The organism is Yersinia sp. 2466 StPb PI, assembly GCF_041538325.1.
In the GTDB taxonomy this organism is placed as follows: Bacteria; Pseudomonadota; Gammaproteobacteria; order Enterobacterales; family Enterobacteriaceae; genus Yersinia; species Yersinia enterocolitica_E.
Genome location: NZ_JAULSL010000001.1, coordinates 288,358 through 749,730 on the forward strand (window position 1 = coordinate 288,358; position 461,373 = coordinate 749,730).

The following is a 461,373-nucleotide window of genomic DNA, read 5'->3' on the forward strand; positions in this document are numbered from 1 at the left end:
ATAACCCATGGGCATAAGGGCTGTAAAAATTACCTTCCAAACCGTGGAAGAGTACGACTCTGGGTTTATCTCTCGCCAGCTCGGGATTTTCACTCCAGGCCAGATCGACAAAATCGCCATCAGGCAGTTCCAGCCGTTGCCAGAATGGTTGCAATGTCACATGGCGTCTGACCAGCCGTGGCAGCAGTGTTTGCAGATGTGGATTACTGGCTCCGGCCAGTGGGCGAAATAATTCATGCATATAGTGAATGGAAATCATGTTGTTGCTCTTGTGTGATCAATAACACACTGTTAGCTTCATGGGTATATCGCGCATCATTTTGGGTGAGAGGCACCCGTCTCATGGAACTGAGTTTATTTCTTTCAATGGTAGGCTTTCTTTGGGTTGCAGCTATTACCCCCGGTCCAAACAATATGTTATTGACCTCTGCGGGGGCTAACTTCGGCTTTATGCGTTCTATCTGGCTGATGTTAGGTATTATGTTAGGCATGCAGAGCATGTTGCTGTTGGTGGCTTTTGGTGTCGGCGGCCTGATTCTTATCTACCCCTCCCTCCATCTGGTTCTGAAAATTTTGGGTAGCCTATATCTGCTATGGCTGGCATGGAAAATTGCCACTTCTGCCTATGAGAAATTGGAAACCAATGTCGTACCGCCAAAACCGTTGCGTCTGTATCAAGGCTGGTTATTGCAGTTCCTTAATCCCAAAGCCTGGTTGATGGGACTCGGGTCAGTCGCCAGCTTCAGTATGACCGGGGCCGCCTATAATCATTCTATCGTAATGATAAGCCTTGGTATGTTTATGGTGAACCTGGTGGCCGGTATCATTTGGCTGGGTTTTGGTACTTTGATTGGGCGCTTGTTACGCAGCCGCCGTGCCTGGTTTAGCTTTAATATCTCGATGGGCTTGCTGACGGCAGCTTGTGTGTTATTGATTTGGCATTAATCAGTGGAGCTAATAGATGGCCTATAACTATTTTCATGTTGATGCTTTTGTTGGCGCAGGGTTATCTGGCAACCCGGCAGGGGTGTATCTGCTGAAGAAACCGTTGTCGGCCGCAGAGATGCAAAGTATCGCGGCCGAGATTAATTTACCGGAAACCAGTTTTGTCTGGGATGAAGGGGATAAATCGGCGATCCGCTGGTTTACGCCGGAACGTGAAGTCGACTTATGTGGACACGGCACATTGGCGGCGGCGCATGTGATGTTCAGCATCATTAATCCTGGCTTGCATGATATCTGTTTTCGCAGTGCCAGCGGTGACTTGTACGTCAAGCGCGATGGCGATAACTTCGGCCGACTGTCGCTGGATTTCCCCTCATTACCGCCCGACCAAATTGCTGTCGCGGCAGAGTTGAGTGCATTGCTTGGCAGCAACATTCAGCAGGTATGGCAGGCAAAATCTCTGTTGGTGGTGCTGGAAAACGAGCAGCAGGTACAGCAGTTACAACCCGATATTGTTGCGCTGATTGCCTATACCGGTCGTGGGGTGATTGTGACCGCGCCGGGTGATGAAGTGGATTTTGTTTCGCGTTACTTTACCCTTGGCAGCAATGAAGATCCGGTTACCGGCTCAGCCCATTGTACCTTAATGCCCTATTGGGTCGCGCGACTGGGAAGGTCATCACTGCACGCCCGGCAGATATCAGCACGCGGTGGCGAATTATTCTGCACCTTAGCCGGTGATCGTACTTTAATTGCCGGTGATGCCCGCATTTTTATGAAAGGCCAAATAGATCTTTAAGTTAACTGCATAGACAATTCCTTCAGATTTTTATTATCACTAAAAGGAATAAAGAATATTCTTTTATTCCTTTTGTCGTATTACTCCTTCGGGTAACACTGTCATCTCAGAGCGCCCGGTGCGCTCAGGGTCGCAGCAATAGCGAATGACACAGTTAACCCAGCGGAGTGAACCATGGCGATAACCTTATCTTCTGCAAGTCTTACCGCCGCAATACGCGGCTTTTTACGGCCAGGTGGTGCACTGTTAGCTCTGTCGCTAGTTGCTGCCAGTGCACATGCTGTCGATGTGACGGTGGCTTATCAAACTTCCGCAGAACCGGCAAAAGTCGCGCAAGCGGATAACAGCTTTGCCAAGTTGTCCGGTGCCAATGTGGATTGGCGCAAGTTTGACAGCGGCTCTAGCGTTGTGCGGGCATTGGCCTCGGGTGATGTGCAAATTGGTAATATCGGCTCCAGCCCATTAGCCGTTGCTGCCAGCCAAAAGGTGCCAATTGAGGTCTTCCTACTGGCGTCACAACTGGGGAGTTCAGAGGCGCTGGTGGTGAAGAAAGACATTAAAACCCCACAAGATTTAATTGGTAAACGTATTGCCGTGCCGTTTATCTCCACGACACATTACAGTCTGCTGGCAGCCCTGAAACATTGGGGAATTAAGCCGGATCAGGTCACAATCCTCAACTTGCAGCCACCTGCTATCGCCGCCGCTTGGCAGCGGGGTGACATTGATGGCGCTTATGTTTGGGCTCCTGCCGTTAACGAATTAGCCAAAACCGGTACCGTCCTGACTGATTCTGCCCAAGTAGGTCAATGGGGCGCGCCAACCCTGGATGTCTGGGTGGTGCGCAAAGACTTCGCCAAAGCCCATCCTGAGGTGGTTACCGCCTTCGCCCGCAGTGCATTGGCCGCCCAAGGTGCTTATCTGGCCCAACCAGAACAATGGCTGAAAAATCAGCAGTATCTGGGGCAGCTTTCGCGCTTAAGTGGTGTCCCTACCGATCAAGTGCCGGAGCTGGTGAAGGGCAATACTTATTTGCCTGTCGCTGAGCAGATAACGCAACTGGGTCAACCAGTGGATCAGGCCATCCGCGATACTGCCGCGTTCCTGAAAGAGCAAGGCAAAATCCCGCAAATTGCCAGTGATTATAGTGATTTCGTCACTGACCGCTTTGTGAAAGCAGTGCAGGCCACACCGCAGTCCTAGGAGTCATCATGCTAAACGTGCGCGGCCTGTGGGCCGAATATCAGGGCAAACCTGCCTTACAGGATGTGTCACTACAAATCGCATCTGGAGAGTTGCTCGTGGTATTGGGGCCATCAGGTTGCGGTAAAACCACGTTATTGAATCTAATTGCCGGATTTATGGAGCCTTCAGCTGGCAGCATCACTCTGGATGATATACCGGTTCACGGCCCGAGTGCCGAACGGGGAGTGGTGTTCCAGCATGAGGGCTTACTGCCGTGGCGGGATGTGGTCAGCAATGTGGAGTTTGGCCTGCAACTGGCAGGATTAAGCAAACAACAGCGGCGCGAAACTGCCCTGAAAATGCTTCATCGGGTAGGGTTAGCTGGTTTTGAACATCACCTTATCTGGCAACTCTCTGGTGGGATGCGCCAACGAGTAGGGATTGCCCGTGCACTGGCGGTTGACCCGCGCTTGTTGCTGTTGGATGAGCCGTTTGGCGCGCTGGATGCTTTTACCCGCGAGCAGATGCAAGAGCTGTTGCTGACTATTTGGCGTGATACCGGTAAACAAATTTTGCTGATCACCCACGATATCGAAGAGGCGGTGTTTCTGGCCAGCGAGCTGTTATTGCTGTCTCCAGGGCCGGGGCAGGTGGTCGAACGACTGTCGCTGAATTTTGGTCGGCGTTATGCCGCTGGTGAGCCATGCCGATCCATTAAGTCTGATCCTGAATTTATCGCCCGCCGCGAATATGTGTTGGGTAAAGTCTTCCAGCAACGGGAGGTATTGATATGAGCCTGCACAGCACGTTACGTAATCAAGCCGTCACGCTGCCGGTTCACCGCCTACCGGCTAACGATGAACCCCCGCTGATTGCCAAGAAAGCGGTTCGCCGTTTACCTGCGGGTAATGGCCTGTGGCTTAGCATCACTACTCTGATTGTGGTGGTCGCGTTGTGGTGGGCGGTGACGGCGTTACAGCTTATCAGCCCACTCTTTTTACCCGCGCCGCAGCAGGTATTACATCAGTTATTGGTGATTGCCAGCCCGCAGGGATTTATGGATGCCACGCTATGGCAACATCTGGCCGCCAGTTTGGGGCGAATTCTCATCGCATTACTCGCTGCGGTCGCACTTGGTGTTCCAACGGGCATTGCGATGGGGCTAAGCAGCACCGTACGGGGTGTGTTGGACCCACTGATTGAGATTTATCGCCCCGTTCCCCCCTTAGCCTATTTACCCCTTATGGTTATCTGGTTCGGCATTGGTGAAACCTCAAAGATCCTGCTGATTTATCTGGCGATATTTGCGCCGGTGACGTTAGCCGCTGTGGCTGGCGTGCGTAGCGTGGCACAGGTGCGGGTTAGAGCTGCTCGTGCATTGGGTGCCAGTCGCTGGCAGGTTTTATGGTTTGTGGTGCTCCCCAGCGCCTTGCCAGAAATCTTAACCGGTATCCGCATAGGGTTGGGTGTGGGGTGGTCAACGTTGGTGGCTGCGGAGCTTATTGCCGCTACGCGCGGATTGGGGTTTATGGTGCAATCAGCCGGTGAATTTCTCGCAACCGATGTCGTCATCGCCGGCATCAGTGTGATTGCTATTATCGCTTTTGGTATGGAGCTAAGTTTGCGGGCGATCCAACGTCGGCTAACACCTTGGTATGGAGCACAGCAATGAATGAACGCTTGGTAGTCACGCCGTTAGGGCCGCATATTGGTGCTTTGGTTGAGAATATTAATATTGCCCGCCCGTTGGGTGATAGTCAGTTTGAACAGCTTTATCACGCGTTACTCAAACATCAGGTACTGTTTTTCCGCAATCAGCCCATCACGCCATTACAGCAACGTGAACTGGCCGGGCGTTTTGGTGATTTACATATTCATCCGGTTTATCCGCACACCAAAGAGTGTGAGGAGATTATCGTGCTGGATACCCATGATAATAATCCGCCGGACAACGATAACTGGCACACCGACGTGACGTTTATTGCCAATCCGCCATTAGGTGCGATTCTGGCGGCAAAGCAGCTACCGCCAACCGGTGGTGATACCTTGTGGAGCAGTGGGATTGCGGCTTATGACGCACTTTCTGCTCCGTTTAAACAGCTTTTGGCCGGTTTACAGGCCGAGCATGACTTCGCGCACTCCTTCCCCGAGCACAAACATCGTGCAACCCCGGAAGAGCATCAACGATGGCTACTGGCTAAAGAGAATAATCCGCCGATATTGCATCCGGTGGTACGTACCCATCCGGTGAGTGGGCGTCAGGCATTGTTCGTCAATGAAGGATTCACCACCCGAATCGTTGAGTTGAGTGATAAAGAGAGCGATGCTTTACTGCGTTTCCTGTTTGCGCACACCACCAAACCCGAGTTTCAAGTACGCTGGCGCTGGCAGCAGGATGATGTGGCGATGTGGGATAACCGTGTCACCCAGCACTATGCCAATGCTGATTATCTGCCACAGCGGCGGGTGATGCATCGGGCGACTATTCTGGGGGATAGGCCGGTGTACCGGCCTGGTTAACGGGCGATTTGATTTAGTCTGTGATTAACAACGAGCGGGCCGCTGCGTCAACAGCATCAACGGTGATGTCATCAACCTGTGGCCCGGCATGTAACAACACATGGCGGGTTAACGGGTACCAGCGCCGGTATTTTTCTGGCCGCGACTCAAACAGTGCGACGACCGGGATCTGTAATGCTGAACTGATATGGACCGGTGCGCTATCAGCCGAAATAACTACATCCAATTGACTGGCTGCGGCCACGAACTCATCAACTGACGGTGTGAATAGACTTCGGCCGTGGATGCTCGCCAGTTGCTGTTCACTTGGCGGTGCGATGGGATCATACAAAATCACTATCTCGGCCTGATCACTGAGCTTCAGTGCTAACTGTTGCCACTTTTCCCACGACCAACGCCGTTGCGGTGCTTTATTCGAGACAAACAGCCCGATGCGTGGCTGATTGCGTTCACCTAATTCTGCCTGCCATTTTGCCTGCAATTGTGGGTCAGGATAGAGATGTAACTTGAGCGTATCGATGTCGACCCGCCCCAGTTCGGGTAGCAGTGCAAAACCTGACAGTGCCTCATGGCGTATTGGCCGATTGGTCACATGGTCAGGATTGCGGTCATCAAATTCACTGCCCGGGTTATGCCAGCGGCTATCGACCACATTAAGTTGTTTAGCGAACTGGATACTGTTTTTGTTCATGCCACCGTTAGGGATAACCAGTAAATCAAAACGTAAACATCGCAGTCGCCAAATCAGGGCCAGACGATTAAACAGCGCCTTGATCCTGCCCGGTTGTTGGTTTCTTTCACATTGCTTACTGTAAACGTAGGTGTGAACGGTGCTGATATCGGGGTTACGTGCCAGTGCATCTCGATTGTATTTATTTGCCAGCACATGAATTTCGGCTGCTGGCCAGCGCTGCTTTAATGCATGTAATAAAGCAGTGGTACAAACCAGATCGCCAAGGAAATCAATTCGGATAACCAAAATGCGCTGCATCTATACATATTCCCAGAAGTAATTTTATGCCTTATTAAACATGAAAATTTCCTGAGTAATAACAAAAATAAACGTAAATTTGAGATCTATTTTGATAATGAATGCTTCTGCTGCGCATAACGCCATAGAGTGACTGATAAACGTACCGCTCGCCAGAACTCACTGATATTCCCCGCGCCCTGAAACAGCGCTTTGGGTAAGCCTAATGCCTTAAACTCAGCCGCGAGTGCCGAACGTTCTGGTGACGGGGATAATCTCTTACGCATCAACCCAAAAAAATGGCCGCTCTCCTGATTAGCGTGACGTAACAGCGCACGGCATAACGGCGGTTGTTGCGTGGCAGAAAGGTTAATTAGCGCGTTAATAATTCTAAGATAGCTATTGGCGCGAGCCAACAAGGCTTGGGGTGACGGAGAGAGGGTGATGGAGTGTGGGTTGGTGCGATAACCATAAAATGGCGTATCACAGAAACCGACACGTTGTACGGCGAGTGCCAGATGGGTGGTCCACAGAATATCTTCATGTAGCATTCCAGGGATGAATGCAAGTTGATGGGTCGCGACCAATTCGCGCCGAATCAATTGTAGCCATACATAATGTGGCCACTCATTATGTTCAATACTGCGAATAACCCATTGCTGGCCGCTAAGTATCTCGCTCCACGGCTGTTTATATAACAAGGGGCTGCTGGGCGCTAGGTGGGGATCAGTGGTAAAGGTAAAACCATTACCTATCAGTAAATCTAATTGCTGCCGATTGGCCTGTTGCAACCAAGTTGATAAAGCATCAGAGGCCAGCCAGTCATCGCCATCAACAAAAGCAATCCAGGGGGCGGTTGCCCGAGCGATTCCGGCATTACGGGCCGCAGAAAGCCCCTGATTGGCCTGATTAACAATGACCAGCCGCGAATCACGGCGCGCGGCGGCTACTAATATCGTCAGGCTGTCATCGGTCGAACCATCATTGACGGCAATGATTTCCAATGACACACCCGACTGCTGGTACAATGAATCCAGTAGTTGTGTGAGGTAAGCGGCGCAATTAAATACCGGAACCACCACACTAATATCCTTATTAGTCATGATCTTATTATCCTTAATACTGGCGTTTTCTGAAAAGCGGGTTATCCCGCTTCAAATATCTTAGTGAGGTTCTCCAACTGCTCCTGAGCATCTAGCCAGTGCATTTCAGTCTCTTCAAGTTTGGTTTTCACTTGCGTCTGCTGCTGTAAACATTGGGTCAAATCAGCCTTACGTGCAATATCGTATAAGGCAGAATCAGCCAATTGTTCTTCGATGACTGCCAGCTCGGTACTGAGCTTATCCATCTGTTTTTCCAGCGTCATAATCTGCTTACGCAATGGCTGAGTCTGGGTTCGGAACTCTGCCTCACGGCGTTTTTGATCTTTACGCTGTTGGGCACTATTACCTGACAACTCTTTTGTCGGATTATCCTGCTGGCTTTGCTGGCGCTGCACATCGACCAAAAATTGCTGATAATCTTCTAAATCGCCGTCGAATTGCTCTACTTTGCCATCATGCACCAGATAGAGGTCATCGGTGGTGGAACGCAGTAAATGGCGGTCATGGGAAACCACCACCAATGCGCCTTCAAAATCAATTAAGGCTTCGGTTAGCGCCTGACGCATATCAAGATCAAGGTGGTTGGTTGGCTCATCGAGTAGCAATAGGTTAGGGCGCTGCCAGATAATCAGTGCCAGTACTAAACGTGCTTTTTCACCGCCGGAGAAGCGGGCCGTTGGGTCAGTAACCTGATCGCCCTGAAAACCGTAGCCACCTAAATAGTCGCGCAGTTGTTGTTCCGACTCTTTGGGTGCCAGGCGGCTCATATGCTGTAGCGGTGATTCATCCGCACGCAAAAACTCCAACTGATGCTGGGCGAAGTAACCCAGTTTAATCCCTTTGGATAAACCAATCTCACCGCTTTGTGGCTCTAAAGTGCCGGCTAGTAACTTAATTAGCGTAGATTTACCCGCACCATTGCGCCCCAACAGACCGATGCGTGAGCCGGGGACCAGATTGAGCTTAATGGACTGCAAAATCGTACGATCACCATAGCCTGCGCTCACTTTCTCCATGCGGAGTAGGGGGTCAGGCAAACTTTCCGGTGTACGGAAGCTGAAGTGGAATGGGTTATCCACATGGGCAGGTGCAATCAGTTCCATCCGCTCAAGCATCTTGATGCGGCTCTGAGCTTGTTTGGCTTTAGTCGCCTGTGCACGGAAACGGTCGATATAGCTTTGTAAATGCGCCACTTTTTCTTGCTGATGCTGATACATCGACTGCTGCTGCGAGAGCTTGGTCGCTCGCTGGCGTTCGAAAGATGAATAGTTACCGGTATATTCATTCAGCGTCTGCTGTTCAATATGCAGAATCTTATCAATAATAGGATCAAGGAAATCGCGGTCATGAGAAATTAATACCAGCGTGCCAGAATAGCTTTTCAGCCACTTTTCCAGCCAGATAACCGCATCTAAATCCAAGTGGTTGGTTGGTTCATCCAGTAGCAGCAAATCAGAGCGGCAAACCAGCGCTTGGGCCAGGTTAAGGCGCATGCGCCAGCCGCCGGAAAATGAACGTACCGGTTGCTGTAATTGCTCTTGAGAAAACCCCAGCCCGTGTAGCAAACTGGCGGCACGGGATTGAATTGTCCAGGCATGGATGGCATCAAGTTTGCCGTGCACGGTGGCGATGGCATGACCATCGTTTTTTTCATTAGCGGCCTGAAGTTCGGCCTCCAATTGGCGATATTCGCGATCCCCGTCGATAACATACTCTATCGCCGGAATATCCAGTGCCGGAGTTTCCTGATTAACCCAGGCCAGTGCCCAGTTACTGGGGAAAGTGGCATTGCCCCCATCGGCGCTCAGTTCGCCTTTGAGCAACGCCAGCAGGGTGGATTTACCACATCCGTTCTTGCCGACCAGCCCGACCTTTTGGCCAGGATTAATCGTTGCTGTAGCGTTGTCCAGCAAGACGCGGGTACCACGTCGTATTTGAAGCGAAGAAAAAACAATCATAGAGTGCCGTATGTTTAGAGTTTACCCGTCATACTTCAAGCTGCATGTGTGTTGGCTGCGCTCGCTCACCCGAATCACTTACTCTAGTAAGCTCATCGGGATTCTCTCGCTTGCCGCCTTCCTGCAACTCGAATTATTTTGGGTATATGTTAAATTATTATCCCCGTGGTTCTTGTCGCTACCGACGGGTAACGCCAATGACTTTGGGTATAAATCTTAGTCTTTTTTAGTCTTTGCGAAGTATGGTAACGGAAAAACCGGACCCTGACGACGCTTTGGAGGGGAATGATGTCGCAGCCACCGAAGGTTTTGCTGCTGTATGCCCATCCGGAATCACAAGACTCGGTGGCAAACCGGGTTTTACTGCAACCGGTGCAGCAGTTAGAACATGTTACTGTGCACGATCTCTATGCACATTATCCTGATTTCTTTATTGATATTCACCATGAGCAGCAATTGCTACGTGAGCATCAAGTTATTGTATTTCAACATCCTCTCTATACCTACAGTTGCCCGGCGTTGCTGAAGGAGTGGCTGGACCGGGTATTAGCTCGTGGGTTTGCCAATGGTGTGGGTGGTCATGCTCTGACGGGTAAGTATTGGCGCTCGGTAATTACCACCGGCGAACCGGAAGGGGCCTATCGGGTAGGGGGCTATAACCGCTATCCGATGGAAGATATTCTGCGCCCTTTCGAATTGACAGCGGCTATGTGCCATATGCATTGGATGAACCCGATGATTATATACTGGGCGCGACGTCAGAAACCGGAAGTCTTAGCCAGCCATGCGCAAGCTTATACACAGTGGTTGCTGTCGCCGTTGCCTGCGGGAGGGCACTGATATATGGAAGGCTCAGCGCTACTTACTGCCATTTTATTATTTTTATTTGCCGCTGTGGTTGCGGTTCCTATTGCTCAACGCCTGGGTATTGGTGCGGTGTTGGGTTATCTGATAGCCGGTATTGCTATTGGTCCATGGGGGTTAGGTTTTATACGTGATGTTGACGAAATACTGCACTTCTCCGAGCTTGGTGTGGTGTTTCTGATGTTTATCATTGGGTTGGAGTTGAATCCAGCCAAGCTATGGCAGTTGCGGCGCTCTATTTTTGGTGTCGGTGCGGGTCAGGTTGTTATTACAGCGGCAGTATTGGGGGCATTACTCTATTTCACTCAGTTCGCCTGGCAGGCGGCGGTTATCGGTGGCATTGGTTTAGCAATGTCCTCGACCGCGATGGCATTGCAGCTAATGCGGGAAAAAGGCATGAACCGCAACGAAGGCGGGCAGCTCGGATTCTCGGTGTTACTGTTCCAGGATATGGCGGTTATACCTGCTTTGGCGTTGATCCCTATTCTGGCGGGGGGCGGTGGTGCTGCCAATGATTGGGTCAAAATTGGTATTAAAGTTGCGGCGTTTGCGGGGATGTTGATTGGTGGTCGCTATCTGCTGCGCCCCTTGTTTCGCTATATTGTCGCCTCTGGTGTGCGGGAGGTTTTTACTGCCGCCGCATTACTGGTGGTATTAGGTTCTGCACTGTTTATGGATGCATTGGGCCTATCGATGGCGTTAGGGACATTTATCGCCGGGATATTACTGGCCGAAAGTGAATTTCAGCACGAACTGGAAATTGCCATCGAACCTTTTAAAGGGTTATTGCTCGGGTTGTTCTTTATTTCGGTTGGGATGGCGCTGAATCTTGGTGTGCTATTCACTCACCTGCTGGATGTGTTGTTAGGTGTGCTGGCGCTGGTATTTATCAAAGGCACCGTATTGTATGGTTTGGCACGTACATTTGGCTTGCGCCGTTCGGTGCGCTTGCAATTTGCCGGAGTGCTCAGTCAGGGCGGTGAATTTGCTTTCGTCTTGTTCTCCGCTGCATTCTCTCAACATGTTCTAAATGCTGAACAACTGGCATTGCTGCTGGTGGTGGTTACGTTGTCGATGATGACGACACCATTATTGATGCAGGCTATCGATCGCATTCTGATCCGCCGTTATAACGCGCAGGAAGAGAGCGATGAGAAGCCGTTCGTGGAAGATAATGATCCGCAGGTGATTATTGTTGGTTTTGGGCGATTTGGTCAGGTGATTGGCCGCCTACTGATGGCGAACAAAATGCGTATTACCGTGTTAGAACGTGATGTCAGTGCGGTGAGTGTGATGCGCAAATACGGTTACAAAGTCTATTACGGCGATGCCACCGAATTGGAACTGTTGCGGGCCGCCGGCGCGGAAAAAGCTAAAGCTATTGTTATCACCTGTAATGAGCCGGAAGATACCATGACATTGGTGCATCTGTGCCAGCAACATTTCCCTGATTTGCACATTCTGGCGCGTGCCAGAGGGCGTGTTGAAGCACATGAACTGTTGCAAAATGGCGTCAAAGACTTCACCCGCGAAACCTTTTCCAGTGCGCTGGAGTTGGGGCGTAAAACGCTATTGGGATTGGGAATGCATCCACATCAAGCTTATCGGGCGCAACAACATTTCCGTCGTCTTGATATGCGGATGCTGCGTGAATTGGTGCCGCAGCATCATGGTGATGTGGCGCAAATCTCCAGAGTTAAAGAGGCCCGCCGTGAACTGGAAGATATTTTCCAGCGAGAAATGCTACATGAAAGTCGGCAGTTAGATGGGTGGGATGAATACGAATAATGTCGGAGAAAACGATGACAAGTGCTCTTAATAAGACAAAAACGCGCAAAAGATTTATCGCTGGAGCGGTTTGTCCAAAATGTAAGGCATTGGATACATTGGCTTTATGGCGTGAAGATCAGGTAGAGGTGGTCGAGTGTGTCAAGTGTGGTCACCATCAACGCCAGACGGATGAACAGGTCAATCAACACGTCCGCCCGCATGAACAAGTGATCGGTATTTTCCATCCCGAGTAGCGTTATCCTTCGCGATTTTTTATGCTGGTGGGTACAGCGGTGCAGATTTCAGCTACAATCTGTGCCAATTTTTGTTCCAAGGGTAGGAGATATCATGAAAGTAGCAAAAGACTTGGTGGTCAGCCTGGCTTACCAGGTACGTACAGAAGACGGTGTTTTAGTTGATGAGTCTCCGGTGAGTGCGCCGTTGGACTACTTGCATGGACACGGTTCCCTGATCGCTGGTTTGGAAAAAGCGCTCGAAGGTCATGAAGCTGGCGACAGCTTTGATGTGCGCGTGAATGCAGACGAAGGCTACGGCAGCTATGATGAAAATCTGGTGCAGCGCGTACCGAAAGACGTCTTTATGGGCGTTGACGAGCTGGAAGTTGGCATGCGTTTCCTGGCTGATACCGATCAAGGTCCAGTACCGGTAGAGATCACTGCTGTTGAAGATGAGCACGTGGTGGTTGATGGTAACCACATGCTGGCGGGTCAGGATCTGAACTTCCACGTTGACGTGGTTGCTATCCGTGAAGCAACAGAAGAAGAGCTGCAACATGGCCACGTACATGGCGAGCATGATCATCATCATGAACACGGTGATGGTTGCTGTGGCGGTCATGGCCATGATGAGAGTGACCACGATCATGAACATGGTAAAGGTGGTTGTGGTAAGGGCGGCTGTGGCTGTCACTAAGATCTGACTCTGTCAGTCAAAAGCCAGCCTTGCGGCTGGCTTTTTGCTATCCGCATTAATAATGCGGAGGCGGTGTCTCTTCTGCTGGCGAGGCCATCATGGAAGACTGAGATTCGCGCAGTTTATCGGTCAACAAGCGCAGATGCTCCCGCAATTTGGTCATTTCCATTTGGTGCTCCGTCACGATCAAATTGAGTTCCTCAATCGTCACTTCCTGAAATGCCAGACGGCTTTCCAGCATTTCCAGCCGTTGTTCAAACAGGGATTGTTCCATATTAATTTCCTCTCATGACTGCAAACCATACCCTCTTATTACTTCCTATTTGATACTCATAGAGAAAAAACAGGGGAAGGGCGATTCTACCTGTAAAACGCCGTGATTGCCTTGCGAGGGTCAAGATATCGATAAAACGAAACTTCTTGTAGTAAAAAAAGTCTTAATATCACTTAATAGCATCAGCATAGAGATTGTTTTGTGTTCGCACAGACAGTTATAGTACAAGTTACACTTATAATCGTTGCTTGGGGTAAGTGTCCTTAAGCCAATGGAGAAATGGATGAAATCACTGTTTAAAGTAACGCTACTGGCTACCACCATGGCGCTGACCCTGAATACCTCTGCTACTTTCGCTGCTGAAGCAGCCAAAACCGCAGCCGCGCCAGCAACGACCAATAGCGCATTTAAAAATGATGACCAGCAATCTGCTTATGCATTAGGCGCATCATTAGGGCGTTACATGGATAATTCCCTAAAAGAACAAGAAAAGCTGGGTATTAAACTGGATAAAGACCAGTTGATCGCCGGTGTTCAGGACGCGTTTGCTAACAAAAGCAAACTGACTGATGCAGAAATTGAAAGCACTCTGCAAAGTTTTGAAGCTCGCGTAAAAGCTTCTGCTCAGGCAAAAATGGAGCAGGACGCTAAAGAAAATGCCGATAAGGGCGCTAAGTATCGCGATACTTTCGCTAAAGAAAAAGATGTGAAGAAAACCGCATCTGGCCTGCTGTACAAAGTAGAGAAAGCCGGTACTGGTGAAGCACCAAAAGACAGTGATACCGTGGTTGTTAATTACAAAGGGACACTGACTGATGGCACTGAGTTTGATAACTCCTACAAGCGTGGTGAGCCATTATCCTTCCGCTTGGACGGTGTTATCCCAGGTTGGACTGAAGGCCTGAAGCAAATCAAAAAAGGTGGCAAGATCACCCTGGTTATCCCACCAGAACTGGCTTACGGCAAAACTGGCGTCCCAGGTATCCCAGCTAACTCTACTCTGGTATTCGATGTAGAACTGTTAGATGTGAAAGCGGCACCAAAAGCTGATGCTCCAGAAGAGCAACCAGCAGCAGCTGCAGGCGAAAAAGCGAAGAAGTAATTCAGCTTAGTTCACCGATTCTGCTTATAACCGCTGCGATAATTGTCGTGGCGGTTTTTTTTGCGGCACATCTATCAATTTTCACTTCTGTTCGTTGATAACTTGACGGTTTATGGCTTGTGGGCTTAACGTCAATATCACGCGCAAACGCAAGGATTTTATCTCAGCATATTTGCTAGACTTAAAATCTAAGATATTGAGTTATGAGTCTGCCAACGATATTGAGACAGGCTTTACCTAGAGGATGGTGTCTTCGATGTCTAATTCGCTTCTCAGTAGCGAAACCAGTGAACTGGATTTACTGGATGAACGTCCGTTCAGTCAGACGGACCATGAAATACTAAAATCATACGAAGCTGTCGTTGATGGCTTAGCTATGCTTATTGGCGGCCACTGTGAAATCGTTCTGCACTCACTGGAAGATCTGAAAAGCTCTGCGGTAAGAATTGCGAATGGAGAACACACTGGAAGGCAAATTGGTTCACCGATAACCGACTTGGCTCTACGGATGTTGCACGATATGGCCGGTGCTGATAGCAGTGTTTCAAGAGCTTATTTCACCCGAGCCAAAAGTGGTGTACTGATGAAATCAGTCACTATCGCTATCCGTAACCGTGACCAGCGTGTTATTGGCTTGCTGTGCATCAACATGAATCTGGATGTGCCTTTCTCACAAATCATCCAAACGTTTATGCCGCCGGAAACGCAGGAAGTTGCTTCCTCGGTCAACTTTGCCTCATCTGTTGATGATTTGGTGGCGCAAACACTTGAATTTACCATCGAAGAAGTCAATGCGGACCGTAATGTTTCTAACAATGCGAAGAACCGCCAAGTGGTACTTAATCTTTATGAAAAGGGTATTTTTGATATCAAAGATGCCATCAATCAGGTTGCAGAACGGCTTAATATCTCTAAACACACCGTCTATCTCTACATTCGCCAATTCAAAAGTGGCGACCTTGTAGGGCACGACCGTTAATGTCTGGCGTGAAAAGATATTGTCTTATGGTCACTGGGCCTGCTTATGGTACGCAGCAGGCCAGTAGTGCTTATCAATTTGCACAAGCGCTGATAAATTCAGGTCACAGTTTGGTGAGTGTTTTCTTCTATCGCGAAGGCGTTTTGAACGCTAACCAATTAACTGCCCCTGCCAGTGATGAATTTGACTTGGTAAGGGCGTGGCAACAATTGGCGGCTGAACATGCTGTTATGTTGCATGTGTGTGTGGCGGCGGCATTACGCCGTGGTGTAACCGACCAACAGGAAGCCGAACAACTCAATCTTGCGGCAGCGAATCTGCAACCGGGTTTTACCTTAACCGGCTTGGGTGCGTTAGCCGAAGCCGCATTGACCTGTGATCGCATGGTGCAATTTTAATGGCAATGAAACGTGTCGCTTTTGTTTTCACCCAAGGTCCGCATGGCAATTCGGCAGGGCGGGAAGGGTTGGATGCCTTACTGGCTACATCGGCATTAAGCGAAGATTTAGGTGTATTCTTTCTGTCAGATGGTGTTTTGCAGCTATTACCTCAGCAACAACCGGAAATAATTCTCGCCAGAAACTATATTGCCACTTTCGGTGTCTTACCCCTGTACGATGTTGAGAATTGTTATATCTGCGAAGCCTCATTAGAGCAACGCGGGTTGAGTGGTGTGACGAACTGGATCCTTGATGTCGAGGTATTATCTCCGGTAAATTTACGTCGCCAATTGGCAACTTATGATGTTGTGCTGACTTTTTAATGGGATTTGGGTCGCTATAATGCTGTATACCGTCAGTCATTCTCCTTATCGTTGCGATTTATCTGCTTTGCTGAGATTAGTCACATCCGAAGATGAGATTCTCTTTCTACAAGATGGCGTTATGACTGTTTTGAAAAACAGTGAAAGTCTTAAGCTATTGTTAAATAACCCAGCTTCTCTATTTGTGTTAGAAGATGACGTTATTGCACGTGGTTTGTCTGGTCAAATTTCAGACAGCGCTACGCTAATCGGCTATACTCACTTCGTGGATTTGACCCTAAAACATCAGCAACAACTGGCATGGTAATGCAGTCAATGCTGTATATTTCTTGACACCTTAGATAGTCAGCCATAAAATTCTGCGTCCTCGTTCTCTGCCAGTCGTGCAAACGAGGGGGATTTATCACGTGTTTACGAAGCAAAAAACCAGGAGCTTTTTTAATAATGGCAACGATTAACCAGCTGGTTCGCAAGCCACGCAGCATGAAGGTTGCTAAAAGCAACGTTCCTGCGCTGGAAGCATGCCCGCAGAAACGTGGTGTATGTACCCGCGTATATACCACCACCCCGAAAAAACCTAACTCCGCACTGCGTAAAGTTTGCCGTGTGCGTTTAACTAACGGTTTTGAAGTCACCTCCTACATTGGCGGTGAAGGTCATAACCTACAGGAACACTCCGTGATCCTGATCCGTGGCGGTCGTGTAAAAGACTTGCCAGGTGTGCGTTACCACACCGTCCGCGGCGCGCTTGACTGCTCAGGTGTTAAAGACCGTAAGCAATCACGTTCTAAGTACGGCGTGAAGAAGCCAAAGGCTTAATGGTTCTCCGTTAAGTAAGGCCAAACATTTTCACATTAATGTCAAAATAAACTCTTAGAGTTTTGGACAACCCTGAATTAACAACGGAGTATTTCCATGCCACGTCGTCGTGTAATTGGTCAGCGTAAAATTTTGCCAGATCCTAAGTTCGGATCTGAATTGCTGGCTAAATTTGTAAATATCCTGATGGTAGATGGTAAAAAATCTACTGCAGAAGCAATCGTCTATACCGCGCTGGAAACCCTGGCTCAGCGTTCTGGTAAAGATTTTCTGGAAGCTTTCGAAGTAGCTCTGGATAACGTGCGCCCGACTGTCGAAGTTAAGTCTCGCCGCGTTGGTGGTTCTACTTATCAGGTACCAGTTGAAGTTCGTCCGGTTCGTCGTAATGCCTTGGCAATGCGTTGGATCGTTGATGCTGCTCGTAAACGCGGTGATAAATCCATGGCTTTGCGCTTGGCGAATGAACTGTCTGACGCAGCAGAGAACAAAGGTTCTGCTGTTAAGAAACGTGAAGACGTTCACCGTATGGCCGAAGCTAATAAGGCGTTCGCGCACTACCGCTGGTAATCACCACGCAGTAGCTATGCTAACCATGCGGGCACTTTAATAGTTAACCCGCATGGTTAACCGAATGAACGCCTAAGGCAATAGAGGAATCAAATGGCTCGTAAAACACCCATTGAGCGCTATCGTAATATCGGTATCAGCGCTCACATCGACGCCGGTAAGACAACCACTACCGAACGTATCCTGTTTTACACCGGTGTAAACCATAAGATCGGTGAAGTTCATAACGGCGCAGCCACTATGGACTGGATGGAACAAGAGCAGGAACGTGGTATTACCATTACTTCTGCGGCTACTACCTGCTTCTGGTCTGGTATGGCTAAACAGTATGAACCACATCACATCAATATCATTGACACCCCAGGGCACGTTGACTTCACCATTGAAGTTGAACGTTCTATGCGTGTTCTTGACGGTGCGGTAATGGTTTACTGTGCAGTTGGTGGTGTTCAGCCACAGTCTGAGACCGTATGGCGTCAGGCGAACAAATATAAAGTCCCACGCATTGCGTTCGTTAACAAAATGGACCGCATGGGTGCTAACTTCCTGAAAGTTGTTGGCCAGCTTAAAGCTCGTCTGGGCGCGAATCCAGTTCCATTGCAACTGGCAATCGGCGCGGAAGAGAAATTCACTGGTGTTATCGATCTAGTGAAAATGAAAGCGATCAACTGGAATGAAGCCGATCTGGGTGTGACCTTCGAATACGAAGAGATCCCTGCTGATATGGCTGAGCTGGCTGCTGAATGGCACCAGAATCTGGTTGAATCGGCTGCAGAAGCGTCTGAAGAGTTGATGGACAAGTATTTGGGCGGCGAAGAGCTGACCGAAGAAGAAATCAAGAAAGCTCTGCGTCAACGTGTTCTGCGCAACGAAATTATCTTGGTTACCTGTGGTTCTGCGTTTAAAAACAAAGGCGTACAGGCAATGCTGGATGCAGTTATCGATTATCTGCCAGCGCCAACTGACGTTGAAGCAATCAACGGTATTTTGGACGATGGTAAAGATACTCCGGCTGTTCGTCATTCAGACGACAAAGAGCCGTTCTCTGCATTGGCATTCAAAATTGCTACCGACCCGTTTGTGGGTAACCTGACATTCTTCCGTGTGTACTCTGGCATTGTTAACTCCGGTGACACTGTGCTGAACTCAGTACGTTCGCGTGAAGAGCGTTTGGGTCGTATCGTACAGATGCACGCCAACAAACGTGAAGAGATCAAAGAAGTTCGCGCAGGCGACATCGCAGCAGCGATCGGCCTGAAAGACGTGACGACGGGTGACACCTTATGTGATCCAAAGCATGTGATCATTCTGGAACGTATGGAGTTCCCTGAGCCAGTGATCTCTGTTGCCGTTGAACCAAAAACCAAAGCCGACCAGGAAAAAATGGGTATGGCTCTGGGGCGTCTGGCAAAAGAAGATCCATCATTCCGTGTGTGGACTGACGAAGAATCAGGTCAGACTATCATCGCTGGTATGGGTGAGCTGCACTTGGATATCCTGGTTGACCGTATGCGCCGCGAATTTAGCGTGGAAGCAAACATCGGTAAACCTCAGGTTGCTTACCGTGAAACTATCCGCGATACCGTCAAGGACGTGGAAGGTAAGCACGCTAAGCAGTCAGGCGGTCGTGGTCAGTACGGTCATGTTGTTATCGATATGTCTCCGTTACCACCGGGTGGCGCTGGGTATGAATTCGTCAACGAAATCGTTGGTGGTTCTATTCCTAAAGAGTTCATCCCTGCTGTTGATAAAGGTATCCAGGAACAACTGAAGTCCGGTCCTCTGGCTGGTTATCCGGTTGTGGACGTTAAAGTGCGTCTGCACTACGGTTCTTACCATGATGTTGACTCCTCAGAATTGGCGTTTAAATTAGCCGGTTCTATCGCCTTTAAAGAAGGTTTCAAACGAGCTAAACCAGTTCTGCTTGAGCCAATAATGAAGGTTGAAATCGAAACCCCTGAAGATTATGCGGGTGACGTAATGGGTGACCTGAGTCGTCGTCGTGGCATGATCGAAGGTATGGAAGATACGTTAACTGGTAAGACTATTCGTGCCCAGGTTCCGTTGTCTGAAATGTTCGGTTATGCTACTGACCTGCGCTCTCAGACCCAGGGCCGTGCTTCATACTCTATGGAGTTCCTGAAGTATGCTGAAGCGCCGAGTAACGTCGCTCAAGCCGTTATCGAAGCCCGTGGCAAATAAGCTTTCGGGTTTAAAACAATGATCCAGTGCTCTCTCATAAGTGGTAGAGCACCAGAGTAAGGAATATAGTCGTGTCTAAAGAAAAATTTGAACGTAACAAACCCCATGTAAACGTCGGTACTATCGGCCACGTTGACCATGGTAAAACTACCCTGACTGCAGCAATCACTACCGTACTGGCTAAAACCTACGGCGGTAGCGCTCGTGCTTTCGATCAGATCGATAACGCACCAGAAGAAAAAGCTCGTGGTATCACCATCAACACTTCTCACGTTGAATATGACACCCCGACTCGTCACTATGCGCACGTTGACTGCCCAGGACACGCCGACTACGTTAAAAACATGATCACCGGTGCTGCTCAGATGGACGGCGCGATCTTGGTTGTTGCTGCAACTGATGGTCCTATGCCACAGACTCGTGAACACATCCTGTTGGGTCGCCAGGTTGGCGTTCCATACATGATCGTATTCATGAACAAATGTGACATGGTTGACGACGAAGAGCTGCTGGAACTGGTAGAAATGGAAGTTCGTGAACTTCTTTCTGCTTACGATTTCCCAGGCGACGACATTCCAGTAATCAAGGGCTCAGCTCTGAAAGCACTGGAAGGCGTTCCTGAGTGGGAAGCAAAAATTATCGAACTGGCTGAAGCATTGGATACTTATATTCCACTGCCAGAACGTGCTATCGATAAGCCATTCTTGCTGCCAATCGAAGACGTATTCTCTATCTCAGGCCGTGGTACTGTTGTAACTGGTCGTGTAGAGCGCGGTATCGTTAAAGTTGGTGAAGAAGTAGAGATCGTTGGTATCAAAGATACTGTTAAATCTACTTGTACTGGCGTTGAAATGTTCCGCAAACTGCTGGACGAAGGCCGTGCTGGTGAGAACGTTGGTGTTCTTCTGCGTGGTATCAAACGTGAAGATATCGAACGTGGTCAGGTTCTGGCTAAACCAGGTTCTATCAAACCACACACTACCTTTGATTCAGAAGTTTATATTCTGAGCAAAGACGAAGGCGGCCGTCATACTCCGTTCTTCAAAGGCTACCGTCCTCAGTTCTACTTCCGTACAACTGACGTAACCGGTACCATCGAACTGCCAGAAGGCGTTGAAATGGTAATGCCTGGTGATAACGTGAACATGGTTGTTACCTTGATTCACCCAATCGCAATGGACGACGGTCTGCGTTTCGCAATCCGTGAAGGTGGCCGCACTGTAGGCGCTGGTGTTGTTGCTAAAGTTATCGCTTAATTGCTTTACTGATTAATTATTTTATTGATCAAGTAACCAAGGGTGCTTCGGCACCCTTTTTTATTGATAAAGTGAATAATCTTAATTGAAATAACACGCATTCTTATTTACACTTGAGGGATTGGTTAAGAAGTGAGTCTCTCTATGTATGTTTGTCTGTGTAATGCGGTATCTGACAAAGTTATCCGTAAAGCTGTACGTCAGCACCATCCACATACCATTAAACAACTGCGTCAATTGGTACCCATTGGTACAGACTGCGGTAAGTGCATCCGACAGGCCAGAGAGATACTGATCGAGGAACGCGCGAACATTCCAGAAATGAATGATGTTGCCTAATAGTTAGCAGGGAGAAGTATTCCCCACACTTTGCCATCTGGTACTACACTTTGTGTACTGGAAGCGGAGGGTATAGTTATGAAAGGCGATAAAAAGATAATTGCACATCTCAATACACTACTCGGCAACGAGCTAGTTGCCATCAATCAATATTTTCTCCATGCCCGAATGTTTAAAAACTGGGGGCTGATGCGCCTTAATGATAAGGAGTATCACGAATCTATAGACGAAATGAAGCATGCCGATAAATACATCGAACGTATTTTATTCCTCGAAGGTATTCCTAACTTACAGGACTTGGGTAAGCTGAATATTGGCGAGGATGTTGAGGAAATACTGAAATCAGATTTAGCTCTCGAGCTCGCCGGGGCGAAGGATCTGCGTGAAGGTATTGCTTATGCTGATTCTATCCATGATTATGTTAGTCGCGATTTATTGAAAGAAATTCTTGCTGATGAAGAGGGCCATATTGACTGGCTCGAAACAGAACTGAGTCTGATTGAGCGTTTAGGTATACAAAACTACTCTCAGGCACAGTTGGCGAAAGACTAAACACTTGCAAGATAGCTTGTTTATTAACCATAAGATTACGCAGTCAAAAAGAGTGAGAATCCTTCTTGGACTCACTCTTTTTTTCATTCCTACCGCACAAATTAACCTTATATCCCCTTAATTAAATTATCTGGCAAGTTTTTGCATAGATTCCCAACACTGACTTGCTTCCTGCTGGTATTTACGTATAATGCGCGGGCCTACCTAATCTTGGTTGGCCAGATTGAAACTAATCTGTCAGTCATAGCCTAGTGCTGTTACTGAACAATACTCCCGATATGGGGGTTATATGTTGAACGATTACACTCCCCCATCAATCGAAATGGGTGCGAGGAGTAATCATTTACGTTTATAAATAATTGGAGCTCTGGTCTCATGCAGAACCAAAGAATCCGTATCCGCCTGAAAGCGTTTGATCATCGCTTGATCGATCAATCAACTGCGGAAATCGTCGAGACTGCCAAGCGCACTGGTGCGCAGGTTCGCGGTCCGATCCCGCTGCCAACTCGCAAAGAGCGCTTTACCGTTCTGATCTCTCCGCACGTCAATAAAGATGCGCGCGATCAGTACGAGATTCGCACTCACAAGCGTCTGGTTGACATCGTTGAGCCAACCGAGAAAACCGTTGATGCTCTGATGCGTCTGGATCTGGCTGCTGGTGTAGACGTGCAGATCAGCCTGGGTTAATCAGGTCATTGAGCGATTGAGAGGTTGAAACAATGATTGGTTTAGTCGGTAAGAAAGTGGGTATGACGCGTATCTTCACTGAAGATGGCGTTTCAATCCCAGTAACTGTTATCGAAATTGAAGCGAACCGCGTAACTCAGGTCAAAAGCCTGGAGAACGACGGATACCGTGCTGTGCAAGTAACTACCGGTGCTAAAAAAGCTAACCGCGTTACTAAACCAGAAGCGGGTCATTTCGCTAAAGCTGGCGTAGAAGCTGGCCGTGGTCTGTGGGAATTCCGCCTTCCAGAAGGTCAAGAATTCACTGCTGGCCAAGAAATTAGCGTCGAAATCTTTGCAGACGTTAAGAAAGTCGACGTTACAGGTACGTCTAAAGGTAAAGGTTTTGCCGGTACTGTTAAGCGCTGGAACTTCCGTACCCAAGATGCTACCCATGGTAACTCCTTGTCTCACCGCGTTCCGGGTTCTATCGGTCAGAACCAGACTCCGGGCAAAGTGTTTAAAGGCAAGAAAATGGCAGGCCATATGGGTGATGAACGTGTAACTGTTCAAAGCCTGGATGTAGTACGTGTTGACGCTGAGCGCAACCTACTGCTGGTCAAGGGCGCTGTACCGGGAGCAACCGGTGGCAACCTGATCGTAAAACCGGCTGTCAAGGCGTAACGTCGAGGAGATAGGAATGGAATTGGTAATGAAAGACGCGCAAGGCGCGCTGACTGTTTCCGAAACTACCTTCGGGCGTGATTTCAATGAAGCGCTTGTACATCAGGTTGTTGTTGCTTACGCAGCAGGTGCCCGTCAAGGTACTCGTGCTCAGAAGACCCGTGCTGAAGTAACAGGTTCCGGTAAGAAACCGTGGCGCCAGAAAGGCACCGGCCGTGCGCGTGCAGGTTCTGTAAAGAGCCCAATCTGGCGTTCAGGTGGTGTGACCTTTGCTGCGAAGCCTCAGGATCACAGTCAGAAAGTAAATAAAAAGATGTACCGCGGCGCGCTGAAAAGCATTCTGTCCGAATTGGTACGTCAAGATCGTCTGATCATTGTCGAAAAATTCTCTGTTGAAGCACCTAAAACTAAGTTGCTGGCGCAGAAACTGAAAGATATGGCTCTGGAAGATGTGCTGATCGTAACGGGTGAACTGGACGAGAACTTGTTCTTGGCAGCTCGCAACCTGTACAAGGTTGACGTTCGCGATGTAGCCGGTATCGACCCAGTTAGCCTGATCGCCTTCGATAAAGTGGTTATGACTGCTGATGCTGTGAAGCAAGTTGAGGAGATGCTGGCATGATTCGTGAAGAACGTCTGCTGAAAGTACTGCGCGCGCCGCATGTATCTGAAAAAGCGTCCGCTGCGATGGAAAAGAATAACACCATCGTTCTCAAAGTTGCCAAAGACGCGACCAAAGCAGAAATTAAAGCTGCAGTGCAGAAACTGTTTGAAGTCGAAGTCGAAGACGTTAACACCTTGCTGGTTAAAGGCAAGAGTAAGCGTCACGGTCAGCGTGTTGGTCGTCGTAGCGACTGGAAAAAAGCTTACGTCACCCTGAAAGAAGGCCAGAATCTGGACTTCATCGGCGGCGCAGAGTAAGTCGGAGGAGTAAAACAATGGCAATTGTTAAATGTAAACCTACATCTCCGGGTCGTCGCCACGTTGTTAAGGTGGTTAACCAGGAGTTGCATAAGGGTAAGCCTTATGCCCCGTTGCTTGAGAAATTAAGCAAAAGCGGTGGCCGTAACAACAATGGCCGTATCACTACCCGTCATATCGGTGGTGGCCACAAGCAACATTATCGTCTGGTTGACTTCAAACGCAACAAAGATGGTATCCCTGCAGTGGTTGAGCGTCTGGAGTACGATCCGAACCGTTCCGCGAATATCGCGCTGGTTCTGTACAAAGACGGCGAACGCCGTTATATCCTGGCGCCAAAAGGCCTGAAAGCTGGTGACCAGATTCAATCTGGCGTTGATGCGGCAATTAAAGCAGGTAACACCCTGCCTATGCGTAACATCCCAGTTGGTTCAACGGTTCATAACGTAGAAATGAAACCAGGTAAAGGCGGCCAATTGGCTCGTTCTGCTGGTGCATACGTTCAGATCGTTGCTCGTGACGGTTCCTACGTTACTCTGCGTCTGCGCTCCGGCGAAATGCGCAAGGTTCAAGCTGATTGCCGCGCCACCTTAGGTGAAGTCGGTAACGCTGAACACATGCTGCGTGTGCTGGGTAAAGCAGGTGCTAGTCGTTGGCGTGGTATTCGTCCTACCGTTCGCGGTACGGCGATGAACCCGGTAGATCACCCACACGGTGGTGGTGAAGGTCGTAACTTTGGTAAGCACCCGGTAACTCCGTGGGGCGTTCAAACCAAAGGTAAGAAGACCCGTAGCAACAAGCGTACTGATAAGTTCATCGTACGTCGCCGTAGTAAAAAATAATTAGAGGATAAGCCATGCCACGTTCTCTCAAGAAAGGTCCCTTCATTGACCTGCACTTGCTGAAGAAGGTAGAGAAAGCGGTGGAAAGCGGAGACAAGAAGCCAATTCGGACTTGGTCCCGTCGTTCAACGGTCTTTCCAAATATGATCGGTTTGACCATCGCTGTCCATAATGGTCGTCAGCACGTTCCCGTTTTTGTAGCCGATGAAATGGTCGGTCACAAACTGGGTGAATTCGCGCCGACCCGTACTTATCGCGGCCATGCGGCCGATAAAAAGGCTAAAAAGCGCTAAGGTAGGAGGAAGAGATGGAAACTATCGCTAAACATCGCCACGCTCGTTCTTCTGCTCAGAAGGTTCGCTTGGTAGCGGACCTGATTCGCGGTAAGAAAGTGTCGCAAGCTCTGGAAACTCTGGCCTATACCAACAAGAAAGCTGCTGGTTTGGTTAAGAAGGTACTAGAGTCTGCCATTGCTAACGCAGAACACAACGATGGCGCTGACATCGATGATCTGAAAGTCACGAAGATCTTCGTAGACGAAGGCCCTAGCATGAAGCGCATTATGCCGCGTGCAAAAGGTCGTGCAGATCGCATCCTGAAGCGCACCAGCCACATTACTGTGGTTGTGTCCGATCGCTGAGACTCTGGAGACTAGCAATGGGTCAGAAAGTACATCCTAATGGTATTCGACTAGGTATTGTCAAAGCTTGGAACTCTACCTGGTACGCAAATACCAAAGAATTCGCTGACAACCTGGACGGCGACTTTAAAGTTCGCCAATTCCTGACTAAGGAATTAGCGAAAGCTTCCGTTTCTCGCATCGTTATCGAGCGTCCAGCGAAGAGCATCCGTGTGACTATTCACACCGCTCGTCCTGGCATCGTTATCGGCAAGAAAGGTGAAGATGTCGAAAAACTGCGTAAGGTCGTAGCGGATATCGCTGGCGTTCCTGCACAGATTAACATCGCCGAAGTCCGTAAACCGGAACTGGACGCAAAATTGGTTGCTGACAGCATCACTTCACAGCTGGAACGTCGTGTTATGTTCCGTCGTGCTATGAAGCGTGCTGTACAGAACGCAATGCGTCTTGGCGCTAAAGGTATCAAAGTTGAAGTAAGCGGCCGCCTTGGCGGTGCTGAAATCGCGCGTACCGAATGGTACCGTGAAGGTCGTGTTCCGTTGCATACACTGCGTGCGGATATCGATTACAACACATCTGAAGCGCACACCACTTATGGTGTAATCGGCGTTAAGGTATGGATCTTCAAAGGTGAGATCTTGGGTGGTATGGCTGCTGTTGAACAACCGGAACCGGCTGCTCAACCTAAAAAGCAGCAGCGTAAAGGCCGCAAGTAAGGAGAATCGCTGATGTTACAACCAAAGCGTACAAAATTCCGTAAGATGCACAAAGGCCGTAACCGTGGCCTTGCGCAAGGTACGGATGTTAGCTTCGGTGAGTTCGGCCTGAAAGCTTGTGGCCGTTGCCGCCTGACGGCTCGTCAAATCGAAGCAGCCCGTCGTGCGATGACACGTGCAATTAAGCGTCAAGGTAAGGTCTGGATCCGTGTATTCCCGGACAAGCCGATCACCGAGAAGCCGCTCGAAGTGCGTATGGGTAAAGGTAAGGGTAACGTAGAGTATTGGGTTGCCCTGATCCAGCCAGGAAAAATGTTGTTTGAAATGGCTGGTGTACCTGAAGAAACTGCTCGCGAAGCATTTAAGCTCGCAGCAGCGAAACTGCCTGTAGGAACCACCTTTGTAACTAAGACGGTGATGTGATGAAAGCACAAGAGCTGCGTGAAAAAAGCGTTGAAGAGCTGAACACTGAGCTGCTCAACCTGCTGCGTGAGCAATTCAATTTGCGCATGCAGGCGGCTAGTGGCCAGCTGCAACAAACTCACCTGTCGAAACAAGTGCGCCGTAATATCGCACGTGTTAAGACTTTACTGACTGAGAAGGCGGGTGCGTAATGACTGAGCAAATCCGTACTCTGCAAGGTCGCGTAGTTAGTGACAAAATGGAGAAATCCATGGTTGTTGCTATCGAACGTGTGGTGAAACACCCTATTTACGGGAAATTCATCCGTCGTACGACGAAATTGCATGTACATGACGAGAACAATGAATGTGGAATCGGTGACGTGGTAGAAATCCGCGAATGCCGTCCACTGTCAAAGACTAAGTCTTGGACGCTTGTTCGCGTTGTAGAGAAAGCGATTCTGTAATAGAGTAGCCAACTCGAACATAATAAACGGCTCAGAAAGTGGGCCGTTTATTTTTTCTACCCATAATTTGGAAGCGGTGTTATAATGCTGCGCCCTCATTAATGGGGCTTTTAAACGACCTATTCTGGGTCCTAAAGTAGTAGTTGACATTAGCGGAGCACTAACATGATCCAAGAACAGACTATGCTGAACGTGGCCGACAACTCCGGTGCACGTCGCGTAATGTGTATCAAGGTTCTAGGTGGCTCGCACCGTCGCTACGCAGGCATCGGCGACATCATCAAGATCACCATCAAGGAAGCAATTCCTCGTGGCAAGGTGAAGAAAGGCGATGTTCTGAAGGCGGTAGTGGTGCGCACCAAGAAGGGTGTACGTCGCCCGGACGGTTCTGTCATTCGCTTCGATGGTAACGCTTGTGTTATTTTAAATAATAACAGCGAGCAGCCAATCGGCACGCGTATTTTTGGGCCGGTAACTCGTGAACTGCGTAATGAGAAGTTCATGAAAATTATCTCTCTGGCACCAGAAGTACTCTAAGGAGCGAACCATGGCAGCGAAAATCCGTCGTGATGACGAAGTTATCGTGCTAACCGGGAAAGACAAAGGTAAGCGCGGTAAAGTAAAGAATGTCCTGTCTGCTGGTAAGGTCATTGTTGAAGGTATCAACCTGGTTAAAAAACATCAGAAGCCGGTTCCGGCCCTGAACCAACCAGGTGGCATTGTTGAAAAAGAAGCTGCAATTCAAGTTTCCAACCTTGCGCTGTTCAACACGACAACCGGTAAGGCTGACCGTGTAGGCTTTAGATTCGAAGACGGCAAAAAAGTCCGTTTCTTTAAATCTAATAGCGAAACTATCAAGTAATTTGGAGTAATACGATGGCGAAACTGCATGATTACTACAAAGACGAGGTGGTCAAACAACTGATGTCTCAGTTTGGCTACAACTCTGTCATGCAAGTCCCTCGGGTCGAGAAGATCACCCTGAACATGGGTGTTGGTGAAGCGATCGCTGACAAGAAACTGCTGGACAATGCAGCAGCTGACTTGGCAGCAATCTCCGGTCAAAAACCGTTTATCACCAAAGCACGCAAATCTGTTGCAGGCTTCAAAATCCGTCAGGGCTATCCGATCGGCTGTAAAGTAACCCTGCGTGGCGAACGCATGTGGGAATTCTTTGAGCGTCTGATTACCATTGCTGTACCTCGTATCCGTGACTTCCGTGGCTTGTCCGCTAAGTCATTCGATGGTCGTGGTAACTACAGCATGGGTGTGCGCGAGCAGATCATCTTCCCGGAAATCGACTACGATAAAGTCGATCGTGTACGTGGTTTGGATATTACCATTACCACTACTGCGAAATCCGATGATGAAGGCCGTGCATTGTTGGCTGCTTTTAAATTCCCATTCCGCAAGTAAGGTAGGGTTACTGATGGCTAAGCAATCAATGAAAGCACGCGAAGTTGTTCGCGTGAAACTAGCTAACAAATACCGCGCTCAACGCGAGGAATTAAAAGCTATTATCTCTGGTGTGAACTCATCCGACGAAGACCGTTGGAATGCTGTTCTGAAGCTGCAGTCTCTGCCGCGTGATTCCAGCCCGTCCCGTCAGCGTAACCGCTGCAACCAAACTGGTCGTCCGCATGGTTTCCTGCGGAAGTTCGGGTTGAGCCGTATTAAAGTCCGTGAAACCGCAATGCGCGGTGAAATCCCGGGCCTTAAGAAGGCTAGCTGGTAATTGTCACCAATTGAATCACGGGAGTAAAGACAGATGAGCATGCAAGATCCGATCGCGGATATGCTGACCCGTATCCGTAACGGTCAATCCGCAAACAAAGTCGCGGTCACCATGCCTTCCTCCAAGCTGAAAGTGGCAATTGCCAACGTTCTGAAGGAAGAAGGTTTTATTGAAGATTTTAAAATCGAAGGCGACACCAAGCCTGTTCTGGAATTAGCTCTTAAGTATTTCCAGGGTAAGGCAGTGGTAGAAAGCATTCAACGTATCAGCCGTCCAGGTCTGCGCATCTATAAGAAAAAAGATGAGCTGCCAAAAGTTATGGCCGGTTTGGGTATCGCTGTTATTTCTACCTCTAAAGGTGTTATGACCGATCGTGCAGCTCGCCAAGCTGGTCTTGGTGGCGAGATTATCTGCTACGTAGCTTAATTCGGGAGGAAAGAATGTCTCGTGTTGCAAAAGCACCCGTCGTCATTCCTGCCGGCGTAGAGGTAAAACTCAACGGTCAGGTTATTTCGATAAAGGGTAAGAACGGCGAGCTGACTCGTACCGTCCATAGCGCTGTTGAAGTTAAGCAAGAAGAAAATACACTGACTTTCGCTCCACGCGAAGGCGCTGTAGACGGTTGGGCCCAAGCGGGTACCACTCGTGCACTGCTTAACGCAATGGTCGTTGGTGTTACCGAAGGCTTCACTAAGAAGCTTCAATTGGTAGGTGTAGGTTACCGTGCCGCAGTTAAAGGCAACGTGGTGAATTTAGCTTTAGGCTTCTCTCATCCAGTTGACCATGAATTGCCGGCTGGCATCACTGCAGAATGCCCGACCCAAACTGAAATCGTGCTGAAAGGCGCTGATAAGCAGGTGATTGGTCAGGTTGCAGCAGATTTACGTGCCTACCGTCGTCCTGAGCCTTATAAAGGCAAGGGTGTCCGTTACGCCGACGAAGTCGTGCGTACCAAAGAGGCTAAGAAGAAGTAAGGTAACACTATGGATAAGAAAGCAGCTCGTATCCGTCGTGCGACCCGCGCACGCCGCAAGCTCAAAGAACTGGGTGCGACTCGCCTGGTGGTACATCGTACCCCACGCCATATTTACGCGCAGGTTATTGCACCAAACGGTTCAGAAATTTTGGTAGCAGCTTCTACTGTAGAAAAAGCTATCAATGAGCAATTGAAGTACGCCGGCAACAAAGATGCCGCCGCAGCTGTAGGTAAAGCTGTTGCAGAGCGCGCATTGGAAAAAGGGATCACGAAAGTATCCTTTGACCGTTCCGGTTTCCAATATCATGGTCGAGTCCAGGCACTGGCAGATGCTGCCCGTGAAGCTGGCCTTCAGTTCTAAGGTAGAGGTGTAAGATGTCACACATCGAAAAACAAGCTGGCGAACTGCAGGAAAAGCTGATCGCGGTAAACCGCGTATCTAAAACCGTAAAAGGTGGCCGTATTTTCAGCTTTACCGCACTGACAGTAGTTGGTGATGGTAACGGTCGCGTTGGTTTTGGCTACGGCAAAGCACGCGAAGTTCCGGCAGCGATCCAGAAAGCGATGGAAAAAGCCCGTCGCGCTATGATTAATGTTGCTTTGGATAACGGTACTCTGCAGCACCCAGTTAAAGGTGCTCACACAGGTTCTCGTGTATTCATGCAACCAGCTTCTGAAGGTACCGGTATCATCGCCGGTGGTGCAATGCGCGCCGTCTTGGAAGTTGCAGGGGTTCATAACGTATTGGCCAAGGCCTATGGTTCTACTAACCCGATCAACGTGGTTCGTGCAACTATTGCAGCTCTGGAAGATATGAAATCCCCAGAAATGGTCGCTGCCAAGCGTGGTAAGTCCGTCGAAGAAATTCTAGGGAAATAACCATGGCAAAGACTATTAAAGTAACTCAAACAAAAAGCAGTATCGGTCGTTTGCCGAAACATAAGGCAACTCTGATCGGTTTAGGTCTGCGTCGTATTGGTCATACTGTAGAGCGTGAGGATACTCCCGCTGTGCGTGGTATGGTCAACTTGGTTTCCTACATGGTTAAAGTTGAGGAGTAACAGATGCGTTTAAATACTCTGTCTCCGGCTGAAGGTGCCAAGCATGCGCCGAAGCGTGTAGGTCGTGGTATCGGTTCTGGCCTGGGTAAAACTGCTGGTCGTGGTCACAAAGGTCAGAACTCACGTTCTGGTGGTGGCGTACGTCGTGGTTTTGAAGGTGGTCAGATGCCTTTATATCGTCGTTTGCCGAAATTCGGCTTCACCTCTCGCAAAGCTATGATCACGGCAGAAGTTCGTCTGTCTGAACTGGCTTTAGTGGAAGGCGACGTAATCGACCTGAACACGTTGAAAGCCGCTAACGTTGTTGGTACCCAGATTGAGTTCGCTAAAGTTATGCTTTCAGGCGAAATCACTCGTGCGGTAACTCTTCGTGGTCTGCGTGTCACCAAAGGCGCTCGTGCTGCTATCGAAGCTGCTGGCGGTAAAATTGAGGAATAAGTAGCAGATGGCTAAGCAACCAGGATTAGATTTTCAAAGTGCTAAAGGCGGATTAGGCGAACTGAAGCGCAGACTTTTGTTTGTTATCGGTGCGCTTATTGTTTTCCGTATCGGCTCTTTTATTCCGATTCCTGGTATCGATGCCACTGTGCTTGCTAAATTGCTCGAGCAGCAGAGAGGGACCATCATTGAAATGTTTAACATGTTCTCTGGTGGTGCTCTCAGTCGTGCTTCTATCTTTGCCTTGGGTATCATGCCGTATATTTCGGCATCGATTATTATCCAACTGTTAACGGTGGTTCATCCAGCGTTAGCAGAGATAAAGAAAGAAGGGGAGGCTGGCCGTCGTAAGATTAGCCAGTACACCCGTTATGGCACGTTGGTATTGGCTATATTCCAATCGATCGGTATTGCTACCGGTCTGCCGAATATGCCTGGGATGCAAGGTCTGGTAATCAATCCAGGCTTTGCTTTCTACTTTACCGCTGTTGTTAGCTTGGTCACCGGGACTATGTTCCTGATGTGGCTGGGCGAACAGATTACTGAGCGTGGTATCGGTAACGGTATTTCAATCATAATCTTTGCTGGTATTGTTGCTGGTCTTCCACCTGCAATAGCCCATACCATCGAGCAAGCTCGGCAAGGCGACCTGCACTTCCTCCTGTTGCTGTTGGTTGCAGTATTAGTGTTTGCAGTAACCTTCTTCGTTGTTTTCATTGAACGTGGTCAGCGTCGTATCGTCGTTAACTATGCTAAACGTCAACAAGGTCGTCGTGTTTATGCAGCACAGAGCACACACTTACCGTTGAAAGTGAATATGGCTGGGGTTATTCCAGCAATCTTCGCTTCCAGCATAATTCTGTTCCCTGCCACGATTGCATCATGGTTTGGGGGCGGGACAGGTTGGAACTGGCTGACGACTATTTCGATGTATTTGCAGCCGGGACAGCCGCTTTATGTGTTACTCTATGCGTCTGCAATCATCTTCTTCTGTTTCTTCTACACGGCGTTAGTGTTTAACCCGCGTGAAACAGCAGATAACCTGAAGAAGTCCGGTGCATTCGTGCCAGGAATTCGTCCGGGAGAGCAAACGGCGAAGTACATCGATAAAGTAATGACGCGTCTAACCTTAATTGGTGCGATGTATATTACTTTCATCTGCCTGATCCCGGAGTTCATGCGTGACGCGATGAAAGTACCATTTTACTTTGGTGGTACCTCCCTACTTATCGTAGTGGTGGTCATCATGGACTTTATGGCTCAAGTGCAAACTCTGATGATGTCTAGTCAATACGAGTCTGCATTGAAGAAAGCAAACCTGAAAGGCTATAACCGCTAATTCAGGGATGTTTGAGAAGTTACGGAGAGTAAAAATGAAAGTTCGTGCTTCCGTCAAGAAATTATGTCGTAACTGCAAAATTGTTAAGCGTAACGGTGTCGTTCGCGTAATCTGCAGTGCCGAACCAAAGCATAAACAGCGTCAAGGCTGATTTATCTTGCATATTTTTCTTGCAAAGTTGGGTTGAGCTGGCTAGATTAGCCAGCCAATCTTTTGTATGTGACTGCAATACTATTTGAGTATCCTGAAAACGGGCTTTTCAGAATGGTATTGCTGTATAAAATAGTAGGAGTGCATAGTGGCCCGTATAGCAGGCATTAACATTCCTGATCAGAAACATACCGTAATCGCGTTAACTGCGATCTACGGCATCGGTAAAACCCGTTCACAGGCTATCTGTGTTGCTGCGGGTATTGCTGAAAATGTTAAGATCAGTGAGCTGTCTGAAGAGCAAATCGAGAAGCTGCGTGACGAAGTTGCCAAGTACGTTGTAGAAGGTGATCTGCGTCGTGAGGTGACCCTGAGCATCAAGCGTCTGATGGACCTTGGGACTTATCGTGGTTTGCGTCATCGTCGTGGTCTACCAGTTCGCGGTCAGCGTACTAAGACCAACGCACGTACCCGTAAGGGTCCGCGTAAACCGATCAAGAAATAATCGGGGTGATTGAATAATGGCAAAGGCACCTATTCGTGCACGCAAGCGTGTAAGAAAGACAGTCTCTGACGGTGTGGCTCATATCCATGCTTCTTTCAACAACACCATCGTTACTATTACAGATCGTCAAGGTAACGCATTGGGTTGGGCAACAGCAGGTGGTTCCGGTTTCCGTGGATCTCGTAAGTCTACTCCGTTTGCAGCGCAAGTTGCAGCAGAGCGCTGCGCTGACGCAGTGAAAGAATACGGTATCAAGAATCTGGAAGTTATGGTTAAAGGACCTGGTCCGGGCCGTGAGTCTACTATCCGTGCGTTAAACGCGGCTGGTTTCCGCATCACTAATATTACTGATGTGACTCCGATCCCTCATAACGGTTGTCGTCCGCCGAAAAAGCGCCGCGTATAACGCTGCTTTTAGGTTTGTTGGAGAGAGAAAATGGCAAGATATTTGGGTCCTAAGCTCAAGCTGAGCCGTCGTGAGGGCACAGACCTGTTCCTTAAGTCTGGCGTTCGCGCGATTGACACCAAGTGTAAGATTGAACAACCACCTGGCCAGCACGGTGCGCGTAAACCGCGTCTGTCTGACTACGGTGTGCAGTTACGTGAGAAACAAAAAGTTCGCCGTATCTATGGTGTTCTAGAACGTCAATTCCGTAACTACTATAAAGAAGCAGCACGTCTGAAAGGCAACACAGGTGCAAACCTGTTGCAACTGCTGGAAGGTCGTCTGGATAACGTAGTTTACCGTATGGGCTTTGGCGCAACTCGTGCTGAATCACGTCAGCTGGTTAGTCATAAAGCTATCATGGTAAATGGTCGCGTTGTTAACATCGCTTCTTATCAGGTATCTCCGAATGACGTAGTCAGCATCCGTGAGAAAGCTAAAAAGCAGTCTCGTGTTAAGGCAGCTTTGGAGCTGGCTGAGCAGCGTGAAAAGCCGACTTGGCTGGAAGTTGATGCTGTCAAGATGGAAGGTGTGTTCAAACGTATTCCTGAACGTACTGATCTGTCTGCGGACATTAACGAACACCTGATCGTCGAGCTTTACTCCAAGTAAAGCTTAGTACCAAAGAGAGGACACAATGCAGGGTTCTGTGACAGAGTTTCTAAAACCGCGCCTGGTAGATATCGAGCAAGTCAGTTCGACGCACGCCAAGGTGACCCTTGAGCCGTTAGAGCGTGGCTTTGGCCATACTCTCGGCAACGCACTGCGCCGTATTCTGCTTTCATCTATGCCGGGTTGCGCGGTGACCGAGGTTGAGATTGATGGTGTACTGCATGAGTACAGCACCAAAGAAGGCGTACAGGAAGATATCCTGGAGATCCTGCTCAACCTGAAAGGGCTGGCGGTGAGAGTTCAGGGTAAAGATGAAGTTATTCTTACCCTGAATAAGTCTGGCATTGGCCCTGTGACTGCAGCCGATATCACCCATGACGGGGATGTCGAAATCGTCAAGCCGCAGCACGTTATCTGCCACCTGACCGATGAGAACGCATCTATTAGTATGCGTATCAAAGTTCAACGTGGTCGTGGTTATGTGCCGGCTTCTGCCCGAATTCATTCGGAAGAAGATGAGCGCCCGATTGGTCGTCTGTTAGTAGACGCATGCTATAGCCCTGTAGAGCGTATTGCCTACAATGTTGAAGCAGCGCGTGTAGAACAGCGTACCGACCTGGACAAGTTGGTTATCGAGATGGAAACCAATGGTACGATCGATCCTGAAGAGGCGATCCGCCGTGCGGCAACTATCTTGGCTGAACAGCTTGAAGCTTTCGTTGATTTACGAGATGTACGTCAGCCGGAAGTTAAAGAAGAGAAGCCAGAGTTCGATCCGATCCTGCTGCGCCCTGTTGACGATCTGGAATTGACTGTCCGCTCTGCTAACTGCCTCAAGGCAGAAGCTATCCACTACATCGGTGATCTGGTACAGCGTACCGAGGTTGAGTTGCTGAAAACGCCGAACCTGGGTAAAAAATCTCTTACTGAGATTAAAGACGTGCTTGCTTCACGTGGTCTTTCTTTAGGCATGCGCCTAGAAAATTGGCCACCAGCTAGCATTGCTGACGAGTAACCGGATCACAGGTTAAGGTTTTACTGAGAAGGATAAGGTCATGCGCCATCGTAAGAGTGGTCGTCAACTGAACCGTAACAGCAGCCATCGCCAGGCTATGTTCCGTAACATGGCCGGCTCTTTGGTTCGTCATGAGATAATCAAGACGACCCTGCCGAAAGCGAAAGAGCTGCGTCGCGTTGTTGAGCCGCTGATTACTCTTGCCAAGACCGACAGCGTAGCTAATCGTCGTCTGGCATTCGCCCGTACTCGTGATAACGAGATCGTGGCAAAACTGTTTAACGAGCTAGGCCCGCGTTTCGCGAGCCGCGCCGGTGGTTACACTCGCATTCTGAAGTGTGGCTTCCGTGCAGGCGACAACGCACCGATGGCTTACATCGAGTTAGTTGATCGTGCTGCATCGCAAGCAGAAGTAGTTGCTGCAGAGTAATCTGTAAACGCGTAAAAAAACCGGGCTTGCCCGGTTTTTTTACGTCTACAATTCAGTGATATGCGTTTATCCTTCCCATATATTGCCAATCCTCTCTTATTATTTTGCTACCGATCCTTTAACCTTAACTATTCTTCGATTTTATAAAGTCTGATCTCTTGGTCGTGATATGGAATTAATTGATGAATGGGCGGAACGACGCATTATTGATGCTCAGCAAAAGGGCGAACTCGATAATCTGTCAGGCAGCGGTAAACCACTACAGCTAGATGATGACTCCCTAGTTCCTCTTGATTTGAGAGCAGGTTACAGATTACTGAGAAATGCAGGGTACCTCCCCGTTGAATTGCAGGATCGTCAAGAAGCGCTTACTGTCGCCGAATTGTTGTCACAGATAGATAAGCAGCACGATAACTACCAGAATTTACATAAGCGCTTGGCATTATTGGAACTGAGATTGAGACAAGCAGGGTTTAGCACTGACTTTCTCCATCAGGAGTACCAACATAAAATGGTCGATAAACTGTCAAAAGAGGAGTAACTAAATGTTAAAAATTGGGCAACTCGCTAAACTGGCTGATGTTACACCAGATACTATTCGCTACTATGAGAAACAAGGAATGATGGATCATGGCAAACGGACAGACGGTGGTTACCGACTGTATAGTGAACAAGATTTACAGCGTTTACGTTTTATCCGCTATGCGAAGCAGCTCGGGTTTACATTAGAAACTATCGCCGAATTACTGTCGATTCGTGTCGATCCTGAACATCATACCTGCCAGGAATCAAAAGCAATTGTGGATTCTCGATTACATGATGTGGAAAGTAAGATAACTGAGTTTAAAAGAATGCGTGAATCACTAAAACGCCTTAGTAATGCCTGCTGCGGAAGTACTCATGCAACGACTTATTGTTCTATTCTGGAAGCACTGGAACAAGGGGCGACTGAAGAACCCGCTAAAGACTAAATTTTAGGTGGGTAGTTTAAATCAGCTTACATTAGCAGTATTATGCGTAGGATTTTTAATCAATAAATTTATCAGTGAGGTTTTATTATGGCGGTATATCGACATACCAAGGGGAAAATTAAGGATAATGCGCTAGAAGCATTACTCCATGACCCACTTTTCAGGCAACGTATCGAGCAGAACAGTAAAGGAAAAGGAAGTTATCGGCGTAAAGAAAAATACGCAAAAGGTGGTAACTGGGAGGCCAGTGGTAAGCAATCAATAGATTCATTACCACTGGTCTTCTGATTTGAAAGCAGTAAAAAGCCATCATATGATGGCTTTTACGTTTATCAAAACTGAACTTACTTTGATTGCTGCGCTTTCAGTAAATCACGAATCTCGGCTAACAGCTTTTCTTCTGTTGTTGGTGCTGGCGGTGCTGCAGGCTCTTCCGCTTTTTCACGGCGCATTTTATTCATTAGTTTCACTGCAGAAAATATAGCGAGTGCCACAATAACAAAATCGAAAATGCTCTGAATGAATGTACCGTAGTTCATTACTACAGCAGGTATAGTCCCTTCAGCAGCACGTAATATGAAATGGAATTGCTTGAAGTCGACCCCCCCAAGCAATAAGCCAAGTGGCGGCATGATGATGTCGGCAACAAGTGAAGAAACAATTCTGCCAAATGCGGCACCAATAATTACCCCGACTGCCAAATCGACCACATTGCCACGCATGGCAAATTCACGAAATTCCTTCATAAAACTCATAAATGACACCCCCTTTAAAAATGAATGACTTAATCTTAGCTAAATAAAACTCGGTAGAACCATAATTATAGAAAATTTTCCCACTATCTACGGAAATAGTTTTAATTTATAAATGGGTTCGAACTAGTTAATTATTAATAATTACAGGAAGAATGGGCTTGGTTGGAACAAACGCTCCACATCGGGCACGAATTTCTTGTGAGTAATAAACATCACTACGTGGTCACCCTGTTTAATTATGGAGTTGCTGTTGGCAATGATAACCTCATCCCCACGTACAATTGCCCCAATGGTAGTACCTGGTGGTAACTTTATATCCTCAACCATTCGGCCAACAACTTTTGATGTGGTTTCATCACCGTGGGCAATTGCTTCGATTGCCTCAGCAACACCTCGCCTTAATGAAGAAACACTGACAATATCCGCTTTACGGACATGACCTAAAAGGGCTGAAATAGTGGCCTGCTGCGGTGAGATGACAATATCAATAACGCTTCCTTGAACCAGATCGACATAGGCGCTACGTTGGATTAATACCATTGCCTTTTTTGCGCCCATCCGTTTTGCCAGCATCGCGGACATAATATTGGCTTCATCGTCATTGGTAATGGCAATAAAGACATCGACCTGTTCAATATGCTCTTCTGCCAGCAGTTCCTGGTCTGACGCATCGCCATAAAATACGATAGTATCGTGTAACATCTCGGCTAATTCGGCGGCTCGCTGCGGGTTACGCTCAATTAATTTTACACTGTAATCTTTTTCTAATCGTAGGGCTAAACCGGCTCCGACATTACCACCGCCAACAATCATAATGCGCTTATAGGGTTTTTCAAGACGTTGTAACTCACTCATTACAGCGCGGATATGCTGTGAGGCAGCAACAAAGAAGACTTCATCACCTGCTTCAATGATAGTTGAGCCCTGTGGACGAATTGGTCGGTCTTGACGAAAGATTGCTGCCACTCTGGTATCAATATGAGGCATATGTTCACGCAGAGAGGATAATGCATTCCCCACCAATGGGCCGCCATAATAGGCTTTTACCGCCGCAATACTGACCTTACCTTCAGCAAAATTAACTACCTGTAATGCACCAGGATATTCGATTAGTTTATAGATATTATCGATAACTAGCTGTTCCGGTGATATCAAATGGTCAATGGGTACCGCTTCTGGTAGAAAAAGCTTATCAGCTTCACGAATATATTCAGCCGAACGGATACGTGCGATGCGATTTGGTGTATTAAATAGTGAATACGCAATTTGGCAGGCAACCATATTGGTTTCATCAGAATTGGTCACTGCAACCAACATATCGGCATCTTCAGCCCCCGCTTCCCGCAAGACTCTCGGATGCGATCCATGCCCTTGTACTACACGCAGATCAAATTTATCTTGCAACTGGCGTAGGCGGCCAGAGTCAACATCCACAACGGTGATATCGTTGTTCTCGCCTACCAGATTTTCTGCCAGGGTTCCGCCAACTTGCCCCGCCCCAAGAATAATTATTTTCATAGCGTTCTCTGTTCCACACTGAAATTAGGTTTTGAGGCATAGCCAAAGCCACGATTATCTTTTGATTAACTTCGCATAAAAGAAACCATCGCCATCCTCAGGGTGTGGCAAGTTTTGTTTACCGGGAGTCGCGTTAGTACCAGTTTCAACCAATTCTGCTTCACAATGTCGTTGCAGGAAAGCGGCTATCTGTTGCTGATTCTCTTGCGGCAATATCGAACAAGTAGCATAAACCATTACGCCACCTTTCTTCAGTCTAGGCCAGATAGCTTCAATGATCTCAGATTGTAATTCTGCCAGATCGGCAATATCACTGTCTCGGCGCAACCATTTGATATCAGGGTGGCGACGAATCACACCGGTGGCAGAGCAAGGTGCATCTAGCAGAATACGATCAAATTGCTGATCGTCACACCATGTATCCGGGGTTCGACCATCGCCGACTCGCACCACTGCATGTAATTTCAGACGTTGTAAATTTTCCTTAACCCGGCTGAGCCGTTGTTCATCAATATCCACAGCTAATACATGTGCTTTTGGCGCAGCTTCGAGGATGTGTGTTGTTTTACCGCCCGGAGCGGCACATAAATCAAGGATCTGTTCACCATTTTGCGGATCAAGTAGATCAACACAACCTTGGGCTGAAGCATCTTGCACTGTTACCCAGCCTTGTTCGAAACCAGGCAGATCATTGACGGCGCACGGGGCAATAAGCCGTACTGCGTCGGGATAAAAGGCATGAGGTTCTGCATCTATCTCCGCTTGCTTTAACAGCTCGAGATATTCACCGCGGGTATGATGGAGACGATTTACCCGCAGCCACATTGGTGGCTTTTGGTTATTCGCGTCCACAATCTGCTGCCATTGTTCTGGATAGGCTTGCTTAATACGCGCTAATAACCAGCTAGGATGCAGGTAACGGCTATCACTATTTGCAGCGCGCTCCAGTAATTCCACTTGCTGACGCTGGAATTGACGTAGTACACCGTTGATCAACCCTTTTAGTTGCGGACGTTTCAGCGCAGTGGCACCTTCAACCGTTTCGGCTAGAGCAGCATGTGGCGGAATCCGGGTATAAACCAACTGGTATAGCCCGATCATAATCAGGTAGTGAAAAACACGCTGTTTACCAGTCATTGGGCGCGCCATCAACTGCTGGATACACCACTCTAGCTGTGGTAGAACACGCAAAGTGCCAAAACACAACTCCTGTAGCAATGCGCGATCTTTATCGGAAATATTTTTCTGTAGCCCAGGCAAAACGGTACTGAGCGATTGCCCCTGATCCAATACCTGGCTAATTGCTTTAGCAGCGATGCTGCGGAGATTATATGTGTTTTTCATAACCAAAAAAGCCGACAAACGTCAGCAAATAAAGGGAAAGTGGCCCGATGATGAAGTATCGGGCGATGAAACCTACATCCGTCATCTTTCAAGTTGCAGGGGTGTTGGCTGATCTCGTTACTTGACCATCTCTGGACCGGCCTTCCTGCATCTTGACATCTATTAGGTATATAGCTGTAGCTGCTGAGTTATTATGCTAGTTGACTACCGGGCGCAAACCATTCGCGACGTGAATTTAATAAGTCAGCTGCGGACATGGCTTTCTTGCCGGCTGGTTGCAGTTGCGTGATATTTAAAACGCCATCTGCGGTAGCCACTTGGATCCCATGTTTATCTGCATGAATGATGGTTCCGGGCTTGGTATTATCTACTTTAGGGAGTACCTGTGCCTGCCAGACCTTGATGAGCTGTTCATCAACGACAAAATAGCTAACTGGCCAAGGATTAAAAGCACGAATACAGCGTTCTAACTGAGCCGCAGAAAGTGACCAATCTAATTTGGCCTCCTCTTTACTTAGCTTTTCTGCATAAGTGGCTTGTGCTTCATTTTGTACTTCCGGCTGTGCACTGCCTTGCGCTAATTGCTGCAATGTTATCAATAAGCCCTGAGGGCCTAATTGCGCCAGCTTATCGTACATTGTCGCACTGGTATCATCCGGCTGAATGTCACATTCAATTTTATGCAGCATATCTCCGGTGTCTAGCCCAACATCCATTTGCATGATTGTTACCCCAGTTTTTGCATCACCGGCCCATACTGAACGTTGGATAGGCGCAGCACCACGCCAGCGTGGTAATAGGGAACCATGGACGTTAATACAGCCTAATCGCGGCATTGCCAAAACAGATGCAGGCAAAATCAGACCATAGGCAACTACGACCATAATATCAGCATTCAGATCAGCCACGAGATGTTGGTTCTCCTCGGGTCGTAGCGATTTCGGCTGAAAAACGGGAATACTTTGTTGTTCTGCCAATACCTTCACTGGGCTCGGGGTCAGTTTATTACCTCGGCCAGCGGGACGGTCCGGTTGAGTGAAAACACCAACAATCTGATGTTGGGAAGACAACAGCGCGCCAAGATGGCGCGCTGCAAAATCAGGCGTTCCTGCAAAAATAATCCGCAAAGAGTCAGACACGTTGGTTTCCTGCATTAGATGGGGTTAGTCGGCTCGGGCATTTAACTTGGCCATTTTCTCCAACTTTTGGCGGATACGCTGACGTTTCAGCGGCGATAAATAGTCCACAAACAGTTTGCCAACCAAATGGTCCATTTCGTGCTGAATACAGATTGCTAATAAATCATCCGCTTCCAGTTCGAACGGTTTACCATCACGGTCCAGCGCTCTGATTTTTACTTTTTCAGCGCGAGGGACTAATGCCCGTTGCTCAGGAATTGATAAGCAACCTTCTTCAATGCCGGTTTCACCGCTTTTCTCCAACAGCTCTGGGTTAATCAACACCAGGCGTTGGTCACGATTTTCCGAAACATCAATCACGATAATTTGTTTATGAACATCCACTTGGGTTGCGGCAAGGCCAATGCCTTCCTCTGCGTACATGGTCTCGAACATGTCGTCCACAATACGCTGGATTTCGCCATTGACTTCTTTTACCGGCGCCGCAATTTTGCGCAGCCGCTCATCTGGGTAATGTAATACTTGTAATACTGACATAAATATCTAGATCTGCGTCCGAGTAGTGAATGATATTCAATCTCTATTCTAGACATTTCCGGCTCTGATTGACAGCATCGTCTACCAATTGAACAAATCGGTGTCAGCATAGAAAGCAAGCCAGGGAGGCAATATGTTAGCGGCTGAATTATGGCTCAGGATGAGCAAGGTTAAGGGATTTGGGGTAGTGAAAAGCAGTGCATTGGTCAGACGGTTACTTGTCCGTGGTGATGTCCACCCCGGCAGATTGGCTGCTTACGGATTGGATGCTCAGCAATGCCAGCAGTTTTATCAAGTAGATCCCCGCTATATTGAGGCCAGTTTAACTTGGCTGAGTCAGCCTTCTCACCACTTATTAGCCTACGGTGAGCCAAGCTATCCACCCCGTTTGGCTCATATCTCTGCCGCTCCTCTGGTGCTGTTTGTTTCTGGCGAGCTCGATGTGTTGTATCGCTCTCAGATTGCCATGGTGGGTAGCCGTCATTTCAGCCACTATGGTGAGCAGTGGGGCTGTTACTTTGCTTCAGAACTGGCTCGAACGGGGTTGGTTATCACCAGTGGTCTGGCAATTGGGATTGATGGGATTTGTCATCAAGCGGCTTTGAATGCTAAAGGAAAGACCATCGCGGTATTAGGTAGCGGGTTGGAGAACATATATCCACGTCGACATCGTCATCTGGCCAAAGACATTGAGTGCCAAGGTGGAGCTCTGGTCTCTGAGTTTTTGACAACAGCATTGCCGGTCGCTGCCCATTTCCCCAGAAGGAATCGTATTATCAGTGGGCTAAGTTCTGCTGTATTAGTGGTTGAAGCTACGCTGAAAAGTGGCTCTTTGATTACTGCCCGCTATGCTATAGAGCAAGGGAGAGATGTTTTTGCTTTACCGGGGCCATTAGGGAGTGCAACCAGCGAAGGTGTGCACTGGCTGATTCAACAAGGCGCATATCTGGCGAGGTCAGCACAAGAGATAGCTACACAAGTGGGAGGTTCACTTCAATGGATATCATTGCCCGGGAAAGTAACTATTTCTGCATCAGAGGAGCAAGTTGAATTGCCATTTGCTGATGTGTTGGCTAACGTAGAAGATGAGGTGACACCCGTTGATGTCAGTGATATGTATATATCCTATTGAATATTAAATATAAATGAAAATTAATGACCACGTATTGACCACGCTTGATAAATCAGCCCCGCTTGCGGGGCTTTTTCATGAGCGCAAAATCATCACGGAATCGACATGCGGCTGTTTTCCCTGGAGTGCTGGCCGGCTGCTTTCTCATCACATCACAACGATCCACGCGAGATCTTTCGCGCATGTTATTGCAAAAACATTTTCACGCTCAATCCCTCCGCAATCCTTGCGGCGCGTGGCTTCACTATACTTTCAACTCTTGTGAAAATATGCCCGCCGATATTATTTGATCGTCACGTAATCCAAAAGAGATCCTTTTAAAACATGAAGTTAACCAATTGGTTAGCAAAGGGATAGCCGCGACTTTTTGCAAATCTCTGCAAAAGTTGGCGGCGAGTGCAAAACCATTCAGACAGCAATAGCCCAGCGGCGGCGCGGCTTGGCGGGTTTGTTTGCCCCTCAAAACTATTGCAAAATTTTTAAGATCCAAATCGTGCAGGCGGGTGCGGTGTAGCGCCGATTTCGTCCCGCGAGTGCTTCCGTATGTGGGCTAGGGATTCGCCCACGCGCGCAGGTGGTGAGATCGGATTGTTGGGTATGCGGTTACGTGTTTTGGGGCTTGAATTGATTGAGGGGCGTTACAGTGCGTTAGTTAATCACTGAAGCACAGACGGTTAGCTCTGTGCTCGATGGTGGCTAGGCAATGAAGGGGCCGTACTTGGTAGTAAGGGCTTGAGTGCGGTTGGCTGTGGCGGTGAAATCGCCGGCATTCAGTGGCCCGCCGGTGTTGATGTGGGTATGGCTAGCGGTCTGCGTGGCCAGGGTTTGGATCACGTCCAGCGTATCAGTGAGCAACGTCAGCACATTGATTTCATCCGTACCCAGGCGCACGGAAGGAGCGATAAGTTCCTGGGAAGCGGCAACACTGCGCCGAATGCCGGCTATTTTCTCCGTGAGCGCGCCGGCGATATCAGTCGTTTGGTTCTGGCCAACTTTGATATTTTGATTCTGGCCAACATCGTCAGTTTTGTCTTTGCCGACTTTGGTCACCATGTTTGCCGATGTGCCTATCGAATAATCACCCTCGGCAAGTTGCACCATCTGGCCGGCCATCAGGGTTTTAGTTCCCAGTACCGTGGTGCTATCGTTGGCTTTTACCGTGGTGTTGCGGGTCGTAGTGGTGCGGCTTTCCTCGTCACTGGTCACGCTGCGCCGGCTGCTGGTTTCTTCTATCGCCTGGTCGGTATCACGCTGCCAACTGCCGTCAACCGTCACGCGCTGACTGACGCCGGCGCGCTGCTGTTGCAACTGCTCCCCCGGTTTCACTGCGGGCAGTGATAACCCCTCAGACAGTATTTGCCGGATCATCGGCTTATCTGGCCGGCCATCAGCAAAACCAATTTCGACCAGCGTTCCCTCTGGCGGGAACTGGAACATACCGCCCTCACTGCCAGCCATCGGAATAGGAAGCGGTACCGCGTTATATTCCTGCGCGCCGGCTGCGGCGTTGCCGTTCTCGTCCAGCAATTGAACATTAACCGCATAGCGAGGCCGGAAGGGGTCGGACGGGTCGCCCAGCTCGGCGGCATCGGTCGGACTCATTACCCGCGCGCGGCGAGGCAAATGTAAACCCGCACCCAATTCTGGATAAAGCTTTTCAATCTGGCGCTGTTCCGGGGATTTCTGCGCCGGCTGGCCCTGGCTGTTTAACGGCGTCCAGTTCAATGTCATTGTGTCATCGCTCACATCAACCTTGGTGATGCGCTGGCCGTTCACAATAACGCCCGGACGAATGGCCGGGATAAGTGGTAAGGTAAGGCTATTCCCGCCGCCGCCGCCCTGGGCGAATTCCTGCGGAATATCAACTGGCGTTAGTGCAAAACGAGAGTCGGCATAGCTGCCAACGTAAACCGTGCCATCGGGCAACTGATACCAGACAAAATCCGGGATACTGAACGCCCGGCCAAGGTTAAGTAATAGCTGGTTGCCGCTGCCATTATGCTGAAAATGGGGGATCGGGGTATCGGTGTAAGCGACATTTTCCGGTAATACAAAACGCATGGCAGTTGATTTGCCGACCGCGTCGGTAACATCGCGTAAGGTGGGGTGTTGCAGTGAGCACGGCCACGAACGCTCAAACACGCCGACCAGCTCCCGCACCATTAACCGCTGCGCGCCATTTTCAGCCGGCGCGCTACGCTCCACAAACCCGGTTAGCCAGCGGAATATCGAGGCGTTATTGCCCAAATCCAGCCGCACCAATTTACCGTTACAATCCTGGTCAGTTAGCGCAGTAACAAACCCCAGGCCGCACCCATTCAATGAGAGCGAAAGATTTAAGTTATTGGCGGGGATAACATCATCGCCAATACGCAATATCACAACGGATTTCATGCGCTACCCCCTGCCGGGCCTATGGTGTTATCAATTTTTTGCAGCACACTTTCAAACCATGAGCGGCTTTCCGCTGTCTCGCCCTCTGACGCGGTCGCGGTACCGCCTGCGGTCTGAATAGTGGCATTTTTCCCGCCTTTGCTGGCTTGTTGGGCCTTACGTTCGGCCACACTGGAAAATTCAGTCAGGGTAAAATTAACCAGCCACGCCATAGCATTTGTTTGTTCGGCGGCATCCACGCCACTGGTAAAGGTGGCTTCCCGGAACTTCACCGCCTGGGCCAGGGAGTGCGCGACACGATAGCGCTTCTTACTGCCATCTGCGTTCTTGGCTTCGGCCAGGCTATAAATACGCGTCAACATAGCGGCATCCGTATATCGAATTAACCCGGATACCCGCAACTCCTTGCCTTTGGTGCCTTGCTCTGATTTGTTGGTACTGCTGGCCTGGCCGCTCTGGTCTTTGTCCTGTATAGGCATCGTCAACGTAACCAGAATGTTTTTTAATAAAATCGCCTCGCCATCGAGCGCCAGCATCACAATATCAGCCATGATTTACCACCATTGCACGCAGTGGGGCCAAATCCGCGCCCACAAACAGTAACGCCAGGCTAAAAATGGCCTGGCTGTCGGGAATGTCTTTTTTCATCTCAGCGATAGCCGTTTGCGTGTTGCCCTCCACTGAAAACGCCCAAATTGGCACACTCGCCCCTTGTAATTGTTCCAGGCTATTTTTTGCATCGGTAAGCAATGCGGCGCGCTGTTGTTTGAATGCTGCCAGGGCTGTACCGATAGCCTCGCTACTGCTGCCGGCGGCGGTATTGCTGATCGCTTTTTGCAAGGCTTGCGCACCGGATGCCATGCGCGTGGTGGCAACGGATAGCGGCGCACTGGCTGGCAAACCACCCGGACGCGCGGGGATTTGCATTTTGCTGGCATCCAAACTTAACGCCGCTTTTGCTCGGCGCTGAACTTGGGTCAATGCCGGTATCGGGAACACCTCGCCGGCGACGGTCAGTAGGGAAATAAACTGGCCCAGGGATGTGGCGGTAATAAGAAATACCACTACATCCTGTTCGCTGTCTGCGCCGGCCAACCGGCTGGCGAGTGTATCAATCGCATTGGCCGGACTCAGAAACGAGCCTGATGTTTCTGTTTGACCAACGCCAAACGCCCAGGGATGAACGGCCACGGTTGAGCAATTGACCGGGGCCAGATTGGCCGGGATGCGTAATAATGATTTATGCCACATAAGCCGCATCCGGCCAAACAGGTACCCGATAGCCATTATTAACGGCTTCAATCAATAACCATTGCGGTAATTCTGGCAATTCGACTAGCGGCCAGCCGGCGACGGTCGGCCAGGCTTTAAAGGCCAGTCGCACTGCCATTAATTCACCGCGTTGCTCGTCTGTCAGTGGGCTGTCATCAATGGAATAATCAATGATAGTCAGAGCATCAGTGGCGGCAATAAAAGCATCACGATAGCGCCGGGCGGTTGCTGCGATATCATTATCGGTGACGACTGGCGCAGGAATATCAACCCATTTAGGCATTCCCTTTTTATTCGCGCCACGCTTTTTCCCGATTGGCTGCATATCAGAGAATTGAGCATAAACATCATCATTAATCTCTACTAAATCACCCGGTAATGTCCCGGCGTCTGCGTAAATCCCTAACAACTCTTTCGGGTAAAAACTCAGTGTTGTGGCTGAGAAACAGTACATGATGGCTCCCTATTTAAGCGCCAATAGCTAAAATTTGCGGATAAACTGACGTGCCAGCCGTGGCGCCGTTTGGTCGTTGCAACATGCATACGGCAGATGAATTTGACCAGTTAGCAACTTGATAAAAAACATCATTATTCCAATTTTGGTCCGGGCTTTTTGTTGATGCATACACCATTAAACATACGTTCGGGAACGCAATTGGAAAGTGAGTAACCACATTTTGGGTTTCGTGTATCACGCCGGGGCCAGTACACCACTGGATGAGTAACCCGGTTGCTGAATCTCTAAACCATCCATTCCAATCTTTTGAGGCGGTATTTCGCATGTTGCCAATATAGGTGGACAGATAGCCACCCCATACAGAACCGTAAACATTGCCGTCAGCCGCCAGCCATGAGTTACCATTTCCCGACGCAACGTTACCAACGGCTGTGACCGTTGAACCTTTTAAAGCACTGGCGGCGGTCAGGCTTCCGGGCAGGCTAATAGCGGTATTAGCGGAGTTGAATTCCTCCCTGACCGTAAACACCCGCGAACCGGGCGCGCCAACGCACAGCACTTTGAATACATGAAAGTTAGTTTGCGCCCCTGTATCGGGGATTATCGTTAACCCTATCCGTGTGCTGTTTGTCGCTATGTAGTCAACCGTTATACTTAGCCGAGTACCGGCGTTAAAAGTCAGTTCTGGCGGCGCATTTAGCCAGGTGTTGTAGCTCGCGAGGTAGTTAGCACCCGATGTGAATATGAAGTTCTGCCAATCAAAATTGGCGATATCAGCAATGCTTGCTGAGCCGATACCCATCCCTGTAAGACCGAGATTTGTTAGCGCACCAAGCGCAGTCGGTGCACCTGTTCCCCCGCCAGCTATTGGCACTGGCATTGCGGCGTTCCATGCTTGCCTCACCGAAAATGTGCGTACCCCCTTATTCCCGGCAATCCGGACGTGATAAACGTTAAAAGCAGACGCTACAATCGTGCTGGGAATTAACGTTAAACCCACAATCGTGCCGGACATGTAATCAACAGTGATGCTAATTGCTAACCCCGTCTCAGGGTATGAAATCCCGTCAGGGGCGTTTATCCATGAATTGGAATAAGCCAGGTAGTTTGCACCCGACAAAAACGTGAAATTCTGCCAATCAAAATTATTTATAACTGGCTGAGTCGGCAATCCAATGCCGTTTGCAGAAAGGTCACTGACAATTTTTGCAGCTACATCACTCACGGTTTTAACCGCTTTCGGTGTCGCTGCCAGTACTTCGCTGTCGCTGTTCGTTGCACTACTTAGCTGAGTAAACCCCTTTGCGGTCAGTGTCGCGTCAGGGTGATTACGGGATTGCTCATGCTTCGCCAGTGCGTCGTCAGTCAATGAACCTTGCGGGCGCAAGTCTGTAATGTTGCCGGCTGTGTCAATACTGGCGACCGCAAACACATAATGCATAAAGCCTGATTGGCTATAATTTTCCAGAGTCGGCGCGACGGTGATTTTAATGACCGCTTCCCATTGGCTGGTAATGTTGCCCTGCAAACTGACGTCAGCCCAAACCTTGGTCGCGGCGGCGGGTACCGTAATATTACGATTTGCGGTTAGGTCGGCTCGAATGCCGCCGATATAACCCGTACCTTTGGTCACAAAGAATTGTGCGCCTGTCTTGGCAACCAGATAACCCGTGTTAAAAAATGCGCCAGCCCCATAGTTATCAACGTTAATTAACCGCTGCATTTCATCAATGCCGGTCAATCGGGCGGTGAAATCAATTTGCCAGGTTTCCGCCGGTGTAGTGATGCCGGTTGCGGTCGCTGCGCCGTTGTATTCCATCAAAAATGAACGGGTCAAGACGTTACCTTGCTGGCCGGCTACGTTAGCAACTTTGCGCTGGGTCGGTGCATGAACAATCATCGCCACTGTACCGCTGGCTTTATTGACCAGCCCGATCCAGTTGAAATCAAAGTCACCCAATTCAGTACCCATCGTGACGGAATAAACCACCGCATTATCATTGACCAGGCCAATTTTATTCACCGCCTGGCGGTGAACGATTTGCGCCACTGGCGGCAATGTTTCGGCGCGGTTAATGGGGACGGTATGATCCAGACCTGGCACATAGGCCAGGACAAATTCATCCAGCACCACGGCTTTACCCGCTGCGGCTTCCTGGGCTTTCCATTGTTCGAAAGCAAAAGTAATAGCAGTTTGTGACATTAGTTTTTCTCCATCAGCGACGCGCCAAATACGGCGGTTGTTGTCACTTCATTTGATACGGTGCTGGCGCTGTAACAGATATATTCACAACCCACATGGCCGGCGCGGATATACATATCAACAGGGGTGATTATTTCGTACTGATAACGGCGGCAGGTGCGGCCATACTGGCGAATGATATTCATCAGTAATTCACTGTTTTCAGCCACTTGGCTATCAGTGACACGCACCGTTATGACATCCCAATCAATATCGGGCTGGCGCTCTAACAGTTCGACATAGCCCACGCCCAGGCGGGCGAATATCGCAATAAACCCGGACACCGATCCCGCGTCTTTGGCATTGATAAAGGCAAAATGTACCCGCTTACGAAAGAGGGGGAGCGGTTCGCCAGGGAATCGGGTCACATCCCGCTGATACGCCAGCAGATTGAGTAACGGCACGACGCAGGTTAACGGGTCTGCCTGGTTAAGCGGCCACTTGATCCAGGTGTAAACCTTTTGCCAAAAGGCCAGGCAGGCGCGCATTAATTTGACCGGCTCGCCTTTGTTCAGCCATACCGGCAAGGTAAATGCGGGTAGCTTATCCATTGGCTTTCTCCAGCGTCAGAACGCCCAGGCGTGGCACAAATAACCCACTGATAATGTCACCCCGCGAAAAAGTCAGCGATTCGATTTCAGCAAAGTGATCATGCAATTCTTCCCCCAGGCGGGACATAGAAAAGCGGCTGTGCGGCCAGGTCTTTTGCACGGTGTAATCGGTGTTTTCCCGGAATGCACAGCCAATCAGATTGCGGATATTTGCCAGCAAGGCGTCGCTTTGCTCATCGTCTAAATTGCTGCTATCGAAAAAGTGAAGCGTCACGGTCAAGTTATGAATTTCTTCCGGTAGCGGTAAACACAGCACATCGTCACCGTGGCCGTGGTTGCCCTGGCTCATCACATAATCATTCACCGTATCGATAAACGGCTGGCTGGCGATGCCAGAATCCAGCAACAAATAGACGTTAGCCGTTCCCGGCCCGCGTGGCGCATCGTGTAGGAAAAAAATTCGGTCAGTGGTCAGGCCGGCAATACCCGCAATCAACCCACGGTAAACCGCATCGATATGATATTGGCCTGGCAAATTAAACTGATTGCGCACCCGGTCACGCAAGTCGTCGTCCAGCTCCTTATCAGCCCCCGGCGCGATTAACCAATTATCCTCGTTTACCGCACTGGCGATGCCATTGACCGCCACCGGTAGAATACGGAAATAGCCGGGTGCCAGGTTGTGGCCGCTGCCGGCTGATTCAGCATTGACCGCAATCAACGCCCCGGTTACCCCAGCAGGTATAACGGTATCGGCCAATGTCATTAATTTATAAACGGTGCCGTTAATGCGTTCGGTCTGGATCACAGTGCCGGCGGGTACGGTAATTTCAGCGCTAACGCTATCTTTGGTAAAGCGGATCACGCCCTGAGCAAGACTGGCATCTTTGCGGGATAAATTGACCGCCCAGGCAAACAGATCAACAAAAGTCCCGCTAGCGGTAGCCAGAAACAGGTTAGCCATAACGGTATTTACTAACGCGTCAATCAGCCACATGACTGGCGCGGTCACAATGGCTTTGATTAGCCGCCAAAACGGTGCCATGTCTGAGGTGTTGGTAACTAGATTTTCATCAGCCGCGACCTTTGCGAATTCCGCTTGCACCTGGCTTTCAGTCGTCGGCATGCCCTGATCGGCAAGAATGGCTTTATAGTCAGGATTGGGGCGATTATTCATAATAAGTCTCGCAGTGACAGTGGGCCGAAATCGTAGGTATCAGCCGTAATAAAATAATGCCCCTGGTCATCATCGGTAATCAGTACGGTACCCGGCACAATGCGCGTGTCTGTTTCGGTCAACAGCTCCATTTGCAACAAGATATCGGTGCGCAATACCGGGCTCCGCTCGGCAATCAGCAACTTAACCAGGCCGGACTCAATAATCCGATGTACGCAGTCCTGCGCAATGCTGATGCGGTTATCGCACAACAGCGGTTCATTGCCGGATGAAAGTGTAAAATCACCGTCAGTGATTAGCAGGTCGATGTACAGTTGTTCACTCATCCGGCGGCAAGCTCCCTTGATTCCATGATGCTATCCAGCGTGGCCCCGTTCGGCGGGTAAATATTCACTTCGCCGATGGTGTTACCAGTGCGCACGGTACTGCTCTGGTTGCTGTTATTGGTGGTCAGGGTTTTGGCTATCCCGCCCTTGTTCATTGCCGGGCTGACCAACCCCGCCGGCGCGGGGAGGGTGGTTGCTGGCGCGGCTGCGCCTCCCTCACTCTGGCCGATAGGTTTAAGGTCGATATTCACGCCGGGGATTTTATTGAGCTTGCTGACAATCCAGTTGTAGGTCGCGCCGAAAGACTCCGTCAGGTAATCCCACAGGCCACTGAACACATTGGCGATGGCGTCAACAAAGCCGTTAAAGGCTTCGACGGGCGACAAACCGCCAAAGAATGCCACTACCGTTTCCCAGCCCAGGGTAATGGACGCCCACACGCCGGCGAACATCTCCCCGACCTGGCCGGCAATCTGCATAACCCACTGGAATGCGGCGCTGTCCAGCAATGCGGCTTTAAGCTGATCCCAATGGGAAATGACGTACCAAACCCCCGCCGCCAGCGCGACAAGGCCAGCAATAATCAAGGTGATAGGGCTGGTCAATAACTGCATCCCAACGCCGGCTAACATAGTGGCGATACCGTAGGCGCGCATGGCAACCGTGCTGCTTATCAACATCATGCGAGTCGCAATGAGCGCGACGCGCAAGAATTTTAGTGCGCCGTTATAAATGACCGTGACAAAGGTCGCTAACTGAATGGCGCGGGCCTTGAGGTTAATCGCCCACATCAGGCCACGAACGGTGAATGTTGCAACCGCCCAAATACCGGTCAACCCCATCCAAATAAATTTCGATACCCCCATCACGACATTAGCGATTGCGCCGGCTGCGGCCATGCCAAGCGTTGCCATGGCAATGTAGCCAATCCAGCGGGCAATGTTGGGGAACATATCCAGCCATTTGGCGAACTGTGTCCCGGCATTAATCGCATAATCAGCCAGGGGGGAAATAGCCGGGATAAGCTGCATACCGATGGAAATCCTAATACGCTTCCAGACCTGATCAACACGTTCCCACATGTCGGCCATTTTCTTAGCCATTTCTACCGCCCGATCTAATCCCTGGGTGTTACCCATATCGCGCATATGTTTACGCAACTTATCCGCCTGGCCCCAGGTGGCAGTCAATGCCTGCGCACCCTCGCCAAAGGCTTTATTTAATGCGGCTTGCGCCTTAACGTTGCCCTCAATGGTGTTACCGAATTTCGCCTGAAGTTTTTGCAGAATGTCGGGGAACTCCAACATCTGGCCTTGTGCGTCAGTAAAGCTCAGGCCCAACTGTTTACCGCCCTCAATGGCACTTTTCAGGAATGCGTCATAAATACCGCCGGCCTCAGTGCCTTTGGTCTGCTTGAGCATCCCCAGGACGGCGAGTTGTTCATCCATACCCGCCCCCATTTGGGTACCGGTTCCCTTGCTGGACTTGACCATTTCGCGGATTTCGTCAAGGTTTGCGCCAAAATTCTGCACCATGTACGCACCTTTTGACGCCATCATTTCGGCAAATGGGATATTGCCCATTTCGCTGGCCGTAGTGCGGAAGTTATTTGCCATGTCAGCCATGTAATTAGCGGCCCCCTCGGCGCTGCCTTTGGTCGCTATGGCAAGGGTGTTTATGGCGGTGGTGTAGCGTGGTAACTCATTATCGGTAATGCCGGCAATGGTACTTTTGATGATGGTTGCTGAGCTGATAAAGTCGGCGGCATTCTTGCCGTAAGCGGTGCTAAACGTTTGCGCCGCCTTAAACATTTTGTCTAATGCTTGCGTACTGACATTACGTGTAGACAACTCATCTAATGTTTTCTGAACCTCATGAGCGGGGGCAAGCAAGCCTTTGAGACCTTGAGCAACGCCCCACAACCCCATAGCTCCGACCGCAATTTGTTTAAAGGCCCGCTGTGACTGTTTGGCGAACTGTTCGACAGACTGTTGCGCCTTGCCGAGCGGTGCGCTCAGATTATTTTTAAGACTCAACAGAAAAGACAGTTCTTTCATGATTATCCCTATTCACCGTTAAAGGCTTTGCATATACCTGCGGTGGTGCCGTTAATGGCGCTTTCGTGGAAGTATTCCGCCAGCCAGGCCGCGCGCGCCAGGCTCATAACGTCATCACCTTCGCTGGGAAGGTAATGACGTCGGAGCGTCATATATTGTTCAAGCGGGTTATTCTTAATCGCTTGAATGAGCGCGGTTATTCCTTTACTTCGATTTCTGCATCTGGCGCGTAAATCTCATTTACTTTTTTGGCAATGGCTGCGGCCATACCGGGGCGTTGCAGCAGTTCGGCCAGGCCGTCGCGGGACTCCGGCACTACAATGCGTTTCAGGTAGGTACTGATCGCGCCGATAATATTCTCATCACGCGCCGACTCATTCAGGCACTTGTTATACGCGACCAGGGTCGGGGCAAATTGCACCGTAATACCTTTCACTTCCAGGGTGATTACTTCTTTGGTTTCTTTGCTCATTTCTCTAATTCCTTTCGTAAGTAAATTTCGGCGATTAACTGGTTGTGCCGCGCGGCGCAATCCGGGTACATCTGCGCATATTGCTGCAATGTATTGCTAAAATCGGTGCCAGTATTACCGGCCAGGCGTGGCAGCGTTACCGGGCAAGGGGTCAACAAGTTTTCCTGATAAGGTACGTTCGGCACGTTCCGCGCTGGCGTTGAACAACCGGACATACTCATCAGTAGCGCAAACAGTGCTAAATACCGGTTTAATAATCTCAGTCCTGATAAGTCGCTCGGTGTGCACTTCATTAGCCCTTAGCTCCGTTAATTTGTTCTCAAGCTGGCGCGCTGAGGTGCCGGCGATATCCTCCACTTGTAAGCGATTGGCGGCGGCTACCTGGCTAATTGCCAGTTCGATTTTTGCCTGGCGGTCGCCGTGCATCGTCCAGCCCAGCCACCAGGCTGCAATTAATAGCAGTACCGCCGGCAGCAGTTCGCGCATCACTTCACCCCGTTATGTTCCAGGCTAAAATGGTTGCCGTCTTTGAAGCGCCCGCCCCAAGCCCCGCCGATGGATTCCCAATATTCCCCCAGGGGCTTATAGGCTTCGCTTTTGTCCTGGTATTGGCCGTTAATAAACAGATTGAAATCCACAGCCAGGCGTTGCGTGTGCAGGCTATTGGTAATGCCTTTGCCGTTCTTGGCGTTTAGCGCGGCCTGTTCTGGAGTGCGGTAGGCTTCGCCAAAGGTCAGGCGGTAGCCGTGTTCGTCAGCCCAATGGATGAGCTGGGCGATCATGACGGTAAATACCGCCTGTTTTTCGCTTAATGTCATGATTCTCCATCCTTTTTCTGTACGCCTAAATAGCGCTTCATTAGCATTTTTAGTGCCAACTCAATGGCGCTTGAACCCGCAATGCCCAGGGCGGCAGCAATAGCGACCAACTCCAGTTCGCCCAGGCCCGGCGTGTGAATGATTGCCAGGCCCGCCAGCCAGGATGCAGCCGATCCCAATATCGCCCGGCCCAAAATCAGCCGTAGCGTTATCTCTTCGGTACTGGCTAATAACTTGCCAATCCCGATAACCGCCCCAACAAAGCCAAGTAATAACAGGCGACTAATGAGTGATGTTTCTCCGTTTGGCATATGCATCACTCACCCGATCAAGTCGCGGACGTCGTCGCTAGATAAAATCGGCGTACCGTCAATGTGGATAAAGTCCGGGCTGGTCACGATATACTTAAATTTATGCGTGGCCGTCTCACCGCCTTTCGGGTCAAAACCTAACGGGCTGGTGATAATCAACTTGCAACCGAATACCTCTACCGTTAACTCTTCATCGCCAGTGTTGGCATAAAACAAAATGTCGGTAGTTGGCATTTTGCGGTAGCTGCCAGCGGATTTAGCGGCAGCACTGAGTTTTTTAAAGTTCTTGGTGTCAACTTCCATCTCCCCCTCAGCAGACACATCACCCGATACATAGCCATCAGGAATACCGCGTGATTGTGTGGCGGCGGTGTTATCGGTGATATCCACTGAAACGGTTTTGACATGGATAATTTGCGTACCCAGGGTAATGTCGATTGAGTTACCGCCAATGCGTGCAGTCGTCATGATTAATTCTCCGAAACGGCGGTAATGGATTGGTCTAGCATGATCCCAATCTGAATGGTTTTAGCGCTGCCATATGGCCGCACAACCAAGTAAATGCTCACGGTTTCGTTATCCGACCAGGTAATCACCACATCGCCGGATTGCGGGGATTTCACTTCGCCAGGGAACATCACGCCGTTAATTTGCGAGCTGTGAGACATATCGCGCATGGTGCGGGCGAAAAAGGTCTGGTGCGCCGCAATACTGGCCGGTGTGCTGTTCATCGAACGGTCGGCAATTTTGCTGATTGCCTGAATCCGTACCCGGCGCGCGACTTTGTCAACAATGCGCAGATTTTCAATAATTTGGTAATCACCGCCGACCACGTCGAGTGTGCGGCCGTCAGACCAGTACATGCCCTCGTAATCGGGGTACCACATCGGCACGGAATAACGCAGGTCATGCATGGCGCGCAAGTGCGCCAGGGTGACTTCTACCCCGTTGCTATCAACGGGCATTTCGGCGGTATCAATCCCCAGCCCAATTAATGCACCGGTTTTCACGCGGGCCGGACTGTCGGCCACGGTCACGCTGCGGTGACATAATCGGCCCGCCAACACGCCGGCTTCATTGCCCCACAGTGCCGGGACAAGTTGCACGGACTCAGCAGCAATGCCGGTCTCCAGTTCGGCAAGAAATGCCTGGTACGCTGACCATGACACAGGTACAGGCAGCGCCGCCGGCCCGGAAACAGTCAGCATTGACCACACCCAGCGACCATATTTATTGGTCAGTTCGGCGCGCAAAGCGGCGTACAAGTTAATTTTGGTGCGGCCATCGGCCACGGTAGTGATCGGGATGGTGCAGATAACCCCCTCAACAGAAATCATCTGTTGAGCGCTGAGAATTGCCAGCATATCGTCGCCAGCCTCTGCATCAGCCGCCAATAACAGCGCATAGGCTTGCCAGTTCTGACCGCCATTGCGCTGTGCGGCGCGGACATTCTCACGTAATGCCGTATCAGCATCAGCCAGCACAACGGTGATATCAGATTGTGAATCCAGCGCGATCAAGTCGCCGGGGATTTCAGAATCATCAGCAGCGCTACCGATGAATAAAACGGTACGCTCTACCTCGTTAATCTTGCCCTGGCGCTGGTTAAGCTGGTCTATCGTAACTGTGGGCCATGTCATTTATTGTTTTCCTTTTATGTCCTGCGCTTTCACGTTCCAGCCAAAACCGATAGCCTGGAGTTGGCGCGCCATAATGTTGTTAAACTCGGTATCGCTCACTCCCAAGAACACACGGGAAGGGATATCAACGGGCCATGATTTTTTCGTCGGCTTCCCGCGAAGTTTTTTTATCATTAACCCAGCCTGTGCCATGCTCATGGTATTCAAAATATGTGCGCTGGTTGCCTTAACGTATTTACCGTTTTTGAGCATCTTAAAACCCAGCGTACGCAACTTTTTAGCCTGGCGCGGTAGCGCGGGTTTATTGCGTTGGTCAGGGCGCGGGGCGCGGTCGGCACTCATTGAAAATGACGCGCCATCTTGATGTACCCCAGCAATCAAACCGGCTGAAACGGGGTTATTACCGTTGCGATACTTGCCACCCTTGAAATAAATCCGCACGGCTTCCCGTTCTGGCATTTCCCGCACATGTAGCAATTTCGGTAGCTGGCGTAACATCTTGCCTTTACCGCGCTTGCGCGCCGGCCATGGATTGCCGTCCGGGTCTGTCTGATTACGCTGGTGACGTTTCGCCGCTGTAATGATCCCTAGCTTGGCAATGCGCCATAACAACCGTTGCCGCTTTTTCGGGGGCAGTTCCGCCGCCTTTAGCGCATCCCGCAACTGTTGAAGCTGACGTTTATCCAGCTCTCCCCGGACAATCACTGTGTATCACTCAGTGGCGCGCCCTCTGGCCCCCCGGCAAACAGCCGGCCACCGGTGGCAATCATGATTTCAGGGTTAACCAGTGACCAACGCCGGCCCTGCAATGGAATATTGCCGTTTACATCCAGGCGAATATTGATGCTGTCGGCCAGTTCCACCACGATTTCAAGTGGTGCCGAGGTTTCTTCATCAAATTCAATATCAACAGTCGGTTCGGCTAGCTCTAACTCGTCATAAATCTCATTACGGTAAGAATCCAGCCAGGCCAGTACCAGCGCGTAGACTTCTGCCGGCGCGCAAATACGGTAAGGGAATGCCCCCCAATTCAATACCGCGTGATAACGAAATATTCCTAGCCGGCGCTGGTCTAATCCCAGGGCTTTTGGTGCTCTGATAATTGACGCGCTATCAATGGCACTTTCAAATTGTTGCATTGCCCGTTCTGGCAGGCATTCCGTTAAAAATGCGGTCAGGCTTTCAATTTGGCTCATATCAAATGCACCCCAACACGCGGAAATTTCTTCATATTTCGGAGCACAAACGCCGCCTCAGCCAACAGAATGGCGCGGGTTTCGCTGCTTTCCTGTCCTGGGTGCGTTTCGCGCCGGCCAATGCTGGCAAACTCGCCTAACAAATCCGCTTTTGCCCTGGCGTAGACCGCCTTTTTGTATTGGGCGGTAAGCTGGTTTTCATCGGCCATCTTTGCGCCAGGCGTATCCAGTGCGGTGGCGTGGCCTTTGCCTTGCCAGTAGGTCACAACGTCGGCGGCATCGTCATTGATTTCAGCAATCGCGGCTAAAAGCGCCTGGGCGGCTGTTGATGCCGGCAGCTCTGGCGGGATAGTGCGCGACTTTTGAAAGTCGGCTAGATTGAGGTCGGGCCAGAAAGCCACCCCGTTAATAATTGGCTCATCCTGGTATTCAATCTGCCGGCCGCTAAATCCTAATGATGGTGCTGCCACGTAAACCCCTTATGTGCAAAATGGGAAGCGGGCTGACCGAGATCCACGACCTTGAAAACCTTACGGGTTTTCTGTCTCCCTCGCGCCCGCCCCGGCTTGCGGTAGTCGTTAAACTTTTTGTAAGGCCCGAATACGGGCGGCGATTTTTTCACGATGGGTCTTTACGCCCACTTTCACATCAAAAGCGCCCGCCTGTGCCAGCAATGCGTCAGCCTGTAACAGGGTTTCCACATCATCAATCGCCGTGGCAACCGGTTTACCGGATTTATCACTCAGCAACAGCAGCCCGGCGAACTTGTACCACTTGGCGTTAACCTCTTCATGAAGCCGCCATTTATCGCGGATGTTGATAAACGTCCGGCTAAAATACGGCTCAATGCTGTGACCAAGTGACGCCTGGGTTTCGGCCCAGGCCATCACGGTGTCAGCCACAAAGGTGGCAAAGGTGCTTTTGATGTTCTCAGGGGTGCTTTGCCCCTGTTCGATCGCGATATCGGCCCAATCCAGCGCCTGGTCAAAATTCCCCACGTCAAACAACCAGACCACACACCAAGCGAAAGCAGGGTTAGCGTGAACTATGCCGCTTTCCAGATAGCGCTCGACGGTCGGTAGCCATTTCGGCAACAGCTCGTCACGCTTCATATCTACGCGGTCGGCAATCGTTCCCAGGCTGCGCACCCGCGCTACATCACTGTCTAGCTCACGTAGCTGTAAGTGCAGGCTGGCCGGGCTGGCGCTCAGGGCTTCATGGTTTTTTAACGCCAATTCAGCATGAATGCGGCGGCGGTAACGCTGACATGGGGAAAGGGCCATAATTATTCGCCTCCGTTAACTGCATCCAAGACGCCATCGCCAACGGTGATCACATCGTAAGCCGCATACAGCTCGTCATACTCCACCGCGTAACCTTCCATGCGCAGGTAGTTGTTTTCGAAGCGTTTGCGGTCGTCTACCCATTCGGCTTTACGCTTACGGGTGCCGCGTTGGGTGTACAGGTGCAGGTTTGACAGCGTGGTAACGATCAAGCGCCCTTCTGGCATAAATGGCGGGGTGTAGGCGGTACGGCCTGCAATCTCGCGGTTAATCAACTGTGCGGCGACTTTCTCGGTCGGGCGGTCAATGCGGTTCATCATGCTGGTTGCATCCGCCGCGATAAGGTCAGCCGATACCAATACCACCAGGCGCGGGTCGTTACGGAATGGCTCATAAATGCAACTGTGGATCAGGTCAGTGACTGCCGCATCCAGAGAAACGAAATCTGCGCCCGTACCGTTGCGGTCTAAAATCACGCTATCGGTGATGATTTGACCGGGTGAGCGTTCCTTAACGATGGTATGCCAGCCACGGTTCACATCTTCGCCCAGCGGGTTAGCCACTGGATCAGTATTTTCGGCGATGCTGGTACCGTTAAAGCCGATGCGCAACATATCAAGGGCAAAGGATTCATTACTGAATGCCTGGATGCGTTGGAAAAATTCATCTTCGGTACCGGAGTTCGCCCACACGACTAAAAGCGCGTAAGTCAAATAAGAACCGGAATCGGTTTCGACCAACTTATATTCATTACCCGATACGCCCATTTCACGATTGAAACGACCGTCTTTTTTACGCCCGGTAAACATTCCCGGATTCCCGGTATTGACGACCTGGCCCTGGATCTGTTCAACGTCCATCAGATTGATTAGGCGTAAAAACTCAGATTCTTGCAGCAGCGCATTACGTAGCGAGGTTTCTTTCGGGTCAGTCAGCGAAAAAAATTGCTTCGTATCCGGCTGGTTATTGGCTTTTGCTAAGCCAGCCGCATATTTGCGGATTAGTGCTTCCGCTTTGGGTGTTAATTGCATGTTCTTTTTCCCGTTTAAAGGTGGTCAATGGCGAGTGCGGTTAGTTGAACTCGAAAGGCTTATTGCCGCCGCTCGGTGCGCCGTTGGGTACCTTGGTTTGGCGCGCATCCAATACGCTGAATTTTTCCAGTAGGGTGTTTAGCTGGTCTTTTAAGCCGGTCAATTCGTTACCGCTGGTTTCAGGCTTAGGTGTGCGGGCAGTAAAGTCCTGGCGGCGACCGGCGCGGCGCGTGTGGTTACGAGTGCGGGAGCGGCGCGCCGGCGCACCCTTAGCGGAAAATGACGTCATCAGTCGCGCCAGGTTCTTTTTAGCGACGCTAAATTCAGCCGCAACCACTTCATCCTCTGGATTGTCAGCCACTTCGGCGGCGATTTCGGCCACCTGGTCGGCGACGTCGGCAATCTCATCAGCCAAGTCGGCCACATCGGTGGCGGCTTCTTCCGGTGTATCTGCCGTGGTGCCGTTGGCTTTTTCTTCCATTTGCTGAATACGCAGGGTCAGCGCTTCAATAAGGGCTTTTAATTCATCCATCTTGGTTTCATCCTCGCCCTGGTCGGGCTGGTTATTGTCGGGGTCGGGTGTGAATTCTTTTTTGACGGAAAATAGGCGGTCAAAGAAACCCGGCTTTTTATTTTCCGGTTTACTCTCACGGCTTTTTAATTGTCCCAAGCTAAAGGCTTCGACATTACCGCGTGTTCCTTCTTTGGTTTCACCATCAATAGTAAATGACAGTTTTTCAGTGCCTAGACTGTTAGGTATATCGGTCACGGCAAGACCAAATAAATAATTTTGACCACTCCCGGCGAAGTCAGGAAATACCTCAACTGAGGTAAATAACTTTTGTCCCAGGCGGTTAGCTTCAATTAAAAATTGATTGGGGATTATTTTGGCGTAAAGTTTAACTTTCCCGTTTACTTCTTCGTATTTTAACGCATCAACCTCACCGAGATTATAAGTATATTGCCGCATAGCAATATCTTCTTCATGGTGCGGCCATAACAGTGCGGTGTAAGTTTCACGGCTGTAAGTATTGGCGCAGTCTATCAACCACTGGGGTTCTAGTATCCGGCCATCTACCGACGCGCCAGAAGTACCAATACAACGCCAGTCGGAAATAAGTTGCGGCATGAAATACCCTTTTACTGTTTTTATAATTAATTATTACTGTGTGATTTGCAGTATTGCGGATATTTAAATGCTGTGCATCCATCTTCATTATTATAAGTTCGGTTATAAGCCATTAACCGAATATAGCCGATATATAGTTATCAACGTTGTTTAAATCCCTCGTCATAATAGCCTTATGGCAAAATATTCTGATGAAATTAAAGAGGCGGCGCGAACGCTTTTTATTAAAAGCTGGACGCCCAAAGATATCGCGCAGGAATTAAATATTCCGGTGCGCACAATTTACCATTGGTCTGATATAGGCCTGTGGGCGGCATTATTACCGGTTGAATCTTTTGAAGCGGCCATTACGCGTCGGCATGACCAGTTATCACGGCGCGAAAACAAAACTGCGCTGGAGCTTGAAGAGATCCGCGACCTGGTCGCGCACCACGTCAAATTAATGGCGCAGAGTAATAAACACGCCGAAAAAATGGCAGAAATAAAAGCGCGCATGGCGATGCAGTCAGGAGGCGGCGAGGATGAAACCGGATTCGGCAGCGAGAAAAAACGCTCATACCGTAAAAATGATATTTCCAGCATCACCAAGGAAATGTTGGATAGTTGGGCCAGTGAGCACCTGTTTGATTACCAGCTACATTGCCGCGCCAATAAAGAGCAGAACTTCCGGCACATTCTGAAATCGCGTCAAGTCGGCATGACTTACTATTTTGCTTTTGAAGCCTTTGAAGATGCGGTGTTGAGCGGTGATCGGCAGGTGTTTTTCTCTGCGTCTCGCGCGCAGTCTGAAATATTCAAATTTTATATTGTCGAAATCGCTCAACAGGCGTTTGGTATTACGCTGACCGGTAACCCGATCAAGTTGAGTAACGGGGCGGTGCTGCGGTTCTTGTCGACCAATGCCGGTACGGCTCAGGGTTTTAACGGCCATCTGTACGGTGACGAAATATTCTGGATACCCAAATTTGGGAAATTCCACGAAACCGCGTCAGCGATGGCAACGCATAACAAATTTCGTACTACTTATTTTTCAACGCCCAGCGCCAAAACTCACCCAGCGTACCCCATCTGGACGGGGGATACCTGGCGGGAAGATGACGCCAAACGGAAAAAGGCCATATTCCCCAAAGAAAGCGAACTGCGTAAAGGGGGGATTCTTTGCCCAGATGATCAATGGCGCTACATCATCACGATGGAGGATGCGATCAAGGGCGGGCTGGGTGCCTTGGTCGATATTGAGCGGCTGCGTAATAAGTACAATGCAACCGCGTTCGCCATGTTGTACATGTGCCAGTTTGTTGACAGCAAAGACGCAGTATTCAAGTTTTCAGAACTGGAAAAATGCGCGGTAGATGCCGGCATGTGGCAAGACCACGACATCAAAGCCGCCCGACCGTTTGGTAACCGTGAAGTGTGGTGTGGTTTTGACCCGTCCCGCTCCGGTGATAACTCAACCTTTGTGATTGTCGCGCCGCCCATGTATGACGGCGAACGCTTCCGCGTCCTGGCGGTGTTCTACTGGCAAGGGCTAAATTTCACATGGCAGGCTGAACAGATAAAGCAACTGATGCGCCGCTATAACGTCACCTATATCGGGATTGATGTGACCGGCATCGGGCGGGGCGTTTATGACCTGGTGACCAAATTCGCGCCCAGGGAGGCCACCCCGATTTTATACAGCGTGGAAAGTAAAACGCGCCTGGTGCTGAAAATGGTTGATACGGTTGAACGCCACCGCATCGAATGGAGCAAGGACGCCACCGATGAGAACAGCCAGGAACGGGCCGAAATTGCTGCCAGCTTTATGGCAATTCGCCGCACGACAACCAGCAGCGGTAACGCGCTGACTTTTGTCGCCGAACGGTCAGATGCCACCGGCCACGCCGACGTATTTTTCGCCATTTCTCACGCCGTGATTAATGAACCCCTCGACTATGAATATGATCGCCCGTCTACCTGGGCCTTTGGAAAAGCAGCATGACAACTAAAAAGAAACGCGGACGCCAGAACAGCACCCAGCCCAAAAAAGCCAAGGCAACCGAGGATTTCACCCCCGGACGCGGTAGCGTTATTTCATTCGGTGAACCGGAACCGATTTTAACGACCGGCACCGATTACAGTGAAATATGGTACGACAATGATTTCGACCACTGGCGATTACCCATTGATCGCCTCGCCTTGGCGCAGTTGCCTAACCTCAACGGCCAACATGGTGGCGTTCTTTATGCCAGGCGCAATATGTTAGTCAGTGATTACCTGGGCGGTGGCCTAACAACGGATAGTATTGAGGGCGCGGGGTTTGATTATTACCTGTTTGGTGATGTGGCTATCTTGAAAGCGCGTAATTTTTGGGGGGAGGTGACCGACCTGGTGCCGTTACCCTCACTTTATACGCGCCGGCGCAAATCGGGCGAGTTCGTTGTTTTGCAAAAGGATGAACCTCTCGTTTATCCCCCGGAGGATATTATATTTTTGGCGCAGTACGATCCCCAGCAACAGATTTACGGCTTGCCGGATTATATCGGGGGCATTCATTCGGTACTGCTTAATTCAGAGGCGACGATATTTCGCCGCCGCTATTACCATAATGGTGCACATATGGGCTTTATTCTGTATGCCAATGACCCCAACATCAGTACGGAAGTGGAACAGGAAATAAAGGAAAAGATAGAACAGAGTAAGGGCGTGGGTAACTTCCGCAATATGTTTATCAGTATTCCGAAAGGTGACCCGGAAGGTATTAAATTAATGTCGATTGGTGAAGTAAGCGCCAAAGATGAGTTTTCCAACGTTAAAAGCATTACCGCCCAGGATATTCTTACCGCGCACCGCTTCCCGGCTGGCCTGGCGGGGATTATTCCGCCTAATGGTGCTGTGATGGGTGACCCGGACAAGGCCCGATCAACATATCGAAAGGATGAAGTGTTACCGGTACAAAATAAGTTTATGCGTGCCGTGAATACTGATCCCGAAATACCGGCCCATTTACACCTGCGATTTAGAGTAGATAAAGACACGGATAACACCGAAAGGGGCGAAAAGTGAGCAGAATTAAGCTAAAATCACGAAAGTTAACAGAAATAGCTTTCGGAGTGGTTAATATGCGAATGTTCAAGATTAAATGCACGGAATGCCGCGCACCCGCAATTATCCGCAAAACAGAATGGAAAGACGTCAAAATAGCCGACCTGTATTGTGCCTGTTCCAATGTCGAGTGCGGCCATACCTTTGTATTTAACGCGGTGTTCTCGCACTCACTCAGCCCCAGCGGGTTAACGGGGAGTAAATTGGTTATGGCATTACTTGAAATGTTAAAGCCGGATGAAAGACAAATTGCCCTGGACTTGCTGCAAGGTCAGCCAGGGTAAGAGAAACCCGCCGAACGGCGGGTTTTTTGTGGCTGCAAATCTATTTGGCTGTTTTATACCCTAGTCCTATATCTGCCAGCCCACGAATAGCCGGACGGGCTAAAATAATCCTCTGGCAGGCATGAATTAACAGAAAGAACTCGTCATGCTCAGTCGGATGCTCGACCGGAAGCTGTAAATATTGATTCCATACATCACCGAGCATTTGAGCAAGTTGGTGCTCTGCGGCTAAGAGTGTGCATTTGGTATTGGTATAACTGATGTCGGTCATTTCACTTATTCCTCATCGGTTGTTCTGATGTGCATTAACCTGCTATTGGGCCAAACCAAACAGGCTTATCCTTATCATTTTCCATTTCTGCGGCTTGTTCTCTTCTGTAGTGCTCCCCGACCAAGCGAATTATTTTCGGTACTTGCTGCTGACGTAATCGCTCAAACCTGGCTTTGATATCTTCTACTGGTGTTGCAATCCGATGGACTTGATACAACGCGCCATCCGTTCCCGCCCGATATGTGATATCGCCGACCAATACCGACGCGCCTTTTGCCATTGATTTCAGAATGTTGTCATTCAAATCAATACCTATCGACGTGGCAAATTCTTTGATTTTTTGCTCTTTTTCGCCCGGTTTAGCGGCCAGCATGATTTCGCCCTGGGTTGGTGGGCGTGGCTTTTTAGTTTCCTGGCGCGGTTTAACCGGTTCGCTGCGTATCCGCCTAAGCATTTGCCGCCGTTCTTTCGCGGTTAATGCCTCAAAACAGATATTTTCCGGCGGTGGCGGTGGCTCAATGACCACCGGCGGGCTGACTGTTTTTTGAACCCCCGTACAGTTATTGACAGAACTCCGAGGGCGCGCAGGCGCGCCTTTAAGGTCAACGGCCAAATCAACGGACAGGTCAAGGGCGCGGGCTTTGACAATCTTCCACTCAGTGGTGCGGGTGATAATGGGCGTGTCTATGCCCACCGGCGGCGAAAACACGCCACGAATGCGGATCACATCTTCAAAATATTCATTGGTTGTTTCTGATGTTTCGTAATAGGTGCGGGCGATCAAATTCTCACGCTTAACAAATGGCCCGCCCTGGGCGTTAACGTACTCAGCCCAGCGGCCATAGTCGGCAGCATCATGAACGGCGGCAAACTCCACACTCAAACCCATAGCGGTTTCGTGGTCTGACATTTTGCGGAGTTCACGATAAACGGTGACAGGTGCACCGCCGATAAACTGAAACTGACGAATACGCCAGCGACTGGCCCACGCAGATACAGCGGGGGCCACCTCTTTCAGTAGTTTGTCGGTTTCATCGTCGGTTTCACCGTCCAGCGCGAAACCGTCGATATTTTTCGAAATGTATTTAGCGATGTAACCCGTTGCGCTGCCTTTTTCTGGATCAATGGCTTCAGCATGGAAGCGGGCCTTTCTGGCCCTTGCGCTGTAAAGCTCCTCTTCATCCTCTTCACTGGCGTAATCGCACAAGATTTTACGCGCCTGATCGACGGACTCAGGCAGCATAAACAGCAACATATGCCAGTGTGGGGTGCCGTCATGGTGCGGCTCGGCAACACGAATGCCGAATACGCGAATATCTTCTCGATGCAATTTAGCCCTGACCCGGCTCCACACCCCACGCAAATAACGCTGCGTTCTCGCCGGATCAGCTCCGCACCATTTGCGGTTACGGTGTCCGTGCTTATTGGTGGCGTGGTATTTAGACGGGGCGGTCAGAGTATAAAACTCACCAACGTAGCCCATCTCCGTGCATATATTTTCAAACCCACGTATGCGGGCCATCAGTTCACAGCGACGAATTGCCGGATTAGCGACGCTGTGATCGTACTTATCAATCAGAGAAATGCGGTTGCCTTTTTCATCCTCTAATTCCATTGATTTGAGAAACTCGCGCGTGCGGCGCTTTTGCTCCCGCCAGTCGCTAACCGTTCCTAAGCTAGAATAAGGTGAGGCTTTTTTGCTGACATTACCCAGAGCAATATGTAAATGCTCTTTCCACTTATCACAGTGGCGGCGCAGGCAGCGAGTCCACCAACTTTCTGACTGCATTTTGGCAATATAGGAGGCTAGTTTGTCCTCGGTTAGTTTCTCGCGCTCATTCTGATAAGTATCCCAACCCGGCACGGATTGGCGGAAAGCGCGGGTGAGCGCTGACGCGCGGACGTAAAGAGCTAAAGCAATTTTAAAATCTGATTTGTCGTTAACTTCATCATCAACAATTCCGAGTTCGCGCTTGACCAGCAAGGCGATATTTTTCGCCAGCATTTCAATATCAGCACGGCCATAATCAGGCAACTGATTAAAACGGTATGCGAAAGGCGCGGTATCGTTAGCGTCGGCGGATATTAAATACTGCTCATTAACCATATTCAGGCGTGGTAATACGCGCTCAACAAAATTTTTTGTTAAGTGCGTATTGGCTCGCTGAATCCCTTGTGTTTGTTCCAGTTTATTAAGGTGGAACCTGATCCCTCGCTGCACTATTTTTGGCTGTTTTGATAACAGGTTTTGAGCGTCAACCAGCGCGGCTATTTGCGCTTCGGCTTCTCGCTGCTTTTCTCTGACCAGATAATCCGGCGCACCAATGGCGGGTATGTGTCTGGTATTCCACCAATAAGTGGCAGCAACGGGTAAATCGCCGCTACCCTGAGAAGGTAACGGCGGTGCTGGTGTTATGCGGCCCTGGGTTAATTTGGTCATTCACAAACGCCGGCATAAACACTATTACAGACGGCGTGGTCATTTGCGGAAGCCAGCAAATCGAATTGACTACCGCCGCGAGTGGTTAAGGCCCAATCTCGGTAGGTTTCAATGCCGTGTGATTCAATAGAAATGCATTCAATCCGGCGTTCAGATTTGCGCGGATCCTGAGTTGATGGGAAAAAGGTTGAGTTTCCACGACGCGAACATGATGCAACCAATCTTTCCCAACGTGCTACACGCGCTATTTCTTCCGGCCAGCGGCTGAATATTTCCGCTAATTCGGATTTTCTGGCATGGATGCACGGCATGCAGCCGACCCGACTACAACCCTGTTGATATAAAGGGTTGGGTTTAATTCCGTGATGTTTAGCCAGTGCAAAAACTTCCTCATGCGTCCAGTTAAGGATAGGACGGTAGACATTTAATCCGGGTGTATCATCTGCGTCCGTTTCCCATTCAGGCAGCAAGGCGCGGTCAGGTGATTCCTGAGCGCGTACACCTTGCCAAGAAATTACCTCGTCATATTCTTCCAGCATGGGAATGACAATTTGGTCACGGATTGGCGCATGTTTCAGTTCGAACGTACAAAAACGGGCTTTGGTTGATGGAAAGCGGCCTTTCCACATACACAGGTCGAGAAAGGGGATGCCAGTAGGGTGTAGAATCTCAAGAGCTTCTGCGACCCGTTCCGCAGCTTGATCAGGTGACATACCGCACTCAGTGACTAACGTGGACGGCCACACGCGGGCAATAAAATCACGCTTACCGTTAATTTGTCGGGTAAAGTCCGCTTTGACACGGATAATTGGCCCCAGTTGGTTTTCCAGATAATCCAAATATTCCATTGTTTGCGGGTGCTCATGTCCCGTATCAGCAATCACCCGGATGTGGCTCACACCGGCCTCACGGGCTGAAAGCGATTGTGCCAATGAATCTTTTCCGCCAGAGATGCTGACGACATTGATTGCATCAGATGCGAAACAGCGAGAATCAATCATGATGCGTTCCTTGTGAGCTGGCTGCGCTGTGTCGGAGTAGGTGCTCGGCGCGTCCGGTAATGTGTGATTTTGTAGACGCTAGTGACGGGTATCTCCATTTTTTCTGCTATGTATCTGGGTTTTATACCTTCGTCGTAAAGTGCGCGGCATAGTTCCACATCATGATCGCTGAATTTGGCGTTGCGGTTACACTCGCCGACAATTGAAGGGTTTACCCCCTCCACAAATGCCTTTTGCTGCACTGCCTTGGGTGACCGGCCTAGGCGATCGGCGATGTCCCGATATCGGGTTGTTTTGACGGCCTCACGCAGATAGGCCACCTCACCCGGTGACCAAAGTTCACAGCGGCATGAAGTCAGGCCATTAAGAAATGCTTTTCGTCTGACCGCTGGCACTGACCGACCCAAGTTATTGGCGATGTCCCGATAAGGGGTTGTTGTGACGTTTTCTCGAAGATAAGCCAGTTCAGCGGGTGACCAGCGTTCGCGGTAGCGTTGTGGAATAGTCATGGCTTCATCCTTAAAATGGAATTTCATCGCATGGATCAAAAAATGAAAGCATGACTAATTTCGGAGCGGCAAAATCACATTGAGTAATATCTGATATTTCTACAACAATCTTGCGGCCCGAATATTCATCAGTTCCACCGTCCCACTCGGCTAAAAGCAGATAATCCCCAACTTTAAAATTACGGTCATTAGTTCGTAATTCAGCTTTTTTTCTTCCCTCAATAACAGCTTGGAAATATTCAGGCAGAATTTTTAATTGATGGGTTTTAACTGATTGCGAATATCCGGCGGACTCCTGAAATGCCTGCGCTATCCGGTTGGCCTCTTTGCGGTCAGACTCCGTTTTATGTATTGCCTTGATTGCCAAGTCTGTTGTTTCATCATGGCCGTTTTTGCATATATTCTTACCGGCATCCGTACCCATGATCGCAAAAATTAAAGAATCCCATTTAGGTTCGAATGATGAATTGAATCCCTCCAAATGTTGAACACGCGCTCGTAACTTGATTGCCTCACTATTAAGGCGTTCGATTTCAAGACCGGCAGCAACTAAATGCTTTCTGACGTGCGCTCTCAATGCGATTGCATGAATGCCATCCAGCGCAGCAAGGGGAATGAGACTACTAGCCGCACAAGTCAGCCCCTTAATTGCATTGGTAGTATTAATATGAGTAGCCATTATTTAGCCTCTTTTTTTTTCAGTGGGTGAATTAGCAACGGATTTAACTTCTGATATCCAACGGGATAATTCTTTAAATACTTCTTCTTTAGAAAAAACGGATTGATTTAATTTAGCTAGTTTGTTTTCTAACCGCTCAAGCAACATTAAACGCTCAGAAAGGCGGGCATTATTAAAATGCTCAACCAGTTCTATATCGTTTAACTCTTGTGTTAATTTTATCGGTGCAACACTCATTCTTATTACCCCGCCTTTAGATAATTGGAATCCCGGCGAAAGTTAATGCGCCAAGTTAAAAGGTGTTAAATTTAAATACTAATTACTCTCTCACCTAGCGAGAAATAATCAGGTAATGGCTTTGTCAAACGGATAATAAAATTAAGCGCTTCAATAATCATTTCACGCTCATCCTCTGTAAACGTTTCAAAGCGTCTATTTGAGTCAGCGGCTTTAAACGGACGCTGAATACTTTTCATTTCAGCGATACGATTCGCACAAAACAAAATCACTTCCCTATTGGCGTTCCCTGTTTGTTCGTCGTGCGGGTTGGCATTGAAATGCCGACATGCATTATTTCGGTTGATGTTGGCCTTTACGCGCCATTCAACAGTGAATTCCCGGAAAGGTAATTTTCTGTTACTTTGGTCAGTTCCAATAGAAGCCATATATCCCCCGAATTTATGCAAATATTCCCATCAGACGCGCCCACCAACGGGGTTTAGCCCTGGGCTTTGCCATGAATGGAGTACGGCAACCTCTGATAAAAATGACTTTGTTTGCATTTGGCTGAAAGTGACGGCCGTCAGGGGTTTCTAACCAACCACGATAATGAAAGCGGTAAGTAATTTGGCCCCGGTTGATTTCTTGGCCGTTAACTAGCATTGCGGCCAGTGACGGACATTGATTTACTGTCATGCTGTCAGTTCCTTAATTGGCCGCGAGATTAGCGAGGCAGTTTTTCAAAGACCGCTGCTACTTCTTCTTTGGTCGCACAACCGGTTACACCAAAAAATAAATAGCCGGCAACTTCGCCATGATTAAAATATCGGCGGCGATGAATTGTGATTTCTTCACCGAGTGAAGCGGGGTTTATTGTTTCGCACTCGCTATATTCTTCGACTGTAGGGCAAGTTTGTTTGGCTGGAATAAGGGCGGCAGCAATATCGTCAAAAGTTGCATCTGTATAAATTGTTAAGCCACCATTGCAGTTTATTTTTCGTTGCTCACCACCTTTAAATACTGAATCTACGATTGCAGTATTGAGGATTAGATAATCATTACCGCTCTTTATTTTTACAAAATTGGACATGCAGAAATCCTCGCTAATAAATAAAGATAAAACCCTTTCGCAAATTGCTTTATTTGAGGGAGGGCTTTATCCCCTCATTTTATGCAATTCATCTATGTATTTTGTTGCTTCTGCCTGGGCGTCGAACTTGCCGTAAGACTCATCACCCTGGCGAACGTGGTAACGGGTGATTGGGTTTCTTTTATTGCGCTTCAACTTGGTAATTGAAAAACCACGGTAAGCACTGGTGTGATCACTGATAACAGTCAGTGCGTGGATTGATTCACGCATGAGCGTTTGCAGGCTAATGATGGGGTCATAGTAGAACGGCATCATTTATACCTTTAGCCTTAATGCTTCCTGTGCTTCTTCGTAAGCCTCAAGAAATTCATAAACCATATTTACCTGGCGTTCCCGGCCAGGCTTGTTTTTGGTCAATGTCAGTTTCCCTTCATTGGCTTGCTGTTGGATGGTGCGGACGGTCTGGCCCGTAACTTCTGCATACGCGGACAGGGTTAATTTTGGATAAGGGAGGCAGAAAACTACCGGACAATCCGGCATTTTTACTATGACTGGCTTGGAACTTCGTGTGCTCATGACTTATCCTCTTCGATCACATTTGGATTTATACAGACTCAAGTGGATTCAACATCTTCACATGGGTATCTTTCACATGAGGATAATCTTCACATGAGTATCTTGTCAAGCAGCCATGCTGAAAAACTTAAACTGATCCGAAAAGCAGAGGGATTAACTCAAGCTGCTTTTGCAAAGGAATTGGGGCTAGGACTGAGCACTGTACGGAATTATGAATCTGGACAACGGGAGGTAGGTTTATCAATTGTTGATAAGGTTATTAATCACCCAACGTTTGAGAAGTACATGATGTGGCTGATGAGCAATAAAACGTCAGAAGCAGCCGGACAAATATCACCGGCTCTCTCCCCTGATGGGCGAGACGACACATCCGACCACCGAAAAGACCAGAAGGTTGGCTAACCATCTATAAAATTTATGTTTCCTGGGGTAAAGGCGGGATTTGTTCAGAACGCCTTACATGGTATGAAAGTTAAGGAGTGCTAATTAAATGGAAGAGATTCATTTTGTTTATGTGACGACAAAAAACAAAGTTGCAGCTTATACGTTGAGCAGTCCCGGCCTACATGGGAATTACTTACAGGGCTATTGTAATACTCGTGGCGGTTATAGAACGTTCGTCGCGGAGCGGGTTATTGATTTTTTTGAAACACCAGCCGAAGCAAGCAGCTATGCCGCGGAACTAGTTAATACGGATTTCAGTGACTCTTCTTTTGAGGGCGGGCTGATATATATCCCTAACAAGAAAAATTACACACGATACGAATCCCCAGGCATGTATCAGCCGCTTGATTTCAGTGGGGCATTAGAAGTTTGTTTTACTGGTTTCAAAAAAGCGGATAAGGAAAGACTTTCAAAGTTAGCGGCTGCGGCTGGCATGATTGTGCGTAATGACATCACTGTAAATTTACATTTGCTATGTGGTGGATATAACGCTGGCCCTAAAAAGCTGGAAGTCGCCAGAAAAAAAGGCACGATGATAGTTAGGGAATCTGAATTACTCACTCTACTAGAAACGGGTGAACTTCCAGACGATTATGACGATAAGTAAACTTGAATCTGGTCAGTATCTTGTTGATGTGCGGCCGCAAGGTCGCAACGGCAAACGGATGCGTAAACGTTTTGATACTAAATCAGAAGCGCAGCAGTATGAGCGGTGGCTTATTGCCACGCAGAATAATAAAGATTGGATAGAAAAGCCGGCAGACCGCCGCCTACTGATTGAGTTGATAGAGTTATGGTGGAAGTATCACGGCCAAACTCTAAAGGCTGGGAAAGATGATTATCAGCGGCTTAAAAAGTTAGCCGATGATATGAAGAACCCACGCGCTGACCAGGTTACAAAAAGTTCTTTTGCGGACTATAAAGCGGCCCGCCTATCTAGCGGGATTAGTCCTAGTACAATAAATAGAACTCAAATGATATTGAGTGGTGTATTTAGCACTCTTATAGAGAGCGGTCACTATCATAGCCAGAATCCTCTTAAGGGGATCGGCAAGATTAAAAAGACAGAAAGTGAGATGTATTTCCTTTCACGGGCTGAGATTGATTTGTTGCTTAAGAGTTTTGATGGTGACAATTTGAAAGTAATTAAGTTGTGTTTGGCTACTGGTGCGCGCTGGGAAGAGGCTGCGGAGTTAACAAGTGCATCAGTGATCAAATATAAGGTGACCTTTAATAACACGAAGAATGGTAAAAATAGAACTGTCCCTATATCGGCGAAGCTGTATAAAGACGTTTATAAATCGGAGGGAGGGCGCTTATTCCGGCGGGTTGATTACGATTTTGTGAGAGAAACGCTACGGGCCGTTATTCCCTCCTTACCAGTAGGGCAATCGGTGCGGGTGTTTCGGCATACGTTCGCAAGCCATTTTATGATGAATGGTGGCAATATTTTGACGCTGCAAAAAATACTCGGTCATAGCAATATTCAGCAAACTATGACCTATGCACACTTTGCCCCAGATCATTTACAAGATGCGGTAAAATTTAACCCACTGGAGCGGTAATATATGGATGAAGATAAGATACTTGAGCAACTTAATGATGATTTTCAAAAAAAAGTAGAGACGGAGCGAAACGCTGCCATTGAGGTTACTCAAAATAGGCTACGACAAATTGCCCCTGCAACTTTAGCTGATTTCTTTGAGATTAAAGGGGTCAGCAAAACTTGCTTATCTTGTGGTGACTCAAAACTAAGTACCGGGAAGAGTGGAACAGTTGTTAAGTCTAGAGATGATAATAATGCGCTTTCCTATCAAGAAACATGGTGGGCCACGTATTACTTTAGGTCTGGGAGTATTGGTCGCCATATCAATGACTATTATTATGAGGTTATTTGTCTCAACTGTGGCCTTATAAGCAGACATCGAGCGTCGACTATTGTTCATTGGTTTGAAGAAAGAAAGCGTGAGGCGGCAGAATGGGGGGATATTGAGTGGGAGTAACTGAGAAGCATAACCTTGTACCGCTCTTTACTGATGCTAGAATGAGTAATAAAGGTGGTTCAGGCAATGGAGGTGACGAGATGCTAGAAGCAAGAGTGGCAAAACTTGAGTCAGATGTATCTGACATCAAAGTGAGTCTGGCGACGCTTGCTGTGCGTTCGGAGAACTTTGCTACTAAAAGCGATCTAATAGGTATGCATACTTCATTGAAAAGCGGGCTAGCAGATACGCGATCTTCACTCACTAGTGATATATCTAATTTGCAACGTTCTGTCGCTGTGATTGAGTCAAATTATGCATCTAAGAGTGACCTGCTAGATGTTCAAAAAACTATCTTAGACAAATTAGAGGACAAACGGCGCTGGAGTTGGTCTGGTGTTGTTATACCGCTTGCTGCGATCGTTGTTGCAGCGATAATGGCTGCATTAGCAGTTATTTTTAAGTGATCCACATTTTGCCCAAATTGGTTGGATTAGTACGGATTTGTGCAGATTAGTGTTGCATTAAATATCATGGTGTTAGGTGGTTTTTGTTGATATATAAGGTTGTGTGATGACACCCGTTGATGTCGTCGCCGAACGTGCCGGCCAACCTGTGCCAGATATCGTCAGCAAATTGCTTGAGCTGGAGTTAGCAGGGTGGATCGCAGCTGTACCCGGCGGCTATGTCCGATTAAGGAGGGCAGGCCATGTTCGACGTTTTAATTTACTTATTTGAAACTTATATGCATAACGAGTCGGAAATGCTTGTTGATCAAGACAAAATTACTGACGATCTTGCTGACGCAGGTTTCTATCGTGAGGATATCAACAACGCCCTGAACTGGTTAGAGGCTCTCGCAGACCTACAAGAAGGGCAGAAAGCACCTTATCTTTATGCTGCGGATCCGCAAGCATTGCGGATTTATACGGCGGAAGAAGCCCAACGTCTGGATACCACTTGTCGCGGCTTCATCCTATTTCTTGAGCAAATTCAGGTGTTACATCTTGATACCCGTGAGATGGTCATCGACCGTATTATGGCGTTGGACTCTAATGAGATTGACTTGGAGGATCTCAAATGGGTTGTGCTGATGGTGCTGTTTAACATTCCGGGTTATGAACGTGCCTATCAGCAGATGGAAGAGCTACTTTTTGAAGTCAATGAAGGTTATTTGCACTAAGTGGTAGTATCGCTGGCTAATAACCTTATATAGAAGGCGTTATGACGAAAACAGTTATTGCCAAGGATAATGGGTCGTGTCCTGAATGTGGATCGGCTTTAGTCATTCGTAGTGGGGGTCATGGCCCATTCCTTGGTTGTTCACATTATCCCGGCTGCCAGTACATGCGCCCGTTGAAAGCGCAATCTGATGGGCATATCGTGAAAGTTCTTGAAGGACAATATTGCCCTGAATGCGGTTCAGAAATGGTGTTACGGCAAGGGCGTTTTGGTATGTTTATTGGTTGTAGCCAATATCCACAATGTGATCATACTGAAGTTATTGATAAGCCTGATGAAACAGCGATTGATTGCCCACAATGTGGCCAAGGCAAGTTACTACAGCGCAAGTCCCGGTTTGGAAAGATTTTCCACGCCTGCAATCGCTATCCCGATTGCCAGTTTACAATTAATCAGCAACCCATTGCCGGAGAGTGTGCGTATTGCCACTATTCCTTGTTAATGGAAAAGAGAACCGCGCAAGGCGTAAAACGTTTTTGCGCTAGCAAGTTATGTGGGAAGGCAGTGGTAAGTGAGTAATAACAGCGTGAATAAACAAGAAAATAGTGGTGCTCTGTCAGATGTATTGCGGGCTTTGCAACAAGAAGAGGTCATCGCTTATCCAACAGAAGCCGTTTTTGGTTTAGGTTGTGACCCTGATAGTGAAAAAGCAGTAAATGCTTTATTAGCTTTAAAACAGCGGCCATGGCAAAAAGGTTTGATCTTAATCGCCGCTAACTATGAGCAGTTGAAGCCATATATTGATGACTCAATGCTGAATACAGCGCAACAGGAAATGCTCTTCTCCTGTTGGCCTGGGCCGGTAACATGGGTTATTCCAGCGCGCGCTAAGACACCGCGTTGGTTAACAGGCAGTTTTAGCTCATTGGCTGTAAGGGTGAGTGACCACCCACTGGTACAGCAGCTTTGCTCGCAATATGGCAAGCCACTGGTTTCAACCAGTGCCAACTTAAGCGGTCACGAGCCATGCCGTACAGAAGCTGAAGTGAGAATGCAATTTGGCCCTTTTCTCCCAGTGCTCTCTGGCGAGGTGGGTGGTCGTTTGAATCCATCTGAAATAAGAGATGCGTTAACCGGTAAGCAATTTCGCCAAGGATAGAAAGTAGCATGGATCAGAATTTCGCAGTGTTTGGTAACCCCATTGGGCACAGTAAGTCGCCAAGGATTCATGCGCTTTTTGCCGAGCAGACAGGTATAGAGCATCAATACGGTATGGTATTGGCCGCTCATGGCGCTTTTGAGGAAACGTTAACGTCGTTTTTTGCAGATGGTGCATTAGGCGCGAACATTACCACGCCGTTTAAAGAGCGCGCTTATGCCAAATGTGATGAACTAACCGATCGTGCGTCACTGGCAGGTGCTGTCAATACTATCAAGCAATTAGAAGACGGACGCTTGTTAGGTGATAATACGGACGGTATTGGTTTGCTCAGTGATCTTGAGCGCCAGGGTTTGATCCGAGTCTCTGATCGGATCTTATTGGTGGGCGCGGGGGGGGCTGCGCGCGGTGTGATCTTGCCGTTACTCTCTTATGGATGCACTGTGGTCATCACTAACCGGACTTATAGCCGCGCACAGCAGCTTGCCGAAGTCTTTCATCATTTGGGTGATATCGAGGCTGCCGAAATGCAGGCGCTGAGTGGACAGCAGTTTGACTTAATCATAAATGCTACCGCTGCTGGAATTCATGGCGAAGTACCAAACTTATCTAAAGATATTATGAGTCCTGCAACACGTTGCTATGACATGTTTTATCAAGTGGGGGATACACCATTTTTAGCTTGGGCTAAGCAGTTGGGTGTGGCGAGTTACGCTGATGGCTTAGGGATGCTGGTGGGGCAGGCAGCCCATGCTTTCAAACTTTGGCATGGTGTGATGCCACAGATAACACCGGTGCTAAATAAGTTGCGTGATGAACTGAGTCGATAGAAAGATATTCAATAATGCAGGGAAGGTAATGATTTACTCCCTGCATCTTATGTTACTGCTTATTTAGTTTCTGCCAGATAGTCATCTTTCCAGCGTACGTAGTTGCTCGCAGAATAAAGTAGGCCTTCTAATTCTGCCGGCGTTAAAGGGCGAACTTGTCTGGTTGGGCTCCCCATATAGAGGTAACCACTGACTAATCGTTTACCTGGGGAAACCAGACTCCCCGCGCCAATCATCACATCATCTTCGATAACTGCACCATCTAACAAAATAGACCCCATCCCCACCAGTACCCGATTGCCAATAGTACAACCGTGGAGCATCGCTTTATGGCCAACAGTAACGTCTTCACCAATAACTAGGGGGTTCCCTTCAGGATTATGCTCTGAATGATGGGTTACGTGTAACACACTACCATCTTGAATATTTGAACGAGCGCCAATGACGACCTGATTAACATCACCACGAATAGCAACCAACGGCCAGACACTGACATCATCACCCAAAATGACATTACCAATGATCACGCTCGATCCATCGATCATCACGCGTTTACCAAGAGTAGGTGAATAATGAAGATAAGGGCGGATAGGGTCGGACATAGCAATAGCCTCTCAATAAGATCACACTTTACCGGCAATACTAGCCTTTGCTGATGGAATTACAACCAATCGACCGTAGGGATCATAGGGAAAATGCAGCGGATCGACCAAGATCTGCACGTAAGGAGTGAAAAGTATTCAAACAGTAGAAAAAGGCGAAAAAAGAGTTGTGCAAAAAATTCGACTCCCTATAATGCGCATCCATCGAGACGGCACACAACGAATCAAGTAGTTAAGTGACCGGCAAAGAGAACAGAGAAACTCAACGAAATTAGTAGTTGACTCTGAATGAGGAAAGCGTAATATGCGCACCTCGCGTTACCAACCACCGGTTGCTAACGCACTGCTCTTTAACAATTTATCAGACAATCTGTGTGGGCACTCGCAAGACGATATCGAAGCCTGTTTCGACAGGCAGAAGAAATATCAAAGTCTTGAAGAGTGACCAAAGCAGTACACATTTGAACTTCGGTTCGAATGCTTATTTGCAGAAAGTAATCTTTGAGCATCGCTGCTTTTATTAGCAGCAAATCAAACAAATCTTAAATTGAAGAGTTTGATCATGGCTCAGATTGAACGCTGGCGGCAGGCCTAACACATGCAAGTCGAGCGGCAGCGGGAAGTAGTTTACTACTTTGCCGGCGAGCGGCGGACGGGTGAGTAATGTCTGGGAAACTGCCTGATGGAGGGGGATAACTACTGGAAACGGTAGCTAATACCGCATGACCTCGCAAGAGCAAAGTGGGGGACCTTCGGGCCTCACGCCATCGGATGTGCCCAGATGGGATTAGCTAGTAGGTGGGGTAATGGCTCACCTAGGCGACGATCCCTAGCTGGTCTGAGAGGATGACCAGCCACACTGGAACTGAGACACGGTCCAGACTCCTACGGGAGGCAGCAGTGGGGAATATTGCACAATGGGCGCAAGCCTGATGCAGCCATGCCGCGTGTGTGAAGAAGGCCTTCGGGTTGTAAAGCACTTTCAGCGAGGAGGAAGGCAATCGTGTTAATAGCACGGTTGATTGACGTTACTCGCAGAAGAAGCACCGGCTAACTCCGTGCCAGCAGCCGCGGTAATACGGAGGGTGCAAGCGTTAATCGGAATTACTGGGCGTAAAGCGCACGCAGGCGGTTTGTTAAGTCAGATGTGAAATCCCCGCGCTTAACGTGGGAACTGCATTTGAAACTGGCAAGCTAGAGTCTTGTAGAGGGGGGTAGAATTCCAGGTGTAGCGGTGAAATGCGTAGAGATCTGGAGGAATACCGGTGGCGAAGGCGGCCCCCTGGACAAAGACTGACGCTCAGGTGCGAAAGCGTGGGGAGCAAACAGGATTAGATACCCTGGTAGTCCACGCTGTAAACGATGTCGACTTGGAGGTTGTGCCCTTGAGGCGTGGCTTCCGGAGCTAACGCGTTAAGTCGACCGCCTGGGGAGTACGGCCGCAAGGTTAAAACTCAAATGAATTGACGGGGGCCCGCACAAGCGGTGGAGCATGTGGTTTAATTCGATGCAACGCGAAGAACCTTACCTACTCTTGACATCCACAGAACTTAGCAGAGATGCTTCGGTGCCTTCGGGAACTGTGAGACAGGTGCTGCATGGCTGTCGTCAGCTCGTGTTGTGAAATGTTGGGTTAAGTCCCGCAACGAGCGCAACCCTTATCCTTTGTTGCCAGCACGTAATGGTGGGAACTCAAGGGAGACTGCCGGTGATAAACCGGAGGAAGGTGGGGATGACGTCAAGTCATCATGGCCCTTACGAGTAGGGCTACACACGTGCTACAATGGCAGATACAAAGTGAAGCGAACTCGCGAGAGCAAGCGGACCACATAAAGTCTGTCGTAGTCCGGATTGGAGTCTGCAACTCGACTCCATGAAGTCGGAATCGCTAGTAATCGTAGATCAGAATGCTACGGTGAATACGTTCCCGGGCCTTGTACACACCGCCCGTCACACCATGGGAGTGGGTTGCAAAAGAAGTAGGTAGCTTAACCTTCGGGAGGGCGCTTACCACTTTGTGATTCATGACTGGGGTGAAGTCGTAACAAGGTAACCGTAGGGGAACCTGCGGTTGGATCACCTCCTTACCTAACGATACGCATTGCGCAGTGTCCACACAGATTGTCTGATGAATGTAAATGAGCAAGAGCACCTGTTGATGAGGGTGATGATTGTGCAATAAGACCTCGGTATCGAGTTTTTACTGCATCAGTCGTTCGAATGTGTCACCACATTCTCACCTTTACACAAAAATACTGAATCAGTGATTCAGTAGAAATTTTTGTGTCCCCATCGTCTAGAGGCCTAGGACACTGCCCTTTCACGGCTGTAACAGGGGTTCGAATCCCCTTGGGGACGCCACTCCGATAATGTGTGAAAGACATTATCAACTGAATATCTTAAAGATGACTTTAACGAGTCGTGTTTAAGATATTGCTCTTTAACAATCTGGAACAAGCTGAAAATTGAAACATTACAGCCGAAATTTATCTCTCCGTAGATGTACTGAGATAAAGAGTAACCTGTAATAGAGTCTCTCAAATAATCGCAATGCCAATGGGTAATCATTGTTGCAGTGTGAGCGAGAAGACACTCAGCAAGGCGTACAGCGCACAGCAACCGGAGTGAACTTAACGTTCATGAGGATTGCGCGCACTGCACAACATAGCCGAGTGTGTTCACAGCCACACCAATAACGAAAAACACCTTTGGGTTGTGAGGTTAAGCGACTAAGCGTACACGGTGGATGCCTAGGCAGTCAGAGGCGATGAAGGGCGTGCTAATCTGCGAAAAGCGTCGGTAAGCTGATATGAAGCGTTATAACCGACGATACCCGAATGGGGAAACCCAGTGCAATTCGTTGCACTATTGCATGGTGAATACATAGCCATGCAAGGCGAACCGGGGGAACTGAAACATCTAAGTACCCCGAGGAAAAGAAATCAACCGAGATTCCCCCAGTAGCGGCGAGCGAACGGGGAAGAGCCCAGAGTCTGAATCAGTTTGTGTGTTAGTGGAAGCGTCTGGAAAGTCGCACGGTACAGGGTGATAGTCCCGTACACCAAAACACACTTGCTGTGAACTCGATGAGTAGGGCGGGACACGTGACATCCTGTCTGAATATGGGGGGACCATCCTCCAAGGCTAAATACTCCTGACTGACCGATAGTGAACCAGTACCGTGAGGGAAAGGCGAAAAGAACCCCGGCGAGGGGAGTGAAATAGAACCTGAAACCGTGTACGTACAAGCAGTGGGAGCCTACTTTGTTGGGTGACTGCGTACCTTTTGTATAATGGGTCAGCGACTTATATTTTGTAGCAAGGTTAACCGAATAGGGGAGCCGTAGGGAAACCGAGTCTTAACTGGGCGTCTAGTTGCAAGGTATAGACCCGAAACCCGGTGATCTAGCCATGGGCAGGTTGAAGGTTGGGTAACACTAACTGGAGGACCGAACCGACTAATGTTGAAAAATTAGCGGATGACTTGTGGCTGGGGGTGAAAGGCCAATCAAACCGGGAGATAGCTGGTTCTCCCCGAAAGCTATTTAGGTAGCGCCTCGTGAACTCATCTTCGGGGGTAGAGCACTGTTTCGGCTAGGGGGTCATCCCGACTTACCAAACCGATGCAAACTCCGAATACCGAAGAATGTTATCACGGGAGACACACGGCGGGTGCTAACGTCCGTCGTGAAGAGGGAAACAACCCAGACCGCCAGCTAAGGTCCCAAAGTCATGGTTAAGTGGGAAACGATGTGGGAAGGCATAGACAGCCAGGATGTTGGCTTAGAAGCAGCCATCATTTAAAGAAAGCGTAATAGCTCACTGGTCGAGTCGGCCTGCGCGGAAGATGTAACGGGGCTAAACCATGCACCGAAGCTGCGGCAGCGACACTTAGGTGTTGTTGGGTAGGGGAGCGTTCTGTAAGCCGTTGAAGGTGACCTGTGAGGGTTGCTGGAGGTATCAGAAGTGCGAATGCTGACATAAGTAACGATAATGCGGGTGAAAAACCCGCACGCCGGAAGACCAAGGGTTCCTGTCCAACGTTAATCGGGGCAGGGTGAGTCGACCCCTAAGGCGAGGCTGAAAAGCGTAGTCGATGGGAAACAGGTTAATATTCCTGTACTTGGTGTTACTGCGAAGGGGGGACGGAGAAGGCTAGGCTAGCCGGGCGACGGTTGTCCCGGTTTAAGCATGTAGGCGGAGTGACTTGGTAAATCCGGTTGCTTATCAACGCTGAGGTGTGATGACGAGCCACTACGGTGGTGAAGTAGTTGATGCCAAGCTTCCAGGAAAAGCCTCTAAGCATCAGGTAACATTAAATCGTACCCCAAACCGACACAGGTGGTCAGGTAGAGAATACTCAGGCGCTTGAGAGAACTCGGGTGAAGGAACTAGGCAAAATGGTGCCGTAACTTCGGGAGAAGGCACGCTGGCATTAGGTAATGGGACTTGCTCCCGGCGCCGAAGCCAGTCGCAGATACCAGCTGGCTGCAACTGTTTAATAAAAACACAGCACTGTGCAAACACGAAAGTGGACGTATACGGTGTGACGCCTGCCCGGTGCTGGAAGGTTAATTGATGGGGTCAGCCGCAAGGCGAAGCTCTTGATCGAAGCCCCAGTAAACGGCGGCCGTAACTATAACGGTCCTAAGGTAGCGAAATTCCTTGTCGGGTAAGTTCCGACCTGCACGAATGGCGTAATGATGGCCAGGCTGTCTCCACCCGAGACTCAGTGAAATTGAACTCGCTGTGAAGATGCAGTGTACCCGCGGCAAGACGGAAAGACCCCGTGAACCTTTACTATAGCTTGACACTGAACATTGAGCCTTGATGTGTAGGATAGGTGGGAGGCATCGAAGTGTGGACGCCAGTCTGCATGGAGCCAACCTTGAAATACCACCCTTTAATGTTTGATGTTCTAACTCGGCCCCGTGATCCGGGGTGAGGACAGTGTCTGGTGGGTAGTTTGACTGGGGCGGTCTCCTCCCAAAGAGTAACGGAGGAGCACGAAGGTTAGCTAATCACGGTCGGACATCGTGAGGTTAGTGCAAAGGCATAAGCTAGCTTGACTGCGAGAGTGACGGCTCGAGCAGGTACGAAAGTAGGTCTTAGTGATCCGGTGGTTCTGAATGGAAGGGCCATCGCTCAACGGATAAAAGGTACTCCGGGGATAACAGGCTGATACCGCCCAAGAGTTCATATCGACGGCGGTGTTTGGCACCTCGATGTCGGCTCATCACATCCTGGGGCTGAAGTAGGTCCCAAGGGTATGGCTGTTCGCCATTTAAAGTGGTACGCGAGCTGGGTTTAGAACGTCGTGAGACAGTTCGGTCCCTATCTGCCGTGGGCGTTGGAAGATTGAGAGGGGCTGCTCCTAGTACGAGAGGACCGGAGTGGACGAATCACTGGTGTTCGGGTTGTCATGCCAATGGCATTGCCCGGTAGCTAAATTCGGAAGAGATAACCGCTGAAAGCATCTAAGCGGGAAACTTGCCTCGAGATGAGTCTTCCCTGGGGCTTTAAGCCCCCTGAAGGAACGTTAAAGACTATGACGTTGATAGGCTGGGTGTGTAAGTGCAGCGATGCATTGAGCTAACCAGTACTAATGATCCGTGAGGCTTAACCTTACAACACCAAAGGTGTTTTAGATTGAGAGATAGAAATTTTCAGCGAAGTTCCGAGATTGGGCTGGCTGGCTGTGTGGAGACATATAGCGGGTTTAGTTTAGACAGAATTTGCCTGGCGGCCATAGTGCGGTGGTCCCACCTGATCCCATGCCGAACTCAGAAGTGAAACGCCGTAGCGCCGATGGTAGTGTGGGGTCTCCCCATGCGAGAGTAGGACACTGCCAGGCATCAAATAAGCAAAAGAGGCTACCCTAACGGGTGGCCTTTTTTGTTTGTCTGTTGTGCAGGTTCGATTCGAGCATGATATGCAGTTTGAACATTGAATAACCTTTTCTTTTTGCTTTCTGTCATTTTTATAACCCCCGCCACAGAAAATAACCTTTTTTACCTTAAAATCATTCAATCAAAAATTGAAACGATGTTTTGATTGTGAGGTTTGAATGAATGCCGGTCTATTTGTCTGCTCGCTCGCCCTGTCAGCGATGCTTACTGCCGCAACAGCACAGGCCAGTCCTGTGACGTATCAAAAAGAAGCTATTACTGAAAATAATCTGCCAGTATTTTATCCTCAGCTAAAAAAACAGATGACTTATCAAAGTTCATGGCTGGCAGGGAGATACACTGACTTTGCACAGTGGAAGAGTGACACCAGAAAGATCTTCCGACAAGCATTGCTCACCCCTGACTCAACAATTGCATTTTCAGCAGAGAAAATAGATCAGCAGGACCGTGGCCGCTATATTGCTGAAAAAATAGCATTAAACATCACAGATGAAAGCCGTGTCCAGGGCTTGCTATTAACACCGAAAAGCAAAGGCCCTCATCCGGCGATTGTTCTTTTGCATGACCATGGGTCTAAATTTGATATTGGCAAAGAGAAAATGATCCGGCCTTGGGGCGATAGCGCGCAGCTTGCCTCAGCGCAGGCTTGGTCGGATAAATTCTTTAGCGGTAAATTCATCGGCGATGAGTTGGCAAAACGCGGTTATGTCGTGCTTTCTATTGATGCTATTGGCTGGGGTGATAGAGGCCCTATCAGCTATGAGCAACAGCAGGCTTTAGCCAGTAACTTCTTTAATCTTGGCCGTTCATTAGCGGGCACGATGGCTTATGAAGATATACGAACGGTTGATTTTCTGGCGACACTTCCATCAGTTGACCGCCAACGTATTGGTGCTCTTGGATTTTCTATGGGAGCGTATCGTGCCTGGCAGTTAGCTGCATTATCGGATAAGGTCGCGGCCACTGCGGCTATCTCTTGGTTTGGTAACTATCAAGGTTTGATGACCCCAGGTAATAATGTACTTCGTGGGCAATCCGCTTTTTACATGCTCCACCCTGGTATTGCCAATAAGTTGGATTTCCCTGATATTGCCAGCTTAGCAGCACCAAAACCGATGCTTCTTTTTAACGGCGGGAAAGATAAATTGTTCCCATCGGATGCGGTCGAGCAGGCTTACAGTAAAGTGCATGCAATCTGGCGGTCACAAAATGCGGAATCACGCTTGGTCACTCGTAGCTGGCCTGCGTTGGGGCACGTATTTTACCAAGAGCAACAAGATGTGGTTTTCCCTTGGTTAGACCGCTGGTTGAAGCCATAAAAAAAGGCCCCGAGGGGCCTTTTATCCGCCGAATACGATCAGTGAGAGCTACTTTGAGAGGCACCCAACCCCGTTTGTGAACGGACAAACTGTGCTTTGAAGCGCAGACGTTCTTGCTTACCTTCTTCTGAATTATCGGTGACGGAGAAGAACCATATCCCGACAAATGCCACTATCATTGAGAATAATGCTGGGTATTCATATGGATAAATTGGTTTTGCGTGCCCTAGAATGGTTACCCAGATAGTTGGGCCTAAAATCATCAGGAGCACCGCAGTCAGTAACCCCAACCAGCCACCAATCATTGCACCACGCGTGGTCAGTTTATCCCAATACATTGAAATGAAGATGATTGGGAAGTTACAACTGGCGGCAATGGAGAATGCCAAACCTACCATGAAAGCAATGTTTTGCTTCTCAAACAAAATCCCCAAGCCGATTGCCACAAACCCTAAAATAACGACTGTGATTTTAGAAACTCTCAGTTCATCGCGTTCATTTGCTTTACCCTTCTTGATGACACTGGCGTAAAGGTCATGAGAAACAGCAGATGCCCCCGCTAATGTCAGACCGGCAACCACCGCCAAAATAGTTGCGAAAGCAACTGCCGAGATAAAGCCTAAGAAGAAGCTACCCCCCACGGCATCAGCCAGATGCACTGCTGCCATATTATTACCGCCAAGCAGTGCCCCCGCCGCATCCTTAAAGGCTGGATTCGGGCCGACCAACAGGATTGCGCCAAAACCAATAATAAAGGTCAATATGTAGAAGTAACCGATAAAGCCAGTGGCATAGAACACGCTCTTGCGGGCTTCTTTGGCATCACTTACCGTAAAGAAACGCATTAGAATGTGTGGTAAGCCTGCGGTACCAAACATTAATGCCAAGCCGAGCGACAATGCTGATATTGGGTCAGAGACTAGCCCTCCAGGGCTCATGATCGCCAAGCCTTTAGGGTGAACTTTAATGGCCTCACTGAATAAGGTATTGAAGTTAAAGTTAACCGACTTCATAACCATAATGGCCATAAACGAAGCACCCGCCAGCAGTAACACCGCTTTGATAATCTGTACCCACGTTGTGGCTAACATGCCGCCAAACAAGACGTACAGTACCATCAGGATGCCCACCAACACGACAGCTACATGGTAGTTCAAGCCAAACAACAACTCTATCAGCTTACCGGCACCGACCATTTGAGCTATCAGATATAAAGCGACCACCACTAACGAACCACAGGCAGATAATGTTCTTATCGGCCTTTGTTTCAAGCGATAAGAAGCCACATCAGCAAAAGTATAGCGACCCAGATTACGCAGCCGCTCGGCAATTAAAAACAGAATGATTGGCCAGCCGATTAGAAAGCCGATGGAGTAAATCAAGCCATCATAGCCAGAGGTATAAACCAGCGCGGAAATACCCAGAAATGATGCCGCAGACATAAAGTCCCCAGCAATGGCCAAACCATTTTGGAAACCGGTTATGCGCCCGCCAGCGGTATAATAATCACCCCGGGAACGGGTGCGCTTTGATGCCCAGTAGGTAATATATAATGTCGCGCCAACAAACAGTACGAACATAATGATCGCTTGGATATTGAGCGGCTGGCGATGAACTTCGCCGGTAATTGCTTCTGCCTGTGACAGCGCAGGCAGAGTCAGTAAGGAAAGTACGGACCAATGGCGAGTCTTCATTGCTTCACCTCACGAAGAATTTCTGCCGTCAGACGGTCAAACTCGCCATTAGCACGAATAACGTAAATACCTGTAAGAACAAAAGAAATAACGATCAACCCCACACCAACGGGTATGCCGCGAGTAATGCTGGAGCCTGCATATAGCGGGGTACCGAGCCATTGTGGTTCGAAAGCAATAAGGAAAATGAAACCGACATACAGCGCTAGGGTAATGAGCGACAGTATCCAGGCAAAGCGGCCACGCTTTTGCACCAACTCTTTGAAACGCGGGTTATTTTCAATCTCTTGATAAATGCTGTCATTCATCAGAGTCTCTCCTTTGAGGCATTAATTAAGTTTGCCGCCGGTAGGCGGCACAATTTACGACGGTGTTTGCATTGATTGTTTTTCTTCCAGTAATTTGTCCACTACGCCCGGATCGGCCAGTGTTGAGGTATCCCCTAAGTTGCTGGTATCGCCAGCCGCAATTTTGCGCAGAATACGGCGCATGATCTTGCCTGAACGGGTTTTTGGCAGTGAATCAGTCCAGTGCAAAATATCTGGGGTCGCAATTGGGCCAATCTCTTTACGCACCCAATTACGCACCTCGGTATACAGCTCTGGTGTTGGTTCCTCACCGTGATTCAGCGTGATGTAGGCATAGATAGCTTGCCCTTTAATACTGTGTGGGACACCGACGACGGCAGCTTCGGCAATTTTCGGGTGTGAAACCAATGCGGATTCAATTTCAGCGGTCCCTAGGCGGTGACCTGAAACGTTAAGTACGTCATCGACGCGGCCGGTTATCCAGTAGTAGCCATCTTCGTCACGGCGAGCGCCATCACCACTGAAATACATGCCTTTAAAGGTTGAGAAGTAGGTCTGCTCAAAACGGTCATGATCGCCGAATAAGGTTCTGGCCTGACCCGGCCAAGAGTCGGTTATCACCAGATTGCCTTCGGCTGCACCTTCTTGCAGGTTACCTAAGTTGTCGACCAACGCTGGCTGTACCCCAAAGAAGGGGCGAGTAGCTGAACCGGCTTTTAACTCTGTGGCTCCTGGCAGTGGCGTTATCATGAAACCGCCCGTTTCAGTTTGCCACCAGGTATCAACAATCGGGCATTTACTGTTACCAATCTTGTTGTAATACCATTCCCATGCTTCCGGGTTAATAGGTTCACCAACTGAACCCATAATGCGTAGGGAGTCGCGTTTTGTCCCTTCGATGGCTTTGTCACCTTCGGCCATTAAGGCACGAATGGCGGTAGGAGCGGTATACAGAATATTAACCTGATGTTTATCGATAACCTGACCCAAGCGATTGACGCCTGGATAGTTAGGAACACCTTCAAACATCAGAGTAATAGCACCGCAAGCCAGTGGGCCATACAGCAAATAGCTGTGGCCGGTGACCCAACCAACGTCCGCGGTACACCAGTAGATATCGCCGGGGTGATAATCAAAAACGTATTTAAAGGTCAACGCGGCATAAACCAGATAACCGCCGGTGGTATGTAAAACCCCTTTTGGTTTGCCAGTAGAACCCGAGGTATAAAGGATGAACAGTGGGTCTTCGGCATTCATCTCTTCTGGCGGGCAGTCGGCGGAGGCTTCTTTTATCAGGTCATGCCACCACAAGTCTCTCCCGTCTTTCCAATAGCTGGCATTGCCAGTACGTTGGAAGACGACCACATTTTTGATACTGGTGATAGCTGGATTTTTTAGGGCTTCATCGACATTTTTTTTCAGTGGAATTGCGCGACCAGCACGAATGCCTTCATCGGCAGTAATCACCAGTTTTGAGTTAGAGTCGATAATTCGGCCAGCAACGGCATCAGGTGAGAATCCACCAAAAATAACAGAGTGCACGGCGCCAATACGCGCGCAGGCCAGCATAGCAACAGCGGCTTCTGGCACCATCGGCATATAGATTGCAACCACATCACCTTTCTTGATGCCCAGTTTTTTCAGCACATTAGCAAACTGGCATACATCGTGGTGAAGCTGTTTATAGGTGACGGTTTTTGATTGGTTAGGATCATCACCTTCCCAAATAATTGCGGTTTGATCGCCACGCTCTGCCAGGTGACGGTCAAGGCAGTTAGCTGCAAGATTCAGTGTGCCATCTTCGAACCAGCGGATGCTGATATGACCGGGGTCAAAGGAGGTGTTTTTAACCGTTTTATACGGTTTAATCCAATCAATAATCTTGCCATGTTCGCCCCAAAATTCATCTGGGTTCTGCACAGATTGTTGATAATATTGCCGATATTGTTCAGGGTTTATCAGGGCATGCTCTGCAATTGCAGTTGGAATAGGGTGTTTATGTATCTGGCTCATAATAGTTCTCCTTGAGATTGTTAATAATATGTCAATCAAAAGTTAATTATAGTGTGGAGGGCCGTTTTGTTTCTTTTTTGGGCGGCAGATCACGCATAAAAGATGTTGATTTAGAGACTTACTTAATGTGCTGCGTGGTGAATCGATATCTTAATGATAGGAGACGCGCCTTGTGATCATGCAATAAAGGAAAGGAAATGTGCAGATCAGCTCATTTCTAGCGTGAAATAAGAATATTGAAGGGGGAATGTCACTAAAAGTACTAACGTAGCGTGACTAATGCAATTTAATAGTAGTTGTTAACCAAAAAATTAAAAATTAATTTACAATCATCGGAAAGTTTATATTTTTATATTTTACTGTAATTAGAATTACATATATATATCAACTGAGAATATGAATATATAAATACAAAGCCCAATGGAATAAATATGCAATTTACTATTTTCTCTATTTGAATAAATTTCTCTTATTTCGCTGAAAAAAAATCGACTTTGGTTGCGAAACCTCCAGAATAAGCGGAGAATTAAAATGGCTGAATTTAACAAAATAAAAACAAAATAAGTGAAAAAATAAAACACAATGAGAGTTTATCATGTAATTTAATTTAGCTTGTTTTTTATACAGACAGTTGCGATGTTATTTGTCTCTGATGGATTTTATTATTTTAATAACAAATATTTACTGTGGTCTAAAGATTTTTGGGGCTGAAGTTATGCCTCAGCATCATGTGGGCTTAGTGTAAACAAGGCTTGCAGAAGAGTGTCCAGAAATGATACTGATTTATAACGTGGTCGGCTGGCGGGAGGCTGAACCATACGTTTTATCAACTATAGCCCCGTATTTAATGATTAAGTATTCTATTTGAAATGCTTGGTAACTTGCATTTTATAGGATGCTTTGAGGAATTTTTAGGGTATGAAAAGTGTAAAAATAGGTCTGGCCTGGCAAATACTCATTGCGCTGGTATTAGGTATTTTGGTTGGTGCGGTTCTGCATAATCAAATTGAATCCAGAGAGTGGTTAGTTAGTAATATTTTAAGTCCAGCAGGTGATATCTTCATCCGCTTAATTAAAATGATTGTTGTACCGATAGTTATTTCGACCTTGATCGTGGGTATTGCTGGTGTTGGTGATGCGAAGAAGCTTGGGCGAATTGGCCTGAAAACCATTATCTATTTCGAAGTTATCACTACCATCGCCATTATTGTTGGGATCACCTTGGCGAATGTGTTTCAACCGGGGCACGGCATTGATATGTCGGCATTGACGGTGGTCGATATCTCCCAGTATGAAAAGACCACTGAGCAAGTACAAAGTGGTAGCCACAGCCTGGTGAGCACTATCTTGTCGCTCATTCCTGCCAACGTCTTCGCTTCCATGGCGAAAGGCGATATGTTGCCAATTATCTTCTTCTCAGTGTTGTTTGGTTTAGGGCTGTCTTCATTGCCAAAAGAAACCAAAGAGCCACTGTTGAATGTGTTTAAAGCAATTTCTGAAAGCATGTTCAAAGTCACTCATATGATTATGCGCTATGCGCCTATCGGGGTGTTTGGTTTGATCTCGGTGACGGTTGCCAATTTTGGTTTTGCCTCGCTTATTCCATTGGCCAAGCTGGTTATTTTGGTTTACGCCGCGATTCTATTTTTTGCACTGGTCGTGCTGGGCACCGTTGCCAGATTATGTAAATTACGTATCTGGACATTGATTCGAATTTTGAAAGATGAGCTGATTTTAGCTTACTCTACCGCCAGTTCAGAAACTGTATTGCCACGAATCATCGAGAAAATGGAAGCCTATGGCGCGCCAAAATCGATTACCAGCTTTGTGGTTCCGACGGGCTATTCCTTCAACTTAGATGGTTCTACCCTTTATCAGAGTATTGCCGCCATATTTATTGCCCAGTTATATGGTATCGAGCTGTCCATTGGGCAAGAGATCATTCTAGTCCTAACCTTAATGGTGACTTCTAAAGGGATTGCTGGTGTTCCGGGAGTTTCGTTTGTTGTCTTGTTAGCAACGCTAGGCAGTGTAGGTATTCCACTGGAAGGTTTGGCCTTTATCGCTGGTGTGGACCGTATTCTGGATATGGCACGTACCGCACTGAACGTGGTGGGGAATGCGTTAGCGGTGCTGGTTATTGCCAAGTGGGAACATCAGTTTGACCATAAAAAAGCCAAGGCATACGAGAAGGCGTTATTTGCACCAAAACAGACGCCGGTTAACCAAAGCTAATACTCTTTACCCTTGATGTTCCGGTGATGTTAGTCGCTCGTATTGGCCCGAATCATTTACTCATATAAGATCATTCGGGCTGATTTATTCGCTGCTTGGAGTTGGGCATTGATATTTGTAGGCCCCCTATCGATGAGCGACAGATAGGGGGTTTTTATTTGTGTCTATCATCAATAAAACACCAGTGACATTATTCATTTAGTCCTAAGCGGTATGACCAATGGATAAGCTCAGCGACTTTGTGCACATCCAGTTTTTTCATCATATTAAGGCGGTGGGTTTCTACGGTTTTTTGGCTGATAGAAAGGTGAACCGCGATAATACGATTACAAGCACCCTCGGTAATCAGTTTTAGGATCTGTCGTTCTCGTGGTGTTAGTACTGGTTGGCTGGCATCGCTACCTTGTGCCAGTTTATTAACCAGAGAACTATTGAGTGCGGGATCAATATAGCGTTTACCCACCGCCACCGTTTGAATGGCGGCCAGCAGAATTTGCTGTGGGCTTTTTTTCAGAACATAACCTAGCGCGCCACTGCTTAACGTTTTGCTGGCGTGATGTTCCTCATGACGGGCTGTTAATGCCAGAATCCTCATCGTCGGCCAGCGGCGAAGCAGTTGAATAATGACATCAAGGCCATCCATGCCAGGCAATCCGAGATCTATAATCGCAATGTCTGGTTCTGTCTGGCGGCATAAATTGTATACATCCAGCCCATTATCAGCTTGGCCAACAATTTGATAACGTGGATAAGCTGCCAACATATTTTTAATACCATTAATGATTAGTTCATGATCGTCGACAATCAGTAATTTCGTATTCATAAAGTTATTCCCTTTACCTGATGATTGAAATGGTGTCGCGGGGCTCCCGCGGTTGAAACAGAAAATGGATTATCTCGTCGAGGTGATCGATATCTTGCTGTGTAATGAGTTCATGATTTTCGACTGCTATTTCCAGCTGAATCACAGCGTCTTGTAACTCAATAAGGCCCGCTTGCCCGGCACAGCCTTTTAAGGTGTGAAGCTGGTGCGATAACGTGGGGGTATGGGTGAGAGACTCTCTCACTTGCTGCACTAATAGTTGCAATGATTGTAATAGTTTAAGGCGCAATGAGCTGTCAGCCAGATTCAATAGTGGCCTCGGTGTTGATAACTGGGGAGAGAGAGTGACCCCGCGTTCGAGCTGGAATTGTGCGGTCAGATCCAGTACTTCTGCCAGTTGGCTGAAAGTTACTGGTTTAGAGAGATAATGATTCATCCCCGCCTGACTGGCCCTTATCTTTTCCTCAGGATTGGTATTGGCACTTAATGCCGTAATCATGCAGCGATTATCCTGGTTGGTCGCATCATCACGCCAATAGCGGGTTGTTGCCAGCCCATCCATACCTGGCATACGAATATCCATCAGCACCAGATCAAAACGCTGCGTTTGGCCGAGGCGTAGTGCGATTTCGCCACTCTCTGCCAGAGTCACTTGATGCCCCAATTGGCGCAGCATCATGCCGGTGATATCTCGATTGGTTTCAGCATCATCGACTAACAATATGGTCATATGCCAAGGTTGTAGTGGGAGAGCATGTGGTATCTCTTGCTGAGATGAGGCGGGCTGCTTCTCTCCGTTAAGATGCTTTTTAACGTTGCTATATAAGCGACCGGGTAGGTAGCACAGCTCTTTATCGTTAAAGGGGGTCTGCGGCAGGTGTACTGATTGATTACCTTCTGGCGGGCAGGTTATCCCCCACGAAGATAATTGAGCATGTAATGGCTGTGGTGCACATATTTCACCTTTAAACGGTTTGAGCACTATTATCCCACAAAATGGCAGACTTAATGAGAAGCGACTACCGTGGTCTGGTAGGCTAAAAAGTGTAATATTCCCCCCCATCATTCTTGCCAGATTATCTGCAATAGTTAGTCCCAACCCCGTTCCCTGCCCGTGCTCATGGGTCTGGACAAAAGGGTGGAATATCTCTTGTTGAAGCTGCAAATCAATACCACAGCCGGTATCTTCAACAGTGAAGCAGAGCTGCTGGCCCTTACGGACTACATTGAGCCTAATATGGCCACATTGCGTGAATTTAACGGCATTGCCCAATAAGTTAACCAGAATCTGCTTTAAGCGTTGTTTGTCCAACTCCAGTTCCAGCGGCACATCCGAACTGACGTAAGTAGAGAGGGTGATGGCTTTACTCAAGGCCTGGCTATGAATAGTTAACATGGCCTGATCCAATAAGGGCAATAAGGCGGTTTTCTCTTGAGACAAGGCCATTTGCCCCGACTCAATACGTGAAAAATCCAACAGGTTGTTAACTATCATCAGTAAAGAATGTGAGCACTGGCGAGCGGTCTCGGCCAACCGATATTGCTCGCAGGTCAGTGGGGTATTTTGTAATAACTCAACCGCACCTAGCGTGCCATTTAAAGGGGTACGAATTTCATGACTGATAGTGGTTAGATGGACACTCTTACGGCGATTAGCCTGTTCGGCCAGCTGTTTTGATTTTGCCAGTGCCAGCGTGCGTTCCTTTACTTTCATTTCAAGGGTGTCGTACTGCTCATTCAAGGTGTCTAGCAAGTTGTTATAAGCACGAGCAATCTGCCCTAACTCATCCATGCGTTTCACTGGTAAACGCGGCTCCATCGCTTGTGGGCCGGTGGCACCAATAATATTGATGAAGTTCCATAGGGGAATAGCGAGGTAATATCGCAGTAATAAAGAGAGCACTAACGTGAGCAGCAGCAAAATAGCCAGTGCAAAGGGGAGTTGATGTAATGCGGGTTTGGCCGCTTCCCAGGCAAAACCGACGCGGGGATAAATAACTAACTGTTGCCAACCGGGGCCTTTTAACTGGGTTCTTAATACCAAATAATCAGGTGTTTGTTGCCAACCATCATGTAAATTTCGGTCTTTTAGCTGGCGAAGAATCTCATGTAACTGATGCGAAGGTATATTTTGCTGAGATATCGGTAACAACTCGCCACTCTTATCCAACCATAAATTAATATCTCTCTGTTCAACTGGCTGATTATCCGTCACCAACTCATTCAGTTTTAATGAGAATCCAGCTAATGAACCGGCGTGGTCACATGCGGCAACAGAAACATGCCAGCCTCGTTGTGGGCTATAAGTCGGCATCCCCCAAAAAATATTGTCATGGGTAGGAAATATTGGCAGTAAAAGTAATTCTTTACGTCGCTGGTTCAAATAGTTATTTGATACCGCCTGTGGTCTGAATATGGTAATACCTTCTTTGTTTTTAATCGTGAAACTGTCGAGATAATAAGTTTGACCAGAAGTTCCATATGCCTGAGCGATGCGAAGGTCATGTCTGGATTGGATGGCATTACACATTCCTGAACTAAAAGGAATATTGTCGCTCGGATCATCATCTGTATGTCTAATAGGCAATCGCCAGGTGGCTTGGTAACTTGTCTGGCGACTTATCAATGCGGTTGCGTCCCGTTCTGCGCCTTCAAATTGGTAATTACTTAAATCTGCGCGTAATGATGCCATGTGGGTTAATTCATTCACCAAACGTTGGCGTGTATCCTCATATGAGAAGAATGCCATGGCCGCAATTGAAATAAGCCATATGGCCATTAAGGTCATGCCCAGTAATAGTGTCAATCGAGTGACGAGTGATGATGAATTTTCCATAAAGTCACCTGACTGTTTTTTTTAGTACGCCACAGCCAAAATTTGATATCAAGAAATACACTGATTTCATTACTGCTCGTTATAGATTCATTTAGTTCTGTAAAAAGAGTAAATCAGGGTTTTACCTTATAACGAATATTTAATTACGGAGGATAATTAAATCGTACTGATGCAGGAGTTACCGCCGATGCTTGAAATGTTGAAGAGACAACCCTTAGTTAACGACATTGATTTATCAGATATTAATATTGTTCAATTCACGTTGAAGGGAATTCCTGCCAAAGCGATGGATTACCATCATTCTATTTGTATTGGTGTTTTTTTTATTGAGAGAAAAATGATATCCAATACTGTTATTCGATATATTGCACTTATGCTGGTGGCGCTGGAGAATACGCAGGATTTTGCTTTACAGTTTAACGATGGCAATTGGTGGTTATGGGGGCGATATACACTTGATAATAGCGAGAGGATCGCCGGTGAGAATCAAGATCTCTCGATGAAATTAGAACAAATTCATGCCGTTATTCAGCATTTAAGTGGCTTGGTAGCCACATTGAGTACTTCCCAAACAAACGTCTTAACCAAACCGAAGAAGCATGTCAGCAAGGCTATCTCATGAAAGAACTTTCCAGTTTAATATTACTGTTTTCAGTGTCACTGGCCCATGGACAAGCTATTCCCTGGCAAGGAGAGCCTTTCTTTATTTATAGCCGGGGTATGAGTGTATCTAACCTATTAAAAGATTTAGGGATGAATTATGGCATCCCGGTAGTCATTAGCCCGGAAATAAACGAACACTTTAGTGGGAAAATTCGCGACAAAACACCAGAAGCAATCCTGTCTAAATTAGCCGGTCTATACAATCTTACCTGGTACTATGATGGTGAAATACTCTATTTTTACAAAGCTCAAGCCATCCGAAGGGAATTTATATCGCCAGATGGATTATCAACGACAACTTTAATCAAATATCTACAACATAGCGGAGTAGCCGCAGGAAAAAACTGTGCGATAAAGGCTATTTCTCGTCTGGATGCTATTGAGGTTACAGGTGTTCCTATCTGTATTGAACGGGTGACGACATTGAGCAAAATGCTTTCGTCTCAAGCCCGTAAGCAAAACCAAAATAAAGAAACAGTGAAAGTCTTCCTGCTAAAATATGCCTCTGCGGCTGACTCTAATTATCAGTATCGTGATCAGCAAGTTAAATTACCGGGCTTAGTCAGCGTATTGCGCGAGATGAGTCAGGGCAATAGTCTGCCTTTAGTTGCAGGAAAAGAACAAGATGAGGCGCATACCAGCATGCCTCTTTTCTCGGCTGATCCTCGGCAAAACGCAGTTATTATCCGTGATCGTCAGGTCAATATGCCGGTCTATCGTAGTTTGATCGCCCAGTTGGATCAGCGGCCAGTTCAAATAGAAATATCAGTGACCATTATTGATGTTGATGCCGGAGATATTAGCCAGCTTGGTATCGATTGGTCCGCATCTACTTCCATTGGTGGCGCGGGTATCTCGTTTAATAGTAATTCGGGGAAAAATAGTGCTGATGGTTTCTCCACTGTAATTGGTGATACTGGGAACTTTATGGTTCGCTTGAATGCGTTACAAAAGAATTCACGTGCCAGAGTCTTATCACGCCCTTCGGTGGTCACCCTAAATAATATTCAGGCGGTACTGGATAAAAACGTAACGTTTTATACTAAGTTGCAAGGCGATAAAGTGGCAAAACTTGAATCGATCACCTCTGGGTCATTATTGCGAGTGACACCGAGAATGATTGATGCCGATGGTGTAAAAGAAGTTTTGCTTAATCTTAACATTCAGGATGGGCAACAGCAGGCGCCAATAAGCAGTAGTGAACCGTTGCCGGAAATACAAAATTCAGATATCTCAACGCAAGCCACGTTGCGTGTTGGGCAAAGTCTGTTATTGGGTGGCTTCATCCAGGATAAACAAATTGAGTCGCAAAACAAAATACCGCTACTGGGCGATATTCCATTATTAGGTGGGTTATTTCGCAGCACTGATAAGCAATCTCACAGTGTTGTCAGGTTATTTCTGATCAAAGCTGTACCGGTTAATACAGGGGAATAGCATGGCAGTACGGTTTAAACTCCGCCTGTTAAATGGTGAACTTAATGGGCGTGAGCTGATGTTACCTGAGGGGGAGTTTACGCTAGGGGGTCAGCAGTGCGACGTATTATTACCCTTACTTCAGGGGCAAATATTGACCTTGAGAATAAGTGATGAGCACATAACTTTGCAGACATCTGGGGATGTCTGGGTTAAGGGGGAGCGGTATGATTTACAACAGAAACTCCCACTCGGACAGGCGATTGAAACCGGGGGATTAATCTTGGTTGTTGGTGAGGCGGGCGATAATTTAAGTGATATTCATTATATCCCTCGCGCTCGGCCACGCTTATTACTCTGCTTATCTGTACTGGCATTTATCCTATTGTTACTGCTATCGGTAGTTATATTCTGGTTTATACAGCAGCCAAAAGCGCTACTGGCTTATCTTCCTCCTGATATTCCAACACAACTCTCAGAGCAGTTAAAGCAACCCGCTTTACAGGGGATAAAAGAAAACTGGTTATTAGATGGCAGTGTTGTTTTGAGTGGTCACTGTAGCTCATCACCCGCAGTGATTAAGTTGCAGAATTTCCTGGTTCTTAACCGTATTGTTTTTCGTAATCAATTAGTCTGTGATGACCATCTGCTCAGTAGCGTCAAGGATGTATTACACCAGTATGGCTATCAGGATATAGAGGTCGACACGGGGAAACATCCAGGGCATATCACAATCCATGGTGCTATTGAAATGGGGGGGCAATGGTTAAAAGTTCAGGAAACACTGGCGACAGTGGCTGGGTTAAAGGGCTGGGCGGTTATTAATAGCCATGATGGGCAAATTGCGCAATTAGTTGAGCGCTTGAGGGAACTGGGGTTATTAGGCTATCTCATATGGCGCAAAGTAATAAGGAAATCATTATCAGCGGTATATTGTCGCTCAGCCAACAACAACAACTGATGGAAATGTTGACAGCATTGGCCCGGCAACAACCGGACTTTCTGGCGGTGAGGTATCAGAATATCCCCACGTCAGATCAAACTGCTCAGCTTCTTCCCGCTGCAATTGTCAGCTATGGCGGAAATAAATTTTCAGGATTCGTGCAATTAGCTAATGGATTACGCTTACAGCAAGGGACGGTACTGGCGAATGGCTATAAAGTTATTTTTATTGGAGAGCAAGGCATATCATTACTAAAATCTAACAATTTAATCCATATACCCATGAATTTTTAAGGATTAGGAGATCAACGAGTGTCGCATATTACTGAACTGGAAGATGCTATTAAATATGACGAGAAAAAAACACAACAGAAGAATGCGTTGTTGGAAAATGGGAGGTTATTAATTTCACAACAATTGTCTCTACAGCAAACACCTGATAATTATAAAACTCTTAACAATATGATGCTGGCCCTAAGTAGTGCAGGGAAAATAATAGCAACACTGTCAACTCGCTATGGAAATTAAAAAACAATCATCATGCCATTTTATGGAAAAAATGGAATAAATATAAAAGACAGATGCTTTTTAGTGAGACAAAATAATATTATATATTTATCAGTGCATCAGGAAATTCAATATGAATGATAATGATTCTATTCAGAGCATGTTAGGGGACCTACACAGTCGGTATAGTAAATTACTGTCTGATCTAGGGAAGTTGAAAGGATTCCAGCAACAAATCTTTTTACTGAAAGAAAAAGCCAAAAATGACAGTAAAGCAAGAGAGAGGTTAATTCGCTTGAATGAAGCCTTTCCGAATGGTTTAAATCAAGAAAAAGCACAAATGGTGGTATCTATTGCAAACATGAAAGTACAGTTTAAACAACTGGAGACGCAGCTCAGAAATATAAGTTCAGGTGAGGCAATGTAGTTAATCTCTTCCTGAAATATCATTATTATCTTGAGTTAAGGAGTATTTCTATGGTCGCGAACACTGGTGTAAATAAATCAGACAACACTTCCTCGTATATTAACCAATCTTCCAATAATGAATTTAATTTTTCCGTTTTGGAAAATAAATTTAATAGTCTTCACAACAATATTAATAATGTTGGCAGTAATCTGAGTAATAATCTAAGTGAGCATGCTGATATTTTCAGTATGGGATTGAGTGCCTTTTATGAGTACCTGGACGTACTTGAATCACTTGCCAGAAGTGCCTATGACGCTATGCACACCCGATCAAAATATGCCAATGATATACAGGATAACGCTAATCAGGTTGATTCCGTAATTGCCGAAGCGGCTAAAGGTGACGATAAAACAACCAAGCCGCTACCGGATTCAGTTATCGAGTTTATGCGGGAGCATGGCATCAAAGTTGATAAGATGAGTATTGATGAGTATTTAAAGAAGAATGGGCCAGAACTGGATAAAGGACAATTACAGGCAGTAAAAGCGGCATTAGATAATGAAAAGACCCGCGCGTCAGATACCATGACTCAAGAACAATTACAGTTACAGAAGTTTATGCAAAGTTATAACGTTAATGTTAATAACATCAGTACATTGCAGACAGGTTTAAAAGATATATTAACGACGATTGCCCGCAATCTTTGTTAACCAAGTTATGGCCGTAAGGATGATTCGATATGAATATTGAACCTACTGATCAACTTATTAATTTTATGCGACGTGGCGGTTCTCTGCGTATGTTGGCAAATATGTCAGAGCAAGACTTGACGTTAATATATGAATATAGCGTACAACTTTGTCACGGCGGAGAATATGACAGCGCAAAAAAACTGTTAAATATATTGATTCGTTTCGACCATTGGAATTTTGCTTATTGGTTAACATTAGGTTCGTGTTATCAACAAACCGGGGATTGCCATCAGGCGATTTATTGCTTCAGCCGCGCGGGGCAAATTCAGGTCGATGACCCTCGTCCATCTTGTTTCGCTGGGGAATGTTATTCTGCTTGCGGCAATACTATTTATGCTGAAAAAGCATTCCGTGCCGCATTGAACTGGTGCCATGCTCACCCTGAGCAGGCTCAAGTCCGCCAGCAAGCTGAACGGGGACTGGCGGCATTATTACTGGAGGTGAGACATGCCTAATAGTATTGCATTTAAAGCCGACACACAGACTGATTGGGCACTGGCTGCCGCAGGTAAAAGCACACCTTTGGCACCGGCGAAAATGCCAGATTGGTGGGCAATTTCCGGGTTGTCACCCTCGGCGGATATGAATATGACGTCACCCAAGGTGACGCAGCAAAAAGCCCAGGCCGCCTTGGATCGCCTGCTGGTCGCCTTACCCCGTTCCGGCGCCAAAGCAGGGGACAGTGGCCGGCTTTCCCTTGATCAGTTGGGCAGTACAGATATGCAGCTTATCCTCTCGATGGCTGGCAACCTGAGCCTGGTTTTTTTTTCTGATTCCTGTAAGTCAATCCGCCAGCAGATGGAGCGGGCGACGGATGTGCAGACTTTTTTACGCGATAAACGGGTTAATGAGTATCAGCAACAGATTGATAAAGCAGTTCAGCAAGCGGATAAAGCTCACAAGGCTGGTATTTTCAACATGGTGCTTGATTGGGCCATCGGCTTAGCCGAGATAGTTTACGGTGCGATTAAGGTCTCTGCCGGGGTATTAACCGGGGATCCGGTGGCAATGGCTTCCGGGGTCGCATATTTGGCGGCGGGGACCGCCGGTTTGGTTAAAGCCGCCGCCGAAACGGCGATGCTGGCTGGAGCCTCAAAAGAGAAATGTCAGGAAGTTATTGATGTTGCAGGTAAAGTTCAACTCGGTTGTGAATGCTTTGCTATGGCAATCGACCTGTTTCAAGCCGCCCGCGCGATTAATGCCGCTCGAGCGGTGACCAAAGGGGCGGGTGATGTGCTAAAAGCGGGCGGAGCTGATGCGTTGACCGAAGCGATGAAGAATCTAAGTCAACAAAAAGTGCAACAGTTAACTGAACAGTTCGCCAAGAATGCCTGTAAGCAGATAACTGAAACGGAAATGGCCTTGATGCACAATATCAGCAACTCTTTTACCCACGCTGGCGTTGAAAAACTGGTGGGCGATGTGACGAAAGATCTGGTTAAAACCGCGATTAAGAAAGGCACTACGCTCACTGCGGAACAATTTACTCGCCAATGTACCAAGGAAATTATGAAGGAGATGGTTAAGAAAATAATAAAAGATATCAGCCTCTCACCATTAAATATAATGCAAAAAGTTACTCAAGGGTTAGTGCAGGTTAATAGTGGCCAGTTGGCGATCCAAAATGGAGGGCTGCAAAAAGAAATTGAAAAATTGATGCTTGATCAAGACTTCACGCAGTTTATGGATCAATGGGTTGAGCGGAATAAACAGCAGCAAAGTAAACAACTCAAAGATATCTCTCAGAGCGCACAAGACACATTGGAGAAATTAAGCGATAACATCCATCAAAGCGGCATGCTACAAACGAGAGTGGCAGGTTCATTAATATAATGAGGTTATAATGAATACACCTATCAGCCAGGACATAAAAATAAACGACAAAGCCCTACAGGCTGTCGATGATGATGGGAAATTAGATAATAATATTGGCAATATCATTAGTGATATCTCAGATATTATTTCCCAAATGTATGCATTATTTAAAAAAATGCGTGATTTACTGAGTGCCTATGGTGGGAAACAATTCGAACTTCTATTTAATATCAAAGCTACTGCTATGAAAAATCAACGCGAAGCTATCGATAAAACAGCATCAGCGGCCATCGCCAGCGGAGTTTGCTCCATGCTATCCGGTATATTTAGCGGCGTCGGTGCTGGAGCAGGCGACCGGTGGGGCGGTATTGGTGGGCATATTAGTAATGCTACTGGGCAATCTATTATCGGTATTGGGAAACTGGCCGAGGGTGATAAAGCCCGTGCTGCGGAAACCTTGCGCATGGCGAGTATTCTGCAAAGCTCTAGCTCTGATAGTTATTCAAAAAATTCCAATGAAATACAGGATAAAATAGTAGAGCTAAGGCAAGCATTCAAGGAATTTGGCAATACCTTGACTAACCTAATAAACCATATTTCCATGGCGGTGAAATTATGATATATGAAATTTAACTCTCAGTGCATTGAGCAATACTTACTCAGTAAAGGCTGTGTGACTCAAGCAGCCTTTTTCGAAAATAGCCCTATAAAATTAGGGCGTGAGTTTTTATTTGATGCATATCGGGTAATCTACCGTATTGAACAGCATGAATTAATTATTTGTTCTTTGGAGATTTCCACTGAAAAAAATACGCCGGGGAATTTTTTGGCATTATTTAATTTCCTGCTCCATTTAGGTGAGGAAATTACTGATATATCGATAGTCAGGATGCTGATTATTAATAATGTCGCTAATCAGCCGTTGCGGTTGATCCGCAGTAGACTTATTCGAATATTAATAGTTAAAGGAGCATTCAGTAAAAATATCGATGGTAATGATTGGCTACTATTTGATGTCAGTACGGGGAAATAGAATTAAGGAGGCCCAATGGACGATTTTTCTGCCGATGATTTCCAGTCCCTGTGTGTAAAGATAAATAGTGTATTGAAAGAACAGAATATTATTCAGTACCCAATGAGTGATTTTAAGCAGCAACCTGATCCGCAGGAAGTAGAAACGCGCTATACACGGGGTTATCAGGCCTGGCTGGCAGATGACTATACTGCTGCGATTAGCGATTTTTCTTGGCTTACACTCTGTTGCCCCTTAGTGTCACGGTTTCATCTGGCTTTGGCCGCAGCTCTGCAAATGCAGCAAGAATATGCTCTGGCGCTGAGTGCTTATGCCGCCGCGCTATTACTGGATGCAAATGATCCTGAACCGGTATATCAAATGGCGGTTTGTTTACGCGCGCTGGATAAAGGGGCTGATGCCAGAGAAGCATTACAAACCGCCATTGAAATGAGTTATCTGAACCCTGAGTATGCGTCTACAGCAACGAAAGCCAATCGATTATTGAATGAAATATAAATGAAATAATACGAATGTTATGGCCAATATTTAAAAGGGGATAGCGATGGATGGCATAGACAATATTAATTGTGTTAATGATTTATCTGAGCCTAATGCGGTAGTTAAACCGAATATCGAGGGGAGACCCTCTATTAGCCCCCCTGAAGCATTAGCAAATGACTTTCTGAACAACACTGTTCCGAATGCTAAGGACAAAATAATTGAAATTTTTGTGACTCAAAAAGATATTGTTATTAAAGAGCATGAAATCAGCGTTAAGTTAGCCAAAAAACAGTTTTTCATCAATGTGATTGAGTTGACGGTTTCTCTGGCTTCATTTGTTGTCAGTGTTGGCATGAGTATTTGCAGTGGCGGGGCGGCGACCCCGGTTGCCATAATTACTGGGGTGAACTTAATGTTATCACTGTCTAACCTGGCATGCGCCTACCATAACTGGAATTGTGCCAGTAAAAATAAAGAGGGGCTAACCATGGGCAGTGATGCAATTCAGCAAGCTGCCTTTATGCTCGCTAAATCCTGTGGTGTTTCATCTGATAATTGCAAAAAAATCGCGCGCTACACATCGTTCTTTATTCGTGTTGGTATCGTGGCCTCTTTAGCAGGTATAGGGCTACTAACGCACCCGGTCGTTACCAACAGTTTATGTTTACTTGCTAAAAACTATAATCCAATAGTGGCCTCTATAACCAGTATTATTACTGCCGGTGCGCTAGGTGTGTGGATAAGTAATGATCATGATCAGAAAAAAGAAATAGAGGGTATTTTAAGGAGTAATGAGCTGGAAGCAAATGAAATACTAATAACAACTCATGCTGAGGGGGCTGCATATCGAAAAATCGGTATCATCAAGGATAATGTACAAACAAATTTCGCTTAGGGTGAATGCCGGATAGTCTCTTTAGTGTTATTTGTTAACCTTGTATAAGGTTAATTACTCTCTAAGGGATATGATGAAATCAATACAGTTTGTTTTATTTCGGCAAGAGGGAACATTACGTAGCAACGGAGAATGTTATACCGTACCTGCGGGGAATTTGGTTGTTACCCACGAGTTGGCTACGGTATCTTCTTTCTCACAGAGCACTTTTATTTCAATATTGTGTCATTCGATAGATCTTTTACCTATATATCAAAACTTAGCCAGTAAAATGGTGCAGTCGAATAAATTTCGCTTACCCCATAAAATATCTGATCACTACAAAATATTGCCAGCAAATAAAGATGTTATTCACGCAACTGAACAGTTAATTGATATTGAGCGCTCAGCATCATTACGCTTTCTTTACCTGTATTGTTTAGGTCTGGATTCAGTTTATTTCTCCAGATTGTTGGAATCAATTGTGGGTACCAATAATGAGTTACTGGAGTTTTTTGAACAAAATCGCCTCAATCCCTGGACGGTATCGCGCTATGCCGATGAATTAGGTATTTCCACCCGTAAATTGAATTTTCTGTTTTACGAAAAATTCGGTATGTCTGCAAAGCAGTGGTTACTGGATCAGCGTTTGAAAAAAGGCTGTGAATTGCTGTTATCTACACAGCTACGCGTGGCAGATATCGCCATGGAATGCGGTTTTAGCAATCACGCACATTTTTCTGATAGCTTCCGTCGCCGTTTTCAGCAGTGCCCATCGCATATGCGGTCACTTATGGAATAGGGAGGTTTGATGGATATAAACGCATTAATGAACGAAATGACGAATAGCATTAATAAGATAAGTCAGGACTTTCAAAACCAGATGGCGGCCGGTAATCCCTCTGATCCTGAACATATGCTCAAGATGCAATTTGCCATGCAGCAGTATTCGTCTTACATCAACTTTAGCAGTGCGCTGATGAAGAATATTAAAGATATGACCAGTGGGATTATTGCCAAAATATGATCTTACTTTCAGCACAATGTCGCCAGTTGGTGGTTGAAGCCGCCTTGGCCGGGGTGAATCACAGCCTACAGGCTGAAGCCCAAAATATCCTTAATGTGTTACCCCAACTGATACCGGACCCTCAGGTACGTTTGGTCTGCGAGGCAATGCTGCTATTCGGACTTAATGACAGAGTGGCAGCGCTGGCGTTACTGGCAACATCCGCATCTGAAGATGCGCAGGCCATGTTGGCGTTGCTACAACAAGGGATCTCTGCTGCTGACTCAACGTCATTGGCGTTGCCGATAACAACGCGGCAGCCTCTGGTACTAAAGGCATAACACCGCAACGGTATAAAATTGCTTATCAACAAGGAGATCATCAGATGGAAATTGATGCCATTCAGGCTGCTTCAATGTTGAATACCCCCCTTCAGCCAGCGGCCGGTGAGCCGCAACAAATCGCCAAATTTACGCAGTTAATGCAACAGGCGGAACCTGGCACGGCAATGATGTCGCCATCCCAATTATTGGGCGTTCAGTCGCAATGGATGTACGCCACATTAGCAGTAGATTTAACGGCTAAAGTGGCCGGTGTTCTCGGGCAGAACATCAATAAACTGGTCAATATGCAATGAAGCACCTGCGGCGTGCGATAGCGCTCTTGCTGGTGGTTATCTCCCTTTCAGGCTGTGGTATGGAGCTATATAGCGGGCTTTCTGAGGGGGAGGCCAACCAGATGCTGGCGTTGCTGATGTTGCACCAGATTAAAGCCGAAAAGCAGTCCGAGAAAGGCGGGACGGTAGGGCTGAGTGTCGATAAAAGTCAGTTTATTAATGCAGTGGAACTGCTACGACAAAATGGTTTTCCGCGCCAGAAATTTACGACCGTGGATACGTTGTTTCCGTCGAACCAGCTCGTGACATCACCTGGCCAAGAGCAGGCCAAGATGGTCTATTTGAAAGAACAGCAGTTGGAAAGCATGTTGAGCCATATGGATGGGGTGATTCATGCCGATGTGACCATTGCCATGCCAGCGCCGACCGACGGGAAAAGCAGTGTTCCCCACGCCGCCTCAGTGTTTATCAAGTATTCCCCCGAGGTCAATTTACAAAGCTATCAGCCACAAATTAAAAATCTGATCCGCGATGGTATCCCCGGTATCGATTACTCACAGATTAGTGTGGTGATGCAGCCTGCCAATTATCGGTTTATCGCCGCTGAGCCACACCAGCACGCTGAGGCACAACTGAGCTTGCAATGGCTATTACGCCACGCCGGTGCGATACAGATAGCGTTAGGGCTGGTGTTAGTGCTGCTGGCTGGGTTGTCAACGGTGTGTTTATTACGCTATTTGCGCCGATAAATCGCTAATGGAAGGGGAAAAGGGATGATATTACCGTTAACCGCTGATATCCGGCATTTGCATCAGTTAGCCTGGCGACCCGCACAGTTTGCCCATCCTCTATGGTTGGCAGCGATGGGAATTAAAACAGAGAACTACTGTTATGGCCGCAGTAACGTGCTGGACAGAGTGTTGAATAATGCGCTAATTCAGCAACGAAAATTCCCACAGCAAGCCCTGCCTGCGGTGCTGAGCAAGCCGCAGCAAGAGCGAATGGCAAGCTATCCGCGCTTATCTGCCCACTGTCTGGCGCTGGGGTTGGTTCATTTACAATGTGGTGATTATTTGCGCCTACGGCGTTATCGCGAGAGGCTTTCGCCGCTGTTGGATGAAGCTGATATTCAACAACTCATTGGTATGGGATATCAGGGTCACCTGCCTGCCAGCTTAAGCCCACAGCATCTGCCCACGGTTGCCTTACGTCTGGGGCATAGCCTGGCACATCAGGTACGCCACGATGATGTGGTTTGGCGTGCAATCTCTATCTCATTACCTCCTCAGCCCCGTGCGTTATTTTTGTCCCAGGCCTTCTCTTTTGCGGTTGACGGTTGGTTAACCCGACTGGAGCGTTTGCTGTGAACCCTTTTCATCTCAGGATAGAGAAGTTTGATTATTCGCTGCCAGCGGGGCGAGTCATTGCGGCGGTTCAGTTACAGGAAATGGCGCAGAGTCGCGATATTTTGTCTGCTGCTCGGGTGCAGGCAGCCGAGATTGTGCAAGCAGCGCAGGATGAGTGCCGCGTGTTGTTGGCGCAAGCACGGCAACAAGCAGACATGCTGATGGTTAAAGCGCGGAGTCAAATAGAAGCTGAGGTGGTGGCGCAACATGTTGGCTGGCTAGTGGCGGCGGAGCAATTGGAGGCATCCTTGATTACACAAGCCCGTCAGCAGATTCTGGCAGCGATTGCGTCGGTGGTAACTGCCTGGGCCGGTCAGCAATCTGTGGAACAGATTTTGATTCATCGGCTGGGGGCGCAAGTGGAGAAAATGGCGCACGATGAAAAGTTGCTCTTACAGGTTCACCCGCAGCATCTGCCTGCCGTGGTCTCTGCTCTGGGTGAACGGGTGCAGTGTGTGGGGGATGAGAGCATGCCTGAAGATACCGCCCGCTTAGGTTCGCCAATGCTGCAAGTCAGCCTTTCTCTGCGTAGCCATTTGGCGCAACTTATCCTTTGGCTACAGGAGCCAGCTCATGATTAGTGCCAATAATGTGTCAGAGACCTTGGCAGTTCACGGCTCTGACCAACATGTGGGGAAGGCTCATGGCGAAGTAACCCCCGCACACTCAGTCATGGAATTGGCCAGCATTGAATTATCTGAAGTGAGACAAACCGCGCTGGAAGAGACGATGGAAGAGATCGGGCTGAGTCTCGGCTCCCGTTTGAAAGATCAAAAATCCATTGAGGCTGAGGAGCGTAATCTGCGCCGCCAACAGCTATTGGTGAAGTTGATAACCCAGCTCTCCGGTAGCAACGATATGCTGTTTTCACAGAACATTCCGCTTGATGTGGATATTGTTTCGCTTGCCAATAAGCTTCGACAGGGTGAGCTATCGGCAGGGCAGCAAGTGTTACTGTTGGCCGCCATGCTGGCACACAGCAAAAATAATCCATTACGCCGCCGCAGCTTATCGCAACTACTTGGCCCACTACTTGAGCGTGAAGGCTGGGAGGTTGAGCTATTTGGTCTGTTGGAGCTAGGCGCAGAGGGTAGCCGCTCGCTGGGAGCCGTCAAACAGTTGTTTCAGCAAAGTATTCATCAAAGTGAATTGTCGCTGGCGGAGTGGTTTACCCGGGTGAGTCGTTGGCCACAGCGCCAGCAACGTGTTCGGGTACTCATGCGTGCCGTCGCGTTTGATTTGTCCTGTCGGCCGTTCGCTCAATACGGTGAGCGTTTGTCCGCGACACTCCACCAGTTGCGCCGTTTGCTGATGTTTCTCGGGTTGGAAGACCATTGCAGCCAGGTGGGGAATGTCTGTGGCGTGGCAGGAGATATGATTCTGAACGAGGTACTGGCAGTGGTGGGGCAACCCTGGTTATTCAGTAGCTGGTTGCAGCCACGAATTGAAGCGATTACCGGTTCGGATGCCAAAGCACAGCGAGGATTCATTCGTCGGTTTTATGAGTTGTTTAAATTGATGCCAGTGGATTGTTTCAATGATCAGGAACAACAAGCACAAATTTTAGCCACCTTGCTGGAGATATGACTTTTCGTTTCAGGCGAACCCCCGATGGTTGATAAGGCATTAGCTGCTTATTCTTTTCATTGTTTATTCTCGTCATTTTTCAACTTGCAGGTGTGCTGGCTGCGCTCACGACCCGACCCGGCCACAACCGATTTGTCTCTTGCTTGCCGCCGGCCTGAATTTTGAAATCTATTATGTATAGCGAAAAGTTGCATCAAAAGGACATTGGTTATGGAGATGGATTTAGTTGTTACCCGTAACCTTCAATTGTTTATCCGCATGGCGGAATTGCCCTGCTCGGCTATCACCTCTCGCATGCAGTGGCAGATAGAAAAACGGATTATTTTCCTTGAGTGGCGAGCATCAAGGTTACTGCTCACTTGCGGTTTACAACAACGGCACTACAACCATGATGATCTGCTGCGGCTCCAGCAATGCTGGCGGCTTGAGCGATTTAATGGCGTGCCACAGCGTATCTACTTACTGAAAATGGGTATTATGGTCAGTTGCTCCCCGCCAGCATTGTCCGATGCTGAGTTTTGGTATCAGCTCTACCGGCAGCAGTGTGCCTTGCTGTGCCGACTGCCGGGAGCATGTCCATGAGGCAATCGGCGTTGATACGTGGCTTGCTGATGATAACTGCGCGGCAGGATATTTTTCTGGCGATCATGCTGTTGGTAGCGATCTTTATGATGATCCTGCCTCTGCCAACCGTGTTGGTAGATCTGCTGATTGCGATCAATCTGGCTTTCTCAGTCATCCTGCTAATGATCTCGATTTACCTGCGCGATCCCCTCGAATTCTCGGTTTTCCCGTCGTTATTGCTGATTACCACGCTCTATCGCTTGGCGCTGACTATCAGTACTACGCGCTTAGTGCTGCTCCAGCATGATGCCGGTGAAATTGTCGAGGCATTCGGTCAGTTTGTGGTTGGCGGTAATCTGGCTGTGGGGTTGATCATTTTTACTATTATCACCGTGGTCCAGTTTATCGTGATTACCAAAGGCTCAGAGCGAGTGGCAGAGGTCAGCGCCCGTTTCTCGCTTGATGGCATGCCCGGTAAGCAAATGAGTATTGATGGTGATATGCGGGCGGGCGTGATTGATGCGGCCGAGGCTGGGCGGCTAAGGGAGAGGGTGCAAAGAGAGAGCCGGTTGTTTGGGGCGATGGACGGCGCGATGAAGTTCGTTAAAGGCGATGCTATTGCCGGGATTATTGTCATTCTGGTGAATATTATTGGCGGCATCACCATCGGTGTGCTGCAACATAATATGTCGGCAGAACAGGCGATGATCACCTATGCGGTGCTCTCGGTTGGCGATGGGCTATGTGCCCAAATCCCATCGTTACTTATCTCCATTACTGCTGGGATTATCGTGACCCGCGTTCCTGGCGGCGATAAGCAGAGTTTGGCTAAAGATCTGGCGGTACAAGTGGGGCGTCAGCCAGATGCTTTATGGTTAGCCGCCGCCATCCTGACTGTTTTTGCTTTGTTACCCGGTTTTCCATTCCTGATCTTTATCATACTGGCGGCGCTGGTGGCCGCGCCTGCCTTTTTACTCTATCGCAAGAATCAGTCAATACGGCACAGAGGTACGGTAACGGGGGCTGGTGACAGTGGCTTATCTGCGGACCATGCAATGACACCAGGTGCGATACCTTTGATGTTGCATTGTGCGACCAACCTGGATTATCCCGAGTTGGCCCGAGATATTGATAGCTTGCGTTGGCGCTGGTTTGAGCATCTTGGCGTGCCATTGCCGGAGGTGGAGATCCGCAGTGATCCTACCTTGATTGAGAACAGCCTATCGATCCGGGTCTATCAGGAGCAAGTGCTGGAACTGACATTACCATCAGATGATTTGCTACTGACTCAGCCCAGTGCCCAGCTAGAGACGCGCAGCCAAAGGTTAGGCAGCAGAATGGGCACTTTTGAGTGGTTAGCTGCAGATCAGGGCAGCCATGCCAGCATCTTGGGCATCCCATATGTACAAGGGCATAAACGTATTATCTCTTGCCTGACACGGGTATTTGAGCGACATACGGCTGAATTTATTGGTGTGCAGGAAACCCGTTATCTGATGGATGCGATGGAAGGGCGTTACGGGGAATTAGTGAAAGAACTACAGCGCCAGATGCCGCTGGGCAAAGTCGCGGAGATACTGCAACGGCTAGTGGAGGAGGATGTGTCGATCCGGGATTTGCGCGCCATTTTCGGCGCGCTGGTGGTCTGGGCACCGAAAGAGAAAGACAGTGTCATGTTAACCGAGTACGTGCGCATCGCCTTACGCCGCCATGTGTGTCGCCGGTTCAGTAAAAACAGCGTCTGGTTACCGGTATTGCGGCTGGGAGAGGGGGCTGAGAACTTGATTCGTGAATCTATTCGCCAAACCTCTGCGGGTGCTTACTCGGCGTTAGCCGATAAACACTCACGCTTGATCCTCGACAAGATAAAAGCCGCTGTTGCACAAAACAGTGATGTTGTCCTGCTGACCGCCATCGATGTACGGCGTTTTCTGCGCAAAATAGTTGAGCGGGATATTTTCACGCTGCCGGTACTTTCCTGGCAGGAATTGGGTGATGAGATGAATATCAAGGTGGCAGGCACTATTGAGTTGATTGGTGATGAACTTGATGAAGCTGCCTGATAGTCCAACACTAAGTGCTCAGTTGCATCAGCAATTGCGCTTATCGTCTCTGCCGCCGGATGGTATCGCCTATCGCGGGCCAATACTGGATGTTGGCCCAACCCTATTACGCGCCAATCTGCCCGGTGTGGCGCTGGGGGAGTTATGCCGTATTGCGTCACCGGACATGCTGGCCGAAGTGGTCGCTATTGAACAACAGACCGCGTTGCTATCGCCATTCGCCTCTTCAGCCGGTTTGCGCAGCGGTCAGTGGGTGTCACCACTTGGGCATACCCACCGTGTCAAGGTGGGGCCATCACTGGTTGGGCGGGTTTTGGATGGTTTGGGGGTCGCCATGGATGGCGGCCCTCCGGTTATCGGGCATTGGCGTGAGTTGGATTGCCAACCCCCGGAGCCACTAACCCGCCAGCCGATTCGGCAAATACTGACCACCGGGATCCGGGCCATTGATGGCGTATTGAGCTGCGGTGAGGGGCAGCGAGTCGGTATTTTTGCGGCGGCAGGGGGCGGGAAAAGTAGCTTGCTGAGTATGCTCTGTGCGGGCAGCAATGCGGATGTCATGGTGTTGGCGTTAATTGGTGAACGTGGCCGTGAAGTGCGGGAGTTTCTTGACCAGGTGCTCACCCCTGAAACCCGTGCTCGCACCGTAGTGGTAGTCGCAACCTCTGATCGTCCGGCTCTGGAGCGGTTGAAGGGTATTTATACTGCTACTACCGTGGCCGAATACTTCCGTGAGCGCGGGTTGAAAGTGTTGTTAATGGTGGATTCGCTAACCCGCTATGCCAGAGCGGCTCGAGAAATAGGGCTGGCGGCCGGTGAACTGCCTGCGGCGGGCAGCTTCCCTCCCAGCGTCTTTGCGGCATTACCCCGCTTATTGGAACGGGCCGGTAACAGTGAATGCGGCAGTATCACCGCTTTTTACACCGTACTGGTGGAAGGGGACGATATGAATGAGCCGGTGGCTGATGAGGTGCGTTCGCTGTTGGATGGGCACATTGTGCTATCCCGCCGACTGGCCGGTGCCGGGCACTATCCGGCTATCGATATCGCCGCCAGTGTTAGCCGTATCATGCCGCAAATCGTCACGGTAGAACATCTGGCGCTGGCACAGAAATTGCGCCAAATACAAGCCTGCTATCAAGAGATCGAACTGTTGGTTCGCGTGGGTGAATATCAGGCGGGGCAAGACCCGCAGGCTGATGACGCACTGCAACGTTACCCGAAGGTCTGCGCCTTTTTGCAACAGGAGAACGCCTTATCGTGCCATTCCGACGCCGTCAGCCTCAACCACACCTTGGAACAACTCGGCCAAATAATCAATTGAACCACCCCGCGCTGGATATTTTGCAGCGCTTGCTCTGTTTACGGCAACGCAAGGAGCGCCGGTTACGCCAACAACTGTTCCGTTGGCAGCAAGAACAACAGCAGCAGGAACTGCAATTGATACAGTGCCGTCGCGAACGCTACCAGTTATGTCAGCAGTTACAACAACTTGTGCAATGGCGCGGTAGGTTGCTCCCCGCGCAAGCGGATCAGCAGAGAGTTTTACAACATCAGGTGTATCAGGCGGAGCGGCAGCAGCAAAAGCAAATTAGCGCGTTGCATGCTCTGGGGCTGCAACAACGGAGCGCTATAGCAGCACAACAGGCGCTGATACGGAGTAATCAGCGTGAACAGGAAAAATTAAGGATGTTAATAAAAGATGAGTCGAATCGATATTGAAGGTGCATTACCTCTGCTCAGTGAGCATTATTTGGGCGGAAATTCGCAGCAGCGGGTAGCTAATGAGAGACAAAAACAGCAATTTGCCCGTCATCTCTCTCCGCGCGTTTTTCCCATGGCGGAGATGGCCGATGCAATTACCACGGTGAGAGACCGTGGCTTGATATCCACTGATTACTGCATTGCCAGTGGGCCGTTGCGTGGGACGAGGGTCAGTGTCAGCCTGGCCGTTCAGGGGTTAAATATTGTGCTCAGTCACACCAATGGTGAATTGGTTGAACGTTTGCAACGTATACAGTCGCGCTGGCAACGGCAACTGTACTTGTTAGGCTTCCCCTGCTGGTTGGAGGTCATCCATGTTCGAGAGTCTGACGGCTGAATTACGCCAACTCAGCGCCGTTATTGGTCATGGACGGCATTCGGCTGGGGTGTCTGCAACCTTCATCAAAGCTGGGGGAGAGGGGGTTTATCTGCCACTGCAATTTAACGGGCAGGAATGTGGTTTGTGGTTATCGCAGTCATGTTGGCAGCACTGGCTGGCCTATGCGCTGGCAACGGATGATGCCCCTCTTTTGGCGGCAGAATTGGTGAATGCAATGGCGCATTGGGCCGTCAGTCCACTGCTTGCGTCGCTACCCGAGTTGGTCCTTCATGACATTACTCCTCCGGCGATGACACTGCTAACGCAGTGGGCGGTGGGGCTGACTTTCGAACTGGAAGGGCAGCAACTCAGTGTCGTGCTGTGTAACTGGCCGCCGGTGGCATTAATAGCAAGGTTATCTCACTGGCAGAGTGAGGCGCTACCCGCTCAACAAGATGCTGTCTGGCAAGCTGGCTTAGTGGTTGGTTGGAGTCATTTATCCTTACACCAGTTGCAACAAATCAGGCCTGGAGATGGGGTTCGGATACTGGCGGCCGCTGAACTGGAACAGCGGAATTGTTGGTTATGGCAGAGGTCATCCGCGCAGATTTATATCAAATTAGAGGATGGAAACAAAGTGACAATTCAACAGGTTAATGACGATATTGACCGGTTGCTGGCGTTGGATATTGCCACGGTGACCCAAGAGCCACCGGCGGTGGCGCTAGAGCAATTACCGCAGACACTCGTCATGGAAATAGGGCGGTTGACACTGCCGCTGAGTGATATCAAGCAGTTAGCCGTCGGGCAAACACTGGACTGTAAAACCGCCTTCTACGGTGAAGTGAATATTCGTTTGCATGGGCAATCGGTGGGCAGTGGCAGCCTGTTGTGTTGTGATGAGCAGTTGATTGTGCGGATTGAGCAATGGTTTCTCACCTCTAGCCCTTGATAATGCAGCGCTGTTGGGCTGAGGTACTGAGGTTATTCAGGTCATGACCTGATTCCGGCTAAGGCGGGCTGGGCAAATACTGTGGGTATTGTTTTTACTCAACAGGCCAGCCTTTTGCGGAACCGATTATGGAGCTACTGAATTCGTCCTCTCAATTGATGGTCCTACTTTTTTTGCTGTCGGTGCTGCCACTGCTGATGGTGATGGGCACCTCATTCCTCAAACTATCGATAGTTTTTTCTTTGTTACGTAATGCGCTGGGTGTTCAGCAGGTGCCCCCTAATATCGCTATTTATGGACTGGCCTTGGTGTTAACCATTTTCATCATGGCACCGGTTGGCTTAGATGTGCATGCCCGACTGCAAGATGAGCCGCTCCCCAACGACATTGGCGCTTTGCTACAGCAAATTGATGAGCATGCTCTGGCGCCATACCGCGATTTTTTACAACGTAATACCGATACAGAACAAGTCACTTTTTTTAACGATATCGTCCAAACCAAATGGCCCGAACGCTATCGTAATAGTGTAAAACCCAATTCACTGCTGATATTAATGCCCGCATTTACGCTAACCCAACTGACTGAAGCATTCAAAATTGGGTTGTTGCTCTATTTGCCGTTTGTGGCGATCGACTTAATTGTGTCCAATATTCTGTTGGCCATGGGCATGATGATGGTGTCACCCATTACCATTTCACTACCATTCAAGCTATTGATTTTTATTCTTATTGATGGCTGGGGATTGCTACTGGGTCAGTTGGTGGGGTCGTATTTATGACTCTCGACCGAGGGATTTATCAATGAGTAATGCCATTGTTGTTCATCTGGCGACCCAACTGTTATGGATAGTTTTACTGCTCTCGATGCCGGTGGTGGTGGTGGCCTCCGTGGTCGGGTTAATTGTCAGTTTGTTGCAGGCACTCACCCAAATCCAGGATCAGACATTACAGTTTTTGATTAAATTACTGGCGGTGTCAGCCACGTTATTGATTACCTACCATTGGATGGGGTCGACACTGCTGAATTATACCCAGCAGACCTTTTTGCAAATCACCAGTATGCGGTCCTGAGATGCCAGACTCTCTGTACTGGCTCGAGGCGCTGGGGTTGGCGATGATGCGCCCTTACGGCATGTTGCTGATATTACCCCTGTTTACTGCGCGCAGTCTGGGCAGTAGCTTATTGCGTAACGGCCTGGTTTTTGCCATCGCTTTGCCGGTCACACCACTGTTTTTCTCCCTGCCACTGATAACCCACGATAGCCTCATCGGTTGGTTTGGGGTGCTGTGTGTTGAGCTATTGATTGGGGTGATGATTGGCTTTGTCGCGGCGCTGCCTTTCTGGGCCATCGATATGGCGGGGTTCCTGATTGATACTCTGCGTGGTGCCACCATGTCCACTTTGTTTAACCCCAGTATGGGCATGGAATCGTCTATTTTTGGTGTGTTGTTTACGCAAATATTAACCGTACTGTTTTTATTATCTGGCGGTTTCAATCTGGTATTGGCAGCACTCTATGGCTCCTATGAGATTCTGCCTGCTGGCAGTGGTATTCGCCCCTCATCAGCGATGCTGCACTTTCTACAAAGTGAGTGGCTACTGATGCAGGAACTCTGTCTGAGCTTTGCGTTACCCGCGATGCTGGTGATGGTATTAGCTGATTTATCTTTAGGATTAATCAATCGCTCGGCACAACAACTGAATGTTTTCTTTCTGGCGATGCCGATTAAAAGCGCATTGGCTCTGCTTTTGTTACTGATTAGCCTGCCTTATGCCCTACATCACTATCTGGTGGGTATTAACCAGACCGAACAGAAGATAAACACACTTATCCCGTTGATAAATGGGGCTGCTGATGGGGGGTGAGAGCAGTGAAAAGAATGAAAAACCTACCGCGAAACGCCTGAAGGAAGCTCGGGAGAAAGGGCAGGTGATTAAAAGTGTTGAGATAACCTCCGGCGCCCAGTTAGTGGTGCTGGTGGTTTACTTTCTCCTGACAGGCTACACGTTGGTCGATCAGGCCATCGTACTTATCCGTAGCTCCATCAGCCAATTACAACAACCGTTGGCCATGGCACTGGCCCGCATTGGTGCGGAGTGCATGGCAGTACTTATTCATATTATGGGGATATTAGGCGGTGCGCTGATTTTAGTCACCATTCTGGCCGGTATCGCGCAAATCGGGCCGTTATTGGCAACCAAAGCGGTAGAGTTTAAAGGCGAACATATCAATCCAATCAATAATGCCAAACAACTATTCTCACTGCGCAGTGTGTTTGAACTGACCAAGTCATTATTGAAAGTAGGGGTGCTCACACTGATTTTCGGCTATTTATTGCTGCACTATGCGGTTTCTTTTGGTTATCTGGCTTACTGCGGAAGTCGCTGTGCGATCCCCGTCTTTGCCACATTAATGAGCTGGCTACTGGGTGCTCTGGTTGCCTGTTATGTGGTTTTCTCTTTGATGGATTATGCCTTTCAACGCTATAACACCATGAAACAACTAAAAATGTCTCTGGAAGAAATCAAGCGGGAACATAAAGACAGCAACGGAGACCCACACATCAAGCAGAAACGCCGACAGTTACAGCATGAAGTGCAAAGTGGCAGTTTCGCAAAAAACGTCAGACGCTCTACAGCAGTGGTCCGTAATCCCACCCATTTTGCGGTTTGCCTGTTTTATCACGCTGATGATGCACCCTTGCCCGTAGTGATTGAAAAGGGTCATGGCGAACAGGCCGGGCTGATCATTGCATTAGCAGAGGAGCAGGGTATCCCGGTGGTGGAAAATATTGCGCTGGCACGGGCATTACACCGCGATGTGGCCTGTGGCGATACCATACCAGAGCAATTCTTCGAGCCGGTGGCGGCTATCCTGCGCTTGGCATTGGCATTGGATTACCAGTTGCCAGCGGGTGAAGATAGCTGATCGTGGATGTTTCCTGCCTCTCCGGCACTGTTACTGACGTAACCTTTGATTAACATCTAACTTACGTCACAACATACTTCATTGAATGGATAATTGGCTTATTATATCTAGGTCTATTTTATCGTCGCCGCGAATAGTCTTGATATCGCAAGTGACTGTATCTATTTGGAGGTATCAGTGTGAGCTGGCAAGTATTTAAATCTCAATATCTGGTGCGCTTTTGGGCGCCACTACCGGCGGTCATTGCTGCTGGTATCTTATCGACTTATTACTTCGGCTTAACTGGTACCTTCTGGGCGGTGACTGGCGAGTTTACCCGCTGGGGAGGCCACCTCATGCAGTTGTTTGGCGCGCATCCGCAAGAGTGGGGTTACTTTAAAGTTATCGGATTGGAGGGGACGCCGTTAGATCGTATTGATGGCATGATGATTATCGGCATGTTTGCCGGATGTATCGCGGCGGCTCTGTGGGCTAACAACGTTAAGTTGCGCAAGCCTCAACACGGTATTCGCATCGCACAAGCGCTGGTTGGCGGCATTATTGCGGGTTTTGGTGCGCGTCTGGCGATGGGCTGCAATTTGGCGGCTTTCTTTACCGGGATTCCACAGTTTTCACTACATGCCTGGTTCTTTGCCCTTGCGACGGCGGCCGGCTCCTACTTTGGTGCCAAATTTACGCTGTTACCTCTGTTTCGCATTCCGGTAAAGTTACAAAAAGTGACGGCTGCATCGCCCTTGACGCAGCATCCGGCCCGCGCCGCACGCCGTTTTCGTCTTGGTATGGTGGTGTTTGTTCTGGCACTAAGCTGGTCGTTGATTGAGCTGTTCCGTCACCCAAAACTGGGCATCGCCATGTTGTGCGGTATTGGTTTTGGCTTGCTGATTGAACGTGCGCAAATTTGTTTTACCTCTGCGTTCCGTGACTTGTGGATAACCGGGCGTACTCACATGGCAAAGGCCATTATTCTTGGGATGGCGGTCAGTGCGATTGGTATTTTCAGTTATGTCCAACTGGGGGTAGCACCTAAGATTTTGTGGGCCGGGCCGAACGCGGTGATTGGCGGTTTGCTGTTTGGCTTCGGTATCGTGCTGGCCGGAGGCTGTGAAACCGGCTGGATGTATCGCGCGGTCGAAGGGCAGATTCATTATTGGTGGGTGGGGCTGGGTAACATTATCGGCGCGACCATTTTGGCCTATTATTGGGATGATTTCGCCCCTGCTTTGGCGACCAATTATGACAAGGTGAACTTGTTGCAGACCTTCGGGCCAATAGGCGGATTGTTGGTGACTTACCTGATGTTAGCCATTGCCTTTGCTGCCATGCTGTGGTGGGAAAAACGTTTCTTCCGTAAACAGAAAGCGGCCACATCCGTTCTGGCTAAGGAGCTACTATGAGTCATTCCTCATCGACAACGACCGTCATCGTACCTGATTACCGCTTAGATATGGTGGGTGAACCGTGCCCATATCCCGCGGTGGCGACGCTAGAAGCCATGCCGCAACTGAAGCCGGGCGAAATTCTGGAAGTGATCAGCGACTGTCCGCAATCGATTAATAATATCCCATTGGATGCGCGAAACTACGGCTATACCGTGCTGGATATTCAGCAGGACGGCCCTACGATTCGTTATTTGATTCAGCGCTGAGATAAGTAAGTCTATGGCTCTGATTTTTCCTTTGGGGTTAATGCCTTATCTGCTCAGTGGCCGGGGTGTAATCTGAAAATGTTTAGTTTGAGTGAGGCGAAATAAGTGATCAGGTGGCCATGAGCATTATTGTTATTAATAATACTCATGGTCTACCCGATTAGTTCAACTCAGTTGCGGTTTTGCTGGGTGTTGCCACCGCAAGAGACACGCCTGCGGCCCTAAGCCGTTTTAATATGCTGAATAACAAAGAGCTTTTGGTATTACTGACCATTCGTGGACTGGGGACTAGACCGGTCACACTGAGGACAATACCGTCCGGGCTTAACTGACTGAATTTCACTGATGGAGCCGGGGTATCAAGTATCGACTCGTGTTCTTCATAAGCTTCTATCAACAGTGCCTGTGCCAGTTCAACATCCAAATCCAGCGGGAAGGTCAGGGCAATGGTCACCACCCCTTGAGCATTAGCCATGGTGGCGTTACGCACATTCTGCGAAATCAATTGGGAGTTCGGGACAATAACTGTTGAGCGGTCACTGAGTTGGATCTCAGTAGCGCGAACATTGATGCGGCGAATGTCCCCTTCAACCCCACTGATACTGATCAAATCCCCCACTTTGACTGGCCGTTCGGTCAGCAAAATAATGCCGGAAATAAAGTTTTTCACAATCTCCTGCAAGCCAAAGCCGATACCCACCGACAGTGCACTGACAATCCAGGCTAATTTATTCCATTGGATACCCAGTACCGATAAGGTCAGTAGAATCACCAGCACGTAACCGATGTTACTGAAAAGCGTTACCGCCGAGGTCTTTATACCGGAATCCATCTGGGTTTGTGGCAAGAACTCATTATTCAGCCAACGCCGTGCGGCTTTGAGCACGTATAAACCGACCAGTAAGCAAACCAGCGCATTAAATAAGTTAGTGGGAACAATATTTAATTTTTCCAGACCTTCGCCACTTAATAACTCTACCGCTTTTTGCAGTAGTGAAATCGGGGTAGTGGAACCAAAGGTGCCATTAAGTAATGCGATAATAGCCAACAATATCAGCAGTACTTTGCTGGAGGCGGAGAGTAACGTTGCGGCCTGGGCTAAATGGCGGTCATCAATATTCAGTGATTGCTTAATGGCTTTACCGGCGCTGCTGGTGGGCGAGAAAATGCTTTCCGCCAAATCAACACACAGATGAACTAATAAATATAAACAGGCGATGACCAGACAGCTCCACACCAACTTGTAACTTAAGAATTTCGCCAGTGCGATATAACCGACTAACAATGACAGTAATATGGCTATTGCCGTAATGCCGATGGCGAAATGAATCAATCCCGCTAGCGTGGAATAGGCTTCAGGTTTTTCGCCATTTACCACCAGATTACGCCGTACCCGATTAGCACGTAACGGAATAATCGCCGCAGTAAGCGCCACCAGCAGCGCCGAAATACCATTACTAAAAATTGCCCCAGACACACTGATATTGATCATATTGTTCATCTGATCAAGGGCACCAAAAATCATGATGCAACTGGCTAGCAGAGGGGGGAATAGTCTCAGTGATGTGGCCACTTCATCAGCGATGGCAGGTAACCGCCATGAGGGGCGTTGGTTGGATAAAAATGCCCGCCCAAGGCCCGCGATTAAAGCGGAGAAGAACATGAGCTGAACAAATGCCAGCGCAAAATCCATCACTACCTGTGAGACATCCGGCGTGCGAGTAAAGGTTTGAGTGATACATTGCGCCACTGTGACGGTGATCAACACCGTACAAAGCGTGGTGGCTGAGGCCATAAAGCTGCGGCGTAGCGGGCCTGGTGGTAAGCATTTGGTACAAAACCAGGCGGTCAGCACATCGAGAAATTTAAAACCAAATATGCTGATTAAGAGTGCTAGCAGCAGATACATCGTGGTGCCGAAACGCCATTCGGGTTCCCAGGCGGCGCTCCAGGCATCGGCCAGCTCTTGGGTAAAATCTTTCAGTCGGCGGTCATCGTCAACATTGGGATTGACGATCGGTGCCCAGAAGTTCGCACCCAAAATGCTGCCAGAATTTAAGGCAATTTGTGATTTCAACGCGGTGCGCCGTAACGCGATGATCTGTGTTGCCAGGTTTTCCGCGTTGGTTTTGATAGCTTGGGCCTGATCATTCTGGCCATCTAACTGGATTTTACGGGTATTCAATATCCGCCGCTGCTGGGCGACTACTGGGGTCTCTGCCAATGCTCCGGCGGCAGGTAACGGGCCTAAAACCTCCAACTGTGTTTGCAGTTGTTCCCGCTTGGGCTTCAGGTCGGCTATCAAGATATCAGCATCACGCGCCAGTGCCAGTGCGGTCTCGTTTAGCACACTCAACTGGTTATCGGAGGTACTGGCAGAGACACTCTGTTTCAGCTTATCCAACTGTTTTTGTAGGCTAATCAGTTGTACTGATACTGCCGGTTTTACTGGCACCTCACTGTTTTCAGCCGTAGCATCTGATGCTATGGCGGCAACGCTGGTACCTGATATTGACGCAAAAATAAGCGTTAGCAGCAGCCACAGCAGCGGATAGTTTCTACGTGCAACAACGTACCCAATCTTTTTCATAAAACCGATCAGCCTGAAAGTGAGTGCCACAATTAACCCAAAAATCCGATAGGTGTGCTGTTAAAGCCAGCCTGACCGCCATTGTGGCACATTCTGCACCTTACGGAATAATCTTACTCCGATAATTACTCCCCTCACTCAAATGATAAAGATAATAATTATCATTGAAATTAACACTCTCATTTAATAGATTGTGCGCTGAACTTATGGACCCACGATATGTGGCACGCAGGCAATATTATTGCGCTGTGAAATAGCAATGGATGCTGATTATAACCATCTATTTTATATGCCTAATTATCTGGGGAAGATAACTATGTTTTCGGTTTTTGTCATAAAGCGTTCTGCTATTTTATGTTCATTGGCGATGTGTATTCCTTTCGCTTCGCTGGCTGAAGATACGATAGAAGTCACGGCCAAAGCAGGTAATGCTGCTGATCTCCCGACCTCGGGCTACACCGCGATAACCACCAAAGGGGCGACTAAAACTGATCAACCCTTAATTCTTACCGCCCAGGCGGTATCGGTGGTGACGCGTCAGCAGATGGATGACCAAAATGTCGCTACGATTAATCAGGCGCTGAATTACACTCCTGGCGTGTTCACCGGTTTTTCCGGCGGAGCCAACCGCTATGACACCATCGCACTGCGAGGTTTCCATGGCGGTGATGTGAACAATACCTTCCTCGATGGTCTGCGCTTACTCAGTGACGGCGGCAGCTTTAACGTGTTGCAAGTAGACCCGTGGTTCCTGGAGCGCATTGATGTCATCAAAGGCCCCTCTTCGGCACTGTATGGTCAGAGTATCCCCGGTGGTGTGGTGATGATGACATCTAAACGCCCACAGTTTACTTCTGAAGGCCATTTCCGCCTGACGGCCGGTAATAACAATACACAAGCGGTTGCCTTTGATTATACCGATGCTATATCCGAGCATTGGGCGTTTCGTCTCACCGGGATTACCCGTAACAGTGACACCATGTACGACCATCAGCGTGAAGAACGCTATGCCATCGCACCCTCATTGTTGTGGCAACCGGATGAGAATACCTCTTTGTTATTGCGGGCTAATTTGCAAAAAGACCCCTCTGGTGGTTACCACAGTTCGGTGCCGGCTGATGGTAGCATCTATGGGCAGAAATTAAGCCGTGGCTTCTTTGATGGCGAAAGTAACCACAATGTATTTAAACGTTGGCAGCAAATCTATAGCTATGAATTTTCACATAAATTTGATGATGCTTGGTCATTCCGCCAGAATGCCAGTTACACCCATTCCAATACTCAGTTAGAACAGGTTTATCAGGGAGGATGGAATAGCGATCGCACTCTGATGAATCGTTATTATTCCGGTGAGGACTCCTCGCTCAACGCGTTTGCTATTGATAACCAACTGGGTGCTGATTTTGCTACCGCCGCAGTTGAACATAAAGTGATGCTGGGCTTTGATTTCCAGAAGTTCAGCAATAATCTGCGCAGCGACAGCGCTTTTGCGACCACACTGAACCCTTACACCGGTATTTCGGCGGGGAGCACGCTTTATAGCGATTATCTGCTGACCACTCCGGGCATCAACACCTCCTATTTAAACCGCCGCTATGAACAGAGTGGCATCTATTTGCAAGATGAAATGACGCTGGATAATTGGCACCTGAATCTATCAGGTCGTTATGACCGGATGAAAACTGAAAACATTAATAAGACTGCCAATAGTACCGATGAACGCACCGATAAACATGCCAGTGGGCGCGCGGCGTTACTGTATAGCTTCGACAGCGGCATTTCACCCTATGTCAGCTACAGTCAGGCCATCACGCCAAGTCTGTTCCCGGATGCACAACAAAACTTATTGAAACCGATGACCAGCGAGCAGTATGAAGTCGGTATCAAATATCAGCCGCCGGGCAGCACTTCACTCTATTCCGCCGCTTTATATGACCTGACACAAAATGATGTGGCAAACCGTGCCGTGCCGGCGACCTATTTTGTACCAGCCGGTAAAGTTAATTCACAGGGGTTGGAATTGGAGGCCAGAAGCCAGGTTAATGACCGGTTAAGTGTGATTGCGGGCTATACCTATAATCGGGTGAAATTCAAAGATGCTATTGATGGTAATGATGGCAATACACCGGTGTTAGCACCGTCAAATATGGCATCACTGTGGGCGCAATATGAGGCAGGTTACGGCATCAATATTGGTGCGGGTATCCGCTATATTGGCAAGCAGTGGGCTGATGATGCTAATACTTTGCGCGTACCCTCTTATACACTGGGCGATGCCTCTGTCCGTGCTGATTTAGGCACTTGGGCTGCGTCGTTGAAAGGGGCATTTGTTCAATTGAATGTGAATAATATCGCCGACAAAAAATACGTCGCAGCCTGTTACAACACCTCTTATTGCTACTGGGGTGCTGAGCGCTCAGTGCTGGCAACCGTCGGTTATGATTTCTAACTAATAATACTGGCTTCGGTACGGTATTACACCGAAGCCAGTCTATTCAGCTTTAAGCTTATTTACTGCCATGAGAACCCTAACTCAGCGCCAGAACGGGCGGCTGTAATCCCGTTTGATATCATCCCGGCTTAGGCCAATATCCTTTAATTGATCTGAATTCAATCTTGACAGTGTATTCGCGGTTTTACGTCGTTCATTGCACTGGTATAGGTATCTGTATGCTTTCAGCCACACTTGAATAAAAATATTGTGGCGGCTTTTCGTTGCTCGAGCAGCCGACGAACAACATTCATCTATTTGATCTTCAATTATATTATTCATCATCGACTCCCCGTCATTAGGTGAGCCACTAGCATGAAACTTTGGCGAAAAACATTACAGATGCAAATGGGGACTATTATTTCCATACAGATATGCGATATATAAACTGAATGGTACAAATAAGCGCCATCTGTACTGGTCCCACTCAATTTATCAGGTGATATCAATGACTCGTTACCAACAACTGGCTGATATTCTTAGTCAACGGATTAAAGAGGGGCTGTATATTGCAGGGGAGCGGCTGCCTTCTGTCAGAGTATTGAGTGACGAGCATGGTGTCAGTATCAGTACCGTCCAGCAGGCTTATCGGCAGTTGGAAGAGTGCCTGCTAATTGAAGCGCGCGCGAAATCGGGCTATTTCGTGCGTTGCAGTTCAAACCTGCCTTCCTTACCGGCGACATGCACCCATGCCCAGCGGCCGGTAGAGGTATCACAGTGGGAAAATACGCTGGCATTTTTGACCAGGGGCGATCAAGCGAATGTTATCCATTTGGGCGTCGGTTCGCCCGACCTGTCTGGGCCGGGACTAAAAATACTCAGTCGATTGCTTAGCCGGATTAGCCTACACCAAAGCGAGGAAGTGCTGGAGTACGACAATATTTATGGTACCCCGGCTTTGCGTGAGCAAATTGCCCGGCTGATGCTGGATAGCGGTAATCATCAGTCGGCTGAAAATATCATTATTACTTCTGGCTGCCATGGCGCATTGGCTATCGCATTGGGGGCGGTTTGTCAGGCCGGTGATATTGTTGCTATCGATTCCCCCAGTTTTCACGGTGCGATGCAAACCCTGAAAGGGATGGGAATGAAGGTGATTGAGATCCCGACCGATCCGGTGGTGGGGATCAGTCTGGAGGCATTGGAAATGGCACTGGATCAATGGCCGATCAAAGTGATTCAGCTTACTCCAACCTGCAATAACCCTCTGGGCTACAATATGCCGGACGAACGCAAGAAGGCTTTACTGACCTTAGCTCAGCGCTATGATGTGGCGATTATTGAAGATGATGTATATGGCGGGTTGGCTTATCAATACCCGCGCCCACCGACCATTGCCTCATTTGATGATGATGGTCGGGTACTGCTGTGCAGTTCTTTTTCTAAAACGGTGGCACCTGGTTTACGCATTGGTTGGATTGCACCGGGGCGCTATTTAGAGAAAGCGCTGCACATGAAATATATTTCTGCTGGGCGGGTGGCGTCGTTGCCACAACTGGCGATGGCTGAGTTTATCAAGCAAGGGCATTACATGCAGCACTTGCGCCGGATGCGCCGCCAATATCAACGTAACCGCGATATTATGACCAGTTGGGTAATGAAATACTTTCCACCGAGTACCTGTCTGAGCAGGCCGCAGGGCAGCTTTATGCTCTGGGTCGAGTTGCCTCATGGATTTGATAGCTTGCGGCTTAATCGCTGCTTATTACCACAGGGGGTACAGGTTGCCGCTGGGTTTATTAGTTCAGCTTCAGGGAAATACCGCAATTGCCTGCGGCTCAGCTACAGCAAACCAATGACCGCAGAAATCGAACGAGCAGTGCAAATTGTGGGTAAGGCAATTTATGAATTGTTGGCTGATGCAGAACCGAAGGTGGCGTTAGAAAAGCAAAGCTAGCCTTAGACGGGTGAGGTTAATGGCAAAGTGCCGGCGGCGCAGAGAATAGGCAGATGGTAACATCGCCCTTGGTGGTTCGAGCTGCGCCATCCCAGGCGCGACGTTTTACTCTTTTGCCTATTCTCACGGCTTCAGATCGCATCATCGTGATTTGTCGTCAGTCTGACTGGCCGCTCGCTTTGAGCCTCGCAATGTGTATCATTTACTGGCGCAGATAGATCTGTGGTAGTGCGGTTTCAGGGTGGCGTGAAATCCCCAAATCTGCCTGATACCAGCGAGTCAGCGTCTCGGCATTGAGCACTTCCGCTGGTGTGCCACAGGCCACCAGTTCGCCCTGTGCTAGCAGCAAAATACGATCGGCATAGAGTGCGGCCAGATTCAAATCATGCAACACACAGCACACCGCCAAGGGTTCTTGGTGGGTGAGCTGGCGCAATAGGCGCAGGGTATGCTGTTGATGATACAAATCTAATGCGGAGGTCGGTTCGTCAAGGAACAACCAGCGTGGTGTCGGTTGTGGTTGCCACAATTGTGCTAATACGCGGGCTAATTGTACCCGTTGTTGCTCACCACCAGACAGTGCGCGATAGTCACGCTGTGCCAGTGACAAACAGTCCGTTTGAGCCATCACCTCTTCTAAAGCTTGCCTATTTTGTGCCGCGCCATAAGGGGCTCGGCCCATCTGAATCACTTCGCTAACACTAAATGGAAAAGCCAGACTGCTGTATTGCCGCATGACTGCACGGGTACGGGCCAATTCCTGCGGCTGCCAGCTCTTCAGATCTTTGCCGAGCAATTGGCATTCGCCATCAGAAGGGGTGAGGTAGCCGGTTAACAAGCGCAGCAGGGTTGATTTCCCCGCGCCATTCGGCCCGATAATGGCTACCATTTCGCCGCTGGCAATTTGTAGCGAAACATTCTTGATTAGCCTCTGGCCCTGCACATGATAGGCGAGCTGATTAGCCTCTAATAACGCCGGCGGTGTTACTGCCTGATTAACTCCAGCTATATTAATCCCTGCTATATCAACCATTGAGTTGCTCCCGCTGACGTAAAATCAGCCATAGAAAATAAGGGCCACCCAGTAGGCTGGTTATCAACCCGACCGGCATTTCAGCCGGGGCGACTAAGGTACGGGCCAGAGTATCGGCGGTCAGTAATAGACAAGCCCCACCCAGTGCGGCACCGGGCAGCAACCAGCGGTGGTCAGCACCGATACGCATGCGGATAAGATGTGGCACGACCAGCCCGATAAAACCGATAACTCCACTGACAGCCACCGCGGCACCGATCAAGATGGCGCTCAGTAATAGCAAACGCAGCTTGGCTTGGCGTACATTAACACCGAGGTAGTGTGCCTCTTCATCTCCTAGCTGCAACAGATTCAACTGACGCGCCTGTAATAATCCAAGAACACAGGCGGGTAGGATCAGAGAAGCCGCCACCATCAGTGTTGACCATTGAGCCTGGCCTAAGCTCCCCATACTCCAGAGTGAGAACTGGCGTAATTGCTGGTCATCACTGATATAAGTCAGCACCCCGACCGCCGCACCGCACAGCGCATTAATGGCGATACCAGCCAGTAGCAGGCGGGATAAGTTGCCATGGCCCCAGCGGCTGAGGGTAAAAATAATGGCTGAGATGGCCAGGCTGCCAATAAACGCGCCGACCATATGGCTATAAAGGGCTAATAGTGGCGGCAGGCTGAATGGCATGACAATAATTAGCCCGACACACAAAGCGGCACCACTACTGATACCCAATAGGCCGGGATCAGCCAGCGGATTACGGAATAACCCTTGCATGATGGCACCGGAAACCGCCAGCGCGCAGCCGACAACCACCGCCAACAACACGCGCGGCAGGCGGATATTCAACCAGATATGCCACATAGCATCATCTAATGATGCATGCCACAAGGTACGGAACGAGAGCGTCAAAGCCCCCATATTGGCCGAGCCGAGTGCTAATAAGATTAGAACCATCAGTAAGATGCTCAGCATCAGGCGTGGATGGATACGGCAATTCATTGCGCTTGTTCCATGCCTTTGCGCAGCAGCGCCAGCACTTGCGGCGTTTCCAAGCCAAAGCCAAGTAATGCCATGTCATCCACCACTAACAGGCGCTTATGTTGACCCGCGGGTGTCAGGGCTATACCGGGTAATTTCCAGACCCCCTCATTGCCACCCAGTGCTTTCACACCGGCACTGGTAATCAGCAATAAGTCCGGTGCACTAGCGATAACCCCCTCTTGTGACAGTGGGCGGTAGCGGCTAAAGCCTTGCATGGCATTGCTACCACCGGCGGCACGGATCATGGCATCTGCGGCAGTATTCTGACCGGCAGCCATCGGTGTCAGGCCACCGTGACTCATAACAAACAGCACTTTTACCGGCAGTGGCGTACTACTCACCGCAGCTAAACGTTGTTGGTAGTCTTTAATCAGTTTTTGGCCTTGTTCTGGCTGATGAAGCGCTGTGGCGACCGCACTAATCTTCGCCGTTACACTTTCCGGCGTGATTTGTCCCGGTACGGTAACCACGTTAACCCCGCTGTCGGCAACCTGTTTGAGTACCAATGAGGGTTGAGCCAGTTCGCTGACCAACAGCATGGTCGGCTTCATCGCCAAAATCCCTTCGGCATTGAGCATTCGCATGTACCCCACGTCAGGCAGCTTCTGCACTGCCTGCGGTTGTAGACTGGTACTGTCACGAGCCACAATCTCGCCACCAGCACCGAGTGCATAGGCGATTTCTGTTACATCACCACCAATGGTGACAATACGTTCTGCGGCGAATGTATTTAGCGGCAGAATACCGGCGCTCAGTGACAGAATGAAAGGGAGTGACAGCAGCCTTAGCCTCATGCAGCGATATCCTTATTGATCAGGCGGGCAATCTGCTCACGCCATTGATTTTGTTCTGGTTGCCCTTCGGTGCGTTGACCATAAAGTTGAGCAAGTTGGGTACCATCGGCGGCAAACAGTTCCAAACTGGTGACAAACCCATCTTTGGTTGGTTTACGGGTGATCCAGCTTTCAGCAATAGCAGTTTCAATCAGATGCAGCGTAAAGCGTTTATTGAAAACGTTAATCCAGTCTTGATGCGGGGCCACTTTCTCAATTAAACCGGTGAAAATTTGCACGCAGCCGCGGTTACCCACAAAAATCATGATTTCGTTCTGATCCTGCTGGGCGATATTCAGTAGTTGTGTCAGTGAACTGTTATCAACACGATAGGCGAGATCATCCCCGACGGCGCGGAATGCTTGCTGGCGGGTCAAATTATTGCGCTTAAGCAACTGGAAGAATTGGTGTACATCGGTCATGGCACGCCATTCGGTATCCACGGTGGCATCATCAACTGTTGGCTCGGCCACTTCAGGTGTGCTCAGTGCTTCTAATGGCAATGCTGGATTTTCTGTACTGATAAACTTCGCCAGCACGGCTTGCCAAGCCACCATATCCGTCTGTTCAGTAGCATAGACTTTATGTAACGCATCACCCTGCTGGTCAAAGAACTGGATACTATGGCGCACACCGTGGCGTGTCTCTTCTGACAGTGTGAATGCACTGGCCCACTGATTGAGGAACAACCGCAAATCCAATTCACGCGGGTTAAGGATTAAACCCGCATGACCGTTCAGATGTTGATTCTGGTAACGGCCCATCTGCTCATGCACGGCATAGGTGTTGCGGGTGATAGCTTTGGCTTCCCCCACCGCCTCCAATGCGGCCAGTAGGGTGCGGGCATCGCCTTGTAAGCGTTTTGCATCATGACCCACACGGCTATGAGTCAATTCCGCTTCTGAAATACCCATTAGTGTCGCTAAATCACGCGCGTATTTGCCTGGGTTATCCGCTTTGGCTTGTATGTACTGCTCATATATAGATTTGCTCATTAATGACATCCTCGTTCTATTGATTTTTTATATGCAGGTGACAGCGTTAAATGATAATCCGGTAACCCATAAATTGGATTACCGGATGAGTAGTTTCAGACTATCTTTTTTTAATGAATTACCACTGGTAACTCACAAATAGCTTCGCGTTGCGGCCATCTTGTGGCACGCCTTGCGGCGCGTAGTACTCTTTGTCGAATGCGTTGCCCAGAACCACGGTAGTTGTGACACCTTTCAGTTGTTCCTGGCCTTTATAGCTGACATAGAAATCATTGAGACCATAACCGGCCTGACGTTTACCGGTGCTTAACGGTTTGGAGCGGTCAGCAAATGTGGCAATCCAACCCACCGCGAAACCACTGCTGGCAACCGGGATATCCACTACGCTGGTGACGGTATCCGGGTTAATGGACTCGAGCCATTTATTGGTGCTCTGATTTTTACCCCGGGTACGGTTATAGGCCAGATCCCAGTTAAACAGGGCTGTTTTATAGCTCATGGTGGCATCCCAACCCCAGATTTTTACCCGGTCGATATTCACTGATGTGGTGGTCATCGCCGTCATATTAACGCTGGTGTCGATATAGTCTTTCGCATTGGTATCGAAGTAGCTGGCCTTGAATTGCAGGTCATCTTCAGCCATTAGCAAATCATTGAAACGTAAACCAAACCCGTACTCTTGGGTTTCATTAGTTTCCGGTTTTAGATTCGGATTGGGCACCCAGTAGTTGGTGAGTGTCATTCCCGGGCGGATAGGGATTGAGAAGTGTTTTGAGTCGTTGTACATCTCGCCCATGGTTGGTGCGCGGAAAGCTTGGGCATAGGAGCCAAACAGCATCAACCAGTCAGTGGGGGTAACACTCACTGCGCCGCGTGATGACCATTTGTCGGCATCGACGTCAGCATAGCCTTCGCTGCTGCCGCTATAGTTGTCATAACGGGTACCGGCTAAAATGGACACTGGCAGGTCGCGCAGGGTGATTTCATCTTGTAGCCAGCCGGAGCCAAACCGAATATCTGCTTGTGGGAAGCTGGTCGTCGCGCGCCCCGGCGTCTGCTCTTGTTTATAGGCTTCTGTGCCGTAAGTCAGCAGGTGTGATGCAAAGCTGTCGGTAAACAAACGCGTCCGGTTTTCCAGCTTTCCGCCTTCCGTGGTTTGTTTACGTCCCTCTTCGGTTGCACCTTGTGGCCGTGCATTGATTTCCACTTCAGAGTAGTAAACCCGTGCGGTGGCATTCAACCACTCCTGATCCAGTGGCTTAAGGTGGTAACTGAGTTGGGCATCACGTTGGATCGTTGAACGATTGGTTATGACATTGCCACTGGAAGCTGCACTGGTTTGTGGATTTTTGGGTTCTATTGCGTTGTTGTTGTAATAGCGCAGATTGGCACTCAGTGATTGAATCTGGTCAATATGCCAGGTTCCTTTTGCCAGCACATTACTGATGGTTTCGTCATTTGGTGCATCAAAACCATTACTCTGACGGATATTGCCGATATCACGGGTACCGAAGGAGAGAATGCCATCAACATCATCGGTGCGGCCATAGGCACTGGCACCGAGGCCGAAACTGTGATCACCGGTAGCCGCAGAGCTGTAAACGCGGTAACCGGTATTTTGGCCCGCTAACAGCAAGTCAGCGGCATCGACAGTTTCAAAAGAGATAACACCACCTAATGCGCCACTGCCGTACAGCAGGGCAGATGGGCCACGTACTACTTCAACACGTTTCACCAGTGCCGGATCAAGGAAAGTGGCGTTCAGATGGCCGGTATCGGTACCTTGGCGAATACCATCAACCAGAGTCAATACACCTTGCTTACCGTAGCCACGTAGTGTCACATCCTGGCCGTTGACCCGCCCGCTGCCGGTGACGGTCAGCCCCGGTATTTTGCGCAGCATATCTGCCGCAGAGGTGGCGGTCTCGCTGGTCGGCGAGGTACCTTCAATCACGGTTACCATCATCGGTGCTTCAAAACTACTGCGCTCATTACCTGTTGCCGTAACCACCATGGTATCGGTAGTGTGCTTTTTACTGCTTGTCGGCGTGGTAGTGGTATCAGCCGCTTGAACGGCCAAAGGCAGCGTGCAAGCGATTGCCAAACTGAGTGGGGACCAGCGGAAACGGTCAGAAATGAAACGAGGCATGTCGGCAATTCTCCATATTTTCTATGCGAATAAAACAGATATATAGGTTGCTGGCTGCCTTGATTCGAGAATCTGGGTGGCTTGCTATCCCCTTCGTCTTTTGATGCTACAGCAGTATTAGCGGCCCGTTACTCGGCTCTGTACGGCTGCTGTTTTGCTGTAATACCCATGACGTGGGTTCTGTGTATGTTATTTGGTCAGTATTAGTTTGCCGGCCTTGGTCTGGCGCAGTTGATAGTGTTCGCCTTGATGGACGATAAAGGCGACACCGTGCTCTCCCAGCAGTTGTTCGCTGGTGACAGACAAGGGCTTACTTGCTGTCGGATACTCGACAGCAGGTTCGTCGTTCAACCTCGGTGTTTTATTCAACTGTGTGTCCATATATTTAGCACGGAAATGATAACGAGTATCAATATAATAAGCATTATCATGTATGATCGAATGTTACATCAAGACATATTTATTGTTAATTGATTTTTTAGCTGGCGAACTAAATCTGGCTCGACAAGTGCGTAAGTTTGATGCCAGTACCATCCGTGGCTCAAGGCCGTTAATGGTTGAATCAGGCAATCGCATGCGGGTCAGTAGTTGGTTTGGCTGGATGGACGAGATAATCGCGTAGCTGTACTTAGCCAAAAAACACCCACAGCCACGACGGTCTATGGCCTTCTGACGGCACTGGCAGAAAGTGAAGAAACTAAATATAATGAGGTCATACATTAACCAGAATTATATTAAGGAGGATTACTATGTTGACCCGTGAATTGTTTCTTTATTCACTCGTCTTTAGTGATCGTGATTGCTCAAGCGTTACCGGTATCGTGCTGCGATAACCTGCTTGAGCGAAGCTAACTAACACTCTGACAACTTCCCTCCGGCTTACCGGTTATCGTCGGCTTTATTGACGATAGGCATCTCTATGCCTGTAAAACTTGAGTAAGCAATGACCACATTACTTTCTGCAAAATCTGTCGGTTACGACAACACTTTCGGCCCACTGCTGGCTGAGATTTCCTTCGGCCTGAAAAAAGGTGACCGCATTGGTTTGATAGGCCATAACGGTTGTGGAAAAAGCACTCTGCTGAAAATCCTCAGCGGTGATCTTCCCGCCACGGCCGGTACTATCACTACCGCCAACCAGTGCCTGATGGCTCGGGTTGAACAACATCTCCCCGCCGCTTTAGATGATTGCACCTTACTGGATGCGGTGCTCAATCACCTCCCCAATAGCCTGCATCAACCAGAACGTTGGCAAGCAGAGGTTTTGCTCGTCAGCTTGGGGTTTGATGAACCCACTTGGACACTGACTGCCGGTACGTTAAGTGGTGGTCAGCATACGCGTCTGTTGCTGGCACGAGCACTGATCCGCCAGCCAGATTTGTTGCTATTGGATGAACCCAGTAACCATCTGGATTTACCTACCCTGCTGTGGCTGGAGCAGTTTCTCCTGAATTGGGGGGGCAGTTTTGTACTGGTTTCACATGATCGCAGTTTGCTGGATCGTGTGACCAACTGTACCTGGATTTTGCGTGACAAAAATCTGCAATTTATCCGCCTGCCTTGCACTCAGGCACGGCAGGCATTGGCGGAGAAAGATATCTCGGACAGTCATCGCCGTTTAGCCGAACAAAAGGAAATTGATCGGGTAGCAAAAAGCGCCAAGCGACTGGCCATCTGGGGCAGCGTGTATGACAACGAAAAGCTGGCGCGTAAGGCTAAACAAATGGAGAAGCAGGTCGATCGCCTCAAGGATGATCAAACTCAGGTTACCGCCGGTAATCAGTGGCAATTGCGCCTAAATGGCGAAGCTCTGGCGGCAGACCGAGTGCTGGCACTCTCAGATTTACGGGTTCGACCAGCGGCTCAGGCACCGGTGCTATTTGAATTGGCACAATTTCGGGTCAAAAGCGGTGATCGCGTCGCACTGGTAGGCCGCAATGGTTGCGGTAAATCTTCTCTGTTGCACTGCCTATGGCGGGCTTTTAGCCAACCAGAGACCGCCGACGTGGGAGTGACGTTCCATCCTAGGGTACGTGTGGGCTATTACGACCAAAGTCTGCAACAACTGCGTGACGAAGACACTCTATCCGAGGCTTTAGCCCCCTTTGCACCCTTGACCGAAGATCAGCGAAAAATGGCGTTGATCGGTGCCGGATTCCCCTATCTTCGGCATCAGCAGCAGGTTAGCACCTTGAGTGGTGGCGAGCGTTCACGCTTGTTATTTATCGGCCTGACACTGGCTAACTATTCATTGCTACTGCTTGATGAACCGACTAACCATCTTGATATGGAAGGTAAAGAAGAGCTGGCAAATACGCTGAAAACCTTCAGTGGTGCGGTGTTGCTGGTTTCCCATGACCGTACATTGATTGAACAAAGCTGCAATCGTTTTTGGTTAATCGATAAGCAGTGGTTGGAAGAGTGGCACCATCTAGAACCGGTCTATGCCATTTTGGCCGATAAACCCGCATCAGTTTCTGTGCCCGCCTCCACATTCGAACCTGAGTCGATAATGTTAGTGGAAAGTGAAGAAGAACAGTTGTTGGCTGAGTTGTTGGAATTAGAAAGTAAGCTGAAACAGGATCTGGCACGTAAGTTCAAGCATCAGAAGCCAGAGCTGCAATGCCAGTGGCGACAACAGATAGCGCAATTAAACACCTTACTTGATTTGACGTAATGCTCAAGCCGCAAGGATGCGGCTTGTTTTTGTGGCACGGCTAATCGAACTCAGCAAGCCCATTTTAGATTATAAAAACTAATCCAAATTCCAGAATGTCGACCGCGTTACATTTATTGAAATAAACAACTGGTTGAAAGATCAAGTTCACTTCTTTTTGCTGTAATCATCACATTAATGCAGTTTTTTGTGTCGTAGCATCCTGCCGAACGAAATGCATAATTCTTAGGAATTTTAATCTGCAAGGCTATGAAAGATGAAAATTTACAGTAACTTACCGATAACTCTCAATGATGTAATTGATGCACAAAAACGATTGAGAGGTCATATCTACAAAACAGGATTAGCGAGGTCGAATTATCTGAGTGAGCGCTGTCATGGCGAGATTTATCTGAAGTTTGAGAACATGCAACGTACCGGGTCATTCAAAATTCGCGGCGCATTCAATAAGCTCAGCTCACTCAGCGAAGAGGAGAGAAGGCAAGGGGTTGTGGCTTGTTCTGCGGGTAATCATGCGCAAGGGGTTTCTTTATCCTGTGCCATGTTGGGGATTAACAGCAAGGTGGTGATGCCAAATTGCGCCCCTAAATCAAAAATTGCGGCGACCAGTGAATATTCTGCGCAGGTGGTGCTACATGGTGAGAATTTCAACGATACCATAGCAAAAGCCAGTGAAATTATTGAAATGGAACACCGTATTTTTATTCACCCTTTCGATGATGAGAAAGTGATTGCTGGTCAGGGCACTATCGGGCTGGAAATACTCGAAGATCTCTATGATGTCGATAATGTGATTGTCCCTATTGGTGGCGGTGGATTAATTGCCGGTATCGCGCTGGCAATTAAATCTATTAATCCAACCATTAATATTATTGGCGTCCAGTCAGAGAATGTTCACGGCATGGCGGCATCTTATTATAGCGGTAGTATTACTAATCATCGTAAAACCGGTACGCTTGCCGATGGTTGTGATGTGACTCGCCCAGGTACGTTACCTTTTGAAATCGTCAAAACATTGGTTACCGACATTGTACTGGTCAGTGAAGATGAAATAAGAAAAAGTATGATTGACCTTATTCAGCGTAACAAGATTATTACCGAAGGTGCAGGTGCATTAGCATCCGCAGCATTATTAAGCGGCAAACTAAAAGATTATATCACCGGCAAAAAGACCGTCAGCATTATATCAGGCGGCAATATTGATTTATCGCGCGTATCACAAATAACGGGATTAGGCAGTATTTCGTAAAATATATTAATAAGGAATTTATTAATGGATATCGATAATGCTATTACAACCACTACCGCAATCGAAACAAAAACGTGGCGCAAATCAGATACAACCTGGACTTTGGGATTATTTGGCACAGCAATAGGGGCAGGCGTTTTATTCTTTCCAATCCGCGCAGGTTTCGGCGGTTTAATTCCTATTTTAATTATGTTGGTGTTGGCTTATCCGATTGCCTTTCTCTGTCATCGGGCATTGGCGCGTTTATGTTTATCTGGCAGTAACTGTTCAGGCAATATTACGGAGACCGTGGAAGAACACTTCGGTAAAACCGGTGGTGTGGTGATTACCTTCCTCTATTTTTTCGCCATTTGTCCGTTGTTGTGGATTTACGGCGTAACCATCACCAATACCTTTATGACCTTCTGGGAACATCAACTCCAACTGGCTCCGCTAAACCGTGGTGTGGTGGCACTGGCGTTGCTGTTGCTGATGGCTGCAGTGATTTACTTCGGTAAAGATCTGATGGTTAAAGTGATGAGTTTTCTGGTATTTCCGTTTATTACTTGCCTGGTATTGATTTCACTCTCACTGATCCCTTACTGGAATGCCTCGGTTATTGAGCAGGTAGATTTGAGCCAGATTTCTCTGCTAGGGCACGATGGCATACTGGTGACCGTGTGGTTGGGTATTTCCATCATGGTGTTCTCTTTCAATTTCTCGCCGATTGTCTCTTCTTTCGTGGTCTCAAAGCGCGAAGAATATGAACCGGAGTTTGGCCGGGATTTTACTGAGAAAAAATGCTCTCAGATTATTAGTAAGGCCAGCATGTTGATGGTGGCTGTGGTGATGTTCTTTGCCTTTAGCTGCCTGTTTACGCTGTCGCCGCAAAATATGGCAGAAGCTAAGGCACAAAATATTCCAGTGCTGTCTTATCTGGCAAACCATTTTTCTGCCATGTCCGGTAGCAAATCGACCTTCTCCATTACGCTGGAATATGCCGCTTCACTGATTGCGCTGGTCGCTATTTTTAAATCTTTCTTCGGACATTATCTCGGTACGTTGGAAGGTCTCAATGGTCTGATTATTAAGTTCGGCTACCAAGGCGATAAAACTAAAATATCCGGTGGCAAGCTTAATCTGGTCAGTATGTTTTTCATCATGGGATCAACCTGGGTGGTGGCTTATCTCAACCCGAATATCCTTGATTTGATTGAAGCCATGGGGGCACCAATTATCGCCTCACTACTGTGTCTGCTGCCTATGTACGCCGTTCATAAACTGCCTTCTCTGGCCCGTTTCAGAGGCCGGCCAGAAAACTATTTTGTTACCCTCGTCGGTCTGCTGACCATCTTCAATATCGTCTACAAATTAATATAAGACGGCGCTTAAAAGCCCGTATTTTGCCCAAAAAACACGGGCGGAGTAATCACATGACATTAAATCCTACAGTTTTGGTTATTAACTGTGGTTCATCATCCATTAAATTTTCAGTACTGACCGCCGACAATTGTGACGCGGTAATCTCCGGGATTGCCGACGGTATTGGCACTGAAAAACCTTTTTTGCGGATTGATAGAGTCACTCAATTTCAATTGGCTCAATGGAATTATGTTGATGCATTAGCAGCGATTGCCGATGAGCTGGAAAAGCGTGGCCTTAATAAATCAATTTCGCTGATTGGCCACCGTATTGCCCATGGTGGTGAAATATTCAGTGAATCAGTGCTGATTGATGATTGGGTGGTGGAGGAAATCAAAAAGGTTTCGCCATTGGCTCCGCTACATAACTACGCCAATTTGCACGGCGTTGAGGCGGCACGCCAGCTATTTCCCGGCATTAAACAAGTCGCCGTATTTGATACCGGTTTTCATCAAACATTAAAACCGGAGGCTTATCTTTATGCGCTACCTTACCGCTATTTCCGCGAACAGGGGGTACGACGTTATGGTTTTCATGGCACGTCGTATCGCTATGTGGCAGGGCTTGCCGCGAGTTTCTTCGGATTTGATGGGAGCGATTGCGGCCTGATTATCGCTCATTTGGGGAATGGTGCATCTGTCTGCGCGGTTCAGGACGGCAAAAGCGTTGATACATCGATGGGCATGACCCCATTGGACGGTTTGGTCATGGGAACACGCAGTGGTGATGTGGACTTTGGCGCACTGGCATATCTGGCGCGCCAAACCGGGAAAAGTCTGGAAGATTTGGAGCATATGCTTAATAAGGAGTCCGGTTTATTGGGGATCTCCGGTCTGTCTGCTGATATGCGGACGCTGGAGAAAGCCTATCACGAGGGGCATGAAGCGGCGCGTCTGGCGATACATACCTTTGTGCATCGCCTTGCACGCCATATTGGCGGGCATATCAGTTCGCTGCGCCGGTTCGACGGCCTGATTCTGACCGGGGGAATTGGCGAAAACTCATCGCTTATCCGTCAGTTAACGCTGGAGCATCTGGCCGTTTTTGGTGTCGACATCGATCACGGTAAAAACAACCGGCTACAGCATGGAACCTCTCATGTCATCTCTACCGCCCGCTCACGGGTCGTTGCCGCAGTTATCCCCACCAATGAAGAAAAAATGATTGCGCTTGATGCGGTCCGCCTTGGCTATGCGCAACAGGACGCAGCGGTTTCCGAGGCTGTTTTTTGACCCTCAACCCCATGAAATCACCAGCTATATTCTGTTTATTGGAGTTTGTTCATGAAGATTGATGTTGATGTAAATAATAAAAAATATGCCGATGCATGGCTCGGATTTAGCGGGAACAATTGGCATAGCGAAATTAATGTCAGAGATTTTATCCAGCAGAACTATCAACCTTATGAAGGTGATGAGTCGTTTCTCTCCGGCGCCACCCCTGCGACCCAAAAATTGTGGGAGCAGGTTATGGAGGGGATTCGTTTGGAGAATGCGAATCATGCGCCGGTAGACTTTGATGATGATATTGCCACCACCATCACTGCCCATAAAGCGGGTTACATTGAACAACAGCTGGAAAAAATCGTCGGGCTACAGACCGATAAACCCCTGAAGCGTGCGTTACATCCTTTTGGCGGTATCAACATGGTGCAAAGCGCATTTGACGCCTATGGCCGTGAGATGGATGCCAACTTCAAATATATCTTCACTGATTTACGTAAAACCCATAATCAAGGCGTGTTCGATGTTTATTCGCCTGAGATGCTGAAATGTCGTAAATCCGGCATTTTGACCGGCCTGCCGGATGGCTATGGACGAGGGCGAATTATTGGCGACTATCGGCGTATCGCACTGTATGGCATTGCCTATCTGGTGCGGGAACGTGAGCTACAGTTTGCCGATTTACAGCCACAACTTGAGCAAGGTATTAAGTTGGAAAGTGTGATTCGTTTGCGCGAAGAGCTGGCTGAGCATCGCCACGCGCTGTTGCAGATTCAAACCATGGCCGCACGCTACGGTTGCGATATTTCAGGACCGGCCAAAAATGCTCAAGAAGCTATTCAGTGGCTCTATTTTGGTTATCTGGCCGCGGTGAAATCGCAAAATGGTGGTGCGATGTCACTGGGCCGCACCGCGACATTCCTCGATATTTATATCGAGCGCGATTTAGCCAACGGGGTGTTGAGCGAGCAGCAGGCGCAGGAGCTTATTGATCACTTCATCATGAAGATTCGCATGGTGCGTTTCCTGCGGACACCTGAGTTTGATTCACTGTTCTCCGGTGATCCGATTTGGGCCACGGAAGTGCTGGGCGGAATGGGCTTGGATGGCCGAACCTTAGTGACCAAGAATACCTTCCGTTATCTCAACACGTTGGAAACCATGGGGCCAGCGCCGGAGCCTAATTTAACCATTTTATGGTCGGAGGCGTTGCCACAGGCATTTAAGCGTTATGCGGCCAATGTCTCGATTCAGACATCTTCGTTGCAATATGAAAATGACGATCTGATGCGGCCAGATTTTAATAGCGACGATTATGCGATTGCCTGCTGTGTTAGCCCGATGGTGATCGGTAAGCAAATGCAATTCTTTGGTGCGCGCGCCAATCTGGCTAAAACGCTGCTGTATTGCATCAATGGTGGCATGGATGAAAAACTCAAAATTCAGGTCGGCCCGAAATGTGCCCCGATGACCGATGACGTGCTGGACTATGAACGGGTGATGGCTAGCCTCAACGTGTTTATGGATTGGTTAGCGGTGCAATATATCAGCGCCCTGAATCTCATCCATTATATGCATGACAAATACAGCTACGAAGCGTCACTGATGGCACTACATGATCGCGATGTTTATCGCACCATGGCCTGCGGTATCGCCGGGCTTTCGGTAGCGGCGGATTCGCTTTCAGCCATTAAATACGCCAAGGTTAAACCAATCCGTGATGCCGATGGGCTGGCTGTCGATTTTGCCATTGAGGGCGAATATCCTCAGTACGGTAACAACGACGAGCGTGTCGACACTATTGCTTGTGATTTAGTTGAGCGTTTTATGAAGAAAATCAGCAAGCTGCCAACCTATCGCCATGCAGTGCCGACGCAGTCAATTCTGACTATTACCTCTAATGTGGTGTATGGACAGAAAACGGGTAATACCCCCGACGGCCGACGCGACGGTATGCCATTTGCACCAGGTGCCAACCCTATGCATGGCCGTGATCGCAAAGGGGCCGTGGCATCACTCTCCTCTGTCAGCAAGCTGCCGTTCAAATATGCCAAAGATGGGATTTCTTACACGTTTTCGATTGTCCCTGCGGCCTTGGGCAAGGACTCGGCGGTGCGTAATAATAATCTGGTCGGCCTGCTGGATGGTTATTTCCACCATGATGAGTCGATGGAGGGTGGGCAGCATCTTAATGTCAATGTCATGAATCGCGATATGCTGCTGGATGCCATCGAACATCCAGAAAACTATCCAAATCTCACCATCCGTGTTTCTGGTTATGCCGTACGTTTTAACGCCCTGACGCCCGAGCAGCAGCAGGATGTGGTCTCCCGAACTTTCACCAATACGTTATAATTGTTAGCCCCTCCCTAACAAGAGGGGCCAATAGCTTATCTCTGCGTATTTCGCACTTTAATCCGGCTTTACGTTGTAGTGATGTTGAGCATAGCCGATTCGCCCTAGTCACTGTCACTTTCTGCCTGAGGCCATTCCCGCAGTTCGTATGCAATGACTGCCGGGTTGATATCAATCATATGCCAGCTACGGGCGCCTTGAACGGGTAGATCATCATGAATTTCAGCGGGGTTGACCATGATGATATCTCCGGCTGAAGACTCAACTCTGCCGATGTTACTCCATGAATGTTGTGATCCCTGAACAAAGATACCGATGCCAAACTCGTCATGGGAATGACGGGGAAAGGTGTGCTCGGTCAATAATGACATCGCTTCGGCCCCCGGAATCACCTGATGATGCAGTTTGATTTGGTGAATTGCGCGTTTTAACGTCATCTCTCAGCAAATTCGAGAATTAAAATCAGAGAGTTAGAATCAAGCTGACGATAAAACCATTACTTCATTCGTACGTGTCTTACGCTAATATTGAAATCCGAGAATGGATTATCTTTAAAGCTTATCACTCTCTGGTTCTCAGTGAAAATACGTGCAGTATAGTGTGACAAATATAATAACCTGTTGAAAAGGCAATTTCATAATCCTCCTGATTTTAGGATGTAAAATTAAGCTGCTGATAATCCATCTTTATTTCTGTCAGAGAGTATACTATCACTTGATCGAAGTACCTTTTTTCTGCCCGATAAACAAAATGGATTTTTTGTCAAAAGTGTCAAAATAATTTTTTGATCGACTAAAAAATGATTATATCTAAACTTTATATTTATTTTGCCGATAACTCATTATCAACTGGATGATGGCTTGATATTGTCGTTGTGTTAGGCGAGATAGGGTGGTTCATCATATGACATTATGAAGATAATATTATTATCTTAAGGGATACTTATGTTGCCAACATCTCATGATAATATAAAGATTGAATTTTTATTTGGTGGGTTTATATTTTTAATCGCATATTTTTTTGTGTTCATATTTAATTTAAGTGAGGTGCTGCTTCCCTATTTGTCAAAATATAAGAAATATAATCTAGATGCGGTTTTTATTGCACTAAATGTCACCGGATTGCTGGGGTTTATCTATAGCTCATTGCGAATAAACAGAATGTCAAAGGAGATAGCGAAACGTATTGAGGCAGAAAAGAGCATCAACTGGATGTCTGGCCATGATATTTTAACGGACCTACCTAACCAAAAATTTCTCGACTCTTATATTTCACGTTCTGCTAAGAATAAAGATGCACTAAATTATGTGGTTCTAAGTATAGAGATTAATAAGTTTAAAGATGTCAACGATCTGCTCGACTACGGCCACCGAAATGAAATATTTAAGCTGGTTGGACAACGTCTCTCTTATATGTTCCCAGATAATGTCTATAAATTACGTGGTGATGAGTTTTTGGTATTAAAGTCAAATAAAGATAAAGCAGACCTATCATTGCTGGGCGAGCGCATAGTGAAGACTATTTGCAGCCTTATTCAAATTGGCGATTTTACCTTTAATATAGCCGCCAATGTTGGTATCTCCCGCTATCCTGAAGATTCTGGCGATCTTCGACAAGCTATTCAGCAATCGGCCTGTGCTTTGTACATTGCTAAGAAGGCCGGTCGTGAGGAAGTCCGAGTCTTTACTCCCTTGATGCAGAATACACTTTTATCCCGAGCCCAACTTAAGAGTGATTTTAAGAAAGCGTTGGCGAGTAATGCATTCTCTGTCTATTACCAGCCGTTAGTGGACCTGAGAACCGAAAAAACAGTCGGTTTTGAAGCCCTTGCGCGCTGGGAGATTTCCCCAGGCAAATTCATTTCCCCTACTCTATTCATCCCTCTGGCAGAAGAGATGGGTAAAATCTCTGAGCTGACGGAGCAGTTGTTTCGGCTGGCCTGTCTCGAAACATTAAGCTGGCCTGCTCATCTGGTACTGTCATTTAATATTTCCCCGATACTGCTGTGTAATAAGCAACTGAGCACGCGCATCATGAGTGTCATGAATGAGTTGGGGCTGCCCGCAGATCGTCTGGAGGTAGAAATCACGGAAAGTGCACTTTTTCAGAATGCCAATGTAGCCCGATTTACGCTTAAAAAACTCAGGGATGAGGGAATAAAAATTGCGTTAGACGATTTTGGTACCGGTTACTCCAGTCTTTCTCAGCTTTGCAACTTCTCATTTGATAAGTTAAAGATTGATAAGAGCTTCATCGATACTTTCCAACACAATGAAAAAAAAGAAAAAATCGTACGTGCCATTATCTCATTGGCCAGTTCTCTGGGGGTGAAAGTCACCGCCGAAGGTATCGAACACACCAGTCAACTTGTGCGTCTACAGGATATTGGGTGTGATATTGGCCAGGGATATCTGCTTGGTATGCCCGCAGCGAAAGCGGTCCTATATCCGGTGGAATCCTTATTGATTTATAAATTTTCTCCAGAAGTCGCTGAGAAAGAGAGCGCATAAAAACAGGAGGATATACCGCTGAGGTATTGGCAGTGGGCAATATTTCTCTCTGGGAGTATGAGGGGGGAATCATTGAGGGTACGCTGTGCCCTTCGCTGACAGGCAGCGAAGGGCGGTAACATTAAAACTTAGTCCAGCCGCCCTGTTCTGCGACTAATGCGACACTCTTAACTCGTGTCTTTGGCCTGAGCAGAGGGCCTGTTGAAACGCCAGGTGCCTTTCCTTTGATTTTAAATACCGAGACAATTTCTGTTAGTTGACGAGCCTGCTCTTCCAGCGAGGCAGCAGCAGCAGCAGATTGTTGCACTAAGGCGGCATTTTGCTGCGTGACGCTGTCCATTTGAACCACCGCAGAACCAATTTGGCTGATCCCTTTACTCTGTTCGGTCGAGGCTGCGGCTATTTCGCTCATAATGTCATTTACGTTGCTGACTGAGCTCACGATTTTGTCCATCGCATCACCTGCTCGCGTCACCTGTTCAGACCCGGATTTAATATTTTTAACTGACTCATTGATCAGCACATCAATCTCTTTTGCTGCCTGTGCGCTGCGTTGCGCCAAATTTCTCACTTCACTGGCGACAACGGCAAATCCCCGGCCTTGTTCCCCTGCTCGTGCTGCTTCGACCGCGGCATTTAACGCAAGAATATTGGTTTGAAACGCAATACTGTTGATGACGCCAATGATATCGACGATTTTATGTGAGCTGCTGGTAATTTTCGTCATGGTGGCAATGACGCCACTGACAATTACGCCGCCCTGTTGTGCTTCCCGAGTGGCCTGGTTCGCCAGTGTACTTGCCTGACCGGCATTATCTGCATTCTGCTGAACGGTTGAACCGAGTTGTTCCATGCTGGAGGCGGTCTCTTCCAGCGCCGAGGCTTGTTCTTCAGTTCGGGAAGACAAATCGGTATTTCCGACTGATATCTCACTAGAACCCCTGTAAATCGAATCCGCACTGTTGCGGATTTCAAACACCGTTTTGGCCCAGTTATCCTGCATCTTGTTAATATAAGGAATTAACTGGCCAATACAGTTTCTACCCTGATCTACGATGTTGTGGTCAAGTTTGCCTTGTGCCAGAGATTCAAGATGAGCTTTTACTCTGTTCAAAGGCTTAACGAGAAAGTTAACCAGATAGCGGTCGGTTGTTACCATGATCAGCACACTGATTAATAACGCACTGACTAGGATATATTGACACCACACTAGCCATTGGGAAATCCGCTGATTTGCTTCTTCATTTAGGGATATAATTTTTGCGTTGTATTTGTCTATCGCTGCACTGAAGTTCCGTCTTAACGGAAGATATTTACCTGTTTTTATTACTTCAAAATTGTTTATATTTTTCTCTCTTGCTGATTCAAACATCGGCAAAACTGCACTGTTATAGAGATTAAAAGAACTGTTATAAATATCATCTATTGTGGTTGAGTCAATTTTCCCATGATCAATAGTTTTAAATTGACTGAGCCCATTTTTAAGGCCGTCTAATTCGGTAAGAGTTGCCTTCATCTCAAGATCGAAAACTCCAGTGTCATTTTTCGCCATTGCTCCCATAGCACGTTCCATCGCTGTTGTCGCGCGGTAGTATTGTGCATTGGCACTATTAATAATATCGCCATTTTGCTGCTGAGTATGGGTTACACCTAGCTCTTGGTTTAATTGCTTAAGAGAGTATAAAGCAAAGCCTGATGCCCCGGCCCACAACAGTGAAAACACGATGAGAATGAGTATAAGTGCCGTTCTTATTTTAATATTTTGTATGAATCTCATGTTATTAAACCTCAAATGTCGGACACGGGAAAGATACCTTGGAAAGGCAGTTAATAACTAATTTCGGTGTCTATAAAACAGTTGAGTAAATTGTTTTATATTTCATCTTTATTATTATCGGCGGTTGAGATTTTATCTTGAGTTGTTTTTTTGTTATAGAGTAAATAATGTGTTTTTAATGAAGTGATAAAATTATATTTATACATTAGGCCATCAAGATTAGACCTATTAGCTCACTTGATTAAATGAGTTGGTTATAATTAGTACAATAAATAAAAGGTGAAATACTCATGTTTATCATGATCTAATGTGGTTTATTAAATTTAAAATTGAATTGCTCAATAGATATCACATAACAAATTATCAAGAAGTGTCATTCTTTATAAGACTTAATTATTCAAAAATAGGATGTGTTTTCTGAATAATTTGAATTTATGGGCACGGCCAATATCACTTTCTTCTTGGAGAAATCAGCACGATTGGAAAAGTTAAAGATCAAAGTGACATTATTTTAGGGTGGATTCATTGAGTTTTTTGAAAAACTTGCCGAAAACTTATAAATTTCATAACACAGGTATGATTTATAATGACAGAATTAAATATCTATGGGCAAGCACTGGGCAAATCATTACCCGACTGGTTGCCTCGAACAACTCCCCAACGGATTATCCTCAAAGGAGACTATTGCCTCCTTGAACCTATTGATATCAAGCATAGCAAGGATCTATTTGAAGCCTGGCACAGCATTGATGACGAGCGTGACTGGACTTACTTTCACATTAATCGCCCCATCACAATTAGGCAATGTGACCATTATATTGCCTCTCTTAGTGCAAGTAAGGACCCTCTCTTTTATTCAGTCATCAATTACTCCACCGGAAAAGCAGTAGGTTTTATCGCGTTACAACGCATTGACCCCGAGAATGGGGCGGTAGAAATCGGTTGGATTAACTGGTCACCGTTGATGAAACGTACTTTATGCAGCACTGAGGCAATATTTCTTTTGCTATCCTATGCGCTGGATACTTTGCAATACCGGCGATGTGCGTGGAAGTGTGACAGTTTGCACCAGCCAGCGATTCAAGCGGCAGAACGCTTGGGATTTCAATACGAAGGTACTTTCAGACAAATACAAGTATCCAAAGGGCATAGTCGTGACACCCGTTGGTATTCTATTATCGAGAGTGAATGGCCAGGGATTCGGCGAGCTATACAGCTTTGGCTAAGCTCAGCTAACCTGGATGACCGGGGTAAACAGAAGCAGAAATTGGCCGAGTTTATGCCAGTGACAGAAGAGTAGTTATTTTCAATTAGCGTAATTCTGGCTTCACATCACCGAAGCCAGTGTATGGCATCTTATTGTTTATTATAGTATAAATCGTAATTCTGGTTAGTTATGCTGCTCATTTAGAGGTTAGTGGCAAATCATGGGGTGATTTTACTCAATGTGAGACGTAATAGTCATTTTGGTCTTCAATCAGCGCAAGGATTGGAAGACGATGTAGAAAATAGTTTGGCTATATAATAAATTGATATTGAAAGTTATTTTTTGTGTGACTTTTCGATGATGTAGTGAGCACAAAATCTCTATATGAGTGAGTGACAGTGCGGAGTGTCCTACCATTTACTGCCGAATGGTATTTGTCAGCCTGGGTGCACAAAACGGAAATCGATAACGCCTAATGCTAGAGCTAAAATGTGGAAGCAATACCGCCATCGTAGTACTACATGAGATTTATGGTATTAATCCGCATATCAGGCGGGTGTGTCATGAATATCATGCGATGGAGAGGGACGTTTATTGCCTCAATCTTATTGGGCGTGATGAGCCATTTAGCTATGCACAGCAGAATGAGGCATATCGCTATTTTATTGAAAATGTAGGTTTTGACACATCCCATATCGTTACTCTGCTCCAGACTCTGCGGCCACAGTATGACAATCTTATCCTCGTAGGATTTAGTGTTGGAGCCACGCTTGCCTGGCTTGCGGCCAGAAGCGGGTTATGTGCAAGGGTTGTCTGCCACTACGGTTCACGTATCCGCGAGCACAGCGATATTGCGCCACCTTGTCCAGCCCTTGTCATCCTTGCCCGACATGAGGCTTCTTTCGACACGACAATCCTGCAAAGTGAACTAAAAAAATATCCTAATGTTGATAGCCGCATATTCAGCAGCCATCATGGGTTTTGTGATGGGGATAATGCCAACTTTGATGCAGAAAATGCCGATCTTGCAACTAGATTGGTACACCAGTTTATAGGGTAGCTTTGAAAAAATGGGAAAGTTTTCCATTAATACTCTAGCCCGCACGATTAGCGACTACTTTTGCGGTAGTGTATGTCCTATTACGTTAATGAGGCGCGCGGCTACTGACTTTCTTCTCTATATTTTAAATAATAAACATTTAAATTGTTAATGCCATATTTTCTACAGATACTACGACGATAGCCACTGACGGTTTTATAACTGAGTGATAACCTTTTTGAAATCTGAACAGAATTTAAACCTGATATAATACATTGTAATGTTTCATTTTCTCGTTTAGTTAATTTATTTTTAACAAGATTATCGTCATCAAGAGGTATGAAATGACCGCCATAGCGGTTGTGACATATTGTCCCTATTGTTTTTTTGATGTAAGGCATATTACTTTTTCTGTATATGACTGCATGATATATATTAGGGAGGTTAGACAGGTCAGAGTAGTTGTCACAAAATAAAATAATCCCTACATTGTGGGCTGACTTTATTTTAATTAATAGATCATGAACTTCACTATGTTTGAATCCAGTAATGTCAAGTAGTATCAGCTTGAGTTTCCCATCTATATTTTTTATCAGTGAGGGAATAGAACGGTAAACCCTTATTACTGAGTCTTCTGAATGTTGGTATAGCACATCATTCAATAGTATTTTGAAAGAGAAAGACATAAGCCCGCACTGACTGAGGATAAAATAGTTCATATAATAATTCCTTTTATTTTTAACTAATGAATGAAAATAAGAAAATCCACTGCGAAATAGTGATGTATTTACTGATGATACTCTCGGAAAGATAAATATAGTCGTAGTGAACATCATTGCTAAAGGCCAAAAATCGCCATGCCTTCCCCCAATAATGCTTCGCTGGAAACAGCAGCTATCTAAAGGGAAAGTCAATTAGCCTGCCAGAAAAAGTGATAGCTAAGTTTATTAGAACTTAAGATTTCAGCTATTTGTAGCAGGCCATAATCATCTGATTTTTATTTACTTATATCTAATATAGAAATCTAGATTAGAAATTATATTTCACACCTAGCATTACAGCGGTATCACTGTAACCTTTGTTGCCGATTTGCTGGGCAACATTACCCCACAGGTTAACTTTTTTATTGATTTGGCCTTCAACACCCACTTTTAATTCACCGATATTGGCGGCCCCATCTTGCTTCACTGTCACGTTATCCATAGTGACACCAAAGTCTTTGGTATTATGGATCCAGTTTGCTTCTACAAATGGCTGAAATACTCGGTCTTTACCTTTATCCTGGCTGCTATAGCCATTCATAAAGGCTTTCACACCCAGACGGGTCTGAATATTGCCATCACCTTCACCAGAGACATTCGTGCCGTTAGCTTCTTTATGGTCGTCAGCTTTCACACCCATCCAGGTCACCTGCGCTTTAGGCTGGATAAAGTAGGTGGCATTTTTAGCGGCATTTTCACCGATTTTGAAGGTATAACCACTCTCAACCGAGGCAGTTATCCCCTTAGACTTATATTCTTCAGTATTCAAATCTTGACCGTCAACGGTGTTGTTGAACCAGCTGTATTGCGCCCAACTGTCAACATATAAGCCGGACTTATCGGCCTCGTTGGCATACCAGGTCCCGTAGACACCGGCGCTGTAACCGTCAGTTGACCCTTTAGCGTTGTAACCGGACACTTGCGAGATGGTGGTGCTTTTGCTGTTACCATACCCAGCCATAACGCCCAGATGGAAACGGTCCATGTCGTTATTGCTCCACTGAGCAATATCTCCGCCTAATTGCAGCACATAACGGTTAGCCTGTGTGCTCAGTTGATCTTGAGAATCACGGAAACGGTTATGCCCACCCTCGTTACGCAACCACATACTGGTTACTTTCTGTTCGCCAGTCAGTGCGTCGATATACTGAGTTTCGCCCAAACGATCATGCAAACGAGTGACAAACATATTATTAGCCGAGGCTAAGTTGGCAGTATAGCCGCCAGCTTCTGGACGCTCAGTCATAGCAGATGGAACTGTTGGGTCTGAAGGTGGCGTAGGAATAACAGCATTAGTCAGATACCAGTTATTGGCATTAGCATCAGAACCGCGCATCAATGAATAATCATAAGCACCGGCAACGATACGATCCTTTTGAATAAACTCACCGTCAGATAAGCCATTAACCTGAATCAATTCAATACCGTTTAACGTTGTCGCGCCAGTGCCACCCGCGTTAGTCACGCTGACGAAGGTGTTCCCTGAAGTGTTACCTTCGACGATCATTTTATCCGTTATGGAGTTGTCGTCATTTAATTCAGTATTAAACAATAAGTTACCGTTATTACCAATATAGTCACCATGGACAGTTAATACGTCGCCTGCAATAGGATTGGAGAAATTAATTGTCCCGGCGTTAGTCAGCTCAGCGACGTCAGAACTTGCCATCATATTCCACATGGCGCGACTATCAATATTCACCTGGCCGCCATTACGTGCAAGACCATTCCATTGTGTATTGTTAATGCTGAGATTAGCTTGGCTACCTAAACCTGACTGGATATCACCATTTAAAACCATATCGTTTGCATTAACATTAACGATACCAAAGTTCGCCAGGCTAGCATCGGTATCTGCATTTATTAATATGCCATTGTTAATAACACTACTGTTATCAAGGACTGCATTGATGGTGCCACCAAGAGCATTAAATGTTTTGCCGTTTTGACTATGTATATTGGCATTCTGTTGATTCATAGTCACAATTGCTTGTGTGTTACTATTCACTGCATCAGCGTTATTACCACTAGTAACTATATTGGTATTAGTCACATTAACAGTGGTCCCACTGTCATTAGCCTGAACAGCATACGCATTATTACCCACCGTACTGATGTTATTGCCCTGACTAATAATAGAACTCGCGGAACTGGCCATCATGGCTACTGCACCATTACTGGCTGTACTGATAGTGCTACCCGTAATATCAGCCTGGCCGCCTAAAACTGCCTGGATAGCGGTATTATTAGCGCCGAGGGTTTTAACCGATGCTCCTGGGTTAATAACAATTTTACCACCTGGCCCTCTCGCACTTACTGCGGTTGCCTGATGAGTGATAATTTGCGTATTTCCACTGACAGTCGCTAAAGATGATCCATTACCATTCAGTTCAGAAGAGACTAGCGCAGTACCCGCCCCGAATGTTTCCAGGGTACTGTCGATGATATCAAATTGAGTATTTGCACTATTTGTTGTTTCAACGAAGACCGCAGCGGCAGAGGCTCCACCGGTACTGGCGTATGAGCCGGTCATGCTCCCTCGTGAACCATTTGCTATTTGTAAAGCACTGGCACTTGAGCCAAGATAAGCACCTGTTGTTGTCAATCTAGAGTTATTGATAATTACTGAACTATTATTAGCAGCTATACCCTTGCCACCGGCACCTGTTGCTGAAATGGTACTGTTATTTAATGAAATTTGGCTATTAGAGACCAGTGACAGGCCGGAGGCATTTGCCCCTGAAACTGAAATATTTGCGTCATTCAAGTTAACACTGGCACCAGTTTGCGCATACACGCCGTGTGAGCCAGTCCCTGTAGTGGTTAATGTACTTCCGTGTAAAAAATCGACACGTGAGCCTGCCCCAGAAGCATATAAAGTATCAGCGGCATTACCCCCAGTCGTTAATGTGATATCACCGTCAGCAATTAATACGCCACCATTTGATACCGTTGCTGCATGCCCAGAAAAATCGTTAATCAAGCCAGTATCTACTACTGTCCCATCAGGGGCATTTACAGTTGTGCCATTTACTATAATTTGGGAAAAAGCAGGCGTTGTTATTGATGTAAAGGCAATAGCGATTAGAGTTTTTTTAAAGGCAGGCATATTATATCTCTCATTTTTTTAAGTAAAAATCTGTTTATTAACAAGTGGTTATGTTATTGGTGTTTTTAATGTAATTGAACCGTTCTCGATAACCATTTTTACTTTAGTAAATATGGAGTGTAGGCTACGCCACAGTGTATTTAATATTATATGGCATACTAATGATTGAGTTTTTATATCATGCTGTGATTATAGCTATAATTTATTTTGTTAAATATAGGATATGATACATATCGCTGTAGGAATTTTCTTGATTTGTTTTTTTGTAAAATGACATGGAAAATTTCTTTAGTATTATTTAACTAAATGATTAACATTTCATATCTACGAGGGGAAACCTATTTTTGTATCTAATGGGGGGATACTCTGGCGTTGACGTATTTTAACACTTATCCATTTGAGTTTTGTAGGAGAGTGAGCCAAGAACAATGTCTTCTAACTGAAAATAGACATTGTTGAGCATCAATGCTTAACGTCCTCTCAACTTGTCATTTTAAACGTAAATTATCTTATTAAAAATACAAAAACAAATGAGGAAACTATAGATGCGATAAATATAGAGATGCCGATTAGTATATCAGTCATGAGATCATTCATAATGAATCCCTGTTAAAATCACTCTAGCCTATTTTAATTTACGAATATATTGTCAACTTAGCGGCATTAGCATCCACACTATGCACCAGCGAGTAATCATAAACACCCTCCACGATCATGCTATTTTGAAAGCTCACTGTTAGAGCCAAAGCCATTAAACTTAATCAGCTCGAAACCATTTAGTGTCTTTTCACCACGATAACTAAGGTTATTTAACCTATCCGCTGTTATCTAATGGTGCTAACGTGCGATCACATAGGCTGCACATTAAACAGTATCAATTAAACAGACAGTTTGATTAAACTTTATTTAAAACTAAAATAGCCTACAGTTTTATACGTGATAGTTATGATTAACATCAGCTGTGTGGAGGATTTGAATAGTAAGAAATACTAAAATGTTAACACAGTTATAGGATTGGAAAAATAACGAGTCGTCACTCACCGATCTCATTATCTCCAGTTCCTATTATTTGATAAAAAATCACAGGGATCCCAATGTGTTTATATTGCTACTTTAGATGGAATAGTTAAATTTATTTTGCTGGAATAGTTAATTATAATTTTTTAAGTTATACCAGCGTTTATTTAAGTTCCCCTGTATTGATTGACAGATGGATTAGCCACATCAATCAATAGGGCAACGCGTCGTGTTTATACGTCCCTTATTGTAATCAGAGAGTGAATAATTAAAAACTCATCACTATATTAACCATTGTTGCTGCATGTAGATCTCCTGCTTTGGCTCAAAATGGAGACTTTTATGAACCTAATGCTTCTGCATCACAAACCAGTGTAAATGATGGTTTTATTGCATATGGCTTTCAATGTAACATCTGATAAACTGGAGCATCTCTTTATCTGGCAGGTTAATCGATACGCTAATTTCATGGTCGATATTTTCTGGGTATTATTATCCTCTGGAACCTACGCTGGTATTGCAAATAGGGTATCAACTGCCATAAACGCCAGATAATGTTCGCAGTACGTGCTACTGCGAGGGGGGAGATATTCTACGCTTAATCAATATGCCAATGAAATTGGTAGGAAATGTTAATGTCCACTTGAGGAGTTCAATGTGTCTTTGAGCAAAAATTACTTATATCAGGCTGGAGCTACCCAGGTAAGATGGGCTAGCGAGTTATTTTCGGCCTCTATTTTATTATTTTGTGGACTAATACTCTATTCAGTTAATTTGTGCGCGGCACAATCTCTTCCCCATAACGACTTACTCACTAAACCCGGCGATGTTATTCAAATTAAGCTCAGTGAGTTGCATCCGACCCAAATAACCGTAGGTAAGCTCCAGATTGCAGGTGATTTGGCTGATTATGCTAGCGATTCAAAGCACTTATTCAACGATTTGTGTAAAGTTCAAGGGGCAGGGAAACTGGCTAAATATAGCCTGTCATCAACACCGAAAGATCCCACTTCATATACCTGTAAACAGGCTATAGGAACCAATAAAGCTGATATGAACACGGTTGATATCGGACCAATGGGGAAACTTTACCTGACTGATGGTCATCATGCATTTAACAGCTTTTGGGATGCACCCGGTGGTGGCGGTGATGTGACCTTAAGCGTACTGGTCGGGCAGAATATAAGCCGTGACAACGACGGAACGTTATTTACTCAAGCTCAGTTCGAACAACAGATGACTGAACTTAAACATTTTCTCCCTATTGATGCCGAGGGGAAACCAATTACGTTCTCTCAATTGCCTGCAACCCTGGGCACGAGTGCTTTTCAGGACGATCCATATCGCTCAATACTCTATTATCTACGCGGTATATCTTACGATAAGTCTGATAAAAATCTTAACCCTGAAACGGGTAAGCCTTATAAAGAAATACCTTTCCTCGAGTTTTATTGGGGACAGCTATTACGCAGTAAGATGGATTTAAAACGTTATAATTTGCATAAGCAAGATGACTATATCAAGGCTCTGGAAGACGCAGCAACCCTGATGGTGAATGTACCCAAGCAGCAACTGATAGGGCATTCAGGTCAAACGGCAAGAGCTTTAGGCCAGTTGAACAGCATTGATGAAAAGCGTTTAGATAAACTGGCGAAATCAGATTCTAAATTAGCGAAGGCACTTAATTATCAGTCAACTAACTGAGTTATAAAAATAAGATCTTTGTTGAATAAATCGAACTTTTAGCCCTAATCAGGTTTGGATCACCACATTTCTGATGATATTGCAGTATCTCGTGGCAAAACAAAGGTTCGATATCATCCATTGGACAGCTTACAACAAGGCGCTCATCAGTCGCGGCTTGCTAACATTCTGGCTGGATGAGTCGGTCATCTAGACTTGGTGTCGATAGGAACAGGTGAGTTCGGTTGATATGGGGATGAGAATAATAAAAATAACGGAAAGATTTCAGCTGGCCCTGCCGGGCAGGGCCAAACCGTTTAGCACGAGATCAACTTAAATCGACATCCTTATGCCCGAAAAGCCACGTCAGGATAAACCCGGAAATATACGAAATAACCAGACCAGCCACATACACCAGCATCCCGGCGAAAATACCTTGGGCTGATGTCATCAGAGGAATAGATACCAAGCCAGATGGGCCAAACACGGTATTCAGGCCCACCGGTAATCCCAACCAGGCAACAAGGCCAATAAAGAAGCCGCCGACAGCACCGCCTAAACATGCGGTAATAAAAGGCTTCAGGCGTGGTAACGTTACGCCATAAATAAGCGGCTCACCGATCCCCAGTAGCCCAGGGAAAATAGCCCCTTTAATCTGTGTCCGCAGGACTGAACCTTTTGGCGAACGAGCATAAAGTGCCAGTGCCGCACCCACCTGACCGGCACCCGCCATGGCCAGAATAGGGAATAATGAGTTAAATCCTTGTGCATCCATTAAGGCGAAATAGACCGGAACAAACCCTTGGTGGATACCAAACACTACTGCAATCAGGAATAACCCTGCCAGAATGGCAGTACCAAACGGGTTACCATTCAAATGCATAAACAGCCATGACATCCCCTTAAACAGCTCGCCACCCACTGGCATGATAACAACGAAAGTGATTGCTCCTGTAGCGAGTAACGTTATCGCCGATGTCAGGATCATATCCAGATTATCAGGGATAAAACGGCGCACCTGTCGCTCAATCCATGCGCCCAAGATACAGGCCAACAGAACCCCAATGATATTGCCGCGCGGGTCAATTGCCAGACCAAAGAAGTTTTCCATGCCACCGTAGTAGCCGACGGTACCTTCCGGCACATAGCGTAAAATAAATAGCGAAGCGATAATTGCGCCGTTGACCCCCGTCCCACCAAAGGCTTGCTGCGTATTAAAGCCAATCAGAATGCTAAGGAAAGTGAACAAGCCGATGCTAAATACTTTCATGTATGCAATCAGTGCCGCCAGCCATGGAGACTGAATAACGCCGTCCAATGCCAGTGTCTGCTGGAGTAATGTTGCTATCCCCAATAGTAATCCTGCGGCAATGAACCCTGGAATGAGTGGGGTAAAAATGGTGGCGAATTTGGCCAGAAAACTATGAACAGCGCTTTTTTGTTTCGCTTTCATTTGCTGTTTTGTCTGGCTGGCTAGCACCTGCAAATCAACATCCTGAGCACTTTCATGTCCCTGCTGCGGTTCAGAACCCAGGAGCTTGTTCATCATCTCGCTGGCGGTCTGGGCTTTGCCCGGCCCGAGAATGATTTGCAGTTGATCATCGCTGTTCACCACCCCCATCACTCCAGGGATTTTTTTCAGGTCGTCATGTTGTATCAGTTGACGGTCTTTTAAGGTGAGACGGAGCCTTGTCATGCAGTTTCCGCAGACAATGATATTTTTACTCCCGCCCGTGAAGAGTAAAATTTGGTCTATCGTAGTGCCGGTTATTTTCGCCATAGTTATACTTTAATCTCCTGTAGCGCTTTACCGATAAATCCCTTATTTTTGTTAAGGATAGCGCTAGCTTCCTCAGCAGACATACCACTTAGGATCATCATAATGGCTGTTTTACAGTGTCGGTTGTACTCATTTCACTATTTTGATTACAGGAAATAGCCACTACGCTAGTGCCAACATGGCGTGCATAGGCCATAGCCCCCAATACATAAGGTGTGCGGCTACTTGCTGCAATGCCCACTAACACATCACGTGCATTAAAATTGAGGTTATGCAGGTATTGTTCACCCATTTTGCGGCTATCTTCTGCATTTTCAACTGCCTGTAAAATAGCAGTATTACCGCCAGCGATCAGCCCTACGACCATTTCTCGCAGCGTACCATAAGTTGGCGGGCATTCGCTCGCATCCAACATCACCAAGCGACCAGAAGTGGCTGCCCCACAGTAAATTAATCTGCCACCTTGCGCGAAAGCAGTACCTCTTTTTTGTTTTTATTATTTTGGATGGGTTGGCTAACCCCCGAGCTGCTCTTCAAAAAACGAATACACGGCTATTCTGGTAATAACTCATCCACAATATAAGGACATTGCTCATGAAGAGAGGTGTCTCCGCCGCACAAATCATCAATATGTCGAAAGATCTCTAAAATTGAATAGTTTGTTTGCGCGGGATGCTTACAGGGGGAAATCTATTGAAATCGTGTCAGTAATGGATAGGGAGTCGGAGCGGAAATAGAGCAGAATCCAGATACGAAAAAGCCCCGCTTTGCAGCGAGGCCTTATAAATAGTGGTGCCCGGACTCGGAATCGAACCAAGGACACGGGGATTTTCAATCCCCTGCTCTACCGACTGAGCTATCCGGGCAACGGGGCGCATTAAACCGTATTGGCCGCTGATCGTCAACGAATTTATGGTTTAAAACCACTAAAACTGTACTGACTGCTCTCTTTTCAGACAAAAGAACCAGAAATTATCTCAGGGCAGCGATAAAACTTAGTGGTAAATTACTTAACCCAGTGCGCCATTTTTACGGCATTGCGCGACTTCCAATACATCTTCAGCCAGGCGCTTGGCAATTTCAACATCGACGAGTTGACGTTTAACCAGCAGTTTGCTCAAACAACCTTCCAGAATCAGTTCCATCTGTTGTGCAACCATAGCTGCATCATCAGCGTCCATCTCTTGCAACAGCTCTTGGGTATAGAGTAGTGAGGCCTGTTTCTGCTGTTCAGCCAACTGGTGGATCGGGTGTTCATTATCGGGATAGAAACTGCATGCAGCAATAAATAAGCAACCGGGGTAACGCTGATTCTGCACTTGCTCACCTAGCGTCTGGTAACGCGCCAGTAACTTTTGTTTGGGTGATAAGGTCTCGTCCAGTTGCAATTGTCGCCGCCAGGTATCTATCTGCTGGCCATGAAAGCGCAGACAGTCATACAACAAAGCTTCACGATCCGGCCAGAAACGGGCCAGATCACTGACTTCAACTGACACCTCTTTTGCCAGCATCTCCAGCGTGGTGTTTGCCAGTCCTTGCTGCTCCAATAGATTGAGCGCACTGCTTAAAACTTGTTCACGTTGCACGTTGCTCTCCTCCAACCTCTTATCTGGCAAGTGTGGTTTACCACCGCCTATGGTGCAAATAGTCTATACCCTGCGTACTGATTAATAGACATCGGCAGGTATGGACATTTTCTGCCAGCAGACTCTGTACCTTATCATTACTACGGCGACATTTTTCTAACTCTTTACCCTTTAGTTGTTTGTTAATTTATAACGACAAAATCACCGCACGATTTTTGCTATTTAGCAGTCTGTGAAGCAGGGCGCATTTTATTGTGCATCTGCCTATAACGATTGGTGAATAACTCATGATTCCTGTTCTTTTGCCTGATGGTTTATTGGAACGGGGTTTCTATAATGATCATCGTGAACCGTAAATAGAAAAAATCTTACAAAACAGGCGCAAAATTAACGACTAACACCCACTGCCGTGTGCGCTGGCAACCTGAATTGCATCACGTCCTGCATCGAGCCGTCGTTCCATCCGGGCGTTCAATTATAAGGATCGAAAATGAGTCTGCAAAATTATCCTAATCAGTTCCGCCGCAACCTACAACAAGGGCAAACCCTTATTGGTTGCTGGAGTGCACTGGCAAATCATATTTCAGCCGAAGTGCTGGGCCTGGCGGGTTTTGACTGGTTGGTTCTGGACGGTGAACATGCGCCGAACGATGTTACGACGTTTATTCCACAACTCATGGCGCTGAAAGGCAGTAATAGCGCACCGGTTGTACGTGCGCCCTGTAATGAACCCATCATTATAAAACGCTTATTGGATATCGGTTTTTATAACTTCCTGATCCCGTTTGTTGAAAGCGAAGCAGAAGCCATACGTGCGGTTGCCTCAACCCGTTATCCACCGGCGGGGATCCGCGGGGTTTCTGTGTCTCATCGCGGTAACAATTACGGCACCGTACCCGACTACTTTGCCACCATCAACGACAACATCACCGTACTGGTGCAAATCGAAAGCCAGCAAGGGGTGGATAATATTGATGCTATCGCCGCCGTTGATGGGGTGGACGGTATTTTTGTTGGACCGGGCGATCTGTCGGCGGCACTGGGTTATCTGGGGCAGCCCAATCATCCCGAAGTACAAAAAGTGATTCGTCATATTTTTGATCGCGCTAAAGCACAGGGTAAGCCGAGCGGCATTTTGGCGCCAGTTGAAGCTGATGCCCGCCGTTATCTCGAATGGGGGGCAACCTTTGTCGCTGTTGGCAGTGATTTGGGCGTATTTCGTAGCGCGACTCAGGCGTTATGCGACAAATTTAAAAAATAACCATCAGTCTGTTTTGACAGCTTAGTACTGCCGCGTTGACGGCCTTCCGACTTAATTGAGGAGTAATAAATGAAAATCGGCTTTATTGGTTTAGGGATTATGGGAAAACCAATGAGTAAAAATCTGCTGAAAGCGGGCTACTCATTAACAGTCCTCGATCGTAATGCTGCGGTGCTGGATGAATTGATCACGGCTGGCGCGCGTACGGCAACGACACCAAAAGCGCTGGCAGCAGAATGCGATATCATCATTACCATGCTACCTAATTCGCCTCATGTAAAAGAAGTGGTACTGGGTGAAAACGGTGTTATTGAAGGTGCTAAACCGGGTTCTGTGCTGATTGATATGAGTTCGATTGCACCGCTGGTTAGCCGTGAAATCAGTGAAGCGCTGGCACTAAAGCAGGTTGCAATGTTGGACGCGCCAGTCAGTGGTGGTGAGCCAAAAGCTATCGATGGCACCTTGTCAGTGATGGTGGGTGGTGATAAAGCGGTATTCGAGAGCTGTTTCGAGGTGATGAAAGCCATGGGGGGATCGGTGGTGCATACTGGTGATATTGGTGCTGGTAATGTGACTAAACTGGCCAATCAGGTGATTGTCGCACTGAATATTGCCGCGATGTCTGAAGCCTTGGTGCTGGCAACTAAGGCGGGAGTGAACCCTGATCTGGTATTCCAAGCGATCCGTGGTGGTCTGGCAGGCAGTACCGTGTTGGAAGCCAAGGCACCGATGGTGATGGATCGTAACTTCAAACCAGGCTTCCGTATCGATCTACATATCAAAGACTTAGCTAATGCCCTCGACACCTCACATGGCGTCGGTGCTCAGTTGCCCCTGACCGCAGCCGTGATGGAGATGATGCAGGCGCTGAAAGCTGATGGTTTGGGCACCGCTGACCACAGTGCATTGGCGTGTTATTACGAGAAATTGGCTAAAGTTGAAGTCACTCGTTAATCGGTGGCACCGGTGCCTGCGGGTGCCGGGCTACTGGGTAACAGGGCTATACTGGTAAGCATTCCGTTATCCTGAGCGGCCGGTTTATAACGTCGGAGCCTGTGCGGTATTGGATAGCTCATGAGATTGAATCATTTATGAAAATAGTCATCGCCCCAGACTCTTATAAAGAAAGCTTATCTGCGCTGGATGTTGCGGTGCAGATTGAAGCGGGTTTTCGCACTCAATTTCCCGATGCACAATATATCAAATTGCCGGTCGCGGATGGTGGTGAAGGTACCGTTGAGGCCATGGTCTCGGCCACCACTGGCCGGATTATTCAGGTCAATGTGACCGGCCCGTTAGGTGACGAAGTTGCGGCTTTTTACGGAATATCCGGTGATGAAAAATCGGCTTTTATTGAAATGGCGGCCGCCAGCGGGCTAGAGCTGGTTCCACCAGAACTGCGCAACCCACTGAAAACCACCTCCTACGGTACCGGCGAATTGATTTGTAATGCGCTGGATCAGGGGGTCAAACATATAATTATCGGCATCGGTGGCAGTGCCACCAATGATGGCGGTGCGGGCATGGTGCAAGCGCTGGGTGTCAAACTGCTGGATAAGCAGGGTAAGCAGATTGGTTTTGGCGGCGGGAAGCTGGCTGAACTGGATGTTATTGATATCTCAGGACTGGATCCGCGGATTAAGCAGTGCCAAATCGATGTTGCTTGTGATGTCACCAATCCACTGACTGGCAGTGAAGGGGCATCGGCTATTTTTGGGCGGCAGAAAGGGGCGACACCTGAGATGGTTAGCCAACTGGATGACGGTTTGCAGCATTATGCAGGTATCATTAAACGTTATCTTGATATTGATGTTGACCAGGTTGAAGGCGCTGGCGCGGCGGGTGGTTTAGGCGCGGCATTACTGGCGTTTTGCGGTGCAACCTTAAGTCCCGGTATTGATATTGTTACCGATGCTCTTGGTCTGGACGCTTTGGTTAGGGACGCGACATTTGTTATTACCGGCGAAGGGCGCATTGATAGCCAAACCATTCACGGCAAAGTGCCGATTGGTGTCGCGAGAGTTGCCAAACGTTATAATAAGCCAGTGATTGGTATTGCCGGTAGCCTGACAGATGATGTTGATGTGGTGTATGAGCATGGTCTGGATGCGGTATTCAGCGTGATCTACAGTATCTGTACTCTGGAGCAGGCACTGGATAATGCGGCAGCTAATGTGTTTATGACCGCACGCAATATTGCCGCCACGCTGGCGATGGGGATGGCTGTCGGTAAATCAGCGCAAGAAAGTAAATAACACGCTTTTGGTCATAACCATCCACCGGTAAATCTCTATCAGGGCTAACGATTGATTGGCCCTGATTTCCTCGTTGGCGCTCAACTTTGCCAGCAACATGCCCCCGGTCTTGCCATTTATGTGACCCGTCCCTCAACTCTCTTTCTTTGTGGTGTGAATTGGGCGTTTGTCCAATGTATTCCCCTTCCAGACCTCATATGCTGGTGCATCAGCCCAGACTGAGGCCCATTCATGAGTGTATATAATCTTGACCCCCGGCTAGCCCAGGATATTGTTACCCGTACCATGAAGATCATTGATACCAATATTAATGTGATGGATGGTAAAGGGCGGATCATTGGTAGTGGTGATGAAGAGCGCCTTGGCGAACTGCATGAAGGGGCGCTCTTGTCGCTGTCTCATGGCCGGATTGTCGATATCGATGAAGCTGTTGCTCGCCAGTTGCACGGGGTGAGGCCAGGGATCAACCTGCCATTGCGCCTTGAGGGCGAAATCGTGGGGGTGATTGGCCTAACCGGCAACCCGGGGCAACTACGTCAATATGGCGAACTGGTGTGCATGGCAGCAGAGATGATGATGGAGCAGGCGCGGTTGGTGCATCTGCTGGCGCAGGATAGCCGTCTGCGTGAAGAGTTGGTATTGAACTTGATCCGCACCGAAGAGATATCACCGGCACTGATTGAATGGGCGCAGCGCCTTGGGGTGGATATCAATGAACCACGGGTCGTAGCCGTGGTGGATGTGGACAGCGGCCAGTTGAGTGTCGACAGTGCTATGTCGGAATTACAAGAGCTGCAAACCCTGTTGACGACGCCAGAGCGCAATAATCTGATTGCGATTGTTTCACTGACTGAGATGGTGGTGCTTAAACCGGCGCTAAATAGCCATGGCCGCTGGGATGCTATTGATCACCGGCGGCGTATGGAGTCTTTGCTGTCGCGCATGACTGAGCGGGGCCGCTTGCGAGTGCGCCTGTCGCTTGGCAATTTCTTTACCGGGCCGGGCAGTATTGCGCGCTCATACCGTACCGCTCGTACTACCATGGCGGTCGGTAAGCAACGGATGCCGGAGCAACGCAGCTATTACTATCAGGATTTGGTGTTACCGGTATTGCTTGATAGTTTGCGTGGTGGCTGGCAGGCCAATGAATTAGCCTTACCACTGGCTAAATTACGGGCGATGGACAGTAACGGTCTGTTGCGGCGCACTCTGGCCTGCTGGTTCCGTAATAACGTGCAGCCAACGGCTACTGCCAAAGCGTTATTTATTCATCGCAATACCCTGGAGTATCGGTTGAATCGTATTTCCGAACTGACCGGTTTAGATTTAGCGAACTTTGATGATCGCTTGCTGCTGTATGTGGCGCTTCAATTGGGCGAGCAGGAGTAGAGATAGATGTGATAGCAAGAAGAGCAGGCCGAGTGAGTGTCACCCGGCCTGATGATTCACTGATACTTAGGTCACTGGTGCCGGATTAAACACCGCCAAGGCATTGCGCAGCCCCCATTGATCGGACCACGTCCGTTTGCGGTCACTGGCAATATCCAGAATAAATTCAAATAATTGCTGACCAACCTCTTCAATAGTGGCATCACCTGTCGCAATGGTTCCGGCATCGATATCCATCAGGTCATGCCAGCGGTTAGCCAGATCAGTGCGGGTTGCCATTTTGATTACCGGCACTGCCGCCAGACCATAAGGGGTGCCGCGCCCGGTGGTAAATACCTGAACGGTAATACCAGATGCTAACTGTTGCGTGCCGCAGACAAAATCACTGGCTGGGGTGGCTGCAAAAATCAGCCCACGCTTGGTGGGGCGCTGCCCCGGTGAAAGCACTTCCACAATGGCGCTGCGGCCGGATTTGGCAATGGAACCGAGTGCTTTTTCCACGACGTTTGCCAATCCGCCCTTTTTATTCCCAGGTGAAGGGTTGGCGCTACGATCGGTTTTGCCGGTTTCGAGATAGTCGTCGTACCATTTCATCTCTTCCAGTAACCTTCTGCCAACCTCCTCGTTAATCGCCCGCGGGGTTAACAGATGGATAGCATCACGCACTTCCGTGACTTCAGAGAACATGACGGTTGCGCCGCAACGCACCAGTAAGTCCGAAGCATAGCCCACTGCAGGGTTGGCGGTTACGCCAGAAAAAGCGTCACTGCCACCGCATTGCATACCGACCACCAATTCAGAGGCCGGGCAGGTTTCACGTTGGCGCATATTCAGGCGTTGCAGGTGCTTTTCCGCCACTTGCAGAATGTCATCGACCATGGAACGGAAGCCGACGTGTTTCTCATCCTGCAAGCGCACGATATTGCTTTCATCCAGTGAGATAACCTGCACGTCAGGTGTCCCTTCCAGCAGCCGCTCGGGTTGGAGCTTTTCACAACCGAGACCGACGACCATCACTTCGCCACCAAAATTGGGGTTAAGGGCCAAGTTATGAATAGTGCGAATGGGCACTACCGCTGCTGGGGCATTGATTGCCACTCCACAGCCATATAAGTGATTCAGTGCAACTACGCCATCGACATTGGGATATTTGGGTAGTAGGGTGCGCTCAATGATATTGACCACATAATCCACCACGCCAGCGACGCAATGTACGCTGGTGGTAATCGCGAGTAGGTTTTTGGTCCCGACACTGCCGTCAGCGTTGCGATAGCCCTCAAAGGTATAACCTTCCAGTGGTGGCAGAGCCTCGGGGACTGCGGTGGCAAGGGGTAAGGTCTCCAGTGCAGGTGCGGCAGGTAATTCAACCAACGATTCATCTATCCAGCCGCCGCGAGCGATATCCCGCACTGCCAGACCAATCACCTCAGCATAACGAATGATTGGGCCGCCTTTAGGAATATCGACCAAAGCCACTTTATGGCCTTGTGGCACATGCTCAATAAGTTCAAGGCCACATTTAAACCGGGTGCCAGCACATAGGCCATTGTTATTAACCACAATGGCAACATTATCCGCGTCCTGTACTTTAATATAAAGCGGGTTGTCTACAGGACTATTACAAGTGCTCATAATATTTCCCTTATATACCCTTTAATTTTTTTTGGGTACGATAATTATGTTGATAACATAACTGTTATTTTTATCAATACAGCCATTATTTGTCTTAAACATAATGCTCACTAGCTTGTAAATAAGTATACGCCGCTAAAAAGAGCAAGGCATTGTGCGGATGACCTAGATGCTAATGGGTTTAGTGTCTATTTTTGTTCGCAAGCCCAAAAGCAGGTGAGCATTATCACGAAAAGGTCATTTATCGCCGACATACTTTGACATTAAAAACGCATATAAAAAAAGCCCTTCGACAAAGGGCTATGTTAAAAAGGGGTACGCGGGCTTTTATTATGCTGATGCTTTGATATCAAATGAGGCTATGCCAATATTAATAACAGAGGCGATATTGCGAGAAGCAGTTCTGATATTTTCAGTTGCCTGAGAGAGTGCATCGTCAAGTGTACAAATATGGTAAATAATACTGAAAATAGCATCAACACCATGTTGATGAACAATGTTGGCATCGGTAGCCAGGCTGCCGGCAATACCAATCACTGGTTTATTGTATTTTTTGGCTAATCGAGCGACACCGACCGGGACTTTGCCATTGATACTTTGGCTGTCTATCCGGCCTTCACCGGTCAGAACGAAATGACAGTCTTTGATATAGGTTTCCAGGTCTAATGCTTCCGCGACTATCTCCACGCCCTGGCGCAACTCTGCACCGCAAAATGCTAACAATGCGGCCCCCATACCGCCAGCGGCCCCCGCGCCGGGTATCCTATCTACGTCTATTCCCAGATATTGTTTAACCATCTGCGCGTAATGGACCAGGTTATTATCCAGTATCACAATTATTGCGGCCGTAGCCCCCTTCTGTGGGCCAAAAATAGCGGAAGCACCTTGCTCACCGGTCAGCGGATTGGTCACATCACAAGCGACTTCAATGCGGCAATCTTTAAGGCGTGGGTCCAGCTGCGACACATCTATCGAGGCAATGTTATGTAAACTGCCGCCACCAAAATCAATCTCTGCGCCGTAGGCGTTACGCAATTTGGCTCCTAGCGCCTGTACCATACCTGCACCGCCATCGTTGGTGGCACTGCCACCGATACCGATAATAATATGACGCACGCCTGTTTGCAGCGCCGCACGGATTAATTCACCGGTACCGTAGGAGGTAGTGTTTAACGGGTTCCTCAATTCGGGAGGGACCAATTCCAGTCCGCTGGCCGCTGCCATCTCAATAAAAGCCGACTTCCTATCACCTGATAATCCCCAGAAAGCCTGGATTTTATTACCCAGCGGCCCGGTAACATCAGTCATGATTTTTTGGCCGCCGGTTGCGCTGATCATGGCGTCGACAGTGCCTTCACCACCATCAGCCACGGGGATCTTGATGTATTCAGCATAAGGGAATATTTCTCTAAAACCTTGTTCAATAGCCTGAGCTACTGCTATTGCCGATAAACTTTCTTTATAAGAGTCTGGTGCGATGACTATTTTCATTAGGTGTCCTGTCGCTATATTTCAAACAACAAGTGCCCCATAAGAGGCACCTATTGTTATTCCCTTAAGATGTTTTCAATTCCAGACGTTTGATATCGCCTACAACAAATAAGTAGCAGAACATAGCCATAATGGCAGAGCATCCAACAAAGATTAATGCGGCATTAAAGGAGTGTAATTCTTTCACCAGATAACCGATAACCAGCGGTGTGACAATAGAGGCGACGTTACCAAATACGTTAAATAATCCGCCACATAAACCAACAATTTCTTTTGGTGCGGTATCAGCAATAACTGGCCAGCCCAATGCACCGAAACCTTTACCAAAGAAGGCCAATGCCATCAGTGCGACCACCACTACGTCACTATCGACGTAGTTACACAGAATAATGCTTGATGCCAATAACATACCTAACACGATAGGGACTTTACGGGCAAAAGTCAGAGAGTGACCACGTTTAATGAGTGAGTCAGAGAATACGCCACCTAATACACCACCGGCAAATCCGCACAATGCCGGGATAGAGGCCACCATCCCCACTTTTAAAATAGACATCCCTTTATCTTGTACTAAATAAATGGGGAACCAGGTTAGGAAGAACCAGGTAATGGTATTAATAAAGTATTGACCAAAGAAGACACCTAACATCATTCGGCTAGCCAATAATTGCTTCAGATAATCTAATTTAGGACCGCTTTTATGACCGTCAGGTTTCTTGTGGTCCATATCGACAACAGCACCACCTTGTTTTATGTATTCAAGTTCAGATGCAGACATACCCGGGTGATCGGTCGGGTTATGGATAAATTTAACCCAGGCAATGGTTAATACGAAACCTAGCCCGCCCATCACAGTAAATACATGCTGCCAGCCCCAGGCAAAGGTTAAATAACCTAATAACGGAGAGAAAAGGGCCAGAGAGAAGTATTGTGCAGAGTTAAAAATGGCTGAAGCGGTGCCTCTTTCTTTGGTTGGAAACCAGGCCGCGACAATTCTGGCGTTAGCCGGGAAAGAGGGGGCTTCAGAGAAACCTAACATAAAGCGCATGATAAACATGGAGATAGCGGCATACGCTATCGGGAACATGTCGACAAACCCTTGCGTAAAGGTAAATAACGACCAGAAGAACAGGCTATAGGTGTAGACCCGCTTGGAGCCGTAGCGGTCTAATAACCAACCACCCGGTATTTGCATTAGCAGGTAAGCCCAACCAAAGGCTGAGAAGATATAACCCATTGCAACAGCATCTAATTGCAATTCTTTTGCCACTTCGGTGCCTGCAATTGACAATGTTGCCCGGTCAGCATAGTTAATTGCAGTCACAATAAAGATAATCAATAATATTATATATCGGACGTGGGTCCGTTTTTCAGTCACAGCGGCTTCCAGACTCATTTTTATACCCTCTATAATCATTATTTAGGTTGCCGCATTTAAATTCGTTATGAATGAGATGCAATAACCTATTTTTTATTTGGTGTTATATAAATAAAAAAATCAATTTTCATAAATGTCTTCGTTAGCGCCAGATACATTATATGGAGCGGAGAAATAATTCGCATTGTGCATAGGCCCAAAAAAATGCGGCTAAATTATTTAATTGTTGTGTGGCTGTACAGCGAAGTGGGGTTATCATCACAAATACCCGTCGGACTTGAGGTTGCGACGGTGCGAGCGGTCTTACCGCAACAGCAACTAGTTTGGTTATATCCCAATGAGATTATTTTTAATCCTGATAATAAACTGATCTAGATCAAAATTATCTTTAGTATTCAGATGGGGTAAATAAACATCTAATTAACATTGTCCGAGTTAAATCTCTTTATTATTGTAAATAACTGGGTAAAATAACTGTGCTTAATCGATTCTTCCCGCTATTTATTACTCTTTATCTTCGTGCATTTGCCTATTTAATTATCCCGAAATATCAGCAATGGCACGATTCTTTTGCATTAAAAATTAATTGTAATAATACAATATTATAGACACTATGTTTGTAAGGTTAATGATTTGATAGAGTTGTGAATAGTTGTTGCAAATAATAATTATTTATCCGGCAATGGCGTGACTTCTGGGAAGAAATAAGATGAATCCATTTATTGTGGCTGACGCCGAAAGTTGTATTGGCTGTCGGAGCTGTGAAGTAGCTTGTGTGGTCGCTCATCATGAGGGGACATTCCCTGATAAACCTGACTATTTCACACCTCGGGTGAAAGTATTTAAAGGTAACCAAAGTGCCACTGCGGTCTTTTGTCACCATTGTGAAGATGCCCCTTGTGCCAGCACTTGCCCGAATGGTGCCATCGTTGAGTTAAATAACAGTGTTCAGGTTATTCAGGAAAAATGTATCGGCTGCAAAACCTGCATGATCGCCTGCCCGTTTGGCATGATGACGGTGGTGACCGAGACGGTACAACCTGCGAGTCATCGTCTGGCCGATGCCTATCAACGTACTGAAGCACAGAAATGCGACCTTTGTATTGATCAGCCTGATGGCCCTGCTTGTATCAAAACCTGTCCGACGCAGGCCCTGACACTGGTTGATCAACATTATCTACTCCGGCAACAGCAGCAAAAGCGCCAGCGCACCGCATTGAATGAGCACAATGGCCGTTTGTTCAGTAGTGCTACTTCTGCTGGCGCGGCGCACTCATTCAGCCCACTGAGCAAAAATATTCGTGATGTGGCACCGGTTAATCTATTGCAGCGGCCACGAACACCGCGCCTTGAGCCTAAAAAAATCCCACTGGCGGAGCGTAAGGCAAGTTTTGCCGAGATCTATCTGCCGTTCACCGAAGGCCAAATCCATGAGCAGGCTGAACGTTGTTTAAATTGCGGTGATAAAACCATCTGTCAGTGGACCTGCCCGCTACATAACGCTATCCCGAAATGGATTTCATTGGCTCATCAGGGCCGTATTCATGAAGCAGCTGAGTTATCCCACCAAACCAGTAGTTTGCCAGAGATATGTGGCCGAGTTTGCCCGCAGGACCGTTTGTGTGAACAAGCTTGTACTTTAAACGACCACGATGGCGCAGTGACGATTGGTCAGATTGAACGGCATATTACGGAAACGGCATTAGCCACCGGCTGGCGGCCGGATATGTCGCAAGTCAAACCCACGGGTAAACGTGTTGCTATCATCGGTGCAGGGCCTGCGGGGTTAGGGTGTGCGGATATTCTGGTCCGTAACGGCATTACACCGGTGGTGTTTGATCGTTATCCCGAAATCGGTGGTTTGTTAACCTTTGGTATTCCGGCATTCAAATTAGAGAAAGGTGTGATGACCCGTCGGCGTGAGATTTTTAGCGAGATGGGTGTCGAGTTCTGCCTAAATACCGAGATTGGGCGGGATATCACCATGGAGAGCCTGCTTAGTGATTTCGATGCCCTATTCCTCGGCGTGGGAACATACCGTTCAATGCGCTCCGGGTTGGAAAATGAGGATGCTCAAGGGGTTTACGATGCTTTGCCATTCCTGATCGGCAATACCCAACACCTGATGGGGTACGCGGGCAGTGGTGCTCACCCTTATGTCAGCATGGAAAACCAACGGGTAGTGGTTTTGGGCGGCGGCGATACTGCGATGGATTGTGTGCGTACGTCGTTGCGCCATGGTGCTAGCAGCGTGATTTGTGCTTACCGCCGTGATGAAAAGAACATGCCTGGCTCCAAGCGAGAGGTGAAAAATGCGCGCGAGGAGGGGGCCGAATTTATGTTCAATCTTCAGCCACAAAAGATTGAGGTGGATGAACAGGGGCAGGTTACTGGTATCAAAATGGTTCGCACTGAAATGGGGCAGGCAGATGCTAAAGGGCGGCGGCAGGCCCGCCCAATCACCGGCTCCGAGCACATTATTCCGGCCGACGCGGTGATTATGGCCTTTGGTTTTAGCCCGCACCGTATGTCGTGGCTGGCAGAACACAATGTGGTGCTGGATAAGCAGGGGCGAGTGGTCGCACCGACGATTTCCGGTTACCCGTATCAAACCAGTAACCCAAAAATCTTTGCGGGTGGTGACATCGTGCGTGGCGCAGATCTGATTGTCACGGCCATTGCCGAGGGGCGCAAAGCGGCCGAAAGCATTGCTTATTATCTCAATGTTTTATAACCCCGGCGGCCAGGAGAGAAGATGAACCGATTTGTAATCGCCGATATGATGCAGTGCATTGGTTGCCGCACCTGTGAAATTGCCTGTGTGGTGGCGCACAGCCCCGATAATAACGCCAGCACCATTACGCCAGAGCAGTTCCATCCGCGCTTGAGCGTAATGAAAAGCTTTGCCGTCAGCACCCCAATTTTGTGTCATCAATGTGAGGATGCGCCCTGCGAGAACTCCTGCCCGAACGGTGCCATTGTCACAGGCATTCATGGGGTTCAGGTAATGGCATCTCGCTGTATTGGCTGCAAAACCTGCATGTTGGTCTGCCCATTCGGGGCGATGAATATGGTTGAGCAGCCAATCCATGACTCAATGGTACGGGCGCAAGCGCATAAATGTGATTTATGCCATTCCCGTGAGGCAGGCCCAGCCTGTATAGAAGTCTGCCCAACCAACGCATTGAAATTGGTGACGCCGATGGCGTTGGAAGCGCTACAGCGGGACAGGCAATTGCGCGCTGCTCGTGGTGCTGCGCCGGGTAACGTCCGGTAACCTTTGTGGTCATAAGGATAATAAAATGGAAAAGATCCTCACGGTCTGCCCTTATTGCGGTTCTGGATGCAAATTAAACTTATTGGTTGAGGATGGCGAAATTGTTGGCGCCCAGCCGGCCAATGGTGTCACAAATCAGGGGGAGTTATGCCTGAAAGGTTACTATGGCTGGGATTTCCTCAACGATACCCGGTTGCTAACCCCACGACTGACCGCGCCATTATTACGGCATAAGCGGGGTGAGGCATTTCAGCGTGTGAGCTGGCAGGAAGCCATTGCCTTTATTACCACCAAACTCAAAGCAATAAAAAAACGCCATGGTGCGGATGCCATCATGATGACTGGCTCCTCAAGGGGGCCGGGCAATGAGGCCAACTATGTGATGCAGAAGTTTGCACGTGCCGCCATCGGCACCAACAATATCGATTGTTGCGCTCGACTGTGTCATGGCCCCTCGGTAGCAGGATTGCAGCAAACACTGGGCAATGGGGCAATGAGTAACTCGATTGGTGAGATTGAAAATACCGATTGTGTTGGTGTTTGGTTATAACGCGGCTGACTCTCACCCGATTGTTGCCAGACGGATCCTCAAGGCCAAAAACAAGGGAGCCAAACTGATCGTTTGCGATCCGCGACATATTGAAACTGCCCGTATTGCTGATCAATGGTTGGCACTGAAAAATGGCGCGAATATGGCACTGGTGAATGCCTTTATCTATGTGCTGATTGAAGAAAAACTGTACGACGCTAATTATGTTCGTGCACATACGCGCGGCTTTGAAGAACTGCAAGCTGGAGTGGCAGATTACCGCCCAGAGGATGTTGAACACATTACTGGCTTGCCGGCACAAGCGGTACGACAGGCCATGCGCACTTATGCTGCCGCTCCGGCGGCCACTATCTTGTGGGGCATGGGCGTCACCCAATGGGGGCAGGCGGTCGATGTGGTTAAGGGCTTGTCTTCGCTGGCGTTATTAACCGGTAATCTGGGGCGGCCAAATGTTGGCGTCGGGCCGGTACGCGGCCAAAATAATGTGCAGGGCGCGTGTGATATGGGCGTGCTGCCCAATACCTTCCCCGGTTATGAGAAAGTGACTGATGATGAAGCCAGAAGCCGCTTCGCTGCTGCCTGGGGAGTACCTGAGTTACCCGCGCATATCGGTTACTCGATTACCGATGTGCCGCATAAAGTTGCAGAAGGCAAGTTGAAAGCCTATTACGTGTTTGGTGAAGATCCAATCCAGACCGAACCTGATTTGGCTGCAATGCGCGCCGCGTTCGAGGCATTAGAGCTGGTGGTGGTGCAGGATATCTTTATGACTAAAACCGCCGAATTGGCGGATGTGGTACTCCCGGCGACCTCGTGGGGTGAACATGAAGGGGTTTATACCAGCGCCGATCATGGCTTCCAGCATTTTAACAAAGCCATCGAGCCGAAAGGCGATGTGAAGCCTGACTGGGAAATAATTAGCCTGATATCCACGGCAATGGGTTACCCAATGGCGTATCAAAATACTCGCCAAATTTGGGATGAAATGCGCAACCTGTGCCCACCGTTCTATGGTGCAACCTACGAGAAAATGGCCGGTTTGGGTTATGTCCAATGGCCTTGCCCGACAGAAGATCACCCCGGCACGCCGTATCTCTATACTGATAGCCAGTTTGCTACTGAGGACGGTAAAGGCTTACTCAGTTGTGCACCATGGCAACCGCCCCATGAGCAGACTAACCCTGATTACCCACTGGCACTTTGCACCGTGCGGGAGGTGGGCCACTACAGTTGCCGCTCGATGACCGGTAACTGCGCCACATTGAAGATTCTGGCAGATGAGCCTGGCTATGTACAAATACACCCAGAGGATGCCAGCCAGCTCGGTGTGATTGATCAGGCACTGATCTGGATCTCTTCGCGGCGTGGCAAAGTGATCGCCCGTGCCAGTGTTACCGATCGAGCCAACCTAGGGGCGGTGTATATGACCTATCAGTGGTGGATTGGTGCTTGTAATGAGTTGACGGTGGATCATGTTGATCCGGTGTCAAAAACACCGGAATTCAAGCATTGTGCCGTTAAGGTTGAGGCGATTAGTGATCAAAACGCGGCGGAGCACTATGTTGAGCAACAATATAGCCAGATGAAAAAGCGCTTATCCGATGCGGCTACCGTGCAGTAATTGATAACCTACCGCGCCAGACCATTCGCATGGTTTAGCGCGGCATGGTTTGCTGCAAATGTGCTAAGAACTCAGCGGCGTTCATAAAACCGGTCACTCTGGCGGCGGGAACTTCTTTACCCTGCGCATCAAAAAATAGAATAGTCGGTAAGCCCAATACCTTGAGTTCTTTCAACATCGCCGCATGTTCGGCGCTGTTGCTAGTGACATCAGCCTGAATGAGCACAGTATCCGCGAGCTGGCGCTGAACATAGCTATCACTGAAGGTATATTTCTCAAACTCTTTACAGGCCACGCACCAGTCGGCATACAAATCCAGCATCACCGGCTTGCCCTGCGCTTGCGCTAATGCAGCCTGTAATTGCGGCAAATTAGCCACTGGCTGGAAGGTTAAGTGTTTGATTTCAATCTGCTGTGTGTTGCCATTAAAAGCCCAATCCTGTAACGGGCGGGCAGCGATTAACAGTGCTGCCAATAGCAACAACTGTAAGGCCCGCGCCCAGCCAGAATGAGCTTTAAGGCTGAGTACAAATGCCCAGCCGAAGAAGGCGATGGCCAGCAGGCTCCATAAACGCAAGCCCCAGACATCACCCAGTACTCTTTCCAGCAGAAATACCGGCAGCGCCAGAATCACAAAGCCGAAAGCTTCTTTGACATATTGCATCCATGGGCCGCTACGTGGGATCAGCTTGTTGCCAAACAGCGTTACAACTACCAGTGGAATACCCATACCTAACGCATACAAATACAACGTACCGCCACCGGCCAGCATATTTCCGCTTTGCGCGATATACAGCAAAATGGCGCTGAGGGGCGCGGTGGTGCACGGCGAGCAAATCAGGCCCGCCAGTGCGCCCATGGCAAAGACACCGGCCAGCGAGCCGCCACGTTGGCTGCTACTCCACTGCATCAACCGGGTTTGCAGTGACGAGGGCAGTTGCAGCGAATAGAGGCCAAACATCGATAGCGCCAATAATACGAACAGCACCGATAGCCCAATCAACACATACGGGTGTTGCAGCGCGGCCTGAAATTGTAAGCCAGCCGCCGCCACCACCAAACCGAGCAAGGTATAGGTCAACGCCATGCCCTGCACGTACACCACCGCCAGTATCAATATTCGCCGCTGGCTGTGGGGCTTTTCACGGCCAAGAATAATGGCGGAAATCAGCGGATACATTGGCAATACGCAGGGGGTAAAGGCGATGCCGATACCAATTAACAGCGCCCATAGTGGTGAGAAGGGTAATTCAGCCGGTATGGGCGCGCTTTCTTGGAGGGGCTGTGCCGTGCCCTGTGGGTTAACGGCGGGGGTTGCAGAGCTTGCGATAACGGCATTAAGCGGCACCACCCGCACTTCTGGCGGGTAACAGAAACCAGCTTCGGCGCAGCCCTGATAGGTGACACTGATACTCGCGCCTTCCGCAGCCTGCGAAATCGGGATTTTCAGCACGAGCTGCTGTTTGAAAATCGCCACTTCACCGTAGAACTCATCATGATGCGCAATACCCTCTGGCAGAGTAAATTCCCCGAGAGTGGCGTGCTGTGGCACAATTTTTATTTGCTGGCGATACAGATAATAATCGGGATGAATCTGCCAACTCAGTGTGAGCTGGTCACCTTGTTGGCGAAAATCAAAGGCAAACGCCCTATCGACCGGAAGAAACCGGCTCTGGCTGCTTTTTTGGCCAAGAGGGGAGCTCTCACCAAATAGTGAAGCCTGTGCGCTGTGCGGTGCGAGTAAAGCACTGCACAGCAGCAGAATCAGAGTAATGAAGCGTTGAGCCATGACAGGTAATCTTTATCTCCGCCCTGTACCGGTAACACCAGTAATTCTGGCGTCTGGTAGGGGTGATGTTGTTTGATGTAACTGAGAAGGGCTTGCTGATGATCTGTATCGCTCTTAAACAAGAGTTGTACTTCATACTCTTGCTGGAGCTTACCTTCCCAGTAGTAAATCGAGGTTGCACCGGGCAACAGCGTGGCACAGGCGGCCAATTTCTCACCCAGAACCTGCGCGGCTAAATCTTGCGCGCTGGCTTCATCAGGGGCGGTGCACAATACCACAATTGCATCACAATCAGACATCTTAACCTCATCGGTCGCGTGGCTTATATGACGAAGCGGAGCGTAACGTGCTGAATATACGCGTTACCTGAATACTTGACTGGATACTATAGCGCGAAGCGTGGGCAGGTCAGAAGATGATTTATGTAACAGTGAGATGGATTCGATGAAAGTTGCCAATGAGCGTTGTAGAGCAAAATTGTTGATGTGAGTGGGGCGCAAATGAATTGCGCCCCAAAACGCTTACAGAACCAGACTGCCCATCACAAAACCGAAGCAAACGGCCAGCGCCACCCCGATGGTGCCAGGGATGAAGAATGGATGGTTAAACACGAAACGACCAATACGCGTGGTACCAGTGTCATCCATTTGTACCGCGGCTACCAATGTTGGGTAGGTTGGCAGAATAAACAGACCAGACACCGCCGCGAAAGAAGCAATGGCTGCCAGTGGTGACACGTTCAGGGCCATTGCCATTGGCATCAACGCCTTGGCAGTTGCAGCCTGAGAGTACAACAGTGCAGAACAGAAGAAGAAGATAACGGCCAGTAACCATGAGTGGGCCTGAATCAGGCTACCCGCAGTTTCTTTAATCCACTCCAGGTTGTGCTGTACAAAGGTATCACCTAACCAGGCTACACCCAGGATACAGATACAGGCACTCATACCGGCTTTGAAGGTGCTGGAGTTCAGGATTGAATCGGTATCAACCGAGCATACCAGCGTAGTGATAGTTGCCACACTCAGCATGATGATCAGGATGGCGTTAGTGGTATTCATCAGCGGAGTTGCAACCAGACCGACACTTGGGCTGTTGATAATCGCGTAGGCAACCACACAAAGAACGCCGGCCAGGAACAGCAGCACTGACGTTTTAGCCCGTGGCTTGATCACTTTTACAGTGTCGCCGCGCAGTGTTACTAAGCCTTCTTCCAAGCGTTTAATATAGATAGGGTCATCAGACAGTTTAGAGTTAAAGCACAAGGATACGATCAGCGACATCACCAGCACCGCACACAGGGTAGAGGGGATGACTATCATCAGCAGATGCAGATAGCTAACGCCATGACCTTCCATAACGGAAGACATGTAAACCACTGCCGCGGAAATCGGTGAGGCAGTAATGGCTATCTGTGCGGAGACCACTGCTGTGGACAGAGGGCGGCAAGGTTTAATGCCTTGCTCTTTCGCCACTTCTGCAATGACGGGCAGTGCTGAAAGAGAAATGTTACCTGTCCCGGCAAAGATGGTCAGAAAATAAGTGACCAGCGGAGCAAGAATGGTGATGTGTTTTGGATTCTTACGCAGTAACTTTTCAGTTTGCTGTACCAGATAATCCATACCGCCCGCTACCTGCATCGCAGAGATTGCAGCAATAACGGCCATAATAATTGAGATAACATCGAACGGAATGCTACCGGGTTTAACGCCAATCATGGCTAAAACCAAAACACCGATGCCGCCTGCAAAACCGATACCGATACCACCTAATCTGGCCCCTAAAAAAATGGCCAGTAGGACGATGACTAACTCTACGGCTATCATAGTGTTTACTCCTTGATCAAAATGAAAAATTAAAGTTAAAAAATTGTGTTTGCCAGAAAGTAAAAAGGCACGCCGTCCAGAGGAGCATGCGTGCCTTTCAGGGCTACCGGATGATTATTTTATTGTTCATTTTCATCGGTATAACGTTTCGCTTTATAAGCCGGATGCATCAGGTTTTCAACAGAGAAAATGTCGTCCAGCTCAGCTTCAGTCAACAAGCCGCGTTCCAGAACAACTTCCCGCACATTTTTACCGGTTTCTGCACAGATTTTACCCACGATGTCACCATTATGGTGGCCAATGAATGGGTTGAGATAGGTGACGATACCGATGGAGTTAAAGACGTAACGTTCGCAGACCTCTTTGTTGGCAGTAATACCGTTAATGCATTTTTCCAACAGGTTATAACAGGCGTTTGTCAGGATATGGATAGACTCAAACATAGCCTGACCAATCACTGGCTCCATAACGTTCAACTGGAGTTGGCCTGCTTCGGCGGCCATAGTAATGCAAGTGTCGTTACCGATCACCTTAAAACAAACCTGGTTAACGACTTCAGGGATAACCGGGTTAACTTTGGCCGGCATGATTGAAGAACCTGCCTGTAATTCTGGCAGATTGATTTCATTCAGACCAGTACGTGGGCCAGATGACAGCAAACGTAAGTCGTTGCAGATTTTTGACATCTTAACGGCCAGGCGTTTTAGCGCACTGTGCACCATCACGTAAGCGCCACAGTCAGAAGTAGCTTCGATCAGGTCTTCCGCCGGAACACAAGCCAAACCACTGATTTCAGATAATTTCTGTATTGCTAACTGTGAGTAGCCTTCTGGTGTGTTCAGCGCAGTACCGATAGCGGTGGCACCCAGGTTAACTTCCAGCAGCAATTCTGCGGTACGTTGCAGGTTCTTGGTTTCTTCTTTTAATAAGATAGCAAAGGCTTTGAATTCCTGACCCAGCGTCATTGGCACCGCATCCTGTAACTGAGTACGGCCCATTTTCAGGATTTTTTCGAATTCTTTGGATTTTCTTTCGAAACCTTCTTTTAACTGATCAATCGCCTCGATCAACTTCATGATGGAAGTATAAACCGCAATGCGGAAACCGGTTGGGTAGGCATCGTTGGTGGATTGGCATTTGTTCAGATGGTCGTTAGGGTTAAGGTATTGATACTCTCCCTTCTGGTGGCCCATCAGCTCCAGACCGATATTGGCCAGAACTTCGTTGGTGTTCATGTTTAAAGAGGTACCGGCGCCGCCTTGGAACACGTCAACCGGGAACTGATCCATACACTTCCCTTTATCCAGAACTTCATCACATGCCTGAATAATGATATCCGCGATTTTGCGTGGAATAGTGTGTAGCTCTTTGTTCGCCATTGCCGCTGCTTTTTTTACCATGACCATGCCGCGTACAAACTCTGGAACATCACTGATTTTGCTGTTACTGATATAGAAGTTTTCAATCGCACGCAGGGTATGAACACCGTAGTAAGCCTCTGCGGGGACTTCTCGTGTACCTAACAGGTCTTCTTCAATACGAATGTTATTTGACATGAGAACCTTCTCTATTGTGCTGTCTTGTTTTGTATTTGTTAATTTAATAATGCCGCCGTGAGCAATATGATGCCGCTATGAACCTTTAGTGCGGAAAGATTAACCACTCATCTTCTTGCTGACAGGATCATATGCTGCTTAGCGACAAAAAGCCTTGAACTGAGATCACTATATGGTCGGAATTAATCGAGATGATCTGATATCTGTGATTCTTCTCACAGTTAGATTAATTAGTAATAAAAGTATGGCTGCAACTTGAAAATAGAGCCAACCATCACCATTTTACTGTAGTCGACCCACGTTGAAGGGGGAGCTGACGCTGCAATCCGCTAATCGAGGGGAAATGGCGTGTTAGCATCAGCCGGGTCAAGGTTTTCATGGTATCTGTCAGGCAGGTTTACCTGATGAGGGATACTGAATGATTGGAATAAGGAGAATGCGGTGCGTTGGTTACCGTTAGCGCTGATATTTTTATTGGCATATATAGAAATATCGATATTTATCAAGGTTTCAGCTGTATTGGGTGTGTTGGTTACCCTGCTGTTGGTGATCCTTAGCTCCTGTGTGGGGATCTCTCTGGTGCGTAACCAGGGGATAAAAACCTTTATGCAGATGCAGCAAAAACTGGCTGCCGGGGAAAGCCCGGCGGCGGAGATGGTTAAAAGTGTGTCGCTGATCTTGGCTGGCTTCTTGCTGTTGATCCCCGGCTTCTTCACCGACTTCCTCGGTTTGTTGCTGCTATTACCACCGATTCAAAAATCGTTAACGCTAAAACTGATGCCACATCTGAATATTTATCGTGGTGGCGGTTTTACTCACAATGGTACTGGCCCAATGGGCGGTGGCAATACCTTTGATGGTGAGTTTCAGCGCAAAGCTGATGACCACTTCACCGTAGAGCATCATCCCGATGAGGATGATAAACCTACAGATAATCGTTTCAAAGATGAGAAGTAAGTTGTGGGCTTATTCTAATAGCCTGTTTATTAATCATAAATTTATAAAGTAAATCACAGGGCTTTCTGTGGTGGGTAGGCCACCTGGGGATGAGAATCTTCCTGCTCAGGGTGAAAAAAAGTGAAATTTTTTTTGTCGTCTCCCTTGAAGGGATGAGAGGCTGCCCCCACTTAGAATGTCACGGTATCGGTTATGAAGGCATACCGATATTAATCCTAAATCTGATACGGACCTTCTCATAGGAGAGCTATCAATGAAAATTCGTCCATTGCATGACCGCGTTATCGTCAAGCGCAAAGAAGTTGAATCCAAATCTGCTGGCGGCATCGTTCTGACTGGCACTGCAGCGGGTAAATCTACTCGTGGTGAAGTACTGGCAGTCGGCAATGGTCGCATCCTGGATAACGGCGAAATCAAGCCGCTGGATGTGAAAGTAGGCGACGTCGTTATTTTCAACGATGGTTACGGCGTGAAGTCAGAGAAGATCGACCATGAAGAAGTGTTGATCATGTCCGAAAGCGACATTCTGGCAATTGTTGAAGCGTAATTCACGCTCTCTAATCTTCTGAACTGAACGAGTTAAGGGAAATACCAATGGCAGCTAAAGACGTAAAATTCGGTAACGACGCACGCATCAAAATGCTACGCGGCGTAAACATCCTTGCTGATGCAGTGAAAGTGACCCTAGGCCCGAAAGGCCGTAACGTAGTTCTGGACAAGTCTTTTGGCTCTCCAACTATCACCAAAGATGGTGTTTCAGTTGCGCGTGAGATCGAACTGGAAGACAAGTTTGAGAACATGGGTGCACAGATGGTTAAAGAAGTTGCCTCTAAAGCGAATGACGCTGCGGGTGACGGTACCACTACTGCAACTGTATTGGCTCAATCCATTATCACTGAAGGCCTGAAAGCAGTTGCGGCCGGCATGAACCCAATGGACCTGAAGCGCGGTATCGACAAAGCAGTTATCGCTGCTGTTGAAGAGCTGAAAAAACTGTCTGTACCTTGCTCTGATTCTAAAGCTATCGCTCAGGTAGGGACTATCTCTGCCAACTCTGACTCCACCGTAGGTGAGCTTATCGCTCAAGCGATGGAAAAGGTCGGTAAAGAAGGCGTTATCACCGTTGAAGAAGGTTCAGGCCTGCAAGACGAGCTGGACGTAGTTGAAGGTATGCAGTTTGACCGTGGTTACCTGTCTCCTTACTTCATCAATAAACCAGAAACCGGTTCTATTGAACTTGAAAGCCCATTCATCCTGCTGGCTGACAAGAAAATCTCTAACATCCGTGAAATGCTGCCAGTGCTGGAAGCGGTAGCGAAAGCCGGTAAACCACTGCTGATTGTCGCAGAAGACGTTGAAGGCGAAGCCCTGGCGACCCTGGTGGTTAACACCATGCGCGGTATTGTTAAAGTTGCAGCGGTTAAAGCACCTGGCTTCGGCGACCGTCGTAAAGCTATGCTGCAAGACATCGCGACACTGACTGGCGGTACTGTTATCTCTGAAGAGATCGGTCTGGAACTGGAAAAAACCACTCTGGAAGATCTGGGTCAGGCAAAACGCGTTGTTATCAATAAAGATACCACTATCATTATCGATGGCGTAGGCGACGAAGCGTCAATCCAGGGTCGTGTTACTCAGATCCGTCAGCAAATTGAAGATGCGACTTCTGACTACGACAAAGAAAAACTGCAAGAGCGTGTCGCTAAACTGGCTGGCGGCGTTGCCGTTATCAAAGTTGGTGCCGCAACTGAAGTTGAAATGAAAGAGAAGAAAGCACGCGTTGAAGATGCTCTGCACGCAACCCGTGCGGCAGTAGAAGAAGGCGTAGTGGCTGGTGGTGGTGTTGCACTGATTCGTGCTGCATCTGCTATCACTAAATCGGGTCTGAAAGGTGATAACGAAGACCAGAACGTCGGTATCAAAGTTGCTCTGCGTGCGATGGAATCTCCACTGCGTCAGATCGTGGTTAACGCCGGTGAAGAAGCCTCTGTTATCGCGAACAACGTTAAAGCGGGTTCAGGCAGCTACGGCTACAACGCTTATACCGAAGAATACGGTGACATGATCGCGATGGGTATCTTGGATCCAACTAAAGTGACTCGTTCTGCTCTGCAGTACGCAGCCTCTATTGCTGGTCTGATGATCACTACCGAGTGCATGATCACTGACCTGCCACGTGATGACAAAGGCGGTGATATGGGCGCTGGCGGCATGGGTGGTATGGGCGGCATGGGCGGCATGATGTAATGCTGCCAACCTTTGAGCTGCCATTAGATTGGTAGCAAAAGGGACAAGCTGTTGATGAAAGCGAGTGGGGTGACCTGCTCGCTTTTGTTTTATCTATTGCCACCAAAATCTGCCATAACGCTACTCCGTGTTATCCTATACTCAGTCTTTTCTGGTTCAAATTTCGTAACCAACCATCATAAAAGCGGTTTTATTTCATTCAGTGTGATGATTGCAGGACTTTTTTTAGTCGTGGCAGTAATTTAATGTGTAAACTGTTAATCATTAACCATCAGGCTCGACATCGAGTATTTGGATAATTTCGGCAACGGATGCCTAAGCGGCAGCGGTGCTTTCTGGTAATCTTTAGCGTGATTCTCAACTTCGAATGGGGAAAAAAATGCGGATTAAAGTGTTACTTGGCCTTTCAGCAGCGCTGTTGCTGGCGGGTTGTAGCTCCACTAACCAATTAAGTTCGGCGGGTGAGCAAGTGAAATTCTCTGATACGAAGCCTGGTGCTGAATGTCAGTTGGTCGGCCAGGTGGCTGGTACTCAGAGTAACTGGTTCTCAGGTGGTGGCGGTGAAAGCAGTTCTATGCGTGGGGCAGCAAATGACCTACGTAATAAAGCAGCAGCAATGGGCGGCAACGTAATTTACGGTGCTACCAGCCCGAGCGAAACCTTCTTATCAAGCTTTGCACCACTGGATAGCAAAATGGTTGGTGAAGTTTATAAGTGCCCTTGATAGCTCAAGCAAGAATTTAAATAAAGCAGGGGATGCCATGGCATCCCCTGCTTGTTACAGCCGTCATCTTTCTGGCTGCACTCGTTACTCGGCCCATTCATGGACCTCGCCTCTACAAAGCCGCTGCAAGCCGCGTTCAAATCTGCTCCCGGCAGATTTGTCACCCGAATTATTCATCCTGCATCAATCGGAGATCCAGCGGGGTCTTGCTCGGTTCACCGCCGATTTCCCGTGCTAAACGGGGAACCAAATAACCGGATACGCGGCTTAGCAGACCTTTCATTAATAGCCGTGCTTCGTCATCATCGACCATAAAGTGAGCCGCACCTTGCACTTTATCCAGTACATGAATGTAGTAAGGCAGAATACCAGCATCAAACAAGGCATTGCTTAATGTTGCCAATACCTCGGCATCATCATTGACCCCTCGCAACAGCACACTCTGATTTAAGAGGGTTACACCCGCCCGTTTGAGCTGTGCCATACTGTCCCGCAAAGGCTGATCGATTTCATTGGCGTGGTTTATATGTGTAACCATTAGCACTTGTAATCGAGTATCACCCAGCCGCTGGCATAGCGCCGCAGTGATACGGTCAGGGATAACCACCGGTAACCGGGTATGGATGCGTAAGCGCTTGATGTGAGCTATGTTTTCCAGCTCATCCAGCAACCAACTGAGCTCGTGGTCTTTCGCCATGAGCGGGTCACCGCCGGAAAAGATGATCTCGTCTAGCTCTGGGTGCTGGCGGATATAATCCAGTGCCTGATGCCAATTGGCTTTGTTGCCTTGGTTATCCTGATAAGGGAAATGGCGGCGGAAACAATAGCGGCAATTGACGGCACAGCCGCCTTTTACCAGCAGCAGTGCGCGGTTGCGATACTTGTGCAACAAGCCGGGTACGACGCTGCGTTGTTCATCAAGCGGGTCATTGGTAAAACCGGGTACTGCGATAAACTCTTCGCGTGCGGTCAGCACCTGAAGCAATAATGGGTCAGACGGATCTCCCAGCCGCATACGCGCAACAAAAGCGCGAGGTACTCTGAGAGGGAATAAACGACGAGCCTCAATACCTTGTTGCAGGTTGGGGTGTTCATTTAAGGAAAGAATTCTTAGCAATTCGGCCGGATCAGTAATTACATCGGCGAGTTGTTGCAACCAATCTTCTCTAATTGGCATGTTTCGGGTTACAATACTTGCCATTTTTTAGGCTTAACTACCAGTTTCTTGAGGACCATTATGGCCACTTATTATAGCAACGATTTTCGTCCCGGTCTTAAAATCATGTTCGAGGGCGAGCCTTATGCAGTTGAAGCCAGCGAGTTCGTAAAACCAGGCAAAGGCCAAGCTTTTGCTCGTGTTAAGATGCGCCGCCTGCTGACCGGTTCACGCGTTGAAAAAACCTTTAAATCTACCGACTCAGCCGAAGGCGCAGACGTTAACGATTTGAACCTGACTTACCTGTACAACGACGGTGAGTTCTGGCACTTCATGAATAACGAGACTTACGAGCAGTTGCAAGCTGATGCCAAAGCCATTGGCGATAACGACAAATGGCTGATTGATCAGGCTGAATGTATCGTGACTCTGTGGAATGGTCAGCCTATCGCTGTCAGCCCACCAAACTTTGTTGAACTCGAAATCACTGACACTGACCCAGGTCTAAAAGGTGACACTGCCGGTACCGGTGGTAAGCCTGCAACTCTGAGTACCGGTGCCGTGGTCAAAGTGCCATTATTCGTACAGGTTGGCGAAGTTATCAAAGTTGATACCCGCTCTGGCGAATATGTTTCTCGCGTTAAGTAAGTCTTAATAAATAAGATGCGCTGGGAATGAAAGAAAACCGCTTAAACGCGGTTTTCTGCTATCTGGGCCTGTCGGATGTGGGTTTTATCGATAGCGCACTGTAGTGCTGTTAATTGAGTCGGAAAAAGTGCAATGCTGTTTTTTTGACTATCCTTATAAGGTGAGTAAGCCAAATGCCCTATAAGGAACCTTTATAATGTTAAAGAAAAGCATCGCCATTATTTTTTCATTGTTGGTTATCTCTTCATTGAGCGCCTGCAACACCACGAAAGGTGTTGGCAAAGATGTTCAAAGTGCAGGTAGTGCGATTGAACGTAGCGCTGAATAAACGTCTGTTTATATTCTTATCGGCGGCGATTGCCGCCGGATTTGTTTTTGATCGGCCATAATATTGCTGCTTATTATTTAGCGTGATAACGTATCCCTCTTACCTTTATGCTGTTCGGGACGACCTGGGCACGCATCTGTTTTTCGGGGACGACCCCGCCTGAGCGAGGTGGTTACCATGGCTTGGATTATTCTGGTTATTGCTGGTTTATTAGAAGTTATTTGGGCTATTGGCCTGAAGTATTCTCATGGTTTTACGCGGCTGACCCCCAGTGTTATCACTCTGGTAGCGATGGCGGTCAGTGTCTTTTTGTTGGCCTATGCCATGAAAACGTTACCAGCAGGCACGGCCTATGCGGTTTGGACCGGTATTGGTGCGGTAGGTACTGCTATTTTAGGTATTGCCCTGCTTGGGGAGTCTGCCAGTTTGGCGCGGGTGTTTAGCTTGGGGCTAATTTTAGCTGGAATTATCGGCTTGAAGTTGGCGTCATAACAAGGGATTTCCTTTAGCGCTCGCGGAATGAACAGCAGATCGGGTTATAGTTCGATCTGCTGTTACAGATTGAAGGCTAAAACACAGCATTATTACTTTTTAATCTCTGCGCTCGGCCCTTCCTGCTTAACCCATATCAACTTATCAACCGGGAAACCATAATTCCTCGCTACGGCAACCAAACGATCGCGGGTCTGAGTATCGATCGTTGGCGTACGGGATAAAATCCACAAATAATCCCGATTAGGGCCGGCAATTAAGGCATGCTGATATTTATCATCTAAATCAATGACATTATAGCCACCATAGAAAGGCCCAAAGAATGACACTTTAAGCGAGGCTTGTTGGGGGGAACCAATAAAATAGGCTTTGCCGATACTCTCCTGCCATTGCTGCTTCTGCGGGTTATAACCCCGGTTAATGACTTTTACACCACCATCATCTCGTGGCGTGTAATTAGCGCTGACCCTCTCCAATCCACGTTCAAAAGAGTGGTCCAACCGGGCTATTTCATACCAGGTGCCGAGGTAGCGAGGGAGTTGGAAGTTATCAACCACTTTCACGTCTTTAGGCGGGGTCACGCTACAGGCGACCGAGAGCAGAGTTGCAGTTAATACGGATAGTTTTGACCACAGGCGCATTGGCGTTCCTTAGTTTTCTGATAATTACTCTATGGTTGAGAATAGCTATCAGTTATCAGGGGCGCAAATAGATGAATCTGAGTTATTAGCTGAGTGCGGAAAAAAAACGGCCCGCTAAAGAGCAGGCCGCAGATTAGGCATGAATAATTACAGCGTCAGGACACCGATGATAGTGACCACACTCAGAATGGCTGCCAGACCATAGAATACCCATTTCCCGGCAGGGACATGGATTTTCAAATCATGCATGGCGTGATGGATACGGTGTAAACCGCACCACAGTGGCAGAATAATCATCAGCAGCAGGAAGACCCGGCCAATGAAACTCTGACAGAATGCCAGAATACGCTCATAACTCAACGCATCACCAGGGAAGGCACCCAGCGGCAGCAAAATGGCAACCAGCAGAATTACCGCCGGCGCAATAATTGCACTCCACATACCACCCGCGCCAAACAGACCCCAGAAGATAGGTTCATCGGAGCGTTTAGGGACTTGATTCATCTTGTTCTCCTCCGAGTTAGAGTAAGGCAACGGCCAGAATAATCGCGGTAGCCACGACAGTCACAACCCACAGTGCCTTGATAATTGGCTCTGGACCCATTTTTTCGCTATTAACGATAATATTGGCGGCTTTCGGTGCCAGTTCAAACCAGGTTTTGGTATGCAGCACAGCGGCCAATAACGTAATGATATTGATCAGTAACACCAGTGGGTTTTGCAGGAAACCAACGAAGCCTTCCCACCCAGCCGGGCCACTTTTCAACGCGAACACGCCGTAAATCAACAGAACACTGAACCATACTGTCGGAATCGATGTACCTTCGCGCACCATATAAAAGCGGTAGAAACCGAGCTTCTGCCACCAGTTTGGGGCCATGGTACGGACATAAGCTTTACGTTTAGTAGTCATTACTGTCTCCCCTCCCTTATTGTGGTTTAAGCATGGCGATCATGAAGTCTTTAGCACTCTCGACCTTGCCTTGTTGGATAGCAGCAGCCGGATCAACGTGTTTCGGACAAACTTCAGAACAGTAGCCAACGAAGGTACAGCTCCAAACACCATTTTTACCGTTAAGCTGTGGCATACGCTCTTTTTTACCGTGGTCACGGTTATCTAAATTGTAACGGTGCGCCAGGGTAATAGCTGCCGGGCCGATAAACTCAGGATTCAAGCCAAACTGCGGGCAAGCGGCATAGCACAAGCCACAGTTAATACAGCCGGAGAACTGATGGTATTTCGCCATCTGAGCCGGAGTCTGCTTATTCGGGCCGTCTTGCGGTTTCCGCTCGTTACCAATAATGTAAGGCTTGATAGCTTCCAGGCTCTCAATAAAGTGAGTCATATCAACGACTAAATCACGTTCAATCGGGAAGTTACCCAGTGCTTCGACTTTCATTCCGCCAGTGTATTCGCGTAGGAAAGTCTTACAGGCAAGTTTTGGAACCTTATTGACCATCATGCCGCATGAGCCGCAAATCGCCATTCGGCAAGACCAGCGATAAGAGAGGTCCGGTGCCAGGTTATCTTTGATGTAGCCTAATGCATCAAGCAGAGAGGTCTGCTCATCGTAAGGTACTTCAAAGGTTTCGAAGTGAGGTTCGCTATCACTTTCTGGGTTATAGCGCATGACCTCCATTTTCAGGAGTTTCATATCAGTCATTCGCCTGCTCCTTATCCTTCAAATCTTTTGCATCTTGTGCGGTGGCTTCGCCACCATAAACACGTTTTGCCGGTGCCAGCTTGGTAATCTTAACGTCGCTGTATTCAAGGCGTGGGGCGCCACCCGGAGTATGGAAGGCCAGCGTGTGTTTGAGGAAATTAACATCATCACGCTCGGTGCAGCCTTCATCCAGACGCTGATGCGCGCCACGGGATTCTTTACGGTTAAGTGCAGAGTGGGCCATACATTCAGCCACATCCAAGCCGTAACCCAGCTCAATGGTGTACAGCAAGTCAGTATTGAAAACACTGGAGGTATCGGTGATTTTCACGCGTTTGAAGCGCTCTTTCAACTCGGCCAGTTTATCCACCGTTTTCTGCATCAGTTCTGGTGTGCGGTAAATACCACAACCTTCTTCCATTGACAGACCCATCTCATCGCGGATTTTAGACCAATTCTCGGTCCCTTCCTGTTTCATGAGATTACTTAGGCGGGTTTCCACATCACGGGTTTGTGCATCTAGCGCACTGCCATTTGCCGGGCCGGTTTCCATGGCACGCGCTGCTGCTTGTTCACCGGCAACACGACCAAATACCACTAACTCAGCCAGTGAGTTAGAACCTAAGCGGTTAGCGCCATGTAAGCCAACAGAAGAACATTCACCTACCGCGAACAGCCCTTTGATACGGGTTTCGCACTGTTGGTTGGTTTCGATACCACCCATGGTGTAATGCGCAGTTGGACGCACTGGGATGGGTTCTTTGACTGGGTCGACACCGACATAAGCTTTTGCCAGTTCACAGATGAACGGCAAGCGCTCAAGCAGTTTTTTCTCGCCCAAATGGCGCAGATCCAGATAGACCACATCACCACGTGGCGTGGCGATGGTGCGGCCAGCACGCCATTCATGCCAGAAGGCTTGCGAAACTTTATCGCGTGGGCCTAATTCCATGTATTTGTTTTTGGGTTCACCGAGTGGGGTTTCTGGTCCCATCCCATAATCCTGCAAATAACGGTAGCCGTCTTTATTGACCAGAATACCGCCTTCACCACGACAACCTTCGGTCATCAGGATGCCAGAACCTGGCAGGCCAGTTGGGTGATATTGCACAAATTCCATATCTCGCAGCGGAACGCCGTGGTGGAATGCCATCCCCATACCATCACCGGTAACAATACCGCCGTTGGTGTTATAACGATAAACTCGGCCTGCGCCACCGGTCGCCATGATCACCGCGTTCGCACGAATTTGTACACGGGTGCCTTCCATCATATTCATGGCAACTACGCCACGTGCCTGACCGTCATCGACCAGAATATCTAACACGAAATGCTCATCAAATCGTTGAATTTGTGGGTATTTCAAAGATGTCTGGAACAGTGTGTGCAGCATATGGAAGCCGGTTTTATCGGCAGCAAACCAGGTGCGCTCAATTTTCATCCCACCAAAGCGGCGAACGTTAACCGAGCCATCAGGTTTGCGGCTCCATGGGCAGCCCCAAATTTCCAGCTGTGCCATTTCTTGCGGGCAACTGTGGACAAAATGGTCAACAACATCTTGTTCGCATAGCCAGTCACCACCGGCTACCGTGTCGTTGAAATGATAGTCAAAGCTATCGTGGTCTTGTGTGACGGCGGCTGATCCCCCTTCGGCGGCCACAGTATGGCTACGCATCGGGTATACTTTCGAGATCAGAGCAATCTTCAGTTGGGGGTTGGCTTCCGCTGCGGCTATTGCTGCACGTAAACCAGCGCCTCCGGCCCCGATAATAGCAAGATCGGCGTTAAAGGTTTGCACTGCGCTTCTCCATTGTTCAAGTGAAATACCCTTCATACTTCAAGCTACATGTGCGTTGGCTGCTTTCATTCACCCGAATTATTGACTGGCGTCAACTCATCGGGACTCACTCAATTGCCGCCTTCCTGCAACTCGAATTATTTTGGATATCTAATTAAAATATATAATTTTAAATTATTATTAGGCTAACTTATTCGCCGTTAACCAGAATGATGGTATTAAGAATAGCTATTTCTTACTTTTTGTATGGGAATAATTATACCTAATGCTAAGTGCTATAAATTTGATGTGATCGATTGTTTTGTTTTATTTGAACCTACTCAGGCGCATTACTAGCAAAAACGTGATCCCAAACAGGATCTACTGGGCTAAAGTCTTTTTTGCAGCGTGAAATGCTGAATTCAAGCCAAAAATCGGGCTGATGAGTGACAGATTTGTCTGAGTGAGTAGATGCGAGTAGACTGCATCCCCTGTTTGATTTCGGAGTTAACCACCATGAGCGAAACGGCAAGCTGGCAGCCGAGTGCACCTATCGCCAATTTGTTGAAACGCGCAGCAATAATGGCAGAGATCCGGCGCTTTTTTGCCGATCGTGGCGTATTAGAAGTTGAAACGCCAACCATGAGCCAAGCGACAGTGACGGACGTTCATTTAGTCCCATTCCAAACCCGGTTTGTTGGCCCGGGCGCTGCCGATGGTATGACGCTGTACATGATGACCAGCCCGGAATACCACATGAAGCGCTTGTTGGCGGCAGGCAGTGGATCTATCTATCAATTGGGGCGCAGTTTCCGCAATGAAGAAGCTGGCCGTCATCACAATCCTGAATTCACCATGCTGGAATGGTATCGCCCACATTATGATATGTATCGCTTAATGAATGAGGTTGATGACCTGTTGCAGCAAATACTGGATTGTAATAGCGCTGAAACCTTGTCTTATCAGCAAGCATTCCTGCGCCACTTAGACATTGATCCATTGTCGGCAGATAAAGCACAATTGCGTGAAGCCGCGGCAAAACTGGATTTAAGTAATATTGCCGATACAGAAGAAGATCGCGATACGCTATTGCAGCTGCTGTTTACCGTCGGAGTCGAGCCACACATTGGCCGCGATAAACCCGCCTTTGTTTATCATTTCCCCGCGTCTCAAGCTTCACTGGCGGTGATCAGCACTGAAGATCACCGAGTAGCAGAACGTTTTGAGGTTTACTTCAAAGGTATTGAGTTAGCGAATGGTTTCCATGAGCTGACTGATGGTGATGAACAACTGCAACGTTTTGAGCAAGATAATCGCATTCGAGCCAAACGGGGTTTACCGCAGAACCCAATTGATATGAACCTAATTGCCGCCTTGAAACAGGGCTTGCCGGATTGCTCAGGAGTGGCGTTAGGTGTTGATCGTCTGGTGATGCTGGCGCTGGGGGCGGAAAGATTAGATGAGGTTATCGCATTCCCAGTAGGGCGTGCTTAATAACCCCTCGCCCTTGGCGCCGCAGCGGTGTTCGCTACGTTCACGAACCCGAATCACTTACTGATGTAAGCTCATCGGGATTAATGAACTTGCTGCCTTGCTGCAACACCAATGACTTTGGGTAATATTCCTGATTATTGGGCCTGACTCTTCACAGAGTCAGGCCATTTTTCTATCGATACGTCAACTTAACTTACAAGCTACCCGGTGTGCGGCCGCGCCCTGAAGTAATAGTGCGGCCAGCGCCACGCCCCAGTGTTTCCAGCCGAGCCTGGAAGGGTGGGAATGGCAGAGTAATGCCGTGCTCACGGTAACCGGCCAGAATCAACTGGTGGATTTCATGGCGCAGTGGCATACGATGTCCCATTTCGGCGGCGTAAATACGCAGTTCGAAAATCTGAATCCCTTGTTGAAGATCAACCAGATAGACCTCGGGTGCCGGGTTATCCAATACCAAGGTACAGCGGCGTGCAGCAGTAAGTAACACCTCAGTCACTTCCTCACTGCTGGTTTCAGCCGGAGCCGGCACTGTGAGTACCACACGGGTAATTGAATCCGACAGTGACCAGTTAATAAATTGCTCAGTAATAAATGCCTTATTCGGCACGATAATTTCTTTGCGATCCCAGTCAGAGATAGTTGTGGCACGGGTATTGATTTTGGTCACGCTACCGGTGAGATCACGTATGGTCACGGTATCGCCGATACGGATTGGTTTCTCGAACAAGATGATCAGACCAGAAACAAAGTTGGCAAAAATTTCCTGCAAACCGAACCCCAAACCTAAACCAAGTGCGGCAACCAACCATTGGAATTTCGCCCACTCGATCCCTAACATAGAGAAACCGAGCAAGCTGCCGAACAGGATCAACAGATATTTGGTGATGGTGGAGATGGCATAGCCCGTCCCCGGCGTCAGATCCAGATGCTGCAATAGCGCCAGTTCCAGTAGGGCAGGCAGGTTGCGCACTAGCTGGGTAGTCACAACCATCACTAAAATAGCGATCAGCAGTGATCCCATGGTGATCGCCTGCACCGACTCAATACCGTTAATGGTGGATGACACATCCCACAGGCGAATATTTTCCAGAAAACCAAAAGCTGAATGAATCTCAGACCACAATGCTATCACTGAAACCAAGGCGATCATCGTCAGGATCGATCGCACCAGACGTAGAGATTGGGCGCTGATCACATCCAGATCAATGACCGGTTCCTCAACATCAATGGACCCTTCGGTACTGTTATTGTGCGGCGTATCTTCTTCACCGCGGGCGCGCTGCGCCAGAATATCGGCTCGCCGCTGCTTAGCTCGGTCAAAAGCAATACGGCGGCGCTGAATCAGCATCCAACGGCGGATAATATGGTAAACCACCAACAAGAAGAACCAGATGGCAACCGAGGTTTCCAAACGCGCCAGTAGCGCCTGTGAGGTGGTGAGATAACCGAGCGCCGAGGCCAATGCCGCAATCAGTGGGGCAGATAGCAGTAGCCCCCATAACGCCACGTTAATGATGTTCTCGCCCGAGCCTTTTTTATCCAGATAGAGTGGAATACCGGCTCGTTTCAGGCTATTGGTCACCAGACTTAAGGCAACACACAGCAAAATAAAGCACAGGCGGCCCAGGGTACCAGCGAATTCACGGTCATTATAATTCTCGAATGTAATCAGTGCCATCATCAATGGGATAATCAACCACACTGACATGCGATAAAAACGCATTGCCCGCCCGACCTGCGCCGGTGACCAGCGGAAGTGGGTGATAAACAGGCCATGAGGATGTGCAAACGAGGCACTTATCATAAACAGCCACAGTACTGGCACGGTGGCAGTGACGGCATTACCAATGGCGATCGCCATCGGATATGACCAAGCGTTTTGCAGGCCATAGCCGAGCGCGGCCCACAATACTGGTAGCGGCAGCGCCATCAGAATTGACCAGAAAACGGTACGTAATGTCAGGGAGAAATGGTCTTGCGTAACCTTACCCACCCGGCTGCTAGCACGCTCCAGGAAGGCATGATAGTGGCGACGCAAGCTGATACTGAAACCGACAAACAGCAAGGCTGCGCTGATCGGTAGCAGTGTCTCTTGGCTGGTCATCATCATGACGAACGCGCCACTTAACTGCGAAAGTGTATCCAGCGACAGTAAGCGGGTCAGGTCATGGGCAACGTTAATCGGGTAAGACAGTGATATTGGGCTGACATCTGCGACCCAAAACAGATAACGGTGAGTGGCCTCGCGAACTTCACTTAGCGCATCCACCAACTGACTGTTGGCCACTTTCAACTTGGTTAATTCTAGAATCTGGGTGTCATAGCCAGACAGCAGAGAATTCAGCAATTCGCGCTGTGTGCGCCATTGAGCATCAAGGATCCGCTGCTGTTCGGTGGTGAGCGGTGTACCATCATTTTGCTTTAATTTGACATTTTGCTGCTGTAACTTCTCCAACATGTCTTCATATTGCAGACGTTGAACCCGCAACTGCGCCATATCACGATCCAGTTGCTGAGATTTCGGTACGTCAGGCAATCTTGCAACTTGTGCCCGCAGTGTTTCCCCCAGTGCGGTTGAAACGCCCAGCCACTGGGCCTGTTCACGAATAGTACTGAGAGCCTGCCGGACTTGTTGGGTTTGGGCTACCGCTTGCCGTTGTTGCGAAGAGATCAGATCAATGCGTTGCGCCTGTTGATTTAGCGCTTGGGATAGCTCGCGGTTGATTTGCAGTTGCTGGATGATTGACTCAGGTAAATCGCCCCCTTGTTCCGCCAGTAACTCGGTGCGCTCAAGTGCCTGTTCAGCCGCCTGCTGACGCTGGTTATTGAGATTATTACGTAAGGTTTGGAGCTGAGCATCAACCCGTTCTTGACGCTTTTTGTATAACTCGGCGCGCAGCCGTGACAGCTCTTGCCGGTTGTTGGCTGAGAGCTGAGAAAGCTCCAGTTCATTGGCTTTAGCCTTACGGGCCACGGCTTCTGCTTGTAGTAATGCAAACTGTGCCTGTGCGACCGGATTGGCGGGGTTACTTTGTGCCTGAAGGCGGGTGCTGATTTCAGTCAGAATTCGCCGAGCTTCTGATTGCTGCTGAGGCAACTGGCTGAGGGATTCACTGATTTCCCGCGCCCGATCCTGTTCTTGTTGCGACAGACGGCTTAATTCCAACAACTGGCTGCTGATTTGCAGCACTTGTTGTTCCAGTTCGGAGGTAGACATGTTACTGGGTACGGGCAGGGGTTTATCCCCTTCTTGCGCCAGTTCCTGGCGTAACTCGCGGGTCAGTTTGGGGAAGTCATCAATGGCTTTTTGATACTGCTGGGCGCGGATATCAGACTCTTTTGCATCCGCCAGCCAACTAAGAGCCGATTGCAGCGCCTGAACAATTTCGGTCTGATTTGGCATCCCTTTATTGGTTTCAGCCTGTTTCAGCTCTTGTCTGAGCTGATCTTCATTAGGCTGAGTTGCCGCATGCAACGGCAAAGACAGCAGCATGACAAATGACAGTAACAGGCCAAAAGAGAGTGATTTACCAAAAAATCGAGAAATTATTAGGCGCACGTAAGGGTTCCTTAACATCGATTACGTTTATACCCGTCATACTTCAAGCTGCATATGCATTGGCTGCTCTCGCTCACCCGAATCATTGACTAGCGTCAACTCATCGGGTTTATTCGCTTGCCGCCTTACTGCAACTCGAATTACTTAGGGTATAGCAGTAGGGACGGCTTCGGCTAATACTTCACCCATGCGGGTAACAGAACCACTGTTTAACTGTGGTGCTAAATAGACTTTACCTTCAGCAAACAGGTTAATCACTGTCGAGCCTAACTTAAAGCGGCCCATTTCTTGCCCTTTTTCCAGCACTACCGCGCCTTCAGTTCCTGCTTGCGGATAGGTCCATCGGCGAATCACACCTTCTCGTGGCGGGGTAATGGTGCCAGCCCAGACGGTTTCTATGCTGCCAACAATAGTGGCACCTACCAGAATTTGTGCCATCGGGCCAAAAGCGGTATCAAAGATGCAAATAACACGTTCATTACGTGCGAAGAGATTAGGCACATTAGCCGCAGTCAATGGATTGACCGAGAACAAATCACCTGGCACATAAATCATTTCGCGCAAGATACCGTCACACGGCATATGGACGCGATGGTAGTCACGTGGAGCCAGATAGGTGGTGACAAAATGGCCATTTTGGAACTCAGCAGCCAACATATAGTTACCGGCGAGTAGGGCTTCCAGCGTGTAGTTGTGGCCCTTTGCCTGCAAAATTTGCCCGTCATGAATTGCGCCTAACTGGCTAATAGCGCCGTCGGCAGGTTGGGCCAAGAGGTTTTCTTCCGCTACAACAGGGCGCACACCCGCGCGCAGTGGGCGCACAAAGAACTCATTAAACGAACGATAAGCAGAGAACTCAGGGTCCTGGGCTTCCTTCATATCAACATGGTAGTAGCGGGCAAATGCCTTGATCACCAGTTGGGTCAGCCAGCCACCTTGCTTATCTGCCCCCCAGCCTGCCAAACGAGTCAGGCCAAGTTTTGGGAGTAAATATTGTAATCTGATTTTGATACTGTCCAGCACGTAGACCTCTGGGTAAACATTAAAATTAATGAGGGGGCGCATAATACCCGTCGCCCTTCAAGATACAGGGTGTTGGCTGCCTCACACCAGTCACTTACTTGAGTAAGCTCCTGAGGCTTCGCTCAATTGCCGCCTACCTGCATCTTGAAGTCACTGGGTATATATCTTTCTGCGCCCACAGTTTTTAGCTAAAGCATGTTCAACAGGACTATCGAGACATCATTTCTCGTCGCTATCAGATGTCTTACGCGGCTTCGCCTGTTCCATACTTTCCAGGATTCGATGGTAATTATCGAAACGCTCTTCAGCGATTTTGCCTTGTTCTACCGCTTCGCGCAGTGCACAACCGGGATCGGTGGTATGGCTGCAATCACGGAATTTGCAATGGCCGAGATAATCACGGAATTCGACAAATCCTTGAGTGATTTGTTCCGGTGCCAGATGCCAGAGGCCAAATTCACGCACCCCCGGTGAGTCAATCACATCACCGCCTTGCTGGAAGTGATATAAGCGGGCTGCGGTGGTGGTGTGCTGACCCAGACCTGAATTACCCGATACCGTATTGACCAGAATTTCGTTATCCGTTGGTGGTAACAGGGCATTCAGCAGGCTGGATTTACCCACGCCGGACTGACCGGCAAAGATACTGATGCGCCCAGCCAGTGCCTTTTCAAAGGCTTCCATCCCTTCACGGGTTTGACTTGAGACTTCCAGCACGTTGTAGCCAATGCGACGGTAAATCTCCATCATGCCATCAACGAATTTACGGCCATCGGCATCCAGTAAATCGATTTTGTTCAACACAATTAACGGTTCGACTTCCAGTGTTTCACAGGCCACCAGATAGCGATCGATAATATTAAGAGAAAGTTCAGGTAAGATCGCCGAAACGATCACGATCTGATCGATATTTGCGGCGATCGGTTTCACGCCGTCGTACAGATCAGGGCGTGTCAGCACGGATGTACGCTCATGTACGGCTTCGACAATGCCTTTAACCCGCACACCTTCCTGAGCTTGCAAGCCTGGGCGCCAGACCACACGGTCACCGGTAACCAGTGATTTAATGGTACGGCGGATGTTACAACGGTGTTGAACACCATCGGTGGCTTCGACATCGGCGTGCTGGCCGAAACGACTGATTACGATACCTTCTTGCGCATCGCCAAGCTGAGAGTCATCTAACTCAGGTTTTCTATCAGTGCGTAGCCGACGCTGATGGTTTGCCTGCACACGGCGTTGTTGACCTTTCGACAGTTTATTCTTACTCACTGCGCCTCACTTGAATCTGCATTAATACCCTTCATACTTGAAGCCGCTGGGGCTACTCGCTTCACTCCCCCGCATCGGTGTAATCTTATCGGGATTCGTTTACTTGCTACCTACCTGCAACGCCAATTTCTTTGGGTATATCGCTGGTTGCGACCAAAAGGGCTATGATACACATTATTTTATCAATTAACCGTTTGTTCGGTAGTCTCACCCGCTAACAGGCAGGAAATATTATGGCAGAGAATCAAAATAATCTGATCTGGATCGATCTGGAAATGACCGGTCTTGATCCTGAGCGCGATCGGATCATTGAGATAGCCACTCTGGTCACCGATGCTAATCTCAATATTCTAGCCGAAGGCCCAGTATTGGCGGTTCATCAGTCGGATGAACAGCTTGGGCTTATGGATGAATGGAATGTGCGTACCCATACCGGCAGTGGTTTGGTGGAACGGGTTAAAGCCAGCCCATTTAGCGATAGTGATGCTGAATTACAAACCATTGAATTCTTGAAACAGTGGGTTCCAGCAGGCGCTTCACCTATCTGTGGTAACAGTGTGGGCCAAGACCGCCGCTTCCTGTTCCGTTATATGCCAGAGCTTGAAGCTTATTTCCACTACCGCTATCTGGATGTCAGCACGCTAAAAGAGCTGGCACGCCGCTGGAAACCAGAGATTCTGCCGGGTTTCAAAAAACAAAATACCCATCAAGCACTAGACGATATCCGTGAATCTGTGGCTGAGCTTGCCTATTACCGCGAGCATTTTATTCAATCTTGATCCCCTGCGGCCTTGAAGCAGCAGGGATAGCCGCGCTTACACTCCTGCTGTTTCAATAACTTTGGGTATATACTTTGCCCGGCGCTGGTAAAAACGCCACATTGCTGTTTTAATCGTCACTTGAACCAAAAAATGATTTTTTTGCTTTTAGGGGCTTGCGGCAAAACGGATTTCTCGTATAATGCGCACCCCGTACCGATGAAGAATTCGCAAACATGCGCAGACCGATTTAGTACGAGTTAAGTGTAGAAAACGTTGTAAAAAGTAAGACGGCACCAAGCGGGAATAGCTCAGTTGGTAGAGCACGACCTTGCCAAGGTCGGGGTCGCGAGTTCGAGTCTCGTTTCCCGCTCCAATCTTTAACCATAAAGATAGTGACCGGCAGTACAGCAGCTTTAGTTCAGAAGTCAGAAATATAAGTGATACGTTGTTATGACGTATGGCAGCGACGCGGGAATAGCTCAGTTGGTAGAGCACGACCTTGCCAAGGTCGGGGTCGCGAGTTCGAGTCTCGTTTCCCGCTCCAAAATTTATTTCTGAATAAGCAGTAAATATCAAATGCTGTCACATACAGCAGGGTGCAAAAGCATCTCAATGCGGGAATAGCTCAGTTGGTAGAGCACGACCTTGCCAAGGTCGGGGTCGCGAGTTCGAGTCTCGTTTCCCGCTCCAAAATTTTTATTCAATTCTATTATTTTTATCCACAGCTACATAACGCGCCATGCCGCGTTGTACATACAATGTATTAACTTCGTCAACAGACTTATCCACAGATTCTGCTTTTTTTATATCCAGCTCATATTTTATCCACTGCGCAACCCTCTTTCATATCTCTTTGATTTAGCGATATATATTTTTCTGTGAAAACGTTATACCGATCACTTGCGCTTTTTTTCGCACTTGATTGCCAAGGTGTTTTTATTTTTATGCACAGGAAAACTCCGAGTTCATTCATTATAAAAATACATAAAAAAAAGCCATACCAAACAGCATATAGTTTCAGGTAAAGGGGGATATCAGGCATCCCGTGGTAGGCCTTTCTCAATAGCCCGCACCAGCCTTTTTTTCTGTGGCGATTGAACATCCACAATCAGTGTAGACCGTCTTTTCAATTGTTGTGAGATTGACCACTCAATATGTTCATCTAACATTGGATCAATCCCGCGGCGCGCTTCCAGTGCCAATACAATACTGTCGAGATAGGGGGCATTGCCCAGTGCGACCGAGATATTACGTAGCCAGCGTAGGTGACCAATGCGGCGGATGGCGGAACCTTCCGTAACCCGCAAAAATTTCTCTTCATTCCAGGCAAATAAATCCAATAACTGTGGCGTGTGTAGCACGGCGCGTGGGCTGAAATCTTCCTCATCAGTTAATTGTGAGAAGCGGTTCCAGGGGCAGATAAGCTGACAATCATCACAGCCATAAATACGATTTCCCATTAGTGGACGAAATTCTTCTGGTATCGCCCCTTCAAGTTCAATGGTCAGGTAGGAGATACAGCGGCGAGCATCAACGGTATAGGGTGCAACGATAGCGCCGGTCGGGCAGGTGGTGATACAGGCAACGCAACGGCCACATTGCTCCTCTTGCGGCTTATCAATCGGCAGCGGCAGATCAATTAGTAATTCGCCAAGAAAGAACCAGGAGCCTGCATCACGATTTAAAATCAGTGAGTGCTTACCAACCCAGCCAATCCCTGCTTTTGCAGCTAATGACCGCTCCATAATGGGGGCAGAATCGACAAATGGGCGGAAATTGATGTCACCGTGAGCCTGCTCCAGACAGTAACTCTGAATCATATCGCCCAATCTTTTCAGCCGCTGGCGCAGCAATTTATGATAATCACGGCCCAGCGCATAGCGACTGACATAACCTAACTTAGCATTGTTCAATGTGCTGGCAAATGCAGCCTTGGCAGGGAGATAATTCATCCGCACGCTAATCACCCGTAAGGTTCCGGGTAATAATTCATGGGGCCGCGCGCGCAGCATACCGTGGCGAGCCATCCAGGCCATCTCGCCATGATATTGTTTATCAAGCCAAGTTTGTAACCGCGGTTCTTCCGCAGACAAATCCGTATCGCAGATACTGACTTGCTGGAAACCTAGCGATTGCCCCCATTGCTTGATATGTTGGGCTAATTGATTCAGATCGAGGGGGTGTGCCATGACGGACCATAGTAAGAAACAAATCGGTGTCAGCTTACCACACTCTGTTTTTTCTGCGGACTGGGTACGCCAGAACGAGGTCGTGGCCGCGGCACACTTTTCTCTAACGTTGTTTGATCTGATGGTCAGAGCGGGCGATGCGGCCTTTGAACTGGCGCGTAAACAGTACCCAGCGGCGCGTCACTGGTTGATATTGTGTGGCCACGGTAATAATGGTGGCGATGGTTATATCGTTGCGAATCGGGCATTAGCCGCGGGGCTGAATGTTACGCTTATTGCCTGCCCCGGCAATCGGCCATTACCCGCACAAGCGCATCAGGCGCAATCCCAATGGTTGGCGGCAGGTGGCATAATTCACCAGCCTGAGACACCGTGGCCACAACATGTTGATTTGATTATTGATGCATTGTTGGGTATTGGCCTGCGAGCGGCACCGCAAGGCGTTTATGCTACGCTGATTGACACCGCGAATCGCCATCGGGCCGCAAAGATTGCCTTGGATATTCCTTCTGGACTCAGTGCCGACAGTGGTGCTGCTCTCGGATCGGTTATTCGCGCAGACCACACCCTGACTTTTGTCGCGCTGAAACCGGGTTTGCTCACCGGTCAGGCCCGTGATTGGGTGGGGCATTTACACTGCAATGACTTGGGGCTGACAGCATGGCTGCTCACTCAACCGCTACAAATTGAGCGAATGACCGCAGATCACCTACCGCAATGGCTACAGCCACGCCGCCCTTGTGCTCATAAAGGGGAACATGGCCGATTGTTGCTGGTGGGCGGAGATAAAGGGCTGGGAGGTGCGATTCGCATGGCCGGTGAAGCCGCTCTGCGCAGTGGGGCTGGCTTAGTGCGAGTGCTCACTCACATTGAGCATGTGGCACCGATTCTGGCGGCAAGGCCAGAGTTGATGGTACAAGAGTTAACGCCGGAAACTCTTGAACAAGGTATTGGCTGGGCTGATGTCCTGGTTGTCGGTCCAGGGTTAGGGCAGTCCGATTGGGGCCGGAATGCTCTGAATTTATTGCAACAAAGTGATAAACCAGCATTATGGGACGCAGATGCGCTCAACTTGCTGGCATTAAATCCACATAGGCGTCAGAATCGGGTATTGACCCCACATCCAGGGGAAGCTGCTCGTCTGCTTGGTTGCCGCGTCGCTGATATTGAGAGTGACCGCTTACTTTCGGCCCGAAACATCGTTAAACAATATGGTGGTGTGGTGGTATTGAAAGGTGCTGGTACCCTGATTGCCAGTGAGCAGGGCGAGATGGCGATCGCTGATGTTGGTAATGCAGGGATGGCCTCCGGCGGCATGGGGGATATTCTGTCCGGTATTATTGGTAGTTTGATAGCACAAAAGCTGGTGCTGTATGATGCTGCCTGTGCAGGTTGTGTCGTGCATGGCGTTGCCGCAGACAAACTGGCTGAAGTTCAAGGCACCCGGGGTTTACTGGCAACAGATTTACTGTCAGTTATTCCGAAGTACGTTAATCCTGAGTTAGCAAGATAGATATCACAGAATGAAAGAACTCGTTTTACCTCTGCCTGATGAGGCAGCGACCGTTGCATTAGGGGCTAGTTTGGCCCATGCCTTCAATGGTGCTAGCGTTATTTATCTGTTCGGTGACTTAGGTGCCGGAAAAACAACTTTCAGCCGCGGCTTCCTTCAGGCCCTTGGCCACATTGGTCATGTTAAAAGCCCTACTTATACCTTGGTTGAACCTTATGCGTTAACTCCAAGACCGGTTTACCATTTTGACCTATATCGTCTGGCGGACCCTGAGGAGCTGGAGTTTATGGGTATTCGTGATTATTTCGATGAGCGGGCAATTTGCCTGGTGGAATGGCCACAGCAAGGTGAGGGGTTCTTACCTCGGGCCGATATAGAGTTACATTTGGCGTATCAGGCTGAAGGGCGTGAAGCCCGTCTGGTTGCCCTTTCTGATGCGGGTGCGGATGTATTGCGCCGTTTAGCTGCTGTGCAAGGATAATTTGATAATGATGCATAGCTTGATGCTAATAAATCGCTACCAACGATCGTTTACCGCAGTCATGTTGGTTATGGTGAGTTTATTAAGCCTACCTTCCGCCTTGGCTATGAAACTCACCGATATTAAGGTGAACAATGGCCCGACGGAAAGCCGGGTGACGCTCAGTTTTGATGGTAAACCGATTTATGCCTTTTTCTCGTTGAGTTCGCCTGAGCGAGTGGTGTTGGATGTCCGCCAAAGCGGTAATCTCTCTGGTTTACCCTTGGAGTTCAGTGGGCAGAATCTGCTGAAAAGAATTCGTTCCAGTACCCCGAAAGATGAGCAAAGCACCCGTCTGGTGCTGGAATTGACGCAAAAAGTTAAAACCCGCGCGGTGACACAGCAGTCGGGCAGTAACTACACGGTGGTCATTACCATGACCGCAGACGCCCCTGCTCGTCAGGTACAAACCACGTTAAGCTCAAACAGTACGTTAAGCTCAAACAACACGTTAAGCCCAAACAGTAGGCCACTCAGCCAAACCAATACCCCTAGCCCGAATGCTGGGCGTTTGACGCCGCCGGTCAATAACGTGAATACGACACCGCGCGTGACCAGTTCAAACACCACATCGGAGGCTAAAAACCCGTTTAACAATAAGCCGACCGTGGTTGTCAGCAGTGATACCGTCACCACCAATACCGCCCGCCCGATTAAAGCCAGCCGTGTTGCTAATAGTGATCGTGTAGTGGTGGCAATCGATGCCGGTCACGGTGGGCAAGACCCAGGTGCAATCGGGCAAAATGGCCTGAAAGAGAAGAATGTCACGATTGCCATCGCCCGCCGACTTGAAGCATTGCTTAATAGCGACCCGATGTTTAAACCGGTTTTAACCCGCAATGGCGATTACTTCATTTCGGTGATGGGCCGTTCGGACGTGGCCCGTAAGCAGGGGGCTAACGTGCTGGTTTCTATTCATGCGGATGCGGCACCTAACCGCAGTGCTACTGGGGCTTCGGTCTGGGTTCTGTCAAATCGCCGTGCTAACAGTGAAATGGGCAACTGGCTGGAACAGCATGAGAAACAATCTGAATTGCTCGGTGGTGCCGGTGACGTGTTGGCGAATACCGCGTCAGACCCCTATTTGAGTCAGGCAGTATTGGATCTGCAATTCGGCCACTCCCAGCGGGTGGGCTATGACGTAGCGACCAAGGTGCTGCGTGAGCTACAAACAGTAGGTGACATTCATAAACGTCGGCCTGAACACGCCAGTCTTGGGGTGTTACGTTCACCGGATATTCCATCGTTATTAGTGGAAACCGGCTTTATCAGTAATAGTACGGAGGAGCGGCTGCTTGGCAGTAGCGCGTATCAGGAGAAGATTGCTCAGGCCATTTATAAAGGCTTGCGCAGTTATTTCCTCGCGCATCCGCTACAAGCCGACCCAAAGGTCGAAAACCGTCCGCTAATAGAAACAGCGGCGGTTGATTCTTCAGTGCAGCGTTCAAATGTTAATCAGCCAGAACCGATTGTCAGCAATGCGCAAAGCGGCAGAGTTTCTGCCGTCAAGCCTGTGGCGACAGGGAAAAGCCAAATCCATAAAGTACAACGTGGTGAAACCTTATCCGGCATTGCGAGCCAATACGGCGTCAGCATGGCGCTATTGCGGCAAAATAATACGCTGAAAAATGATGTGGTGTGGGTGGGGCAGCGTTTGAAAGTGCCGGCATTGGGCAGCACGGTAACGGCAGCGGCACCAAAAAACCAAACAATTGCTAAAAACAAAACAGTAAAACATCTGGTAAAACGCGGTGATACGCTATCAGCCATTGCGGCCAGATATGGCGTGTCGATGAGTGAGATTGAGCGGGCGAACAAGATAAAGTCAGGTAATGTCCAGCTAGGGCAAACCCTCACGATCCCACAATCGTAAGCGAAAGGAACTGCTATGCCGATTCATATTCTGCCACCACAGCTTGCTAACCAAATTGCCGCCGGTGAAGTGGTAGAGCGGCCTGCGTCGGTGGTTAAAGAGTTGGTAGAAAACAGTCTGGATGCAGGAGCTACCCGGATTGATATCGATATTGAACGGGGTGGCGCCAAACTGATTCGTATCCGCGATAATGGCTGCGGCATCGGCAAAGAAGATTTATCACTGGCGCTGGCGCGCCATGCCACCAGTAAGATAAGTTCGCTAGAAGATCTGGAAGCTATCCTCAGCATGGGCTTTCGTGGCGAAGCACTGGCCAGTATCAGTTCAGTCTCACGTCTGATTCTGACTTCCCGCACTGCTGAACAAAATGAAGCCTGGCAGGCTTATGCGGAAGGGCGTGATATGGCCGTCACTATCAAGCCAGCGGCGCATCCGGTGGGGAGTACTCTTGAAGTGCTGGATCTGTTTTATAACACGCCAGCGCGCCGCAAATTTATGCGCACTGAAAAAACCGAGTTCGGTCATATTGATGAAGTGGTGCGGCGCATTGCGCTGGCGCGCTTTGATGTGGCAATAAACCTGAGTCATAACGGTAAGTTAATGCGTCAGTACCGCGCAGCCCCTGACCCTTCACAGCACGAGCGTCGGCTGGCGAGCATCTGTGGCCCGGCTTTTTTGCAGCATGCACTGGCCATTTCCTGGCAACATGGTGATTTGACTATTCGTGGTTGGGTGGCTGATCCTGCCGCCAGTCGTACACTCAGTGAAATGCAGTATTGTTACGTCAATAATCGCATGATGCGTGATCGGTTGATTAATCACGCTATCCGTCAGGCCTATCAAGATTTACTCAAAGATGATCAACAACCCGCTTATGTTTTGTATCTGGATATTGATCCGCATCAGGTGGATGTAAATGTGCATCCGGCGAAACATGAGGTGCGTTTCCATCAGGCGCGGTTGGTACATGACTTTATTTATCAGGCTGTTACCACTGTTTTACAGCAGACTGCCTCGCCAGTGCTAAATATCAATGAAGATGGTGAAGAGATAGAAGCACCCCGCTGGCAGCCGGAAAACCGTGTGGCGGCGGGGGGGAATAAATATGCGCAACCAGAGCCTGCAAAAGCGCCAGCGGCAGAACGGACACGGGTTTCAGATAAAGTATCGTCTTCAGAACCCACGCTAGCGGCAGCGCGGTCTCCTGCCCGTGAACAGGCAGCACCTGGCTATAGCGCTGGGCAACCCTACCAAAAGCAGCAAGGCGAATTGTATCGTCAATTGGTGCAACCCGCCGCTGTGAGCCAAGCCGTAGAACAGCCTGCATCGGTGCCAGCCCCGCGCTTTGCATCAGCAGATGAACCACTTCATGGTGATTATTACAGCTTTGGCCGAGTATTAACGGTATTCCCACCTTGCTATGCTTTGATTGAATATAAGCAAGGTGTGGCATTATTGGCACTGACTGTTGCCGAGCGCTGGCTGAAACAAGCTCAACTGAATCCGCCAGCCGAGGGTTTACGCCCTCAGCCATTACTTATTCCATTAAAACTGACATTAGATAAGAATGAGGCCGCAGCCTGTCTGCGCCATCAGAACTTATTGGTTACTATGGGGATAGAATTGACCGTTGAGCAGACAAGAGCCACTTTACGTGCGGTATCTTTACCATTACGCCAACAAAATTTACAAAAACTGATACCGGAACTGTTAGGCTATCTGTCGCAGCATGAAGAGATATCGCCAGATGTTCTGGCCACATGGATTGCCCGCCACCTTGGCAGCGAACATGAGGTTTGGAATATGTCTCAAGCGATACAGTTATTGACGGATGTGGAACGTCTTTGTCCGCAGTTGGTGCAATCACCGCCTGCTGGATTATTACAACCTATTGATATAAAGGCTGCATTGGCAACCCTAACACATGAATGATATTGAAAATCTAGACCGGCCACCGGCAATTTTTATTATGGGGCCTACCGCTTGTGGTAAAACAGCGCTCTCCATTGCGCTTCGCCAGCGGTTACCTGTGGAGTTAATCAGCGTCGATTCTGCCTTGATCTATCGTGGCATGGATATCGGCACGGCGAAACCCAGTGCTGAAGAACTGGCGTTAGCACCACACCGGCTGATTGATATCCGTGACCCGGCTGAATCCTACTCAGCCGCTGATTTCCGTAAAGATGCATTGAAAGTGATGGCCGATATTACCGCTGCCGGGCGAATTCCGCTGCTGGTGGGGGGGACCATGCTGTATTTTAAAGCGCTGTTGGAAGGATTATCTCCGTTGCCACCCGCAGACCCACAAGTGCGCGAGCATATTGAACAGCAGGCCGCTGAGCTGGGTTGGGAGGCATTGCATCAGCAATTGGCCAAGATAGACCCAGTTGCTGCGGCGCGAATTCATCCTAATGATCCCCAACGGCTCTCTAGAGCACTGGAAGTTTTTTTTATTTCAGGTAAAACTTTAACGGAACTGACTAAAATTTCGGGTGAAACCTTACCCTATCGGGTTCACCAATTTGCGATTGCGCCTGTTAGCCGGGAACTGTTGCACCAGCGGATTGAATTACGTTTTCATCAGATGCTGGATGCAGGGTTTGAAACAGAGGCTAGGGCGCTTTTTGACCGCGGTGATTTGCATACGGATTTGCCTGCCATTCGTTGTGTGGGATACCGGCAGATGTGGTCTTATCTGTCCGGTGAGATTGATTACGACGAAATGGTTTACCGTGGAGTTTGTGCGACACGTCAACTGGCAAAGCGCCAAATGACTTGGTTACGGGGCTGGAGTTCAGTTCAGTGGCTCGACAGTGATAAGCCGGGAGAGGCTTTAGACTCTGTAATACAGGTTGTTAGTGCATAGGTTGAATGATTGTGTACAATTGATTAGTACTCAACGCGCGGATTTTTTTTACGCAGTTTATTTTCGAGCCGATAGGTTCTTAGTTAAAAACAACAAGCAAATAAGGAAAATATAGAATGGCTAAGGGGCAATCTTTGCAAGATCCGTTCCTGAACGCATTGCGTCGTGAACGGGTTCCGGTTTCTATTTATTTAGTGAATGGCATTAAACTGCAGGGCCAAGTTGAGTCTTTTGATCAGTTTGTCATTCTGTTAAAAAACACAGTCAGCCAGATGGTTTATAAACACGCCATCTCTACTGTAGTGCCTTCTCGCCCGGTTTCGCATCACAGCAATACGCCGAGTGGAAGCACCAATAATTATCATGGTAGTAATCCGTCTGCGCCGCAACAACCGCAGCAGGATAGCGATGACGCTGAATAAAGCGCATTGCTGGTCGACCATGACGGGGAACATAAACAACGGATTCGGGTTTATGTTCTCCGCACTAGCGGTTTTAATCCGTTTGAGAGGTTGCACGTTTGTTTGACCGCTATGAAGCCGGTGAGCAGGCCGTACTGGTTCATATCTATTTCTCGCAAGACAAAAACTCAGAAGATCTGCGTGAATTTGAAGCGCTGGTATCTTCTGCGGGTGTAGAAGCTTTGCAAATTGTGACGGGTAGTCGCAAAGCACCGCACCCTAAGTATTTTGTCGGTGAAGGAAAGGCCGAAGAAATTGCTGACGCGGTGAAAGCCAGTGGCGCGTCTGTTGTCTTGTTTGATCATGCCCTTTCTGCAGCGCAAGAGCGAAACCTTGAGCGTTTGTGTGAGTGTCGGGTCATTGATCGTACTGGGCTAATCTTAGATATTTTTGCCCAACGGGCCCGTACCCATGAAGGTAAATTACAGGTCGAATTAGCGCAATTACGCCATATTGCGACCCGTTTGGTACGTGGCTGGACGCATCTTGAGCGTCAAAAGGGGGGGATTGGCCTAAGAGGGCCAGGTGAAACCCAGTTGGAGACCGACCGCCGTTTGTTACGTGACCGTATCAGCTTGATTTTGAGCCGTTTGGAGCGGGTGGCAAAGCAGCGTGAGCAGGGGCGACGTGCGCGTACCCGTGCTGAAATTCCGACAGTATCTTTGGTGGGATATACCAACGCCGGTAAATCCAGCCTGTTTAACAAAATTACGGCAGCTAATGTTTATGCGGCTGACCAATTATTTGCCACGCTGGATCCTACTTTACGCCGTATTAATGTGGCGGATGTGGGTGATACAGTGTTGGCGGATACGGTAGGTTTTATCCGGCATTTGCCGCATGATTTGGTCGCTGCTTTTAAAGCGACATTACAAGAAACACGGCAAGCCTCATTACTGTTACACATTATTGATGCAGCAGACCCTCGGGTAACCGAGAATATGGCCGCAGTTGATTCTGTTTTGGCAGAAATCGAAGCGGATGAAATACCTACATTATTAGTAATGAATAAAATTGATTTGTTGGATGATTTTGTCCCGCGAATTGATCGCAACGAAGACAATCTGCCAGTCAGAGTTTGGCTTTCGGCCCAAACCGGCGCAGGGATCTCGTTGCTATTTCAAGCGTTGACGGAGCGTCTTTCAGGTGAGATCGCACACTTTGAATTACGTTTGCCACCTCAGGCAGGTCGTCTACGTAGCCGTTTTTACCAGCTTCAGGCAATTGAAAAAGAGTGGATAGACGAGGACGGAAACGTCGGTATGGTGGTCAGAATGCCTATCGTTGATTGGCGTCGTCTCTGTAAACAAGAGCAAGATTTGGTCAGTTATATTATTAATTAGTCGGTGTGGCTAATTAGTTGATTATTTGACCTTTTTTGTGAGATTAAGAGCCAGCTTCTTTGGCATGTGCTCTTGGCCTGAAGAAAACCAATCATAGAAGAATGGAGCTAAAACATGGCGTGGAATCAGCCCGGTAATAACGGACAGGACCGCGATCCGTGGGGGAGCAGCAATAATAATGGCGGCAACTCTGGCGGAAATAACAATAATAAAGGTGGTCGTGACCAAGGGCCGCCTGATCTGGATGATATCTTTCGAAAACTGAGCAAAAAACTGAGTAGCCTCGGTGGTAAAGGTGGCGGCAGCGGCAATGATAACAGTGGTACGACAAGAGGCCCTGGTTTCAGTGGCCGGATTGTGGGCATTGCTGTGGTTGCTGTGGTAGTTATCTGGGCGGCAAGTGGTTTCTATACAATTAAAGAAGCCGAGCGCGGTGTCGTTACTCGCTTGGGTAAATTAAGCCACATTGTGCAGCCTGGTTTGAACTGGAAACCGACCTTTATCGATGAAGTAACGCCAGTTAACGTTGAATCGGTACGTGAATTGGCAGCGTCCGGCGTGATGCTGACTTCTGATGAGAACGTAGTTCGCATCGAAATGAACGTGCAGTACCGTGTGACTGATCCGGCCGCTTATCTGTTTAGCGTGACTAACCCGGACGACAGCTTGCGTCAGGCAACTGACAGCGCAGTACGTGGTGTTATTGGTAAATACACCATGGACAAAATCCTCACCGAAGGCCGTACCATCGTTCGTAGCGATACTCAACGTGTACTGGAAGAAACTATTCGTCCATACAATATGGGTATAACGCTGCTGGACGTTAACTTCCAGGCGGCGCGTCCACCAGAAGAAGTTAAAGCGGCATTTGATGATGCGATTGCAGCCCGTGAAAACGAACAGCAGTATATTCGTGAAGCGGAAGCTTATACCAACGAAGTCCAACCACGGGCGAATGGTCAGGCGCAGCGTCTGTTAGAAGATGCGCGTGCTTATGCCGCACGTAAAGTGTTGGAAGCGCAGGGTGAAGTCGCAGGTTTTGCTAAGTTGTTGCCTGAGTATAAGGCAGCACCAGAAATTACCCGTGAGCGTCTATACATCGAAACGATGGAGAAGGTCCTCGGTCATACCCGCAAAGTACTAGCGAGTGATAAGGGTAATAGTCTGATGGTGTTACCACTGGACCAAATGCTGCGCGGCCAAGGTGCAGATAAGGCAGCGGATGGCAATAAAGACACAAGCCTGATTCGTCTGAATCCGCCTTCTTCTGCTAATAGCAGTCAAGAGTCTGGTGCAAGCAACGCCAATACCAGCTCAACCAGTGGCTCTATCATGGATCAGCGCCGGGCGAATGCTCAGCGTGATACTTCCACTCGCGTAGGGAGAGAATAACCAATGCGTAAGTCTTTTTTACTTATCGTCGTTGTGGTGTTAATCGCACTCTACGCTTCTCTGTTTGTGGTACAGGAAGGCCAGCGCGGCATCGTGCTACGCTTTGGCAAGGTATTACGTGATAGTGATAACAAGCCGCTGGTGTATGCACCGGGCTTGCACTTCAAAATACCGTTTATCGAAACAGTGAAAAGGCTGGATGCCCGTATTCAAACCATGGACAACCAGGCTGACCGTTTCGTTACCAACGAGAAGAAAGACCTGATTGTTGACTCCTATTTGAAATGGCGTATCAGCGATTTCAGTCGTTACTATCTGGCCACCGGTGGTGGTGATGTTTCTCAGGCCGAAGTGCTGCTGAAACGTAAGTTTAGTGACCGTTTGCGTTCTGAAATTGGTCGTTTGAACGTGCGTGACATCGTTACTGACTCACGTGGGCGTTTGACTTCAGATGTCCGTGATGCGCTGAACACCGGTAGTGTGGGTGATGAAGCTGTGACCACCGAAGCTGATGATGCAATTGCCTCTGCGGCAGCCCGTGTTGAGCAGGAAACCCGTGGCAAACAGCCTGCGGTTAACCCTAACAGTATGGCAGCGCTAGGGATTGAGGTCGTTGACGTGCGAATCAAGCAGATCAACTTACCGGCTGAAGTGTCTGATGCTATCTTCCAACGTATGCGTGCTGAGCGTGAAGCGGTAGCCCGTCGTCATCGTTCACAAGGTCAGGAAGAAGCAGAGAAGTTGCGTGCAACAGCTGACTATGAAGTAACACGTACACTGGCAGAAGCAGAACGTCAGGCGCGTATTACTCGTGGTGGCGGTGATGCAGAAGCAGCTCGTCTGTTTGCTGACGCATTCAGTAAAGACCCAGACTTTTATGCCTTCATTCGTAGCTTGCGTGCGTATGAAAACAGCTTTAACAGCGGCAATGATGTGATGGTTCTGAGCCCGGATAGCGATTTCTTCCGTTATATGAGGTCGCCGGATAACTCCAGCAAACGTCCATAACGGCTGTCGTTACAGCTCGTCTTGACCGTAACAATAAGGCCCGTTAACGCGGGCCTTTTCCATTTGAGACAAATAATGAATTCAACCATCTTGTTAGCATTGGGTCTGGTTTTGGTGCTCGAAGGGCTTGGCCCGATGCTGTACCCCAAAGCTTGGCGCAAAATGATTCAGGCGATGACCCAATTACCGGATGCCACTTTGCGCCGTTTTGGTGGCGGATTAGTGGTTGCTGGTGTGGTTATCTACTACATGTTGCGTAGCCGCATGGGTGGCTGAATGTAAGCACAAAAATTGTTCAGTTATGTGTTAAAAAGTACTGAAAGCAGCCGAATGAGATGTTAGAATCCTTTTTTAAGCAACCTGGTGATTTTTGAGATGGGTAAGAACGTCGTCGTACTGGGCACCCAATGGGGTGACGAAGGTAAGGGCAAGGTCGTTGACCTGCTGACTGAACGGGCTAATTATGTTGTGCGCTATCAAGGTGGTCACAACGCTGGCCATACTTTGGTTATCAACGGTGAGAAAACCGTTCTTCATTTAATTCCCTCAGGTATTCTGCGTGAAAACGTAACCAGCATCATCGGCAACGGTGTTGTATTGGCACCTGACGCTTTAATGAAAGAGATGACAGAGCTTGAAGCGCGCGGTGTGCCTGTACGTGAGCGACTGTTACTCTCCGAAGCATGCCCATTAATCCTGCCTTATCATGTGGCTTTGGATAATGCGCGTGAAAAAGCACGTGGTGAAAAAGCGATTGGTACTACCGGCCGTGGTATTGGTCCTGCTTATGAAGACAAAGTTGCCCGCCGTGGTCTGCGCGTCGGTGATTTGTTCAACAAAGAAACCTTCGCTATCAAACTGAAAGAAATTGTGGATTACCACAACTTCCAGTTAGTGCATTACTACAAAGCTGATGCAGTTGACTACCAAACAGTGCTGGATGAAGTATTAGCTATTGCTGATATTTTGACTGCCATGGTGGTTGATGTTTCTGACTTGCTGGACAGCGCCCGCAAGCGCGGTGATCTGATCATGTTCGAAGGCGCACAAGGCACCTTACTGGACATCGATCACGGTACTTATCCGTATGTAACTTCATCTAACACCACTGCTGGTGGCGTAGCCACCGGCTCTGGCTTGGGTCCACGTTATGTTGATTACGTCTTAGGTATCGTTAAAGCTTATTCCACCCGTGTAGGTGCAGGTCCATTCCCTACCGAGTTGAATGATGAAACTGGCGAATTCCTGCGTAAGCAAGGTAACGAATATGGCGCAACAACAGGCCGTAGCCGTCGTACCGGTTGGTTGGATATCGTTGCAGTGCGTCGCGCCGTGCAGATCAACTCCCTGTCTGGTTTCTGTATGACCAAACTGGACGTGTTAGATGGTCTGAAAGAAGTGAAGCTGTGTGTTGGCTACCGCATGCCAGATGGTCGCGAAGTTGATACTACCCCACTGGCTGCTGAAGGTTGGGAAGGTATCGAGCCAATTTACGAAACCATGCCAGGCTGGTCAGAAACCACCTTTGGTGTGAAAGAACATAGCAAGTTGCCACAGGCAGCCCTGAACTACATCAAACGAGTAGAAGAGCTGACCGGTGTTCCGGTTGATATTATCTCTACCGGTCCTGATCGTGAAGAAACCATGATCTTGCGCGACCCATTTGATGCATGATTCGTTTGATTTATGATTAAGTGGCTAACCGCCAAATAGTCAGAATTCAGACTTTAATAAACCGGGCTTAGGTCCGGTTTATTGTTTATACCCGTCATACTTCAAGCTGCATGTGCGTTGGCTACGTTCAATCACCCGAATCACTTACTCATGTAAGCTCATCGGGGTTAATGAGCCTCATCCTTGAGGTTCACCCTACGGGCTAGCATAAATGCTGTTCAAATCGGTTCCCGACCGATTTGTCTGTCTCTTGCCGCCTTCCTGCAACTCGAATTATTTAGGGTATATACCCTAAATACATTGTTAACTGCAAAGTCAGCTATTTTGGGTATAATGAGATGCAGAAGTGACCTCGGATATGCCGTTTTATACCAAAAGCGCCACCCTTCACCTAAATGATTAGCCGCAAGCTTTATGGCTGGTTTATCATTCAAAGAATATATCCGTCATACTTCAAGTTGCATGTGCGTTTGGCTGCCTTCATTCACCCTAATCACTTACTGATGTAAGCTCTTGGGGATTCGCTTAGTTGCCGCCTTCCTGTAACTCGAGTTATGTAGGATATGAGTTTTCTGAATCACACTTGGAATCGCACTTATAACCTATCCAAAAAGTGTTATTTCCGATGGGGTTAAGCCGGGTAAATTGATACTCAGGGGTATACGTGCAGTTAACAAGTTTTACTGATTATGGTTTGCGGGCGCTTACTTATATGGCCTCGCTACCGGAAGGCCAAATGACCAGCATTTCTCAGGTAACTGAGGTATATGGTGTGTCTCGCAATCATATGGTTAAAATAATCAATCAGTTGAGCCGTGTCGGTCTGGTGACCGCTGTGCGGGGCAAAAATGGTGGTATACGGTTGGGTAAACCGGCTAACCAAATTCTAATTGGTGATGTTGTGCGCCAACTGGAGCCACTGTCTCTGGTGAATTGCAGTAGTGATTTTTGCCACATAACACCCGCTTGTCGCCTGAAACAAGTGCTTAATCAGGCGGTACAGAGTTTCCTTAACGAGCTGGATAACTATACTTTGGCTGACATGGTTAAAGATAATTCCCCGCTCTACAAACTGTTACTTGTTGAGTAGATTTTTGCTTAATCAAAGATATATATACCCAAAGAACTTGGAGTTGCAGGTAGGCAGCCAGTAAACGAATCCCGATGAGCTTACACTGGTAAGTGATTCGGGTGAGAGCGCGCAGCTAACACCCCTGCGGCTTCAAGTACGCAGGGTATAAGACCTGCTGCTGACAACGGAGGAACCGCAATGTCACAAGATCCATTCTTGGAACGAGAAGCAGAAAAATATGAGTCACCGATCCCTAGTCGGGAATTCATTTTGGCTCATCTCGCGAAGCGCGAAACACCTGCCAGCCGTGAAGAGCTGGCCAATGAACTTAATTTAACCGGCGAAGAGCCTTTAGAGGCACTGCGTCGCCGCCTGCGCGCTATGGAGCGCGATGGGCAATTGGTCTTCACCCGTCGTCAGTGCTACGCCTTGCCTGAGCGTCTCGACTTACTGCGTGGGACTGTTATTGGTCACCGTGATGGTTTCGGCTTTTTACGCGTTGAAGGCAGTAAAGACGACCTGTATCTCTCCGCAGAACAGATGAAAACCGCCATTCATGGTGATGTGGTATTGGCCCAAGCAGTTGGCGCAGACCGCAAAGGCCGCCGTGAAGCACGTATCGTGCGTGTATTAGTACCGAAAACCAGCCAGATTGTTGGTCGTTACTTTACTGATGCCGGCACCGGTTTTGTGGTGCCAGATGATGGTCGATTGAGTTTTGACATTCTGATCCCGCCAGAGGCAATCAACGGTGCGCGGATGGGTTATATGGTGGTGGTCGAGTTGACTCAGCGCCCGACCCGCCGGACTAAAGCGGTAGGTAAGATTGTTGAAGTGCTCGGCGAAAATATGGGTACCAGCATGGCGGTGGATATCGCACTGCGTACCCATGAGATCCCCCATACCTGGCCGCCACAAGTTGAAAAACAAGTTGTGGATCTGAAAGAACAAGTACCGGAAGAGGCGAAGAAAGGGCGGGTGGATTTACGCAACCTGCCATTGGTCACTATTGATGGTGAAGATGCCCGCGACTTCGATGATGCTGTTTACTGCGAGAAGAAACGCGGTGGTGGCTGGCGCTTGTGGGTGGCAATTGCTGATGTCAGCTATTATGTGCGCCCACGCACCGCGCTGGATGATGAAGCTCGCAGCCGTGGTAACTCGGTTTACTTCCCGTCGCAAGTGGTTCCGATGCTGCCGGAAGTGCTCTCAAACGGCCTTTGCTCCCTGAATCCGCAGGTAGACCGCCTGTGCATGGTGTGTGAGATGACCATCTCCTCACAGGGTAAGCTGTCGTCGTATAAGTTCTACGAAGCAGTGATGAGCTCCCACGCACGTCTGACCTACACCAAAGTGTGGCGGATTATTGATGGTGAAGAGACACTGCGTGAGCAATATAAGCCGCTAGTGCCGCATCTGTTAGAACTGCATACCATGTATAAAGCGCTGGATCAGGCCCGTGCTGAGCGTGGTGGTATCGCGTTCGAAACCGAAGAAGCCAAGTTTATCTTCAACGCTGAACGGCGCATTGAACGTATTGAATCGACGGTGCGCAATGACGCGCATAAGTTGATTGAAGAGTGCATGATTTTGGCGAATATTGCAGCCGCTCGTTTTGTCGAAAAACACAACGAACCTGCATTGTTCCGTGTACATGACCGCCCAAGTGATGACCATATCTCCGCACTGCGTAGCGTGCTGAATGAGCTAGGCCTGACCTTAGGTGGCGGCTTGAAGCCCGAGCCGAAAGATTACGCTGTACTGATGGATGAAGTTGCCGATCGCCCGGACCATGAAATGCTGCAAACCATGTTGCTGCGCTCAATGAAACAGGCAATTTACGATCCAGAAAACCGGGGTCACTTTGGCCTGGCATTGGCCTCTTATGGCCATTTCACCTCACCAATCCGCCGTTATCCTGACTTGGCGATGCACCGCGCTATCAAGTACCAGCTCGCCAAAGAGCAAGGCAATCAGAAAGAGCGCTGGACACCAACCGGTGGCTGGCACAGTGAATACGAAGATATGCTGCAATTGGGCGAACACTGCTCAATGACTGAACGCCGCGCTGATGAAGCTACCCGTAACGTAGCGGACTGGCTGAAGTGTGATTTTATGCAGGATCAGGTTGGTAAAGTCTTCACCGGGATCATTGCCAGTGTTACCGGCTTTGGTTTCTTCGTGCGTTTGGATGATCTGTTTATTGATGGTTTGGTGCATGTTTCCAGCCTGGATAATGATTATTACCGTTACGACAACATCGGCCAACGTCTGATCGGCGAATCCTCAGGTCAGGTTTACCGCTTGGGTGATACCGTAGAAATTCGGGTTGAGGCGGTACATATGGATGAGCGCAAAATTGACTTTGCTCTGGTCTCCAGTACCCGTAAGCCGCGCGGTGAGGGTAAAACAGCCCGTGATAAGGCGAAGAAAGCTGATGGGCAGCGCACGATGCGTGATACCTCAACCGGTCGTGGTGGGCGTGGTAGTTCATCTGGTGCTCCGCGCCGTGATGGCGCGCCAGCCGGTGGTGGGCAGCAACGGCCTCGTCGGGCAAAAAAACCAGTGAACTTCGAGCCGGATAGTGCATTCCGCCCAGCAGATGCCGCCGCTAAACTAGACGATAAAGCACTGGCTGAGAAAAAAGCCAAAGCGAAAGCAAAACGAGCGTCCGCTAAAACCAAAAAAATTGCCGCCGCCACCAAGGCCAAGCGTGCGAAGAAGAAAACCAGCAGCGACCAGTAATGGCCTGCTGATTGTCGGGCGGCCCCGGTCGCCCGCATTCGTTTACTTATTAATACTTAATCATTTATAAAAGAGCATCATGAGCGAAATTATTTACGGTATTCACGCCGTCAAAGCCCTGCTAGACAATGATCCGCAACGTTTCCTGGAAGTTTTTATTCTGAAGGGTCGTGACGATCGCCGTCTGCAACCTTTGGTCGCGGAACTGGAAGCTGCCGGTTTAGTGATTCAGGTGGCTAGCCGCCAATGGCTGGACTCTCAGGTTGAAGGGGGTGTCCATCAGGGGATCGTAGCGCGAGTGCGTGAAGGGCGTCAGTATCAGGAAAATGACTTACCTGCCCTGCTGGAAAGTGTGGATATGCCGTTCTTGCTGGTGCTGGATGGCGTAACTGACCCGCATAATCTCGGGGCATGTTTGCGTAGCGCCGATGCCGCCGGTGTCCATGCGGTTATTGTGCCACGCGATCGCTCGGCGCAGCTTAATGCTATTGCCAAGAAAGTGGCCAGTGGTGCCGCTGAGAATGTGCCATTGATTAAAGTGACTAATCTGGCGCGTACCCTGCGGTTACTGCAAGAACACAATGTCTGGATTGTTGGCACTGCCGGTGAAGCAGACCACACCTTGTATCAGAGCAAAATGACTGGCCCGATGGCGCTGGTGATGGGGGCTGAAGGTGAAGGCATGCGCCGTTTGACCCGTGAGCATTGCGATGAACTGATCAGTATTCCAATGGCGGGTACGGTTTCTTCGCTAAACGTCTCGGTTGCCACTGGGGTTTGCTTATTTGAAGTTGTGCGCCAGCGAGCATTGAAAGCGTAATATCTCTTTTGCTATTGAGTTCAGAAAGCCAGCATTTACGGATGCTGGCTTTTTTATAGGAATTTTAATTAAATCATCAGTGATATATAGGGCTTTCATCCCCGTTTGTGATGAGCCTGCCAGCAAAAATTCGCGCCTGCACCATACTTAACCCTGATTTATGAATGCCGATGGTACAGTTATATCCAAAGTAACTGAAGTTGCAGGTAGGCGGCAAGTGAACGAGTCCCGATGAGCGCACGACGGTGAGTGATTCGGGTGAGTAAGCGTAGCTAACACCCCTGCGGCTTCAGGTACGAAGGATAGAATACCGAAATGGAGGAAGGTATGGAGTGGCAGACTCACTTGGTTTTCAATCAGCCGGAGCCATTGTCGAACAGTAATTTATTTTTGTCTGACATGGCGTTGCGGGAAGCCGTGATGCGTGAACACGCTGGTTGGGATGGAGAGACTCTCTCTTTGATCGGGCTACAATTGGGATCACAGGAGTCTCTTGAACTTGGGCGGCTGGCAAACACCAATCCTCCTGAGTTATTGCGCTACGATGCTGCCGGGCAGCGGTTGAACCAAGTGCGATTTCATCCCGCGTGGTATATGTTAATGCAAGAGCTGGTCAATCATCGCCTGCATAATCTACCGTGGCAGGAAGATGCTCGAATCGGTTCTTTTGCCGCCCGTGCGGCGCGTTTTATCCTGCATGCGCAGGTGGAAGCGGGCACGCTCTGCCCAATAACCATGACCTTTGGTGCTATCCCACTACTACAGCAAACACTCCCACCACTATTTCAAAACTGGCTATCGCCACTACTTTCTGATCGCTTTGATCCCCATCAGTCCATTGGTAGCCAGAAACGGGGCTTGTTGATAGGAATGGGCATGACAGAAAAACAGGGTGGTTCCGATGTACTCAGTAATACTACCCGGGCTGAGCCGCTGGAGGGGCGGGGCAATGGTGAGGCTTATCGTCTGGTGGGGCACAAGTGGTTTTTCTCGGTACCACAAAGTGATGCACACCTAGTGTTGGCGCAGACCGATGGCGGGCTATCCTGCTTCTTTCTGCCTAAAATATTGCCGGATGGCAGCTATAACGCCATTCGATTAGAACGGCTGAAAGATAAACTTGGCAACCGCTCCAATGCCAGCAGTGAAGTTGAGTTTGATAATGCGACTGCTTGGTTATTGGGGGATGAGGGCGACGGTGTGCGCCAAATTTTAAAAATGGGGGGCTATACCCGTTTTGATTGTGCGCTGGGTAGCCATGGTCTGATGCGGCGTGCCTTTTCCGTCGCGCTGTATCATGCGTGGCAGCGGCAGGCCTTTGGTAAGCCACTGGTAGACCAACCGTTGATGCGACAAGTGCTGAGCCGCATGGCATTGCGTCTGGAGGGGCATACAGCACTGCTGATGCGCTTAGCTAGCGCCTGGGAAAAGTCAGATGAGGCTCATGAGAAGATATTTAGCCGTCTACTCACTCCTGCGGCTAAATATCGGGTATGTGGGCAAGGCAGTGGGTTTGTTGCCGAGGCGATGGAGGTGCTGGGTGGGATTGGCTATTGTGAGCAGAGTGAACTGCCACGGCTCTATCGTGAAATGCCGGTAAACAGTATTTGGGAAGGTTCCGGCAATATTATGTGCCTTGATGTGTTGCGCACATTTCGCAAACTACCGGCAGCCCTTGAGATGCTACAGCAGGAGTTCTATCCGGTTCGCGGGCAGAATCGATTGTTTGATCGTGCGTGGCGGCAATTACAGCAGCGGCTGAAAAACCCCAAAGAGGAACAAGGGCGGGCATTAACTCAGCAACTGTTCGATCTGTGTTGTGCTTCTCAGCTACTGCGTTTTGCCTCACCACCACTGGCCGATGCCTGGTGCCGCATGACCTTGGATCACCGTGATCAATATATGCTGCCGGAAGCGGTTTGCGCGCGACTGCTCAGTCGCGGCAGCGGCTTTCAATAGGGGAATCAGCAGTCAGCAGCAATGAGTTACTTATACAGCAGTGCGTTGGCATACCAGGTGCCGGGATAAATGCTGTCGGACAACATAATAATCAAATAGTAGGGCGCGCCACTGGCATTAGCCCTACGTTGAATTTCGGCTTCTATATCCATCGGGCTACCAAATACCTGTGCTGAGACGGTGCCTACTTTTTGCAAATTAAGGCTCTGGGCGCGGGTAATTTCTTGTGCATAAGGCTGGATTGCAGGAGGGGGGGCTGGTGTCGTATGCAAAACACTACAACCCGAAAGCCCGAGCGCCAGCAGCAAAACCCCCATCACACGTTTTATCTTCATTTATTGCCTCTTTATCAACGGCGCGGTTACCGTAAAACCCCAAGGTGAAGCGTAATATCTTGGAAGAAATTGATTTAAGACTTTATATCCTCATTTTGGCACACTGCCTTGTTCCTTGGGTATATTACGCTGGTTTTTCCTGTTTACGCGCCGCTGCATCAATAAAGGATTTTTGCCATGATTGAGATATCGCTGGAAAATATTAATGGTATTGAGGTGATTCATGCTACCCCTGCGGGTAAACGCCAGCAGCCGCTACCGACCATTTTTTTCTATCATGGCTACACCTCATCGAAAGAGGTCTATTCCTACTTCGCCTATGCCTTCGCACAAGCCGGTTTTCGCACCATCTTGCCAGATGCGGATATGCACGGTGCGCGGTTTAACGGTGATGAATCACAGCGCTTATCCTATTTCTGGGAGATCCTGAAATCAAACATTGATGAGTTGCCTGCGATTAAACAACATTATCAACAAGCAGGATTGATTGACGGTGATCGCATTGGCGTGGCGGGTGCATCAATGGGCGGTATGACCACATTGGGGGCGTTTGCTCGCTATCCATGGGTGAAAGTGGCCGCAGACTTTATGGGGTCAGGTGATTTTACCTCACTGGCCCGCTCGTTGTTTCCGCCATTGAAAGCGGGGCAGTCGGTCAACGCTGCTGAATTTGAGCGCCGTTTAGCGCCGTTGGCGGATTATGAACTGAACCATCAGTTAGAAAAGATTGCAGAGCGGCCCTTATTGGTCTGGCATGGCGAGGCTGATGAAGTGGTGCCAGCAGCAGAAAGTACGCGATTGGTACAGGCGTTAAGGGCAAGCGGGCGCGCTAATCAGCTAACCTATATTACCGAGGCCGGTATTGGCCACAAAATTACCCCAAGTGCATTAAAGGCTGGAGTCACATTCTTCAGCAGCCACTTATAAAAAAGCCCCCAAAGGTCTGGGGGCAAGGGCATATCAAAGGGCTTTTTTGGTTGTTGGTCGTCGTATTCACCGGTGTTGTATCTATACTGCTGCGTCTAACGGTAAATCTCAGCATTGACCCGAATTGAGCTGTTGCTACCCGGCTCATGCATCTGAGTAATGTGGTATGCCGTAGCGCCGCGCTCATCAGCCATTTTGCTAATTTGTGCCACGGCGTCATCCGGTGACACCACATTATGGTTAAGAGAGATCTCGCCGATACTGACACGCTGCTGCTGCATCGCTTCCTGGCGGCTGATTTCTGTGGCGGCAAACGTGTTGGCGGATAAGAGCAAACTGACTGTGGCTGCGATGATGAGTGTATGTCTCATAGGTGACTCCAATATTTTATACCCGTCATACTTCAAGTAGCAGGCGCGTTGGCTGCCTTCGTTCACCCCAGTCACTTACTGGTGTAAGCTCCTGAGGATTTGCTCAGTTGCCGCCTTCCTGCAACTCGAATTATTTAGAGTATGTTTATATACTTTGAATAACTTTCCATTAACGCTACCGCTTAATATGCGGTGGATGTAAATAATTCTAGTCGCTTTTGTTAATTTAAAAATACGTAGTAATTGATTCACTTGGTCAAAAAAAATGAATGATATTTTCACTGAGCCAATGATTTTATTGAAAGATTTAATAGACTAATGGATCTACATCCATTGGTTATTTAATGAACAAAAAATGCCTTTTTAGCGAAGTAAGGGCCAGAACAAGAATAAATCCCCGTCAGTCCTTGAGTTTCAAACCGCCCGCAAGTATAGTTACGCGTCATTTTTCAGCCGCACACAAACACGTTCCTTGCCTCCATGGGCCGCGGTTGACCCTATCAGGAGGCTGAATAATCCGTAAGGAGCAATAATCGATGCGTCATTACGAAATCGTTTTTATGGTCCATCCTGACCAAAGCGAACAGGTTCCGGGCATGATCGAGCGCTATAGTGCAACTATCACTAATGCTGCTGGTACCATTCACCGTCTGGAAGACTGGGGCCGCCGTCAACTGGCTTACCCGATCAATAAACTGCATAAAGCTCACTACGTTCTGCTGAACGTTGAAGCCCCGCAGGAAGCGATCGATGAGCTGGAAACAAACTTCCGCTTCAACGACGCCGTTATCCGTAGCATGGTTATGCGCGTTAAACACGCGGTAACTGAAGCATCACCAATGGTTAAAGCGAAAGACGAACGCCGTGAGCGTCACGACTTCGCATCAGAAGCCAATGATGATTCTGAAGCTGGGGATTCTGAAGAGTAATTGCCGTGGTGACCACTAATCGTCTGGTACTTTCTGGCACAGTGTGCAAGACGCCGGTTCGAAAAGTAAGTCCTTCTGGTATTCCGCATTGTCAATTTGTGCTTGAGCACCGATCAACACAGCAGGAAGCCGGATTTAGCCGACAAACATGGTGCAGAATGCCGGTTATTGTCAGCGGACAAAAGTCACAAGCATTAACTCACAGTATAACGGTCGGCAGTCAGTTAACCGTTGAAGGCTTCATTAGCTGCCATCAAGGTCGCAATGGGCTGAACAAATTGGTTCTGCATGCCGAGCAGATTGAATTTATAGATTCTGGAGACTAGCCAAATGGCACGTTATTTCCGTCGTCGCAAGTTCTGCCGTTTTACCGCGGAAGGCGTTGTAGAGATTGATTATAAAGATATCGCTACGCTGAAAAACTATATCACTGAAAGTGGTAAAATTGTCCCGAGCCGTATTACCGGTACTCGCGCAAAATACCAGCGTCAGCTCGCCCGTTGTATCAAGCGCGCACGCTACCTGTCTTTGTTGCCGTACACTGATCGTCATCAGTAATCGGCCACTGTCCATTAACGACTTTGAGAGGATAAGGTAATGCAAGTTATTCTGCTTGATAAAGTAGCAAACCTGGGCAGCCTGGGTGACCAAGTGAACGTTAAAGCGGGCTATGCTCGTAACTTCCTGGTTCCACAAGGTAAAGCTGTTCCGGCAACGAAGAAAAACGTAGAGTTCTTTGAAGCACGCCGTGCAGAATTGGAAGCCAAATTGGCTGGCGTTCTGGCTGCTGCTGAAGCTCGCGCAACCAAAATTAACGAACTGGGCAGTGTCACCATCGCGTCTAAATCTGGCGATGAAGGCAAACTGTTCGGCTCTATCGGTACTCGTGATATCGCTGACGCAGTAACTGCGGCTGGCGTTGAAGTTACCAAGAGCGAAGTTCGTTTGCCGAATGGCGTTCTGCGTACCACAGGTGATCATGAAGTTCACTTCCAGGTACACAGCGACGTGTTCGCTAAACTGAACGTGATCGTGGTTGCAGAAGCGTAAGTTACGCTGCTGTTAACCTGCTAAAACGCCAGCCTCGTGCTGGCGTTTTGCTATCTGGTGGTTGATGAAAATAGTCATCTGCATGTTTGGCTCAACACTAAAAGCTTAACCCGCCGCTAAAATTTCAAACTTGCACTCTTCGGCGGCAACACCTGAACACTGGTAAATTTCTAGAAAAGGATTTTGTTGGTACACCCAGAGTGGTTGCCCATTGACCGATACTGGCCAAGTTTTATTACCGTAGAACATATCTATCTGCCTACCTTGCGCCTGCAAGTTATAGGTACACTTTTGAAACTCACCCTGTCCAACGATATTGTTTTTATCACTATCAATGATGATCAGCGCTTCACTAAAATTTTTAACTGAACTGTTTGGTGGAAGGGTACCTTGTAATATGCCAACCCATTCTTCATTACCTGCCGCAGGTGCACTGTAAACTCCACCAATCTGTTTAATTGTATCCACTGGCGGGCAATGCAACTGAGCTAAGGTACCAAACGAGGTGAATAGCATTAAAAAAGGTAATTTGTATTTCATATCATAGTCACTCCCTTTATTTCTCCCCGCTATCTTTCAGGCTGCTGGTGTGTTGGCGATAGTCATGACTCTTGGGGACGCTCATCGGGTTCTATGCGCTTGTCGCCTGGCTGCATCTTGAAATCTATTGGGTATATGAATGTGGTTATCAATGGTGGATGGCGTTAACCATCCAGAAAACAACCTAATTCGGAAGAGACGACGTGACAATATCAAAGAAGGTAACGGGCAGGACAAAAGTGGCTATGGATAACGGCGATTAACGGTCGCGACGATAACTGCCATCGCTCTGCCGGGTAAACAGCACTTCTGTATTATTGGTGGTTTCAATGGCCAGTGCGGCAACTACACCTTGAGCGTCCAACATAATTTTGATTTCTTGCCCAGCTTTCAGATTACTCAATGGCTTATCGCTACCCTCAACCTGTGCCATCGCAAAAACTTCATTGACCGGCAGGTTATTATCACGGAATAACTGTGCCAGTGTTTTCCCTGATTGAATTTGATAACTTTGCCAATTTCCCTGCGTCAAAGTCGGTGGTTCGGGTTCGGGAGACGCCACCGTTGGAGGTGGCGGAGCATCAAGATTGCCCTGTAATTGGGCTTGTAGTGGCGCGCTGCTGGACGGCGCGCTCACTGGGAAGGAAAGGTTGGTGTTATCCCGCGATGCGGGCCACAGCAGTGCCAGCAGCAATACAGCGGTGGCGACAATAACCCAGCGGCGATGGAACAGAGGCAAAGGTTCCATCCATTCGAAACTGTCCGGCAAATGCCAGATTTTCAGCAGCAGACCTTTGATCCCTTTTTCTGCTGTGGCGGTTGCCACGGATTCAGGGGGCACATTAACGTTTGCAGAAACGCTATCTTCGGTAGTAACAACGTTCTCCGCAGAGGCTGTGTGCTCAGGCGCACTGATTTCAGACATCAGGTTTTGCTCATCGGCAGCTTTAGAATCCGGCATGATCTTCTGCCTAATCGTCAGCCAGGTGTGCAGCAGTGGTTGATAAACCCGATTATTCTTCCTTCTCCTGGGCGCGATTCTGCCCATGGTAACCTCTCTTCAACAACGTAAAACAACATAAAATTAAATATGGGCGGTAACCCCATAGGCTTCTAAGTATATACCTTTATCCCCGTTACCTTCCAAACTACGGTTTGTTGGGTGCTTTTAATTACCCGAATCACTGGCTTGAGCCATTCAACGGGGTCCACGCGCGGGGTGTCATTGTTTCTTTTTCTTCGACAAAAGTCATCATTCACGACGCAAGATTTTACCGCGCTCCCCTGCTGCTGTTATGCTGGCAGCTTCAATATGATGAGTGACTAAAGGAAAATCCATGACGACCCCTTCTTTTGATAGCGTTGAAGCGCAAGCGAGCTACGGAATTGGTTTACAAATCGGGCAGCAATTGCAAGAGTCCGGGCTGGAAGGTTTATTGCCAGAAGCACTGTTGGCAGGTTTGCGTGACGCGATGGAAGGGAATGCACCGACCGTCCCGGTTGATGTAATACATCGCGCACTACAAGAAGTGCACGAAAAGGCTGATAAAGTGCGTGTTGATCGCCAGAGTGCGTTGGTAGAAGAAGGCAAAACCTTCTTAGAAGAAAATGCCAAGCGTGATGATGTGACCACCACTGAGTCTGGCTTACAGTTCTCCGTGTTACAGGCTGGCGAAGGCCCGATCCCATCCCGCCAGGACCGTGTTCGTGTGCACTATACGGGCCGTCTGGTTGACGGTACGGTATTTGATAGCTCAGTTGAACGTGGCCAGCCAGCAGAATTCCCGGTCAGTGGTGTTATTCCTGGTTGGATTGAAGCCTTATCCATGATGCCAGTAGGTTCTAAGTGGAAGTTGTACATCCCGCACGGCCTGGCTTATGGCGAGCGTGGCGCGGGTGCGACTATTCCACCTTTCAGCGCATTGATGTTTGAAGTGGAACTGCTGGAAATTCTGTAATTTCTGCATGCGGTGAAACCAGAAAGGGCGGCGTGATGTCGCCCTTTTGCATTTATTGATGCCGGCCATGACCAATAGCGAGATTATTCGCCTTTTAGCGCGCGCGGGAACAGCAAATTGTTTTCCAGATGAATATGTTCCATTAGATCAGTTATGAATTCATTGATACCGGTGTAGAGTGCCCGCCAGGTATTGCAGGCTCCTTCTGGTGGGGTGACATTTTGTGTTAACTGTTTTACCACTTCTAGCTGCTGCCCAACTGCATCGTGTTCCGCTTCCATCACAAATATTGGCCCACCAGCCTGAGACCCCATACCACGGGTTATCATTGGGAACAGAATTTGTTCCTCTTTGTACATATGCTGGGTTAGCTCTTCTAAAATTGCAGTAAGTTCAACCGCCAGTCCACGCGGACAGGCTGGTTTCTCGCCGTGTACCCGTTCAACTTTTTCCGCCATCAGAATTAATTCCGGTAACTGCTCACGATGGCGGTTATGGTAGCGGCTGATAATAAAATCGATGATATTAGCCAGCGACTGCTGTTGCCAATCTTCAGATGACTGAGGCTCGGATTGCAAGGCACTCAGTTGTGCTTCCAGCTCATCGATATCCAGGTTCAGCTTATTGGCTGCGCGTAGCAGTGTCTGTTTACCACCACAGCAGAAATCGAGCTGGTGGTGACGGAATAATTTTGTGGCTCGTGGAATAGCGATAGCCAGGGCACCGAGAGACTGATTGCGGTAATCCATAATGACACCTCATTGAATAGTTAAACGTCTATAACATGCATAATAAATACATGTTATAGATTGCGATATAACCACAAAGAGGTACTTGTGAAAAGTAACAGCGCGTTGAAGCGCTGTTATCCGAGATTATTTGTTCTGTAAGTCGATTTGATAAACGGCAAAGCCAATTTCATCAGTACCTTGTGCTTTCATCGGGTACTGCGCTTTTTGTTTGATAAATTCAGCGGCTTTAGCACTTGGTGACGTTTCAAAGCGGATATCCAGTGGCTGCTTACTGTCGATCGTTGCCAGACGCCAGTTATTATCAGCCTGTGGGGTAACTTGCCCGTGTTTCTTGGTTTCAGCACTGATATAAGCCGACAGTACCGCCCGGTTTTCATCAGGAGAAGCAAATGCAATATGGCTGTCACCCGTACCGGCAAATTTACCGCTATAAGCCCGATAGTTGTTGGTCGCAATCAGGAATGTGGCTTTCGGATCGATAGGTTTGCCATTAAATGTCAGGTTTTTAATCCGTTCGGCTTTATCGTTGATCAGTGCGCATTCACCGTCATAGCGCGCAGGTTGGCTGACATCGATTTCATATTTCACGCCATCGATAACATCAAAATTATAAGTACGGAAACCATCCCAGTTAATCAACGATTGTGGCTTGCTGCTGGTCACATCAATTTGATTGAATTGCGCGGCAGAGCACTCTAACCATTGCTTAACTTCCGCCCCACTGGCTTTCACTACCACCAGAGTGTTCGGATACAGATAGAGATCGGCGGCATTACGGAAGGTCAGTTCACCTTTTTCCACTTCAACAAAACTGGCGGGATCATTTTTACGCCCGCCGGCTTTGAAGGGGGCGGCGGCAGAGAGTACCGGCAGATTGGCTAAATCGGGGTCGCCTTGAATAAAGTGTTCGGTATAGGCGCGTTGAGCATTGTTCACAATCTGCACTGTCGGGTCATCTTGGATGAGTGCCAGATAGCTGTACATATTATCTGATGCTTTGCCGATCGGTTGACTGACGAAGTCACGAGTACCCTGATGGTCTGCTGCGAGCACTTTCACCAGACTGGCATCTTCGATTGCCAGCGATTTTTGTGCTGTTTTATCGTAGATCGGGCGCGCTTCAGCTTTGGCTCCAGTAACTTGCCATGGGCCTTTATCATTATTCAGGACGAAATCAACCACCCCCAGGTGATCACCCCACTGGCCCGGCATCACAGCCGGAATACCATTTAAGGTGCCTTGAGCGATATCAGCACCTTTGATGGCGGCAAAATCTTTACTAGGGAAAACGGCATGGGCGTGGCCGAACATGATGGCATCAATCCCCGGCACCTGGCTGAGGTAGTAAACTGAGTTTTCCGCCATGGTTTTATAAGGGTCACTGGAAAGCCCAGAGTGCGGGATAGCCACCACCAAATCAGCACCTTGCTTGCGCATTTCCGGTACCCATTTTTTGGCTGTTTCGGTGATGTCGTTAACGGTCACTTTTCCGCTCAGGTTCGCTTTATCCCATATCATCACTTGTGGCGGGACAAAACCAATATAACCAATGCGCAAGTTATGGGTTTTACCTTCACGATCTTGCACTGGTGTGTCGACAATCAGGTAAGGCTGGAACAGCGGCTTACCGGTTTTCACATCAATCACGTTGGCATTCACATAGGGGAATTTTGCGCCAGCCAGCGATTTTTTCAGATAATCCAGACCGTAGTTAAACTCATGGTTACCGATATTCCCCACCGCATAATCCAGCGTATTCATTGCTTTGTAGACTGGGTGAATTTCTCCGGCTTTCAATCCCTTGGCTGCCATATAGTCACCAAGCGGGCTACCTTGGATCAGGTCACCGTTATCCACCAGTACGCTGTTGGTCGCTTGTTGGCGGGCAGCACTGATCAGGCTTGCAGTGCGCACCAGACCAAACTTTTCGGTAGGTTTATCTTTGTAGTAATCAAAATCCATCATATTGCTGTGCAGGTCGGTGGTTTCCAATACCCGCAAATCAACGGTAGCAGCAGTTGCTACAGACATTGAAGTCGCGACAGCAATCAGGCTGGCAAGAAGAGATAACGTCAGCGGACGCGTGATCATGGCTTTCTCCATTAAAATCTATTCGACATGTATCGCAAAAGAATATGTAACTTTATTTAATTGCTACAACAAAGTGTGAAGTTTGGCAGAAAACGCCCTAGGATAACGCGCAGAAGTTCACAGTTGTGGCAGGTTAATCCCACTGATTTTATTGGAAGTTACCGACATTGATGGCTATTTGGTAGGAATCTTATTAGTCTGCAACTCTGATGATTGAGGGCATATCCCCGTTATCTTGTAACTTGCAGGTCTGCTGGTGGCACTTGTTGCCTTCATCTGGAAATCTATTGGGCTTAGATAATTAATTTTTACGTTTGCGTTCTAAACTGTATATATGGCGAACGAGTAGCGCGAGCCACTATTGGTCTAAACAATCACTATTGGCCTAAACAATCACTATCGATTTAAACAGCCATTATCAGTATCCGGCATGACTCATAATACCAAGGGGTGGATGATGTTAGAGCAAATTTGCCAGTTGGCCCGCGAGGCAGGCGTGGCGATTATGGCGGTCTATCAGGGGGATAAACCCCTTGATGTGGCCCATAAGAAAGATGATTCGCCAGTGACAGCGGCTGATCTTGCCGCTCACCAGATTATCAAAGCCGGATTGGCGGCACTGACTCCCGATATCCCACTGTTATCTGAAGAAGATCCGCCGGTTTGGGCGGTACGTCAACACTGGCAGCGCTACTGGCTGGTTGATCCGCTGGACGGTACTAAAGAGTTTCTACATCGGAATGGCGAGTTTACCGTTAATATCGCGTTGATTGACCAAGGAGTACCGGTGCTTGGCGTGGTATATACCCCAGTGACTGAAGTGATGTACAGCGCTGAAAACGGCCAGGCGTGGAAAGAGGAGTGTGGCAGGCGCATGCAGATTCAGGTGCGTGCTGCACTACCGCCGTTAGTGGTAGTCAGTCGCTCTCACAGTGATGCTGAATTGGAAGATTATTTGTCGCAATTAGGTGAACACCAGACTATATCAGTCGGTTCGTCACTCAAGTTTTGTCTGGTGGCGGAAGGGACGGCGCAACTGTACCCGCGCTTTGGGCCTACTAATGTATGGGATACTGCCGCCGGGCATGCAGTAGCCATTGCTGCCGGAGCACTGGTTCACGATTGGCAGGGTAAACCACTCTCTTATACCCCACGTGAATCTTTCCTGAACCCCGGCTTTAGAGTGTCTTTATTCTAACCACATAGCCAAAGAGTGTGGCGTTGCAGGGAGGTGGCACGCAAACGAATCATATGATTCGGGTGAGTGCCCGCAGCGAATTCCCTGCAGCTTCAAACCTTAAGGGGAGATTACTGTTTCACCAGTTGGTGCAATTGATCGATCACCTGCTGTACTTCCTCCGGTGTCAATGCGCCATCTTTGGCAAATCTCACATTCCCTTGTGGGTCCAATACCACAATCGCCGAGCCCTTTTCCGCTAAACCCCAGGCCTTTTTGACATTCCCGTCGCTATCGACCACAAATTGTGACCAGGGAAAGTCGCGTTTATTACTTTCAATGCTGTTACGCACAAACACTGCCGTGCCGATGATGGCGTCATCAGTATTGACGATTGTCGTCGTTTGGTAATGTTCGTGTGGCAGATTAGCGTGCTTAATGGCTTCCACTAACGGGGCATTCAGCTCTTTTGCCGAGGTGCGGCCAGCAATATGTTGGATCACCCGCACTTTGCCGGGCAGTTGCGAGCTATTCCAGTTTTTGTAGCTAAACTGATCAGTAGCTTTATCATAATTTAATTCGCCTTTATCGCTGACACCCACCGGCGGTACCCGCTGGTTGATTTGTAGGGAGTGAGCGCAGGCCATTAGTGGTGTGAGTAGTAGTGACAGTATCAGCAGGCTATTTTTTATCATGGCATGTCCTTGTGGGATCTTATGGGTAATGTCGGGTACTAAGTCCTGCATGCAGGTCTACCCGTAGTCTTTCAAATTGCAGCTGTGTTGGCAGATTGTGTTTGCCGCTTGCCAGCATCTTGAAACCTATTGGGCATCAGTTTTCCAATAATAGGTGCAGATCAGAGGTCTGTCCTGTTTCTCTACAGTATTTATTTCTGACACTGACTAGATGGTTATTCTGTAATTAAGTCTCATTTTATCTATATGACCCTGTAATTTTGTGTAAATCCAGCAGCAATGACTGGTTTTGGCGGAACTAAAGCCCATACTCTAGGTCTATTACTCTGCAATTATATTACGTTACCTGTGATCTTGGTCGCTAAGGCACCAGAGGGAGCGTATTGATGTCATGGGAGGAAAGTAAAAAAATGAGGATCTTCCAACGTTACAATCCGGCTAAAGTGGCGATGTATGTCAAAACGCTTTTCCGAGGGAGGTTATATATCAAAGATATGGGGGCTTTTGAGTTTGACAAAGGTAAGATTTTAATCCCGAAAGTTAGGGATAAACGCCACTTTGAGGTGATGTCAGAGGTTAATCGTCAGGTGATGCGTTTGCAGGCTGATACCCTTCTTACATAATTGCTTTGGGTATGACATTAGTCTGAACAGAATTAATTGCGGCCCCTATTGTGGGGCCGCTAATGTTTTAAATAATGACTGATTTAAACTTTCATTAGGCATCACTGCTTTCGTGTGGGGCTTTTGGCAGTATTGGGGCTGGTAGGTCACTGAGTTTAGTCACCAGTAGCTGATCGATTTTGTAGCTATCGATATCGACTACTTCAAACTTGTAGCCGGCATATTTGACGAAATCCGTGCGTTTGGGAATTTTGCGCAGCATATACATCATAAAGCCGCCGATGGTTTCATAATTGCCAGACTGCGGGAACTCATCGATATGCAGCACTCGCATTACATCTTCAATCGGGGTACCGCCCTCAATCAGCCATGAACTTTCATCACGAGCAACAATTTGCTCTTCCTGCCCCTGACCGACCAAATCCCCCATCAGCGTGGTCATCACGTCATTCAGGGTAATGATACCAACCACCAGGGCGTATTCGTTGAGGATAACGGCAAAGTCTTCACCGGCGGTTTTAAAGCTCTCCAGCGCCTCGGAGAGTGTCAATGTGTCTGGCACAATCAGGGCTGAGCGAATTTGCACGCCACTGCTCAGTACCAGACTCTGGTTACCTAATACCCGGTTCAGCAAGTCTTTAGAGTCGACATAACCCACAACTTGATCGATATGACCATCACATACCAAGAATTTAGAGTGTGGGTGGGTCGAAATCTTCTCTTTTATGCTGTCTTCGCTTTCCCGCAGATCAAAATAAATCACACTTTCACGTGACGTCATCGACGAAGGAACAGTACGTGACTCCAGTTCAAAGACGTTTTCGATCAATTCATGCTCTTGTTTACGTAACACCCCGGCTAATGCACCTGCTTCCACGACGGCATAGATATCATCTGATGTGATGTCATCATTGCGTACCATTGGCAGCTTGAATAGTCGGAAGATTAGATTCGCCATCCCATTGAAGAACCAAACTAGTGGGCGACAAATCATCAGACAGAAGCGCATCGGGTTGACGATCCGAACGGCAACCGCTTCAGGTGAAATCATACCGATGCGTTTCGGGGTTAAGTCGGCAAAAAGAATAAATAAACTGGTGACCAGAACAAACGAGCAAATGAAACTCACCTGGTCGGCAAGCTCTGGTGACATGAAGCGTTCAAACACCAATTTAAAGGAGGGGGAAAACGCAGCATCACCGACGATACCCCCCAGAATGGCGACGGCATTCAAGCCAATCTGGACCACAGTGAAGAAAATCCCCGGAGTCTCTTGTAATTTAAGTACCCGCAAGGCGTTGATATCGCCTTCATCTGCCAGAAGTTTTAGTTTAATTTTGCGCGAAGCTGCCAGTGAAATCTCTGATAATGAGAAGAAGGCACTCACCGCAATTAAAAAAAGAATCAGTAAAATACTGTTTAACATAATCTGTCCGTGTCGTACCGACAATCGCGCCGGCGATCGTAAGGAAGGCCATACATTTGTTTGAATTAAAAAATACTGTTTAAATTTAAGATAACGGCAGAAAGCCGCCATCGGGCCGAGTGAACAGCCCGAATAGTATAACCCGTCTTACTTTAAGTTGCAGCGGAGTTAGCTAGGTTCATTACTCCGGCCATGCTTGAAATCCCCCTGTGGGCTAGCATAAATGCTGTTCAAACCGCATTCCAAGCGATTTGTCATTCCCTTGCTGCCAACCTGCAACTCTACGCAATTTGGGGATAATCGCAGCGATAAGAGCGTGGGCAACCTTACAAATCAGGCGGCATACACACGCCAATACCGCCAAGGTTACAATATCCATGTGGATTTTTGTGCAAATATTGCTGGTGGTCATCCTCTGCATAGTAAAACGGTAGTGCAACCGCCACTTCACTGGTAATCAACCGGCGATCAGCCGCTTGCTCCATGGCTTGCTGGAACAAGGCTTTGCTCTCGTTAGCTTGCACTTGCTGCTCAGGTGTCAAAACGTAAATGGCTGAACGATATTGTGTTCCGACATCTCCGCCTTGACGCATTCCTTGGGCGGGATCGTGATTTTCCCAGAAAATCTGCAATAGTTGCTTATAGCTGATGATGGCCGGATCAAAGACAACACGAACCACTTCTGCATGGGCTGTGCGGCCACTACAAACTTCATGATAGGTTGGGTTTGGTGTGTAGCCACCGCAATAACCTGCGGCAGTACTGTAGACGCCAGGCAGTTGCCAGAACAGGCGCTCAACCCCCCAGAAGCAACCCATGGCGAAGATAGCGATCTCCATTCCGTCAGGGATATGTGTCATGGAATGCCCATTCACCACATGGAGAGTTGCGACTGGCATTGGTGTGATTCGCCCGGGTAAGGCATTCGCCGCATCAATGACGGCAGTTTTGTCAAAATTTTGCACCAAAATAGGCTCCAATGTTTACAGTGAATTTGAAGTTTACAGTAAATTAATAACAAGATGTTTACAGTGAATAGGTATAGACAGTTGTATCTGATTGCGAGTTTGCACACAATAAGAGCCATTCTGCGTTAATGTATCGGCTTAAGGTGGAGTTTTAGGGATAACAGGTTTAAATCGGTCTTTAAGTGCGGAATGATTGCGTAAGTGATAAAAAGTCCGTCAGATCGTTTTTACAGGAAAATATACCCAATAGGTTTCAAGATGCGGTAAAGCGGCAAGGGAGAGAACCCTGATGAGCTTATAGGGTAAGTGATTCGGATGACAAATCTGCTGGGAGCAGATTTAAATGCTGCTTGCAGAGGTCAGGTCGAGTAATGAGAGTTGCCAATACACCTGCAATTTGGAAGATGGCAGGTATAAAATTAATTAGGAGTACGCGTGCCACGATACCCTATTTTGTGTTTTTTGTGCGTATTGCTCGCCACACCTCTTGCCTACGCTGCCAATGTGCGGTTGCAGGTCGAAGGTCTTAGCGGGGATTTAGAGAGAAACGTCAGGGCGCGTTTATCAACAATTGGTACGGATGAAGTGACGTCCGATGGCCGTTTCCGCTCAAGGGTGGATGACGCCATTCGTCAGGGGCTACGCGCGTTAGGTTATTACGACCCCACCATCACCTTTGATTTGCAGCCGCGCCCGGCACCTGCACGTTCCGTTTTAATTGCCAAAGTGATTCCTGGTGAACCGGTTTTGATTGCTGGTGTTGATATTGTGCTGCAAGGTGGGGCGAAAACTGATCCTGATTATCTATCATTGGTACGCCGCGATACCCCTAAAATTGGCTCAGTCCTCAATCATGGTGATTTTGATAATTTCAAAAGTTCACTGACGGGCTTAGCGTTACGCCGTGGTTATTTTGACGCCAATATGATCAAAAGCCAGTTGGGTGTTGCCGCTGAGTTGCGCAAAGCTTTTTGGGATATTGATTTTGACAGTGGCGAGCGCTACCGGTTTGGTAAAGTAGCCTTCCAAGGCTCGCAAATCCGTGAGGATTTTCTGCAAAATTTGGTGCCCTTTCATGAAGGTGAGTTTTATACTTCTGATGAACTGGCCGAATTGAACCGCCGTCTGGCTGCGACTAACTGGTTTAACTCGGTGGTGGTTTCACCGGATTTTCGCGACGCGAGAAAAACCAAAGTCCTGCCACTGGATGCGGTCGTCACTCCACGTACCGAAAATACGGTTGAATTGGGGGGCGGTTATGCGACCGATGTCGGTCCACGTCTGACGGCCAGTTGGCGTAAGCCGTGGATGAACTCCTACGGGCATAGTCTAACCACCAGTACTACACTTTCCGCGCCCGAACAGACGCTGGATTTCAGCTATCGAATCCCACTGTTAAAAAACCCGCTGGAACAGTATTACCTGTTACAGGGTGGGTTCAAACGCACCGATCTGAATGATACAAAATCTGACACCACCACCCTGAACGTTGCCCGTTTCTGGGATTTGTCCAGTGGTTGGAAGCGCTCAGTTAACCTGCGTTGGAGTTTGGATCACTTTACTCAAGGTAGTGTCACTGATACCACCATGTTGCTGTATCCGGGGGTGAACATCAGCCGTACCCGTCAGCGCGGCGGTGCTATGCCGGTGTGGGGGGATAGTCAGAATTATTCTATTGATGTGTCTGATACCACATGGGGGTCAGATGTCGATTTCGCCATATTCCAAGCGCAAAACGTGTGGATTCGTACTTTGGGTGAGAAGAACCGTTTTGTCGTTCGGGGTAACTTAGGCTGGATTGAAACCAATGATTTCGACCGGGTACCGCCGTCACTGCGTTTCTTCGCCGGTGGGGATCGCAGTATTCGTGGCTATAAATTCCGTGATATTTCCCCACGCGATAGCGAAGGTAAATTAACCGGTGCCTCTAAACTGGCAACCGGTACGCTTGAGTATCAATATAACGTTACCGGAAGATGGTGGGGGGCTGTATTTGTCGACTCGGGTGAAGCGGTTAACGATATTCGCAAGAGCGATTTCAAAACTGGCGCCGGGGTTGGGGTCCGTTGGGCTTCTCCGGTCGGTCCGATCAAGCTAGACATCGCCAAACCTATTGGTGACAACGAAGCACGTGGCGTGCAATTTTATATCGGTTTGGGGCCTGAACTATGATGTTGGTAAAGGGAGGGAGGTGGATAAAGAGACTCAGTATCGCATTTCTGCTCATTATCCTGCTGCTGGTCGGGGCTTTGGCGGGTTTGTTGGGCACCACCAGTGGTCTACATTTTGTGATAAACAGTGCCGCACGTTGGGTTCCCGGGCTGGATATCGCCAGTGTCAGTGGGGGGTGGCGTGACCTCACCTTAAAAGGCATTCAATATCAAATGCCGGGTGTCACTGTTAAAGCAGGGCAGTTCCATCTTTCATTACAGCTCTCTTGTCTAAAACGCAGTGAGTTGTGCATTAATGCCCTGACGGCACAAGATATTGATGTGGTGGTGGATACCAACGCCATGCCGCCTGCGGCCCCTGCTCCTGCCAGTAGTGAACCGATGGGGGAACTTAGTACTCCGTACCCCATTACATTGCGTATGCTGTCGCTGAATAATGTCAAAGTCACTATTGATGACACCGCGATTTCACTGGATGAATTCCGCACTGGAGCACATTGGCAACAGCGCGCACTGGCACTAATGCCGACCAAAATCAGTGGGTTATTGATAGCTTTACCAAAAACGGTGCCAGCGATGGTGCCGGATGCGGCTAAACCTGCGGTTGAAACGGCTATCGCGGTAAAAGAAGCGGTTGAGCAACAGGCAGCCGCGCCATCAGAGCAGGAAGCTCCGCTAGGTGAAACGTTAAAAGCGCTGTTTGCTAAACCGTTACTGCCAGAATTGCCGGACTTCCGTTTACCGCTGGATTTACAGATTAAAGAGATCTCAGGGCAACAACTCCGGCTTACAGGTGATACCGACGTACTTATCAGTAGTCTTTTGCTGCAAGCCAGCACGCAACAAAACCAAATAACACTGGATAAGCTGGAGATTAAATCGCCACAGGGTGGGCTGTCAGCACAGGGTGACGCCACGCTGGCCGATAAGTGGCCAGTGAGTATGGTCATCAATAGTGCGCTGAACATTGAGCCGTTGAAAGGCGAAAAAGTAAAATTAACTGTCGGTGGTGCGCTGCGTGAAAAACTCAACGTGGCACTCAATCTGTCAGGCCCGGTGAGCGCGCAACTGGATGCAGAAACTGCGCTGGCACAGGCTGGTTTGCCACTGGCGTTAACTCTACAAAGCAAGCAACTGCGTTGGCCGTTGAGTGGCGAACCTCAATATCAAATTGATAATCTTCGAATGCGCCTCAATGGGCAGGCGACAGATTACGCACTCTCGATCCGTTCTGATTTTAAAGGCACTGACCTGCCACCGGCAGTGTTCACTCTTGACGGTAAAGGGAGTGTTGAGCAATTCAATCTGACCCGTTTACGTCTGGCGGCATTGCAAGGTAACACTGACCTGACTGGCGTAGTGGATTGGAGTAAAGCAATCAGTTGGAACTCGGTATTAACCTTATCGGGTATTAACACCGCGAAGCAGTGGCCGGAGTGGCCAGCAAAACTGGATGGTAGAATTGTCACCCGTGGCAGTATCCACGGTGGTAGTTGGCAATTACAAGTACCGGAGCTGGCACTGGACGGGAATGTGAAACAAAACCGTGTGACGGCCCGTGGCTCCCTGACAGGGAATGCGGCAGGCCAGTGGCATATTCCGGGCATTAATCTGGCATTGGGCCGTAATAGGTTAGATGTGAGAGGCAACCTTAGTGACACCTGGCAGCTCGATGCCACTGTGGATGCGCCACAACTTGATGGTGCGTTACCGGGATTGGGAGGCGTGATGAAAGGGGCGCTGAAATTGCGCGGCAACCTTACAGCACCACAACTGCTAGTGGACCTCACCGCCAGCCGCCTGCAATGGCAGGAACTGACCATTAACCGGATTAAGATTGATGGCGACGTTCGCTCCACGGATCAGATTCAGGGTCAGTTGGCCGTTAGGGTTGAGCAACTCAAGCAAGCGGAGTTGGTTGTAAGTTTATTGACGCTAGATGCCCGAGGTAGCGAAAAACAGCATCAGGTGCGCCTGAATATACAAGGGGAACCAGTTTCCGGTCAGTTGGCGCTGGATGGGAGCTTCGATCGCCAACAAGAACGTTGGCGCGGTTCGCTTAATAACACGCGTTTCGATACGCCGGTAGGTGAATGGCGTTTAAGCCGTGCGATGGCATTGGATTACCAAAATAGCTTACAGCGGGTCACCATCGGACCCCACTGTTGGCTTAACCCAAATGCAGAACTTTGTGTTCCTCGGGCCATTGAAGCTGGCCCTAGTGGGCAGGCGAGTGTGGTTCTCAATCGCTTTGATTTAGCGATGATAAAACCATTCCTTGGGCCGGATACCACCATGAGTGGCGTGTTCACTGGCCGGGCCGATGTCAGTTGGACGGCCGGTGGTAACCTGCCAGATGTACGGGTATCGCTCAGTGGCAATGGGGTTAAAGTGCAGCAAGTAGTGCAAGGTAACCCGTTACCGATTGCTTTTGAAACGCTGAATCTCAATGGTGGCCTAACCAATGGGCAAGTGCGGGCTGATTGGTTGATTAAACTGGTGAATAACGGCCAGTTCTCCGGGCAGGTACAGGTTGCTGATCCACAAGGGCGGCGCAATTTGTCCGGTAACATTGCTATCAGTAATATTTCTTTGGCAATGATTAACCCGATACTGAGTGATGGTGAAAAAGCCGCTGGCACATTAAACGCCAATCTGCGTTTAGGGGGGAATGCGAAGAGCCCGCTAGTCTTTGGTCGTTTGGCGCTGGATAATGTCGATGTTGATGGTAGCTGGATGCCATTTGATATTACCGAAGGGCGTCTGGTGATGAACTTCGACGGTATGACCTCAACATTGGAGGGGTTAATTCGGACTTCTCAAGGGCAGCTCAATCTCTCCGGTGATGCCGATTGGCGTGATATCAATGCCTGGCGTGCCCGAATCGCCGCAAAAGGCAATAAGTTGCGGGTTACGATCCCACCAATGGTACGGATTGATGTTTCACCGGACATTGTTTTTGAAGCGACACCGCAGTTGTTCACCCTCAATGGTTCGGTTGATATTCCATGGGCGCGGATAACGGTGCAGGAAGTGCCGGAAAATGCGGTGGGTGTCTCATCAGATGAGGTGATGCTCAATAACGATCTGAAACCTATCTCCCCACGGACGGCCAGTATTCCAATCAACAGTAATCTGGTGATTCGGGTAGGTAATGATGTGCGTCTGAATGCATTTGGTTTGAAAGCCCGTTTGCAAGGTAATTTGAAAATGATCCAGGATCAGCGCGGGCTGGGCTTGAACGGGCAAATTAATATTCCGTCGGGTAGCTTCCGTGCTTATGGTCAGGATTTAATTGTCAATAAAGGGATATTGCTGTTCTCCGGCCCGCCGGATCAACCGCTACTCAATATTGAAGCGATACGTAATCCAGATGCTACGGCAGACGGTGTTACTGCTGGTGTGCGGGTTACCGGGATGGCTGATGCTCCACGGCTAGAAGTGTTCTCGGATCCGGCTATGTCACAGCAGGAGGCGTTATCATACCTGTTGCGTGGTCAGGGGTTGAGTAATTCGGGGGCTGACAGTGGCATGATGACCTCAATGCTTATTGGCATGGGGGTTGCGCAGAGCGGTAAACTTGTGGGTAAAATCGGCGAGGCATTTGGTGTCAGTAATCTGGCACTAGATACGCAGGGAGTCGGTGATAGCTCACAAGTCGTGGTAAGTGGTTATGTCACTAAAGACCTGCAAGTAAAATACGGTGTGGGTATATTTGACTCGCTGGCGACGTTAACATTACGTTATCGATTGATGCCAAGGTTGTATCTGGAAGCGGTGTCTGGTATTGATCAGGCATTAGATGTGCTTTATCAGTTTGAGTTCTAACCATGCGAATTATTGTCTACGGTAGTTTACGGCGCAAGCAAGGTAATAGTCATTGGATGACGGACGCCCAGTGGTTGGGTGAACATGACCTTGAAGGCTTTGATATGTACAACTTAGGTCATTATCCGGCGGTTATCCCCGGAGACGGCACTGTGCATTGTGAGGTTTATCGGATTAACTCATCTATTATGAATGAGTTAGATGAACTTAAAAGTAATACTAAGGATTACCGACGCGAGCTGATTCAGACGCCTTATGGTAGCGCGTGGATATACCTTTATCGCTTACCGCTCGAAGGTGTGCCACGTATCTACAGTGGCGACTGGCTAAAACGCCATGAAGAGAGCGACAAGCCATAAAATTAAGCTGTTATTAGCAAAAAAAAACACCGCTCACAGGGCGGTGTTTTTACGTTTCGCGCTTAAAGCATCCTCAAGAGGCGCTTTTTGGCATGCGAAACGGGAAATTACTTCTTCGCACGTTCGAAAGAGGCCAGGATCTCGGCTTTAGCTGCGGCGGCATCTTCCCAACCATCCACTTTCACCCACTTGCCTGTTTCCAAGTCTTTGTAATGTTCAAAGAAATGTTTAATCTGCGCTTTCAGCAGTTCTGGCAGATCATTTACATCTTTAACGTGGTCGTATTCTTTGGTCAGTTTGCTGTGTGGAACCGCAACCAGCTTGGCATCTTCGCCCGCTTCGTCAGTCATTTTTAACACGCCAACCGGACGGCAACGAATCACGGAACCTGGTTGCAACGGATACGGTGTTGGCACTAGTACATCAACCGGGTCGCCATCTAATGACAGGGTGTTGTTGATATAACCGTAGTTACATGGATAGAACATGGCAGTAGACATGAAGCGGTCTACAAACAGCGAGCCAGTCTCTTTATCGATTTCATATTTGATCGGATCCGCATTCGCAGGGATTTCGATCACTACATAGATATCTTCTGGCAGGTCTTTACCTGCGGGTACTTGGTTCAAGCTCATGTCGGTTTCCTTTTATCAAACCAGAAATGGAGTGCTGGCTATTATAGCCAACTCTTTTGTGAATTCCCGCCCTTTTCACTGTCAGATAGCGGTGAGATTGCCTGAGTGAGGGCCATTTCAGTGAGATAAAATCCCGTCATTCGCTAAATGTATCTATTTTGAGCTGTTTTTCCGGTGAGAGTTCAAGCTGACATCTGTATAGCCGATAACTTAATCAAACAATAAGACCGTCCGCTGTAATGCTAACGCTTTGTAATCTTAACCATTTGCACATAACCGGAAAAAAACCGATGTTAAAAAAGATTACCATTAAGAATGGGCTTATTGCCCAGCTAAGCTTTATGTCGTTGATTTTATTAGTTGTCAGTGTTATCGGGATTAATTCAATTCAGGAAAGTTCGCGCTCGTTGCAAATAATAAATCAAATCCAGGGGGAGGAGCTGGGTCTCTATCTAATAGCTTTAATGCCACGTTAAGCGCCAGAACTGAAGCAGCTCTGGCGATCCATCAGTTAGAAATTGGTCTGATTGAGGAATCATTACAAACGGCAAAACAGGCTGAAGGTTCACTAGCATTATCGCAAAAAGAGATGGCACGTTTTGTCAGTGCGGTATCTGACCGGGGAGACGGGCAGGGATTGGCGATAAATATCCAGAAAAGTTATAAAAATTATATTGATAAGGGCGTAATACCCATGCTGACCGCGATCAAGGCGGGGTATGCTGACGAGTATTACGCTGTATTGGAAAAGAGTATTACCGACATTAGTAAAGCCTTTAACAATGATGTCACTGCTTTTCGCAGCTATGCACTGGATGCTGGTCAATTGCAAATCGCCAACGCAAACAATGCCGCCAAAATTAAACTGACGATCATTATAGCTGCAGGGGTGATCACGTTGATCTCTGCGGTACTGGCATGGTTTGCGCTCAAATACATTATTTTGCAGCCGTTGGTGCAATCAATTCATCAGTTGGAATATATAGCTGCTGGTGATTTAACTCACAGTATCAATAGTGAGGGCAACACTGAATTGGCCCGATTGGCAAAGGCGTTACAGACGATGCAGCAATCGCTGGTGGCGTCAGTGAGTAATGTACGGGATGTGGGTGGGCAGATTGGTATTGGCTCGCGGGAATTAGCTGTCGGTAACAGTCATTTGGCTGAACGTACAGAGGAGTCGGCGTCTTCTTTGGAACAGACTGCGGCCAGCATGGAGCAGTTGACCTCAACCGTAAAAATGAATGCTGAAAACTCGGATCAGGCTAATCGTTTGGCGATGAGTGTATCGGATATTGCCAATAAGGGCAGTGAGGCCGTGAGTCATGTGGTTGATAAGATGCAGGCAATTACCACTAGTTCGCGCCGTATCTCCGATATTATTGCCGTAATTGATGGCATTGCGTTTCAGACTAATATTCTGGCACTTAACGCTGCGGTTGAGGCCGCCAGAGCCGGTGAACAGGGGCGTGGTTTTGCTGTGGTTGCGGGTGAGGTACGTAATCTGGCACAACGCAGTGCGCAGTCGGCGAAAGAGATCAAAGATCTGATTGTTGAGTCGCAAAGTCGGGTGAAGGAGGGCGCAGACATGGCCGAATCGGCAGGGAAAACCATGCATGAGATCGCAGATGAAGTTAGCCGAGTAACGGCATTGATGCGTGAGATCTCAGCCGCAAGTTATGAACAAAGTAGCGGTATTGAGCAAGTGAATGTAGCTATTGCGCAAATGGATCAGGTTGCCCAGCAGAACGCCGCATTGGTTGAACAGGCCGCCGCAGCGACGCGATCATTAGAAGAGCAAGCCAATGCATTGTCAGCCAGCATGGCAGTGTTTAAATTGCACAATCATGAGTTGGCGGTTGGAGCATAAAAAAGCAGCGGCTTAGGGGCCGCTGCTCTCTTTTTTAACTGTATTTACCCAAATTACTTGGCTTCTTCATCCGGGAATTTGGCAATAAAACCTTCCGCATCTTCCACCATGGATTTGGTACCGACAAAGAAAGGTGCGCGCTGATGCAGTTTCTCTGGCACGATATCCAAAATGCGGTTCACCCCATCCGTCGCCTTACCACCGGCTTGTTCTGCCAAGAAGGCCATAGGGTTGCATTCGTACAGTAAACGCAGTTTCCCTTGTGGGTGGCTAGCGGTGCTTGGGTAAATATAAATACCGCCTTTCAACAAGTTACGATGGAAGTCGGCAACCAGTGAACCAATGTAGCGTGAGGTATACGGGCGCTTGGTGGCTTCGTCTTGCTCCTGGCAGTACTTGATGTATTTCTTCACACCCAATGGGAATTTAATGTAGTTCCCTTCGTTGATGGAATACATGCAACCGGTTGCGGGATAACGCACTTTTTCGCCGGATAAACAGAAAACGCCCAGCGACGGATCATAAGTGAAAGTATGGACACCGTAACCTGTGGTATAGACCAGCATCGTTGAAGAACCGTAGACGACATAACCTGCGGCAACTTGTTTAGTGCCAGGTTGCAGGAAGTCAGCTTCGGTAATCGGAGTACCAAATGGGGTAATGCGGCGATAGATGGAGAAAATAGTACCGACGGATACATTCACATCGATATTTGAAGAACCATCCAGCGGATCCATCAGAACGACATATTTGGCATTTTCTGCCCGGCCACCATCAAAGATAACAATATCATCTTCTTCTTCGGAGGCGATACCGGCAACTTCGCCACGCGCTTTTAGGGCCGCTTTTAATTTTTCATTGGCAAACAAGTCCAGTTTCATCTGGTCTTCGCCCTGAATATTGGAAACACCGCTGGCACCTAAAATATCAACCAGACCTGCTTTGTTGATATCGCGATGAATAATCTTCGCGCCGAGTTTGATTGCTGAAAGTAATGCAGTTAATTCGCCGGTGGCGTGAGAGAAGTCTAGCTGTTTCTCAACGATGAATTCGCCTAACGTTTTCATGACTCAATCCCTGGATCTACGGTTAAATATCGATTTATTAACAAACAACACACCTGATGGCAGCAGTGTAGCCCAAAGGTGAGAATGATTCATAGGCAATTCCATTTCTTCTCTTTGATTCTGAGCGGTAGAATGGTTACAAACTCGAAGCTTATTAATACGGAAAATTTATGCGCATTCACATATTAGGTATCTGCGGCACTTTTATGGGCGGCCTGGCAATGCTGGCCCGCTCATTAGGTCATGAAGTGACAGGAGCGGATGCTAACGTGTATCCACCAATGAGCACGTTGCTGGAGAATCAAGGGATCGATTTAATTCAGGGATATGATCCAGCTCAACTGAGTCCCACCCCGGATTTAGTGATCATTGGTAATGCCATGAGCCGTGGTAACCCTTGTGTTGAAGCAGTATTAGAGCAAGGCATCCCTTATGTTTCCGGCCCACAATGGTTACATGACCATGTATTGCCAGAGCGTTGGGTATTAGCGGTGGCGGGTACACACGGAAAAACCACCACTGCGGGTATGGTGACCTGGATTCTGGAAGCCTGTGGTTATGAACCGGGATTCGTCATTGGCGGAGTGCCGGGTAATTTTGATGTATCAGCACGTTTAGGTAATAGCCCATTCTTTGTCATTGAAGCTGATGAATATGATTGCGCCTTCTTTGATAAGCGCTCTAAGTTTGTTCACTACAGCCCAAGAACGCTGGTTATGAATAACCTTGAGTTCGATCATGCGGATATTTTTGACGATCTGAAAGCTATCCAGAAGCAATTCCATCATCTGGTACGTTTAGTGCCAGGGAAAGGGAAAATCATCGTGCCGGATAATGATAATCACCTGAAGCAAGTGATGGCGATGGGCTGCTGGAGTGAGCAAGAGTTGGTCGGCGAAACTGGCAGTTGGTCGGCGCGCAAAGTATCGACCGATGCCAGTGTTTATGAAGTGTTTCTTGATAATAAATTAGTGGGCGAGGTCAGTTGGTCACTGGTGGGTGAACACAATATGCATAACGGTTTGATGGCGATTGCCGCTGCCCGTCATGTCGGGGTTTTACCCGCCGATGCTTGCAAGGCACTGGGTGATTTTATTAATGCTCGTCGCCGGCTGGAATTGCGGGGTGAAGCTCATGGTGTCACGGTTTATGATGATTTTGCTCATCATCCTACCGCTATTCTTGCCACTCTGGCGGCACTGCGCAGTAAAGTGGGTGGGACTGCACGTATTCTGGCCGTTTTGGAGCCACGTTCTAACACCATGAAATTAGGGCTATGTAAAAATGAGTTGGCACCTTCATTAGGTCGTGCGGATGAAGTGTTTCTGTTCCAGCCGCAGCATATCCCTTGGCAGGTAGTGGAGGTGGCTGAAGCATGTATTCAGCCTGCGCATTGGAGTGCTGATATTGATGCGTTAGTCGATATGATCGTGAAAACAGCACAACTGGGCGATCACATTCTAGTGATGAGTAACGGTGGTTTTGGTGGGATTCATAACAAATTGCTGAGCGCTTTGGATAAAAAAGCGGAGCAATAAGCTCTATCGCAGGATTAAGTCGGATAAAAAAAGCCCCCGCGATAGCGGGGGTAAAGGGTTCGTCGGATAGACGAGGGATTATTCGGATGTGAGCTGACTTCAGCCAATACTTTGTTGCAATCAATACTCTATTCAATAAGCTAAAAATTAGTATTTATCTTTATTTTCAGTCTATTGAATAAATTATCAAGGTACGAAAGTATGCCCCTCTGAGCGGGGCATTTACTTTCACTGCTGGCGCTTAATCTTATTTGTAAATCTTAGCTGTGGCGTGCCAACCATTGTCTTGATGCATACCAATGATTTTGTATGCCGTAGCGCCTTCACTATCAGCTTTTTTCGCGATGGCCTGCTCAATATCAGAAGGAGCACCGGTAATCGCGCTCACACTGACTGCGCCTAAATCAGTCATTTTGCTTGCTTGGGCGGCATTGATTGATTCCGCAGCAGATGCGCCGAAAGCAACAACAGAAAGTAAACTCAGGGCTGCCAGAGTAGTTTTGATTTTCATGATTTTTCCTTAATCAGATTCAACAATCCAAAAGTACTTTTAATGATTCTGGTACTTTTAGTTTATTGTTTTTACTGTTTATTTAATTTTTTTCGATTTGGGCTTCACGCCATTTTTGATCTATCTATTGCGAATTACTGGTAAATCTTGGCAGTGGCATGCCAGTTATTTTCTTCTCGCACTTCGATCACTTTGTAAGCTTTAGCGCCCATAGCATCAGCTTTATCAGACAGCGCCTGACGAATATCGGATGGTGCGCCGTTAAGGCCACTGACGGTAATGGTGCCCATTGGTTGTAATTTTTCAGCCTGACTCTCATTGATAGAATCCGCTGCAAAAACACCAAATGACAGTGCAGAGAGAATGCTGGCAGTTGCGATGGTAGTTTTAATATTCATGTTATTGCCTCTATTTATTCTTTATCACTTCGCATGAAGTGTGATTTACGTCACGAAAATGAGTATACATCTAGTAACTGAGAATATTAATAGCAAGCTAATAATATTTAAGGTCACTTTATCGCTAGTGACTACTTTTTAAGAACTAAAAGGAATAAAAAGTGATTAAAAAACAGCACGTTCAAGTAAAAACTTAATGTTTTCAATTGAGTAAGCGTTTTTGACTAAAAGTGCGTTAGTCAGTGGTAGGTTTGACTGTAAGGGAGAGATAAGCAGAATTATTTTGTGGTTTAGACCGAAATCAGTAGTTATATGCCCTGGTTAAAGGCTATGAAGGTATGATTAATCGGATAACGGTGACAGGGATACAGTGCGGCGCAGAAGGCCGCATCTATATACATCAGACATAAAGATGTGGAATTAAAGCTCTTGTTCGAATAGCCCAAGAATGGCTTCATGCAGTTGTTTAACCGTAAAACCTCTGGCAGGCGTTGTGAAAATGGTATCGTCACCAGCAATACTGCCTAAGATCCCTTCAGCCTTACCTAATGAATCCAGCAGGCGGGCGATCAGCTGTGCCGCACCAGGGCTGGTATTAATCACAACGACTGAATCATTATAATCGACATCCAAGACCAGATTTTTTAGTGGGCTACTGGTTGTTGGCACCCCCAATTCTGCGGGTAAGCAGTAAACCATCTCCATTTTGGCATTACGCGTTCTAACCGCACCGAATTTGGTTAGCATACGTGAAACTTTGGATTGGTTGATATTTTCGAAGCCTTCTTCCTGCAAGGCCAAAACGATCTCACCTTGAGAACTGAATTTCTCTTCTTTCAATAACGCTTTAAACGCTTTGATAAGATCTTCTTGTTTTGCGGGATTACGCATTTTCTATGCCTTGATCAGTCAATAGTGAATAGGATTATTATGCATATAAATGAATTTTTATTCAACATGACTATGGAGTATTGGCGATAAAAGCACTGATATCAAGGTGTGGTGAAATTTTCACATCATCTTACTGTTACGATTATGCTAAATCAGTTTTTATCAACATTCGGCGCGAGTAACTAAAATGTTATTAAAATGATGTTGTTCTGATGTAACAGAAGGGTGTAATGTAACCGCCGATTAACCTGTCATGAATACTTCAGTAAATTTTAGAATAATGTGCGCTATATCATTAATGAATAAGCGATTTACTCTAAAATGCATACGTCTTATGCGCCTTTTTGATGCGTGATATCTCAATCTGACTGTTAATAGATTGTGTTTAAAATCACAATAAATTAAGGTGCCTAAATAGATGAATTCACGGCAAATTTAAATTAAATATAAAAAGGAGTATAGGATGAAAGTTGCAGTTCTCGGTGCCGCTGGTGGTATCGGCCAGGCCCTCGCTCTTCTACTCAAGACCCAGCTTCCTTCAGGTTCAGACCTCTCATTATATGATATCGCGCCAGTGACTCCCGGTGTTGCGGTTGACCTGAGCCATATCCCGACCGCTGTTAATATTAAAGGCTTCAGCGGCGAAGATGCTACCCCAGCCCTTAAAGGGGCCGATATTGTTCTGATTTCTGCGGGTGTTGCACGTAAACCGGGCATGGATCGTTCAGATCTGTTCAATGTTAATGCTGGCATCGTCCGTAATCTGGTTGAGCAAATCGCGCGTACTTGCCCGAAAGCATTAATCGGTATCATTACCAACCCAGTTAACACGACAGTAGCGATCGCCGCAGAAGTACTGAAAAAAGCCGGTGTTTACGACAAGAATAAATTATTTGGCATTACGACACTGGATACCATTCGCTCTAATACCTTTGTTGCTGAACTGAAAGGTAAGCAACCTCAAGATATCGAAGTGCCGGTTATCGGTGGCCACTCTGGTGTTACCATTTTGCCATTGTTGTCACAAATTCCAGGCATTAGCTTTACCGAGCAAGAAGTGGCTGACCTGACTAAACGTATCCAGAATGCGGGTACTGAAGTTGTTGAAGCAAAAGCCGGTGGCGGGTCAGCGACTCTATCTATGGGGCAGGCTGCGGCACGTTTTGGTCTTTCTCTGGTTCGTGCTCTACAAGGCGAAAGCAATGTTGTTGAATGTTCTTACGTTGAAGGCGACGGTAAATATGCCCGTTTCTTTGCTCAGCCAATCCTGTTAGGTAAAGAGGGTGTTGCTGAACGTAAAGACATTGGCAAATTGAGTGCGTTTGAACAGCAAGCGCTAGAAAGCATGCTTGATGTATTGCACAAAGATATTGAGTTGGGCGAGCAGTTCGTCAATAACAAGTAGTAGCAGGGGCTTAAAGCTGCCCCTGAGATAATATTATCAACCGCCGAAGCTATGCATCGGCGGTTTTTTTATGCCCGAAGAATAGCCGGCCGTATCCTCACTTTTCGGTCAAGAAGAACCCCTGTTTTCGGATCAAAATAGCGTGTTGGCCAAATTTCGGAAGGATGAATCTCTAAACATTCGGCAATCAACCATTCCCCCTTTGGCCAAGGACGAGTTAACGCATTGGCAAGAGTCGAGGAACTTAACCCTGCCTCACGAGAGAGGGCGGCTAAAGTTGTGCCTTTTTTACGTAGTGCGGCAATAATGTCTGCTGGGTGCCAATCAGATTTCCTTAAAATCATCTTTAATCCTTTTTTTTTCTAAGCAGCTGACGTGTTAGTGATATAAATAACAGTACATTGTTAATCGTACTGTGAACAGAAAGTGACCATTTAGAAAGATCATACCATTTATTTTCTAAAAGATTTTAAATGTTTTCTAAATATTCCTTTTTTGTGTCACAACGCATATTAGGAAGCAACACCATGAAAAAAGAGTGGTTTGCCGCTAAGGAACTGGCAGGTCTTGAGGGATTACCCTCATCACCACAAGGCATTAACCTCATGGCGAAACGTGAGGGATGGGAACAGCGCCGTCGTCGTGGCGTTCAAGGGAAGGCGGTGGAGTATCATGTTGAAAGTTTACCTTCCACCATACTGAATTCATTACATTTAAGAGAAGAGCCGGCACAGTATACGCCAGCACGGCAAGACCCATTAGCCCTATGGATAGAGGCTTACTATCGTTTTACGGAGGCTGAACGGGAGCAGATTATTACCTTTATTTTTCGTGAAGGAGCTAAAAGCCTGATCGAGCAATTGAGAATCGATTAAGCCCGCCAGATGTGCACTTTGTGCCAGGAAATTGCTACAGCAGCTCATTGATAGAGAATGGATATGAAAAAACAATGGATTACCGCTGCTGAGCTTATTGGTATTGGCGGATTGCCTAACACGCCTGCAGGGGTTAATGGTCGAGCCAGAAAGGAAGGTTGGGAACGCAGACGTAAACTTGGGGTGCAGGGAAAGGCGGTAGAATACGCTATCGAGGGGCTACCATCTGATGTACTGTGTGTTTTACGCTTGAAAGAAACCCCCCCGGAATATGTTGTGCAGCGCAATGACCCATTGGCTATATGGATTGAAGCTTACAATCAACTCACTGATGCTGAGCGCTCGCGAGCTATTGCATTTTTGCTGCGGGAAGGGGTAGGAACACTGATGAAACGTTTGGATTAATAGCAGAAAAGATAAACCCGGGCGGTAAAGCACGGGTTTCTTAATGCTTTCTCAAAAGGCGCGTTGTACTGCAATGTGCGCTAAACCCTCAAGAGCCAGGCGGTATTCACTTTCAGGGAGAATCTGTAACGCAGCAATGGCTTTGTCGGCCTCTTCCTCTGCACGCCGACGGGTATAGTCAAGTGAGCCACACTGCTGCATTGCAGCCAATACGGGTTCGAGTAAATGGCGGCCATTGCCTTGTTCAATTGCTTGTCGAATCATGGCTGCTTGTTCCACGGTGCCATTACGCATGGCATGCAGTAGGGGCAATGTAGGTTTACCTTCATTGAGGTCGTCACCGGTATTCTTACCCAAAGTGGTGCCATCAGAGCTGTAATCGAGCAGGTCATCAATTAGCTGGAATGCAGTACCCAGATAACGGCCATAATTCTGTAACGCTAACTCCTGCGTTTCAGTAGCATCCGCCAGCACGGCCGCAGATTGTGAAGCTGCCTCAAACAAACGAGCCGTTTTGCTGTAAATAACCTGCATATAGTTTTCTTCAGTGATGTCTGGGTTATTACAGTTCATTAACTGTAAAACTTCACCTTCAGCAATAACGTTTGTGGCTTCTGACATCAAAGTAAGAACGCGCAGTGATTCGAGGCCGGTCATCATCTGGAATGAGCGCGTATAGATATAGTCGCCCACCAATACACTGGCGGCATTACCAAATGCCGCATTAGCCGTCGCTTTACCACGGCGCATATCAGATTCATCGACCACATCATCATGCAGCAAGGTCGCTGTGTGGATAAATTCAATCAATGCCGCGACGGTGATATGCTTACTGCCCTGGTAGTGCAACGCACGGGCCACCAAAACGGCGATCATAGGGCGAATTCGTTTCCCGCCACCACTGATAATGTAATGGCCCAATTGATTGATGAGAACAACATCAGAGTTCAACTGGTCGAGAATTGTTGTGTTTACTGCCGCCATATCCGGCGCGGTTAACTCGATAATCTTTTCTAGGTTCATTGTTATATTCAGCTGTTTTTCTCTTTAACTGCGATGAGATTACCGCCCACATTATTACATGACGTTCCCTGAGACTATGATTGTACTTGAAAAATCCATCAAATAAACATGATGTAAGAAACTGTGCTTTTTTTCTTCGCTTGGGCTGATTATATACTTGTCATTCACTACATTTTTGCGTAGAATTCGCGCCCTATTGTGAATATTTATAGTGCGCTCTGGACTACAAAAGTGGAGTGCACGGAAAGCGGAGTTTTATATGTACGCGGTTTTCCAAAGTGGTGGTAAACAACACCGAGTAAGCGAAGGTCAAACCATTCGCCTGGAAAAGCTGGACATCGCAACTGGTGAAACTGTTGAGTTTGACCAAGTTCTGATGATTGCTAACGGTGAAGAAATCAATATCGGCGCTCCTTTAGTCGATGGTGGCAAGATCAAGGCTGAAGTAATTGCTCACGGTCGTGGCGAGAAGATTAAGATTGTTAAATTCCGTCGTCGTAAGCATTACCGTAAGCAGCAAGGTCATCGTCAGTGGTTCACTGATGTTAAAATCACCGGTATCAGCGCTTAAGATTTAGGAGAGCGGATAAATGGCACATAAAAAGGCTGGTGGCTCGACTCGTAACGGTCGTGACTCCGAAAGTAAACGTCTTGGCGTAAAACGTTTTGGCGGCGAAGCAGTTCTGGCAGGCAGCATCATCGTTCGTCAACGTGGAACTAAGTTCCATGCAGGCACCAACGTAGGTTGCGGTAAAGACCATACTCTGTTTGCTTTGGCTGACGGTAAAGTCAAGTTCGAAGTTAAAGGCCCGAAAAACCGTAAATTTATCAGCATCGAAGCTGTATAAGTTTTTCGCGTCCTGTAAATAGATGTAAGCCCTGCAATTTCGTTGCGGGGCTTTTTACATTTCAGGGTTAACCCCTTCGGTAAAAAATGGATACGAAGCAGCAGGCTGGTTTAGGTATTTTTTTGGCACTAACCACTGCCGTATTCTGGGGTGCCTTGCCGATCGCAATGAAGCAAGTGCTTGAGGTGATGGAGCCTTTTACCATTGTTTGGTATCGCTTCACGATGGCGGCTATCGGCTTGGGGATTATTCTGGCTTCGCGTCGTCAGCTACCCTCGCTTAAACTTTTTCGCCAACGTCGCTGGCTGGTATTACTGATAGTTGCGACGTGTGGCCTACTGGGGAATTTCATCTTCTTCAGTTCATCATTACAATATCTAAGTCCGACGGCATCCCAGGTTATCGGGCAATTATCACCAGTCGGTATGATGGTTGCCAGTGTGCTGATTTTAAAAGAGCGGATGCGCATTACCCAGGTTATTGGTGCGGGTATGCTGATTTGTGGCTTGTTGTTATTTTTTAATACCAGTCTGCATGAAATCTTTACCCGTTTGACTGATTATACGCTTGGCGTGGCATTGGGAGTCTGTGCAGCGGTTGTTTGGGTCAGCTATGGTGTCGCCCAGAAGGTGCTATTAAGGCGTATGGCATCGCAACAAATTCTATTATTGTTGTACACTTTATGTGCAATTGCATTATTCCCAATGGCGAAACCAGCCGTTATTTTTCAGCTAAATGGGTGGCAGTTTGCCTGTTTACTATTTTGTGGGGTTAATACCCTAGTGGGTTACGGTGCTTTGGCTGAGGCCATGGCGCGCTGGCAGGCAGCTCAGGTAAGCGCACTTGTCACATTGACACCGTTGTTTACCTTGTTTTTTTCAATTCTATTGGCGCTGGCCTGGCCAGAAATGTTTGCCGCACCGTCCCTCAATCTTGTGGGATACGCAGGCGCATTCGTGGTAGTGGCCGGCGCAATGTTTTCCGCAATTGGACATCGTTGGTGGCCACGTCGGACAGAAATAAACCTGGTTGCTCCGCAAAAGCAGCGGCCCGGTGAATGATTTACGGAGAAAGTAAATGAAGTTTGTTGATGAAGCTACGATTTTGGTTGTAGCCGGTGACGGTGGTAACGGTTGTGTCAGCTTCCGCCGCGAAAAATATATCCCTAATGGTGGCCCTGATGGTGGTGATGGTGGTGATGGCGGCGATATTTACCTGCTGGCCGATGAAAACCTTAACACGCTGATTGATTACCGTTTTGTGAAGTCTTTCCGTGCTGAACGTGGGCAGAATGGCCAGAGCCGTGACTGTACCGGCAAACGTGGTAAAGATATCACCATTAAAGTCCCGGTTGGTACCCGCGTACTGGATCAGGGAACGGGTGAGATTGTGGGTGATATGACCCGCCATGGTCAGGTTCTGATGGTCGCGAAAGGGGGGTTCCATGGGTTAGGGAACACTCGATTCAAATCATCGGTAAACCGTGCGCCACGCCAGAAAACCATGGGTACTGAAGGCGAAACACGTGAATTGATGCTTGAGTTGTTGCTGCTGGCTGATGTGGGGATGTTAGGTTTGCCAAACGCGGGTAAATCCACCTTTATTCGTGCGGTCTCTGCGGCTAAACCAAAAGTAGCCGATTATCCATTTACGACATTGATCCCAAGTCTGGGTGTTGTACGAATGGATCATGAGCAGAGCTTTGTGGTTGCCGATATTCCCGGTTTGATCGAAGGCGCATCAGACGGTGCTGGTCTGGGTATTCGCTTCCTGAAGCATCTGGAACGTTGTCGTGTACTGTTGCACTTGGTTGATCTGGCTCCGATCGATGAATCAGATCCGATTGAGAATGCCAAAGTCATCGTTAATGAGTTACAGCAATACAGCGAAAATCTTGCAGAGAAGCCACGCTGGCTTGTTTTCAATAAGATTGACCTGATAGGTACAGAAGAAGCTGAGGTTCGCGCTAAAGCCATTGTAGAAGCGCTGGGATGGGAAGATAAGTACTACATGATTTCCGCAGCAAATCGCGACAATGTAAACGCGCTGTGCTGGGATGTCATGAAATTCCTCAACACCCAACCTAAAGCTATGGCCATTGCAGAAAGTGCACCAGAAAAAGTTGAATTCATGTGGGATGATTATCACCGTGAACAACTGGCTGAAGTGGAAGCGGCAGCGGTAGAAGAAGATGACGACGATTGGGATGAGGAAGATGATGACGGCGTAGAGTTTATCTACGAACGTTAAATTTCCGGTTGTTGTGAGTCATAACGTTGTTATGAGTATAAATGAGGGCTGCCACTTCACCTGTGGCGGCCCTTTTATTTGAACACCTAATGGGCGACACTAGCTAAATGGAGGTAACGCCGTGCCATGGGTGACGGCAGGTATCCAGCATTGCGCCTGCAGTCCTGAACGGTCTGGGCGGTTCTCCAGTGTTAACCTGCCTTGGTGCAGTTGCACAATACGGATCACGATATTTAGCCCTAACCCACTGCCGCCATAGCGTTGATCCATACGACGAAACGCTTGAGTCAATTCACCCGCCTGTTCTGGTTTTATTCCCGGCCCTTCATCCATCACTTGCAGAATGGCACCCAAGTTTTCAGTAACGAGTTTGACTGAAATCTGGCTACCAACCGGGCTATAACGATGGGCATTTTCAACCAGATTTCGCAACATCAGGCGCAGCAGCGTGGCGTCACCTTCTGTCTTGGCATAAGGCGGGAATTCCCATTGGATAGTTTGTTGCCGAAGATCACACATTTCCTGTAATTCATCTTGCAGTGGCTGCACCACATTTTCAGTCCAATCAAGAGATTGATATAGGCCACTAGCAAAATTTTGGCCTGCTCTGGATAGTGTCAGTAACTGTTCAATAGTATGCATCAATAAGTCGATGCGACTAATCAATGATTTACTTTCAGTGATCCCTTGTTGTTCCATCAACTCAAGGTGCAGACGAATCCCGGCCAGAGGTGTGCGTAACTCATGTGCGGCATCGGCAGTGAACAGGCGTTCTTGCGCAATAGTATTAGAGAGCCGGAATAACAACTGGTTAAGTGTCGATGTTACAGAGACGATTTCTTGCATATCGCTCTTAACAATCACTGGGGTGAGATTATCGGCTGAACGTTCAGCCAGCTTTTTTTGCAATTGATCAAGTGGACGAATAATCCAACTGATCGCCCAGAAAGAGAGCAAAAGGGTGATGGCCATCATGATGAGCGACGGCGCAAGCAGTGATGCAATGGCTTCCGCTATTTCCGTATCAACCCGCTCATTACGCGCTTGTGCGCTAAGGGTTTCATCAACCAGGAAGCTGATTTGTTCCTGACTTTCATGCCATAACCAAAAGGCACTTATCAACTGGGTAACCAATAATATTAACGCCAGCATTAAAATCAGACGGCGTCGCATACTGATCATGATTGTGCCTCCAGACGATAGCCAATACCCCTTACGGTACGAATACGATCTTTGCCTAATTTGCGGCGAAGATTATGGATATGCACTTCTAGCGTGTTGGAGCCGAGATCATCATTCCAGGTATACAGATCCTGCTGTAATAACTCACGGTTAACGGTTTGGCCGGCCCGCATAATTAAGCGCGAGAGGATCGCAAACTCTTTGGGTGTGATTTCCAGCGGCTGATCCTGCAAACAGACTTGCTGTGTTGATAAGTTAAGGCTCAGGTCATCTTGTTGCACCAAATTGTCACTTTGCCCCTGATAACGACGAATCAATGCGCGAACGCGTGCCAGTAACTCGGCTAACGCGAAAGGTTTGATAAGGTAATCGTCAGCACCGGCATCCAGCCCGTCAACCCGATCTTCCAGTGCATCACGGGCGGTGAGGATAAGTACCGGTAAGGTGACATGCTGGCGCCGCCATTGACGCAACAACACGGCACCATCTTGATCCGGCAGGCCGAGATCGAGGATTACCATGCTGTACTGACTGGTGTGTAATAAACTGTGCGCTTCGGCTGCGGTACCGGCACAGTCACAGGCATAGCCCTGATTGGTCAGGGCCATAGCTATCCCGCGTTGCAGCAGTTCATCATCTTCAACAATCAGTAGTTTCATAATTTTTAATTATTCTGATAGATGTCTTTATACAGGCGGCTTTCGAAGCGAACCAAAGGTGCCCGACGATTTTTTTGATCTTCAGGTGGTACGGCGTAACCCGACAAGAATTGGACAAATGCCATGCGCTGCCCACTGGCGGTAGTAATAAATCCGGCCAGATTGTATACGCCTTGTAGTGCCCCGGTTTTGGCCGAAACTTTGCCATCAACACCCGCTTCATGCAGGCCACCACGATAACGTAATGTACCGTCATAGCCCGATAATGGCAGCATTGAGATAAAATTAAGTTCTTGATCATGTTGAGCTATATATTGCAAAGCTTGCATCATGGTTGCCGGCGAAATGAGATTATGACGTGACAAACCCGACCCATCCACGACAATACTGTTCCCCAGATCCACACCGGCCTTCTGGCGCAGAACCTGACGTACCGCATCGGCACCAGCGCGCCATGTGCCCGGTACACCAAATCGCTGATGACCAATGGTCCTGAACACGGTATCGGCAATCATGTTGTCAGACTTTTTCAACATGATTTTCAGTAAGTCATGTAACGGTGCTGACTGTGCTTGGGCTAGCACGGTGCCAGCGGCATTGGGGGTCGTCTGCCGGCGTAGGCTGCCGTCAATCTGAATATCCGCTTTTTTTAGTTCATCTTTCAAGATGGCACCGGCATAGCTGGCACCATTTTGTACTGCAAAGGCCAGAGGCAGCGGTTCACTGCGTTGTGTCAGGCATCCGGTAAGCGTGAATCGGTTTAATTCGCCTGGAACGACATCTAACTCGCAATATTGCGCATCTGGTGAACCTTTAGCTAAAGTACGTACTTCACTGAACATTTGCACCGGATAATAGGATGCAACTCGGATAAATGCCATGTCGCCCGGATTAGGCGCGCTGTATAGTGAGACTGAAAAACAGTTACGATCGACAATGGCCGCCGCAGGTGGGGCACTAAAACATTGTGTCATATCGTTCCACGGCCAACCGGGTGCTTTGTCGTGGCTGGCAAAAACCGACGTATCAATGATCAAATCACCTGCAACTTGTTTTACACCGGCTTTTCTTAGCGTAGCCACCATATTACGCAACTGCTGGCGTGTTAAAGTGGGGTCACCGTCAAAACGTGCAATTAAATTGCCGCGCAACACACCGTCGGTGATCGGGCCGTGACTTTCTAGTGTGGTATTGAAGCGAAAATCAGGTCCAAGCTGTAGCAAAGCGGCCAATGCGGTCAGGACTTTTTGCGTACTGGCGGGTAAGGCCATCTGCTGAGCGTGATAGTCTATTGCTGGAGTCGTAGCCCCGATTTTTTGTACTACTAACGCAAGATTTGCCCCATCAGGCAGATACTGTGTGTAATTTTCGACCTGAGCCGCATTGGCGTTAGATATGCTGATATTGATCGCAATAGCACAGGCCAATCCACTGACAATTCGTGAAAAATGCATAATTTCGGTATAACTGCTGAATAACGTGTTGCCATACTACGGTGCAACGAGGGCGAAAGTAAACGATGACCCTAAAGGAACTCTACGTTAAAATGCATATCAAAATGCAGAATTGATCCTGACTTGGGGTTTTGGCTCCGGGGTGATTTTTTTTGTTTATCGCCTGGAGGCGGGTAGGCTATCAAACTAGCCGCATTTTCATTCGAAAACGTTAGGATGACGGTTTTTTGAACAGGATAGATTTAGAGGTATTTAAAAGATGAAACAGATTCCGATGACGGTAAATGGCGCAGAGAAACTGCGTGAAGAGCTGGATTTTTTAAAAGGCGTTCGTCGCCCTAAAATTATTGCTGATATCGCCACTGCCCGCGAACACGGTGACTTGAAAGAAAATGCGGAATATCATGCAGCCCGCGAGCAACAAGGGTTCTGTGAAGGCCGGATTCAAGAAATAGAAGCAAAACTCTCTAATGCGCAGGTGATTGATATCACCAGAATGCCTAATAATGGCCGCGTTATTTTTGGTGCCACGGTTCGTGTATTCAATGTGGATAGCGAAGAAGAGCAGCAATACCGGATTGTGGGTGATGATGAAGCGGATTTTAAACAAAATCTTATTTCGGTTAACTCACCTATCGCTCGTGGCCTGATTGGTAAGGAAGTCGATGACGTCGTTGTTATTCGAACTCCAGGCGGCGAAGTAGAATATGAAATTCTTAGCGTGGATTATGTGTAATACTTGTCCATCTGAGCAGCTATTACGCGTTATTTCTCAAAAATGAAGTTGTAAAGAAAAGTAAAAGGCCGCTTGCGGCCTTTTATCAGAACAAAGTGCATGGCACCTTTTCTCTAAAACAAGCGTCATTAACGCGGTAAAATAATTTTCCGCTCTTTCGCTGGGCGATAGAGCACTAAAATATTACCGATGATTTGGACGTTAACGGCACCGGTCTCACGCACGATGGCATCAGCAATTAGGGCTTTGGTTTCACGCTCTTCAGCAGTGATCTTCACCTTAATAAGTTCATGATGTTCCAGCGTTTGTTCGATTTCAGCCAGCACCCCTTCGGTTAACCCGTTATTGCCCAGCATGACTACTGGCTTTAATGGATGGGCCAGGCTTTTCAGGTGCTGTTTTTGTTTGTTATTCAGATTCATCGTCTTTTTTGCTTAAGTTGGGATTGAAAACGGTTCATTCTACCGCCATCTCATGTGTATCACCAAATCGGTCTACGTCGATGGGGAGTTTACGCGAGCTAAGCAACAGATGCGCGGGCTCTTAATTAAGATAGTTGGAAAAAGAGATGTCTAATAAAAAGCGTTCGGCTAGCTCTAGTCGCTGGTTACAAGAACACTTTAGCGATAAATATGTAATTCAGGCACAGAAAAAGGGGCTACGCTCTCGCGCCTGGTTTAAACTTGATGAAATACAACAGAACGATAAACTTTTTAAACCCGGTATGACAGTAGTCGATTTAGGCGCTGCACCCGGCGGTTGGTCCCAATATGCAGTAACCCAAATAGGCGGTAAAGGGCGGGTCATCGCATGTGATCTTCTACCAATGGATCCTATCGTTGGTGTCGATTTCCTTCAGGGCGATTTTCGTGATGAACTAGTCCTGAAAGCTTTACTTGAGCGTGTTGGGGATAAAAAAGTTCAGGTGGTCATGTGTGATATGGCCCCGAATATGAGTGGTACTCCGGCAGTCGATATACCTAAATCAATGTATCTGGTTGAATTAGCTTTAGATATGTGTCGTGATGTACTTGCGCCAGGCGGAAGTTTCCTGGTGAAGGTGTTTCAGGGAGATGGCTTTGATGAATACCTACGGGAAATTCGCTCCCTGTTTACGAAAGTTAAGATTCGTAAGCCAGACGCTTCTCGTGCGCGATCGCGTGAAGTGTACATTGTAGCGACAGGGCGGAAACTGTAGTACCCTAACGCTGTTTGTTAACACAGTTGTAATATGAGGTTAATCCCTTGAGTGACATGGCGAAAAACCTAATTCTCTGGTTAGTTATTGCAGTCGTACTGATGTCTGTATTCCAGAGCTTTGGACCCAGCGAATCGAATGGCCGTAAAGTGGATTACTCTACTTTCATGTCCGACGTAACCCAAGAACAGGTTCGTGAAGCGCGTATTAATGGGCGTGAAATTAACGTCAGTAAGAAAGATAACAGCAAATATACGACTTTCATTCCGGTCAACGATCCAAAGCTGTTAGATACCTTATTGACTAAAAATGTGAAAGTTGTTGGTGAGCCACCGGAAGAGCCGAGCTTGCTGGCCTCTATCTTTATTTCCTGGTTCCCAATGTTGTTGTTGATTGGGGTCTGGATCTTCTTTATGCGTCAAATGCAAGGTGGCGGCGGCAAAGGGGCGATGTCCTTTGGCAAGAGCAAAGCCCGCATGCTGACAGAAGATCAAATAAAAACCTCTTTTGCTGATGTGGCCGGTTGCGACGAAGCAAAAGAAGAAGTCAGTGAATTGGTTGACTATCTGCGTGAGCCAAGCCGCTTCCAGAAACTGGGCGGTAAGATTCCGAAAGGCGTATTGATGGTTGGTCCTCCAGGGACAGGTAAAACCTTGCTGGCGAAAGCCATTGCAGGTGAAGCTAAAGTGCCATTCTTCACTATTTCTGGTTCTGACTTCGTAGAAATGTTCGTTGGTGTGGGTGCATCCCGTGTCCGTGACATGTTTGAGCAGGCTAAAAAAGCCGCACCTTGTATCATCTTTATCGATGAAATCGATGCGGTAGGCCGTCAACGTGGCGCTGGTTTGGGTGGTGGTCATGACGAACGTGAACAGACACTGAACCAAATGCTGGTTGAAATGGATGGCTTTGAAGGCAATGAAGGCATCATCGTCATCGCAGCAACTAACCGTCCAGACGTTCTTGACCCGGCGTTACTGCGTCCAGGTCGTTTTGACCGTCAGGTTGTGGTTGGTTTACCTGATGTCCGTGGTCGTGAACAGATTCTTAAAGTTCATATGCGCCGCGTGCCATTAGATACCGATATCGATGCTTCAGTTATTGCACGTGGTACACCAGGCTTCTCTGGTGCTGACCTGGCTAACCTGGTCAACGAAGCCGCGTTGTTTGCTGCTCGTGGTAACAAGCGTGTTGTTTCGATGGCTGAGTTTGAGAAAGCGAAAGATAAAATTATGATGGGTGCGGAACGTCGCTCCATGGTAATGACAGAAGCACAAAAAGAATCAACGGCTTATCATGAAGCAGGCCATGCGATCATCGGTCGTCTGGTACCTGAACATGACCCAGTACATAAAGTGACCATTATTCCCCGTGGTCGTGCGTTGGGTGTAACATTCTTCCTGCCGGAAGGTGATGCTATCAGCGCTAGCCGTCAGAAACTGGAAAGCCAGATCTCTACCTTATACGGTGGTCGTCTTGCTGAAGAGATCATTTACGGGCCGGAAAAAGTCTCTACCGGTGCATCGAATGATATCAAAGTTGCCACGTCTATCGCGCGTAACATGGTGACGCAGTGGGGCTTCTCCGAAAAACTGGGGCCGTTGCTGTATGCTGAAGAAGAAGGCGAGGTATTCCTTGGCCGTTCTGTGGCAAAAGCCAAGCATATGTCTGATGAAACTGCGCGTATTATCGATCAGGAAGTTAAGTTACTTGTCGAGCGTAACTATCAGCGTGCACGTACATTGCTGATGGAAAATATGGATGTTCTGCATACCATGAAAGATGCTTTGATGAAGTATGAAACGATTGATGCACCGCAGATTGATGATTTGATGAATCGCAAAGAAGTTCGCCCGCCAGCGGGCTGGGATGATGCGACCAAGAATAAATCATCTGACAATGACAGCACACCAAAGGCACCAACGCCGGTTGATGAGCCAAATGTACCAACGCCAGGCAATTCAAATACCATGTCAGAACAGTTGGGCGATAAGTAAGTCAACTGTTGGCATCTATACTCTAAATAATTCGAGTTGCAGGAAGGCGGCAAGTGAATGAATCCCGATGAGTTGACGCCAGTCAATGATTCGGGTGAGAGAGAGCAGCTAACGCACATGCAGCTTGAAGTATACCGAGTATAAAGCGTTGTGATTAATATAAACCTCGGGCTTGCCTGGGGTTTTTCTTTTTCTAAGATATAAAATTGACGTGAACTGCCACTTTTAAGGTGCGATGACATGCATTTAACTGCCAGAGATCGGGTTCTGGATCTCTCTCTCCCACACGTTATGGGTATCTTGAATGTCACCCCGGATTCGTTTTCGGATGGTGGACATCACAATAATATTGATAAAGCATTACAGCATGCCCAATTGATGTTATCAGCAGGTGCTACGCTGATTGATATTGGTGGCGAGTCCACCCGCCCTGGTGCTGCACAAGTGAGTGAGCAGGAGGAGCTTGATCGGGTAGTGCCAGTTGTCGAGGCATTAGCCAAGCGCTTTGATACTTGGTTATCTGTAGATACCTCTAAAGCGGCGGTTATCACTGAATCTGCTCAAGCTGGTGCCCATCTGATTAATGATATCCGCTCATTACAAGAGCCAGGTGCGCTCGACGCTGCGGCAAAAACCGGTCTGCCGGTGTGCCTGATGCATATGCAGGGGCAACCGCAAAGTATGCAGCAGTCACCGCATTACGATGATTTACTGGCTGATGTAAACCAGTTCTTTGAATACCATATTGCTCGCTGTGTTGCGGCCGGTATCGCAAAAAGTAAATTGTTACTCGACCCAGGCTTCGGTTTCGGCAAAAATTTGGCGCATAATTACCAGTTATTGGCGCGACTGGCTGAACTGCATCATTTTGGGTTGCCATTGTTAGTGGGAATGTCGCGAAAATCGATGGTGGGTCAGCTATTACATGTTCCGCCACAACAGCGGGTCATCGGGAGTGTCGCTTGTGCTGTCATTGCCGCTATGCAAGGCGCACAGATTGTCCGAGTGCATGATGTCAAAGAAACTGTCGAGGCGATGCGTATCGTCGAGGCAACACTTTCAGCGAAGGGATAAATAAAAATTATGAGTAACCGTAAATACTTTGGTACAGATGGCATTCGCGGCAAAGTGGGTGAGAGTCCGATTACGCCTGATTTTGTATTAAAGCTCGGCTGGGCTGCCGGTAAGGTTCTGGCTCGACATGGTTCTCGTAAAATTATCATCGGTAAAGATACGCGTATTTCCGGCTACATGCTGGAATCGGCGCTGGAAGCCGGCTTGGCCGCCGCTGGGCTATCGGCATCATTTACCGGCCCGATGCCGACCCCTGCTGTTGCTTATCTGACCCGAACTTTCCGCGCTGAAGCGGGTATTGTTATTTCAGCGTCCCATAACCCTTTCGAAGATAATGGCATTAAATTCTTCTCAATTGATGGCACCAAACTGCCTGATGATGTGGAGGAGGCTATTGAAGCAGAAATGGAAAAACCATTAACCTGCGTTGAATCTGCCGAATTGGGTAAAGCTAACCGTATCGTGGATGCGGCCGGGCGCTACATTGAGTTCTGTAAAGGCACATTCCCGAGCGAACTTAGCCTGAAAGAGTTAAAAATTGTGGTCGATTGCGCCAATGGTGCCACCTATCACATCGCCCCAAGTGTATTACGTGAACTCGGGGCAAATGTTATCACCATCGGCTGTGAACCTGATGGCATGAATATCAATGAAGAATGTGGTGCCACGGATGTTCGCTTGCTGCAAGCGCGTGTGCTGGCTGAAGATGCACATGTTGGCCTGGCATTTGACGGTGATGGTGACCGCTTGATGATGGTTGACCATCTGGGCAACAAGGTTGATGGCGACCAGATTTTGTATATCATCGCGCGCGAAGGCTTGCGTCAGGGTCAACTGAAAGGCGGTGCGGTTGGTACGCTAATGAGTAACATGGGTTTACAGCTGGCTCTAAAAGAACTGGGTATTCCGTTTGTTCGTGCCAAAGTGGGTGACCGCTACGTACTGGAAGCCATGCAAGAGAAAGGCTGGCGCATTGGTGCTGAAAACTCAGGTCATGTAATTTTACTGGATAAAACTACCACCGGTGACGGCATTGTTGCTGGTTTGCAAGTGCTTACTGCTATGGTACGTAATCACATGAGCCTGCATGATTTATGCAGTGGCATGAAGCTATTGCCACAAATCCTGGTGAACGTACGTTTCTCTGGTGAACACAATCCTCTTAAATCTGAGGCAGTTGAAGAAGTGACTCGCCAGGTTGAAAAAGAATTGGGTGATCGTGGCCGCGTTCTGTTGCGTAAATCAGGTACCGAACCATTAATCCGCGTGATGGTTGAAGGTGATGCTGAAGAATCATTGATTGCTGAAATGGCAAACCGGATCGCAGATGCGGTGAAAGCGGCAGGTTAATGGTGTTTTTATGGGGGAGGGTGGTGACTCTTTCCCCCATAAATTGCGCTGAAGTTGAATAACTTGACGCTTTTTTCTGCAAATGAACTCGTGTTGTGAAATTGCCCTTGCGTGTACTATGCGCTTTGGTTAGTATTCACACCCGCTTAAGTGGGTGAATAAGTCCCCCGCTGATGGGTGAAAAGCATTTGGCATGCGGTGAATCCGCAAGGATACAGGTACAACTATGTACGAAGCTCTTCTGGTATTTTTCTTGCTGATTTCGATTGGGCTAGTTGCTCTGATCATGTTGCAGCAAGGTAAAGGCGCGGATATGGGAGCCTCATTCGGAGCAGGTGCGTCTGCAACTCTGTTCGGTTCGAATGGTTCCGGTAACTTTATGACTCGCATGACGGCTTTATTGGCGACGCTGTTCTTCGTCATTAGCTTGATTCTGGGCAATATGAGCACCAACCAGGGCCATACAGGCAGCGAGTGGGAAAACTTGGGTACGCCTGCAAAAACTGAGCAGACTACAGCTCCAGTAGCACCAGCTAAGCCAAGTAGCGATATCCCGCAGTAATGTTTTGCCAGCAGTAAGTAGTAACGATAGAAAAAAGTTTTAAAATGGTTGTGACGACTTAAATAGTAAAAACAACCAGTTGAATCAGTGCCGGGGTGGTGGAATTGGTAGACACGCTACCTTGAGGTGGTAGTGCCCGATTGGGCTTACGGGTTCAAGTCCCGTCCTCGGTACCAAATCAGTCAGATAACTTGCTTTTTTGTCGTTATCAACGTAATATTTGCCACGTTTTCGGACGCGGGGTGGAGCAGCCTGGTAGCTCGTCGGGCTCATAACCCGAAGGTCGTCGGTTCAAATCCGGCCCCCGCAACCACTTTCCTAAAGTGTTTTTTTTCAAATGTTGTATTCGGTAGACCTCAGATACTTTCGATTTCAATTTGAAAAAAATACTTGTCAGAAAGTTGTACCGAAGCCGCTTTGCGGCAAACAGGGTCCAGTTGCATAAAGCCCCGAATTTCGGGGTTTTTTGTTATTTGACAGCAGAATCACTGGGCTATTAGGCCCTTTTTTTATGTCTTGGGGGTGGGCTTGTCCACATTAGAACAAAAGTTAACAGAGATAATTTCAGCACCGGTTGAGGCCTTAGGCTATGAATTAGTCGGCATCGAGTTCATCCGGGGGCGCCAATCGACGCTACGAATCTATATTGATAGTGACGACGGAATCACTGTTGATGCTTGTGCTGATGTCAGCCACCAGGTCAGCGCTGTATTGGACGTAGAAGATCCAATTACGGTCGCTTACAACTTAGAAGTTTCCTCTCCGGGCCTTGATCGCCCTATGTTCACCGCTGAACATTATACTCGTTACCTCGGTGAAGAAGTCACTTTGGTTTTGCGTATGGCAATGCAGAACCGCCGTAAATGGCAGGGCATTATTAAAGCCGTTGATGGTGAAATGATCACGGTTACTGTGGATGGAAAAGATGAAGTGTTCGCGCTGAGCAACATCCAGAAAGCGAACCTGGTACCCCACTTTTAAAGTTTGGATGAGGCAACTAGGATGAACAAAGAGATTCTGGCTGTTGTAGAAGCAGTTTCCAATGAGAAATCCCTTCCGCGCGAGAAGATTTTTGAGGCGTTGGAAACCGCTCTAGCGACAGCGACCAAGAAAAAATACGAACAAGAAATTGAAGTTCGCGTCAGCATCGACCGTAAAACCGGTGATTTCGACACTTTCCGCCGTTGGGTCGCAGTTGACGAAGTTACCATGCCAACGCGTGAAATCACGTTGGATGCGGCTCAATATGAAGATCCAACCCTCCAGTTGGGTGATTATGTCGAAGACCAGATTGAATCTGTTACTTTTGACCGTATCACAACCCAAACAGCTAAACAGGTCATCGTACAGAAAGTACGTGAAGCCGAACGTGCTATGGTGGTTGATCAGTTCCGTCAGTATCTGGGCGAAATTGTTACCGGTGTGGTGAAAAAAGTTAACCGTGACAGTATTGCACTGGATCTGGGTAACAATGCTGAAGCCGTTATTGGCCGTGAAGACATGCTACCGCGTGAAAACTTCCGTCCAGGCGACCGTATCCGTGGTGTTCTGTATGACGTGCGTCCAGAAGCTCGCGGTGCTCAGTTGTTTGTCAGCCGTTCACGTCCTGAAATGCTGATCGAACTGTTCCGTATTGAAGTGCCAGAAATTGGCGAAGAATTGATCGAAATTAAAGCTGCCGCCCGTGATCCTGGCTCGCGTGCTAAAATTGCGGTCAAAACCAACGACAAACGTATCGATCCAGTCGGTGCTTGTGTCGGTATGCGTGGTGCCCGAGTTCAGGCTGTTTCCAGCGAGCTTGGCGGTGAGCGCATTGATATTGTATTGTGGGATGATAATCCAGCCCAGTTTGTTATTAATGCCATGGCGCCAGCTGATGTTGCGTCTATTGTGGTTGATGAAGACAGACACACGATGGATGTTGCCGTTGAAGCCAGCAACTTGGCACAGGCAATTGGCCGTAACGGCCAGAACGTACGTTTAGCAGCACAACTGAGTGGCTGGGAACTGAACGTAATGACGGCGGACGATCTTCAGGCGAAGCATCAGGCCGAAGCTCATGCCGCTATTGATACCTTCACCAAATATCTTGATATCGATGAGGACTTTGCCACCATATTGGTAGAGGAAGGTTTCTCTTCTCTGGAAGAATTGGCTTACGTGCCAATGAAAGAACTTCTGGAAATCGACGGTCTTGACGAAGATACGGTTGAAGCGCTGCGTGATCGCGCCAAAGCTGCATTGACCACGCTGGCCCTGGCACAAGAAGAAAGTCTTGGCGACCAAAAACCCGCTGATGATCTGCTGAACCTGGCGGGTCTGGAACGTAGCATGGCATTCAAATTGGCTGCGCGCGGTGTGTGTACGCTGGAAGATCTTGCCGAGCAGGGTATCGACGATCTGGCAGATATTGAAGGGCTTAGCGATGAGCAAGCCGGCGAGCTGATTATGGCTGCACGTAATATCTGTTGGTTTGGCGATAACGCGTAATAAACTGTAGCAGGAAGGAACAGCATGACAGATGTAACCGTAAAATCGCTGGCAGCTGAGATTCAGACCCCAGTTGATCGCCTGGTACAGCAATTTGCTGATGCAGGGATCAAGAAGTCTGAAGTAGACTCAGTTACCCAGCAAGAAAAAGAAACATTGCTGGCGCACTTAAACCGTGAACACGGTAGTGCGCCTAATAAACTCACGTTGCAACGCAAAACGCGTAGCACCTTGAATATTCCGAGCACCGGCGGAAAAAGTAAATCGGTGCAAATCGAGGTCCGCAAGAAACGCACTTATGTAAATACGCCGGAAGCTGAACAAGCGAAAGCGGAAGAGCAGGCACAGCGTGAAGCGGAAGAGCAGGCACAACGTGAAGCGGAAGCAGCAGCGCAGAAAATCGCTGAAGAAAAAGCTAAACGTGCGGCCGAAGAACAAGCCAAACGTGAGGCCGCTGAAAAAGCTAAACGCCAAGCAGCGGAAAAAGAAAAAGTGACGAATCAACAAACCGACGAAAAAATCAAGCCAGCTCAGACCGATAAAGCACGCCGTGAAGCTGAAGCTGCCGAGCTGAAACGCTCAGTAGAAGAAGAAACACGCCGTAAGGTCGAGGAAGATGCTAAACGCGTTGCTGAGGAAGCCCGTAAAATGGCAGCCGAAAACGAAGGTAAATGGCCAGCACCTGTGGCTGAGCAGACTGAGTCTGCTGACTACCATGTAACCACCTCACAACATGCGCGCGCCGCGGAAGACGAAAACGACGCCAAAGTTGAAGGTGATCGCCGTAGCCGCACTCGTGGTGGTAAAGCAACTAAGCAGAAAAAAGGCAATAAACTCTCCGAGTCTAAAGCTGATCGTGAAGAAGCACGTGCTGTTGGCCGTAAAGGCAAACGTAAACCAAGCACACTGCAACAGAGCTTCAACAAGCCTGTTGTTGCGGTTAACCGCGATGTTGTGATTGGTGAGACTGTAACAGTTGCTGAACTGGCAAACAAAATGGCTGTTAAAGGCTCTCAGGTCATCAAAGCAATGATGAAACTGGGTGCTATGGCAACCATTAACCAGGTTATCGATCAAGAAACAGCACAGATGGTTGCTGAAGAGATGGGCCACAAAGTGATTCTGCGTCGTGAAAACGAACTGGAAGAAGCTTTGATGAGCGACCGTGATACTGGCGCTGAAGCCGCAGCCGAGCACCGCGCTCCGGTTGTGACCATTATGGGCCACGTTGACCACGGTAAAACCTCTCTGCTGGATTACATCCGCTCCACGAAAGTGGCGTCAGGTGAGGCCGGTGGTATTACACAGCACATCGGTGCTTATCACGTTGAAACTGAAAACGGCATGATCACCTTCCTGGATACCCCAGGACACGCCGCGTTTACTTCAATGCGTGCCCGTGGTGCTCAGGCGACTGATATCGTGGTGTTGGTTGTTGCAGCCGACGATGGCGTGATGCCACAGACTATCGAAGCTATTCAGCATGCCAAAGCGGCGAAAGTGCCGGTTGTGGTTGCAGTGAACAAAATCGATAAGCCAGAAGCTGATCCAGACCGCGTTAAAACCGAGCTGTCTCAGTACGGTGTCCAGCCAGAAGAGTGGGGCGGTGACTCTCAGTTCATCAACGTATCTGCGAAAGCTGGTATCGGTATTGATGAATTGTTGAACGCAATCCTGCTGCAAGCTGAAGTTCTGGAACTGAAAGCAGTTCGTACTGGCATGGCAAACGGTGTGGTTATCGAATCCTTCTTGGATAAAGGCCGTGGCCCTGTTGCTACCGTGCTGGTTCAGAAAGGTACCTTGAACAAAGGTGATATCGTACTGTGTGGCTTTGAGTATGGCCGTGTACGTGCGATGCGTGACGAGTTGGGCCGTGATATCACGTCTGCTGGTCCGTCTATTCCGGTTGAAATCCTGGGTCTGTCCAGTGTTCCTGCTGCCGGTGATGAAGTGACCGTGGTTCGTGATGAGAAGAAAGCTCGTGAAGTTGCACTGTACCGTCAGGGCAAATTCCGCGAAGTCAAACTGGCTCGTCAGCAGAAATCTAAGCTGGAAAACATGTTTGCTAACATGACCGAAGGCGAAGTTTCTGAACTGAACATCGTAATCAAGTCTGACGTACAGGGTTCTTGTGAAGCTATCTGTGATTCACTGGAAAATCTGTCTACCGATGAAGTGAAAGTGCGTATTGTTGGCTCAGGCGTTGGTGGTATCACCGAAACTGACGCAACACTGGCCGCAGCTTCTGGCGCAATCATCCTTGGCTTTAACGTTCGTGCTGATGCTTCAGCCCGTCGTGTCGTTGAAACTGAAGGTCTGGATCTACGTTACTACTCAGTAATTTATAGCCTGATCGACGAAGTCAAACAGGCGATGAGTGGTATGTTGGCACCTGAGTACAAACAACAAATCATTGGTCTGGCTGAAGTTCGTGATGTGTTTAAATCACCGAAATTTGGCGCCATTGCAGGTTGTATGGTTACTGAGGGTGTGATTAAGCGTAACAATCCAATCCGTGTTCTGCGTGACAACGTGGTTATCTATGAAGGCGAGCTGGAATCTCTGCGCCGCTTCAAAGATGACGTTAACGAAGTTCGTAATGGTATGGAGTGTGGTATCGGCGTTAAGAACTATAACGACGTCCGTACTGGTGATGTGATCGAAGTCTTCGAAATTATCGAAATCAAACGTACTATCGATTAATCGCCTCAGATCTGCTTATATCCATTTGGGGGGCCTTGGCCCCCCAATTTGTCTGGAGAATCCAAATGGCAAAAGAATTCAGCCGTTCTCAACGTGTTTCGCAGGAAATGCAAAAAGAGATCGCACTCATCTTACAACGCGAAATCAAAGACCCACGTGTTGGCATGGCTACCGTATCCGGTATCGAGCTGTCCCGTGATTTGGCTTACGCTAAAGTCTTTGTGACCTTCCTGAATGTGTTAACCGATAACGCAGACCCGGATACAGTTAAAAATGGCATTAAAGCACTGCAAGATGCCTCTGGTTATATCCGCACTCTGCTGGGTAAAGCGATGCGCTTGCGTATCGTACCGGAACTGACCTTCGCTTATGATAACTCATTGATTGAAGGCATGCGGATGTCTAACCTGGTGACTAACGTCATCAAAAATGATGTAGAACGTCAGGTTAATCCAGGTAACGACGAGGAGAAGTAATGGGGCGTCCACGTCGTCGCGGCCGTGACATTAACGGCGTTCTGTTATTGGATAAGCCGCTGGGCCTCTCCTCTAATGACGTTTTGCAGAAAGTAAAGCGTCTCTTTAGCGCTAACCGCGCAGGCCATACCGGTGCACTCGATCCACTGGCGACCGGTATGTTGCCTATCTGTCTTGGTGAAGCGACCAAATTCTCTCAATTCTTGCTGGATTCTGATAAGCGCTACCTGGTGGTTGCCCGTTTGGGCCAGCGCACAGATACTTCGGATGCCGAAGGTGCGTTAATCAGTGAGCGTGAAGTTAACGTCACTCAGGCGCAGATGGATGCTGCTCTGGATAGTTTCCGCGGCGATAGCCAGCAGATACCTTCCATGTATTCGGCACTGAAGCATCAAGGTAAACCGTTGTATGAATATGCCCGGCAGGGGATTGAAGTAGAGCGCGACGCCCGTAGCATTACCGTGTATGAATTGCTGTTTATCCGCTGGGAAGGCAATGATCTTGAGCTGGAAATTCATTGCTCAAAAGGTACCTACATTCGCACTATTGTTGATGATTTGGGTGAATTATTAGGCTGTGGGGCACATGTTAGCTATCTGCGTCGTTTGCAAGTGGCCGCTTACCCAAGTGATCGCATGGTGACTTTAGAGCAGTTGACTGCCATAGTTGAAGTGGCACAGGCAGAAGAGCGCTCACCAAATCCAGAGCTGGATTTACTGTTGCTACCGATGGACAGTGCAGTATTAAACTTCCCTGAAGTCAATCTGTTACCTGCTGTTGCAGCCTATGTAAAGCAAGGGCAACCGGTGCATGTTGCTGGCGCGCCAAGCGAAGGTATGGTCCGTATCACTGAAGGCGAAGAGCGTAACTTCATTGGTATCGGCACTATCGCAGAGGATGGCCGTGTTGCACCCAAACGCCTGGTAGTAGAGGCGCAGGAAGATGCACTGTAGGCCATACTCTATATAATTCGAGTTGCAGGAAGGCGGCTACCTTGCGATTCCGCAGTGCAAAGAGTAGAATAGTGCGGCTTACATATTGGGTTGCTGAATTAGAGATCGGCGCCTGTTTTAATTTATCTATATATTTGGAGTTGTATCATGTCTCTAAGTGTTGAAGCGAAAGCTAAAATTGTTGCTGACTTCGGTCGCGGTACCAATGACACCGGTTCAAGCGAAGTTCAGGTTGCTCTGTTGACTGCTCAAATTAACCATTTGCAAGGTCACTTCTCCGAGCACAAAAAAGATCACCACAGCCGTCGTGGTCTGCTGCGTATGGTATCCACGCGTCGTAAGCTGCTGGACTACCTGAAGCGTGAAGATGTAGCACGTTATGCTTCCCTGATCGAGCGTCTGGGTCTGCGTCGCTAAGTCTGCGAGTTTCGGGAGAAAGGGGCCAAATTGGCCCCTTTTTTCTAAGAAGCAATGATAAAATACGTTAGTATATTGTTGTTGTTCTATAGGATTTGTCTACCCAATAGATTTCGAGATGTAGGAAGGCGGCAAGCGAAAGAGTCCCGATGAGCTTACATAAGTAAGTGATTCGGCTGATTGAACGCAGCCAACACAGCTACATACCGAAAGATGACGGGTATAAATAGGATCTTCCGGTGCAGAGGTTCGCGCGGCTAATGAGAGACTTTAACTCAATTAGAGTTAAGGATTGTCATTAGTCGCGAGGATGCAGTGTGAAGATATTAGTAACAGGTGGATGAGGTCGTCAATACGATCCGGCACCGCATAGTATAAGGATACTATTTTGCTGACTCCGATTATTCGTAAATTCCAGTACGGTCAACATACCGTTACCATTGAAACCGGTATGATGGCTCGCCAGGCAACGGCTGCTGTAATGGTAAGCATGGACGACACCGCAGTATTTGTGACTGTTGTTGGCCAAAAGAAAGCCAAGCCAGGTCAGAGCTTCTTCCCTCTGACCGTTAACTATCAGGAGCGTACTTACGCTGCTGGCCGTATCCCAGGTAGCTTCTTCCGTCGTGAAGGCCGCCCAAGTGAAGGCGAAACACTGACTTCACGTCTGATTGACCGTCCGATCCGCCCACTGTTCCCAGACAGCTTCTTGAACGAAGTGCAGGTGATTGCGACCGTTGTTTCTGTTAACCCACAAGTTAACCCAGACATCGTGGCACTGATTGGTGCCTCAGCAGTGCTGAGCCTGTCAGGTATTCCATTTAACGGCCCAATTGGTGCTGCTCGTGTTGGTTACATCAACGACCAGTATGTGCTGAACCCAACGACCGATGAGCTGAAAGAGAGCCGCTTGGATCTGGTTGTTGCCGGTACTGCTGACGCAGTATTGATGGTTGAATCAGAAGCACAGATTCTGTCTGAAGATCAAATGTTAGGCGCGGTCATCTTCGGCCACGAACAACAACAAGTTGTGATTGAGAATATCAACGCTCTGGTTGCTGAAGTTGGCAAACCTAAGTGGGATTGGCATGCAGAGCCAGTTAACGAAGCGCTGCACGCGCGTGTTGCTGAGCTGGCAGAAGCTCGTCTGGGTGATGCTTATCGTATCACTGAGAAACAAGAGCGCTATACTCAGGTTGATGCTATTAAAGCTGACGTCACTGAAGCGCTGTTGGCACAAGATGAATCTTTAGATGCTAGCGAGATTCATGACATTCTGGGCGATGTTGAGAAAAACGTCGTTCGTAGCCGCGTATTGCGTGGCGAGCCACGTATCGATGGCCGCGAAAAAGACATGATCCGTGGTCTGGATGTGCGTACTGGTGTATTGCCACGTACCCATGGTTCTGCGTTGTTCACCCGTGGTGAAACTCAGGCGCTGGTTACTGCAACACTGGGTACTGCCCGTGATGCGCAAAATATTGATGAGCTGATGGGTGAGCGTACTGACTCATTCCTGCTACACTATAATTTCCCTCCATATTGTGTTGGTGAAACAGGTATGGTTGGTTCACCTAAGCGTCGTGAGATTGGCCATGGCCGTCTGGCGAAACGTGGTGTACTGGCAGTAATGCCAAGCCCGAGCGAGTTCCCTTACACTGTTCGTGTGGTTTCTGAAATCACCGAGTCTAACGGTTCTTCCTCAATGGCTTCTGTTTGTGGTGCTTCTTTGGCCCTGATGGATGCAGGTGTGCCAATTAAAGCCGCTGTTGCGGGTATCGCGATGGGTCTGGTTAAAGAAGGCGAAAACTTTGTTGTTCTGTCTGATATTCTGGGTGACGAAGATCACTTGGGCGACATGGACTTTAAAGTGGCCGGTAGCCGTGACGGTATTACTGCACTGCAAATGGACATTAAAATTGAAGGTATTACCCGCGAAATCATGCAGGTGGCTCTGAACCAGGCCAAGGGTGCGCGTCTGCACATTCTGGGTGTTATGGAACAGGCTATCAGCACACCTCGTGGTGATATCTCTGAGTTTGCTCCACGTATCTACACCATGAAAATCAATCCTGAGAAAATCAAGGATGTGATCGGTAAAGGTGGTTCTGTGATTCGTGCGCTGACTGATGAAACTGGCACTACCATTGAAATCGAAGATGATGGCACCATTAAGATTGCAGCAACCGACGGCGATAAAGCGAAACACGCTATCCGTCGTATCGAAGAAATCACTGCTGAAATCGAAGTGGGCCGTATCTATGCGGGTAAAGTAACTCGTATCGTTGATTTCGGTGCATTTGTGGCAATCGGCGGCGGTAAAGAAGGTTTAGTTCATATTTCTCAAATCGCTGACAAGCGTGTAGAGAAAGTGACTGACTATCTGCAAATGGGCCAAGAAGTGCCAGTTAAAGTAATGGAAGTTGATCGCCAGGGCCGTATCCGCCTGAGCATCAAAGAAGCCACTACTCCTGACGCAGAAGCTCCGGCACCAGAAGCAGCAGAGTAATAAAGTATTCCATAGCTCCTTACCTCTGGTGAGGGGCTGTGTTATCTCGAGGGCAGGATGCTCTTGTGTTAAACAAATGGATGAAAGGATATTTATCCAATGTTTGTCTTCGGGAGTAGGAAATGAAGCCTTTCTTGCGCTGGTGTTACGTTGCGACAGCACTCATGCTGGCAGGATGCAGCAACCATGATTGGCGTAAAGACGAGGTGTTGGCTATCCCGTTGCAACCTACGTTGCAGCAGGAAGTGATTCTGGCTCGCATGGAACAAATCCTTGCAAGTCGGGCACTTACGGATGATGAGCGCGCGCAGCTTTTATATGAGCGCGGAGTGCTGTATGATAGCCTCGGGCTACGGGCACTAGCGCGAAATGATTTTTCGCAAGCGTTAGCTATTCGTCCTGATATGCCAGAAGTTTTTAACTATCTGGGCATTTATTTAACGCAGGCAGGCAATTTTGATGCTGCCTATGAAGCGTTTGATTCTGTACTAGAGCTTGATCCAACTTACAATTACGCGCGTTTAAACCGGGGTATCGCTCTGTATTATGGCGGTCGACTCCCGTTGGCGCAGGATGATCTGCAGGCGTTTTATCAAGACGATCCAAATGATCCCTTCCGTTCGTTATGGCTGTATCTGGTGGAAAGAGAAATCGATCCCAAGGCGGCTGCAGTAGCGTTACAACAGCGCTATGAAAAATCGGACAGAGGGCAATGGGGATGGAATATTGTCGAATTCTACTTGGGCACGATCAGCGAAAAAACGCTGATGGAAAGGCTCAAGTCAGATGCAATGGATAACACTTCGCTCGCTGAGCATCTCAGTGAAACTGACTTCTATTTAGGTAAACATTACCTAAGTCTGGGGGACAAGGACACCGCTTCGGCGCTGTTCAAACTGACGGTAGCTAACAACGTTCATAATTTTGTTGAGCACCGCTATGCATTGTTGGAATTGGCGCTTTTGGGCCAAGAACAAGACGACCTATCGGAATCGGACCAGCAATAGCTGACGAACAACTATTAGCCTGACTACCTTGGTTTTTACCAATGTTAATCACCCTAACAGGTGATGGCCTTTTTGTTCGTTTTATAATCTAATTTGAGCCGGTTCACACTTTTCAATGAAAATGACTGAAAATTTTCTCGACGAGTTATGTAGACTGGCTGCCATTATTAATGAGGCACGTGTACATGACTACTGAGCTTGAAACCTCTTTTGCTGATCTGGGGCTATCTGCTCCTATTCTTTCTGCTCTGACTGATCTTGGTTATGAAAAACCATCTCCTATCCAGTTGGAATGTATCCCACACCTGTTAAACGGCCGTGATGTTCTCGGCATGGCGCAAACAGGCAGTGGTAAAACAGCCGCGTTTGGTTTGCCGCTGTTACACAATATTAAAGCTGAGCTGAAAGCTCCACAGGTTCTGGTGCTGGCACCAACCCGTGAGTTGGCTATTCAGGTCGCACAGGCATTGTCTGATTTCTCTAAACACATTAATGGCGTCAACGTTGTAGCCCTTTACGGCGGCCAGCGTTATGACGTTCAATTACGCGCTTTGCGCCAGGGGCCACAAATTGTTGTTGGTACCCCAGGTCGTCTGTTAGACCACCTGAAACGCGGTACTCTTAACCTGTCCAACCTGAGCGGTTTAGTGTTGGATGAAGCAGATGAAATGCTGCGTATGGGCTTTATCGAAGACGTCGAAAACATTCTGGCGCAGATGCCGGCTGAACATCAGACCGCACTGTTCTCTGCGACTATGCCAGATGCGATCCGTCGTATTACCCGTAAATTTATGAAAGATCCACAGGAAGTCCGCATTCAGTCTAGCGTGACTACCCGCCCTGACATCAGCCAGAGCTTCTGGAGAGTGGGTGGCGGCTATCGCAAAAACGAAGCACTGGTACGTTTCCTGGAATCTGAAGATTTCGATGCAGCTATTATCTTCGTGCGTACCAAAAATGGCACACTGGAAGTGGCTGAAGCCTTGGAAAGTAGCGGTTATAACTGCGCTGCCTTGAACGGTGACATGAACCAGTCTTTACGTGAGCAGACACTGAACCGCCTGAAAGATGGCCGTCTGGATATTCTGATTGCAACTGACGTTGCGGCACGTGGTTTGGATGTTGACCGTATCAGCTTGGTCGTAAACTATGATATCCCTATGGATTCAGAGTCTTACGTTCACCGTATCGGCCGTACTGGTCGCGCCGGTCGTGCTGGTCGTGCGTTGCTGTTCGTTGAGAACCGTGAACGCCGTCTGTTGCAAAACATTGAACGCACCATGAAACTGACTATTCCAGAAGTTCAGTTGCCAAACCCCGAATTGTTGGGTGAACGTCGTTTAGCTCAGTTTGCTGCTAAAGTTGGCCAACAGCTGGAAAGCAGTGATTTGGACCTGTACCGTGCATTGCTGGCTAAGCTGCAACCAGAAGAAGAGTTTGATCTCGAAACCCTGGCTGCTGCACTGCTGAAAATGGCACAGGGCGAACGTCCTCTGATTCTGCCACCAGAAGCTCCGCGTCGTCCGCAGCGTGAATTCAATTCCCGTGATGACCGTGGTAGCGATCGTGGCCGTGATCGTGGTGACAGTCGTCGTGAGCCTCGCCCTGACAGCCGCGCTGACAGCCGTGATGGTGGTGAGCGTCCAGCACGTCGCGAACGTCGTGATGTTGGTGAGATGGAACTGTACCGCATTGAAGTGGGCCGTGATGATGGTGTTGAAGTTCGTCATATCGTTGGCGCGATTGCTAACGAAGGCGACATCAGCAGCCGTTACATTGGTAATATCAAGCTGTTTGCTTCGCATTCAACTATCGAGTTGCCAAAAGGCATGCCGGGCGAAATGTTATCTCACTTCACCCGTACCCGTATCCTGAACAAACCGCTGAACATGCAGTTGTTGGGTGATGCGCAGCCACATGAACGCCGTGAGCGTCCTGCTGGTGGTGCTGGTGCCGGTGGTGAGCGTCGTGGTGGTGGTGGCCGTTCATTCGGTGGCGAACGTCGTGATGGCGCAGCAGGTGCTCCTCCTCGTCGTTCATTCGGTAGTGACCGTGCTCCAGCCGGTGGTGGCGAACAACGTCGTGGCAACCGTGATGGTCAGCGCTCAGCAGCTCCGCGTCGTGAAGATGCGCCAGCGCCAGCAGCAGCGGCACCTACTCGCCGTCGTTTTGGTGACGCATAAGTCTTAATCATTTCTGATGATTAAAAATAAAAACCAGCCCTTGGGCTGGTTTTTTTATGTCTATAATTTTGCTTCAGTTGGCGGGTTATAGGTGCTCAACAGCTTGTAACTCTGGCTGTAATCCTGCAACTATTTCAAATGAATATAGTCGTGCCTGATGGTCGAAAATCTGGCCATTCACCATCAATTCGTCAGCCTGGGTCTCCCGCAGTAATGACTGAAGCCCATGCCGCACTTTACTTTTATCACCAATAATAGATAGGCGTAGCGCCTGATCGACACCAAATTGTTCGGCGGGTGAGCAGATATTATCCATGTTTTCTACTGGTGGCGGTAGTTGACCTGGCGTGCCGCGGCGTAAATTGACAAATTGCTGCTGCATGGAGGTAAACAGGAAATGGGCATCGCGCTCGCTATCTGCGGCCACCACGTTCACACAAACGATAGCATAGGGTTTTGGCCATTGAATGGACGGCTTGAAGTTTTCCCGATAGAGCTTGAGCGCCTGGAATAACATATCTGGTGCGAAATGTGAGGCGAAGGCGAACGGCAGTCCCATGGCCGCAGCCAATTGAGCGCTATACAGGCTGGACCCCAGTAGCCACAATGGAACATGCAAACCCTGCCCAGGCACAGCTTGTACCGCTTGCCCCGGTTGTACTTCAGCAAAGTAGTTTTGCAGTTCGCCAACATCGGCGGGGAAGTTATCCACTTCACCGGACAGATGGCGGCGTAGTGCCATCATGGTACGTTGGTCACTGCCGGGAGCACGGCCAAGGCCGAGATCGATACGGTCTGGGTAGAGAGAGGCGAGGGTACCAAACTGTTCTGCAATCACCAGTGGTGAGTGGTTAGGTAGCATGACGCCGCCGGAGCCGACACGGATGCTCTTGGTACCTCCGGCAATATAGCCAATCAGTACTGAGGTCGCCGCGCTGGCAATACCTGTCATGTTATGATGCTCAGCGAGCCAATAGCGGTGATATCCCCACTTTTCAGCATGTTGAGCCAGACTCAGCGAAGCATGAAAAGCCTCTCGTGGTGTCTTGCCTTGCGCTATCGGCGATAAATCAAGCACTGAAAGCGGAACTGTCTTTTTGTCAGTCATAGAATCGTCCATCTTAACCTTATGTCGAGTCGCTTGAAGGGCGAACGCACTAATTTATTAATCCAAACAGGGGGCTAGCCGCATTAATACGCACATAAGAAGCCACATACAGTGCGCGACTATCACCTATAAAAGCATAATCTAAATCGTGGTTTGGCAAGGGGGAATAAATGCGGCGGCAAAAGGATGATTGAAGCGATGAAAAAGAGAACGCCATGGACCCTACGATTCGTGGTAGTAGCTATATCGAGTGACTGGGTAAGAATGCCTGCGCATAGAGTGATACGGGCGTAGTGCTACGCCCGATGGGTTCTTATGACACCAATTCCAGCCCCGCGAGACGCCGCCAGTAGCCGTTACAGTCGGCTTTATCGGTCAAGATGAGTGGGCTCAATCCCTGCTCATTAGCCCGGAACTGCTCGATAACTGTCAGCGTATCTAGACCTTGCGGAGAGAGTCGCACGATATCCACTAATCCTTGCATGGAAATCAGTTCATTACCGAGGTTATAGCAGTAGCCACTTTGGGTTTGAATACCGTTTAGGATGAATACCTGTTGGTCTTCTTGTGATAATACCGGCCGTCCTTGTGGGTAGTTGATGCAGCAGGTTTCACACTCATCTTTGGCTCGGTCTTCTGAGCGCGCGGTGAAGCAACGGGCAGAATAAGCCAGCGGCAGGTGGCCGTAGCTCAATACTTCTACCTCAAACTGATTGCGGAACCCCAGCTCTTCGCACTGTTGCAGCACATTAACCAGCCAGTCACGTGATAGCTCAACCGGCATACACCAACGCATCATGCCCTGACGGTGTAAAATTCGCAGAGTATAAGCGTTGTAGCAATTCAGGGCATGGCCGGCAACAAAGGGTAAGCCACGTTCAGCGGCCATATTCACCGCCCCCAGGTCATTGGCTTCCAGCAAAAACTCACCGTTTTCCACATAACGTTTTAATTCATTCAACTCTGACGGTGCTTGCAGCAGCGCCAGTGTGGAAATTACCACCTGTTTGCCACTGGCAGCCACTTCTTTAGCTAGTGCCAACCAGTCACCCACCTTCATTTCACGGCGTTTGGTACAGACATTCTCACCGAGATAAATAATGTCGGCGCTGCTGTTGGCCGCAGCCTGGTAAAAGGTTTCGATATCAGTTTTTGGCCAGTAATAGAGTACTGCGCCTAAGGCGTACTTCATGTTTCCTCCGGCTACTGCCACTTACGATGATAAGCACCCAATGTAGTTTGAGTACCTTCGGACATTGCGCCCAGTTGTTCCATCCATTCCGCTTTGGCGACAAACTGCGAGGGGTTGGCCTGATAGCGGTCAATCGCCTGTCGCCAGACCTTGGCAACCTGGCTGACATAAGCTGGACTGCGTTGGCGGCCTTCAATTTTCACTGACGCAATGTTGGCAGCAAACAGCTCCGGTAATAACTCAAGCGTATTCAAACTGGTTGGCTCTTCCAACGCATGATAGCGCTGACCGTCCACCCGATAACGGCCTTTGCACAGGGTGGGATAACCGGCATTCTCATTATCTTCATAACGGTCGATCAGCACTTCATTAAGGCGAGACTCCATCCCCTGTGGGGTTTGCTGCCAGCGAACAAAGCGCGCTGGAGAGCAGGCTCCGACCGTATTGGGTGATTCACCGGTCAAATAGGAAGAAAGGTAGCAACGCCCTTCAGCCATAATGCATAAGCTGCCAAAGGCAAATACCTCCAGTGGCACCGGGCTGGTACGCGACAGTTGTTTCACCTGATGCATTGACAGTACGCGTGGTAAAACCACTCGCGCCACATCGAAATGACGTTGATAAAAGCGGATAGCTTCATCATTGGTAGCCGACGCCTGTACCGATACATGGCGCTCAACCTCCGGGTAACGTTCGGCGGCATATTCCAGCATGGCCAAATCAGCCAGGATCAGGGCATCCGCCCCAAGCTGTGCCGCCATATCCACCGCCCGCTGCCAGCGGGAATAACCGTCAGGGTGGGCGAAGGTGTTAATGGCGATATGCAGTTTACGTTTGCGGCTATGAACGTAATTGACCGCTTCCTGCAACTTTTTATCGGTGAAATTGAGGCCAGCGAAATGGCGGGCGTTGGTATCATCTTTCAAGCCAATATAAACCGCGTCGGCACCATTATCGATGGCGGCCTTTAATGCGGGTAAGTTGCCGGCAGGACAAAGCAGCTCCATAGAGTTTTCCTGAATGAGTCAACGGCTCGCCTTGCTGAGGTTACCGCTGGCAATTATTGTTCCCCATCCGAAGATGATATTCGTGGCGATGAAAATTTTATCGAGTGGCGATTCTAGTTAACCTGCTCCCCCCGGACCTTGATTTAAGGCAGTTTCTTTGGCATTGGTGTCATTCTTCTGATATTTAGCAATACTTTCAGCGATAACTTGGTGCAAAATTTATCGATATAACGCGCTTTCCGGTTTTGCTAATGTGGCAAAATAGAACTTTATTTTATGCAGATTGATACCCAAAGTAATTGGAATTGCAGGTAGCCAACACCCCTGCGGCTTCAAGTACAAAGGGGATATCACCAAAAAGGAGTCTGCCTGTGTTGGGAGAACTACGAGCACGTCTGGTGCGTCAAGGGCCGGCGCTACTGCGGGGTCCGTTAAAATTGACCCCCTTTGCCTTAAAACGTCAGGTAATAGAGCAAGTGCTGGGGTGGCAACTTCGTCAGGCTCTGCTGGACGGAGAACTGGAATTTTTGGACTCCCGCTGGTTAAAAATTGAAGTGCGAGACCTCGCATTGCAATGGTTTATGACAGTAGAACACGGTAGGCTGGTCGTAAGCCAACAGGCTGAAGCTGATGTGAGCTTTAGCGGTGATGCCAACGATCTAATTTTGATCGCTGCCCGTAAAGAAGATCCGGATACGCTGTTTTTCCAGCGCCGGTTACGAATTGAAGGGGATACCGAATTGGGTCTGTATGTCAAAAATCTAATGGATGCCATTGAGTTGGAGTCCATGCCAACACTACTGCGTGTTGGCCTGCAACAACTGGCTGAATTTATCGAGGCAGGTCAGCAAGAGGGTGCGGCGAGTGCTTCCCGTACATTAGCATCGTGCTGATCCGGGTTGAAATTCCGGTGGATGCGCCGGGGATCGACGCCCTGTTGCGTCAAGCCTTCAAGCAAGATGCAGAAGCCGAGCTGGTACAGCAACTGCGTGAAGATGGCTTATTGACGTTGGGTATCGTGGCAACTGACGATGAAGGCGGTGTGGTTGGTTATGCTGCATTCAGCCCGGTTGAGGTGGGGGGTGAAGACCGTCAATGGGTCGCACTGGCACCACTGGCCGTGGAGGAGGGGTTGCGCCGCCAGGGTTTGGCTGAAAAACTGGTCTACGAAGGGCTAGACTCTCTGAATGAGTTTGGCTATGCCGCTGTCGTGGTGCTAGGCTCTCCAGCCTATTATCAGCGTTTCGGTTTTGTACCAGCGGCTCGTCATCAATTGACCTGCCGTTGGCCCAGTACTGAAGAGGCTTTTCAGGTTTATGCGTTGGCGGAAGATGCACTGGCGGGTGCTGATGGTGAAGTGGTGTTCTCTGCCCCGTTTAATCGCTTTTAACGCCAGGTAACGATAGCAACGAAGAAGGCTGGCTAATTACCAGCTTTTCTTTTTGCTGCTTATTGAGTTGCTTCACCCGATATTCTAACTTCAATGCTGTCGATCTATCCCCTGCCTCACACTGAAATACCAAGGTTAACTCACCTTTCCCTCGCAGCGCTTTCGCGCCTTTCCCTACCTGATGTTGGGCCAATCGCCGTGTTACATCTGTGGTGATACCGGTATAGAGCATGCCAGTGGGGGTGCGCAGTAGATAGAGATACCATAGGCTGTCCGACATAATTTTATTCCAGTCCGGGGGTAGCGGTGCGGAACATTATTACCGGAATCAGCTGCGGTATCCTGATTTTTTTATCGACTGGCACCTGATTGGTTAAATATGCGGGGGAAGTGACCTTCCACCCGCAGGGTTATGGCTAGTTATTTGGTTTTTGCTGCAAACTCAAAGCGTGGTGAAACCAAACCGTACAGTGTCCAACCAAGGAAGGTAACAATCGCACCCCATGTCATGGCTTCTTGCCCTGAGCTGTAAAGCGCATAGAAGCTATACATCGCACCAATGAAGGCAATGATATTGGCTTTACGCGCTTTGGCTGGTGGCACATTGGCGGTTTTCTGGATAATGACCAGCGCTGCCATCGACAGAATATAAGGGATAATATTGGTGACTACCGCCAGATTGACCAGCACGTTGAACTGTTTGTTCAGTGACGGGCTAATGGTCATCAGGGACAGCACACTCTGGATGACAACAATGGTCAGCATCCCTTTGATGGGTGCATCGGCTTTACTGACTTTTGAGAAAATTTTCGGGAAGAAGCCTTCATCAGCAGAGGATTTGAATACCTGAGCGATGGTGAACTGCCAACCCAGTAATGAACCCACGCAGGACATGATCATCAATGCCATGATGATTTTACCGACCGCAGGGGTGAACATATAAGCGAACGCCAGGCCAAACGGCGCTGTAGAGTTAGCCAAATCCATATTTGGTACGATACCGGCAATCACGTTGGTTGAGATGATATAGATAACCGCTGCACCTAAAGTCCCACCGAGTACGGCGATCGGAACGTTACGTTCAGGGTTTTCGACAGCATCAGTATTGGCACAAGCAGATTCCAGACCAAGGAAGGCCCACAGCGTCATTGAGATAGAAGAGCCGATGGCTTCAAAAGTGGGAACTGCATGTGGGTTCCAGGCCGCCATATAGGCTGAACCACTAAACCAGAACCAACCAACGATTGAGATACCGACCACCGGGATAATAACCCCCCAGATAGTAACACTACTGATCTGCCCGGTAATGCGCGCGCCACCAAAGTTAGCAACCGTTGCCAGCCACAGTACGCCAATGGTTGCAATACAAATACCCAGTGGTGTTAGTGTCGCTCCCAACAATTCAGTGCCGTAACCTACTGCTGAGATTGCAATGGCGATATTGGCAATCAACAGTGAAGCACCATAGGTGTAGTTCGCCATAAAGTTGCCAGATTTGCCGAACGCATATTCAGCATAGCCGCCCATACCACCGGATTTACGGCTGAACATCCCACATTGGGCGAAGGCATAGGCCAGTGCCATTGAACCTATTGCGGTGACTAACCATGAGACGATAGAGATTGTCCCGACTTCGGCGAGTTTGGTTGGCAGCATAATTATTCCTGACCCCATCATATTGACGGCGGTTAGAATTGTTAGCTGTACTACTCCCATCTTATTATTTGTTTTACTCATTTTTATTATCTCTTTTTTAATTTCAGAGACTGCAGGAATAATTTATTCCCGCAGGTTTGAGTTATTGGTGTCGTCAAATCCCTTTTTATTTGAAATTATAGCCTTGTTGGCGATTATCATTACTCGGTCCATCCTACTTGGACCACGCAAATAGAGTTGTCACCCGAATCACTTAATGTTAACCAGTGATTCGGGATTATTTCGTTTGCCGCCAGGCTGTAACGCCAACTAAATTGGGTATAAATTTATTATTGTTAACTTATTGCTTCATCATATAACCGTATGCACGGTTCCAACCATCTTCGTCGACTTGTAAATAAACGCCTTGTAACTCAGGCGCAAACCCTGGTAGTAAATTAATACTTTCTTCTAATGCCAGGAAATAACGCTGTGCAGCACCCCCCCAAACTTCACCAGGGACTACACACAATACTCCCGGTGGGTAAGGAAGCGCACCTTCAGCAGCAATTCGACCTTCGGCTTTACACAATGGTACTAATTCGGCATGACCACGGACGAATTCAATATTGGCATCCTGTGGATTCATCATAACTTTAGGGAAATACTGCTTGCGGAACATCTCTTTCTGTAGCTGTTTAACATCATAGCTGACATAAAGGTCATGCATTTCCTGACATAATTTGCCAATAGTATAACCTTTGTAACGTGTTTCATTATTACGATACACAGTAGGTAATACATCGCTTAACATTGCATCTTCTTCGATGAAACGTTCAAAACGGGCAATTTGTGCGACCAGGTGCTGCATTTTCGCCAAGTCTTCTGCTGGCGTTAATAAGAATAGGATCGAGTTGAGGTCACATTTTTCTGGCACGATACCATTTTCGCGCAGGAAGTTAGCCAGAATGGTTGCTGGGATCCCTGATGCTGTATATTCACCAGTATTAGTATCAATACCCGGAGTGGTTAATAATAGTTTGCATGGGTCAACAAAATATTGTGACTCTTCATAACCTTCAAATGCATGCCATTTTTCGCCAGGAATAAAGTTAAAGAAGCGTAAGTCTTGTGCCATGGCATCGGTGTCATATTGCTGCCACAGTTTGCCATCAACTTCTACCGGTACAAAAGGCTTAATCATATTACAGGTATTCAAGATCATTTTACGTGCTTCAATACCGGTCTTAACACAATCAAGCCACATGCGTTGACCACTTTTGCCTTCATGCATTTTTGCGTTAACATCTAAAGCAGCAAACAATGGATAGAATGGGCTGGTGGAGGCGTGTAGCATAAAGGCGTTATTAAAGCGTTTATGATTGCAGTAACGATCCTGACCTTTAATATGTTTATCTTTTTTATGAATCTGCGACGTTTGTGAGAAACCGGCTTGTTGTTTATGTACTGATTGAGTAACGATAATGCCCGGATCATTTTCATTCAGTTCAAGTAATAATGGTGAACAATCTTTCATCATTGGAATGAATTGTTCGTAACCTACCCAAGCAGAGTCGAACAGAATATAGTCACAAAGGTGGCCAATTTTATCCACAACCTGACGAGCGTTATAGATGGTGCCGTCATAAGTACCCAGTTGGATGATAGCCAGACGGAATGGGCGCGCTTCGTTAGCACGATCAGGTGCTACGCTACGGATTTGTTCACGCAGGTATTTTTCTTCAAAACAGTGGGCATCAATACCACCAATAAAGCCAAATGGGTTACGGGCAGTTTCCAGATATACCGGTGTTGCACCGGCCTGAATCAGCGCACCATGATGGTTGGATTTATGGTTATTACGGTCAAACAGCACCAGGTCACCACGCGCTAACAGCGCATTGGTAGCGACTTTATTAGAAGCAGAAGTGCCGTTCAGTACGAAATAAGTTTTATCGGCGTTAAATACTTTTGCTGCATGTTTTTGAGCATCACAAGGTGCGCCTTCATGAATAAGCAAATCACCTAATTTTACGTCGGCATTACACATATCAGAGCGGAAAATAGTTTCGCCGTAGAAGTCAAAAAATTGGCGGCCCGCTGGGTGTTTACGGAAGAATTGACCACCCTGATGACCAGGGCAAGCAAAGGTAGAATTACCCATCTCCACGTATTTCTTTAATGTACTAAAGAACGGTGGCAGCAGCTCTTTTTCATATTTTTCTGCGGCTGATTCCAGTTGTTTACCATAAAAATCAGTATTGTCACCACACAGTTCAAATACCCCATTTAAAGAGGGTAATACATCGGTATTCAACTCTTCTTCACAGCAGACAGCGGCAAAAATTGGAATCTCTAAACCCAACTCATGAATGCTATCAATTACACCATTATTAATGTCCTGAACTGAAAGCACCACGGCTGCAATATCAGTAAAATCGGTATGTAAAACATCTACGACTTCGCGCTGTGATTCAAAGCAAGGTATTGCCGATAAACTTGCCGCGATATTTAATTTTTTCATCATAAATTCTCTTTTATTTTAAGAGGCTATTTTACTTGTCACTTTGAGGTTGAGCAGTGCTCGAAATCCTCACGTAGCCATGATTTATAAGGTCATGGTGTACGCTCCGGTTTCCATGCGCTGGTCGCACTAAAATTGCCTGTGACAATTACGCCTACATTATTTGTTGGTTTATTTAAGTTAATTTCCATTAAATTTTTGGTATAGCAGTCCATATCAATGAAATAATATTCATTAATAGTCTTGGCTGCTTTCTGCGTAACACCGTGACTGAATTTCAGACGCAGTGATCCTCTGGTCATTTAGCATTAATGACAAAGGTGACAGTAAATTTTACAGGATAGCTATGTTTCTGCTGAAAGATGAATAACACAGGCTGAGTATCGATTGGTTAATAAAAATCCACAATCAGATAAACGTATAAATATAACCGAGTGTTAGTCTCTTCGGAGAAAGCAGACAATAGTTAACTCAACGTAAAGGTCGTAAACACTTTTCGCATTTGTTAAATATTGTGCATAGACAATGACTATCCAATAAAAGTGGATGTCATCGCAGGGAGGATGTTATCTATAGTGATAATAAGAAAAGTTAAAATAACTACGATGTGCCGGCATCATTAAATGCGTTGTTCGCCTTATATGCGCCATTTTTTTGTTGTTATTTTCCATTTACGTAAGGTCTCTATTTTTTAATCAAGGTTTACGAGCAATGAACTGATGGTGGCTATTTTAGTCATAACACTTATTCATTCTGTGACTCAAATCATGTTTTCTACCGATTTTAAAAGGTGATATGACTAAAAAATGAATAAATTATCGATTTTATTCATTTTAAACGTTGTTTATTCAAAACTGTACTGTATGTTATGCAAAACAGTAAGGTTATATTTAACACGACGGATACATTGGCAGGCTTATTATTATCCAATATTAGCAATGAGAGCGGGTTCTTAATAGTTTTTGTATTTTATTTGTTAATCCATAATTATTTGTTACATCCAAATTTATACGTAAAATCTGCATATAAATTCATATGTACCTTATGCGGTAAATGTTAGCTAAATCACGTTATTAGGCTGTTTCTCGGCTAAGACTCTATTATTAGGAAGGATATGCTGGCAATGATCCCCTGCTCAGAGATAAGTATGGGGAAGGAGGGGCAATGGCTGCCCCGACACGAATAAGTTTAACTGAATAGCGGTAGGTCGGTGCGGGTAGCGGGGATTTTTATCTGTATAACCTGCTGTTGACGGGTCAATTTGAGCGACAATATCTGCCCATCATTCTCTACCTGGAGGTGCAGTAACGGATCATGGGTGTTCATATCAAAAACACATGTCACCTGAGCCTCCGGTTGACGATTACGCAAAATCAGGTAGCTGATATCACGTACTGACGGATTTGCCGGTGCCAGTCCTTGGAATAGTGTGGCATCGGCCGCCAGCCAAAGTGATAGCGGGTGTGCTGCTGTTTGATAGCAACACTGGATAACACCATTGAGTGGCTGGGCAGTAACCTGATGCAAATAGTGCATGGGGCCACTGTCATTGAAGACTGAATTCTCACCCATCAATTCTGTTGCTACTCCGTCGATATGCAGTGTCCAATCCCATTGTTGTTGATGTGGATTAGCGATATTACTGATATCAATGATGGCATCTTCCAGCCACAAAATACGGCGACGGAATTTTACGTCGCGATAGGATTCGCTGTCCCACTGAATCCGAGTATGGCTATCCAACTCGGGTGCTGTTTCTCCCCAATCAACCTCTGTATCCAGCCAACTAAAGTTAGCCGATTGATGCCAGTGATGGATAACCGGCACTGCTGGCGGTTGATTTGTTTGGTTAATACTGAGCGTATTGTGAGTTGCACTATTTTTGTAGTAGCCATAATGCAGTTGCGCACCGTAACCCGTGGTGCCTAAATCCGGCAGGATCTCGTGCCCTTGCTCAAACAGAATTAAATTTAGCCGATCATAATGATCATGTTCACCACCATATGGGCTGTGTTTTACCAGCAAAGCGCGCCCTGCTTGTGGCTGACGTAAAATTGTTAGCCCGCAATCCGGTGCATGCAGTGTGTCTGTCGGTATGACATCAATCATTTGTGGTGGCAATTCTTCAACACCGTACAGCAGGGCATCCAGATTTAAGCGCGGCTGTTGGCGATAAATATGTTGCAAGGCAGCGGCATATTCATCATTGCCATAAGTTTTAAAAGCAAATTCATATAAATGAGCGTGGTTGAGCTGCTCTTGCCCAGCGGTGCAATCGTTAATTCGTGGAAATGTCCCGTCTGGCATTAACAGTTGAAGCGGGAAACTGAGCATATTGCGGTAATAGGGCAGGGCAAGTAGGCTATAGCGGCTACCTGCAGCCAGCTTTTCAAATGACCAGAAGCCTTGCAGTGCATAAAAGTGATAATGCACTGAGCCTTCAAACCACAATCCTTCACTGAACAGCCCATGCTCCAACTGATAACGCAGGCCATAATCTGCGTTGACGGCAAACTCAATATAGTGCTCTTCTGCCAGAATCAGGCCGATCACGGCGATCGCACTGCTGATTTTAACTTCATGGTTATGTAATTGGCGGGTACGGTGTTGCATCAGGAAATCTGCGCCTTCGCGCAATAAACGCCCGGCGATGCAGTCGCGCTGCTCCTGACTGAGGGCATCGGAGATAAAATCATAACCCAAAGCAAAATCGAGCAGGCAATTGGCCTCACACAGGGTTTGTGCATTGGCCTTACCCGGCCCGTTGTACGGAATACCGCCGTGAACTTCATAATCAGGGTAGTGACGGGCATAATTAATCAGAATGTCCCGCACTTTATTGAAGTAACACACCTCCCCAGTTAACTGCCAAAGCAGACCTAGCTGATTACAGGCTTTGGCATTCAGGCCATTAAGCGCCCGCCACCAGGCACCGTCATAGGGTTCGCCACTGAATAACTGAGAGTCAACTGGGCAACGATGCTGAGTGGGTGAGTCGCGATCCCACTCCAGCCGCACACCGTGATCCGGGCAATAATAGTAATGATTCCAGGTGGCGATACCGGTGGCAGGAACCCGTGTTGCCGAGTCCAAAACCACCCGATTATCCGCAATCAGCGTGGCAATAATCTCCGGCTGTTGCACTCTATTTCCCTGTTGTCGTACAACCCGCTGGCGGATTTTAGCCATCTGCCGATCCGTAAACTGCTTCATATCTGGTGTGTCCTCGACGAGAGTTATTTTTGCGCGATCAGGGGTTGTGTGATCGGATAAAGCAGGATTTCGACGGCATCTGGGTATTTTGCTATCAGATATTGTGCTTTCTGCTGGAACTCACCGTCAGCAGGGTAAGCTCGGGCGGCGGTTATCATATTGATCAAGGCTTTCTTATCTTGTAGGCCATCCAAGTCTTTATACGGCCAGGCTTGGTCGCTATTGATAAAACCTGCCACATATTGATAGCCTTTTTTCAGGCTGTGCTCGTCCAGAGAAAAGTTCCAGATATCTTTGTCTGCAACCTCACCCAACCGGCCTAGCTTGTTGTAGGCTTCTAAATGAAAATTACTGTAATGCCAAGGACGAGTACGTTCCAACTCGGCATTTTGTCGGCCCTGCATATCAAAATGCGAGGGGATTCGACGGAGTTGAGTTATCTCCAGGCGCTTTTGAGCGGCGGCTTTTTGGTCGCTAAATAGAGCAAAGGAGGCGGCCTGCATATCAAAATAGGTGCCGTGATTATTATGCCAATTGTCTTCTTCGAAACCGTTCTGGCTGGTAGTCATCCATTGGTAAAAGTCTTTATACCAAAGTTTGATTGCTTGATAGTCGGTATCATTAAGTACATTGGCTGGTCTTATCAATTCGACAGCATCAATCACATCGACCAGTGCCCGGCTATCGATCAAACCAATCCCGCGCCCTTCATTGATACCCGGAATGGCTTGGGCATATTGTAGATTCGGGTTCATTCGGGTGTTTGGATTGACAAACCAGTTAGCCAATTGATCCCGTGCTTTCTCGGCGTACTCGGGCTTACCGGTAAAGCTATAAGCCAATGCCAAATAATAGACATCTTCGCTTAGGCTGTTCATGCGTTTTTTATCGGTGGCGTCACTATTGGCGTCTGGATTTGTTTCGCCGTCTTTACGCAAATAAGGCATGCCGTCTTTCTTGCTTGGGTCTGGCCACCAATAAGGCGGGAAGCTGTAATAGTCGTGTTTATCGCCACTGGCGGCCGATAGGCTTTTATCCATAACGGAGTATAGTGGTTTTTTTAGTGCTTTATCTGCCTTATCTATCAGATTTTTATACGATTTTTCATATAACGGATTGTTTTGTTTAACCTGAGCGATGCTGTAGTTTATATCATCTATTTTTAATAGTAATGGGTGGCTTTCCGCAGCATAAATAAAAGGGGAAGACCCCAAAAGCATAGCCAGTAATAGGTTTTTATTACCTGAAATTTTCATCACTACTCTCCTTTTTCTTTATGATTTACATTATTAAAAATAAAGAATTCTGATTGCTTTAATTGCTTTCCTTATTGTTTTAAAATGGAAATTTAACCTTATTAAAATAAAGTAATTAAATGTATTGGCACTCTTTAAATAAAAAATAACACTGTTTAATTTCAGATTGATTTGAATTCTATGGGAAAGTTTTTGGGCTTTTGTGATCCAAGTCTATATTATAAATTATCTGTAAATAAATAATTTAAATTGTGATGAATATCAAATTAAATCTTAGTTTTAGACGTTTTTTAGCCAATTTTAATAATTGCTTGGTTTTTTTAATTTTTAAAATGAAGATTTTAATTTATTGTTTTATATGATTTACTTTGTTTTTATTCATTTTTTGTTGATTTTTTTAATGTGATCTCAAGCAGAAATATTTAAATGGAATTAAGTTTTGTTTTTTATGGTGTAGTTTTTTGTTTTTCTCTGGGTTCTAATGTTATCGAGTGTTTCGTGATTTTATTCTGTTATTTAATCTTCTGGGTAAATTCATAAAAATTAGATTTCAACGAGGCGATGAGATGAAGACAAAAATGATAATGTCACAAGTAAAAATAAAATCCTTGCTGTTATTAACTTATTTAGCCATGGGGATCCCTTCTCTTCACGCTGCAGAAACATTGCAAGTGTGGATCCGCGCCAGTAATGATTCCAAGAATATTTATAAAAAAGAAGCCGACACTTTTGAGAAGAAAACCGGTATCAAGATTGAATATTTCAATGCGACGACTGATTTTGAACAGCGTCTGGCACGGGCCGCAGCGGGTAATGCGCTGCCGGACCTGATTTTCAACGATGCCGTGGCTATTGGGCAGTTTGTCCAGCTTGGTATTGTCGAACCGATTGAACCGAAAAATATCATTGGCGGAGAAGATATCTTCGATACCGCCTGGAAAAGTGCCCAATATATTGATGGTAAATATTATGGGGTGCCTACTTCAGCTCAGACCTTCGCCCTGTTTGTACGTAAAGACTGGCGAGAGAAACTGGGATTAGAACAGCCTAAAAACTGGCAGGATATCAGTACATTAGCGAAGGCGTTTACTTTTAATGACCCGGACGGCAACGGTAAGAACGATACCTATGGCTTTATTCTACCGGCTTCAACCACCCGTGGTTACGCCAGTTGGTTTATCAGTTCTTATCTTTGGCAGGCCGGCGGTGATTTTATTCGCCCAACCAGTGAAGGTAAATTTAAAGCATCGTTGGAAGAGCCAGCAGCGACTGAAACGCTGAGTTTCATGCGTGGCATGGTATGTGACAAAACGGTACAGCCGGGGGCTATCAATGCCACTACCGCAGATGCCATTCCATCATTCCGTTCCGGTCAAAGCGGCATGTTCTTCTCCGGCCCATATCACATTGCTTTGTTTGATAAAGATCCCGGTAAAGAGGCTTTTGAAGTGATCCCACCGCCGGCCGGAGCAAAAGGGCAGGCAACACTGGCTGAAGGCACCACCGTATTTTTGATGAAAAGCAGTCAGAAAAAAGAAGCCGCTCAGAAATTCATAGAATTCATGATCTCACCTGAAGGGCAACAAATCGGCATGGGAATGGGCAGCAACAATATGCCGGTCGTGCGCTTGTCGATTAATAAGCAAGTTGATACTAAAGCGGTTTATAACGATCCGCGCTGGGCAATGTTTGCTGACTTATATGCCGAACATGGCCGCTATATCCCACAAGTGCCTAACTGGACGCCTATTCGTCAGGTCACTGCTGAAGGTTTCAACCGCATCTTAGCCAACTGTGACAGTGATATCCCTGCTGAATTAAAAGCCGTGAATCAGAAAGTGAACGATGAATTGGCTAAACAGAATGTCTTAGGGCTGTGAGTGAAACATGATAACGCTAACCCCCCGACTAAAACGTAATCTGGTTCCGTGGCTGTTCCTGGCTCCGGCACTGGTCATCTTCACCTGGTTTAAATTCATTCCGATGCTGCAAGGGCTAGTGATGAGTTTTTACAAGGTTAACTTTAACCAGCCAAATGAGTGGGTCGGGTTTGACAACTTCTCCCGCGCGATGGGTGATGAAGCGCTGCACTCTGCGGTGTTCAACACCCTGTTATATGTGGTGGTCACCATGGTGGTGGCCGCTTTTATCGCCTTCTTTTTAGCCATGTTATTGGAAGGCCCGGCACGGCATCTGCGCTTTATCCGCACCGCTATTTTCCTGCCGGCGGTAACCAGTGCGGCTATCGTCGCCGAAATGTGGCGAATTCTGTTTAACCCGACCAGTAATGGTGTGGTGAACCATGTTCTGTCATGGTTCAGCATTGAAGCGCAGGGGTTTTTGGCAGATACCGATCAGGCGCTGTGGACTGTAATGATGCTGCATATCTGGAAAGCAGTGCCTTACAACATGGTTATCTTTATTGCCGGGCTGGTAGGCATTAGCCGTGATTTGTACGACGCCTCGAATGTGGATGGTGCCAACTGGTGGAATCGCCTACGTTACGTCACCTTACCGGGCATGATCCCAGCACTTTCAGTGGTACTGATGCTGTCGTTTATCCGTGGTTTTCGGGTGTTTGCCGAAGTGTATGCCACCACTGGCGGTGGTCCATCGAATGCAACGGAAATGATAATGACCCATATCTACAAGCTGGGCTTTGAGCAGTTTGATTATGGTTATGCCTCTGCGGTGTCCTTCCTGCTATTCGCGTTCACTGTGATATTGACGATTTGTCACCTCACATTGAAAAAGCGCATCGCCCGTTACTAACCCGAGCCGGAGACTGGTCATGAAAACTAAAAGTTGGAACAGTATCGGCCGCTGGATAATTTATGGTCTGTTACTGATTGTATTTGTTGGCCCGTACTGGGGCATTATTGCTACCGCATTCAGCGGTGCGCCAGTTAAACCCGGTGAGCTGTTGGCATGGCCAAATCAGTTCTCGTGGGACAACTTTATTTTTGCCTGGATGGATATTGGCGTCTGGCAATATCTGCTGAACTCGATCATCGTGGTGTTCTTTGGCACGGTTCTACAGGTGTCAGTCAGTGCACTGGCGGCTTATGCGTTGGCGCGTAAAAAGTTTGTCGGAGTCTCTCTGACCAGCTTGATCATCCTGTCGACCATGATGCTGCCGGAAGAGGTGATCGCTATTCCGCTCTATATGATCATTAACTGGCAACTGCCAATTATCGATTCCTCGTTGTACAACAGCTATTTGGGCATGATCCTACCGGTGGTTGGCTGGGCCTTCTCAATCTTTGTTTTGACTGAGTTTATGGCTGCTATCCCAAAAGAGTTGGAAGAGGCGGCACGCATTGATGGTGCCAGCGAATGGCAAATTTTCTTCCATGTGATCCTGCCACTGGTTAAACCGGCTTTGGGCACGGTAGTTACCTTCGGATTTATCATGATTTGGGATCAATATCTGTTGCCGCTGATTGTCGTGAATCAGGACAGTTTGAATACCATTCCGGTGATCCTCGGCACGTTACGTACCGACGAGAGCATCACACCAAATATCTTTATTGCCATCACCCTATTGGCGATGCTGCCGAGCATCATCGTGTATCTGGGTCTGCAAAAACATTTCAATCGCGGGATCATGTCTGGCGCGGTTAAAGGTTAGGGAGAAACAAAATGGGATCGGTTGTACTTAAAAATGTCTGTAAATCTTACGGTGACACCCATGTGATCCGCGATGTATCGCTGGAAATCCCTGACGGTGAGTTCTGCGTATTAGTTGGCCCGAGTGGCTGCGGAAAATCCACCTTACTGCGTATGATTGCCGGGCTGGAAGAGATTTCCGGCGGCACGGTAGGCATTAATGATAAAGATGTCACCGACGTTGAACCTAAGATGCGCGATATCGCTATGGTGTTCCAAAGCTATGCTCTCTATCCACAGATGACGGTGCGCGAGAACATGGGTTTTGCACTGAAAATGGCCAAAATGTCCAAGGCGGAGATCAATAACAAAGTCGAAACCACGGCAGAGTTATTGGGTTTACAGGCCCTTTTGGAGCGGTTGCCGAAAGATTTGTCCGGTGGTCAGCGTCAGCGCGTCGCCATGGGGCGGGCTATCGTGCGTAACCCACAGGTATTCTTATTTGATGAGCCATTATCGAATCTGGACGCCAAATTGCGTACTCAGGTGCGTGGTGAGATCCGCGAATTGCATCAGCGGCTGAAAACCACCTCTGTTTATGTCACCCATGATCAAATAGAAGCGATGACGATGGGGCAAATGATCGTGGTACTGCGCGAAGGGCGCATCGAGCAGGTCGGATCGCCATTGGACTTGTATGATCGTCCGGCTAACTTGTTCGTCGCGGGGTTTATTGGATCACCTGAGATCAATCAATTGAAAGGCTCCGTGGTGCAACAGGGTGATAAATTCCTGCTACAACTGGAAGATGGCTCATTGCTGACATTGCCTGTTGGCTTGCAGTTGAGCGACGGGCAGCGCGTGGTGTACGCCATTCGGCCAGAGCAGGTCAACGTGGTAGATGCGACACACAGTGCCAGTGCACTGAAAGCGACCATTACTGCGATTGAGAATACCGGCTCGGATATGCAGCTATTTTGTAGCACTGGCGGTGGCCGCTTTACCTCGGTTTTCAAACAGCGTTTGGCGGTGAATGCAGGGGAGACGGTCTATCTGCAACCTAAGCTTGCCGGTATCCACATTTTTGATGCTGCCACCGGTTTACGGGTTGCTTGTCAGGCTACATAAGGAAGCAAATACCCATGACGCCAATGAAAACGTCTATGACGCCAATAAAATTGTATACGCTGGATCTAGATTGCCTGATCAAGGCGAAAGCGGTATTACAGCAACCTTTTTCACCATTACAACCGGCATTACGCCGGTTATTAAGTGAAGCCGATATATTGCGTGATCAGCCACCGGAAAGTGTGACTGATAAAAAGTTATTGCCGGTCAGTGGTGATATTCACGACTACTACAGCTTTGGTACTTATTGGTGGCCAAATCCGCGCAAGCCTAATGGTTTACCCTATGTGCGCCGCGATGGGCATACCAACCCGCAGAGTCAGAATGACGATACTGATACTCAACGTATCGTACGAATGTGTGATCGCTGCCTGACACTGGGGCTGGCCTACTATTTCACCGGGAATAGCCGTTATGCACAGGTGGCCGCCGAGCAGATACGTTGCTGGTTTTTAGATGCTAAAACTCGTATGAATCCGCATCTTAATTACGGGCAGGCCATTCCTGGTATCGTTTCTGGCCGTGGTACCGGCCTGATTGATACCCGCCTGATGTGGATGGTGATTGATACTCTCGGCTTGATATCACCAGCCAAGCTGCTCGATACCGAGGATACTGCGGTGTTACAGCAATGGTTCCGTGATTTTAACCATTGGATGTTCCACAGCGAAGTGGGCCATTCAGAGTATGTCTGGCACAACAACCACGGCACCTGGTATGACGTACAGCGCGCGGCCAATGCGATGTTTTATGGCGATCGCGGGCTGGTTTCCACCATTATCCAGCAAGGTATCACCCAACGGTTGGCGGCGCAGATTGCGCAAGATGGTAAACAGTGGATGGAGCTGGAACGCACCGTGCCGTTCCATTACTCGTTGTTCAATTTGGAAGCCCATCTACTGCTATGTCGCTACGGTGAACATGTTGAAATTGATCGCTGGGAGTGGATACAGGATGGCCGCAATGTTCAGCAGGGGATTGACTATCTGCTACCGTTTATTGCTGAACCGGAGCTGTGGCCCTACCGCGATTTGCGTGGCATCGACTATGACAGTGCATTGCGGTTGTTATTACAGGCCGCCCGGGGTTACCCGATGGACGCCAAACGCTATCATGCGGTGCTTGCCACCTTCCCGGTGGAAACCCTGACATCCCGTGATCGTCTGTTGTGGCAGAATTAATTGGGTCAAAGTTAATAGAGGCATAGTTGATGTACACTCAGGGCTATTTCTAAGCCAGAGGGCGTTGTGAATAATGAGTGACGTGAATAACCCTGAGGATCTGCTTGGTATTAACCGCTTTCTGCGCCAGCAACATGTACTGACGCTGTGTGCGGGCAGTGGTATCGATATGTGGTGTGCCAACTGTTTTTACGTATTTGATGAAACGCAGATGGCGCTATTTATCATGACAGAAAAGCACACCCGACATGGTGAACTGATGCAGATAAACCCACAGGTTGTCGGCACCATCGCCACCCAGCCGCGCACAGTAGCCTTGATTAAAGGTATTCAATACCGCGCAGAGATAAGCGAATTAACGGGGGATGCGGAACACCGCGCCCGCCAGCGCTACTGCCGCCGCTTTCCGGTGGCTAAAGTGGTATCCGCTCCACTCTGGCAGCTCAATCTGCTGGAAATCAAGATGACTAATAATACCCTTGGTTTTGGCAAAAAACTGTATTGGCAGCAAGACTCTTCACTATAAATTTCCTGTTTTAATGATAACTGCTATTTTTCGATTCTATGTAATAGTGTCTCTGGTATGTATTATTCATAACAATTGATTTCAATAATTGTCTCCGCACTTTTTCGCGGCATTAGCATCAATACCAGAAGGCAGGAGGTCAGATGGCGAAGGTATTATTACTGGGCGCAAGTGGCCTGGTGGGGGGCGAATTACTGCGCCTGTTACGTTTGGATGCCAGAGTGACATCCATCATTGCACCTAGCCGTAAACCCTTGCCAGCCATGAATAAACTGATTAATCCGCAGGGTGAAAATATCGGCGAGTTGCTGAAAACCTTGGATCAACCGGTGGAGTTGGTTTTTTGCTGTTTGGGGACCACCCGTAAGCAAGCTGGCAGCCAGGCGGCATTTCGTTTGGTGGATTATCGGTTGGTATTGGCCGCTGGTGAAACCGGCTTGCGGCTGGGCGCACGGCATTTTCTATTGGTAAGCGCGATGGGTGCTAATGCCAACTCATGGGTGTTTTATAACCGCACCAAAGGTGAGGCCGAGCGTGACTTACAGGCTCAGGGCTGGCCACAACTTACTTTTGCCCGGCCCTCAATGCTGGCAGGTCAGCGCGACAAGCCCCGCTTGATGGAGAGCCTGAGCGCGCCTCTGTTTGCCTTATTGCCAGATAAGTGGCGCTTGATTAAAGGCAAAGATGTCGCACAGGCGATGCTGGATCAGGCTTTTGCGCCGCCGAAAGAGGGCGTGACAATCTTAACCTCCGCTCAGATGCAGCAGCGTTGATCATAATAGGGTAATCGTCTGATTATCATGGGCGATTGCCACCTCTGCCGGTAATGGGTGGTCAAGCAACCATCGATCAAGTTGGTGGCTGGCATGGGTCAGCAACGTCTGTTGTGGCATTAGCAAATCCTTAATGGCTAACGCGATGGTTACATCATTGTGATTGCGTGGCGGCGGCGTCTGCGGCGGGTGGCTGCAATCCAGCACCAGCAGATCGATATTTTTGCTGGTCAGAAATAGCGCACTATCAGCGGGTAGCCCGACGGTATCGGTTAAATAGGCGATGGTCCGGCTGGGGCTTTGCAATAAATAGCCGAAGGTTATTTTGGAATGGGTTAGCGGCACCGGTGTGACCCGTAAGTCACCAAAATGGAGGGTCTGGAATGCGGCCATCGGCGGCTGAAAATGCAGAATTCCAGGATGTTTGAACAGATCGTCACAGCCGTCTGGATCCGGCGGTCCGTAGATCGGGATCGAATTTCCGCATCCCCAACGTAACGGAAATAACCCCTGAACATGATCCATGTGGTAATGTGTAAGCAAAAAACGCTGAATTTCCCCCGCAGTAAACTGCTGATCCAGTGTCGGCAATCCGGCATCAATCAAGGTGGTTTCCCCCTGATATCGCAGCATGGCACTGCAAGGTTTACGGCCCAATGCGGGCTGCACTCTGGCTTTAGCACAAATCACGCAGTCACAACCAAATACCGGCACCTGCTGGGCGCAACCGGTGCCTAACAGTGTCAGTTCCATTTTTTATCCCCCATTTCTTTACTGGTTAGGGGAGCTAGCAGTAATTGTTGTAACTGCCCCAGTGTGTGGTGCAGCTCACCATCATTAGACAGTTGCAAACAGTTAACCGGTAGCTGTTGCTGATAGTGTTGCGCCCGTTGTAATCGTGCATTGATCTGTTCACTGTTCTCTCGGCCACGTTGTTGCAATCGTTGCGCTAAAATAGCCGGAGAAACCGTCAGACAGAGCGGCAAAAGTTGGTCGGAATAGCGCTGTTGTGCCTCTGGCAGATAAGCTCTGGAGCCATTAACCACCACATCTAACCCGTGTTGTAGCCAGATATCAATCTCAATACCTATCCCATAGCGATACTGATGCGCTTGCCAGTACAGCGCGAATAATCCTTGGGCCGCCCGCAGTAAAAACTCCTGTTCACTTAGCGCAACATGGTTTTCCGCCCCGGCATTGGCCTGGCGGGTGATATAACGATGTGCCACGATAATATTTGCCGGATTGGCTGCCCGCAGCGCCGACAGCAGACAATCTTTTCCGGCCCCTGATGCCCCCATCAGATAGATTAAGCGCCCCATCAGAACACCTGTATTCCCTGACGCCAAACGTTTTGCACGTAAACATGTTTACTTTGCGCACTGTCATGAGCGCGTGCCAGTATCAAATCAGCCCGTTTACCTTCGGCAATAACACCACGATCCTGTAGTCCCAAGGCGTTGGCAGGATTACGTGTTACCAAATTAACCGCTTGCGGTAAGGTGAAGCTATTGGTTGCATCGTGTGCGATACGAAAGGCCGCATCCAGCAAGCTGGCTGGGTAATAGTCAGACGATAAAATATCCAGTACTCCAATAGCGGCCAGTTGGTGTGCTGCAACATTGCCTGAATGGGAGCCGCCACGGACGATATTTGGCGCGCCCATCAATACTTGTAAACCATGCTGATGTGACGCTCTGGCCGCCACCTCCGTGGTGGGAAATTCAGCAATCACACTGCCCAGTGCTTGTGATTGTGCCACATGTTCCGCCGTGGCATCATCGTGACTGGCGAGGGCAATGCCCCGCTGAGAGCAGTGATCGGCGATCGCTGTTCGATTCGGCGCTGACCAGCGCGCTGACAGGGTGATTTGCTCTTCCTCAAACTCTGCCATTTGTTGATCATTAAGATGGTATTTGCCCTGATAATACTCACGATATTTTGCCCGGGAGGCGAATTGACGCTGGCCTGGTGAGTGATCCATCAGCGATACCAATGACAGTTCAGGCTGCATCATCAGTTCTTCAAACAGCGGTAGAGTACTTTCATGAGGTAATTCACAACGTAAATGAATCCGGTGTTCTGCCCGGTTCAGTCCCGCCCGCTGACTATCCACCACCGCATTAATCATTTTTTGCAGATTATCCAGACGATGCCCGCCATCGCGCACATCGCCAATCGCCACTGCGTCCAACACGGTGGTGATCCCACTGGCAACCATCAGCGCATCATGGCTGCTCATCGCCGAATGAGCTGGCCAATCAACGTTGGGGCGTGGGGTAAAAAACTTGTCCAGATTATCGGTATGCAGCTCGATCAATCCCGGCAACAGCCAGCCATGGTGTCCATCTAAGGCGGCAGAGAGTTGGGTTGGGCGATCACTGTAATTGTGGATAACCCCGTTTTTGATTTCGAGCGATCCGTTGACCACCTGATCTTCCAGAATAAGGTTGATGTTATTGAGGATCATGCGGGTATCTCCGGACTGGCATCGGCGGGAAAGGGCGTCATGACCAGTAAGCGATCACTGACATGGTTACGTACGGCCTCATCGTGGAAAATTCCAATGATGGCGGCCCCTCGCTGTTTAGCTTCATCAATCAGGCTAACGACTGCCGCGCTATTGGTGCTGTCGAGCGATGCCGTTGGCTCATCAAGCAGCAATATGGGGTAATCTTTGATAAAACCACGGGCGATATTGACCCGCTGCTGCTCGCCGCCGGAAAAGGTCGAGGGGGCCAGATCCCATAAGCGTGGTGGAACATTGAGGCGAGTCAGGAGATCCTGCGCGCGCTGTTGGCATATATGGCGTTCAACGCCAAGCTCCAGTAGCGGTTGCATCACCACATTTAATGCACTGATCCGTGGGATCACCCGCAAAAATTGGCTGACCCAACCCACGGTATGACGGCGTACCTCCATAATTTGTCGCGCTGGTGCTGCCACAATGTCGAGCCATTCCCCCTGATGCTTGACCCAGATATGCCCGCTGTCTGGCAGATAGTTGGCATATAAAGAGCGTAGCAGAGTAGATTTACCGCTGCCGGAATGGCCGTGTAATACCACACATTCACCGCTACTCACTTCCAGTGAGGTTTGATGCAATACCGGTAAGCGAATACCATGCTGGTGGTGTAGTACGAAGGTTTTACTGAGATTTTCAACTCTCAGTTGTGGGTGATTGATAGGCCGTTGCTGGTGATTCATAGTGAGCTCTCGTTAATCTATTCACGGGTTAACAGACAAAACAGTCAGTTTTGTAGCACCGATGAAACCAATAGTTGGGTGTAGGGATGATGGGGATCGTCTAGTACTCGATCGGTCAGGCCGCTTTCGATAACCTGACCCTCCTTCATCACCAGCAACCGGTGTGCCAATAGCCGGGCCACACCGAGATCATGAGTGACAATCACCACTGCCAGTTGCATTTCCACCACCAGATTGCGCAGTAAATCCAGTAGTCGCGCTTGTACTGATACATCCAGGCCACCCGTCGGTTCGTCCATAAATACCAGCTTGGGGTGGGTCACCAGATTGCGGGCAATTTGCAGGCGTTGTTGCATGCCGCCGGAGAAGGTAGTGGGTAAGTCATCCAGGCGTGATAGTGGGATCTCGACATCCTCCAGCCAGCGCCCTGCTTGTTGGCGGATGTCGCCGTAATGGCGCTGGCCAATAGCCATTAGACGCTCGCCGATATTGCCACCGGCGGAAACCTGTGGGCGCAAACCATCCAGTGGATGCTGATGGACCACCCCCCATTCGGTGCGCAGTAAACAGCGGCGCTGACTTTCAGCCATCTGATATAAATCAACTGGTTGCTGGGCACCAGAGTGGTAAATAACCTGCCCATGCTGTGGCGGCAACCGGGCAGAAATCGATTTTAATAAGGTGGTTTTGCCAGAGCCGGATTCACCGACAATTCCCAATACTTCACCGGGATAGAGCTGGAAAGAGACGTTGCTAAACCCCTTACCTGGCGCATACAAGTGTGTGAGATTCTCCACTGATAGCAGTGGGTGAGCGGCTGCGGATGATGAAATAACCTGTTCGGAAATCATTGAATATTTACCTCTTGTGCCGCCAGTTGCTGCTGGCAAAAATCAGTATCAGAACAGACAAACATTCGGCTGCCCTGATCGTCCATCACCACTTCATCAAGATAGCTGTGGCGCGAGCCGCACAAGGCACAGGGTTCATCCCATTGCTGCACGGTAAATGGGTGATCGTCGAAATCCAGACTTTCCACCTTGGTAAAGGGAGGCAGGGCATATAACCGCTTCTCGCGACCGGCCCCGAACAGTTGCAGCGCGGGCATCATGTGCATTTTGGGGTTATCAAATTTTGGGATCGGTGAAGGGTCCATCACGTAGCGATCGTTCACTTTGACCGGATAGGCGTAGGTGGTGGCGATATGGCCGTAGCGGGCGATATCTTCATACAGTTTTACCTGCATCACGCCGTATTCTTCCAGCGCATGCATTTTGCGCGTTTCGGTTTCGCGTGGTTCGATAAAGCGCAGTGGCTCTGGGATCGGCACCTGATAGATAAGGATCTGATCTTCGCTCAGTGGTGTTTCAGGAATGCGATGCCGGGTTTGGATCAAGCTGGCATCGACAGTGCTTTCGGTGGTCGTCACCCCGCTGACGCGCTGAAAAAAACGGCGGATAGAGACAGCATTGGTGGTGTCATCTGCCCCTTGGTCGATCACTTTTAATACATCTTTGCGGCCAATCAGGCTGGCGGTCAATTGAATGCCACCGGTGCCCCAACCATAAGGCATCGGCATTTCCCGCCCGCCGAACGGCACTTGATAACCGGGGATCGCCACTGCTTTTAGCAGCGCGCGGCGTAAAGTTCGTTTGGTTTGCTCATCTAGGTATCCCAGATTATAACCGGTGAGAACCTCAGTCATGGCGTGGTTCCTGTTCTTGAGAGGATGGCTGTTGCGAGGCGAGTAAGTGCTCACGACGCAGGCGTTTTAGCAATTCCAGTTCCGCTTGAAAATCTACGTAATGCGGCAGTTTAAGATGAGAAACAAACCCCGCGGCTTCGACATTATCGGCATGGGAGAGCACGAATTCTTCATCCTGCGCCGGGCTGGTGACCTTTTCGTCATATTCGCGGCTTTGTAAGGCTCTATCCATCAGCGCCATCGACATCGCTTTGCGCTCACCACGGCCAAACACCAGACCATAACCACGTGTAAAGTGCGGAGGTTCTGATTCCGGGTTGACAAAGCCATTCACCATCTCGCATTCGGTCAGTAAGATTTCGCCGATATCAATAGCAAATCCAAGTTCTTCAGGCTGAATTGAAACGGTCAGGTGACCGGTGCGGATCTCGGCGGCAAAGGGATGGGTGCGGCCATAACCACGTTGCGTGGAATAGCTCAGCGCCAGCAGAAAGCCTTCGTCACCACGGACCAATTGTTGCAGCCTGGCCGAGCGATTGCAGGGATAAACGGGGGGATTGCGGGTGATATCTTCCGGCGGAGTACCGTCATCTTGCTCTGTCAGGGCAAGCTGCTCTTGAACTAATAAATCAAACACATGGGCACAGTTATTGCGTAATAAGTCATCGGATAATGTTTCGCCATCGTTGCGCGCTTGCGGTGCATCGCCTGCGGCCAGCAGGGTAAAATCCAGCAGCCGGTGGGTGTAATCATAGGTTGGACCGAGCACTTGCCCGCCAGGCAAGTCTTTGTAAATGGCTGAAATACGACGCTCTAGCCGCATATGCTCGCTTGCTAGCGGTTGACTGACAGCCAAACGGGGTAAGGTTGTGCGGTAAGCGCGTAGTAGGAAAATGGCTTCCACCAAGTCACCACTGGCTTGTTTAATTGCCAGTGCGGCCAGCTCGCGATCATAGATGCCCCCTTCGGTCATCACCCGATCAACCGCCAGACCGAGTTGTTGTTCAATTTGCTCGCAATCGACTGCCGGGATCTGGCTGTCGCCACGCCGTTGCTGTTCCAGCAATTGATGGGCTGCTGCAATCGCTTTTTCGCCCCCTTTGACTGCAACGTACATCAGCACACCTCCACATGGGTGGTTCGTGGGATTGCCATCAGGTTCTCGCCACAGGTAAACAGAAAATCGATGCCAGCCGGAAATGCAGCAGGGCGGTTAAGCAGATAATTCAAGACGGTGGCGGGCAGGTGTGGTGCAACAGTGCGGCTGTGTTCAATACCTGGCCCGCGTAACCGTAATGGCATGCCGTGGTGTAGGCTGTCGGTCTGAATCACCACCGTAGTGGATTGTTCCGGTGACAGTTCATTACCTGCCGGGCAGGTGGCGAGTTGCTCTGCTGTTATCTCATTATTAAATAATGAAAAAGAGGATTTATCACCGCATGTCGTTAGGGGCGCACCGGTATGAAAACGCACATTGTGTTGCACGCTGTCACTATTAAGTGCTGCGTCGAGATAGAGTGGCGTCTCTTGGTCGGCCAGCGTGAGCAAAACACTGGTGGTTGCTGGGTTCAGTGGTTGCCAGCCGGTAGCATGGGGCAGTGTTACCAGCACGCCCGGTTCACTCAACGCTTTGAGAATACGACGAAAAGTGTGCTGCGCATCATCCACCGGATGCTCAAAATGAGTTAATAAGTTCATCAGTCCTCTCCCCGCACCAAGGTGAAGAAATCAACCTTACTGGCGGTGATAGCATCAGCGCGTAATTGTCGCCGTTCTTGTTGTATTGCGGCCAGTGGGTGAATCACGGTTTTCAGCAATAATTCATTCAACCCGGCGGGTTTACCCTTGACGGTGGAGAGTTGTAACAAGGCATCCAGCACGGCGCACAGCTCGGCATGAGGCTTATTACGCCCGGCAATGTAGCTGTAACCATAAATATCCGTGCTGTCGTTAAGCTTGATAACGGCACGCGTTATGGTCATATCACCAAGGATAAAACGGCGACCAGTAGCCCCCATCCGGGCCTGTAATTGGTTTAAACCTATCTCTGGGGCGCGGATCACCTGATATTCCGGTGATAAATTCAAGGCTTGCCAGTGAGCGAGCAACTCTGCTGGCTGGCAGTGGGCTAACACCGACATCCAGTTTTGCCGAGTGGTATGGCGAGTTTCCATTCAGTGCTCCATCGTCAATTCAATCATGTCGGCCCGCGTCAGGCTGACGGAGTATTCCGCCACCTGCTGGCTATCAACACAGATATTTAAGGTTCGCACACAGAGCAGCGGCGCATGAGTCGCAATCTCGAGTAAGCGGCTCTCTTTTGCCTGCGCACGACGTGCGCTGATGCGGGTTTGGCTACGACTCAGTGGTTGTTGTAAATGCTGGGTGATGAATTGATGCAATGAACCGGAGTTGAATTGTTGTAAAGCAGGCCACCAGCGCAGGTCTGGCAGGTAGTGATCGATAACACAGACTGGTACGCCATTAACCCGCCGCAGAGTACGTAAATGGATCACGGTGGTGCCTTCTGCCAGTGAGAGCGCTTTGGCTACATGCTCTATACACGGGCGCAAGACTGCGAGTAAGCGCTCACTGGTGGGGTCACTACCTTGATCCAGCAAGTTCTGGCTAAAGCGAGCATTAGCATGCAGTGGATAGTCATACGGGCGCATTAATACCAGCGTGCCGATGCCCTGGCGGCGTTGTAGCCAGCCACGTTCAACCAGTTCATCCACTGCCCGACGCAAGGTATGGCGATTAACTTGATAGCGATCAGCCAGTTGTTGTTCAGAAGGCAGGTAATCGCCACAACGATAGGCACCACGCAATTCCTGTTCTAATTGGGCCGCAATTTGTTGATAGCGGGTGGGGTAGCTGGTCGGTGGTCTAGATAAGTGCATGGTAGATATACCCTCTCAGTGCTATCCCCCTCATGGCCGTTTCTAGCCGCAGCGAAGCAACAGAAGTAGCAAAACGGACGAGCAGATGGCGGATAGTCATAGTGATAACCGGTAAGTGATCTCACCGCTATGCTGGCTGTTTTTGATGACAGTAGGGTTAAGCTGAGATGGCGGAACGATGAAGTTTTTGCGTTTATCGGTGCGGGTTTTATTGAGAAAATAGAGATTTTTATAAGAAAAAGTTTTATCGCATTATCAAAATGATACATATCCAGCCGATAAATTTTCATTTAAAACAAAAAATAAACATTACCTTAACTTGAGTGAAACATAAGTGTCTCTTATAGTTATTTCACGCCGCTGTGGCGTTCTCTCTGGGGGGTTATGCTATGAGCCCTAATAATATCAGCCGTCTGAGCACAATCAGTTTGGTAATATTGCTTGCCAGCTCACTTGCGGCATGTAGTGGAAGTGGTGGTGGTTCTCACAATACTGCGAAGAATAATGCGGGTCAGGCCGCCGGTGGAACTGGTTCTGGTAGTGATGGCAGTGGCGGCGATGGTAATGGTGGCACTGGCTCTGGTGGCGGCTCTGGCGGCGGAACGGGCGGAGGAACAGATAACGGTGGTGGGACAACCGCGAATAATTCCGCGGTCGGGAATGTGGTTAGTGGTGTCGGTACCGCCGTAGATGGTGTCGGCAATACGGTCAGTGATGTTGTCAGCCAAACACCTGTCGGCAGCTTGCCAATCGTCGGTGGTGGTTTGGTCACCGTGGTTGACAGTGCAGGTAATGCAGTCAGTGAGGTTGGGACCGGATTACAGAATGGCGTCGGCCAATTAGGAAATAATCCTAATGCTTTAGGCACGACAGCCGCCAGTGTACCGAAAGCTGTCGCTGATGTCGGTACTGGTGTTTCAGGATTGGGAGGCACGGTCTCAGGTATCGCTGCTAATACACCATTGGGCGGTGTTACTAGTACGGCAGGTGGGCTGGTGGATAAGACCGGTGGTGCGGTAACGTCCATTGGTAATGGGCTGGCGCAAGACCTGCAAACCGGTACCACCAGTAAGTTGACGACCGCAGCGACCGGCATAGTGACGCCGGTGGTGGGTCAGGTACAAGACATTACGCAAACCGTAGGTGGAACCACGGGGATTGGCGCACCGGTTAATAACTTATTGACCGCGGTCGGCGGCACCGTTGCGGCGACGGGGACACAAGTGGGTACGAGTGTGCCAACCTTAGCGGGAGTGGGCCAGGTATTACAAGGCACCGGGCAGGCAGTTGAGAGGGCCGGTGGTCTGGTCACTCCTCCAGCGTCAACTGGCGGTTCGAATGGCTTATTGGCGGGCGTTACCACGACCTTGACTCCCAGCACCGGTGGCAGTAATAGCGGGTTGCTGGCAGGTGTGACTAACACCGTTGGTGGCATTACCGGTGGGTTGACTGCGGGCGTCTCCGCTAACGCAAATGCCAGTGCGGGGGGAGGCTTGGGCGGAATATTAAAACCAAAAACCAATTAAAAATATAATGAGATTTGCTCTCCCTTACTCTCTGGGGAGAGCCTCGCTGTCTGACGATAATAAAAATAGGCTATTAAAATTATAATTTAATGTGCGCATAAGGAAATATTCTATGAATAATAGAGTGTGGCTGTTATTGTTATTTGGCACTGGTGGTATATGGCAATATAGTGCATGGGCCAATACGGTTCCCATGTTGATTGATCAGAATAATCCGTCCAGAATATCACGTGACATTGCTAAGCCCCAAACCACACGAACAGTACCACCTGCTATTTCAGTGTCTGCTCCCAATGCTAAGTTAACACTTGAAACCTTAATTGATGTGCAGCATATTCAATTTATTGGCGGTACACGTTATGATCTTAAGTTACTTCGTGAACCGTTCAACGGTTATATTGGTAAAAAAGTACCGTTAAAGAGTTTATTGGTGGCAACTCAATCTATTACTACATTATATCAGCAAGACGGTTATATTCTCTCTTATGCTTATTTACCCTCAGATAACTTTATTAATGGCACGGTAAAAATAGGCTTGGTTGAGGGTTACATTGCCAATACGCGGATTCAAAGTGAAAATGTTGCGATAGGCCGCTGGCTAACCAAGCTATCACAGCGCATCATGGCAGAGAAGCCACTGACGCAGGACACCTTTGAACGCTACAATATTTTGATGAGCCGGACCCCAGATACCAAAATCATTGCCACGGCTAAAAACCCGGATAATATTTATGGCGCGACACTACTGGACGTTAAAGCCGAACATCCACGTAACTGGAATGTTAGTACTGCGCTGGATAGTCGCAAAGGAGTATACAGTGGTGTACTTAATGCAACCTTAAGTGGATTTACACCCTATGCCGAACAATTTGGTGTGGCGACGTTATTACCGCTCGACAGTAAAAATCGCGACCAATATCTTGGTTTAAACTATCAACAATATCTAGGGAGCAATGGATTATTACTACAAACCCGTGGCAGCTATTATAAGCAGGTTCCCAAAGACTATACCGATGTACTGACATTGTATCCGCAAGATATTACCTTATCAACGCGTTCCGAGCAGACGCAATATACCGGTGGTGTGGTATTGAGTTATCCATTGCAATTAACGCGCAAGCGGCAATGGACCCTGAGTGGTGGCGTAGATTATCTAGAGAAAAGTTACAATTTAAAAACTCGCGCCCGATTTAATACTGTTAATAATTATTTGCTGGATTTAGAAGAGCAGAATCAGCGAATGCGTTATCCGGCGGCTGAATTAGCACTGGCGGGTTATCAGGAATATACCCAATCTTATTGGAGCACCCGCGCCAGTGTGCGCAAAGGGATCAATGGTGCTCTGGCATCCAGTTCGGTACCGTGGGGCGACTTGGGCTTTACCCGCTGGAAACTCACCGGTGACGGGGCATATCTGATGGACGAGAAATGGCGCTTGAGTGCCTCGGCAGAAGGGGATTGGTCGGACAATGATTTACCCGAGGCCGAGCATGTCACTTTTGGCGGACTGCGCTTCGGCCGTGGTTATCCAGACAGTGACGCAACCGGGGATTATGGTTATGGCGGGCAGGTAGAAATGCGCTATCTGCATAACCGGGAACAGGGCAACTGGTTGAAGACGGTCCAACCTTATGTGGTTTTGGATACAGCCCACACGTGGTACAACTCTGCCATTTTCCCCGCGAAGAAGCTGGCTTCATATGCCGTTGGGGTGACCTTTGGTGACAACAAACACTATTCACTGTCATTGGAAGGGGCGAGGCCGATTGGCGACCTCCCCAGTGATAGCACACGCCGTGATTGGCGGTTTAATGCTACTTTGACCTATAATTTTGCCAATTAACGCAGGTGATGGATAACCTGATTACCGCTGCCACGCCAGATAAGCGAGGGATCTTTTAGATCTTGCACGAATTTGCCGTCAACCAACACGTTGATCAGATCAACCACTTGCTGTTGTTCGTCGGTCAGTTCAGCCAGGGTGTAGCCCGTCCAGACCCAAATATCTTTGCTATCGCACTCATTACGCACTCGCTTAACCAGTTGCAGTATCGCAGACAGGTTTTGCGGGTGCAGCGGATCACCGCCGGAGAGGGATAACCCTTGCCGATGGATGCGGGCGTCATTGAGATCAGCCACTATCTGATCCTCTAGTTCACGAGTAAATGGCTTACCCGAATTCAGTCGCCAGGTACTTTTGTTATAACAACCCACACACTCGTGCATGCAGCCAGAGACGAACAGCGTGCAGCGGGTGCCGGGGCCGTTGATGACATCGACCGGGTAGTATTGATGGTAATTTATAATCAGTGCCTCCCTTTGTACTTGGCGCTGCGGGGGTGTTGGCTGAGTTCGCAAACCCGAATCACTTGACTACTATGTAAGTTCATCGGGATGAGTTCGCTTGCCGGCTACCTGCAACTCCAATTACTTTGGGTAATATCGTATTAAGCGGTTAGCCCAGTTGTCCATTCGCCAGATGTTTCACGCGCCGCTTCACTTCTTCTTGCTTACCGGCATTGAATGGTCGTGCATCCGGGCTCCCCAGATAGCCACATACTCTGCGGGTTACCGAGACTTTCGATGGCTCATGATTGCCACATTTCGGGCAGGTAAAACCTTTACTGGTACAAGAGAATTCACCGGTGAAGCCACATTCGTAGCACTCATCAATTGGCGTGTTAGTACCGTAATAAGGCACCCGACTGTAGCTGTAGTCCCAGACATCTTCCAACGCTCTGAGGTTGTGCTGCAAGTTAGGGTATTCGCCGTAACAAATGAAGCCACCGTTCGCCAATGGTGGGTAAGGTGCTTCGAAGTCCAGTTTGTCGTATGGGTTAACTTTCTTCTCAACATCCAGATGGAAGCTGTTGGTGTAATAGCCTTTGTCGGTGACGCCGTCCACCACACCAAATTCAGCGGTATCAAGGCGGCAGAAACGGTCACACAGGTTTTCACTTGGTGTGCTGTACAAGCTGAAGGCGTAGCCGGTTTCATCTTTCCAGGTGTCTGTTGCTTGTCTCATCCGTTCGACGATAGCCACGCCCTTTTCACGCAATTTTTCGTCATCAAAGACATGGGTCTGATGGCCAAACAGCGCATTAACCGTTTCATGGATACCGATAAAGCCCAGCGAGATGGATGCACGGCCATTTTTAAAGATCTCAGAAACGTTGTCGTCGGCTTGTAAGCGCACGCCGCAAGCCCCTTCCATATACAGAATCGGAGCCACACGGGCTTTAATCCCTTCCAGACGGGCAATACGGGTCATCAGGGCTTTCTTGGCTAACAGCAGGCGTTCATCCAGTAATTGCCAGAACTGGGCTTCATCGCCTTTGGCTTCCAGCGCAATACGTGGCAGGTTGAGACTGATAACCCCGAGGTTATTACGGCCATCGTGGATCTGTTTACCCTCTTCTTCATACACTCCGAGGAAGCTGCGGCAACCCATTGGTGTTTTAAAGGAACCGGTTACTTTTACTACTTGGTCGTAATTTAGAATGTCCGGGTACATGCGTTTAGTCGCACACTCCAGCGCCAGCTGTTTGATATCGTAATTGGCATCGCCAAACTTGTGATTAAGACCGTCACGGATAGCAAACACCAGTTTCGGGAATACCGCGGTTTTGCGATTTTTGCCCAAACCGGCAATACGGTTACGCAGAATGGCCTGCTGGATCATGCGCGATTGCCAACTGGTGCCTAAGCCAAAACCGAAAGTGACAAAGGGGGTCTGACCATTGGCGGTGTGGAGGGTGTTAACTTCATATTCCAGCGACTGGAAGGCGTCGTAACACTCTTTCTCGGTGCGCGACATGGCATAACCGGCGGCATCAGGAATTTGCCATTCTTGAGCCACAGATTTATGTTTGTTAAAACTTTCAGTGACAAACGGGGCCAGAATTTCATCGATACGGTTAATGGTTGTACCACCATAGATATGGCTGGCAACCTGCGCGATAATCTGTGCGGTCACTGCGGTGGCGGTAGAAATGGATTTCGGTGGTTCAATTTCCGCATTACCCATTTTAAAGCCTTGGGTTAGCATGCCATCGAGATCAATCAACATACAGTTGAACATTGGGAAGAAGGGCGCGTAATCCAAATCGTGATAGTGGATTTCACCACGTTCATGCGCTAACACCACATCCCGTGGCAAGATATGCTGTTTGGCATAGTGTTTCGCCACAATACCGGCCAGCAGATCGCGCTGGGTGGGGATCACTTTACTATCTTTATTGGCATTTTCGTTAAGCAGCGCTTTGTTACTTTGCTCAACCAATCCACGGATTTCCTGATTCAGGCGACCACGCAGCTCCCGCGAGATATCCCGGTCATGGCGATATTCAATATAGGCGCGGGCTAACTGCTTGTATTGACCGGCCATCAGTTGGTTTTCTACCGCAGTTTGGATGTCGCGGATATCAACTTTAGGCTGGTTTTCCATCGTCTGAGCGACCACACGGGCAACAGTTGCACAATAATCTGCGTCCACAACGTCAACAGCCAAGGCTGCGCGCTCGACGGCTTCCTTGATCCGCACCTCATCAAAAGGTACCTGACAACCGTCCCGTTTAATCACTACTGTTTTCACAATGCCTGCTCCTGTAGCCGGTAATAATTATCTACAAGAAATCTTATCCACAAGGCAAGCCGCAGCGGGTAAGGGCTGCGAGGGAGGTGTGGATGGTTTTGTGGATAACTACTACATATAGATGTTTGAATTCCTACAACCACTATATATGGGTAATGGCAGAAGTGACAGTCAACTAATTTGACTTAGAACAAGGAAATCGACGTTAGGTCTATTCCCTGCTCAGTGCGTCACAAAAACGATATTTTTATGTGACTTATTGTGCGGATAAAGCGTGATGTGGGCCGAAATGTTTTAACAGGAAATCAACCCAAACACGGACTCTGGGTGGTAAATCGGCAGAAGCATAATAAAGCCATACTGGGGTCGGGGCGGGCCAGTAACTCACCAATACCGGCATAAGGCTGCCATCGGCAAAGTGTGGCGCTGCATGCCACTGTGCCACATAGGTGATCCCCATATCCGCTAATGCGGCATGTAGCAGCATATCCGGCTGGGAAGAGATCAAACGACCTGATAACTCTAAGGATTGAACCTCATTATTCTGCTGCAATTGCCATTTTACTCTCCGGCCATTTGATGGATTACGGTGTATTAAACACTGATGTTGATAGAGATCCTGTGGGTTGGCGGGTGAACCATTGCGGGCCAGATAAGCAGGGGATGCCGCCAGCAGCATTTGCATTGGGTAAAACTGACGAGCAATCAAGCGGCTATCGGGATCGATGCGAGTGCCGATGCCGACATCAAATCCTTCTCCGACCAAATTCACCACTCTGGCCTCCAGTGAAAGATCCAAATCAATCTGCGGATAACGCGCCATAAATTTTGGAATAAGTGGCATCAACAGTTGGCGGCCAAAGCCGGGAATGACACTGACCCGCACCGTACCACTGGGTTGTTGCTCATCATTACGTACCGTATCCAGAGTGTTGGAAAGTGCCTGCCACAGTGGTGCCACTCGTGCCAATAATGTTTTGCCTTCATCCGTTAGCACCACGCTGTGGGTATTGCGCTGAAACAGACGTAGCGCCAGTTTTTCTTCCAGTACACGAATATTCTTGCTGACCGCAGCAGGTGTGATACCTAGCTGCCTGGCTGCGGTGGAGAAGTTGTCACTCTGAGCTGCGGTGAGAAAAGCGGGCAGTAAACGATGAATATCCAGAGGCAGCGACATAGTGGTTGATACCTTTAGTTGAAATTAATGTGACTGATAGCAGCCTACACCGACCAGCCGGAAAATGAAAAAATAGGTTTATCAAACTGGTTGGAGAAGTGCTATGCCCGCTATTTTAGTCTTAACATCCCATCGTCACCCGGATGAGTCTCGTATTAACCGTCGGTTGATAGAGGCCATCCGCCCATTAGCGAATGTCACGGTGCATGAATTGATGCGTGAATACCCTGATTTTCAGATAGATGTGGCGCGAGAACAGGAGTTGTTGAAGTCACATGATGTGATTGTGATGATGTTTCCGTTTTACTGGTACAGCTCACCGGCTATTTTAAGTGAATGGCAGGATGCGGTATTAACCCATGGTTTTGCCTACGGCAGTGGTGGCAATAAGCTACAGGGTAAGCCGTTGCAGTTGGTGGTCTCCACTGGAGGGAAGGCTCAGGATTATACGCCACAGGGATATAACCGTTATCCGGCGTTAGATCTGTTATTGCCCTTCCATGCCATGGCGAACCTAACCGGAATGGATTATTTACCACCGTTTTTGGTGCAGGGGGCAAATGAGATGTCTGAAGATGCTTTAGATCATTATGTTCAGGGTGTGGTGGGGTTGATTAAGGGGTTTTAGCCACTCGTTCTAGTGGTAAGTGATCTGGTTCATTATTTTGGTTGATTTGGTGATTTGGTGATTTGGTGATTCGGTGCTCGGATTTGGTTGTTAGAGTAGATCGAATCATTATTTCGGTTGATAATCGTTCAGTGCTCAATTCATTTCCGCCACCTCAACCGAGTTAAGGCCCATAAGCGTGGGCCTTAACAATCCGCGCTTGCGCACGTATCGCTGGCCTGCTGCGCAGGTACCCTCAATCATCGTTCCGGCTAACGGATGGCTTTATTCGCGTCCCTGCTCATGACGCCTCAACCCGCCGTCCTTGGCGGGTTGCCTTGCCTACTCTCTTCACTCGGCGGCTCAAATGTGCTTTTAAACATCAAAACCTAAAGAAAAGGTTTTGATTTTGACGTTGGGCGCAATCAGGAATATTGCCGACAAAGATTGCAGGCCGAATGAGCCGCATGGACGCGGCGAAAGGGGCTGTCGAGCTGGGAGCGAGTCGGCCCCGGTTCGATTAGCCTGCAAGCGGCCGGAGGGCATGGCGAAGCCACAATATTTTGCGCAAGCGCGGGATTCCACAAGGGGGCGCGCCCGCCCCCTTTGGCGGTTGAGGCGACTAAGGTTAGGTTAGCCGTAAAGTTATAACAACCGAATCCGAGCACCGAATCAGTGATCCGATCTATTCTATAAACCAAAACTTAACCCACGAGTGAACGGCAAAACGCTATCCCATAAAATGCTCAGCCAGCTCTAAATCCCGCCGGGCAAACTCTCTTACTATCTTCCCGCTCTCCATCAGGGCCGCACGTTCAGACATATGGGCCACCACATCGCTGTCGTGGCTGACCAATAAATACGTCATGCCATGTTCGCGTTTCAAGTGATTGAGCAAATTGAGGATTTCCGCCTGAACCGACATATCTAATGCTGAAGTAGGTTCATCCAACAACAACAGTTTAGGGCGCAGCAGCAAGGCGCGGGCAATAGCAATGCGTTGGCGCTGGCCGCCAGAGAACTGATGAGGGTAACGCTGGGCGGCAGAAGCAGGCAGACCTACTTGCTCTAATGCACTTACAATTCGCTGCTGGATATTCTTTTCACCGTGAATCTGTAATGGCTCACCCAATGTGCGTTGAATATTATGCTGAGGGTGCAGCGAGGCATAGGGGTCTTGAAACACCATCTGCACATCTTTACGCAGTTGGCCGGTGAAACGTTGCCCTGGCCGTAACGGCGTACCCAGCAAGGTTATCTCTCCTTGCCATTCTCGCTGTAGACCGGCCAAAGTACGTAATACTGTAGATTTACCACAACCGGATGCGCCGATCAGGCTGAAGGTTTCACCCGCTTCAACCGCAAAGCTTACTGATTCAACTGCGGTTTTCACCTGATTTCTCTGCGGAAAACTGACCCGGAGATTATTGACTTCAATCAGTGCCATGGGAACCTCCAGAGAAATCAGCGCTGCGATCTAATACTGGCAAGTCAGTGCCATAGGTACCGGCATTCGGGCGGCAAGCCCATAACGTATGGGTATAAGGATGAGTTGAATAAGGCAAATCTGCCGCCGCCCCTTGATCGACCAGTTTCCCTTGATACATCACCAGCACGCGATGGCAATGCTCAGCGACCAACGGCAAATCGTGGCTTATTAACAGTAAACTCATATTGCGCTGCTCGGTTTGTTCAACAATCAATTCAAGAATTTGATTACGCAGTTTGGCATCCAAGGCTGATGTTGGTTCGTCGGCAATTAATACTCGTGGGTTATTCACCAACGCTATAGCTAACATTGCCCTCTGGCCCATTCCGCCGGAGAGTTGACCAGGATAGCTGTGGTAAGCACCTTCATTCAGCCCGACGGCGGCCAGTGCATTTAATACTCGTTCATGAGCATCGGCCCCTGAAAGAGCATTATGTAACAGCAGGGATTCTTCAATTTGCTTACCCACGGTTCGCACCGGATTCAGTGCGTAGCGGGGATCTTGCAGCACCATAGCAATTTCACTGCCACGTAACGCCCCCCACTGTTTCGGCTTAAGGGATGTCAAATCGTGTTTGACGATCTTACCGGGATTTCCTTGTTCATCGGTATTGTCAGAGTAATAACTCAGCTTTTTGGCGCTGACTTTGCCCGGTGAGCGAACTAACCCCATCAGAGCTCTGGCAGTAATGGATTTACCGGAACCGGATTCACCGACCAGTGCTACGCGCTCATGGCCGAGCTGGAAGGAGATATTATCCACCACCCGCTGTTGTTTAAAGTCGACACTCAAGCCTTCAACGGCGAAAATTTTATCAGTCATGGTGAGGGTCCAAAATATCGCGCAGGCCATCGCCTAACAGATTAAAAGCCATGCTGCTGAGCAAAATGGCGCAGCCCGGAATCGCGGCGATCCACCATTGATCGAAGATAACCTGCATTCCGTCGGCAACCATTGATCCCCATTCGGACATGGGCGGTCTGGCTCCTAGCCCGAGGAAACCTAACCCGGCAGCGGCCAAAATAATGCCAGCTAAATCCAGCGCCAGACGCACCACCGCCGAGGGGAGACACATGGGTAAAATATGGCCCCACAACAGCCGAAGACCTTTAATTCCCATCATTTCAGCGGCGGCCAGATAATCACTTTTGCGCAATAATTGGATCTCGGCTCTGGCCTGACGGGCATAGGCCGGCCAGGTAGTCAGCGCCAATGCCAATGCACCGTTAATCAAACCGGGGCCGAGCATCGCCACGAAGGCAAAGGCCAGAATCAGCCGTGGCATCGACATCACTACATCAGTGATGCGCATCAAAATGCGTTCGAGCCAGCCACCGTAATAGCCGGACAGCACGCCGACCAGCAACCCCAATGGTAGCGTGATCACGGTAACCAGCAGTACCAGCCCTAAGGTTGGGCGGGTGCCGTAAATCAGGCGCGACAGCATATCGCGGCCATAACTATCAGTACCGAGCCAGTGGTGTGCACCTGGCGGTAATAAACGGTCGGCTGCGTTTTGCCAGTTGGGATCTTGTGGCGCTAACCACGGAGCGAAAATCGCAATGATCACCAGCGAGGAGAGAATAAACAGCCCAATGCTGGTGGAGGGGGAACGCTTTAGCGCGTGGCAGAAGGTTATCATCGACATATCAACGCGTTCTCGGATCCAGCAGGCGGACCAGCAGATCCGTCACATTGTTAATCAAAATAAAGCAGATACCTAGCAGCAGTGTCCCGCCCATAATCGCGGTGGTATCGCCAGCAAATAGTGCGCTGGTCAGGTAACGGCCAATACCCGGCCAGGCAAAAACGGTTTCGGTTAACACCGCGCCTTCCAACATACTGGTATAGGCCAGCGCAATCACGGTCAGTAATGTGCCACGGATATTGGGTAGTACATGCATCAGCAGAATTCGCATTTCGCCCGCGCCTTTCGCTCGCGCCAATGTAATGTACTCTTTATTCAACTCGCTCAGACAGGCTGAGCGGGTCAGGCGGGTGATACTGGCTAGGGCATAATAAGAAAGCAGGGAAACCGGCAAAATTAAATGGGCGATGGCATTACTAAAGGCACCAGCATCATCGGAGCGCCAGGTGTCGATCAGCGCAAACCCCGTCTTCGCTTCCACAGTATATTGATAAATATCGTCAAGGCGGCCGGGGCCTGGGCTCCATTGCAGGCGCGCATAAAACAACAGCAACATCAGCAGGCCAAGCCAAAATATAGGTACCGAGTTACCCAGCAGGGTGATAAAGCGAATCGTGGCATCCAGCTTGCTGCCTGCCCAGCGGGCGCACAACAAGCCGAGGATAACCCCCAGTGCTGCGCCAATCACTAATGACAAGGTGGCCAATTCTAACGAGGCAGGGAAAACTGTCAGCAGATCCTGTAACACCGGTTGGCCGCTGGCACTGGCAGTCCCCAGATCACCATGCAGCAGCCGCACCAAATAGTGCCAGAACTGTACGGCTAATGGCTGATCCAGCCCAAGTTGGTGTTTAACTTGCTGATAGGTAGCCTCACTGGCGTGGTCCCCCACGATTTGTAATACCCTATCTACCGGCGACAGCGCCGACAGGAAAAAGGTAATTACCAGCAGACCGAATAAGGTCAGGGCCAGGGTAAATAAACCCTGTAAAAACCCCCAAAGACGACGCCGGGATTGGGTTCCCGGCGTATTATTTAGTGCTACAGACATCGACTAGCAACTCACTATTTCACAAATAAATTTATCAATATATCAACCAGCTATGCCCAAGAACTTGGCGTTACAGGTAGGCGGCAAGTGAACGAGCCCCGATGAGCTTACACTGGTAAGTGATTCGGGTAAGTTCACGCAGCTAACAACCCTGCAACTTCAAGTACGCAGGGAATAGGCTATTTGCTGACACGGTCATAATAGACCATATCCGCATTCAGACCTTGCTGGTAGCCTTTTACGTTATCGCGCAGCACAACTTGTGCTTTGGCTTGATCAATAAAGATATAAGGCGAGTTCTGTTGCAGCTCTTGTTGCAACTGGGTATAGAGCGCAGTGCGTTTCGCCGGATCGGCTTCTGCGACGGCGGCCAGTGTTTGTTTATTCAGCTCAGGAATAACCCAACCGTTTAAACCGGCAACAGTGCTGCTCTTGCCGTCGTTATAGGCAAAGGCGCTGGCATTGGAGTGCGCATCAAAGTAATCCGGGATCCACAAGCGGATAGCCGACTGATGTTGTTTAGCGCGGACTCGACCATATACTTGGCTGCCTGCTGCTGGCAGTAACACCAGTTTCACGCCACCTTGGGCAAAGCTTGCCTGTAACGACTGAGCGATAGTGATAAACGGAGGTTTGTTCTCAACATCCAGTGTCAATGTGGCATCTTTAATGCCTGCTTTGGCCAAAATCTCTTTAGCTTTAGCCGGATCAAAGGTGAATGGATTGCTTTCGAGAGCACCTGGTAAACCGACCGGCAGGAAACTTTGATGCACGAAATATTGGCCTTTCAGCAGATCTTTGGTAATTCCTTCATAATCAACCAAATAGCGTGAAGCGAGCCAAAATTCAGGTTTGCTCAATAGTGGGTTAGCAGGATTGGCGGTGTTGAATACCAAATAGTTTTGTTCCGCTGAAGGGATCTCAACCACCTTAACGCCAGCTTGTGTTTTCAGCGCGGCGGTCTGATCTGGTCCCAATTCACGGGCAATATCGGCATCACCCTGCTGAATAAGCAGGCGGCGGGCACTTGGGTCCGGTACGTTTTTGATAATGATATTTTTAATCAGCGGCTTATCACCCGGAGATGTCGGGTTGGCATCCAGCACGATGGCTTGGTGCGGCTGATATACCCGCATTTTGAACGGACCACTACCGGCGGAATGCATTTTCAGCCAGGCATTACCATAGTCGTTTTCTTTAACATTGGCGGTGACGGCTTTCTTATCAACAATTGAGGCGATTGGGGTTGATAAGATATTCAGAGCAACCGCTGGGCTGACATCAGCGCTCCAGCTCAGTTGAACGGTCTTGTTATCAATCTTTTTCAGATGTTGATCGATGTTGCTAGCATCCCAGCCCATTACGTTAAGGATGAAAGCCGGTGAACGGTTCATTTTTATCGCACGGGTAAAGGAGTAAATCACGTCATCGGCCTGCACTGGATTACCAGAAGCAAATTCAGCCTGCGGACGTAATTTCACGGTAAGGGTTTTGGCTGCGGCATCACCTTGCCAACTTTCAGCAAGGATCGGCACCACTTTTGCCGGATCATCACGATCAGCCTGTACCAGCCGCTGGTAGAGACTTGGAACCGTTTGAATACTCGACAGTTCATTACTTTCAGCCGGATCAAGGCTGACGATATCATCCAGGGATTGTACTACGACCAGAGTATCTGGTGGCGTTGCTGCCAATGCACCGCCAGATAGTGCTGTCAAAACCAATAATGACAGAATTTTAGCTTTCATTGTGACTCCCCGAAATGGGCTACAACCACGAATGTTTTTCGCGTTAATAGCAAGTATAGATAGTTAACATCGCTAGGAAATTATTGTTTTTTCGACTATTTCATCGCAGTTTCTCACGATAATGGCTTTACTGTCTGTGGTCAAAGTCTCAACAGTTATTTGTTATAACAATTAGTGATAAAAAAATATTACAAAAACGTAATGATTATTAATTCGCCCAGCAGCAGCACAATCTTTATTCCAGATTAATAAATGTTAAACACTTCCCACTAAATGAACAGTGAACTGGTTATAATGAAACGTTATTTCATTTTATTTACACGAAAGGGAAAGCCATGATTACCGGAAATATTCATCATTTGGAATTGTTGCCTTATCTGCCTGCACAATTAAAAGAAGCTATTGAGTATGTGAAGAGCCATATCACCGCAGAAACCCCATTGGGTAAGCATGATATTGATGGTAATAATCTATTCGTATTGATCTCCAATGACTGCACGGATTATCTGGAAAATCGCCGTGCGGAATATCACGCTAAGTATCTGGATATTCAGATTGTTTTGGCGGGCGTCGAGGGGATGACGTTCAGTAATCAGCCTGCCGGTAAGCCGGACACTGACTGGTTAGCGGACAAAGACATCGCTTTTTTACCGGCGGGTGTTGATGAGAAGCAGTTTGTCATGCAGACCGGTGATTTTGTGGTGTTCTACCCAGGTGAAGTGCATAAACCACTGTGTGCGGTGGGGGAACCGGCTAATGTGCGTAAAGCTGTTGTGAAGATATCTGTAAAATAAGCTATTTCACTTGTCAGCTTGAACTTCGGGCAGTGCTCGCCGCCGTCACATACTCCGTGTATGCTCCGTTGGCTGCGCGCTGTCCGCACTCAATCTGCCTGCGCCAATAACGCTTATTGATTAGATGTGAAAATAATTAAAAGCCGACACATCAGATGATCGGCCCTGTTATGTTTAGTCTTGACCCAATGTCGCGACCATCACTGCTTTGATGGTATGCAGGCGGTTTTCTGCTTGATCAAATACGATGCTGTGAGCAGATTCAAACACCTCTTCGGTAACCTCCATTCCCCCCGGCAAATCATACTGTTCGGCCATTTGTTTGCCCACGGTAGTTTGGTCATCGTGGAACGCAGGCAGGCAGTGCAGGAATTTGACCTGCGGGTTACCAGTGAGTTTTACCACCTCCATATTGACCTGATAAGGTTTCAGTAAGGCAACACGTTCTTGCCACACCTCTTTCGGCTCACCCATTGACACCCAAACATCGGTGTACAGGAAATCAGCGCCTTTTACCCCTTCGGCAATATCTTCTGTCAGTGTTATTTTTCCGCCCGTTTTCTGTGCCTGCGCCCGACAAGCCGCCACCAGACTGGCCTCTGGCCAACATGCTTTTGGTGCAACCAGGCGTAGATCCATCCCGACCAGCGCCGCCGCCTCCAGCATGGTGTTACCCATGTTGTTACGTGCATCTCCAAGATAGGCAAATTTCATTTCACTCAGCGCCTTACCCGGCAAATGTTCTTGCATGGTCAGCAAATCAGCCAGTAGCTGGGTTGGATGGAATTCATTTGTCAGACCATTCCATACCGGGACGCCGGCAAATTCGGCCAACGTTTCAACGATTTGTTGCCCGTGACCGCGATATTGGATACCGTCATACATGCGGCCTAGCACTCTGGCGGTATCTTTAATTGATTCTTTATGCCCAATTTGGCTCCCACCTGGGCCGAGGTAAGTCACGCGAGCACCTTGATCATATGCGGCAACTTCGAAAGAGCATCGGGTACGAGTTGAGTCTTTTTCGAAGATGAGCGCGATATTCTTACCTGCTAATTTTTGCTGCTCACAGCCTGATTTCTTGGCTTGCTTGAGTTCAGCAGCTAGGTCCAGCAGGGCCGTAATCTCGGTGGGGGTAAAATCCAGTAACCTTAGAAAGTGACGTTTATAGAACTGACTCATCTGTTCATCTCCATTTGCCCTTCATATTTGCTGTCTGGCTACAACACCAATTATTGGGGGGATTAATTGAACTTCAATGTGAATTTAAATTCAATTTATACGTATAAATATTCAATTACAACCCTAATCAATAAATCTTTCTCGTTTATAGTGGAGGCATTAGCGTGGGTGTGGGAAAATAGCATCATACAAAGCCCATTGACTGAGGATAAAGGCATGGCAAACCGCGAAATGCTGGACGAACAACGTGACGAGACCCGCCTGATCATCGAAGAACTGCTAGACGATGGCAGTGACCCAGATGCGCTATACACCATTGAACATCACCTTTCCGCTGAGAAGTTCGACGTGTTGGAGAAGGCTGCCGTTGAAGCATTCAAGCTGGGTTATGAAGTGACAGATGCTGAAGAGCTGGAAGTGGAAGATGGCTCATTAGTGATGTGTTGTGACGTGATCAGTGAAGTTGCACTAAATGCTGAAATCATTGATGCACAGGTTGAACAACTGATTGCACTGGCCGAAACCTGTGGCGTTAACTACGATGGTTGGGGCACCTACTACGAAGACCCGAACGCCGAAGATGACGAAGACGGTGATTTCGACGGTGAAGAGTTGGTGGACGAAGACGACGACGGTAAGCGCCACTAAATTACCCTTCGTCCTTGACGCTATAGCGGTGTTAGCTGCACTCACTCACCCGAATCACTGACTTGAGTCAGCTCATCGGGATTTGCTCGTTTGCTGCCTTGCTATAGCGCCAATGACTTTGGGTAATTGCCTTGGTGCTTGATGCTATAGCGGTGTTAGTGGCTCTTACTCACCCGAATCACTGACTTGAGTCAGCTCATCGGGATTTGCTCGTTTGCTGTCTTGCTGTAGTGCCAATGACTTTGAGGAATCCCCTTTGCTCTTGGCGCTATAGCCGCGTTAGCGGCATTTTCCAGCTAATACTATCAGGGCGCTTGATGCGCCCTGAATAATCACAGTTTTTTTAGCATCGTCACTTCGCAGTCCACATGGCCGGTATTGCCCATCGAACAGTCAATATGCTCAAAACCCAGTTTCTCATATAAGCCAATGGCGCTGGTCAGGCTGGCAGTGGTTTCCAGATAGCAGCGACCAAAACCCTGCTGACGAGCAAACGCCAACGCTTGTAACGCTAACTGTTTTGCCAAACCTTTACCGCGTAATATGGGCAGGAAATACATTTTCTGCAATTCACACAGATCGGCTTCGCCACCTGACAACGGTGCTACGCCGCCGCCGCCAGCGATATTACCGTCGACCTCGATCACCCAATAAGCGCTACGTGGCTGACTATATAGCTCAAACAAGTGATCCAGATTAGGATCAGATACGGTATAGCCTTTATCTGCGGTCAAGCCGAATTCAGCCGAAACATCACGGATAACATTGGCGATAGCGAGATTGTCTGCGACGGTGATAGGGCGCACCAGCAGACGGATCGGTGTGGCAGTGGTCATGGCGTATTACTCTATAAACCAATGGGTAATAACATAGTAATAATCTGTAATACCATCTATACCCGTCATACTTCAAGCTGTATGTGCGTTGGTTGCACTCAATAACCCGAATCACTTACTACCAGTAAGCTCATCGGGATGAATGAGGCTCATCCTGCGAGCTAGCATAAATGCTGTTCAAATCGGTTCCCGACCGATTTGTCTCTCGCTTGCCGTCTTCCTACAACTCGGATTATTTATGGTATGACACTGAATGAATGTAATGATAAAAAAAACAGCGGCTAAATAATTAGCTCGCTGTTCTTATCAGGCTGTCGGGACTCGGGTTAATTACAGAGCAGCGATGACTGCCTGCTGTTCAATTAACTTTTGTTTGGCTTCAGCACAGGCCGCCATTCTTTCACGCTCTTTGGCAACTACCGCTTCAGGCGCGCGCGCCACAAAGCCTTCGTTACCCAGTTTGCTTTCGATACGCTCAATCTCGGCTTCCAGTTTTGCGACTTCCTTAGCCAAACGATCCAGCTCAGTAGCTTTATCGATCAAGCCCGCCATTGGAATCAGCACTTCTGCGCCTTCAACCAGTTTGGTCACCGACACCGGGCCTTTATCACCATCAGCGAGCAGAGTGAGAGAGGACAAGCGTGCCAGCGACTGGATGAAACTCTGGTTTTCCAACACACGGCGCTGAGCTTCAGCACTGGCTCCACGCAGTATGACTTCCAGCGGCTTACCTGGCGCGATGTTCATCTCTGCACGGATATTACGCACCGCAATGATGGTTTGCTTGATCCACTCCAAATCACTCAGGGCTTTCTCATCTACCTGGCTGGCATCATATTCTGGGAAAGGTTGTAGCATAATGGTATCTGCTGTAATGCCTTTCAGGGTTTTAACCCGCTGCCAGATAGTTTCAGTGATGTAAGGAATGATTGGATGCGCCAGGCGCAGCAATGCTTCCAGCACCTCAATCAGGGTATGACGGGTACCGCGCAGTTCAGCATCAGAACCACTGTTCATCACCGGCTTGGTCAGCTCCAGATACCAGTCACAGAACTGGTTCCAGGTAAACTCATACAAAATACCCGCCGCTAGATCGAAGCGGTAAGTATCCATCGCTTCACGGTAGGCTTTGATGGTCTGATTGAATTCCGCCAGAATCCAGCGGTCAGCCAGTGATAGCACCATTTCGCCGCCGTTCTGCCCGCAATCTTGTCCTTCAGTATTCATCAGCACGAAACGGCTAGCATTCCACAGCTTATTACAGAAGTTACGATAGCCTTCCAGGCGTTTCATGTCCCAGTTGATATCACGGCCGGTAGAGGCCAGCGCTGCCAGCGTAAAGCGCAGGGCATCAGTGCCGTGCGGTTCAATACCGTTCGGGAACTGTTTCTCGGTGCGCTTGCGGATTTTTTCCGCCAACTGTGGCTGCATCATGTTACCGGTACGTTTTTCCAGCAACTCTTCCAGTGAAATACCGTCAACCATATCCAGTGGGTCGATGACGTTACCTTTCGACTTGGACATTTTCTGCCCTTCGTCATCGCGAATAAGACCGGTCATATAGACGGTCTTAAACGGCACCTGCGGTTTACCATTTTCATCTTTCATAAAGTGCATGGTCATCATGATCATGCGGGCAATCCAGAAGAAAATAATGTCGAAACCACTGACCACAACACTGGTCGGGTGGAAGGTTTTCAAGGCATCGGTTTGCTCAGGCCAGCCCAATGTGGAGAATGTCCACAGACCGGATGAGAACCAGGTATCCAGCACGTCTTCGTCTTGACGCAATGCCACGTCTGCGCCCAGATTGTTTTCGCGGCGCACTTCAGCTTCATCGCGGCCGACGTACACTTTACCTTGCTCGTCATACCAGGCCGGAATACGGTGGCCCCACCACAGTTGGCGAGAGATACACCAATCCTGAATGTCGCGCATCCATGAGTAATACATGTTTTCGTACTGCTTAGGCACGAACTGAATTTCACCGTTTTCTACCGCTTCAATGGCAACTTTAGCCAGCGGTGCCGTGCGTACATACCATTGGTCGGTCAGCATCGGCTCGATAACCACGCCGCCACGGTCGCCATAAGGCACCGTCAGGTCGTGCGGTTTAACCTCTTCCAGCAGGCCAAGTTTATCAAATTCAGCGACGACAGCTTTACGGGCAGCAAAACGTTCCAGACCCTGGAATTGTTCTGGGATTACACCGCTGCAAGCATCGGTAGCTTCACCGTTAGTATCAAACACTTCAGCTTCAGCACGGATATCACCGTCGAAAGTCAGAATGTTGATCATCGGCAGGGCGTGACGTTTACCTACTTCATAGTCATTAAAATCGTGCGCTGGGGTGATTTTCACGCAACCAGTGCCTTTTTCCATATCGGCATGTTCGTCACCGAGGATCGGAATACGGCGGCCAACTAACGGCAGGTAAACTTCTTTACCAATCAGATCTTTATAGCGCGGATCTTCCGGATTCACTGCAACACCGGTATCACCCAATACGGTTTCCGGGCGAGTGGTGGCGACCACCAGATAATCTTTACCTTCGGCGGTTTTGGCACCATCGGCTAGCGGATAACGCAGATGCCACATGGAACCTTTGGATTCGCGGTTTTCTACTTCCAGATCAGAAATAGCGGTGCGCAGTTTTGGATCCCAATTCACCAGGCGTTTGCCACGGTAAATCAGATCTTCTTTGTGCAGGCGAACAAACACTTCTTTAACTGCATTAGACAGGCCATCGTCCATGGTGAAACGCTCACGTTCCCAATCCACAGAGTTACCCAGACGGCGCATCTGGCGAGTGATGGTGCCGCCTGACTCGCCTTTCCACTGCCAGATTTTATCGATAAACGCATCGCGGCCATAATCGTGGCGGGTTTTGCCTTCTTCTGCGGCAATCTTACGCTCAACCACCATTTGGGTTGCGATACCGGCATGGTCGGTACCCGCCTGCCAGAGGGTATTTTTCCCCTGCATGCGCTGGTAGCGAATCAAGGTATCCATAATCGTCTGCTGGAAAGCATGGCCCATATGCAGGCTGCCGGTTACGTTTGGCGGCGGGATCATGATGCAATAGCTTTCTTTACTGGTATCGCCGTTCGGTTTGAAATAGCCCTGTTTTTCCCAGTGTTCATACAGCGGCTGTTCGATTTCTTGCGGGCTGTATGTTTTATCGAGGGACGGCTCAGTTTTGTCGATATTAGAAGGTGTGTTTTCCATTTTCTTTTTATTTCAATTAGTTGGCGGCGTTGCCGTAGTCAAGTGGAAGCCGACGCTGCGATAAGACTTATATCGGTCGCGCGCCAACTGTTTCAAATTTTCTTCGTAAGGGACGAAGTCTACCACTTCATGGAAAGCGGTGGCAAAACCTGCGAACTCTGGCAGCAGGCTGATAAGCAGGTCGCGGGGTGAATTACCGCGCCGTTCCGGCCAGGCAAGTTCGACTGGCGCGCCATATTTTGGCCCTTCACCGGCCAGATTGTGTGGCACAAATTGGTCTGGTGCTCGTTGCCACAGGGCTTCATCCAGCCGCTGAGCCTGTTCCTGACTTTCACAGGCGATTAGCACCCGTTTGCCCGCCCGCCAATGGACAGCTGCAACTTCGCAGGCCAACGCCTCATGAGCACGTAGTTCACCGGCGGGCGTGTCGTGTTCGAGCAGGTAGAAGGTGGCGTTTTTCATAGGTTCTCAGCACTCTTCGTCCTTGACGCCGCAGGGGTGTTGGTTGCACTCACTCACCCGAATCACTTACTGATGTAAGCTCATCGGGATGAGTTCGTTTGCCGCCTACCTGCAACCCCAATGAGCTTGGGTGTATATCAAATGGAATACATCAAACGATTAATCGTCGCCGTTTAGTCCTGCACGATTTAGCAGGAACTGAGACAACAACGCTACCGGACGGCCTGTTGCACCTTTGTTCTTGCCTGAACGCCATGCAGTGCCGGCGATATCCAGATGCGCCCAGCTATATTTACGGGTAAAGCGCGACAAGAAGCAGCCTGCGGTAATGGCTCCACCAGCACGGCCGCCAATATTTGCCATATCGGCAAAATTGGAGTCCAGTTGCTCGGCGTATTCATCACCCAGCGGCAAGCGCCATGCACGGTCACCGGCTTGTTCGGACGCCCCAATCAGCTCATGAGCTAATGGATTATGATTCGACATCAAACCGGTAATGTGGTGCCCTAATGCCACCACACACGCGCCGGTCAGTGTAGCGATATCAATCACCAGTTCTGGATCAAAACGCTCAACGTAGGTCAGCGCATCGCACAGTACCAAACGGCCTTCAGCATCGGTATTCAACACTTCGACTGTTTGGCCTGACATGGTGGTTAGAATATCACCAGGGCGATAAGCACGGCCACCCGGCATATTCTCACAACCCGCCAATACACCAATTACGTTCAACGGCAATTGCAGCTCAGCCACCACCCGCATCACGCCATAAACGGTTGCTGCACCGCACATGTCGTATTTCATCTCGTCCATGCCTTCGGCCGGTTTGATGGAAATACCACCAGAGTCGAAGGTCAGCCCCTTGCCTACCAGCACAATTGGCTTAGCGTCAGGGTTCGGATTACCCTTATATTCTATCACCGACATTAATGATTCATTCTGCGAACCATGGCCAACAGCCAGATAAGAGTGCATTCCCAGCTCTTTCATCTGCTGCTCACCAATGACGCGAGTAATGATATTGGTGCTAAACGCATCGGCCAGTTGGCGCGCCTGAGACGCCAGATACGCGGCGTTACAGATGTTGGGTGGCATATTGCCCAAGTCTTTAGCGGCTTTGATACCAGATGCCACAGCCAGACCGTGCTGTATTGCGCGCTCACCGCTGGTCAATTCGCGGCGGGTTGGCACATTGAACACCATTTTACGCAACGGGCGGCGAGGCTCGGTTTTATTACTTTTAAGTTGATCGAAGGTGTAAAGCGTTTCTTTGGCTGTTTCTACCGCCTGACGCACCTTCCAATAAGTATTGCGGCCTTTAACATGCAGTTCAGTCAGGAAGCAGACTGCCTCCATTGAACCGGTGTCATTAAGGGTATTGATGGTCTTCTGGATCACTTGCTTGTACTGGCGTTCATCAAGCTCACGCTCTTTACCACAACCAATTAACAAGATGCGCTCGGAGAGAATATTCGGCACATGGTGCAGTAACAGCGTCTGCCCGACTTTGCCTTCAAGTTCACCACGGCGCAATAAAGCGCTGATGTAGCCATCACTAATTTTGTCGAGTTGTTCGGCAATTGGAGATAGACGACGAGGTTCGAAAACGCCGACTACAATACAGGCACTGCGCTGTTTTTCCGGGCTGCCGCTCTTTACACTGAACTCCATGCACTCTCCTGAATCTTAAAGACAAAGGCGGAAGCTACCGCTAGAATGTAGCGCTCCGCAACGATCTCTCTCCGTTGTGTTAACGACGTGTGTTAACCTTAACGGCATAAGTTGTTTTGTTTTGGCGACTATAAGCATGTTCCTATAGGACACCTAAACGCTAGATGCTGTAATACTATTTTAGCTGTGAAGGTTGCCATATGATGAGAATAAATGGCGGATTAACGATGAAACTATCGATTTTCCTGCAAAAAGACAAGTTTTCACAGGCGTATTAGCGTGATCATCATTAGATATCTGGTACGGGAAACACTTAAGAGCCAAATTGCGATTCTGTTCATCCTGCTATTAATCTTCTTTAGTCAGAAGTTAGTACGGATATTAGGCGCTGCGGTCGATGGTGAAATACCGACAAACCTGGTTTTATCCCTTTTAGGGCTCGGTGTGCCGGAAATGGCACAACTTATCCTGCCATTGAGCTTATTCCTTGGCCTGCTGATGACGTTGGGCAAATTGTACACGGAGAGTGAAATCACCGTGATGCATGCCTGCGGCATGGGCAAAAAATCCCTCATAATGGCTGCATTGATTCTGGCGCTGGTGACTTCTGCTCTGGCGGCGGTTAATACCATCTGGCTTGGTCCGTGGTCTTCTAAACATCAAGATGAAGTATTGAACGACGCCCGCGCTAACCCAAGTTTGGCCGCTTTGGCCGGTGGGCAGTTTAAGTCTTCAACCGATGGCAATTCAGCCTTATTTATCGGTAATGTGACAGGCAAAGAGTTTAACCGTGTATTTTTGGCACAATTGCGGCCAAACGGTAACCAACGCCCCTCTGTGGTTGTAGCAGATAGCGGCCATATGACCGAACGACCAGATGGCTCACAAGTGGTTATTTTAAACAAAGGTACCCGCTATGAAGGCACCGCGTTGTTGCGCGATTTCCGCATCACTGATTTTGTTGATTACCAAGCAATAATCGGCCATCAGGAAGTGCAACAAAACAACAATGTGGCTGAACAGATGACTATGAAACAGCTATGGCGTGCAAATGAACCCGATGCCCGCGCAGAGTTTCATTGGCGTCTGACACTGATTGTATCGGTGATTATCATGGCGTTGTTGGTGGTGCCACTGAGTGTTGTCAATCCACGTCAGGGGCGAGTGCTGAGCATGTTGCCGGCAATGTTGCTGTATTTGATTTTCTTCCTGTTACAAAGCTCCCTGCGCTCTAATGCAGGTAACGGCAAGCTGGACCCACTTGTCTGGATGTGGACCGTAAACGGTGCATATCTGGCGGTTGCGGTGGTATTGAACCTGTGGGATGGCCTGCCGGCTCGTAAGTTACGTGCGCGATTGAGAGGTGCTGCCTGATGTTTGGTGTATTAGACCGTTATATCGGACGGACTATCCTCAATACCATTTTGATGACGTTATTCATGCTGGTATCGCTCTCTGGCATCATCAAGTTTGTCGATCAGCTACGTAAAGTCGGGCAGGGTGACTACTCAGCAGTTTCCGCTGGCATGTACACTCTACTGAGTATCCCTAAGGATATTGAGATCTTTTTCCCGATGGCGGCGCTATTAGGCGCATTGCTGGGTCTTGGGTCATTAGCGACTCGCAGTGAACTGGTGGTGATGCAGGCATCAGGTTTTACCCGCATGCAAATTGCCGCGTCGGTGATGAAAACCGCGATTCCGCTGGTATTGTTGACAATGGCGATCGGCGAGTGGGTTGCGCCTCAAGGTGAGCAGATGGCGCGTAATTTCCGCGCTCAGCAGATGTATGGTGGTTCACTCTTATCAACGCAATCGGGTCTGTGGGCGAAAGACGGTTCTGACTTTATCTATATCCAGCGGGTATCGGGTGACAATGAACTGACCGGGGTTAACATTTATCATTTTGATAAACAAGATCGCCTGCTTTCAGTGCGTTACGCCGCAACAGCCACTTATGACGACAATATTTGGCGTTTATCGCAGGTTGATGAATCTGATCTTACCAATCCTAAGCAAGTGACTGGCTCTCAGACCTTGACTGGCGAGTGGAAGACCAATCTGACCCCAGAGAAACTGGGGGTGGTTGCGATGAATCCCGACTCGCTCTCCATTCGTGGTTTATACGATTACAGTAAGTACCTGCGGCAAAGTGGGCAGGAATCGAGCCGTTACGAGTTGAACATGTGGGGCAAGATATTCGCACCATTCTCAGTCGCGGTAATGATGCTAATGGCGTTGTCATTTATTTTTGGCCCATTACGTAGTGTACCGATGGGTGTTCGGGTGGTTACCGGTATCTTCTTCGGCTTTGTTTTCTACGTACTGGATCAGATTTTTGGCCCACTTAGTTTGGTTTACAGCATTCCACCGGTCATCGGTGCGCTGTTACCGAGTATACTTTTCCTCCTAATCAGTGTTTATTTGCTGCTAAAACGGCGTTGATGGCGTTTTTTTCGACACTTAGACTAAACTTGGTGGGATAACAGTTGCATGCGGATCATTGCTAGGTATAATTCACCTCGTTCTCCGCATACTACTTCAGTGCCGAAGTGGCGAAATCGGTAGACGCAGTTGACTCAAAATCAACCGCCGCGAGGCATGCCGGTTCGATTCCGGCCTTCGGCACCATTAGTATGTAAATAGACCTCAACTGAGGTCTTTTTTTATGTCTAAAATCCAGTCCCCGCAAGGCTCTTCTCGCTTTTTCACTCAACATAAGTCAACCTGATTCAATCTACATCAACTTACTGATGTGGGTACAATTGCGGGTATATCCCGGTTCGATAATGTTTGTACCCACGCAGAACCCTTGAAAGGATACTCAACATGGCTCTGAGTGATGTGAAGGTTCGTACAGCCAAGCCTGAAGCAAAAGCCTATAAACTTACCGACGGCGAAGGCATGGTATTACTGGTTCACCCTAACGGCTCGAAATACTGGCGGCTACGCTATCGCTTTGGTGGTAAAGAGAAGATGCTGGCGCTGGGGAAGTACCCTGAAATATCGTTGGCTGATGCCAGGGCACGGCGTGACGAAGCTCGTAAGCTGTTAGCTAACGGTGTGGACCCAAGTGAAAGCAAGAAAGCCGTTAAGGTAGAGCAGGAGCAAGAAGCGATAACTTTTGAAGTGGTAGCCAGAGAGTGGCATGCCAGTAATCGTCAATGGTCAGAAGCTCACAGTGCTCGAGTGCTCAAAAGCTTAGAGGACAATCTCTTTCAAGCCATAGGCAATCGGAATATCACAGACCTCGGAACCCGTGATCTTTTACCTCCCATTAAAGCCGTGGAGATGTCTGGACGTCTTGAGGTGGCTTCCCGCCTGCAACAACGAACCACAGCAATAATGCGCTATGCAGTACAAAGCGGTTTAATTGATTACAACCCCGCGCAGGAGATGGCGGGCGCTGTTGCTACCGGTAAAAGAAAGCACCGTGCTGCACTTGAGTTAAACCGCGTTTCAGAGTTACTTCATCGCATCGATTACTACAGTGGCAGGCCACTCACTCGGCTAGCGGTAGAATTGACTTTATTGGTCTTTATCCGTTCCAGTGAATTACGCTTTGCCCGTTGGTCAGAAGTGGATTTTGAAACCGCCATGTGGACCATCCCTGGAGAACGTGAACCACTGGAAGGTGTTAAGCATTCGCACCGAGGTTCAAAAATGCGCACTCCCCATCTTGTCCCCTTATCCCGCCAGGCTCTCGCCATTCTGGAAAAGATCAAAAGCATGAGTGGAAACCGTGAACTGATCTTTATCGGTGATCACGACCCACGCAAACCAATGAGTGAAAACACGGTAAACAAAGCCCTGCGTGTTATGGGGTATGACACGAAGGTCGAGGTTTGTGGGCATGGCTTCAGGACGATGGCTTGTAGTTCATTGATTGAGTCGGGATTGTGGTCGAGGGATGCAGTAGAACGACAGATGAGCCATCAGGAGCGTAACTCTGTGCGTGCGGCTTATATCCATAAAGCCGAGCACTTAGATGAGCGCAGACTGATGATCCAGTGGTGGGCAGATTATCTGGATGCAAATCGGGAGAAAGGGGTGAGTCCGTTTGATTTTGGGAAAAAAACTGAGATTAATAATCAGTAATGCAGCCAACTTTTACTTTAAACAGGTCCCACTTTGTATTAGCTGGAAGCTAAGCCAGTGGGCCGCTACAGCCATCTTCTCAACTTAACGAGTAAATGTTAATCTAAATAGCTGTTCCTAATACCGCTTTACCCTACACAAGCCTTGGGGCACAAGGGATAGTCAGCTTCCCGCCCCGGAAACCTTTTATATCAAGGATCAGGAGTGGTAGTGATGAGTAGCAAAATAATCACCTATAGTTACAAAGTGATCTACTATTCGGAACAGCTATTTAGAAGAAAATTTGATATTGAATCTTTAACTCCTCTGTTACATAGCCTTTTTGGGGTTTGGGTTGTACCATTCAAATAGTGATTTTTATTTATAGTAGCTTATTGGATTTTATCGGGTGTAAGATATTCTACATATAGACTAATTAAAATGGACAGCTATTATGAAAATAGAAGATAGGAAAGACAAGGTAATAAATTTATTTAATGATATAAATTCCGGAGAAATTAATACTCGACCTGATTTCCAGCGTGGAGAGGTTTGGTCTTCTACAAAGAAAAAAATGCTGATTGATACAATACTCCGAAAATGGCCTATTCCGCCGATTCATTTAGTCAAAGTGGATGATTCCACGTTTGAAGTTCTTGACGGTCAGCAACGTTTAACCGCGATACGAGATTTTATTAATAACAAATTCTCTATCGATGGAAATATACAGCCTTTAGATGATGAAATATGTGCTTTACATGGGAGGAAATATAAAAATCTAAATGAAGATGTTAAGCGAGATTTTAATACATATCGCTTTATTATTTATGAAATGATGGATTACACTGCTGGGGAGCCTGGAGAAATATTCCATAGGTTAAACCAGTCGGTAAAATTAACCTCATCTGAACAGCGAAATTCCTTGTATGGAGAACTACGTAGTCAGACATCTGATTTCGTTGATTTAATGGTTCTGAAGGGTGTTAATAAAGAATTATTAGGTTTTACTAACTCTAGGCTGGCCTATAATGATCTCATTGCAAGGGTTGGCTATTTATTAGAACAGCATTCTCTACGGGCGACGTTAAATGATAAGATATTAAATTACAGATTCAGGGATGAGTCTGGGTTTGATTTTAATGTTATTAATAAAATTAAATTTGCAATAATAACACTCTCTGAAATTAGAGTTGAACTTGAACGCTACGGTTATGAAATAAATCTAACTAAAGCTTCATCTCTTAATTGGATATATTTCATTGCAGAGAATATGGATAAATTCTCTTCTTCTAAACATGATCTTTTTCAAGGTTTTTTCAATCTGGAAAGGGCTAAGAATGCAGTAAAGAACAATGAGCAAATACCATTAGAAATCAGCAATTTTTTTGAGTCAAAAGATAATAGTTTAAAAGAATTGCTATTAATATATATAGAGAGATCTTCCTCAAGAGTCATGACTACTGCATCAATTATTATCAGAGATATAATAATTAATTTTTCGATATTTAAGTCGAATTTTGAATTATTTAGCATTGAGGAGGTTAATGATCTTCAAAACCTCGCGAAAAGAATAAATTCAAATGAATTTGATATTAAAGAGTTCATAGAGAATCTTTCTGATAAATGGAAGGTGATAAATGCGTAATGCAAAAGTGGCTGACGTTTGGCGGCATGTTAATGATATTGAAAAATATAAAACAAGAATATTAGATATTTCAATTGAAAATATGTCTGGATTCGAAAATATAAAAATAACACCTCAGAGTGCAATAACAGCAATATGTGGTAAGAATGGTGTTGGTAAAACCACATTGTTGAAGTTTGTTTTTAATGCAATTAAAAATCACAAGAAATCTATGCCCGAAAATAGATTTGGTGATTATGATTTTATAATAAACTTAAAACATGATGATGCCCCCTTAAGTTTTAATAAAAAAACTGCTCATCAGTTTGATAAGGTATTTTATTTAGAGCCAAGTCAAGAATGCTCTCGGATATTAGAATATATACGAAATACTAAAAATTTCCATGAAATCATTGAAGGCGAAGGAGAAAACATAGCTTTTAATGATGAAAGGATAAAAACTCAAATAGAAAGAATAATTGGTAAACAATATAAAAAAGTTGTTTTTCGAGAGGTTACAGGTGCTATTGAAGACGATTATACCTTCCCATATTTCGAAATAGAATTAAGCAGTGGAATAAAATATTCAAATGTTGATATGGGAATGGGGGAGTTTTCGGTTTTTTATATATTATGGTTTATTCGTAGTTGTGAAAGAAATTCTATTGTTTTTATCGAAGAGCCTGAGAATTTTATATCTGCCAATACACAGTCCTATCTAATGGATAAAATAGCCGAGCAAGCAGATATTAATAAACTCTGGATAATGTTGTCTACGCATTCTGAACATATATTGTCAAGAATTAGCCTTGATAATACTAAAGTTTTACTGAAAAGACCTTCTGATATAACTCATTTAGTTGAGCCTAGATACAGAGAAAAATACCTTACGGCTTTAGGATTAACGCCACAGCTTGACGGTGTTATTTTTGTTGAAGATGTTTTTTCGGCAGATTTCTTGACTTTTCTTTTATCAAAACTTTCCCCTTCCTTTTTAAAAAATCATAAAGTACTACCTATTAGATGTGATTCTAATATAGAAAAAATAATCTCACATTATGAACCACTAAGAAAGATTCCTATAAGTTTTATAGGTGTTTTTGATGCCGATCAACAAAAAAAAATATTCAAATATATAGGTAGAGATGTTTATGTAGCAGCCTTGCCTGGAAGAAAACCACTGCCGCCAGAAATTCTCGTATGGGAAACCCTTTATAATGAAATAGAAAATATTTCAGCACATTTACAAATTGATCATGAGACCCTCCAAAATGCTGTAATGAATAATAATACTATTAACTATCACGACAGGTATTTAAGTATTTCTCATGAATTGAACATTTCAATTGAAGTGCTCCTTCAGGCAATTTTTTCCCAATGGTTAAGTGATGACGTTAATAAGAGTCTTGCCCATCTTTTTGTTCTTTCCATAACAAATTATAATAAGATCATATCTGCTTCAATAATTGACATTACCGATAATTCATTAAAAATGAATATTTTTAATTCTGAGATAACTCTTAAAAAAGAGCACGTTATAGTTTCAGATAAGTACCCCCTAGTAAAGGGAATGAATGTAAAATTTTATCTTTACTTTGAAAGTGAAGGATATATAGCAAAAATAATAAATGATTAAATAACTTGGATTTTATTTTGTCTGTTTTTTTGATTTTTAGAGGTTTTTAAGAAAATGGAATTATTATTTTTTTAGCTTTTCATGGTTTTTTAATCATAGTTAATGATGCCTTAAAAAAGCACAATAACAATTATGATGTTCTGAACTTGGTACGATAAAAAGAGCTTTGCGTTTATTTTTGCAAAGCTCTTGGAGTTAAAGTGCTGTTGCTAAATCTTTAAGGTTTCTATAGTTACGCAATGCCGCAATCCCATCTTCAACATGTGCCGCCCAAGCCTTAATCATATCCTTCTGTGCCAACTGCGGATAAAACATCTTCAACACCAATTCAGTAGTCTGCAATGTCTCCCCCAGCCACGTAATTTTATCCAGTGCCAGCGAGCCATCCAGCTTTTTACTATCCCGTTCCGGCGAATAGCGAAATTCACTCTCTACTGATCGAAAAAATGCTATGCGAGCTGCTACGTTCGGAGTGATCCCAGTGTAGCCCTTCAATTTTTTAAGCTGCTCTTCCGTCTGACGGCTGAGTTGCATTCTATTTGGAAGCATCAAACGGCCTCCTTAGTTAATTCCCAGAAATAACCTGGTTTTAAAGATGATGATTTTGTATGAGTATTAAATACGATTTCATATGCGTGAGAAATATCATCACGCAGCTGATCGACAAAATAACGTTCATCGACTTCAGTATCGGTAGAAAGAAGAACAACCTGATGACTGGCATAAGGGAAGTAATGGTTAATTAATTTATCCCTATGCTGAGAGTCCAGGCGACCTAGCGGCGTATCTATAATCACTGGTAAATCCCGACCAGAAGTTTTTGCAAGCGCTTCAAGAATAGCGATCGCATATATTTGTTTCTCACCAGCCGAAAGGAGCTTACGGTTAATCACAGTACCTTTTTCGTCAACAAGTTCGACATCAAATGTCTCAGGATTGATATGTGAGTAAAGTTGCAGGTCTTCTTTACGGGCCAGTTTACGGTAGGCAACTTCAAAGTTAGTTGACAGAGTTCTGACTCTGGCCTGAGTCAACACCTCGCTGTAGCGGTCGAGTAAATTGATCGTCTCTTGAGCATTTTTAAATGCGCTGCTAAAGCTATGTTGATTCCTAGTCGAGTCATGAGCTTTTTGCACCTGACGGACGCAATCCAGCTGTTGTTGTTTAGTTAGTTTTGCCTCTTCGAGAAGGGTGCGATATTTTTGTCGCTCAGCTTCCCGTTGGAGATCAAGTTTCCGCAGTTTCTCAAAGATGTCGAGCAACTGATCATCTTCCGGGGCGCGCGCAATATTTGCTGCGGCTTGATCTAGCTGTTGTTCTATCTCCGCGAGTAGGTTTCTATTAAGCTCAAAGCGTTGCCAGGCTTTTTTACTATCTTGCTGGATTGACTGTTGTAATACGCCCACTTCGCGTTCGGATATATCAAACAGTAAGTCACCTTTCGGCTTGGCTAGCATATATTCTTTGAGATTGTCCTCAATAGCTTCAGTAGCTATTTTTTTTGTACTGCTCTCACTACTGGAGCGTAAGGAAATATCACTTTTAAGCTGATACAAAAAAACTTTTAACTCTTTCTCGAAATTTATTGACTGTTTAATCAGCGTTTCGTCAGCAAGTTGATTTAACAACTGTGATAAAATATTCGGGGCTAGCGCATAAGGCAAAGTACCATCGCACTCATGCCGTAATTCTTTTTCCAATCGATCTTTTTCTTTTAGTAGCATCTCAACTTTTTGTTTTTCTTGTGTTTTTGTCTTCGCAAATGCTCCGCCTTGTGCATTAAGCATACCTTCATAACGACTAATATCGTTTGAAAGAAAATCGGTTCGTATTTTCGCAAAGTCAGCTTTTTCAAGTAAGGCTTCTGTTTGATGGGCCAATACTTTACTTTTAGCCTCAAGTTCAGATAATTGCTGCTGCTGAGGCTTTTCTAACTGGTTCGCTTGCTCACGCTTAACAAATATCACTAAGTCATTACGCAGTTTATCAATCAGATCTAAACCCAACAAACGGCGTACAGCAGTTCGCAGAATATTTCCGGATTCATCTTCCGCCAATTCTGCAATTTTCTCGCCATCAAAAAAGAAGAGATCAGCAATACCATGAGGAATTAGCTCGTTAAGGAATCCCTGACATTGGTCATAGTCCAGTTCACTGCGTGGTTGGCCATCTTCTTGCATTGAAAGTTTGTCTTTTTTGCCTTTTTTCCAACTGCGGGTCACAGTGAATTCTGATTCCTGACCGCCCTTATTGTAGGTAAAGGTCAGTTCGATCATTGCTTCTTCTGGCCGCTCAGTTGTATCAGCGCCGTTATGAATCAATTCGCTCAGTTGCTCAATGTAGTCCTGTTGCTGTGTGGAGGAGCCAAAGGCTAATCGGCCATAAAGGGCTAACCTAATGGCGGATAAAATCGAGGTTTTCCCTGCACCATTCAAACCACCAAATAAAATAATTGGGCGGGAATGTGCCTCATGAGAACGCGTTCTTGGGGCTAAGTCGATGGTATGAGAACCGCTGAATACTCTGAAATTGCTCAGCACTAGCTGCTTAATTAACACTTTCTTTTTCCTCGCTAACAGGAACAGTGAATTCACCAACATCAACAATTCGGCGTTGTAGTTCCTGAAGTTCTTTCTCCAGTTTTATAAGCTCTTCCTGATGAACATCACGCTCATTGCGAGTTTGCAGAGCTACCTGGTGCTGTTTAATCTCTTCCAGGCTACCCCAATCTTGTTTTAGGATTGTACCTAGTTTGTCAAAGATACCCTGGCGGCGACTAAGGCCTTCCATTGATACTTCAAGCTCGATCAGTTTCATAACCATTTCAGGTACAACATCAAATCCTTGGGCTATTTGCATAAGTAAATCAGCATCACTGGCATCAAATCGCGACTGGTCATCTACAACCCAATCCAAATCTTTTTGGTAGACCTCACGATAGATATCTGGCAAGGCGTCATACCAGTCAGGTTCATTCGGATCTTTTAACCATTCCTGGCGAATAGCGTGTAGTTCAGGTTGAGTGATTAGGGTGATATTGTGACCCTGAGCATTCATATCTCGTTCAATTTCCAGTAAATCTCTCAACCATTGCTGACGATATTTCATCCAGTAAGGACCAGGAACATGCTTACGTTCAGCACTTATTTCCTCACCGTCTTTAGCATATTGATAACTGACCTTGCCGCTACGACGCTTATAGTTTCGGTAAGTTTCCTTATTTACAGGATCGGTGGTGAATGCCAGAAGATCCCGGTATTTCAGCAACGGTGACATCCAGACTTCACCATTCTGGATCAGGCTTTCCATCGCCTTATCTTTTGTAACAACGGTACAGGTCCAGCAACCAAAGCGTGAACTTCCGCAAGATGGAGTACTGTCATCGATAACGAGTGGGCATTCCCCTTGCGCGGAAGAGTCCATATACAGCGTCCATAAAGGGCGATTGTTACCCCCCCATGGATTCTCCCACTCATCAATATCATCTGGGGAATAACGGAATGCACCTCGAAGTAATTTCCAGACGTCTTCAGTGTCCCATGTATCAATCGGGGTATATATAAAGGCATTAGCGAGCGTGGTGTGCCTTGCCAGGCGTGTGCCATCAATTTTATGTTTGGCTATGACCTGCGCACGGGATGCGCTTTCGCTACTGCGTGATCCGAGTACCACGATGACTTCATCAAATTGGCTGACTTTATCTTTGATAAAATCACTGACTGGGTTGATTTTCATTCGCTCAGTACACCAGCGGAAACTACGAGTTGGAGCCGGATAACCTTTACCCAGTAAATTAACCCAGAAGGTTTCGTGAGTTTTCGGCATGACTGAATGCTGAGTTATCGGTAGTCCAGCACGTTTTGCTCCTGCTTCAATTCTCAACATGGTTTTCTTGATCAAATCGACAACGACAGGGGTTTCTACCAGAGTGTCTGACGAGACAAGAAATACATCCTTCTGCCGCATAGCAGGAGGCAACCCTAGCAATGCGAGATATACCAAGGTAATAACTGCGCTGGAATCTTTGCCCCCACTATAGCCAATTACCCATGGGCGCTTATCAGCACAATAGATGCGTTGCACTTCTGACACATACTCTGCCAGGAACCTCCCGGCAAAAATTTCTTGATTGATAAAATCTTCATAATCGGCCAGATCGTAGGCCTGAATTAGTTTACTCATGAGGTGGCCATTTGAGCTTCAAGCTCTTGTTCTTCGCTTGAAAGGGGGAGCGATAAAGCGATTTTTAAAGCATTGCAAGTAAGCTGAATAGAAGCAGTCGTTTTACTTAGTTTACCATGTTGCATAGCGCGTTTGGTAAGGTCTGGATTACTTTTTCGCCAGTCGAATTCTCTAAGTACAGTTATTTTTTTTTGCCATAAATCAGGATGTCCAGACAGTAAGCAGTTTCCTAACAACCCTAGAGCTTGGAGTCCTATACCGTGTGCATGGACATACTCTTGGCGAAGATGTGCTGGAGATACTTCTTTTTTTGCAGCTAATTGCCAGTCTGGCATGACATGATATATAGCTTGCCAATAAAGGGCCGCAAGGTCAGAACACTGTTCTACATCGTTGGCTTTGGGAGCTTTACCTAGCAGGGAACGAGTAGCTTGCTTGATGCTGCTGAGCGTAAACAGTTTATTGGAGAATTTACTGATGCTAGATTTTTCCATTTCAGTCAAACCTATAAAAGGCTCGATATTCATTGCCAGGTACCGTGATAGATTTGAGCTGATATCTCTATGGTCATAGAGAGTCGCTAGAGAAGGACTTGGTCTGATCGCATACTTATTCAAATCAGCAAACATTTGCTGACTACGTTTAAGCCCCTCATCTACAAAGAATAAGACAGGGATATTATCTTGACCAAGCTCTGGTCGTTCTTCTAAAGCATCCTCTATTGCTTTTCTACGATGCTGCCCATCGTTTATTAAAATTTGGGCTTCCATAGGTACGCGTAAAGTCCCTAAATTGTTGGAACCAGCAAATTCATCAAACTGTACATCAACTGCAATTGAGGCAGTAAGAGCAGAAAAAACATAATCACTAGGATTTTCAAGCAAGTAACGGACCATCTCGGGAATTCGAGCTTTGTTCAGAGTTCGTTGGGCACGCAATTCAGGTGGTACTTCATTTTCATCAAAACTGAATATTTTGGGGATGATTCGCATCGGGCAGGTTGCAATGTAGAAGGGGCGTCCAGCTTGTATCCCTCGGACTGCTGGAAAGGAGTAGCAATAATCTGTATCAAAATTCGCCATGCTGCATTTCCCTGATAATTGGTATAAGCATAATTTTTTTTACGTAAAATTTCACGTTTAATCTTGGTATTATATGTTTTTTTACGTAAAAAATAAATGGTTTTGCTGCTTTCTAATATGCCGTCGAGGAGCAACGATAATACTTAATTTTTGTATACATAATGATCAATGTGTTGATGGAATTACTATGTAGCTAACTAAATTCTCTTGTTTATTGAGTGTAATCTAGAATGTAAGGGGGCATTTGGTCATTGTCTAGGTAGCGGTGGAGAGTCTTAATTATTGAAAATGTCTATTCTTATCAATTAAATAGATTTTTATAGCGATTTTGGTGAAATTTTGACAACTGTCAATATCTAGTAGTATCTCAAAAATCATTACTCACGCTAATTCTGCCTACCTGCGAATATCTTTATCTAACCAAATCAGCAATCAGTATAGTTGATGTAGTCGACGACAAAAGAATTCGAGAAATACCCAAATGGCTACCAGTAGAGTAACACTGAGATTTAGCATAATATCCCAGTTAATAAGTATCAGTAAAAGAGTGAACCGGATATGGACTTGGGGAATAAGTCGTCTTTAATCAGTTTGTAAAACCACTTGTCTGTAAGTTTTGTTGGGCTGAATGAAAAAGTCATTGGTGCCTTCATTTAAGAATACATGTGCTCCTAATTGGAGGCACCACCGTTTTTTATAGCCAGTTGATCAGGAATGCCGACTTAGACATTTTTATTACCCTCTCGGTACTGCCAGTTTCCCCAAGAGCGGTAACCTATTCCACCTAGATAAATTTAACAAGGTGATTTAATGTCTCGATTTGGCCTACATTGTTCATCACTCGGTCCATTTGACATCTATTATCCTACGGCTGATGTTGAGGTGACTGCTGAATATGTATCGATTCTCTGATCGTTAAATCGCCAACAATCGATAGCAAGTTCCATCATTAAACATTGCCTTGCCACTATATTTTCAGCCGACCATTGTTGATATTTATAGTTATAATGTTCTTTAAAACGATTTAATGCCGTGTCGATTCCAATGGAATATGAATCGTTAAGCAGGCGCGTCATAAGTATTTCAGAACTGGTATACTGCTGTTGTTTTCGAGAAAACCATTCAGTACTTAAATCGTTAAAGTTATTTACGGCCTGGTTTATTGTTCCTTCAAGCAAGGTAACATTCCCCAGTTTATATACAAAAATTGAATGCTTATCGTCAGAAAAATCACTTTCAGTAGGTAAATTTTTGACCGTCTGGGGGAGAATATGCTCGATCTGCAATTGCTGAATAGCCATCTGATTTTTCTGCGGGAAACAGCAAAGCTGGCGAATATGGTTTTCTAATTTACCGAGGATGAAACGCTCACGATATTGTGGCGTAAAATGATAATGCGCAATAAGTGAAAATTGCTGCTTAAAATCGGCCAAACGTTCACTAATAAAAGGTACCAGAGTGGTCGAGACAACCTTAGCGACATCTTCTTTGGTATTCATTTTACGCAGTTTTGCTGCCCACTGGGTAAAACGCTGCTCATAGGTTTTAGTCTGAATCCCCATGGTGTTGGCAAAGAATAAAAAGCTTTCGAGTTGTGCTCCTAGATAATCTATAACGTCATCAGGGCAATTTACGTCCAGTGCCATTAGCAATACCAGATGCTGGCGTGAGCGGTATTTATTAATGTAACCGATGTTACTAACGTGAGGAAAACGGGTATCCTCGCGCCAACTGGCGGCTTCGTTTGTTGCATTTACCAGGCTGGCGTAGCGTTCTGAGAGTTTCTCCAATTCTTTAACCAGAACTACAGGCTGCGATTCATATTTAAGCTGGTTTTCACCCTCGGTTGAAATAATCCACTTATAAATATCATCTTCCCGCAAAATACCATGATGATAACGTGACATTAAAAAATAACGCAAAAAACGAAGTGGGTTATCACTCTCACCACAGGCTTCAAGGTTGTTGGTTATCGACTTCCAGATAGTCTTGATTTGTACGAATTGAGTCTCTTTTGCCTGCCTGAAAAGCAGATTTTTAACCAAATCCATCGCGTTGAGACTAGCTCCACGCTGGTTGATAGTTTCAAATATTTTTAGTGCACTACTGAGATTCTCAGATTCAATCACAACCAGTTCAACTTTTGTCAGAAAAAAACGAGAGAAAGAAATGAGGTTATCCATTCCTTCTCCTTCTTCTAACTGACCAGAAAGATATGCGTGAATATGGTGATAAGCACCAGCCATTTTCTTGACTGAGGCTGTTTCCGCAAGACCGTCGATTTCTCCCTTTATAAGTTGAGTCATAAATCCTTGACTCTCATCATACTGGAGGTCAAGGCGGATTTGGACTTCATCACTATTGATATCGTAACTGGATAGCCATTCATCAATAGTTTTCAGGTACTCCTGACCTTTTTTATCCAAGGTATCTTTGCGTTCTTTGAGTAAATTGCGTAGAGCACACATGGTGATGACAATGGTGGTCAGACGTTGCTGTCCATCAATAACATCATATTTTTCACCATTTTTAACGATGATAATTGAGCCGAGGAAATAACCACTTTGATCTTTCTGATCCGGCTGGTATTCGTTATCCAGATCGATGAGAAACTGTTCAACCTGATCGTCAACCTTCCAGACATACTCGCGCTGATAGTCCGGTACCAGAAAGTAATAATCATTTAATTTTGTGATACTTTTTACATCGGCTTCAATTTTCAAGTGATGTCCTTACAGTAAACGGGTCTTGCCGATTAATAGTTCTTGCATCATAGCATGTTTGATTTGACGTATTTTTTCCAGGTGTTGTTCAAGTGCCGGAGTATCGGCATCCCTATGCAAGTAAACGCTACGAAACGTAGCTTACTCAATGGTCATTACTCAACTGGCTTCCTTCGTATACAGGTGCTATTGGCATTGAGGGCACGTCTTTGGCCCACGGTATTCATGTTGGCAGAGTACACAGAAATAAATCCTGTGTGGCAGAGTAGCCCTTGGTAGTGGTTGAGTTATGATAGGGCTCAGCTATGTTTAAGGTACGGATTGTTTGTGAAAAGTTTGATGCTGCTCTTATATGGTATCGGTATTGACAACCCCTCTCCGATTGGACATCGGGATGCTGCTGGTCATAAATGAATAAACGGCCAGTAAAATAAGTATGCAGCAATTCCAACGGATTATGGCAAGAAGGGCAGGAACCTGAAGATAGGTGTGTGCTATTAACTTGCTGGCCCTGTGCCGTTAGGGCCGTTCTGATGTGTTGATACATGATTACATCAGCACCCCATCTTTCTGATAAAAATCGTTTTGTCTGCCGTTATCCGGTTTCTGAACGGCACAGTTGCATCCACGCAGAGTATTTGCGTCGGTGAAAAATGTCGGATACCGACCTGAGTACTTATTCAGCTCAGGCTGGCACCCGGCGCTTCGGTATCATGAGGCCAAGTGAAACATTTCTAGACGGGCAACTGGTGGTTCTGTCGCATTAAGGCGTCGTCAGGTAACATGCTGTTTTTTTTACGATGTTGCCTGCCGATGTCTCTCATCCGAAAAGCCTTCAGTCGGCTGCATTATCCCACTGATGTTATCGCTCAGTGTGTTCGCTGGTATCTCGCTTAGCCTCCTGCAATATACCGCTGCGCCCGGTGTTATTCGGTTGCAGCGGCGGGGAGTGGAGGTTTTTAGGGCTTAGATATTAGAATCCCGGCCAATTGGCCGGGATTCTAATATCAGTTCAGAAGATCTGTTGATACGTTGCCAGTATCGAAGAACTCTTTAAAGATCCTGACAACAAGATCAAAGTCCTTTGTAAGTTGGTGTTCAGGCCAGTAATTACCAAGAACCATGACACTTTCCCCAGATGAGAAGGCTTTATCCCATATGGATCTTACATCTCCCCCAGTCTCATCATATTCAAGCAAAGTAACTAGATAAAAACCATTCTCTGCCTCAACACTGAGTCTTTCAGGCCCAACATCTGGAGCATTAATAATCCTGATATTTACGCTACCACTACTATTTTTCAAAACATTTAAAAAATCGATCACATCAGACCATAAAGGGGATTCCCGTCTGACATGCCTTTCACCAGCACATAAACGAGAAAGTTCATAATTCATCATCATTTTGCTGGCCCTCTGTTCTCTATTTTGTTCATCCCTTGCTGCCAAAAAAGAACGTTACCTGTTGCTTCCTCGTATAGCGATCAAGGGGCGCAATATACCAGCGCCCAGTTCCAGTCCTGTCAGCAGGAACTGGATGTTACAGGTAGTATGAGCCGAAAAGGTAACTGCCTGGATAATGCTGTTACGGAGAGGTTTTTCCGCAGCCTGAAAGCTGAGAGGGTTAACTATCGTCGTTATGAAACTCGAAGTCAGGGTATTGCAGACGTTATCAATTATATCGACAGTTTTTATAATCTGAAGCGGCGGCATTATCGGCTGGGAAATATATCGCCTGATGAATATGAACGCCGACTCCAGCAATGTGCCTAAATCCGTGTCCGGTTTTAGTTGACCGTTACAGAACATCACCTTTACCCCTCAACCGATCCCAGAGTTGACGCTGGCAGGCGGCGCGTTGGGATTTGCCGCTGGCACCCCGTTGCAACTGACGCTCCAGTATCACCAGCGCTGAACAAGTTGATGTTACCGCCGCGCCTGGTGTTATTCGGTTGTGGCGGCGGGAAGTGGGGGGATTTAGGGCTTAGAAGAAGGAACCCCGGCCAGTTGGCCGGGGTTAAAATTTATTTGATTTTGTCTAAAATATTATTGACTATCGGTATTACAGAACTAACCCATTGATCTTCCTCAACGGTATACAAAAGCAATTCGATCTCATTCTCCGCATTAAATAGCATTGTATGGAGCCATTTTTCCTCAACAGCCACAATTTGGCTTTCCGCAGCATAAATTTCTGATTGAATGCTTTGTACCGTTATTTTCCCTTCAAGGAAGTTTTTACAAGAGTTTTGTAAACTCTCGATTACCTCAGGATAAATCCAACTCATTGTCCACTCCTACGAAGGATAGTAACAATAACATTACTGTTGTTTTCAGTGACTACACCTACGTCACCACTCCAATAAGTGGTTCTAGTTACACCATTAACGACACTATTTTGGGGATTTCCTTCTTTGATAACACTTTCAACCATATTCGGCGTTATATTCCTCCCAGGGCCAGTTGTGCCTGCTGGAGAACCTAGACTAGATGGCTGCATTCTATCAACAGCATGTTGTGAATACAGACGATCACCTATTTGTGCATATTGTCGCCCATCAACTGTAACCTTTTGATAGTTTTGCCAAGAGTCCCAAGGTAACTTTTCAGAACTATTAGGTACGTTTTCTGATGAGGTTTGCTCATTACTATGCTCTATTGATTCACTATTCCTCGCATTCTCCTCATCCTCCGGCCCCCACCCTCCCGGTGTTCCTGAACCCGCCCCTCCAATCTCTTTCTTCTGTTCATCCGTCAGATCCTTGCCGATATTCGGATTCTGGCTACCGTTAGAGTCTGATTGATTCTGCGCTGCAACCACCGCCAACAGCACACAGCTTGCATTTTTCAGACAGGCCGCGTCTAACCCTTCCTTCACTTTCTTGGTCAGCGCCAGCGCGGCTTGCTCGTTAGCTCCGCCTTTGCCTGCTTCGGCCATCGCGGCGGCGTTCAGCGTTTCTTGCGCCATCATCTGCGATATGAGGCCAAGACTGGTCATATTGTTGCTGAGTTCGTTCTTACCTGCCTGCGCACCGGATACCGCGCCAGCAGTATCACCACCGGCCAAGCCGCCAGCCAGACCCGCCGCCAAGCTACCCAGTGCAACCAGCGTTTGCTTCTGCTCTTCGCTCAGTTGGCTGACCGGAATATCACCGTACAGTGATTTCTTGATGTTTTCACCGATCAGCGCCGAGGTTGCCGCACCCGCAGCTCCCGCCAGACCGCTGTTACCACTGGCCTGCGCCACCACTGCGCCCAGAACCGCATGAGCCATGACTCGACTGGCTTCATCCGGCGCGTACTGTTTTATGATTTCCGCCAGATACGGCGCTGCAGCACCACTCAGCGCCTGCGCCATATTCCCACCCGCCAAGCCTTGCACCGCCGCCGTAGCAGCTTGGATGCCTTGCTGCAATGCGCTGCCAGTGCCGTATTGGGTTTGTGTGGTTTTATAGGCGGAAGTGCTGGTTAGCAGCTTGTCATACACCGCTCGCTCTTCCGGTGTCGCGTCTTGGCCTGGTGCCTTGATGCCTTTCGCTTCCAGCTCCGCTTTACCGGCGTTTGTCGCCAGGATCTTACCTTGCGTTGCCGCAATGTCTATCGCCTGGCTGCCGATTTCACCGATAAGTTGCGCTTCCCGCAGGCGATTTTGTTCTTTCTCTTTATCAAAGATAGGGGAGAGCGCATTGTTGGCGTGTTCAACATCACGGCTCAGGTCATCAACATTTTGCTGTTGCTTATCCGTGTCACGCACCGTGATAGTGCCATCGGAGACGGCGGCATGGGTGGTGCTGTCGGCGTGGCCTTCATTGTTAGCGCCAACTAACAAGCCGTTGGCCATATTCCCGGCAAACTGACCGCCGATGCTACCGCCGGTACTGATGCCCACACTTTGATGCTCAACCTTGAAGTCCGCTTTATTAACGATATCACTGAACCCCAGCGTGCCGGTATCCAGCGTGTTTTTATCTGCGGTAGCCGTTGAGCCAATCACTGCACCGTCGAGCTGAGTATGCTCGCCCACGGTGATATCAAAGCCACCTTTACCGGCAAAGATACCCGTCTGCTCCTGCACCGAGTCAAAGTTGCTGTGCATTTTATCGCGGCTGGTATTGATGCTGGCACTGCCGGTCATCGAACCAAAATTGAAGCTGCCACCGACACTGGTGTCTTGCTGCTTCGAATCGTAACGGTCACTGTCTTGCTGGCTTTGCAGCAGCAGGTCACGCCCCACATCCACCTTGACGGTTTCCCCACTGACCTGCGCGCCTTGCAGCACCGCATCGCGGCCACTGGTGATGTTAAGCTGGTTACCGGCGTTGACTGTGGTTTCCGTGTGAGTCACACCGTTGCCGCTTTCGCTGCCTTTACCCTTGTTCAGGCTGGCAGAAATATTAATGCCCCAGCCGCCCTGACCGGCACCTATTCCCACACCCAATGAGCCACCGCTGCTTTTGTTACTGCCGTCCAGCGTCTGGGTCTCTTGTGTTGATTGCAATATCACATCGCGATTGGCCGTCAGACGGGTGTCTTTACCCGCCTGTAACTGGCTGCCCTGCAAAACAATATCGCCATCCGCTCCTTTCACGCCGTTACCGGTGGCGGTGATATTCAGGTTATTACCGGCGGTCAGTGTGCTGCCTTGGTGGGTGGTTTGATTAACGGTTTGTTCTGATTTTGACGACTGGCTGCCATAAGACAGGCTAATGCCAATAGCATTTTGGTCACTGGCATTCACTGCGGCCAGTTGCCCACCTTGCACCGCCTGAACACCACTCAATGCCGCTTTGACGCCTTGCAATGCGGCCAGGCGACCATTGCTTTCTTCACTGGCGGCTTTGGCGGTGGTAACCGCAGTATTGAGGGCGCTGCCAACCGCGCCAGACAGTGCCAGTGTCAGGCCGCTACTTTTTTGCTCAACGCTGTGGGTCTGGCTGCTTTGATTCTCCGCCGCCAAAATAGCGACGTTTTTACCGGTCAGACTGATGTCTTTACCGGCCAACACCTCGGAGCCTTGCACCGTCAGGTCTTCACCGGCGGTCATGCTGACATTGCCCAGCACACTGCCCACCGTGCTGCCCACGTTGGAGATAGATTTGCCAGTGTCGGTGGTTTTTTGGCTGTTGCTGCCCACCGTGACACCAATGCCGCCGGTGCTCATCAGGCCGGATTTTTTCTGCTCGAACAGGTGAGATTCGCTCTCGCTCTGTTGCGCCGTGCCGACGGTAATGTTTTCTTTCGCCCGCAAGTTAATATCATTATCGGCCACCACGTTACTGCCGATGACCGCGATATTTTTGCCACTGACATCGATAGAACCGGCTGACAGCATGGAGCCGACCGCCAGTGTCTGGCTAATACTGTCTTCGGTACGCGTGGTGGTGCTGGAGGCCAGCCCTTTTTTGGTGCCGGTATGAGTGCGCTGCGCATCATGCTGTTCAGTCTGGGTAGTGAGGGTGACATCGCCGCCCGCCGCCAGATTCAACGCACCGTCGGTTTGTACCGCACTGGCACTGATATTGATGTCTTTTGCCGTCTGCAAATTGATATCGCCGGTGGCGTTCAACTGGCTGCCGCGCAGCGTTTCATCGTAGAGATCCACTGAACTGGTATGGCGCTTGCTCGACGATTCGCCAGTGACGTGCAGGCTGTCGGTCGCTGCACTGAGGTTAATATTCTGCGCCTGTATATCAATGGTGTTGACATTAATATTAGCGCCTACGGCAGTTAAATTGTCGACGTTAGCGGTTAGCGCGCCGCCGACATTCACCTCGCTGCCCAGATGGCGGATATGCTCACTGGTCGAACTGCCATAACCATAATTCGCACTTATCTGGTCGCTGCTTTGTACGGTATTCAACAGCCAGTCGCCGCCGGTATTCACCTGAAGATCCTGACCCACATTGAGGCTGGCACCTTGCAGGATAAAATCACGTTCGGTATTGATAGTCGCGTTATGACTGACATTGATACTCGCCAGCGGCCCCAGTACGGTTTGGCTGCGCTGAACCGCACCATTATCACTGCTGAGTTGCTCACTGCTGGTGCGCAGGATCACATCGCGGCCGCTATCGAGTTGCAGGTTGGTGGCATTTAACCGCGCGCTGGTCAGGTCAATATCGCTGTTCAGTGTACTGAGCAACATATTATTACCGGCCTGAAGCAAGCCGCCACGGTTATTGAGCGTGATGTCCTGCGCCATGCTGATGCTCAGGTCATTGCTGGCTTTAATCGCCCCCTGATTGGTGAAACCCTGCATATCGGTTAATTCGATATTATTCGCGGCAATCAATGCCCCGTTGGCACGCAAGTCGCCTGGTTTCACTCCCGCCAGATACACCACCGGTACCAACACGGTTTGCCCGGCAACGTCACGGCTTTCCATCAGCACGATATTACTGGTCAATGCCGCCATCTGTTCCGCACTGAGGTGGGTGCCGAGGGCAAGATTGAACGTCTTGCTGTATTCGAGGCCCGCGGCAAACAGTTGCTCGAACTGCTCTTGGGCGCTGCGGTAATTACTGGCCACCGCCTGACCGGTCAACGCTAGCACCTGATCGCGCACCAGACGCTGTTCATAGGCGTTATCCCCCAGGCGTTTGAATATCACATCCGGGTTACTATTCAACTGTTGGAGTACGTAGTCTGATCCACGCCAGTTATTCAGATTGGCAAACGCCGGGTTAGTTTCAATCAGATAACCGCCGCTGACGGTGTAGTCGGTATTGAACTTATACAGTCCACCGTTGGGCTGTGTCAGCGAGATACCGTTAAACTCGATGGCGATATCTTTCCCGCTATTGTCGCTACCTGTAGGGGGCGCAATGGCACCAGGGTTGGCACCGTTATTGATCGTGGTGCCACTGCCGCTGAGGGTTTGTGCGGTAATACTGGAGGCATATTGGTTAGTCGCGTGCTCTTTGACCTCTGGCCCCCAACTTCTGCTCCACAAGCCGCCTTTATAGTTACGGTAATTCCACTGACCGCTGGAGGTGGTGCGTTCGATCAGGCGTTGTGCGCTGCCCCAGCCATCCTGTTGCAAAGTGACGCCAGAGAGTGAAATCTCGCCCTGTGCGCTCACTTTACTCCAGAAGTTTTCCAGCGTGCTGACCTGCGGCGTCAGGTTCCCGCCGGCCAGCAGTTGTGCCTCTGGGCTGATTTGATCAATGCTGTTATAGGCAATAGTCGACGTATAATCGGTGCCGATATAATCGCTATTATTTGCCCCGCCATGTTCGGGTTCACTGTAGCGTCCGCCTGGAATATCAGGGTTTTCTTCTGTCCAGACCGCCGACCCATTCACGGTGTCGGCCACAACAAAGTTACTATTGGCGGTGAGAATATGACGGCGATTGGTCAGCGTCGTGGCGTAAATCAACATATCTTTGCCGGATTCAATCAAACCCGAAATATTGAGCACCTGAGCCGCCGCCAGATAATTGCCGCTATTGTCCAACGCACCGGCAAAGATAACCTTGCCCATGCCTAAAAGGGTGGTGGTTGGGGCGGAATCAGTGTTGGTGACGGTATCACTGTTTTCAATTACCGGTGCCAACAAGGCTAAGGTGCCGTTTTCATCGGTGGCACCGATCAGGGCACCAGGGCCGGAGTTGGTAATACGCTCCCGTGCTTTAAGCGTGGCTTCGGCACTGATCAGGGTGCCGGTGTTGAACAGGGTATTGGAGTCGGTATCAAGTCGCCCGCGGGTTAATATCTCACCACGGTTAATTAATGCGCCCGCTGCCCTGAGGCTGGCTTGCGTCGCAATAATATGGCCACTATTGAGCAAGCTGCTTGAGCCGGTGCTGAGTTTGCCGCCCGCTAATAACTGCCCGTCATTGGTTAACGCGCCGCGGGTGGTTAAGGTTAAATCATGTCCGGCCTGCAGTGTCGAGTCGGCCAGATTGCTGAAATCACGCTGTAAATCAAGGGTCAGATCCTGACTGGCGGTAACCTTACCGGCGTTATTGTCAAGCTGGCCCAGATTCAATGCGATGTTATTCGCCGCCAGTGTGCCACTTTGGTTATTGAGGGTTTGCCCGGCACTTGCCCCCGCATTAATGGTCAGCGTTCCAAGGGCGAGAATATTGGCGCGCTGCGTACTGATATCGCCACTGTTGGCGGTGATGTCTATCTCTCGGGCTTGGGTATGGCTGTCGGTCAAATCAACCCGGCTACCGGTTAGCGTCATTGCACCGGCGGCGAGGGTCTGCCCTTGCGCGATCAGCTCCTGACGGGTGGTTACCCTCAAGTCACCGCTATCCATCAGGCGGCCATCACTGTGTACGCCCGCCGCTAACAGGCTGCCCCCGTTGCTATCCAGGCGCTGTGCATTGACCGCCACATTGCCTTTAGAGAGCAGGGTGCCACCCCGGTTATCGACATCACCCGGCAGATTCAGGTTGAAGTCCGTGGTACCGGTTTGCGCTATCACGCCGCCAACATTGGAGAGCGATTGGGCGTTCAGCGTGACCCTCTCCGCAATCAGTCTGGCGCTGTCGGTACGTAACAGCGCGGCGGTCGACGCAGACAGGTTGCCACTGGCTAGCAGTTCAGCGCCGGTGAGATCGATAGCGCCACCTTGTGCGGTGAGTGTCAGGTCACGGCTCTGTGTTTGGCTGCCACTCAGATCGATACTGTGCGCGTTAAGCACTTGCGCCGTCCCGCTAATATTTTTGCCTTGGGCGGTTAACTGCCCGCTGGCATCAACGCGCAAGGTGCCACTGGTGATCGCGCTGTTGTCGGACTTGACACCGGCACCCAGTACCGAGTTGCGGCTACTATTGACTTCTGCCGCGCGCAGCGAGGTATCACCCGCCGCCGCGACAGTACCGGTGTTATTCAACTTGCCTGCGGTGGTGAGCTGGGTATTGCCCTGCGCATAGAGCACACCTGCGTTCGCTATACCGGCGGCGGTCTTCACCGCCAGATGTTGAGCACTGTTGATCTGACCGCTGTTGACCAGCATGCCATCCGCCGTGATAGTGATATCACCGGCTGACGCCCCTATCTCACCGGCATTGCGCACCCCGACACCGGTTTCAGTCCCGATCAGGCGAATTTTACCGGCGTACATGCCACCCAAATTGGCGACATCCACCGCCACGGTAGGGCGGGCGCTGCCATCGTCGGCTTTGGTGGTAATATTTTGGTGCGCGGCGTCAACCTGATTGCGTCCGGCGGTGACTTTTAGATCATTGGCCCAGATACCGGCATTGACTTTAACCGAACGGGCGATCAGGTCGGTATGGTCCTGACGGCTGCTGTCCAGACCTTTGCCCTGAATAACAATCTCACCCCGATCGACATCGTAGCCAGTGAGTTGGCCGTTATTGAGCTGTGCCTGACCGGTGGTTAAGGTCGCACGGTTGGCGTTGATAAAGCCGCAGCCATCACAAGTAATGCCTGATGGGTTGGCGATAACCACCTGCGCTTTGCGGCCAGCGACCTCGATATAACCGTTAAGTTTACTTGGGTCGCGGCTGTTGACTTCGTTGAGGATAATACTGGCTTCACCGCGCGCCAGCGACGGATTACCGTTGACAAAACCGCCGAGTTGGGTCTGGTTGACACCGTGGCCGTTATTGAGGATCACGCCGCGATTATCAACATCGAACTGGCTGTAAACGTTACGCGAAACCCCACCGCTACTGGGTGTCTGGATATTGACCTGTGGCGTACCGTTGGCACTGCTGATAATGGTCGGCTGTTGGTTACCCGGCGCACTGGCATCGGCGACAATATTGGCTTGCGCGGATAACGAGACGCAGCCCAAGGCCAGTAACAGACTAAAACTCAGCGACGATAAGGTACTGATACGGCGGCGTTGAGTATGTCCAAGACCTGATGAGGGCGACGAGGCGGCCCGACCGGAGGCGGCGATATCGGCTACCACCATTAATAAGCCACGCGCCTTGTTAAATACGATACGGTACAGGTTCTTATTCATGGTGACTCTCAACAGCTAAAGGGTTAATAAGGTGCATCAGTATTGCCAGTTCAGGTTAAAGCCCACCGTCACTGAGTCGGCTTTGAAGCCATCAGGTTTTGACAGCGGCTTGCCAGCAAACAGGTCATAACGGGTATTGAGCACCGTGCCGCGCACACCGACGACACTGCCCGCCAGATGGTGGCCCAGCAGATAAGGGTCGCTGCGACCGCTGACCTCGCCGTAATCCACGCCGACATACAGTTCATGGCCTGGTAGCGGGGTATACCAGCCGAGATCATTGCGCACCGTCCAGCCGCGATCGGCATTCAGCGTGCGTTCGCCATCAAATCCGCGCACTGACCAGCGGCCGCCGATGGAGAATTGATCCTGTGGCGTCAGGGGGGTGTTGGTGCTTTGCCGCTGATATTGCAGGTTGTAATGGACGTTTTGCGTCGCAATCACAAAAGGAATATCCAGTTGCGCATTCAAACGCAGAATTTTGCTCAGGGCAGTGGCTTCGCCGAAATACTCTTCTTGTGCCGGTACTGCACCCAACCAGCGGGTGCCGCGCTGGTAACTGATACCTGCGTCCAGTGTGGCCTGCGAGATAAAGTGGCGATGTTCCAGCCCGACACGCCAGGCCGAGGTACGGCGGCGCTGCACTTCAATTTCGGTATCATTGATATAGTTTTTCGACGAGCGGGTCAGCACATCGTAGGTCAGGGTAGTTTTTTGGCTGGCATTGCGGTGCAGCAGGCGGCTGAGTTGCAGCGTTACGTTCTCCGACTCCCCCCGGTAATGGATATCGCCATTGAGGCCCGCCACCGTCTGGTGGTAGTCATAGCTGCTGGCGGTGATGCCCGCGGTCCAGTAACCGAATGGCAGCGAGTAGTGGCCGGTCAGGTTATTGGTGCCTTTATCGCCGCGATCCTTTATTGACCCCCCGGCAGAGACATAAAACAGGTCACTCAGCGAAAGCGGGTTATCGAGAAACAGGGTTGCGCCACCTTGATAACGGCCGGTACTGCGGGTGCCGGAGTCATCCAGTGAGGCCGCCAGCCGCCACATTTTACTCTGCTTCCAGCTCAGGGCGATATCGGTCTCGCCGGGGGCATCACCCGGGACCAATTCCATGCTGGCTTGCACGGTGGGGACGCGCTGTAGGTTCTCCAGTCCTTGCTCGATATCACGCAAATCCAACAGGTTACCAGGGCGGGCAGGGAAGGCACTGAACAACGTGACATGGCGGTCACTGCCGGGCGTCAGCTCAACATGGCGTATTTTGCCGGGCACCACGTGTAACGCCAGCGTGCCGCGGTTTAAGTCCTGCTGCGGGGCCAGTACCCGGGTGGTGACATAGCCATGGTCGATCAGGCGGTTTTGCATCTGGCTCATCAGCAGGTTAATGCCCTGGCCGCCCAAACACTGGCCTTGCGCCTGATTGGCGATACGTTGCAGTGGCAACCAGCGAGGTAATGGCTCTGCGCCACTGATTTTTATACGATCAATGGCAAAGCAGGGGTGCTCAACCGGGAATACAATACGGCCCAAAGAGGCCGCTGGCGCTGATAAGCGCACATCCGGTGTTGCGGGGGCCAAACGCTCTTCCAGTGCCCGTTGCCGGGCCTGTTGATGAATACTTTGCTCAACGGGGGGGAATTCCGCGCCATAACTGGCGAACGGTATAGTCAATACTGGCGATAATACGCCCGCGATTAATATAAAATAACGGGAACGCGACACAATAAAGGCCCCTCCCCAATAGGTTGGGGTAGATAAATATAAGATAATTTGTGCGCATTATGCCTGCAAAAACGTTATTTTCAATGTGTTTTTGTCGATAAAATAAGCGAATAAGAACACACCCCTGCAAGTGTAGGAAATATCTCACACAAGAACTTGTGAAGATAACGTTCTTATTTAGAGGTTTTTTTAAATTAAGTGGGTAATAAAATATGGAATGTTATCAATAAATTCCCGTCAAAATTAGGGACTTAGATAATTAGACACGCAGACGGGATCCTATATTAGTCGTTACCGGTGTTTCAATTTTTGAACCATTGAGATAATTCACTTCTGCAAAAATAGAGGTGTTACTGCAATACCCACGCCATATTTATCGATATTACCGGAAAAATTATTAACGAAGCCAATACCGTTAGTAGCGACGGTATTCGTTTTGATAAATTCACGGGCAATAGCCAGTTTAACGTAAGGCTTGACTGCCATTTGATTGACGGTATAAGAAGCCGACAATATCGTGCCTAACTCGCCTTACCATAGGGTTCCAGTACCCAGTTGTGATAAACAGGTAACTGATAACCACTTTCTACCAAGATGGTCAAGGCATTCTGGCTGTATTCCGCACGCACACTCTGAGCACTCAGTTCATTATTAAAACGGTTAGCTTTCAACACCATATCAATATAAAGTCCGCTTTTATCCAGATAGGTCAGGTAGAGGCCACCACTGTAACTGCGAATATCACCCTTTGCATCCGCGCGGTGAGTGGATTTGACATCGGATGAGCTGTAGCCGGTAAATGCCCCGATCAACACATTACCCCGACTCAATCCAAACTGTTTGTCGGCCTCAATTACCATGCCACCTAACGTGTTTTTGAAAGAGACCTATTTATCATCAGACAATCGGCTGTCATCGGTAAGGTAACGCGCCCAAACGCCGACAGTGCCATCAGCCTCTGTTTTCAATTCACCTTGCCGCTGACGCAACGTACTCAGTTCCACATTCAATATATGCCGTGGCGCGGCCACCATATTAAACACACCGTCTGCTCGGGTGGCCGCCTTCGGCTGCACACAAAATTCCTTTCGCCTTTCTCCAACACTTTGCTTTCGAGTTTTGTCAGGTAATCTGAAGTGGTCAACAAAAACTGGCCACCGCGTTAGAGTTTTTCCAGTATCGATTTTCTGATTCGTTTGGTGGCAACCCACCGTTATATTCGTGCGGCCTGAGTGCGCTGTAATATCCAACGATATAGTCCGTTATGGCGTGAGTCGCATCGCTGAAGCTTACGTAACCTGTCACTGGCACCCATTCGTTTTTCAGACTCCGGAAGAAGCGTTCCATTGGGCTATTATCCCAACAGTTTCCACGCCGGCTCATACTCTGTCTGATCCGGTAGCGCCACAGTAACTGCCGGAACTGCCTGCTCGTATAATGACTGCCCTGATCGCTGTGGAACATCACTCCTGCGGGCTTACCCCGAGTTTCCCATGCCATTTCCAGTGCTTTCATGGTGAGTCTACTGTCCGGCGAGAACGACATTGCCCAGCCCACTGGCTTTCTTGCAAACAGATCGAGAACAACAGCGAGGTATGCCCAACGTTTGCCTGTCCAGATATAGGTCACATCACCGCACCACACCAGGTTTGGCTCTGTTACGGCGAACTGTCGCTCAAGGTGATTCGGGATAGCAACGTGTTCATGACCGCCACGCTTATACCGGTGAGTCGCCTGCTGGCAACTGACCAGCCCCAGTTCTTTCATGAGCCTGCCAGCAAGCCAGCGCCCCATCTGGTAGCCTCTCTGCGTTGCCATTGTGGCGATGCTTCTTGCTCCGGCCGAACCGTGGCTGATGCCATGTAGCTCAAGTACCTGACTTCGTAACACAGCCCGTCTGCCGTCTGGTTTTTCAGGACGGTTTTTCCAGTATTTATAGCTGCTGCGATGAACCCCAAACACATGGCAGAGAGTGGCCACAGGATAACGCGCTCTGAGTTTCCCGATTATCGAGAACTGTTCAGGGAGTCTGACATCAAGAGCGCGGTAGCCTTTTTTAATATTTCGTTTTCCATTTCAATACGTTGTAGCTTTTTCTTCAGCTCACGTATTTCGATTTGTTCCGGTGTTATCGGAGAGGATTTTGGTGTTTTGCCCTGACGCTCTTCACGCAGTTGCTTGGCCCATTTTGTCATCGTGGAAAGACCGACATCCATAGCCTTAGCGGCATCAGAGACGGTGTAGTTTTGATCGACAACCAACTGAGCGGATTCGCGTTTGAATTCAGGACTAAAATTTCTTCTTTTCATTGGAGCACCTGTGTTGTTCTGAGGTGAGCATATCACCTCTGTTCAGGTGGCCAAATTCAGTAAACCACTTCAATCCAGACGATACATCAGTTCAGGTACCGCATGGCTAGCTATGATAAAAGATCAGAACAACACTGGGACAGTGATTGAATTTGGATTATGTCGAGGACATGTTTTAACCCGGCGTATCTGACCTGTCAGTACGGGGTGCACAGGCCAGGCTCTGTGCTCAGTGGGGAACGAGTCGGGATAGCGCCACTAGCACCACTAGCACCACTATATTCAATATCACACTGATGATGAAGTACGTTTTAAAGGGCTGTTTTTGTGTTTTATGGCGAAAGATTTGCTGACCGAGAATTGCTCCGGGCCATCCACCCACAAATCCAAACACCAGCAAGGTGAACTCAGACACTCTACGCCAGACTTTGCGGGCCGCCATTTTATCTACACCATAAACCACGAGCGTCAACACGTTAGCGAACAGGAACCACATCACAAGAGGATGAAGCAAAAATGAGCAGCCGATAGCAACTAAGGCCAGAAGCAAATAACAGAAGCTATTGAGGTTCATACGATAGCAACAGCATTAATCAATCAGAATGGAAGGGAACTATATCCGATTCTGACGGAGGCGGTAACCTTAACGTTTTCCAAACGGCCGTTTACAGGCAAAAGTACTGCTTTAGCGGTTGTTATTACCGTAGAATAACGTCGGGTTTGACGCTCAGGGCAACTTGATGGTCATCGCTCAAACTGCTTTCCGTCGTATACAGGAGTTGTTGGCATTGGGGGCATGTTTTTGTTCCAGTATAATTATGCTGGCATAGCACACAGAAGTAAGCTCTGTGTGGCAGAGAACTCAATGGCACATGTTGGGCCATGATAGTCCTGCGTAAGGTACTTAAGGTATCAGTAGTTTGTGACGATGTTGATGCCATTTTTGCTCGGTATTTACAGTTTATATCGGGGTTAAAATCGGGATGCTCCTGGTCATGAATGAATAGACGCCCTGCGACATGAGTATGTTGTAATTGCAGTGGGTTATGGCAGGAAGGGCAGTAATAGCATTCAGCTGCTGAACCTAGAAAAATACTTGCACTATTAACTCGTGAGCCCTCTGTTGTCAGGGCGGTTCTGATGCGTTGATACATGATGATATCCTTAATTACCCTAAGTTTTACGTTTGGTTAAATCGGCCTACGGTATATATGGCGGTCCATGGAATTGCTTTGGGGTGTATAGCTATACGGTGAGAAAATTGAGGCTCAGAAGCTTGTTTGGGATGTATTTGATACTGTGAATACCTGTCTGGCAGGGTCTACAGTATTTCTCCCATAGTAGTGACCCGCGCATAATGATGTATAACCCCTTTCCGCCGAATTGCAGGCATGCGTCATCCGACCCTTGAGGGCTGATATTGATGCAAGCAGTAGACGGAAATCGTGGGGAGGTTGGTGTCGATTAATTGCTAAACAAGATGCTATTGGCGGGACTGGGCAATACGTTCATTTAACCAGCTTTCCACTTCGCTTTGTAGCCATCGAGAGCTTCTCCCCATCTTAATGGGTTTGGGGAATGAACCATCTTTAATCAGTTTGTAAAACCACTTATCAGTAAGGCCGGTAAACTGCGTGATAAATACCATATCGATAAGTTGATCGTTTAGAAGGGATGGGGTGTGGGTATTCATGATTAAATCTCCTTTAAGTGAGTAAAGGAGGAATGAACTGCCTTCAGGTGTGTGACAGCCTTCCTCAGTGGATGGAAGGCCATGTAAAAAACTAATGATATCCTGTTTGTTTATTGTGTTGGATGCCCTTCAGTACCTCTCTCTTTGCGGGTTTTTCGTGCAGTCTGTCGTGTGAGCTTGTTTTCCTGTTCTTGTTCGTCATATATGGAATTTCCCGCTGAGCGGATCCTGTTGCTGTATATTTTGGTCCTGTGCTTCGCCATGTATTCGGTGCGTTCCATGAGTTTTTTGTAGTCGTCTGTGGCTTTCAGATTGGCCCGGTTAAGGCGATAGCAGGGAGACTTACAAAAATAGACCAGACCACGATATTCCTTACCTTCCAACTTCAGCGCACTCAGCCACGCATTGATAATCAGGTCAGCCAGATTCCCCTCTTTCCAATAGTTGCCCAGCGAGTTGAAAACGTCCATATTGAACATAAGCAGTGTGTGATAATGAATCTTTTTGCCGCACTGATTATTCTCCCTCACCCAGATGTAGTGCAGCTCAGAGTAATGCACCTGTTTGCCGGGATTTTCCTTCTTTTTTCGTTTGTATCGCGCTTCAAGTCTTGATGTTATTGCCGCCATAAAGGCTTTCATCGCTTTATTGCCTTCAACGTCATAGTTATCGGGAAAGCGCAAGTCAACGCGAATAACCAGTAACCGTGGGTGCGTTATTAGAGCATTGCGCACGGTACTACCGAATCGTGCTAGATAAAGATAATTATGCGTTGCCAGATTGATCGGGTATGTTTTATTGGGTTGTTTATCCGTCATGGTTCTTACTCTTAATTTGTTATATTTACAAAAAGTCGGCGTCTCATAAAGACATCCGTAAGAGATGTACATAAATCACTTACACTTAGGGAGAGTGTCTTGCAAAGCCATTTATTTACATTTGTAACTTAATGTCATGCATGTGTTTTAATTATTTCAGAAGCCATCAAGACTTATCCTGATACATTTTGTTCCTCACGCTGATAAATAACATGATGAATACATAGTATTGCAACTAATAAGTTACCTTTGCCATCATCAGAGTTGGCTATGGCTTACTCATATGAGATGTTGGGATGCTTATGGGTTAAGCAGCGTATTAGTATTTCATAGTATTGTGATGAGGGTTATTTTTTTATGTTGGTTTGTAATTTCATTGCATTTTTTATTGGGTTGTTGTTTTCTGTATTTGTTTTTCTTATTATTATATTAGCATTCTTTCTTTCATGAATATATATTATTCTTGTTGTGTATATATTATTGTTATATGTATTACTCTTGTTGTATATATATTATTAATAACCGACAGTACTTCATGCATCCCCTAAGAGCGTCATGCCTTGCAGCACTAAGTTCCTGTGGGGGTAGCGCGTATTGTTTGCTGCTCATTTTTACTCTGAAGTTAGCTTTTGATAAGGAATAAAAAAATCACACAAGAAAATCCAATTTTCGGTTGTTCTCGTAAGGTGCTGATGACAGGGAAAACGCTACCTTAGCGGAGAGATGTCTCCTATTTTATCAGAATGTTGTTGATATTGCTGTACGGTTCGCAGGGCTCAAAATACAAACACTTTGTCGTATGCGGGCGTGGAAAAAGTTATGAAGGCAGTAGTTTTCATACGATATAGACCTCAGTAAGAAAAAACATAGATACCCTATAAAATCTGACAGAACGGACCTTATCAGTCATATACAAGTAGATTTTTTATGCTTATCACTGTTGCAGGAAAAACATTTAATCAGTAAGTTATAAAAAGTGCAGCACTTATTATGTCTGTAAAGGTGCTGCACCTGTTACATTATGGTTTCAAAAAAAATGAATTGTGGGAGGATGGCGTGACCAGTAAAAATAGAATTACCGTCAATTTTAAAAGTGAGATTTACAGCCATCTGATAAGAATGGCGAGTAAAGAGGGGCCGAGCCTTGCCGGGCTAGTTCAACGTATCGTTACTGCAGCTATCAGAAACGATATAGTTGATACAATGCTGCTGGAGAAACTGCGTCTACATATTACGTCGGGCAATAAAGACAGTGCTCACACAGAGCGGGATGTTCTTAGAATCCTCCATGAAACCAGCCAGCTGGATGTAAACAAAAACATCATAATTATTCTGAAATCCAGGGAAATCATACTTTATGAATATATTTTTGAATTGGTTGATACTGAACCTTCTCGTCGTGGGGAACTTACCAGTTTTTTAAAGGAACAAGCTAGAGATGAAATAAGGGGATATATTAAGCAAAAGGTTATTGATATTTTTGGGCCACTGGGGGGCGAGCCTGATATGCTTCATGTATTTATCAAGCTCGCGAAGGTTGAGTGCTATCAAGATAAAAATAATTCATGGCATTTTAAAGTCACACCAAAACTTCATGTATTACCTCTTTTTAATAGAGATATTAATGGCAGTAAGCTTGACTTTTTTAATATTACATACAGACAATTCCGTGACGTAGCAACGTTGGGGTGGAAACAGAGTGAGTATGAAAGATTATTTTTAATTAATTCCGCGTCCCACTCACGTTCTGGCGGTTATTTTATAGGATACTCATGGCTTGAAATAAATCAGCTTGAAAAAGAATATAAAGATTTCTTCTCTGTTCATGTTAATAGTGACCACTACAAACCAAAAGATGTTTTTTGCAGGCTGTATATACATAACCGAGATGTTAAATTCAAAGTTGTACCCGATACACAAAGTAGAAGTGTTAAATCACTGCTAAATAAATATTAGCTGCAAGAATTTTCAGACTGATATTACCTCCATAAGAACGGCAGCAGATTTTGCTACCGTTTTGTTATTTCAACTCACGGAGGTTAATGTGCCAGATAAAACCGAACAAGGCATCTCCGCCTTGATACCACCACTCTCCCTTCTCCCTGACAACCTCTCCAGCGCCATTCTCAAACATATACATCAGTGCATTCATTACGAACCCACGATTGGCATTATGGGTAAAAGCGGTGTGGGTAAATCAAGCCTCTGCAATACCTTATTCAATCCGCCTCCCGCCAAGGTCAGCGCCATTAAAGGATGTACCCGCCGTGTACAAACGTATCAATTGGCTCTTGCGCCGCATGCGTTGCTCATCGTGGACTTTCCGGGAATAGGTGAAACACCCGAACTTGACCGCCTTTATACGCGGTTATATCAACACTGGCTGGGTCAACTGGACCTGATTATCTGGGTGCTTAAAGCTGATGATCGGGCATGGAACGATGACATTCGTTGCTATCGGCAATTGATTTCGCAGGGAGCAGACCCCGTGCGCTTTCTTTTCGTCCTCAATCAGGCTGATAAAATTGAACCCTGTCGGGAATGGGACCTCGTCACTCACCAACCTTCTTTACGTCAGCAACAGCACTTGCAGGTAAAAATAGCGCAGGTCAATGCGCTGTTTTCACCCCGACATCCTGTTCTGGCCGTATCGGCGTCGGAGGGGTTCAATATGCTCCTCTGGGCTGAAACCTTCATTCGTGCTTTGCCGGATAACGCCAGCAGTGCAGTCACACGCCAACTGGAGTTGGGTTATCGTACGGAGAACGTTATCAAGACGGCGCGCGACAACTTTGCCCGTGGCGTGGGCGATATTTTCGATGATGCGCTCTCTGCAATGCAAACCACCGGTGCGCTGGTGCATCAGCTTAAACGGCTTCGCCACCGACTGCTTTCGGTTGTTCACGCTGTCTGGCATTTCCTGTTCTGATTTCTCACGGCCAACGGTTTATTCGTTCGATCTGTTTCGCCGATCGAACACCTATTTATAATAGTTATAATCTATCAATAATTGATTTATGATCGACAATACCAATAGATTTCAACGATCGGTTTTGGCTTATTGATCTTAATTAACGATTATCTCTCTTTCCCACATCTCGCTACGATCCCCTTTCCAGAACGGTCGTCATCCCTCAATTTCTGTCTACTTATTGATGAATACAGGAGTATTCCCATGATGCAACGTAGTTTCCCTTATCCGGCCTTTGTGCTGCACAATACGAGGTCCCCATGCTAAAACCTTATCCTCTGTCCAAGCAGGACAGCTATGCCTGGGCTCTGGCCATTGTTCTTCCACTACTCTGGGCACCCTTCGCCATTTTCTTTCCTAAAGAGATTGCTCTTGGCTTTTATCTGGTTCTCTCACTGGTCTGGACCCTTCTTGACCGGTTAAGCCTGATGAAACAAGAAAAAGTACCGCCTTCGTTTTGGTATTTTCTGCTACCCATGGTTTATCTGCGGCAACGTGACGAACGTCAGGGGAAACCCTGGCGTTTGTTGCAGGTATGGCTGATATGTACTGTTTTGTCGGTGATAGCCGGTGAGCAATTTAAAAAGCAGTCGGGTACAGAACAACTTGCGCAGAGCGCTTGTTCTATTGTTACCCAGCTCATGAAACAGGAAGGTATTGATGAACGCTGTATTCGGGTAATGGACTTAAAGGAAGAGGTCAGCGGGCGTTTTTATCGGGCACAGGCCCTGATGAACACCGGGAATAAAGAGCCGGTGACGATTGAAGTCAGAGGCAGGGATATTTATGTCGTTTTACCTGAGTGGGAGGAATGAAAATGAAAGGTCAATTTAAAAGTCTCGTCCGCGTTTTTCTCTTAAGCACTGGGCTGTTGTTGTCATGTGTACATGCAGTACAGGCTGACAATTCGCGCTGTGTAAAACCTGTTTTTTATGCCAAAACGCTCAACCATAACAAAGAAGTCGCCATCTGCATGGATACCCCTTACGTGTCTTACTCTTTTGGTAAGACCGGCTCCCCACATAAAGAGATGGATATCACTGTTCCGGCAGCCAACACCACTTACGTATACCAGAACAACCAGGTTATCAGCATTCAGGAATTCACCGTCAAAAATGGTGATACCCGTTATCAGGTCTCCGCCGGAACAAACGATGACGGTGAGCCCGTCACGTCACTCTACGTTTATAAAGGCGCGCCGGACACCGGAAAACTGCTGGCAGAGATAAAACTCGATACCCATACGGTGGTGAATAACATTAGCCACGCACTGGCAGATGACGGTATTGCTGAATCAGGTAGCCTTTAATTGCCCACAAAAGGAGTGAGCAAGTGAACGATAACTGAATAGCGATATCACGATGCTTATTCACCACTGACTTTACTCTTTATACATCGTCACCCTACTGGCCCTCAGTCTATTTAGACTGGGGGCCTTTTATTTGGAGAAAACACTGATGACCCGTTTAGCGTCCCGTTTTGGTCGGGTGAACTCTGTTCGCCGCGACCGTCCCCTGACCCATGATGAACTGGCCTACTATGTGCCCAGCGTGTTTGGCGAAGACAAACATGCCTCCCGCAGCGCCCGATACACCTATATCCCTACTATTACACTATTGGATAAGTTGCGTGAAGAAGGGTTTGTGCCGTTCTTTGCCTGCCAGACCCGAGTACGAGATTTGGATAAACGTGAGCACACCAAGCATATGGTGCGACTGCGCCGAATAGGGCAAATTACGCAGAGAGAAGTGCAGGAGATTGTTTTGCTCAACAGTCACGATGGCTCTAGCAGCTATCAAATGCTGCCGGGGATGTTTCGTGAAATTTGCAGCAACGGCCTGGTTTGTGGTCAGAGTTTTGGCGAAATTCGTGTACCACATAAAGGGGATGTGGTGGAAAAGGTGATTGAAGGGGCCTACGAAGTGTTGGGGATATTTGACCAGATAGAAGAAAGTCGTGAAAGCATGCAGGCATTAACGCTGTCAGCGGAGTACCAACATGCACTGGCCCATGCTGCACTGACCTACCGTTATGGCGAAGAACACCATCCGGTCACGGAGTCGCAAATCCTGATGCCCCGTCGTTGGGAAGATAAAAAAGATGACCTGTGGACAACATTTCAGCGTGTGCAGGAGAATCTGACCAAAGGGGGATTATCGGGTCGCAGCGGCACAGGCAAACGGGCACAAACCCGTGCTATCAATGGTATTGATGGTGACATCAAACTCAATCGGGCGCTGTGGGTCATGGCTGAACAGCTTAAACAGGCAGTGGTGTGACCCAGCCTCACGGCTTCGGTGACGATCGATTTCAACGATCGGTTTCGCGTTATTGATCTGCACAACCCATTATCTTTTCTCTTTACCCATCGATAAAATTGATAGGGTTACCTGTCAGCAAAATGTATTTAAAACAGCGGTCAGGCACAGGCGTTATGCCAATGTTCAGGGAAAACCACCGCCCGTTATCCCCACGATAACGGGTTTTTAATCTAAGAGATGCTGCCTCTCCTGTGTTCTACCTTCACTCACGATTTTAAATATTAAGTCACATTCTTTACCCATTCCATGAGCAGGCTCCCCGGTTTTCCGGAGGGGCCTGTTTTGCTATTTATCCCCATATAAAAAAGGATATTACTCATGAATACCCCAAGCCCAGCTCAGACGGGCACACTAACCGCCACCCGGGTTTCTGATGCGCAACGCATCCATTTCTGGCCAAAATACTTTGGTCAGGTGCCCAAATGGGCGTTGATTGAACCACAGGTTTTTCGTTGGCTGGACCGATTGTGTGAAGACTACCACGGCGACTTTTGGGACTTCTACACCTTGCCCAACGGCGGGGCATTTATGGTCCCGGGCACGGAGCAAGACTAAGTGTTGTTTAACGCACTCAATGGCAATGGGGCCACCGTCAGTCGTGAAGCCGCGGGTATCACTGCCTGCCTGATGGCCTACAGCCACTGTGCCTGCAGCACCGAGAGCGAGACCATGACCGAACACTTCTACTGGCTACGGGAATACGCACTGCACCACCCCGAAAGCCGCGCCATTTTCTCCCTGATTGACTGAGCAACAAGGACCTCTCACCATGAAAATAACGTTATCTCCAACAGTGGCAGAAATGTCACCCGGCGAACAACGCACTATCCGACGTGCCCTGAACCTGCTGGCAAGACAGTTGCGGGAGCCGGGTGTCGCGTTTACCTCCACCCACGTGACCTGCGACTGGCTGCGCCTGCATCTGACCGGGCTCGAGCGCGAAGTCTTCATCGTGCTGTGGCTCGACAATCAAAACCGTCTGCTGGCTCAGGAGACGTTGTTTACCGGCACTATCAACAGTACTACCGTTCACCCACGTGAGTTGGTGAAGTCGGCCATGAAGCACAATGCGGCGAGTGCCGTACTGGCGCACAACCATCCGTCCCAATTGGCCGAGCCCAGTCAGGCCGATCGACAGATCACCGACAGGCTGGTCAACGCGCTGGGCCTGGTTGATGTGAGAGTGCTAGATCATCTGGTTGTTGGCGGTCTGGATATCGTGTCATTTGCTGAACGCGGCTGGTTGCCACATTAATGAAACATCATGGGCTAACCTACCTGCATATTGATGCTTTGCCCGGTTTCGCCACATTCAACGGATGATACCACCGCTCGTCTCCTGACGTAATTCAACGCCATCCATCATGAGAACACCCCCATGAAACCACGTTCCACCCCACCGGGCGCATTGCCCGTACCTGTTATTTATCAACAACTGCTCGCTTTCCTGCTGGAGCACCATTACGGCCTGAGCCTCAACGATACGCCCTATCACGATGAACAGGCGATTGCACAACAGATAGAACAAGGGATTTCAGTCGGCGACACCATCAACACACTGGTTGAGAAATATGCCTTAGTGCGAATTGGTCGTAACGGGTTCAATGCATTGGCGCAGGACCCGATGCTGAGTAAGGGCGATATCGCCCGTGCTCGCCAGGCCGCAGGTCTGTGGCGTGCGCATTTTCCGCCAACGTTGCTGTACCCAACCGAGTCCCTCAATCCTATTCCACAGAGACCGTTAACATGAATAACCACATGACTACTTCCCCAACATGGGGCCTGCAATGTGATATTACGCCGCGGTTGGGGGCCCGACTGGTTCAGGAGGGAACGCATCTGCATTTTCTGAGCGACAGAGCCCACATTGTCGGCACCTTTTCCCTTGAAGCCACTCAGGCTCTTGATGCAGCGTTTCCCGCGCTGATAACCAAACTGGAATCGCAACTGCTGTCCGGTGCGCTGGATCCACGCCGTCAGCAAGGCATTACGGTTCGGCATGGAGAATGGGTCTGTGACGCGGATACGCTGGGCAGTCACGGTTATGTCTATATCTCGGTATATCAGAAACTGGCTTGAACAGCAGACACTGGCACCTGAAACATCCCTCTTCCTCGACGCCAACAACAATAGTTGGCGTTTTGCTTTTATGGAGTTCCTACGATGTCTACTTCACTCAGCACAGTTATCGATGAGCCACAGGTTCTAACCGGCCATACCGATGTGATTTGCTCCACCAGTATTGAACGTATCATCACCGTGCGTAACACCGCGCTGGTGCAGATTGAGGCCCTAATCCACCAGCTTGAGGATATTTCAGCAATAACCAACAGCATTGGTGGTGGAATTGCAAAGGACTGGGCCATGCGACAAGATTTCCGCTGCGGCTGCTGGCTAATGGAGAAAACAGAAACGGCCATGAAAGCGATTATCCGCAATCTCGATCGCGGTATATGGCAAGATCTGATGAAGAAATCGGGCATGCTCAGTTTGATGGACGCCCAGGCCCGTGACCAGTGGTACAGAAACCTTGAGGGAGATAATATTCCTACCATCAGCGAGGAAAGCATTTACAGCACATTTGAGCAGTTGCACCGTGATAAGGATAACGTATTTGAGCGAGGGGTGATTAATGTGTTCAAGTCGCTATCATGGGATTACAAGAGCAACCATCCTTGTAAGTTTGGCAAGAAAATTATCGTCAACAATTTGGTGAGTTACACCCAGTGGGGATTTACCCTGAACCACAGCTACCGGCGGGATCAACTGGCGGATCTTGAACGGATGTTGTTCCTGCTCGAGGGCAAGGCGATCCCGGACAACCGGGGAGATGTGACAACTCGGCTGTATGAACATATGAGTGCCAATCGGCAGACGACGAAAGTTTATGAAGACGATTATTTTGCGATAAAATATTTTATGAAGGGCTCAGCGCATCTGACATTTAGGAAACCTGGGTTGATGGACAAGATGAACGATATCATCGCTAAACATTACCCAAGCGTATTGCCAGAACGGGTATAGGCCAGCGGTGCATGTTAGGTTGTATTAGCTGTGACTTTATCTAACGGTGCCCTCTGGTAGGGCACTATTAAATTTGACCCTCGGATAAGTGCCAGAAGCGGAAGTAGCTAATAGCATTTAGTTGGATAAACGGGGGAGCTGATCAACAGGGTACGCCCCCTCAATCCCAGAACCTTCAGGAAACAGCGATGTATCCGCTCAATGAAACCCTCAGCAAAGCACGACGTCAGGACTGCCGCTGAACTACACGTTGTGGGCAGTGGATTCGGCAACCCACGTCTGAATAAGTTATTTCCTGTTAACTGACGATGCGACTGGTTTGAGCGCATTTTGCTCTAAGCAAAGTGGCTGATACTTGAGTAATCAGGACCATTCCTCATCTTATCACCTGCAAAAAAAAGAATATCTTCAAATATAACAACTTGATAAAAAAGAGTTATTAATATTACCCAGATATCTAGCCATTCAATTAAAAGAGATGGATTGATTGAAAATTGGGCACCATGAAGGTAACTTAATGAATCCTATAATTACATATGGAAACATTAAGACATGTCCAGATGCACAGCGCCAAGACAAGGGCACCGCTCTGCAAGCGCACGAGCAAATTGCCCAGCATGCGGAAGTCGCTTTAGCAGCTACCGCTCCTATTCCACCACTTCCTATTCTCCTGCCGGAGGCAATGGAGGAGGCGGTGGAAGTAACTCTTCCGGACTCAGCAGAAGTAAACCTCGCTGGTCTCCGGCAGGTTCATCCGTGTTATACACACCAAACGAGATCCGCTCTCTTACTCCGATACGTGAAACCGTTGAGACACGAGCAGCACAGCAACCCGATCTTCGCGACGTCTTTCTATGCCACGCATGGGATGACAGGCAAGGCGCGGCAAAGGAATTACATGACTTACTTGAAGCAGCTGGCGTAAAAGTCTGGTTCAGTGAGAAAGATCTCGGACTAGGGGTACCGATGATGCGGGCCATCGATAAGGGACTGGCAAATTCGCGGATCGGACTTGTGTTGGTAACGCCGGCGTTGCTCAACAGGCTTCCCAAAGAAGGCGTTGTGGACAAGGAGCTATCAGCACTTTTAGCGGGTAACCAACTTGTGCCTATCGTGCATAACACAACCTATGAAGAACTTCGTAATGTGAGTCCTTTGCTTGCTTCACGTAGTGGCTTAGACACGGGCGAAGACACCATGGCCGTTGTCGCGTCCAAAATCGCCGAGCTGGCGACCCTGTAGTGGTCTAGTTCGCCAGGAATAATCGACCCGGGTGTAAGAGTGTTCAGGTTTAAACTATCACTAACTACGGCAGGCCTGTGAATCAGGCCTTCCGTCTGTCGAAAAAACGAAGGAAAGAAACTGATATGAATCATGACGGCATCGTGGAGAAAAAAGCTAACCGGGGTAAAAGGTCTCGATTCACCTCTTTTTCACCATTGGTATATACAATTTTTTACCTTATCAACATTATCGTATTCACTTTTATATACTCTTTTTGTTTTAAAAACGACTTTGACCATTCACCCATCAGTTTCGTACAGTCATTATATTTTAGCATCGTGACCATCACAACTTTAGGATATGGTGATATCACACCAAAATTAGACGCCTCTCCATTACTTCTCACCATATCAGCACAAGTGGTTTTTGGTGTTGTATTTATTGGCCTATTTTTGAATGCCATCTCCCACCAATTAAGTGACAGGAAGGACTTTGCCAGACAAGAAGAAGAGAAAGAAACTGAAGAGAAGAACCTTTCTAAACTGCTAACGATTCTTAAGCCAGTGGTCATTGAATTTCTTGGGAGCCTTGCTGAAACCTATAAGGTCACGACAACACAGCATGGTGACACTCTGGTCGCTAATCCTCGGGAACTGTTCAATCAAAGTTACTATGACCAAATTTGCAGGCAAGATTTTTTATCTGATGAAACGAGGTACGGGAAAGGGAGGATGTTATGGGGGAACTACATCGATCAGGAAAACTCAAAATTCAGTTCTGGAATCGATGACTTCCTGAACAAATATGCCACAAAATTGCCTATAGAAATAATTGCGCTGCTAGCTGCATTAAAATTACATCCATTCCTTGAGCACGGTAAAACCGCTCTGAAAATGAGAAGCCTAAATTTACCTAATGGAATGATATTTCCAAAAGTTAACCTGCTTACCATGGAGCACAGCAGTGTAAACATGCCCAATAAACCGAAAACTATTAGTGAGTTTCATGAGGACCTATTGACTTTAATTGATCTCATTAATGGAAAAACTCAGGGTGATGACATGGTGATGAGAATCGATTTGAGAAAAGGAGTAACAGCACCTCCGGTTGGATCAGCGATTGGCGAAATAATTAGTTTTGGACCCGCGTAAATTTAAAGAGGCTAACACGTATTTAACGGCAGAAGTTGCGGTCGATGTCCACGGCTTTTTTCTCTTTTGCGCATGTTCTTCAATAAATGTCTAATCTCCGCTCATACCGGCGATGAGCCCTCCCAGCTCAAGTCGTTTAAAGCACACAGGCTAATCGCCACGTGAATGAACCGTGCATTAGCTTTCAGATCCGAGCCACCAGGCCCGAAACGCAGCTTCTGGCGGTTCGGCGTAGCTTTCCGGTTCGCCGGTTAGCGAAGTCGGGCTGACGACCCGTTAAAGCGGGGAGCCGAAGGAGGCCATACGCATTGTATCATTGGTGACGTTAAAATCAGAATGAATGCATCCGGTAATACAGTGGCAGCACAACAGCCGAAACGACATCTGACCGAGCCTCGATAACGGTGATCAGGCATAACAAACACCTCCCGATCACGCCCCGCAAGCTTCGCCCGGAAAAATTCGCCAGACACCGAAGATGAGTCAAAGGTCGTGCCTGTTGGATAGCGATAATCAATCGCCAGCACCGCCTCGGCAAGAATCTGGCTGTCTTTAGCCATGACGTAATTGCCCTGCGTATCTGGCCTGCTCCCCGTTGACTCAAACAGAACGCTGTTAGCAATGTCCGCTCCTCCCTCTTAGCGGACTATGGTCAAGGTTGTTGGCAATTGGGGGCCAATGATAAAAGCTTTTTGGCCTGCCTAAACCTTGCTTTGATAGCCATATTGATGTTGTACTTATATGGCTCTGTACCCACTTGCGGTGTCTGATTTTTGTACGGATTTTTGTTTGTGGGTATAAGTGCGGGTACAAGCTCTTAGTTTTAAAAATAAATGATATTGATATCAGTAGGTTGTATGATATATGCGAGTCCGGCCTTCGCACTATTAGTATGTAAAGAGACGTCTACGAGCGTCTTTTGTATATCTATAACCCAGTCCCCACGGGGCTTTCTCTCTTTTCAGTCCACCGATGTCAATCTGAGTTACCCCACATCAACCTGCTTGTGTATATGTAGGTTCGATAATGTTTATACTGCCGAGCTTGAAGCTAAAGTTTATAAGCCCACAGATGGCGACGTTATGGTTATGGTTGAAGGAATGCATAGAGAGGTAGATGAGCCATTAAGAACGTAGCTCTGTACGTGCGGCTTATATCCATAAAGCTGAGCGATCCAATGGGGGCTGATTATTTAGATGCCAACCGGGAACGGATGATTAGGCCGTTTGATTTTGCCAAGAAAAATGACCTGTAAAGATCACCGATGGCGGATAATTCTGATTAGTCAGCTGGTTAGCCATCGACAAAAGGGGCGTTAGCCCCAGTAGTTAATTAAGACGGAACTTATTTACGATCTTTATTCGCTTGTGCTAATACAGAGGCTGCTAGCTGCTTTGTCAATGCACAGGAATTTGGGTTATCAAGTGCAACCGATGCTTTATGTTCCATTTCTCCACTTGTCTGATTTGGTGTTCCTCGTTGGGAGAGAGCAGAACCAGCAAGGCTTTTCTGGATTGCAGAAGCGTTAGGGTCATTTAAAGTCTTCGCAGCAACGGAAGCTACATTGCCAGATGTTTGTTTTGTATTTTTACTCATGGCCTGAATCCTTATAAGAGAAGTATTGATGTAGCATATATGGTATCTTGTTTTTATATAGACACAATATATGGTGTTAATCCTAATATTTAGTGGTTAATTTTTCAATAGTAACTCAGACGGTTTACTGGACTAAATTACAGTTAGTAGAATGTTCAGTATTTTATGTTGAAAATATGACTTAAAATGATGTTATTTGGATTTGTTAACTACTTTATTGAGATGAGCGCACAGACTTGAATGTTTGGAGTCATAATTTAAATCTATGAAATGTGATGCTCTAATTGATCCTGGATTATGCAAAATAATTGAGCTATAAATTAAATGTCAGTAAATTATTCATATCTAATACTGACATAGCGTTTAACAGCTTCGACCATCTGGGTTCCCGCTGTAGGTTCTCCAGTCCTTGTCCAATATCGCGTAAATATAACAGCTCTCCAGGCAGGGAGGGAAGGTTATAATACAGAAAATAATACACTAGCTATTAATATAAAATAATATGAGCGTGACGCAAAAATCTTCTTAGTCAATATATTGGATATATGAATATAAAAATAGTGTGCGCATTATGTTTATATAAACGTTACTTATAGTGTATTTTGTAGTGAGAGTACGATAATTAAAGTAGGGGTAATTGAATAATAAATGGTGTTAAAAAGAAATAAAGTAAATTAAATTGCATTTAATTCATTATTTAATATGGCTCTGATCTTTATTCTCATGGAAGAGAGATTGTAAATCCGATGGTCGGTCGGCGGTCAACTCTTCCGACTTGCGACAATACAGAAATATTTATGCTGGACTGGTACTGAAACACGGTATTGAGTGCAGACTTACTGTTGGGGATCTCTCGACAAGCTTGAGCTCAAGCTCATAGTGAGTGGTAAATAAAAACGGAACGGCCAGTTTTTGACTAGGTAGACGGTAAATGAGCATATTAAGCAATAAAATTTATGGATTTTGGGGAGGATGAGCGGCCCCCCTTTGGCAAGTTAGCCTTGCTCTACAGGTGGAGCCGTGAGTTATTGATAGGTTTCTCCGATAAAGCCCTGGTGAGGCGAAATCAGTATTTGCAGACAGAGCAGGCCAAACAGATAACATTCACGAGATAAGTTGGTATTTTTTAGCTCTGTCACATTAAATATAAACACTTAACGCCATTGTGGGAACGGGTGAAAACCACTCTTGTAACACTTTAAGAAAAGTGATATTAAAATCAGTTGGAGTTTATTAATTTGATTGCAATTTGAATTATTAATATAGGAAGGTATGTTACGAAAATGAATATTAACGTCACGGATACGCCAAACCCACAAGACGAAGAGTATGTCATTGATAGTCTTTGGGCTCACAATAATAAAACTGAAGCTGTAGACATTCATCCGCTATTCTTAACGGTTACCAACGACAACGGCAAAATTGTAGCAGGATTGGTTGCCAGAACCTGGTGGGGTGGGCTTGAGGTCCAGTATCTTTGGGTCAGTGATGAATATCGTAAAAGTGGCTATGGTCGCCAATTAATGGAAAAAGCAGAAGAAGAAGCCATAAAACGCGGTTGTCATATGGCTTATGTAGATACTTTCGATTTCCAGGCCAGAGGTTTTTATGAAAAGTTAGGCTATCGTGTCTATGGCGATTTAGGTGGATATGCCAAAAAACATACTCGGCACTATCTGGCAAAAGAAATTTAACCGGTTTTAATCGGCGAGGTCGTAATGGATTTGCCCGATAAAAATAATGAAATTTATTTCAAGGGCCTTATTGCCATGATGGAGCACCTCAGTGAGCCATGGGGCATTAAAGATCTCAATTCCCGCCATATCTATATGAACAAGGCAGCCTATCTTTATACCAATACACCATTGAACTTTGAGATAGAGGGGAAGCTGGACGATGAGTTTCCTGCTAACTGGGCTGAATTTTCTCCCGAGTTTATGGAGCATGATAAGAGAACCGAAGAGTCACAAGATCGGGTTACTGTCATAGAAACACATTATTGGTATGGTAAAGATACTCTGACCCCCTTTATCAGTGAAAAACTGCCTATTTATAATGATAAAAAAGAAGTCATTGGTGTTATGTGGAGTGCCAAACCGCTTAATACGTTATCTCCACTCAAATACATAAACCAACAAAAACCAAGCGTCCTGACCACCGAAATTAATAGTAAGACTTTTACCCGCGCTGAGCTTGACGTTATATTTTTAATGTTGCAAAGACTTTCTGTTAAAGAGATCGCTAAGATATATAATATCAGCACTAAAACAATAGAAAACAGAATATATACTATTTATCAAAAATCTGATGTCCACACGTTGCAACAGTTTGAGGAGTTTTGCAAATTTGCACATTTGGATAATTATATTCCGGATCGACTGGTAGCAAAAGGAATCCAGTTTATCTGAACTACAAGGGTGCACTTTATCGTGATCAAAATTGAAGACTATCCATTAAGCCGCGTGCCACAGGATAAAAGGGTTTCATTTTTAAGCGTTGCCATCGTTCACATGGGTATGCTGACCGCGCTGGATCAATTTATGCTGGGGGCGGTGCTGGGTAACTCCATGACACTGACTGATGCATTCACCGCAATCCTTATTGGCAGCATAATATTTGGTGTGGTGACCTACGGTCTTGGGCTGGCCGGTATGCGTGAAGGGATCTCCGGTAGCCTGTTGGCTCGCTGGTGTGGCTTTGGTCGCTTAGGCTCAGTACTGATCGGGATTGTGGTGGCCGTGAGTTTATTGGGTTGGTTTGGTATACAAAACGCTATTTTTGCCAAATCGCTTGATTTCGCGCTGGGTAATAAACTGGGATTCGGATTCGCGGCAGCTTTATCGGGTAGCCTGCTGACTATCTTGGTGGCATTTGGTTTTAAGGCATTGCGCATCGCCGCACGTATTGCGGTTCCGATGTTTATTTTGCTGGTGGCTTATATCTCTATTAGTACGCTGTCCGGGCATAATTTGCATGAAATTATGCAGTTGATACCACCGGGTGATCCTCTGTCTATCAGCGCAGGTATCACTATCGTTGTCGGGGGCGCTATCGTGGCAAGCTTGATGACCCCTGACCTAACGCGTTATTCCAAAAATGGGAAGCATGTGTTGGGTGTGACGATTTTCACCATTGTGGCCGGGGAGTTCGTGGTCAATGGCCTGGCTATCTTGATTGCTAAAACGCTCGGAACGGCTGATGTGGTGACTATTATGTCTCAGGCCGCGGGTGGTGCAGGCTTGCTGGTGGTGGTGTTCTCAACATTAAGAGTTAATGACCTTAATCTGTACTCTTCGTCCCTCGGTATCGTCAATGCGGTCGAGGGGCTGACCGGGAAAAAACTGAAATACACCTTAACCACGTTAGTTATCGGCGTGCTGGGTACGACACTTTCCGTGTTAGGGATTTTGGATCGGTTTGTGGATTTCCTTACGGTGCTAGGCGTGGTATTCCCGCCGATTATCGGCATCATGCTGGTGGACTATTTTGTGTTGCGCTCTCATCGCAATATTCTGGATAAGAGTCGACTGGAAGGGAAACTCCCTGACGAAACCCAAACACCAGTTATCGGTTGGGTTGCCATTATTGCCAGTATTGTCGGCAGTGTTATCGGATTGGTGACTGAGTGGGGGATTCCAACCATTAACTCGCTGGTTGCCGCCAGCTTGATATATTGGCTATTCAAAGTGGCAGTCAGTCGTAATCAAAAAAGTATTGAATCAGAAAAAGCGATTTAACGGTATTCTGAATACTCCTCGCAGTGCGGGGAGTATTTGGAAATCCATTCATTACCTGCTCGCGTTCAAACTACTGATACAGCCTCGGTAAACTTTCAATCTACCTTGCTATTCCATCTGATTCTTTTTGAGGATACTTTGCCGTTGCTAGCTCTGGCCTATGCTTCTTTCTACTATCGCCATAATCAACTCAAATAGCTCAGATTTTGCCTGTGAGGCGGTGATTTCGCCGCTAGCAGCAGAACACGATAACCCTTCTGCTGCACCTAGCAATGCCCATAGGCTGGCATCTGAAATCAGATTCCCTTTAGCATAGGGCGCGAGTATATTCCGGCATTTGTGGATGTACGCCTTAGAATATTCACGTTTCATCTCATCCAGCTCAGGCGTGCCTTTTAATGCTGCAATGACCCCAGAGATTTCCTGCCCCTGAAGCAGGACACAGTCAATATATGATGAGGCGGTCACGGTGGCGATAGCAGTGAGTGTTGGCTCGCATTGCGCAATGGCCGCATCCATCAATGTGGTTTGGCGGCTATCAAACTCTTTATAAAGTTCGGCAAAAAGTCCAGCTCGGGTGCCGAAATGGTCATAAACCACCGGTTTAGTGACGCCGGAGCGCTCAGCAAGGCGGCCTAGCGTCAGGGCTTCAGTGCCTTCTTCCCGCACCAGTTGCCATGCTGTATTCATTAATTGGTGGTAACGCTCTTCACGCGATAGGCGAAGTCGTGACGATACATTCTTTTTGCTAGTTGACATGCTTATATACCAAAGGTAACTTACCAACAGTAACTTACTAATGGTATATAGATTACGCCAACGGCATTTTAATGGCAATCAGGAGTCAGATTATGCATTCACTTATCGTTACCTCACATCCGCTTCATGAATCACTCACTAACAGTGTTGCACGACAGATTGCAGCGGGGTTGGTTGCATCGGATTCTACACACACTTATGAGATTGCCGATATTGCTACCGAAGGTTTTGACCCAAGGTTTACCGCAGTGGATATTGCTGCTTTTAATCGGCAAGCTTCGCTGGCGGATGATGTGCTGGCGGAGCAACAGAGGATTGAGCGAGCAGATGCGCTGGTATTAGTGTTCCCAATTTACTGGTGGTCGATGCCCGCATTGTTAAAAGGATGGATTGATCGCGTGTTTTCCAATGGCTGGGCCTATGATGACGCGGGGGAGTTGATCAAAAAGCTGACGCATCTGCCAGTACATATCATTGGAATCGGTGCGGCCGCGCATAAGACTTATATCAATCATGGCTTTGCCGAAGCGATGAAAATACAGATTGAGCACGGTATTTTCAATTTCTGCGGTGCACCGGTGATGAGTTCAACCGTGTTACTGCTGCCAGACTTAGGTGGCCCTGGTCCGGTACTTGAAGCCGCATATAATATGGGTACCAATATCTTTGCCTGCGAGACAGCAGCAGGATGATGGCCTGAAAGTTAGTGATTCCACTTCCGTTTATCCTCCATGGAGAAGTGGAATCAACTAGATTTAATTACGCAATTGGCAACGTTTTTCGCGTTTTTTTAGGCTTCAGATAACGTGAAGGCCAGATCTCCGCAGGATGTAATTCCAGCACCTGTGCAATCAAGTTTTCGCCCTTCGGCCAATGGCGCAACAGCGTATTCGCCAGCGTTGAAGAGGCCAGCCCTGACTCTCGGGAAAGTGCCGCCATCGTTGTACCGCGTTTTTTCAAACCCGCGATAATATCTGCCGGATGCCAGTCTTGTTTATCCATAATGTTTAATCCTCCATGTGATGTGTTCGAGTAATTATCCTATCCGCGTAAAAATATCCCAAAACAGGATATTTTTGGGGTATGGATTGTTGTGGTTAATTTAGATTTTGTATGGTTATCCGAGTTAGGGCTGAAGATATATTGGGGAGGATAGGGTACCCATACCCCACAACACCTGGCATAGTTAACGCATTCAATAAAATGACTCACTAATTTTGGGTGACGATGCATGGCGGCGGTAAATCACTGGACGCGGGATCAATTGTTAGTTGCTTTTACACTGTATAGCCAAATTCCCTTTGGCAAATTGCATTCCAGAAATCCCGATATTATTCATTACGCCGCGTTAATTGGCAGAACCCCTTCGGCACTCGCGATGAAGTTGGTCAATTTAGCCAGTCTGGACCCTTTTATTACTGACTCAGGCCGCAGTGGTTTAACGAGTGTCTCTAAGGCCGACCGAGCTTTATGGCTGGAATTGAATGAGAATGCTGAAGTTTTTGAATTGCAATGCCAACAGGCGATGAGTGAGTTAGAAAAGCCGATTACCCAACTATTTGATAGTAATATTAAAGTTGATAATAGTATTAACGCTGACAGTGGTATTAAAGACTTTAGTGGCGGCGAAAGAACTACGATTATTAAAGCTAGGGTCGGTCAGCAATTATTTCGTAAAAATGTACTGCACATCTATGACAATCGTTGCTGTATTACTGAACTAGAAGTACCTGCATTACTCGTTGCCAGCCATATTCGCCCATGGAGTCACGGCGCTGAACATCGGCTTAATCCCAGTAATGGTCTGTGCCTTTCAAGCTTGCACGACCGGGCCTTTGATCAGGGATTAATCACCTTTAATGAGCATCTGGAAATGGTGTTATCCCCTCTGATCAAAAAACTCAAAAGCAGTATCAGTGAAGATAATTTCGCTAAATATGAAGGGCGGAAGCTGCGTTTACCGGTTAAGTTTTCCCCCGATGAAGGGCAGATGGCGTATCACCGCCAGAATATCTTCATAAAATAGAGCATGCTGACAAAGTGAAATGAAGGGGATACTTACTGTTGGGGCAATAGTGGCGTAAGCCACCGTGCACTCTGAGTGCGGTAAACCCTTCATTCACTGCGCCAGGAATCGCGTTGTTATAAACCTCAGTGTGTCAGGTTTATTTCAACAAGAACGACTGACCCTGTTTCAGCACTAAATCACAGGCTTTGGTTTTGATTTTTTCAGTGATTTGCTCACTGCCCAGATCGTTCAAATTCAAACTCTTACCTTCACCGGTTTTCAGTAATCCGCCTAAACCTTCCTGATAGTCCTGGCTCTTGGCATTTTCGGTACTGGTGATACCCAGTTTACTCATCAATTGGTCTTTAATCGCCGAAGTGCCATTGGCCGACAGTACATTATTTTGTACGCAATATTGCAATATACCGGCAGCATTGGTCATGGTGCTGGCACTTAGCCCTTTATCGCCACCATTGAGTAAGCCGGTCAATGACGACAATGAAGATGAGCTATCACCCGATTTACTGTATTGGTCAGCAGCACTTTTTACTGAATCCAATAGGCTATTGGCGTGAACGGTAGCCGTCAGCAGCGTGGTAGAAAAAGCCAAAGCCAGCGCCAGGCGATAAGTGGTGTTCATAGAAACTCCTGTTTTACAGCGGCCTCACTGCCATGAGGCCGTGATACCACCAGAAAGACTGCTAATTATTTTCTTCGGCGCTAAGAATAACGCAAAGGAGACATTTTGCTGATAGGTGTTATCTGATAACGCGGCAACTTGCTGAATTACCACGGGCTTCATATCGCGTTTAAATTCCCCCTCTTAATGCCCATACCTTAGGCGCAAAACCTCCGGGTAAGGGTCAAAATAGCGCTGCTGGGCAAGATAGCTGTCGGGATATTCAGCTAAATAATGTTTGAGCAGGGTAATGGGGGCAAGCAGTGGCTGACTGCCTTGACGATAACGCAAAATCAGTTGTGCCAGCTCACTGCGTTGCCGGGGGCTGAGTTGGTTGCTGAAATAGCCTTGGACATGCTGCAAGACATTGGTGTGACCACGGCGCGAGGAGTGTTGGCTCATCAGGGCCATCAGCCGGTTACGGTATTCAAAAGCACATTCATTAATTGAAGGCCATTGGTCGATAGCCGCAACGAAACGCCCTAATTCACGGTAGGCAGGTTGCGAATGAGCTAGTAATAACAATTTATAGCGGCTATGGAAAGCGATCAGCCGGGCGCGGCTCATGCCTTGTTGCCATAGCTGATTAAACTCATGTAAGGCATAGATTCGTGCCACAAAATTCTCTTTCAGCTCAGGGTCACACAGGCGGCCATCTTCCTCAATGGGGAGCCACGGTAGTTGGCGCATTAATTCTTGAGTGAAAATACCAGTACCACTTTTGCGGTTATTTTTGCCATCGGTTTCATACACCCGCACTCGCTCCATGCCGCAGCTAGGGGATTTGGCGCAAACCACATAGCCGCTTAAATGCTGCAATCCCGCAATTCTTTTCGCGGAGAAGTCCTGCATGGCGCGGGTCAGGTCGGTTTCTGGTTGGTTACTAAAGCTGAGACGAATATCATCAGCGCCTGCTTTAACCAAGCGCAGCGCTGGGCGGGGCGAAGGCAGCCCGATTGCCATCTCAGGGCAGATCGGCTCAAAATGAACAAAAGGGGCCAACTCGTCCACGGCAAATGTTAGACGTTTATGCCCGCCATCGAAACGTACTTTCTCACCTAACAGGCAAGCGCTGATGCCGACGGCGATTTTGTCTGACATGGTTTTGCCTCATGATTTATCGTGATTACACTTATCTACTTTCATTATAGTTAAGGTCTAAGCATTTCCGGTACTGGTGATGATCAGTTTACTCATTAAGCATTTTGTTGATAGGTGTCATCTTATAACGCGGAATATTTGATTGTGACTAACCCAATAAATCGGGGCCAATAATCCTATAATTATCAGCCCCGGAGTAATACGAGTCAGTTTTTACCCTTCATTAGCGGCTGGCTTTGATTGGCGGAATTTACGTACTACTCGCAGGATTGGCGGCAGCACCAACACCACCACGGCCAGTATTAGCAAGCTTTTTGCAATAGGGCTCGACCACAAAATAGTGTAATTGCCATTGCTAATGGACAGTGCACGGCGCAGGTTTTGCTCCAGCATTTCGCCCAGAACAAAGCCTAAAATCAGCGGGGACATGGGGAAGTTCATTTTTCTCAGCAGATAGCCAAAGATACCCAATCCAACCATGAGCATCAGGTCGAAAGTGGTGCTGTGCACCGCATACACCCCCACCGCAGAGACTGCTGCAATGGCGGGGACCAGGAACCATAACGGAATGGTTAACATGCGGGTGAAGAAGCCAACCAGAGGTAGGTTCATCAGCAGTAATATAACGTTGGCTATCAACAGCGAGGCAATTAACCCCCAGACAATATCCGGTTGCTCGGTGAACATCGCAGGCCCCGGTGTGATGTTATACAGGGTCAATGCTCCCATCATTACCGCCGTAGTGCCTGAGCCTGGAACGCCCAGAGTGAGCATCGGAATAAAAGATCCACAGGCAGAAGCATTATTCGCCGCTTCAGGTGCGGCAACACCACGAATATCCCCTTTACCAAAACTATCGCTGTTACCACTGATGCGCTTTTCGGTCATGTAGGTCAGCGCACTGGCGATGGTTGCCCCTGCGCCCGGCAAAATCCCAACAAAGAAACCGATCACTGAAGATCGCAGTGTTGGCCCAACACATTCTGCCGCCTCTTTGCGGTTGAACATCAGGCGACCGGTTTTACGCACCAGTTTCTGGCCGGTACTGGTACTTTCCAGCATCAACAAGATCTCACTGACCGAGAACAAGCCGATCACCACCACGATAAATTGAATTCCATCAGAGAGGTGGACACTATCAAAGGTGAAGCGATAAACGCCGGTGTTTGCATCAACGCCTACTGTCGCCAACCCCAAGCCGATTAAGGCGGCGAGCAGTGATTTCAAGGGATTTTGGCTCATCATGCTGCCAAGGCAGGCGATAGCGAAGACCATTAACGCGAAATACTCCGAGGGTCCGAATGCCAGTGACCACTGTGCCAGTAGCGGTGCAAACAGAATGATCCCACCAATAGCCAAGAGTGAACCAACAAATGAGCTAACTGCTGAAATGGATAGCGCTACACCGGCACGGCCCTGCTGCGCCATTGGATAACCATCAAGGGCGGTCATGATAGCCGCGGCATCACCGGGGACATTAAGTAATATGGATGAGATGCGCCCACCATATTCACAACCGATATAAACCGTAGCCAGCAAGATCAGGGCAGACTCGGCGGGCAGTTTTAGGGCAAAAGCGAGTGGCAGCAAAATGGCCACGCCGTTGATCGGCCCCAGTCCTGGGAGTAAGCCAACAATGGTACCGATAAAGCAGCCTATCAGGGCAATCATCAGGTTTTGTGGTGTTAATGCCACCTCAAATCCTTGCGATAAATACATCCAAGTTTCCATCACAGCCTCGTTAGTTCAGCCAAACGCCAAGTGGTAGGGTGACATCAAGTAAATAGTCAAAGGCATAGAATAATGACGCGCCCAGGACCACGCCGGACAGCGCAGCGACCCATATTTTTGCCTCAAATAACAATGCGATGCTAAATGTTAGCAGGGCTGTCGCCAGCGGGAATCCAAGCGACTCAAACCCCCAGGCATAGAGCACCAGCGTAATCACCATCACCAACAGGCGATGCAATACTTTGGCGTGCGGCCATGCGATAACATCTGGTTTACGCAGCAGCAATAGCACCGCGCACAGTGTCATTAACGCCAGAATTGCCATCGGGAAAGGGCGCGGGCCTAGCGGCTCATAACTGTATTCGCTTTGAATTCCCCAGCCGATAAATAAGCCGCTGATACAGAGTAGGATCCAGATACTGGCAAAAATACGATCGCTCATGATCTTTCTCCTTAATTATTTGGCCAGCCCGAATGCTTTAGCTTGTTCACGATATTGTTCAATCTGTTTTTTGACATACACATCCAGCTCTTTGCCGGTCAGGTTGAACTCAAATAAGCCGCGTAATTCGCGCTGTTTTTTGAACTCGTCAGTTTGTACCAAGGTGTTAAAGGTCTCCGTCCACCATTGATATTCGGCATCACTGACCTTCGGCCCGAGATAGAAACCACGAATAATCGGCCACACTAAATTGAAGCCTTGTTCTTTAGCCGTAGGAATATTAGCCAGTTGGCCAGGCAGGCGTTGTTCTGCATAAACAGCCAATATCCGTAGTTTGTCGCCTGCCAGATAGGGCACCATTTCACTTAAGTCCCCGGACACCGCCTGAATATGGTTACCTAACAATGCGGTAACCGGTTCACCGCCACCCTCAAAGGCCACATAGCGCATTTTATGGGGATCGACGCCCACCTCACGGGCCAGTAACGCCGTTTTCATCCAGTCCTGGCTGCCAATCGAGGCACCGGCCCCGAATACCACGCTGTTAGGATCTTGTTTAAAGGCATCCATCAGATCTGTTAGCGTTTTATAGGGAGAGTCAGCCCGCACGGCGATCATGCCGTAATCAGTGCCAACGGCCGCCAACCACTTCACATCGTCAGGGCTATAACGGCCAAATTTATTTTGTGCCAGATTAAGTAAAGAGCCGCCGGAGAACGCGACCACGGTGCCAAACTCTGCTGGCCGTTGCGCCACGATGGCGTTATAGGCAACCGCTCCGACACCTCCTGGCATATAGCTGACCCGCATTGGGCGATCAATTGCTTTAGTCTCTTGCAGGGAAACCTGAATCAATTTACAGGTAAGATCAAAGCCGCCGCCGGGTTTGGCCGGCGCAATACATTCTGTTCTGCCAGGTGCCTCGATAGCCTGTGCCATTTGTGCTGTCAGTATCAGAATCGAGGCGGCTAAAGTGCGGGTAATTATCCTTTTCATCTTATTCCCTCATTATTTTCGTCTAAATTGTGAGCCTTCCCGCGATTGCGAGGTTGCTGAATTGTTAATAGATTAACCTTTCAGTTACCTTTCAATGGGAAGGAAAAAGTACAGGATGTGATATGCGTCTCTTGTTGGTAGAGGATCACCCCGAGTTATCTCACTGGTTACAGAAAGCATTGACTCATGCGGGCTTCGCTGTGGATGTGGCAAATGATGGTGTTGCCGCCGATCATTTGCTGCAAAACGAAAATTACGCGCTGGTGGTATTGGATGTGGCGTTGCCACGTTTGAACGGGTTAGATTTGCTGGCCCGGCTACGTAAGCGTGGGCAAACGCTGCCGGTGCTGTTGTTGACCGCCAGAACGGAAGTGGCAGACCGGGTGAAAGGGCTGAACTTGGGGGCGGATGACTATTTGACGAAACCGTTTGAACTGGATGAACTGGAGGCGCGGATACGTGCTCTATTACGGCGTAGTGTCGGTGGAACCGGGCAGGCGGTGCAATTTGGTGAGTTGACCTATCACGACGAAGGTTACTTTCTGTTAGCGGATAAGCCACTGGCGCTGACACCGCGGGAATCGGCAGTATTAACCTCACTGATGCATCGCCGGGGTAGGCCAGTTGCCAAACAACAACTGTTTGAGCAGGTATTTACCTTATCCGATGATGCCAATCCAGAAAGTATTGAACTGTATGTGCATCGGGTGCGTAAAAAGCTGCATGGCAGTAATGTCTCTATCCAGACTTTACGCGGTTTAGGTTACAGCCTGGAATGCACTAATGGCATGCTCTAACACTACTGTGCCACGATGGTTTAAAGCCCCACGTTCGCTGTTTCATCAATTGCTGCTGTTTTTTGGTGTCCCACTACTGATTTTGGGCGGGATCTCTATTTATACCCATTATATCAGTGCGATGAATGCGGCTACGTTAGCTTATGACCGCACGTTATTAGCCTCTGCCCGGACGGTCGCGGAGCGGTTGGTTGTTCGTCATGGGCAGCTAGAGGTTGATGTCCCTTATATTGTCCTCGATAGTTTTGAGCGCAATATGAATGATCAGCTTTACTATCAGGTGATTACGCCAGAGGGGAAAAGTATAGCTGGCTACAATGATTTACCGCCTTTCCCGCTGAATACGCCACGATCCCTTCTCTACCCTGCATTGGTACATTTTTATGATGCCGAGTACCGAGGCAAACCAATACGTGTGGCTGCGCTTTATCAACCGGTTAATGAGTCTGGTGTTATGGGGATGGCGATGGTGCTGGTGGCTGAAACGCTAGCATCCCGCCATGATCTGGCACAGCAGATCATGATATCGGCAGTCTTGACCCAAGGTACGCTGGTGCTCTTGACGCTGGTAATGGCGTATATCTTACTCAAAGGTATTCTCAAGCCATTACGTAAGCTATCAGGCTTGATGCTGCGGCGTGATCCCGGTGAACTGACCCCGCTCCCCAAAGTGTTGCCATGGTCAGAAATGGAACCGTTGTTATTGGCCTTTGATCGCTACATCGAGCGTTTACGGGAAATGGTGGCACGTCAGGGGCGCTTTAGTGCTGATGCCTCTCATCAATTGCGTACACCGTTAACGGTGTTGAAAACGCAGGTGGCGGTGGCGCTGGCCAGTGACTCCCCACAACAATGGCGTGAAAGCCTATTGGCGATGCGCGGGACACTGGATCACACCGTTTCCCTGACGGATCGGTTATTGCAGTTATCACGGATGAAAGTACACGAGCGCAGACTACAACCGGTTAATCTCGGCCCACTATTACGCGACGCGTGTTTTGCACACCTTGCTCAAGCCCGCAGCAAGCAGATTGATCTGGGCTATGAGGGGGTGTCTGAGTGCTGGATCGAGGGGGATGCCTTATTGCTGACTGAACTGTGCGACAACCTGCTGGACAACGCGTTGAAATACACACCAAAGCAGGGCGTGGTGACGGTACGGTTGGTTATAGGCGGTGACACAGGGCGCTGTTGGTTAGAAATAGAAGACAGTGGCCCTGGTATTGCACAAGATGAAGCTGCGCAAGCGCTGATGCCATTCCACCGGTTGGATAATGTGGGTGAGCAGCAAGGGGCGGGGCTGGGGTTAGCATTGGTAAAAGACATTACGACCTACCATAAAACCCGCCCAGAGTTATTGCACAGTGAGTTACTAGGCGGTTTATGGGTGCGGATAAGTTTTAGCGTGTGCGCGTGATGTGGCTCAGTCGCTAAATTTGCCATGCGGCTCCAACATGCGGGCAGCGTAGGAAATCGGCTGCCCGTGTCGGCTAAGGCATCAGGCCGATAAATACTGTTTTCTTGCGTGGGCCGGTCATCAATCCCTCCAGTTGTTCGACACACTTCAGGTAATGGGGGGTTTGCTTATGTGCCGCCACCGCAGCTTCATCGGTATAAGCCTCATAGATATAAAAACGGGTTGGGATCGTCTCGTCCCTTAGCACATCAAAACGCAAGTTCCCCGCCTCGCGGATAGAACCCTGATGATTGGCGCGAAAAACCTCAATAAACTGCTCAACTTTGTCATCTTTCACATTAATTTCGACGAGAGTCACGTGCATATTTGTCTCCTGATTACCAAAGGTCTCCTTATTACCGAAAACCTCCTTGTCACGGCTTACCAGTCACTGACTGGCAGCGATGCCCACTCAACCTTTTTCATCTAAGAACAGCTTATAGGCTGTTTGTGCATTTTCATTTTTATGTACCACTGCATGAACCGCTTTCAGCATGGCAATTGGGGCTTCTGACTGGAAGATATTGCGCCCCATATCTACACCTGACGCTCCCTGATCAATGGCTTGATAGCACATTTCCAATGCATCGCGTTCTGGTAGTTTTTTACCACCGGCAATGACGATAGGCACTGGACAACCGGCAGCGATACGTTCAAATCCACTGTCGACATAATAGGTTTTGATCACCTGTGCGCCCATCTCAGCGGCAATTCGGGTGGCCAGAGAGAAGTAGCGCTGGTCGCGAGCCATGTCTTTACCGACGCCAGTCACGGCCATGGTAGGCATGCCGTAGCGCATTCCCTGATCAACTAATTGAATGATATTTTTAATCGACTGATGCTCGTGTTCAGTGCCGATATAGACTTGTGCCGCCACGGCGCAGGAGTTGAGCCGCAATGCATCTTCCATTGCCACCGCCACCGCTTCGTTGGATAAATCAGTCAGAATCGAGTTGGCACCAGATGCGCGCAGTACCACCGGGCGATTGGCCGACGCGGGGACGATACTGCGCAAAATGCCACGGGTACACATTAGGACATCGGCATATTCAAACAGCGGGGCGATATTGATATCAATCCGCTCCAGGCCCGTGGTCGGCCCCTGAAAATAACCGTGATCAAATGCCAGCATTACCGTGCGATTGGTTTTCGGATTGAAAATTCGCGCCAGCCGGGATTGCATCCCCCAATCCAGTGAACCCGAGCCTTTCAGTGTAAAGGCAGGATTTATCTGCGGCACGCCAATACCGAAATCTTTACCGTCTTTAATATCGTCTAAATCAGCCATCTGTTATTACTCCCTTAGTCCTGTTCCGGCCCGCCGGTGGACGGGCCGCCGAGATTAAAAATCGTATTTGTCGATGTTTTCTTTAGTGAAAATGACCCGCTGTGGCAGTAACACAATGCCGCTGCCTTTAGCCTCATGGTCATAGCCCTGAATGCTATTCGGTGCCACTTCAACCACGCCAATGTTCGGGATATCAATTTTATCGCCGACATTCAGGTCGCCTTTTTTCAGCATTTCATTGGCGACATAAACTGAAATCTTGCCTTGATTAACCACATCCCACAGACCGAATTCCTTGACCGTGCCGCGCTGAACATAAGGGCGCATCACGTTTGGAGTACTGAAGCCGACGATCGCCACATTGTCGCGTTTCAGGTTTTCTGCTGCTTGTGCCGCAGCGGGCAGGGCGTTGGCATCTGGGGCAATAATGGCATCCAGATCGCTATAAGCTTTTAAGATGCCTTCTGCGGTTTGCAGTGATTTTGTGGCATCGTTATAGCCGAACTGGGTGGTGACCACTTCCCAACCGGGGTGATCTTGTTGGATTTTTTTCTTCGCTTCATTGACCCATTGGTTCTGATCGGTAACCGTCGGGCTGGAATAGAAGAAGGCGACCTTGGCTTTATCTTTTTTCACTTGATTCGCGGCCATATCGACCAGCATCGAACCCAATTGATTTGGGGTACCTTGGTTGATGTAAACCGAGCGACATTCTGGTTTGGTATCAGAGTCCCAGGTCAAGATTTTGACGCCCCGTTGCATCGCGCGTTTTAACGCAGGGCACAGTCCATCCGGTGAGACTGCCGAAACCACAATGGCGTTGTAACCCTGATTGACGAAGTTATTGATTAACTGAACCTGGCCGGAAACACTCGGTTCTGTCGGGCCATCGTAGGTCACATCCACACCCAGCTCTTTACCGGCATCAACGGCACCTTTACCGCCGCTGGTGAAGAAGCCGACCCCAACCAGTTTCGGGATAAATGCGATGCGTTCTGCCGCTTGAGCAGTAGTGATACAGGCAAATCCAAGGGCACAAACCAGTGCCAGCTTTTTTAATCTTTGTGTTTTCATTGCTATCTCCGAAGAAGCTAGGGGTAGAGGTGTTGGCAATTTCACTACAAAAGAAAACAGGTATTAACTTAGGGTGTGTCTGCTGCGACGACGTTGCAGCCATTCATGAATCAGATGTCGGTGCAGGCTGATAGAGCGCCCAACCACCACCAGAATCAGTAATGCACCGGACAACGCACTCGATATCTGGTTTGGTGTGCCAATCATTTGCAAACCTTGCTGTAAGTAACCCACCAGTAATATCGCCAGTGCCGTCCCTAGGATGGAGCCAGAGCCGCCGTAGATGTTAGCGCCCCCCAGTACCACTGCGGTGATGGCTGGCATCAGGAACGAAGCCCCCAAATCAGAGCGTGCCGAACCGAAATAAGAGACCAATAGGACCGCGGCAATCGCAGACGCCACACCCGTCAGGGCATACAGGATGCATAAGGTACGCGCGACGGGCAGGGCGCTGTAACGGGCCACCCGACTGTTTTGCCCGATAAGGAATACGTTGCGGCCGCTATGAGTGCGGTGCATCAGTAGCCAGAACAGCAGCACGCAGACCATAAAGATAACCAGTGGGACGGGCAGGCCGAACAACGTTTGGTTGGCAAAATCGGTAAAGGCTGTTGGGAAACCGCCAATGCCCTCATAACCGGTCGCGCCGGAAATGCCGGACAACAGCAAGGCGCTGCCGCCGAACAGGTACATGGTGCCTAGAGTTATGACCAACGGGTTGACGCCGGTATACAGAATCAGCCCGGCATTAATCAAACCGCATAACGCGCCAACCACCAGTGTCAGCGGGATCGCGACACTCATGGGGACGCCAGCTTGAAACATCACGCCTAGGAATATGGAGCACAATCCGATAGTTGAACCGAATGAGATGTCAATTCCGCCACTGACAATCACCATGGTCAGCGGCAAAGCTACAATGCCGATGCAGATGAAATCACTGGTACTGAACAGCAATACGTTGATATCCAGCATGCGAGAATTCGATAAACCAAACAGCAGGATTTCCAGCACTAACAGTGCAGCCAAGGCCAGTTCCCATCCATAACGGCGATATATATTCATCGCGCCACCTCTTTTTATACCCTTCATCTTTCAAATTGCAGGTGTGTTACCTACTCTCGTTTAGCCGAATCACTTACCACTGTATGCTCATCGGGATTCTCTCGTTTGCCGCCTTCCTGCATCATGAAATCTATTGGGTATAACGTTTTTCTTCTTATCCGAAGTTGTCGACTTACCAGAAACTGCCGGGCGAGCATTAAAGCGAGCATATTTCTGCTGGCGGATATTGCGCTCAATGGCACAGCGCAGGCGGCCATCGAACACCAGCACACCCAGCAACACCAGTCCGGCAATAAAGTCATTCCACCAAGCAGGCAGGCGCAGTAGCACCAGCACGCTGTCGATTTGTGTTAATAGGTAAGCCCCCAGAATGGCCCCAAGAATGGTGCCGGTACCACCGAGCAGGCTGATCCCACCGAGAACACAGGCGGCGATGGCTTTCATCTCTAACCCACTGCCCGTCTGATTAGGGATAAAGCCAATTTGGGAGGCGAAGACGATCCCTGCCAGCGCGGCCATCACCCCATTCATTGAGAAGGCAAAAATACGAATACTGTCGGTGCGGATCCCCAGTTGGCGTGCACCCTGCAAGTTATCGCCGGTAGCATAGAAACTGCGGCCAAAGGCGGTTTTACCTAGCAACAAGGCCATAGCTACAATCAGCAGCATAATTAGCCAGCCGATAGGAGAGATAGAAAACAGAATGGGGGTGGATAAACTTTTCAAGTCTGCTGGCAGCCCTTCTATCCATTTCCCGCCGGTTATCAATAGCATCAGGCCGCGATACAACCCCAGCGTACCCAGGGTGGCGACAATCGCCGGGATGCGCAGCCAGGTAACCAAAATGCCATTAAAGAAGCCCGTCACCATGCCGACCAGCAGAGCAAACAGGCAGGAGATTGCCAGCCCGAAACCAGCATTGAGCGCCATACCCACAGTGACGGCACATAAGCCGGTAATGGAGCCGACGGACACATCGATATTGCGGGTTAGCATCACCATGGTGGCGCCGATGGCTAACAGGATCAGGATCTGTGCGCTGCTGAAAATCATGGTGAAGGTTTGCAAGGTGAAGTAATTACTGTCGATCACACCAAGCAAGGCAAATAAAGCCAAAATCGCCAGCAGTGCGGTACCTTCACGATTGTTTTGAATAAATTGATAGCTTTGAATAAATTTCAACATGATGCGCCCTCGCTTTCAGCAGATTGGCGCGCATCGGTATTATGTTCACCAAAGGCCAGATGCATAATGGTATCGACATTCATTTCCGCCCCACTGACTGCGCCACTGATTTCACCTTGATGCATGACCAACACCCGGGAAGCCATCTGCACTACTTCTTCCAGATCTGACGAGATAAAAATGATCGCCACATGCTGAGAGGCAATACTGCGGATCAATTGATAAATATCGCTGCGCGCTGATACATCTACGCCACGAGTAGGTTCATCAATAATCAGTAGCAACGGATTGGCTTCAAGGCATTTCGCAATCAACAGCTTTTGTTGATTGCCACCAGACAAGGTGCGCACGGGTTGCTCAAGGTGGCTGAACTTAATGTTTAGTGCCCGCCGATAGCGTTCCAGAATGGCGGCTTCCTGTGCCGGATGTGTCCATAACCCCTGATTACCCTGGGTGAGCGAGCAGACATTCCAACTGAGCGGAGCATCCAGATAGAGGCCGGAGGCTTGGCGGTCTTCCGGCAGATAAACCAACCCGGTTGCCAGACGATTGACGGTTTTCATCAATGTGATATCAATCCCTTCCAGCCTGACGTGGCCACCGCTGGCGGGTCGTAAACCATAGAGTGTTTCAGCGAGTTCTGTTCTGCCCGCACCAACCACCCCCGCTAATCCCAGGATTTCACCGGCATGCACCTCAAAAGAGATATGGGCAAAACCTTCACCACTCAGATCGGCAACTTCTATCACCGGTTGATTGGACTGAGCACGCGCTTGAGAGCGGCGGTTACCGGGCAGTTCCAGCCATAGCTTCTGGGTATCAGATAATTCGCTGTTTTTGGCCTGTGGCTTAATGGCCTGAATAATCGTATCGATGGAGAAATCAGTGGTGGCGCCACTTAGAGCGATGCCACCATCGCGCATGACACTGACCCAATCTGCCAGTTGACGAATTTCAGGTAATTTGTGGGAGATAAATACCACTCCGACACCTTGCTGCAATAACATTTTGATTTGGCTAAATAGACGATTGGTTTCCGCCGGTGTTAGTGACGCTGTTGGCTCATCAAGGATCAAAATACGTGAGTCACGCATCAAGCCGCGCATAATTTCTACTAGCTGTTGATCTGCTACATCCAGTGAGCCGGCGCTGACTGACAGATCCAAATGGCAACCCAGGTTTTTGAGTAATTGCGCCATCTTCTTCTTATCTGCCTGATGTTTGGGCAAACGAAACAGAATATTTTCTTGTACCGACAGATTGGCAAATAACATCGGTTCTTGGGGGACCAAATAGATACCGAGTTGATGTGCTTTTGCTGGGGTGAGATTAAGGCAGGGTTGCCCATTGATCTCGATGGTACCGCTGTCTGGTGGCAGCACGCCGGCGATGATCTTCATCAACGTCGATTTCCCCGCGCCATTTCCTCCCAACAGGGCATGTACCTGTCCTGGTTGCAGAGTAAAGTCGATACTCTTCAATACCACTACGCCGGAAAACTGCTTGCTGATACCACGAACCTGGAGCAGCGGTGGCGGATTGGTGTGCGGCATCAGTGGCTCCTGTTTATGAACAAAAATATTTTAAATTTAAAAGTGTTCAAAAAAGATAGCTGCATAATCCCATTTATGGCGTAATCAAGATCACATTTCCGTGAATAAAAAAATTTAAATTAAAATGTGTTCAAATGTATTGCCTAAGCTGTTAGCGTAGTTCTCAACTGAGATTTATACCCGTCATCTTTCAAGTTGTAGGTGTGTTGGCTGTGCTCAATCGCCCGAATTACTTACTTATGTAAGCTCATCGGGATTATGAACCTCATCAGAGGCTCACCCTACGGGCCAGCGCAAGCGCTGTTCAAAATGGTTTACAACCAATTTGTCTTTCGCTTGCCGCCTTCCTGCATCTTGAAATCTCTTGGGTATAGCATTTATCAGACCGTGGATTTTTGATCGATGATGAATCAATGAAGAATGAGAAAGCGGCAATAGGGATCACGGCTAATGATGAGAGAAAAATCAGTAACAAAAGAAAAACCCATGTCGTCTAACGATGAATACAAATATCCGGGTAATAGCATGAGTGAAGAGGAACTGCTCGCTCGCATTGCGTGGTTTTATTATCACGATGGCTTAACACAAGGGGATATTGGCGAACTGTTGGGGTTAACCCGACTGAAGGTCTCCAGATTGCTGGAAAAAGGCCGCCAGTCTGGGGTTATTCGGGTACAGATTAATTCGCGCTATGAGGGTTGTCTGGAACTGGAAAACACCTTGCAACAGCATTTCGGCCTCAAGCATATCCGCATTCTGCCTTCTCTGGCTGATCTCAGTATCAGTAGCCGGTTGGGGATTGGCGCTGCACATTTATTGATGGCATTGATACAACCACAACAACTACTGGCAGTCGGCTTTGGTGAAACCACCATGTGTGCCTTACAGCATTTAAGCGGTTTTATCGCTTCGCAGCAGGTCAGACTGGTGACGCTTTCCGGTGGGGTTGGCTCTTATATGACCGGTATTGGCCAGTTGGATGCCGCTTGTCAGGTCAGCATTATTCCTGCGCCGTTGCGTGCTTCCAGTGCCACAGTGGCGGAGACATTCCGTCAGGAAAACAGTGTGCGCGATGTGATGCTAGCCGCCCGAGCGGCTGATGTTGCCGTCGTGGGTATCGGTTCGGTCAATCAGCAAAAAGAGGCCACCATTTTACGCTCCGGCTATATCGGTGAAGGTGAACAACTGATGTTCAGTCGCAAGGGGGCGGTCGGCGATATCCTTGGCTACTTTATGCAAGCCGATGGCGCATTGGTGCCGGATATGCAGATTCACCAGGAGCTGATTGGCGTCTCACTGGCAGATCTGACCAACATCCCGACAGTGATTGGTGTCGCCGGTGGCATTGAAAAATCAGAAGCGATTGTGGCTGCATTGCGCGGAAAATACGTGAATGCATTAGTGACGGATGAGCTAACAGCAAGATCAATCATCAAATTGATTTGATTGGCTATTTTACTTGCCAGCTTAGGCTTGCGCAGGGGTTCAAGAATTACGCCAATAGTTTTGGTTATTCTTTTGAGAAAAAAGCAGTAGAGGACAGGTTTATTCATAAATTCATATAAAACAGAGGATAGCGTAATGAGTCAATTCTCTACGACCACATCGGCTGAATACCTGATGGCGCTGGATGCCGGCACCGGCAGTGTCCGGGCTGTCATATTTGATCTTAATGGTAATCAGATAGCGGCCGGACAGGCTGAGTGGCTACATTTGCCAGTACCTGATGTCCCAGGGTCGATGGAGTTTGATTTAGCGACTAACTGGAAGTTGGCCTGCCAGTGCATCCGCCAAGCATTGCATCAGGCTAAGCTACCGGCGAGTGCTATTCGCGCCGTGGCTGCCTGCTCAATGCGCGAAGGCATTGTGCTTTATGATCGCAGTGGCAAACCTATTTGGGCGTGTGCCAATGTGGATGCCCGTGCCAGCCGTGAAGTCAGTGAGCTTAAAGAGCTGCATAATGATGGGTTTGAATTCGAGGTTTATCAATGTTCAGGCCAAACTCTGGCACTAAGTGCTATGCCTCGGTTACTGTGGCTGGCGCATTACCGCCCGGATATCTATCGCCAGGCGGGTACATTAACCATGATAAGCGACTGGCTAGCCAATATGCTCAGTGGCGAACTGGCGGTTGATCCTTCGAATGCAGGAACCACCGGCATGCTGGATTTAGTCACCCGTAACTGGCAACCGAGCTTGCTGGAGATGGCTGGACTACGTGCCGATATTTTATCGCCGGTCAAAGAAACTGGAACACTGCTAGGCCATGTCACAGCACAAGCCGCAGAAGAGAGTGGTCTGCTGGCGGGAACGCCAGTGGTGATGGGCGGTGGTGATGTACAATTAGGTTGTTTGGGGTTGGGGGTCGTTCAACCGGGTCAGACCGCAGTATTGGGCGGCACCTTCTGGCAGCAGGTGGTTAATTTGCCTAAGCCGATTACCGATCCGGATATGAATACGCGTATTAACCCTCATGTTATTCCCGGTATGGTACAGGCTGAATCCATCAGTTTCTTTACCGGCTTGACCATGCGCTGGTTCCGTGATGCATTTTGCGCCGAAGAGAAATTACTGGCTCAGCGGCTGGGTATCGATACCTACAGTTTATTGGAGGATATGGCCGCCCGCGTACCGGCAGGGGCATACGGCATCATGCCGATTTTCTCCGATGTAATGCGCTTCAAATCCTGGTATCACGCCGCACCTTCCTTTATTAACCTTTCACTTGATCCAGAAAAATGCAACAAAGCTACCCTGTTCCGTGCTCTGGAAGAGAATGCCGCGATAGTCTCGGCCTGTAACTTAGCGCAAATTGCTGAGTTCTCCGGCGTCAAAGCAGCCTCAGTGGTATTTGCAGGCGGAGGTTCAAAAGGGAAACTGTGGAGCCAGATTTTGGCCGATGTGACCGGGGTTCCTGTACGAGTACCCGTTGTCAAAGAAGCCACGGCTCTCGGTTGTGCTATCGCCGCGGGTGTGGGGGTCGGGCTGTATGACGCGCTAGATAAAACCGGTGAGCGGCTAGTGCGCTGGGAGCGAGAATACACCCCGAACACCGAGCATCAGGCACTGTATCAAGCCGCAAAAGTAAACTGGCAAGCAGTGTATACCGATCAGTTGTCGCTGGTGGACAGTGGGTTGACGACTTCCCTATGGAAAGCCCCTGGCCTCTAAAATTGGCTATCTTACTTGCCAGCTTGAGCTTCGGGGCAGTGCTCGCCGCCGTCACGTACTGCGTGTACGCTCCGTTGGCTGCGCGGCTTTCCGCACTCAATCTGCCTGCGCCGATAACGCCAATTTCCTCTGATAATTATCTTACTTGCCAGCTTGAGCTTCGGGGCAGTGCTCGCCGCCGTCACGTACTGCGTGTACGCTCCGTTGGCTGTGCGGCTTTCCGCACTCAATCTGCCTGCGCCGATAACGCCAATTTCCTCTGATAATTATCTTACTTGCCAGCTTGAGTTTCGGGGCAGAATGATCATTACAATCATTCGTGGCTTTATAGAGTTAAGTAAGAAAGATATTGGTATGCTATACCCTAAATAATTCGAGTTGCAGGAAAGCGGCAACTGAGTAAATCCCCAGGAGCTTACTCAAGTAAGTGACTGGGGTGAGCGAGGGCAGCCAAAGCACATGAAGCTTGAAGTATGACGGATATAAAAGAATTGCCATGCAGCAAACACTTGGATAGCATTATTGCCCCCCTTCGTTGCCGATGATGGCGCATCCTATGATGAATACATCAAATAAGACAGAATCACCTGCCGGGCAACCTTCTGCTGCTGTTGCTACCGCCCAACAGCGAGCATTTAACCTGCCAGATACACTGCGGGACAAAAGTAACGTTCAGCGCATTTTAGTGATTAAATTACGCCATTTCGGCGATGTTTTACTCACAACGCCACTACTGAGTACCTTACAAGCCAACTACCCACAAGCAAAAATCGACGTGCTGCTGTATGGCGGAACGCAAGATATGCTGCGGGAGAACAAAACGGTCAATCATGCATTTATTGTTGACCGTGGCCTCAAGCATGCGGGTCTAAAGGCCCAAATCAGTGGCGAAAAAGCGCTGTTTAATGCATTGAAAGAACACCATTATGATCTGATTCTCAATTTATCCGATCAATGGCGAGCCGCAGCGTATTGTCGTTTATTAAAACCTGGCTTCAGTATTGGTTTTCATTATCCCAAACGCGATACCTGGCTATGGCGCTATTGTCATTCTACATTGGTTGATATCCCCAATGCGGCCAAAAGGCATACCGTACTTAATAATCTGGATATTCTCGCGCCACTGCAACTAACTGATATTATTAATGATGTTACCATGTCTTATGGTGTGCACGATGTTGAACGGGTACAGAAATTGTGCCAACAACGCCATATCAATGACTATATATTGATCCAACCTTCTGCTCGCTGGAAGTTCAAAACATGGGCCAGTGAATCATTTAGCCAACTGGTAAATCATCTCACTGAGCAAGGTGAAACCATTCTACTTACCGGCGGCAAAGATCAGGCTGAATTGGATTATATTGCTGAGATCATTGCCGGATGCACACAACCCGAGAAGGTAGTTAATTTGTCTGGCCTGCTGGCGCTACCGGAACTGGCAGTATTTATCGATAACGCTAAGCTCTTTATTGGCGTAGATTCCGTGGCAATGCATATGGCTGCAGCCTTACAAACACCCGCAGTGGTTCTCTTTGGCCCCAGTAATCTTAACCAATGGCATCCGTGGCAGGCTCCACACACGCTGTTATGGGCCGGGCATTACCGCACGTTGCCACACCCTAATGAGATAGATACTGACACTACCGATCGGTATTTGAACGCCATTCCGGTGAGCGAAGTTATCAGTGCTGTTGATGCGTGGCGTGCTCAAAGCCGTTAACGGGGGCGCATCAGTAACCTTATTTTCCGCTAACCAGCTTAAGCTGAGAGAATTATGACAATCCCATCGACTTCTTCACCGGCCGCTTTCACGGTCAACCGCCGTAGTGAAATGCTGGGGGGTATTGCAGCATTGCTGCTAGGTATCTCTTTACCGACATCCAACCCACTGATCAATATCTCACTGGTTTTAATCCTGATCTGTTTGATAATTAATCGCAACACATTGCAATTCAAACCATTACTGACGAATCCGTTGGTTTACCTGCCTGCTGCGATGTTTGCATTGTTGGCATTGTCACTACTGTTTCATCACAACAGTTATGGCCCGGATATGGTGGGTAAAGATAAGAAATTTCTTTATGTATTACCGTTAGCCCTGTTTTTTATCAACCAACCACGGTTGATAAAATTGTTTGGAATCGGCTTCTTAGCGGCTAACGCGGTGGCATTAGCCGGAACACTGGCCGTTGGGGTGTTGCACATTCCCATTGGCAATGTAGATCCAACCAATCCGACTATCTTTAAACTGCAAATTACCCAAAACTTCTTTATGGCTTTGGCCGCCATGTTGTGGCTGGCGCTGGCCTTTAAAAATCAGGGCTGGAAACGCTGGGGGTATGGCTTGCTGGTGGCAGCGGCGAGCTACAGTATTCTGTTCTTGGTATTGGGGCGAACCGGTTATGTGGCATTAGTTGTTGGGCTAGGGATATGGCTATTCTTCTCTCTGGGGCGCCGCCAACGCTGGCTATTGGTAGTGTTAGGGGCGATAGCCTTTGCTGCACTACTACTGATACCCAATAAAGCGACCGACCGTATCGTGCAGGGTGTCGATGAGATAAAAGTCTGTATGGCCGCGTCTGCGGATGATGTAAATGATGCTTGTCGTAGTTCGATGGGACAACGTTCGGCCTTTGCCATTGAAGCGGTGCGGCTAATTAAAGAGTCACCTATTCTGGGGCACGGTGCTGGCGGCTTCTATTATGAGAACCCAGAGATCAATTACAAAATCAATAATCCACACAACCAATATCTGTTGGAAACGATCCAATCAGGCTTTGTTGGCTTAATTATCTTTTTGGCATGGATTGTTTGTTGTTATCGCGTTATTTGGCAACAAATACCGGTTTTACGCAATGTACTACTGGCTGTATTGACCAGTTATATGGCGTGTAATTTCTTTAATTCATTCCTGCTGGACTCATCTGAAGGCCATCTATTTATGATCTTCGTAGCAATTTTGGCGGGCTATTCAGTGACAGAGACGCAGCATGTATCGGATAAGCAATTGACATAACAGTTACACATTTCTGCTAATTTGACGTGCTATAAAACGGCTCCTAATGGGGGCCGTTTTTGTTGATTCCGTCATGATGATGCATGCTTTGAAGCTAAAAAGTGAATTTTAACGGAAAGGCTGACATCTCTATTTGAAATAGGAGGTCTTTAATAAAATGTACATATTACACACTAAATATACGTATTTTATTTACGCTTTCTTATACATTGTAGGAATAATAAGAGGAAAAATTGGCTTTTCCTACGTGATTTCATCATTATAACCCTATAAATGGTAAGATATTTCGACATTAAATATCAATGTTCCTAATGAAATTATGGGAAAGATGAATATATTCGCTATCTAAAGCACCTTGGTTTACTGGTGATTGATTCTGTGTTTTTTGATTTTTTAAAATTAAAGCACTGGTTTTATGTGATTTATTGGCGTTATCAAGTGACGATTTTCACTTGACTAGATGTAAAAATCGAATATTTAATGTTCACAATAAATCTAAATGAAATCTAAATGAAATCTAAATGAAATCTAAATGAAATCTAAATGAAATCTAAATAATTATTGTAATAATGCGATTTTTATTGATTTTATCTCTAATAGTAACTACGCAATAATGATTTAAAAAACTATTACATCCGTTTTATAAAAATTAAAACGGAGTATATAAATGTGGCTGTCATCTGATTGTCTGCGTCTGATTGATGGCGGATATAGGGGAGTAAATGTGAGCTAATAGAGAATTTTAATAAGACATTGCCTATTTTAACAATGGAATGGATTGTTTTTAACTTATTGAAATTTAAGGATATTTAAATTATATTTTTAATGGTTAATCTATAAGCTTAGTTCATAGAACGAGAGTCCGCAAGATGGCAGGGACTCTCGTTCATATGTCTATTATTAAATTAATGCGGGTACTGGAATCATCTTAAATGATCCGTCTAATAAAAACAGATTTCTATGCTAATAGAATAGGTGGATTGCAGTGAATTAAACTGAAATGTCATTTTCTGAATATACAAAATGATGACTTTGAACACTGTTACAAAATTCTGATGTATGTGATAATTTTATCAAGAATTTACATATTGTAAGATTTGGTCTACTTTCCCGGCATTATGCAATAGTTTTAAAGGAAGCTATGATAACTATGTATTTATATTGATAAGTGGGTCTGGGTGAATCTGTTTGTAGGATAAGCAGAATTTACATTTAACTTAATTTATCCAATGTCATTGAGAGCATCATGGCCAATTCAACAACGAATAAATTATCTTTACCGGCCCTTACCTCTTTGGTGGTCGGTTCAATGATCGGGGCCGGTATATTTTCATTGCCGGCAACATTTGGACGAGCAACCGGTGGGTTTGGCGCACTTATCGCCTGGTGTATAGCGGGGGGTGGGATGCTAATGCTGGCTTTTGTTTTTCAAACATTAGCGCAGCGTAAACCTAATCTCGATTCTGGTGTATTCATTTACGCAAAAGAGGGCTTCGGGGATTATCTTGGTTTTGCTTCTGCATTAGGTTTCTGGGCCGGTACCTGTATTGGTAACGTCTCTTATTTTGTTCTTATCAAATCAACGTTAGGGGCATTCTTCCCTATATTTGGTGATGGTAATACTATTCCGGCGGTGTTAATTGCCTCCGTTATCTTGTGGGGATTCCATATCCTGATATTGCGCGGCGTTAAAGAAGCTGCAGCAATTAATACCATCGCCACCTTCGCAAAAATAATTCCAATCTTCATTTTCGTCATCGTACTGATTTTTGCCTTTAAAGGTGATGTTTTTGCGCTGAACTTCTGGGGTACGCCAGATGTGATTAAAGGTGCTGATTTATCCCATCTGAATGACTATGGCTATGTTGGTCATGCGGCGGCGGCAATCACCACGTCAGTTGAACCTGAGTCTCTATTCTCTCAGGTACGTAGCACCATGCTGGTCACAGTATTTGTATTCTTGGGTATCGAAGGTGCGAGTGTTTATTCACGTTATGCCAAAGAACGTAGCCATGTTGGTATCGCGACCGTTCTGGGCTTTATTGGTGTGCTGTGCCTGCTGGTATTGATCACCATGTTGTCTTACGGCGTGTTACTGCGCCCTGATTTGGCGGCATTACGCCAGCCATCAATGGCTGGGGTGTTAGAGGCGATAGTCGGCCGCTGGGGGGCAATATTTATCAGTGTGGGTCTGATTATCTCCGTGTTGGGTGCTTATTTATCATGGTCACTACTGGCAGCGGAAGTGCTGTTTTCGGCGGCTAAGAGTAACAGCATGCCAAAAATCTTCGCGACTGAAAACAGCAATGCTGTGCCTTCAGCAGCGGTTTGGCTGACCAACATCTTTATACAGATATTCTTAATTCTCACCTTGTTTACTGATTATGCTTTTCAACTGGCGCTGGAATTAACCAGTTCATTAACTCTGATCCCTTATCTGTTAGTAGGGGCTTATGGCCTGAAATTGGCATGGACCGGTGAGACTTACGAAACGAATAACCGTGGTCATAGAAAAGATTTGATTTTTGCCATCATTGCGACTTTCTACTCTGCTCTGATGATTTACGCCGGCGGCCTGAAATACGTGCTGTTGTCGGCCATTATTTACGGGCCGGGCACTATTTTGTATCTGATTGCCAAACGTGAACAGCATCAAAAAGCCTTTAATTCCTATGAAAGAATACTGTTTATTGTTCTGATTGTTGCTGCGGTGGCTGCGATTTATAGCATTGCTACCGGGATTATCACCATATAATTTATTGGAGTTCTTATGTCAGATAAAGCTAAGAAAACTCACGCTAAACCTAAGTTTGGTGTTCACTCTGAAGTCGGCAAGTTACATAAAGTAATGGTGTGCGCCCCAGGACGTGCCCATAACCGCCTGACGCCAAGTAATTGTGATGAATTATTATTTGATGATGTCCTGTGGGTAGAGAGAGCCAAGCGCGACCATTTTGATTTTATGACCAAAATGCGTGAACGCGGTGTTGATGTGGTTGAGATGCATAATCTGCTGGCTGAAACGGTCGCCATTCCAGCGGCGAAAAAGTGGATTTTGGATCAGCAAATTGTGCCGAATGAAGTGTCATTGGGCATTTTGCAAGAAACCCGCAGCTATCTGGAAAGCCTGGAGCCGCGCGTGCTGGCTGAAGTGCTGATTGGCGGCTTGTCCACCACCGAACTGCATAAAGACGGTAAATGTGACAAAGAAGAGTTGAAGCTGATCCGCGAAGCGGTTGGTATTACTGAATACTTGTTACCACCGTTGCCCAATACACTGTATACCCGCGATACCACTTGCTGGATCTATGGCGGTGTGACACTAAACCCACTGTATTGGCCGGCGCGTCATGAAGAAACCATCCTCACCACGGCTATCTATAAATTCCACCCGGACTTTGGTGACGCCAATGTGAAAGTGTGGTGGGGTGACCCGACGCAGCACCACGGCACTGCGACGCTGGAAGGCGGTGATGTGATGCCAATCGGTAATAAAACCGTGTTAATCGGCATGAGTGAGCGAACTTCGCATCAGGCAATCACGCAGTTGGCGCAATCGCTGTTTAAAAATAGCGAAGGGCAGGTGGAGCGCGTCATGATCGCGGCCATGCCTAAATTGCGTGCCGCTATGCATCTGGATACCGTGTTCACCTTCTGCGACCGTGATGTAGTGACGTTATATCCGGCGATTGTTAATCAGATCCAAACCTTCTCACTGCGCCCTGATAATGGCCCGACCGGCATTAAGTTAAGTCGTGATAAAGGCACCTTTGTTGAAGCAGTTGCTGGCGCGCTTAACCTGAAAAAACTGCGTGTGGTTGAGACCGAAGGTAATGATTACGATACAGAACGTCAACAATGGGACAGTGGTAATAACATGGTTGCTCTTTCACCAGGTGTGGTGCTGGCCTATGACCGTAATACCAAAACCAATACCCAGTTGCGTAAAGAAGGGGTCGAAGTGATTGAGATAGTCGGCAGTGAATTAGGCCGTGGGCGTGGGGGCGGTCACTGTATGACGTGTCCAATCATCCGGGATGCCGTCGACTACTAATCCCCTTCGGCCTTGAAGCCACAGGGGTGTTAGCTGCGCGCACTTACCCGAATCACTTACTTATGTAAGCTCATCGGGATTCGTTTGCTGGCTGCCTACCTGTGGCTCCAATGACTTTGGGGATGTCCTTCGGCCTTGAAGCCACAGGGGTATTAGCTGCGCGCACTTACCCGAATCACTTACTTATGTAAGCTCATCGGGATTCGCTCAATTGCCGCCTTCTTGCAACTCGAATTATATAGGGTATAGCGCAGTTGCTCTTAAAAAATAGCTGATAGTGAGTAGCAGAGTAGTGCTATTTCGCTATTGGCTATCTCTGTTTTAGCAGCCAGAGATTTGTATTTGGCAAGAAAGCACGACATTACGTTTTTAAAGCCGAGAAATGATGAACTAAGATGAAAAGGGTGATCAAGTGAAATACGTGTATTTAGTGTGCTTTTTGCTGATAGTGACCCTGATGACGCTTTTTGTATTTCAAAACAGCGGGCTAGTGAACTTATCTTTACTTTCCATGCAAATAACACTACCCATTTCGGTGCTAATTGTGCTGATCTATTTTCTAGGGATGTTTACCGGGGGATTATTAATCACACTAATAAGAGCGCTGGTGCGCCGTCTGTCACAAAAAAGTGAAGCCCAAAACAGATAAAGAAGTGTGAATAATTAATCTGCAATAATTATTAAAATCTGACTCAACGAGATCTTATAGTGAAGATAAAAACAGTAATCACTCTGCTATTAACGTTTCTTCTCGCTGCTTGCGACAGAACTCCCCCTGAAGTCGCAGAAAGTGTGCGCCCGGTAAAAATATTTACCGTTGAAGACAGTGGGCAAAATGGCACTCGCTATTTTCCAGCGCGATTACAAGCTGGCGATGAAACTCAGCTCTCCTTTAAGCGAAGTGGGCAATTGCAACAGTTGCTGGTGCGTGAAGGTGAGCAGGTGAAAAAAGGCCAAGTCATTGCCAGACTGAATGATACGGATTTGAACCTACGAGTCAGGGATCGTCAGTCTACCTTTAATCTGGCTCGCGATCAGTTTAACCGTTTCAATACCTTGCAAGGGCAAAGGGCGGTATCTCGTGCTGAGTTGGATGTACGTCGTGCTGAGATGGAATCGGCGCGTGCGGCCTTGGAAATTGCACAAAAAGAACTTAGTGATGCAACTATTACCGCACCTTTTGATGGCATTATTGCCAATGTGAATGTGCGTAACCATCAGGTCATGGCCCCAGGTCAGGCGGTTGCCACATTAAGTGCATTGGATACGTTAGATGTGGTGTTCAGTGTGCCGGAGCGCCTGTTTACTACGCTGGATATCAGCAATCGTAACTACAAACCAACGGTATTACTTAATCATATGCCGGGGCGCGAATTTATTGCTGAGTATAAAGAACACACCACCTCAACCACCTCTGCTTCACAGACTTTCCAGGTGACACTGACGATGAAGCGCCCGGCTGATATGCCATTGCTTTCAGGTATCAGTGGCCGGGTAAGAATCAACTCTGGCAATCTGTCTGGCACTGATCATCCGACGATTATCGTACCAGTGGAAGCCGTGTTTAACCCAGACACTGCCCAATTGAATGATGCAAGAGTCTGGGTTATCAAGAATGATGATGGTCAGATGCATGTTGAAGAGCGCAAAGTTCAGGTAGCTCAATTGACCGCCAACGGTATTCAAATCACCTCCGGTCTGGCTGATGGCGAGCAGATTGTCTCCGCAGGTACCGGTGAGCTTCGCCCAAATCAGGTTGTCCGGGCTTGGGTCCGTGAGCGGGGTCTCTGATGAAGCTGACTGACAATTTTATCAATAATAATACCCGTATCTGGCTAACGATTCTGTTGCTGGGTATTGGTGGCATTATTGCCTATCTCAATATAGGCAGGCTGGAAGACCCAGCCTTCACCATCAAAACGGCGGTAGTTGTCACCCGTTATGATGGTGCATCAGCACAGCAGGTAGAAGAGGAAGTCACACTCCCATTGGAGAATGCCATTCAGGAACTCTCTTATGTTGACGACGTCACTTCTATTTCCAGTGCCGGTTTATCACAAATAACTATCAATATTCGCGCACAATATGGCGCGAATGAGTTACCGCAAATCTGGGATGAACTGCGGCGTAAAATCAACGATAACAGTGTGCGTTTGCCACCGGGAGCCAGTGCGCCGATGGTCAATGACGACTTTGGCGATGTTTATGGCTTCTTCTTCTCACTCACGGGAGAGGGGTACAGTAACCAGGATTTACGTAATTTTGCCGAGCAACTGCGACGTGAACTGGTACTGGTACCCGGGGTAGGTAAAGTGGGTATTGTGGGTATTCTGCCTGAAGAAGTTCAGGTGGAGATTTCTCGTGCCCAGATGACCGCCGCAGGTATCACGCCACAGCAGTTATCCGATTTACTGAGCCGCCAGAATGTGGTGTCCGATGCGGGCCAGTTGCAGGTGGGCAGTGAGTCTATTCGTTTGCATCCAACCGGTGAATTCCAAAGTGTACAAGAACTGGGGAATTTACTGGTAAGTCAGCCCGGCAGCCCGAAAAGCGTGTATTTGCGTGATATCGCTACTGTCTCTCAAGGTTTTGGCCATTCACCGACCAATATTTATCGTGCCAACGGTAAACCTGCATTGGCACTGGGGATTTCGTTTGCCCCGAATGTCAACGTGGTAAACGTAGGTAATGCGATTAAAGCCCGGCTGGCGCAGCTTGACGGTGAACGCCCGTTAGGTATGCATATCAACGTGTTCTATGATCAGTCCCATGAAGTTGAAGGGGCGGTTAACGGTTTTATCCTTAACTTCCTGTTGGCACTGTTGATTGTTGTGGTCACTTTGCTGATTTTCATGGGGGTGCGCAGCGGTATAGTGATTGCTATCTCGTTGGCACTTAACGTACTGGGTACGTTGCTCATTATGTGGCTATTTAATATCGAGCTACAGCGAGTGTCGTTAGGGGCGCTGATTATCGCGCTAAGTATGTTGGTGGATAACGCCATTGTGGTGGTGGAAGGTATCGTTGTTGGTCGCCAGCGAGGCGAAAGCATCTTTACCGCTATTAGCAATGTGGTGAAGCGCTCAATGATGCCGTTGTTAGGCGCGACTATCATTGCCATTCTGGCCTTTGCACCTATCGGCCTGTCCAATGATGCAACGGGTGAATACTGTAAATCGTTATTCCAGGTGTTGTTGATCTCGCTGATGTTAAGTTGGTTCACGGCACTGACGCTAACACCGGTCTTTGCTAAGTGGGCATTCCAAAACCAGAAACCGGCGAAAGTGGATGCCGATAAGCCGGCCAGACAACCTTATGATGGGTGGTTATTCCGCTATTATCGGGTGATATTGAATAAATTACTGCAACATCGCAGTATCACTTTGGTGCTGCTGGCGGCCATGTTAGTGGCATCGGTGGTGGGTTTTGGTCATGTTCGCCAGAGCTTCTTCCCGCCCTCTAATACGCCAATCTTCTTCGTTGATATCTGGCTGCCGAATGGTACTGATATCAATTACACCGAAGGGATAGCGAACAAGGTTGAGCAGTATATCAAGCAGCAAAAAGGGGTTGAGGACACCATGGTGACGATTGGTCAGGGCGCAATGCGCTTTATGCTGACCTACAATGCTCAACGTCGTTATCCTAACTATGCGCAGGTGATGGTTCGTACCGAGGACCTCAGCCAAATACCGGGTTTGATTGATGAAATCGAATCCTATATGCATGACGAATACCCGCAGGTTGATGCGCAGATAAAACGCATCATGTTTGGGCCATCCAACAACAGTTCCATTGAAGCACGCTTTGTTGGCCCGGATCCTGAAGTGTTACGAACCCTGGCAGCGCAAGCGGAAAAAGCGATCATTGCTGATCCGATGGCAGATGGTGCACGGCATGACTGGCAGGATCGTAGCAAAATGATCCGGCCACAATTCTCCGACTATCTGGGGCGCGAACTGGGGGTAGATAAACGCGAAGTTGATGGCACATTGCGCATGAGCTTTGGTGGCCTGCCGGTAGGATTATACCGTGATGGCACTCGCTTAATGCCGATTGTACTGCGCACACCGGATGCAGAACGGCTTAATGCAGAACGGCTGAATGATGTGATGGTATGGAGTCAGGCGCGCCTGGCCTTTATCCCGATCGATAACGTTGTCACCAGTTTTGAAACCGAGTGGGAAGATCCGCTCATTATGCGCCTGGATCGCAAGCGGACGCTGACGGTACAAACGGATCCGACCCAACAAGGCGGTGAGACCTCTGCTGAACTGTTGCGGCGTATCAAACCGGGTGTGGAAGCCATTCAGTTACCGCGCGGATACGAACTGGAGTGGGGCGGTGACTATGAAAGTACCAAGGAAGCACAACGGGGTATTTTCACCAGTTTGCCGATCGCGTTCCTGATTATGTTCATCGTAACGGTATTGATGTTCAGCTCGGTGCGCAATGCTATAGCGATCTGGCTGACGGTGCCACTGGCATTAATTGGTGTCACGGTAGGCTTCCTGTTGACGGGGATTCCATTCGGTTTTATGGCTTTGTTGGGGCTGTTAAGTCTGAGTGGTATGTTGATACGTAACGGCATTGTGTTGGTGGAAGAGATAGGCTTACAGCGACAGGAAAAACCACTGCGCGAAGCTATTATTGATGCCTCTACCGCCCGTTTACGGCCTATTATGTTGACGGCATTTACCACGGTTCTGGGGCTGGCTCCGCTGCTCAGTGATGCTTTCTTCCAGAGTATGGCGGTGGTCATCATGTTTGGTCTGGGCTTTGCAACGGTGCTGACATTGCTGGTGTTACCAGTGATTTACAGTTGTATGAATCCAGAACCTAAAGAGAAAGTGAGTGACGAACCCGTCAGTGAATAACGGTTAGTGTGGCGTTAGCACTACCGAGAATGACTAAAGCTGCCCCTTTTATTGGGGTGGCTTTTTTTATGGCTGGTGCCTATCGCGGGTAAACCTATTTCTATTTTACCTTCTTACACTGTTTGGCGGCTTCTGTGCGCCACTTCTCTTCCTGTCCCTGTGTTACGGCATTATCGTTCCAATATGAAACCATGCTGAGATAACGGAGTTTCATAATGGAACGTTTTAACTGTTGGTTCTCAGCCTGTTTTTTGCGCTTATAGTGGATGCAGTTTCATCAAATTGACCCTAAAAATTATTTATTCTTACATTATCTCTTACGCTACAGGAGCAAGATATGCTGAAAGTCATTCAATCTCCGTCCAAATATATTCAAGGTGCCAATGCATTACAGTCCATTGGTGAATTTGCTAAGTTATTGGCTAATAACTATTTTATCATTGCTGATGATTTCGTCATGAAGCTGACTGCTGATACCGTCGGCTCCAGCCTGCAAGCCAGTGAGCTGGAACATCATTTCAGCCGCTTTAATGGCGAATGTTCCCGTCACGAAATTGAGCGGTTGACGGTTGAGCTGAAAAAGCACGGCTGTAATGGAGTGGTTGGTATCGGTGGCGGGAAAACCCTCGATACGGCTAAAGCGATTGCTCACTATCAGCATATCCCTGTCGTTGTGGTGCCTACTATTGCCTCTACCGATGCCCCGACCAGCGCCTTATCCGTTATTTATACCGAACAGGGCAAGTTCGCTGAATATATGATTTACCCGAAAAACCCTGACATCGTACTGATGGATTCCACCATTATTGCCAAAGCACCAGTACGTTTGCTGGTCGCTGGTATGGGCGATGCGCTGTCTACTTATTTTGAAGCACAAGCCTGTTTTGATGCTAAAGCTATCAGTATGGCTGGTGGTGCATCGACATTAGCGGCAGTTACACTGGCTCGCTTGTGTTACGAAACCCTGCTGGCGGAGGGCTATAAAGCCAAACTGGCGGTAGAGGCGGGTGTTGTGACCGAAGCGGTTGAACGTATTATCGAAGCCAATACCTATCTGAGCGGTATTGGTTTTGAAAGTAGTGGTCTGGCGGCCGCTCACGCCATTCATAACGGTTTCACCGTATTAGATGAGTGCCACCACTTGTATCACGGTGAGAAAGTGGCCTTTGGTACCCTGACGCAGCTCGTATTACAGAACAGCAGCATGGAAGAGATCGAGACAGTGCTCTCATTCTGCCAGCAACTGGGTTTACCAATCACATTGGCTGAGATGGGCGTTTCTCAGGATATTGAACGCAAGATCCATGATGTCGCCAAGGCCAGCTGTGCTGAGGGAGAAACCATCCACAACATGCCGTTCAAGGTCACACCTGACAGTGTCTATGCTGCAATTATGGTAGCTGACCGCTTGGGTCAGGCTTTCCTCAACTAATCTGTGCGGCAAATACGTTCTGAGTTGAAAATCGACCGAGTCTGCCGGTGTTTCTCATCATCGGCAGCTCTGTTCTCCAGCCATTCCCGTTCGCGGAGCATAAAATGAAAAAATTAATTAACAGCGTTGAGAGTGTGTTACAGGAGCAAATTCAGGGGCTGGTTGCGGCGCATCCTGAGCTAACATTACATCAAGAGCCCCTTTTCATCACCCGTGCAGATGCGCCAGTGAGTGGCAAAGTTGCATTGATGTCCGGTGGTGGCAGTGGTCACGAACCGATGCATTGTGGCTTTATTGGCGAAGGCATGTTGGATGGCGCCTGCCCGGGTGAGATTTTTACCTCGCCGACCCCCGATCAAATGTATGAATGCGGCCAAGCCATTGATGGTGGGCCAGGTGTGCTGATGCTAATTAAGAATTACACTGGCGACATTCTAAACTTTGAAACTGCCGCCGAGCTGTTGCATGCCGGTGGCACCGCTGTTGCTACCTTAGTGATAGACGATGATGTGGCGGTCAAAGATAGCCTGTATACCGCCGGGCGGCGTGGGGTGGCGAACACGGTCATTATAGAAAAATTACTCGGTGCTGCTGCGGCACGTGGTGATTCATTAGATGAATGCGCACTACTGGGGCAGAAAATTAATAATCAGGGGCATTCTATTGGTATCGCGCTTGGTGCTTGTACTGTACCCGCTGCCGGTAAGCCGTCATTTATTTTGGCTGAAAATGAGATGGAATTTGGTGTGGGTATCCATGGCGAACCGGGTATTGAGCGTCGGCCATTTACTTCACTGAATAACACGGTAGACGCCATGTTCCAGACCTTGATTGATCACGGCAGCTATCAGCGCACATTACGCCACTGGGATCGACAAGCCGGTGACTGGAACGAGACGCGCCAGAGTAAGCAACCCTTAGCCAAAGGCGATCGGGTCATTGTTCTGGTCAATAACCTTGGCGCGACCCCCTTATCGGAACTTTATGGTGTCTGGCACCGTCTGGCGGAGTGCTGTACACAATTCGGTTTGACCATCGAGCGTAAATTGATTGGTTCTTATTGTACGTCATTGGATATGCAGGGTATGTCCATCACCGTGCTGAAAGTTGATGATGAACTCCTGTCATTGTGGGATGCCCCAGTAAGTACCCCCGCGCTGCGCTGGGGTTGCTGATATCTCCTTGGTACTTGAAGCCGCAGGGATGCGCGACTTTCACCAACCCGAATCACTGAGTTTAATTCAGCACAAGTGCTGAAAATAATCTTACAAAACAATGCGCCAGGAGAAGAACATGGGACTCACCAAACAACAAATTGTCAGTTGGTTACAGTTATGTGCTGAAGTTTTCAGCGAGCAGCGAGATTTTTTGACGCAGTTGGATACTGAAATCGGCGACGGCGACCACGGCCTGAACATGAATCGCGGCTTTAATAAAGTGGTCGAAAAGTTACCGACCTTTGCCGATAAAGACATTGGTTTTATCCTGAAAAATACCGGTATGACACTGCTTTCAAGTGTTGGCGGCGCCAGCGGCCCGCTGTTTGGCACGTTTTTTATTCGCGCAGCACAAAGCACGAATGCTAAGCAGAGCCTCGATCTGACGGCGGTTTGTCAGATGTTTAAAGATGGAGTGGAAGGGGTAGTGATGCGCGGTAAAGCGGAACCGGGCGATAAAACGATGTGTGATGTTTGGTGGGCGGTAGTGGCGCAACTCGAACAGGCAAATCAGCAGGGAGTCACGGTGGTAGATGCATTGCAGCAGGCCGTTGAACGTGCCCAGCAAGCATTGGCCGGCACTATTACTATGCAGGCCCGCAAAGGCCGTGCCAGCTATCTGGGCGAACGGAGTATTGGTCATCAGGACCCAGGGGCAACATCAGCCATGCTGATGATGCAGGCGTTATGGCAGGTTGCCAGTCATTAATCAGGCTGGACTGACACGTTTATCAGGAGGAAAGATGGTCAATCTCGTTGTAGTTTCTCATAGCGCGCTGCTGGCTCAGGGTGTGGCCGAACTGGCACAGCAAATGACACAAGGGAGCTGCCAGTTAGCGGTTGCTGCCGGTGTAGACGACCTGGATCATCCTATTGGCACGGATGCCATTAAAGTGATGGAAGCCATTGAGTCGGTTTACACCCCATCTGGGGTACTGGTTTTGATGGATTTAGGCAGTGCCTTACTCAGCGCAGAAACGGCACTGGAGCTATTAGACCCCGATATGGCGCAACATGTGCAACTCTGTGCCGCACCACTGGTGGAAGGGACTCTCGCTGCTGTCGTCGCTGCATCATCTGGCGCTTCACTTGCCGACGTCCGTGCTGAAGCAATGGGGGCGTTGATAGCGAAAGCCACTCAGCTAGGGGAAGAAGCCGTGGTACCTGCCAGTAATGCGGTGGCTAAGGCGGCAGCGGATGCTCAGAGTGTCAGTTGGGTGGTGCGCAATCCTAACGGGTTACATGTGCGACCGGCGGCTAAATTGGTCGAAGCATTGGCTCCGTTCGCGGCAGATTTACTGCTGGAAAAAAATGGTCAGTGTGTGAATCCACGCAGCCTGAACCAGCTCGCAATATTGCAAGTTCGTAAAGGTGATACCATTCGTTTGCTGGCCAGTGGTGAGCAAGCAGGCGAGGCGCTAGATGCTTTTATGCAATTGGCGCGGCAACATTTTGGCGAATTCGTCACCACCACCAGTGAGGGGGAATTTACTGGTGTCATGGTGCCTCGTGGCGCGATTAGTGCACCATTGTTGCAATGGTTACCCGCCATTCCGGTTTTTTTACCTCAAACAATCAATGCTGACCAGGTAGTTAAAGAGCAGCGGCGTTTACAACAGGCGTTGGCGCAAACTGTGGCTGATTTGCAGCAGTTGGCACAACAGGCAGAACAGCAGATTAGCCCTGAAGCAGCGGCTATTTTTAACGCTCATGTGATGCTGATTGATGATGAGGAACTGCATCAGGCGATGGATGCGCGCGTAGAGCGTCAGTTAGTTTGTGCAGAATCGGCATTGCAGGATGAATTGATGACAATGGTGGAAGATTATCTGGCTCTGGATGATGAGTATCTACGCGTTCGGGAATTAGATATCCGCGATATACTTAACCGCACATTGGGCCATTTGACCGGGCTACCACCAGTTTCTCTTTCAGTTAGCGGTGAAATTATATTATTAGCCGAGGAATTATTGCCTTCACAAATGGTTGGGCTGAACCACCGGCAGGTAAAAGGCATCTGTTTAAGCAAGGGGCATATCATGTCTCATAGCGCTATTCTGGCTAAAGAGTTGGATATTCCAATGTTAGTCGGTGCCATGGGTTGCCTGGAAGCCAGCCGTAATGGGCAAAATGCAATATTAGATACCGCAATCGGGGCACTGAAACTGCAATAAAAAATCATCGCCAAAATGCTTAACTGAACATTGTAGCTCTGCATCAGTCCAGAGCTGCAATTTGCGGAATCAGATATCTCAGTGGAGACAAAATCTGGTTTCGCCAGTTATAGCGCTCTTCTATTAATGTAGCTCCGGCTTGTCTGATTTTATCTATTTCGCCGTCGGTTAATTGGCAAATCTGGCGTATTATTTCCGCTAAACTTGCTGCGTTCCCGGGGATGTGAAGGAACCCATCGATCCCATGTTCAACTTGCTCACTCAAACCGCCGGAGTCGGCAACAATTAACAATGCTCCCTGCTGTCTGGCTAGCCAACGTGATTCCATCGGAATCAATCCATTAGGTTCATTCTCAGCAGAAAGAACGCAAACCCGCGTATTACGCCATTGAATAAGACATGCCATTAGTTCGCGATCAAAAGAATTGATCAGAGAGGCAGAGATATCGAGTCGGCTCGCTAAGGCAGATAACTCCGGCAAAATCGGGTCACTCATAATAACGGGATGAATATCATTACCCAGATAACAGGCTGCTCTGAGCAACAGATCATGGCGTTTGTAATGAACCCCTCTGCCTAAAGTGATAGCTAATGAGTGATCCAGCGATATTCCGTGTGATGAGAGTGTGTCACTGATTTCCTGATCACTGCGTATTCGAAACCAGGGGTCATTGATATTTATTCCTGCAGGTGTCGGTATAAATGATTGTGGGTCAGCACCGTATTGTGCCACTAAGTGCATTGCCAGGAAGTTGCTGATATTACCGAGCTTGATATTAGAATCAATCTTGGCCCAGTGAACAGCCAATGATTCAGCCATAATACGTTCAGGATTCGGTAATGGCATTTCATGATTAAATGCCGTGCCATGGGAAATATAGATAATTTTTAGATTACGTTTCTCAATAGCCGCATGCAAACGAGCAATTAGCGGCGTGAACGAAAACGGCAATTCATGACAAAAGGCCAGAGTGATATCGTAATGGCTACTGAGATCAATAATTTTTGCCGCCCCTGCAGCAGAGGAGATTTGCCAGTTCTGTAAGTTACCAAGAAAAGCATCACCGTAGGGCCATGAACAATCAACGCCTTTCCCCAATGTCATGTCTGGTACAGTTGAAAAGGTCCCCCCCATATTATGAATTTGGTTAATAAAATAACCATAATTACTGGTGTCAAAAAAATAATTATATTTACTGGAGGCAATTTCAATAAAATGAGGTTCTAAGCTGATATTATTATCAGCCAGTAATTTAATTACCTCCGGTAATGCCATAATTTGCCCTCTGATATAAGAACCTACTCCGCCGACAAAAAGTTGTACGCCTTCGGTTATTAAATGGATAATGCCAATTTTTAGGCTGTTATTATCACCAATAGATGATTTATCTTCATGCATAGAAACCTCATATTTTTAACATACAGATATGATTTACAGTTGTATTAATACAAAGAGATTAATGACGTGTTTTTCTTGTATATCATGTAATTGTTGATGAACAGGAAATCTAGCCCACAGTTTAAGAATAAATTGACGGCATCCTTAGGGGTTTCCACTATTGGCATTCCTTTGGTGTTCAAAGAGGTATTCAGTAATATAGGCACGCCAGTCTCGGCAAAAAAATAATTTATCAAGGTATGGAATTTTTTATTCATCTCCTTTTTGACAGTTTGCACGCGGGCACTACCGTCTACATGGACAATCGAAGGTAGTGCTGCTCGATATTTTTCTTTGACATAGGCAATAAATAGCATGTGATCACTATCATGGTTCAAGTCGAAATAGTCATTCGCTTTTTCATGCAAAACGGCAGGAGCAAAGGGGCGAAAATCCTCGCGATATTTAACGTTAGTATTAATATGATCTTTCATTCGAGGGTTACGGGGGTCCGCTAAAATACTTCTGTTTCCTAAAGCGCGAGGGCCAAATTCAGACTCCCCTTGGAACCAGGCAATAACATTACCTGCCACGATGGATTTTGCGGCAATAGCTTCAATATCATCATAGTAAGTATATTCAATTTTATCGGCATGCTTTTCAAGCTCTGCCATAACACTAATATCATCATATTTTTTGCCAAAGTATGTTGAGCCAGAGTGTTTTACTCGCTCTTTCTTCAGCACTTCCAACCAGCCATAATAGCAACAACCAATTGATAGCCCGTTATCTCCCGCTGCAGGTTGGATATAGAGACGCTCAAACTCACTATTAGTAATGAGCTTTTCATTTGCGGTGGCATTTAATGCAACCCCTCCGGCATAAGCAAAGTTTTTCATAGGATAAAGTTGGTAGTAATGGCTGAACAGATAAAACAGTGCTTCCTCGAGTTTGGTTTGCGCCCAATAGGCTAAATCGGCGTAATATTGGAAGTTGTCACGAAAATGAGTAGGACCAGAGTTTAACAGAGGGTCTATTTTTGCCCACCAGTCACTACGCAACACCACTTTGCCGGAATCGAAGTAGAACGGTATCCAATCGATTACATTCGGCCTTCCGTAAGGGGCTAATCCCATCAACTTACCTGCGCAATCCAGCTCGCCAAAAATATACAGCGCTATCCCTTCATAAAACTCACCAATAGAATTTTCTATTTCCCAGCTCGAAACAGGATAGTCTTTGCGATTCTTTCGATTAACCCACCTGGAGAAGTCTTTGAAGATAGGCTTGATTTTACTATCTTGATAAACGTAGTAGCTGCATGTTTCCCAGTAACGGTAACGATTGTTAACGTGGATACTATTCGCACCTTTGATATCCTCAACAATGTCATTACAACTGTCTAAGCTACCTCCATGGCCATCAATAACCACAATACCCATATCATCAAAAGGTGATGTTCCTATGGCACTGTAGGCATGTGCCAAGTGATGAGAAAGTGTGATGATCGGCACCATGGGGGGTAAAACCCTATTTTTCCGCTGTTCTAATGATTGGCTAAATAATGGATTATAAGAGTTTTGTTCTACTATCAATGAGAGGTCCTTATATTCAATACCCGCAGCATCTAAACAATATTGAATAGTTGAATTATCATTAAATCCATCATGTTTTACTCGGGATATTCTTTCCTTCTCAATCGAGAATATAATTTTGCCATCTTTCATTAGACATGTTGAGCCATCATGCGATAGAGCAGTACCGAGAATATAAATTGGATTACACATAAAAGTAATATCCTTATTAATTTAGCCTTCTGTTAATTAAGAATGTAAGCAAGTCGACGTGATAGTGCGAGTGTTGTTAACGATGGATTAGCCGCACCTGGTCGTGGGAATGTACTTGGGCCAACAGCATATAGATTTTTGATATGATCAAATTCATGATTTTCATTCAATATTTCTCCCAGTGGCAGAGTACTACTTTCATGGTTTTCCGTTCCAAGTGGGCTTATCCATGTGACGGGTTTGTTGGCATGGACTACCCTCGATGGGGAATGAAATTCATGATAGACATCCCCCATGGTTCTGGCATGGACAGTAAAACCGCCTTCAAAAACTAATGGGGAAAAGGGGATTGATATATTTTCACAAATTCCATGCCAGAATATATTTAGTTCATCCCGCTGTTTTTGTATCAATACATTATCATCATTATTTAAACCACTATAAATTGATAAAGGCATGTTCTCATCATTTCTATTTATGAAAATATATCCGTGATCGGAGGGGATCTGTTCGCCCATTGTCCATACTTCTAATTCAATGCCAAAATCTGATTGGGTGATAGTGAAAAATAAATTAAATCTTTCTCCTGCGGAACTATGGCAAAAGAATATAGTGTCAGATTTATATTCAATTAACTCTCTCAGCATATCGGATAGTTTATAATACTCAAATGTCACATTAAACCCCTGAACAATGTGATCGACGAGTCCAGTTATTTTTTCCTCAATTAAATGTCCCGAATCATAAAGTACTTGAGCTGCCAAACGTGTATTCTCAATGGTACCTAAGGCGAGAACACATTTATCAGCGAAGATGGTATGTACCTCATTAGAGCCAATATATCTCAACTTAGCGCCAATACAGTGACCATTTTTAACGATGAGTGACATAACTTCATACCCAGGAATTATTTTCGGGTTAGATCTTAATTGGTTATCTTCTTTCCAATAGGAAAGTGGTGAATAAGATTCCCAGCCACCTGATGAATTAATATTACGAATAACCTGAGGTGTTATTTTAAACTCAAAACCAGAAAGCTGAAGAGAGTAATCTATATCGTGATTCTTATCTGCCCATGCGAGCATTTCAGACTGCACCTGTGTGTAAAGTGATGGTCCACCTAACCAACTTTCAGTAAGGTCATGGGCAATATTTGAAGGCCAGAATTTAAGTGTCTCAGCCTCTATTGGTAAAATAACACCATGCCAATAAAGGGATCTACCGCCGACTCTACGACGTAGACAAGTTCCTTTAGCAAAATGAGGTTCATTTAAAGAATGCCATGAACGGTAGGAGTATTTATCAGATCCTTCATTTTTCCAATATTCATTGGCTCGTTCATATTCACCTCCTGCATTTATATGGTTGTAATCATCTGCTGGACCAGCTTCTATAACGACGATGTCTTTTATTCCTCTACAATTTAAATGCTTAGCTAACTCTAAACCCGACATTCCAGCGCCGAGTATTAAAATTTTTATTTTGGGTGGTATTTCATTTTTATTTTTGCGTATGTTTATATCTATAATATTCATTATATATTCCTTTGAAGTGAGTTTTTTTTGAAAGTAATAATCTATATTTATAATAATTTATGCATAAATTTACTCCACGGTTCTCTAGGGAATTTTGATTGAACAAATTTTTTATTATTAGCTAATAGCGTTTTAATCTCGTCAGCCCCGGCAGAATGTAACTGCATCCATTCAAATAACTGTTGTGCAGCATCCCTGGGGTGTTCTGGGATTACTTTAATGTGATGGTACTCAGTGCCATAAAACTCAGTGAAGGCCGTATACTGTGTTACTGCGCAGGGAATACCTGCAATAGCAGCAAGTGCTGGACCTAAACCGACACTTTCCACGTTCTCTACATTAGGTGTAAATAAAACTGCGCCGGATAACGTATGGCAAATGATAAGTAAGTCAATTTCATCTAAATGCCATTTGTTGTCTTTATCTTTATATGTTTTTATCGGTACTTCATCTAAAAATATAATACTATTGTCTAGGTTGTATTTTTTTACCTGCTCTTTTAAATCATGAGCATACTCAGGATCTTCATTCATGTTCCCGAATATCAACAGTTTCGGCGTGGGTAGTTTTTTTTCTTTATAAATATCAAGTAGCTTATTAAAAACACTTATTGATATTTCGATACCCTTGACTCTAAATACTCTAACGGGAACTATAACAATAGATGAACCTATAGCTATATTATATTGGTTTAAAAAATCAATGTGAATATTGCTAAAAGCAGACACATCGATTGACGGTAATATATTAGGAATGACATCAGGTACCAATTCTGTTGGATAGTCTCTACTTTCCTTCGCCAAGGCTTCAGACGCAACTATCCATTTAGTATAGGTATTATCTTGTGGTATGGGTGTCAATATATTGGGTTTTTCAGGATATAGTCTTTCTTCATGTTCATAAATGGCATAACTACCAAATAGGTCATGATCCCAAAAAATAATACCGCCGTTATCTTTTTTAGCCCAATACCTTCTCGCTGCGTTGTGCAGTGCCAGGCTAACAGGAACGGCATCCGAAAGGGTAATATTTAAGCAAAACACCCAATCGACCTTATTATCTTCAAACCAACTTAGGAAATAATCCTCATAAATTTTAGCAATAGAATTAATATCTTGATTGATCTGTTTAATTTCTTCTCCTGTTAATGATTTATATCTTGCTACCCTCTTTCTGATATGAGTAAAACAGTGCCCATGATCGCTATCATAAGAGTATTTTTGATGGATAGAACTTATTCTCATCCATGTTGGATATTGTGATTCTGTACTACCATGAGGGAAAAATTTTTTTTTGTCCGGCCGCCAAGAAAATCCTAAATCGGCGGGTATTTCATTTGTAATATCATTGTTTTTTATAGCTATTTCTGCAACATTTCTAAAAATAGTGAGTAGACCACTCGTTGGGAGTCCATCCCCTGATATGATAGCCCACTTTGTTTTTTTCATTATCTATCTCCTGAGGTTAACTGTTTAATTAGTGTATTTGATAGTGTATTAATTAATAAGAATGCCAGTACGCAACTAACCAATATCATAATCAATGCAGTTCTTAATGATGTCATGTCGGCTAACATCCCTATTAACGGTGGAAATATAAGTAGGCCAACTCTTGATATCCAAGTTGCGAATGCGATTCCACTCGTCGAGTTTATATTGGGTATTTGGCCAATAAATGAAATTGTTAATGGGAATACCACTGACATCCCTAATCCGATTAGTGAAAAACCTAATATTGAAATAATTGGTGAATGAATGGTTATCACAATTAAGATTCCCAATGCTGCCATTAGAATTCCGTATCTTAATACTGGGATATTACCCAATTTATTGGTCAGGTAATCACCAAATCCTCGCCCTATAACCATTGATACCTGACATGCTAAATAAGGTAAACCTGAAATTACAGATGGAGCTTGATAGTAATCATTCATATAGATAGCACCCCAAACACTTGCTGTTTCCTCTATGCCGCAAGTGAATGTTAGCAAGATTAACGCAATGATATACAGTTGAGTACCTGTGGCGCCCATACTTTTTTTAATATTTTCACGAAGGGAAAGTTCATCAAATGAATCCCCCTTTCGGAAAAATATCATATAATTAATTAATATTATTAGATTCATAAGCAATACGGAAAAACTAAATTGTCCCATAGAAAGTCCGAATCCAATTGCTGATATGGCGATGCCCCCCCCCATTATTGTGCCGATACTTTCTGCACCATGAAATCTATTAATCAAGCTTCGGCCATATAATCTTTGTATGTTAAGTGCCTGCACATTCATACAGGTATCTGCCCAAGCATCGAAAACCCCAAACAGGAAGAGCAGCAGTGTTATTTCATACCATGATGATGCAAATGGTATTATTGATATGATAATTATAAAAAATAAAAATGTTATAATTGTCGCCCAATATAATCCAATGGTGTTAATAAAATTCTTGGACAATAACCCCATAATAATTGCTCCTGCTGGGATTGCAGATATCATTATTCCAACCATATAATGACTTAGATGAAACTTTTCTTTTATGTCTGGAATCCAGGGTACGATACTCGCGTAGGCTATTCCGTGGATGAAAAACAGTAATGATAGTGTAATATTTTGTTTTGTTTTTATTTGATTAATTTTCATTAAATTAATTTCACATGAGTTTATTGTTGCTGCATATAGTTTAAATCGAATCCTAATATATTTCTGTAACCTGTTTTTATTAATGGGTCTTTTAATTTTATAGGGGTCACTTTGTGCCAAATGGTTGAATTTCTATCGATATGAAACAAACCTTCACCACAGTTCAATGTTTGTGATTTAATAAACTCTTCTCTCTCTGTACAGTAGAGTTTACTCGTTCCTCCGTCAATGTTGTATTTATCAATAATTAATGCTGATACAATATAGTCACATCCATCCTGATGTAAGCCTTCTGGTGAATTGCAGACCGAATTCATTGTATTATCAATAATTAAAGACATCTGATGACAGGTAACTTCAACTGTTTCTATTTTTTGCCCATGCTCACATTCGCACAGCATTTCGACGAAACTCCTTATGAGCTTTTTTAATATAAGTGAATGACTTATTGCCGGGTCCATTGGCGGGAATTGACGTTTTAATTGCCTTAAATCTGAGGGATAGTCAGCATGTTGAGTAAAGTTAGTTAATTCTGGGCAGGCAATATTACTGACTTCCCATTGATTATTAATGTGTTTAACAATAAATCGGCTAATGCTTCTTTTTCTAAAGGGTTTATAGGAGTAAAAAAAATGTCTATCTATATCAGATAAACGCAATATGAGTTTTTGAATGTTTGGTGGTGGACATCTATCATCCAGATAACGTTGAGCCTCCTGAAAGATGATGATTTTATCGTTATAAAATTTTCTGGCCAAGAATTTTAATTGAGATAGTTTTATATCATTAGTATCCCACGCTAATGATTTAAATGACAAGGTATTTTTAACGTGATTTATATCCATCCCAAGCTCATTGATATTAAACTGAATGATTTTATATTTAATCCCCATAATGAAAATATCCTAGTAAGTTAATTTGTTATTGATAAATTACATTGATGAAAATAAGCCATATAAACGCACATGTATTAGTGGGCCTGTTTTTATTGATGACTTGCTATTTTTTATTGTTTCTTTCTTTTTTATATATCAAAGATCCATTTTCGGCAAGTTTTTATCAATATCTATCATTGTATCTATATTTAGCTAATAATATGTTTTTGATTAAATATTGTTTTTATTGGTGGTTGCTTTATATAAATTAGTAACACGAGTGAATAAAATGCAGTTGTTACTGATAGGCTTGCCAGATGAGTTGAAAATTATCCATACTTTCAATATAGGGTGGTTTTTTATGATTTAACTATAAATGTCAAAAATGTGATCTACGTAAATAGAACATCGTTCCATTTTTAGTATTATGCCGTTTTACCATAGTGTAACTGGCTTTTCTTAATCGATAATAACCTAAAACCATTTTAATCTGGCGAGCATTAATAACTAAGGATCATGTAATGCCAATTAATTTTCTGGGTAAAACGCTATTGTTAGGATTGATGTCAATTGCTGTATTGGGGAAAGTCAGTGCTGCCCAGTATAATGCTGTGGTTTCTACTGCGCCTCAGGATAATGAGTTTCCCTCGATTAATACTGCGTTAAAATCAGCACCAGCGGATAATTCGCTGTTTGTGATTTTCCTGAAAAATGGCATTTATAACGAAAGGCTAGAGGTCAATCGTAATAACGTTACTTTGAAAGGGGAAGACCGTGATGGTACGGTGATCAGTGCCAATACGGCAGCGGGTATGCTTAACCCGCAAGGAGAGAAATGGGGAACATCTGGTAGTAGTACGGTACTGGTTAATGCGGCAAATTTTACGGCTGAAGAACTTACTATTCGTAATGATTTTGATTTCCCAGCCAATAAAAAGAAAGCTGACAGCGATCCGACGAAGTTAAAAGACACTCAAGCTGTGGCATTATTATTAGCTGAAAACAGTGATAAGGCGCGCTTTAAGCAAGTAAAACTCGAAGGTTATCAGGATACGCTGTACAGCAAAACGGGCAGTCGTAGCTATTTTACTGATTGCGAAATCAGTGGTCATGTCGATTTTATTTTTGGCTCAGGTATTACGGTATTTGACCGATGTAATATTATTGCCCGCGATCGTCGTGATATTGAGCCACCCTATGGCTATATTACTGCCCCCAGTACATTAAACACATCACCTTATGGTTTGATTTTTCTCAATAGTCGTTTGACCAAAGAACCCGGTGTTCCAGCCAAAAGTTTCGCTTTAGGGCGTCCGTGGCATCCGACCACTGCCTTTGATGATGGCCGTTATGCTGATCCTGCGGCCATTGGCCAGACGGTATTTATAAATACGACGATGGATGACCACATTTACGGTTGGGATAAAATGTCTGGTAAAGATAAGCAAGGCGAGAAAATCTGGTTCTATCCACAAGATTCACGTTTCTTTGAAGCAAACAGTCAAGGGCCGGGCGCAGAGATTAATGCACAGCGGCGTCAACTCTCTGCTGAGCAGCTAAAAGCATTTACTTTGCCGATGATTTTCCCTGACTGGGCGGTGCATTGAGATTATGACTCGCCACCCTTAAATTGGCTGATATCCAGCCGATGAAGTTTTACTTTTCGCCATAAGGTTGTGCGGCCTATCCCTAATAAGGTCGCCATTTCATTTAGCTGACCTTGGCACACCAGTGCCGCACGAATAATGGCCTGTCTTTCTAATTCTTGTAGTGATAAGACAGGCTGAGGTTGCGGCATCTCCGGTTCTAATAACAGCCTTTCCCCCAGTAGATGCTCTGGCAAATCATTGAGGTTAATGCGGTTATTGCGGCAAGCCATGGCGGCCCGCTCCACCACACTTTTCAGTTCCTGATCATTCCCGGGCCATGGGTATTGGCATAACTGACGGATAACACTCTCATCTGGCTGGTATTGGCAGTGGAAATGTTGCCCAATGCTTGCCAATGCATGCTGTACCAGTGGGGGGATATCCTGTTGACGCTGACGCAGTGGTGGAATATGTAATTCGAAAGATTGTAGGGTATAAAATAGCTGGCGGCGAAAACGCCCTTGTTTAACCAATAAGGGCAAATCTGCCCCGGTGGCGGTAATAATCCGGACATCGACTGGGATCACCCGATTAGAGTTGACCCGCATTACCATGCCAGTTTTGACGATTTGCAGCAGAGCTGACTGCATTTCCGGCGACAGATATTCAACTTGTTCCAGATATAAGGTGCCACCGTTAGCCAGTTCAAATTTGCTGGGTTGGCCGGATTCCCCTTCACTGGCATCACTACCAAGAAATTCTCGCGCCATGAAATTTTGTGGCAATGCCTGACAATTTAAGACGATATAAGGGCCATCGGCGCGATTGCTGGCATTATGGATTGCTTGCCCCAACTGCTGTTTACCGACCCCTTCTTCCCCGTGCAGTAAAATCGGATGCCGACCTTTGGCAGCCTGCTTGCCATAACGCACCAGGCGGCGCATTTCTAGTGAAGCAACCGGCATATCATCAAAAGTACAATTAGCCCCCCCTAATTGGTTGTGCACCATTTGCCGCAGTAATTCTTGTGGATGGAGTAATGCAATAAAGCCGCAGCGGTTACCATCTGGGATGGGTTTGAGGGTTAAGAGAGCCGGAATAAATTGCTGCTGATTCTCAAAGGTCACCTCGACGTGGCTGAGGGGATTACGGTGTAAAATGGCGTGGGTCAGTAAGGAGGGTAAGGTCAGCAAATCTGTGACCGGCTTGCCGAGGCTACTGGTTTCATCTAGTTGTAAAATAGCCGCAGCACGACGATTGAGATACAGCAGGCAACCGCGTTGGTCCCATGCCATGACACCATCGTCCACACCATCGAGTAGGGCATTGAGTTCATTCAGATGACGGTTAGTTTCTGCTAATAAGCTATCTGCGTGGAGATAATTGCCAATTTCGCGGGCGATAGCCAATGTCAGAGGCAAATCACTTGCCGCATGTTCGGTGAGCAGGCTACCTAAAACAATGACCGCCCGTTGGCGGCCACTGTTGTCATACACCGGAGTAGCGCAAAAGCGCCACGGATGCAGCGCCTGTTTAAAATGCTGCTGGCCACTGACTTGTATCGGGTTGCCTTCAGCAATTGCCAGCGCCGGGGCATTGGTACCCATTAGCCCTTCTGCCCAATAACTGCCGCAATCAATCCCTAATGCCTGTAGCTGACTTATCGTTTGTGGATGCCCGCATTTCCATAGAGTACAGCCACTTTCATCCAGAATCAGCAGCACACAAGGGCGTGATTCCATATATTCGTAAGCATCTTCCAATGCCGCCTGACCTAATACCAGCAAGTCATTTTTGCGCTGACAAATTGACTGGAACGTCGCACCCACGGCCCGGTGAGGTACTCGCCATTGGTGGGCTTGCATCAATTTTTGGCAGCGCCGCCAGGAGTCGGCTAATGCAGGGGTGGTCACCGGTTCAGTGTTGCTCATTAAGCGCCTTAGAACCCGGATGGCGCCAATGGATCTGCCCTGGCAGAATCAGTTGATTTTGCGCCAGTGCCGATTCAGCAATCAAGCTGGTGATCATCTCAAAGCTGTGGCGTGCCAGCCCTTGGCAATCTTGTGCGATGGTATCTATTTTCAACGGCAGGCAATCAAACAGATAGTGATCGTCAAAACTGCATAAATGAATCTCACTGTCCATTAATTGATGCTGATTGAGATAGCGCAGTACACCTTCCAACAGCCCGCAGGCGGCAGTAAACACCGCTTTAGGTGGGCGGCCTAATTGTGCACAGAGTTGGGCAATCATTTCATAACCGGAACTGGGCAGGTAATGGCCATTTAGTATCCATTCTGGGCGGCAGGTCACCCCTGCCTGTTGTAGCCCCTGCTGAAAGCCAGCCAGCCGATCGCGAGTAGGGGAAATGCGTGGCTGACCACCAAGAAAATAAAACTCATCAGGATGTTGGCGGGCAACGTTTTCAACCAGTATGGCGGTGGAGGCTACCGAGTCAGTGATAACCAGCGGCAACTCTGATTCACCAATTAATCGATCCATCTGCACCACTGGCAGGCGGGCATTGATCTTTTGATATTCGCTGTCATTGAGCTGGCTGGAGGCGACAATCAGGCCATCGACCTGACGTTGTACCAGGCTATTGACCGCCATCATTTCCTGACCGGGGTTTTCATCGGTACAAGCAATCAGTAGCTGTAATCCGGCTTCGCGACACAGCATCTCCAGCTCACGTGAAATCAGGGCAAAACCGTGATTGGTCATCTCCGGGACCACCAATCCTATGGTGTGGCTGCGGGTTGAGCGTAGAGAACGGGCATGGAAGCTCGGTTGATAGTTATGCTCGTTAGCCAAAGCAACAATACGATCCCGCGTTTCATCGGAAACACGATACTCCTTGCTGCGCCCATTGAGCACCAAACTGGTGGTCGATTTCGACACACCAGCCAGTTTGGCAATATCGTTAATGGTAATTCGTTTATGATTTTTCACAGGTTATTGTTTTTCACTGAGTGAATCTGTCGCCTTGAAAGATAGTTCATTCTAACATGGGCGAAGACAACAACCAGTGTTGCAGACACAGTTCAGCATTTCCGTTAAAGATTGCTATCGGGTCTTCAGTCGGGAAGTAGCATGTAGTCATTACCGCCTCTCCCTGATTGATAAATATCTCTATGCTGCAACTATCGCAGAGCAGTTGTAACAGCTGCAATTGACCGCGCCAATAACGGAACTCTTGCAGCCCGGTACGCAGATTGCGGCGGCTTAGTGTGATACGTTCACCATCCCATATCAGCATCATTTCATCGCCTAATTCGAGGATAAATGGCGCACTAACCTCGACTATCATTTCAGCACTGCGGATGGAGAGTGCCGGTGCCTGTTGAGCACGACCTTGCCACTGACGATGTTCACGGCGCAATGCCTGCAATTCACGCGCGGGTCGTTGAATGACTTTGCCGTCAACCAGACTCAGCTCTCGTGGGCAGGTCATGGTATGGATCCAACCATGGGCTACGGTGGGTTGATACAACTCATCTTCATCCGGGATGCCCATCCAGGCGAATAACAGGCGGCGGCCATCTGCGGCCAGCGTGGTTTGTGGCGCGTAGAATTCGAAGCCGAGATCCAGTTCATGGAAATCCTGATGGTTGAATGCTGCCTTGGTATAATCCAATTGGCCCAGTAAATAGCCAGCCTGGAAGGTATTACGATAACGCTCTGCTTCAGCGGCGATGCCCTGCGGGCAGAAAATCAGCACCTCCTGATCCGCTAACCTGAATATGTCAGGGCATTCCCACATATAGCCAAACGGGCCTAATCCGCCCAGACCAGAACCGGCAATTTCACCCAGATTATGCCATTTACGTAAATCATCGGAGCGTAATAGCAGCACTTTCCCTTGCAGTTGCTTATCTTGCGCGCCTAAAACCATGTACCACTGACCGTCGTGCTGCCAGACTTTCGGGTCGCGAACATGGCCGGTATAGCCCGCAGGTAATGGGAGCACTGGTCCTAATTTGTCGTATTCCCCTCGCTCATTCTCCTGTGCCAGACATTGGAATGCGGTGCGCGAGCCATCAGGATATTTCACATTACCGGTGTAAATCAGCGTGATTCGGTCATCAGCAATAACGGCAGAACCTGAGTAGCAGCCGTGACTTTCATATTCTTCACTGGGTACCAATGCGACAGGCTGATGCTCCCAATGAACCAGATCGGCACTACGCCAATGGCCCCAGTATTTACTGCCGTGGCGGCAATCTAACGGGTTCCATTGATAGAACAAATGATAATAGCCAGCATGATAAATAAACCCGTTGGGATCATTCAGCAGCCCGACACTGGGGGCCAGGTGCCAGCCCGGCCGATGAGGGTCACGCGATGCGCGGATTTGACCACGCATCACTGCCAGCGTAAGTTGTTTTAGCAAACTGACTTCTTGCATTATTCGCTGTCCGTTTTGTACTTAAGCAGTAGAGAGATAATAAATGCAGCGCCAAATGCAATAACCAATCCAATCAGATAATTAACAATTGAATTGCCTTGTACGATAGCGATGCCCGGGATACCGGTTAAGCCCACCGCAGTCATATTGACATGATTCGCGACTACCCAAGCGCCTCCTAATGCACCACCTGCCAGTGCAGCAAGGAAGGGTTTGATAAAGCGCAGATTAATCCCGAAAATTGCCGCTTCGGTAATACCCAGCATGGCAGAAAATGCCGATGGGATGGCGATGGCTTTAATTTTAGCATCGCGGGTTTTAAAGTAGACTGCCAGGCAGGCTCCGCCTTGCGCCACGTTTGCCATTGACCAGATAGGTAACAAGAAATTGACCCCGATATTCGGATTACCCAATAGCCCGGCCTCGATGGCGTGGAAGCTATGATGGATGCCGGTTATCACTATCACGGAATAAAGCCCGCCGAACAGTAACCCGGCCAGCCAGCCAGCATGGGTTATCAGTGTGCTAAGTACCAGCGAGATCCCATCACCCAATACTCGCCCGGCAGGGCCGATAAATAACAGCGCGACAAAACCGGTAATGATCACCGTTAAAAAGGGGGTTAGGATCAGGTCCAGCGCATCAGGTATCACTTTGCGCAGGCGTTTTTCCAACATACTCATAAACCACACTGCCAGTAGCACCGGGAATACTGTGCCCTGATAGCCAATCATCGCTACCTCCATACCGAAGAAATTCATGGTATGGAAACCGCCTGCAACCCCCCAGGCATTGGTTAGCGCTGGGTGCGTCAAAATGCCGCCCAGTGTTGCCCCCAGATACGGGTTACCGCCAAACTCTTTGGCCGCGGTGAAACCAATCAAGATAGGCAGAATGATAAAGGCAGCGGAGCTGAACATATCCAGCATGATAAACAGCGCGCTGTCAGCATCGGCCCAGCCATAGGTTTTTACCATGCCGAGCAAGCCCATTAACAGGCCGGACGCCACGATTGCCGGAATGATCGGGACAAAAATATTGGATAGCAGGCGGGCAATGCGCTGGAACGGATTGAGTTTACGCGCCGCCACAGCGGCAGCTTCAGATTTACTGGCTTCGTTTACACCCGCTACCTTGATAAATTCGGCATAAACTTTATTGACCAACCCGGTACCGAAAATCACCTGTAACTGCCCGGCATTGCTGAAGCAGCCCTTAACGCCATCGAGTTTTTCTACCGCTGATTTTTGCACTAAAGAATCATCTGCCAGAACCAAGCGCAGGCGAGTGGCGCAGTGTGCAGCACTGACGATATTCTCTTTACCACCAAGCAATGGGAGCAGAGCCGTTACGGTCTCATTGATATTCATGATATCCCTCGCAAATTTATTTTGATTCCTGCATGCCGAGGATCGTCACGGCAGCAGGCGGTATTCGTCGTGATTACCGCGGTGCGTAATAGTTAGAACCAGGTTTCCATTTGGATACCAAAGTTCCATTGCCCACCGGCGGCAAAACCATCTTTACCGAAGGAATCATCCTTGGCGTAGTTATCCAGATCTTGGCTCCAATCCATATAGGTGGCGAACACCCGTATTTCTGGTCGGCTGAAGAAATTACTGATATCACCAGCTTTAAAGGTTGGGGCGAAGGTCAATTTATAGAAACCGCCACTGACTTTGTGATAATCCTTATAGCCCTGCGGATCCAGATTCATGTACTGATAACTACCTTCATAAGCTAATGCAAAGTTCTCGGTGATTTCCTGAATCAGGCGGGTGTTGAATGTTATCCACTTATAGCTATCGCCCGAGACATAACGATCCTTACTTTGTTGCGCCAATATTGCTGGGGCTAGACTCCAGTTTTTACTTAATGCGGTGGTGCCGTAAGTCGCCAAACGCCAGGTATCTGCGCTGCTGGTTAAGTTGCCATCGGACCCGATAGATTTTACTTCAGCCCCTAAACCATGGCCGTACAGCAGCGCGGTTTTTGACGTACCATCACGTAGCCCATAGAAGCTGTCACCGTGATAGGCCAACATGCTGTGAATACCTTTATCTGTGGCATTAGTATTAACGGCTTCACCGCTATTTTGGCGCGCCTCATTATCTTTGGCGCGCAACCCGCTCACCATCCACTGGAAGGGGCCGCTATAGTTATTGGCAGTGAAAATATAGCTTTGGATATCGCTATTAACATTCTCGATCTCACCATAATTACGGCCATATAACGAGAAGTTACTCTTCAGGTTATCGGTCCATTTGATGTCATAAATACCGCCACCGGTACCGGCAAGGAATACCACGTCGGAATCCAGCCAGTGAATATCGAAGTTATCGCGATCGAAACGTTTACCGGCCCACAATGTACTGTCTTTAAAAATACCGTTAAAGGTTGGCAGGGTGCCAAGTTCGACAAATGCCTGGCGCACATTGAGGTCACTGCTGTCGGCTGTCCAGTCGTTATAGCTGCGCTGACCATCAGCCAGCATCACTTTATAGCGGGTGGTGGCACCGTTATCCAGCTTCTGCTTTTTCTCCAAATTGACTTCAACATAAGTTTCTGTCTCATTACCCAAGCGGCCAACTGCCCCTCCGGTACTGCCGGCTGGCGTAACATACGGGCCACCTTGGGTGCCGGTGCCAGAGTCGTTCATTAGCAGGCCGGAACGGGCATAACCATGAAACTCAAAACCGTTGCCATCCTGTGTTTTGCTTTCCAGTTTATCTGTGCGCTTAGCCACCTGAACGGTCTTTTCTTCTGCCTGACGCGTTCGAGTTTCCAGCTTTTGTGCCTGTTTTTCGGCAATTTCGGCGCGTGTTTCTGCATTTTTTGCCCGCTGTTCCGCTTGTTGTAATCGTTGCTCCAACGCATTGAGGCGGGCTTCAATATCCATGTTTGAGGAAGACGAGGGTGAGGCTGCAGAGGTGGTTGTCGCTGCACAAGAAAGGATAAGTCCTATTGATACAGCAAGATAGCTTGGTTTTATCATCATTTTATATCACTCGGTATGTGATTGATTGTATTTATGCTAAACAGCTAAACCGGTTTTTCATGGCTAACATAAGGGGGATCCTTTGGGATTAGCAAAACATTTTGCTAACCCGATTCAGCTATTGTGATCCAGACTGCAAAGTGCATGACTTTTTGAGACGAATAAGGCGATGAGCAGGAAGAGGGCGCGCGCGATAATGCATGTAGCAGGCGCTAACATGCTGGGTGTTTAGCAAAAAGAGTGACAGGTAGGAAGAGGGACGGATGCCTGCCTGTCAAAGGCGACATCCTAAATGGTTTATGCGGAAGAGGATTTATGCAGTTAGTGGTCGGGTTGGAGAAAATGCCGCAACTGTTGAGCATTAGGTAACGCAGTCATTGCTCCTTTAGCGCTGGTGGCTAAAGCACCACAGGCTTGCGCCTGATCGATGGCGGCGGTGAGATCTGCACCTAAATGCCAATTTGGTAGCCGTGCCAATGCTGTCAGCAACCCAGCGACAAAGGCATCACCCGCGCCAGTCGTGTCTATTGGGGTGATTTTCCTACTCGGGTATTTTTGCAGACGATGGCGGTTATGCACCCAAACGCCATTGGCACCCAGTGTTACCAGTAGCAATTTGCAGCAATAGTCGGCCATCAACTGTTCCATTGCGCCAGCAATATCCTGATCTGGGCAGATAAAGTTCAGTTCTTCCAACGACAGTTTCACTACATCGGCCAATAACAGCGCCTGTTGCAGACAGGGGAGCAACGCTTGTGGTTCGCGCCAGATATCGGCACGGATATTGGGATCAAAGCTGACCCAACCACCGTCGGCTTTCATACGGCGCATCGCCTCAAAGGCGGCACTACGGCTCGGCTCTTGGCTTAAGGCAATAGAGCACAAATGCAGCCACTGATTGTTTTTAAATTCAGGTAAATCATCTGGTTGTAAGAATAGATCGGCACTCGGTGTCACCATAAATGTAAAAGTGCGTTCGCCATGCTCATCTAAATCCACCACAACTGTAGAGGTATGGTGCAGCGGATCCTGTGTCATCGCGTGGGTATCGACGTTTTCCTGTTGTAATATCTGCTGCATAAAACGACCAAAACTGTCTTGCCCAACCCGGCCAATAAAGGCACTTTTACCGCCCAATCGGGCGATGCCGACCGCCACATTGGCAGGTGCACCACCTGGACACTTAAGGTAATTATTTGAATTTTCAGGAACTAAATCAATTACAGCATCACCTAAAACCCAAATGGTATTTTCCATGATAAACCCCTGTTTTCTTCAATCCTATTTGCTGCTAAAAGTAGAAGAATCGGTTTAGCAAAGCAACAAAATAATCCGTTATAGTAAAAAACAGTGATAAGCTCCAGACCCTGATTCGCAATACTCTTCCTGCATGGTTTTTCTTTCTATAAATGATAATCATTATTGTACATGTATTGTGATATACGAATATGGGCCAGATTACCCTGAGACATTGAGCAACATTGCCTGGATGATGGATGGGTATTTGAACTGGGGGTAATAGCGCAATTTACAGTTTTAAACGCTAATTATGTTCAACTGTGCGGAAGGATGATTCGCTTAAATAGATGTTATCTGCCAGCAGATGAGCTAGTGATTTATTTTTTTTAGATGCAATGACAAGGTTTAATAACATAATGAAAGTGAAATATAATATCGCAGTATTAAACTCAACCATTATCGATGAAAATAATAATTGAGTTTGTACCGCGTCATTTAATCAAGGTGACGATTCAACGTTTGATAATTTCTCTCCGGCAAAGGCAACTTTATTCCGGCCATCTTTTTTGGCCCGGTAAAGTGCTTCATCCGCGGCTTTAAGCGAGGAGGCCAGATCATAGGCTTGCAGAGGAGAAATACCTGCGCTCAATGTCACGGTTGTAGAAACTTTATGGTTAAAAACATGTGGAATATCAAGTCCTAAAACCCGTTGGCGCACGCGCTCAGCAAGCTGGCTTGCATACTCTTCACTCACATGAGTCAGTAACACTAAAAACTCTTCGCCGCCGTAGCGCACCACGATATCCCGTGAACGAACAGCATCACGGATAGCCGCCGCAACACGTACCAGTGCTTGATCCCCCATCGTGTGACCATAGTTATCGTTATAAGCTTTAAAATGGTCGATATCGAGCAACAATACGTAATGATTGCCGGGAGACTGAGCCAGTAGTGTTTCAAGTTTATTCTCCAGACCCCGGCGATTATACAAACTGGTTAAGGGGTCTATCATGCTTAAATCACTGAATTTTTCCCTTTCATTATAAAGGCGTGCGACAAGTTTTCGGGTAAAGTCATCGCTACGACGTAGCATCAAATGATGTAAGGAGAAACCAATCAGTGGCAGCATGATGGTGAATACAATACGGAAAATATTTTGAAAATCGTCGAGTAAAATAACGGTTAATGCTGCTGGTGCACTGTGTAGACAAAAAGCAAGGAAATTATCAGACAGGGCTATGGTGCTGATAAAGAAAATCGTAAACAGGCTGAGTAGTAAGTAGTTATTTTCATTATTACCCAAATATTCGTATTTAAGAATGATTTGCCAGGCCCAAAGCACGCCCATGATTATTGAAAATAAATTCAGTTTATTGGCATAATTCTTCGAAATAAAAATCAGATAAGTTGCTGCGCTCAGGCTGATAACCGTGATCAGTACTATCGGTAATGTCACTGCTGGCGTTTCAGGTGACGGTAATATCATACTAAAAATAGAAGACGACGCATTAAGAAATAAAAAAAGCAGTAAAGAGAGCCGATGCTTACTTTTCAGAAGCTGATCGTAGGAATGGCTATTCATATTCAATTCACTCTGCATAATGTCGTGCTGTCAGTAGACAAATAAACAATATCCTCATGAAGCCCTATTATTTAGGCATCACGATAAATAGTTTTTCTTAGTAATTATTTTTGTTTGAAGCGTTTTAGTATCGTTTTAGGAATTTTCTTAACCAAAATTACCATTTTTGTTTCAGCCTGTCATCATGATGTTTCTTAACTTGATGTTGTCGCTGTCTGTCCGCTGCTAACAACTTCATAGTGCAGACTACGATAGAGTGATATATGATATTGGTTATCATTATCAATTGTGGCCGTTGTTATGATTACAGCCAGATTAGCCGCTTATCGCTGGTGTGGGATCAGTGGGTTATTGAGCCGTGGTATGTCTAGTGGTTGGGGAATATTGCTGCCTTTTGCTTTACTACCGGTTTTGGGATGGGCTGATATCACCGTCGGTCAGTTACGTATCCTGATTGTGCTCGCCATGCTAGCCACGGTTAGCATGTTGTATCACGCGCGGTTACGGCATTTCTTATTGCTGCCATCATGTCTGGCGCTGTTGGGTGGACTGATGGCGGTGTTAATGCACAGTGGGATGCATTGAACCCAATAGCATTGGCTGAATTTTCTGTATTACAGGTATTTACGTGTATTTTAGGAAGGGGTCTTGCCAGAAGAGAGGTATTACTGTGCTTTTGAAATCATTGTGGTGCGAAGGGAGGGACTTGAACCCTCACGTCCGTAAGAACACTAACACCTGAAGCTAGCGCGTCTACCAATTCCGCCACCATCGCCCAAATGATTTCTTACTGCTATATCCGTCATACTTCAAACTACATGTGCGTTGGCTGCCTTTGTTCACCCCAGTCACTTACTGGTGTAAGCTCTTGGGAGTTCACTCGTTTGCCGCCTTTCTGCAATTCGAATTATTTTGGGTATATCTTAAAAAAGTAAAGCTTAGGATTTATATCACCAGCTTGGTGCGAAGGGAGGGACTTGAACCCTCACGTCCGTAAGAACACTAACACCTGAAGCTAGCGCGTCTACCAATTCCGCCACCATCGCATGTGCTGTGCAATATAAATCTCCCCTCGTACTTGAAGCCACAGGCTATTAAACCTCAATCACTTACCGGAGTAAGCCTATCTGGGTTTGTTTGCTGCCTGCAATACCAATTACTTTGGGGATATACTACGAATCGCCAAGAAAAGTATGTTTGGTGCGAAGGGAGGGACTTGAACCCTCACGTCCGTAAGAACACTAACACCTGAAGCTAGCGCGTCTACCAATTCCGCCACCATCGCGTACCGGAACATCACTTTTATAAAGCAACTACGGAGGCGAATTCTAGAGATTTTCGCGTTCAGGTCAATACTTATTTCCCCTAAGCGGGACGTTTGCTGTAAAAAGCATCATATGTTGAGCAATTGATTTGATTACAGAAGTATTTTTAGTTTTTAACGCCCGCTTGGTTGTGTTGGTGATAACTGTGGATAATCGGAAAACAGTTCAATCAGCCAGTCAATCAGCACTCTTACTCTAGGGGCAAGAAAACGCCCCGCAGGGAACATAATAAACAGCGGCATGGCCGGTGGTGGACAGTGGGGCAACACCTCAATCAGTTCGCCTTGGGTTAATTGGCTCTGAATACCTGGCGTGGGAGCTTGAATCAATCCTAGGCCTGCGACACCGGCTGCGATATAAGCATCGGCACCATTGACACTCAAGATGCCAGGTAATGTGCGGCTTTCAACTTTCCCCTGATAAACAAATTCTAATGGGTAATCACGGCCATCGATCTGTGAGAAATACCCCACCGCTTGATGGCCGGCCAGGTCGTCGAGGGACTGTGGAACACCATATCTGGCGAGATAAGCTGGTGACGCACAGGTTATCTGTGGTTGCTGACCAATATTACGTGCTGCTAATTGTTCATCATGGGGCAGCCATGCACGCAAAACACAATCGACACCTTCACGCATCAGGTCAATGGTACTGTCATTCGCGCCGAGAATCAGCGTGATATGGGGATAACGCTGATAAAAGTCATTTAGTGCGGGGATAACCACATTGCGGGCTAGCGAATGTGGCATATCAATGCGTACTTTCCCTTCCGGTTGCAGCCGCTGATGGCTGAACAGCGAGTCAGCCTCTTCAAACGCCGACAGTAATTGCAAACAACGCTGGTAATACAGTGTGCCTTCCGCGGTGATATTCACTTGCCGGGTGGTGCGCACCAATAAACGCACGCCTAAGCGCTGCTCTAACCGTTTTAAGGTATGGCTGACCGTTGCACGGGGCAATTGTAGTTTCTCCGCCGCGCGACTGAAGCTACCTAATTCAACAATACGGACAAATATCCGCATAGCTTGTATTTGGTCCATGATTGCACTCGTCCATTGTTGGTGTTTTTTGAACAGTAATGAGCAATCTGCATTATTTATCTTTCCTCGCTAAACAACCACACTTTCTTCCGACATCATTAACGGGGAATATCACAATGCAACAACGTCAATTAGGTTCGAATGGCCCGCTAGTCTCAGCGCTGGGGCTTGGCTGCATGGGGATGAGTGACTTTTACTCCACCAATCAGGACGTGAATGAATCCATTGCGACGTTACATCGCGCGCTGGAGTTGGGGGTGACTTTACTCGATACCGCTGACATGTATGGCCCGTTTACCAATGAGGAGTTGGTTGGACGCGCCATTAAAGGCAAACGTGATCAGGTCTTTCTGGCCACTAAATTTGGTATTGTACGTGATCCGACTGACCCGACAGTGCGGGGCGTCAGTAGCCAGCCTGATTATATTCGTAAGTCTGTTGACGGTAGCCTGAAGCGGTTGGGTGTTGATGTTATTGACCTTTATTACCAGCATCGTGGCGACCCGAGTGTACCGGTTGAAGATGTGATTGGCACTCTGGCTGATTTGGTCACTGCCGGTAAAATACGTTATATCGGTTTGAGTGAAGTCTCAGCGGCAACATTAGAGAAGGCCCATCAGGTGCATCCAATTACCGCAGTACAGAGTGAATACTCACTTTGGACACGAGATGTGGAATCCTCTGTATTGGCGACCTGCGAACGGTTAGGTGTGGGTTTTGTGGCTTATAGCCCTCTGGGGCGCGGTTTTTTGACCGGAGCGTTACGCCGCCCGGAAGATCTGGCTGCTGATGATTTTCGCCGTCATAACCCGCGTTTTCAGGGGGATAATTTTGCCATGAATCTGGTATTAGCCGATGCGGTGGTGGAAATGGCGCGCGCGAAAGGGGTTAAACCCTCTCAACTGGCGCTGGCCTGGGTATTGGCGCAGGGGAAATATATTGTCCCAATCCCTGGGACCAAACGGCGTGCTTATCTGGAAGAGAATCTGGCGGCACTCGATCTGGCACTCAGCCCGCAAGAGCTGGCAGCACTGGATGCAGTATTCCCGTTCCATGCCGCAGCGGGTGAACGCTACGGCGCGGAAGGGATGGCCCATCTTAACGCCTAGTTTTAACGTTTTTTCTTGGAGTCTCGTGGCGCACGCCCGACAGTTGCCTGATACACCTTAAAACGGCCATTCTGGGCCAGCACTTCATGGCTGCCAAATGCCGCATCCAGCAGTGCAGGGTAAGGCAGGAAGGAGTTCGCCACTATCCGCAATTTACCACCGACATGCAGGTGAGCTGTTGCGCCGCGGATCAACAATTCCGCCGCAGTCAGGCTGGTTTGAATACCATCATGGAACGGTGGATTCGAAATAATCATCTCGAAGCGGCCTTTAATGTCGGAATAGACATTGCTGGCAATCACCTGCGCGTCGATGTTATTCGCCGCTAATGTTGCTCGGCTGGCTTCAATAGCGGCCGCAGAGACATCACTCAGGGTCCATTTGATTTTAGGTGATTGCTGCGCCAATACAGAGGCCAGCACACCTGCACCACAGCCGACATCCAGCACATTTCCTTTAAATGGCTCACTGAACGTAGACAGTAACAGATGGCTGCCGGAGTCCAGCGAGTCACGGCTGAATACGCCAGGCAATGTTTTAACTGTCACATCGCCCACTTGGTAACTTTCCCACCAGGCATCGGCATCAAATTCCGGCTGTTTATCCAACCGGCCATGGTACAGACCGCAACGGCGGGCGCTGTCGATTTTAGTCAACTGCGCAAATTCAGATAACATTTCTTCTGCACTGCGCACGCCACTACGGTTCTCACCCACCACAAAAATATCGGTGCCGACAGGCAATAACGAAAGGAGATTAGCCAATTGGAACTGGGCTTCCTGTTTGCTTTTCGGCCAGTAATAAACCAGCGTATCGCAGTTAGCCACTATGTCGGCAGTGGCCAAAAGACCGAATTGCACATTCTCTTCCAGCGTATTGCTCAGTAATTGCCAGTGGTGATATTGATTGGTATGAACCCGTACCCCGGCTGCATCAAACTGCGCTGGCAGCGCATCTTGTAAATCACCGGCAAACAACACATGGCGGGCTATAAATTCATCACTATGGCGCAGTATCACTTCACTGGCTGGGGTTAATGCTGACATCAGTCTTTGGCTCCTTAATAATATGATCGGGGATTATAGAGGTTTGTTGGCGCATGTTCGATGGGTTTGCTAGCATAGCGTCGAAATACGGGTCGCTCTGACAGGAAATGGCATGGCATCAAGACGAGACTTGCTGTTACAACAGCTAGGCATTACGCAGTGGACATTGCGCCGCCCGGCCGTCTTGCAGGGTGAAATCGCAGTTCGTTTACCCGAAGATACCCGACTGCTGATTGTGGCACACCTGCTTCCTGAATATGATGATCCCCTGTTGTGTGATGTGTTGCACAGCTTGGGTCTCACGCCGCGTCAGGCTTATGCACTGACGCCGGACAGGGTTGCAATGTTGCCGGAAGATACGCAGTGCAACAGTTGGCGATTGGGCATCAGTGAACCGCTTGCGGTCGCTGGCGCGCAGTTACACAGCCCGGCATTGGCCGGACTTTATCAAGACGCGAGCGCTAAGCGCGCACTTTGGCAGCAGATTTGTCACCATGAAGCAGATTTCTATCCTGACGCCAGCCGATCTGGCCACAGCGTACAAAATTGAGCAAGCCAGCCACGCTTTCCCGTGGACGGAAAAAACCCTGGTCAGTAACCAAGGGGAGCGCTATCTCAATTTTAAGTTGAGTGTCAGTCAACAAATGGTCGGTTTCGCCATTACCCAAATGGTGTTGGATGAAGCGACGCTGTTTAATATCGCCATCGATCCGCACTATCAGCGACAGGGGTATGGCCGTTTACTGCTTGAACATCTGATTGAGCAGTTGGCAACACGTGATATCGTCACTCTCTGGCTTGAGGTGCGGGCTTCAAACGCACGGGCTATCGCCCTCTATGAGAGCTTAGGCTTTAACGAGGTTTCTGTGCGGCGCAACTATTACCCAAGTGCCGATGGGCGTGAAGATGCCATTATGATGGCGCTGCCGATGGGATAGCCCCGTTTTGCCGATTGTCAGTCGTGAATAATGACTGTTTGTCTTGAATAACGACTGTTTGTCTTGAATAAATTGTCTATCTCGCATAAATCAGAGAAAATACCGCGCTATAGCCACTTATACCCGACGTGATAGGAGTTGCCGCTAAGCCTGCTGCAATTTCCAATAAGCAGGGTATAGCGCCACAATCAATGCCTCGCTTTGCCTGACCCGCATATCAATAGGATATGAGGCCCAGAGCAGGGCGGCTTAAAAGTAGAAATCTCAAATTATGTCTCCAAGTGAATACGCACTGGAAGTCGCGAAAAGACGTACTTTCGCGATCATTTCCCACCCCGATGCCGGTAAAACCACCATTACCGAAAAAGTGTTGTTGTTCGGACACGCAATTCAGACCGCCGGTACGGTAAAAGGCCGTGGCTCAAGCCATCATGCCAAATCAGACTGGATGGAAATGGAAAAGCAACGCGGGATCTCCATCACCACCTCGGTGATGCAATTTCCGTATGGCGGTTGTCTGGTTAACTTACTCGATACCCCGGGGCATGAAGACTTCTCCGAGGACACTTACCGTACTCTGACCGCCGTGGACTGCTGTCTGATGGTGATTGACGCGGCAAAAGGGGTTGAAGATCGAACCCGTAAGCTGATGGAAGTAACCCGTCTGCGTGATACACCAATCCTCACTTTTATGAACAAATTGGACCGCGATATTCGTGATCCGATGGAAGTGCTGGATGAAGTGGAACGTGAGCTGAAAATTGCTTGTTCACCAATCACCTGGCCGATTGGTTGCGGTAAGTTGTTTAAAGGGGTTTACCACCTTTATAAAGATGAAACGTATCTCTATCAGACGGGTAAAGGCCACACCATTCAGGAAGTGCGCATCGTCAAAGGGCTGAATAACCCAGACTTGGATGCAGCGGTAGGTGAGGACTTGGCTAAACAGTTCCGTCAGGAACTGGAGCTGGTACAGGGGGCTTCTCATGAATTCGAGCATGATGCTTTCTTGTCTGGTGACTTAACGCCGGTGTTCTTCGGTACCGCTTTGGGTAACTTCGGCGTCGATCATATGTTGGATGGCTTGGTTGAATGGGCTCCGGCCCCGATGCCACGTAAAACCGATACCCGTGAAGTGGTTGCTGCTGAACCCAAATTTACCGGTTTTGTTTTCAAAATTCAGGCAAATATGGATCCGAAACACCGTGACCGTGTTGCCTTTATGCGGGTGGTTTCTGGCCGTTTTGAGAAAGGGATGAAACTGCGTCAGGTGCGAACCAAGAAAGACGTAGTAATTTCAGACGCACTGACCTTTATGGCTGGTGACCGTTCTCATGTAGAAGAAGCTTTTGCTGGCGATATCATTGGCTTGCATAACCACGGTACCATTCAAATTGGCGATACCTTCACCCAGGGTGAAGATATGAAGTTCACCGGCATACCGAACTTTGCCCCTGAATTGTTCCGCCGCATTCGCCTGCGTGATCCATTGAAACAGAAGCAGTTGCTAAAAGGTCTGGTTCAGTTGTCAGAAGAGGGTGCGGTGCAAGTGTTCCGCCCGTTGACCAACAACGATTTGATTGTTGGCGCAGTCGGTGTTCTACAGTTTGAAGTGGTCTCTTCACGACTGAAAAGTGAATACAACGTGGAAGCGGTGTATGAATCAGTTAACGTCTCTACTGCCCGTTGGGTTGAATGTGATGACGTGAAGAAGTTCGAAGAGTTTAAACGTAAGAATGAGGTTAATCTGGCATTAGATGGTGGTGATAACTTGAGCTATATCGCCCCAACGATGGTAAATCTTAATATTACGCAAGAACGTTACCCGGAAGTGAATTTCCGTAAAACTCGCGAACATTAATCACCCGCCAAGCCGCACTCTATCGGGGTACAGGGTACCCCGATTCATTAATTGTCTTCACTATTTCCTCCTTAGGATAACTCCTACTTAATCATAAAAATCCGGCTTTAGGGCGATTCCGACTGTATTTATTCTGAGATGCTCTATCTTTATAGGTACACGCAGGATTGACGTGCATCAATTTTAGGTCAAATAACCTGTAGTAATCGTAAAGTATTCATCAACTGGTCACCTCTCTGGGTGGCGTAAAATCCGTAAGTTTGGGTGTTATAACAAGTTAAGTTTCATAACCCTTTACGGTTTATAACGACAAAGGAAGAAATCGATGACAAATACAAAATTTGCCCGTTCAATGATGGCTATTGTCTTAGGTACTGCACTTATGAGTGGTAGCGTGTTCGCTGAAGACACCATGCTCAATAAGACAAACAACGTAGTAGACAGCACCGGCGCGAAACTCGATAGCTCCATGAAGAAAGTCGATAACTACATGGGTGACAGCGCTGCAACAGCTAAAGTGAAAAGCGCTCTGTTGGAAGAGAAATCTCTTAAAAGCACTGATATCTCTGTTGAAACCAACCATGGTGTGGTCACTCTGACTGGTTTTGTGACTTCTCAGGCTGAAGCTGAAACTGCCGTTGAAATTGCCGGAAACGTTGAAGGCGTTAAATCTGTCAGCGATAAGCTGCATGTGAAAGACCAGAAATCACAATCAGTCAGTGAATATGCTGGCGATGCTGCAACAACCAGTTCAATCAAAGCCAAATTGCTGGCTGATGACATCGTACCCTCACGTAAAGTGAAAGTAGAAACCACCGAAGGTGTGGTGCAGTTATCAGGTAGTGTTGAGAATAAAGCTCAGTCCGAACGTGCTGAAAGTATTGCTAAAGCCGTTGATGGCGTGAAAAGCGTTAAAAATGATCTGAGTATCAAACCTTAATTATTATCGGCTGATGGGTATTTCGTGGGGAAATAAAATAATCCACGGGATACCCGTTAATAAGTTTGTCAGCCAAATAACTCATCCACAAATCCAAATAATACGACTTCTGTCAAATACGCTACTGTTAAAGAGTGATTTTTGAACGCGAGTTTACATACCCTAAATAATTCGAGTTGTAGGAAGGCGGCAAGCGAGTGAGTACCGATGAGCTTACATTGGTAAGTGATTCGGGTGATTGAGTGCAGCTAACACTCCTGCGGCTTGAAGTATGACGGGTAGAAAGCCATTTTTTAAAACGGGAAGGAGAGGCTTATGTTTCGCTGGGGCATTATATTTTTGATTATTGCTTTAATCGCTGCGGCATTAGGTTTTGGTGGGCTAGCTGGTACGGCAGCCTGGGCCGCAAAAGTCGTCTTCGTAGTGGGTATTGTCCTATTCCTCATCAGTCTGTTTACAGGCCGTAAGCGCCTTTAGTCAGGCGAGAGGGTTACAGCAAAGGGTAAGACGGGGTATCCTCGGCACCTGTTGTAACGAATTAAGGATAGATGGTGGGATACAGAATACCTATCACGCTCGGTAATATTGAGCCACTCGCCTATAAACCATACCAACCCGGAAAAATGGCGTTGGTTTGTGAGGGAGGCGGGCAGCGGGGAATTTTTACAGCCGGTGTGCTGGATGAATTTCAACGCGCCCGCTTTAACCCTTTTGATCTGATGATTGGCACCTCTGCCGGTGCACAAAATCTATCTGCCTTTATCTGCGGTCAACCCGGTTACGCTCGCCGCGTCATAACCCGCTACACCACCACCGCTAATTTCTTTAACCCATTACGTTTTGTGCGTGGTGGCCACTTAATTGATCTCGACTGGTTGGTGGATATCACATCCCAGCAGTTGCCTCTGGCCATGGATCATGCTGAAGAGCATTTACGCAATGGCCGTGAATTCTTAATGTGTGCCTGCCGTAGTGATGATTTTGAACCCACCTATATTTCCCCCACTCGAGAAAGCTGGCTGCCGACCATTAAAGCGTCCAGTGCTATCCCTGGTTTATACCGTCAGGGGGTAGATTTGGGGGGGATCAGTTATCAGGATGGTGGCATCAGTGATGCCATCCCAGTGGAGGAAGCCTACCGCCGTGGCGCTGATACTATTGTGGTGATTCGGACTGTACCGTCGCAGGCCTATTACACGCCGCAATGGATGAAGCGGATGGAACATTGGCTGAGTGAAAGCAGTTTGCAACAACTGGTGCGGATTATGCAGCAACATGAGCAGAGCTATCACCGTATTCAGCAATTTATTGAAAAGCCGCCCGGTGACCTGCGTATTTTCGAAATTTTTCCGCCTAAGCCACTTGCCAGTAATGCACTGGGGAGCCGGGTCGCGGCACTAAATCGTGATTATCATTTAGGCCGCCGTTGTGGTCGCTATTTTTTGGCTACCGTCGGGCACTGGCTATTACCGCAAGATCAACGGGATCAGGCTGGAATCAATGGGGAGAAAACCTCGATTTCACTTTCACGTCGTATCATTCAGCCACAAGATATTAATCAACCAGATGATATGGCAGAGCTAATTGATACTGATGACTCTTCATTTGATATTACTCAAACGCCGGATATCATTACACCAGCGGATTCAGTGACCGCCACTCACTATGGCCTACCGGCTCAGATGAGTGTGAGTGACAATGGGTTGATTATTCCGACGAATACCAATAGAAAGCCCTTGCCAGTAGAGATAATTTTGCCTGCCAGTGTGGCAAAAAACAAAGGTGATACCGTCTAATGGTAGAAGTGAGTGAGCAGATAGTGAATCTTAGCGATAAAGCTTATTTTATCGATACCCACTGTCACTTTGATTTCCCTCCATTCAGTGGTGCTGAAGCGGCCAGTTTAGTCACTGCGGCTCAGGCGAATGTCAGGCAATTGATTGTTCCTGCGGTGGGTGCTGCTTATTTTCCCCGTATTTTAGCCTTGGCTGCGAACTATCCGCCCCTTTTTGCCGCACTCGGCATGCATCCACTTTATATCGCTCAACATCAAGAGGCCGATTTGGCGACACTGGTATCCTATCTGGCGAACAAAACTCACAAGCTGGTGGCCGTGGGGGAAATTGGCCTGGATCTTTATATGGATGAGCCGCAGTTACCACGCCAGTTGGCGCTATTGCAGGCCCAACTTAAGCTGGCTAAACAGCATGATCTCCCCGTTATTCTGCATTCTCGCCGTTCCCATGACCAATTAGCCTCGGTGCTGCGTAAAACGGCGTTGCCGCGCACCGGTGTTGTACATGGTTTCGCCGGTAGCCTGGCGCAGGCGCAGGCATTTATTCGCTTGGGTTATTATATTGGTGTGGGTGGGACCATTACTTATGTGCGGGCACAGAAAACCCGGAGTGTCATGGCCGCATTGCCTCTTTCCGCATTACTGCTGGAAACCGACGCGCCAGATATGCCGTTAGCCGGTTTTCAGGGGCAGCCAAACCGGCCCGAGCGGGCTGCTGATGTGTTCAGCGTGTTGTGTCAGCTACGCTCTGAAGCGCCACAACAGATTGCCAGCCAGTTGTTAGCGAATAGTCAACGTTTGTTCCGATTACCGCCCGCCGATAGCTGCCCACTTTAAATCACCACCGGGAATATACAAACCATACTAATAATTTGTGTGATCTCTTTATTTTCGCTTTTTAATGTGACTATCGTCACACTTACGTTGATTCGGTTGCTTTTAGTTGTGTTTATTTGTGACAGAGATTATTTGATAGCGCCTTCATGTCGGTATAATCCCCCGAAAATTATTTCAATTTAATTAATGATTTCACTATTAGGGATAGCGACATGCTAATGAGTCTGGTTGGAATGGCAGTACTGATATTAATAGCCGTACTTCTTTCAAGTAATTATAGGGCGATTAATATCCGCACTGTTGTTGGTGCATTTATTATCCAGATCGCTATTGGTGCGCTGGTATTATATGTGCCCATCGGGCGCCGCATTCTGGGCGGTATGTCAGAAGGAGTCGCTAACGTTATCGCCTACGGTAATGAGGGGATTTCATTTATTTTTGGCGGTTTGGTTTCTGACAAAATGTTTGAAGTTTTTGGTGGTGGCGGCTTTGTATTCGCCCTGCGAGTATTACCAGTAATTGTATTCTTCTCATCATTGATTGCCGTTCTGTATTACCTTGGCATCATGCAAATCGTTATTAAGGTATTGGGCGGTGGTTTGCAAAAGTTGCTGGGCACTTCACGTACTGAATCCCTTTCTGCCACAGCTAATATCTTTGTTGGCCAAACTGAAGCGCCGTTAGTGGTGCGCCCTTATATTGCCACCATGACCCAATCTGAACTGTTTGCGGTAATGTGCGGCGGTTTAGCTTCCGTTGCCGGTTCAGTATTGGCCGGTTATGCGCAAATGGGGGTACCATTGGAATATCTGATTGCTGCTTCCTTTATGGCAGCGCCGGGTGGGTTACTGTTTGCTAAACTGATGGTGCCGGAAACTGAAAAAACGCACGATAACGTTGATGCTACAACCTTGATTGCTGAAGATGAACGACCGGCTAACGTTATTGATGCAGCGGCATCTGGCGCGGCTTCCGGCATGCAACTGGCATTGAATGTAGGGGCAATGCTGCTGGCCTTTATCGCCTTGATTGCTCTGCTCAATGGTATTCTGGGTGGGATTGGTGGCTGGTTTGATTATCCACAACTTTCGCTAGAGTTGATTCTGGGTTGGGTATTCTCGCCGATTGCTTACTTGATAGGCATCCCATGGAGTGAAGCGATGGTGGCTGGTTCATTTATCGGCCAGAAGATTATCGTTAACGAATTCGTAGCATTTATGAATTTCGGTCAGTATCTCCAGGCAGAAGAGTTAGTCAAAGCCGCGGGTTTACAGGTTCTTTCCGAGCACACTAAGGCTATTATTTCCTTCGCGCTGTGTGGTTTTGCCAACTTGTCATCTGTTGCCATCTTATTGGGTGGCTTGGGTAGCATGGCCCCAAACCGCCGTCACGATATCGCGCGTTTCGGCCTGAAAGCGGTAGCAGCAGGCACATTGTCGAATCTGATGAGTGCGACGATCGCCGGTTTCTTCCTGGCATTATAATTAGGCTAGCTTGACTTGCCATTTTGGGATTGGGCAGTGCTCGGGACTTGTCACCTACTTCGTGTACGCTCCAGTCCCTGCGCGCTGTCCGCACCCAAACTGTCTGCGCCGCTGACGCTTAATTTTTTATGGTTCAGGCCTACAATACTGCGTATTCCTGCCCATAGGCTATTCTTGAAGCGAGTGAGCGTATCGTGGTCAGAAAGCTATAAATTAGGTTATTTTGTGACTCTAATCACATATAATTCCGTCTCGTTACAAGTTACTATTGATTAGTGTGAATTTGAACACACCTAAGCTGCCGATAACGTGTTCAAATAGTGTTATTGGCTTTCGGAATGAAAGCCTAAAGTGTGTATGGAGTCTCATTGCATCAGTGATGTAAGCAATGACCAAGTAGTTAGTGCGGTGAGATGGATCTCAATTGCCACCCATAGGGGCTATCTTCAAGGAACCAAGTCCGCTCGCCAACGTATTGAGCTTAGAACCTTCTCATTAGGGCTATGTTATTTGCCTGACTGCAACAATTACGCCTACTGAGAGGGACTTTTAATCACCAAAGATGCCGGTACGGTCTCTTTGTCCGCTCATAAATAGATGCTCAGTTCTGGCAAGGTGCTGGGGCTGAAATAGTGTTGGAGAGTTTTATGACCGATTTAACCGCCTGCGCGAATCTTAACGATTATGCCAAACGCGCACTGAGTTTGATGGATTTAACTACCCTGAATGACGACGATACCGATGATAAGGTTATCGCGCTGTGTCATCAGGCAAAAAGCCCTGCCGGTAACACGGCGGCAATCTGTATTTATCCCCGCTTTATTCCTATTGCGCGTAAAACGTTGCGCGAGCAGGGTACCCCTGAAATCCGTATTGCGACAGTGACCAACTTCCCACATGGCAATGATGATATTGCTATTGCACTGGCCGAAACCCGTGCCGCCATTGCCTATGGTGCTGATGAAGTGGATGTGGTTTTCCCTTACCGCGCCTTAATGGCGGGTAATGATAAGGTCGGCTTCGAATTAGTAAAAGAGTGCAAAGAAGCCTGCGCTGCCGCGAATGTATTACTGAAAGTAATCATAGAGACCGGTGAGTTAAAGCAAGAGCACTTGATCCGTCAAGCCTCTGAAATTGCTATTAAAGCTGGCGCGGACTTCATCAAAACCTCCACCGGTAAAGTGCCGGTCAATGCCACATTGGAAAGTGCGGGTATTATGATGAGCACTATCCGTGATTTAGGTGTGGGTAAAACCGTCGGCTTTAAGCCAGCGGGCGGAGTACGTACTGCCGAAGATGCCGCGCAATTCCTGCAACTGGCCGATCAATTGATGGGTGAGGGTTGGGCCGACGCCCGCCACTTCCGCTTTGGCGCATCCAGTCTGTTAGCCAGCTTATTAACCACGCTGGGCCATCAGAGTGATAGCAAAAGTAGCGGTTACTAATCATTATCGCAATCATTGAGTTTAGCCGATGCGCTGCGGGCGACTAGCCTGCCGTGCGGCTTTTATCCTTATTTAGGTCAGGGGGATGCTGTGTTTCTGGCACAAGAAATTATCCGTAAAAAACGCGACGGTCAGCCACTGAGCGAAGAAGAGATTCGTTTCTTTATCAATGGGATCCGCGACAATGTGGTTTCCGAAGGGCAGATTGCTGCTTTGGCGATGACCATCTATTTCCATGACATGAGCATGCCGGAGCGCGTGGCACTTACTATGGCAATGCGTGATTCTGGCACGGTGCTCAACTGGCAGAGCCTTAATCTAAACGGCCCCATCGTGGATAAACACTCTACCGGTGGCGTGGGTGATGTGACATCACTGATGCTTGGCCCGATGGTCGCAGCCTGTGGTGGCTATGTGCCGATGATTTCTGGCCGTGGCTTGGGCCATACCGGCGGAACCTTGGACAAACTGGAAGCTATACCCGGTTTTGATATTTTCCCCGATGATAATGCGTTCCGTAAAATCATTCAGGACGTCGGTGTCGCCATCATTGGTCAAACCAGCTCATTAGCACCGGCAGATAAACGTTTCTACGCTACCCGTGATATCACCGCCACTGTAGATTCCATTCCACTGATTACCGCTTCTATTTTGGCGAAGAAACTGGCTGAGGGGCTGGATGCGTTGGTGATGGATGTGAAGGTGGGTTCTGGTGCTTTTATGCCGACATATCAACTATCTGCCGATTTAGCACAGGCCATTGTCAGTGTGGCTAACGGCGCGGGTTGTAAAACGACGGCACTATTGACTGATATGAATCAGGTGTTGGCTTCCAGCGCCGGTAATGCGGTTGAAGTGCGCGAAGCGGTGCGCTTCCTGACGGGTGAATATCGTAATCCACGCTTGTTAGAAGTGACGATGGCGCTGTGCGTTGAGATGCTGTTATCCGGTGGTTTGGCGCAAGATGATGCTGACGCCAGATCCAAGTTACAGGCGGTGCTGGATAACGGTAAAGCAGCAGAACTCTTTGGTCGCATGGTGGCGGCGCAAAAAGGCCCAAGTGATTTCGTTGAGCGCTATGACAGCTACCTGCCGGTAGCCACGCTGAGCAAACCGGTCTTTGCTGAACGAGCCGGCATTGTTACCGCGATGGATACCCGTGCGCTGGGTATGGCGGTGGTTTCCCTCGGCGGTGGTCGTCGGCGGGCAACTGATCCTATTGATTACAGTGTTGGTATCACTGAAATGGCACGTCTGGGGACTGGTGTTGATGGCCAGCAGCCATTAGCGGTGATTCATGCCAATAACGAAGACGACTGGCAGCAGGCAGCAGACGCACTACGTGCGGCGATCACCTTGGGTGACAAAGCGCCGGAAGAAACACCGGTTATCTATCGCCGTATTACTGAATAAACGCCATACTTTTGTTATTGACGCTATTTGCTTTCGACGGCAAATGTTAGCAAAAACAGATTAATTACATGGGGGAGCAAATGAACGTAGCTGCCCCAGAGCGTGAACCCACGCAGGAGAAAATAATGAAACGTACATTTATTATGGTATTGGACTCATTTGGTATTGGTGCCAGCGCCGATGCTAACAAATTTGGTGACCAAGGGGCCGATACACTGGGCCACATTGCTGAGGTCTGCGCCCGTGGTGAAGCTAACGTTGGTCGTAGTGGCCCATTGACGCTGCCAAACTTGAGTCGTTTAGGGTTGGGGAAAGCTGCCGAAGAGTCCACCGGTAAATTCCCAGTTGGGCTGGATAAGAATGCAGACATCATTGGTGCCTATGGTTATGCCAGTGAGTTATCCTCCGGTAAAGATACACCGTCAGGCCACTGGGAGATTGCGGGGGTGCCGGTGCTGTTTGACTGGGGTTACTTCAGTGATGTCGAAAACAGTTTCCCACAGGAACTGTTGGATAAACTGGTAAAACGGGCCAACCTGCCGGGTTATCTGGGTAACTGTCACTCAAGTGGGACCGTTATCCTTGACCAATTGGGTGAAGAGCATATGAAAACCGGCAAACCGATTTTCTATACCTCGGCGGACTCGGTGTTCCAGATTGCCTGCCACGAAGAAACTTTTGGCCTGGATCGCTTGTATGAGCTGTGTGAAATTGCCCGCGAAGAACTGACCGAAGGTGGCTACAATATTGGCCGTGTGATTGCGCGTCCGTTTATTGGTGACAAGCCGGGTAACTTCCAACGCACCGGTAACCGCCATGATCTGGCCGTTGAACCGCCAGCACCAACCATGTTGAAAAAACTGGTGGATGAGAAGGGGGGGGAAGTGGTTTCTATCGGTAAAATTGCCGATATCTATGCGCATGTGGGTATCACTCAGAAAGTGAAAGCCACCGGTCTGGATGCGCTATTTGATGCCACGATAGAAGAAATGAAGAAAGCCGGTGATAACACTATCGTGTTCACTAACTTTGTGGATTTTGACTCTTCTTACGGTCACCGTCGCGACGTTGCTGGTTATGCTGCTGCATTGGAACTGTTCGACCGCCGCCTGCCTGAGTTGATGGCGCTGGTAAAAGAGGATGACATCATGATCCTGACGGCTGACCACGGTTGTGACCCAACCTGGCCGGGCACTGACCATACCCGTGAGCACATTCCGGTCTTGGTTTACGGCCCGAAAGTCAAACCAGGATCGCTTGGGCATCGTGAGACCTTTGCTGATATTGGGCAGACGGTAGCGACATATTTCAATCTATCCCCAATGGATTACGGTAAGAATATGCTTTAAGTCATTCAGCTAAGCTGAGCGTGCCATTTTGAACCCGGGCAGTGCTCGCCCTCCTCACGTACTGCGTGTACGCTCCGGGGGCTGTGCGCTGGCCGTGCCCAAACTGTCGGTGCTCATCTACGCTGGCGATGGCTGATTTTCTCTGAACTGTGCAAAGTAGTTCAAACTTAAAAACAGCTCAGTAATATAAATTTTAATTCTCTGATTTTTAAGGAAAGTGATTATGGCAACGCCACATATTAATGCTGAAATGGGTGATTTCGCTGACGTTGTATTAATGCCAGGGGATCCACTGCGTGCGAAATTTATCGCCGAAACCTTCCTGCAAGACGTGCGCGAAGTGAACAATGTGCGTGGCATGTTGGGCTTCACCGGTACTTATAAAGGCCGCAAAATCTCTGTAATGGGTCACGGTATGGGTATCCCGTCCTGCTCCATTTACGCCAAAGAACTGATCACTGATTTTGGCGTGAAAAAAATCATTCGTGTCGGTTCATGTGGTGCGGTTCGCGCCGATGTGAAACTGCGTGATGTGGTGATCGGCATGGGGGCTTGTACCGACTCCAAAGTAAACCGTATGCGCTTTAAAGATCACGACTATGCAGCGATTGCTGACTTTGAAATGACCCGCAATGCAGTGGATGCGGCAAAAGCGAAAGGTATCGACGTCCGTGTAGGTAACCTCTTCTCTGCTGACCTGTTCTACACGCCAGACCCGCAAATGTTTGATGTGATGGAAAAATACGGCATTCTGGGCGTGGAAATGGAAGCGGCCGGTATCTACGGCGTTGCCGCGGAGTTCGGTGCTAAAGCCCTGACCATCTGTACTGTTTCTGACCATATCCGTACCGGTGAGCAAACCACCGCTGCGGAGCGCCAGACGACCTTCAATGACATGATTGAAATTGCATTAGAATCGGTGTTGTTGGGCGATCAGAAGTAATCCCGTCTCTGCTTCCCTCTATTCAGCGGCAGCGATTTCTGCCGCTGAATCTATTCATAAAATCTGCCAGAAAAAATAGGTTTCTTTACACATCAGATAATTAGCGCTATAAATCTATTCATCATTCTATTCATGAATCTATTCACATGCTCTCTCTGGAAACGTTATTACGCCAAAACCCGGCGACCGCGAGCTATCTGGCGCAAGCTATGGCAATCAGTCAACCCACTGTTTCCCGGCAATTAAGCAGGTTAAAAGAGAGGGTGCTGAAAATAGGTAAAGGTAAAGCAACCCAATATGCCTTGCGGCGGTACATTGCTGGAGATAGTGCCAGAGAGCATGCATTTCCGCTATATCGTATCGATGAACAGGGTCATGTAACCCATTTCGCGATGCTCTATCCTATCCATCCGGCTGAAATGTGCTGTGTACATCAACTGGCATCTGATACATGGCAGCTATTTGATAGCTTGCCTTGGTATTTGACTGATATGCGGCCTCAGGGGTTTCTCGGGCGGATTTGGGGGAAGTCAGTTGCAGGTAAGTTACAGCTCACCGATGACGTTCGTTTGTGGAATGAAGACCATATCTTATTAGCACTGTCACGTCAGGCCGATGATATGAATGGCAATATATTGATTGGACAACAAAGTTATCAACATTGGTTAGCAGCACCTGATGCGATACCTATCGATCCGGTAGATAAGTTATCTCGTTATGCAGAACTTTCTCAAAAGGCTCTGGCGGGTGAAATGGTCGGTTCTTCTGCGGGCGGCGAACAACCGAAATTTACTTGTTATGCAGGGTATCTGGATCGGCCTTCGTCTTATGTTATTGTCAAATTTTCTGCCTCTTCACAAAACGCCAATAGTCGGCGCTGGGGTGACCTACTGATATCTGAGTCGCTTGCACTTAACACCTTGAATAATAGGGGTTATAAAGCGGCCACAAGTCAGGTTTTACAGGGGGTTGGTAGGCAAATATTCCTTGAGGTAGAGCGATTTGATCGCTGCGGGCAGCGTGGCCGTTTAGGGATAGTTTCTTTAGAGGCGGTTAATGCAGAATTTGTTGGCAACCCAGTTGCCAGTTGGCCACAAGTTTGCCAACAATTAGTCGATAAAGGATTACTGGCCGCGCCGGCATTAGAGCAGGTCAACGTTATCTGGGCATTTGGTAAATTAATCGCTAATACCGATATGCACCAAGGTAACCTTTCCTTTCTGCATCCTGAGAACACACCACTATCATTAGCGCCAGTTTACGATATGCTGCCAATGGCATTTGCCCCGACGAGTACGGGGAATATGCGCCACAACGTGCCGGAAATCTCTTTATCTGCTGATATCAGCAAGCTGCACTGGCAACGCGCACAGCAACTGGCAAATATATTCTGGCAACAGGTGATAGATCACTCGAACATCAGTAATGAATTCAAACTTATTGCCCGACAGATGCAGGGAAAACTGCTTTCTCTCACCACGCTAATTGAGCGCATGGCATAATATCTATCCGCAGTATTATTTATCGCCCGTCTTTTTATCTGCATCTGCCTGACTGGCAGGTGTCTCAGGTGTCTCAGGTGTTTCATCCTCATCTTCTTTGACCGGCGTATTGGCGGTGAGCAGATAAGGTGATTGCTGCCAACGGCTGCGGCGACCTTGCAGCAGAGTGCGAGCCAGAATGATCCCCACCGCCAGTGCGACGAGAATCATCAAGCGCAGCAAATTGGTGGTATTATCCACTTGCTTGGATTCCGTCGCCAGCACATGGGTGTCCAGCGTCATACGCAGAAAGCCGCTTGGCCCGCTTTTCCCGGGGATCAGCTCGACAATCTGGTGGTTGAAATAGCTGCCGGGGCGTTTACCATCCAAAGCCAGTCGATCACGTACTTTTACGTTCTCTCCGGCGCTGGCGACCAGCGTTCCGTCAATTTGATATACACTGGCATCCAATACGCGGCTTGATTGCGTCAGTTGCTGGAGAATTTCGTCAACTTTTTGGCTGTCGATATCATCATCCCCACTGTCCATGATGGGGGCGAGGCTGAAAGTGACTTGTTTTGCCAGTGTTTTCGCCAGCTCTTCAACTTGTTCCGAACGAGCGAGTTGATGACTGAGGCTGAAATAGGATGCACCTTGCATCAGCAAGACTAATAATGCCAAGCAAATCAGCACAATAGCCGTACGGTGCAGTCGGAATTTTAGTTTGGCCTTAGCCATGCAGGTTCCTTGCAAGAATCGGTGACTTTATACCCGTCATACTTCAAGCCGCATGTGCGTTGGCTACTCTCAATAACCCGAATCACTTACTGATGTAAGTTTATCGGGATTATTTCGTTTGCCGCCTTCCCGCAACTCGAATTATTTAGGGTATATGTTGCCAGAAGCAAGGGCGATAGGATAGCTTGATGCGTCCTTTTGTCTGGTCTTTACCCCGTTTTCTACAGGAGTCATTCATGTCTAATAGTCTGACCTATTGCGATCTCCCCGCGGAGATCTATCAATGGCCAGGTCTGCCACTTTCGCTCAGTGGTGATGAGGTCATGCCGCTGGATTATCGTGCCGGTCATACAGGTTGGCTACTGTACGGTAGAAAGCTGGATAAACAGCGTATTACGGGTTTTCAGGGCCAATTGGGTGCCGCCATGGTGATTGTCTCCGCCTGGTGTGTGGAGGATTATCAGGTCATCCGTTTGGCCGGCAGTTTAACCCCACGGATTAAAACGTTAGCGGATGAAAACGGTCTTGATGTCGCCCCTCTGGGAGCTATCCCGCATTTGCGTACCCCGGGCCTGCTGGTGATGGATATGGATTCAACTGCCATCCAAATCGAATGTATTGATGAGATTGCCAAACTCGCCGGTGTCGGCGAAGAAGTGGCTGCCGTCACCGAACGCGCCATGCAAGGTGAACTGGACTTCGCCGCCAGCCTGCGCCAGCGGGTTGCCACCCTGAAAGGGGCGGATGCCAATATCTTAAAACAGGTACGTGACCAACTGCCATTGATGCCGGGGCTGACCAGCCTGGTCCGTAAGCTTCAGGCATTAGATTGGCATGTGGCGATCGCCTCCGGTGGTTTTACTTATTACGCTGAATATCTGCGCGACAAACTGCGTCTGGTCGATGTGGCAGCCAATGAACTTGAAATCAAAGACGGCAAGCTGACCGGCAAAGTGTTAGGGCCGATTGTCGATGCACAATATAAAGCCGATACCCTGCTCAAGTTGGCGGAAAAACTCAATATCCCTATTGCTCAAACAGTGGCTATCGGCGATGGCGCCAATGACCTGAAAATGATGCAAGCCGCCGGTTTAGGGCTGGCTTTCCATGCAAAGCCGAAGGTGTATGCCAAAGCGAAAGTGGCGATCCGCCACGGTGATTTGCTGAGTGTTCTTTGCATTTTGACCGGCAGTCTGAAGCACGAAGAACGATGAAATAGGCTGTTTTATTTGCCATTTTTGAGCTTGTGCAGTGCTCACAAAACGCATGCATTTTGAACACACTTAAGGGCGGCCCGTAGGGGGAGCGTAGCGAATAAAATCCTCACGTCGCCATGATTTACAACGTCATGGTGTACGCTCCGATTTCTGCGCGCTGTCTGCACTCAAACTGCCTGCAACAATTACGCTTATTAGGTAATTTGGGGCTCAGGCAGGTGTGAGCTAATTAAATTGAGGTGAACCGTGGCTAAAGCGCCAAAACGAGCATTTGTCTGTAATGAGTGTGGTGCCGATTATCCTCGTTGGCAGGGGCAGTGCAGTGCCTGCAATGCCTGGAATACCATTACCGAAATCAGGCTGGCGGCGGCAACCTCGTCGTCGTCGCGCAATGAGCGTTTTGGTGGCTATGCCGGTGATGCAGGCGTCAGCCGGGTACAGAAGCTGTCAGATATCAGTCTGGACGAACTACCGCGCTTTTCAACGGGCTTTCTTGAGTTTGATCGGGTGCTAGGTGGTGGTGTAGTGCCGGGCAGTGCCATTCTGATTGGTGGTAACCCCGGCGCGGGGAAAAGTACCTTACTGTTGCAAACGCTCTGCAAGCTGTCTGAAAACATGAAAACCCTGTATGTCACTGGCGAAGAGTCGTTGCAGCAGGTGGCGATGCGTGCGCATCGTTTGGGGTTGCCTACTGCGGGCCTCAATATGCTGTCGGAAACCAGTATCGAGCAAATTTGCTTGATTGCTGAGCAAGAGCAGCCGCGCTTGATGGTGATCGACTCCATTCAGGTGATGCATATGGCGGATATTCAGTCGTCGCCGGGCAGCGTGGCCCAAGTGCGCGAAACGGCCGCCTACCTGACCCGTTTTGCCAAAACCCGGGGTGTTGCCATTATCATGGTGGGCCATGTGACGAAAGATGGTTCACTGGCCGGGCCGAAAGTGCTGGAGCACTGTATTGACTGCTCTGTGATGCTTGATGGTGACGGTGATACTCGTTTCCGTACGCTGCGTAGCCACAAAAACCGCTTTGGTGCGGTTAATGAGTTAGGTGTATTTGCTATGACCGAACAGGGCTTGCGTGAAGTTAGCAACCCGTCGGCGATTTTCCTCAGCCGTGGGGATGAAGTCACTGCTGGTAGCTCGGTGATGGTGGTATGGGAAGGGACTCGCCCGCTGCTGGTAGAGATTCAGGCGCTGGTCGATCACTCAATGATGTCCAACCCACGTCGGGTGGCGGTCGGTCTGGAACAGAACCGGCTGGCAATCTTGTTGGCGGTATTGCATCGCCATGGCGGGTTACAGATGTCGGACCAAGATGTGTTCGTCAATGTGGTGGGTGGTGTGAAAGTGACAGAAACCAGTGCTGATCTGGCATTGCTGATGTCGCTAGTATCCAGCTTGCGTGACCGCCCGCTGCCACAGGATTTAGTGGTATTTGGTGAGGTAGGGCTAGCCGGTGAAATTCGCCCAGTACCCAGTGGTCAAGAGCGTATCTCTGAGGCGGCCAAACACGGTTTTAAACGCGCTATCGTGCCGTATGCCAATATGCCGAAGAAGCCCCTGCCCAATATGCAGGTGTTCGGGGTGAAGAAATTGGCTGATGCGTTGGCGGTGTTAGAGGATTTATAACCGCTAATTTAGTCGTGTTCATCTTGCGGCATACTGTGTTATTTTTGTTTAGCGCACTAAACAAGGAGGCGGTATGCTGCAATTCGACTATCTCAAAACAGCAATTAAGCAAAAGGGTTGCACCTTACAGCAAGTGGCCGAATGCAACGGCATGACCAAAGGTTATTTAAGCCAGCTACTCAACGACAAAATCAAAAGCCCCAGTGCGCAAAAGCTTGAAGCTCTGCACCGTTTCCTCGGGCTGGAGTTTCCCCGCCGTGAGAAAAAAGTCGGCGTGGTATTTGGTAAATTTTACCCGCTGCATACCGGCCATATCTATTTAATCCAGCGCGCCTGTAGCCAGGTTGACGAGTTGCACATCATTCTTTGTTTCGATGAGCCACGCGATCGTGAGCTGTTTGAGAACAGTTCGATGTCACAGCAACCGACAGTCAGTGACCGTTTGCGCTGGTTGTTACAAACCTTTAAATATCAGAAAAATATCCATATTCATTCGTTTGATGAGCACGGTATCGAGCCGTACCCCCATGGCTGGGATGTGTGGAGCCATGGCGTAAAGAGCTTTATGAATGAAAAAGGCATTGTTCCGAATTTTATTTATTCCAGCGAAAGCCAGGATGCGCCGCATTACAACGAGCAATTTGGCATCGAAACCATCCTGATTGATCCACAGCGCTCATTTATGAAGATCAGTGGTCGCCAGATCCGCCGTGACCCTTTCCGTTACTGGGACTATATTCCGACTGAAGTGAAGCCATTTTTTGTCCGTACTGTGGCGATACTGGGCGGTGAGTCCAGTGGGAAATCCACTTTGGTCAATAAGTTAGCCAATATCTTCAATACCACCAGTGCGTGGGAATATGGCCGGGATTATGTCTTCTCCCATCTTGGCGGCGATGAGATGGCGTTGCAATATTCTGATTACGACAAAATCGCGCTGGGGCAGGCACAGTATGTGGATTTTGCGGTGAAATACGCCAATAAAGTGGCATTTATCGATACTGACTTCGTTACCACGCAGGCCTTCTGCAAAAAGTATGAGGGCAAAGAGCACCCCTTCGTGCAGGCGCTGATTGACGAATACCGTTTTGATCTGGTTATTTTGTTGGAAAACAATACGCCGTGGGTTGCCGATGGTTTGCGCAGCCTGGGTAGCGATCGTGACCGTAAATCCTTCCAGAACTTACTGGAGCAGATGTTGCGCAGTAACAATATCGAATATGTTCACGTCGAATCGGCAGACTATGATGAACGCTTTCTGCGCTGTGTCGAACTGGTGCAACAGTTATTGGCCGCGGACCTGCAACGCCTTGCCCGCCCTTCATTATTGAGTGATGTACCACAATAGGGTTGATGAATATTTGATATCTGAGGGCGTGATTGTTGCAGTCAGTTTGCATGCGGACAGCGCACAGAAACCGGAGCGTACACCATGACGTTGTAAATCATGGCTACGTGAGGATTTCGAGCACTGCCCAAATGTAAAATAGCAAATAAAATAGCCCTGTTAATAATATATTTAGTAAGCAATAACGACTTTACCCTGCATATGTCCGCCTGCAACTTGCGCGTGGGCGGCATGCAGGTTTTCCACTGTCAGGCCGTGCAGGGTTTCGCTTAAGGTGCCTGGCAGTTTGCCCTCATCCACCAACTGGCTTACCTGTTTTAAAATTTGCCCTTGTTGGGCGATATCCGGGGTAGAGAACATACTGCGGGTGAACATAAATTCCCAATGCAGGGCGGCACTTTTTAGTTTTAACTGATTCTGATCCAACGGTTCTTCATTCTCAACGATGGTACAGATTTGCCCCAATGGTGCGATGAGCTCACTGATGGCGGGCCAATGGCCGTCGGTGTCATTCAGGCAAAGAATATAATCAACTTTATCAATACCTTCTTTTGCCAGCTCAGCTTTCAGATGGTGATAATCAACGGTCAAGTCCGCTCCACGTTCACGACACCAGGCGGCTGATGCTGGCCGTGATGCTGTTGCTATCACTTTTAGCGGGCTACGTAATGCCGCCAGGGGAATAGCTAATGAGCCAACCCCGCCCGCTCCCCCGATGATCAATAAACTTTGTCCGGCACTGGCTTGCTGAATTTTTAGATGTTCAAACAGCGCTTCCCACGCAGTTATTGCGGTTAATGGCAATGCTGCGGCCTGCGCCCAGTTGAATGAACGGGGTTTGTGGGCCACGATGCGAGCATCAACCAACTGTTGGTTAGCATTGCTACCGGGGCGGGTGATATCGCCGGCATACCACACTTCATCACCTGCACGGAACTCGGTGACGTTCGCACCGACGCTGATGACCACTCCAGCGGCATCCCAACCCAGAATTCGCGGCTGTTGCAGGCCATTCTTCTTCAGGCCAGCATGTACTTTGGTATCAACCGGATTGATGGACGCGGCTTTAACCTCAACCAGCAAATCAAACGGACCGGGAGTGAGTGGGTCCAGAGCGACTTCAATAAAATCGGTGGGTTGTTGCGGGTTCACCGCAATGGCTTTAACTGACATGGTAATACTCCTGTTTAGCGTATGGATTGAGTCTAGACCTTCTTGGTGGTGGTGATAAGATGGACAATCACTAACGCAGTGTTCGTCTAAGATAAACAATCATGTTTAAACAACTTCAGGATATGGCGCTGTTTGCACGAGTCGCGGAGTGTGGCAGCTTTACCCGTGCCGCTGAAATGGCGGGTTTACCGAAATCCAGTGTCAGCCAGCGCATCAGTCAGTTAGAACAAAACTTAGGTATCCGTTTACTCAATCGAACCACCCGTCAGCTGAACCTGACCTTTGCCGGTGAGCGCTATCTAGTGCATTGTCAGGAGATGCTACAAGCCGCAGAGCGCGCTGATCTGGCGCTGCAACGCCTGAAAGATAACCCCAGTGGCCGCTTGCGCATCTCAACTCCAGCAGGGCTGGGGGCGACTTTACTGGCGCGGTTGGCAACAGATTTCCAGCGGCAATACCCGGATGTGCTGTTGGAAGTGTTAGTCTCGGACACCATGGTAGATTTGGTTGAAGAGGGCTTTGATGTGGCATTGCGCACCGGTAAGCCGCAGGACTCGTCACTGATTGGCCGCCGATTGGGCTATGCGCCACGCTATCTGTTGGCGTCACCCGCCTATCTGGCACAGCATCCGCCACTCACTCATCCAAGGCAACTGGATACTCACCGCTGCATTGCCCACCGTGCCTGGCAGGCGCTGATTTTACGCCGTGAAGATGAGTTTTACCGCTGGCAGGTACCTGCGCTGCATGTCACTGATAATCTGCTGTATGCCCGTGAATGTGGCCTGGCGGGTGGTGGTATCACCCTATTACCGGCATTTTTAAGCCGTGAAGTGGTGGCAAACCGTCAATTAGTGGAAGTGTTACCACAATGGCAGGCTGAAGGTAATGAGCTGTATCTGGTGTATCCGAGTCGTAAGTTGAACTCACCGGCATTGAGCTGTTTTATTGATGTGGTGATAGGCCATCCGGTATTTGAAGATTATGTGCAGGGGCTGGCAACGTCCTGAAAGATGTGGAGCCAGGCTCCACATCGGGTGAGCTATGCCAAATAGAACACTTCTCGTAGTGCCTGGCTTACCGGGCTGTTATCAGGGTTGGCTGGCATCACATCGGCCATATGTTGCCACCAGCGCTGGCAAATGGCGGTTTGGGCCACGGCATTCCAGCGCTCTTCTGATTCAATTTCGACAAAACCAAATAGCAAATTGCGCGTGTCATCAAGAAAAATTGAATAGTGGTGAGCGCCATGGGCTTTCAGTACCGCTTCCAGTTCAGGCCAGATGGGTGAGTGCCGCCGCTGATATTCTGCATGGGCATCAGGGTTAACCTGCATTACAAAGGCTTTGCGTATCATGATATTACTCCGATCAAAGTGCCTGTAAGTACAGTGCGCGGACTTGATCTCTGTCCGCAGTACGTGGGTTACAAGGAGCACAAGGATCCGCCAGCGCTTTATCTAACCAGCCTTCGATATCACTTTCCTGAATACCTAATGCTGAGAAGCCAACAGGAATGCCAACACGTTGCGACAACTGCCGAATGGCGCTTATCGCTTGATGGCTGGCTTGCTCATCAGTCAACTGCTGAGTATTTACCCCCATGGCTTGTGCTATGCGGGCAAAACGGCTGACTGCCTGTGGGCGGTTATACTCTTCAATAATTGGCAGTAAAATAGCATTGCACACCCCGTGTGGAAGGTTATGGGTCGCACCCGGCTGATGGGCCAGTGCATGCACTAAACCTAGCCCGGCGCTGTTAAATGCCATACCCGCCAGATACTGGCCGCACGCCATCATTTCACGTGCGTGCAGATTCTTACCGTCATCGACTGCCAGAGGTAACCATTGGCTGATCAGGCGGATAGATTCAAGCGCTGAATGGTCGGTTAGGGTGTGTGCGCCCAGCGATACATAGGCTTCGATAGCGTGGGTGAGGGCATCCATTCCGGTTGCAGCAGTCACACTGGCAGGAATATTCAACATGACAGAGGGGTCATCGACGGCGATATCAGGAATGATATTGGTATCGATAATGACTTCTTTTACTTGCCGCTGGCTATCAATAATCACTGCATTACTGGTCAGTTCTGCGGCTGTTCCGGCGGTGGTATTGATGGCGACCAGCGGGACACCACTCTGTTTTACTTTACCGACACCAGAGTATGCCGTGGATGGCCCCGGATTGGCGGTCAAAATCTTAACGGCTTTGGCTGTATCGATTGGGCTACCGCCACCAAAAGCTATCAGATAGTCACACTGATGCTGCCTGAAAGCGGCTAATCCTGCCTGTACTAACGCTTCGGTAGGGTTAGGAAATACCTCGCCAAACAAGGCATAAGGTAACTGATGCTGTTGCATCGCAGCGAACAGACCGTCGAGTAGGCCTAGCTCGACCAACTGCCCATCAGTGACAATCAGGGCTTTGCCCCACTGTTTGTCACCGAGTAATTTAACCATATCCTCGATTGCACCTGTGCCGTGCAAGCTGATTTTTGGTAGTGCCAACATAAAGCTCATGCTGTGCTCCTCAAAGAAAGCAGACCAGATAATGACCAGCCCCGGCCTGAACCGGAGCGTTGGTCGAAGGGGTTAAACGTCCAGTGCAGCGGCTAATGGGGTCACGTCAAAACGAGCCGCGAGTGCTATCAGTTGTTCACGAGAAATGGTTTGCTGCTTGCCACCCATCGACAGGACTTTCACCATGATTTCGGCGGATTTCTCGGCGGTATCAATCAGACCAAAGGCATCATCCAGTGTTGGCCCACTGCCGAAAATACCGTGGAACGGCCACAGCACTAGGCTGTGTTCACGCATCTGCTCGGCGGTTTGGCTACCAATACCGTCGGTTCCCGGCACCATCCACGGCACGATGCCGATACCGTCGGGGAACACCACCAGGCACTCGGTGCTGCCCTCCCATAACAATCGAGTGAAGCTGGCATTTTCCAGTTTTTGTACATAACTCAGAGCAATCAGATTGGTGGCATGGCAATGCATGATCACTCGGTTGCTGCCACCACTGACTTGCATGCGAACAATATGAGATTGGAAGTGCGCGGCAAGCTCTGAGGTTGGTAGCCCCCCTTGCGGCAGGCCCCAGTGAATGTGATAAGCCATGCCATCATTGCTGACTTGCAGTAGTACCAGATTGTCTTCTGGGTTTAATTCAACATTGCGGAAAAATTTGCCAGAGCCGGTGACTAAGAACCAACTGTTCGCCAGTTCAGGGGCGGGTTGAGTGAGTTCTACGTTACGTGGTTGCGCAGCGAAATCACCACGATACGGTTCAACCTCTTCAGCCAATAAGCGCAGGCTGATATTGCCACCGTTACGTTCATCCCACCCTTTGCGCCACATATCGCTGGTGGCTTTAATCATTCCCTGAATAAACCAGGAAGATTGAATAGCTTGCATAATCATGAGTCCTTAACGTTGGCTGAGAGTCTGTTGTTCGTAATCACGTACGGCATTGAGCCAGCGGGCATCGACCGGCACATCGTTGCGCTGACAATACCCTTCCCAGATGGCTTGCCATGGCAGGGATTTCTGTTCTTCCAGCAGCGCCAGACGTGCGGTGTAGTCACCGCGCAGTTCCAATTGGCGTAGCATCTCAGTCGGTTCCAATAAGGCACGCAGCAAGGCTTTCTTCATGTTGCGAGTGCCAATGACCCAGGCGGCGATACGGTTGATGGAGGCATCGAAGAAGTCGAGACCGATATGCACCCTGTCGAACAGGTCGTGGCGGATAATTTCGCTGGCGATAGCTTGTGTTTCATCATCGAGCAAGACCACATGGTCGCTGTCCCAACGCACCGGACGGCTGACATGCAGTAGCAGGCGCGGAACATACAGCATGGCACTAGAGATCTTGTCGGAAATCACTTCGGTCGGATGGAAGTGACCGGCGTCCAGACACAGTGCGGTCTGGCGGCTGGCGGCATATCCCATGTAAAACTCGTTAGAGCCGACGGTGTAGCTTTCAGCCCCAATACCAAACAATTTGCTTTCGACGGCATCAATGTGATGGTTTGGGTTTAACTTTTCACTGATAACCTCATCCAGTGCTGATAGCAGCCGTTGGCGGGGTGCCAAACGGTCGATGGGGGTATCCTTCATGCCATCGGGGATCCAGATATTCATCACCGATGGTGTCCCTAGTTGCTCACCAAAATAGGCAGAGACCCGGCGGCTGGCCTGACAATGTTCAATCCAGAATTGGCGAATTTCAGGGTTAGCATGAGACAGGGTAAAACCATCGGCACTCAGTGGATGAGAGAAGCAGGATGGGTTGAAGTCCAATCCCAGATGATGTTTTTTAGCCCACTCAACCCAGCGGCTAAAGTGGCGTGGCTCAATTTTATTACGCGCCACGGGGGTATCCGATTCGAGATAAATAGCATGTAAATTGAGTCGTTTAGGGCCGGGAATCAATGTTAGGGCCAGTTCGAGGTCAGAACGTAACTCAGTAGCATTACGCGCTTTACCGGGGTAGTTACCGGTGGCCTGAATCCCGCCGGTCAGTACACCATCCGGGTTTTCAAAACCGGTGACGTCATCACCTTGCCAGCAGTGCATGGAGACCGGCAGGGTATCAAGGCGGGCAAGTGCGGCATCAACATCCACGCCGACGGCGGCAAAGCGCTGTTTAGCCAGATCCCAGGCCTGTTCAATAGAGTTCGTCATATGCAAAGTTCCTTAGGTAATTGACTCAGTGACTGGAATTGCGGCCAATGGGCTGCAAAGTCAGTGTTGTCGTGAGGGGATAAAGGGTGGAGTGGGAAGTTATTCGCCACGATGCGGCGGTAGTGAGCAACATCGCTCACCTCTCCCAGTGCAATTAATTGGCTGCCAATATTGCCCAGTGTCGAGGCTTCAACCGGCCCCATAGTGACATTCAGGCCACAGGCATCAGCACAGAGCTGATTAAGGAATTGGTTTTGGCAGCCGCCACCGACGATATGCAAATGGCTGATTGGACGCCCGCGTAACTCTGCCAGTTCTTGGGCAACTTGCCGGTACAACATGGCGAGGCTATCAAAGATACAACGAGCCAGTTGGGCTGCGGTGGTGGGGATTGGCATACCATATTCGCGGCAGGCGTTCTGAATCTCGCCGCACATATTGGCTGGATTAATAAAGCGGCTGTCATTGGGGTTAATCAGCGAGCGACAAGCTGGTTGGCGTGCCGCCTGTTCGATCAACTGCGGCAGGTTTTTAATCTGCAACTCATCAGTGGCCCGTTGCAGTAACCACAAACCCATAATATTTTTCAGTACCCGGTAGCGGCTTTCAGCGCCACCTTCATTGGTGATATTGCTGGCCAGCGCCTGCCCATGGGTTATGGGGGTGAGGCTTTCAAACCCCATCAATGACCAAGTACCAGAGCTAAGATAGGCAGCATCCGCATCAATCAAGGGTGCGGCAAGTACCGCGCTGGCAGTATCGTGGCTGGCAACGGCAATGACCGGCACCTGCTGGCCGCTGGCGCCTGGCCAATAGCCGATGGTATTGCCAGGTTTAGTGGGTTTGGCAAACCAATGGGCCGGTACCCCGGCATAGGCTAATAGATCGCTATCCCAATCATTGGTTTCAATATTAAGTAACTGGGTGGTAGTGGCATTGGTGTATTCCCAGTTAAGCTGGCCAGTAAGGCGATAGTGCAAATAGTCCGGGATCAGTAACAGATGGGCGACATCGGCCAACAAATACGGTTGCTGTTCACTTAATGCCCGTAATTGATACAAGGTATTGAACGGTAAAAATTGAATACCGGTACGGCGATAAATGGCACTGCTTCCCAGCGTTTGTTGCGCTTGCTCCATCACACCCTGCGTACGACTGTCGCGGTAGGAGACTGGCTGTCCGACCCGTTTCCCTTGCTTATCAAGCAAAACAAAATCAACACCCCAGCTATCAATTCCAATGCTGTCGAGCTGAATCCCTTCGCTATCGAGCTGATTCAGGCCCTGACGGATTGATTGTTCAATAGCATCGATATCCCAGACATCGGTACCATCAATAGATTTAATCTGATTAGCAAAGCGGCAAACTTCTCGCAGTTCAAGTTGCGGTTGGCTGGGATGATAACTCGCCAGCATCACGCGCCCGCTGGATGCGCCAAGGTCAATGGCGACTATGTGCCGGGGGCTGATAGATGGTGTTACTGCTGATTGTGTGGGCATGATTAGCGGCCTGTCATTTCTCAATGCCCACAGTGTAGAAACTTGCCTTACCTACCACCTTCTCATCACTGCCAGCCGCTATGGCTTGCTGGCAAAATGACGAAAGTGAAAGTGAAACAGCTCACAGTTTCGTATTTAAACAGGGCATCGCTCGCCTGTGACCCTGCGCATACTTTTCAACATTGCTGCACTTATCTAAAAAAAATCACCACCAAAGTCGCTTTTAACGTCAAAAATTGAAGGTTTCATTACCGCTGCTGCTTTTACTATCGAGAGCTGAAGCAGGGCGATTTCGCCATGCCTGTTGAAAGAGGGCAAAAGATGACTGTCTTGCACAGTATTGATTTTTTCTCTTCAAGTTCTGCATCGGTCGCAATTGAAGCCCGGGAGCCACAACCCGCATTTCCTGAGCATCATCATGATTTTTATGAAATTATTATTGTTGAGCAGGGGGCCGGGGTCCATGTGTTTAATGGCAACCCCTACACCTTAAGCGGAGGGTGTGTTTGTTTTGTCCGTGACCATGATCGTCACCTGTTTGAGTCAACCGACGGTTTGTTCCTCACCAACGTCTTATTCCGTGCGCCCGATGCTTTTCGTTTCTTGTCTGGCGTAGAACATTTTCTGCCACGTGAAACTGAAGGGGTTTACCCCTCTCATTGGCGGATTAATGGACAGGTTTTACAGCAAGTAAAACACTTGATTCGCTGCCTTGA

Annotated in this window: 433 protein-coding genes, 11 tRNA genes, 3 rRNA genes and 10 pseudogenes (2 of these 457 cut by a window edge); 266 read left to right on the top strand and 191 right to left on the bottom strand. The window is 48.0% G+C overall.

From position 1 onward, the window contains the following. On the bottom strand, positions 1-241 hold the 5' portion of the coding sequence (locus tag Q2T72_RS01140) for a hydrolase (RefSeq protein ID WP_372569841.1). It extends 740 nt beyond the left edge of the window; the window shows 241 of its 981 coding nt (coding positions 1-241); it begins with the start codon at positions 239-241; its stop codon lies off the left edge, out of view. A 101-nt stretch (positions 242-342) separates the two neighbouring features. On the opposite strand from Q2T72_RS01140, the gene Q2T72_RS01145 reads away from it, so the two are divergent. The 6 genes from Q2T72_RS01145 to tauD all read left to right on the top strand — a co-directional run bounded on the left by Q2T72_RS01145 (position 343) and on the right by tauD (position 5,449). Beyond that, positions 343-945, top strand: a complete 603-nt coding sequence (locus tag Q2T72_RS01145; protein ID WP_083161184.1) for a LysE family translocator — start codon at positions 343-345, stop codon at positions 943-945. A 16-nt stretch (positions 946-961) separates the two neighbouring features. Next, entirely contained in the window at positions 962-1,744 is a 783-nt protein-coding gene (locus Q2T72_RS01150) for a PhzF family phenazine biosynthesis protein (protein ID WP_083161182.1), read from the top strand. A 174-nt stretch (positions 1,745-1,918) separates the two neighbouring features. After that, positions 1,919-2,947 carry a taurine ABC transporter substrate-binding protein gene (tauA, locus tag Q2T72_RS01155; protein ID WP_102970493.1) on the top strand — a complete coding sequence of 343 codons (1,029 nt, stop codon included), beginning with the start codon at positions 1,919-1,921 and terminating at the stop codon, positions 2,945-2,947. Between the two features lie 8 nt (positions 2,948-2,955). After that, positions 2,956-3,723 carry a taurine ABC transporter ATP-binding subunit gene (tauB, locus tag Q2T72_RS01160; protein ID WP_083161181.1) on the top strand — a complete coding sequence of 256 codons (768 nt, stop codon included), beginning with the start codon at positions 2,956-2,958 and terminating at the stop codon, positions 3,721-3,723. Then, on the top strand, positions 3,720-4,601 hold the full coding sequence (gene tauC, locus Q2T72_RS01165) for a taurine ABC transporter permease TauC (RefSeq protein WP_102970492.1): 882 nt from the start codon (positions 3,720-3,722) through the stop codon (positions 4,599-4,601). Before tauB ends, tauC begins: the two co-directional genes overlap by 4 nt. Beyond that, positions 4,598-5,449, top strand: a complete 852-nt coding sequence (tauD, locus tag Q2T72_RS01170; protein ID WP_083161179.1) for a taurine dioxygenase — start codon at positions 4,598-4,600, stop codon at positions 5,447-5,449. Before tauC ends, tauD begins: the two co-directional genes overlap by 4 nt. A gap of 13 nt (positions 5,450-5,462) precedes the next feature. Here the strand turns inward: tauD and Q2T72_RS01175 are convergent, their stop codons facing one another. The 3 genes from Q2T72_RS01175 to Q2T72_RS01185 form a co-directional block, all read right to left on the bottom strand. Continuing rightward, the gene (locus Q2T72_RS01175; RefSeq protein ID WP_372568504.1) at positions 5,463-6,440 is read right to left on the bottom strand and encodes a glycosyltransferase family 9 protein; all 978 of its coding nucleotides are present in this window, start codon (positions 6,438-6,440) and stop codon (positions 5,463-5,465) included. A gap of 86 nt (positions 6,441-6,526) precedes the next feature. Further along, complete coding sequence (locus Q2T72_RS01180) at positions 6,527-7,522, bottom strand: glycosyltransferase (RefSeq protein ID WP_193784746.1); 996 nt, start codon at positions 7,520-7,522, stop codon at positions 6,527-6,529. A 41-nt stretch (positions 7,523-7,563) separates the two neighbouring features. Next, a complete protein-coding gene (locus Q2T72_RS01185) occupies positions 7,564-9,480 on the bottom strand; it encodes an ABC transporter ATP-binding protein (RefSeq protein ID WP_083161177.1) in 1,917 nt (638 codons plus the stop codon). Positions 9,481-9,768: 288 nt separating this feature from the next. Between Q2T72_RS01185 and kefG the strand changes: the two genes are divergently transcribed. The 4 genes from kefG to slyD all read left to right on the top strand — a co-directional run bounded on the left by kefG (position 9,769) and on the right by slyD (position 13,047). After that, the gene (gene kefG, locus Q2T72_RS01190; protein WP_193784847.1) at positions 9,769-10,320 is read left to right on the top strand and encodes a glutathione-regulated potassium-efflux system ancillary protein KefG; all 552 of its coding nucleotides are present in this window, start codon (positions 9,769-9,771) and stop codon (positions 10,318-10,320) included. A gap of 3 nt (positions 10,321-10,323) precedes the next feature. Beyond that, positions 10,324-12,132, top strand: a complete 1,809-nt coding sequence (gene kefB / locus Q2T72_RS01195) for a glutathione-regulated potassium-efflux system protein KefB (RefSeq protein ID WP_083161175.1) — start codon at positions 10,324-10,326, stop codon at positions 12,130-12,132. 14 nt (positions 12,133-12,146) lie between these two features. Further along, positions 12,147-12,368, top strand: coding sequence for a YheV family putative zinc ribbon protein (locus tag Q2T72_RS01200; RefSeq protein ID WP_372560345.1), 222 nt, complete (start codon positions 12,147-12,149; stop codon positions 12,366-12,368). A 94-nt stretch (positions 12,369-12,462) separates the two neighbouring features. After that, positions 12,463-13,047 carry a peptidylprolyl isomerase gene (slyD, locus tag Q2T72_RS01205; RefSeq protein ID WP_083161174.1) on the top strand — a complete coding sequence of 195 codons (585 nt, stop codon included), beginning with the start codon at positions 12,463-12,465 and terminating at the stop codon, positions 13,045-13,047. Positions 13,048-13,102: 55 nt separating this feature from the next. Here the strand turns inward: slyD and Q2T72_RS01210 are convergent, their stop codons facing one another. Continuing rightward, positions 13,103-13,321, bottom strand: coding sequence for a protein SlyX (locus Q2T72_RS01210; protein ID WP_005186209.1), 219 nt, complete (start codon positions 13,319-13,321; stop codon positions 13,103-13,105). Positions 13,322-13,604: 283 nt separating this feature from the next. Between Q2T72_RS01210 and fkpA the strand changes: the two genes are divergently transcribed. From fkpA to Q2T72_RS01420, 42 genes are all read left to right on the top strand, one after another. Further along, positions 13,605-14,423, top strand: a complete 819-nt coding sequence (gene fkpA, locus Q2T72_RS01215) for an FKBP-type peptidyl-prolyl cis-trans isomerase (RefSeq protein WP_083161173.1) — start codon at positions 13,605-13,607, stop codon at positions 14,421-14,423. Between the two features lie 256 nt (positions 14,424-14,679). Continuing rightward, positions 14,680-15,402, top strand: a complete 723-nt coding sequence (locus Q2T72_RS01220) for a transcriptional regulator (protein WP_032906602.1) — start codon at positions 14,680-14,682, stop codon at positions 15,400-15,402. Continuing rightward, positions 15,402-15,800, top strand: a complete 399-nt coding sequence (gene tusD, locus Q2T72_RS01225; protein WP_083161172.1) for a sulfurtransferase complex subunit TusD — start codon at positions 15,402-15,404, stop codon at positions 15,798-15,800. Before Q2T72_RS01220 ends, tusD begins: the two co-directional genes overlap by 1 nt. Then, positions 15,800-16,165: a sulfurtransferase complex subunit TusC gene (tusC, locus tag Q2T72_RS01230; RefSeq protein ID WP_083161171.1), complete on the top strand. Its 366-nt coding sequence runs from the start codon at positions 15,800-15,802 to the stop codon at positions 16,163-16,165. The genes tusD and tusC overlap by 1 nt, the downstream gene beginning before the upstream one ends. A gap of 19 nt (positions 16,166-16,184) precedes the next feature. Continuing rightward, positions 16,185-16,472, top strand: a complete 288-nt coding sequence (gene tusB, locus Q2T72_RS01235; RefSeq protein WP_049601300.1) for a sulfurtransferase complex subunit TusB — start codon at positions 16,185-16,187, stop codon at positions 16,470-16,472. A gap of 137 nt (positions 16,473-16,609) precedes the next feature. Further along, complete coding sequence (gene rpsL / locus Q2T72_RS01240) at positions 16,610-16,984, top strand: 30S ribosomal protein S12 (RefSeq protein ID WP_002212323.1); 375 nt, start codon at positions 16,610-16,612, stop codon at positions 16,982-16,984. 96 nt (positions 16,985-17,080) lie between these two features. Continuing rightward, positions 17,081-17,551 (top strand): 30S ribosomal protein S7, encoded by a 471-nt coding sequence (gene rpsG, locus Q2T72_RS01245; protein WP_002212324.1) that lies wholly within the window; start codon positions 17,081-17,083, stop codon positions 17,549-17,551. Between the two features lie 93 nt (positions 17,552-17,644). Continuing rightward, entirely contained in the window at positions 17,645-19,753 is a 2,109-nt protein-coding gene (gene fusA, locus Q2T72_RS01250; RefSeq protein ID WP_083161170.1) for an elongation factor G, read from the top strand. Positions 19,754-19,824: 71 nt separating this feature from the next. Then, positions 19,825-21,009 carry an elongation factor Tu gene (gene tuf, locus Q2T72_RS01255; RefSeq protein WP_005186230.1) on the top strand — a complete coding sequence of 395 codons (1,185 nt, stop codon included), beginning with the start codon at positions 19,825-19,827 and terminating at the stop codon, positions 21,007-21,009. Between the two features lie 144 nt (positions 21,010-21,153). Continuing rightward, positions 21,154-21,348, top strand: coding sequence for a bacterioferritin-associated ferredoxin (gene bfd, locus Q2T72_RS01260; RefSeq protein WP_005186233.1), 195 nt, complete (start codon positions 21,154-21,156; stop codon positions 21,346-21,348). A gap of 78 nt (positions 21,349-21,426) precedes the next feature. Continuing rightward, a complete protein-coding gene (bfr, locus tag Q2T72_RS01265) occupies positions 21,427-21,900 on the top strand; it encodes a bacterioferritin (RefSeq protein WP_083161169.1) in 474 nt (157 codons plus the stop codon). Between the two features lie 375 nt (positions 21,901-22,275). Further along, positions 22,276-22,587 (top strand): 30S ribosomal protein S10, encoded by a 312-nt coding sequence (gene rpsJ / locus Q2T72_RS01270; RefSeq protein ID WP_001181005.1) that lies wholly within the window; start codon positions 22,276-22,278, stop codon positions 22,585-22,587. A gap of 32 nt (positions 22,588-22,619) precedes the next feature. Further along, complete coding sequence (gene rplC, locus Q2T72_RS01275) at positions 22,620-23,249, top strand: 50S ribosomal protein L3 (RefSeq protein WP_002218932.1); 630 nt, start codon at positions 22,620-22,622, stop codon at positions 23,247-23,249. 16 nt (positions 23,250-23,265) lie between these two features. Continuing rightward, complete coding sequence (gene rplD / locus Q2T72_RS01280; RefSeq protein ID WP_004702326.1) at positions 23,266-23,871, top strand: 50S ribosomal protein L4; 606 nt, start codon at positions 23,266-23,268, stop codon at positions 23,869-23,871. Beyond that, entirely contained in the window at positions 23,868-24,170 is a 303-nt protein-coding gene (gene rplW, locus Q2T72_RS01285; protein ID WP_005159841.1) for a 50S ribosomal protein L23, read from the top strand. Before rplD ends, rplW begins: the two co-directional genes overlap by 4 nt. Before the next feature lie 17 nt (positions 24,171-24,187). Next, the gene (gene rplB, locus Q2T72_RS01290) at positions 24,188-25,012 is read left to right on the top strand and encodes a 50S ribosomal protein L2 (RefSeq protein ID WP_005186240.1); all 825 of its coding nucleotides are present in this window, start codon (positions 24,188-24,190) and stop codon (positions 25,010-25,012) included. 14 nt (positions 25,013-25,026) lie between these two features. Continuing rightward, the gene (gene rpsS / locus Q2T72_RS01295) at positions 25,027-25,305 is read left to right on the top strand and encodes a 30S ribosomal protein S19 (RefSeq protein WP_032818077.1); all 279 of its coding nucleotides are present in this window, start codon (positions 25,027-25,029) and stop codon (positions 25,303-25,305) included. A gap of 14 nt (positions 25,306-25,319) precedes the next feature. Beyond that, on the top strand, positions 25,320-25,652 hold the full coding sequence (gene rplV, locus Q2T72_RS01300; RefSeq protein ID WP_004391423.1) for a 50S ribosomal protein L22: 333 nt from the start codon (positions 25,320-25,322) through the stop codon (positions 25,650-25,652). 17 nt (positions 25,653-25,669) lie between these two features. Next, positions 25,670-26,368, top strand: a complete 699-nt coding sequence (gene rpsC / locus Q2T72_RS01305; protein ID WP_083161167.1) for a 30S ribosomal protein S3 — start codon at positions 25,670-25,672, stop codon at positions 26,366-26,368. A gap of 12 nt (positions 26,369-26,380) precedes the next feature. Next, positions 26,381-26,791 carry a 50S ribosomal protein L16 gene (rplP, locus tag Q2T72_RS01310; protein WP_038242806.1) on the top strand — a complete coding sequence of 137 codons (411 nt, stop codon included), beginning with the start codon at positions 26,381-26,383 and terminating at the stop codon, positions 26,789-26,791. After that, entirely contained in the window at positions 26,791-26,982 is a 192-nt protein-coding gene (gene rpmC, locus Q2T72_RS01315; protein WP_005159843.1) for a 50S ribosomal protein L29, read from the top strand. The genes rplP and rpmC overlap by 1 nt, the downstream gene beginning before the upstream one ends. Further along, positions 26,982-27,236, top strand: a complete 255-nt coding sequence (gene rpsQ / locus Q2T72_RS01320; RefSeq protein WP_032820219.1) for a 30S ribosomal protein S17 — start codon at positions 26,982-26,984, stop codon at positions 27,234-27,236. The genes rpmC and rpsQ overlap by 1 nt, the downstream gene beginning before the upstream one ends. Positions 27,237-27,401: 165 nt before the next feature. Next, a complete protein-coding gene (rplN, locus tag Q2T72_RS01325; protein WP_002213325.1) occupies positions 27,402-27,773 on the top strand; it encodes a 50S ribosomal protein L14 in 372 nt (123 codons plus the stop codon). Positions 27,774-27,783: 10 nt separating this feature from the next. Beyond that, on the top strand, positions 27,784-28,098 hold the full coding sequence (rplX, locus tag Q2T72_RS01330; RefSeq protein WP_049612315.1) for a 50S ribosomal protein L24: 315 nt from the start codon (positions 27,784-27,786) through the stop codon (positions 28,096-28,098). A 14-nt stretch (positions 28,099-28,112) separates the two neighbouring features. Next, positions 28,113-28,652, top strand: a complete 540-nt coding sequence (gene rplE / locus Q2T72_RS01335) for a 50S ribosomal protein L5 (RefSeq protein ID WP_004391419.1) — start codon at positions 28,113-28,115, stop codon at positions 28,650-28,652. A 13-nt stretch (positions 28,653-28,665) separates the two neighbouring features. After that, on the top strand, positions 28,666-28,971 hold the full coding sequence (gene rpsN / locus Q2T72_RS01340) for a 30S ribosomal protein S14 (protein WP_004391418.1): 306 nt from the start codon (positions 28,666-28,668) through the stop codon (positions 28,969-28,971). 33 nt (positions 28,972-29,004) lie between these two features. Next, positions 29,005-29,397: a 30S ribosomal protein S8 gene (gene rpsH / locus Q2T72_RS01345; protein ID WP_032820216.1), complete on the top strand. Its 393-nt coding sequence runs from the start codon at positions 29,005-29,007 to the stop codon at positions 29,395-29,397. 14 nt (positions 29,398-29,411) lie between these two features. Continuing rightward, positions 29,412-29,945 carry a 50S ribosomal protein L6 gene (rplF, locus tag Q2T72_RS01350; protein ID WP_004391415.1) on the top strand — a complete coding sequence of 178 codons (534 nt, stop codon included), beginning with the start codon at positions 29,412-29,414 and terminating at the stop codon, positions 29,943-29,945. A gap of 9 nt (positions 29,946-29,954) precedes the next feature. Then, entirely contained in the window at positions 29,955-30,308 is a 354-nt protein-coding gene (rplR, locus tag Q2T72_RS01355) for a 50S ribosomal protein L18 (RefSeq protein WP_004391413.1), read from the top strand. A 14-nt stretch (positions 30,309-30,322) separates the two neighbouring features. After that, a complete protein-coding gene (gene rpsE / locus Q2T72_RS01360) occupies positions 30,323-30,826 on the top strand; it encodes a 30S ribosomal protein S5 (protein WP_004391412.1) in 504 nt (167 codons plus the stop codon). A 2-nt stretch (positions 30,827-30,828) separates the two neighbouring features. Beyond that, positions 30,829-31,008: a 50S ribosomal protein L30 gene (gene rpmD, locus Q2T72_RS01365; RefSeq protein ID WP_002213339.1), complete on the top strand. Its 180-nt coding sequence runs from the start codon at positions 30,829-30,831 to the stop codon at positions 31,006-31,008. 3 nt (positions 31,009-31,011) lie between these two features. Continuing rightward, entirely contained in the window at positions 31,012-31,446 is a 435-nt protein-coding gene (gene rplO, locus Q2T72_RS01370; protein WP_004391411.1) for a 50S ribosomal protein L15, read from the top strand. A gap of 7 nt (positions 31,447-31,453) precedes the next feature. Continuing rightward, on the top strand, positions 31,454-32,785 hold the full coding sequence (gene secY, locus Q2T72_RS01375) for a preprotein translocase subunit SecY (protein ID WP_002213344.1): 1,332 nt from the start codon (positions 31,454-31,456) through the stop codon (positions 32,783-32,785). Positions 32,786-32,819: 34 nt separating this feature from the next. Then, entirely contained in the window at positions 32,820-32,936 is a 117-nt protein-coding gene (rpmJ, locus tag Q2T72_RS01380; protein WP_002227352.1) for a 50S ribosomal protein L36, read from the top strand. A 147-nt stretch (positions 32,937-33,083) separates the two neighbouring features. Then, positions 33,084-33,440, top strand: coding sequence for a 30S ribosomal protein S13 (gene rpsM / locus Q2T72_RS01385; protein ID WP_004702348.1), 357 nt, complete (start codon positions 33,084-33,086; stop codon positions 33,438-33,440). Between the two features lie 16 nt (positions 33,441-33,456). Further along, positions 33,457-33,846, top strand: coding sequence for a 30S ribosomal protein S11 (gene rpsK, locus Q2T72_RS01390; protein ID WP_004709234.1), 390 nt, complete (start codon positions 33,457-33,459; stop codon positions 33,844-33,846). Between the two features lie 30 nt (positions 33,847-33,876). Beyond that, positions 33,877-34,497: a 30S ribosomal protein S4 gene (gene rpsD, locus Q2T72_RS01395; protein WP_002218949.1), complete on the top strand. Its 621-nt coding sequence runs from the start codon at positions 33,877-33,879 to the stop codon at positions 34,495-34,497. 25 nt (positions 34,498-34,522) lie between these two features. Beyond that, the gene (gene rpoA, locus Q2T72_RS01400) at positions 34,523-35,512 is read left to right on the top strand and encodes a DNA-directed RNA polymerase subunit alpha (RefSeq protein WP_002438685.1); all 990 of its coding nucleotides are present in this window, start codon (positions 34,523-34,525) and stop codon (positions 35,510-35,512) included. Positions 35,513-35,552: 40 nt separating this feature from the next. Then, a complete protein-coding gene (gene rplQ, locus Q2T72_RS01405) occupies positions 35,553-35,942 on the top strand; it encodes a 50S ribosomal protein L17 (protein WP_004391407.1) in 390 nt (129 codons plus the stop codon). Between the two features lie 169 nt (positions 35,943-36,111). Continuing rightward, a complete protein-coding gene (locus Q2T72_RS01410) occupies positions 36,112-36,483 on the top strand; it encodes a DnaJ family domain-containing protein (protein ID WP_083161165.1) in 372 nt (123 codons plus the stop codon). A gap of 4 nt (positions 36,484-36,487) precedes the next feature. Next, a complete protein-coding gene (gene zntR, locus Q2T72_RS01415; protein WP_372568505.1) occupies positions 36,488-36,913 on the top strand; it encodes a Zn(2+)-responsive transcriptional regulator in 426 nt (141 codons plus the stop codon). An 87-nt stretch (positions 36,914-37,000) separates the two neighbouring features. Further along, complete coding sequence (locus Q2T72_RS01420; protein ID WP_083161161.1) at positions 37,001-37,201, top strand: alternative ribosome-rescue factor A; 201 nt, start codon at positions 37,001-37,003, stop codon at positions 37,199-37,201. 56 nt (positions 37,202-37,257) lie between these two features. Here the strand turns inward: Q2T72_RS01420 and mscL are convergent, their stop codons facing one another. The 5 genes from mscL to def form a co-directional block, all read right to left on the bottom strand. Continuing rightward, positions 37,258-37,668 carry a large-conductance mechanosensitive channel protein MscL gene (mscL, locus tag Q2T72_RS01425; RefSeq protein WP_032906607.1) on the bottom strand — a complete coding sequence of 137 codons (411 nt, stop codon included), beginning with the start codon at positions 37,666-37,668 and terminating at the stop codon, positions 37,258-37,260. A 141-nt stretch (positions 37,669-37,809) separates the two neighbouring features. Continuing rightward, entirely contained in the window at positions 37,810-39,186 is a 1,377-nt protein-coding gene (gene trkA, locus Q2T72_RS01430; protein WP_083161159.1) for a Trk system potassium transporter TrkA, read from the bottom strand. 54 nt (positions 39,187-39,240) lie between these two features. Beyond that, a complete protein-coding gene (gene rsmB, locus Q2T72_RS01435; RefSeq protein WP_083161157.1) occupies positions 39,241-40,530 on the bottom strand; it encodes a 16S rRNA (cytosine(967)-C(5))-methyltransferase RsmB in 1,290 nt (429 codons plus the stop codon). Between the two features lie 191 nt (positions 40,531-40,721). Continuing rightward, complete coding sequence (gene fmt, locus Q2T72_RS01440; RefSeq protein WP_083161155.1) at positions 40,722-41,669, bottom strand: methionyl-tRNA formyltransferase; 948 nt, start codon at positions 41,667-41,669, stop codon at positions 40,722-40,724. Positions 41,670-41,693: 24 nt separating this feature from the next. After that, on the bottom strand, positions 41,694-42,206 hold the full coding sequence (gene def / locus Q2T72_RS01445; RefSeq protein ID WP_083161153.1) for a peptide deformylase: 513 nt from the start codon (positions 42,204-42,206) through the stop codon (positions 41,694-41,696). A 133-nt stretch (positions 42,207-42,339) separates the two neighbouring features. Here def and dprA point away from each other — a divergent pair. Then, positions 42,340-43,314, top strand: a pseudogene (gene dprA / locus Q2T72_RS01450) (DNA-protecting protein DprA); the annotation flags it as partial. 720 nt (positions 43,315-44,034) lie between these two features. On the opposite strand, the gene Q2T72_RS01455 reads toward dprA, so the two are convergent. The 22 genes from Q2T72_RS01455 to Q2T72_RS01560 form a co-directional block, all read right to left on the bottom strand. Next, positions 44,035-45,732, bottom strand: coding sequence for a hypothetical protein (locus tag Q2T72_RS01455; RefSeq protein WP_372568506.1), 1,698 nt, complete (start codon positions 45,730-45,732; stop codon positions 44,035-44,037). Beyond that, positions 45,729-46,283: a hypothetical protein gene (locus Q2T72_RS01460; protein WP_050132632.1), complete on the bottom strand. Its 555-nt coding sequence runs from the start codon at positions 46,281-46,283 to the stop codon at positions 45,729-45,731. The genes Q2T72_RS01455 and Q2T72_RS01460 overlap by 4 nt, the downstream gene beginning before the upstream one ends. Then, entirely contained in the window at positions 46,276-46,983 is a 708-nt protein-coding gene (locus Q2T72_RS01465; RefSeq protein WP_372568507.1) for a hypothetical protein, read from the bottom strand. Before Q2T72_RS01465 ends, Q2T72_RS01460 begins: the two co-directional genes overlap by 8 nt. Beyond that, the gene (locus Q2T72_RS01470; RefSeq protein WP_372568508.1) at positions 46,973-47,458 is read right to left on the bottom strand and encodes a tail fiber assembly protein; all 486 of its coding nucleotides are present in this window, start codon (positions 47,456-47,458) and stop codon (positions 46,973-46,975) included. Before Q2T72_RS01470 ends, Q2T72_RS01465 begins: the two co-directional genes overlap by 11 nt. Before the next feature lie 13 nt (positions 47,459-47,471). Beyond that, on the bottom strand, positions 47,472-49,664 hold the full coding sequence (locus tag Q2T72_RS01475; protein ID WP_372568509.1) for a phage tail protein: 2,193 nt from the start codon (positions 49,662-49,664) through the stop codon (positions 47,472-47,474). Next, positions 49,664-50,254: a hypothetical protein gene (locus tag Q2T72_RS01480; RefSeq protein ID WP_372568510.1), complete on the bottom strand. Its 591-nt coding sequence runs from the start codon at positions 50,252-50,254 to the stop codon at positions 49,664-49,666. The genes Q2T72_RS01475 and Q2T72_RS01480 overlap by 1 nt, the downstream gene beginning before the upstream one ends. Further along, entirely contained in the window at positions 50,247-51,431 is a 1,185-nt protein-coding gene (locus Q2T72_RS01485; protein ID WP_050917217.1) for a baseplate J/gp47 family protein, read from the bottom strand. The genes Q2T72_RS01480 and Q2T72_RS01485 overlap by 8 nt, the downstream gene beginning before the upstream one ends. After that, the gene (locus Q2T72_RS01490; RefSeq protein ID WP_050917218.1) at positions 51,428-51,757 is read right to left on the bottom strand and encodes a DUF2590 family protein; all 330 of its coding nucleotides are present in this window, start codon (positions 51,755-51,757) and stop codon (positions 51,428-51,430) included. The genes Q2T72_RS01485 and Q2T72_RS01490 overlap by 4 nt, the downstream gene beginning before the upstream one ends. After that, entirely contained in the window at positions 51,754-53,814 is a 2,061-nt protein-coding gene (locus Q2T72_RS01495; RefSeq protein ID WP_372568511.1) for a phage tail tape measure protein, read from the bottom strand. The genes Q2T72_RS01490 and Q2T72_RS01495 overlap by 4 nt, the downstream gene beginning before the upstream one ends. A gap of 8 nt (positions 53,815-53,822) precedes the next feature. After that, positions 53,823-53,966: a hypothetical protein gene (locus Q2T72_RS01500; protein ID WP_167335165.1), complete on the bottom strand. Its 144-nt coding sequence runs from the start codon at positions 53,964-53,966 to the stop codon at positions 53,823-53,825. 44 nt (positions 53,967-54,010) lie between these two features. After that, positions 54,011-54,286: a putative phage tail assembly chaperone gene (locus tag Q2T72_RS01505; RefSeq protein WP_372568512.1), complete on the bottom strand. Its 276-nt coding sequence runs from the start codon at positions 54,284-54,286 to the stop codon at positions 54,011-54,013. Positions 54,287-54,400: 114 nt separating this feature from the next. After that, positions 54,401-54,772, bottom strand: a complete 372-nt coding sequence (locus tag Q2T72_RS01510) for a hypothetical protein (protein ID WP_372568513.1) — start codon at positions 54,770-54,772, stop codon at positions 54,401-54,403. Next, complete coding sequence (locus tag Q2T72_RS01515) at positions 54,772-55,104, bottom strand: M15 family metallopeptidase (protein ID WP_372568514.1); 333 nt, start codon at positions 55,102-55,104, stop codon at positions 54,772-54,774. The genes Q2T72_RS01510 and Q2T72_RS01515 overlap by 1 nt, the downstream gene beginning before the upstream one ends. Further along, positions 55,101-55,415: a phage holin family protein gene (locus Q2T72_RS01520; protein WP_263816100.1), complete on the bottom strand. Its 315-nt coding sequence runs from the start codon at positions 55,413-55,415 to the stop codon at positions 55,101-55,103. The genes Q2T72_RS01515 and Q2T72_RS01520 overlap by 4 nt, the downstream gene beginning before the upstream one ends. Positions 55,416-55,424: 9 nt before the next feature. Further along, positions 55,425-55,883, bottom strand: coding sequence for a phage protein (locus Q2T72_RS01525; protein ID WP_025376679.1), 459 nt, complete (start codon positions 55,881-55,883; stop codon positions 55,425-55,427). Between the two features lie 2 nt (positions 55,884-55,885). Beyond that, positions 55,886-57,055: a DUF2586 domain-containing protein gene (locus tag Q2T72_RS01530; RefSeq protein ID WP_263816102.1), complete on the bottom strand. Its 1,170-nt coding sequence runs from the start codon at positions 57,053-57,055 to the stop codon at positions 55,886-55,888. Continuing rightward, positions 57,056-57,760, bottom strand: coding sequence for a phage virion morphogenesis protein (locus Q2T72_RS01535; RefSeq protein WP_372568515.1), 705 nt, complete (start codon positions 57,758-57,760; stop codon positions 57,056-57,058). Further along, positions 57,757-58,251, bottom strand: coding sequence for a phage tail protein (locus Q2T72_RS01540; RefSeq protein ID WP_050149106.1), 495 nt, complete (start codon positions 58,249-58,251; stop codon positions 57,757-57,759). Before Q2T72_RS01540 ends, Q2T72_RS01535 begins: the two co-directional genes overlap by 4 nt. Continuing rightward, positions 58,248-58,721, bottom strand: coding sequence for a head completion/stabilization protein (locus Q2T72_RS01545; protein ID WP_212584263.1), 474 nt, complete (start codon positions 58,719-58,721; stop codon positions 58,248-58,250). Before Q2T72_RS01545 ends, Q2T72_RS01540 begins: the two co-directional genes overlap by 4 nt. A gap of 108 nt (positions 58,722-58,829) precedes the next feature. Then, a complete protein-coding gene (gene gpM / locus Q2T72_RS01550; RefSeq protein ID WP_372568516.1) occupies positions 58,830-59,534 on the bottom strand; it encodes a phage terminase small subunit in 705 nt (234 codons plus the stop codon). Positions 59,535-59,536: 2 nt separating this feature from the next. Continuing rightward, the gene (locus Q2T72_RS01555) at positions 59,537-60,565 is read right to left on the bottom strand and encodes a phage major capsid protein, P2 family (RefSeq protein WP_050149102.1); all 1,029 of its coding nucleotides are present in this window, start codon (positions 60,563-60,565) and stop codon (positions 59,537-59,539) included. 40 nt (positions 60,566-60,605) lie between these two features. Further along, on the bottom strand, positions 60,606-61,694 hold the full coding sequence (locus Q2T72_RS01560; RefSeq protein WP_050149101.1) for a GPO family capsid scaffolding protein: 1,089 nt from the start codon (positions 61,692-61,694) through the stop codon (positions 60,606-60,608). 175 nt (positions 61,695-61,869) lie between these two features. Between Q2T72_RS01560 and Q2T72_RS01565 the strand changes: the two genes are divergently transcribed. From Q2T72_RS01565 to Q2T72_RS01575, 3 genes are read left to right on the top strand one after another with little or no spacing between them, the layout of a single operon-like run. Beyond that, entirely contained in the window at positions 61,870-63,675 is a 1,806-nt protein-coding gene (locus Q2T72_RS01565; RefSeq protein ID WP_372568517.1) for a terminase large subunit domain-containing protein, read from the top strand. Beyond that, positions 63,672-64,739 carry a phage portal protein gene (locus Q2T72_RS01570; RefSeq protein WP_372568518.1) on the top strand — a complete coding sequence of 356 codons (1,068 nt, stop codon included), beginning with the start codon at positions 63,672-63,674 and terminating at the stop codon, positions 64,737-64,739. Before Q2T72_RS01565 ends, Q2T72_RS01570 begins: the two co-directional genes overlap by 4 nt. Then, positions 64,736-65,062 (top strand): ogr/Delta-like zinc finger family protein, encoded by a 327-nt coding sequence (locus Q2T72_RS01575; RefSeq protein ID WP_049616163.1) that lies wholly within the window; start codon positions 64,736-64,738, stop codon positions 65,060-65,062. The genes Q2T72_RS01570 and Q2T72_RS01575 overlap by 4 nt, the downstream gene beginning before the upstream one ends. A gap of 40 nt (positions 65,063-65,102) precedes the next feature. Here the strand turns inward: Q2T72_RS01575 and Q2T72_RS01580 are convergent, their stop codons facing one another. The 11 genes from Q2T72_RS01580 to Q2T72_RS01630 form a co-directional block, all read right to left on the bottom strand. After that, the gene (locus Q2T72_RS01580; RefSeq protein WP_372568519.1) at positions 65,103-65,333 is read right to left on the bottom strand and encodes a hypothetical protein; all 231 of its coding nucleotides are present in this window, start codon (positions 65,331-65,333) and stop codon (positions 65,103-65,105) included. Positions 65,334-65,367: 34 nt separating this feature from the next. Beyond that, a complete protein-coding gene (locus tag Q2T72_RS01585; RefSeq protein WP_372568520.1) occupies positions 65,368-67,773 on the bottom strand; it encodes a replication endonuclease in 2,406 nt (801 codons plus the stop codon). Beyond that, the gene (locus tag Q2T72_RS01590; RefSeq protein ID WP_372568521.1) at positions 67,770-68,774 is read right to left on the bottom strand and encodes a phosphoadenosine phosphosulfate reductase family protein; all 1,005 of its coding nucleotides are present in this window, start codon (positions 68,772-68,774) and stop codon (positions 67,770-67,772) included. Before Q2T72_RS01590 ends, Q2T72_RS01585 begins: the two co-directional genes overlap by 4 nt. Then, positions 68,771-69,283, bottom strand: a complete 513-nt coding sequence (locus tag Q2T72_RS01595) for a hypothetical protein (RefSeq protein ID WP_372568522.1) — start codon at positions 69,281-69,283, stop codon at positions 68,771-68,773. Before Q2T72_RS01595 ends, Q2T72_RS01590 begins: the two co-directional genes overlap by 4 nt. Positions 69,284-69,293: 10 nt before the next feature. Further along, positions 69,294-69,962: a DUF3850 domain-containing protein gene (locus Q2T72_RS01600; protein WP_145507691.1), complete on the bottom strand. Its 669-nt coding sequence runs from the start codon at positions 69,960-69,962 to the stop codon at positions 69,294-69,296. 3 nt (positions 69,963-69,965) lie between these two features. Then, positions 69,966-70,199, bottom strand: a complete 234-nt coding sequence (locus Q2T72_RS01605) for a hypothetical protein (protein WP_372568523.1) — start codon at positions 70,197-70,199, stop codon at positions 69,966-69,968. Positions 70,200-70,270: 71 nt separating this feature from the next. Then, entirely contained in the window at positions 70,271-70,627 is a 357-nt protein-coding gene (locus Q2T72_RS01610) for a hypothetical protein (RefSeq protein WP_372568524.1), read from the bottom strand. A gap of 13 nt (positions 70,628-70,640) precedes the next feature. Continuing rightward, positions 70,641-70,877, bottom strand: coding sequence for a phage filamentation protein Fil family protein (locus tag Q2T72_RS01615; protein ID WP_219656033.1), 237 nt, complete (start codon positions 70,875-70,877; stop codon positions 70,641-70,643). A gap of 28 nt (positions 70,878-70,905) precedes the next feature. After that, positions 70,906-71,271 carry a hypothetical protein gene (locus tag Q2T72_RS01620; protein ID WP_372568525.1) on the bottom strand — a complete coding sequence of 122 codons (366 nt, stop codon included), beginning with the start codon at positions 71,269-71,271 and terminating at the stop codon, positions 70,906-70,908. A gap of 66 nt (positions 71,272-71,337) precedes the next feature. Beyond that, positions 71,338-71,586, bottom strand: coding sequence for a hypothetical protein (locus Q2T72_RS01625; protein ID WP_318526940.1), 249 nt, complete (start codon positions 71,584-71,586; stop codon positions 71,338-71,340). After that, positions 71,587-71,847, bottom strand: a complete 261-nt coding sequence (locus Q2T72_RS01630; protein WP_227734370.1) for a hypothetical protein — start codon at positions 71,845-71,847, stop codon at positions 71,587-71,589. It lies immediately after the preceding gene. A 93-nt stretch (positions 71,848-71,940) separates the two neighbouring features. Between Q2T72_RS01630 and Q2T72_RS01635 the strand changes: the two genes are divergently transcribed. From Q2T72_RS01635 to aroE, 10 genes and pseudogenes are all read left to right on the top strand, one after another. After that, positions 71,941-72,249 (top strand): DNA-binding transcriptional regulator, encoded by a 309-nt coding sequence (locus Q2T72_RS01635; protein WP_227734371.1) that lies wholly within the window; start codon positions 71,941-71,943, stop codon positions 72,247-72,249. 88 nt (positions 72,250-72,337) lie between these two features. Then, entirely contained in the window at positions 72,338-72,898 is a 561-nt protein-coding gene (locus Q2T72_RS01640; protein WP_227734372.1) for a BRCT domain-containing protein, read from the top strand. Next, positions 72,885-73,856 (top strand): tyrosine-type recombinase/integrase, encoded by a 972-nt coding sequence (locus Q2T72_RS01645; RefSeq protein ID WP_372568526.1) that lies wholly within the window; start codon positions 72,885-72,887, stop codon positions 73,854-73,856. Before Q2T72_RS01640 ends, Q2T72_RS01645 begins: the two co-directional genes overlap by 14 nt. 3 nt (positions 73,857-73,859) lie before the next feature. Beyond that, on the top strand, positions 73,860-74,294 hold the full coding sequence (locus Q2T72_RS01650) for a hypothetical protein (RefSeq protein WP_372568527.1): 435 nt from the start codon (positions 73,860-73,862) through the stop codon (positions 74,292-74,294). Between the two features lie 41 nt (positions 74,295-74,335). Then, positions 74,336-74,740: a hypothetical protein gene (locus Q2T72_RS01655; RefSeq protein ID WP_372568528.1), complete on the top strand. Its 405-nt coding sequence runs from the start codon at positions 74,336-74,338 to the stop codon at positions 74,738-74,740. Positions 74,741-74,837: 97 nt separating this feature from the next. Continuing rightward, positions 74,838-75,011: pseudogene (locus Q2T72_RS01660) on the top strand (DNA-protecting protein DprA); the annotation flags it as partial. Continuing rightward, a complete protein-coding gene (locus tag Q2T72_RS01665; RefSeq protein WP_372568529.1) occupies positions 74,983-75,456 on the top strand; it encodes a DUF494 family protein in 474 nt (157 codons plus the stop codon). The pseudogene Q2T72_RS01660 and the gene Q2T72_RS01665, both read left to right, overlap by 29 nt. A gap of 41 nt (positions 75,457-75,497) precedes the next feature. Continuing rightward, complete coding sequence (locus Q2T72_RS01670) at positions 75,498-76,034, top strand: type I DNA topoisomerase (RefSeq protein WP_083161149.1); 537 nt, start codon at positions 75,498-75,500, stop codon at positions 76,032-76,034. 7 nt (positions 76,035-76,041) lie between these two features. Next, on the top strand, positions 76,042-76,614 hold the full coding sequence (gene tsaC / locus Q2T72_RS01675; RefSeq protein ID WP_372569842.1) for an L-threonylcarbamoyladenylate synthase type 1 TsaC: 573 nt from the start codon (positions 76,042-76,044) through the stop codon (positions 76,612-76,614). Between the two features lie 8 nt (positions 76,615-76,622). Beyond that, positions 76,623-77,444, top strand: a complete 822-nt coding sequence (gene aroE, locus Q2T72_RS01680) for a shikimate dehydrogenase (protein ID WP_372560356.1) — start codon at positions 76,623-76,625, stop codon at positions 77,442-77,444. A gap of 59 nt (positions 77,445-77,503) precedes the next feature. Here the strand turns inward: aroE and Q2T72_RS01685 are convergent, their stop codons facing one another. Continuing rightward, a complete protein-coding gene (locus tag Q2T72_RS01685; protein WP_372568530.1) occupies positions 77,504-78,046 on the bottom strand; it encodes a gamma carbonic anhydrase family protein in 543 nt (180 codons plus the stop codon). A gap of 304 nt (positions 78,047-78,350) precedes the next feature. Between Q2T72_RS01685 and Q2T72_RS01690 the strand changes: the two genes are divergently transcribed. The 6 genes from Q2T72_RS01690 to Q2T72_RS01715 all read left to right on the top strand — a co-directional run bounded on the left by Q2T72_RS01690 (position 78,351) and on the right by Q2T72_RS01715 (position 85,274). Next, positions 78,351-78,491, top strand: a complete 141-nt coding sequence (locus Q2T72_RS01690; protein WP_193784765.1) for a hypothetical protein — start codon at positions 78,351-78,353, stop codon at positions 78,489-78,491. A 99-nt stretch (positions 78,492-78,590) separates the two neighbouring features. Continuing rightward, positions 78,591-80,133: ribosomal RNA gene (locus tag Q2T72_RS01695) — 16S ribosomal RNA — on the top strand. A gap of 198 nt (positions 80,134-80,331) precedes the next feature. Beyond that, a tRNA-Glu gene (locus Q2T72_RS01700) sits at positions 80,332-80,407 on the top strand. A 358-nt stretch (positions 80,408-80,765) separates the two neighbouring features. Then, positions 80,766-83,673 (top strand): 23S ribosomal RNA (locus Q2T72_RS01705). Positions 83,674-83,784: 111 nt separating this feature from the next. Continuing rightward, a 5S ribosomal RNA gene (gene rrf, locus Q2T72_RS01710) occupies positions 83,785-83,900 on the top strand. The 16S, 23S and 5S rRNA genes sit together here with 1 tRNA gene alongside, the layout of an rRNA operon. Positions 83,901-84,113: 213 nt before the next feature. Further along, positions 84,114-85,274: a dienelactone hydrolase family protein gene (locus Q2T72_RS01715; RefSeq protein ID WP_372568531.1), complete on the top strand. Its 1,161-nt coding sequence runs from the start codon at positions 84,114-84,116 to the stop codon at positions 85,272-85,274. A 38-nt stretch (positions 85,275-85,312) separates the two neighbouring features. On the opposite strand, the gene actP is transcribed toward Q2T72_RS01715, so the two are convergent. The 3 genes from actP to acs are packed head-to-tail and all read right to left on the bottom strand — an operon-like array spanning position 85,313 to position 89,289. Continuing rightward, positions 85,313-86,968 (bottom strand): cation/acetate symporter ActP, encoded by a 1,656-nt coding sequence (gene actP, locus Q2T72_RS01720; protein WP_083161141.1) that lies wholly within the window; start codon positions 86,966-86,968, stop codon positions 85,313-85,315. Then, on the bottom strand, positions 86,965-87,276 hold the full coding sequence (locus Q2T72_RS01725) for a DUF485 domain-containing protein (RefSeq protein ID WP_083161139.1): 312 nt from the start codon (positions 87,274-87,276) through the stop codon (positions 86,965-86,967). Before Q2T72_RS01725 ends, actP begins: the two co-directional genes overlap by 4 nt. Positions 87,277-87,330: 54 nt before the next feature. Further along, positions 87,331-89,289, bottom strand: a complete 1,959-nt coding sequence (gene acs, locus Q2T72_RS01730; RefSeq protein WP_372568532.1) for an acetate--CoA ligase — start codon at positions 89,287-89,289, stop codon at positions 87,331-87,333. 918 nt (positions 89,290-90,207) lie between these two features. Here acs and gltP point away from each other — a divergent pair. After that, complete coding sequence (gene gltP / locus Q2T72_RS01735; protein ID WP_083161135.1) at positions 90,208-91,524, top strand: glutamate/aspartate:proton symporter GltP; 1,317 nt, start codon at positions 90,208-90,210, stop codon at positions 91,522-91,524. A 190-nt stretch (positions 91,525-91,714) separates the two neighbouring features. Here the strand turns inward: gltP and Q2T72_RS01740 are convergent, their stop codons facing one another. Both Q2T72_RS01740 and Q2T72_RS01745 read right to left on the bottom strand, forming a co-directional pair. Beyond that, positions 91,715-92,347, bottom strand: coding sequence for a two component system response regulator (locus tag Q2T72_RS01740; RefSeq protein ID WP_083161133.1), 633 nt, complete (start codon positions 92,345-92,347; stop codon positions 91,715-91,717). Positions 92,348-92,360: 13 nt separating this feature from the next. Next, complete coding sequence (locus Q2T72_RS01745) at positions 92,361-95,183, bottom strand: two component system sensor kinase (protein WP_102970491.1); 2,823 nt, start codon at positions 95,181-95,183, stop codon at positions 92,361-92,363. 187 nt (positions 95,184-95,370) lie between these two features. Here Q2T72_RS01745 and Q2T72_RS01750 point away from each other — a divergent pair, with 187 nt between their 5' ends. From Q2T72_RS01750 to yedF, 32 genes and pseudogenes are all read left to right on the top strand, one after another. After that, complete coding sequence (locus Q2T72_RS01750; protein WP_083161131.1) at positions 95,371-95,805, top strand: hypothetical protein; 435 nt, start codon at positions 95,371-95,373, stop codon at positions 95,803-95,805. Next, complete coding sequence (locus Q2T72_RS01755) at positions 95,802-97,283, top strand: EscC/YscC/HrcC family type III secretion system outer membrane ring protein (RefSeq protein WP_372568533.1); 1,482 nt, start codon at positions 95,802-95,804, stop codon at positions 97,281-97,283. The genes Q2T72_RS01750 and Q2T72_RS01755 overlap by 4 nt, the downstream gene beginning before the upstream one ends. A gap of 1 nt (position 97,284) precedes the next feature. After that, positions 97,285-98,498, top strand: a pseudogene (gene sctD, locus Q2T72_RS01760) (type III secretion system inner membrane ring subunit SctD). A gap of 18 nt (positions 98,499-98,516) precedes the next feature. Then, complete coding sequence (locus tag Q2T72_RS01765; RefSeq protein ID WP_083161125.1) at positions 98,517-98,732, top strand: EscE/YscE/SsaE family type III secretion system needle protein co-chaperone; 216 nt, start codon at positions 98,517-98,519, stop codon at positions 98,730-98,732. Positions 98,733-98,844: 112 nt separating this feature from the next. Further along, complete coding sequence (locus Q2T72_RS01770; RefSeq protein WP_372568534.1) at positions 98,845-99,138, top strand: chromosome partitioning protein ParA; 294 nt, start codon at positions 98,845-98,847, stop codon at positions 99,136-99,138. Between the two features lie 50 nt (positions 99,139-99,188). After that, on the top strand, positions 99,189-99,830 hold the full coding sequence (locus tag Q2T72_RS01775; protein WP_372568535.1) for a chemotaxis protein: 642 nt from the start codon (positions 99,189-99,191) through the stop codon (positions 99,828-99,830). A gap of 29 nt (positions 99,831-99,859) precedes the next feature. Next, positions 99,860-100,327, top strand: a complete 468-nt coding sequence (locus Q2T72_RS01780; RefSeq protein ID WP_083161119.1) for a SycD/LcrH family type III secretion system chaperone — start codon at positions 99,860-99,862, stop codon at positions 100,325-100,327. After that, positions 100,320-101,705 (top strand): type III secretion system translocon subunit SctE, encoded by a 1,386-nt coding sequence (gene sctE / locus Q2T72_RS01785; RefSeq protein WP_372568536.1) that lies wholly within the window; start codon positions 100,320-100,322, stop codon positions 101,703-101,705. Before Q2T72_RS01780 ends, sctE begins: the two co-directional genes overlap by 8 nt. 10 nt (positions 101,706-101,715) lie before the next feature. After that, positions 101,716-102,306 (top strand): chemotaxis protein, encoded by a 591-nt coding sequence (locus tag Q2T72_RS01790; RefSeq protein ID WP_372568537.1) that lies wholly within the window; start codon positions 101,716-101,718, stop codon positions 102,304-102,306. Between the two features lie 3 nt (positions 102,307-102,309). After that, the gene (locus tag Q2T72_RS01795) at positions 102,310-102,720 is read left to right on the top strand and encodes a pathogenicity island 2 effector protein SseE (RefSeq protein ID WP_372568538.1); all 411 of its coding nucleotides are present in this window, start codon (positions 102,310-102,312) and stop codon (positions 102,718-102,720) included. A gap of 15 nt (positions 102,721-102,735) precedes the next feature. After that, positions 102,736-103,218 carry a SycD/LcrH family type III secretion system chaperone gene (locus tag Q2T72_RS01800; RefSeq protein ID WP_083161113.1) on the top strand — a complete coding sequence of 161 codons (483 nt, stop codon included), beginning with the start codon at positions 102,736-102,738 and terminating at the stop codon, positions 103,216-103,218. Positions 103,219-103,264: 46 nt separating this feature from the next. Continuing rightward, complete coding sequence (locus tag Q2T72_RS01805; protein ID WP_083161111.1) at positions 103,265-104,098, top strand: hypothetical protein; 834 nt, start codon at positions 103,265-103,267, stop codon at positions 104,096-104,098. A 73-nt stretch (positions 104,099-104,171) separates the two neighbouring features. Then, positions 104,172-104,879 carry a helix-turn-helix transcriptional regulator gene (locus tag Q2T72_RS01810; protein ID WP_372568539.1) on the top strand — a complete coding sequence of 236 codons (708 nt, stop codon included), beginning with the start codon at positions 104,172-104,174 and terminating at the stop codon, positions 104,877-104,879. Between the two features lie 9 nt (positions 104,880-104,888). Then, a complete protein-coding gene (gene sctF, locus Q2T72_RS01815; protein WP_083161107.1) occupies positions 104,889-105,104 on the top strand; it encodes a type III secretion system needle filament subunit SctF in 216 nt (71 codons plus the stop codon). Then, positions 105,101-105,424: an EscG/YscG/SsaH family type III secretion system needle protein co-chaperone gene (locus tag Q2T72_RS01820; RefSeq protein WP_083161105.1), complete on the top strand. Its 324-nt coding sequence runs from the start codon at positions 105,101-105,103 to the stop codon at positions 105,422-105,424. Before sctF ends, Q2T72_RS01820 begins: the two co-directional genes overlap by 4 nt. Before the next feature lie 44 nt (positions 105,425-105,468). Beyond that, complete coding sequence (gene sctI, locus Q2T72_RS01825) at positions 105,469-105,720, top strand: type III secretion system inner rod subunit SctI (RefSeq protein ID WP_372568540.1); 252 nt, start codon at positions 105,469-105,471, stop codon at positions 105,718-105,720. Then, positions 105,717-106,448, top strand: coding sequence for an EscJ/YscJ/HrcJ family type III secretion inner membrane ring protein SsaJ (gene ssaJ / locus Q2T72_RS01830; protein WP_083161101.1), 732 nt, complete (start codon positions 105,717-105,719; stop codon positions 106,446-106,448). The genes sctI and ssaJ overlap by 4 nt, the downstream gene beginning before the upstream one ends. Positions 106,449-106,472: 24 nt before the next feature. Next, entirely contained in the window at positions 106,473-107,066 is a 594-nt protein-coding gene (locus Q2T72_RS01835) for a type III secretion system domain-containing protein (protein ID WP_372568541.1), read from the top strand. Next, a complete protein-coding gene (gene sctL / locus Q2T72_RS01840; RefSeq protein WP_372568542.1) occupies positions 107,063-107,686 on the top strand; it encodes a type III secretion system stator protein SctL in 624 nt (207 codons plus the stop codon). Before Q2T72_RS01835 ends, sctL begins: the two co-directional genes overlap by 4 nt. Beyond that, positions 107,679-108,692: a TyeA family type III secretion system gatekeeper subunit gene (locus Q2T72_RS01845; RefSeq protein WP_372568543.1), complete on the top strand. Its 1,014-nt coding sequence runs from the start codon at positions 107,679-107,681 to the stop codon at positions 108,690-108,692. Before sctL ends, Q2T72_RS01845 begins: the two co-directional genes overlap by 8 nt. 210 nt (positions 108,693-108,902) lie before the next feature. Then, the gene (locus tag Q2T72_RS01850; RefSeq protein ID WP_083161093.1) at positions 108,903-109,274 is read left to right on the top strand and encodes a type III secretion system protein; all 372 of its coding nucleotides are present in this window, start codon (positions 108,903-108,905) and stop codon (positions 109,272-109,274) included. Then, complete coding sequence (locus Q2T72_RS01855; RefSeq protein ID WP_083161091.1) at positions 109,271-111,319, top strand: EscV/YscV/HrcV family type III secretion system export apparatus protein; 2,049 nt, start codon at positions 109,271-109,273, stop codon at positions 111,317-111,319. The genes Q2T72_RS01850 and Q2T72_RS01855 overlap by 4 nt, the downstream gene beginning before the upstream one ends. Further along, complete coding sequence (locus Q2T72_RS01860) at positions 111,306-112,643, top strand: EscN/YscN/HrcN family type III secretion system ATPase (RefSeq protein WP_083163933.1); 1,338 nt, start codon at positions 111,306-111,308, stop codon at positions 112,641-112,643. Before Q2T72_RS01855 ends, Q2T72_RS01860 begins: the two co-directional genes overlap by 14 nt. Further along, entirely contained in the window at positions 112,640-113,041 is a 402-nt protein-coding gene (locus Q2T72_RS01865) for a type III secretion protein (protein WP_372569843.1), read from the top strand. The genes Q2T72_RS01860 and Q2T72_RS01865 overlap by 4 nt, the downstream gene beginning before the upstream one ends. Beyond that, entirely contained in the window at positions 113,022-113,420 is a 399-nt protein-coding gene (locus tag Q2T72_RS01870; protein ID WP_372568544.1) for a hypothetical protein, read from the top strand. The genes Q2T72_RS01865 and Q2T72_RS01870 overlap by 20 nt, the downstream gene beginning before the upstream one ends. After that, positions 113,398-114,354, top strand: coding sequence for a YscQ/HrcQ family type III secretion apparatus protein (locus Q2T72_RS01875; protein ID WP_372568545.1), 957 nt, complete (start codon positions 113,398-113,400; stop codon positions 114,352-114,354). Before Q2T72_RS01870 ends, Q2T72_RS01875 begins: the two co-directional genes overlap by 23 nt. A gap of 128 nt (positions 114,355-114,482) precedes the next feature. Beyond that, complete coding sequence (gene sctR / locus Q2T72_RS01880) at positions 114,483-115,133, top strand: type III secretion system export apparatus subunit SctR (protein ID WP_372568546.1); 651 nt, start codon at positions 114,483-114,485, stop codon at positions 115,131-115,133. A 22-nt stretch (positions 115,134-115,155) separates the two neighbouring features. Continuing rightward, entirely contained in the window at positions 115,156-115,425 is a 270-nt protein-coding gene (locus Q2T72_RS01885; protein ID WP_050085721.1) for an EscS/YscS/HrcS family type III secretion system export apparatus protein, read from the top strand. 1 nt (position 115,426) lies between these two features. Next, positions 115,427-116,221 carry a type III secretion system export apparatus subunit SctT gene (gene sctT, locus Q2T72_RS01890; protein WP_372568547.1) on the top strand — a complete coding sequence of 265 codons (795 nt, stop codon included), beginning with the start codon at positions 115,427-115,429 and terminating at the stop codon, positions 116,219-116,221. Continuing rightward, positions 116,211-117,284, top strand: a complete 1,074-nt coding sequence (locus tag Q2T72_RS01895) for an EscU/YscU/HrcU family type III secretion system export apparatus switch protein (protein WP_083161081.1) — start codon at positions 116,211-116,213, stop codon at positions 117,282-117,284. Before sctT ends, Q2T72_RS01895 begins: the two co-directional genes overlap by 11 nt. 179 nt (positions 117,285-117,463) lie before the next feature. Continuing rightward, a complete protein-coding gene (yedE, locus tag Q2T72_RS01900) occupies positions 117,464-118,678 on the top strand; it encodes a selenium metabolism membrane protein YedE/FdhT (RefSeq protein ID WP_372568548.1) in 1,215 nt (404 codons plus the stop codon). After that, on the top strand, positions 118,675-118,929 hold the full coding sequence (yedF, locus tag Q2T72_RS01905) for a sulfurtransferase-like selenium metabolism protein YedF (protein ID WP_083161077.1): 255 nt from the start codon (positions 118,675-118,677) through the stop codon (positions 118,927-118,929). Before yedE ends, yedF begins: the two co-directional genes overlap by 4 nt. Positions 118,930-119,089: 160 nt before the next feature. Here the strand turns inward: yedF and Q2T72_RS01910 are convergent, their stop codons facing one another. Then, positions 119,090-121,549 (bottom strand): DUF3772 domain-containing protein, encoded by a 2,460-nt coding sequence (locus Q2T72_RS01910; RefSeq protein WP_102970490.1) that lies wholly within the window; start codon positions 121,547-121,549, stop codon positions 119,090-119,092. Positions 121,550-121,835: 286 nt separating this feature from the next. Between Q2T72_RS01910 and Q2T72_RS01915 the strand changes: the two genes are divergently transcribed. After that, positions 121,836-123,968 carry a TonB-dependent siderophore receptor gene (locus Q2T72_RS01915; RefSeq protein WP_372568549.1) on the top strand — a complete coding sequence of 711 codons (2,133 nt, stop codon included), beginning with the start codon at positions 121,836-121,838 and terminating at the stop codon, positions 123,966-123,968. An 84-nt stretch (positions 123,969-124,052) separates the two neighbouring features. Here the strand turns inward: Q2T72_RS01915 and Q2T72_RS01920 are convergent, their stop codons facing one another. Continuing rightward, on the bottom strand, positions 124,053-124,295 hold the full coding sequence (locus Q2T72_RS01920) for a DUF1127 domain-containing protein (RefSeq protein WP_372568550.1): 243 nt from the start codon (positions 124,293-124,295) through the stop codon (positions 124,053-124,055). Positions 124,296-124,458: 163 nt separating this feature from the next. On the opposite strand from Q2T72_RS01920, the gene Q2T72_RS01925 reads away from it, so the two are divergent. Continuing rightward, positions 124,459-125,907 carry a PLP-dependent aminotransferase family protein gene (locus tag Q2T72_RS01925; RefSeq protein ID WP_372568551.1) on the top strand — a complete coding sequence of 483 codons (1,449 nt, stop codon included), beginning with the start codon at positions 124,459-124,461 and terminating at the stop codon, positions 125,905-125,907. Positions 125,908-126,109: 202 nt separating this feature from the next. Here Q2T72_RS01925 and Q2T72_RS01930 read toward each other — a convergent pair whose 3' ends face one another. From Q2T72_RS01930 to hemP, 6 genes are all read right to left on the bottom strand, one after another. Continuing rightward, positions 126,110-126,940 (bottom strand): heme ABC transporter ATP-binding protein, encoded by an 831-nt coding sequence (locus tag Q2T72_RS01930; protein ID WP_372568552.1) that lies wholly within the window; start codon positions 126,938-126,940, stop codon positions 126,110-126,112. After that, entirely contained in the window at positions 126,933-127,937 is a 1,005-nt protein-coding gene (locus Q2T72_RS01935) for a FecCD family ABC transporter permease (RefSeq protein WP_372568553.1), read from the bottom strand. Before Q2T72_RS01935 ends, Q2T72_RS01930 begins: the two co-directional genes overlap by 8 nt. After that, on the bottom strand, positions 127,934-128,773 hold the full coding sequence (locus Q2T72_RS01940; protein WP_372568554.1) for a hemin ABC transporter substrate-binding protein: 840 nt from the start codon (positions 128,771-128,773) through the stop codon (positions 127,934-127,936). The genes Q2T72_RS01935 and Q2T72_RS01940 overlap by 4 nt, the downstream gene beginning before the upstream one ends. Continuing rightward, positions 128,770-129,807 (bottom strand): hemin-degrading factor, encoded by a 1,038-nt coding sequence (locus Q2T72_RS01945; protein WP_372568555.1) that lies wholly within the window; start codon positions 129,805-129,807, stop codon positions 128,770-128,772. The genes Q2T72_RS01940 and Q2T72_RS01945 overlap by 4 nt, the downstream gene beginning before the upstream one ends. 118 nt (positions 129,808-129,925) lie before the next feature. Further along, a complete protein-coding gene (locus tag Q2T72_RS01950) occupies positions 129,926-131,956 on the bottom strand; it encodes a TonB-dependent hemoglobin/transferrin/lactoferrin family receptor (protein WP_372568556.1) in 2,031 nt (676 codons plus the stop codon). 189 nt (positions 131,957-132,145) lie between these two features. Beyond that, a complete protein-coding gene (hemP, locus tag Q2T72_RS01955) occupies positions 132,146-132,337 on the bottom strand; it encodes a hemin uptake protein HemP (protein ID WP_083161063.1) in 192 nt (63 codons plus the stop codon). 82 nt (positions 132,338-132,419) lie between these two features. On the opposite strand from hemP, the gene Q2T72_RS01960 reads away from it, so the two are divergent. The 6 genes from Q2T72_RS01960 to pflB all read left to right on the top strand — a co-directional run bounded on the left by Q2T72_RS01960 (position 132,420) and on the right by pflB (position 140,861). Further along, positions 132,420-132,578, top strand: a complete 159-nt coding sequence (locus tag Q2T72_RS01960; protein WP_193784745.1) for a hypothetical protein — start codon at positions 132,420-132,422, stop codon at positions 132,576-132,578. Between the two features lie 321 nt (positions 132,579-132,899). Further along, the gene (locus Q2T72_RS01965; protein ID WP_083161059.1) at positions 132,900-134,633 is read left to right on the top strand and encodes an ABC-F family ATP-binding cassette domain-containing protein; all 1,734 of its coding nucleotides are present in this window, start codon (positions 132,900-132,902) and stop codon (positions 134,631-134,633) included. 256 nt (positions 134,634-134,889) lie between these two features. After that, positions 134,890-135,882 carry a bifunctional threonine ammonia-lyase/L-serine ammonia-lyase TdcB gene (gene tdcB / locus Q2T72_RS01970; protein ID WP_083161057.1) on the top strand — a complete coding sequence of 331 codons (993 nt, stop codon included), beginning with the start codon at positions 134,890-134,892 and terminating at the stop codon, positions 135,880-135,882. Positions 135,883-135,906: 24 nt separating this feature from the next. Beyond that, positions 135,907-137,241 carry a threonine/serine transporter TdcC gene (tdcC, locus tag Q2T72_RS01975; protein WP_083161055.1) on the top strand — a complete coding sequence of 445 codons (1,335 nt, stop codon included), beginning with the start codon at positions 135,907-135,909 and terminating at the stop codon, positions 137,239-137,241. 53 nt (positions 137,242-137,294) lie between these two features. After that, positions 137,295-138,515, top strand: coding sequence for a propionate kinase (tdcD, locus tag Q2T72_RS01980; protein ID WP_372568557.1), 1,221 nt, complete (start codon positions 137,295-137,297; stop codon positions 138,513-138,515). Positions 138,516-138,566: 51 nt separating this feature from the next. Beyond that, the gene (gene pflB / locus Q2T72_RS01985) at positions 138,567-140,861 is read left to right on the top strand and encodes a formate C-acetyltransferase (protein WP_372568558.1); all 2,295 of its coding nucleotides are present in this window, start codon (positions 138,567-138,569) and stop codon (positions 140,859-140,861) included. Between the two features lie 104 nt (positions 140,862-140,965). On the opposite strand, the gene Q2T72_RS01990 is transcribed toward pflB, so the two are convergent. Then, positions 140,966-141,298 (bottom strand): AraC family ligand binding domain-containing protein, encoded by a 333-nt coding sequence (locus tag Q2T72_RS01990; RefSeq protein ID WP_372568559.1) that lies wholly within the window; start codon positions 141,296-141,298, stop codon positions 140,966-140,968. 507 nt (positions 141,299-141,805) lie between these two features. On the opposite strand from Q2T72_RS01990, the gene Q2T72_RS01995 reads away from it, so the two are divergent. Continuing rightward, complete coding sequence (locus tag Q2T72_RS01995; RefSeq protein ID WP_372568560.1) at positions 141,806-143,371, top strand: putative bifunctional diguanylate cyclase/phosphodiesterase; 1,566 nt, start codon at positions 141,806-141,808, stop codon at positions 143,369-143,371. Between the two features lie 121 nt (positions 143,372-143,492). Here the strand turns inward: Q2T72_RS01995 and Q2T72_RS02000 are convergent, their stop codons facing one another. Next, positions 143,493-145,148, bottom strand: coding sequence for a methyl-accepting chemotaxis protein (locus Q2T72_RS02000; protein WP_372568561.1), 1,656 nt, complete (start codon positions 145,146-145,148; stop codon positions 143,493-143,495). 586 nt (positions 145,149-145,734) lie between these two features. Here Q2T72_RS02000 and Q2T72_RS02005 point away from each other — a divergent pair. Together Q2T72_RS02005 and Q2T72_RS02010 are read left to right on the top strand one after the other, a co-directional pair. Continuing rightward, entirely contained in the window at positions 145,735-146,448 is a 714-nt protein-coding gene (locus tag Q2T72_RS02005) for a GNAT family N-acetyltransferase (RefSeq protein ID WP_083161044.1), read from the top strand. 382 nt (positions 146,449-146,830) lie between these two features. Then, complete coding sequence (locus Q2T72_RS02010) at positions 146,831-147,415, top strand: dienelactone hydrolase family protein (RefSeq protein ID WP_372559955.1); 585 nt, start codon at positions 146,831-146,833, stop codon at positions 147,413-147,415. 101 nt (positions 147,416-147,516) lie between these two features. Here the strand turns inward: Q2T72_RS02010 and Q2T72_RS02015 are convergent, their stop codons facing one another. Both Q2T72_RS02015 and Q2T72_RS02020 read right to left on the bottom strand, forming a co-directional pair. Beyond that, positions 147,517-148,113: a response regulator transcription factor gene (locus Q2T72_RS02015; RefSeq protein WP_372568562.1), complete on the bottom strand. Its 597-nt coding sequence runs from the start codon at positions 148,111-148,113 to the stop codon at positions 147,517-147,519. Positions 148,114-148,423: 310 nt separating this feature from the next. Then, positions 148,424-151,264, bottom strand: a complete 2,841-nt coding sequence (locus Q2T72_RS02020; RefSeq protein ID WP_083161038.1) for an autotransporter outer membrane beta-barrel domain-containing protein — start codon at positions 151,262-151,264, stop codon at positions 148,424-148,426. Positions 151,265-152,938: 1,674 nt separating this feature from the next. Here Q2T72_RS02020 and Q2T72_RS02025 point away from each other — a divergent pair. Continuing rightward, a complete protein-coding gene (locus tag Q2T72_RS02025) occupies positions 152,939-153,985 on the top strand; it encodes a ParB-like protein (RefSeq protein WP_372568563.1) in 1,047 nt (348 codons plus the stop codon). A gap of 307 nt (positions 153,986-154,292) precedes the next feature. Here Q2T72_RS02025 and murP read toward each other — a convergent pair whose 3' ends face one another. The 4 genes and pseudogenes from murP to Q2T72_RS02045 form a co-directional block, all read right to left on the bottom strand. Then, positions 154,293-155,744 (bottom strand): PTS N-acetylmuramic acid transporter subunit IIBC, encoded by a 1,452-nt coding sequence (murP, locus tag Q2T72_RS02030; protein ID WP_083161034.1) that lies wholly within the window; start codon positions 155,742-155,744, stop codon positions 154,293-154,295. Between the two features lie 2 nt (positions 155,745-155,746). Further along, positions 155,747-156,219, bottom strand: a pseudogene (locus Q2T72_RS02035) (N-acetylmuramic acid 6-phosphate etherase); the annotation flags it as partial. A gap of 315 nt (positions 156,220-156,534) precedes the next feature. Next, positions 156,535-156,610 (bottom strand) — tRNA-Phe (locus Q2T72_RS02040). A 144-nt stretch (positions 156,611-156,754) separates the two neighbouring features. Beyond that, on the bottom strand, positions 156,755-157,330 hold the full coding sequence (locus Q2T72_RS02045; RefSeq protein WP_083161032.1) for a transcriptional regulator: 576 nt from the start codon (positions 157,328-157,330) through the stop codon (positions 156,755-156,757). 490 nt (positions 157,331-157,820) lie between these two features. Between Q2T72_RS02045 and garL the strand changes: the two genes are divergently transcribed. From garL to Q2T72_RS02065, 4 genes are all read left to right on the top strand, one after another. After that, positions 157,821-158,591 carry a 2-dehydro-3-deoxyglucarate aldolase gene (gene garL, locus Q2T72_RS02050; RefSeq protein WP_372557801.1) on the top strand — a complete coding sequence of 257 codons (771 nt, stop codon included), beginning with the start codon at positions 157,821-157,823 and terminating at the stop codon, positions 158,589-158,591. Positions 158,592-158,660: 69 nt separating this feature from the next. Continuing rightward, entirely contained in the window at positions 158,661-159,545 is an 885-nt protein-coding gene (gene garR, locus Q2T72_RS02055; protein WP_083161028.1) for a 2-hydroxy-3-oxopropionate reductase, read from the top strand. Between the two features lie 137 nt (positions 159,546-159,682). Then, positions 159,683-160,846 carry a glycerate kinase gene (locus Q2T72_RS02060; protein WP_372568564.1) on the top strand — a complete coding sequence of 388 codons (1,164 nt, stop codon included), beginning with the start codon at positions 159,683-159,685 and terminating at the stop codon, positions 160,844-160,846. Positions 160,847-161,077: 231 nt separating this feature from the next. Next, entirely contained in the window at positions 161,078-162,235 is a 1,158-nt protein-coding gene (locus Q2T72_RS02065) for a CdaR family transcriptional regulator (protein ID WP_019211377.1), read from the top strand. Between the two features lie 66 nt (positions 162,236-162,301). On the opposite strand, the gene garD is transcribed toward Q2T72_RS02065, so the two are convergent. The 3 genes from garD to Q2T72_RS02080 all read right to left on the bottom strand — a co-directional run bounded on the left by garD (position 162,302) and on the right by Q2T72_RS02080 (position 166,754). Then, complete coding sequence (gene garD, locus Q2T72_RS02070; protein ID WP_372568565.1) at positions 162,302-163,867, bottom strand: galactarate dehydratase; 1,566 nt, start codon at positions 163,865-163,867, stop codon at positions 162,302-162,304. 330 nt (positions 163,868-164,197) lie between these two features. Next, the gene (locus Q2T72_RS02075; protein ID WP_372568566.1) at positions 164,198-165,358 is read right to left on the bottom strand and encodes a glycerate kinase; all 1,161 of its coding nucleotides are present in this window, start codon (positions 165,356-165,358) and stop codon (positions 164,198-164,200) included. Positions 165,359-165,422: 64 nt separating this feature from the next. Further along, positions 165,423-166,754 (bottom strand): MFS transporter, encoded by a 1,332-nt coding sequence (locus Q2T72_RS02080; RefSeq protein ID WP_005187385.1) that lies wholly within the window; start codon positions 166,752-166,754, stop codon positions 165,423-165,425. Positions 166,755-167,445: 691 nt separating this feature from the next. Between Q2T72_RS02080 and aegA the strand changes: the two genes are divergently transcribed. The 3 genes and pseudogenes from aegA to fdhF all read left to right on the top strand — a co-directional run bounded on the left by aegA (position 167,446) and on the right by fdhF (position 172,184). Then, the gene (gene aegA, locus Q2T72_RS02085) at positions 167,446-169,470 is read left to right on the top strand and encodes a formate-dependent uric acid utilization protein AegA (RefSeq protein WP_083161020.1); all 2,025 of its coding nucleotides are present in this window, start codon (positions 167,446-167,448) and stop codon (positions 169,468-169,470) included. Between the two features lie 21 nt (positions 169,471-169,491). Then, positions 169,492-170,013 (top strand): 4Fe-4S dicluster domain-containing protein, encoded by a 522-nt coding sequence (locus tag Q2T72_RS02090; RefSeq protein ID WP_372568567.1) that lies wholly within the window; start codon positions 169,492-169,494, stop codon positions 170,011-170,013. Positions 170,014-170,038: 25 nt separating this feature from the next. Continuing rightward, positions 170,039-172,184 (top strand): annotated as a pseudogene (fdhF, locus tag Q2T72_RS02095) (formate dehydrogenase subunit alpha). A 34-nt stretch (positions 172,185-172,218) separates the two neighbouring features. Here fdhF and Q2T72_RS02100 read toward each other — a convergent pair. The 4 genes from Q2T72_RS02100 to aspA form a co-directional block, all read right to left on the bottom strand. Then, complete coding sequence (locus tag Q2T72_RS02100; RefSeq protein ID WP_372568568.1) at positions 172,219-173,973, bottom strand: protein-disulfide reductase DsbD; 1,755 nt, start codon at positions 173,971-173,973, stop codon at positions 172,219-172,221. Then, complete coding sequence (gene cutA / locus Q2T72_RS02105; RefSeq protein WP_005187404.1) at positions 173,949-174,272, bottom strand: divalent cation tolerance protein CutA; 324 nt, start codon at positions 174,270-174,272, stop codon at positions 173,949-173,951. The genes Q2T72_RS02100 and cutA overlap by 25 nt, the downstream gene beginning before the upstream one ends. 222 nt (positions 174,273-174,494) lie before the next feature. Next, positions 174,495-175,796, bottom strand: a complete 1,302-nt coding sequence (locus tag Q2T72_RS02110) for an anaerobic C4-dicarboxylate transporter (protein WP_083161011.1) — start codon at positions 175,794-175,796, stop codon at positions 174,495-174,497. Between the two features lie 119 nt (positions 175,797-175,915). Beyond that, a complete protein-coding gene (gene aspA / locus Q2T72_RS02115) occupies positions 175,916-177,352 on the bottom strand; it encodes an aspartate ammonia-lyase (protein WP_372557810.1) in 1,437 nt (478 codons plus the stop codon). A 441-nt stretch (positions 177,353-177,793) separates the two neighbouring features. Here aspA and Q2T72_RS02120 point away from each other — a divergent pair, with 441 nt between their 5' ends. The 4 genes from Q2T72_RS02120 to Q2T72_RS02135 all read left to right on the top strand — a co-directional run bounded on the left by Q2T72_RS02120 (position 177,794) and on the right by Q2T72_RS02135 (position 181,280). After that, positions 177,794-178,309 (top strand): FxsA family protein, encoded by a 516-nt coding sequence (locus tag Q2T72_RS02120; protein ID WP_372568569.1) that lies wholly within the window; start codon positions 177,794-177,796, stop codon positions 178,307-178,309. Between the two features lie 253 nt (positions 178,310-178,562). Further along, complete coding sequence (locus Q2T72_RS02125) at positions 178,563-178,856, top strand: co-chaperone GroES (RefSeq protein WP_048618980.1); 294 nt, start codon at positions 178,563-178,565, stop codon at positions 178,854-178,856. A 47-nt stretch (positions 178,857-178,903) separates the two neighbouring features. Beyond that, entirely contained in the window at positions 178,904-180,556 is a 1,653-nt protein-coding gene (gene groL / locus Q2T72_RS02130; RefSeq protein WP_083161005.1) for a chaperonin GroEL, read from the top strand. A gap of 379 nt (positions 180,557-180,935) precedes the next feature. Next, the gene (locus Q2T72_RS02135; protein WP_032906818.1) at positions 180,936-181,280 is read left to right on the top strand and encodes a DUF4156 domain-containing protein; all 345 of its coding nucleotides are present in this window, start codon (positions 180,936-180,938) and stop codon (positions 181,278-181,280) included. 169 nt (positions 181,281-181,449) lie between these two features. Here the strand turns inward: Q2T72_RS02135 and epmB are convergent, their stop codons facing one another. Further along, a complete protein-coding gene (gene epmB, locus Q2T72_RS02140; protein ID WP_372568570.1) occupies positions 181,450-182,481 on the bottom strand; it encodes an EF-P beta-lysylation protein EpmB in 1,032 nt (343 codons plus the stop codon). A 36-nt stretch (positions 182,482-182,517) separates the two neighbouring features. Here epmB and efp point away from each other — a divergent pair, with 36 nt between their 5' ends. The 3 genes from efp to sugE all read left to right on the top strand — a co-directional run bounded on the left by efp (position 182,518) and on the right by sugE (position 183,904). Then, positions 182,518-183,084: an elongation factor P gene (gene efp, locus Q2T72_RS02145; protein ID WP_083161001.1), complete on the top strand. Its 567-nt coding sequence runs from the start codon at positions 182,518-182,520 to the stop codon at positions 183,082-183,084. A gap of 196 nt (positions 183,085-183,280) precedes the next feature. After that, positions 183,281-183,412 carry an entericidin A/B family lipoprotein gene (locus Q2T72_RS02150; RefSeq protein ID WP_004392446.1) on the top strand — a complete coding sequence of 44 codons (132 nt, stop codon included), beginning with the start codon at positions 183,281-183,283 and terminating at the stop codon, positions 183,410-183,412. Between the two features lie 177 nt (positions 183,413-183,589). Continuing rightward, a complete protein-coding gene (gene sugE, locus Q2T72_RS02155) occupies positions 183,590-183,904 on the top strand; it encodes a quaternary ammonium compound efflux SMR transporter SugE (protein ID WP_083160999.1) in 315 nt (104 codons plus the stop codon). A gap of 92 nt (positions 183,905-183,996) precedes the next feature. Here the strand turns inward: sugE and blc are convergent, their stop codons facing one another. The 5 genes from blc to frdA all read right to left on the bottom strand — a co-directional run bounded on the left by blc (position 183,997) and on the right by frdA (position 188,007). Next, positions 183,997-184,545 (bottom strand): outer membrane lipoprotein Blc, encoded by a 549-nt coding sequence (gene blc, locus Q2T72_RS02160; RefSeq protein ID WP_083160997.1) that lies wholly within the window; start codon positions 184,543-184,545, stop codon positions 183,997-183,999. A gap of 147 nt (positions 184,546-184,692) precedes the next feature. Beyond that, on the bottom strand, positions 184,693-185,049 hold the full coding sequence (frdD, locus tag Q2T72_RS02165; protein WP_372557814.1) for a fumarate reductase subunit FrdD: 357 nt from the start codon (positions 185,047-185,049) through the stop codon (positions 184,693-184,695). Positions 185,050-185,065: 16 nt separating this feature from the next. Further along, positions 185,066-185,458 carry a fumarate reductase subunit FrdC gene (gene frdC / locus Q2T72_RS02170; RefSeq protein ID WP_083160993.1) on the bottom strand — a complete coding sequence of 131 codons (393 nt, stop codon included), beginning with the start codon at positions 185,456-185,458 and terminating at the stop codon, positions 185,066-185,068. Positions 185,459-185,474: 16 nt separating this feature from the next. Then, on the bottom strand, positions 185,475-186,209 hold the full coding sequence (locus Q2T72_RS02175; protein ID WP_032906821.1) for a succinate dehydrogenase/fumarate reductase iron-sulfur subunit: 735 nt from the start codon (positions 186,207-186,209) through the stop codon (positions 185,475-185,477). Continuing rightward, complete coding sequence (gene frdA / locus Q2T72_RS02180; RefSeq protein WP_083160991.1) at positions 186,202-188,007, bottom strand: fumarate reductase (quinol) flavoprotein subunit; 1,806 nt, start codon at positions 188,005-188,007, stop codon at positions 186,202-186,204. Before frdA ends, Q2T72_RS02175 begins: the two co-directional genes overlap by 8 nt. A 495-nt stretch (positions 188,008-188,502) precedes the next feature. Here frdA and epmA point away from each other — a divergent pair, with 495 nt between their 5' ends. Beyond that, entirely contained in the window at positions 188,503-189,480 is a 978-nt protein-coding gene (epmA, locus tag Q2T72_RS02185) for an elongation factor P--(R)-beta-lysine ligase (RefSeq protein ID WP_083160989.1), read from the top strand. 193 nt (positions 189,481-189,673) lie between these two features. Here the strand turns inward: epmA and mscM are convergent, their stop codons facing one another. The 3 genes from mscM to rsgA form a co-directional block, all read right to left on the bottom strand. Further along, complete coding sequence (mscM, locus tag Q2T72_RS02190; protein WP_102970487.1) at positions 189,674-193,057, bottom strand: miniconductance mechanosensitive channel MscM; 3,384 nt, start codon at positions 193,055-193,057, stop codon at positions 189,674-189,676. A 126-nt stretch (positions 193,058-193,183) separates the two neighbouring features. Further along, positions 193,184-194,062 carry an archaetidylserine decarboxylase gene (gene asd, locus Q2T72_RS02195; protein ID WP_083163920.1) on the bottom strand — a complete coding sequence of 293 codons (879 nt, stop codon included), beginning with the start codon at positions 194,060-194,062 and terminating at the stop codon, positions 193,184-193,186. A 219-nt stretch (positions 194,063-194,281) separates the two neighbouring features. Further along, a complete protein-coding gene (gene rsgA / locus Q2T72_RS02200; protein WP_005187493.1) occupies positions 194,282-195,334 on the bottom strand; it encodes a small ribosomal subunit biogenesis GTPase RsgA in 1,053 nt (350 codons plus the stop codon). Positions 195,335-195,567: 233 nt separating this feature from the next. Here rsgA and orn point away from each other — a divergent pair, with 233 nt between their 5' ends. The 4 genes from orn to Q2T72_RS02220 all read left to right on the top strand — a co-directional run bounded on the left by orn (position 195,568) and on the right by Q2T72_RS02220 (position 196,785). After that, positions 195,568-196,113, top strand: a complete 546-nt coding sequence (gene orn / locus Q2T72_RS02205) for an oligoribonuclease (protein WP_005187496.1) — start codon at positions 195,568-195,570, stop codon at positions 196,111-196,113. Positions 196,114-196,392: 279 nt separating this feature from the next. Further along, a tRNA-Gly gene (locus Q2T72_RS02210) sits at positions 196,393-196,468 on the top strand. Between the two features lie 95 nt (positions 196,469-196,563). Continuing rightward, positions 196,564-196,639, top strand: a tRNA-Gly gene (locus Q2T72_RS02215). A 70-nt stretch (positions 196,640-196,709) separates the two neighbouring features. Next, positions 196,710-196,785, top strand: a tRNA-Gly gene (locus tag Q2T72_RS02220). 344 nt (positions 196,786-197,129) lie between these two features. Here the strand turns inward: Q2T72_RS02220 and queG are convergent. Continuing rightward, on the bottom strand, positions 197,130-198,284 hold the full coding sequence (queG, locus tag Q2T72_RS02225) for a tRNA epoxyqueuosine(34) reductase QueG (RefSeq protein ID WP_372568571.1): 1,155 nt from the start codon (positions 198,282-198,284) through the stop codon (positions 197,130-197,132). On the opposite strand from queG, the gene nnr reads away from it, so the two are divergent. The 15 genes from nnr (at position 198,283) to Q2T72_RS02300 (ending at position 217,530) form a co-directional block, all read left to right on the top strand. Further along, complete coding sequence (nnr, locus tag Q2T72_RS02230; RefSeq protein ID WP_372568572.1) at positions 198,283-199,797, top strand: bifunctional ADP-dependent NAD(P)H-hydrate dehydratase/NAD(P)H-hydrate epimerase; 1,515 nt, start codon at positions 198,283-198,285, stop codon at positions 199,795-199,797. The genes queG and nnr overlap by 2 nt on opposite strands. Before the next feature lie 10 nt (positions 199,798-199,807). After that, entirely contained in the window at positions 199,808-200,278 is a 471-nt protein-coding gene (tsaE, locus tag Q2T72_RS02235; RefSeq protein WP_083160981.1) for a tRNA (adenosine(37)-N6)-threonylcarbamoyltransferase complex ATPase subunit type 1 TsaE, read from the top strand. 61 nt (positions 200,279-200,339) lie between these two features. After that, a complete protein-coding gene (amiB, locus tag Q2T72_RS02240) occupies positions 200,340-202,190 on the top strand; it encodes an N-acetylmuramoyl-L-alanine amidase AmiB (RefSeq protein WP_372569844.1) in 1,851 nt (616 codons plus the stop codon). 15 nt (positions 202,191-202,205) lie between these two features. After that, positions 202,206-204,122 carry a DNA mismatch repair endonuclease MutL gene (gene mutL / locus Q2T72_RS02245; protein WP_083160979.1) on the top strand — a complete coding sequence of 639 codons (1,917 nt, stop codon included), beginning with the start codon at positions 202,206-202,208 and terminating at the stop codon, positions 204,120-204,122. Next, complete coding sequence (miaA, locus tag Q2T72_RS02250; protein ID WP_083160977.1) at positions 204,115-205,056, top strand: tRNA (adenosine(37)-N6)-dimethylallyltransferase MiaA; 942 nt, start codon at positions 204,115-204,117, stop codon at positions 205,054-205,056. Before mutL ends, miaA begins: the two co-directional genes overlap by 8 nt. A gap of 116 nt (positions 205,057-205,172) precedes the next feature. Beyond that, complete coding sequence (hfq, locus tag Q2T72_RS02255; RefSeq protein WP_002209151.1) at positions 205,173-205,478, top strand: RNA chaperone Hfq; 306 nt, start codon at positions 205,173-205,175, stop codon at positions 205,476-205,478. A 98-nt stretch (positions 205,479-205,576) separates the two neighbouring features. Then, on the top strand, positions 205,577-206,860 hold the full coding sequence (hflX, locus tag Q2T72_RS02260) for a ribosome rescue GTPase HflX (protein WP_372568573.1): 1,284 nt from the start codon (positions 205,577-205,579) through the stop codon (positions 206,858-206,860). A 114-nt stretch (positions 206,861-206,974) separates the two neighbouring features. Beyond that, positions 206,975-208,252 carry an FtsH protease activity modulator HflK gene (gene hflK, locus Q2T72_RS02265; RefSeq protein WP_372568574.1) on the top strand — a complete coding sequence of 426 codons (1,278 nt, stop codon included), beginning with the start codon at positions 206,975-206,977 and terminating at the stop codon, positions 208,250-208,252. Between the two features lie 3 nt (positions 208,253-208,255). Further along, positions 208,256-209,260, top strand: coding sequence for a protease modulator HflC (gene hflC / locus Q2T72_RS02270; protein WP_083160971.1), 1,005 nt, complete (start codon positions 208,256-208,258; stop codon positions 209,258-209,260). Positions 209,261-209,335: 75 nt separating this feature from the next. Continuing rightward, positions 209,336-209,536: a DUF2065 family protein gene (locus Q2T72_RS02275; RefSeq protein ID WP_005193214.1), complete on the top strand. Its 201-nt coding sequence runs from the start codon at positions 209,336-209,338 to the stop codon at positions 209,534-209,536. Positions 209,537-209,635: 99 nt separating this feature from the next. After that, on the top strand, positions 209,636-210,934 hold the full coding sequence (locus tag Q2T72_RS02280; protein WP_083160969.1) for an adenylosuccinate synthase: 1,299 nt from the start codon (positions 209,636-209,638) through the stop codon (positions 210,932-210,934). A gap of 664 nt (positions 210,935-211,598) precedes the next feature. Further along, positions 211,599-212,024, top strand: a complete 426-nt coding sequence (nsrR, locus tag Q2T72_RS02285; protein ID WP_083160967.1) for a nitric oxide-sensing transcriptional repressor NsrR — start codon at positions 211,599-211,601, stop codon at positions 212,022-212,024. Positions 212,025-212,204: 180 nt separating this feature from the next. Beyond that, on the top strand, positions 212,205-214,751 hold the full coding sequence (gene rnr / locus Q2T72_RS02290; protein ID WP_372568575.1) for a ribonuclease R: 2,547 nt from the start codon (positions 212,205-212,207) through the stop codon (positions 214,749-214,751). A gap of 79 nt (positions 214,752-214,830) precedes the next feature. After that, the gene (gene rlmB / locus Q2T72_RS02295) at positions 214,831-215,571 is read left to right on the top strand and encodes a 23S rRNA (guanosine(2251)-2'-O)-methyltransferase RlmB (protein ID WP_005193288.1); all 741 of its coding nucleotides are present in this window, start codon (positions 214,831-214,833) and stop codon (positions 215,569-215,571) included. A gap of 315 nt (positions 215,572-215,886) precedes the next feature. Continuing rightward, positions 215,887-217,530, top strand: a complete 1,644-nt coding sequence (locus tag Q2T72_RS02300) for an isovaleryl-CoA dehydrogenase (protein WP_372568576.1) — start codon at positions 215,887-215,889, stop codon at positions 217,528-217,530. A gap of 26 nt (positions 217,531-217,556) precedes the next feature. On the opposite strand, the gene bsmA is transcribed toward Q2T72_RS02300, so the two are convergent. Next, entirely contained in the window at positions 217,557-217,865 is a 309-nt protein-coding gene (bsmA, locus tag Q2T72_RS02305) for a biofilm peroxide resistance protein BsmA (protein WP_083160961.1), read from the bottom strand. A 177-nt stretch (positions 217,866-218,042) separates the two neighbouring features. Between bsmA and yjfP the strand changes: the two genes are divergently transcribed. Further along, a complete protein-coding gene (gene yjfP / locus Q2T72_RS02310; RefSeq protein WP_372568577.1) occupies positions 218,043-218,792 on the top strand; it encodes an esterase in 750 nt (249 codons plus the stop codon). A 95-nt stretch (positions 218,793-218,887) separates the two neighbouring features. Here the strand turns inward: yjfP and Q2T72_RS02315 are convergent, their stop codons facing one another. Next, positions 218,888-219,163, bottom strand: coding sequence for a DUF1471 domain-containing protein (locus Q2T72_RS02315; RefSeq protein WP_083160957.1), 276 nt, complete (start codon positions 219,161-219,163; stop codon positions 218,888-218,890). 536 nt (positions 219,164-219,699) lie between these two features. On the opposite strand from Q2T72_RS02315, the gene rpsF reads away from it, so the two are divergent. Genes rpsF through rplI form a run of 4 tightly spaced genes read left to right on the top strand, consistent with a single transcriptional unit; the run spans position 219,700 to position 221,142 of the window. After that, positions 219,700-220,092: a 30S ribosomal protein S6 gene (gene rpsF, locus Q2T72_RS02320; protein WP_002210153.1), complete on the top strand. Its 393-nt coding sequence runs from the start codon at positions 219,700-219,702 to the stop codon at positions 220,090-220,092. 5 nt (positions 220,093-220,097) lie between these two features. Further along, entirely contained in the window at positions 220,098-220,418 is a 321-nt protein-coding gene (gene priB / locus Q2T72_RS02325; RefSeq protein WP_049613473.1) for a primosomal replication protein N, read from the top strand. Positions 220,419-220,422: 4 nt separating this feature from the next. Next, positions 220,423-220,650, top strand: coding sequence for a 30S ribosomal protein S18 (gene rpsR / locus Q2T72_RS02330; RefSeq protein ID WP_002210155.1), 228 nt, complete (start codon positions 220,423-220,425; stop codon positions 220,648-220,650). A gap of 39 nt (positions 220,651-220,689) precedes the next feature. Beyond that, positions 220,690-221,142 carry a 50S ribosomal protein L9 gene (gene rplI / locus Q2T72_RS02335; protein ID WP_005186343.1) on the top strand — a complete coding sequence of 151 codons (453 nt, stop codon included), beginning with the start codon at positions 220,690-220,692 and terminating at the stop codon, positions 221,140-221,142. A 105-nt stretch (positions 221,143-221,247) separates the two neighbouring features. On the opposite strand, the gene Q2T72_RS02340 is transcribed toward rplI, so the two are convergent. Next, positions 221,248-221,682: a DUF3757 domain-containing protein gene (locus Q2T72_RS02340; RefSeq protein WP_083160955.1), complete on the bottom strand. Its 435-nt coding sequence runs from the start codon at positions 221,680-221,682 to the stop codon at positions 221,248-221,250. Between the two features lie 259 nt (positions 221,683-221,941). Beyond that, entirely contained in the window at positions 221,942-222,730 is a 789-nt protein-coding gene (locus Q2T72_RS02345) for a LysM-like peptidoglycan-binding domain-containing protein (protein WP_372568578.1), read from the bottom strand. 289 nt (positions 222,731-223,019) lie between these two features. Here Q2T72_RS02345 and Q2T72_RS02350 point away from each other — a divergent pair, with 289 nt between their 5' ends. Beyond that, a complete protein-coding gene (locus tag Q2T72_RS02350) occupies positions 223,020-223,640 on the top strand; it encodes a peptidylprolyl isomerase (protein WP_083160951.1) in 621 nt (206 codons plus the stop codon). An 83-nt stretch (positions 223,641-223,723) separates the two neighbouring features. Here Q2T72_RS02350 and ytfE read toward each other — a convergent pair whose 3' ends face one another. Both ytfE and Q2T72_RS02360 read right to left on the bottom strand, forming a co-directional pair. Beyond that, positions 223,724-224,389 (bottom strand): iron-sulfur cluster repair protein YtfE, encoded by a 666-nt coding sequence (gene ytfE, locus Q2T72_RS02355; protein ID WP_083160949.1) that lies wholly within the window; start codon positions 224,387-224,389, stop codon positions 223,724-223,726. A gap of 126 nt (positions 224,390-224,515) precedes the next feature. Next, positions 224,516-226,495 (bottom strand): bifunctional 2',3'-cyclic-nucleotide 2'-phosphodiesterase/3'-nucleotidase, encoded by a 1,980-nt coding sequence (locus Q2T72_RS02360; RefSeq protein ID WP_372568579.1) that lies wholly within the window; start codon positions 226,493-226,495, stop codon positions 224,516-224,518. Between the two features lie 445 nt (positions 226,496-226,940). Between Q2T72_RS02360 and cysQ the strand changes: the two genes are divergently transcribed. Continuing rightward, positions 226,941-227,681: a 3'(2'),5'-bisphosphate nucleotidase CysQ gene (gene cysQ, locus Q2T72_RS02365; RefSeq protein ID WP_372568580.1), complete on the top strand. Its 741-nt coding sequence runs from the start codon at positions 226,941-226,943 to the stop codon at positions 227,679-227,681. 110 nt (positions 227,682-227,791) lie between these two features. Here the strand turns inward: cysQ and Q2T72_RS02370 are convergent, their stop codons facing one another. Further along, complete coding sequence (locus tag Q2T72_RS02370) at positions 227,792-228,355, bottom strand: YtfJ family protein (protein ID WP_083160943.1); 564 nt, start codon at positions 228,353-228,355, stop codon at positions 227,792-227,794. A gap of 410 nt (positions 228,356-228,765) precedes the next feature. Here Q2T72_RS02370 and Q2T72_RS02375 point away from each other — a divergent pair, with 410 nt between their 5' ends. Then, the gene (locus Q2T72_RS02375; RefSeq protein WP_032906682.1) at positions 228,766-228,978 is read left to right on the top strand and encodes a DUF1107 domain-containing protein; all 213 of its coding nucleotides are present in this window, start codon (positions 228,766-228,768) and stop codon (positions 228,976-228,978) included. Positions 228,979-229,072: 94 nt separating this feature from the next. On the opposite strand, the gene Q2T72_RS02380 is transcribed toward Q2T72_RS02375, so the two are convergent. Together Q2T72_RS02380 and msrA are read right to left on the bottom strand one after the other, a co-directional pair. Beyond that, entirely contained in the window at positions 229,073-230,404 is a 1,332-nt protein-coding gene (locus tag Q2T72_RS02380) for a hemolysin family protein (protein WP_083160941.1), read from the bottom strand. Positions 230,405-230,730: 326 nt separating this feature from the next. Next, a complete protein-coding gene (gene msrA / locus Q2T72_RS02385; RefSeq protein WP_102970485.1) occupies positions 230,731-231,369 on the bottom strand; it encodes a peptide-methionine (S)-S-oxide reductase MsrA in 639 nt (212 codons plus the stop codon). 438 nt (positions 231,370-231,807) lie between these two features. Here msrA and Q2T72_RS02390 point away from each other — a divergent pair, with 438 nt between their 5' ends. From Q2T72_RS02390 to Q2T72_RS02400, 3 genes are read left to right on the top strand one after another with little or no spacing between them, the layout of a single operon-like run. Beyond that, the gene (locus Q2T72_RS02390) at positions 231,808-233,544 is read left to right on the top strand and encodes an autotransporter assembly complex family protein (RefSeq protein ID WP_102970484.1); all 1,737 of its coding nucleotides are present in this window, start codon (positions 231,808-231,810) and stop codon (positions 233,542-233,544) included. Beyond that, a complete protein-coding gene (locus Q2T72_RS02395) occupies positions 233,544-237,371 on the top strand; it encodes a translocation/assembly module TamB domain-containing protein (RefSeq protein ID WP_372569845.1) in 3,828 nt (1,275 codons plus the stop codon). The genes Q2T72_RS02390 and Q2T72_RS02395 overlap by 1 nt, the downstream gene beginning before the upstream one ends. Positions 237,372-237,373: 2 nt before the next feature. After that, positions 237,374-237,730, top strand: a complete 357-nt coding sequence (locus tag Q2T72_RS02400; RefSeq protein ID WP_083160939.1) for a gamma-glutamylcyclotransferase — start codon at positions 237,374-237,376, stop codon at positions 237,728-237,730. Positions 237,731-237,837: 107 nt separating this feature from the next. Here Q2T72_RS02400 and ppa read toward each other — a convergent pair whose 3' ends face one another. Continuing rightward, on the bottom strand, positions 237,838-238,365 hold the full coding sequence (gene ppa / locus Q2T72_RS02405; protein WP_083160937.1) for an inorganic diphosphatase: 528 nt from the start codon (positions 238,363-238,365) through the stop codon (positions 237,838-237,840). Positions 238,366-238,655: 290 nt separating this feature from the next. On the opposite strand from ppa, the pseudogene Q2T72_RS02410 reads away from it, so the two are divergent. Then, positions 238,656-240,235, top strand: a pseudogene (locus Q2T72_RS02410) (methyl-accepting chemotaxis protein). A 53-nt stretch (positions 240,236-240,288) separates the two neighbouring features. Here Q2T72_RS02410 and fbp read toward each other — a convergent pair. Continuing rightward, positions 240,289-241,302, bottom strand: a complete 1,014-nt coding sequence (gene fbp, locus Q2T72_RS02415; protein ID WP_083160935.1) for a class 1 fructose-bisphosphatase — start codon at positions 241,300-241,302, stop codon at positions 240,289-240,291. Between the two features lie 170 nt (positions 241,303-241,472). On the opposite strand from fbp, the gene mpl reads away from it, so the two are divergent. Next, positions 241,473-242,840, top strand: a complete 1,368-nt coding sequence (gene mpl, locus Q2T72_RS02420; protein WP_083160933.1) for a UDP-N-acetylmuramate:L-alanyl-gamma-D-glutamyl-meso-diaminopimelate ligase — start codon at positions 241,473-241,475, stop codon at positions 242,838-242,840. A 247-nt stretch (positions 242,841-243,087) separates the two neighbouring features. Here mpl and Q2T72_RS02425 read toward each other — a convergent pair whose 3' ends face one another. The 3 genes from Q2T72_RS02425 to argR all read right to left on the bottom strand — a co-directional run bounded on the left by Q2T72_RS02425 (position 243,088) and on the right by argR (position 244,640). After that, entirely contained in the window at positions 243,088-243,351 is a 264-nt protein-coding gene (locus Q2T72_RS02425; RefSeq protein ID WP_083160931.1) for a YdgH/BhsA/McbA-like domain containing protein, read from the bottom strand. Positions 243,352-243,485: 134 nt separating this feature from the next. Beyond that, positions 243,486-243,749 (bottom strand): peroxide/acid stress response protein YhcN, encoded by a 264-nt coding sequence (gene yhcN, locus Q2T72_RS02430; protein ID WP_083160929.1) that lies wholly within the window; start codon positions 243,747-243,749, stop codon positions 243,486-243,488. Positions 243,750-244,169: 420 nt separating this feature from the next. Then, the gene (gene argR, locus Q2T72_RS02435) at positions 244,170-244,640 is read right to left on the bottom strand and encodes a transcriptional regulator ArgR (RefSeq protein ID WP_004707043.1); all 471 of its coding nucleotides are present in this window, start codon (positions 244,638-244,640) and stop codon (positions 244,170-244,172) included. 463 nt (positions 244,641-245,103) lie between these two features. Between argR and mdh the strand changes: the two genes are divergently transcribed. Continuing rightward, positions 245,104-246,045: a malate dehydrogenase gene (gene mdh / locus Q2T72_RS02440; RefSeq protein WP_083160927.1), complete on the top strand. Its 942-nt coding sequence runs from the start codon at positions 245,104-245,106 to the stop codon at positions 246,043-246,045. 68 nt (positions 246,046-246,113) lie between these two features. Here mdh and Q2T72_RS02445 read toward each other — a convergent pair whose 3' ends face one another. Continuing rightward, positions 246,114-246,389, bottom strand: coding sequence for a helix-turn-helix transcriptional regulator (locus Q2T72_RS02445; RefSeq protein ID WP_083160925.1), 276 nt, complete (start codon positions 246,387-246,389; stop codon positions 246,114-246,116). Positions 246,390-246,572: 183 nt separating this feature from the next. Here Q2T72_RS02445 and Q2T72_RS02450 point away from each other — a divergent pair, with 183 nt between their 5' ends. Both Q2T72_RS02450 and Q2T72_RS02455 read left to right on the top strand, forming a co-directional pair. After that, positions 246,573-246,920: a DNA-binding protein gene (locus Q2T72_RS02450; protein ID WP_372568581.1), complete on the top strand. Its 348-nt coding sequence runs from the start codon at positions 246,573-246,575 to the stop codon at positions 246,918-246,920. 63 nt (positions 246,921-246,983) lie between these two features. After that, positions 246,984-247,325: a DNA-binding protein gene (locus tag Q2T72_RS02455; protein ID WP_372568582.1), complete on the top strand. Its 342-nt coding sequence runs from the start codon at positions 246,984-246,986 to the stop codon at positions 247,323-247,325. A 51-nt stretch (positions 247,326-247,376) separates the two neighbouring features. Here the strand turns inward: Q2T72_RS02455 and ispB are convergent, their stop codons facing one another. Beyond that, positions 247,377-248,348 (bottom strand): octaprenyl diphosphate synthase, encoded by a 972-nt coding sequence (ispB, locus tag Q2T72_RS02460; protein WP_083160919.1) that lies wholly within the window; start codon positions 248,346-248,348, stop codon positions 247,377-247,379. Between the two features lie 259 nt (positions 248,349-248,607). On the opposite strand from ispB, the gene rplU reads away from it, so the two are divergent. The 4 genes from rplU (at position 248,608) to cgtA (ending at position 251,446) form a co-directional block, all read left to right on the top strand. Further along, complete coding sequence (gene rplU / locus Q2T72_RS02465) at positions 248,608-248,919, top strand: 50S ribosomal protein L21 (RefSeq protein WP_005186422.1); 312 nt, start codon at positions 248,608-248,610, stop codon at positions 248,917-248,919. Between the two features lie 19 nt (positions 248,920-248,938). After that, positions 248,939-249,196: a 50S ribosomal protein L27 gene (rpmA, locus tag Q2T72_RS02470; RefSeq protein ID WP_083160917.1), complete on the top strand. Its 258-nt coding sequence runs from the start codon at positions 248,939-248,941 to the stop codon at positions 249,194-249,196. Positions 249,197-249,282: 86 nt separating this feature from the next. Continuing rightward, positions 249,283-250,257 carry a DMT family transporter gene (locus tag Q2T72_RS02475; RefSeq protein WP_083160915.1) on the top strand — a complete coding sequence of 325 codons (975 nt, stop codon included), beginning with the start codon at positions 249,283-249,285 and terminating at the stop codon, positions 250,255-250,257. A 16-nt stretch (positions 250,258-250,273) separates the two neighbouring features. Further along, entirely contained in the window at positions 250,274-251,446 is a 1,173-nt protein-coding gene (gene cgtA, locus Q2T72_RS02480; protein WP_083160913.1) for an Obg family GTPase CgtA, read from the top strand. A 99-nt stretch (positions 251,447-251,545) separates the two neighbouring features. On the opposite strand, the gene pmrB is transcribed toward cgtA, so the two are convergent. The 3 genes from pmrB to dacB are packed head-to-tail and all read right to left on the bottom strand — an operon-like array spanning position 251,546 to position 254,741. Continuing rightward, positions 251,546-252,628 (bottom strand): two-component system sensor histidine kinase PmrB, encoded by a 1,083-nt coding sequence (gene pmrB, locus Q2T72_RS02485; protein WP_083160911.1) that lies wholly within the window; start codon positions 252,626-252,628, stop codon positions 251,546-251,548. Continuing rightward, the gene (gene pmrA / locus Q2T72_RS02490; RefSeq protein WP_083160909.1) at positions 252,625-253,287 is read right to left on the bottom strand and encodes a two-component system response regulator PmrA; all 663 of its coding nucleotides are present in this window, start codon (positions 253,285-253,287) and stop codon (positions 252,625-252,627) included. Before pmrA ends, pmrB begins: the two co-directional genes overlap by 4 nt. Before the next feature lie 5 nt (positions 253,288-253,292). Then, positions 253,293-254,741, bottom strand: a complete 1,449-nt coding sequence (gene dacB / locus Q2T72_RS02495) for a serine-type D-Ala-D-Ala carboxypeptidase (RefSeq protein WP_083160907.1) — start codon at positions 254,739-254,741, stop codon at positions 253,293-253,295. 259 nt (positions 254,742-255,000) lie between these two features. On the opposite strand from dacB, the gene greA reads away from it, so the two are divergent. Continuing rightward, the gene (gene greA / locus Q2T72_RS02500; protein WP_372568583.1) at positions 255,001-255,477 is read left to right on the top strand and encodes a transcription elongation factor GreA; all 477 of its coding nucleotides are present in this window, start codon (positions 255,001-255,003) and stop codon (positions 255,475-255,477) included. 128 nt (positions 255,478-255,605) lie between these two features. Here greA and yhbY read toward each other — a convergent pair whose 3' ends face one another. Next, positions 255,606-255,899, bottom strand: coding sequence for a ribosome assembly RNA-binding protein YhbY (gene yhbY, locus Q2T72_RS02505; RefSeq protein WP_004389225.1), 294 nt, complete (start codon positions 255,897-255,899; stop codon positions 255,606-255,608). A 146-nt stretch (positions 255,900-256,045) separates the two neighbouring features. On the opposite strand from yhbY, the gene rlmE reads away from it, so the two are divergent. From rlmE to Q2T72_RS02590, 17 genes are all read left to right on the top strand, one after another. Beyond that, the gene (gene rlmE, locus Q2T72_RS02510; RefSeq protein WP_083160905.1) at positions 256,046-256,675 is read left to right on the top strand and encodes a 23S rRNA (uridine(2552)-2'-O)-methyltransferase RlmE; all 630 of its coding nucleotides are present in this window, start codon (positions 256,046-256,048) and stop codon (positions 256,673-256,675) included. Positions 256,676-256,731: 56 nt separating this feature from the next. Then, positions 256,732-258,672 carry an ATP-dependent zinc metalloprotease FtsH gene (gene ftsH / locus Q2T72_RS02515; RefSeq protein WP_083160903.1) on the top strand — a complete coding sequence of 647 codons (1,941 nt, stop codon included), beginning with the start codon at positions 256,732-256,734 and terminating at the stop codon, positions 258,670-258,672. 240 nt (positions 258,673-258,912) lie between these two features. Then, positions 258,913-259,746: a dihydropteroate synthase gene (folP, locus tag Q2T72_RS02520; protein ID WP_083160901.1), complete on the top strand. Its 834-nt coding sequence runs from the start codon at positions 258,913-258,915 to the stop codon at positions 259,744-259,746. A 9-nt stretch (positions 259,747-259,755) separates the two neighbouring features. Continuing rightward, positions 259,756-261,096, top strand: a complete 1,341-nt coding sequence (gene glmM / locus Q2T72_RS02525; protein ID WP_083160899.1) for a phosphoglucosamine mutase — start codon at positions 259,756-259,758, stop codon at positions 261,094-261,096. Positions 261,097-261,322: 226 nt separating this feature from the next. Further along, positions 261,323-261,658, top strand: coding sequence for a preprotein translocase subunit SecG (gene secG, locus Q2T72_RS02530; protein WP_005186467.1), 336 nt, complete (start codon positions 261,323-261,325; stop codon positions 261,656-261,658). Positions 261,659-261,747: 89 nt separating this feature from the next. Further along, positions 261,748-261,834 (top strand) — tRNA-Leu (locus Q2T72_RS02535). 60 nt (positions 261,835-261,894) lie between these two features. Then, a tRNA-Met gene (locus Q2T72_RS02540) sits at positions 261,895-261,971 on the top strand. Positions 261,972-262,186: 215 nt separating this feature from the next. Continuing rightward, entirely contained in the window at positions 262,187-262,639 is a 453-nt protein-coding gene (gene rimP / locus Q2T72_RS02545; RefSeq protein ID WP_002222054.1) for a ribosome maturation factor RimP, read from the top strand. Positions 262,640-262,660: 21 nt separating this feature from the next. Further along, positions 262,661-264,148: a transcription termination factor NusA gene (nusA, locus tag Q2T72_RS02550; protein ID WP_083160895.1), complete on the top strand. Its 1,488-nt coding sequence runs from the start codon at positions 262,661-262,663 to the stop codon at positions 264,146-264,148. Positions 264,149-264,172: 24 nt separating this feature from the next. After that, a complete protein-coding gene (gene infB / locus Q2T72_RS02555; RefSeq protein WP_083160894.1) occupies positions 264,173-266,851 on the top strand; it encodes a translation initiation factor IF-2 in 2,679 nt (892 codons plus the stop codon). A 65-nt stretch (positions 266,852-266,916) separates the two neighbouring features. Next, a complete protein-coding gene (gene rbfA / locus Q2T72_RS02560) occupies positions 266,917-267,327 on the top strand; it encodes a 30S ribosome-binding factor RbfA (protein WP_032816249.1) in 411 nt (136 codons plus the stop codon). Next, entirely contained in the window at positions 267,327-268,280 is a 954-nt protein-coding gene (truB, locus tag Q2T72_RS02565) for a tRNA pseudouridine(55) synthase TruB (protein ID WP_083160893.1), read from the top strand. The genes rbfA and truB overlap by 1 nt, the downstream gene beginning before the upstream one ends. Positions 268,281-268,427: 147 nt before the next feature. Beyond that, positions 268,428-268,697, top strand: coding sequence for a 30S ribosomal protein S15 (gene rpsO, locus Q2T72_RS02570; RefSeq protein WP_050085613.1), 270 nt, complete (start codon positions 268,428-268,430; stop codon positions 268,695-268,697). A 388-nt stretch (positions 268,698-269,085) separates the two neighbouring features. After that, on the top strand, positions 269,086-271,206 hold the full coding sequence (gene pnp, locus Q2T72_RS02575; RefSeq protein WP_083160892.1) for a polyribonucleotide nucleotidyltransferase: 2,121 nt from the start codon (positions 269,086-269,088) through the stop codon (positions 271,204-271,206). Positions 271,207-271,328: 122 nt separating this feature from the next. Next, the gene (gene nlpI, locus Q2T72_RS02580; protein ID WP_083160891.1) at positions 271,329-272,213 is read left to right on the top strand and encodes a lipoprotein NlpI; all 885 of its coding nucleotides are present in this window, start codon (positions 271,329-271,331) and stop codon (positions 272,211-272,213) included. A gap of 121 nt (positions 272,214-272,334) precedes the next feature. Further along, complete coding sequence (yrbN, locus tag Q2T72_RS02585; protein WP_223499600.1) at positions 272,335-272,409, top strand: protein YrbN; 75 nt, start codon at positions 272,335-272,337, stop codon at positions 272,407-272,409. Continuing rightward, positions 272,399-274,396 carry a DEAD/DEAH family ATP-dependent RNA helicase gene (locus tag Q2T72_RS02590; RefSeq protein ID WP_372568584.1) on the top strand — a complete coding sequence of 666 codons (1,998 nt, stop codon included), beginning with the start codon at positions 272,399-272,401 and terminating at the stop codon, positions 274,394-274,396. The genes yrbN and Q2T72_RS02590 overlap by 11 nt, the downstream gene beginning before the upstream one ends. Before the next feature lie 85 nt (positions 274,397-274,481). Here the strand turns inward: Q2T72_RS02590 and Q2T72_RS02595 are convergent, their stop codons facing one another. From Q2T72_RS02595 to Q2T72_RS02605, 3 genes are all read right to left on the bottom strand, one after another. Further along, positions 274,482-275,504 (bottom strand): luciferase-like monooxygenase, encoded by a 1,023-nt coding sequence (locus Q2T72_RS02595; protein ID WP_083160889.1) that lies wholly within the window; start codon positions 275,502-275,504, stop codon positions 274,482-274,484. Positions 275,505-275,817: 313 nt separating this feature from the next. After that, positions 275,818-276,696, bottom strand: coding sequence for a U32 family peptidase (locus Q2T72_RS02600; protein ID WP_083160888.1), 879 nt, complete (start codon positions 276,694-276,696; stop codon positions 275,818-275,820). Between the two features lie 11 nt (positions 276,697-276,707). After that, on the bottom strand, positions 276,708-277,703 hold the full coding sequence (locus tag Q2T72_RS02605; protein WP_083160887.1) for a peptidase U32 family protein: 996 nt from the start codon (positions 277,701-277,703) through the stop codon (positions 276,708-276,710). Positions 277,704-278,074: 371 nt separating this feature from the next. Between Q2T72_RS02605 and Q2T72_RS02610 the strand changes: the two genes are divergently transcribed. Next, positions 278,075-278,596 carry an SCP2 domain-containing protein gene (locus Q2T72_RS02610; RefSeq protein ID WP_083160886.1) on the top strand — a complete coding sequence of 174 codons (522 nt, stop codon included), beginning with the start codon at positions 278,075-278,077 and terminating at the stop codon, positions 278,594-278,596. After that, complete coding sequence (locus Q2T72_RS02615) at positions 278,590-279,093, top strand: GNAT family N-acetyltransferase (RefSeq protein WP_083160884.1); 504 nt, start codon at positions 278,590-278,592, stop codon at positions 279,091-279,093. The genes Q2T72_RS02610 and Q2T72_RS02615 overlap by 7 nt, the downstream gene beginning before the upstream one ends. On the opposite strand, the gene Q2T72_RS02620 is transcribed toward Q2T72_RS02615, so the two are convergent. The 6 genes from Q2T72_RS02620 to Q2T72_RS02645 all read right to left on the bottom strand — a co-directional run bounded on the left by Q2T72_RS02620 (position 279,080) and on the right by Q2T72_RS02645 (position 287,724). Beyond that, positions 279,080-279,373 carry a GIY-YIG nuclease family protein gene (locus Q2T72_RS02620; RefSeq protein WP_083160882.1) on the bottom strand — a complete coding sequence of 98 codons (294 nt, stop codon included), beginning with the start codon at positions 279,371-279,373 and terminating at the stop codon, positions 279,080-279,082. The genes Q2T72_RS02615 and Q2T72_RS02620 overlap by 14 nt on opposite strands. Before the next feature lie 140 nt (positions 279,374-279,513). Continuing rightward, a complete protein-coding gene (gene potE, locus Q2T72_RS02625) occupies positions 279,514-280,830 on the bottom strand; it encodes a putrescine-ornithine antiporter (protein WP_102970482.1) in 1,317 nt (438 codons plus the stop codon). A gap of 259 nt (positions 280,831-281,089) precedes the next feature. After that, positions 281,090-283,252 carry an ornithine decarboxylase SpeF gene (speF, locus tag Q2T72_RS02630; protein WP_372569846.1) on the bottom strand — a complete coding sequence of 721 codons (2,163 nt, stop codon included), beginning with the start codon at positions 283,250-283,252 and terminating at the stop codon, positions 281,090-281,092. 566 nt (positions 283,253-283,818) lie between these two features. Beyond that, positions 283,819-283,923 (bottom strand): leader peptide SpeFL, encoded by a 105-nt coding sequence (speFL, locus tag Q2T72_RS02635; protein WP_105877053.1) that lies wholly within the window; start codon positions 283,921-283,923, stop codon positions 283,819-283,821. A gap of 517 nt (positions 283,924-284,440) precedes the next feature. Next, positions 284,441-286,465, bottom strand: coding sequence for a heparinase II/III family protein (locus Q2T72_RS02640; protein ID WP_083160878.1), 2,025 nt, complete (start codon positions 286,463-286,465; stop codon positions 284,441-284,443). Positions 286,466-286,488: 23 nt separating this feature from the next. After that, positions 286,489-287,724 (bottom strand): alginate lyase family protein, encoded by a 1,236-nt coding sequence (locus Q2T72_RS02645; protein ID WP_372568585.1) that lies wholly within the window; start codon positions 287,722-287,724, stop codon positions 286,489-286,491. Positions 287,725-288,287: 563 nt separating this feature from the next. Between Q2T72_RS02645 and Q2T72_RS02650 the strand changes: the two genes are divergently transcribed. From Q2T72_RS02650 to Q2T72_RS02680, 7 genes are all read left to right on the top strand, one after another. Then, entirely contained in the window at positions 288,288-289,601 is a 1,314-nt protein-coding gene (locus Q2T72_RS02650) for a sugar ABC transporter substrate-binding protein (RefSeq protein ID WP_083160874.1), read from the top strand. Positions 289,602-289,608: 7 nt separating this feature from the next. Further along, positions 289,609-290,493: a carbohydrate ABC transporter permease gene (locus tag Q2T72_RS02655; protein WP_083160872.1), complete on the top strand. Its 885-nt coding sequence runs from the start codon at positions 289,609-289,611 to the stop codon at positions 290,491-290,493. A 19-nt stretch (positions 290,494-290,512) separates the two neighbouring features. Continuing rightward, a complete protein-coding gene (locus Q2T72_RS02660; RefSeq protein WP_083160870.1) occupies positions 290,513-291,352 on the top strand; it encodes a carbohydrate ABC transporter permease in 840 nt (279 codons plus the stop codon). Between the two features lie 11 nt (positions 291,353-291,363). After that, on the top strand, positions 291,364-292,458 hold the full coding sequence (locus Q2T72_RS02665; RefSeq protein ID WP_050312219.1) for an ABC transporter ATP-binding protein: 1,095 nt from the start codon (positions 291,364-291,366) through the stop codon (positions 292,456-292,458). 14 nt (positions 292,459-292,472) lie between these two features. Then, positions 292,473-293,639, top strand: coding sequence for an alginate lyase family protein (locus tag Q2T72_RS02670; RefSeq protein ID WP_083160868.1), 1,167 nt, complete (start codon positions 292,473-292,475; stop codon positions 293,637-293,639). Positions 293,640-293,712: 73 nt separating this feature from the next. After that, positions 293,713-294,165 (top strand): YhbP family protein, encoded by a 453-nt coding sequence (locus Q2T72_RS02675; protein ID WP_193784741.1) that lies wholly within the window; start codon positions 293,713-293,715, stop codon positions 294,163-294,165. A gap of 143 nt (positions 294,166-294,308) precedes the next feature. Further along, complete coding sequence (locus tag Q2T72_RS02680; RefSeq protein ID WP_083160866.1) at positions 294,309-294,938, top strand: hypothetical protein; 630 nt, start codon at positions 294,309-294,311, stop codon at positions 294,936-294,938. On the opposite strand, the gene phnP is transcribed toward Q2T72_RS02680, so the two are convergent. The 10 genes from phnP to phnF form a co-directional block, all read right to left on the bottom strand. Further along, entirely contained in the window at positions 294,939-295,691 is a 753-nt protein-coding gene (gene phnP, locus Q2T72_RS02685; protein ID WP_083160864.1) for a phosphonate metabolism protein PhnP, read from the bottom strand. It lies immediately after the preceding gene. Further along, entirely contained in the window at positions 295,682-296,260 is a 579-nt protein-coding gene (gene phnN, locus Q2T72_RS02690) for a ribose 1,5-bisphosphokinase (protein ID WP_083160862.1), read from the bottom strand. Before phnN ends, phnP begins: the two co-directional genes overlap by 10 nt. Continuing rightward, on the bottom strand, positions 296,260-297,408 hold the full coding sequence (gene phnM, locus Q2T72_RS02695; RefSeq protein WP_372568586.1) for an alpha-D-ribose 1-methylphosphonate 5-triphosphate diphosphatase: 1,149 nt from the start codon (positions 297,406-297,408) through the stop codon (positions 296,260-296,262). Before phnM ends, phnN begins: the two co-directional genes overlap by 1 nt. Then, positions 297,405-298,124: a phosphonate C-P lyase system protein PhnL gene (gene phnL / locus Q2T72_RS02700; RefSeq protein WP_005186537.1), complete on the bottom strand. Its 720-nt coding sequence runs from the start codon at positions 298,122-298,124 to the stop codon at positions 297,405-297,407. Before phnL ends, phnM begins: the two co-directional genes overlap by 4 nt. Before the next feature lie 65 nt (positions 298,125-298,189). Further along, positions 298,190-298,996 (bottom strand): phosphonate C-P lyase system protein PhnK, encoded by an 807-nt coding sequence (phnK, locus tag Q2T72_RS02705; RefSeq protein WP_372568587.1) that lies wholly within the window; start codon positions 298,994-298,996, stop codon positions 298,190-298,192. Continuing rightward, positions 298,993-299,850 carry an alpha-D-ribose 1-methylphosphonate 5-phosphate C-P-lyase PhnJ gene (locus tag Q2T72_RS02710; protein ID WP_083160858.1) on the bottom strand — a complete coding sequence of 286 codons (858 nt, stop codon included), beginning with the start codon at positions 299,848-299,850 and terminating at the stop codon, positions 298,993-298,995. Before Q2T72_RS02710 ends, phnK begins: the two co-directional genes overlap by 4 nt. Continuing rightward, on the bottom strand, positions 299,843-300,967 hold the full coding sequence (locus tag Q2T72_RS02715) for a carbon-phosphorus lyase complex subunit PhnI (RefSeq protein WP_372568588.1): 1,125 nt from the start codon (positions 300,965-300,967) through the stop codon (positions 299,843-299,845). Before Q2T72_RS02715 ends, Q2T72_RS02710 begins: the two co-directional genes overlap by 8 nt. After that, positions 300,967-301,548 (bottom strand): phosphonate C-P lyase system protein PhnH, encoded by a 582-nt coding sequence (phnH, locus tag Q2T72_RS02720; RefSeq protein WP_083160854.1) that lies wholly within the window; start codon positions 301,546-301,548, stop codon positions 300,967-300,969. Before phnH ends, Q2T72_RS02715 begins: the two co-directional genes overlap by 1 nt. Then, on the bottom strand, positions 301,548-302,024 hold the full coding sequence (gene phnG / locus Q2T72_RS02725; protein ID WP_083160852.1) for a phosphonate C-P lyase system protein PhnG: 477 nt from the start codon (positions 302,022-302,024) through the stop codon (positions 301,548-301,550). The genes phnH and phnG overlap by 1 nt, the downstream gene beginning before the upstream one ends. Next, the gene (gene phnF / locus Q2T72_RS02730) at positions 302,025-302,750 is read right to left on the bottom strand and encodes a phosphonate metabolism transcriptional regulator PhnF (RefSeq protein ID WP_083160850.1); all 726 of its coding nucleotides are present in this window, start codon (positions 302,748-302,750) and stop codon (positions 302,025-302,027) included. A 389-nt stretch (positions 302,751-303,139) separates the two neighbouring features. Between phnF and Q2T72_RS02735 the strand changes: the two genes are divergently transcribed. Together Q2T72_RS02735 and Q2T72_RS02740 are read left to right on the top strand one after the other, a co-directional pair. After that, positions 303,140-304,276: a collagen-like triple helix repeat-containing protein gene (locus Q2T72_RS02735; protein WP_372568589.1), complete on the top strand. Its 1,137-nt coding sequence runs from the start codon at positions 303,140-303,142 to the stop codon at positions 304,274-304,276. Between the two features lie 112 nt (positions 304,277-304,388). Beyond that, positions 304,389-306,119 carry a ShlB/FhaC/HecB family hemolysin secretion/activation protein gene (locus Q2T72_RS02740; protein WP_372568590.1) on the top strand — a complete coding sequence of 577 codons (1,731 nt, stop codon included), beginning with the start codon at positions 304,389-304,391 and terminating at the stop codon, positions 306,117-306,119. On the opposite strand, the gene nrdG is transcribed toward Q2T72_RS02740, so the two are convergent. From nrdG to Q2T72_RS02755, 3 genes are all read right to left on the bottom strand, one after another. Further along, complete coding sequence (gene nrdG, locus Q2T72_RS02745) at positions 306,116-306,580, bottom strand: anaerobic ribonucleoside-triphosphate reductase-activating protein (protein ID WP_083163906.1); 465 nt, start codon at positions 306,578-306,580, stop codon at positions 306,116-306,118. The two genes, Q2T72_RS02740 and nrdG, sit on opposite strands and share 4 nt — an antisense overlap. A gap of 151 nt (positions 306,581-306,731) precedes the next feature. After that, entirely contained in the window at positions 306,732-308,870 is a 2,139-nt protein-coding gene (gene nrdD / locus Q2T72_RS02750; RefSeq protein WP_372568591.1) for an anaerobic ribonucleoside-triphosphate reductase, read from the bottom strand. Between the two features lie 256 nt (positions 308,871-309,126). Then, complete coding sequence (locus Q2T72_RS02755; protein ID WP_083160842.1) at positions 309,127-310,047, bottom strand: LysR family transcriptional regulator; 921 nt, start codon at positions 310,045-310,047, stop codon at positions 309,127-309,129. A 103-nt stretch (positions 310,048-310,150) separates the two neighbouring features. On the opposite strand from Q2T72_RS02755, the gene Q2T72_RS02760 reads away from it, so the two are divergent. Continuing rightward, positions 310,151-310,675: an NAD(P)H-dependent oxidoreductase gene (locus tag Q2T72_RS02760; protein WP_372568592.1), complete on the top strand. Its 525-nt coding sequence runs from the start codon at positions 310,151-310,153 to the stop codon at positions 310,673-310,675. Between the two features lie 709 nt (positions 310,676-311,384). Here the strand turns inward: Q2T72_RS02760 and Q2T72_RS02765 are convergent. The 5 genes from Q2T72_RS02765 to Q2T72_RS02785 all read right to left on the bottom strand — a co-directional run bounded on the left by Q2T72_RS02765 (position 311,385) and on the right by Q2T72_RS02785 (position 316,591). Further along, positions 311,385-312,101 (bottom strand): ABC transporter ATP-binding protein, encoded by a 717-nt coding sequence (locus Q2T72_RS02765; protein WP_083160838.1) that lies wholly within the window; start codon positions 312,099-312,101, stop codon positions 311,385-311,387. Then, a complete protein-coding gene (locus Q2T72_RS02770) occupies positions 312,088-312,966 on the bottom strand; it encodes an ABC transporter ATP-binding protein (RefSeq protein ID WP_372568593.1) in 879 nt (292 codons plus the stop codon). The genes Q2T72_RS02765 and Q2T72_RS02770 overlap by 14 nt, the downstream gene beginning before the upstream one ends. After that, complete coding sequence (locus Q2T72_RS02775) at positions 312,959-313,792, bottom strand: ABC transporter permease (protein WP_005186584.1); 834 nt, start codon at positions 313,790-313,792, stop codon at positions 312,959-312,961. The genes Q2T72_RS02770 and Q2T72_RS02775 overlap by 8 nt, the downstream gene beginning before the upstream one ends. 1 nt (position 313,793) lies before the next feature. Beyond that, positions 313,794-314,843: an ABC transporter permease gene (locus Q2T72_RS02780; protein ID WP_083160834.1), complete on the bottom strand. Its 1,050-nt coding sequence runs from the start codon at positions 314,841-314,843 to the stop codon at positions 313,794-313,796. Positions 314,844-315,022: 179 nt separating this feature from the next. After that, positions 315,023-316,591 carry an ABC transporter substrate-binding protein gene (locus tag Q2T72_RS02785; RefSeq protein WP_372568594.1) on the bottom strand — a complete coding sequence of 523 codons (1,569 nt, stop codon included), beginning with the start codon at positions 316,589-316,591 and terminating at the stop codon, positions 315,023-315,025. Between the two features lie 335 nt (positions 316,592-316,926). Between Q2T72_RS02785 and Q2T72_RS02790 the strand changes: the two genes are divergently transcribed. Beyond that, on the top strand, positions 316,927-317,385 hold the full coding sequence (locus tag Q2T72_RS02790; protein ID WP_083160830.1) for a YhcH/YjgK/YiaL family protein: 459 nt from the start codon (positions 316,927-316,929) through the stop codon (positions 317,383-317,385). A 174-nt stretch (positions 317,386-317,559) separates the two neighbouring features. Here Q2T72_RS02790 and argF read toward each other — a convergent pair whose 3' ends face one another. Further along, entirely contained in the window at positions 317,560-318,567 is a 1,008-nt protein-coding gene (gene argF / locus Q2T72_RS02795) for an ornithine carbamoyltransferase (protein ID WP_083160828.1), read from the bottom strand. Positions 318,568-318,783: 216 nt separating this feature from the next. On the opposite strand from argF, the gene rraB reads away from it, so the two are divergent. Continuing rightward, the gene (rraB, locus tag Q2T72_RS02800) at positions 318,784-319,215 is read left to right on the top strand and encodes a ribonuclease E inhibitor RraB (protein ID WP_083160826.1); all 432 of its coding nucleotides are present in this window, start codon (positions 318,784-318,786) and stop codon (positions 319,213-319,215) included. A 332-nt stretch (positions 319,216-319,547) separates the two neighbouring features. Here the strand turns inward: rraB and Q2T72_RS02805 are convergent, their stop codons facing one another. The 4 genes from Q2T72_RS02805 to pepA all read right to left on the bottom strand — a co-directional run bounded on the left by Q2T72_RS02805 (position 319,548) and on the right by pepA (position 325,412). Continuing rightward, positions 319,548-320,051, bottom strand: a complete 504-nt coding sequence (locus tag Q2T72_RS02805; RefSeq protein ID WP_005186590.1) for a GNAT family N-acetyltransferase — start codon at positions 320,049-320,051, stop codon at positions 319,548-319,550. A 330-nt stretch (positions 320,052-320,381) separates the two neighbouring features. Continuing rightward, positions 320,382-323,279, bottom strand: a complete 2,898-nt coding sequence (locus Q2T72_RS02810; RefSeq protein ID WP_372568595.1) for a valine--tRNA ligase — start codon at positions 323,277-323,279, stop codon at positions 320,382-320,384. Between the two features lie 12 nt (positions 323,280-323,291). Next, a complete protein-coding gene (locus tag Q2T72_RS02815; RefSeq protein WP_004704882.1) occupies positions 323,292-323,741 on the bottom strand; it encodes a DNA polymerase III subunit chi in 450 nt (149 codons plus the stop codon). 159 nt (positions 323,742-323,900) lie between these two features. Continuing rightward, the gene (gene pepA, locus Q2T72_RS02820) at positions 323,901-325,412 is read right to left on the bottom strand and encodes a leucyl aminopeptidase (RefSeq protein WP_005186600.1); all 1,512 of its coding nucleotides are present in this window, start codon (positions 325,410-325,412) and stop codon (positions 323,901-323,903) included. Positions 325,413-325,691: 279 nt separating this feature from the next. Between pepA and lptF the strand changes: the two genes are divergently transcribed. The 6 genes from lptF (at position 325,692) to Q2T72_RS02850 (ending at position 332,748) form a co-directional block, all read left to right on the top strand. Beyond that, positions 325,692-326,786 carry an LPS export ABC transporter permease LptF gene (gene lptF, locus Q2T72_RS02825; RefSeq protein WP_083160822.1) on the top strand — a complete coding sequence of 365 codons (1,095 nt, stop codon included), beginning with the start codon at positions 325,692-325,694 and terminating at the stop codon, positions 326,784-326,786. Further along, positions 326,786-327,856, top strand: a complete 1,071-nt coding sequence (gene lptG / locus Q2T72_RS02830) for an LPS export ABC transporter permease LptG (protein ID WP_083160821.1) — start codon at positions 326,786-326,788, stop codon at positions 327,854-327,856. Before lptF ends, lptG begins: the two co-directional genes overlap by 1 nt. A 101-nt stretch (positions 327,857-327,957) precedes the next feature. Continuing rightward, positions 327,958-328,042: transfer RNA gene (locus Q2T72_RS02835), tRNA-Leu, on the top strand. A 198-nt stretch (positions 328,043-328,240) separates the two neighbouring features. Further along, positions 328,241-329,509: a tyrosine-type recombinase/integrase gene (locus Q2T72_RS02840; protein ID WP_372568596.1), complete on the top strand. Its 1,269-nt coding sequence runs from the start codon at positions 328,241-328,243 to the stop codon at positions 329,507-329,509. A 433-nt stretch (positions 329,510-329,942) separates the two neighbouring features. After that, the gene (locus Q2T72_RS02845; RefSeq protein WP_372568597.1) at positions 329,943-331,133 is read left to right on the top strand and encodes a DUF262 domain-containing protein; all 1,191 of its coding nucleotides are present in this window, start codon (positions 329,943-329,945) and stop codon (positions 331,131-331,133) included. After that, positions 331,126-332,748, top strand: a complete 1,623-nt coding sequence (locus Q2T72_RS02850; RefSeq protein WP_372568598.1) for an ATP-dependent endonuclease — start codon at positions 331,126-331,128, stop codon at positions 332,746-332,748. Before Q2T72_RS02845 ends, Q2T72_RS02850 begins: the two co-directional genes overlap by 8 nt. A 195-nt stretch (positions 332,749-332,943) precedes the next feature. Here Q2T72_RS02850 and dndE read toward each other — a convergent pair whose 3' ends face one another. The 6 genes from dndE to Q2T72_RS02880 form a co-directional block, all read right to left on the bottom strand. Next, complete coding sequence (gene dndE / locus Q2T72_RS02855) at positions 332,944-333,297, bottom strand: DNA sulfur modification protein DndE (RefSeq protein WP_372568599.1); 354 nt, start codon at positions 333,295-333,297, stop codon at positions 332,944-332,946. Continuing rightward, on the bottom strand, positions 333,297-335,306 hold the full coding sequence (dndD, locus tag Q2T72_RS02860; RefSeq protein WP_372568600.1) for a DNA sulfur modification protein DndD: 2,010 nt from the start codon (positions 335,304-335,306) through the stop codon (positions 333,297-333,299). Before dndD ends, dndE begins: the two co-directional genes overlap by 1 nt. Beyond that, positions 335,296-336,930 (bottom strand): DNA phosphorothioation system sulfurtransferase DndC, encoded by a 1,635-nt coding sequence (dndC, locus tag Q2T72_RS02865; protein WP_372568601.1) that lies wholly within the window; start codon positions 336,928-336,930, stop codon positions 335,296-335,298. Before dndC ends, dndD begins: the two co-directional genes overlap by 11 nt. Then, the gene (gene dndB, locus Q2T72_RS02870; RefSeq protein ID WP_372568602.1) at positions 336,927-338,012 is read right to left on the bottom strand and encodes a DNA sulfur modification protein DndB; all 1,086 of its coding nucleotides are present in this window, start codon (positions 338,010-338,012) and stop codon (positions 336,927-336,929) included. The genes dndC and dndB overlap by 4 nt, the downstream gene beginning before the upstream one ends. Before the next feature lie 860 nt (positions 338,013-338,872). Next, entirely contained in the window at positions 338,873-340,735 is a 1,863-nt protein-coding gene (locus tag Q2T72_RS02875) for a DUF262 domain-containing protein (protein ID WP_372568603.1), read from the bottom strand. A gap of 186 nt (positions 340,736-340,921) precedes the next feature. After that, positions 340,922-341,038 (bottom strand): putative zinc ribbon protein, encoded by a 117-nt coding sequence (locus Q2T72_RS02880; RefSeq protein ID WP_144417059.1) that lies wholly within the window; start codon positions 341,036-341,038, stop codon positions 340,922-340,924. A 510-nt stretch (positions 341,039-341,548) separates the two neighbouring features. Between Q2T72_RS02880 and Q2T72_RS02885 the strand changes: the two are divergent. Then, positions 341,549-341,629 (top strand): annotated as a pseudogene (locus Q2T72_RS02885) (IS6 family transposase); the annotation flags it as partial. A 113-nt stretch (positions 341,630-341,742) separates the two neighbouring features. On the opposite strand, the gene Q2T72_RS02890 reads toward Q2T72_RS02885, so the two are convergent. Continuing rightward, the gene (locus Q2T72_RS02890) at positions 341,743-342,183 is read right to left on the bottom strand and encodes a hypothetical protein (RefSeq protein ID WP_372568604.1); all 441 of its coding nucleotides are present in this window, start codon (positions 342,181-342,183) and stop codon (positions 341,743-341,745) included. Here Q2T72_RS02890 and Q2T72_RS02895 point away from each other — a divergent pair. Continuing rightward, positions 342,163-342,507 (top strand): IS3 family transposase, encoded by a 345-nt coding sequence (locus Q2T72_RS02895; RefSeq protein WP_372568605.1) that lies wholly within the window; start codon positions 342,163-342,165, stop codon positions 342,505-342,507. The two genes, Q2T72_RS02890 and Q2T72_RS02895, sit on opposite strands and share 21 nt — an antisense overlap. A 251-nt stretch (positions 342,508-342,758) precedes the next feature. On the opposite strand, the gene Q2T72_RS02900 is transcribed toward Q2T72_RS02895, so the two are convergent. The 9 genes and pseudogenes from Q2T72_RS02900 to Q2T72_RS02940 all read right to left on the bottom strand — a co-directional run bounded on the left by Q2T72_RS02900 (position 342,759) and on the right by Q2T72_RS02940 (position 357,228). After that, complete coding sequence (locus Q2T72_RS02900) at positions 342,759-343,022, bottom strand: hypothetical protein (RefSeq protein ID WP_372568606.1); 264 nt, start codon at positions 343,020-343,022, stop codon at positions 342,759-342,761. Further along, on the bottom strand, positions 343,019-350,683 hold the full coding sequence (locus Q2T72_RS02905; RefSeq protein WP_372568607.1) for a hemagglutinin repeat-containing protein: 7,665 nt from the start codon (positions 350,681-350,683) through the stop codon (positions 343,019-343,021). The genes Q2T72_RS02900 and Q2T72_RS02905 overlap by 4 nt, the downstream gene beginning before the upstream one ends. 36 nt (positions 350,684-350,719) lie before the next feature. Then, on the bottom strand, positions 350,720-352,408 hold the full coding sequence (locus Q2T72_RS02910; protein ID WP_372568608.1) for a ShlB/FhaC/HecB family hemolysin secretion/activation protein: 1,689 nt from the start codon (positions 352,406-352,408) through the stop codon (positions 350,720-350,722). Positions 352,409-352,667: 259 nt separating this feature from the next. After that, positions 352,668-353,478, bottom strand: a pseudogene (locus Q2T72_RS02915) (autotransporter outer membrane beta-barrel domain-containing protein); the annotation flags it as partial. A 70-nt stretch (positions 353,479-353,548) separates the two neighbouring features. After that, positions 353,549-354,717, bottom strand: a protein-coding gene (locus Q2T72_RS02920) for an IS3 family transposase (RefSeq protein WP_372568609.1) whose coding sequence is annotated in 2 segments (ribosomal slippage) — positions 353,549-354,468 and positions 354,468-354,717 — 1,170 coding nt in all. Because the reading frame shifts where the segments join, the coding sequence is not laid out codon by codon here. Between the two features lie 229 nt (positions 354,718-354,946). After that, positions 354,947-355,291 (bottom strand): DUF1294 domain-containing protein, encoded by a 345-nt coding sequence (locus Q2T72_RS02925; protein ID WP_372568610.1) that lies wholly within the window; start codon positions 355,289-355,291, stop codon positions 354,947-354,949. A 124-nt stretch (positions 355,292-355,415) separates the two neighbouring features. Next, a complete protein-coding gene (locus Q2T72_RS02930) occupies positions 355,416-355,871 on the bottom strand; it encodes a putative zinc ribbon protein (protein ID WP_372568611.1) in 456 nt (151 codons plus the stop codon). Between the two features lie 329 nt (positions 355,872-356,200). Continuing rightward, complete coding sequence (locus Q2T72_RS02935; protein WP_372568612.1) at positions 356,201-356,410, bottom strand: helix-turn-helix transcriptional regulator; 210 nt, start codon at positions 356,408-356,410, stop codon at positions 356,201-356,203. A gap of 110 nt (positions 356,411-356,520) precedes the next feature. After that, positions 356,521-357,228: an inovirus Gp2 family protein gene (locus Q2T72_RS02940; protein WP_372568613.1), complete on the bottom strand. Its 708-nt coding sequence runs from the start codon at positions 357,226-357,228 to the stop codon at positions 356,521-356,523. Between the two features lie 1,056 nt (positions 357,229-358,284). Between Q2T72_RS02940 and Q2T72_RS02945 the strand changes: the two genes are divergently transcribed. The 13 genes and pseudogenes from Q2T72_RS02945 to Q2T72_RS03005 form a co-directional block, all read left to right on the top strand. Next, a complete protein-coding gene (locus tag Q2T72_RS02945) occupies positions 358,285-359,184 on the top strand; it encodes a hypothetical protein (RefSeq protein WP_372568614.1) in 900 nt (299 codons plus the stop codon). 88 nt (positions 359,185-359,272) lie between these two features. Beyond that, positions 359,273-360,157, top strand: a complete 885-nt coding sequence (locus Q2T72_RS02950) for a GTPase family protein (RefSeq protein WP_372568615.1) — start codon at positions 359,273-359,275, stop codon at positions 360,155-360,157. Between the two features lie 302 nt (positions 360,158-360,459). Beyond that, positions 360,460-361,014 (top strand): hypothetical protein, encoded by a 555-nt coding sequence (locus tag Q2T72_RS02955; protein ID WP_372568616.1) that lies wholly within the window; start codon positions 360,460-360,462, stop codon positions 361,012-361,014. 2 nt (positions 361,015-361,016) lie between these two features. Continuing rightward, positions 361,017-361,508: a hypothetical protein gene (locus Q2T72_RS02960; RefSeq protein WP_372568617.1), complete on the top strand. Its 492-nt coding sequence runs from the start codon at positions 361,017-361,019 to the stop codon at positions 361,506-361,508. A 148-nt stretch (positions 361,509-361,656) separates the two neighbouring features. After that, positions 361,657-362,478, top strand: a complete 822-nt coding sequence (locus tag Q2T72_RS02965; RefSeq protein ID WP_372568618.1) for a DUF932 domain-containing protein — start codon at positions 361,657-361,659, stop codon at positions 362,476-362,478. Between the two features lie 360 nt (positions 362,479-362,838). After that, a pseudogene (locus tag Q2T72_RS02970) lies at positions 362,839-363,270 on the top strand (antirestriction protein). A 19-nt stretch (positions 363,271-363,289) separates the two neighbouring features. Beyond that, positions 363,290-363,775 carry a DNA repair protein RadC gene (gene radC, locus Q2T72_RS02975; RefSeq protein ID WP_265527424.1) on the top strand — a complete coding sequence of 162 codons (486 nt, stop codon included), beginning with the start codon at positions 363,290-363,292 and terminating at the stop codon, positions 363,773-363,775. Positions 363,776-363,898: 123 nt separating this feature from the next. Next, positions 363,899-364,270 carry a TA system toxin CbtA family protein gene (locus Q2T72_RS02980; protein WP_372568619.1) on the top strand — a complete coding sequence of 124 codons (372 nt, stop codon included), beginning with the start codon at positions 363,899-363,901 and terminating at the stop codon, positions 364,268-364,270. Further along, entirely contained in the window at positions 364,267-364,599 is a 333-nt protein-coding gene (locus tag Q2T72_RS02985) for a type IV toxin-antitoxin system YeeU family antitoxin (protein WP_372568620.1), read from the top strand. Before Q2T72_RS02980 ends, Q2T72_RS02985 begins: the two co-directional genes overlap by 4 nt. Before the next feature lie 84 nt (positions 364,600-364,683). Next, positions 364,684-365,544: a DUF4942 domain-containing protein gene (locus Q2T72_RS02990; protein WP_372568621.1), complete on the top strand. Its 861-nt coding sequence runs from the start codon at positions 364,684-364,686 to the stop codon at positions 365,542-365,544. Between the two features lie 552 nt (positions 365,545-366,096). Next, positions 366,097-366,786: a toll/interleukin-1 receptor domain-containing protein gene (locus tag Q2T72_RS02995; RefSeq protein ID WP_372568622.1), complete on the top strand. Its 690-nt coding sequence runs from the start codon at positions 366,097-366,099 to the stop codon at positions 366,784-366,786. 125 nt (positions 366,787-366,911) lie between these two features. After that, positions 366,912-367,919 carry a potassium channel family protein gene (locus tag Q2T72_RS03000; protein WP_372568623.1) on the top strand — a complete coding sequence of 336 codons (1,008 nt, stop codon included), beginning with the start codon at positions 366,912-366,914 and terminating at the stop codon, positions 367,917-367,919. Between the two features lie 1,086 nt (positions 367,920-369,005). After that, a pseudogene (locus Q2T72_RS03005) lies at positions 369,006-369,174 on the top strand (integrase); the annotation flags it as partial. Positions 369,175-369,263: 89 nt separating this feature from the next. Here Q2T72_RS03005 and Q2T72_RS03010 read toward each other — a convergent pair. Together Q2T72_RS03010 and Q2T72_RS03015 are read right to left on the bottom strand one after the other, a co-directional pair. Beyond that, positions 369,264-369,515, bottom strand: coding sequence for a hypothetical protein (locus Q2T72_RS03010; protein WP_372557899.1), 252 nt, complete (start codon positions 369,513-369,515; stop codon positions 369,264-369,266). A 313-nt stretch (positions 369,516-369,828) separates the two neighbouring features. After that, a complete protein-coding gene (locus Q2T72_RS03015) occupies positions 369,829-369,996 on the bottom strand; it encodes a POTRA domain-containing protein (protein ID WP_193784737.1) in 168 nt (55 codons plus the stop codon). Positions 369,997-370,798: 802 nt separating this feature from the next. Here Q2T72_RS03015 and Q2T72_RS03020 point away from each other — a divergent pair. The 3 genes from Q2T72_RS03020 to Q2T72_RS03030 are packed head-to-tail and all read left to right on the top strand — an operon-like array spanning position 370,799 to position 373,252. Further along, on the top strand, positions 370,799-371,209 hold the full coding sequence (locus Q2T72_RS03020; protein ID WP_083160793.1) for a GNAT family N-acetyltransferase: 411 nt from the start codon (positions 370,799-370,801) through the stop codon (positions 371,207-371,209). A 24-nt stretch (positions 371,210-371,233) separates the two neighbouring features. Continuing rightward, positions 371,234-371,923 carry a PAS and helix-turn-helix domain-containing protein gene (locus Q2T72_RS03025; protein ID WP_083160791.1) on the top strand — a complete coding sequence of 230 codons (690 nt, stop codon included), beginning with the start codon at positions 371,234-371,236 and terminating at the stop codon, positions 371,921-371,923. A gap of 21 nt (positions 371,924-371,944) precedes the next feature. After that, the gene (locus Q2T72_RS03030) at positions 371,945-373,252 is read left to right on the top strand and encodes a cytosine permease (RefSeq protein WP_372568624.1); all 1,308 of its coding nucleotides are present in this window, start codon (positions 371,945-371,947) and stop codon (positions 373,250-373,252) included. 147 nt (positions 373,253-373,399) lie between these two features. On the opposite strand, the gene Q2T72_RS03035 is transcribed toward Q2T72_RS03030, so the two are convergent. Continuing rightward, positions 373,400-373,942 carry a TetR/AcrR family transcriptional regulator gene (locus Q2T72_RS03035; RefSeq protein ID WP_372569848.1) on the bottom strand — a complete coding sequence of 181 codons (543 nt, stop codon included), beginning with the start codon at positions 373,940-373,942 and terminating at the stop codon, positions 373,400-373,402. A 161-nt stretch (positions 373,943-374,103) separates the two neighbouring features. Here Q2T72_RS03035 and Q2T72_RS03040 point away from each other — a divergent pair, with 161 nt between their 5' ends. After that, the gene (locus Q2T72_RS03040; RefSeq protein WP_083160787.1) at positions 374,104-374,703 is read left to right on the top strand and encodes an NAD(P)H-dependent oxidoreductase; all 600 of its coding nucleotides are present in this window, start codon (positions 374,104-374,106) and stop codon (positions 374,701-374,703) included. Positions 374,704-374,770: 67 nt separating this feature from the next. Here the strand turns inward: Q2T72_RS03040 and Q2T72_RS03045 are convergent, their stop codons facing one another. After that, positions 374,771-375,013, bottom strand: a complete 243-nt coding sequence (locus Q2T72_RS03045; RefSeq protein WP_083160785.1) for a helix-turn-helix transcriptional regulator — start codon at positions 375,011-375,013, stop codon at positions 374,771-374,773. 229 nt (positions 375,014-375,242) lie between these two features. On the opposite strand from Q2T72_RS03045, the gene Q2T72_RS03050 reads away from it, so the two are divergent. Beyond that, complete coding sequence (locus Q2T72_RS03050) at positions 375,243-376,037, top strand: HNH endonuclease (protein ID WP_083160783.1); 795 nt, start codon at positions 375,243-375,245, stop codon at positions 376,035-376,037. 139 nt (positions 376,038-376,176) lie between these two features. Here Q2T72_RS03050 and Q2T72_RS03055 read toward each other — a convergent pair whose 3' ends face one another. From Q2T72_RS03055 to Q2T72_RS03080, 6 genes are all read right to left on the bottom strand, one after another. Next, on the bottom strand, positions 376,177-376,659 hold the full coding sequence (locus Q2T72_RS03055; RefSeq protein WP_372557903.1) for a DUF2501 domain-containing protein: 483 nt from the start codon (positions 376,657-376,659) through the stop codon (positions 376,177-376,179). Between the two features lie 24 nt (positions 376,660-376,683). Continuing rightward, complete coding sequence (locus tag Q2T72_RS03060) at positions 376,684-376,821, bottom strand: hypothetical protein (RefSeq protein ID WP_193784736.1); 138 nt, start codon at positions 376,819-376,821, stop codon at positions 376,684-376,686. Between the two features lie 21 nt (positions 376,822-376,842). Then, positions 376,843-377,799 (bottom strand): 2-thiouracil desulfurase family protein, encoded by a 957-nt coding sequence (locus tag Q2T72_RS03065; RefSeq protein WP_083160780.1) that lies wholly within the window; start codon positions 377,797-377,799, stop codon positions 376,843-376,845. A gap of 213 nt (positions 377,800-378,012) precedes the next feature. Continuing rightward, entirely contained in the window at positions 378,013-379,530 is a 1,518-nt protein-coding gene (locus Q2T72_RS03070) for a tripartite tricarboxylate transporter permease (RefSeq protein WP_083160779.1), read from the bottom strand. Between the two features lie 10 nt (positions 379,531-379,540). Continuing rightward, a complete protein-coding gene (locus Q2T72_RS03075; RefSeq protein ID WP_083160778.1) occupies positions 379,541-379,972 on the bottom strand; it encodes a tripartite tricarboxylate transporter TctB family protein in 432 nt (143 codons plus the stop codon). Positions 379,973-379,987: 15 nt separating this feature from the next. Next, positions 379,988-380,968 (bottom strand): Bug family tripartite tricarboxylate transporter substrate binding protein, encoded by a 981-nt coding sequence (locus Q2T72_RS03080; protein WP_372568625.1) that lies wholly within the window; start codon positions 380,966-380,968, stop codon positions 379,988-379,990. A 122-nt stretch (positions 380,969-381,090) separates the two neighbouring features. Here Q2T72_RS03080 and tctD point away from each other — a divergent pair, with 122 nt between their 5' ends. Both tctD and Q2T72_RS03090 read left to right on the top strand, forming a co-directional pair. Next, complete coding sequence (gene tctD, locus Q2T72_RS03085) at positions 381,091-381,765, top strand: transcriptional regulator TctD (protein WP_083160774.1); 675 nt, start codon at positions 381,091-381,093, stop codon at positions 381,763-381,765. Then, the gene (locus Q2T72_RS03090; protein ID WP_083160772.1) at positions 381,752-383,182 is read left to right on the top strand and encodes a sensor histidine kinase; all 1,431 of its coding nucleotides are present in this window, start codon (positions 381,752-381,754) and stop codon (positions 383,180-383,182) included. Before tctD ends, Q2T72_RS03090 begins: the two co-directional genes overlap by 14 nt. 73 nt (positions 383,183-383,255) lie before the next feature. On the opposite strand, the gene lsrG is transcribed toward Q2T72_RS03090, so the two are convergent. The 6 genes from lsrG to lsrA all read right to left on the bottom strand — a co-directional run bounded on the left by lsrG (position 383,256) and on the right by lsrA (position 389,386). Further along, positions 383,256-383,546, bottom strand: a complete 291-nt coding sequence (gene lsrG, locus Q2T72_RS03095; RefSeq protein WP_083160770.1) for a (4S)-4-hydroxy-5-phosphonooxypentane-2,3-dione isomerase — start codon at positions 383,544-383,546, stop codon at positions 383,256-383,258. A gap of 87 nt (positions 383,547-383,633) precedes the next feature. Next, on the bottom strand, positions 383,634-384,509 hold the full coding sequence (lsrF, locus tag Q2T72_RS03100; protein ID WP_083160768.1) for a 3-hydroxy-5-phosphonooxypentane-2,4-dione thiolase: 876 nt from the start codon (positions 384,507-384,509) through the stop codon (positions 383,634-383,636). Positions 384,510-384,563: 54 nt separating this feature from the next. Beyond that, positions 384,564-385,583: an autoinducer 2 ABC transporter substrate-binding protein LsrB gene (gene lsrB / locus Q2T72_RS03105; RefSeq protein WP_372557910.1), complete on the bottom strand. Its 1,020-nt coding sequence runs from the start codon at positions 385,581-385,583 to the stop codon at positions 384,564-384,566. Between the two features lie 63 nt (positions 385,584-385,646). Next, on the bottom strand, positions 385,647-386,648 hold the full coding sequence (gene lsrD, locus Q2T72_RS03110; RefSeq protein ID WP_083160763.1) for an autoinducer 2 ABC transporter permease LsrD: 1,002 nt from the start codon (positions 386,646-386,648) through the stop codon (positions 385,647-385,649). Between the two features lie 87 nt (positions 386,649-386,735). Continuing rightward, positions 386,736-387,833 (bottom strand): autoinducer 2 ABC transporter permease LsrC, encoded by a 1,098-nt coding sequence (gene lsrC / locus Q2T72_RS03115; protein WP_083160759.1) that lies wholly within the window; start codon positions 387,831-387,833, stop codon positions 386,736-386,738. Further along, positions 387,827-389,386, bottom strand: coding sequence for an autoinducer 2 ABC transporter ATP-binding protein LsrA (lsrA, locus tag Q2T72_RS03120; protein WP_083160757.1), 1,560 nt, complete (start codon positions 389,384-389,386; stop codon positions 387,827-387,829). Before lsrA ends, lsrC begins: the two co-directional genes overlap by 7 nt. Positions 389,387-389,839: 453 nt before the next feature. Here lsrA and lsrR point away from each other — a divergent pair, with 453 nt between their 5' ends. The 13 genes from lsrR to dhaM all read left to right on the top strand — a co-directional run bounded on the left by lsrR (position 389,840) and on the right by dhaM (position 409,330). Then, a complete protein-coding gene (gene lsrR / locus Q2T72_RS03125; RefSeq protein WP_372569849.1) occupies positions 389,840-390,832 on the top strand; it encodes a transcriptional regulator LsrR in 993 nt (330 codons plus the stop codon). Between the two features lie 135 nt (positions 390,833-390,967). Next, on the top strand, positions 390,968-392,557 hold the full coding sequence (lsrK, locus tag Q2T72_RS03130) for an autoinducer-2 kinase (protein WP_372568626.1): 1,590 nt from the start codon (positions 390,968-390,970) through the stop codon (positions 392,555-392,557). Between the two features lie 556 nt (positions 392,558-393,113). Then, complete coding sequence (rfaQ, locus tag Q2T72_RS03135) at positions 393,114-394,280, top strand: putative lipopolysaccharide heptosyltransferase III (protein WP_372568627.1); 1,167 nt, start codon at positions 393,114-393,116, stop codon at positions 394,278-394,280. Between the two features lie 54 nt (positions 394,281-394,334). Then, positions 394,335-395,576 (top strand): O-antigen polysaccharide ligase WaaL-ps, encoded by a 1,242-nt coding sequence (gene waaL-ps, locus Q2T72_RS03140; protein ID WP_372568628.1) that lies wholly within the window; start codon positions 394,335-394,337, stop codon positions 395,574-395,576. A 1,246-nt stretch (positions 395,577-396,822) separates the two neighbouring features. Further along, on the top strand, positions 396,823-398,331 hold the full coding sequence (locus Q2T72_RS03145; protein WP_083160751.1) for an amino acid permease: 1,509 nt from the start codon (positions 396,823-396,825) through the stop codon (positions 398,329-398,331). Between the two features lie 15 nt (positions 398,332-398,346). Further along, positions 398,347-399,630, top strand: coding sequence for an arginine deiminase (gene arcA, locus Q2T72_RS03150; protein ID WP_372568629.1), 1,284 nt, complete (start codon positions 398,347-398,349; stop codon positions 399,628-399,630). A gap of 412 nt (positions 399,631-400,042) precedes the next feature. Continuing rightward, positions 400,043-400,279, top strand: a complete 237-nt coding sequence (locus Q2T72_RS03155; protein WP_083160747.1) for a lipopolysaccharide assembly protein LapA domain-containing protein — start codon at positions 400,043-400,045, stop codon at positions 400,277-400,279. A gap of 59 nt (positions 400,280-400,338) precedes the next feature. Beyond that, the gene (locus Q2T72_RS03160; protein ID WP_372568630.1) at positions 400,339-401,421 is read left to right on the top strand and encodes an efflux RND transporter periplasmic adaptor subunit; all 1,083 of its coding nucleotides are present in this window, start codon (positions 400,339-400,341) and stop codon (positions 401,419-401,421) included. Further along, a complete protein-coding gene (locus Q2T72_RS03165) occupies positions 401,421-404,507 on the top strand; it encodes an efflux RND transporter permease subunit (RefSeq protein WP_083160743.1) in 3,087 nt (1,028 codons plus the stop codon). The genes Q2T72_RS03160 and Q2T72_RS03165 overlap by 1 nt, the downstream gene beginning before the upstream one ends. Positions 404,508-404,844: 337 nt before the next feature. Beyond that, a complete protein-coding gene (locus Q2T72_RS03170) occupies positions 404,845-405,939 on the top strand; it encodes a glycerol dehydrogenase (RefSeq protein ID WP_083160741.1) in 1,095 nt (364 codons plus the stop codon). A gap of 104 nt (positions 405,940-406,043) precedes the next feature. Further along, complete coding sequence (gene dhaK, locus Q2T72_RS03175) at positions 406,044-407,114, top strand: dihydroxyacetone kinase subunit DhaK (protein ID WP_083160739.1); 1,071 nt, start codon at positions 406,044-406,046, stop codon at positions 407,112-407,114. Between the two features lie 118 nt (positions 407,115-407,232). Beyond that, a complete protein-coding gene (gene dhaL, locus Q2T72_RS03180) occupies positions 407,233-407,865 on the top strand; it encodes a dihydroxyacetone kinase subunit DhaL (protein ID WP_083160736.1) in 633 nt (210 codons plus the stop codon). A 34-nt stretch (positions 407,866-407,899) separates the two neighbouring features. Next, on the top strand, positions 407,900-409,330 hold the full coding sequence (gene dhaM / locus Q2T72_RS03185) for a dihydroxyacetone kinase phosphoryl donor subunit DhaM (RefSeq protein WP_372568631.1): 1,431 nt from the start codon (positions 407,900-407,902) through the stop codon (positions 409,328-409,330). Positions 409,331-409,373: 43 nt separating this feature from the next. Here the strand turns inward: dhaM and Q2T72_RS03190 are convergent, their stop codons facing one another. The 6 genes from Q2T72_RS03190 to Q2T72_RS03215 are packed head-to-tail and all read right to left on the bottom strand — an operon-like array spanning position 409,374 to position 417,561. Next, positions 409,374-410,729: a glycosyltransferase family 4 protein gene (locus Q2T72_RS03190; RefSeq protein ID WP_227746565.1), complete on the bottom strand. Its 1,356-nt coding sequence runs from the start codon at positions 410,727-410,729 to the stop codon at positions 409,374-409,376. A 44-nt stretch (positions 410,730-410,773) separates the two neighbouring features. Further along, entirely contained in the window at positions 410,774-412,495 is a 1,722-nt protein-coding gene (locus tag Q2T72_RS03195) for a carbamoyltransferase (protein WP_372568632.1), read from the bottom strand. Positions 412,496-412,527: 32 nt separating this feature from the next. Then, complete coding sequence (locus tag Q2T72_RS03200; protein ID WP_372568633.1) at positions 412,528-414,030, bottom strand: GMC family oxidoreductase; 1,503 nt, start codon at positions 414,028-414,030, stop codon at positions 412,528-412,530. A gap of 47 nt (positions 414,031-414,077) precedes the next feature. Then, entirely contained in the window at positions 414,078-415,478 is a 1,401-nt protein-coding gene (locus tag Q2T72_RS03205; protein WP_372568634.1) for a hypothetical protein, read from the bottom strand. Then, positions 415,478-416,668, bottom strand: a complete 1,191-nt coding sequence (locus Q2T72_RS03210; protein ID WP_372568635.1) for an MFS transporter — start codon at positions 416,666-416,668, stop codon at positions 415,478-415,480. Before Q2T72_RS03210 ends, Q2T72_RS03205 begins: the two co-directional genes overlap by 1 nt. Before the next feature lie 20 nt (positions 416,669-416,688). After that, the gene (locus tag Q2T72_RS03215; protein ID WP_372568636.1) at positions 416,689-417,561 is read right to left on the bottom strand and encodes a 2OG-Fe dioxygenase family protein; all 873 of its coding nucleotides are present in this window, start codon (positions 417,559-417,561) and stop codon (positions 416,689-416,691) included. A gap of 503 nt (positions 417,562-418,064) precedes the next feature. Here Q2T72_RS03215 and Q2T72_RS03220 point away from each other — a divergent pair. After that, entirely contained in the window at positions 418,065-419,150 is a 1,086-nt protein-coding gene (locus Q2T72_RS03220; protein ID WP_372568637.1) for a pectinesterase family protein, read from the top strand. A gap of 2 nt (positions 419,151-419,152) precedes the next feature. Here the strand turns inward: Q2T72_RS03220 and dhaR are convergent, their stop codons facing one another. The 7 genes from dhaR to Q2T72_RS03255 form a co-directional block, all read right to left on the bottom strand. Next, a complete protein-coding gene (gene dhaR / locus Q2T72_RS03225) occupies positions 419,153-421,063 on the bottom strand; it encodes a dihydroxyacetone kinase operon transcriptional regulator DhaR (RefSeq protein WP_372568638.1) in 1,911 nt (636 codons plus the stop codon). Next, positions 421,050-422,084, bottom strand: a complete 1,035-nt coding sequence (locus tag Q2T72_RS03230) for a LacI family DNA-binding transcriptional regulator (protein WP_372568639.1) — start codon at positions 422,082-422,084, stop codon at positions 421,050-421,052. Before Q2T72_RS03230 ends, dhaR begins: the two co-directional genes overlap by 14 nt. A 46-nt stretch (positions 422,085-422,130) precedes the next feature. Next, positions 422,131-423,540 (bottom strand): glycoside hydrolase family 32 protein, encoded by a 1,410-nt coding sequence (locus Q2T72_RS03235; protein ID WP_372568640.1) that lies wholly within the window; start codon positions 423,538-423,540, stop codon positions 422,131-422,133. Beyond that, a complete protein-coding gene (locus Q2T72_RS03240; RefSeq protein ID WP_032907263.1) occupies positions 423,540-424,910 on the bottom strand; it encodes a sucrose-specific PTS transporter subunit IIBC in 1,371 nt (456 codons plus the stop codon). Before Q2T72_RS03240 ends, Q2T72_RS03235 begins: the two co-directional genes overlap by 1 nt. A gap of 92 nt (positions 424,911-425,002) precedes the next feature. Beyond that, positions 425,003-426,538, bottom strand: a complete 1,536-nt coding sequence (locus Q2T72_RS03245) for a carbohydrate porin (RefSeq protein ID WP_083160713.1) — start codon at positions 426,536-426,538, stop codon at positions 425,003-425,005. A gap of 321 nt (positions 426,539-426,859) precedes the next feature. Further along, positions 426,860-427,795, bottom strand: coding sequence for an aminoimidazole riboside kinase (locus tag Q2T72_RS03250; RefSeq protein WP_083160711.1), 936 nt, complete (start codon positions 427,793-427,795; stop codon positions 426,860-426,862). A gap of 481 nt (positions 427,796-428,276) precedes the next feature. Then, positions 428,277-429,377 (bottom strand): GGDEF domain-containing protein, encoded by a 1,101-nt coding sequence (locus Q2T72_RS03255; protein ID WP_083160708.1) that lies wholly within the window; start codon positions 429,375-429,377, stop codon positions 428,277-428,279. Positions 429,378-429,659: 282 nt separating this feature from the next. Between Q2T72_RS03255 and Q2T72_RS03260 the strand changes: the two genes are divergently transcribed. Further along, positions 429,660-429,944 (top strand): DUF1435 domain-containing protein, encoded by a 285-nt coding sequence (locus Q2T72_RS03260; RefSeq protein WP_193784732.1) that lies wholly within the window; start codon positions 429,660-429,662, stop codon positions 429,942-429,944. Between the two features lie 103 nt (positions 429,945-430,047). Here Q2T72_RS03260 and Q2T72_RS03265 read toward each other — a convergent pair. The 4 genes from Q2T72_RS03265 to Q2T72_RS03280 form a co-directional block, all read right to left on the bottom strand. Then, positions 430,048-430,134: transfer RNA gene (locus Q2T72_RS03265), tRNA-Leu, on the bottom strand. Positions 430,135-430,318: 184 nt separating this feature from the next. Next, positions 430,319-430,405: transfer RNA gene (locus Q2T72_RS03270), tRNA-Leu, on the bottom strand. Positions 430,406-430,557: 152 nt separating this feature from the next. Next, positions 430,558-430,644: transfer RNA gene (locus Q2T72_RS03275), tRNA-Leu, on the bottom strand. Positions 430,645-430,797: 153 nt separating this feature from the next. Beyond that, entirely contained in the window at positions 430,798-431,724 is a 927-nt protein-coding gene (locus Q2T72_RS03280; RefSeq protein ID WP_372568641.1) for a LysR family transcriptional regulator, read from the bottom strand. A gap of 116 nt (positions 431,725-431,840) precedes the next feature. Between Q2T72_RS03280 and Q2T72_RS03285 the strand changes: the two genes are divergently transcribed. After that, positions 431,841-432,833, top strand: a complete 993-nt coding sequence (locus Q2T72_RS03285) for an aldo/keto reductase (protein ID WP_083160704.1) — start codon at positions 431,841-431,843, stop codon at positions 432,831-432,833. Between the two features lie 2 nt (positions 432,834-432,835). On the opposite strand, the gene rsmC is transcribed toward Q2T72_RS03285, so the two are convergent. Further along, the gene (gene rsmC / locus Q2T72_RS03290; RefSeq protein ID WP_372568642.1) at positions 432,836-433,879 is read right to left on the bottom strand and encodes a 16S rRNA (guanine(1207)-N(2))-methyltransferase RsmC; all 1,044 of its coding nucleotides are present in this window, start codon (positions 433,877-433,879) and stop codon (positions 432,836-432,838) included. 112 nt (positions 433,880-433,991) lie between these two features. On the opposite strand from rsmC, the gene Q2T72_RS03295 reads away from it, so the two are divergent. The 13 genes from Q2T72_RS03295 to yjjJ all read left to right on the top strand — a co-directional run bounded on the left by Q2T72_RS03295 (position 433,992) and on the right by yjjJ (position 448,386). Continuing rightward, positions 433,992-434,429 carry a DNA polymerase III subunit psi gene (locus tag Q2T72_RS03295; protein WP_083160700.1) on the top strand — a complete coding sequence of 146 codons (438 nt, stop codon included), beginning with the start codon at positions 433,992-433,994 and terminating at the stop codon, positions 434,427-434,429. Then, a complete protein-coding gene (gene rimI / locus Q2T72_RS03300) occupies positions 434,374-434,817 on the top strand; it encodes a ribosomal protein S18-alanine N-acetyltransferase (RefSeq protein ID WP_083160698.1) in 444 nt (147 codons plus the stop codon). The genes Q2T72_RS03295 and rimI overlap by 56 nt, the downstream gene beginning before the upstream one ends. A gap of 271 nt (positions 434,818-435,088) precedes the next feature. Then, positions 435,089-436,678 carry a peptide chain release factor 3 gene (gene prfC / locus Q2T72_RS03305; RefSeq protein WP_005191790.1) on the top strand — a complete coding sequence of 530 codons (1,590 nt, stop codon included), beginning with the start codon at positions 435,089-435,091 and terminating at the stop codon, positions 436,676-436,678. A gap of 325 nt (positions 436,679-437,003) precedes the next feature. Then, entirely contained in the window at positions 437,004-437,618 is a 615-nt protein-coding gene (gene osmY / locus Q2T72_RS03310) for a molecular chaperone OsmY (protein WP_083160696.1), read from the top strand. 315 nt (positions 437,619-437,933) lie between these two features. After that, entirely contained in the window at positions 437,934-438,095 is a 162-nt protein-coding gene (locus Q2T72_RS03315) for a DUF1328 domain-containing protein (RefSeq protein WP_004876076.1), read from the top strand. A gap of 71 nt (positions 438,096-438,166) precedes the next feature. Next, a complete protein-coding gene (locus Q2T72_RS03320) occupies positions 438,167-439,414 on the top strand; it encodes a patatin family protein (protein ID WP_083160694.1) in 1,248 nt (415 codons plus the stop codon). Beyond that, complete coding sequence (locus tag Q2T72_RS03325; RefSeq protein ID WP_372568643.1) at positions 439,414-440,250, top strand: TatD family hydrolase; 837 nt, start codon at positions 439,414-439,416, stop codon at positions 440,248-440,250. The genes Q2T72_RS03320 and Q2T72_RS03325 overlap by 1 nt, the downstream gene beginning before the upstream one ends. A gap of 212 nt (positions 440,251-440,462) precedes the next feature. Beyond that, complete coding sequence (locus tag Q2T72_RS03330) at positions 440,463-441,734, top strand: NupC/NupG family nucleoside CNT transporter (RefSeq protein ID WP_372557945.1); 1,272 nt, start codon at positions 440,463-440,465, stop codon at positions 441,732-441,734. A gap of 647 nt (positions 441,735-442,381) precedes the next feature. Then, positions 442,382-443,179, top strand: a complete 798-nt coding sequence (gene deoC, locus Q2T72_RS03335) for a deoxyribose-phosphate aldolase (protein ID WP_050072495.1) — start codon at positions 442,382-442,384, stop codon at positions 443,177-443,179. Positions 443,180-443,269: 90 nt separating this feature from the next. Then, positions 443,270-444,592 carry a thymidine phosphorylase gene (gene deoA, locus Q2T72_RS03340; RefSeq protein ID WP_083160688.1) on the top strand — a complete coding sequence of 441 codons (1,323 nt, stop codon included), beginning with the start codon at positions 443,270-443,272 and terminating at the stop codon, positions 444,590-444,592. Between the two features lie 125 nt (positions 444,593-444,717). Continuing rightward, the gene (deoB, locus tag Q2T72_RS03345; protein ID WP_042568600.1) at positions 444,718-445,941 is read left to right on the top strand and encodes a phosphopentomutase; all 1,224 of its coding nucleotides are present in this window, start codon (positions 444,718-444,720) and stop codon (positions 445,939-445,941) included. Positions 445,942-446,164: 223 nt separating this feature from the next. Next, positions 446,165-446,884 (top strand): purine-nucleoside phosphorylase, encoded by a 720-nt coding sequence (deoD, locus tag Q2T72_RS03350; RefSeq protein WP_083160686.1) that lies wholly within the window; start codon positions 446,165-446,167, stop codon positions 446,882-446,884. Positions 446,885-447,012: 128 nt separating this feature from the next. Further along, on the top strand, positions 447,013-448,386 hold the full coding sequence (yjjJ, locus tag Q2T72_RS03355) for a type II toxin-antitoxin system HipA family toxin YjjJ (protein ID WP_372569850.1): 1,374 nt from the start codon (positions 447,013-447,015) through the stop codon (positions 448,384-448,386). Positions 448,387-448,401: 15 nt separating this feature from the next. Here yjjJ and Q2T72_RS03360 read toward each other — a convergent pair whose 3' ends face one another. Then, the gene (locus Q2T72_RS03360) at positions 448,402-449,103 is read right to left on the bottom strand and encodes a YtjB family periplasmic protein (protein ID WP_083160681.1); all 702 of its coding nucleotides are present in this window, start codon (positions 449,101-449,103) and stop codon (positions 448,402-448,404) included. Positions 449,104-449,339: 236 nt separating this feature from the next. Here Q2T72_RS03360 and serB point away from each other — a divergent pair, with 236 nt between their 5' ends. The 3 genes from serB (at position 449,340) to nadR (ending at position 453,300) form a co-directional block, all read left to right on the top strand. Then, the gene (gene serB, locus Q2T72_RS03365; protein WP_083160679.1) at positions 449,340-450,317 is read left to right on the top strand and encodes a phosphoserine phosphatase; all 978 of its coding nucleotides are present in this window, start codon (positions 449,340-449,342) and stop codon (positions 450,315-450,317) included. 249 nt (positions 450,318-450,566) lie between these two features. Then, on the top strand, positions 450,567-451,952 hold the full coding sequence (gene radA / locus Q2T72_RS03370) for a DNA repair protein RadA (RefSeq protein WP_004701929.1): 1,386 nt from the start codon (positions 450,567-450,569) through the stop codon (positions 451,950-451,952). A 73-nt stretch (positions 451,953-452,025) separates the two neighbouring features. After that, complete coding sequence (nadR, locus tag Q2T72_RS03375) at positions 452,026-453,300, top strand: multifunctional transcriptional regulator/nicotinamide-nucleotide adenylyltransferase/ribosylnicotinamide kinase NadR (protein ID WP_083160677.1); 1,275 nt, start codon at positions 452,026-452,028, stop codon at positions 453,298-453,300. A gap of 171 nt (positions 453,301-453,471) precedes the next feature. Here nadR and Q2T72_RS03380 read toward each other — a convergent pair whose 3' ends face one another. Next, a complete protein-coding gene (locus Q2T72_RS03380) occupies positions 453,472-454,473 on the bottom strand; it encodes a zinc-binding alcohol dehydrogenase family protein (RefSeq protein WP_372568644.1) in 1,002 nt (333 codons plus the stop codon). Positions 454,474-454,574: 101 nt separating this feature from the next. Between Q2T72_RS03380 and Q2T72_RS03385 the strand changes: the two genes are divergently transcribed. Next, positions 454,575-455,483, top strand: a complete 909-nt coding sequence (locus Q2T72_RS03385; protein ID WP_372568645.1) for a LysR family transcriptional regulator — start codon at positions 454,575-454,577, stop codon at positions 455,481-455,483. Positions 455,484-455,515: 32 nt separating this feature from the next. Here Q2T72_RS03385 and rhaM read toward each other — a convergent pair whose 3' ends face one another. The 5 genes from rhaM to rhaB form a co-directional block, all read right to left on the bottom strand. Then, a complete protein-coding gene (rhaM, locus tag Q2T72_RS03390; RefSeq protein ID WP_083160673.1) occupies positions 455,516-455,830 on the bottom strand; it encodes an L-rhamnose mutarotase in 315 nt (104 codons plus the stop codon). A gap of 13 nt (positions 455,831-455,843) precedes the next feature. Continuing rightward, positions 455,844-456,992, bottom strand: coding sequence for a lactaldehyde reductase (gene fucO / locus Q2T72_RS03395; protein ID WP_372568646.1), 1,149 nt, complete (start codon positions 456,990-456,992; stop codon positions 455,844-455,846). Positions 456,993-457,064: 72 nt separating this feature from the next. Beyond that, positions 457,065-457,889: a rhamnulose-1-phosphate aldolase gene (rhaD, locus tag Q2T72_RS03400; protein WP_083160669.1), complete on the bottom strand. Its 825-nt coding sequence runs from the start codon at positions 457,887-457,889 to the stop codon at positions 457,065-457,067. 12 nt (positions 457,890-457,901) lie between these two features. Continuing rightward, a complete protein-coding gene (locus Q2T72_RS03405; protein ID WP_050312485.1) occupies positions 457,902-459,158 on the bottom strand; it encodes an L-rhamnose isomerase in 1,257 nt (418 codons plus the stop codon). Beyond that, a complete protein-coding gene (gene rhaB / locus Q2T72_RS03410; RefSeq protein WP_372569851.1) occupies positions 459,155-460,612 on the bottom strand; it encodes a rhamnulokinase in 1,458 nt (485 codons plus the stop codon). Before rhaB ends, Q2T72_RS03405 begins: the two co-directional genes overlap by 4 nt. Between rhaB and Q2T72_RS03415 the strand changes: the two genes are divergently transcribed. Next, positions 460,602-460,757 carry a phosphoribosylaminoimidazole synthetase gene (locus tag Q2T72_RS03415; protein WP_102970476.1) on the top strand — a complete coding sequence of 52 codons (156 nt, stop codon included), beginning with the start codon at positions 460,602-460,604 and terminating at the stop codon, positions 460,755-460,757. The two genes, rhaB and Q2T72_RS03415, sit on opposite strands and share 11 nt — an antisense overlap. A 221-nt stretch (positions 460,758-460,978) precedes the next feature. After that, positions 460,979-461,373 carry the beginning of an HTH-type transcriptional activator RhaS gene (gene rhaS / locus Q2T72_RS03420; RefSeq protein WP_083160665.1) on the top strand. The gene runs 427 nt beyond the window's last position, so 395 of the gene's 822 nt are visible here — the first part of the coding sequence; the start codon lies at positions 460,979-460,981; the stop codon falls past the right edge of the window.

What these genes read in the sequence shown, in the direction of transcription:
- Q2T72_RS01145 (WP_083161184.1), top strand. Translation starts at nt 343, where the DNA reads ATGGAACTGAGTTTATTTCTTTCAATGGTAGGCTTTCTTTGGGTTGCA.
- Q2T72_RS01150 (WP_083161182.1), top strand. Translation starts at nt 962, where the DNA reads ATGGCCTATAACTATTTTCATGTTGATGCTTTTGTTGGCGCAGGGTTA.
- tauA (WP_102970493.1), top strand. Translation starts at nt 1,919, where the DNA reads ATGGCGATAACCTTATCTTCTGCAAGTCTTACCGCCGCAATACGCGGC.
- tauB (WP_083161181.1), top strand. Translation starts at nt 2,956, where the DNA reads ATGCTAAACGTGCGCGGCCTGTGGGCCGAATATCAGGGCAAACCTGCC.
- tauC (WP_102970492.1), top strand. Translation starts at nt 3,720, where the DNA reads ATGAGCCTGCACAGCACGTTACGTAATCAAGCCGTCACGCTGCCGGTT.
- tauD (WP_083161179.1), top strand. Translation starts at nt 4,598, where the DNA reads ATGAATGAACGCTTGGTAGTCACGCCGTTAGGGCCGCATATTGGTGCT.
- Q2T72_RS01175 (WP_372568504.1), bottom strand. Translation starts at nt 6,440, where the DNA reads ATGCAGCGCATTTTGGTTATCCGAATTGATTTCCTTGGCGATCTGGTT.
- Q2T72_RS01180 (WP_193784746.1), bottom strand. Translation starts at nt 7,522, where the DNA reads ATGACTAATAAGGATATTAGTGTGGTGGTTCCGGTATTTAATTGCGCC.
- Q2T72_RS01185 (WP_083161177.1), bottom strand. Translation starts at nt 9,480, where the DNA reads ATGATTGTTTTTTCTTCGCTTCAAATACGACGTGGTACCCGCGTCTTG.
- kefG (WP_193784847.1), top strand. Translation starts at nt 9,769, where the DNA reads ATGTCGCAGCCACCGAAGGTTTTGCTGCTGTATGCCCATCCGGAATCA.
- kefB (WP_083161175.1), top strand. Translation starts at nt 10,324, where the DNA reads ATGGAAGGCTCAGCGCTACTTACTGCCATTTTATTATTTTTATTTGCC.
- Q2T72_RS01200 (WP_372560345.1), top strand. Translation starts at nt 12,147, where the DNA reads ATGACAAGTGCTCTTAATAAGACAAAAACGCGCAAAAGATTTATCGCT.
- slyD (WP_083161174.1), top strand. Translation starts at nt 12,463, where the DNA reads ATGAAAGTAGCAAAAGACTTGGTGGTCAGCCTGGCTTACCAGGTACGT.
- Q2T72_RS01210 (WP_005186209.1), bottom strand. Translation starts at nt 13,321, where the DNA reads ATGGAACAATCCCTGTTTGAACAACGGCTGGAAATGCTGGAAAGCCGT.
- fkpA (WP_083161173.1), top strand. Translation starts at nt 13,605, where the DNA reads ATGAAATCACTGTTTAAAGTAACGCTACTGGCTACCACCATGGCGCTG.
- Q2T72_RS01220 (WP_032906602.1), top strand. Translation starts at nt 14,680, where the DNA reads ATGTCTAATTCGCTTCTCAGTAGCGAAACCAGTGAACTGGATTTACTG.
- tusD (WP_083161172.1), top strand. Translation starts at nt 15,402, where the DNA reads ATGTCTGGCGTGAAAAGATATTGTCTTATGGTCACTGGGCCTGCTTAT.
- tusC (WP_083161171.1), top strand. Translation starts at nt 15,800, where the DNA reads ATGGCAATGAAACGTGTCGCTTTTGTTTTCACCCAAGGTCCGCATGGC.
- tusB (WP_049601300.1), top strand. Translation starts at nt 16,185, where the DNA reads ATGCTGTATACCGTCAGTCATTCTCCTTATCGTTGCGATTTATCTGCT.
- rpsL (WP_002212323.1), top strand. Translation starts at nt 16,610, where the DNA reads ATGGCAACGATTAACCAGCTGGTTCGCAAGCCACGCAGCATGAAGGTT.
- rpsG (WP_002212324.1), top strand. Translation starts at nt 17,081, where the DNA reads ATGCCACGTCGTCGTGTAATTGGTCAGCGTAAAATTTTGCCAGATCCT.
- fusA (WP_083161170.1), top strand. Translation starts at nt 17,645, where the DNA reads ATGGCTCGTAAAACACCCATTGAGCGCTATCGTAATATCGGTATCAGC.
- bfd (WP_005186233.1), top strand. Translation starts at nt 21,154, where the DNA reads ATGTATGTTTGTCTGTGTAATGCGGTATCTGACAAAGTTATCCGTAAA.
- bfr (WP_083161169.1), top strand. Translation starts at nt 21,427, where the DNA reads ATGAAAGGCGATAAAAAGATAATTGCACATCTCAATACACTACTCGGC.
- rpsJ (WP_001181005.1), top strand. Translation starts at nt 22,276, where the DNA reads ATGCAGAACCAAAGAATCCGTATCCGCCTGAAAGCGTTTGATCATCGC.
- rplC (WP_002218932.1), top strand. Translation starts at nt 22,620, where the DNA reads ATGATTGGTTTAGTCGGTAAGAAAGTGGGTATGACGCGTATCTTCACT.
- rplD (WP_004702326.1), top strand. Translation starts at nt 23,266, where the DNA reads ATGGAATTGGTAATGAAAGACGCGCAAGGCGCGCTGACTGTTTCCGAA.
- rplW (WP_005159841.1), top strand. Translation starts at nt 23,868, where the DNA reads ATGATTCGTGAAGAACGTCTGCTGAAAGTACTGCGCGCGCCGCATGTA.
- rplB (WP_005186240.1), top strand. Translation starts at nt 24,188, where the DNA reads ATGGCAATTGTTAAATGTAAACCTACATCTCCGGGTCGTCGCCACGTT.
- rpsS (WP_032818077.1), top strand. Translation starts at nt 25,027, where the DNA reads ATGCCACGTTCTCTCAAGAAAGGTCCCTTCATTGACCTGCACTTGCTG.
- rplV (WP_004391423.1), top strand. Translation starts at nt 25,320, where the DNA reads ATGGAAACTATCGCTAAACATCGCCACGCTCGTTCTTCTGCTCAGAAG.
- rpsC (WP_083161167.1), top strand. Translation starts at nt 25,670, where the DNA reads ATGGGTCAGAAAGTACATCCTAATGGTATTCGACTAGGTATTGTCAAA.
- rplP (WP_038242806.1), top strand. Translation starts at nt 26,381, where the DNA reads ATGTTACAACCAAAGCGTACAAAATTCCGTAAGATGCACAAAGGCCGT.
- rpmC (WP_005159843.1), top strand. Translation starts at nt 26,791, where the DNA reads ATGAAAGCACAAGAGCTGCGTGAAAAAAGCGTTGAAGAGCTGAACACT.
- rpsQ (WP_032820219.1), top strand. Translation starts at nt 26,982, where the DNA reads ATGACTGAGCAAATCCGTACTCTGCAAGGTCGCGTAGTTAGTGACAAA.
- rplN (WP_002213325.1), top strand. Translation starts at nt 27,402, where the DNA reads ATGATCCAAGAACAGACTATGCTGAACGTGGCCGACAACTCCGGTGCA.
- rplX (WP_049612315.1), top strand. Translation starts at nt 27,784, where the DNA reads ATGGCAGCGAAAATCCGTCGTGATGACGAAGTTATCGTGCTAACCGGG.
- rplE (WP_004391419.1), top strand. Translation starts at nt 28,113, where the DNA reads ATGGCGAAACTGCATGATTACTACAAAGACGAGGTGGTCAAACAACTG.
- rpsN (WP_004391418.1), top strand. Translation starts at nt 28,666, where the DNA reads ATGGCTAAGCAATCAATGAAAGCACGCGAAGTTGTTCGCGTGAAACTA.
- rpsH (WP_032820216.1), top strand. Translation starts at nt 29,005, where the DNA reads ATGAGCATGCAAGATCCGATCGCGGATATGCTGACCCGTATCCGTAAC.
- rplF (WP_004391415.1), top strand. Translation starts at nt 29,412, where the DNA reads ATGTCTCGTGTTGCAAAAGCACCCGTCGTCATTCCTGCCGGCGTAGAG.
- rplR (WP_004391413.1), top strand. Translation starts at nt 29,955, where the DNA reads ATGGATAAGAAAGCAGCTCGTATCCGTCGTGCGACCCGCGCACGCCGC.
- rpsE (WP_004391412.1), top strand. Translation starts at nt 30,323, where the DNA reads ATGTCACACATCGAAAAACAAGCTGGCGAACTGCAGGAAAAGCTGATC.
- rpmD (WP_002213339.1), top strand. Translation starts at nt 30,829, where the DNA reads ATGGCAAAGACTATTAAAGTAACTCAAACAAAAAGCAGTATCGGTCGT.
- rplO (WP_004391411.1), top strand. Translation starts at nt 31,012, where the DNA reads ATGCGTTTAAATACTCTGTCTCCGGCTGAAGGTGCCAAGCATGCGCCG.
- secY (WP_002213344.1), top strand. Translation starts at nt 31,454, where the DNA reads ATGGCTAAGCAACCAGGATTAGATTTTCAAAGTGCTAAAGGCGGATTA.
- rpmJ (WP_002227352.1), top strand. Translation starts at nt 32,820, where the DNA reads ATGAAAGTTCGTGCTTCCGTCAAGAAATTATGTCGTAACTGCAAAATT.
- rpsK (WP_004709234.1), top strand. Translation starts at nt 33,457, where the DNA reads ATGGCAAAGGCACCTATTCGTGCACGCAAGCGTGTAAGAAAGACAGTC.
- rpsD (WP_002218949.1), top strand. Translation starts at nt 33,877, where the DNA reads ATGGCAAGATATTTGGGTCCTAAGCTCAAGCTGAGCCGTCGTGAGGGC.
- rpoA (WP_002438685.1), top strand. Translation starts at nt 34,523, where the DNA reads ATGCAGGGTTCTGTGACAGAGTTTCTAAAACCGCGCCTGGTAGATATC.
- rplQ (WP_004391407.1), top strand. Translation starts at nt 35,553, where the DNA reads ATGCGCCATCGTAAGAGTGGTCGTCAACTGAACCGTAACAGCAGCCAT.
- Q2T72_RS01410 (WP_083161165.1), top strand. Translation starts at nt 36,112, where the DNA reads ATGGAATTAATTGATGAATGGGCGGAACGACGCATTATTGATGCTCAG.
- zntR (WP_372568505.1), top strand. Translation starts at nt 36,488, where the DNA reads ATGTTAAAAATTGGGCAACTCGCTAAACTGGCTGATGTTACACCAGAT.
- Q2T72_RS01420 (WP_083161161.1), top strand. Translation starts at nt 37,001, where the DNA reads ATGGCGGTATATCGACATACCAAGGGGAAAATTAAGGATAATGCGCTA.
- mscL (WP_032906607.1), bottom strand. Translation starts at nt 37,668, where the DNA reads ATGAGTTTTATGAAGGAATTTCGTGAATTTGCCATGCGTGGCAATGTG.
- trkA (WP_083161159.1), bottom strand. Translation starts at nt 39,186, where the DNA reads ATGAAAATAATTATTCTTGGGGCGGGGCAAGTTGGCGGAACCCTGGCA.
- rsmB (WP_083161157.1), bottom strand. Translation starts at nt 40,530, where the DNA reads ATGAAAAACACATATAATCTCCGCAGCATCGCTGCTAAAGCAATTAGC.
- def (WP_083161153.1), bottom strand. Translation starts at nt 42,206, where the DNA reads ATGTCAGTATTACAAGTATTACATTACCCAGATGAGCGGCTGCGCAAA.
- Q2T72_RS01455 (WP_372568506.1), bottom strand. Translation starts at nt 45,732, where the DNA reads ATGAAATCCGTTGTGATATTGCGTATTGGCGATGATGTTATCCCCGCC.
- Q2T72_RS01460 (WP_050132632.1), bottom strand. Translation starts at nt 46,283, where the DNA reads ATGGCTGATATTGTGATGCTGGCGCTCGATGGCGAGGCGATTTTATTA.
- Q2T72_RS01465 (WP_372568507.1), bottom strand. Translation starts at nt 46,983, where the DNA reads ATGTGGCATAAATCATTATTACGCATCCCGGCCAATCTGGCCCCGGTC.
- Q2T72_RS01470 (WP_372568508.1), bottom strand. Translation starts at nt 47,458, where the DNA reads ATGTACTGTTTCTCAGCCACAACACTGAGTTTTTACCCGAAAGAGTTG.
- Q2T72_RS01475 (WP_372568509.1), bottom strand. Translation starts at nt 49,664, where the DNA reads ATGTCACAAACTGCTATTACTTTTGCTTTCGAACAATGGAAAGCCCAG.
- Q2T72_RS01480 (WP_372568510.1), bottom strand. Translation starts at nt 50,254, where the DNA reads ATGGATAAGCTACCCGCATTTACCTTGCCGGTATGGCTGAACAAAGGC.
- Q2T72_RS01485 (WP_050917217.1), bottom strand. Translation starts at nt 51,431, where the DNA reads ATGAATAATCGCCCCAATCCTGACTATAAAGCCATTCTTGCCGATCAG.
- Q2T72_RS01490 (WP_050917218.1), bottom strand. Translation starts at nt 51,757, where the DNA reads ATGAGTGAACAACTGTACATCGACCTGCTAATCACTGACGGTGATTTT.
- Q2T72_RS01495 (WP_372568511.1), bottom strand. Translation starts at nt 53,814, where the DNA reads ATGAAAGAACTGTCTTTTCTGTTGAGTCTTAAAAATAATCTGAGCGCA.
- Q2T72_RS01500 (WP_167335165.1), bottom strand. Translation starts at nt 53,966, where the DNA reads ATGACGCTCCGACGTCATTACCTTCCCAGCGAAGGTGATGACGTTATG.
- Q2T72_RS01505 (WP_372568512.1), bottom strand. Translation starts at nt 54,286, where the DNA reads ATGAGCAAAGAAACCAAAGAAGTAATCACCCTGGAAGTGAAAGGTATT.
- Q2T72_RS01510 (WP_372568513.1), bottom strand. Translation starts at nt 54,772, where the DNA reads ATGCGCGAACTGCTGCCGGCGGTACTGCTATTAATTGCAGCCTGGTGG.
- Q2T72_RS01515 (WP_372568514.1), bottom strand. Translation starts at nt 55,104, where the DNA reads ATGACATTAAGCGAAAAACAGGCGGTATTTACCGTCATGATCGCCCAG.
- Q2T72_RS01520 (WP_263816100.1), bottom strand. Translation starts at nt 55,415, where the DNA reads ATGCCAAACGGAGAAACATCACTCATTAGTCGCCTGTTATTACTTGGC.
- Q2T72_RS01525 (WP_025376679.1), bottom strand. Translation starts at nt 55,883, where the DNA reads ATGACGACTGCACGCATTGGCGGTAACTCAATCGACATTACCCTGGGT.
- Q2T72_RS01530 (WP_263816102.1), bottom strand. Translation starts at nt 57,055, where the DNA reads ATGACATGGCCCACAGTTACGATAGACCAGCTTAACCAGCGCCAGGGC.
- Q2T72_RS01540 (WP_050149106.1), bottom strand. Translation starts at nt 58,251, where the DNA reads ATGAGCCAAATTGAAAGCCTGACCGCATTTTTAACGGAATGCCTGCCA.
- gpM (WP_372568516.1), bottom strand. Translation starts at nt 59,534, where the DNA reads ATGGCCCTTTCCCCATGTCAGCGTTACCGCCGCCGCATTCATGCTGAA.
- Q2T72_RS01555 (WP_050149102.1), bottom strand. Translation starts at nt 60,565, where the DNA reads ATGCAATTAACACCCAAAGCGGAAGCACTAATCCGCAAATATGCGGCT.
- Q2T72_RS01560 (WP_050149101.1), bottom strand. Translation starts at nt 61,694, where the DNA reads ATGCCGCAACTTATTTCCGACTGGCGTTGTATTGGTACTTCTGGCGCG.
- Q2T72_RS01565 (WP_372568517.1), top strand. Translation starts at nt 61,870, where the DNA reads ATGGCAAAATATTCTGATGAAATTAAAGAGGCGGCGCGAACGCTTTTT.
- Q2T72_RS01570 (WP_372568518.1), top strand. Translation starts at nt 63,672, where the DNA reads ATGACAACTAAAAAGAAACGCGGACGCCAGAACAGCACCCAGCCCAAA.
- Q2T72_RS01580 (WP_372568519.1), bottom strand. Translation starts at nt 65,333, where the DNA reads ATGACCGACATCAGTTATACCAATACCAAATGCACACTCTTAGCCGCA.
- Q2T72_RS01585 (WP_372568520.1), bottom strand. Translation starts at nt 67,773, where the DNA reads ATGACCAAATTAACCCAGGGCCGCATAACACCAGCACCGCCGTTACCT.
- Q2T72_RS01590 (WP_372568521.1), bottom strand. Translation starts at nt 68,774, where the DNA reads ATGATTGATTCTCGCTGTTTCGCATCTGATGCAATCAATGTCGTCAGC.
- Q2T72_RS01595 (WP_372568522.1), bottom strand. Translation starts at nt 69,283, where the DNA reads ATGACTATTCCACAACGCTACCGCGAACGCTGGTCACCCGCTGAACTG.
- Q2T72_RS01600 (WP_145507691.1), bottom strand. Translation starts at nt 69,962, where the DNA reads ATGGCTACTCATATTAATACTACCAATGCAATTAAGGGGCTGACTTGT.
- Q2T72_RS01605 (WP_372568523.1), bottom strand. Translation starts at nt 70,199, where the DNA reads ATGAGTGTTGCACCGATAAAATTAACACAAGAGTTAAACGATATAGAA.
- Q2T72_RS01610 (WP_372568524.1), bottom strand. Translation starts at nt 70,627, where the DNA reads ATGGCTTCTATTGGAACTGACCAAAGTAACAGAAAATTACCTTTCCGG.
- Q2T72_RS01615 (WP_219656033.1), bottom strand. Translation starts at nt 70,877, where the DNA reads ATGACAGTAAATCAATGTCCGTCACTGGCCGCAATGCTAGTTAACGGC.
- Q2T72_RS01620 (WP_372568525.1), bottom strand. Translation starts at nt 71,271, where the DNA reads ATGTCCAATTTTGTAAAAATAAAGAGCGGTAATGATTATCTAATCCTC.
- Q2T72_RS01625 (WP_318526940.1), bottom strand. Translation starts at nt 71,586, where the DNA reads ATGATGCCGTTCTACTATGACCCCATCATTAGCCTGCAAACGCTCATG.
- Q2T72_RS01630 (WP_227734370.1), bottom strand. Translation starts at nt 71,847, where the DNA reads ATGAGCACACGAAGTTCCAAGCCAGTCATAGTAAAAATGCCGGATTGT.
- Q2T72_RS01635 (WP_227734371.1), top strand. Translation starts at nt 71,941, where the DNA reads ATGAGTATCTTGTCAAGCAGCCATGCTGAAAAACTTAAACTGATCCGA.
- Q2T72_RS01640 (WP_227734372.1), top strand. Translation starts at nt 72,338, where the DNA reads ATGGAAGAGATTCATTTTGTTTATGTGACGACAAAAAACAAAGTTGCA.
- Q2T72_RS01645 (WP_372568526.1), top strand. Translation starts at nt 72,885, where the DNA reads ATGACGATAAGTAAACTTGAATCTGGTCAGTATCTTGTTGATGTGCGG.
- Q2T72_RS01650 (WP_372568527.1), top strand. Translation starts at nt 73,860, where the DNA reads ATGGATGAAGATAAGATACTTGAGCAACTTAATGATGATTTTCAAAAA.
- Q2T72_RS01655 (WP_372568528.1), top strand. Translation starts at nt 74,336, where the DNA reads ATGAGTAATAAAGGTGGTTCAGGCAATGGAGGTGACGAGATGCTAGAA.
- Q2T72_RS01665 (WP_372568529.1), top strand. Translation starts at nt 74,983, where the DNA reads ATGTTCGACGTTTTAATTTACTTATTTGAAACTTATATGCATAACGAG.
- Q2T72_RS01670 (WP_083161149.1), top strand. Translation starts at nt 75,498, where the DNA reads ATGACGAAAACAGTTATTGCCAAGGATAATGGGTCGTGTCCTGAATGT.
- aroE (WP_372560356.1), top strand. Translation starts at nt 76,623, where the DNA reads ATGGATCAGAATTTCGCAGTGTTTGGTAACCCCATTGGGCACAGTAAG.
- Q2T72_RS01685 (WP_372568530.1), bottom strand. Translation starts at nt 78,046, where the DNA reads ATGTCCGACCCTATCCGCCCTTATCTTCATTATTCACCTACTCTTGGT.
- Q2T72_RS01690 (WP_193784765.1), top strand. Translation starts at nt 78,351, where the DNA reads ATGCGCACCTCGCGTTACCAACCACCGGTTGCTAACGCACTGCTCTTT.
- Q2T72_RS01715 (WP_372568531.1), top strand. Translation starts at nt 84,114, where the DNA reads ATGAATGCCGGTCTATTTGTCTGCTCGCTCGCCCTGTCAGCGATGCTT.
- actP (WP_083161141.1), bottom strand. Translation starts at nt 86,968, where the DNA reads ATGAAGACTCGCCATTGGTCCGTACTTTCCTTACTGACTCTGCCTGCG.
- Q2T72_RS01725 (WP_083161139.1), bottom strand. Translation starts at nt 87,276, where the DNA reads ATGAATGACAGCATTTATCAAGAGATTGAAAATAACCCGCGTTTCAAA.
- acs (WP_372568532.1), bottom strand. Translation starts at nt 89,289, where the DNA reads ATGAGCCAGATACATAAACACCCTATTCCAACTGCAATTGCAGAGCAT.
- gltP (WP_083161135.1), top strand. Translation starts at nt 90,208, where the DNA reads ATGAAAAGTGTAAAAATAGGTCTGGCCTGGCAAATACTCATTGCGCTG.
- Q2T72_RS01740 (WP_083161133.1), bottom strand. Translation starts at nt 92,347, where the DNA reads ATGAATACGAAATTACTGATTGTCGACGATCATGAACTAATCATTAAT.
- Q2T72_RS01745 (WP_102970491.1), bottom strand. Translation starts at nt 95,183, where the DNA reads ATGGAAAATTCATCATCACTCGTCACTCGATTGACACTATTACTGGGC.
- Q2T72_RS01750 (WP_083161131.1), top strand. Translation starts at nt 95,371, where the DNA reads ATGCTTGAAATGTTGAAGAGACAACCCTTAGTTAACGACATTGATTTA.
- Q2T72_RS01755 (WP_372568533.1), top strand. Translation starts at nt 95,802, where the DNA reads ATGAAAGAACTTTCCAGTTTAATATTACTGTTTTCAGTGTCACTGGCC.
- Q2T72_RS01770 (WP_372568534.1), top strand. Translation starts at nt 98,845, where the DNA reads ATGAATGATAATGATTCTATTCAGAGCATGTTAGGGGACCTACACAGT.
- Q2T72_RS01775 (WP_372568535.1), top strand. Translation starts at nt 99,189, where the DNA reads ATGGTCGCGAACACTGGTGTAAATAAATCAGACAACACTTCCTCGTAT.
- Q2T72_RS01780 (WP_083161119.1), top strand. Translation starts at nt 99,860, where the DNA reads ATGAATATTGAACCTACTGATCAACTTATTAATTTTATGCGACGTGGC.
- sctE (WP_372568536.1), top strand. Translation starts at nt 100,320, where the DNA reads ATGCCTAATAGTATTGCATTTAAAGCCGACACACAGACTGATTGGGCA.
- Q2T72_RS01790 (WP_372568537.1), top strand. Translation starts at nt 101,716, where the DNA reads ATGAATACACCTATCAGCCAGGACATAAAAATAAACGACAAAGCCCTA.
- Q2T72_RS01795 (WP_372568538.1), top strand. Translation starts at nt 102,310, where the DNA reads ATGAAATTTAACTCTCAGTGCATTGAGCAATACTTACTCAGTAAAGGC.
- Q2T72_RS01800 (WP_083161113.1), top strand. Translation starts at nt 102,736, where the DNA reads ATGGACGATTTTTCTGCCGATGATTTCCAGTCCCTGTGTGTAAAGATA.
- Q2T72_RS01805 (WP_083161111.1), top strand. Translation starts at nt 103,265, where the DNA reads ATGGATGGCATAGACAATATTAATTGTGTTAATGATTTATCTGAGCCT.
- Q2T72_RS01810 (WP_372568539.1), top strand. Translation starts at nt 104,172, where the DNA reads ATGAAATCAATACAGTTTGTTTTATTTCGGCAAGAGGGAACATTACGT.
- sctF (WP_083161107.1), top strand. Translation starts at nt 104,889, where the DNA reads ATGGATATAAACGCATTAATGAACGAAATGACGAATAGCATTAATAAG.
- Q2T72_RS01820 (WP_083161105.1), top strand. Translation starts at nt 105,101, where the DNA reads ATGATCTTACTTTCAGCACAATGTCGCCAGTTGGTGGTTGAAGCCGCC.
- sctI (WP_372568540.1), top strand. Translation starts at nt 105,469, where the DNA reads ATGGAAATTGATGCCATTCAGGCTGCTTCAATGTTGAATACCCCCCTT.
- ssaJ (WP_083161101.1), top strand. Translation starts at nt 105,717, where the DNA reads ATGAAGCACCTGCGGCGTGCGATAGCGCTCTTGCTGGTGGTTATCTCC.
- Q2T72_RS01835 (WP_372568541.1), top strand. Translation starts at nt 106,473, where the DNA reads ATGATATTACCGTTAACCGCTGATATCCGGCATTTGCATCAGTTAGCC.
- Q2T72_RS01845 (WP_372568543.1), top strand. Translation starts at nt 107,679, where the DNA reads ATGATTAGTGCCAATAATGTGTCAGAGACCTTGGCAGTTCACGGCTCT.
- Q2T72_RS01850 (WP_083161093.1), top strand. Translation starts at nt 108,903, where the DNA reads ATGGAGATGGATTTAGTTGTTACCCGTAACCTTCAATTGTTTATCCGC.
- Q2T72_RS01855 (WP_083161091.1), top strand. Translation starts at nt 109,271, where the DNA reads ATGAGGCAATCGGCGTTGATACGTGGCTTGCTGATGATAACTGCGCGG.
- Q2T72_RS01860 (WP_083163933.1), top strand. Translation starts at nt 111,306, where the DNA reads ATGAAGCTGCCTGATAGTCCAACACTAAGTGCTCAGTTGCATCAGCAA.
- Q2T72_RS01870 (WP_372568544.1), top strand. Translation starts at nt 113,022, where the DNA reads ATGAGTCGAATCGATATTGAAGGTGCATTACCTCTGCTCAGTGAGCAT.
- Q2T72_RS01875 (WP_372568545.1), top strand. Translation starts at nt 113,398, where the DNA reads ATGTTCGAGAGTCTGACGGCTGAATTACGCCAACTCAGCGCCGTTATT.
- sctR (WP_372568546.1), top strand. Translation starts at nt 114,483, where the DNA reads ATGGAGCTACTGAATTCGTCCTCTCAATTGATGGTCCTACTTTTTTTG.
- Q2T72_RS01885 (WP_050085721.1), top strand. Translation starts at nt 115,156, where the DNA reads ATGAGTAATGCCATTGTTGTTCATCTGGCGACCCAACTGTTATGGATA.
- sctT (WP_372568547.1), top strand. Translation starts at nt 115,427, where the DNA reads ATGCCAGACTCTCTGTACTGGCTCGAGGCGCTGGGGTTGGCGATGATG.
- Q2T72_RS01895 (WP_083161081.1), top strand. Translation starts at nt 116,211, where the DNA reads ATGGGGGGTGAGAGCAGTGAAAAGAATGAAAAACCTACCGCGAAACGC.
- yedF (WP_083161077.1), top strand. Translation starts at nt 118,675, where the DNA reads ATGAGTCATTCCTCATCGACAACGACCGTCATCGTACCTGATTACCGC.
- Q2T72_RS01915 (WP_372568549.1), top strand. Translation starts at nt 121,836, where the DNA reads ATGTTTTCGGTTTTTGTCATAAAGCGTTCTGCTATTTTATGTTCATTG.
- Q2T72_RS01920 (WP_372568550.1), bottom strand. Translation starts at nt 124,295, where the DNA reads ATGATGAATAATATAATTGAAGATCAAATAGATGAATGTTGTTCGTCG.
- Q2T72_RS01925 (WP_372568551.1), top strand. Translation starts at nt 124,459, where the DNA reads ATGACTCGTTACCAACAACTGGCTGATATTCTTAGTCAACGGATTAAA.
- Q2T72_RS01930 (WP_372568552.1), bottom strand. Translation starts at nt 126,940, where the DNA reads ATGGTTGATATAGCAGGGATTAATATAGCTGGAGTTAATCAGGCAGTA.
- Q2T72_RS01935 (WP_372568553.1), bottom strand. Translation starts at nt 127,937, where the DNA reads ATGAATTGCCGTATCCATCCACGCCTGATGCTGAGCATCTTACTGATG.
- Q2T72_RS01940 (WP_372568554.1), bottom strand. Translation starts at nt 128,773, where the DNA reads ATGAGGCTAAGGCTGCTGTCACTCCCTTTCATTCTGTCACTGAGCGCC.
- Q2T72_RS01945 (WP_372568555.1), bottom strand. Translation starts at nt 129,807, where the DNA reads ATGAGCAAATCTATATATGAGCAGTACATACAAGCCAAAGCGGATAAC.
- Q2T72_RS01950 (WP_372568556.1), bottom strand. Translation starts at nt 131,956, where the DNA reads ATGCCTCGTTTCATTTCTGACCGTTTCCGCTGGTCCCCACTCAGTTTG.
- hemP (WP_083161063.1), bottom strand. Translation starts at nt 132,337, where the DNA reads ATGGACACACAGTTGAATAAAACACCGAGGTTGAACGACGAACCTGCT.
- Q2T72_RS01965 (WP_083161059.1), top strand. Translation starts at nt 132,900, where the DNA reads ATGACCACATTACTTTCTGCAAAATCTGTCGGTTACGACAACACTTTC.
- tdcB (WP_083161057.1), top strand. Translation starts at nt 134,890, where the DNA reads ATGAAAATTTACAGTAACTTACCGATAACTCTCAATGATGTAATTGAT.
- tdcC (WP_083161055.1), top strand. Translation starts at nt 135,907, where the DNA reads ATGGATATCGATAATGCTATTACAACCACTACCGCAATCGAAACAAAA.
- tdcD (WP_372568557.1), top strand. Translation starts at nt 137,295, where the DNA reads ATGACATTAAATCCTACAGTTTTGGTTATTAACTGTGGTTCATCATCC.
- pflB (WP_372568558.1), top strand. Translation starts at nt 138,567, where the DNA reads ATGAAGATTGATGTTGATGTAAATAATAAAAAATATGCCGATGCATGG.
- Q2T72_RS01990 (WP_372568559.1), bottom strand. Translation starts at nt 141,298, where the DNA reads ATGACGTTAAAACGCGCAATTCACCAAATCAAACTGCATCATCAGGTG.
- Q2T72_RS01995 (WP_372568560.1), top strand. Translation starts at nt 141,806, where the DNA reads ATGTTGCCAACATCTCATGATAATATAAAGATTGAATTTTTATTTGGT.
- Q2T72_RS02000 (WP_372568561.1), bottom strand. Translation starts at nt 145,148, where the DNA reads ATGAGATTCATACAAAATATTAAAATAAGAACGGCACTTATACTCATT.
- Q2T72_RS02005 (WP_083161044.1), top strand. Translation starts at nt 145,735, where the DNA reads ATGACAGAATTAAATATCTATGGGCAAGCACTGGGCAAATCATTACCC.
- Q2T72_RS02010 (WP_372559955.1), top strand. Translation starts at nt 146,831, where the DNA reads ATGCTAGAGCTAAAATGTGGAAGCAATACCGCCATCGTAGTACTACAT.
- Q2T72_RS02015 (WP_372568562.1), bottom strand. Translation starts at nt 148,113, where the DNA reads ATGAACTATTTTATCCTCAGTCAGTGCGGGCTTATGTCTTTCTCTTTC.
- Q2T72_RS02020 (WP_083161038.1), bottom strand. Translation starts at nt 151,264, where the DNA reads ATGCCTGCCTTTAAAAAAACTCTAATCGCTATTGCCTTTACATCAATA.
- murP (WP_083161034.1), bottom strand. Translation starts at nt 155,744, where the DNA reads ATGGCGAAAATAACCGGCACTACGATAGACCAAATTTTACTCTTCACG.
- garL (WP_372557801.1), top strand. Translation starts at nt 157,821, where the DNA reads ATGAGTCTGCAAAATTATCCTAATCAGTTCCGCCGCAACCTACAACAA.
- garR (WP_083161028.1), top strand. Translation starts at nt 158,661, where the DNA reads ATGAAAATCGGCTTTATTGGTTTAGGGATTATGGGAAAACCAATGAGT.
- Q2T72_RS02060 (WP_372568564.1), top strand. Translation starts at nt 159,683, where the DNA reads ATGAAAATAGTCATCGCCCCAGACTCTTATAAAGAAAGCTTATCTGCG.
- Q2T72_RS02065 (WP_019211377.1), top strand. Translation starts at nt 161,078, where the DNA reads ATGAGTGTATATAATCTTGACCCCCGGCTAGCCCAGGATATTGTTACC.
- garD (WP_372568565.1), bottom strand. Translation starts at nt 163,867, where the DNA reads ATGAGCACTTGTAATAGTCCTGTAGACAACCCGCTTTATATTAAAGTA.
- Q2T72_RS02075 (WP_372568566.1), bottom strand. Translation starts at nt 165,358, where the DNA reads ATGAAAATAGTCATCGCACCAGACTCTTATAAAGAAAGTTTATCGGCA.
- Q2T72_RS02080 (WP_005187385.1), bottom strand. Translation starts at nt 166,754, where the DNA reads ATGAGTCTGGAAGCCGCTGTGACTGAAAAACGGACCCACGTCCGATAT.
- aegA (WP_083161020.1), top strand. Translation starts at nt 167,446, where the DNA reads ATGAATCCATTTATTGTGGCTGACGCCGAAAGTTGTATTGGCTGTCGG.
- Q2T72_RS02090 (WP_372568567.1), top strand. Translation starts at nt 169,492, where the DNA reads ATGAACCGATTTGTAATCGCCGATATGATGCAGTGCATTGGTTGCCGC.
- Q2T72_RS02100 (WP_372568568.1), bottom strand. Translation starts at nt 173,973, where the DNA reads ATGGCTCAACGCTTCATTACTCTGATTCTGCTGCTGTGCAGTGCTTTA.
- cutA (WP_005187404.1), bottom strand. Translation starts at nt 174,272, where the DNA reads ATGTCTGATTGTGATGCAATTGTGGTATTGTGCACCGCCCCTGATGAA.
- Q2T72_RS02110 (WP_083161011.1), bottom strand. Translation starts at nt 175,796, where the DNA reads ATGATAGCCGTAGAGTTAGTCATCGTCCTACTGGCCATTTTTTTAGGG.
- aspA (WP_372557810.1), bottom strand. Translation starts at nt 177,352, where the DNA reads ATGTCAAATAACATTCGTATTGAAGAAGACCTGTTAGGTACACGAGAA.
- Q2T72_RS02125 (WP_048618980.1), top strand. Translation starts at nt 178,563, where the DNA reads ATGAAAATTCGTCCATTGCATGACCGCGTTATCGTCAAGCGCAAAGAA.
- groL (WP_083161005.1), top strand. Translation starts at nt 178,904, where the DNA reads ATGGCAGCTAAAGACGTAAAATTCGGTAACGACGCACGCATCAAAATG.
- Q2T72_RS02135 (WP_032906818.1), top strand. Translation starts at nt 180,936, where the DNA reads ATGCGGATTAAAGTGTTACTTGGCCTTTCAGCAGCGCTGTTGCTGGCG.
- epmB (WP_372568570.1), bottom strand. Translation starts at nt 182,481, where the DNA reads ATGGCAAGTATTGTAACCCGAAACATGCCAATTAGAGAAGATTGGTTG.
- efp (WP_083161001.1), top strand. Translation starts at nt 182,518, where the DNA reads ATGGCCACTTATTATAGCAACGATTTTCGTCCCGGTCTTAAAATCATG.
- Q2T72_RS02150 (WP_004392446.1), top strand. Translation starts at nt 183,281, where the DNA reads ATGTTAAAGAAAAGCATCGCCATTATTTTTTCATTGTTGGTTATCTCT.
- sugE (WP_083160999.1), top strand. Translation starts at nt 183,590, where the DNA reads ATGGCTTGGATTATTCTGGTTATTGCTGGTTTATTAGAAGTTATTTGG.
- blc (WP_083160997.1), bottom strand. Translation starts at nt 184,545, where the DNA reads ATGCGCCTGTGGTCAAAACTATCCGTATTAACTGCAACTCTGCTCTCG.
- frdD (WP_372557814.1), bottom strand. Translation starts at nt 185,049, where the DNA reads ATGAATCAAGTCCCTAAACGCTCCGATGAACCTATCTTCTGGGGTCTG.
- frdC (WP_083160993.1), bottom strand. Translation starts at nt 185,458, where the DNA reads ATGACTACTAAACGTAAAGCTTATGTCCGTACCATGGCCCCAAACTGG.
- Q2T72_RS02175 (WP_032906821.1), bottom strand. Translation starts at nt 186,209, where the DNA reads ATGACTGATATGAAACTCCTGAAAATGGAGGTCATGCGCTATAACCCA.
- epmA (WP_083160989.1), top strand. Translation starts at nt 188,503, where the DNA reads ATGAGCGAAACGGCAAGCTGGCAGCCGAGTGCACCTATCGCCAATTTG.
- mscM (WP_102970487.1), bottom strand. Translation starts at nt 193,057, where the DNA reads ATGTTAAGGAACCCTTACGTGCGCCTAATAATTTCTCGATTTTTTGGT.
- orn (WP_005187496.1), top strand. Translation starts at nt 195,568, where the DNA reads ATGGCAGAGAATCAAAATAATCTGATCTGGATCGATCTGGAAATGACC.
- nnr (WP_372568572.1), top strand. Translation starts at nt 198,283, where the DNA reads ATGACGGACCATAGTAAGAAACAAATCGGTGTCAGCTTACCACACTCT.
- queG (WP_372568571.1), bottom strand. Translation starts at nt 198,284, where the DNA reads ATGGCACACCCCCTCGATCTGAATCAATTAGCCCAACATATCAAGCAA.
- tsaE (WP_083160981.1), top strand. Translation starts at nt 199,808, where the DNA reads ATGAAAGAACTCGTTTTACCTCTGCCTGATGAGGCAGCGACCGTTGCA.
- amiB (WP_372569844.1), top strand. Translation starts at nt 200,340, where the DNA reads ATGTTGGTTATGGTGAGTTTATTAAGCCTACCTTCCGCCTTGGCTATG.
- mutL (WP_083160979.1), top strand. Translation starts at nt 202,206, where the DNA reads ATGCCGATTCATATTCTGCCACCACAGCTTGCTAACCAAATTGCCGCC.
- miaA (WP_083160977.1), top strand. Translation starts at nt 204,115, where the DNA reads ATGAATGATATTGAAAATCTAGACCGGCCACCGGCAATTTTTATTATG.
- hfq (WP_002209151.1), top strand. Translation starts at nt 205,173, where the DNA reads ATGGCTAAGGGGCAATCTTTGCAAGATCCGTTCCTGAACGCATTGCGT.
- hflK (WP_372568574.1), top strand. Translation starts at nt 206,975, where the DNA reads ATGGCGTGGAATCAGCCCGGTAATAACGGACAGGACCGCGATCCGTGG.
- hflC (WP_083160971.1), top strand. Translation starts at nt 208,256, where the DNA reads ATGCGTAAGTCTTTTTTACTTATCGTCGTTGTGGTGTTAATCGCACTC.
- Q2T72_RS02275 (WP_005193214.1), top strand. Translation starts at nt 209,336, where the DNA reads ATGAATTCAACCATCTTGTTAGCATTGGGTCTGGTTTTGGTGCTCGAA.
- Q2T72_RS02280 (WP_083160969.1), top strand. Translation starts at nt 209,636, where the DNA reads ATGGGTAAGAACGTCGTCGTACTGGGCACCCAATGGGGTGACGAAGGT.
- rnr (WP_372568575.1), top strand. Translation starts at nt 212,205, where the DNA reads ATGTCACAAGATCCATTCTTGGAACGAGAAGCAGAAAAATATGAGTCA.
- rlmB (WP_005193288.1), top strand. Translation starts at nt 214,831, where the DNA reads ATGAGCGAAATTATTTACGGTATTCACGCCGTCAAAGCCCTGCTAGAC.
- Q2T72_RS02300 (WP_372568576.1), top strand. Translation starts at nt 215,887, where the DNA reads ATGGAGGAAGGTATGGAGTGGCAGACTCACTTGGTTTTCAATCAGCCG.
- bsmA (WP_083160961.1), bottom strand. Translation starts at nt 217,865, where the DNA reads ATGAAGATAAAACGTGTGATGGGGGTTTTGCTGCTGGCGCTCGGGCTT.
- yjfP (WP_372568577.1), top strand. Translation starts at nt 218,043, where the DNA reads ATGATTGAGATATCGCTGGAAAATATTAATGGTATTGAGGTGATTCAT.
- Q2T72_RS02315 (WP_083160957.1), bottom strand. Translation starts at nt 219,163, where the DNA reads ATGAGACATACACTCATCATCGCAGCCACAGTCAGTTTGCTCTTATCC.
- rpsF (WP_002210153.1), top strand. Translation starts at nt 219,700, where the DNA reads ATGCGTCATTACGAAATCGTTTTTATGGTCCATCCTGACCAAAGCGAA.
- rpsR (WP_002210155.1), top strand. Translation starts at nt 220,423, where the DNA reads ATGGCACGTTATTTCCGTCGTCGCAAGTTCTGCCGTTTTACCGCGGAA.
- rplI (WP_005186343.1), top strand. Translation starts at nt 220,690, where the DNA reads ATGCAAGTTATTCTGCTTGATAAAGTAGCAAACCTGGGCAGCCTGGGT.
- Q2T72_RS02340 (WP_083160955.1), bottom strand. Translation starts at nt 221,682, where the DNA reads ATGAAATACAAATTACCTTTTTTAATGCTATTCACCTCGTTTGGTACC.
- Q2T72_RS02345 (WP_372568578.1), bottom strand. Translation starts at nt 222,730, where the DNA reads ATGGGCAGAATCGCGCCCAGGAGAAGGAAGAATAATCGGGTTTATCAA.
- Q2T72_RS02350 (WP_083160951.1), top strand. Translation starts at nt 223,020, where the DNA reads ATGACGACCCCTTCTTTTGATAGCGTTGAAGCGCAAGCGAGCTACGGA.
- ytfE (WP_083160949.1), bottom strand. Translation starts at nt 224,389, where the DNA reads ATGGATTACCGCAATCAGTCTCTCGGTGCCCTGGCTATCGCTATTCCA.
- Q2T72_RS02360 (WP_372568579.1), bottom strand. Translation starts at nt 226,495, where the DNA reads ATGGAGAAAGCCATGATCACGCGTCCGCTGACGTTATCTCTTCTTGCC.
- cysQ (WP_372568580.1), top strand. Translation starts at nt 226,941, where the DNA reads ATGTTAGAGCAAATTTGCCAGTTGGCCCGCGAGGCAGGCGTGGCGATT.
- Q2T72_RS02370 (WP_083160943.1), bottom strand. Translation starts at nt 228,355, where the DNA reads ATGATAAAAAATAGCCTGCTGATACTGTCACTACTACTCACACCACTA.
- Q2T72_RS02375 (WP_032906682.1), top strand. Translation starts at nt 228,766, where the DNA reads ATGAGGATCTTCCAACGTTACAATCCGGCTAAAGTGGCGATGTATGTC.
- Q2T72_RS02380 (WP_083160941.1), bottom strand. Translation starts at nt 230,404, where the DNA reads ATGTTAAACAGTATTTTACTGATTCTTTTTTTAATTGCGGTGAGTGCC.
- Q2T72_RS02395 (WP_372569845.1), top strand. Translation starts at nt 233,544, where the DNA reads ATGTTGGTAAAGGGAGGGAGGTGGATAAAGAGACTCAGTATCGCATTT.
- Q2T72_RS02400 (WP_083160939.1), top strand. Translation starts at nt 237,374, where the DNA reads ATGCGAATTATTGTCTACGGTAGTTTACGGCGCAAGCAAGGTAATAGT.
- ppa (WP_083160937.1), bottom strand. Translation starts at nt 238,365, where the DNA reads ATGAGCTTGAACCAAGTACCCGCAGGTAAAGACCTGCCAGAAGATATC.
- fbp (WP_083160935.1), bottom strand. Translation starts at nt 241,302, where the DNA reads ATGAAAACGTTAGGCGAATTCATCGTTGAGAAACAGCTAGACTTCTCT.
- mpl (WP_083160933.1), top strand. Translation starts at nt 241,473, where the DNA reads ATGCGCATTCACATATTAGGTATCTGCGGCACTTTTATGGGCGGCCTG.
- Q2T72_RS02425 (WP_083160931.1), bottom strand. Translation starts at nt 243,351, where the DNA reads ATGAAAATCAAAACTACTCTGGCAGCCCTGAGTTTACTTTCTGTTGTT.
- yhcN (WP_083160929.1), bottom strand. Translation starts at nt 243,749, where the DNA reads ATGAATATTAAAACTACCATCGCAACTGCCAGCATTCTCTCTGCACTG.
- argR (WP_004707043.1), bottom strand. Translation starts at nt 244,640, where the DNA reads ATGCGTAATCCCGCAAAACAAGAAGATCTTATCAAAGCGTTTAAAGCG.
- mdh (WP_083160927.1), top strand. Translation starts at nt 245,104, where the DNA reads ATGAAAGTTGCAGTTCTCGGTGCCGCTGGTGGTATCGGCCAGGCCCTC.
- Q2T72_RS02445 (WP_083160925.1), bottom strand. Translation starts at nt 246,389, where the DNA reads ATGATTTTAAGGAAATCTGATTGGCACCCAGCAGACATTATTGCCGCA.
- Q2T72_RS02450 (WP_372568581.1), top strand. Translation starts at nt 246,573, where the DNA reads ATGAAAAAAGAGTGGTTTGCCGCTAAGGAACTGGCAGGTCTTGAGGGA.
- Q2T72_RS02455 (WP_372568582.1), top strand. Translation starts at nt 246,984, where the DNA reads ATGAAAAAACAATGGATTACCGCTGCTGAGCTTATTGGTATTGGCGGA.
- ispB (WP_083160919.1), bottom strand. Translation starts at nt 248,348, where the DNA reads ATGAACCTAGAAAAGATTATCGAGTTAACCGCGCCGGATATGGCGGCA.
- rplU (WP_005186422.1), top strand. Translation starts at nt 248,608, where the DNA reads ATGTACGCGGTTTTCCAAAGTGGTGGTAAACAACACCGAGTAAGCGAA.
- rpmA (WP_083160917.1), top strand. Translation starts at nt 248,939, where the DNA reads ATGGCACATAAAAAGGCTGGTGGCTCGACTCGTAACGGTCGTGACTCC.
- Q2T72_RS02475 (WP_083160915.1), top strand. Translation starts at nt 249,283, where the DNA reads ATGGATACGAAGCAGCAGGCTGGTTTAGGTATTTTTTTGGCACTAACC.
- cgtA (WP_083160913.1), top strand. Translation starts at nt 250,274, where the DNA reads ATGAAGTTTGTTGATGAAGCTACGATTTTGGTTGTAGCCGGTGACGGT.
- pmrB (WP_083160911.1), bottom strand. Translation starts at nt 252,628, where the DNA reads ATGATCAGTATGCGACGCCGTCTGATTTTAATGCTGGCGTTAATATTA.
- pmrA (WP_083160909.1), bottom strand. Translation starts at nt 253,287, where the DNA reads ATGAAACTACTGATTGTTGAAGATGATGAACTGCTGCAACGCGGGATA.
- dacB (WP_083160907.1), bottom strand. Translation starts at nt 254,741, where the DNA reads ATGCATTTTTCACGAATTGTCAGTGGATTGGCCTGTGCTATTGCGATC.
- greA (WP_372568583.1), top strand. Translation starts at nt 255,001, where the DNA reads ATGAAACAGATTCCGATGACGGTAAATGGCGCAGAGAAACTGCGTGAA.
- yhbY (WP_004389225.1), bottom strand. Translation starts at nt 255,899, where the DNA reads ATGAATCTGAATAACAAACAAAAACAGCACCTGAAAAGCCTGGCCCAT.
- rlmE (WP_083160905.1), top strand. Translation starts at nt 256,046, where the DNA reads ATGTCTAATAAAAAGCGTTCGGCTAGCTCTAGTCGCTGGTTACAAGAA.
- ftsH (WP_083160903.1), top strand. Translation starts at nt 256,732, where the DNA reads ATGGCGAAAAACCTAATTCTCTGGTTAGTTATTGCAGTCGTACTGATG.
- folP (WP_083160901.1), top strand. Translation starts at nt 258,913, where the DNA reads ATGCATTTAACTGCCAGAGATCGGGTTCTGGATCTCTCTCTCCCACAC.
- glmM (WP_083160899.1), top strand. Translation starts at nt 259,756, where the DNA reads ATGAGTAACCGTAAATACTTTGGTACAGATGGCATTCGCGGCAAAGTG.
- secG (WP_005186467.1), top strand. Translation starts at nt 261,323, where the DNA reads ATGTACGAAGCTCTTCTGGTATTTTTCTTGCTGATTTCGATTGGGCTA.
- nusA (WP_083160895.1), top strand. Translation starts at nt 262,661, where the DNA reads ATGAACAAAGAGATTCTGGCTGTTGTAGAAGCAGTTTCCAATGAGAAA.
- infB (WP_083160894.1), top strand. Translation starts at nt 264,173, where the DNA reads ATGACAGATGTAACCGTAAAATCGCTGGCAGCTGAGATTCAGACCCCA.
- rbfA (WP_032816249.1), top strand. Translation starts at nt 266,917, where the DNA reads ATGGCAAAAGAATTCAGCCGTTCTCAACGTGTTTCGCAGGAAATGCAA.
- truB (WP_083160893.1), top strand. Translation starts at nt 267,327, where the DNA reads ATGGGGCGTCCACGTCGTCGCGGCCGTGACATTAACGGCGTTCTGTTA.
- rpsO (WP_050085613.1), top strand. Translation starts at nt 268,428, where the DNA reads ATGTCTCTAAGTGTTGAAGCGAAAGCTAAAATTGTTGCTGACTTCGGT.
- nlpI (WP_083160891.1), top strand. Translation starts at nt 271,329, where the DNA reads ATGAAGCCTTTCTTGCGCTGGTGTTACGTTGCGACAGCACTCATGCTG.
- Q2T72_RS02590 (WP_372568584.1), top strand. Translation starts at nt 272,399, where the DNA reads ATGACTACTGAGCTTGAAACCTCTTTTGCTGATCTGGGGCTATCTGCT.
- Q2T72_RS02595 (WP_083160889.1), bottom strand. Translation starts at nt 275,504, where the DNA reads ATGACTGACAAAAAGACAGTTCCGCTTTCAGTGCTTGATTTATCGCCG.
- Q2T72_RS02600 (WP_083160888.1), bottom strand. Translation starts at nt 276,696, where the DNA reads ATGAAGTACGCCTTAGGCGCAGTACTCTATTACTGGCCAAAAACTGAT.
- Q2T72_RS02605 (WP_083160887.1), bottom strand. Translation starts at nt 277,703, where the DNA reads ATGGAGCTGCTTTGTCCTGCCGGCAACTTACCCGCATTAAAGGCCGCC.
- Q2T72_RS02620 (WP_083160882.1), bottom strand. Translation starts at nt 279,373, where the DNA reads ATGTCGGACAGCCTATGGTATCTCTATCTACTGCGCACCCCCACTGGC.
- potE (WP_102970482.1), bottom strand. Translation starts at nt 280,830, where the DNA reads ATGAGTAAAACAAATAATAAGATGGGAGTAGTACAGCTAACAATTCTA.
- speF (WP_372569846.1), bottom strand. Translation starts at nt 283,252, where the DNA reads ATGAAAAAATTAAATATCGCGGCAAGTTTATCGGCAATACCTTGCTTT.
- speFL (WP_105877053.1), bottom strand. Translation starts at nt 283,923, where the DNA reads ATGGAAAATAACAACAAAAAAATGGCGCATATAAGGCGAACAACGCAT.
- Q2T72_RS02640 (WP_083160878.1), bottom strand. Translation starts at nt 286,465, where the DNA reads ATGAAGCAGTTTACGGATCGGCAGATGGCTAAAATCCGCCAGCGGGTT.
- Q2T72_RS02650 (WP_083160874.1), top strand. Translation starts at nt 288,288, where the DNA reads ATGAAGACAAAAATGATAATGTCACAAGTAAAAATAAAATCCTTGCTG.
- Q2T72_RS02655 (WP_083160872.1), top strand. Translation starts at nt 289,609, where the DNA reads ATGATAACGCTAACCCCCCGACTAAAACGTAATCTGGTTCCGTGGCTG.
- Q2T72_RS02660 (WP_083160870.1), top strand. Translation starts at nt 290,513, where the DNA reads ATGAAAACTAAAAGTTGGAACAGTATCGGCCGCTGGATAATTTATGGT.
- Q2T72_RS02665 (WP_050312219.1), top strand. Translation starts at nt 291,364, where the DNA reads ATGGGATCGGTTGTACTTAAAAATGTCTGTAAATCTTACGGTGACACC.
- Q2T72_RS02670 (WP_083160868.1), top strand. Translation starts at nt 292,473, where the DNA reads ATGACGCCAATGAAAACGTCTATGACGCCAATAAAATTGTATACGCTG.
- Q2T72_RS02675 (WP_193784741.1), top strand. Translation starts at nt 293,713, where the DNA reads ATGAGTGACGTGAATAACCCTGAGGATCTGCTTGGTATTAACCGCTTT.
- Q2T72_RS02680 (WP_083160866.1), top strand. Translation starts at nt 294,309, where the DNA reads ATGGCGAAGGTATTATTACTGGGCGCAAGTGGCCTGGTGGGGGGCGAA.
- phnP (WP_083160864.1), bottom strand. Translation starts at nt 295,691, where the DNA reads ATGGAACTGACACTGTTAGGCACCGGTTGCGCCCAGCAGGTGCCGGTA.
- phnN (WP_083160862.1), bottom strand. Translation starts at nt 296,260, where the DNA reads ATGGGGCGCTTAATCTATCTGATGGGGGCATCAGGGGCCGGAAAAGAT.
- phnM (WP_372568586.1), bottom strand. Translation starts at nt 297,408, where the DNA reads ATGATCCTCAATAACATCAACCTTATTCTGGAAGATCAGGTGGTCAAC.
- phnK (WP_372568587.1), bottom strand. Translation starts at nt 298,996, where the DNA reads ATGATTTCCGAACAGGTTATTTCATCATCCGCAGCCGCTCACCCACTG.
- Q2T72_RS02710 (WP_083160858.1), bottom strand. Translation starts at nt 299,850, where the DNA reads ATGACTGAGGTTCTCACCGGTTATAATCTGGGATACCTAGATGAGCAA.
- Q2T72_RS02715 (WP_372568588.1), bottom strand. Translation starts at nt 300,967, where the DNA reads ATGTACGTTGCAGTCAAAGGGGGCGAAAAAGCGATTGCAGCAGCCCAT.
- phnH (WP_083160854.1), bottom strand. Translation starts at nt 301,548, where the DNA reads ATGAACTTATTAACTCATTTTGAGCATCCGGTGGATGATGCGCAGCAC.
- phnG (WP_083160852.1), bottom strand. Translation starts at nt 302,024, where the DNA reads ATGGAAACTCGCCATACCACTCGGCAAAACTGGATGTCGGTGTTAGCC.
- phnF (WP_083160850.1), bottom strand. Translation starts at nt 302,750, where the DNA reads ATGCACTTATCTAGACCACCGACCAGCTACCCCACCCGCTATCAACAA.
- Q2T72_RS02735 (WP_372568589.1), top strand. Translation starts at nt 303,140, where the DNA reads ATGAGCCCTAATAATATCAGCCGTCTGAGCACAATCAGTTTGGTAATA.
- Q2T72_RS02740 (WP_372568590.1), top strand. Translation starts at nt 304,389, where the DNA reads ATGAATAATAGAGTGTGGCTGTTATTGTTATTTGGCACTGGTGGTATA.
- Q2T72_RS02755 (WP_083160842.1), bottom strand. Translation starts at nt 310,047, where the DNA reads ATGTCGCTGCCTCTGGATATTCATCGTTTACTGCCCGCTTTTCTCACC.
- Q2T72_RS02760 (WP_372568592.1), top strand. Translation starts at nt 310,151, where the DNA reads ATGCCCGCTATTTTAGTCTTAACATCCCATCGTCACCCGGATGAGTCT.
- Q2T72_RS02765 (WP_083160838.1), bottom strand. Translation starts at nt 312,101, where the DNA reads ATGGCACTGATTGAAGTCAATAATCTCCGGGTCAGTTTTCCGCAGAGA.
- Q2T72_RS02770 (WP_372568593.1), bottom strand. Translation starts at nt 312,966, where the DNA reads ATGACTGATAAAATTTTCGCCGTTGAAGGCTTGAGTGTCGACTTTAAA.
- Q2T72_RS02775 (WP_005186584.1), bottom strand. Translation starts at nt 313,792, where the DNA reads ATGTCGATGATAACCTTCTGCCACGCGCTAAAGCGTTCCCCCTCCACC.
- Q2T72_RS02780 (WP_083160834.1), bottom strand. Translation starts at nt 314,843, where the DNA reads ATGTCTGTAGCACTAAATAATACGCCGGGAACCCAATCCCGGCGTCGT.
- Q2T72_RS02785 (WP_372568594.1), bottom strand. Translation starts at nt 316,591, where the DNA reads ATGAAAGCTAAAATTCTGTCATTATTGGTTTTGACAGCACTATCTGGC.
- Q2T72_RS02790 (WP_083160830.1), top strand. Translation starts at nt 316,927, where the DNA reads ATGATTACCGGAAATATTCATCATTTGGAATTGTTGCCTTATCTGCCT.
- argF (WP_083160828.1), bottom strand. Translation starts at nt 318,567, where the DNA reads ATGAGTCAGTTCTATAAACGTCACTTTCTAAGGTTACTGGATTTTACC.
- rraB (WP_083160826.1), top strand. Translation starts at nt 318,784, where the DNA reads ATGGCAAACCGCGAAATGCTGGACGAACAACGTGACGAGACCCGCCTG.
- Q2T72_RS02805 (WP_005186590.1), bottom strand. Translation starts at nt 320,051, where the DNA reads ATGACCACTGCCACACCGATCCGTCTGCTGGTGCGCCCTATCACCGTC.
- Q2T72_RS02810 (WP_372568595.1), bottom strand. Translation starts at nt 323,279, where the DNA reads ATGGAAAACACACCTTCTAATATCGACAAAACTGAGCCGTCCCTCGAT.
- Q2T72_RS02815 (WP_004704882.1), bottom strand. Translation starts at nt 323,741, where the DNA reads ATGAAAAACGCCACCTTCTACCTGCTCGAACACGACACGCCCGCCGGT.
- pepA (WP_005186600.1), bottom strand. Translation starts at nt 325,412, where the DNA reads ATGGAGTTCAGTGTAAAGAGCGGCAGCCCGGAAAAACAGCGCAGTGCC.
- lptG (WP_083160821.1), top strand. Translation starts at nt 326,786, where the DNA reads ATGTTTGGTGTATTAGACCGTTATATCGGACGGACTATCCTCAATACC.
- Q2T72_RS02840 (WP_372568596.1), top strand. Translation starts at nt 328,241, where the DNA reads ATGGCTCTGAGTGATGTGAAGGTTCGTACAGCCAAGCCTGAAGCAAAA.
- Q2T72_RS02845 (WP_372568597.1), top strand. Translation starts at nt 329,943, where the DNA reads ATGAAAATAGAAGATAGGAAAGACAAGGTAATAAATTTATTTAATGAT.
- Q2T72_RS02850 (WP_372568598.1), top strand. Translation starts at nt 331,126, where the DNA reads ATGCGTAATGCAAAAGTGGCTGACGTTTGGCGGCATGTTAATGATATT.
- dndE (WP_372568599.1), bottom strand. Translation starts at nt 333,297, where the DNA reads ATGCTTCCAAATAGAATGCAACTCAGCCGTCAGACGGAAGAGCAGCTT.
- dndC (WP_372568601.1), bottom strand. Translation starts at nt 336,930, where the DNA reads ATGAGTAAACTAATTCAGGCCTACGATCTGGCCGATTATGAAGATTTT.
- dndB (WP_372568602.1), bottom strand. Translation starts at nt 338,012, where the DNA reads ATGGCGAATTTTGATACAGATTATTGCTACTCCTTTCCAGCAGTCCGA.
- Q2T72_RS02900 (WP_372568606.1), bottom strand. Translation starts at nt 343,022, where the DNA reads ATGAGTTGGATTTATCCTGAGGTAATCGAGAGTTTACAAAACTCTTGT.
- Q2T72_RS02905 (WP_372568607.1), bottom strand. Translation starts at nt 350,683, where the DNA reads ATGAATAAGAACCTGTACCGTATCGTATTTAACAAGGCGCGTGGCTTA.
- Q2T72_RS02925 (WP_372568610.1), bottom strand. Translation starts at nt 355,291, where the DNA reads ATGAACCTCAATAGCTTCTGTTATTTGCTTCTGGCCTTAGTTGCTATC.
- Q2T72_RS02930 (WP_372568611.1), bottom strand. Translation starts at nt 355,871, where the DNA reads ATGTATCAACGCATCAGAACCGCCCTGACAACAGAGGGCTCACGAGTT.
- Q2T72_RS02935 (WP_372568612.1), bottom strand. Translation starts at nt 356,410, where the DNA reads ATGAATACCCACACCCCATCCCTTCTAAACGATCAACTTATCGATATG.
- Q2T72_RS02940 (WP_372568613.1), bottom strand. Translation starts at nt 357,228, where the DNA reads ATGACGGATAAACAACCCAATAAAACATACCCGATCAATCTGGCAACG.
- Q2T72_RS02955 (WP_372568616.1), top strand. Translation starts at nt 360,460, where the DNA reads ATGCTAAAACCTTATCCTCTGTCCAAGCAGGACAGCTATGCCTGGGCT.
- Q2T72_RS02960 (WP_372568617.1), top strand. Translation starts at nt 361,017, where the DNA reads ATGAAAGGTCAATTTAAAAGTCTCGTCCGCGTTTTTCTCTTAAGCACT.
- Q2T72_RS02965 (WP_372568618.1), top strand. Translation starts at nt 361,657, where the DNA reads ATGACCCGTTTAGCGTCCCGTTTTGGTCGGGTGAACTCTGTTCGCCGC.
- radC (WP_265527424.1), top strand. Translation starts at nt 363,290, where the DNA reads ATGAAAATAACGTTATCTCCAACAGTGGCAGAAATGTCACCCGGCGAA.
- Q2T72_RS02980 (WP_372568619.1), top strand. Translation starts at nt 363,899, where the DNA reads ATGAAACCACGTTCCACCCCACCGGGCGCATTGCCCGTACCTGTTATT.
- Q2T72_RS02985 (WP_372568620.1), top strand. Translation starts at nt 364,267, where the DNA reads ATGAATAACCACATGACTACTTCCCCAACATGGGGCCTGCAATGTGAT.
- Q2T72_RS02990 (WP_372568621.1), top strand. Translation starts at nt 364,684, where the DNA reads ATGTCTACTTCACTCAGCACAGTTATCGATGAGCCACAGGTTCTAACC.
- Q2T72_RS02995 (WP_372568622.1), top strand. Translation starts at nt 366,097, where the DNA reads ATGTCCAGATGCACAGCGCCAAGACAAGGGCACCGCTCTGCAAGCGCA.
- Q2T72_RS03000 (WP_372568623.1), top strand. Translation starts at nt 366,912, where the DNA reads ATGAATCATGACGGCATCGTGGAGAAAAAAGCTAACCGGGGTAAAAGG.
- Q2T72_RS03010 (WP_372557899.1), bottom strand. Translation starts at nt 369,515, where the DNA reads ATGAGTAAAAATACAAAACAAACATCTGGCAATGTAGCTTCCGTTGCT.
- Q2T72_RS03020 (WP_083160793.1), top strand. Translation starts at nt 370,799, where the DNA reads ATGAATATTAACGTCACGGATACGCCAAACCCACAAGACGAAGAGTAT.
- Q2T72_RS03025 (WP_083160791.1), top strand. Translation starts at nt 371,234, where the DNA reads ATGGATTTGCCCGATAAAAATAATGAAATTTATTTCAAGGGCCTTATT.
- Q2T72_RS03035 (WP_372569848.1), bottom strand. Translation starts at nt 373,942, where the DNA reads ATGAATACAGCATGGCAACTGGTGCGGGAAGAAGGCACTGAAGCCCTG.
- Q2T72_RS03040 (WP_083160787.1), top strand. Translation starts at nt 374,104, where the DNA reads ATGCATTCACTTATCGTTACCTCACATCCGCTTCATGAATCACTCACT.
- Q2T72_RS03045 (WP_083160785.1), bottom strand. Translation starts at nt 375,013, where the DNA reads ATGGATAAACAAGACTGGCATCCGGCAGATATTATCGCGGGTTTGAAA.
- Q2T72_RS03050 (WP_083160783.1), top strand. Translation starts at nt 375,243, where the DNA reads ATGGCGGCGGTAAATCACTGGACGCGGGATCAATTGTTAGTTGCTTTT.
- Q2T72_RS03055 (WP_372557903.1), bottom strand. Translation starts at nt 376,659, where the DNA reads ATGAACACCACTTATCGCCTGGCGCTGGCTTTGGCTTTTTCTACCACG.
- Q2T72_RS03060 (WP_193784736.1), bottom strand. Translation starts at nt 376,821, where the DNA reads ATGAAGCCCGTGGTAATTCAGCAAGTTGCCGCGTTATCAGATAACACC.
- Q2T72_RS03065 (WP_083160780.1), bottom strand. Translation starts at nt 377,799, where the DNA reads ATGTCAGACAAAATCGCCGTCGGCATCAGCGCTTGCCTGTTAGGTGAG.
- Q2T72_RS03070 (WP_083160779.1), bottom strand. Translation starts at nt 379,530, where the DNA reads ATGGAAACTTGGATGTATTTATCGCAAGGATTTGAGGTGGCATTAACA.
- Q2T72_RS03075 (WP_083160778.1), bottom strand. Translation starts at nt 379,972, where the DNA reads ATGAGCGATCGTATTTTTGCCAGTATCTGGATCCTACTCTGTATCAGC.
- Q2T72_RS03080 (WP_372568625.1), bottom strand. Translation starts at nt 380,968, where the DNA reads ATGAAAAGGATAATTACCCGCACTTTAGCCGCCTCGATTCTGATACTG.
- tctD (WP_083160774.1), top strand. Translation starts at nt 381,091, where the DNA reads ATGCGTCTCTTGTTGGTAGAGGATCACCCCGAGTTATCTCACTGGTTA.
- Q2T72_RS03090 (WP_083160772.1), top strand. Translation starts at nt 381,752, where the DNA reads ATGGCATGCTCTAACACTACTGTGCCACGATGGTTTAAAGCCCCACGT.
- lsrG (WP_083160770.1), bottom strand. Translation starts at nt 383,546, where the DNA reads ATGCACGTGACTCTCGTCGAAATTAATGTGAAAGATGACAAAGTTGAG.
- lsrF (WP_083160768.1), bottom strand. Translation starts at nt 384,509, where the DNA reads ATGGCTGATTTAGACGATATTAAAGACGGTAAAGATTTCGGTATTGGC.
- lsrB (WP_372557910.1), bottom strand. Translation starts at nt 385,583, where the DNA reads ATGAAAACACAAAGATTAAAAAAGCTGGCACTGGTTTGTGCCCTTGGA.
- lsrD (WP_083160763.1), bottom strand. Translation starts at nt 386,648, where the DNA reads ATGAATATATATCGCCGTTATGGATGGGAACTGGCCTTGGCTGCACTG.
- lsrC (WP_083160759.1), bottom strand. Translation starts at nt 387,833, where the DNA reads ATGTTGAAATTTATTCAAAGCTATCAATTTATTCAAAACAATCGTGAA.
- lsrA (WP_083160757.1), bottom strand. Translation starts at nt 389,386, where the DNA reads ATGCCGCACACCAATCCGCCACCGCTGCTCCAGGTTCGTGGTATCAGC.
- lsrR (WP_372569849.1), top strand. Translation starts at nt 389,840, where the DNA reads ATGAGAGAAAAATCAGTAACAAAAGAAAAACCCATGTCGTCTAACGAT.
- lsrK (WP_372568626.1), top strand. Translation starts at nt 390,968, where the DNA reads ATGAGTCAATTCTCTACGACCACATCGGCTGAATACCTGATGGCGCTG.
- rfaQ (WP_372568627.1), top strand. Translation starts at nt 393,114, where the DNA reads ATGATGAATACATCAAATAAGACAGAATCACCTGCCGGGCAACCTTCT.
- waaL-ps (WP_372568628.1), top strand. Translation starts at nt 394,335, where the DNA reads ATGACAATCCCATCGACTTCTTCACCGGCCGCTTTCACGGTCAACCGC.
- Q2T72_RS03145 (WP_083160751.1), top strand. Translation starts at nt 396,823, where the DNA reads ATGGCCAATTCAACAACGAATAAATTATCTTTACCGGCCCTTACCTCT.
- arcA (WP_372568629.1), top strand. Translation starts at nt 398,347, where the DNA reads ATGTCAGATAAAGCTAAGAAAACTCACGCTAAACCTAAGTTTGGTGTT.
- Q2T72_RS03165 (WP_083160743.1), top strand. Translation starts at nt 401,421, where the DNA reads ATGAAGCTGACTGACAATTTTATCAATAATAATACCCGTATCTGGCTA.
- Q2T72_RS03170 (WP_083160741.1), top strand. Translation starts at nt 404,845, where the DNA reads ATGCTGAAAGTCATTCAATCTCCGTCCAAATATATTCAAGGTGCCAAT.
- dhaK (WP_083160739.1), top strand. Translation starts at nt 406,044, where the DNA reads ATGAAAAAATTAATTAACAGCGTTGAGAGTGTGTTACAGGAGCAAATT.
- dhaL (WP_083160736.1), top strand. Translation starts at nt 407,233, where the DNA reads ATGGGACTCACCAAACAACAAATTGTCAGTTGGTTACAGTTATGTGCT.
- dhaM (WP_372568631.1), top strand. Translation starts at nt 407,900, where the DNA reads ATGGTCAATCTCGTTGTAGTTTCTCATAGCGCGCTGCTGGCTCAGGGT.
- Q2T72_RS03190 (WP_227746565.1), bottom strand. Translation starts at nt 410,729, where the DNA reads ATGCATGAAGATAAATCATCTATTGGTGATAATAACAGCCTAAAAATT.
- Q2T72_RS03195 (WP_372568632.1), bottom strand. Translation starts at nt 412,495, where the DNA reads ATGTGTAATCCAATTTATATTCTCGGTACTGCTCTATCGCATGATGGC.
- Q2T72_RS03200 (WP_372568633.1), bottom strand. Translation starts at nt 414,030, where the DNA reads ATGAATATTATAGATATAAACATACGCAAAAATAAAAATGAAATACCA.
- Q2T72_RS03205 (WP_372568634.1), bottom strand. Translation starts at nt 415,478, where the DNA reads ATGAAAAAAACAAAGTGGGCTATCATATCAGGGGATGGACTCCCAACG.
- Q2T72_RS03210 (WP_372568635.1), bottom strand. Translation starts at nt 416,668, where the DNA reads ATGAAAATTAATCAAATAAAAACAAAACAAAATATTACACTATCATTA.
- Q2T72_RS03215 (WP_372568636.1), bottom strand. Translation starts at nt 417,561, where the DNA reads ATGGGGATTAAATATAAAATCATTCAGTTTAATATCAATGAGCTTGGG.
- Q2T72_RS03220 (WP_372568637.1), top strand. Translation starts at nt 418,065, where the DNA reads ATGCCAATTAATTTTCTGGGTAAAACGCTATTGTTAGGATTGATGTCA.
- dhaR (WP_372568638.1), bottom strand. Translation starts at nt 421,063, where the DNA reads ATGAGCAACACTGAACCGGTGACCACCCCTGCATTAGCCGACTCCTGG.
- Q2T72_RS03235 (WP_372568640.1), bottom strand. Translation starts at nt 423,540, where the DNA reads ATGCAAGAAGTCAGTTTGCTAAAACAACTTACGCTGGCAGTGATGCGT.
- Q2T72_RS03240 (WP_032907263.1), bottom strand. Translation starts at nt 424,910, where the DNA reads ATGAATATCAATGAGACCGTAACGGCTCTGCTCCCATTGCTTGGTGGT.
- Q2T72_RS03245 (WP_083160713.1), bottom strand. Translation starts at nt 426,538, where the DNA reads ATGATGATAAAACCAAGCTATCTTGCTGTATCAATAGGACTTATCCTT.
- Q2T72_RS03250 (WP_083160711.1), bottom strand. Translation starts at nt 427,795, where the DNA reads ATGGAAAATACCATTTGGGTTTTAGGTGATGCTGTAATTGATTTAGTT.
- Q2T72_RS03255 (WP_083160708.1), bottom strand. Translation starts at nt 429,377, where the DNA reads ATGCAGAGTGAATTGAATATGAATAGCCATTCCTACGATCAGCTTCTG.
- Q2T72_RS03260 (WP_193784732.1), top strand. Translation starts at nt 429,660, where the DNA reads ATGATTACAGCCAGATTAGCCGCTTATCGCTGGTGTGGGATCAGTGGG.
- Q2T72_RS03280 (WP_372568641.1), bottom strand. Translation starts at nt 431,724, where the DNA reads ATGGACCAAATACAAGCTATGCGGATATTTGTCCGTATTGTTGAATTA.
- Q2T72_RS03285 (WP_083160704.1), top strand. Translation starts at nt 431,841, where the DNA reads ATGCAACAACGTCAATTAGGTTCGAATGGCCCGCTAGTCTCAGCGCTG.
- rsmC (WP_372568642.1), bottom strand. Translation starts at nt 433,879, where the DNA reads ATGTCAGCATTAACCCCAGCCAGTGAAGTGATACTGCGCCATAGTGAT.
- Q2T72_RS03295 (WP_083160700.1), top strand. Translation starts at nt 433,992, where the DNA reads ATGGCATCAAGACGAGACTTGCTGTTACAACAGCTAGGCATTACGCAG.
- rimI (WP_083160698.1), top strand. Translation starts at nt 434,374, where the DNA reads ATGAAGCAGATTTCTATCCTGACGCCAGCCGATCTGGCCACAGCGTAC.
- prfC (WP_005191790.1), top strand. Translation starts at nt 435,089, where the DNA reads ATGTCTCCAAGTGAATACGCACTGGAAGTCGCGAAAAGACGTACTTTC.
- osmY (WP_083160696.1), top strand. Translation starts at nt 437,004, where the DNA reads ATGACAAATACAAAATTTGCCCGTTCAATGATGGCTATTGTCTTAGGT.
- Q2T72_RS03315 (WP_004876076.1), top strand. Translation starts at nt 437,934, where the DNA reads ATGTTTCGCTGGGGCATTATATTTTTGATTATTGCTTTAATCGCTGCG.
- Q2T72_RS03320 (WP_083160694.1), top strand. Translation starts at nt 438,167, where the DNA reads ATGGTGGGATACAGAATACCTATCACGCTCGGTAATATTGAGCCACTC.
- Q2T72_RS03325 (WP_372568643.1), top strand. Translation starts at nt 439,414, where the DNA reads ATGGTAGAAGTGAGTGAGCAGATAGTGAATCTTAGCGATAAAGCTTAT.
- Q2T72_RS03330 (WP_372557945.1), top strand. Translation starts at nt 440,463, where the DNA reads ATGCTAATGAGTCTGGTTGGAATGGCAGTACTGATATTAATAGCCGTA.
- deoC (WP_050072495.1), top strand. Translation starts at nt 442,382, where the DNA reads ATGACCGATTTAACCGCCTGCGCGAATCTTAACGATTATGCCAAACGC.
- deoB (WP_042568600.1), top strand. Translation starts at nt 444,718, where the DNA reads ATGAAACGTACATTTATTATGGTATTGGACTCATTTGGTATTGGTGCC.
- deoD (WP_083160686.1), top strand. Translation starts at nt 446,165, where the DNA reads ATGGCAACGCCACATATTAATGCTGAAATGGGTGATTTCGCTGACGTT.
- Q2T72_RS03360 (WP_083160681.1), bottom strand. Translation starts at nt 449,103, where the DNA reads ATGGCTAAGGCCAAACTAAAATTCCGACTGCACCGTACGGCTATTGTG.
- serB (WP_083160679.1), top strand. Translation starts at nt 449,340, where the DNA reads ATGTCTAATAGTCTGACCTATTGCGATCTCCCCGCGGAGATCTATCAA.
- nadR (WP_083160677.1), top strand. Translation starts at nt 452,026, where the DNA reads ATGCTGCAATTCGACTATCTCAAAACAGCAATTAAGCAAAAGGGTTGC.
- Q2T72_RS03380 (WP_372568644.1), bottom strand. Translation starts at nt 454,473, where the DNA reads ATGTCAGTTAAAGCCATTGCGGTGAACCCGCAACAACCCACCGATTTT.
- Q2T72_RS03385 (WP_372568645.1), top strand. Translation starts at nt 454,575, where the DNA reads ATGTTTAAACAACTTCAGGATATGGCGCTGTTTGCACGAGTCGCGGAG.
- rhaM (WP_083160673.1), bottom strand. Translation starts at nt 455,830, where the DNA reads ATGATACGCAAAGCCTTTGTAATGCAGGTTAACCCTGATGCCCATGCA.
- fucO (WP_372568646.1), bottom strand. Translation starts at nt 456,992, where the DNA reads ATGAGCTTTATGTTGGCACTACCAAAAATCAGCTTGCACGGCACAGGT.
- rhaD (WP_083160669.1), bottom strand. Translation starts at nt 457,889, where the DNA reads ATGCAAGCTATTCAATCTTCCTGGTTTATTCAGGGAATGATTAAAGCC.
- Q2T72_RS03405 (WP_050312485.1), bottom strand. Translation starts at nt 459,158, where the DNA reads ATGACGAACTCTATTGAACAGGCCTGGGATCTGGCTAAACAGCGCTTT.
- Q2T72_RS03415 (WP_102970476.1), top strand. Translation starts at nt 460,602, where the DNA reads ATGGCGACTATGTGCCGGGGGCTGATAGATGGTGTTACTGCTGATTGT.